At 57.4% G+C, this 431,066-nt stretch carries 407 protein-coding genes, 7 tRNA genes, 2 rRNA genes, 1 other RNA gene, 1 pseudogene and 2 riboswitches (2 of these 420 only partly in view); of the genes and pseudogenes, 270 read left to right on the top strand and 148 right to left on the bottom strand.

Annotation, left to right across the window (positions count from 1 at the left end; all coding sequences use genetic code 11):
- The 4 genes from ACO07T_RS03690 to ACO07T_RS03675 all read left to right on the top strand — a co-directional run.
- Positions 1 to 1,397, top strand: a 23S ribosomal RNA gene (locus tag ACO07T_RS03690) (it extends 1,432 nt beyond the left edge of the window).
- 93 nt (positions 1,398 to 1,490) lie between these two features.
- A 5S ribosomal RNA gene (gene rrf / locus ACO07T_RS03685) occupies positions 1,491 to 1,605 on the top strand.
- 120 nt (positions 1,606 to 1,725) lie between these two features.
- Positions 1,726 to 1,802, top strand: a tRNA-Met gene (locus ACO07T_RS03680).
- A 222-nt stretch (positions 1,803 to 2,024) separates the two neighbouring features.
- The gene (locus ACO07T_RS03675) at positions 2,025 to 2,723 is read left to right on the top strand and encodes a hypothetical protein (protein WP_422048311.1); all 699 of its coding nucleotides are present in this window, start codon (positions 2,025 to 2,027) and stop codon (positions 2,721 to 2,723) included.
- 365 nt (positions 2,724 to 3,088) lie between these two features.
- Here ACO07T_RS03675 and ACO07T_RS03670 read toward each other — a convergent pair whose 3' ends face one another.
- Positions 3,089 to 3,649, bottom strand: coding sequence for a TetR/AcrR family transcriptional regulator (locus ACO07T_RS03670; RefSeq protein ID WP_422048310.1), 561 nt, complete (start codon positions 3,647 to 3,649; stop codon positions 3,089 to 3,091).
- A gap of 136 nt (positions 3,650 to 3,785) precedes the next feature.
- On the opposite strand from ACO07T_RS03670, the gene ACO07T_RS03665 reads away from it, so the two are divergent.
- Entirely contained in the window at positions 3,786 to 4,256 is a 471-nt protein-coding gene (locus ACO07T_RS03665; protein ID WP_209064530.1) for a YHS domain-containing (seleno)protein, read from the top strand.
- 100 nt (positions 4,257 to 4,356) lie between these two features.
- On the opposite strand, the gene ACO07T_RS03660 is transcribed toward ACO07T_RS03665, so the two are convergent.
- Positions 4,357 to 4,433: transfer RNA gene (locus ACO07T_RS03660), tRNA-Arg, on the bottom strand.
- Positions 4,434 to 5,525: 1,092 nt separating this feature from the next.
- On the opposite strand from ACO07T_RS03660, the gene ACO07T_RS03655 reads away from it, so the two are divergent.
- Positions 5,526 to 5,696, top strand: a complete 171-nt coding sequence (locus tag ACO07T_RS03655; protein WP_422048309.1) for a hypothetical protein — start codon at positions 5,526 to 5,528, stop codon at positions 5,694 to 5,696.
- Positions 5,697 to 6,089: 393 nt separating this feature from the next.
- Here the strand turns inward: ACO07T_RS03655 and ACO07T_RS03650 are convergent, their stop codons facing one another.
- Complete coding sequence (locus tag ACO07T_RS03650; protein ID WP_422048308.1) at positions 6,090 to 6,377, bottom strand: hypothetical protein; 288 nt, start codon at positions 6,375 to 6,377, stop codon at positions 6,090 to 6,092.
- A 135-nt stretch (positions 6,378 to 6,512) separates the two neighbouring features.
- Here ACO07T_RS03650 and ACO07T_RS03645 point away from each other — a divergent pair, with 135 nt between their 5' ends.
- On the top strand, positions 6,513 to 6,914 hold the full coding sequence (locus tag ACO07T_RS03645; protein ID WP_422048307.1) for a hypothetical protein: 402 nt from the start codon (positions 6,513 to 6,515) through the stop codon (positions 6,912 to 6,914).
- 145 nt (positions 6,915 to 7,059) lie between these two features.
- On the opposite strand, the gene ACO07T_RS03640 is transcribed toward ACO07T_RS03645, so the two are convergent.
- The 4 genes from ACO07T_RS03640 to deoC all read right to left on the bottom strand — a co-directional run bounded on the left by ACO07T_RS03640 (position 7,060) and on the right by deoC (position 15,058).
- Complete coding sequence (locus tag ACO07T_RS03640; RefSeq protein WP_422048306.1) at positions 7,060 to 10,128, bottom strand: pentapeptide repeat-containing protein; 3,069 nt, start codon at positions 10,126 to 10,128, stop codon at positions 7,060 to 7,062.
- Positions 10,129 to 11,106: 978 nt separating this feature from the next.
- Positions 11,107 to 11,589 (bottom strand): RNA pyrophosphohydrolase, encoded by a 483-nt coding sequence (locus tag ACO07T_RS03635; protein WP_422048305.1) that lies wholly within the window; start codon positions 11,587 to 11,589, stop codon positions 11,107 to 11,109.
- 111 nt (positions 11,590 to 11,700) lie between these two features.
- Positions 11,701 to 14,046: an aldehyde dehydrogenase family protein gene (locus ACO07T_RS03630; protein WP_422048304.1), complete on the bottom strand. Its 2,346-nt coding sequence runs from the start codon at positions 14,044 to 14,046 to the stop codon at positions 11,701 to 11,703.
- A 19-nt stretch (positions 14,047 to 14,065) separates the two neighbouring features.
- The gene (gene deoC / locus ACO07T_RS03625) at positions 14,066 to 15,058 is read right to left on the bottom strand and encodes a deoxyribose-phosphate aldolase (protein ID WP_422048303.1); all 993 of its coding nucleotides are present in this window, start codon (positions 15,056 to 15,058) and stop codon (positions 14,066 to 14,068) included.
- 249 nt (positions 15,059 to 15,307) lie between these two features.
- On the opposite strand from deoC, the gene ACO07T_RS03620 reads away from it, so the two are divergent.
- The 19 genes from ACO07T_RS03620 (at position 15,308) to ACO07T_RS03530 (ending at position 30,942) form a co-directional block, all read left to right on the top strand.
- Positions 15,308 to 16,210 carry a metal ABC transporter solute-binding protein, Zn/Mn family gene (locus ACO07T_RS03620; protein ID WP_422048302.1) on the top strand — a complete coding sequence of 301 codons (903 nt, stop codon included), beginning with the start codon at positions 15,308 to 15,310 and terminating at the stop codon, positions 16,208 to 16,210.
- 10 nt (positions 16,211 to 16,220) lie between these two features.
- Entirely contained in the window at positions 16,221 to 17,027 is an 807-nt protein-coding gene (locus tag ACO07T_RS03615; RefSeq protein WP_209084709.1) for a metal ABC transporter ATP-binding protein, read from the top strand.
- Positions 17,028 to 17,030: 3 nt separating this feature from the next.
- Positions 17,031 to 18,236, top strand: coding sequence for a metal ABC transporter permease (locus ACO07T_RS03610; RefSeq protein WP_422048301.1), 1,206 nt, complete (start codon positions 17,031 to 17,033; stop codon positions 18,234 to 18,236).
- Entirely contained in the window at positions 18,233 to 19,159 is a 927-nt protein-coding gene (locus ACO07T_RS03605; RefSeq protein ID WP_422048300.1) for a metal ABC transporter permease, read from the top strand. The genes ACO07T_RS03610 and ACO07T_RS03605 overlap by 4 nt, the downstream gene beginning before the upstream one ends.
- A 173-nt stretch (positions 19,160 to 19,332) precedes the next feature.
- Entirely contained in the window at positions 19,333 to 19,488 is a 156-nt protein-coding gene (gene hemP, locus ACO07T_RS03600) for a hemin uptake protein HemP (RefSeq protein WP_422048299.1), read from the top strand.
- Positions 19,489 to 19,500: 12 nt separating this feature from the next.
- Positions 19,501 to 19,767 (top strand): (2Fe-2S)-binding protein, encoded by a 267-nt coding sequence (locus tag ACO07T_RS03595; protein WP_209078363.1) that lies wholly within the window; start codon positions 19,501 to 19,503, stop codon positions 19,765 to 19,767.
- Positions 19,742 to 20,230 carry a bacterioferritin gene (bfr, locus tag ACO07T_RS03590; protein WP_209078364.1) on the top strand — a complete coding sequence of 163 codons (489 nt, stop codon included), beginning with the start codon at positions 19,742 to 19,744 and terminating at the stop codon, positions 20,228 to 20,230. Before ACO07T_RS03595 ends, bfr begins: the two co-directional genes overlap by 26 nt.
- Before the next feature lie 92 nt (positions 20,231 to 20,322).
- Positions 20,323 to 20,430: riboswitch (TPP riboswitch) on the top strand.
- 48 nt (positions 20,431 to 20,478) lie between these two features.
- On the top strand, positions 20,479 to 21,282 hold the full coding sequence (thiD, locus tag ACO07T_RS03585; protein ID WP_422048298.1) for a bifunctional hydroxymethylpyrimidine kinase/phosphomethylpyrimidine kinase: 804 nt from the start codon (positions 20,479 to 20,481) through the stop codon (positions 21,280 to 21,282).
- Entirely contained in the window at positions 21,279 to 22,256 is a 978-nt protein-coding gene (locus ACO07T_RS03580) for an FAD-dependent oxidoreductase (protein WP_422048297.1), read from the top strand. The genes thiD and ACO07T_RS03580 overlap by 4 nt, the downstream gene beginning before the upstream one ends.
- Positions 22,240 to 22,434: a sulfur carrier protein ThiS gene (gene thiS / locus ACO07T_RS03575; protein WP_422048296.1), complete on the top strand. Its 195-nt coding sequence runs from the start codon at positions 22,240 to 22,242 to the stop codon at positions 22,432 to 22,434. The genes ACO07T_RS03580 and thiS overlap by 17 nt, the downstream gene beginning before the upstream one ends.
- A 3-nt stretch (positions 22,435 to 22,437) precedes the next feature.
- The gene (locus tag ACO07T_RS03570) at positions 22,438 to 23,208 is read left to right on the top strand and encodes a thiazole synthase (protein WP_422048600.1); all 771 of its coding nucleotides are present in this window, start codon (positions 22,438 to 22,440) and stop codon (positions 23,206 to 23,208) included.
- On the top strand, positions 23,205 to 23,801 hold the full coding sequence (locus tag ACO07T_RS03565; protein ID WP_422048295.1) for a thiamine phosphate synthase: 597 nt from the start codon (positions 23,205 to 23,207) through the stop codon (positions 23,799 to 23,801). The genes ACO07T_RS03570 and ACO07T_RS03565 overlap by 4 nt, the downstream gene beginning before the upstream one ends.
- Positions 23,798 to 24,766, top strand: a complete 969-nt coding sequence (locus ACO07T_RS03560; RefSeq protein ID WP_422048294.1) for a HesA/MoeB/ThiF family protein — start codon at positions 23,798 to 23,800, stop codon at positions 24,764 to 24,766. Before ACO07T_RS03565 ends, ACO07T_RS03560 begins: the two co-directional genes overlap by 4 nt.
- Positions 24,767 to 24,782: 16 nt before the next feature.
- Entirely contained in the window at positions 24,783 to 25,718 is a 936-nt protein-coding gene (locus tag ACO07T_RS03555) for an ABC transporter substrate-binding protein (RefSeq protein WP_422048293.1), read from the top strand.
- On the top strand, positions 25,715 to 26,395 hold the full coding sequence (gene tenA / locus ACO07T_RS03550; protein ID WP_422048292.1) for a thiaminase II: 681 nt from the start codon (positions 25,715 to 25,717) through the stop codon (positions 26,393 to 26,395). The genes ACO07T_RS03555 and tenA overlap by 4 nt, the downstream gene beginning before the upstream one ends.
- A complete protein-coding gene (locus ACO07T_RS03545; RefSeq protein WP_422048291.1) occupies positions 26,392 to 27,120 on the top strand; it encodes an ABC transporter ATP-binding protein in 729 nt (242 codons plus the stop codon). The genes tenA and ACO07T_RS03545 overlap by 4 nt, the downstream gene beginning before the upstream one ends.
- Positions 27,117 to 27,851: an ABC transporter permease gene (locus tag ACO07T_RS03540; RefSeq protein WP_209084690.1), complete on the top strand. Its 735-nt coding sequence runs from the start codon at positions 27,117 to 27,119 to the stop codon at positions 27,849 to 27,851. The genes ACO07T_RS03545 and ACO07T_RS03540 overlap by 4 nt, the downstream gene beginning before the upstream one ends.
- 164 nt (positions 27,852 to 28,015) lie before the next feature.
- Complete coding sequence (locus ACO07T_RS03535; RefSeq protein ID WP_422048290.1) at positions 28,016 to 29,857, top strand: ATP-binding protein; 1,842 nt, start codon at positions 28,016 to 28,018, stop codon at positions 29,855 to 29,857.
- Positions 29,854 to 30,942 carry an extracellular solute-binding protein gene (locus ACO07T_RS03530; RefSeq protein ID WP_422048289.1) on the top strand — a complete coding sequence of 363 codons (1,089 nt, stop codon included), beginning with the start codon at positions 29,854 to 29,856 and terminating at the stop codon, positions 30,940 to 30,942. The genes ACO07T_RS03535 and ACO07T_RS03530 overlap by 4 nt, the downstream gene beginning before the upstream one ends.
- Before the next feature lie 31 nt (positions 30,943 to 30,973).
- Here the strand turns inward: ACO07T_RS03530 and ACO07T_RS03525 are convergent, their stop codons facing one another.
- Positions 30,974 to 31,744, bottom strand: a complete 771-nt coding sequence (locus ACO07T_RS03525; protein ID WP_422048288.1) for a CpsD/CapB family tyrosine-protein kinase — start codon at positions 31,742 to 31,744, stop codon at positions 30,974 to 30,976.
- 389 nt (positions 31,745 to 32,133) lie between these two features.
- Here ACO07T_RS03525 and ACO07T_RS03520 point away from each other — a divergent pair, with 389 nt between their 5' ends.
- On the top strand, positions 32,134 to 34,302 hold the full coding sequence (locus ACO07T_RS03520; protein WP_422048287.1) for a methyl-accepting chemotaxis protein: 2,169 nt from the start codon (positions 32,134 to 32,136) through the stop codon (positions 34,300 to 34,302).
- A 49-nt stretch (positions 34,303 to 34,351) separates the two neighbouring features.
- Here the strand turns inward: ACO07T_RS03520 and ACO07T_RS03515 are convergent, their stop codons facing one another.
- The 4 genes from ACO07T_RS03515 to ACO07T_RS03500 are packed head-to-tail and all read right to left on the bottom strand — an operon-like array spanning position 34,352 to position 38,641.
- Entirely contained in the window at positions 34,352 to 35,323 is a 972-nt protein-coding gene (locus ACO07T_RS03515; RefSeq protein WP_422048286.1) for a glycosyltransferase, read from the bottom strand.
- Positions 35,320 to 36,540, bottom strand: a complete 1,221-nt coding sequence (locus ACO07T_RS03510; protein ID WP_422048285.1) for a glycosyltransferase family 4 protein — start codon at positions 36,538 to 36,540, stop codon at positions 35,320 to 35,322. Before ACO07T_RS03510 ends, ACO07T_RS03515 begins: the two co-directional genes overlap by 4 nt.
- Positions 36,537 to 37,505 (bottom strand): NAD-dependent epimerase/dehydratase family protein, encoded by a 969-nt coding sequence (locus ACO07T_RS03505; protein WP_422048284.1) that lies wholly within the window; start codon positions 37,503 to 37,505, stop codon positions 36,537 to 36,539. The genes ACO07T_RS03510 and ACO07T_RS03505 overlap by 4 nt, the downstream gene beginning before the upstream one ends.
- 2 nt (positions 37,506 to 37,507) lie before the next feature.
- The gene (locus ACO07T_RS03500; protein WP_422048283.1) at positions 37,508 to 38,641 is read right to left on the bottom strand and encodes a Gfo/Idh/MocA family protein; all 1,134 of its coding nucleotides are present in this window, start codon (positions 38,639 to 38,641) and stop codon (positions 37,508 to 37,510) included.
- Between the two features lie 192 nt (positions 38,642 to 38,833).
- On the opposite strand from ACO07T_RS03500, the gene ACO07T_RS03495 reads away from it, so the two are divergent.
- A complete protein-coding gene (locus ACO07T_RS03495; RefSeq protein WP_422048282.1) occupies positions 38,834 to 39,586 on the top strand; it encodes a WecB/TagA/CpsF family glycosyltransferase in 753 nt (250 codons plus the stop codon).
- On the opposite strand, the gene ACO07T_RS03490 is transcribed toward ACO07T_RS03495, so the two are convergent.
- Genes ACO07T_RS03490 through ACO07T_RS03480 form a run of 3 tightly spaced genes read right to left on the bottom strand, consistent with a single transcriptional unit; the run spans position 39,583 to position 43,995 of the window.
- Positions 39,583 to 40,347: an SDR family NAD(P)-dependent oxidoreductase gene (locus tag ACO07T_RS03490; protein WP_422048281.1), complete on the bottom strand. Its 765-nt coding sequence runs from the start codon at positions 40,345 to 40,347 to the stop codon at positions 39,583 to 39,585. The two genes, ACO07T_RS03495 and ACO07T_RS03490, sit on opposite strands and share 4 nt — an antisense overlap.
- Complete coding sequence (locus tag ACO07T_RS03485; protein ID WP_422048280.1) at positions 40,328 to 41,926, bottom strand: GMC oxidoreductase; 1,599 nt, start codon at positions 41,924 to 41,926, stop codon at positions 40,328 to 40,330. The genes ACO07T_RS03490 and ACO07T_RS03485 overlap by 20 nt, the downstream gene beginning before the upstream one ends.
- Positions 41,923 to 43,995: an acyltransferase family protein gene (locus tag ACO07T_RS03480; protein ID WP_422048279.1), complete on the bottom strand. Its 2,073-nt coding sequence runs from the start codon at positions 43,993 to 43,995 to the stop codon at positions 41,923 to 41,925. The genes ACO07T_RS03485 and ACO07T_RS03480 overlap by 4 nt, the downstream gene beginning before the upstream one ends.
- Positions 43,996 to 44,164: 169 nt before the next feature.
- Between ACO07T_RS03480 and ACO07T_RS03475 the strand changes: the two genes are divergently transcribed.
- Positions 44,165 to 44,704: a serine acetyltransferase gene (locus ACO07T_RS03475; RefSeq protein ID WP_422048278.1), complete on the top strand. Its 540-nt coding sequence runs from the start codon at positions 44,165 to 44,167 to the stop codon at positions 44,702 to 44,704.
- A 7-nt stretch (positions 44,705 to 44,711) separates the two neighbouring features.
- On the opposite strand, the gene ACO07T_RS03470 is transcribed toward ACO07T_RS03475, so the two are convergent.
- The 11 genes from ACO07T_RS03470 to ACO07T_RS03420 all read right to left on the bottom strand — a co-directional run bounded on the left by ACO07T_RS03470 (position 44,712) and on the right by ACO07T_RS03420 (position 67,480).
- Complete coding sequence (locus tag ACO07T_RS03470; protein WP_422048277.1) at positions 44,712 to 46,217, bottom strand: hypothetical protein; 1,506 nt, start codon at positions 46,215 to 46,217, stop codon at positions 44,712 to 44,714.
- 110 nt (positions 46,218 to 46,327) lie between these two features.
- On the bottom strand, positions 46,328 to 46,993 hold the full coding sequence (locus ACO07T_RS03465) for a sugar transferase (protein ID WP_422048276.1): 666 nt from the start codon (positions 46,991 to 46,993) through the stop codon (positions 46,328 to 46,330).
- 487 nt (positions 46,994 to 47,480) lie between these two features.
- Positions 47,481 to 48,752 carry a GumC family protein gene (locus tag ACO07T_RS03460; protein ID WP_422048275.1) on the bottom strand — a complete coding sequence of 424 codons (1,272 nt, stop codon included), beginning with the start codon at positions 48,750 to 48,752 and terminating at the stop codon, positions 47,481 to 47,483.
- Positions 48,753 to 48,827: 75 nt separating this feature from the next.
- Complete coding sequence (locus tag ACO07T_RS03455) at positions 48,828 to 49,559, bottom strand: 4'-phosphopantetheinyl transferase family protein (protein ID WP_422048274.1); 732 nt, start codon at positions 49,557 to 49,559, stop codon at positions 48,828 to 48,830.
- A complete protein-coding gene (locus tag ACO07T_RS03450) occupies positions 49,556 to 54,211 on the bottom strand; it encodes a MupA/Atu3671 family FMN-dependent luciferase-like monooxygenase (protein ID WP_422048273.1) in 4,656 nt (1,551 codons plus the stop codon). Before ACO07T_RS03450 ends, ACO07T_RS03455 begins: the two co-directional genes overlap by 4 nt.
- Positions 54,208 to 55,215: a glycosyltransferase gene (locus tag ACO07T_RS03445; protein ID WP_422048599.1), complete on the bottom strand. Its 1,008-nt coding sequence runs from the start codon at positions 55,213 to 55,215 to the stop codon at positions 54,208 to 54,210. The genes ACO07T_RS03450 and ACO07T_RS03445 overlap by 4 nt, the downstream gene beginning before the upstream one ends.
- A gap of 2 nt (positions 55,216 to 55,217) precedes the next feature.
- Positions 55,218 to 55,682: a hypothetical protein gene (locus tag ACO07T_RS03440; RefSeq protein ID WP_422048272.1), complete on the bottom strand. Its 465-nt coding sequence runs from the start codon at positions 55,680 to 55,682 to the stop codon at positions 55,218 to 55,220.
- Entirely contained in the window at positions 55,667 to 62,086 is a 6,420-nt protein-coding gene (locus tag ACO07T_RS03435; protein WP_422048271.1) for a type I polyketide synthase, read from the bottom strand. The genes ACO07T_RS03440 and ACO07T_RS03435 overlap by 16 nt, the downstream gene beginning before the upstream one ends.
- Before the next feature lie 118 nt (positions 62,087 to 62,204).
- Complete coding sequence (locus tag ACO07T_RS03430; protein WP_422048270.1) at positions 62,205 to 63,572, bottom strand: oligosaccharide flippase family protein; 1,368 nt, start codon at positions 63,570 to 63,572, stop codon at positions 62,205 to 62,207.
- Positions 63,569 to 64,393: a glycosyltransferase family 2 protein gene (locus ACO07T_RS03425; RefSeq protein ID WP_422048269.1), complete on the bottom strand. Its 825-nt coding sequence runs from the start codon at positions 64,391 to 64,393 to the stop codon at positions 63,569 to 63,571. Before ACO07T_RS03425 ends, ACO07T_RS03430 begins: the two co-directional genes overlap by 4 nt.
- Positions 64,394 to 64,498: 105 nt before the next feature.
- Positions 64,499 to 67,480 carry a calcium-binding protein gene (locus tag ACO07T_RS03420; protein ID WP_422048268.1) on the bottom strand — a complete coding sequence of 994 codons (2,982 nt, stop codon included), beginning with the start codon at positions 67,478 to 67,480 and terminating at the stop codon, positions 64,499 to 64,501.
- Between the two features lie 203 nt (positions 67,481 to 67,683).
- Between ACO07T_RS03420 and ACO07T_RS03415 the strand changes: the two genes are divergently transcribed.
- Positions 67,684 to 68,925 carry a serine hydrolase domain-containing protein gene (locus ACO07T_RS03415; RefSeq protein WP_422048267.1) on the top strand — a complete coding sequence of 414 codons (1,242 nt, stop codon included), beginning with the start codon at positions 67,684 to 67,686 and terminating at the stop codon, positions 68,923 to 68,925.
- Between the two features lie 97 nt (positions 68,926 to 69,022).
- On the opposite strand, the gene ACO07T_RS03410 is transcribed toward ACO07T_RS03415, so the two are convergent.
- The 3 genes from ACO07T_RS03410 to ACO07T_RS03400 are packed head-to-tail and all read right to left on the bottom strand — an operon-like array spanning position 69,023 to position 71,074.
- Positions 69,023 to 69,823 carry a metal ABC transporter permease gene (locus tag ACO07T_RS03410; protein ID WP_422048598.1) on the bottom strand — a complete coding sequence of 267 codons (801 nt, stop codon included), beginning with the start codon at positions 69,821 to 69,823 and terminating at the stop codon, positions 69,023 to 69,025.
- A 1-nt stretch (position 69,824) separates the two neighbouring features.
- The gene (locus tag ACO07T_RS03405; RefSeq protein WP_422048266.1) at positions 69,825 to 70,592 is read right to left on the bottom strand and encodes a metal ABC transporter ATP-binding protein; all 768 of its coding nucleotides are present in this window, start codon (positions 70,590 to 70,592) and stop codon (positions 69,825 to 69,827) included.
- Positions 70,589 to 71,074, bottom strand: a complete 486-nt coding sequence (locus ACO07T_RS03400) for a transcriptional repressor (protein ID WP_209084664.1) — start codon at positions 71,072 to 71,074, stop codon at positions 70,589 to 70,591. The genes ACO07T_RS03405 and ACO07T_RS03400 overlap by 4 nt, the downstream gene beginning before the upstream one ends.
- 92 nt (positions 71,075 to 71,166) lie before the next feature.
- Here ACO07T_RS03400 and ACO07T_RS03395 point away from each other — a divergent pair, with 92 nt between their 5' ends.
- A complete protein-coding gene (locus ACO07T_RS03395) occupies positions 71,167 to 72,354 on the top strand; it encodes a zinc ABC transporter substrate-binding protein (RefSeq protein ID WP_422048265.1) in 1,188 nt (395 codons plus the stop codon).
- Positions 72,355 to 72,372: 18 nt separating this feature from the next.
- On the opposite strand, the gene ACO07T_RS03390 is transcribed toward ACO07T_RS03395, so the two are convergent.
- A complete protein-coding gene (locus tag ACO07T_RS03390) occupies positions 72,373 to 74,037 on the bottom strand; it encodes an ABC transporter substrate-binding protein (RefSeq protein ID WP_422048263.1) in 1,665 nt (554 codons plus the stop codon).
- A 239-nt stretch (positions 74,038 to 74,276) separates the two neighbouring features.
- Between ACO07T_RS03390 and ACO07T_RS03385 the strand changes: the two genes are divergently transcribed.
- The 3 genes from ACO07T_RS03385 to ACO07T_RS03375 all read left to right on the top strand — a co-directional run bounded on the left by ACO07T_RS03385 (position 74,277) and on the right by ACO07T_RS03375 (position 79,623).
- Entirely contained in the window at positions 74,277 to 75,356 is a 1,080-nt protein-coding gene (locus ACO07T_RS03385) for a glycosyltransferase family 2 protein (protein ID WP_422048262.1), read from the top strand.
- 43 nt (positions 75,357 to 75,399) lie between these two features.
- Positions 75,400 to 77,664 carry a glycosyltransferase family 2 protein gene (locus ACO07T_RS03380; RefSeq protein ID WP_422048261.1) on the top strand — a complete coding sequence of 755 codons (2,265 nt, stop codon included), beginning with the start codon at positions 75,400 to 75,402 and terminating at the stop codon, positions 77,662 to 77,664.
- Positions 77,665 to 77,748: 84 nt separating this feature from the next.
- Entirely contained in the window at positions 77,749 to 79,623 is a 1,875-nt protein-coding gene (locus ACO07T_RS03375; protein ID WP_422048260.1) for a hypothetical protein, read from the top strand.
- Positions 79,624 to 79,650: 27 nt separating this feature from the next.
- Here ACO07T_RS03375 and ACO07T_RS03370 read toward each other — a convergent pair whose 3' ends face one another.
- The 4 genes from ACO07T_RS03370 to ACO07T_RS03355 form a co-directional block, all read right to left on the bottom strand.
- Complete coding sequence (locus ACO07T_RS03370) at positions 79,651 to 80,667, bottom strand: LacI family DNA-binding transcriptional regulator (RefSeq protein WP_422048259.1); 1,017 nt, start codon at positions 80,665 to 80,667, stop codon at positions 79,651 to 79,653.
- Between the two features lie 87 nt (positions 80,668 to 80,754).
- A complete protein-coding gene (locus ACO07T_RS03365) occupies positions 80,755 to 82,320 on the bottom strand; it encodes a DUF427 domain-containing protein (RefSeq protein WP_422048258.1) in 1,566 nt (521 codons plus the stop codon).
- Between the two features lie 154 nt (positions 82,321 to 82,474).
- Positions 82,475 to 83,179 (bottom strand): winged helix-turn-helix domain-containing protein, encoded by a 705-nt coding sequence (locus ACO07T_RS03360; protein ID WP_209078399.1) that lies wholly within the window; start codon positions 83,177 to 83,179, stop codon positions 82,475 to 82,477.
- Positions 83,151 to 83,453, bottom strand: coding sequence for a hypothetical protein (locus ACO07T_RS03355; protein WP_209064631.1), 303 nt, complete (start codon positions 83,451 to 83,453; stop codon positions 83,151 to 83,153). The genes ACO07T_RS03360 and ACO07T_RS03355 overlap by 29 nt, the downstream gene beginning before the upstream one ends.
- Positions 83,454 to 83,626: 173 nt before the next feature.
- Here ACO07T_RS03355 and ACO07T_RS03350 point away from each other — a divergent pair, with 173 nt between their 5' ends.
- From ACO07T_RS03350 to ACO07T_RS03335, 4 genes are all read left to right on the top strand, one after another.
- Positions 83,627 to 84,100, top strand: coding sequence for a hypothetical protein (locus ACO07T_RS03350; RefSeq protein WP_422048257.1), 474 nt, complete (start codon positions 83,627 to 83,629; stop codon positions 84,098 to 84,100).
- 116 nt (positions 84,101 to 84,216) lie between these two features.
- Complete coding sequence (locus ACO07T_RS03345; protein ID WP_422048597.1) at positions 84,217 to 84,840, top strand: ribonuclease HII; 624 nt, start codon at positions 84,217 to 84,219, stop codon at positions 84,838 to 84,840.
- A gap of 101 nt (positions 84,841 to 84,941) precedes the next feature.
- Positions 84,942 to 86,057 (top strand): site-specific DNA-methyltransferase, encoded by a 1,116-nt coding sequence (locus ACO07T_RS03340; RefSeq protein WP_422048256.1) that lies wholly within the window; start codon positions 84,942 to 84,944, stop codon positions 86,055 to 86,057.
- 291 nt (positions 86,058 to 86,348) lie between these two features.
- On the top strand, positions 86,349 to 87,752 hold the full coding sequence (locus ACO07T_RS03335) for an adenylate/guanylate cyclase domain-containing protein (RefSeq protein WP_422048255.1): 1,404 nt from the start codon (positions 86,349 to 86,351) through the stop codon (positions 87,750 to 87,752).
- Here the strand turns inward: ACO07T_RS03335 and ACO07T_RS03330 are convergent.
- Together ACO07T_RS03330 and mutY are read right to left on the bottom strand one after the other, a co-directional pair.
- A complete protein-coding gene (locus ACO07T_RS03330; RefSeq protein WP_422048254.1) occupies positions 87,749 to 88,882 on the bottom strand; it encodes an alkane 1-monooxygenase in 1,134 nt (377 codons plus the stop codon). The two genes, ACO07T_RS03335 and ACO07T_RS03330, sit on opposite strands and share 4 nt — an antisense overlap.
- A 62-nt stretch (positions 88,883 to 88,944) precedes the next feature.
- A complete protein-coding gene (gene mutY, locus ACO07T_RS03325; RefSeq protein ID WP_422048253.1) occupies positions 88,945 to 89,997 on the bottom strand; it encodes an A/G-specific adenine glycosylase in 1,053 nt (350 codons plus the stop codon).
- A gap of 80 nt (positions 89,998 to 90,077) precedes the next feature.
- Here mutY and ACO07T_RS03320 point away from each other — a divergent pair, with 80 nt between their 5' ends.
- Together ACO07T_RS03320 and ACO07T_RS03315 are read left to right on the top strand one after the other, a co-directional pair.
- Positions 90,078 to 90,599: a DUF721 domain-containing protein gene (locus tag ACO07T_RS03320; protein ID WP_209078747.1), complete on the top strand. Its 522-nt coding sequence runs from the start codon at positions 90,078 to 90,080 to the stop codon at positions 90,597 to 90,599.
- Complete coding sequence (locus ACO07T_RS03315; protein ID WP_422048252.1) at positions 90,600 to 91,283, top strand: DsbA family protein; 684 nt, start codon at positions 90,600 to 90,602, stop codon at positions 91,281 to 91,283. It abuts the gene before it with no gap.
- Positions 91,284 to 91,308: 25 nt separating this feature from the next.
- Here the strand turns inward: ACO07T_RS03315 and lpxK are convergent, their stop codons facing one another.
- The 17 genes from lpxK to ACO07T_RS03230 all read right to left on the bottom strand — a co-directional run bounded on the left by lpxK (position 91,309) and on the right by ACO07T_RS03230 (position 106,602).
- Positions 91,309 to 92,316 (bottom strand): tetraacyldisaccharide 4'-kinase, encoded by a 1,008-nt coding sequence (gene lpxK, locus ACO07T_RS03310; protein ID WP_422048251.1) that lies wholly within the window; start codon positions 92,314 to 92,316, stop codon positions 91,309 to 91,311.
- On the bottom strand, positions 92,313 to 93,527 hold the full coding sequence (locus ACO07T_RS03305) for a 3-deoxy-D-manno-octulosonic acid transferase (RefSeq protein ID WP_422048250.1): 1,215 nt from the start codon (positions 93,525 to 93,527) through the stop codon (positions 92,313 to 92,315). The genes lpxK and ACO07T_RS03305 overlap by 4 nt, the downstream gene beginning before the upstream one ends.
- A 7-nt stretch (positions 93,528 to 93,534) precedes the next feature.
- Entirely contained in the window at positions 93,535 to 93,777 is a 243-nt protein-coding gene (locus ACO07T_RS03300) for a DUF4170 domain-containing protein (protein ID WP_209064649.1), read from the bottom strand.
- 125 nt (positions 93,778 to 93,902) lie between these two features.
- Positions 93,903 to 94,694 (bottom strand): 3'(2'),5'-bisphosphate nucleotidase CysQ, encoded by a 792-nt coding sequence (locus ACO07T_RS03295; RefSeq protein ID WP_422048249.1) that lies wholly within the window; start codon positions 94,692 to 94,694, stop codon positions 93,903 to 93,905.
- Complete coding sequence (locus ACO07T_RS03290; RefSeq protein ID WP_422048248.1) at positions 94,681 to 96,027, bottom strand: TldD/PmbA family protein; 1,347 nt, start codon at positions 96,025 to 96,027, stop codon at positions 94,681 to 94,683. Before ACO07T_RS03290 ends, ACO07T_RS03295 begins: the two co-directional genes overlap by 14 nt.
- A gap of 72 nt (positions 96,028 to 96,099) precedes the next feature.
- Positions 96,100 to 96,858, bottom strand: coding sequence for a TIGR02186 family protein (locus ACO07T_RS03285; protein ID WP_422048247.1), 759 nt, complete (start codon positions 96,856 to 96,858; stop codon positions 96,100 to 96,102).
- Positions 96,858 to 97,775, bottom strand: a complete 918-nt coding sequence (locus ACO07T_RS03280) for a sulfite exporter TauE/SafE family protein (protein WP_209064658.1) — start codon at positions 97,773 to 97,775, stop codon at positions 96,858 to 96,860. The genes ACO07T_RS03285 and ACO07T_RS03280 overlap by 1 nt, the downstream gene beginning before the upstream one ends.
- Before the next feature lie 108 nt (positions 97,776 to 97,883).
- Positions 97,884 to 98,894: an ABC transporter permease gene (locus ACO07T_RS03275; protein WP_422048246.1), complete on the bottom strand. Its 1,011-nt coding sequence runs from the start codon at positions 98,892 to 98,894 to the stop codon at positions 97,884 to 97,886.
- A complete protein-coding gene (locus ACO07T_RS03270) occupies positions 98,894 to 99,988 on the bottom strand; it encodes an ABC transporter permease (RefSeq protein WP_422048245.1) in 1,095 nt (364 codons plus the stop codon). Before ACO07T_RS03270 ends, ACO07T_RS03275 begins: the two co-directional genes overlap by 1 nt.
- A complete protein-coding gene (locus ACO07T_RS03265) occupies positions 99,981 to 101,564 on the bottom strand; it encodes an ABC transporter ATP-binding protein (protein ID WP_422048244.1) in 1,584 nt (527 codons plus the stop codon). Before ACO07T_RS03265 ends, ACO07T_RS03270 begins: the two co-directional genes overlap by 8 nt.
- Positions 101,561 to 101,917, bottom strand: coding sequence for a molecular chaperone GroEL (locus ACO07T_RS03260; protein ID WP_422048243.1), 357 nt, complete (start codon positions 101,915 to 101,917; stop codon positions 101,561 to 101,563). The genes ACO07T_RS03265 and ACO07T_RS03260 overlap by 4 nt, the downstream gene beginning before the upstream one ends.
- An 86-nt stretch (positions 101,918 to 102,003) precedes the next feature.
- On the bottom strand, positions 102,004 to 102,993 hold the full coding sequence (locus ACO07T_RS03255; protein ID WP_422048242.1) for a BMP family lipoprotein: 990 nt from the start codon (positions 102,991 to 102,993) through the stop codon (positions 102,004 to 102,006).
- A gap of 166 nt (positions 102,994 to 103,159) precedes the next feature.
- Positions 103,160 to 103,573, bottom strand: coding sequence for a GNAT family N-acetyltransferase (locus ACO07T_RS03250; protein ID WP_422048241.1), 414 nt, complete (start codon positions 103,571 to 103,573; stop codon positions 103,160 to 103,162).
- A 6-nt stretch (positions 103,574 to 103,579) separates the two neighbouring features.
- Positions 103,580 to 104,173, bottom strand: coding sequence for a tRNA (adenosine(37)-N6)-threonylcarbamoyltransferase complex dimerization subunit type 1 TsaB (gene tsaB, locus ACO07T_RS03245; RefSeq protein ID WP_422048240.1), 594 nt, complete (start codon positions 104,171 to 104,173; stop codon positions 103,580 to 103,582).
- 9 nt (positions 104,174 to 104,182) lie between these two features.
- Entirely contained in the window at positions 104,183 to 104,746 is a 564-nt protein-coding gene (locus ACO07T_RS03240; RefSeq protein ID WP_209064673.1) for a NifU family protein, read from the bottom strand.
- Between the two features lie 120 nt (positions 104,747 to 104,866).
- Positions 104,867 to 105,766: a DUF5666 domain-containing protein gene (locus tag ACO07T_RS03235; RefSeq protein WP_422048239.1), complete on the bottom strand. Its 900-nt coding sequence runs from the start codon at positions 105,764 to 105,766 to the stop codon at positions 104,867 to 104,869.
- Positions 105,763 to 106,602, bottom strand: a complete 840-nt coding sequence (locus ACO07T_RS03230) for a DUF6502 family protein (protein WP_422048237.1) — start codon at positions 106,600 to 106,602, stop codon at positions 105,763 to 105,765. Before ACO07T_RS03230 ends, ACO07T_RS03235 begins: the two co-directional genes overlap by 4 nt.
- A 168-nt stretch (positions 106,603 to 106,770) precedes the next feature.
- Here ACO07T_RS03230 and ACO07T_RS03225 point away from each other — a divergent pair, with 168 nt between their 5' ends.
- The 8 genes from ACO07T_RS03225 to ACO07T_RS03190 all read left to right on the top strand — a co-directional run bounded on the left by ACO07T_RS03225 (position 106,771) and on the right by ACO07T_RS03190 (position 118,537).
- A complete protein-coding gene (locus tag ACO07T_RS03225) occupies positions 106,771 to 108,378 on the top strand; it encodes an AMP-binding protein (RefSeq protein WP_422048236.1) in 1,608 nt (535 codons plus the stop codon).
- Complete coding sequence (locus ACO07T_RS03220) at positions 108,375 to 109,691, top strand: hypothetical protein (protein WP_422048235.1); 1,317 nt, start codon at positions 108,375 to 108,377, stop codon at positions 109,689 to 109,691. The genes ACO07T_RS03225 and ACO07T_RS03220 overlap by 4 nt, the downstream gene beginning before the upstream one ends.
- 1 nt (position 109,692) lies before the next feature.
- A complete protein-coding gene (locus ACO07T_RS03215) occupies positions 109,693 to 110,475 on the top strand; it encodes an enoyl-CoA hydratase-related protein (protein ID WP_422048234.1) in 783 nt (260 codons plus the stop codon).
- Positions 110,476 to 110,726: 251 nt separating this feature from the next.
- Positions 110,727 to 114,086, top strand: coding sequence for an adenylate/guanylate cyclase domain-containing protein (locus tag ACO07T_RS03210; RefSeq protein ID WP_422048233.1), 3,360 nt, complete (start codon positions 110,727 to 110,729; stop codon positions 114,084 to 114,086).
- Between the two features lie 72 nt (positions 114,087 to 114,158).
- Positions 114,159 to 115,100, top strand: coding sequence for a hypothetical protein (locus tag ACO07T_RS03205; RefSeq protein WP_422048232.1), 942 nt, complete (start codon positions 114,159 to 114,161; stop codon positions 115,098 to 115,100).
- Positions 115,087 to 115,554 carry a hypothetical protein gene (locus tag ACO07T_RS03200; RefSeq protein WP_422048231.1) on the top strand — a complete coding sequence of 156 codons (468 nt, stop codon included), beginning with the start codon at positions 115,087 to 115,089 and terminating at the stop codon, positions 115,552 to 115,554. The genes ACO07T_RS03205 and ACO07T_RS03200 overlap by 14 nt, the downstream gene beginning before the upstream one ends.
- Complete coding sequence (locus ACO07T_RS03195) at positions 115,551 to 117,458, top strand: GMC family oxidoreductase (protein WP_422048230.1); 1,908 nt, start codon at positions 115,551 to 115,553, stop codon at positions 117,456 to 117,458. Before ACO07T_RS03200 ends, ACO07T_RS03195 begins: the two co-directional genes overlap by 4 nt.
- Entirely contained in the window at positions 117,455 to 118,537 is a 1,083-nt protein-coding gene (locus tag ACO07T_RS03190) for a ferritin-like domain-containing protein (RefSeq protein ID WP_422048229.1), read from the top strand. The genes ACO07T_RS03195 and ACO07T_RS03190 overlap by 4 nt, the downstream gene beginning before the upstream one ends.
- A gap of 19 nt (positions 118,538 to 118,556) precedes the next feature.
- On the opposite strand, the gene ACO07T_RS03185 is transcribed toward ACO07T_RS03190, so the two are convergent.
- The 9 genes from ACO07T_RS03185 to ACO07T_RS03145 all read right to left on the bottom strand — a co-directional run bounded on the left by ACO07T_RS03185 (position 118,557) and on the right by ACO07T_RS03145 (position 125,994).
- Positions 118,557 to 119,672 (bottom strand): Hint domain-containing protein, encoded by a 1,116-nt coding sequence (locus ACO07T_RS03185; RefSeq protein ID WP_422048228.1) that lies wholly within the window; start codon positions 119,670 to 119,672, stop codon positions 118,557 to 118,559.
- 274 nt (positions 119,673 to 119,946) lie between these two features.
- Positions 119,947 to 120,243, bottom strand: a complete 297-nt coding sequence (locus ACO07T_RS03180) for a 50S ribosomal protein L23 (RefSeq protein WP_058238271.1) — start codon at positions 120,241 to 120,243, stop codon at positions 119,947 to 119,949.
- Complete coding sequence (gene rplD / locus ACO07T_RS03175) at positions 120,240 to 120,857, bottom strand: 50S ribosomal protein L4 (protein ID WP_209064698.1); 618 nt, start codon at positions 120,855 to 120,857, stop codon at positions 120,240 to 120,242. The genes ACO07T_RS03180 and rplD overlap by 4 nt, the downstream gene beginning before the upstream one ends.
- Positions 120,854 to 121,573, bottom strand: a complete 720-nt coding sequence (rplC, locus tag ACO07T_RS03170; protein WP_209064700.1) for a 50S ribosomal protein L3 — start codon at positions 121,571 to 121,573, stop codon at positions 120,854 to 120,856. The genes rplD and rplC overlap by 4 nt, the downstream gene beginning before the upstream one ends.
- Positions 121,574 to 121,585: 12 nt before the next feature.
- On the bottom strand, positions 121,586 to 121,894 hold the full coding sequence (gene rpsJ / locus ACO07T_RS03165; RefSeq protein WP_044028221.1) for a 30S ribosomal protein S10: 309 nt from the start codon (positions 121,892 to 121,894) through the stop codon (positions 121,586 to 121,588).
- A 202-nt stretch (positions 121,895 to 122,096) separates the two neighbouring features.
- Positions 122,097 to 122,789, bottom strand: a complete 693-nt coding sequence (locus ACO07T_RS03160; protein ID WP_422048227.1) for an ORF6N domain-containing protein — start codon at positions 122,787 to 122,789, stop codon at positions 122,097 to 122,099.
- Between the two features lie 112 nt (positions 122,790 to 122,901).
- Complete coding sequence (locus tag ACO07T_RS03155; protein WP_209064702.1) at positions 122,902 to 123,357, bottom strand: universal stress protein; 456 nt, start codon at positions 123,355 to 123,357, stop codon at positions 122,902 to 122,904.
- A 97-nt stretch (positions 123,358 to 123,454) separates the two neighbouring features.
- The gene (locus ACO07T_RS03150; protein WP_422048226.1) at positions 123,455 to 124,321 is read right to left on the bottom strand and encodes a branched-chain amino acid aminotransferase; all 867 of its coding nucleotides are present in this window, start codon (positions 124,319 to 124,321) and stop codon (positions 123,455 to 123,457) included.
- A 170-nt stretch (positions 124,322 to 124,491) separates the two neighbouring features.
- Complete coding sequence (locus ACO07T_RS03145; RefSeq protein ID WP_422048225.1) at positions 124,492 to 125,994, bottom strand: DUF2125 domain-containing protein; 1,503 nt, start codon at positions 125,992 to 125,994, stop codon at positions 124,492 to 124,494.
- Between the two features lie 164 nt (positions 125,995 to 126,158).
- On the opposite strand from ACO07T_RS03145, the gene ACO07T_RS03140 reads away from it, so the two are divergent.
- Both ACO07T_RS03140 and ACO07T_RS03135 read left to right on the top strand, forming a co-directional pair.
- A complete protein-coding gene (locus tag ACO07T_RS03140; protein ID WP_422048224.1) occupies positions 126,159 to 126,911 on the top strand; it encodes an SDR family oxidoreductase in 753 nt (250 codons plus the stop codon).
- Positions 126,908 to 127,519: an enoyl-CoA hydratase/isomerase family protein gene (locus tag ACO07T_RS03135; protein WP_422048223.1), complete on the top strand. Its 612-nt coding sequence runs from the start codon at positions 126,908 to 126,910 to the stop codon at positions 127,517 to 127,519. Before ACO07T_RS03140 ends, ACO07T_RS03135 begins: the two co-directional genes overlap by 4 nt.
- Positions 127,520 to 127,602: 83 nt before the next feature.
- Here the strand turns inward: ACO07T_RS03135 and ACO07T_RS03130 are convergent, their stop codons facing one another.
- Positions 127,603 to 127,920, bottom strand: a complete 318-nt coding sequence (locus ACO07T_RS03130) for an HNH endonuclease (RefSeq protein ID WP_422048222.1) — start codon at positions 127,918 to 127,920, stop codon at positions 127,603 to 127,605.
- Positions 127,921 to 128,019: 99 nt separating this feature from the next.
- Here ACO07T_RS03130 and ACO07T_RS03125 point away from each other — a divergent pair, with 99 nt between their 5' ends.
- A complete protein-coding gene (locus tag ACO07T_RS03125) occupies positions 128,020 to 129,339 on the top strand; it encodes a mechanosensitive ion channel family protein (RefSeq protein WP_422048221.1) in 1,320 nt (439 codons plus the stop codon).
- Positions 129,336 to 130,490: a TIGR03862 family flavoprotein gene (locus ACO07T_RS03120; protein ID WP_422048220.1), complete on the top strand. Its 1,155-nt coding sequence runs from the start codon at positions 129,336 to 129,338 to the stop codon at positions 130,488 to 130,490. The genes ACO07T_RS03125 and ACO07T_RS03120 overlap by 4 nt, the downstream gene beginning before the upstream one ends.
- A 65-nt stretch (positions 130,491 to 130,555) precedes the next feature.
- Here ACO07T_RS03120 and ACO07T_RS03115 read toward each other — a convergent pair whose 3' ends face one another.
- Positions 130,556 to 131,146: a glutathione S-transferase family protein gene (locus tag ACO07T_RS03115; RefSeq protein WP_422048219.1), complete on the bottom strand. Its 591-nt coding sequence runs from the start codon at positions 131,144 to 131,146 to the stop codon at positions 130,556 to 130,558.
- A gap of 222 nt (positions 131,147 to 131,368) precedes the next feature.
- Here ACO07T_RS03115 and ACO07T_RS03110 point away from each other — a divergent pair, with 222 nt between their 5' ends.
- Positions 131,369 to 131,743 carry a hypothetical protein gene (locus ACO07T_RS03110; RefSeq protein ID WP_209078434.1) on the top strand — a complete coding sequence of 125 codons (375 nt, stop codon included), beginning with the start codon at positions 131,369 to 131,371 and terminating at the stop codon, positions 131,741 to 131,743.
- A 40-nt stretch (positions 131,744 to 131,783) separates the two neighbouring features.
- On the opposite strand, the gene holA is transcribed toward ACO07T_RS03110, so the two are convergent.
- From holA to leuS, 3 genes are read right to left on the bottom strand one after another with little or no spacing between them, the layout of a single operon-like run.
- On the bottom strand, positions 131,784 to 132,809 hold the full coding sequence (gene holA, locus ACO07T_RS03105) for a DNA polymerase III subunit delta (RefSeq protein WP_422048218.1): 1,026 nt from the start codon (positions 132,807 to 132,809) through the stop codon (positions 131,784 to 131,786).
- Positions 132,806 to 133,309, bottom strand: coding sequence for an LPS assembly lipoprotein LptE (gene lptE / locus ACO07T_RS03100; protein WP_247743856.1), 504 nt, complete (start codon positions 133,307 to 133,309; stop codon positions 132,806 to 132,808). Before lptE ends, holA begins: the two co-directional genes overlap by 4 nt.
- A complete protein-coding gene (gene leuS / locus ACO07T_RS03095; RefSeq protein ID WP_422048217.1) occupies positions 133,296 to 135,869 on the bottom strand; it encodes a leucine--tRNA ligase in 2,574 nt (857 codons plus the stop codon). The genes lptE and leuS overlap by 14 nt, the downstream gene beginning before the upstream one ends.
- A gap of 185 nt (positions 135,870 to 136,054) precedes the next feature.
- On the opposite strand from leuS, the gene ACO07T_RS03090 reads away from it, so the two are divergent.
- Entirely contained in the window at positions 136,055 to 137,317 is a 1,263-nt protein-coding gene (locus tag ACO07T_RS03090) for a glycosyltransferase family 4 protein (protein WP_422048216.1), read from the top strand.
- Between the two features lie 101 nt (positions 137,318 to 137,418).
- Here ACO07T_RS03090 and ACO07T_RS03085 read toward each other — a convergent pair whose 3' ends face one another.
- Positions 137,419 to 137,892: a DUF3576 domain-containing protein gene (locus ACO07T_RS03085; RefSeq protein ID WP_422048215.1), complete on the bottom strand. Its 474-nt coding sequence runs from the start codon at positions 137,890 to 137,892 to the stop codon at positions 137,419 to 137,421.
- Between the two features lie 345 nt (positions 137,893 to 138,237).
- Between ACO07T_RS03085 and ACO07T_RS03080 the strand changes: the two genes are divergently transcribed.
- Together ACO07T_RS03080 and ACO07T_RS03075 are read left to right on the top strand one after the other, a co-directional pair.
- Complete coding sequence (locus ACO07T_RS03080; protein ID WP_422048214.1) at positions 138,238 to 139,164, top strand: porin; 927 nt, start codon at positions 138,238 to 138,240, stop codon at positions 139,162 to 139,164.
- 108 nt (positions 139,165 to 139,272) lie between these two features.
- The gene (locus ACO07T_RS03075) at positions 139,273 to 139,923 is read left to right on the top strand and encodes a YggS family pyridoxal phosphate-dependent enzyme (RefSeq protein ID WP_422048213.1); all 651 of its coding nucleotides are present in this window, start codon (positions 139,273 to 139,275) and stop codon (positions 139,921 to 139,923) included.
- Between the two features lie 66 nt (positions 139,924 to 139,989).
- On the opposite strand, the gene ACO07T_RS03070 is transcribed toward ACO07T_RS03075, so the two are convergent.
- Together ACO07T_RS03070 and ribA are read right to left on the bottom strand one after the other, a co-directional pair.
- Complete coding sequence (locus tag ACO07T_RS03070; protein WP_422048212.1) at positions 139,990 to 140,484, bottom strand: L,D-transpeptidase family protein; 495 nt, start codon at positions 140,482 to 140,484, stop codon at positions 139,990 to 139,992.
- Positions 140,481 to 141,572: a GTP cyclohydrolase II gene (ribA, locus tag ACO07T_RS03065; RefSeq protein ID WP_422048211.1), complete on the bottom strand. Its 1,092-nt coding sequence runs from the start codon at positions 141,570 to 141,572 to the stop codon at positions 140,481 to 140,483. Before ribA ends, ACO07T_RS03070 begins: the two co-directional genes overlap by 4 nt.
- A gap of 164 nt (positions 141,573 to 141,736) precedes the next feature.
- Here ribA and ACO07T_RS03060 point away from each other — a divergent pair, with 164 nt between their 5' ends.
- The 5 genes from ACO07T_RS03060 (at position 141,737) to ACO07T_RS03040 (ending at position 145,416) form a co-directional block, all read left to right on the top strand.
- The gene (locus ACO07T_RS03060; RefSeq protein WP_209064738.1) at positions 141,737 to 142,423 is read left to right on the top strand and encodes a response regulator transcription factor; all 687 of its coding nucleotides are present in this window, start codon (positions 141,737 to 141,739) and stop codon (positions 142,421 to 142,423) included.
- A 283-nt stretch (positions 142,424 to 142,706) separates the two neighbouring features.
- Positions 142,707 to 143,495, top strand: a complete 789-nt coding sequence (gene xth / locus ACO07T_RS03055; protein ID WP_422048210.1) for an exodeoxyribonuclease III — start codon at positions 142,707 to 142,709, stop codon at positions 143,493 to 143,495.
- A 108-nt stretch (positions 143,496 to 143,603) separates the two neighbouring features.
- Positions 143,604 to 144,530, top strand: coding sequence for a tetratricopeptide repeat protein (locus ACO07T_RS03050; protein ID WP_422048209.1), 927 nt, complete (start codon positions 143,604 to 143,606; stop codon positions 144,528 to 144,530).
- 41 nt (positions 144,531 to 144,571) lie between these two features.
- The gene (locus ACO07T_RS03045; RefSeq protein ID WP_209064744.1) at positions 144,572 to 145,216 is read left to right on the top strand and encodes an LON peptidase substrate-binding domain-containing protein; all 645 of its coding nucleotides are present in this window, start codon (positions 144,572 to 144,574) and stop codon (positions 145,214 to 145,216) included.
- The gene (locus tag ACO07T_RS03040) at positions 145,216 to 145,416 is read left to right on the top strand and encodes a Trm112 family protein (RefSeq protein ID WP_422048596.1); all 201 of its coding nucleotides are present in this window, start codon (positions 145,216 to 145,218) and stop codon (positions 145,414 to 145,416) included. Before ACO07T_RS03045 ends, ACO07T_RS03040 begins: the two co-directional genes overlap by 1 nt.
- A gap of 99 nt (positions 145,417 to 145,515) precedes the next feature.
- Here the strand turns inward: ACO07T_RS03040 and ACO07T_RS03035 are convergent, their stop codons facing one another.
- The gene (locus ACO07T_RS03035; protein ID WP_422048208.1) at positions 145,516 to 146,730 is read right to left on the bottom strand and encodes an FAD-dependent monooxygenase; all 1,215 of its coding nucleotides are present in this window, start codon (positions 146,728 to 146,730) and stop codon (positions 145,516 to 145,518) included.
- An 84-nt stretch (positions 146,731 to 146,814) separates the two neighbouring features.
- On the opposite strand from ACO07T_RS03035, the gene ACO07T_RS03030 reads away from it, so the two are divergent.
- The 9 genes from ACO07T_RS03030 (at position 146,815) to rarD (ending at position 158,417) form a co-directional block, all read left to right on the top strand.
- Entirely contained in the window at positions 146,815 to 148,191 is a 1,377-nt protein-coding gene (locus ACO07T_RS03030) for an amidase (RefSeq protein WP_422048207.1), read from the top strand.
- Positions 148,188 to 149,288 carry a THUMP domain-containing class I SAM-dependent RNA methyltransferase gene (locus ACO07T_RS03025; protein ID WP_422048206.1) on the top strand — a complete coding sequence of 367 codons (1,101 nt, stop codon included), beginning with the start codon at positions 148,188 to 148,190 and terminating at the stop codon, positions 149,286 to 149,288. Before ACO07T_RS03030 ends, ACO07T_RS03025 begins: the two co-directional genes overlap by 4 nt.
- A 13-nt stretch (positions 149,289 to 149,301) precedes the next feature.
- Positions 149,302 to 150,015, top strand: coding sequence for a phosphotransferase (locus ACO07T_RS03020; protein WP_422048205.1), 714 nt, complete (start codon positions 149,302 to 149,304; stop codon positions 150,013 to 150,015).
- Between the two features lie 232 nt (positions 150,016 to 150,247).
- Positions 150,248 to 150,820: a helix-turn-helix domain-containing protein gene (locus ACO07T_RS03015; RefSeq protein ID WP_422048204.1), complete on the top strand. Its 573-nt coding sequence runs from the start codon at positions 150,248 to 150,250 to the stop codon at positions 150,818 to 150,820.
- A 50-nt stretch (positions 150,821 to 150,870) separates the two neighbouring features.
- Complete coding sequence (locus tag ACO07T_RS03010; protein WP_422048203.1) at positions 150,871 to 151,494, top strand: LysE family translocator; 624 nt, start codon at positions 150,871 to 150,873, stop codon at positions 151,492 to 151,494.
- 11 nt (positions 151,495 to 151,505) lie between these two features.
- Positions 151,506 to 153,956, top strand: coding sequence for a GcvT family protein (locus tag ACO07T_RS03005; protein WP_422048202.1), 2,451 nt, complete (start codon positions 151,506 to 151,508; stop codon positions 153,954 to 153,956).
- Positions 153,953 to 154,855 (top strand): homocysteine S-methyltransferase family protein, encoded by a 903-nt coding sequence (locus ACO07T_RS03000; protein ID WP_422048201.1) that lies wholly within the window; start codon positions 153,953 to 153,955, stop codon positions 154,853 to 154,855. The genes ACO07T_RS03005 and ACO07T_RS03000 overlap by 4 nt, the downstream gene beginning before the upstream one ends.
- A 92-nt stretch (positions 154,856 to 154,947) precedes the next feature.
- Entirely contained in the window at positions 154,948 to 157,398 is a 2,451-nt protein-coding gene (locus ACO07T_RS02995; RefSeq protein ID WP_422048200.1) for a GcvT family protein, read from the top strand.
- 110 nt (positions 157,399 to 157,508) lie between these two features.
- Positions 157,509 to 158,417, top strand: a complete 909-nt coding sequence (rarD, locus tag ACO07T_RS02990) for an EamA family transporter RarD (RefSeq protein ID WP_422048199.1) — start codon at positions 157,509 to 157,511, stop codon at positions 158,415 to 158,417.
- Between the two features lie 3 nt (positions 158,418 to 158,420).
- On the opposite strand, the gene ACO07T_RS02985 is transcribed toward rarD, so the two are convergent.
- Together ACO07T_RS02985 and ACO07T_RS02980 are read right to left on the bottom strand one after the other, a co-directional pair.
- On the bottom strand, positions 158,421 to 159,134 hold the full coding sequence (locus ACO07T_RS02985) for an SGNH/GDSL hydrolase family protein (RefSeq protein ID WP_422048198.1): 714 nt from the start codon (positions 159,132 to 159,134) through the stop codon (positions 158,421 to 158,423).
- A gap of 3 nt (positions 159,135 to 159,137) precedes the next feature.
- Positions 159,138 to 159,548 carry a nuclear transport factor 2 family protein gene (locus ACO07T_RS02980; RefSeq protein WP_209078454.1) on the bottom strand — a complete coding sequence of 137 codons (411 nt, stop codon included), beginning with the start codon at positions 159,546 to 159,548 and terminating at the stop codon, positions 159,138 to 159,140.
- Positions 159,549 to 159,654: 106 nt separating this feature from the next.
- Here ACO07T_RS02980 and ACO07T_RS02975 point away from each other — a divergent pair, with 106 nt between their 5' ends.
- Positions 159,655 to 160,308, top strand: coding sequence for an RluA family pseudouridine synthase (locus ACO07T_RS02975; RefSeq protein WP_422048197.1), 654 nt, complete (start codon positions 159,655 to 159,657; stop codon positions 160,306 to 160,308).
- Positions 160,309 to 160,311: 3 nt separating this feature from the next.
- Here ACO07T_RS02975 and ACO07T_RS02970 read toward each other — a convergent pair whose 3' ends face one another.
- From ACO07T_RS02970 to sseA, 3 genes are all read right to left on the bottom strand, one after another.
- The gene (locus ACO07T_RS02970) at positions 160,312 to 160,770 is read right to left on the bottom strand and encodes a GAF domain-containing protein (protein WP_422048196.1); all 459 of its coding nucleotides are present in this window, start codon (positions 160,768 to 160,770) and stop codon (positions 160,312 to 160,314) included.
- 62 nt (positions 160,771 to 160,832) lie between these two features.
- The gene (locus ACO07T_RS02965) at positions 160,833 to 162,017 is read right to left on the bottom strand and encodes an aromatic amino acid transaminase (RefSeq protein ID WP_422048195.1); all 1,185 of its coding nucleotides are present in this window, start codon (positions 162,015 to 162,017) and stop codon (positions 160,833 to 160,835) included.
- Positions 162,017 to 162,871 carry a 3-mercaptopyruvate sulfurtransferase gene (gene sseA / locus ACO07T_RS02960; RefSeq protein WP_422048194.1) on the bottom strand — a complete coding sequence of 285 codons (855 nt, stop codon included), beginning with the start codon at positions 162,869 to 162,871 and terminating at the stop codon, positions 162,017 to 162,019. Before sseA ends, ACO07T_RS02965 begins: the two co-directional genes overlap by 1 nt.
- Positions 162,872 to 163,008: 137 nt before the next feature.
- On the opposite strand from sseA, the gene ACO07T_RS02955 reads away from it, so the two are divergent.
- The gene (locus ACO07T_RS02955) at positions 163,009 to 163,788 is read left to right on the top strand and encodes a hypothetical protein (RefSeq protein ID WP_422048193.1); all 780 of its coding nucleotides are present in this window, start codon (positions 163,009 to 163,011) and stop codon (positions 163,786 to 163,788) included.
- Here the strand turns inward: ACO07T_RS02955 and smpB are convergent.
- Positions 163,785 to 164,264, bottom strand: coding sequence for an SsrA-binding protein SmpB (gene smpB, locus ACO07T_RS02950; RefSeq protein ID WP_209065009.1), 480 nt, complete (start codon positions 164,262 to 164,264; stop codon positions 163,785 to 163,787). The genes ACO07T_RS02955 and smpB overlap by 4 nt on opposite strands.
- A gap of 184 nt (positions 164,265 to 164,448) precedes the next feature.
- Here smpB and ACO07T_RS02945 point away from each other — a divergent pair, with 184 nt between their 5' ends.
- The 3 genes from ACO07T_RS02945 to ACO07T_RS02935 all read left to right on the top strand — a co-directional run bounded on the left by ACO07T_RS02945 (position 164,449) and on the right by ACO07T_RS02935 (position 169,250).
- On the top strand, positions 164,449 to 165,636 hold the full coding sequence (locus ACO07T_RS02945; RefSeq protein ID WP_422048192.1) for an aminotransferase class I/II-fold pyridoxal phosphate-dependent enzyme: 1,188 nt from the start codon (positions 164,449 to 164,451) through the stop codon (positions 165,634 to 165,636).
- Between the two features lie 14 nt (positions 165,637 to 165,650).
- Positions 165,651 to 168,575 carry a DNA translocase FtsK 4TM domain-containing protein gene (locus ACO07T_RS02940; RefSeq protein WP_422048191.1) on the top strand — a complete coding sequence of 975 codons (2,925 nt, stop codon included), beginning with the start codon at positions 165,651 to 165,653 and terminating at the stop codon, positions 168,573 to 168,575.
- Between the two features lie 78 nt (positions 168,576 to 168,653).
- Positions 168,654 to 169,250, top strand: a complete 597-nt coding sequence (locus ACO07T_RS02935; RefSeq protein ID WP_422048190.1) for a LolA family protein — start codon at positions 168,654 to 168,656, stop codon at positions 169,248 to 169,250.
- Positions 169,251 to 169,262: 12 nt separating this feature from the next.
- On the opposite strand, the gene ACO07T_RS02930 is transcribed toward ACO07T_RS02935, so the two are convergent.
- Positions 169,263 to 169,487 carry a YdcH family protein gene (locus tag ACO07T_RS02930; RefSeq protein ID WP_209065011.1) on the bottom strand — a complete coding sequence of 75 codons (225 nt, stop codon included), beginning with the start codon at positions 169,485 to 169,487 and terminating at the stop codon, positions 169,263 to 169,265.
- A 199-nt stretch (positions 169,488 to 169,686) separates the two neighbouring features.
- Between ACO07T_RS02930 and ACO07T_RS02925 the strand changes: the two genes are divergently transcribed.
- Complete coding sequence (locus ACO07T_RS02925; RefSeq protein ID WP_209064786.1) at positions 169,687 to 170,100, top strand: Hsp20 family protein; 414 nt, start codon at positions 169,687 to 169,689, stop codon at positions 170,098 to 170,100.
- Between the two features lie 4 nt (positions 170,101 to 170,104).
- A complete protein-coding gene (locus tag ACO07T_RS02920; RefSeq protein WP_209064788.1) occupies positions 170,105 to 170,329 on the top strand; it encodes a DUF1150 family protein in 225 nt (74 codons plus the stop codon).
- Between the two features lie 49 nt (positions 170,330 to 170,378).
- On the opposite strand, the gene ACO07T_RS02915 is transcribed toward ACO07T_RS02920, so the two are convergent.
- From ACO07T_RS02915 to ACO07T_RS02905, 3 genes are all read right to left on the bottom strand, one after another.
- Positions 170,379 to 170,732 (bottom strand): hypothetical protein, encoded by a 354-nt coding sequence (locus tag ACO07T_RS02915; protein WP_422048189.1) that lies wholly within the window; start codon positions 170,730 to 170,732, stop codon positions 170,379 to 170,381.
- 94 nt (positions 170,733 to 170,826) lie between these two features.
- A complete protein-coding gene (gene amt / locus ACO07T_RS02910; RefSeq protein WP_422048188.1) occupies positions 170,827 to 172,143 on the bottom strand; it encodes an ammonium transporter in 1,317 nt (438 codons plus the stop codon).
- 25 nt (positions 172,144 to 172,168) lie between these two features.
- Entirely contained in the window at positions 172,169 to 172,507 is a 339-nt protein-coding gene (locus tag ACO07T_RS02905; RefSeq protein ID WP_058238401.1) for a P-II family nitrogen regulator, read from the bottom strand.
- A 257-nt stretch (positions 172,508 to 172,764) separates the two neighbouring features.
- Here ACO07T_RS02905 and ACO07T_RS02900 point away from each other — a divergent pair, with 257 nt between their 5' ends.
- Positions 172,765 to 174,930 carry a transglycosylase domain-containing protein gene (locus ACO07T_RS02900; RefSeq protein ID WP_422048187.1) on the top strand — a complete coding sequence of 722 codons (2,166 nt, stop codon included), beginning with the start codon at positions 172,765 to 172,767 and terminating at the stop codon, positions 174,928 to 174,930.
- A 42-nt stretch (positions 174,931 to 174,972) separates the two neighbouring features.
- On the opposite strand, the gene ACO07T_RS02895 is transcribed toward ACO07T_RS02900, so the two are convergent.
- Complete coding sequence (locus ACO07T_RS02895; RefSeq protein ID WP_422048186.1) at positions 174,973 to 175,581, bottom strand: MlaC/ttg2D family ABC transporter substrate-binding protein; 609 nt, start codon at positions 175,579 to 175,581, stop codon at positions 174,973 to 174,975.
- The gene (locus tag ACO07T_RS02890) at positions 175,568 to 176,347 is read right to left on the bottom strand and encodes a VacJ family lipoprotein (protein ID WP_348539433.1); all 780 of its coding nucleotides are present in this window, start codon (positions 176,345 to 176,347) and stop codon (positions 175,568 to 175,570) included. The genes ACO07T_RS02895 and ACO07T_RS02890 overlap by 14 nt, the downstream gene beginning before the upstream one ends.
- A gap of 191 nt (positions 176,348 to 176,538) precedes the next feature.
- On the opposite strand from ACO07T_RS02890, the gene ACO07T_RS02885 reads away from it, so the two are divergent.
- From ACO07T_RS02885 to ACO07T_RS02865, 5 genes are all read left to right on the top strand, one after another.
- Positions 176,539 to 178,272 carry a type I secretion system permease/ATPase gene (locus tag ACO07T_RS02885; RefSeq protein ID WP_422048185.1) on the top strand — a complete coding sequence of 578 codons (1,734 nt, stop codon included), beginning with the start codon at positions 176,539 to 176,541 and terminating at the stop codon, positions 178,270 to 178,272.
- Positions 178,269 to 179,573, top strand: coding sequence for an HlyD family type I secretion periplasmic adaptor subunit (locus ACO07T_RS02880; RefSeq protein ID WP_422048184.1), 1,305 nt, complete (start codon positions 178,269 to 178,271; stop codon positions 179,571 to 179,573). The genes ACO07T_RS02885 and ACO07T_RS02880 overlap by 4 nt, the downstream gene beginning before the upstream one ends.
- Positions 179,574 to 179,645: 72 nt before the next feature.
- Positions 179,646 to 180,107 carry a RidA family protein gene (locus tag ACO07T_RS02875; protein WP_422048183.1) on the top strand — a complete coding sequence of 154 codons (462 nt, stop codon included), beginning with the start codon at positions 179,646 to 179,648 and terminating at the stop codon, positions 180,105 to 180,107.
- Between the two features lie 186 nt (positions 180,108 to 180,293).
- On the top strand, positions 180,294 to 181,481 hold the full coding sequence (locus tag ACO07T_RS02870) for a GNAT family N-acetyltransferase (protein WP_422048182.1): 1,188 nt from the start codon (positions 180,294 to 180,296) through the stop codon (positions 181,479 to 181,481).
- A complete protein-coding gene (locus ACO07T_RS02865) occupies positions 181,478 to 181,768 on the top strand; it encodes a 4a-hydroxytetrahydrobiopterin dehydratase (protein ID WP_209078471.1) in 291 nt (96 codons plus the stop codon). The genes ACO07T_RS02870 and ACO07T_RS02865 overlap by 4 nt, the downstream gene beginning before the upstream one ends.
- Before the next feature lie 50 nt (positions 181,769 to 181,818).
- Here ACO07T_RS02865 and ACO07T_RS02860 read toward each other — a convergent pair whose 3' ends face one another.
- Positions 181,819 to 182,307, bottom strand: a complete 489-nt coding sequence (locus ACO07T_RS02860) for a peroxiredoxin (RefSeq protein WP_422048181.1) — start codon at positions 182,305 to 182,307, stop codon at positions 181,819 to 181,821.
- A gap of 84 nt (positions 182,308 to 182,391) precedes the next feature.
- On the opposite strand from ACO07T_RS02860, the gene ACO07T_RS02855 reads away from it, so the two are divergent.
- The 7 genes from ACO07T_RS02855 to rplP all read left to right on the top strand — a co-directional run bounded on the left by ACO07T_RS02855 (position 182,392) and on the right by rplP (position 187,066).
- Positions 182,392 to 183,600: an NAD(P)/FAD-dependent oxidoreductase gene (locus ACO07T_RS02855; RefSeq protein ID WP_422048180.1), complete on the top strand. Its 1,209-nt coding sequence runs from the start codon at positions 182,392 to 182,394 to the stop codon at positions 183,598 to 183,600.
- Positions 183,597 to 184,163, top strand: coding sequence for a 16S rRNA (guanine(966)-N(2))-methyltransferase RsmD (gene rsmD, locus ACO07T_RS02850; RefSeq protein WP_422048179.1), 567 nt, complete (start codon positions 183,597 to 183,599; stop codon positions 184,161 to 184,163). The genes ACO07T_RS02855 and rsmD overlap by 4 nt, the downstream gene beginning before the upstream one ends.
- A 260-nt stretch (positions 184,164 to 184,423) precedes the next feature.
- The gene (rplB, locus tag ACO07T_RS02845; protein ID WP_132862190.1) at positions 184,424 to 185,266 is read left to right on the top strand and encodes a 50S ribosomal protein L2; all 843 of its coding nucleotides are present in this window, start codon (positions 184,424 to 184,426) and stop codon (positions 185,264 to 185,266) included.
- A 3-nt stretch (positions 185,267 to 185,269) separates the two neighbouring features.
- Positions 185,270 to 185,548, top strand: a complete 279-nt coding sequence (gene rpsS, locus ACO07T_RS02840) for a 30S ribosomal protein S19 (protein ID WP_209064814.1) — start codon at positions 185,270 to 185,272, stop codon at positions 185,546 to 185,548.
- Positions 185,549 to 185,551: 3 nt separating this feature from the next.
- Positions 185,552 to 185,932 (top strand): 50S ribosomal protein L22, encoded by a 381-nt coding sequence (gene rplV / locus ACO07T_RS02835; protein WP_209064816.1) that lies wholly within the window; start codon positions 185,552 to 185,554, stop codon positions 185,930 to 185,932.
- Complete coding sequence (rpsC, locus tag ACO07T_RS02830) at positions 185,932 to 186,639, top strand: 30S ribosomal protein S3 (protein ID WP_209064818.1); 708 nt, start codon at positions 185,932 to 185,934, stop codon at positions 186,637 to 186,639. The genes rplV and rpsC overlap by 1 nt, the downstream gene beginning before the upstream one ends.
- Before the next feature lie 13 nt (positions 186,640 to 186,652).
- Positions 186,653 to 187,066, top strand: coding sequence for a 50S ribosomal protein L16 (gene rplP, locus ACO07T_RS02825; protein WP_209064820.1), 414 nt, complete (start codon positions 186,653 to 186,655; stop codon positions 187,064 to 187,066).
- A gap of 275 nt (positions 187,067 to 187,341) precedes the next feature.
- On the opposite strand, the gene ACO07T_RS02820 is transcribed toward rplP, so the two are convergent.
- Positions 187,342 to 189,507 carry a methyl-accepting chemotaxis protein gene (locus ACO07T_RS02820; RefSeq protein WP_422048178.1) on the bottom strand — a complete coding sequence of 722 codons (2,166 nt, stop codon included), beginning with the start codon at positions 189,505 to 189,507 and terminating at the stop codon, positions 187,342 to 187,344.
- 201 nt (positions 189,508 to 189,708) lie between these two features.
- On the opposite strand from ACO07T_RS02820, the gene ACO07T_RS02815 reads away from it, so the two are divergent.
- Together ACO07T_RS02815 and ACO07T_RS02810 are read left to right on the top strand one after the other, a co-directional pair.
- Entirely contained in the window at positions 189,709 to 190,329 is a 621-nt protein-coding gene (locus ACO07T_RS02815) for a 2OG-Fe(II) oxygenase family protein (RefSeq protein WP_422048177.1), read from the top strand.
- A 278-nt stretch (positions 190,330 to 190,607) separates the two neighbouring features.
- On the top strand, positions 190,608 to 191,519 hold the full coding sequence (locus tag ACO07T_RS02810; RefSeq protein ID WP_422048176.1) for a hypothetical protein: 912 nt from the start codon (positions 190,608 to 190,610) through the stop codon (positions 191,517 to 191,519).
- 65 nt (positions 191,520 to 191,584) lie between these two features.
- Here ACO07T_RS02810 and ACO07T_RS02805 read toward each other — a convergent pair whose 3' ends face one another.
- A complete protein-coding gene (locus ACO07T_RS02805; RefSeq protein WP_422048174.1) occupies positions 191,585 to 192,775 on the bottom strand; it encodes an MFS transporter in 1,191 nt (396 codons plus the stop codon).
- A 320-nt stretch (positions 192,776 to 193,095) separates the two neighbouring features.
- Between ACO07T_RS02805 and ACO07T_RS02800 the strand changes: the two genes are divergently transcribed.
- Positions 193,096 to 194,676: a BCCT family transporter gene (locus ACO07T_RS02800; protein ID WP_422048173.1), complete on the top strand. Its 1,581-nt coding sequence runs from the start codon at positions 193,096 to 193,098 to the stop codon at positions 194,674 to 194,676.
- A gap of 94 nt (positions 194,677 to 194,770) precedes the next feature.
- Here the strand turns inward: ACO07T_RS02800 and ACO07T_RS02795 are convergent, their stop codons facing one another.
- Complete coding sequence (locus ACO07T_RS02795) at positions 194,771 to 195,820, bottom strand: cytochrome-c peroxidase (RefSeq protein WP_422048171.1); 1,050 nt, start codon at positions 195,818 to 195,820, stop codon at positions 194,771 to 194,773.
- A 218-nt stretch (positions 195,821 to 196,038) separates the two neighbouring features.
- Entirely contained in the window at positions 196,039 to 196,665 is a 627-nt protein-coding gene (locus tag ACO07T_RS02790) for a LysE family translocator (protein ID WP_422048169.1), read from the bottom strand.
- Between the two features lie 161 nt (positions 196,666 to 196,826).
- Between ACO07T_RS02790 and ACO07T_RS02785 the strand changes: the two genes are divergently transcribed.
- From ACO07T_RS02785 to ACO07T_RS02605, 37 genes are all read left to right on the top strand, one after another.
- The gene (locus tag ACO07T_RS02785) at positions 196,827 to 197,369 is read left to right on the top strand and encodes a hypothetical protein (protein ID WP_422048168.1); all 543 of its coding nucleotides are present in this window, start codon (positions 196,827 to 196,829) and stop codon (positions 197,367 to 197,369) included.
- Positions 197,370 to 197,528: 159 nt separating this feature from the next.
- Complete coding sequence (gene rpmC / locus ACO07T_RS02780; protein WP_209064839.1) at positions 197,529 to 197,729, top strand: 50S ribosomal protein L29; 201 nt, start codon at positions 197,529 to 197,531, stop codon at positions 197,727 to 197,729.
- Between the two features lie 14 nt (positions 197,730 to 197,743).
- Positions 197,744 to 197,974 (top strand): 30S ribosomal protein S17, encoded by a 231-nt coding sequence (gene rpsQ, locus ACO07T_RS02775; protein WP_209064841.1) that lies wholly within the window; start codon positions 197,744 to 197,746, stop codon positions 197,972 to 197,974.
- 100 nt (positions 197,975 to 198,074) lie between these two features.
- Positions 198,075 to 198,443, top strand: coding sequence for a 50S ribosomal protein L14 (rplN, locus tag ACO07T_RS02770; protein ID WP_005621870.1), 369 nt, complete (start codon positions 198,075 to 198,077; stop codon positions 198,441 to 198,443).
- A gap of 1 nt (position 198,444) precedes the next feature.
- Positions 198,445 to 198,756, top strand: coding sequence for a 50S ribosomal protein L24 (rplX, locus tag ACO07T_RS02765; RefSeq protein WP_209064843.1), 312 nt, complete (start codon positions 198,445 to 198,447; stop codon positions 198,754 to 198,756).
- Positions 198,749 to 199,309, top strand: coding sequence for a 50S ribosomal protein L5 (gene rplE, locus ACO07T_RS02760; RefSeq protein WP_209064845.1), 561 nt, complete (start codon positions 198,749 to 198,751; stop codon positions 199,307 to 199,309). The genes rplX and rplE overlap by 8 nt, the downstream gene beginning before the upstream one ends.
- A gap of 18 nt (positions 199,310 to 199,327) precedes the next feature.
- Complete coding sequence (rpsN, locus tag ACO07T_RS02755) at positions 199,328 to 199,633, top strand: 30S ribosomal protein S14 (RefSeq protein WP_010437098.1); 306 nt, start codon at positions 199,328 to 199,330, stop codon at positions 199,631 to 199,633.
- Between the two features lie 12 nt (positions 199,634 to 199,645).
- Entirely contained in the window at positions 199,646 to 200,035 is a 390-nt protein-coding gene (gene rpsH, locus ACO07T_RS02750) for a 30S ribosomal protein S8 (protein WP_209064847.1), read from the top strand.
- A 10-nt stretch (positions 200,036 to 200,045) separates the two neighbouring features.
- Positions 200,046 to 200,579: a 50S ribosomal protein L6 gene (rplF, locus tag ACO07T_RS02745; protein ID WP_209064849.1), complete on the top strand. Its 534-nt coding sequence runs from the start codon at positions 200,046 to 200,048 to the stop codon at positions 200,577 to 200,579.
- A gap of 11 nt (positions 200,580 to 200,590) precedes the next feature.
- Positions 200,591 to 200,953, top strand: a complete 363-nt coding sequence (gene rplR, locus ACO07T_RS02740; RefSeq protein WP_209064851.1) for a 50S ribosomal protein L18 — start codon at positions 200,591 to 200,593, stop codon at positions 200,951 to 200,953.
- 117 nt (positions 200,954 to 201,070) lie between these two features.
- A complete protein-coding gene (rpsE, locus tag ACO07T_RS02735; RefSeq protein WP_209064853.1) occupies positions 201,071 to 201,637 on the top strand; it encodes a 30S ribosomal protein S5 in 567 nt (188 codons plus the stop codon).
- Between the two features lie 13 nt (positions 201,638 to 201,650).
- Positions 201,651 to 201,839 carry a 50S ribosomal protein L30 gene (gene rpmD, locus ACO07T_RS02730; protein ID WP_209064855.1) on the top strand — a complete coding sequence of 63 codons (189 nt, stop codon included), beginning with the start codon at positions 201,651 to 201,653 and terminating at the stop codon, positions 201,837 to 201,839.
- Positions 201,840 to 202,170: 331 nt separating this feature from the next.
- Complete coding sequence (locus ACO07T_RS02725) at positions 202,171 to 202,386, top strand: DUF1127 domain-containing protein (RefSeq protein ID WP_247738831.1); 216 nt, start codon at positions 202,171 to 202,173, stop codon at positions 202,384 to 202,386.
- Between the two features lie 229 nt (positions 202,387 to 202,615).
- A complete protein-coding gene (locus ACO07T_RS02720) occupies positions 202,616 to 202,828 on the top strand; it encodes a DUF1127 domain-containing protein (RefSeq protein ID WP_209064857.1) in 213 nt (70 codons plus the stop codon).
- 338 nt (positions 202,829 to 203,166) lie between these two features.
- Complete coding sequence (gene rplO / locus ACO07T_RS02715; RefSeq protein WP_209064859.1) at positions 203,167 to 203,640, top strand: 50S ribosomal protein L15; 474 nt, start codon at positions 203,167 to 203,169, stop codon at positions 203,638 to 203,640.
- A gap of 108 nt (positions 203,641 to 203,748) precedes the next feature.
- Positions 203,749 to 205,113, top strand: a complete 1,365-nt coding sequence (gene secY, locus ACO07T_RS02710) for a preprotein translocase subunit SecY (protein ID WP_209064861.1) — start codon at positions 203,749 to 203,751, stop codon at positions 205,111 to 205,113.
- Positions 205,110 to 205,685 carry an adenylate kinase gene (locus ACO07T_RS02705; protein WP_422048167.1) on the top strand — a complete coding sequence of 192 codons (576 nt, stop codon included), beginning with the start codon at positions 205,110 to 205,112 and terminating at the stop codon, positions 205,683 to 205,685. Before secY ends, ACO07T_RS02705 begins: the two co-directional genes overlap by 4 nt.
- Positions 205,686 to 205,821: 136 nt before the next feature.
- The gene (locus ACO07T_RS02700; RefSeq protein WP_209084557.1) at positions 205,822 to 206,406 is read left to right on the top strand and encodes a YceI family protein; all 585 of its coding nucleotides are present in this window, start codon (positions 205,822 to 205,824) and stop codon (positions 206,404 to 206,406) included.
- 54 nt (positions 206,407 to 206,460) lie between these two features.
- Positions 206,461 to 206,835 (top strand): c-type cytochrome, encoded by a 375-nt coding sequence (locus ACO07T_RS02695; protein ID WP_422048166.1) that lies wholly within the window; start codon positions 206,461 to 206,463, stop codon positions 206,833 to 206,835.
- A 25-nt stretch (positions 206,836 to 206,860) separates the two neighbouring features.
- Positions 206,861 to 207,397 (top strand): RNA polymerase sigma factor, encoded by a 537-nt coding sequence (locus tag ACO07T_RS02690; protein ID WP_422048165.1) that lies wholly within the window; start codon positions 206,861 to 206,863, stop codon positions 207,395 to 207,397.
- Positions 207,387 to 208,136, top strand: a complete 750-nt coding sequence (locus ACO07T_RS02685) for an anti-sigma factor family protein (RefSeq protein ID WP_422048164.1) — start codon at positions 207,387 to 207,389, stop codon at positions 208,134 to 208,136. The genes ACO07T_RS02690 and ACO07T_RS02685 overlap by 11 nt, the downstream gene beginning before the upstream one ends.
- A gap of 248 nt (positions 208,137 to 208,384) precedes the next feature.
- Entirely contained in the window at positions 208,385 to 208,753 is a 369-nt protein-coding gene (gene rpsM / locus ACO07T_RS02680) for a 30S ribosomal protein S13 (RefSeq protein WP_209064873.1), read from the top strand.
- 15 nt (positions 208,754 to 208,768) lie between these two features.
- Positions 208,769 to 209,158 carry a 30S ribosomal protein S11 gene (gene rpsK, locus ACO07T_RS02675; RefSeq protein ID WP_209064875.1) on the top strand — a complete coding sequence of 130 codons (390 nt, stop codon included), beginning with the start codon at positions 208,769 to 208,771 and terminating at the stop codon, positions 209,156 to 209,158.
- A 116-nt stretch (positions 209,159 to 209,274) separates the two neighbouring features.
- Positions 209,275 to 210,291, top strand: coding sequence for a DNA-directed RNA polymerase subunit alpha (locus ACO07T_RS02670; RefSeq protein ID WP_209078491.1), 1,017 nt, complete (start codon positions 209,275 to 209,277; stop codon positions 210,289 to 210,291).
- A gap of 138 nt (positions 210,292 to 210,429) precedes the next feature.
- Positions 210,430 to 210,849 carry a 50S ribosomal protein L17 gene (rplQ, locus tag ACO07T_RS02665; RefSeq protein ID WP_209064880.1) on the top strand — a complete coding sequence of 140 codons (420 nt, stop codon included), beginning with the start codon at positions 210,430 to 210,432 and terminating at the stop codon, positions 210,847 to 210,849.
- A 181-nt stretch (positions 210,850 to 211,030) separates the two neighbouring features.
- Positions 211,031 to 212,203: an NAD(P)/FAD-dependent oxidoreductase gene (locus ACO07T_RS02660; protein WP_422048163.1), complete on the top strand. Its 1,173-nt coding sequence runs from the start codon at positions 211,031 to 211,033 to the stop codon at positions 212,201 to 212,203.
- 111 nt (positions 212,204 to 212,314) lie between these two features.
- The gene (locus tag ACO07T_RS02655) at positions 212,315 to 213,697 is read left to right on the top strand and encodes a trypsin-like peptidase domain-containing protein (RefSeq protein ID WP_422048162.1); all 1,383 of its coding nucleotides are present in this window, start codon (positions 212,315 to 212,317) and stop codon (positions 213,695 to 213,697) included.
- A gap of 17 nt (positions 213,698 to 213,714) precedes the next feature.
- The gene (locus ACO07T_RS02650) at positions 213,715 to 215,037 is read left to right on the top strand and encodes a replication-associated recombination protein A (RefSeq protein ID WP_422048161.1); all 1,323 of its coding nucleotides are present in this window, start codon (positions 213,715 to 213,717) and stop codon (positions 215,035 to 215,037) included.
- A gap of 84 nt (positions 215,038 to 215,121) precedes the next feature.
- Positions 215,122 to 215,511, top strand: a complete 390-nt coding sequence (gene crcB, locus ACO07T_RS02645) for a fluoride efflux transporter CrcB (RefSeq protein ID WP_422048160.1) — start codon at positions 215,122 to 215,124, stop codon at positions 215,509 to 215,511.
- Entirely contained in the window at positions 215,508 to 216,554 is a 1,047-nt protein-coding gene (locus ACO07T_RS02640) for an RluA family pseudouridine synthase (RefSeq protein ID WP_422048159.1), read from the top strand. The genes crcB and ACO07T_RS02640 overlap by 4 nt, the downstream gene beginning before the upstream one ends.
- Before the next feature lie 103 nt (positions 216,555 to 216,657).
- Positions 216,658 to 217,161, top strand: coding sequence for a lactoylglutathione lyase family protein (locus ACO07T_RS02635; protein WP_422048158.1), 504 nt, complete (start codon positions 216,658 to 216,660; stop codon positions 217,159 to 217,161).
- A gap of 55 nt (positions 217,162 to 217,216) precedes the next feature.
- On the top strand, positions 217,217 to 217,888 hold the full coding sequence (locus tag ACO07T_RS02630; protein WP_422048157.1) for an HAD-IA family hydrolase: 672 nt from the start codon (positions 217,217 to 217,219) through the stop codon (positions 217,886 to 217,888).
- Positions 217,885 to 218,595 (top strand): ATP12 family chaperone protein, encoded by a 711-nt coding sequence (locus ACO07T_RS02625; RefSeq protein WP_422048156.1) that lies wholly within the window; start codon positions 217,885 to 217,887, stop codon positions 218,593 to 218,595. Before ACO07T_RS02630 ends, ACO07T_RS02625 begins: the two co-directional genes overlap by 4 nt.
- Before the next feature lie 199 nt (positions 218,596 to 218,794).
- Positions 218,795 to 219,811, top strand: a complete 1,017-nt coding sequence (locus ACO07T_RS02620) for an amino acid ABC transporter substrate-binding protein (RefSeq protein WP_209064896.1) — start codon at positions 218,795 to 218,797, stop codon at positions 219,809 to 219,811.
- Positions 219,812 to 219,938: 127 nt separating this feature from the next.
- Positions 219,939 to 221,207, top strand: coding sequence for an amino acid ABC transporter permease (locus ACO07T_RS02615; protein WP_422048155.1), 1,269 nt, complete (start codon positions 219,939 to 219,941; stop codon positions 221,205 to 221,207).
- Position 221,208: 1 nt separating this feature from the next.
- Positions 221,209 to 222,558: an amino acid ABC transporter permease gene (locus ACO07T_RS02610; protein WP_422048154.1), complete on the top strand. Its 1,350-nt coding sequence runs from the start codon at positions 221,209 to 221,211 to the stop codon at positions 222,556 to 222,558.
- Positions 222,559 to 222,569: 11 nt separating this feature from the next.
- The gene (locus tag ACO07T_RS02605) at positions 222,570 to 223,361 is read left to right on the top strand and encodes an amino acid ABC transporter ATP-binding protein (RefSeq protein ID WP_280637730.1); all 792 of its coding nucleotides are present in this window, start codon (positions 222,570 to 222,572) and stop codon (positions 223,359 to 223,361) included.
- A gap of 55 nt (positions 223,362 to 223,416) precedes the next feature.
- Here the strand turns inward: ACO07T_RS02605 and ACO07T_RS02600 are convergent, their stop codons facing one another.
- The 6 genes from ACO07T_RS02600 to rpmH form a co-directional block, all read right to left on the bottom strand.
- Positions 223,417 to 223,932 (bottom strand): SixA phosphatase family protein, encoded by a 516-nt coding sequence (locus ACO07T_RS02600; protein WP_422048153.1) that lies wholly within the window; start codon positions 223,930 to 223,932, stop codon positions 223,417 to 223,419.
- Entirely contained in the window at positions 223,929 to 224,579 is a 651-nt protein-coding gene (locus ACO07T_RS02595; protein ID WP_422048152.1) for a ferredoxin, read from the bottom strand. The genes ACO07T_RS02600 and ACO07T_RS02595 overlap by 4 nt, the downstream gene beginning before the upstream one ends.
- 169 nt (positions 224,580 to 224,748) lie before the next feature.
- Positions 224,749 to 225,612: an acetylglutamate kinase gene (argB, locus tag ACO07T_RS02590; RefSeq protein WP_209084537.1), complete on the bottom strand. Its 864-nt coding sequence runs from the start codon at positions 225,610 to 225,612 to the stop codon at positions 224,749 to 224,751.
- Positions 225,613 to 225,815: 203 nt separating this feature from the next.
- On the bottom strand, positions 225,816 to 226,163 hold the full coding sequence (locus ACO07T_RS02585) for a putative quinol monooxygenase (protein WP_422048151.1): 348 nt from the start codon (positions 226,161 to 226,163) through the stop codon (positions 225,816 to 225,818).
- Positions 226,164 to 226,347: 184 nt separating this feature from the next.
- Complete coding sequence (rnpA, locus tag ACO07T_RS02580; RefSeq protein WP_422048150.1) at positions 226,348 to 226,797, bottom strand: ribonuclease P protein component; 450 nt, start codon at positions 226,795 to 226,797, stop codon at positions 226,348 to 226,350.
- A gap of 37 nt (positions 226,798 to 226,834) precedes the next feature.
- Positions 226,835 to 226,969: a 50S ribosomal protein L34 gene (rpmH, locus tag ACO07T_RS02575; protein WP_005980833.1), complete on the bottom strand. Its 135-nt coding sequence runs from the start codon at positions 226,967 to 226,969 to the stop codon at positions 226,835 to 226,837.
- A gap of 318 nt (positions 226,970 to 227,287) precedes the next feature.
- Between rpmH and ACO07T_RS02570 the strand changes: the two genes are divergently transcribed.
- The 6 genes from ACO07T_RS02570 to ACO07T_RS02545 all read left to right on the top strand — a co-directional run bounded on the left by ACO07T_RS02570 (position 227,288) and on the right by ACO07T_RS02545 (position 232,172).
- Entirely contained in the window at positions 227,288 to 228,043 is a 756-nt protein-coding gene (locus tag ACO07T_RS02570; RefSeq protein ID WP_209065019.1) for a TVP38/TMEM64 family protein, read from the top strand.
- The gene (locus ACO07T_RS02565; protein WP_422048149.1) at positions 228,043 to 229,461 is read left to right on the top strand and encodes a dihydrolipoyl dehydrogenase family protein; all 1,419 of its coding nucleotides are present in this window, start codon (positions 228,043 to 228,045) and stop codon (positions 229,459 to 229,461) included. Before ACO07T_RS02570 ends, ACO07T_RS02565 begins: the two co-directional genes overlap by 1 nt.
- Before the next feature lie 16 nt (positions 229,462 to 229,477).
- Positions 229,478 to 230,866 carry a sensor histidine kinase gene (locus ACO07T_RS02560; protein ID WP_209064914.1) on the top strand — a complete coding sequence of 463 codons (1,389 nt, stop codon included), beginning with the start codon at positions 229,478 to 229,480 and terminating at the stop codon, positions 230,864 to 230,866.
- Positions 230,867 to 230,925: 59 nt separating this feature from the next.
- Positions 230,926 to 231,002: transfer RNA gene (locus ACO07T_RS02555), tRNA-Arg, on the top strand.
- A 552-nt stretch (positions 231,003 to 231,554) separates the two neighbouring features.
- Positions 231,555 to 232,001, top strand: coding sequence for a hypothetical protein (locus tag ACO07T_RS02550; protein ID WP_422048148.1), 447 nt, complete (start codon positions 231,555 to 231,557; stop codon positions 231,999 to 232,001).
- Positions 232,002 to 232,007: 6 nt separating this feature from the next.
- A complete protein-coding gene (locus ACO07T_RS02545) occupies positions 232,008 to 232,172 on the top strand; it encodes a hypothetical protein (protein WP_422048147.1) in 165 nt (54 codons plus the stop codon).
- A gap of 270 nt (positions 232,173 to 232,442) precedes the next feature.
- Here ACO07T_RS02545 and ACO07T_RS02540 read toward each other — a convergent pair whose 3' ends face one another.
- Complete coding sequence (locus ACO07T_RS02540) at positions 232,443 to 232,643, bottom strand: hypothetical protein (RefSeq protein ID WP_422048146.1); 201 nt, start codon at positions 232,641 to 232,643, stop codon at positions 232,443 to 232,445.
- Between the two features lie 879 nt (positions 232,644 to 233,522).
- Between ACO07T_RS02540 and ACO07T_RS02535 the strand changes: the two genes are divergently transcribed.
- Both ACO07T_RS02535 and ACO07T_RS02530 read left to right on the top strand, forming a co-directional pair.
- On the top strand, positions 233,523 to 237,584 hold the full coding sequence (locus ACO07T_RS02535; protein ID WP_422048145.1) for a CHAT domain-containing protein: 4,062 nt from the start codon (positions 233,523 to 233,525) through the stop codon (positions 237,582 to 237,584).
- A 4-nt stretch (positions 237,585 to 237,588) separates the two neighbouring features.
- A complete protein-coding gene (locus ACO07T_RS02530; protein WP_422048144.1) occupies positions 237,589 to 237,969 on the top strand; it encodes a hypothetical protein in 381 nt (126 codons plus the stop codon).
- A 1,096-nt stretch (positions 237,970 to 239,065) separates the two neighbouring features.
- Here the strand turns inward: ACO07T_RS02530 and ACO07T_RS02525 are convergent.
- Positions 239,066 to 240,451, bottom strand: a complete 1,386-nt coding sequence (locus ACO07T_RS02525; RefSeq protein WP_209101862.1) for an IS1182 family transposase — start codon at positions 240,449 to 240,451, stop codon at positions 239,066 to 239,068.
- Between the two features lie 717 nt (positions 240,452 to 241,168).
- On the opposite strand from ACO07T_RS02525, the gene ACO07T_RS02520 reads away from it, so the two are divergent.
- Positions 241,169 to 243,184 carry an acyltransferase family protein gene (locus tag ACO07T_RS02520; protein ID WP_422048143.1) on the top strand — a complete coding sequence of 672 codons (2,016 nt, stop codon included), beginning with the start codon at positions 241,169 to 241,171 and terminating at the stop codon, positions 243,182 to 243,184.
- 742 nt (positions 243,185 to 243,926) lie between these two features.
- Here ACO07T_RS02520 and ACO07T_RS02515 read toward each other — a convergent pair.
- Entirely contained in the window at positions 243,927 to 244,580 is a 654-nt protein-coding gene (locus ACO07T_RS02515) for a GntR family transcriptional regulator (protein WP_422048142.1), read from the bottom strand.
- Positions 244,581 to 244,774: 194 nt separating this feature from the next.
- Here ACO07T_RS02515 and ACO07T_RS02510 point away from each other — a divergent pair, with 194 nt between their 5' ends.
- The 13 genes from ACO07T_RS02510 to ACO07T_RS02450 all read left to right on the top strand — a co-directional run bounded on the left by ACO07T_RS02510 (position 244,775) and on the right by ACO07T_RS02450 (position 259,715).
- A complete protein-coding gene (locus ACO07T_RS02510) occupies positions 244,775 to 245,893 on the top strand; it encodes a Gfo/Idh/MocA family protein (protein ID WP_422048141.1) in 1,119 nt (372 codons plus the stop codon).
- A gap of 60 nt (positions 245,894 to 245,953) precedes the next feature.
- Positions 245,954 to 246,961, top strand: coding sequence for a TRAP transporter substrate-binding protein DctP (dctP, locus tag ACO07T_RS02505; protein WP_209079075.1), 1,008 nt, complete (start codon positions 245,954 to 245,956; stop codon positions 246,959 to 246,961).
- Positions 246,962 to 246,988: 27 nt separating this feature from the next.
- The gene (locus tag ACO07T_RS02500; protein WP_422048140.1) at positions 246,989 to 247,579 is read left to right on the top strand and encodes a TRAP transporter small permease; all 591 of its coding nucleotides are present in this window, start codon (positions 246,989 to 246,991) and stop codon (positions 247,577 to 247,579) included.
- Positions 247,576 to 248,871 carry a TRAP transporter large permease gene (locus tag ACO07T_RS02495; protein WP_422048139.1) on the top strand — a complete coding sequence of 432 codons (1,296 nt, stop codon included), beginning with the start codon at positions 247,576 to 247,578 and terminating at the stop codon, positions 248,869 to 248,871. The genes ACO07T_RS02500 and ACO07T_RS02495 overlap by 4 nt, the downstream gene beginning before the upstream one ends.
- A gap of 4 nt (positions 248,872 to 248,875) precedes the next feature.
- Entirely contained in the window at positions 248,876 to 250,774 is a 1,899-nt protein-coding gene (locus tag ACO07T_RS02490) for a bifunctional sugar phosphate isomerase/epimerase/4-hydroxyphenylpyruvate dioxygenase family protein (RefSeq protein ID WP_422048137.1), read from the top strand.
- Entirely contained in the window at positions 250,771 to 251,643 is an 873-nt protein-coding gene (locus tag ACO07T_RS02485) for a shikimate dehydrogenase (protein ID WP_422048135.1), read from the top strand. Before ACO07T_RS02490 ends, ACO07T_RS02485 begins: the two co-directional genes overlap by 4 nt.
- On the top strand, positions 251,636 to 252,448 hold the full coding sequence (locus tag ACO07T_RS02480) for a citryl-CoA lyase (protein WP_422048133.1): 813 nt from the start codon (positions 251,636 to 251,638) through the stop codon (positions 252,446 to 252,448). The genes ACO07T_RS02485 and ACO07T_RS02480 overlap by 8 nt, the downstream gene beginning before the upstream one ends.
- The gene (locus ACO07T_RS02475) at positions 252,445 to 253,626 is read left to right on the top strand and encodes a Gfo/Idh/MocA family protein (RefSeq protein ID WP_422048131.1); all 1,182 of its coding nucleotides are present in this window, start codon (positions 252,445 to 252,447) and stop codon (positions 253,624 to 253,626) included. The genes ACO07T_RS02480 and ACO07T_RS02475 overlap by 4 nt, the downstream gene beginning before the upstream one ends.
- Positions 253,616 to 254,281, top strand: coding sequence for a hypothetical protein (locus ACO07T_RS02470; RefSeq protein ID WP_422048129.1), 666 nt, complete (start codon positions 253,616 to 253,618; stop codon positions 254,279 to 254,281). Before ACO07T_RS02475 ends, ACO07T_RS02470 begins: the two co-directional genes overlap by 11 nt.
- On the top strand, positions 254,202 to 255,473 hold the full coding sequence (locus tag ACO07T_RS02465; RefSeq protein ID WP_422048128.1) for a Gfo/Idh/MocA family protein: 1,272 nt from the start codon (positions 254,202 to 254,204) through the stop codon (positions 255,471 to 255,473). Before ACO07T_RS02470 ends, ACO07T_RS02465 begins: the two co-directional genes overlap by 80 nt.
- Positions 255,474 to 255,617: 144 nt before the next feature.
- Positions 255,618 to 256,532 (top strand): sugar phosphate isomerase/epimerase family protein, encoded by a 915-nt coding sequence (locus ACO07T_RS02460; RefSeq protein WP_209079084.1) that lies wholly within the window; start codon positions 255,618 to 255,620, stop codon positions 256,530 to 256,532.
- On the top strand, positions 256,513 to 257,922 hold the full coding sequence (locus ACO07T_RS02455) for an aldehyde dehydrogenase family protein (protein WP_422048126.1): 1,410 nt from the start codon (positions 256,513 to 256,515) through the stop codon (positions 257,920 to 257,922). Before ACO07T_RS02460 ends, ACO07T_RS02455 begins: the two co-directional genes overlap by 20 nt.
- Complete coding sequence (locus ACO07T_RS02450) at positions 257,922 to 259,715, top strand: thiamine pyrophosphate-binding protein (RefSeq protein WP_422048125.1); 1,794 nt, start codon at positions 257,922 to 257,924, stop codon at positions 259,713 to 259,715. Before ACO07T_RS02455 ends, ACO07T_RS02450 begins: the two co-directional genes overlap by 1 nt.
- Positions 259,716 to 260,407: 692 nt before the next feature.
- Here ACO07T_RS02450 and ACO07T_RS02445 read toward each other — a convergent pair.
- Positions 260,408 to 260,623, bottom strand: a complete 216-nt coding sequence (locus ACO07T_RS02445) for a hypothetical protein (protein ID WP_422048123.1) — start codon at positions 260,621 to 260,623, stop codon at positions 260,408 to 260,410.
- A gap of 826 nt (positions 260,624 to 261,449) precedes the next feature.
- Positions 261,450 to 262,148, bottom strand: a complete 699-nt coding sequence (locus ACO07T_RS02440) for a hypothetical protein (protein WP_422048121.1) — start codon at positions 262,146 to 262,148, stop codon at positions 261,450 to 261,452.
- A gap of 545 nt (positions 262,149 to 262,693) precedes the next feature.
- Here ACO07T_RS02440 and ACO07T_RS02435 point away from each other — a divergent pair.
- Positions 262,694 to 263,344 carry a hypothetical protein gene (locus ACO07T_RS02435; RefSeq protein ID WP_422048120.1) on the top strand — a complete coding sequence of 217 codons (651 nt, stop codon included), beginning with the start codon at positions 262,694 to 262,696 and terminating at the stop codon, positions 263,342 to 263,344.
- Between the two features lie 142 nt (positions 263,345 to 263,486).
- Positions 263,487 to 264,872 carry an IS1182 family transposase gene (locus tag ACO07T_RS02430; RefSeq protein ID WP_209101862.1) on the top strand — a complete coding sequence of 462 codons (1,386 nt, stop codon included), beginning with the start codon at positions 263,487 to 263,489 and terminating at the stop codon, positions 264,870 to 264,872.
- Positions 264,873 to 265,597: 725 nt separating this feature from the next.
- On the opposite strand, the gene ACO07T_RS02425 is transcribed toward ACO07T_RS02430, so the two are convergent.
- Positions 265,598 to 265,858, bottom strand: a complete 261-nt coding sequence (locus ACO07T_RS02425; protein ID WP_422048595.1) for a DUF1272 domain-containing protein — start codon at positions 265,856 to 265,858, stop codon at positions 265,598 to 265,600.
- Positions 265,859 to 266,339: 481 nt separating this feature from the next.
- On the opposite strand from ACO07T_RS02425, the gene ACO07T_RS02420 reads away from it, so the two are divergent.
- Entirely contained in the window at positions 266,340 to 268,427 is a 2,088-nt protein-coding gene (locus ACO07T_RS02420) for an adenylate/guanylate cyclase domain-containing protein (RefSeq protein WP_422048119.1), read from the top strand.
- Between the two features lie 50 nt (positions 268,428 to 268,477).
- The gene (locus ACO07T_RS02415) at positions 268,478 to 269,710 is read left to right on the top strand and encodes a phosphatase PAP2 family protein (protein ID WP_422048118.1); all 1,233 of its coding nucleotides are present in this window, start codon (positions 268,478 to 268,480) and stop codon (positions 269,708 to 269,710) included.
- Positions 269,711 to 269,731: 21 nt separating this feature from the next.
- On the opposite strand, the gene ACO07T_RS02410 is transcribed toward ACO07T_RS02415, so the two are convergent.
- On the bottom strand, positions 269,732 to 272,020 hold the full coding sequence (locus ACO07T_RS02410; RefSeq protein WP_422048117.1) for a hypothetical protein: 2,289 nt from the start codon (positions 272,018 to 272,020) through the stop codon (positions 269,732 to 269,734).
- Between the two features lie 429 nt (positions 272,021 to 272,449).
- Here ACO07T_RS02410 and ACO07T_RS02405 point away from each other — a divergent pair.
- The 7 genes and pseudogenes from ACO07T_RS02405 to ACO07T_RS02375 all read left to right on the top strand — a co-directional run.
- Positions 272,450 to 273,512, top strand: a pseudogene (locus ACO07T_RS02405) (IS3 family transposase); the annotation flags it as partial.
- 326 nt (positions 273,513 to 273,838) lie between these two features.
- Complete coding sequence (locus tag ACO07T_RS02400) at positions 273,839 to 275,224, top strand: IS1182 family transposase (protein ID WP_209101862.1); 1,386 nt, start codon at positions 273,839 to 273,841, stop codon at positions 275,222 to 275,224.
- Between the two features lie 154 nt (positions 275,225 to 275,378).
- The gene (locus ACO07T_RS02395; protein ID WP_209101862.1) at positions 275,379 to 276,764 is read left to right on the top strand and encodes an IS1182 family transposase; all 1,386 of its coding nucleotides are present in this window, start codon (positions 275,379 to 275,381) and stop codon (positions 276,762 to 276,764) included.
- Positions 276,765 to 277,101: 337 nt separating this feature from the next.
- Complete coding sequence (locus ACO07T_RS02390; RefSeq protein WP_422048115.1) at positions 277,102 to 278,016, top strand: SMEK domain-containing protein; 915 nt, start codon at positions 277,102 to 277,104, stop codon at positions 278,014 to 278,016.
- A 27-nt stretch (positions 278,017 to 278,043) separates the two neighbouring features.
- Complete coding sequence (locus tag ACO07T_RS02385; RefSeq protein WP_422048114.1) at positions 278,044 to 278,544, top strand: hypothetical protein; 501 nt, start codon at positions 278,044 to 278,046, stop codon at positions 278,542 to 278,544.
- Positions 278,541 to 279,947 carry an argonaute/piwi family protein gene (locus tag ACO07T_RS02380; RefSeq protein WP_422048113.1) on the top strand — a complete coding sequence of 469 codons (1,407 nt, stop codon included), beginning with the start codon at positions 278,541 to 278,543 and terminating at the stop codon, positions 279,945 to 279,947. The genes ACO07T_RS02385 and ACO07T_RS02380 overlap by 4 nt, the downstream gene beginning before the upstream one ends.
- 102 nt (positions 279,948 to 280,049) lie before the next feature.
- Positions 280,050 to 280,481, top strand: a complete 432-nt coding sequence (locus tag ACO07T_RS02375; RefSeq protein WP_422048112.1) for a hypothetical protein — start codon at positions 280,050 to 280,052, stop codon at positions 280,479 to 280,481.
- A 66-nt stretch (positions 280,482 to 280,547) separates the two neighbouring features.
- Here the strand turns inward: ACO07T_RS02375 and ACO07T_RS02370 are convergent, their stop codons facing one another.
- Together ACO07T_RS02370 and ACO07T_RS02365 are read right to left on the bottom strand one after the other, a co-directional pair.
- Positions 280,548 to 281,627: a DUF3800 domain-containing protein gene (locus tag ACO07T_RS02370; protein ID WP_422048111.1), complete on the bottom strand. Its 1,080-nt coding sequence runs from the start codon at positions 281,625 to 281,627 to the stop codon at positions 280,548 to 280,550.
- A 267-nt stretch (positions 281,628 to 281,894) separates the two neighbouring features.
- Positions 281,895 to 282,947 (bottom strand): endonuclease/exonuclease/phosphatase family protein, encoded by a 1,053-nt coding sequence (locus ACO07T_RS02365; RefSeq protein WP_422048110.1) that lies wholly within the window; start codon positions 282,945 to 282,947, stop codon positions 281,895 to 281,897.
- A 161-nt stretch (positions 282,948 to 283,108) separates the two neighbouring features.
- Between ACO07T_RS02365 and ACO07T_RS02360 the strand changes: the two genes are divergently transcribed.
- Positions 283,109 to 283,729, top strand: a complete 621-nt coding sequence (locus ACO07T_RS02360; RefSeq protein WP_422048109.1) for a hypothetical protein — start codon at positions 283,109 to 283,111, stop codon at positions 283,727 to 283,729.
- Positions 283,730 to 283,934: 205 nt separating this feature from the next.
- Here the strand turns inward: ACO07T_RS02360 and ACO07T_RS02355 are convergent, their stop codons facing one another.
- Positions 283,935 to 284,870: a DUF3800 domain-containing protein gene (locus ACO07T_RS02355; RefSeq protein WP_422048108.1), complete on the bottom strand. Its 936-nt coding sequence runs from the start codon at positions 284,868 to 284,870 to the stop codon at positions 283,935 to 283,937.
- Positions 284,871 to 285,085: 215 nt separating this feature from the next.
- Between ACO07T_RS02355 and ACO07T_RS02350 the strand changes: the two genes are divergently transcribed.
- Complete coding sequence (locus ACO07T_RS02350) at positions 285,086 to 285,706, top strand: hypothetical protein (RefSeq protein ID WP_422048107.1); 621 nt, start codon at positions 285,086 to 285,088, stop codon at positions 285,704 to 285,706.
- A 53-nt stretch (positions 285,707 to 285,759) separates the two neighbouring features.
- Complete coding sequence (locus ACO07T_RS02345) at positions 285,760 to 286,236, top strand: hypothetical protein (protein ID WP_422048106.1); 477 nt, start codon at positions 285,760 to 285,762, stop codon at positions 286,234 to 286,236.
- 573 nt (positions 286,237 to 286,809) lie between these two features.
- On the opposite strand, the gene ACO07T_RS02340 is transcribed toward ACO07T_RS02345, so the two are convergent.
- Positions 286,810 to 286,886: transfer RNA gene (locus ACO07T_RS02340), tRNA-Arg, on the bottom strand.
- A gap of 265 nt (positions 286,887 to 287,151) precedes the next feature.
- On the opposite strand from ACO07T_RS02340, the gene ACO07T_RS02335 reads away from it, so the two are divergent.
- Positions 287,152 to 288,561 (top strand): DUF1266 domain-containing protein, encoded by a 1,410-nt coding sequence (locus ACO07T_RS02335; protein WP_422048105.1) that lies wholly within the window; start codon positions 287,152 to 287,154, stop codon positions 288,559 to 288,561.
- Positions 288,562 to 288,607: 46 nt separating this feature from the next.
- Here the strand turns inward: ACO07T_RS02335 and ACO07T_RS02330 are convergent, their stop codons facing one another.
- The 3 genes from ACO07T_RS02330 to ACO07T_RS02320 form a co-directional block, all read right to left on the bottom strand.
- The gene (locus tag ACO07T_RS02330) at positions 288,608 to 289,513 is read right to left on the bottom strand and encodes a sigma-70 family RNA polymerase sigma factor (protein ID WP_422048104.1); all 906 of its coding nucleotides are present in this window, start codon (positions 289,511 to 289,513) and stop codon (positions 288,608 to 288,610) included.
- Entirely contained in the window at positions 289,510 to 289,983 is a 474-nt protein-coding gene (locus tag ACO07T_RS02325; protein ID WP_422048103.1) for a carboxymuconolactone decarboxylase family protein, read from the bottom strand. Before ACO07T_RS02325 ends, ACO07T_RS02330 begins: the two co-directional genes overlap by 4 nt.
- Before the next feature lie 155 nt (positions 289,984 to 290,138).
- Positions 290,139 to 291,038 (bottom strand): LysR family transcriptional regulator, encoded by a 900-nt coding sequence (locus ACO07T_RS02320; RefSeq protein WP_422048102.1) that lies wholly within the window; start codon positions 291,036 to 291,038, stop codon positions 290,139 to 290,141.
- Positions 291,039 to 291,169: 131 nt separating this feature from the next.
- Here ACO07T_RS02320 and ACO07T_RS02315 point away from each other — a divergent pair, with 131 nt between their 5' ends.
- Entirely contained in the window at positions 291,170 to 292,042 is an 873-nt protein-coding gene (locus tag ACO07T_RS02315; protein WP_422048101.1) for an SDR family oxidoreductase, read from the top strand.
- Between the two features lie 80 nt (positions 292,043 to 292,122).
- On the opposite strand, the gene ACO07T_RS02310 is transcribed toward ACO07T_RS02315, so the two are convergent.
- Genes ACO07T_RS02310 through ACO07T_RS02295 form a run of 4 tightly spaced genes read right to left on the bottom strand, consistent with a single transcriptional unit; the run spans position 292,123 to position 296,520 of the window.
- Positions 292,123 to 293,442 (bottom strand): alginate O-acetyltransferase AlgX-related protein, encoded by a 1,320-nt coding sequence (locus ACO07T_RS02310; RefSeq protein WP_422048100.1) that lies wholly within the window; start codon positions 293,440 to 293,442, stop codon positions 292,123 to 292,125.
- Positions 293,439 to 294,467, bottom strand: coding sequence for an alginate O-acetyltransferase AlgX-related protein (locus ACO07T_RS02305; RefSeq protein WP_422048099.1), 1,029 nt, complete (start codon positions 294,465 to 294,467; stop codon positions 293,439 to 293,441). The genes ACO07T_RS02310 and ACO07T_RS02305 overlap by 4 nt, the downstream gene beginning before the upstream one ends.
- A gap of 12 nt (positions 294,468 to 294,479) precedes the next feature.
- Positions 294,480 to 295,934, bottom strand: a complete 1,455-nt coding sequence (locus tag ACO07T_RS02300) for an MBOAT family O-acyltransferase (protein WP_422048098.1) — start codon at positions 295,932 to 295,934, stop codon at positions 294,480 to 294,482.
- Positions 295,909 to 296,520, bottom strand: coding sequence for an alginate O-acetyltransferase AlgF (locus tag ACO07T_RS02295; protein WP_422048097.1), 612 nt, complete (start codon positions 296,518 to 296,520; stop codon positions 295,909 to 295,911). Before ACO07T_RS02295 ends, ACO07T_RS02300 begins: the two co-directional genes overlap by 26 nt.
- 535 nt (positions 296,521 to 297,055) lie before the next feature.
- Here ACO07T_RS02295 and ACO07T_RS02290 point away from each other — a divergent pair.
- From ACO07T_RS02290 to ACO07T_RS02050, 49 genes are all read left to right on the top strand, one after another.
- Positions 297,056 to 298,471, top strand: coding sequence for a GMC oxidoreductase (locus ACO07T_RS02290; protein ID WP_422048096.1), 1,416 nt, complete (start codon positions 297,056 to 297,058; stop codon positions 298,469 to 298,471).
- Positions 298,468 to 298,872, top strand: a complete 405-nt coding sequence (locus tag ACO07T_RS02285) for a hypothetical protein (RefSeq protein WP_422048095.1) — start codon at positions 298,468 to 298,470, stop codon at positions 298,870 to 298,872. The genes ACO07T_RS02290 and ACO07T_RS02285 overlap by 4 nt, the downstream gene beginning before the upstream one ends.
- A 502-nt stretch (positions 298,873 to 299,374) precedes the next feature.
- A complete protein-coding gene (locus tag ACO07T_RS02280) occupies positions 299,375 to 301,852 on the top strand; it encodes a DNA-directed RNA polymerase (protein WP_422048094.1) in 2,478 nt (825 codons plus the stop codon).
- 43 nt (positions 301,853 to 301,895) lie between these two features.
- On the top strand, positions 301,896 to 302,117 hold the full coding sequence (locus ACO07T_RS02275; protein ID WP_422048093.1) for a hypothetical protein: 222 nt from the start codon (positions 301,896 to 301,898) through the stop codon (positions 302,115 to 302,117).
- Positions 302,110 to 302,385: a hypothetical protein gene (locus ACO07T_RS02270; RefSeq protein WP_422048092.1), complete on the top strand. Its 276-nt coding sequence runs from the start codon at positions 302,110 to 302,112 to the stop codon at positions 302,383 to 302,385. The genes ACO07T_RS02275 and ACO07T_RS02270 overlap by 8 nt, the downstream gene beginning before the upstream one ends.
- Positions 302,369 to 302,554, top strand: a complete 186-nt coding sequence (locus ACO07T_RS02265) for a hypothetical protein (protein WP_422048091.1) — start codon at positions 302,369 to 302,371, stop codon at positions 302,552 to 302,554. The genes ACO07T_RS02270 and ACO07T_RS02265 overlap by 17 nt, the downstream gene beginning before the upstream one ends.
- A complete protein-coding gene (locus ACO07T_RS02260) occupies positions 302,554 to 303,183 on the top strand; it encodes a hypothetical protein (protein WP_422048090.1) in 630 nt (209 codons plus the stop codon). The genes ACO07T_RS02265 and ACO07T_RS02260 overlap by 1 nt, the downstream gene beginning before the upstream one ends.
- A 44-nt stretch (positions 303,184 to 303,227) precedes the next feature.
- Positions 303,228 to 303,560, top strand: a complete 333-nt coding sequence (locus ACO07T_RS02255) for a hypothetical protein (protein ID WP_422048089.1) — start codon at positions 303,228 to 303,230, stop codon at positions 303,558 to 303,560.
- On the top strand, positions 303,557 to 303,829 hold the full coding sequence (locus ACO07T_RS02250; RefSeq protein ID WP_422048088.1) for a hypothetical protein: 273 nt from the start codon (positions 303,557 to 303,559) through the stop codon (positions 303,827 to 303,829). Before ACO07T_RS02255 ends, ACO07T_RS02250 begins: the two co-directional genes overlap by 4 nt.
- A complete protein-coding gene (locus ACO07T_RS02245; protein ID WP_422048087.1) occupies positions 303,829 to 304,032 on the top strand; it encodes a hypothetical protein in 204 nt (67 codons plus the stop codon). The genes ACO07T_RS02250 and ACO07T_RS02245 overlap by 1 nt, the downstream gene beginning before the upstream one ends.
- 152 nt (positions 304,033 to 304,184) lie before the next feature.
- Complete coding sequence (locus ACO07T_RS02240; RefSeq protein ID WP_422048086.1) at positions 304,185 to 305,702, top strand: DnaB-like helicase C-terminal domain-containing protein; 1,518 nt, start codon at positions 304,185 to 304,187, stop codon at positions 305,700 to 305,702.
- Positions 305,692 to 306,027: a helix-turn-helix domain-containing protein gene (locus ACO07T_RS02235; RefSeq protein WP_422048085.1), complete on the top strand. Its 336-nt coding sequence runs from the start codon at positions 305,692 to 305,694 to the stop codon at positions 306,025 to 306,027. The genes ACO07T_RS02240 and ACO07T_RS02235 overlap by 11 nt, the downstream gene beginning before the upstream one ends.
- Before the next feature lie 38 nt (positions 306,028 to 306,065).
- Positions 306,066 to 306,257, top strand: coding sequence for a hypothetical protein (locus tag ACO07T_RS02230; RefSeq protein WP_422048084.1), 192 nt, complete (start codon positions 306,066 to 306,068; stop codon positions 306,255 to 306,257).
- 300 nt (positions 306,258 to 306,557) lie between these two features.
- Positions 306,558 to 308,303: a DNA polymerase gene (locus ACO07T_RS02225; RefSeq protein ID WP_422048083.1), complete on the top strand. Its 1,746-nt coding sequence runs from the start codon at positions 306,558 to 306,560 to the stop codon at positions 308,301 to 308,303.
- Positions 308,304 to 308,306: 3 nt separating this feature from the next.
- Positions 308,307 to 309,104 (top strand): hypothetical protein, encoded by a 798-nt coding sequence (locus ACO07T_RS02220; protein WP_422048082.1) that lies wholly within the window; start codon positions 308,307 to 308,309, stop codon positions 309,102 to 309,104.
- Positions 309,086 to 309,481, top strand: coding sequence for a hypothetical protein (locus tag ACO07T_RS02215; RefSeq protein WP_422048081.1), 396 nt, complete (start codon positions 309,086 to 309,088; stop codon positions 309,479 to 309,481). The genes ACO07T_RS02220 and ACO07T_RS02215 overlap by 19 nt, the downstream gene beginning before the upstream one ends.
- Before the next feature lies 1 nt (position 309,482).
- A complete protein-coding gene (locus ACO07T_RS02210; RefSeq protein WP_422048080.1) occupies positions 309,483 to 309,806 on the top strand; it encodes a nucleoside triphosphate pyrophosphohydrolase family protein in 324 nt (107 codons plus the stop codon).
- Entirely contained in the window at positions 309,803 to 310,093 is a 291-nt protein-coding gene (locus ACO07T_RS02205) for a hypothetical protein (RefSeq protein WP_422048078.1), read from the top strand. The genes ACO07T_RS02210 and ACO07T_RS02205 overlap by 4 nt, the downstream gene beginning before the upstream one ends.
- Positions 310,093 to 310,962: an FAD-dependent thymidylate synthase gene (gene thyX, locus ACO07T_RS02200; RefSeq protein WP_422048077.1), complete on the top strand. Its 870-nt coding sequence runs from the start codon at positions 310,093 to 310,095 to the stop codon at positions 310,960 to 310,962. Before ACO07T_RS02205 ends, thyX begins: the two co-directional genes overlap by 1 nt.
- Positions 310,959 to 311,120, top strand: coding sequence for a hypothetical protein (locus tag ACO07T_RS02195; RefSeq protein WP_422048076.1), 162 nt, complete (start codon positions 310,959 to 310,961; stop codon positions 311,118 to 311,120). The genes thyX and ACO07T_RS02195 overlap by 4 nt, the downstream gene beginning before the upstream one ends.
- Positions 311,120 to 311,401 (top strand): DNA ligase LigA-related protein, encoded by a 282-nt coding sequence (locus ACO07T_RS02190; protein WP_422048075.1) that lies wholly within the window; start codon positions 311,120 to 311,122, stop codon positions 311,399 to 311,401. The genes ACO07T_RS02195 and ACO07T_RS02190 overlap by 1 nt, the downstream gene beginning before the upstream one ends.
- Before the next feature lie 208 nt (positions 311,402 to 311,609).
- The gene (locus ACO07T_RS02185; protein ID WP_422048073.1) at positions 311,610 to 311,762 is read left to right on the top strand and encodes a hypothetical protein; all 153 of its coding nucleotides are present in this window, start codon (positions 311,610 to 311,612) and stop codon (positions 311,760 to 311,762) included.
- A 327-nt stretch (positions 311,763 to 312,089) separates the two neighbouring features.
- Positions 312,090 to 312,335 carry a glutaredoxin family protein gene (locus ACO07T_RS02180; RefSeq protein WP_422048071.1) on the top strand — a complete coding sequence of 82 codons (246 nt, stop codon included), beginning with the start codon at positions 312,090 to 312,092 and terminating at the stop codon, positions 312,333 to 312,335.
- Between the two features lie 3 nt (positions 312,336 to 312,338).
- Entirely contained in the window at positions 312,339 to 314,030 is a 1,692-nt protein-coding gene (locus ACO07T_RS02175) for a hypothetical protein (protein WP_422048070.1), read from the top strand.
- A 468-nt stretch (positions 314,031 to 314,498) separates the two neighbouring features.
- The gene (locus ACO07T_RS02170) at positions 314,499 to 316,115 is read left to right on the top strand and encodes a portal protein (protein WP_422048069.1); all 1,617 of its coding nucleotides are present in this window, start codon (positions 314,499 to 314,501) and stop codon (positions 316,113 to 316,115) included.
- Complete coding sequence (locus ACO07T_RS02165; protein ID WP_422048068.1) at positions 316,108 to 316,914, top strand: capsid assembly protein; 807 nt, start codon at positions 316,108 to 316,110, stop codon at positions 316,912 to 316,914. The genes ACO07T_RS02170 and ACO07T_RS02165 overlap by 8 nt, the downstream gene beginning before the upstream one ends.
- Positions 316,914 to 317,384, top strand: a complete 471-nt coding sequence (locus ACO07T_RS02160; protein ID WP_422048067.1) for a M15 family metallopeptidase — start codon at positions 316,914 to 316,916, stop codon at positions 317,382 to 317,384. Before ACO07T_RS02165 ends, ACO07T_RS02160 begins: the two co-directional genes overlap by 1 nt.
- The gene (locus ACO07T_RS02155; protein ID WP_422048066.1) at positions 317,333 to 317,737 is read left to right on the top strand and encodes a 3TM-type holin; all 405 of its coding nucleotides are present in this window, start codon (positions 317,333 to 317,335) and stop codon (positions 317,735 to 317,737) included. The genes ACO07T_RS02160 and ACO07T_RS02155 overlap by 52 nt, the downstream gene beginning before the upstream one ends.
- Positions 317,737 to 317,979, top strand: coding sequence for an HNH endonuclease (locus tag ACO07T_RS02150; RefSeq protein ID WP_422048065.1), 243 nt, complete (start codon positions 317,737 to 317,739; stop codon positions 317,977 to 317,979). Before ACO07T_RS02155 ends, ACO07T_RS02150 begins: the two co-directional genes overlap by 1 nt.
- A gap of 239 nt (positions 317,980 to 318,218) precedes the next feature.
- Complete coding sequence (locus ACO07T_RS02145; RefSeq protein WP_422048064.1) at positions 318,219 to 319,190, top strand: phage capsid protein; 972 nt, start codon at positions 318,219 to 318,221, stop codon at positions 319,188 to 319,190.
- Positions 319,191 to 319,253: 63 nt separating this feature from the next.
- On the top strand, positions 319,254 to 319,865 hold the full coding sequence (locus ACO07T_RS02140; RefSeq protein ID WP_422048063.1) for a hypothetical protein: 612 nt from the start codon (positions 319,254 to 319,256) through the stop codon (positions 319,863 to 319,865).
- Complete coding sequence (locus ACO07T_RS02135) at positions 319,865 to 322,195, top strand: hypothetical protein (RefSeq protein ID WP_422048062.1); 2,331 nt, start codon at positions 319,865 to 319,867, stop codon at positions 322,193 to 322,195. Before ACO07T_RS02140 ends, ACO07T_RS02135 begins: the two co-directional genes overlap by 1 nt.
- 27 nt (positions 322,196 to 322,222) lie before the next feature.
- Positions 322,223 to 322,660, top strand: coding sequence for a hypothetical protein (locus ACO07T_RS02130; protein WP_422048061.1), 438 nt, complete (start codon positions 322,223 to 322,225; stop codon positions 322,658 to 322,660).
- Positions 322,653 to 323,153, top strand: coding sequence for a hypothetical protein (locus ACO07T_RS02125; protein WP_422048060.1), 501 nt, complete (start codon positions 322,653 to 322,655; stop codon positions 323,151 to 323,153). Before ACO07T_RS02130 ends, ACO07T_RS02125 begins: the two co-directional genes overlap by 8 nt.
- Complete coding sequence (locus ACO07T_RS02120) at positions 323,146 to 324,804, top strand: hypothetical protein (protein ID WP_422048059.1); 1,659 nt, start codon at positions 323,146 to 323,148, stop codon at positions 324,802 to 324,804. The genes ACO07T_RS02125 and ACO07T_RS02120 overlap by 8 nt, the downstream gene beginning before the upstream one ends.
- A 9-nt stretch (positions 324,805 to 324,813) precedes the next feature.
- Positions 324,814 to 328,695, top strand: a complete 3,882-nt coding sequence (locus ACO07T_RS02115) for a hypothetical protein (RefSeq protein ID WP_422048058.1) — start codon at positions 324,814 to 324,816, stop codon at positions 328,693 to 328,695.
- Between the two features lie 9 nt (positions 328,696 to 328,704).
- Entirely contained in the window at positions 328,705 to 329,703 is a 999-nt protein-coding gene (locus ACO07T_RS02110; RefSeq protein ID WP_422048057.1) for a phage tail fiber protein, read from the top strand.
- Positions 329,704 to 331,040: 1,337 nt separating this feature from the next.
- A complete protein-coding gene (locus ACO07T_RS02105; RefSeq protein WP_422048056.1) occupies positions 331,041 to 331,268 on the top strand; it encodes a hypothetical protein in 228 nt (75 codons plus the stop codon).
- Positions 331,265 to 331,489 (top strand): hypothetical protein, encoded by a 225-nt coding sequence (locus ACO07T_RS02100; protein ID WP_422048055.1) that lies wholly within the window; start codon positions 331,265 to 331,267, stop codon positions 331,487 to 331,489. Before ACO07T_RS02105 ends, ACO07T_RS02100 begins: the two co-directional genes overlap by 4 nt.
- Before the next feature lie 95 nt (positions 331,490 to 331,584).
- The gene (gene terL, locus ACO07T_RS02095; protein WP_422048054.1) at positions 331,585 to 333,276 is read left to right on the top strand and encodes a phage terminase large subunit; all 1,692 of its coding nucleotides are present in this window, start codon (positions 331,585 to 331,587) and stop codon (positions 333,274 to 333,276) included.
- A 1,361-nt stretch (positions 333,277 to 334,637) separates the two neighbouring features.
- Positions 334,638 to 335,108, top strand: a complete 471-nt coding sequence (locus tag ACO07T_RS02090) for a hypothetical protein (protein ID WP_422048053.1) — start codon at positions 334,638 to 334,640, stop codon at positions 335,106 to 335,108.
- A 1,179-nt stretch (positions 335,109 to 336,287) separates the two neighbouring features.
- Complete coding sequence (locus ACO07T_RS02085; RefSeq protein ID WP_422048051.1) at positions 336,288 to 336,716, top strand: hypothetical protein; 429 nt, start codon at positions 336,288 to 336,290, stop codon at positions 336,714 to 336,716.
- Positions 336,717 to 336,925: 209 nt separating this feature from the next.
- Complete coding sequence (locus ACO07T_RS02080) at positions 336,926 to 338,599, top strand: hypothetical protein (RefSeq protein ID WP_422048050.1); 1,674 nt, start codon at positions 336,926 to 336,928, stop codon at positions 338,597 to 338,599.
- Between the two features lie 148 nt (positions 338,600 to 338,747).
- A complete protein-coding gene (locus ACO07T_RS02075) occupies positions 338,748 to 339,575 on the top strand; it encodes a M28 family peptidase (protein ID WP_422048049.1) in 828 nt (275 codons plus the stop codon).
- Between the two features lie 61 nt (positions 339,576 to 339,636).
- A complete protein-coding gene (locus ACO07T_RS02070; protein WP_422048048.1) occupies positions 339,637 to 340,248 on the top strand; it encodes a hypothetical protein in 612 nt (203 codons plus the stop codon).
- 373 nt (positions 340,249 to 340,621) lie between these two features.
- Positions 340,622 to 340,987, top strand: coding sequence for a hypothetical protein (locus ACO07T_RS02065; RefSeq protein WP_422048047.1), 366 nt, complete (start codon positions 340,622 to 340,624; stop codon positions 340,985 to 340,987).
- Positions 340,974 to 341,990 carry a tyrosine-type recombinase/integrase gene (locus ACO07T_RS02060; RefSeq protein WP_422048046.1) on the top strand — a complete coding sequence of 339 codons (1,017 nt, stop codon included), beginning with the start codon at positions 340,974 to 340,976 and terminating at the stop codon, positions 341,988 to 341,990. Before ACO07T_RS02065 ends, ACO07T_RS02060 begins: the two co-directional genes overlap by 14 nt.
- Positions 341,991 to 342,032: 42 nt before the next feature.
- Positions 342,033 to 342,350: a hypothetical protein gene (locus ACO07T_RS02055; RefSeq protein ID WP_422048045.1), complete on the top strand. Its 318-nt coding sequence runs from the start codon at positions 342,033 to 342,035 to the stop codon at positions 342,348 to 342,350.
- 1 nt (position 342,351) lies between these two features.
- Complete coding sequence (locus tag ACO07T_RS02050; RefSeq protein WP_422048044.1) at positions 342,352 to 342,873, top strand: hypothetical protein; 522 nt, start codon at positions 342,352 to 342,354, stop codon at positions 342,871 to 342,873.
- A 1,069-nt stretch (positions 342,874 to 343,942) separates the two neighbouring features.
- Here the strand turns inward: ACO07T_RS02050 and ACO07T_RS02045 are convergent.
- Positions 343,943 to 344,016 (bottom strand) — tRNA-Cys (locus ACO07T_RS02045).
- A 244-nt stretch (positions 344,017 to 344,260) separates the two neighbouring features.
- On the opposite strand from ACO07T_RS02045, the gene ACO07T_RS02040 reads away from it, so the two are divergent.
- The 3 genes from ACO07T_RS02040 (at position 344,261) to ACO07T_RS02030 (ending at position 347,445) form a co-directional block, all read left to right on the top strand.
- Entirely contained in the window at positions 344,261 to 344,914 is a 654-nt protein-coding gene (locus tag ACO07T_RS02040) for a protein-L-isoaspartate O-methyltransferase family protein (protein WP_422048043.1), read from the top strand.
- 43 nt (positions 344,915 to 344,957) lie between these two features.
- Entirely contained in the window at positions 344,958 to 346,376 is a 1,419-nt protein-coding gene (locus ACO07T_RS02035) for a TolC family outer membrane protein (protein ID WP_209078558.1), read from the top strand.
- A gap of 73 nt (positions 346,377 to 346,449) precedes the next feature.
- Positions 346,450 to 347,445 (top strand): hypothetical protein, encoded by a 996-nt coding sequence (locus tag ACO07T_RS02030; RefSeq protein ID WP_422048042.1) that lies wholly within the window; start codon positions 346,450 to 346,452, stop codon positions 347,443 to 347,445.
- Between the two features lie 184 nt (positions 347,446 to 347,629).
- Here the strand turns inward: ACO07T_RS02030 and ACO07T_RS02025 are convergent, their stop codons facing one another.
- Positions 347,630 to 347,950, bottom strand: a complete 321-nt coding sequence (locus tag ACO07T_RS02025; RefSeq protein WP_209065235.1) for a DUF6280 family protein — start codon at positions 347,948 to 347,950, stop codon at positions 347,630 to 347,632.
- A 219-nt stretch (positions 347,951 to 348,169) separates the two neighbouring features.
- Between ACO07T_RS02025 and efp the strand changes: the two genes are divergently transcribed.
- Together efp and ACO07T_RS02015 are read left to right on the top strand one after the other, a co-directional pair.
- A complete protein-coding gene (efp, locus tag ACO07T_RS02020) occupies positions 348,170 to 348,733 on the top strand; it encodes an elongation factor P (protein ID WP_209065234.1) in 564 nt (187 codons plus the stop codon).
- Positions 348,734 to 348,813: 80 nt separating this feature from the next.
- Positions 348,814 to 349,287 (top strand): GNAT family N-acetyltransferase, encoded by a 474-nt coding sequence (locus ACO07T_RS02015; RefSeq protein ID WP_422048041.1) that lies wholly within the window; start codon positions 348,814 to 348,816, stop codon positions 349,285 to 349,287.
- Positions 349,288 to 349,292: 5 nt separating this feature from the next.
- Here ACO07T_RS02015 and ACO07T_RS02010 read toward each other — a convergent pair whose 3' ends face one another.
- Positions 349,293 to 350,036 (bottom strand): YgfZ/GcvT domain-containing protein, encoded by a 744-nt coding sequence (locus ACO07T_RS02010; RefSeq protein ID WP_422048040.1) that lies wholly within the window; start codon positions 350,034 to 350,036, stop codon positions 349,293 to 349,295.
- A gap of 73 nt (positions 350,037 to 350,109) precedes the next feature.
- On the opposite strand from ACO07T_RS02010, the gene ACO07T_RS02005 reads away from it, so the two are divergent.
- Entirely contained in the window at positions 350,110 to 350,799 is a 690-nt protein-coding gene (locus tag ACO07T_RS02005) for a TIGR04283 family arsenosugar biosynthesis glycosyltransferase (protein WP_422048039.1), read from the top strand.
- Here the strand turns inward: ACO07T_RS02005 and ACO07T_RS02000 are convergent, their stop codons facing one another.
- Positions 350,800 to 352,674 carry an ABC transporter ATP-binding protein gene (locus tag ACO07T_RS02000; protein WP_422048038.1) on the bottom strand — a complete coding sequence of 625 codons (1,875 nt, stop codon included), beginning with the start codon at positions 352,672 to 352,674 and terminating at the stop codon, positions 350,800 to 350,802.
- Between the two features lie 200 nt (positions 352,675 to 352,874).
- On the opposite strand from ACO07T_RS02000, the gene ACO07T_RS01995 reads away from it, so the two are divergent.
- Entirely contained in the window at positions 352,875 to 354,071 is a 1,197-nt protein-coding gene (locus ACO07T_RS01995; RefSeq protein ID WP_422048037.1) for a pyridoxal-phosphate-dependent aminotransferase family protein, read from the top strand.
- A 3-nt stretch (positions 354,072 to 354,074) separates the two neighbouring features.
- Here the strand turns inward: ACO07T_RS01995 and ACO07T_RS01990 are convergent, their stop codons facing one another.
- Together ACO07T_RS01990 and ACO07T_RS01985 are read right to left on the bottom strand one after the other, a co-directional pair.
- Entirely contained in the window at positions 354,075 to 354,269 is a 195-nt protein-coding gene (locus tag ACO07T_RS01990; RefSeq protein ID WP_209078563.1) for a hypothetical protein, read from the bottom strand.
- A gap of 72 nt (positions 354,270 to 354,341) precedes the next feature.
- Complete coding sequence (locus ACO07T_RS01985) at positions 354,342 to 355,448, bottom strand: pyridoxal phosphate-dependent aminotransferase (protein WP_422048594.1); 1,107 nt, start codon at positions 355,446 to 355,448, stop codon at positions 354,342 to 354,344.
- A gap of 120 nt (positions 355,449 to 355,568) precedes the next feature.
- Between ACO07T_RS01985 and ACO07T_RS01980 the strand changes: the two genes are divergently transcribed.
- On the top strand, positions 355,569 to 356,360 hold the full coding sequence (locus tag ACO07T_RS01980; RefSeq protein ID WP_422048036.1) for a crotonase/enoyl-CoA hydratase family protein: 792 nt from the start codon (positions 355,569 to 355,571) through the stop codon (positions 356,358 to 356,360).
- Positions 356,361 to 356,493: 133 nt separating this feature from the next.
- Here the strand turns inward: ACO07T_RS01980 and ACO07T_RS01975 are convergent, their stop codons facing one another.
- The 4 genes from ACO07T_RS01975 to ACO07T_RS01960 form a co-directional block, all read right to left on the bottom strand.
- Entirely contained in the window at positions 356,494 to 356,820 is a 327-nt protein-coding gene (locus ACO07T_RS01975; protein WP_209099722.1) for a DUF1992 domain-containing protein, read from the bottom strand.
- 141 nt (positions 356,821 to 356,961) lie between these two features.
- Complete coding sequence (locus tag ACO07T_RS01970) at positions 356,962 to 360,096, bottom strand: valine--tRNA ligase (protein WP_422048035.1); 3,135 nt, start codon at positions 360,094 to 360,096, stop codon at positions 356,962 to 356,964.
- Between the two features lie 253 nt (positions 360,097 to 360,349).
- Entirely contained in the window at positions 360,350 to 360,976 is a 627-nt protein-coding gene (locus ACO07T_RS01965) for an HD domain-containing protein (RefSeq protein WP_209084805.1), read from the bottom strand.
- 14 nt (positions 360,977 to 360,990) lie between these two features.
- Complete coding sequence (locus ACO07T_RS01960; protein ID WP_422048034.1) at positions 360,991 to 361,851, bottom strand: phytanoyl-CoA dioxygenase family protein; 861 nt, start codon at positions 361,849 to 361,851, stop codon at positions 360,991 to 360,993.
- Positions 361,852 to 361,952: 101 nt separating this feature from the next.
- Here ACO07T_RS01960 and ACO07T_RS01955 point away from each other — a divergent pair, with 101 nt between their 5' ends.
- The 3 genes from ACO07T_RS01955 to ACO07T_RS01945 all read left to right on the top strand — a co-directional run bounded on the left by ACO07T_RS01955 (position 361,953) and on the right by ACO07T_RS01945 (position 366,341).
- A complete protein-coding gene (locus ACO07T_RS01955; protein WP_209084481.1) occupies positions 361,953 to 362,843 on the top strand; it encodes a LysR family transcriptional regulator in 891 nt (296 codons plus the stop codon).
- Positions 362,844 to 362,977: 134 nt separating this feature from the next.
- On the top strand, positions 362,978 to 365,275 hold the full coding sequence (locus ACO07T_RS01950) for a xanthine dehydrogenase family protein molybdopterin-binding subunit (protein WP_422048033.1): 2,298 nt from the start codon (positions 362,978 to 362,980) through the stop codon (positions 365,273 to 365,275).
- Entirely contained in the window at positions 365,250 to 366,341 is a 1,092-nt protein-coding gene (locus ACO07T_RS01945) for a DUF2235 domain-containing protein (RefSeq protein WP_422048032.1), read from the top strand. The genes ACO07T_RS01950 and ACO07T_RS01945 overlap by 26 nt, the downstream gene beginning before the upstream one ends.
- A gap of 20 nt (positions 366,342 to 366,361) precedes the next feature.
- Here the strand turns inward: ACO07T_RS01945 and ACO07T_RS01940 are convergent, their stop codons facing one another.
- The 7 genes from ACO07T_RS01940 to ACO07T_RS01910 form a co-directional block, all read right to left on the bottom strand.
- The gene (locus ACO07T_RS01940) at positions 366,362 to 367,033 is read right to left on the bottom strand and encodes a nitroreductase (RefSeq protein ID WP_422048031.1); all 672 of its coding nucleotides are present in this window, start codon (positions 367,031 to 367,033) and stop codon (positions 366,362 to 366,364) included.
- A gap of 17 nt (positions 367,034 to 367,050) precedes the next feature.
- Positions 367,051 to 368,157 (bottom strand): TFIIB-type zinc finger domain-containing protein, encoded by a 1,107-nt coding sequence (locus ACO07T_RS01935; RefSeq protein ID WP_422048030.1) that lies wholly within the window; start codon positions 368,155 to 368,157, stop codon positions 367,051 to 367,053.
- Between the two features lie 109 nt (positions 368,158 to 368,266).
- Entirely contained in the window at positions 368,267 to 369,430 is a 1,164-nt protein-coding gene (locus tag ACO07T_RS01930) for an SPFH domain-containing protein (protein ID WP_422048029.1), read from the bottom strand.
- Positions 369,431 to 369,454: 24 nt separating this feature from the next.
- Positions 369,455 to 370,351: a DUF2927 domain-containing protein gene (locus ACO07T_RS01925; protein WP_422048028.1), complete on the bottom strand. Its 897-nt coding sequence runs from the start codon at positions 370,349 to 370,351 to the stop codon at positions 369,455 to 369,457.
- A gap of 20 nt (positions 370,352 to 370,371) precedes the next feature.
- Positions 370,372 to 371,568, bottom strand: a complete 1,197-nt coding sequence (locus ACO07T_RS01920; protein WP_422048027.1) for a toxic anion resistance protein — start codon at positions 371,566 to 371,568, stop codon at positions 370,372 to 370,374.
- Positions 371,569 to 371,597: 29 nt separating this feature from the next.
- Complete coding sequence (locus ACO07T_RS01915; RefSeq protein WP_422048026.1) at positions 371,598 to 372,488, bottom strand: 5-bromo-4-chloroindolyl phosphate hydrolysis family protein; 891 nt, start codon at positions 372,486 to 372,488, stop codon at positions 371,598 to 371,600.
- Between the two features lie 217 nt (positions 372,489 to 372,705).
- Positions 372,706 to 373,614, bottom strand: a complete 909-nt coding sequence (locus tag ACO07T_RS01910) for a pseudouridine synthase (RefSeq protein WP_422048025.1) — start codon at positions 373,612 to 373,614, stop codon at positions 372,706 to 372,708.
- A gap of 67 nt (positions 373,615 to 373,681) precedes the next feature.
- Between ACO07T_RS01910 and ACO07T_RS01905 the strand changes: the two genes are divergently transcribed.
- Entirely contained in the window at positions 373,682 to 374,131 is a 450-nt protein-coding gene (locus ACO07T_RS01905) for a nucleoside deaminase (protein ID WP_209084469.1), read from the top strand.
- 5 nt (positions 374,132 to 374,136) lie between these two features.
- Here the strand turns inward: ACO07T_RS01905 and ACO07T_RS01900 are convergent, their stop codons facing one another.
- Both ACO07T_RS01900 and ACO07T_RS01895 read right to left on the bottom strand, forming a co-directional pair.
- Positions 374,137 to 375,306 (bottom strand): M24 family metallopeptidase, encoded by a 1,170-nt coding sequence (locus ACO07T_RS01900; protein ID WP_422048024.1) that lies wholly within the window; start codon positions 375,304 to 375,306, stop codon positions 374,137 to 374,139.
- The gene (locus ACO07T_RS01895; protein ID WP_422048023.1) at positions 375,306 to 376,001 is read right to left on the bottom strand and encodes a metal-dependent hydrolase; all 696 of its coding nucleotides are present in this window, start codon (positions 375,999 to 376,001) and stop codon (positions 375,306 to 375,308) included. The genes ACO07T_RS01900 and ACO07T_RS01895 overlap by 1 nt, the downstream gene beginning before the upstream one ends.
- Positions 376,002 to 376,082: 81 nt before the next feature.
- Between ACO07T_RS01895 and ACO07T_RS01890 the strand changes: the two genes are divergently transcribed.
- The 10 genes from ACO07T_RS01890 to ACO07T_RS01845 all read left to right on the top strand — a co-directional run bounded on the left by ACO07T_RS01890 (position 376,083) and on the right by ACO07T_RS01845 (position 384,303).
- On the top strand, positions 376,083 to 376,760 hold the full coding sequence (locus ACO07T_RS01890) for a ceramidase domain-containing protein (RefSeq protein ID WP_422048022.1): 678 nt from the start codon (positions 376,083 to 376,085) through the stop codon (positions 376,758 to 376,760).
- A gap of 85 nt (positions 376,761 to 376,845) precedes the next feature.
- Positions 376,846 to 377,133, top strand: a complete 288-nt coding sequence (gatC, locus tag ACO07T_RS01885; protein WP_058239744.1) for an Asp-tRNA(Asn)/Glu-tRNA(Gln) amidotransferase subunit GatC — start codon at positions 376,846 to 376,848, stop codon at positions 377,131 to 377,133.
- Between the two features lie 70 nt (positions 377,134 to 377,203).
- The gene (gene gatA, locus ACO07T_RS01880) at positions 377,204 to 378,691 is read left to right on the top strand and encodes an Asp-tRNA(Asn)/Glu-tRNA(Gln) amidotransferase subunit GatA (protein WP_422048021.1); all 1,488 of its coding nucleotides are present in this window, start codon (positions 377,204 to 377,206) and stop codon (positions 378,689 to 378,691) included.
- Between the two features lie 34 nt (positions 378,692 to 378,725).
- Entirely contained in the window at positions 378,726 to 379,532 is an 807-nt protein-coding gene (locus tag ACO07T_RS01875; RefSeq protein ID WP_422048020.1) for a hypothetical protein, read from the top strand.
- Positions 379,533 to 379,536: 4 nt separating this feature from the next.
- The gene (locus ACO07T_RS01870; protein ID WP_422048019.1) at positions 379,537 to 380,199 is read left to right on the top strand and encodes an N-acetylmuramoyl-L-alanine amidase; all 663 of its coding nucleotides are present in this window, start codon (positions 379,537 to 379,539) and stop codon (positions 380,197 to 380,199) included.
- A 102-nt stretch (positions 380,200 to 380,301) separates the two neighbouring features.
- Positions 380,302 to 380,681, top strand: an RNA gene (rnpB, locus tag ACO07T_RS01865) — RNase P RNA component class A.
- 104 nt (positions 380,682 to 380,785) lie between these two features.
- Positions 380,786 to 381,460 carry a lysoplasmalogenase gene (locus tag ACO07T_RS01860; protein WP_209065207.1) on the top strand — a complete coding sequence of 225 codons (675 nt, stop codon included), beginning with the start codon at positions 380,786 to 380,788 and terminating at the stop codon, positions 381,458 to 381,460.
- Between the two features lie 48 nt (positions 381,461 to 381,508).
- A complete protein-coding gene (gene ftsY, locus ACO07T_RS01855) occupies positions 381,509 to 382,687 on the top strand; it encodes a signal recognition particle-docking protein FtsY (protein WP_422048018.1) in 1,179 nt (392 codons plus the stop codon).
- Between the two features lie 79 nt (positions 382,688 to 382,766).
- Entirely contained in the window at positions 382,767 to 383,669 is a 903-nt protein-coding gene (locus ACO07T_RS01850) for an EamA family transporter (RefSeq protein WP_209065205.1), read from the top strand.
- Between the two features lie 25 nt (positions 383,670 to 383,694).
- Positions 383,695 to 384,303: an inner membrane-spanning protein YciB gene (locus ACO07T_RS01845; protein WP_422048017.1), complete on the top strand. Its 609-nt coding sequence runs from the start codon at positions 383,695 to 383,697 to the stop codon at positions 384,301 to 384,303.
- A gap of 6 nt (positions 384,304 to 384,309) precedes the next feature.
- Here the strand turns inward: ACO07T_RS01845 and ACO07T_RS01840 are convergent, their stop codons facing one another.
- Entirely contained in the window at positions 384,310 to 385,002 is a 693-nt protein-coding gene (locus tag ACO07T_RS01840; protein WP_422048016.1) for a glutathione S-transferase N-terminal domain-containing protein, read from the bottom strand.
- A 146-nt stretch (positions 385,003 to 385,148) separates the two neighbouring features.
- Positions 385,149 to 385,226: riboswitch (SAM riboswitch) on the top strand.
- Between the two features lie 67 nt (positions 385,227 to 385,293).
- Between ACO07T_RS01840 and metZ the strand changes: the two genes are divergently transcribed.
- From metZ to ACO07T_RS01825, 3 genes are all read left to right on the top strand, one after another.
- Positions 385,294 to 386,481, top strand: a complete 1,188-nt coding sequence (gene metZ, locus ACO07T_RS01835) for an O-succinylhomoserine sulfhydrylase (RefSeq protein ID WP_422048015.1) — start codon at positions 385,294 to 385,296, stop codon at positions 386,479 to 386,481.
- Between the two features lie 178 nt (positions 386,482 to 386,659).
- A complete protein-coding gene (folE2, locus tag ACO07T_RS01830) occupies positions 386,660 to 387,760 on the top strand; it encodes a GTP cyclohydrolase FolE2 (protein WP_209065201.1) in 1,101 nt (366 codons plus the stop codon).
- Positions 387,761 to 387,875: 115 nt separating this feature from the next.
- Positions 387,876 to 389,324: a TrkH family potassium uptake protein gene (locus tag ACO07T_RS01825; RefSeq protein WP_422048593.1), complete on the top strand. Its 1,449-nt coding sequence runs from the start codon at positions 387,876 to 387,878 to the stop codon at positions 389,322 to 389,324.
- 88 nt (positions 389,325 to 389,412) lie between these two features.
- On the opposite strand, the gene ACO07T_RS01820 is transcribed toward ACO07T_RS01825, so the two are convergent.
- Positions 389,413 to 391,194, bottom strand: a complete 1,782-nt coding sequence (locus tag ACO07T_RS01820) for a trypsin-like peptidase domain-containing protein (RefSeq protein WP_422048014.1) — start codon at positions 391,192 to 391,194, stop codon at positions 389,413 to 389,415.
- Positions 391,195 to 391,346: 152 nt separating this feature from the next.
- On the opposite strand from ACO07T_RS01820, the gene ACO07T_RS01815 reads away from it, so the two are divergent.
- On the top strand, positions 391,347 to 392,276 hold the full coding sequence (locus tag ACO07T_RS01815; protein WP_422048012.1) for a glycine--tRNA ligase subunit alpha: 930 nt from the start codon (positions 391,347 to 391,349) through the stop codon (positions 392,274 to 392,276).
- Positions 392,277 to 392,284: 8 nt separating this feature from the next.
- Here the strand turns inward: ACO07T_RS01815 and ACO07T_RS01810 are convergent, their stop codons facing one another.
- Positions 392,285 to 392,923 carry a MarC family protein gene (locus ACO07T_RS01810; RefSeq protein ID WP_422048010.1) on the bottom strand — a complete coding sequence of 213 codons (639 nt, stop codon included), beginning with the start codon at positions 392,921 to 392,923 and terminating at the stop codon, positions 392,285 to 392,287.
- A gap of 107 nt (positions 392,924 to 393,030) precedes the next feature.
- Here ACO07T_RS01810 and ACO07T_RS01805 point away from each other — a divergent pair, with 107 nt between their 5' ends.
- The 8 genes from ACO07T_RS01805 (at position 393,031) to glmM (ending at position 403,822) form a co-directional block, all read left to right on the top strand.
- Positions 393,031 to 393,552 (top strand): DUF6446 family protein, encoded by a 522-nt coding sequence (locus ACO07T_RS01805; protein ID WP_422048009.1) that lies wholly within the window; start codon positions 393,031 to 393,033, stop codon positions 393,550 to 393,552.
- A gap of 12 nt (positions 393,553 to 393,564) precedes the next feature.
- The gene (gene gltS / locus ACO07T_RS01800) at positions 393,565 to 394,776 is read left to right on the top strand and encodes a sodium/glutamate symporter (protein WP_422048008.1); all 1,212 of its coding nucleotides are present in this window, start codon (positions 393,565 to 393,567) and stop codon (positions 394,774 to 394,776) included.
- 9 nt (positions 394,777 to 394,785) lie between these two features.
- Entirely contained in the window at positions 394,786 to 396,948 is a 2,163-nt protein-coding gene (gene glyS / locus ACO07T_RS01795; protein ID WP_422048007.1) for a glycine--tRNA ligase subunit beta, read from the top strand.
- A 133-nt stretch (positions 396,949 to 397,081) separates the two neighbouring features.
- Positions 397,082 to 399,574: a putative PEP-binding protein gene (locus tag ACO07T_RS01790; protein WP_422048592.1), complete on the top strand. Its 2,493-nt coding sequence runs from the start codon at positions 397,082 to 397,084 to the stop codon at positions 399,572 to 399,574.
- 149 nt (positions 399,575 to 399,723) lie between these two features.
- A complete protein-coding gene (locus tag ACO07T_RS01785) occupies positions 399,724 to 400,365 on the top strand; it encodes a cell wall hydrolase (protein ID WP_209084445.1) in 642 nt (213 codons plus the stop codon).
- 125 nt (positions 400,366 to 400,490) lie between these two features.
- Positions 400,491 to 401,426 (top strand): dihydroneopterin aldolase, encoded by a 936-nt coding sequence (locus tag ACO07T_RS01780; protein WP_422048006.1) that lies wholly within the window; start codon positions 400,491 to 400,493, stop codon positions 401,424 to 401,426.
- Between the two features lie 40 nt (positions 401,427 to 401,466).
- On the top strand, positions 401,467 to 402,486 hold the full coding sequence (folP, locus tag ACO07T_RS01775) for a dihydropteroate synthase (RefSeq protein WP_422048004.1): 1,020 nt from the start codon (positions 401,467 to 401,469) through the stop codon (positions 402,484 to 402,486).
- Positions 402,476 to 403,822: a phosphoglucosamine mutase gene (glmM, locus tag ACO07T_RS01770; RefSeq protein ID WP_422048003.1), complete on the top strand. Its 1,347-nt coding sequence runs from the start codon at positions 402,476 to 402,478 to the stop codon at positions 403,820 to 403,822. Before folP ends, glmM begins: the two co-directional genes overlap by 11 nt.
- Before the next feature lie 3 nt (positions 403,823 to 403,825).
- On the opposite strand, the gene ACO07T_RS01765 is transcribed toward glmM, so the two are convergent.
- Positions 403,826 to 404,752, bottom strand: coding sequence for a DMT family transporter (locus ACO07T_RS01765; protein WP_422048002.1), 927 nt, complete (start codon positions 404,750 to 404,752; stop codon positions 403,826 to 403,828).
- Positions 404,753 to 404,846: 94 nt separating this feature from the next.
- Between ACO07T_RS01765 and ACO07T_RS01760 the strand changes: the two genes are divergently transcribed.
- Positions 404,847 to 405,161: an ArsR/SmtB family transcription factor gene (locus tag ACO07T_RS01760; protein ID WP_422048001.1), complete on the top strand. Its 315-nt coding sequence runs from the start codon at positions 404,847 to 404,849 to the stop codon at positions 405,159 to 405,161.
- Positions 405,158 to 405,622: an SRPBCC domain-containing protein gene (locus tag ACO07T_RS01755; protein WP_422048000.1), complete on the top strand. Its 465-nt coding sequence runs from the start codon at positions 405,158 to 405,160 to the stop codon at positions 405,620 to 405,622. The genes ACO07T_RS01760 and ACO07T_RS01755 overlap by 4 nt, the downstream gene beginning before the upstream one ends.
- Positions 405,623 to 405,686: 64 nt before the next feature.
- Here the strand turns inward: ACO07T_RS01755 and ilvC are convergent, their stop codons facing one another.
- Positions 405,687 to 406,709, bottom strand: coding sequence for a ketol-acid reductoisomerase (gene ilvC / locus ACO07T_RS01750; protein ID WP_209065189.1), 1,023 nt, complete (start codon positions 406,707 to 406,709; stop codon positions 405,687 to 405,689).
- 131 nt (positions 406,710 to 406,840) lie between these two features.
- Between ilvC and ACO07T_RS01745 the strand changes: the two genes are divergently transcribed.
- The 3 genes from ACO07T_RS01745 (at position 406,841) to ACO07T_RS01735 (ending at position 408,957) form a co-directional block, all read left to right on the top strand.
- Positions 406,841 to 407,296: an Lrp/AsnC family transcriptional regulator gene (locus ACO07T_RS01745; RefSeq protein WP_422047999.1), complete on the top strand. Its 456-nt coding sequence runs from the start codon at positions 406,841 to 406,843 to the stop codon at positions 407,294 to 407,296.
- Complete coding sequence (locus ACO07T_RS01740; RefSeq protein ID WP_209065187.1) at positions 407,293 to 407,748, top strand: Lrp/AsnC family transcriptional regulator; 456 nt, start codon at positions 407,293 to 407,295, stop codon at positions 407,746 to 407,748. The genes ACO07T_RS01745 and ACO07T_RS01740 overlap by 4 nt, the downstream gene beginning before the upstream one ends.
- Positions 407,749 to 407,838: 90 nt before the next feature.
- On the top strand, positions 407,839 to 408,957 hold the full coding sequence (locus ACO07T_RS01735) for an aminotransferase class V-fold PLP-dependent enzyme (RefSeq protein WP_422047998.1): 1,119 nt from the start codon (positions 407,839 to 407,841) through the stop codon (positions 408,955 to 408,957).
- Positions 408,958 to 409,034: 77 nt separating this feature from the next.
- Here ACO07T_RS01735 and purD read toward each other — a convergent pair whose 3' ends face one another.
- Positions 409,035 to 410,297: a phosphoribosylamine--glycine ligase gene (purD, locus tag ACO07T_RS01730; protein WP_422047997.1), complete on the bottom strand. Its 1,263-nt coding sequence runs from the start codon at positions 410,295 to 410,297 to the stop codon at positions 409,035 to 409,037.
- A gap of 83 nt (positions 410,298 to 410,380) precedes the next feature.
- On the opposite strand from purD, the gene xseA reads away from it, so the two are divergent.
- On the top strand, positions 410,381 to 411,919 hold the full coding sequence (xseA, locus tag ACO07T_RS01725; RefSeq protein WP_422047996.1) for an exodeoxyribonuclease VII large subunit: 1,539 nt from the start codon (positions 410,381 to 410,383) through the stop codon (positions 411,917 to 411,919).
- Positions 411,920 to 411,922: 3 nt separating this feature from the next.
- Here xseA and ACO07T_RS01720 read toward each other — a convergent pair whose 3' ends face one another.
- On the bottom strand, positions 411,923 to 412,333 hold the full coding sequence (locus ACO07T_RS01720; protein ID WP_422047995.1) for a hypothetical protein: 411 nt from the start codon (positions 412,331 to 412,333) through the stop codon (positions 411,923 to 411,925).
- Positions 412,334 to 412,372: 39 nt separating this feature from the next.
- The gene (locus tag ACO07T_RS01715) at positions 412,373 to 413,404 is read right to left on the bottom strand and encodes an alkane 1-monooxygenase (protein WP_422047994.1); all 1,032 of its coding nucleotides are present in this window, start codon (positions 413,402 to 413,404) and stop codon (positions 412,373 to 412,375) included.
- 220 nt (positions 413,405 to 413,624) lie between these two features.
- On the opposite strand from ACO07T_RS01715, the gene rpmG reads away from it, so the two are divergent.
- On the top strand, positions 413,625 to 413,792 hold the full coding sequence (rpmG, locus tag ACO07T_RS01710) for a 50S ribosomal protein L33 (RefSeq protein ID WP_007814563.1): 168 nt from the start codon (positions 413,625 to 413,627) through the stop codon (positions 413,790 to 413,792).
- Between the two features lie 111 nt (positions 413,793 to 413,903).
- Positions 413,904 to 414,431: a GNAT family N-acetyltransferase gene (locus tag ACO07T_RS01705; protein ID WP_422047993.1), complete on the top strand. Its 528-nt coding sequence runs from the start codon at positions 413,904 to 413,906 to the stop codon at positions 414,429 to 414,431.
- Positions 414,432 to 414,505: 74 nt separating this feature from the next.
- Here the strand turns inward: ACO07T_RS01705 and ACO07T_RS01700 are convergent, their stop codons facing one another.
- Together ACO07T_RS01700 and ACO07T_RS01695 are read right to left on the bottom strand one after the other, a co-directional pair.
- On the bottom strand, positions 414,506 to 415,282 hold the full coding sequence (locus tag ACO07T_RS01700) for a Bax inhibitor-1/YccA family protein (RefSeq protein ID WP_209065180.1): 777 nt from the start codon (positions 415,280 to 415,282) through the stop codon (positions 414,506 to 414,508).
- A 360-nt stretch (positions 415,283 to 415,642) separates the two neighbouring features.
- The gene (locus tag ACO07T_RS01695; protein WP_422047992.1) at positions 415,643 to 415,852 is read right to left on the bottom strand and encodes a DUF1127 domain-containing protein; all 210 of its coding nucleotides are present in this window, start codon (positions 415,850 to 415,852) and stop codon (positions 415,643 to 415,645) included.
- 160 nt (positions 415,853 to 416,012) lie between these two features.
- Here ACO07T_RS01695 and ACO07T_RS01690 point away from each other — a divergent pair, with 160 nt between their 5' ends.
- Positions 416,013 to 416,906: a LysR family transcriptional regulator gene (locus tag ACO07T_RS01690; RefSeq protein WP_209065178.1), complete on the top strand. Its 894-nt coding sequence runs from the start codon at positions 416,013 to 416,015 to the stop codon at positions 416,904 to 416,906.
- Here the strand turns inward: ACO07T_RS01690 and ACO07T_RS01685 are convergent.
- Positions 416,899 to 417,861, bottom strand: coding sequence for an NADPH:quinone oxidoreductase family protein (locus ACO07T_RS01685; RefSeq protein ID WP_422047991.1), 963 nt, complete (start codon positions 417,859 to 417,861; stop codon positions 416,899 to 416,901). The two genes, ACO07T_RS01690 and ACO07T_RS01685, sit on opposite strands and share 8 nt — an antisense overlap.
- A 331-nt stretch (positions 417,862 to 418,192) precedes the next feature.
- Between ACO07T_RS01685 and ACO07T_RS01680 the strand changes: the two genes are divergently transcribed.
- From ACO07T_RS01680 to ACO07T_RS01670, 3 genes are all read left to right on the top strand, one after another.
- Complete coding sequence (locus ACO07T_RS01680) at positions 418,193 to 418,561, top strand: helix-turn-helix domain-containing protein (protein WP_209065176.1); 369 nt, start codon at positions 418,193 to 418,195, stop codon at positions 418,559 to 418,561.
- Positions 418,562 to 418,618: 57 nt separating this feature from the next.
- Positions 418,619 to 419,413: a histidinol-phosphatase gene (hisN, locus tag ACO07T_RS01675; protein ID WP_422047990.1), complete on the top strand. Its 795-nt coding sequence runs from the start codon at positions 418,619 to 418,621 to the stop codon at positions 419,411 to 419,413.
- Between the two features lie 159 nt (positions 419,414 to 419,572).
- Positions 419,573 to 420,922 (top strand): 8-oxoguanine deaminase, encoded by a 1,350-nt coding sequence (locus ACO07T_RS01670; RefSeq protein WP_422047989.1) that lies wholly within the window; start codon positions 419,573 to 419,575, stop codon positions 420,920 to 420,922.
- Positions 420,923 to 420,988: 66 nt separating this feature from the next.
- On the opposite strand, the gene ACO07T_RS01665 is transcribed toward ACO07T_RS01670, so the two are convergent.
- Both ACO07T_RS01665 and ACO07T_RS01660 read right to left on the bottom strand, forming a co-directional pair.
- A tRNA-Gly gene (locus ACO07T_RS01665) sits at positions 420,989 to 421,063 on the bottom strand.
- A gap of 179 nt (positions 421,064 to 421,242) precedes the next feature.
- Positions 421,243 to 421,317 (bottom strand) — tRNA-Gly (locus ACO07T_RS01660).
- A 151-nt stretch (positions 421,318 to 421,468) separates the two neighbouring features.
- Between ACO07T_RS01660 and ACO07T_RS01655 the strand changes: the two genes are divergently transcribed.
- A complete protein-coding gene (locus ACO07T_RS01655; RefSeq protein ID WP_422047988.1) occupies positions 421,469 to 421,819 on the top strand; it encodes a hypothetical protein in 351 nt (116 codons plus the stop codon).
- Positions 421,820 to 421,881: 62 nt separating this feature from the next.
- A complete protein-coding gene (locus ACO07T_RS01650) occupies positions 421,882 to 422,748 on the top strand; it encodes a YHYH protein (RefSeq protein WP_422047987.1) in 867 nt (288 codons plus the stop codon).
- Between the two features lie 39 nt (positions 422,749 to 422,787).
- Here the strand turns inward: ACO07T_RS01650 and ACO07T_RS01645 are convergent, their stop codons facing one another.
- Positions 422,788 to 423,630, bottom strand: a complete 843-nt coding sequence (locus ACO07T_RS01645) for an isocitrate lyase/PEP mutase family protein (RefSeq protein WP_422047986.1) — start codon at positions 423,628 to 423,630, stop codon at positions 422,788 to 422,790.
- A gap of 255 nt (positions 423,631 to 423,885) precedes the next feature.
- On the opposite strand from ACO07T_RS01645, the gene ctaD reads away from it, so the two are divergent.
- The 4 genes from ctaD (at position 423,886) to ACO07T_RS01625 (ending at position 427,455) form a co-directional block, all read left to right on the top strand.
- A complete protein-coding gene (gene ctaD, locus ACO07T_RS01640) occupies positions 423,886 to 425,559 on the top strand; it encodes a cytochrome c oxidase subunit I (RefSeq protein WP_209065170.1) in 1,674 nt (557 codons plus the stop codon).
- A gap of 93 nt (positions 425,560 to 425,652) precedes the next feature.
- A complete protein-coding gene (locus ACO07T_RS01635) occupies positions 425,653 to 426,282 on the top strand; it encodes a class I SAM-dependent methyltransferase (RefSeq protein ID WP_422047985.1) in 630 nt (209 codons plus the stop codon).
- A 114-nt stretch (positions 426,283 to 426,396) separates the two neighbouring features.
- Complete coding sequence (locus tag ACO07T_RS01630) at positions 426,397 to 426,900, top strand: DUF2244 domain-containing protein (protein WP_422047984.1); 504 nt, start codon at positions 426,397 to 426,399, stop codon at positions 426,898 to 426,900.
- 246 nt (positions 426,901 to 427,146) lie between these two features.
- Complete coding sequence (locus ACO07T_RS01625; RefSeq protein WP_422047983.1) at positions 427,147 to 427,455, top strand: EthD family reductase; 309 nt, start codon at positions 427,147 to 427,149, stop codon at positions 427,453 to 427,455.
- Positions 427,456 to 427,486: 31 nt separating this feature from the next.
- On the opposite strand, the gene ACO07T_RS01620 is transcribed toward ACO07T_RS01625, so the two are convergent.
- A complete protein-coding gene (locus ACO07T_RS01620; protein ID WP_422047982.1) occupies positions 427,487 to 428,563 on the bottom strand; it encodes an Mrp/NBP35 family ATP-binding protein in 1,077 nt (358 codons plus the stop codon).
- Between the two features lie 244 nt (positions 428,564 to 428,807).
- Between ACO07T_RS01620 and ACO07T_RS01615 the strand changes: the two genes are divergently transcribed.
- Positions 428,808 to 429,023 (top strand): DUF1127 domain-containing protein, encoded by a 216-nt coding sequence (locus tag ACO07T_RS01615; RefSeq protein WP_422047981.1) that lies wholly within the window; start codon positions 428,808 to 428,810, stop codon positions 429,021 to 429,023.
- 598 nt (positions 429,024 to 429,621) lie between these two features.
- On the opposite strand, the gene ACO07T_RS01610 is transcribed toward ACO07T_RS01615, so the two are convergent.
- Complete coding sequence (locus ACO07T_RS01610; protein ID WP_422047980.1) at positions 429,622 to 430,251, bottom strand: glutathione S-transferase family protein; 630 nt, start codon at positions 430,249 to 430,251, stop codon at positions 429,622 to 429,624.
- Between the two features lie 79 nt (positions 430,252 to 430,330).
- Positions 430,331 to 431,066: the final stretch of a UvrD-helicase domain-containing protein gene (locus ACO07T_RS01605; RefSeq protein WP_422047979.1), read on the bottom strand. 1,703 nt of this gene lie beyond the right edge of the window; 736 of the gene's 2,439 nt are visible here — the last part of the coding sequence; its start codon lies beyond the right edge, outside the window; it ends in the stop codon at positions 430,331 to 430,333.

Raw genomic sequence — 431,066 nt, 5'->3', positions numbered from 1 at the left:
AGGCCGAAAGGCGTAGCCGATGGGAACTAGGTTAATATTCCTAGGCCAGGAGGATGTGACGGATCATGAAGGTTGTTCGCCCTTATCGGATTGGGCGGGCCGCTGATTGGTTCCTGGAAATAGCCCTCCATGAGACCGTACCCTAAACCAACACAGGTGGACTGGTAGAGCATACCAAGGCGCTTGAGAGAACGATGTTGAAGGAACTCGGCAAAATACCTCCGTAAGTTCGCGAGAAGGAGGCCCAGTTTCTACGCAAGTATTGGCTGGGGGCACAAACCAGGGGGTGGCGACTGTTTACTAAAAACACAGGGCTCTGCGAAGTCGCAAGACGACGTATAGGGTCTGACGCCTGCCCGGTGCCTGAAGGTTAAAAGGAGGGGTGAGAGCTCCGAATTGAAGCCCAGGTAAACGGCGGCCGTAACTATAACGGTCCTAAGGTAGCGAAATTCCTTGTCGGGTAAGTTCCGACCTGCACGAATGGCGTAACGACTTCCCCGCTGTCTCCAACATCGACTCAGCGAAATTGAATTGCCTGTCAAGATGCAGGCTTCCCGCGGTTAGACGGAAAGACCCCGTGCACCTTTACTACAGCTTCACACTGGCATCAGGCCATGCATGTGCAGGATAGGTGGTGGGCTTTGAAACCAGAACGCCAGTTTTGGTGGAGCCTCCCTTGAGATACCACCCTTGCATTGCTTGATGTCTAACCGCGGTCCGTTATCCGGATCCGGGACCCTGTGTGGCGGGTAGTTTGACTGGGGCGGTCGCCTCCTAAAGCGTAACGGAGGCGCGCGAAGGTTGGCTCAGAGCGGTCGGAAATCGCTCGTTGAGTGCAATGGCAGAAGCCAGCCTGACTGCGAGACTGACAAGTCGAGCAGAGTCGAAAGACGGCCATAGTGATCCGGTGGTCCCGAGTGGAAGGGCCATCGCTCAACGGATAAAAGGTACGCCGGGGATAACAGGCTGATACTGCCCAAGAGTCCATATCGACGGCAGTGTTTGGCACCTCGATGTCGGCTCATCTCATCCTGGGGCTGGAGCAGGTCCCAAGGGTACGGCTGTTCGCCGTTTAAAGAGGTACGTGAGCTGGGTTTAGAACGTCGTGAGACAGTTCGGTCCCTATCTGCCGTGGGTGTAGGATACTTGAGAGGAGTTGCCCCTAGTACGAGAGGACCGGGGTGAACGATCCACTGGTGGACCTGTTGTTGCGCCAGCAGCAGTGCAGGGTAGCTATGATCGGACAGGATAACCGCTGAAGGCATCTAAGCGGGAAGCCCCCCTCAAAACAAGGTATCCCTGAGGACCGAGGTAGACCACCTCGTCGATAGGCCGGAGATGTAAGTGCAGCAATGCATTCAGTTGACCGGTACTAATGGTCCGATAGGCTTGATTTGATCCAGTAAAAGAAAGACTTTTACGGACACAAAAGCATACACAACAATCAGTATACTGACTTGGACAACACATAAACCGAGCTATTTCCTCGGTTTGGTGATCATAGCGCGAGTGAAACACCCGGTCCCATCCCGAACCCGGCCGTTAAGCACCGTAGCGCCGATGGTACTGCTGCTTAAGCTGTGGGAGAGTAGGTCATCGCCAAACCTAGAAAATAGCTCAAAAAAAACATCTCTCAAAACGATACAAAGAATACCTTCAGAACAACAAAAACGTCCTGAAGGGCGACAGATCTCAAAGCCAAAAATGGCCCAAGATCAAAAGCGTCGCGGGATGGAGCAGCCCGGTAGCTCGTCAGGCTCATAACCTGAAGGTCGTAGGTTCAAATCCTACTCCCGCAACCAAAATAACGTTTAATAGCAAAAATTTAACGCCCCAAGGAGCGATCCTCGCGTTTGTGTTATGTCACTCGTGGAAGCATTGTGACAGGTCGCTGCCAGCGTTTTGCGGAAATACCGCAACACCTCTTAGGCAAGGTCACGACAACGCTTAATCGGAGTAAGTGTATCCTGACTTGTGAGGACTAGCTCTCAGGGGCTAAACTGCGTTGCAGAAAGAGAGGCGGGATGGATCGGAGAGTGCGGTTGTGGTCCATTGCGGTCTGTGTAGCAGCGATCGTTAGCGGATTTTGGCTTTGGCTGAGCCCAAACGAAGAGACCGACGATCAGCTGGCCGTTGAAACCTACAGAGCTTTGGACCTTTCGATTGAAGCCTTAGAAGTTTTGCTTGGTGAGGATCTAGAAGCTTCTAGCACATACGCTGTGGATTGGATCAAAGGCATGGGGCCAAATGACTCCCGGGAAAGCCGCTTGGAAAAGCTTGTGAAGTGGTTCGATCCCGTCGGCTTAGAGGCAATGAATATCATTTTCTATGACGCTGACTACCCGAAAAACTATTGGAAAGTTGCGTTCCCAGGGTGCCAACCGAGAACATGTGTTGCCCTTCTTCGCAACGTTGAGTTTTCCCTTGTCCAGGAGGCTGAATGGCAAAAGTACTTTGCCGGACATCACAAAGAAAAGATGCGTAGTATTAACTTTGGTCCAAAGTTGGTTGGATCATCTACTTACTACGCTGAAGTCGATGTTGACTTTGATTTTGCTGGTCGATCGACAAAAGTTGACCTGTTCGTTTCGAGAGATTTTTCCAGTGAAACGGAAAGACTTGGCAGCACTTTAACCAACGGTGGACCGACAGAGAGACGCCAGATCTACCAGCGCCGAAAAATTCTAGCAGACGCAGGAAATGCGTTGTCTGAAGACGGCTAGTGCACAATTTTGGTAGGGCAATCTGTGATTGTGCGCAGGATTTAGGCTGAGTGGCCGAGAGGTCCTGCGTCGGGTTCCCCCGAAACGCCGACTAGAGAGACTTTCCGATCATATGGCTGCCGGTTTGACTGCAGAGGCTCAGTCGAAAGCCATTGCTCTGACGACGCGCCGCGTGCCTTTGGGTAACATTGCTAAGGGCATAGTACAGAGTGCGCTTGGAAGGAGTTCCCTAACTGTCAGTGTTGAACATCATCCCAAGACATTACCACAGGGGCACACCGAGCGTCACTGTTGCCTCGTGCTTGGGCTACTGAACTCCGCTCTGACCATCAAAAGAGGCGCCAAGCGGCTCTCACTCCCGCGGCTCACTCCCCCTCTTCCAGAAGGTGTTGCAGTCGGCCGCGCCAGTCTTGTCGGGAAGAGCCGGATTTGCCGATAGATTGAAACCCGAAATAGAGATGCAGGATCACATCTGCCAGCTCTTCTCTGTAAGCTGCGGTTTGGCCCACACCCTTGGCTTCCAGAACTGACAAGATACCACCGCGGAGTCGGTCTGCCATCTCCTGAGTCTTGCGGGCGACATCGGGGTTTTCGGGGGCAACCTCGACCATGGCGTTGCAGATAAAACAGCCAAAGCTCGATTTGTCAGAGGGAGTGAACATCGGCATCAGGCAGTCTGTGGCGGAGCTCTCTTCGCATCCACGCAGGATGCCGAGTGTGGTGGTTACGACCGTCTGATCATAGCGTTCCAGTGCCGCCTGATAGACGCTCTCTTTATCCTCAAACGCCTTGTAGAAGCTGCCGCGGGTTAGTCCCATCGCGGCAAGCAAGTCTGGCAGGTTGGTCGCTTTGTAGCCCTGGCGCCAGAATATCTCCATGGCACCATCCATCGCTTGGTCGATGTCAAATTCCCTAGGTCTCGCCATTTGCCTCTCGTCTTTCCAAATGTGTCTGCGTGCTCACATCGATGTGATTTGTACCATTCGGTTCCCAATGTTACATCATTCCCCATAAGGAACCAAGCAGTTCCTAACGAGATCCAAAACGCTAAGGAGTTTCCAAATGCAAATCTTCAAGACACTGGTCACCGGCGCAGCTCTGTCTGTTGCTCTCGCAACGTCTTCCATCGCCGCAGGCGTTGAATTGAACGCAAGCTCCACCGGCCTGGCGCTGCAGGGCTACGACCCGGTTGCATATTTCACCCAAGGTGAGCCAACCAAAGGCGACTACCGCATCTCTTCCATCTACAACGACGCGACTTACCGCTTCGCGAACGAAGAGCACAAAGCTGCTTTTGAAGCAGATCCAGAAGCCTACCTGCCTCAGTACGGCGGCTACTGCGCCTTTGGGGCGGCCATGGGCTTCAAATTTGACGGTGACCCAGAGTACTGGAAAATCGTTGACGGCGAACTGTTCCTGAACCTGTCCCAAGACATTCAGGTGCGCTGGGAAGAAGACGTCCCTGGCTTCATCGAGCGCGCAGACACCAACTGGACTGACATCGCTGACAAAGCACCGGAAGCCCTTCAATAACCCCTGACGACTTCCGTCTTCCCCCCGAGCCCCTGCCTTCCCCGGCAGGGGCTTTTTTGTGCCTGAAGGAGCTCGTTGATGTGTATGTGGCGGGTGAGAGTGGCGACCCCGGCAGGATTCGAACCTGCAACCTGCCCCTTAGGAGGGGGCTGCTCTATCCAGTTGAGCCACGGGGCCGTGCCTTGGATATAGCGTTAGGATACAGGGGCTTGAATCAAAAAAACTTGTTCATCGCAAATTTTTCAGAATCCCGAAAATCCAGCAATGCTGGATAATTGCTGGATTAACGTTTCGCGGCACCCCTCCGTGTTCGCGTGTTGTCCGTGGTCTAGGACGAGAAACCAGCAGCCATCCAAACCCCACTTCAGCGGTCTTTTTGCTTATCACTTCGTCCAACAAGGGAGACGACAATGTGTATTGCTTGAGTTCTCAGCACGCGTTTTTGCATTTGCGCTCGGGAAGCCGAGGCCATGACCGCCCTCGCGAACGCGGTTTAACCCCCCGAAAAACACGTGCCGCCCCACCGCTAGGGGCGGCGCTACCCGGCCAAGGCCCTGCCAAGGCCCTGCCTAGACAGCCAAGACAAACCACGCGGTACTGTCTAACGTCTATGCTCCGAAACCCCACACTTTGAGTCCGCGCCCGTTAGTCGCCGTCCAGCGTCGCTAGACGCTAGACTGTTTGTCTTACTGGTTTTTCTGAAAATGGACCCCGTAAGGCGGGGTTAAGTGCTTGTTTTCGCTAACTCAATTAGTGTGTCTAACGAAATATATAATAAAAGAGTATATAGTATAAATATAGGGACGCTAGTCCTCCTAGCGCCCCTGTGCTGTGTGTCAGGAGTTTTGGACCCAAAATAACTTAGCCAAGGTTGTGGGCTTTCGCCTTGCCGACGGCGGCTTGCCACGTGCCGTGATCGCGGTGCTCGCCCCGCATATCTCCGCCGTCGGCACACCGCACGATATGCGCCGCGTCATGCTTGAGGTCGGTGAACGATGAAGCGACGGCATAGAGGCGGCAGTCAGCAATTGGCGACAGCGGCTATTTGGGTAGTTTCTGGGCTAGAAGCTAGCGCCATTCCCTTCGCACTCTAAACAGTTCAGCACGCCCCGGGCATCCGGCTTCCTTGCCGTTTACTGCCAGAACCTTAGCCTCAAAGGACAACTGGCAAACAGAGGCCAGACTGATGCGAGGTGCCGTAGACAGTCGACCGTCTAGTGATAGTCTAGACAGCTTCCATATTCACGGCGGAAGCCGCAGCATGCCGTCATGCAAGACTCAGACGCGCTCACAGCCGCAAAATCACAAGCGGCCCGCACACTGGCAGAAATGCAGCAATTGCTGGGGCGCAACCAACGCGAAGCGCTCGACAGCACACAGCCCGTCAAGGAAATGTCACGCGCCGCGCTAGAGGCGGAGCTTCGGGCGATGGACAGCTAAAAAGCGCGAAAATCCAGCGATTGCTGGATGAACCACAGCTAACCCCCTGATTTTACATCATAGAGCGCCGCCCTACCTAGGGGGCGTTCGCCCCTCAGCGCCCCGTCCGGCAGGCGACCCCGACCCCCCGGCCTCACCCGGTGCACCGTCGATTTCTCTTATATAAGCCCCATACCAAATACCTGATTTTTGGTCTTTTTGACTTCGCAGTCAAACAAGAAAAGGGAGTTTGTTCTGCCTCAAAGACCAATTGGACGTAAATGCCGAGCTCACCGTCGGGCTTCACTATGAGCATGACCTGGCGAGTCGTGTGGTAAGGGCTGCAACGGCTTGAAATTGATGTCTGTGGGGATTGCAGCTCGCTCACAAAGGGGGGCTAGGCGCGGTCAAGGCTCACGCAGAGCGTATAATAGCCGCCTTTGGTGTCCAATATGGGCCAGACGATGTCAGCATCTCACCCGCGGATTTCTGCGTCGATGTGCTGGTCAATAATCTGGTGCTGGAACCAAACAACCTGATCGCCCAAGCGCCGCCGGACGCCGCGATCACATCGCCTTTGAGGATGTGGCAGTGCATGGAAAATCCGGTCGGATGTCGTCGGTCACGTCTGGCAGCATCACCAACCGGCAGGTCATAATTTACAACAAGCGCGCCGAAGTCATCGCGCATGTAAAACGGCATTGGTAGGACATCTGGAACCATACGCTACAGACTGGTGTGGGGAACACAAACGCCCCCTATACGTTACACAGGGGCCACATCGCCGGACCGTTGATGCCTGCAAATGAACAAGCCGCGCAGAACTAAGTTTGGCGGGTGGAGTTTCGCGCAGGCAAAGCGCTGCTTAAGGACCGATGGAGCATCCTCGCGTCGGGGCAGTTCTTTGACCAGTTCAGGGATCTGTGTCGTTCGCCGGGTGAGCGTATCCGCTACACAGAACCAGACCCAAACGACAGCGACCGCGCCCGCTGGCCGAACCATTCTCTCTGGGATGTGGTCCATGCCGAGATGAATGACGACCTGATCGAAATGCGCAGCGGTGCCGATCCCAACCCTATGAAAGAGGTTCGCCGCGAAGCACACACCGCAAGCCTGCTGAAACAGGTGACAAGCACCTGCATTGCTATGGCCGCGATTGAGGGGTGGAAGCGTGAGGAATTGCCCACCACCCTCAAAGCCTTTGCAGAGCGCACGAGCGAGGCTGCAGAGGCCAACTGAGAACGTGCAGGCAAGCAACTGCAAGACGTAAAAGAACGCTATGTCTTTGTGCGCGGGGCAGAGGATGAGGTTGCATAAGGTTACGTTACATAGGCGCAGGCCTGCACCGCGCGAAGGCCTAGATAAGGTTCGGGCGGTGCCATGTTTATGCAGCGGTGGTAGGGCGATACAAAGCTTGTTTGGCGCGCCATCCTCTGTACGCCGTCTCGTATCTTTGATGCTGTTCCCAGTTCTCTGTTTCACCGTCATCAGCAACGTGCCAAAATTCTGGATAATCACAATGGGCTGGTAAAAGGGTTTTCCCATTACCAGATCGCACACCAAAGAATGATTTGACAGTGTTTGGATCAAGATGATCAGTCTTGGTAAAATCTGCTGATCTGGCGGATATGAGCGCTAATGTGCAATCCGCCAGATCAGCAGATTGAAGCTCCGCCCCGCTAAGTTCCGCCTTGATAAGGTACGCCCCTCCAAGGTTCGCCCTGCTAAGGTTCGCCCTGCTAAGGTCCGCCCCGCTAAGGTCCGCCCCTCTAAGGTCCGCCCCTCTAAGGTCCGCCCTGCTAAGGTCCGCCTCTATAAGCTTCGCCCCTCTAAGGTCCGCCCCCCTAAGGTCCGCTTCTATAAGGTCCGCCCTGATAAGGTCCGCCCCTCTAAGGTCCGCCCCTCTAAGGTGCGCCATGATAAGGTACGCCCTTCTAAGGATCGCCCTGCTAAGGTTCGCCCTGCTAAGGTTCGCCTTGCTAAGGTCCGCCCCTCTAAGGTTCGCCCCGCTAAGGTCCGCCCCGGAGAGGTCACTGTTGTGCAGGTTTGCGTAAGTCAATTTCGCCTTTGCGAGGTTCAGTTTGCCTAATATCTGTTTGGCTATACCTTCAGTTGTGGCCTGCAGGCGATGAAGCATGCGAATGGGACCGTATGATTTGTCATCCCAAGCGATTTGCAGGCGTTCGGTCGTTTCTGAAGCTCGGCCCAATTGCTGTGTCACGGAAAATGCGACGGCAAATAAGGCAGTTTCGGCACATCTTTGCACATTTTCTTTTGTTCTGAAGCTGCCTGACACCTCTGCGCCAACGGGCATCCCGTTTGTGTCAACCCAAACCAGAAGTGTCTCAAGCGCCGATTTCGTTGCCTGTAGACTTGCCGAATCTTGCTCCTGTTTCACTTCATCTTTCAGGAATTTCAAAATCTCAGGTGTTAACTCAGCAGTCCCCACCAGTTTAACCCATTCCTGTGTGGCGGTTTCTTCATCAATGGGATCATCGCTATTGTTCATTCGCCGCACGGTGCGCTGAGCGATGTTGACTAATGCTCGTGCAGCCAGATATTCCCCAAATGATTTATGAATAAACTCAAAACCCGGCTCTGCCCCATCAACCTTGCGGGCGTGAGTCTGCAAGACCATGCTATCCAGGTCAGCTTGCGCGAAGTTTTTTAGCTCTCTTTTAAGTGTTAGAGCATGAATATCGCGAATAGACATGAATGTTTTTTCATCTCCAGTACGCAGGTTGCCATGCCACGCGGTAAGGCCAAGGCATTCCATTAATAAGAAGAACTGTCTCTGGCAAAGTTGTTTTCCCGCCTTGTCTTCTTTCTTATTACGGGTGTGGATCTGCGTTAGGATGTCGTAGTAAACAAGATTGCGATTTTGCGAGGCCTCTTTCCAGCGATCCCCGCAGAAGTCTGATAGGATAAGCAGGTGTAATAGCAGGGGTTCTACATTCAGATCGGATAGTTCAGCAGCTGTGATCGCATTCGGAACTTCTGGCTGTTGCAAACCTTGGCTGCGCTGCCACTTGTCCCAGTAGTCAGGCCTTTGATCCGCTATGAGCGATTCTGGTAGTTCAACGAAATCAACATTATTGCCGTCTTCATGGCTGCGTGTGGCGGGTAAAAGGTCATCTTGGTCTAGTTTACGGATGGGGGCCACATTCAGCATCGTTTCTAGTGGTAAACCTGCAGCATCAAGGCCGTTCTGACAGGCGGCATTCCGTCCTAAAATAACGGCGCGAAGTTGACCGCCGTCCGTATTTTGCTCGTTCAGCAGACGGTGAACGTTGAGGATAAAATCGCGCGCAATCTCCTTGGCATGTTCGCTATCTTGAGTGATTTCATCCAAGCCGTCGAAGACGATCAAAACTGGTCGATTGTCGGTCTTGGCCCAATCCAACGGGTTGGCGTCAAACCCCGGTGAACCAATATTTCCGGTAGGCCGATGGCGCTTTTTGAAATACCCTTCGATATCGCGGTAAAGATCCTTACTGAGCGCCATGCGTTGCAGCTCTACGAAGAGAACGCGGTGGCGGCCACGTTCTGCTGTTTCTGACGCTAATGCCTTGGCAAAGGATGATTTCCCGGACCCGGGGCCGCCAGTGATGACATGAATTGGCTGTTTTTTGGAGTTACTTAGCCATTCTTCTATGACTTCGTGCAGGTCACCCAAGTATGCCCGCCATCTTTTTTTTATGTCGCGGCTGTCTTTGGATTCCACTTCGTATTCTTCATGCCAGTAGCAGCGCTGGCGAATGTAGAGCTCGCTTAGAGGCGTTTCGACTTTGCCGTCTGGTGAGAAAACTGGATCCAGTTGGAAGAGTTTGTTGATCCATTCATAGTGCCGCGCCCATGCGATTTCTTTATGCAGCGCGGCGCTGGCTGGCCCCGATACAGTGTTGATGATGCCCGATAGATCGTCGTGGCAAGTGGCAAAAATTTTCTGCGAGGCTTGCGCAATACACTCGTCAAACGCGACTTGCCATTTTTTGGAATCCCATTCTGTCCAAGATGTTACGCTAGAAATTAAATCGCCCAGTGCAGATTTAGCCGGTTCGAATGCGTCATGCGAGGCCGGGCTTTCTATGGCTAACGTGTCAAACTTAGCCGCAGGGCGGATATCCATCGCTTTTTCGAGAAATGTGCGCGTCGCGCCGTCTAGCGTGGAGGCTTGTAATATTGTTTCTCTTCGAAGGCGGTTGAGAATTTGCGCTGTCGCCTCAGCTAGAGTGAGGGAAAGCCATTTGTAGGCCAAGTTTTCAGGGGTTCGAGTTTCAATCCCTGCTATAGCTTCATTAAACTTCTCAATAATGGGGTAGAGTGACACTGCCGTTTTCGCTGCAGATGCGGGGTCAGTAATGCCGAACGCTTTTATCGTGATTTGCGCAGCAGCGAAGGTTGCGTTTTTCCAATCCGTTTGTGCGGTCGGTTTTTCAAAATTTATCGGCATCAAAATGTCTTTCTCTTATTAGTTGTTGATCATAACAACCTTTCCGTTGGTTGAATCAAGACTGTTTGTTATGCAGGGATTAGTTCTGTGGCGGGAAGGGATCCGGTTGCGCTGCTTGAAGCGTCGAACTTCTTCTAGCTAGGCTTTGACAGTTTTAAGACTGCACTACGGCATAAGTTCTAGTTGCCTTAAGCTAAACACGATTCTGCGACACGGCGCTTTCGTATTGCTTTCGGCAAGTCTTCAGAACTTGTGATGCGCGAGAGGGATTTATATTAAGTAATTGATTTTAAATGTATTTACGGCTCTCTCAAGCAGGCTTGAACCGCGGACCTACTGATTGCATGTCAAACGCTCTCGGAGCTGATTCTCTAGCGCGGCGATTCAAGCAGGTACCACTGTTAGACATCTCACAGTTCTTGGCCGTGACCGATGCCAATGAAGCCTTCAAAGGCTCAGGTACCTCAAAGCATATTGGTTTATCTGCTATGAGGTGCGCCGATCGCAGTCGCTGTGTTGAGAAATCGGCTAAACAGTATGGTGTTTTAAGCAGGGGCAATTTGAGGCGCTCCCATATTTAAACAGCCTTAGGTAGATTTTTATTTTCTAAGAGCTCCTAGTTTGGACCAGCTCTTAGCCGCCGCCTGAAAGTCCGTGTATGTCGAATGTTTGTTGAGTCGGTGCCCGAAATGGTGCCGGATTTTTTGCTGGATGGGTTCCGAAAACGGCCTCCCAAATCCAGCATTTTTGTCATGCTTTGTCTGTTTGTGTCTTTTTTCGCAACAAACACAATCTGCCTTCCGAGCTTAACTCATGGAGTTTCGTTGTGTTTTTTGTTCAGCATACACAGGCATACACGCCCTTAGGAGGGGGCTGCTCTATCCAGTTGAGCCACGGGGCCGTCGTGTATGTGTTCTAGCGGCGATGTTCTGGAATGTCATTGGGGATGTTGATGCACGCCGCGCAGCATTTGCCGCTTCAGACTTTGTCGGCGAATTCCGCCACCACTTGGGCGTAGACTTCACGTTTGAACGGCACGATGTTGTCGACCAAATCATCGACCGGCAGCCAGCGCCATTCGGAAAACTCCGGATGATCCACCGCGATGTTCACATCGCGATCGGTGCCGTGGAAGCGCAGAAGAAACCACTTTTGTTTCTGTCCACGAAAGCGGCCCTTCCAGATGCGCGGCACGATGTCATGCGGCAGATCATAGGCGATCCAGTCTGCTGTCTCCGCTTCGACCGTCACCAGATCTGCAGAGACGCCAGTTTCCTCTTCGAGCTCACGCAGGGCGGCGTCTTTGGCGCTTTCGCCTTTGTCGATCCCGCCTTGGGGCATCTGCCAAGCTGGGACCTCGCTGTCGAGGCGTTGGCCGACGAACACATGGCCGTCGCCATTCACCAGCATCACACCCACGTTTTCACGGTAGGGCAATTTTGCGATCTCTTCTGGTGTCATAGCGGGCTCCCTGACTTGATGGTGCCTCACTGGTATCGCCCCCGAAAGAGGGTCGCAAATGAAAACAACCCCGCACGGGGCGGGGCTGTTTGAGTTTCCAGAGGGCCTGCCTTATTCGCCGAAAGGCACCCAGATGTTTTTGACCTCGGTTGCGGCCTGCAGGAAGGCGCGTCCTTCGCCATCTGCGCTCTGCCAGTCGCGGGCAGCGCCGTTGTTGACCCAGGTGCGCTTCAGGTTGCCAGCGCTTGCGGCCTCAATCTCCTGCGCCAAGTCGGTGCTGGAGAACGACCAGACGGCATCAACATCCAGATGCCCGGCCAGGGAGCCTGCGAGTTCCGCGTGAGATCCGGTGAGAATGTTCACCACACCGGCTGGCACATCGGAGGTTTCCAGCACCTGATAGAAATCAGTCGCTGCGAGCGGGAAAGCCTCGGAGGCGACAAGCACGGCGCGGTTGCCCATTGCGATGGCTGGAGCCATGGCAGAGATCAGGCCAAGAAGCGGAGCTTCGTCCGCACAAAGCGCGCCAATCACACCGACTGGCTCCTTCATGGCAAGGGCGACGCCACGAATGGGCACGCCATGGGCCTGACCGTCGTATTTGTCGGCCCAGGCCGCATAGGTGAACAGGCGGCTGATCGCGACTTCGACTTCATTTGCGCCATCTTTGCCGCCGGTCAACGCATCGATGCGGCGCGCGAACTCTTCTCGGCGAGCCGAGAGGTTTTCGGCGATGTAGTAAAGGATTTGCGCCCGCAGGTGGCCTGTGGTGCCGGACCAGCCTTTGGCCGCATGCGCAGCCTCTACAGCGTTGCGCACATCTTTGCGGTTGGCGATCGGCGCCTGGCCAAGCAGTGCGCCGTTTTTGCCGTAGATATTCTGGCTGTAACCGCCATCGGGGCGCGCCTGTTTGCCACCGACATAGAGTTTCGGTGTGCGGTCTAGTGGATCCACCGGGCCTTTGTCGCCGGTGAAGGCTTCAACCGGTTTGAGCGCTTTGGCGGTGCCTTTGGGTTTGGTGTAGGCGGCAAGTCCTTCCCAACCACCCTCGCGGCCATAGCCACTCTCACGCACGCCGCCAAAGCCTGCAGCGGCATCAAAGAGGTTGGTGGCGTTCACCCAAACCACGCCGGCGGCGAGTTTGGGCGCGATGTCGAGCGCAAGGTTCACGTTCTCCGTCCACAGCGTCGCGGCGAGGCCATAGCGCGTGTTGTTGGCCAGCTGTACCGCCTCAGATGGTGTGCGGAAGGTGGTGGAGACGAGCACAGGGCCAAAAATCTCTTCCTGCATCAGCTTGGAAGAGGGCGCGAGGCCGGTGATCAGGGTTGGCGGATAGAAGCAGCCTTCCACCGGCATGTCGATGGCGGCCTTGTAGGTTTCGCCTTCGGTGTTGCTTGCGACCATCTCGGTGATGGTTTGCAGCTGCACCGGATCCACCACAGCGCCCACGTCAATGCATTTGTCGAGCGGGTTGCCAATGCGCAGCCCGTCCATGCGTGCCTTCAGTTTGGCGTGGAAGCGCTCGGCAATGCCTTCTTGCACCAGCAGGCGGGACCCTGCGCAGCAGACTTGGCCTTGGTTGAACCAAATTGCATCCACCAGACCTTCGATGGCGCTGTCGATGTCTGCGTCTTCAAACACGATGTAGGGCGACTTGCCACCCAGCTCCAGTGTGAGGGATTTGCCCGAACCTGCGGTGGCTTCGCGGATGCGCTTGCCCACTTCCGTGGAGCCGGTGAAAGCAACCTTGTTGACGTCGTCATGCGTCGTGATCATTTCACCGACCGCACCGTCGCCGGTAACGATGTTCACCACACCTGCAGGCAGGCCCGCTTGTTGACAGATGTCAGCAAAGAGCAAGGCGGTGAGGGAGGTATATTCTGCCGGTTTCAGCACCACAGTGTTGCCCATGGCAAGCGCGGGGGCCACTTTCCACGCCAGCATCAGCAGCGGGAAGTTCCATGGGATGATCTGGCCGCAAACACCCAGCGCTTGAGCGTTGGGCAGTTCTGCTTCCATCAGCTGCGCCATGCCCGCGTGATAGTAGAAGTGGCGCTGCACCAGCGGGATGTCGATGTCGCGGCTTTCGCGGATCGGCTTGCCGTTGTCCAGCGTTTCAAGCACCGCAAACAGCCGTGCGTGTTTCTGCAGCAGGCGGGCAATGGCATAGAGGTATTTCGCGCGGCCATGCCCGCCAAGCGCTTCCCATTTGCCCTGCGCCTTGCGCGCGGCCTTCACAGCCGCGTCAACCTCATCTTGGGAGGCCTGCGTCAGATCTGCAAGTGTTTCGCCATTGGCGGGGTTTTTGGATTGGAAATCCTTGCGCGGCGCGCTCCAGGCGCCGTCAATGAAATGACCAAAAGCGGCGCCTTGATCAACGATCCACGCGAGCGCCTCTGCGGCGCTTTCCGGGGCTGGGCCATACTCCATGGTCTCAAAAATCTCTTTTACGGTCATTGTGTCAGCCTTTCTCGGATCAAGCCATCGCGTGGCGGTAGGAGGCCGAGTATTGGCCGGTGACGTGGTGTTCGAGCTGGCGTTCGATGTCGCCGAGCAGGGAAGATGCGCCAAAGCGGAAGAGGTCAGGCTGCAACCAGCGATCTCCCAGCTCGTCCTTGATCAACGACAGATAAACCAGTGCGTCTTTGGCTTTGGAAATGCCGCCCGCAGGTTTGTAGCCCACGCGGAAACCTGTGCGCTCGTAATAGTCACGGATCGCGCGGATCATCACGAGGGTGACGGGCAGGGTGGCATTCACGCTTTCCTTGCCGGTGGAGGTCTTGATGAAATCAGCGCCTGCCATCATGCAGACAAGCGAAGCTTTTGCCACATTGCGCAGTGTGCCCAGCTCGCCAGTCGCCAGAATGGCTTTCACATGGGCATCGCCGCAGGCTTCGCGCATATCTTTCATCTCATCATACAAAGCCTGCCAGTTGCCCTGCAGCACGTGACGGCGCGTGATGACGATGTCAATTTCTTCAGCACCTGCTTTTACGCTTTCGCCAATCTCAGCAATGCGCAGATGATACGGGGAGAGGGCCGCAGGAAAACCGGTGGACACTGCAGCGACCGGGATGCCGGTGCCTTTGAGGGCGTTTACGGCCGTTTCGACCATATCGTGATACACGCAGACAGCACCGGTGGTTAGGCCTTCCATGCCAAGTGCGGCCAGCAGGTCGGCGCGGACAGGCTGGGCGGCTTTGGCTGCAAGGCGTTCAACGCGGCCTTCCGTGTCATCCCCGGAGAGCGTCGTCAGGTCGATCAGCGAAATCGCTTTGCACAACCACGCCGCCTGATAGTCTTTTTTGACAGACCTGCGGCCCGGCAGCGTCTTGGCGCGGCGTTCAATAGCTGAGGTGTTGGCCTGCGCACTGCGCACCCAGTCCAGATCCAGCGCCATGCCGGGGTTGCGCGGCTCCAGTGCGGTGGGCAGCTGATGCCCTTCGGAGGTCAGTGTTGACGTAGCCATCGGCCTATCCTGTTGCGAAAAACAGGCTTCAAAATGCCCTACAATATGAGTGCTTGGCAAGGCATGGTGGGGCGCATTTGCTCATTTTTTGACCATATGGTCAGGTAAAAGATGCGAATAAGTCGCAATAGCGTTGACATACTTGAGAATGGTTCTCATATTCAATCTGAACTGGTGAATGAGGGCAGAATGCGATTCTCTCGGCGTGACTTTATTTTGACAACCACAGCGGCAAGCTTGGGTGCTGTAATGCCCGCATTCGCTGCGGGTAAGCTGCAGGTTGTGGCCACCACCGGGATGATTGCAGACACGGCGCGCCGCATTGGCGGAGACCTGATCGCAGTAAAGGGGCTGATGGGGCCGGGTGTTGATCCGCATGCTTACCGGCAGACCCGCACCGATATCGTGGCACTGACCAAGGCGGACCTTGTGTTGTGGCACGGCCTCTATCTCGAAGCGCAGATGGAAGAGTTTTTCCACAAGCTGGAGAAGCGCGGGACCGTTGTTGCGGTGACAGACACATTGCCAAAGGCGCTTCTGCGCGGCCATGACGACTATGAGGACAAATTTGACCCTCACGTCTGGATGGACCCAAAGCTTTGGGTGTTCGTCGCAGAGCGTGTCCGCGATGCGCTTGCAGAAAAGATGCCGGAAGCGGCCACGCAGTTTGAAGCCAATACCGTAGAGTTTCTGGCGGAACTCAATGCCCTGAGTGACTATGCGGCCAATGCATTGACCTCCGTGCCGCAAGAGGCGCGCATTCTGCTGACAGCCCATGATGCCTTTGGATATTTTGGCCAGGCCTATGGGTTTGAGGTAATGGGCATCCAAGGCATTTCAACCGAGTCAGAGGCCGGTTTGAACCGGATTGGCGAACTGGTTGATATGTTGGTCGCGCGCCAGATCGGCGCCGTGTTTGTCGAAAGCTCCGTCTCCGACCGTTCGATCCGCGCCCTTGTTGAAGGCGCTGCGGCCAAAGGCCATGAGGTTGCGATTGGCGGCGAGCTTTACTCGGATGCCATGGGGGCGGAAGGCACCTATGAAGGCACCTATGTCGGAATGATTGACCACAACATCACCGTGATTTCACGGGCGCTTGGCGGACAGGCACCGCTGCGTGGGATGTCTGGTGATCTGACGGTTGGGTCATAAGGAGAAAGGGATGAGCGTTTCCCTGGCAGCAAACGAGGGTGTAGCGCCCTCATCTTCTTCTGTTTCTGACAGCCCGCTGGCGATCCGTGGCATGACCGTCTCTTACGGTCAGAAACCCGTTGTGTTTTCTGTTGATATGACCGTGACCGAAGGCTCCATGACCGCAATCATCGGGCCAAACGGCGCGGGTAAATCGACCCTGCTGAAGGCGGCGCTCGGGATTGTGTCGCCTCTCGCGGGGCAGGCGACCGTCTTTGGCAAGTCACTCAAGTCTGCGCGACACCGCATTGCTTATGTGCCACAGCGCGCCAGTGTGGATTGGGATTTCCCAACCCGTGTGATTGATGTGGTGCTGATGGGGCTGTCCCGAGAGCTGGGCCTGCTGCGCCGCATTCGCCCGCACCATATGGACAAAGCACGCGCCTGTCTGGAGCGTGTAGGCATGACCGAATTTGCAGAGCGCCAGATTGGCCAGCTTTCCGGTGGTCAGCAACAGCGCGTGTTCCTTGCGCGTGCCTTGGCCCAAAACGCAGATCTTTATCTGCTGGATGAGCCTTTCGCGGGCGTAGATGCCGCAACCGAAAAAGCCATCATCGACGTTCTCAAGGCGCTGCGTTCTGAGGGCAAAACCGTGGTGGCCGTGCATCATGACCTGACCACTGTTCCCACCTATTTTGACCGTGTGTTCCTGATCAACACCCGCAAAGTTGCCGAAGGCACTGTGGCGGAGGCCTTTACACCGGACACTCTCCACAAGACCTACGGCGGACGTCTGGCAACCGGGCAGATCGATCAGCTGGAACTTGCGGCAGGCTAACCCATGTTGCTTGACGCTCTGACTTTGCAGCTTGGCTACAATGCCACGCTGGTGACTGTGGGTGCCACTTTGCTGGGTGTCGCATCCGGCGTTACCGGAACCTTTCTCTATCTGCGCAAACGTGCGCTGGTCAGTGATGCGATCAGCCACGCGACCCTGCCCGGTGTCGGGCTGGCCTTTATTGTGATGGTGCTGCTTGGCGGCGACGGGCGGTCATTGCCTGGCCTGCTGATGGGGGCTGCGCTCTCGTCGTGGATCGGGCTGCTGTGCGTCAACCTGCTAACCCAGCGCACCCGGCTTTCTGAGGACGCCGCAATTGGTGCAGTGCTTTCGGTGTTTTTTGGCTTTGGCGTTGTCTTGCTGACGGTCATTCAGACCATGGGCAGCGGGCGTGCTGCAGGGCTTGAGAGTTTCCTGCTCGGCGCCACGGCGGGCATGTTGTTTAACGATGCGCTGGTTATCGCCATAGGCGGCGCGCTGACACTCTTGGCGGTTGTGATCCTGCGCCGCCCAATGACGCTGCTGGCATTTGATCCCGAATATGCGGCCGCGCGCGGGTTGAATGTGCAACGCATGGATCTGGCGATCATGGCGCTGGCCATGGCAGTTACGGTGATTGGTTTGAAAATTGTCGGATTGATCCTGATTGTCGCGATGTTGATTATCCCGCCGGTCACGGCCCGTTTCTGGACTGATCGGACCGACCATATGACGCTGATCGCTGGTCTTGCCGGCGGTGCCGCCGCGTGGATCGGAGCCAGCCTTTCGGCCATTGCGCCAGCGCTGCCGACCGGTCCGATCATCGTTTTGGTTAGCTTTGCGCTCTTTGCTCTGTCGCTTCTGCTCGCGCCCAATCGCGGTCTGCTTGCAGTCGGGATCCGCCATAATCGGTTCCAACGCCGGGTCCATCTGCGGCAGGGGCTATTGGCTTTGGCACAGGGGCAACCGATCTATGAGGCCTATACGCTGCGTCTTTTGCGCCGTGCCGGATTGGCACATGCCGATGGCGTTGCCACCGACACAGGCCGGGCGCGTGCCGCCAAGGCGCTTCGGGATGAAAAGCGCTGGGAAACCGTGCGTCAGGATCAGGCTTTTGAAAGTGCCGCCGCGCTTTACGACGGGCTGCGCGACATTGAAACCGTGCTGACCGCTGATCAGATTGCCGAGATTGACCACCGGATTGGTGGCCCCAAAGAGGTACAGCCATGAGCGGTGCGGAATTTGTCCCTCTGTCACTAACCCCAATGTTGATCGGCGTGCTGTCGGCCATCGCTTGTGCGCTCCCCGGCAACTTTCTTTTGCTGCGCAAACAGGCCTTGATCGGAGATGCCATCTCCCATGTGGTTTTGCCGGGTATTGTCACCGCCTTTCTGCTCACCGGCATCGTCGCGGCCGTGCCAATGATGCTTGGTGCGGCCGGTGCGGCCGTTGTTGCCGTGGTGATGATCGAGGCCATCCGTCGTTTGGGCAATATCGAGCCTGGGGCCGCCATGGGGCTCACCTTCACCACGCTTTTTGCGGCTGGCGTTTTGTTGTTGGAGCAAAGCGACACCTCAGGCGTGCACCTGGATGTGGAGCACGCGCTTTACGGCAATCTGGAAAGCCTGATCTGGCTGGATGCGATTGGCTGGGAAAGCCTGTTGGACCCAGTGGCGCTTGCGGGTTTGCCACCAGAGCTGGCCCGCGTTGCCATCGCTCTTTTCGGGGTGGTCGTGTTCCTTTGGCTGTTTTGGCGGCCCTTGGTGCTTTCCACATTTGATGAGAGCTTTGCGCAGTCCATGGGCGTGCCAACCACCGCGCTTGGCATCGCTGTGGTGATGGTCTCGGCACTGGCTGCTGTGGCGGCCTTTGATGCGGTCGGGTCGATCATCGTTATCGCCACGTTCATCTGCCCGCCCGCCGCCGCGCGGCTGATGACCAACCGTCTTGAGCATCAAATCGCATGGAGCGTGGCGTTTGCGGGACTCTCCGCTGTGCTTGGCTACGTTCTGGCAGGATACGGGCCTTTGTGGATCGGGTTTGAGGACGCCGTGAGCGCGGCAGGCATGATCGCCACTGTGTCCGGTCTCATCTTGGCCGTTGCGGCCCTCTGCGCGCCCCACCGCCACCGCACAGGCGCGCCTGCTCTCTAAAATTTTAAACCTGATTAAAAAACTCTGATTGACCTTTCTTACTGTTTCAGTAAGAAAAAGCACTCACCTTGCGCTGTTCCTGTGCGAAAGCCGAATCGAGAGCGGGTGAAGAGACTGTGCCTACATCTGGAAGGCGAAATGCTATGTCACGCGAAGAAAATAAGAGTTCAAATATGACCGACCGCTTTGACGCAAACACTGTGCAATCGACGCCGATCCATGACGCGGAGATTCTGACCGATGGCGGAAATCTGGCGCGCATTCGGCTGAATGAAGCAGAATACACCTTGCGCATTACGCGGCAGGGCAAGTTGATCCTCACCAAGTGATTTGAGCTCGCCATGATCGTTTGCCACTGTATGAATATTTCGGATCACGAGATCCATGCAGCCATCGATTGGATGCGGGCCTCGGACCCCTCTGCCCTGATCAACCCAGGGAAGGTCTACCACGCACTGGGCAAGGCGGCGGATTGCGGCGGCTGCATGCCGCTGTTCCTCGACACAATGCGTAAAAATGATAACCTCTCCGTACCGGCGCATTTGCGCAGTCTGCGCAAGCCACAGGCGGAGGAGACACCCATTGAAAGGCAATCCAGAAGTAATTGAATACCTGAATAAATCTCTAAGACATGAATTGACCGCAGTCAGTCAGTATTGGCTGCACTATCGCCTCCAAGAAGATTGGGGGTTGATCCATATGGCCAAAAAGAGCCGCGAAGAATCCATCGAAGAGATGGAACACGCAGACAAGCTCATCGCTCGCATTATTTTCCTGGGTGGCCATCCTAACCTACAAAAATTAGACCCTTTGCGCATCGGCCAAACGCCGTTGGAAACCCTTGAGTGTGACCTAGCGGCTGAAGAGAGCGCCCGCGCGCTTTATACCGAGGCGCGTAAGTTCTGTCAGAGCGTGGATGATTTTGTCTCCATGGAGCTGTTTGAAGATCTCCTGCAGGACGAGGAAGGGCATATCGACTTTCTTGAAACGCAGATCGATCTGCATGAACGCATCGGGGCAGAGAAATATGCCCATCTCAATGCCGGAAAGATGGATCAGGACGACTCCTGATCCCGCGCCATCGTGCTCACAAACATCGGCACCTTTCGCCCCGAAGGGTGTCGTTTTGTTTTGACGTTGCGTCCGGCCTTTTGTAAGCATCGCCCAAACCGTTGGGGTGTCCCACTTGTTGGGGCTGAGAGTCGCGCTTGCGTAAACCCATCGAACCTGATCCGGGCAATTCCGGCGGAGGGAACGGTGTCAAAGAAGATGACGTTTTTGCCGTGCGGAATCCCGTTTGCGAACTGGGAGGCGCCATTTTGGCACGTATCGCTTTGACAATTGCCGGCTCTGACAGTGGCGGCGGCGCGGGTATTCAGGCAGATTTGAAGGCGTTTTCCGCGCTGGGCACCTTTGGCACCAGTGTGATCACGGCCGTGACAGCGCAAAACACCCAAGCCGTGACGGCCGTGCATCCCATCCCACTTGATGTGGTGCGTGCACAGATTGATGCAGTGCTCTCAGATATGGACGTCAACGCCATCAAAATAGGCATGTTGGCCACGCCGGAGATCATCCAAACGGTTGCTGAGGCCATCAGGGATTTCTCGGGCCCTGTGGTGCTCGACACTGTGATGATCGCAAAATCCGGTGACGCGCTTTTGGCCGATGAAGCGGTGGCAACACTGCGTGAGGTTTTAGTGCCACGCGCGACGGTGATCACACCCAACCTCCCCGAAGCCGCGCGGCTTCTTGACCAAGCTTCTGCTGTAGATGATGCGGACATGGTGGCACAGGGGCAGGCACTTTGTGCGCTGGGCGCGCAGGCGGTTCTGATGAAAGGCGGCCATGCGAGCGGGGAGATTTGCCGAGATTTTCTGGTGTCGCCTGAAGGTGTTGCCGCCGAATTTACAGCGCAGCGCAAAAACACCCGCAACACCCATGGCACCGGATGCACCCTCTCGTCCTCGGTTGCGGCAGGCTTGGCTAAGGGGCTGAACCTTGAGGATGCTGTGAGCGAAGCGCACGCCTATCTACAGGGCGCGATTGCTGCGGCTGATGATCTCAATATCGGCAAGGGCCACGGGCCGCTGCACCATTTCCACCGCGTTTGGCCGGCATGACGCTTTATTCCGTCATAGGCGCGGGCGTGGCCGGTTTGGCTGTGGCCACGGAACTTGTGGAACGCGGGGCCGAGGTGCAGGTGTTTGATCCCGCCGGTGAGCCGGGCGCGCAAAGTTGCAGCTGGTGGGCCGGCGGCATGCTTGCCCCGTGGTGTGAATATGAAAACGCCGAAGAACCTGTGCTGCGGCTCGGGCAAGAGGCGATTGCTTGGTGGGCCGGGCGGACCTCTGTCACCAAGTCCGGCACTTTGGTTGTGGCCAGCAAGCGGGATCTCCCAGACCTGCGCCGCTTTGCCCGCCGCACGGAACAGTTTGTCGAGGTGGGGCGCGAAAAAGTCACCGAGCTGGAGCCGGATCTGCATGGATTTGGGCAAGGCCTTTTCTTTGAAGGTGAGGCGCATCTCAACCCACGGCAGGCGCTTCAGGATCTCTACCGGGGTCTGAAAGACAAAGGTGTCCCCTTCCACAAACGCCTTGCCTCGTCGTCGCTGGAAAACGCCATCGACTGTCGTGGCCTGTCCGCGCGCGAATACCTCTATGATCTGCGCGGCGTGAAAGGCGAAATGCTCATCATCCGCTGCCCGGACGTGGAAATCACCCGCCCTGTGCGCCTGCTGCACCCACGTATCCCGCTCTATATTGTGCCGCGCGGTGAAGGCATCTACATGCTTGGCGCCACGATGATTGAAAGCGAAGACAGCAGCCGCATCACCGCACGTTCCATGCTGGAAATGCTGAGCGCGGCCTATGCGCTGAACCCGGCTTTTGGCGAAGCCGAAGTTCTGGAAATTGGCGTCGATCTGCGCCCTGCGTTCCCTGACAACCTGCCACGCATTCGCCGCTTGGGCCGTACAATCTATGCCAACGGGCTTTACCGCCACGGCTATCTGCTCGCACCGGCCTTGGCGCGCGGCGTGGCAGATCTGGCGCTTCACAACACACATTCGGAGATGGTCGATGAAGATCGTGCTTAACGGAGAGGCGCGCGACGTCGCCGCCACCACCCTTGCCACGCTTTTGGAAGAATGCGGTTTCTCGGGCCGCGTGGCGACCTCTCTCAACGAAACCTTTGTGCCGGCCACCATGCGCGATGCTCAGGCGTTGAATGATGGCGACCGCATCGAAGTTGTCGCACCGATGCAGGGGGGCTGAGTGATGAGAGCGTTTTATGGCGTCGACCTGCCCAATTCGCTAATGCTCGGCACCGCGCAATATCCAAGCCCGGCGATCCTTGAAGAGGCCTTCCGCACAAGTGGGGCTGGTGTGGCCACGGTGTCTTTGCGCCGCGAAGGGGCCGGTGGCACCGGACAGACGTTCTGGAAGATGATTCAGGATCTGGGCGTGCATGTGCTGCCCAACACGGCTGGCTGTCACACCGTTAAAGAGGCTGTCACCACCGCCCATATGGCGCGTGAGGTCTTTGACACCAAATGGGTCAAGCTTGAGCTCATCGGCCACACTGACAGCCTGCAGCCTGATGTGTTTCAGCTCGTAGAAGCCGCGCGCATTCTGTCAGAGGACGGCTTTGAGGTGTTCCCCTACACCACCGAAGATTTGATTGTGGGCGAGCGCCTTCTGGAGGCGGGGTGCGAGGTGCTGATGCCATGGGGGGCGCCCATTGGTTCCGGCCGGGGCCTCAACAACACCTACGCGCTGCGCGCCATGCGGGCCGAATTTCCGGATGTGCCCCTCGTGGTGGATGCGGGCATTGGCCTGCCGTCCCATGCGGCGGCTGCGATGGAACTGGGCTTTGACGCGGTACTTCTCAACACCGCTGTGGCCCGCGCGGGAGACCCTGTGGCGATGGCGAAAGCCATGATGCTGGCCGTGGAAGCCGGACAAGCCGCCTTTGAGGCCGACCCGATTGAGGCGCGCGATATGGCCGAAGCCTCCACGCCGGTTATTGGAAAGGCCTTCCTGTCATGACGCTTGATCGTTTCTATCCCATTTTTGATGACGTGAGCTGGCTTAAGCGGATGTTGCCGCTTGGTGTGAAACTCGTGCAGTTGCGCATCAAGGATCAGCCAGAGGCACATGTGCGTGCCCAGATTGCCGAAGGCCAGGCGCTCTGTCGCGAATACGGCGCGGTGCTGGTGATCAATGATTACTGGCAGGCGGCGATTGATCTGGGCTGCGAGTGGATTCACCTCGGGCAGGAAGATCTGGACGAGGCTGATCTGAAAGCGATCCGCAAAGCTGGTCTCAAAATGGGCGTGTCGACCCATGACGATTATGAGCTGGAGCGCGTTTTGGCGATGGCGCCGGACTATGTCGCGCTTGGCCCGGTCTATCCGACCATCCTGAAAAAGATGAAATGGCACCAACAGGGCCTGCCCCGCGTGACCGAATGGAAGGCCCGCGTCGGGCCTGTGCCTCTTGTCGGTATCGGCGGCATGTCTGTCGAGCGCGCACAGGGCGTGTTTGAAGCCGGAGCTGATATCGTTTCCGCAGTGACCGACATCACGCTCCATTCCGACCCGGAAGCGCGCGTGCGTGCATGGTTGGAGGTCTCAAGATGAGCCGCTACGCGCGCCAGATGATCTTGCCTGAGGTTGGTGATGCCGGGCAGGAAAAGCTCGCCGCCGCTCATGTGCTGGTGATTGGCGCGGGTGGTTTGGCTGCCAGCGCTCTGCCGCTTCTGGCAGGGGCCGGTGTGGGCCGCATCACCATTGTGGATGGCGACCGCATAGAGCGGTCCAACCTGCACCGCCAAACCCTGTTCACCGAGCGGGACGAAGGTTTGCCCAAGGCCGAGGTGGCCGCTGCGCGCTGCACCGCGATCAATGGCGATATCGCAGTTGAGGCCGTGGTGGCGACACTTACCCCTGCGGTGGCGTCAGTCATGGTCGAAGAGGCCACTCTGGTTCTCGACTGCGCTGACAGCTACGCGGTCAGCTACACCTTGAGCGATGTGTGTTTCGCGCAGAATGTGCCCCTGATCACCGGCTCCGCCCTAGCGCTTTCGGGCTATGCTGCCGGTGTGTGCGGCGGAGCGCCCTCGCTGCGCGCGATTTTCCCGGAAGCGCCGCAAAACGCGGCCAGTTGCGCCAGCGCTGGGGTGCTTGGGCCGGTGGTTGCCCTGATCGGCACATTGCAGGCGCAAATGGCGCTGTCTTGTCTGATCGGCCTGAGCCCGAGTCCGCTTGGCCAGATGGTGCAATATGACGCCACAACTCTGCGCAGCGCGTCGTTCCGCTTTGATGGCGCAGCTGAACCGGCGCAGGCCTTCCCCTTCGTCAGCCCGGATATGCTGGAAACGGCCGACACCATTGTCGAGCTGCGCGACGCCGATGAGGCCGCCATTCCAGCGCACCCCAATGCGCGCCGGATCGACCCGGCAAAACTCAAAGAGACCTTGCCTGCAAACGGCACCGGCCGCCTCGCGCTGTGCTGTGCCACAGGTCTGCGCGCCTGGCGCGCCGCAGAATCCGCAACCGAATTTTGGCCCGGCGAGATTGTTCTCGTCGCGGCTTCCGCTTCTTAACTCGAGAGGGAGACGCATGAAGCACCTAGTGACTGCCCTGGCCATGTTGGCCGCCACCCCAAGCTTTGCCGCAGACAAGATGACCCTGCTGCTGGACTGGTTTGTAAACCCCGACCACGGCCCGATCATCATCGCCGAAGAGAACGGCTATTTTGCCGAGCAGGGGCTTGAGGTTGAGGTGATCCCACCGGCTGACCCCTCCATGCCGCCGCGCCTTGTGGCTGCTGGCCAGGCTGATCTCGCGGTTTCCTATCAGCCGCAGCTGCACCTGCAGATCCACGAAGGCCTGCCACTCAAGCGGGTTGGCACGCTCGTGGCTACCCCGTTGAACTGCCTGCTGGTTCTGAAAGATGGTCCAATCAAATCCCCTGCCGATCTGAAGGGTAAGAAGGTTGGCTTCTCCGTGGCTGGTGTCGAAGAGGCCGTGCTTGGCGCAGTGCTGGGCAAATATGGCGTCACGACCGATGACATTGAGCTGGTCAATGTGAACTTTTCGCTGTCCCCATCGCTGATGTCCGGTCAGGTGGATGCTGTGATCGGCGCTTACCGCAACTTCGAGCTCAACCAGATGGACATCGAAGGCGCGCCGGGCACCTGCTTCTACATCGAAGAAGAGGGCGTACCGTCTTATGACGAGCTGATCTATGTGGCCAACCCTGAAACCATGGATGCCGACAAAGTGGCGCGTTTCATTGCGGCGACCGAAAAGGCGACCCAGTACATCGTGAACAACCCGCAAAAAAGCTGGGAAATCTTCGCATCCACCTCCACCGAGCTTCAGGACGAACTGAACGCGCGCGCTTGGGTCGACACCCTGCCACGTTTCGCACTGCGCCCTGCAGGCTATGACGCTGGTCGTTATGCGCGCTTTGAGCAGTTCCTGCATGACAGCGGTATGATCGACAGCATCAACCCTGTGGATGCCATCACCATCGACGTGACCGCAGAATGACCGCGCCAGAGTACGGTCGTGGCTTCGCGCTGATGCGCGAGGCCGCAGGGGAGGCATGGGGGGACTACACCCGCCATGCCTTCGTGGAAGGTCTCAAGGATGGCACCCTGCCGCGCGAAGCGTTTTTGCACTATCTGCGTCAGGACTATGTGTTTCTGGTTCACTTCTCCCGCGCATGGGCGCTGGCTGTTGTGAAATCTGAAACCTACGAGGAAATGCTCTCTGCGGTGGGCACCGTCAATTCTCTGATTTCAGAGGAAATGAAGCTTCACGTAGGTATTTGCGAGGCGGCAGGGATTCCTCAAGATGAGCTTTTTGCCACGCCGGAACGCCCCGAAAACCTCGCCTACACACGCTTTGTGCTTGAGGCTGGCTACTCCGGGGATCTGCTCGATCTTCTGGCGGCGCTGGCCCCATGTGTGATGGGCTATGGCGAGATTGGCGCGCGTTTGGCCAAGGAGAAAACCTCCGAGGTCTATGCGGACTGGATTGCCACCTATTCCGGCGAGGTCGCACAAGGCGATTGCGCCGCAGTGGGGCAGCTCCTTGAAAGCGCTCTGATACACCGCCTCGGGGAAGACTATGCAAACAGCCCGCGTTTTGCGACGCTGTGTGACAAGTTCCGCAAGGCAACAGAGCTGGAAGTCAGCTTCTGGCAGATGGGCCTGACCCGATGACCCACGCACCCGGCATCACGCTTAAGGGCGCGGCCTCCATTGAGGGGCGGCAGCTCTTTGCACCTCTGTCTCTGACGCTGGATGCCGGGCGCTGGACCTGCCTTCTGGGCGGCTCCGGTGTGGGAAAAACAACGGTTCTGCGCCTGTTGGCCGATTTGCCAACGGGGGCAGCCTTTGACGGCACCATTGCGGCTACGGATGGCGCAGGTGTTGATGATCGTATCGCCTACATGGCGCAGGATGACTTGCTTTTGCCATGGGCCACGGTTGAGAAAAATATCTCCTTGGGCACACGCTTGCGGGGCCAGAAAGCGGATGACGCGCGGCTTTCCCGACTGCTTGATCGCTGTGGCTTGCGGGATCATCTCGGCAAACGTCCCTCTGAACTATCCGGTGGCCAACGTCAAAGGGTCGCGCTTGCGCGCACCTTGATGGAAGACAAACCTATCATCCTGCTTGATGAGCCTTTTTCCGCCCTTGATGCGCAAACCCGCGCAGCCATGCAGGATCTCGCGGTCGAGCTTCTGGCTGGTCGCACGGTTTTGGTTGTCACGCATGATCCCGGCGAGGCCGCCCGGCTTGGGCATGCCATCCACGTGATGACGCCAGCGGGCCTGACCTCGGTTGCGCCACCCGCAACCGACGTACCACGTGCCGTGGAGGCGATGGAAACACTGACCTGCCAGTCAGATCTCTTGCGTTTGTTGATGGGACAGGCCGCATGAAAATCCTTCCGGCCGTAGCTGCGACGCTCTTTGCGCTTGCCGTCTGGCAAACCATTGTCTCACTCACCGAGCTGCCCCGGTTCATCCTGCCCGGCCCGATGCTGGTGGCGGAAACCTGGTGGACCAACCGCGCTGTGATTGCAGAGCATACGTTGGTCACCGCCCAAGAAGTGCTGCTGGGTCTCGCAATTGGCACGGCGCTGGGCATTTTGACCGCGTTGCAGCTTGCCACATCCAAAACAGCGCGTTTGCTGGTGCAGCCCATTCTGGTTTTCACACAAGCGCTTCCGGTCTTTGCACTGGCGCCGATCCTGACGCTCTGGCTCGGCTACGGGCTGTGGTCAAAGATCGCGATGGCGGTTCTGATCATCTATTTTCCGGTGACCTCGGCCTTCTTTGACGGGCTCATGCGCACACCGCCGGGCTATCTCGACCTTGCCAAAACCATGCAGGCCAGCCCGTCGCGTGTGCTTTGGCACATTCGCGTTCCCGCTGCGCTGCCTTCTTTGGGTGCCGGGGTGCGGCTGGCGGCGGTCTATGCACCGATTGGCGCTGTGATCGGCGAATGGGTTGGGGCGTCAAAGGGGCTGGGCTATTTGATGCTTCTGGCCAATGGCCGTGCCAAGACCGACCTGATGTTTGCCGCAATGCTGACGCTAGGGGTTTTGTCCGTCCTGCTGTATGTTGTGATCTCCAAACTCACAAAGCGTTTGGGGGATCGGGAGACCTGATTTTCCCTGCAATCCAACGGGCAATTGATGCACGCCAGCATCGTTCACAAGTTTGAGAAATTGTGGTGGCAGACAACTTCTGCGCTATATGGTTAATCTTTCTTTAAGCACTCGCTGCCACTGACAGGTTAGCTTGCAAACCACGACTATTCCGCTGAGCGATTATGGCCCAACTGCGCACAACCAAAAGATTTCTTCGCCTGCGCAGTGGGACGGCGCTGGCCATCCTGCTGGTGGCCTCGCTTATTGCCCTTGTGGTTGCGCTCTCCGGACGTGACGCTGTGGAAACGCGGACCAATAACACCACCCGCATTGATGCCATCCTCCTGTCTCTTTCAGAGATGTCGGTTGTGTTTCATCAAATTCAGGACGGTGAAAGCCAAAGCCAGAATCTCGTTTTGCGCGGACAGCTGCGTCGTGCGGCCCACAACGCGCAAGAGGCCTTTGACGCTCTGTCAGGACCAAACGTCGTGGAGAGCTTCTCGCCGGATGCGCAGGCCATCCTGACGCGCCCCAACATGAATCCGTTGATGGAACTTGAAGAGGTTCTCTATCTGGCCGATGTGGTGGTCGCGGCAAGCGCCAGTGACACCTCTATCAATCTTGCGGCCAGATTGGCGTCTGATCTGTCTTTCCGTCTCATGCCGTTTTTCAACCGCGTGCGCCAGTCAGAGGTGGAAGCCGCGGAGGCGGCCGCGGATGATCAAGTGCTTTACGGTCTCGCAGCATTGCTGGTGACCCTTTTGGGCGTGGGTATTGCGATCCAGTTCGCCCACCTTCCCATGGAGCGCTATGTGCTGGGCGCGCAGATGGAGATCGAACGCAACCAGCGCGCAGCCGAAGCTGCCTCAGAAGCAAAATCCATGTTCCTCGCCACGATGAGCCATGAAATCCGCACGCCGCTCAATGGCGTGCTGGGGCTTGCCGATGTACTTTCTGATACGCAGCTGAACAAAGAACAACGGCGCATGTTGGGGATGATTTCATCCAGCGGCCGGGATCTGCTTCAAATCATCAACGATGTGCTCGACCTCTCCAAGCTAGAGGCGGGCAAATCGACGCTGGAATTTGTGGATTTTGATCTCGAAACCCTTTGTCGCGAAACCACCGACCTGTTCTCAGGTCAGGCGATCGGGCGCGATGTAGAGCTTTCGGTCTCGGTGTCCCCGTCAGATGCTGGCTGGTATCTGCACGCCGCGCCAAGCGCGGTCCGTCAAGTGCTGAGCAACCTTGTGGGCAATGCCGTTAAATTCACTGAGAATGGCAAGGTCACCGTCCACCTTGAGGACATGCCCGGGCCGGAAGGCGCACCGCGCTTTGTGCGTATTGCCGTGAAAGACGATGGGATTGGAATTTCGCCTGAAGCGGTGGATCGCATCTTCAATCAGTTCGAGCAGGCAGACACTTCCACCACAACCCGATTTGGTGGCACCGGCCTTGGTCTGTCTATCGTGAAACGTCTCGCAGAGACCATGAACGGGCGGATCAATGTGCACAGTGTCTTGCACGAGGGGTCTGAGTTTGCGCTCATTATCCCCGTGGCCAAAGCGCTGCACCGCAAGGAGCGCCCCCAGGTCATCAAAGATGCACTGTTTGACAAATTTGTGCTGGTGGCCGACGACAACCGGGTCAATCAGATGGTGGCACAAAAGCTCTTGCAGAAACTGGGATGCGAAGTGCGCTTGGCCGGTAACGGCGAAGAGGCTGTCGAACTTGTCCGCGACTGGATGCCGGATCTGGTTCTTATGGATGTGCGCATGCCCGTGATGGATGGGCTGGAAGCCACCCGCCAGATCCGGGCCGATCTCAGCATTCCCAACGCCCAAACCCTGCCGATTGTCGGTCTTTCAGCCAATGCGCTGGATGAACATGCAGATGCCAGCGCGATGGCGGGGATGAGTGGCTACCTTGAAAAACCGATCACGCGCGAGGCTTTGGTCGCGGAACTTCTGCGTCATTGGCCTGACACGCCACAGGCGCATGATCGAGAGGATCTCAGCGCATGACCTTCAAGCATTTTCTTCGCCCACTCGGATTGGCAGCCACGGTCTGTCTAGGCCCCACGACACTGAAAGCGGGCGAAGAACTCGCTTGGCTTTATACGTGGCGCGCAAGCACGCCAGATGCGTTTTCTGAGAGCTTTGTCAAAGAACACCCGGAGGGGTTGGTGATTGACACGTTTATGGTACCAGACGAAGCCGAAGCCCGGCTGGCGGCCCAAAACACGGGCTATGACGTCTCAGTACTGCCCGCCGAGATTGTGAAACGTCTGGCTGACATGGACGCTTTGATGCCGATCGATACGCCCGTGGCGATCGACTGGGAGGCGGCACCAGCGTCAGCCTTTGTTGCGCAAACTGATGCGCTGTCGCGGGTGGCAGACTACTATGTGCCCTATGTCTGGGGCACGACAGGGCTTGTGATGGATGTGGAAGCCATCCGCGCGCGCCTGCCGGACGCCCCCCTGGACAGCTGGGATCTGCTCTTTGACCCTCAAAACGCGGCAGCGCTCTCTGATTGCGGCATTTCCATAATCGACTCGCCACAAGAGATCTTTTCCCTTGCTTTGCATCATCTGAAGCGTGATCCCCATGGGGTGACAACCGAAGATTTTGATGCGGGATTTGCCGCGCTAAAAGAGATTATGCCCCATGTGCGCCGCGTGTCCTACAAGCAGCTGGAGGAAATGAGCTCTGGTGACACTTGCCTTGGTCTGGTCTGGAGCACGGTGGGGCTGACATTGGCAAAGCACGCGCCGAAGTCGAATTACACCTATGTGGTGCCTAAGGAGGGCTCGCTGATTTGGTCCAATGTCCTTGTTGCGCCCAGGAGCGAGGAGGCCGATGCGCATCGTGGCGAATTGTTGGCCCATATCGTGTCGAAAGAGAATGCCGAAACCCTTGCCAACTATGTGCAGGCGATCCTTTCGCCCAAGACATTTACGGGGGATATGTCCGCGGAGCAGGCAGCAATCGCACAGGCATCGCTGCCGGAGGGCCTTGACGATTTGATGTTCGCACTGAGGCCTCTTTCCGGTCCTAAGAAATATGCTTTGGACAAGCGCTGGCGCCGTCTTCTCATCGGTCAGTAAGGGAGCTGCGCCTGCGGGTTCTCAGTGTGTCTTAGTAAGACAGCGCCCCGTCAGCCTTGTTCAACATGACGCCCAGGATGGGCTTCACCTCAGACAGGATCTGCTCGACCTTGCGCACGTCCTCTGCTGTTGACACGCCGCCACCGGCAACAATCAGAACGGCGTCCACATTTGGGAGAAATCCCAGGACATCGTCAAATTCCAGAGCCGGAGGCATGTCAAACAACATGAGGTCCGGGCAGAGCATTTCCTCAAGCTCCTCCAGAACGGTGCCGGTCATTTCATTTTGAAACAGCTCTGCGGAGTCCTCACTTGGGGTGTCGTTCAGCGCAAGCGCCAGGTTGGGGCGCGCTTTGATCAGAAAGTTTTCCGGGGCAATTGTGCCGCTCAGGTAATCCGCCATCGAATCCGGCGCATCAAGGCCCAGGGCCTGGTCCAAACTCGGGGCGCGCAAATCCATGTCCAGCATCACGGTGCGCACAGTTTCAAGACGCGCCATGGAAAACGCCAGATTGGCGCTGACAAAGCTGCTGCCACAGCCGCGCGTTGGGGCGGTCACCGCCACCCGGCTCCAGCCATGTTCGTTTAAGGCCTGCAACAGGCGGGTGCGCAGCATATCAAAGGCGGCATGCGCCTCATGTGACCGCGTTGCACTGATCATGTGATTCTGCGCCAAAACCGCGTCGTTAAGTGCCGCGACGGTCAAGTTTTCCCAAAACACATCTGGGTCATGCAGCGCCGGCAGGCTCTGTTGCGTTGCGCGGTCCGCATCTTGGGAAGACTGGTTTTGATCGTAGCTCATCGTCGCGCGTTTCCGCATTGTTTGAATCCAAAATCTAGCAGCCAAATGCAGACAAAAGAAAGGCGCCAATGCGGAGATAGGGCGGCTTTGGCTTGGAGGGAGCGTATGTCGTGCTTTGAGGCGCTGTCTCAACCGGCGGCTTTTTCGGAGCAAAGGGCCACTCTTAAGTAGTGACCTATGCGGGTGGCGCTGAACGATTCTACCCCAATAGCGTTGATGTCTCGCAAGTTAAGTGCATGGAAAGGCGACGGAAAATGCCTAAATATGGGGCATTGGGTGCCCTAACGTCACAAAAGGCGCAGGGCACAGTCAACTTTAAACTCTTGTAAGCTTATTGGTCCACAAGGTGCCCTCACTCAGGAAATAACGAACCCGGTTAGGACACCGCGATGAAACTCAGATTAGTCATGCTGTTGGTTATCGGCCCGCTTTTTGTTTATGCAGGCTATCTCAAATTCCAAGACATCACAGCCCAGCGTGTCGCTCTCGCAAAGGCCCATGAAATCACAGTGATCACCCATGAAGAGGCGCTGGTCGATGATGTGATCCATGAGTTGCAGAAGGAGCGCGGATATTCTGCGGGCTTCATCGCCTCCAGCGGCAAAAACTTCGCCAAAGAGCTGAAGGCGCAGCGCCAAGAGGCCTCTCACGTGATCGCGGGAATGCGCGCAGAGGTCGTTGCCTTGGTGACGGAAAAAGCGCAGCTCATGGCGGAGGTCGAAGACCGGTTAGACGCTTTGGATGACATGCGTGGGCGGGTCGATAGGGCCGCCGCCACGGTACCGGAGATGGCGAAGTTCTATACGGGCACCATCAACCTGCTGATCGATTTGGCGCGCCCGCCAACGACCGGAAGCGCCGGTGGCAGACTTGAGGCCATCTTGCATGCCCGCGCTCTCGTCGGCTCGGCCAAGGAAAGCGCCGGGCTGGAGCGCGCCACAGGCGCCGCTGGCTTGAGCCAGGGTTTCACCTTGGATTTGCACAATCGCTACATTGCGCTTGGGGGCGCACAGATCTCCTTGATGCATGAAACCGCCGGTGTCTTGTCAGAACCCACTTGGGAAACCGACCTTCTGGCGAGCCGGGAATTCAAGGCGCTGCAAGCCGCGCGGAACGAGATCATCCCGCGCTTTGGTTCACATGAAGAATTAGCGATCACCGCCGGAGAATGGTTTCAGATTTCCAGCCGATGGATCGATCTGCTGCGCGCCAAAGAGCTTGAATTTGTAAATGAAGTCGCGGCACTCACCGAAGGTATTGAGGCCGAGGCGCAGGCGAGCCTGAACAGTCTGATTTGGATTGGTGTGGCTATGTCCTTGCTGGTGCTGACCTTTGCTGTGATTGCCTTTGAGCGGGTGATCGGACGGATTAAATACTTGGTTTCCGTGCTCGATGACTTTTCCAAAGGAAATTACGAGGCTGAAATCGATGGCTTGGAAGGTGGCGGTGAGCTGCGCAGCCTGGCCCGCGCCTTCGATAAATTCCGCCATGACACGCTGGATATGCAGGCCGCGTCTGATACGCTCAAATCCGAGCAGGAGCGTCTGAAAGCGCAGCAGGACAAAGTGGTCGCAGAGATCAGCGCCGGATTGGAGCGTCTGGCCGAAGGGGATCTCACCTACAAGTTCTGTGAGACATTCCCGGAGGAATACGCCTCCCTACGCACTGATTTCAGCGGTGCAATGGCAAAACTCAACGACACGCTGGCAAGCGTGGTACACAACACCTCCAGTATCCGCGATGCCGCAACAGGCATCACAGAAGCCTCACTCGAGCTCTCACGCCGCAGTGAAAATCAGGCGGCAACACTTGAGGAAACCTCTGCAGCGCTTGAAGAGCTGACCGCCAGCGTCCGCGCCGCAGCTGAAGGCGCGCGCGGCGTTCAGAACACAACCGACAGCGCGCGTTCTGAGGCGACCGAAAGTGGTCAGGTGGTGAGACAAGCCGTTCAGGCCATGTCGGAAATCTCAGACTCGTCTGGCCAGATCGCGCAGAACATTGGTGTCATTGACGACATCGCCTTCCAAACGAACCTCTTGGCGCTAAACGCAGGTGTTGAGGCCGCCCGGGCCGGGGACGCAGGCAGTGGTTTTGCGGTTGTCGCGTCTGAAGTGCGGGCGCTGGCGCAAAAATCCTCAGAAGCCGCCACCGAGATCAAATCGTTGATCGGCGAAAGCGCGGATCATGTGAGCAATGGTGTGGAGCTTGTGAACAAAACAGGTAAGGCGTTGGAAAACATCGTGCACCGCGTGGGCCATATCTCAGAGCTGGTTTCGGAGATGGCGGCAGGCTCCAGCGATCAGGCCACAGGTCTTGGGGAGCTCAACGCCGGTGTGGCCCAGCTTGATCAGGTCACACAGCAAAACGCCGCGATGGCGCAAAACGCCAACACCACTTGCCACACCTTGAAAGAAGAAGCTGACGAGCTCGAGCGCTTAGTGGGGCAGTTCACCCTCTTCGAAGGTGGCGCTGTGGCAGGAGATGCCACCTTTGACGACGCTGAGGAGTATCAAGACACCGCATTTGTTATGGCCAAACAGGCCAAAAGCGCGGCCTAAGCTCGCGATTGAAATTAGGTCCGCCAACGCAGTTTAAGCGCTGGCGGCTTTATTTATATTCAATGATCCGCATGCTGCGCCCCATAAGGCGGCGCCAATGAAACATCCCCATGCCCAGAATATTGGGCACTTTCGAGAGGGTGATCAGCCGCGCATGGCGCCAGGCTTCCCAATAGGGCAGCCCCGCCGTGACAAGACCGTTTTTTGTGCGGATGTAGCTTGCCGTATAGATCATGAGCACAGTCACAAAGGCCCAGCGATTGCTCAGCAGGCCCCAGGTTGCGAGTGCGGGGAAAAGCGCCCCATAGACAACCGCACGGGCCTGTTCTCGCAACGCATAGGGCGGATGCATCCACCCCACCTGCGCATAGGCATGGCCACCGCGCACGGCGCGCTGCCACCATTGCGAAAATTCCAGCATTGCGGCGTCATGTCGGGTCATTTCTTCGGGCAGGCGGCGGAGTGTCCAACCGGCTTTGCCGACCCGAAGGCAAAACTCTTCGTCCTCTCCGGCAATCACCGTCGCATCAAAACCACCGGCCGCCACGAAGGCTGCACTGCGGACCAGCATATCGCCGCCACAAACGGTGATGTCCCCTGCTGGCCGATGCCATTCGAAATCGCATAGCGCGTTGTAGACACTGCGCTCCGGATAGAGCTCCGCGCGCCAGCCGGTCACCAGACCAAGTTTGGGATCTGCTTGCAGCGCCGCTTCTCCGGTCGCGATCCAGCCCTCGGCCACAATGCAATCTCCGTCCACAAACTGCACGAACTCCGGCAGATCTTCGGTTTCTGCCAAAGCGTCAAACCCGGCCTGCCGCGCCCGCGCCGCTGTGAAAGGCAGGCTGTCATCCAGTTCGATGACCAGAGCGCCGGCTGTTCGCGCTGCTTCAACGGAGCTGTCAGAGCTGCCGCTGTCCACATAGACAATCTCGACGTCCTGCTCGACGAGCGAGGCAAGGCAGGCGACCAACCGCTCGCCCTCATTGCGCCCAATCACAATGGCCGTGGTGGCTCTCATCGCGCGCGCTCCTGCAACAGAGCCCGCAGCCGTGTGGCTTCTTTATCAATATCAAAGGCCGCCTCTACCTTGGCCCGCCCTGCGATGCCCATTGCCGTGGCGCGCGCAGGGTTGGCCAGCAGCTTGGCAATGGCCTGCGCCAGCGCATCCGGATCTCCCGGTGCCACCAACAGGCCAGAGACACCTTCGGTCACCAGCTCGGGAATGCCGGCAATCTGGGTGGCCACCACAGGTCTGCGCGCGGCCATTGCCTCCATCAGCACCACGGGTACGCCTTCCGCAAAGCTTGGAAGCACCAGCATATCCGCCGCGGAAAGCGCCTCCGCCACCTCTGACTGGGACTTATACCCCACAAAAGAGACATGATCTGAAAGCCCGGCCGCGTCGGCCTGAGATTGCAGTGCTTTGCGGCCCGGCCCGTCTCCGATCACGGTCAGATGCACATCCGGTTCTTTTTGCACCAGCTGTTCCATGGCCCGCAGCAGGATCGGCAACCCTTTGACGGGGGCAAGCCGTCCCACAAACAGCAGCTTGGTGCCCATCGGCGCCTCCGCCCCATCATAGCGCGCGGGCTCAACGCCGCAGTGGATGATGTGCAGTTTGCTCCAGTGTTTGGGATCGCTGAACGCCATCGCTTGTGAGCGGCAAAAATGGCTGATGCAGGCCACAAAGTCTGCGCGCGCGATCTTTTCATCGAGCTGCCAATGGTCCGGTGCAAAGAAGATATCAGGCCCATGCAGCGTGAAACTATAGGGGATGCCCGACAATTCGGAGGTCAGCATCGCCACGGTGCAGGACGATTTTGCAATGTGGTTGTGCAGATGCCGCACGCCCTTTTTGCGCAGATGTGCGGCCAAAACCGCGGCTTCTACAAAATAGAACAGTTGATAGAGCAGATTGCGCAGGCCGGGCGGCGCGGTTTTGACCGCCAATACCAACGCACGCAGAAACCGAAGCGGATTGCGTAGCAAGGCCCCAAACACCGCGGAGAGCAGTGGCAGTGGGGATTTGGCCGCCGCCAGAATGTAAAAGGTGGCCTTGGCTTCGGCCTTCTGTTCCTCTCCCACCAGATGTTCAGCGCCTGTGCGGCGCACCGAACATGTCTCCACCCGCTGACCTTGCGCACGCAGGGCGGCCACCTCGCGTTGAATAAAAGTGTCGGTCGCGCGCGGATATTCTCCGGTCAGATAGGCGATGGGGGCGTCTTGTTGGGTCACGGTGCTTCGGCCTGCTGCTGGCGATCTATGTCTGCTTGCATCGCGGTTTCAAAGGACACCATTTCAACAGGCCCCAAGATCTTGTGCATATGCGCATTGTCATACGTCAGCGGGCGGTGGCGTGTCTCCAAAATTGGGGTGCGCAGCAGACCCGGCATCGCGCCAATATCAGGCGTGGCAGAGGCGAACAGCCGCCATACCCCAAGCGGAATGCGCATGGTGGCCTTGGGCCAGCCACAAGCACGAAAGGCTGTCACGAACCGGCACCGATCCGGCAGATCATCGTCAATCACATTGACAATGCCCACGCCCGTTGGGGTTTGCGCCGCGCGCACCAGCATGGTGGCTGCCAGTTCAACACGACACAATGGCAGTGTTCCGCCGCCGTCGATCATCATCAAAAGGCTGCTCACCGCGGGGCCAACATGTGCATTGAACAGATGCTCTGGCCCCCACACTGCCCCGAGCCGCAGCGTGCTCAGCGCAAAACCATAAAGCGCCGCCCCGTCGTCAAACATGGTCTCCTGCGCGTGTTTCGCATTGGCATAATCCGTGCGCCCTGCAGCACCCGTGGGGCAGTCCTCGGTCAGAGCGGCATGATCCGCAAGTTGGCGCACGTCATACACATCAAACGATCCCGCCAGCACCACATGTGGCACGTCTGCGGCCACCACAGCGTCAATCACGCGTCGGCTGACGGTCAGCGTGTCGCGGATCTGATCGCCCGATAGCGTGGCAGCGCAGTGAATGAGGGTTTGAACACCTTTGAGTGCATCCGCCAGTGCGTCGCTGGATTCTGCCAGATCCAAAGCCACAACCGTGATGCCGCTGTCCGCTTTCCAATCCGGCGGCGCACTTTCTAGGCGGCGGACAAAGGCGCGCACAGGGATGTTCTGTCTGCGCGCTTCCGCCACGCAGTGGCGTCCAATAAAACCGGCTGCACCGGTGATGGCCAAATGTGTCATCGTCATACCGCCCAAGGCATTGCAGGAATAGGGTCGCACCGTGTCGACATTTCTTGAGAGCCGCTGTCCGCTCCGGCATTCTGAATGGCGAGCGTCACCTCGTTCAGATGAAGCGCGAAGTCCGCGCTCAACCGGCAAGGCCGCTCTTCGCGCAGTGCGTCCAGCATTTCCACCGGCCCCAGCGCAAAATTCATGGCGGCAGCGCCCCACCGCGCGACTTTCGGATGTGTGTCGCCAGACAGCCGCTGGCGCTTGCCGATCGGATGTTCCATCAGCCGCCGCCGCAGGGTGAACCGCTTGTGAAACCGCACCGCCGCTTCGTTGTCCCAGGCCTGTTTGACCTGCAGTATGCCTTTGTCACCAAAGACCCGGATGCGATGATCATGGCTGCCGACAATCGAACAAGTCAGCCTTGCGGTGATGCCGTTCTCAAAAAAGAGGCTGGCGGTGGAGAAATCCGGTGTGCGGTGAACCCCTTTGTAAGGCACGCATTCCGCAGATGCCGCCACAACACGGCGCACAGTGCCAAACATGCCTATCAACCACGTGAGGTAATAGCCCGCATGCTCAAGCGTGCAGCCCACCACAAATTCATCCTTCGCGGGCCAGGGCGCGCCGCTGTCGCTTTGCCAGCCCCCATAAGGCGCCTGCGGTACAAAACCGTCATCAAGCTCCGCATAAATCAGCCGCACAGATCCTGCCACATCGTCTCGGATGGCTTTGGCCAGGGTCTGGGCCGCTTCCCCCAGCACAGAGCAGGGGGCAGAGGCCAACATCAGCCCTTTTTCCGATGCCAGATCATGCAGGGCAATCGCCTCGTCCATTTCCATCGCCAACGGCTTTTCGGAATACACATGATGGCCGGCGTTCAGGCAGGTGCGGCTGATATCATAGTGCGCTGATGGATTGGTCAGGTTGAGAACCAAGGAGCCTTTCGGCAGGTTCGCTAGAAACCGCTCCAAACTGTCGGCTTTGTGCAGGTTCCAATGGGACGAAAAACTCTGGAGCCGCTCAGGATCATGGTCATAAACTTGGGTCACCGCGACATCCGGATGCGCCGCAAAAGAGCGCATATAAAGGTCGGCCACAAAGCCGCATCCGATAATGGAAACGCTGCGTGTCTTGCCGGCGGTCATAGAGCGAACCCTTTAGAAAGTAAGTACAATAAACTATAGGCTGCGCGCGGCCTGTTGCCACCATGGCGGGGATGGCTTCGCCTCAAGATGTGACCCAATAGAACCACTTGCCGCAAATTCAGACGCCCGCTTGTGACAGGTAAAAATACTTGGTGATAAGTTCTGCAAAACCCTTAAGGCAGCGGCGGTTTCTTGCAGTTTTCCACGATCACAAAGCCGGTCTCGGTCAATGTTGCAACCATGACAGCGCTGCAATCTGCGGTGAAGGCGCGATTTGCGGCGAGGGATGGATTTGCCTTGGCGACGGTCAATCTCGATCATCTGGTCAAGCTACGCAAAGATGTGGCCTTTTGTGAGGCCTATCTGGCGCAGGATTTTGTTGTTGCAGATGGCAATCCCATCGTCTGGCTGTCGCGTCTCGCAGCCAAGCCAGTGGCGCTTCTGCCGGGGGCTGATCTGGTGCTTCCTTTTATGCAATGGGCGGCGCAAGCGCAGGTGCCAGTCGCGTTGATCGGCAGCACGGATGCCGCCCTTCAGGCCGCGGCGACCGCGTTGAAAGAACAAGTGCCGGATGTTGAGATTGTCGCCACGCTGGCGCCGCCGATGGGGTTTGATCCTGACAGTGAAGCGGCTGAAGCGCTTCTTCAACAGGCGGCTGATGCGGGCGCGCGCATGACCTTTCTGGCTTTGGGGGCACCTAAACAGGAGCGCCTCGCTGCGCGTGGGCGGCAGATTGCGCCACATATGGGGTTTGCCAGTATCGGGGCCGGGTTGGATTTCTGGGCAGGTACACAGCATCGCGCCCCCCCTTGGGTGCGGAAACTGGCTCTGGAATGGCTGTGGCGCGCGCTGAGCAACCCGTCACGTTTGGCTGGTCGATATCTGCGCTGTTTTGCCATTTTGCCCAGCCTGCTGATCGACGCGCTGAAGCAGCGGAAGGCCTAAAGCACGATTCGTCGGGGCTGTCGCCGTCGCATGCGGATCAAGTCCTTCACACGCCCCTTGAGACCACGTGGCGGCAAAACCTCCCGATCCCGATCAAACACCGCGCCGTTCAGGCTGGGATCATCCCACAGTGTCAGGGCTGCGCCCCACTCTGCTGCCAACGTCGGGTCAATGCCGTCTTCCAGTCCCATATCGGTGCGTAGAATGCCGGGCATCCAGGTGTTGATGATAATCTTAGGCAACCGATCTCCCAAATCTGCGACCAATGCCCGCGAAAAGCTGCTCACCGCCCCTTTGGAAACGCTATAGGCGGCGCTGCAGGGCAGGGGATGTAAATCGGCAAAGCTGCCGACATTCAGGATGCGACCATGTCCAAGCGCCGTCATGTCCTTGAGCGCCTCAGATGTGCAATTCACCACGCCCCCCAGATTGACCGCCATTGTCTGCATGAAGCTTTCAGGCGTTTCATCCAGAATATCGCGGTGCGGATAGACCGCTGCGTTGTTGATCAGGATCGAAACCGCCCCATGCTGCCGCACTGTCCCAAAGGCGGTGCGTACCGCGTCAGGATCTGCTACATCAGCAACGATGGGGAGGAACTGCGCACCGGCGAGCACGGCTGTTTCTTCAAGCTTTTCAGTGCGCCGTCCCAAACCCGCAACGGTGATGCCTTTGGCTGTCAGCGCAATAGCCAACGCTCGTCCAAGCCCCGATCCGGCCCCCGTCACCACGGCAATCCGCTCAGCTTTCTGCTCTGCCATCCGATCTGTCCTCCGCTTCAAAACCGTCGGCGATCACATCCCCCACTCTCAGGGCATTTGCCGCGATGGTCAGGCTCGGGTTTACCCCCATCGACGTCGGCATGAAACTCGCATCCACCACCCAGAGATTAGGCACCCCATGCACCGCGCAATTGCGATCCAGCACCGAGGTTTGTGGATCATCACCAAACCGCAACGTGCCGCAGGGGTGGCCAAAGTTCAGCTCGGGACCAGCACCCACAAACATCATCCGCAGGCCTTTCAGGCCTTGGCGAAGCGCCTTGCGAAAAGCTGCGCGGCGGGCGAGCAACTCGGGCGCCATTGTGTAAGAAATCGCCAGGCGGCGCGGATCTTTTGGGTCAAACACCACGTGATTTTCAGCCTTTGGCAGATCTTCCAAAATCCCGACAAAGAGCTTGGCGCTGCCAAAGAGTTTTGCCGCGAGTGCCGCTGGCATGCGCAGAAAGGGTTTCACAACGCGCAGATGCCGCAGAGGGCTGCGTTCAAACGCCATGTTCAGATAATGCAGGATCTCCCCATAGCGCGCCTCAACGCCCATGGCCTGCACCATGCCAAACCGCTCCCCGCTTTTGTGATAGAGATCGCGAAACGCCAATGCTTTGCTCGCGCCATTGCTCTTGGCGCCGCGCTTGGGCCACAGCAGGAACATCTCATTGAGATGAAACATCAAATTGCGCCCGACCATTCCGCTTTGATTGCCCAGATCACCCGAGGCCATGAGCACACGCGGCGAATGCAGCGCGCCTGCCGACAGCACGTATCCCCGCGCGCTCAACTCGGCCTCTTCACCAGATTTGCGCAGGCGCAGTGCCGTGACCCCGCCACGTTGATGCAGAATTTCGGTGACCTCACAAAGATCAATCAAGGCGGCGTTGCCGGTTGCCAATGCCGGTTCCACCCCGGCTGATCGGCCATCCATCTTGTAGTCGTGAGGGCATTTGCGGCCCAAGTAATCGGCTCCACGGATGCTATCCTTGAGCGCCAAGTGGCCTTTATAGGGATGCAGCCCCGCCGACGTCATGGCGTCAAAAAGCGCCTGATCCGCCGCGGACATGGGCGCGCCATCCGGGATTTGAGACGGCTGCCCCAAAGGATCATCCGTGCCGCAGACATGATACATCGCTTCTGCCGCATCAAAATAAGGCGCCATCTCCGCATAGGATATGGGCCACCCCCCGGTAGGGTGTGGCGTCGCAGCGCTGTGATCCAGATCGTGGGGCGCTGGGCGTTCCAACGCTGCGGCGTAAAACACTGAACTGCCGCCAACGCCCGCGCCAAGAGGTGCGTTGAATGTGGTTGAAAGGCCGTTCACCGTGGCTTCCAGCGGCTCCGGCCAATAGCCGCGCACCAGCCGCGCTTCCCGATCCCAAATGTCGGGGTTGAGGTCATGCTCCTCCGCGCGCACCCCAATTGGCCCACGCTCCACAAACAAGACCGACAGCCCGCGCTCCGCCAGCCGCCTGCCAATGGTGCCGCCTCCCATGCCCGTGCCAATCACGATCACATCCCAAGTGCGCGCGATCGCTTCGGCTAGAGAAATCGGGGCGGCGGTGGTCATCCCGGATGCCACGTCATGACAGGGTAAAACACCGCGCGCATCCGGCGCGCCGCCGCGTTGGTGACATGGTTGTTGTCAAAATACTGCCCCACGCCACCCTGCACCGCGTCACAGAGGAATGGATCACAAAACCAATCCCATGTGTCGAGAATTTGCGCGCCACTCCGGATGAGCGCCTCATGGGCCCCGGCAGCACGGCGCTCTGCATTTGTCACGCTGATCTGGCCGATCCGACGCGCAAGTTGCGCCGTCAGCCGCCCATGCACCAAAGCCCGCGCAATATCGGGCGCCTTGTAGTAGGCGATCTCCGGCGGTTGGCGCAGCACATAGACATCGCGATCGAGCTGCGCGATCTCTTCCGTTGTGGCGGCCAGCGCCTTGGCCAGCAATCTGTCTTGTGTCATCGGGCCCAGGGCCTCACTGCGCAAACGGATGGTGTTGTGCATGTCGTTGCCGCTGCCTTCACCCGTGGCGTAATAGGCCCAGCGTCCGATCAGCAGGACATCGCGCAGATCAGGCATCTCCTGCAGCGCTGCTCTGATCTGACGGTTTGCCGCTGCGCAGGCCGCATCTTGCGCGCGCGTGGCCGCGCTTTCCTGTTTGGTGACGTCAAACAGAGGCGCACAGCCTGCGCGCCAAATCACCAATCCGCTGCGTTTGGTCTCATGGGCCGCCTGATCCAGCCCTTCAAAGTAGGCCCGCACGTGGCTGTCACCCCAAACGATCAGGTTGTGATGTGCGCTCTCAGGTCCGATCGGGCACAGCTCCAGCCCTTCAAACGGACCGTCTTTTGGCACGTAACAGCGGGAGAAATCCTGTAGGAAGTCTCCAGTCGCGGCAATGTGCATCTGGGATTGTTTATCAAAGCGCTGCGGCAATCCATCGGTGCGATAGATCACCCATGAGAAGCTCACCGCGAGTGCCGAGCCAGCCACCAATGCACTCAGCAGGGACCAGCTGGCCAGCTGCGTGGCTCTGCGCACCGGCTGTTCCACAAACCGCCATGACAGCGTTGCCAAAACAAAGGAAATCGAAATCCACAGCGCGGTCTCGGCGGGCCCTGCGTAGCTGCCCTGCAAATAGGTTGTTAGCGTGTAGACGGGCCAGTGCCACAAATAGAGCGAGTACGAGATCAGACCGATCAGCACGGGCACGCGCATCGACAGCACGCGGTTGACCCAATTGTCCTCCTGCCCGTTGGCAATCAACATCACCGTGCCCAGCACCGGCGCGATCACCTGCCATCCGGGAAACCCGCTGCCTGCCTGCACAAACAGAATGGAGACACCCAAAAGCAAAAGACCAATCCAGCTGATGGCCTGATGTTCGCGCATCAGGTCGGGGCGCTCATGGCGCAAAACCGCAAGGCCCACGCCCGCCAGCAGTTCCCAGGCGCGGAACGGAAACAGATAAAACGCCGCAGGATGGGCGCGCGGGGTCATGATCAGATTGCCCAGCAGCGACAGCACAAAACAGCTTGCCAAGGCGATCCAAAGCCCCCGTGCGCTGCGGGCGAAAACCAGAAACAGCAGGGGCAGAAACACATAGAATTGCTCTTCGACTGAGAGCGACCATGTGTGAAGCATGACCTTTTCTTCTGCAGCCCCATCAAAATATCCGGCCTGCCGATAAAACATCACATTGGAGAGATAGACGGTCGCGGCCACCACGCCTTTTGCGGTTTCGCGGAAATCGGAGGGCAAGAGGATCAGCGCACCAATTGCGAGCACTGCAAACGCCATCACAAAATAGGCCGGGGCCAGCCGCCGGATGCGCCGCATATAAAACTGCCCCAGCGCCAGTCGCCCGGTTTCCTGATGCTCGCGCCACAGAAGGCCGCCGATCAGAAACCCCGAGATGACAAAGAAAATATCGACCCCGACAAAACCGCCCCCAAAACCGGGCACGCCAAAATGATAAAACACCACTGCGAGCACAGCGATGGCACGCAGGCCGTCGATCTCTCTGCGGTGATACGGCCCGCCCAACGCCTCTGCGCGCGGGGTATCGGCCTCGTTCGTTTTCTCTTCCGGCTGATCCGAAATGTCTTTGTTTAGGGCACGTTGCATGCGCGCGGTGTTCCTTGCGTCAGATGGGTCTTGGGGCACAGAGAACACCTCTGTGCAGTGGGGGGCAAGCTTCGCCTGACGCCATAGTAACGTTGCTTTATTAAAGAGGTTTTGCGACAACGCTTTGAAATGCGCATGGATGTGTTTTGCGCCCTTTGGAGAGCCAGATTTGCAAGACCCTACGCAGGTTTCCGCAACCACACCGGATTGGAGCCGGGAGCAGATCTCCCGTTTCTGGGACCCTGCGCCAAAGCTGTTGCGCGCGATCCGCCGCTATCAGGCCGCACTTGCCAAGGGGGGCGTCTGGGGCGGATTGGTCTCGAAATACTGGGTTCTTGTGCATCGCTTCTGGTCGCTGATCACCCAATCCGAAATCCATCTCAATATGGCCATCGAAGGTGGCCTGCGCCTGCCGCATCCCACAGGCATCATTGTGCATTCCAGCGCCAGAATTGGCCCGAACTGCCAGCTCATGCATCAGGTCACCCTTGCAGGTACCGTGGTGCTGGAGGGGCATGTGGATGTGGGGGCAGGCGCCAAACTGATCGGCCCTCTGGTCGTGGGGCGTGATGCGGAAATTGGTGCCAATGCGGTGGTCACGACAAATGTCCCCGCTGGTGCGGTGGTGGGCGGTGTGCCCGCGCGCCTACTTAAAATGAAACCCGGCTATGAGGCGGCTGCGCAAGGCAAGGCACAAACGCGCCACTGATGCGGCCCTAAAGAATGGTGCGGGGACGTTCTTTTTCCACCTGATCCGTGTTTGTATCCTGTGGCGCATCCGATGTCTGCGCACCGTGCAAACGCGCGCGCGCCATGCGTTCCGCATGACCAAACAGTGTCCCGGCAATCAGCCATGTCGTCGGGGTCAGCGTGGCATTGGGCAGCATGTCGATCATGTTAAAGCCCAGCATCACCGCAAGCGGCCCGATATAGGGGGACAACCCGTCCTCCGATGTGTCACGCGCCGAAGGCGCATCGAGCAGCTTATAAGATCTCTCGGAGCGCAGCCTGTCCTGCTCCTGCACATGGGCGTGGCGCAGCTCTCTGGAAATCAGCCAGATCGGCAGCGCCATCAGACCAAATTGCGCAAGATAGCCGACCCAACCCCAGACCCCGATCACGATGATCCAATAGCCGTCAGACACTGTGGTGATCGCGCCCGTGGTGCTGTCACGCAGATGATTGCGCCCCCAAATACCCCAGCCGAAAAGCGGCTTCTCCATGGCGCGCTCAAATAGGATGTCTTCGTTCACAATCCGAAAGTTCAGCGAATGGGCCCGCTCCGCACTGACCGCTTCAGCCTGTGCCACAATCGCGTCGCTCGGCACCAGATTACCCAGCTTCAACGCCGGATAAAGCAACATCAACGCTGCCAACAGGGCCGCCACGCGCACCTGCGCACGCCGTCCCATAAACAGGATGACACAGCCCGCCGCCGCAGCATAAACCAGCGTTGCCAGCGTTTTGCACAACACCAGCACAGCTGCCAGATAGAGCGTCGCAAGCAGGAACTTCGCCCGCATCTGCCCGCTATCCGCCCGCCACAAAGCAAGGGCCGCGAGCAAGGCTGTCAGGACAAAATACGCCAGCCAAATCCCATGGTAGAGAAACACCATCGGGCGATACCCACCGCCGCGAATGGTTTGCGAGAACAGGTGCTGGTAGTAGCCGTAGACCCAATTGTTGAGCTGCGGGCTGAGCCGGACCTCCAGCAAAATGGGCAGCGAATACGCCAATCCGCCAATCATCAGCGCGATCAGCAAATCCCGTTGATCCGCGCGGGTCTGCAAGAGCGCCCGCGCCAGCAGAAAGCCGATCACCAGAATGAAATTGTTGATCGGTTGCGCCACCGCATCCTGCAGATACAATCCGCGAATGAACATCTCGGTGAAAATCAGCGGCTCGCCATTGCTCAGCACCGTGGCCACCGGACTCAGCACAAAGATCGCCAGAAGCCAGCGCGCGAGCAGGCTATCGGGCAGCAGCTTTGGCCGCTGCGGCAGCACAAAGACCACCACAATCAGGATTGCCAGATTGGGCAGGCTGGTTTTGTCCAGCGCGGGCATGAGAGGGAAGTCAAATTCTGCCGGTGGTGGTGGCAGCAGCAAATAGGCCCCAAGCAATGACCAGATCAACGCCCGCCCGGGCGGCAGGTTGACAAACAGCCGCCAAATCACCACCGGCCAAAGCATCAGCATCAGGGTGGCAAGAATATTGGGCATTAGGCGGGGGCCTTCCTCGTCAGCTTTGCGGGTTTTGCGGGCAATGCGCGAAGCCGCCGGTCCATGACGCCACCTTAACCTGCAGCGTCAGAGCTGTCAGCCGAAGCAGATCAGCGGCCGGTGGCGGCTGTCACCACGGCCACAGTGCGCAGGATGATCTTCAGATCCGTACGCAGCGACAGCACGCGGTCATAGTGGCTGTCGTGAACGGCGCGCTCGGCAAAGCTGCATTCGTTGCGCTCAGAAATCTGCCAGAAACCGGTAATGCCAGGGCGCAGGGTGTAGTAGGCTGCACCCGGATAAAGTGTGGCTTGCTCCGGCATCATCGGGCGCGGCCCAACCACGGACATGTCGCCCATCAGCACGTTGAAGAACTGCGGCAGCTCATCCATCGAGGTTTTGCGGATGATCCGGCCAAGCCGCGTGATCCGGGGATCATCGGTCAGCTTCTGCTTGTCTTCCCACTCCATGCGGGCTTTGGGGTTGCGTTTCAGCAGCTCCTCCAGCTCGCGCTCCGCATTGGGCACCATCGAGCGGAGCTTGAGCATGTAAAACCGCTTGCCGTTTTTCCCGATGCGCTCCTGCCGATAAAATGGCGCGCTGCCATCCAGCGAGATCAACAGCGCCAGCAGTGCGATGACAAGGCTCACCGGCAGCGCCACAATCAGCACAAAAATTATGTCGCAAAACCGCTTAAACCCGCCTCGGTAGATCCCGTGCCTGTTTGGGGTTACCACAAACCCCTGCGCAAAATCGTCCCGCGAATAAATCGCCATTTGTTTCATCCCCAAAACACACCGGGGAGGGCATCATCGAACACAAAACATCACTGTGGTCGGTCCCACGCGGTTCCGACAAATCCGTCATTCTGAGCTGTTTTGAAAAAGAGGTCCCCATCAGCAGGGATCAGCCACAGTGTCGTCCTTAGTCTTAGTTCTTCAGATGCTCCTCCAAGGAAGCGCCCACCCAAGGACAAACTTTAGCCACAATTTTCCAGAAATCCACCTTAACTTAAGTATAGATTTGGCTAAATAGTTGAAAATAAGCAATTCTGTTGGATGTAGGGCCGCCAGAAACTGACATATTGGTTAAAATTGAAGTTAGCTTCTCTGACGCCGGTGTCCGCATTGGAAACGATGGTTTTGAGGGTGGTGCCATTGTTTCTGATTGCGCAGGCGAGGGCACACAGGCGCGATCAAAAGGGCACAGGATGATTCGGCGAAAATCCGCCCATCACCGCCAAATTTGACCGAATTGTGGCGCTCAGCTGCTGAGGTTCAAGATCGCCGTGGCCAACACGCCAAAGGTTGCAATCAATGCAGTAAAGCGGGCGACTGAGGCCAAGGTTTTGAGCCGCCTTTGTTTGGGCGTTTGCAGCACCGGAATTGCTGCCACGGCGCGCAGCCGCAGTTGTCGTTCCAGTTGTCCGCGAGTCCAGATCACCGGGCTGCGCATTTCAATCAACAGCACAAAGCTGATGGCGACCATCACGCTCAGCAATCCGCCCATCGCGAGAATACGTTTGCGCGAGGGAGCGACAGGCCAATCTGGCGGCAAGGCTTTTTCCAGAACGGTAAAGCTTTCCGACTGTTGGCTCGCTTCCAGCATCTGCTGCATCTCGGCTTCGGCCTTGCCTGCCGTGATTGCCTGATATTGCTCTTCCAGTTTCGCAAGCTGACGCTCCAGCTTGCCGTATTGCTGTTCCAGTCGCGGCGTATCTGCCAGCGCGGCCTCAATCTCGGCAATTTCCAGTTGATAGAGCGCAGCCTCTTCCTTCAGGCGACGCACACGCTGTGCGCGCACCGAATTGCCGCCGGAGGCCGCACTTTCATTCTCAAGGATTTGACGCTGCACTTCGAGTTCGATCTGCTGGAGATCCACAAGCCGGGTCCGCAGCGCCTCCACCCCGCCAGACAGCAAAACGGCATTGTCCCGTTTGTAATCAGCAATCTGCGTTTCCATGGCGGCAATACCCGCCCCGACACGGCGCTCCTCACTGTCAAAGAAATTCAGCGTTTCGGTGATGCGTGCGATGCGGCGCTGATCTTCCTGTTCCAGCACATTGTTGACCAGCTCGTTGGCCACATTGGCGGCCAGCACCGGGTCTGTCATCCGCACCGTCACCAGAAGAGCGGACGGGCTGATATCCTGACGCCAACGGAATTCCGGGTTGATGATATGCACCACTCGCGCAGTTTCGCGCAGCAGGGCCACCTTTTGCATCTCGCTCAGATCAGAATCGCGATAGAGCCCAAACTTCTGGATGATGGTCAGCAGGTTGTCCCGCGCCATCACCCGCTGCTCCACGATCTGCAGCTTTTGCAGCATGTCCGCGTTCAACGCACCCGGCGTGGTGCTGCCGGTTTGGATTGAGGGCTGCTCGATCTGAATGGTGGCGGAGGTTTCGTACTCTCGCGGCAGGCTCAGCACATAGGCAAGGGAGATCAGCAGCCCAGCGGCAATCACACTGACCCACAGAAACGACCTTCTGCGCAACATGCCCAGCACTTCAGCGATAGACTGGATCTTATCCATGCCCGTCCTCAAACCTTCCAACGGCGCGACTCAGACTCCGCGCTCTTGATGCCCCTTTATGGCGTGTGAATATGGTTATCCCATGGCGCAAAAGGGGAATTCGGCATTTTCCGTCGCCACGCGGGCGCCTATGGCGACCAAAGCAAACATATGACCACCGGCTTCCCCGACCTGTCCGCACAGCGTGGCATTGGCCGGAACACTTCCGACATCTCTCGTAAAACGCGCGGTGAAATGTGTAGTGGTTTCGGCCCATGTGATCTCAAGCGCCTCGAAGTCAAAAAGACAGCTCGTCAGAGGATATTGCGCCTTAAAAACCGCTTCTTTGGCGCAAAACAGCCGTCTTGCATGCAGCGCGCGCGCGTCAGAAGGGAGCGCAAGCAACCCGTCCAGTTCGTGTTGGGTGCAAACCGCGTCGATCACATCTGCCGGGAGCGCCTCCGCTGGCTCGACATCCACACCCAGCGCGTGAAAGTCCTCCTGCCGTGCAAGCACCGCGATGCAGCTTGATCCGTCATGACTGATCGAGCCGGTCAAATCCTCCGGCCAGATGGGCGCGCGGTCTTGCCCTGCGGGTATCGCCTGTTCGGCAACGTCCAGATCACGCATCGCCATGCGCGCGGCATGACGCCCCGCCGCAAACTCACGCCGCCGCGCGGGCACCGCCTTGGCGATCGCTGGCGCCTCTTCGGGCCAGACCACCGCCAGCGACCCTCTCGGATCACTGACCGCTACGGCCACCGCCTTGGGCGCAATCTGTGCAAGCCCCTGTTGCAGCGCGATCAGCGATGGCGCAATCGGCCTCATGACACGCGCGCGCGCCTCTGTGCGCGCATTTCCCGCCGCTTGCGCATGATCTCTGCGCGGCTGTTGCCAAGCGTCTCACGTTCTTCTTGGGATTCCGCCTTGGGGTCATCCTGAGGGGTCACGATCCCCAAAAGCTCCTGCACCCGCGCTGCCAACCCGGCCAGAGTGGGGAAGCGGAACACATCGGTGATCGACAATTGGGCCGCGCCAGAGCGGTTGCGGATCTCCCGATGCGCTTGCACCGCCAACAGACTGTGCCCGCCAAGGTCAAAGAAGTTGTTACCGCCTTGGATCCCTGCCACGCCCAGAACCTCCTTCCAGACATCTGCCACCAGTTTGAGGATGTCGCCACCCGCCGGAGCCTCTGCGGCCGTCGCAGGATCAGCCGCCGTTGGGGGCGTTGGTCTGGTCTGTGTGTGCGGCGCAGGCAGCGCCTTGCGATCCACCTTTTTGTTCGGGGTCAGCGGGAAAGCATCCATTGTGACATAATGCTGAGGCCGCATGAAACTTGGCAGCGTTTCACGCACAGCGGCGCGAATATCGGCCTCTTCAGGCACAGCCCCGCGCAGATAGGCCACCAGCCGCACATCGCCGGGCACATCCTCGCGGGCGATCACCACGGCCTGCACAATGCCGTCAATCTCCTCAAGCCGCGCTTCGATCTCACCAAGCTCGATGCGATAGCCGCGCAGCTTCACCTGATGATCCACACGGCCAAGGAAGTCGAGCTTGCCGTCCTCGCGCCAGCGCACCAGATCGCCGGTTCTGTAGACCCGCCCTTCCCCAAAGGGGTTTTCGACAAACCGCTCCGCCGTCAGTGCCGCGCGCTGCCAATAGCCCCGAGTCACCCCTTTGCCGCCAATCCACAGCTCGCCGGGCACGCCCACAGGCACCGGAGCCCCTGCCTCGTCCACAACATAGACCTGCGTATTGGCGATGGGTGTCCCCACATTGGCCACATCCTCAGCCTCATCGGCTTGGGAGGTCGTAGACCAGATGGTCGTTTCGGTTGGCCCATACATATTCTGAATGTCCGCCTTGGTTGCGGTCTTAAGATCGGCCACCAGATGGCCCGAAAGCGCCTCACCGCCGATCATCAGATGCCGCAGCCCCGCCAGCGCAAACCGCGCTTCGGCATTGTCGGCCAGCATGCGGGCCATTGATGGGGTGCATTGCAGATGGCTCACCTCGTGGCGCATCATCTGCGCGGCGATTGACACATCTTCCGGATCGAGCACGCCACCTTCATTGCAGTGCTGCACAACCTCCGCCAGCGGTTTTAAGCCCTCCAGAACGGTCTCCGGCGCAATGCCATAGTCGATCAGACAGGCGATCTCCGTCACACCGATGCTCTTGACTTGCGCCACCCGCTCGAGCGCATCTTCGATGGTGCCAAACAGCCCGCTTTCCTCAAAGTAGCGTTGGAAAGCAAAGTCCAGAATGCCCTCCAGCTCCTCAGCGGTCAGGCTCCCAAGATCAAGCTGGAACGCATTGTCCACGCCCTCTGGTCGCTTAAACGCCGGAAACGCCCAGGCATATTGCTTGATCAGCCCTGCTGCCGAGCGCAGGTAGTCTTTCATCGGTTCCCGCGCGATCTCGCGCGCGGTGTCCCGGTCTTCGGCCAGAAAACTGTGCAGCATCAGCGTGACTTTGAAATCCGCCGGATCATGGCCCGCCTCACGCAGCGCAGCATGATAAAGCGTGATCTTCTCGCCCAGCTCCTCGATGCTTTGGCCCAGCAGATGCGTCAGCACATGGCACCCGTTGCGCCCGGCTCCTTGCCAGGTTTCCGGGTTGCCCGCCGTGGTCATCCAAAGCGGCAGCTCCTTGGAAACGGGGCGCGGTTGCGTCACCACCGGATGCAGGCTGCCGTCCTGCTTGGGAAAGGGGACCTTTTCCCCGCGCCACAATTTGCGCAACGCGCCCATCTGCTCAAACATCGCGGGTTTGTTCGCCGGCGGTGTGTTCTCCGGACGCAGCACAAAATCATCAGGCTGCCAGCCGCTGGCAATAGCCAGTCCGGCCCGACCGTTGGTGAGATTGTCGATCACCGCCCATTCTTCGGCAATCCGTGCCGTATGGTGCAGCGGTGCAACGCAAGAGCCTGCCCGCACGCCGATCTGTTTGGTCACTGCGGCCACTGCTGCACCGGTCACAGACGGGTTGGGGTAGGGCCCGCCAAACGCATGGAAATGCCGCTCCGGTGTCCAGACCGCGCAGAAGCCATTGGCGTCTGCAAACTTCGCACCTTCCAGCAAAAGCTCGTATTTCTTTTCGCCCGCGCCGTCATCATTGCCCCAATAATAGAGCGAGAACTCCATATCGCCCTTTGGCGTCGGCAAGCGCCCGCTCGAAATCTGCGTGGATGTTTCATCGCCTGACAGCACCAGCTTGAAGCCCCGAGACAGGGTCCAGAACAGCTCCAAAACCGAAATATCAAACGACAACGAGGTGACCGCCATCCAGGCATCGCCTGACCGATACGGGATGCGGGCGTCCATACCGGCAAAGAAGTTGGCCACGTTGCCATGCTCCACCATCACGCCTTTGGGGACACCGGTGGAACCGGAGGTGTAGATCAGATAGGCGAGGTCTTCTCCTTGGGCGACCAGATCAGGATTGCCGCTTTCTGCATTTGCCAGCCGCGCGTCGGTATCCAGCTCAAGCACTTGGGCCTGATGGCTGGGCAGCGCGCGGGCCAAGGCAGCCTGCGTGACGATCACGTCACATCCGCTGTCTGAAATGTAATGCGCCAAACGCTCTGTGGGGTAGGTCGGGTCCATAGGCACATAAGCCCCGCCTGCTTTCAAAATCCCGAGCGCCGCCACCACAAGCTCCGTAGAGCGACGCAGGCAAAGCCCGACCAGCGCGCCGCGCTCCACCCCCATGTCACGCAAAACATGTGCGACCCGGTTGGCGCGGGCGTTGAGTTCGGCGTAGCTCAGGATCTCATGGCCAAACACCAGCGCAGGCGCATCGGGCGTTTTGGCGACCTGCGTCTCAAACTGCGCGACCATGGTCACATCCGGATCAACTGCGGCCTCTGTGTCGTTCCAATCGTTTAAGATCTCCGCGCGTTCTTCTTTTGAAAGGGCGCCCGCCTGCGCAACCGTTTCAGCGCTCGCGAGTTGCGAGGCGACCTGCTCCAAGCGCGCCGCCATCTTCGCGGCCTGTTCCGGCTCGACCCGTTTGGCGTCAAAATGCAACGCAGCTGTACCGTCTTTGACGGCCACGGTCATCGCCGCACCGCCAATGGGACCGCCGCCCAGATGCACCGCTATATCGGGCACTTGCAGGGCGGAAAGCGCGGGATCGCGCGCGATCAGATCGCGGGCAAAGCCGCCGCTGTTGTCCGCTTTGGTCACCAGCGCGGCCATCCGCGCATCCGCCTCTGCGGTGGTGTCGTTCATAAGATCGGCGGGCAACCGCATCGGCACCCAAGGGCAAACCAAAGCTGTGGCAGACAGTGTTGGGCCGCGATAGGCCACGCCGCAGACCTCTGCAACGCCTGATCTCAGCGCCCATACCGCCACAGCTGTCAGAACGCTTTCGGCGGGTGTCTCTGACAGATTGAGCGTCAGGCTTTGCATTTCCGCTTTCGCATTGGCATCGCTTGCCATGGGCAGTGTGGCGGGCACAAATTCCGCCAGACGTTCGCGCCAGTATGGTTCCGCCTTTGCCACAGGCATCATGGCGGCGGTCCAGGCTTCGCGCGCCTTCAGGTCGAGCGAAGACAAAACCTCGCCCCCCCGCAACATCGACGAGAGGCTGAGCTGCGCGCCGTCCAGATCCGTCAGCCCGCCCAGCCGCACCGCGCCTTCACCGCAGGCGATGGTCAGGGTGTCGTTGTCAAAGGCAAGGACAGTGCCTGCTGCAGCGGCTGTCGGGTTTGCAACAGGATCAGCGGTGTTGACCAACAGGATGCGATCCACGGCCGCGATCTTCGGGGCCCAGAGCGGGTTATAGTAATCCCCGTGATCCAGCGCCCGCACCAACGCCACAATCGCCTGCGCGCTGTTGGTGAAATCAAGCCGTCCGCCCGCTTCAGGCCGTGCGGTCCGGCCAAAGTAGCTACGCGCGCCCAGATCCTGCGCCTCTGCGTCCGGCATGCCCGCTGCCAGAGCGTGCACCACATCCGGAAAACTCTCCATCGCTGCGGTGTAGCATTTGGTGTTCAGCGTCAGCGCAGTGTCGCTCTCTGCCACATCAAACAGGCGCTGGGCCACGATTTTACCGGTGTCGGCCTGCGCCTCCATCGTGTGCCAGGTGATGCCGTGGCGTGGCTCCTGATGGATGCGCGCCCAGACCGGCGCATTCAGGCCAGCATATTGGGGCAGCGGTCCATCGTGAAAATTAACCGCGCCCTGAGAGGGCAGATTCAAAACCGCTTGCGGCAGCATATCCAGATTGGCGACACTCAACAGCCAGTCAAATTCAGCGCCGCTCAGTGCCGCCACCAAATCCTCATCTGAGGAGAGCACTCGCAGCCCTTCGGACTCGGCCCACTGGCGAATGTTTGCTGTCCTTGTGACCACCGCCTCAAGACTGTGCCCCATGTCCCGCCAAAGGCTCGCGCATTGCACAAGCAGGCTCTCATTGCCAATCATGACGCCGCGCATGGGCGGGCGATCCATCAGCCGATCAAGGCTCATTTGATAGCCTCCTCAATTGGGGGCAGGGCCGGGGTCTTGGCATCCGCCGCGCCCGGTGCGCTCGGCCGTATCCGACACGCATGGGCGATCAAATCCCGTAGAAAATACTCAGGGTCACGGCGCGGCTTCCGCCCGACAGCGCGCCGCAGTTTCCAAAGCAGGCTGCCAAGCACATGGGCCACCGTCGCCGCAACGGCGTAGGCGGTGCCGTGGTTCTTGCGGAAATAATGCTGCCGACTGTCAAACCAATACTGCGGCATCCGCTGCCAGCTTTTCATTCCGGTGGAGACCGAGCCGATATGCGTGACCTCACTCGCGCGCACATAGTCCACATGCCAACCGGCGCGCCGCGCGCGCAGGCACAGATCGGTCTCCTCAAAATAGAGAAAGAACGTCTCATCAAAGAGGCCGATGTCTTCCAGAACCTGCCGCCGGATCATCATCGACGCCCCCGCGAGCCAATCCACCCGCGTGGTTGCTGAGGGCATGGGCAGCGGCACCACATGGCGCGCAAACAGCCGCGTGATCAGGCCGATCCGCGCAGCGCCTTCAAGCTCGCTCCAGACCGACGGGAAACGGAAGGCCGTGATATGCGGCGCTTGATCTTCGCCATGGATGTATGAGCCAGCAAAGCCGCACTCCGGTGTTTGATCCAGATGATCCACCAACGCCGCAATGCCCCCCGCATCCGGAAAGGCGTCAGAGTTCAGGATATAGATGTAGTCAAAGCGGCGCTGGGCCAACCCGTGGCGCATGCCAAAATTATTGCCCGCGCCAAATCCCCCGTTGTGACCGGATTGCACGACCTCAACGCGCCCCCGCGACCAATCTGCCACAGCTACCGCGTCGCGCATCTGCTCAAAGGAGCCATCGCCGCTGTCGTTGTCGACAATCACGATATGCCCCTCAAGCTGCGCCATTTCCCGCGCCGCAGCCTGCGCTGCTTTCAGCGTCATCTCCGGTGTGCGCCAGTTGAGGATGACAGTCAGCACAGAGGAGGGCATACTCATTCCGCGGCCTCCCGAAGCATTTGCGGCGCAGCCTCAGCTTCCGCCGCTGCGATCACCGCCTTCAGCCGCGTTGCCAGCACCCGCACATTGGGTTCCAGCACCATGGAATCGTGGTCGCCCGGCACCTCAAAGACCTGCACATCCGGCACCCATTGCCCCCAGTCATTGTCATGGAACACATAGGCGCGGTCCTGATCCACCAAGCGCCCATTGCCCAAGGCCCATTTGCCCCGAAGCGGCGGACGGAAAAGGGCGAGGTTGCCGCTCCAGCTCTGCACCTGATAGCGCGCCACAGCCTGCAAAAATGCCGCTTCGATCTCCGCATCATGGAACTGCTGCCCCTGAGCTTCGGTTTCCTGCGCGGGTTGGCGTTTCGCGATTTCCCAGGCGATGCGGTTCTTGGCCCAGATCACCGGATAGGCGACACCTTTGGTGCGCAGCTCCTTCAGCTGAATGCGCATCCAAACCGCATTTGCGGCGCAGCCTCAGCTTCCGCCGCTGCGATCACCGCCTTCAGCCGCGTTGCCAGCACCCGCACATTGGGTTCCAGCACCATGGAATCGTGGTCGCCCGGCACCTCAAAGACCTGCACATCCGGCACCCATTGCCCCCAGTCATTGTCATGGAACACATAGGCGCGGTCCTGATCCACCAAGCGCCCATTGCCCAAGGCCCATTTGCCCCGAAGCGGCGGACGGAAAAGGGCGAGGTTGCCGCTCCAGCTCTGCACCTGATAGCGCGCCACAGCCTGCAAAAATGCCGCTTCGATCTCCGCATCATGGAACTGCTGCCCCTGAGCTTCGGTTTCCTGCGCGGGTTGGCGTTTCGCGATTTCCCAGGCGATGCGGTTCTTGGCCCAGATCACCGGATAGGCGACACCTTTGGTGCGCAGCTCCTTCAGCTGAATGCGCATCCGGTCGGCACGGCTCAACGCGCGGCGCACCGGCAAGGGGGTATCGAGCATCGCCACCAGCCGGACATCATCGCCCATGGCCTCAAGCTGTCGCGCGATTTCATAAGCGGTGATCCCGCCACCAGAGAACCCGCCCAACAGATAAGGCCCCTCCGGCTGCACCTGCTTCATCTCCTTGATGTAGTCTGTGGCGGCCTCCACCAGATCATCATGGGGCTGTGCATCCCCAAACAAACCGCGCGCCTGCAGGCCGTAAAACGGGCGGTCCGCGCCGATCAGATGCGCAAGATGGCGCAGGTTCAACACATTGCCAAACATTCCGGCCACAAGGAAAAACGGCGTCTTGGCGCCACCTTCCCCCTGATGCATCGGCACCAGGTGGGTGAAGCGCGTCGTCGGTTTGGTGTCTTCAGGCGCATGTGTGCTTTGCGCGGAGGTCTGTGGCCCCTGATCCCCGACATGATCCGCGATCAGCGCGGCACAGGTCTCAATGGTTGGCGCTTCAAACAGAACCGAAATCGGGAAGTCGATCGACCACGCTTTCTTGACCATGGCAAACAGGCGCACCGCAATCAGGCTGTGCCCGCCGAGATCAAAGAAACTGTCCTGCACGCCAACCTGCTCAACACCCAAAAGTTCCTGCCAAAACCCGGCCAGCGTGCGCTCAATATCCGTGCGTGGGGCGATGAAATCAGTCTCTAATTCAGGCCGTTCAAAGCTTTGCGTCGGCCCTGCGTCTTCTTGAACACCGGCCTCCGCCTGCTTGATCAATGCAGCGAGATCGAGCGAGGACACCACCAGTTGCGCGCGTCGATCACGCAGCGCCGCCTCAAACATCTGGGCGCCAATTTCAGGTGGAATGCCTTGGGACAGATTGTGGGCCAGCCGCTCCTCTGCGCCAGAGAGCGGGGCGAGCGCTGCGCCGGGGTCTGCAAACTGAACTTCGCTCTTGCTCAAGGGCTGTGCCTTGGTGAAACCGGCAGCGGTTTCCACTTGGCGCAAGGCAAGCCCGCTCACTTCGACACATATGTTGCCCGCAGCATCCGCCAGAGACACATCAAACCGTGCCGAGCCTGACGCGCTGTCTCCGCTCACCAGCTGAACGTGGCTCACCACAGTTTCAGGCAGCGGCGCAAACTGTGCCAATCGCGTGTAGCCAACCGGCACCCACAAATGTCCTTGCGCATATCCGGGGATCAGGTCCATCGCCCACCCGGTGGCAATATCCAGCAGCCCCGGATGCATCTGCAAACCGTCCCCGTCAAAGTGGGCATCAAGCCGTAGCTTTGCCAGGCCTTGCTTCTCGCCCAGAGCGGTTTCGCGCAGCACCTTCCAGCGCGGGCCAAAGCGCATATGCGCTTCCTGCGGCGCGCGCAATGCTGCGCCAAAGCCATCGTTGGTGATCGGACAGGACGCCGCGAGTTCAGAAACATTCAGCGGCGCTGCCGGTGTTTCCCGCACAGGAACGAGTTGCGCTTCCGCATGTGTCTGCCAGCCCTCTTGCCCGTCAAACTGCACCGCCGTTTGCACAGCAAATGCATAGCCTGCAGGGCTTCGTCGCAGGGTGACACGCAGCGTGCAATCCGCATCCTCCGCCACATGTAAGGGTCGCAGGAACAACAGGTCCTCGATGGCAAAATTCTCGGTTTCCCCCTGCGCAGCCAAGGCCTCATACGCCAATGCGATATAGCCGGTGCCCGGCATCACCGCCGCACCGTCTCCGGTGCGATGCTCATCCAAAATCCAATCTTGCGCTGTCAGGTCGGCAGTAAAGATGCGGTTGCCCTGTGCATCAAACCCGGCCCCTGTGAGCAAGGGCGTGTCAATCGCCTCAACCGGCGCCTCCGTTGGGCTGCCTTGCCGCGCCGCCACGGCGTCTGCCGCCATGCCAACCTCTGACCAAAGCCCCCAGTTGATCGCGCGCACCCGCGTTTTTCCGCCTGCGCGAGTCTGTGCGTAGGCGTTCAGATAAGCATTTGCCGCCACATAATCGAGCTGCCCCGCAGGGGCTGTGGCGGTGGAGGAAGAGGCAAACAGCATCAGCCAATCAAGGCTGCCGTCCGGGAACAGCTGCTCCAGCACCTGCGTGCCGTGCAGCTTGGGCGCCAGCACATCTTCAATGCTGGCTGAGGTCTTCGCCAGCAGAGGACCGTCATCAATCACACCCGCCGCATGGATCACGCCGTTGATCTCGCCAAAAGCCTCTCGCGCGGCGGCGACCGCTGTGGCCATCTCATCACTGTTGCACACATCCGCCGCCAGCGACAGCACGCTGCCACCAAGGCTTTCGAGCCGCTCTACTGCCCGCATCCGCTGCGCCACGCGATCGCGCGGAGCATGGTTTTGCAGATAGTGCGCCCAGCTTTCACGCGCGGGCAGGCTCTCGCGTCCCAACAAAACAACATTTGCGCTCGCTTCGCGGATCATGCGTTCCGCCAATGTGATGCCAATGCCGCCAAATCCACCGGTGATGAGATAGGTGCCACCTTTTTGCCAGATGGGCATGTCTTCGCCTTCAAGCGCGACTTTGCGATAGCCACGCTCAAACCGTTTCTCTCCGCGCCACGCCGCGATCTGCGTTTTCGGCGGGGCCAGCACTTCCTCCAGCAAGCGCGGGATCAGCGTGCCACGCGTCTTTTTGCTCGGCGCCTCTACATCCAGCAGGCTTGCGCTTACCCCCGGCAGCTCGCGGCCCATCACCTGCACCGCCCCAAGTACGGTGGCTTTCTCCGGATAGGGTAGGGCTTCTGCGCGCGCTTGCACGGCGCCATTGCTCACAGCTGTGATGTGCAGCGGGGTTGGCAGGTTCTCTTCGCTCACCGCCTGCGCGATGAAAAACAGGCTCATCAGCCCCTGTTCCTGATTGCGATGAAAGAAGCTCGATCCGGGGCGATGGCTTTCATCTTCGGTGAGCAGCCACAGATGCACAATGCGATCCGGCACGCGGCCTTTGGCCATCAGGCTCTGCATCAGCGCATCATAGCCCTCGCGCCCGCGTTCCGGTGCCAGCGCATAGGAATCCGCGCCAAGCTCGGCAAAAGCATCACCGGTGATGACTGTCACCACATCCTGACCCGCAGCGCGCAGCTTGTCTGCCAGGGCCGACCCAGTGCCGCCTTGATCAACAAAGATCAGCCAGCTGTGCCGCTCTGCCCGCTCCAGTTCGGTTTCAACATCAATCTCGCATTCGGCCAGACGTGGCGTCCATACGGGAGCGTAGGTCCAGTCGGCGGTGTCCTCCAGCCGCATCAGCAGCTCATCTGCCGCGTCAGCCTGCCCTTGCCCGGGCTCGATGAAATAGCGGCTGCGCTGGAACGCATATGTGGGCAGTACAACTTTCTGACGGGGCAGCTCTCCCCACAGATGCTCAAAATCCACATCCACCCCGAAGGTCCAAAGCTGGGCCAACACGGTCAGGAAATAGAGATCATCGGCGGTCTGTTCTTCCGGGTGGCGCAATGACGACAGCACCTGATACGCCGCGACATCAGCATGCATTTTGCTGAGCGATGACAGGGCTTTGCCGGGGCCGACCTCCAGATAGATCCGGCCGGGTTTCTGGGCCAGCTCAGAGATGCCATCGGCAAACAGCACGGTATGGCGCAGATGCCCGACCCAGTATTCTGGGTCCGTCGCCTCGTGATCCAGCAGCGCTTTGCCGGTGCGGTTGGAAATGATCGGCAGAGTTGGTGCGTTGAGGTCAATCCCGCGCAGATAATCGCCAAATTCCTTTAGGATCGGTGTGAGCATCCGCGAGTGTGCGGCGATGTTGATCGGCACACGCTGCGTGTCAATCTTCTTCATCGCCAGCTTGGTCGCGAGCACATCCAGCGCCACGTCTGAGCCTGAAACCACGGTGAGTGTGGGCGCATTCACCGAGGCAATGTCCAGATCTTCGCCCAGATACGCCTCAAGCTCCGCCAGTGGCAAAGGCACCGACAGCATCCCGCCTGCGGGCACCCGGTCAAACAACTGTCCGCGCAGATGCACGAGCCCGAGACAGTCCTCAAACGACATTACACCAGCCAGACAGGCGGCCGTGTTCTCGCCCATGGAATGCCCGATCAGTGCAGCAGGCGTCACACCCCAGCTGATCCACAGCTGCGCCAGCGCGTATTCCACCATCATGATCAGCGGCAGCTGCTGGCTTGGCCGTTTCAGCCGCTCCTCAGCCTTTGCAACATCCTCGCCCGTAGCAAGCCACAGCGCACGCAGCTCTTCGCCGCCTTTGTCCGCCAGATGGGCAAAGCCGCGTTCCATCCAATCGGCAAAAACAGGCTCTGTTTCAAAGAGATCACGCCCCATGCCCACATATTGCGCCCCGCCGCCCGGGAACATGAAGACCACCTCCGGCGAAGCTTCTGCACGGCGCGTAAACACCCGCCGCGGATCATTACTTTCCAGAAGCGTCGCCGCGTCCTCATGGCTCTCTGCCAGCACAATCCGGCGATTTTCAAACGCACGCCGACCGGTCAATAGGGTGTAGGCCACATCCGCCAGCGGCTGCTCCGGGTGCGCCCTCAGATGTGCCGCCAGATTGGCGGTATTGGCTTCCAGAGCCTTTGTGCCGCGCCCTGACACCGCAATCAGTTGCAACGGCCAGTCACTTTCAGCGCTGTTCGGGCGGTCCGGGGCTTCTTCAATCACCACATGAGCGTTGGTGCCCCCCACGCCAAGGCTGTTCACCCCGGCGCGCCGTGGTCCCTTGCGCCGCTCCCATCTCCGCAACACGGCATTCACCGCAAAGGGGCTGGTTTCAAAGTCTATCGCTGGATTGGGCGCTTCAAAACTGAGGCTTGGCGGCATCTCTTTGTGATGCAGCGACAGCGCCGTTTTGATCAGGCTCGCAGCACCTGCCGCCGTGTCCAGATGGCCGATATTGGTCTTCACCGATCCGATCCGGCAAAACCCTGTCTCTTCAGTGGTTTCCCGATAGGCTTCGGTCAGCGCGGCCACTTCGATCGGATCACCCAGATAGGTGCCGGTGCCATGGCACTCGACATAATCCACCGTGTCTGCACTGACATCCGCAATCGAAAGCGCATCTGCCACCGCAGCCGCTTGCCCGCCCACAGAGGGGGCCAGATAACCCGCCTTGTCAGAGCCGTCATTGTTGACCGCAGAGCCTTTGATCACGGCCCAGATGTGATCGCCATCAGCAATCGCATCGCTGAGCCGGCGCAACACAATCGCGCCTGCGCCCGAGCCAAACACCGTGCCTTGCGCACGATGGTCAAAAGCATGGCACTCCCCATCGGGTGACAGGATCTCGCCATCCTGAAACACATAGCCCCGCCCATGGGGCAGCTCGATGGTGACACCACCTGCAATCGCCATGTCACACTCGCCATTCAGGATCGACTGTGCCGCATAATGCACCGCCACCAGCGAGGTGGAACAGGCGGTCTGCACCCCAAGGCTGGGGCCTTTCAGGTCCAGAATATGGCTCAGCCGTGTGGCCAGAAAATCCTTATCGTTCCCGGTGTGACGCAACAGGAACATGCCGGTGTTGTCCACCAGATCGCGGTTGCTGCAGAGGTTGAAATAGAAATAACTGCCCATGCCGCAGCCCGCGAAAACCCCGATGGGGCCGCCAAAGCGCTCCGGCATATGGCCAGCGTTTTCAAGCGCTTCCCAACTCACCTCAAGAAACTGGCGGTGCTGCGGGTCCATGATCGCGGCTTCTTTGGGAGACAGCCCAAAAAATTCCGCGTCAAATTCGGCAAACCCCTCCAGCATCGCCGCCGCTGGCACGTAATTTCGGTGGTTGAGCCGCGCTTGGCTTTCGCCATTTGCCAGCAGGTCCTCTTCGCTGAGCTGTTTGATAGAGCGGATACCGTCGCGCAGATTTTGCCAATATTCCTCAATGCTGGCCGCGCCGGGCAAATGCGCCGCCATACCGACAATGGCAATATCTGTCGCTTGGACAGTCTTCGTTACAGTGTCGCTCAAATTCTTGCCCGCCAAAGTCACCTGCGCCAAACGCGCGTGAGATCAGCCTTTCCTTTACAAAAAAGCTCTTTCATTTCGCTTAAAAGTAAAATCACAACCATACTTCAGAAAGGTCAAATCAGGGCAAATTGAGGGCAGAAAGTGCGAAAATGGTCTTTTGATGCAAGACCCATACCAATGCACCGACCCCAACGCCCACTGCCCAGAACAAAGCGTCGTGGCGCGCGTCCCACGCTGCGTGTTTGCGCGCCAGCCAGATGACAACCGGATAGGCCAGCAGCATCGCCAAGCCTTGCCCGATCAGCGCTCCCGTCAGGCCGTACTGCGTCCCTCCCACGATGAGCCCCGTCATCACCAATCCGGCGCGTGTCGCAGCAAGCAGGAAAAATCCTCGGCTGTCACCGGCCGCCAGCGCCGCATTGTCATAGGTCAGCGCGATCATTTGAGGGATCTGCATCAGCGCGAGCAACACCACAACCCCACCGGCCAGTGCATAGCGTGGGTCATAAAGCGTCTCGACAAGCCACGGCCCAATCAGCGCGAAACTTGTCAGCAGCGCAAACAATCCGCCGCTCAGCAACAGCCGCATCTTGTGCAAATGCGCGCGGTTCTCCGCGCTCTCATGCGGAGGCTTTTCGCGGTAAATCGGGATCAGCAATCGCCCCGCCAGCATCCCGCCCAACAGCCATGGGAAGGAGGCGAGGAAATAGCCGATGTTGTAGATGCCAAGCGCACTCAGGCTCAGGAATTTCCCCAGAACAATTTTGTCCCCCTGACTCAGCAGGAACCCGGCCGCCGTAGAAAGAAAGATCCATTTGCCAAAGTGGATCAGCTCCCTTGCCGCCGGGCGCTCCCAGCGGACGTGATTTCCCGCTCCGGGCAGCAGCAGGTGGTAGGAGATCAGCTGGATGATCAGCGTGGTCACCGCGCTGGCCACCAATGCCCAGACGGATCCTGTGGCCCAGGCCACCAGCACACCCACCACCAATCCAATCACCTGCGCGCCCAGGTCAATCGCGGTGAGGCGGCCCAGAACCAGATTGCGGTTGGCGCTGTCTTTCTTGGTGGGAAACAGTCCGGAAATCAGCAGGGTGACCCCGACCACGGGCAGGATCTGCGCCAGCTCCGGTGCGTCATAAAACGCCGCCGCCGGTGCTGCTAAGGCCCAGGTCATGACCATCAGTACCGCGCCCCGCAACACCTGAATGGTCCAGGCCGTGTTGAGAAACGCCGGATCCTCGCCCCGCTTGGATTGCAGGATCGACTGGCTCACGCCCATATCGCTGAGGTTGTTCAGCCCCTGCATGAACACCCAGACAAGGCTCATCAGGCCAAAGGCTTCGGGGAACAGAAGCCGCGTCAAAATCAGGTTGGAGGCCAATCTGAGCGCCTGACTGCCGCCATAACCCAAAATGGTCAGCCCGCCGCTGCGCAACGCGCGTGCGGCCAGCGATTGACCTTTCGTGATCTGCTGCAGGCGGCTCATCGCCCGCGCTCCCAGCCCTGCGCTTTCTGCGGTGTGAATTTCACAACCAGGGCCACCGCCGCATAGACACCAAACCCAATCGGGTCACGCAGCGCCATGCCCAGCATTTGCCCCGCACGTACCGGCAGCTTGTTGTCGTTCTTCGCCAGCTCTGGAAAACGCGCAAAAACCTCACCCACACCGGCATTCTGCCGCCGCCGCACCCGAACCAGCGAGCCAAAGCCTTCCACCAGCGGCCAATCGTATCCGGCTGACACGCCCACTCGTTCTTCGGAGGCAAAAGACAGCCGCACAAAGGTGTCATCAGAGATAATGTCAGGAAAATCTCCCCAGCGCGCGCGCCCTGCGGCATTCACCGCAAACAGCCCTGCACCGGGCACGCCTTCGGTAATGAAAGGCATTTTGGCATAGGTGCGCGCATAGGCCCGTGTCGCCCAGGTCGCGGCCTTGCTCAGGCGCAATTGCCCGCTGGCATAACGTGGCGCCTCGGTCGCCAGTACATCCGCCAGTTCGCCAAACAATGCCGCATCGACGATCACATCCGCATCCAGATAGGCACGCATCTCGTAAGCCGCCGCCGCATCCGCCGCATTCAATGCACCAATCTTACCGACGGCAGGCAGGTTCAGAACAACCAGATCCCAGCCCTTCTGCGCAGCGCGCTCCGCAAAGCCTTTGGAAATGGCCACTGTGCTGTCGCTGCACCCATTGGCAGCCACCACAATCTGCGCGCATGCCAGTCCCTCTGATGCCAGCACAGCCTCAAGGCAGGTCCCGATATGGGCCGCTTCATTGCTCGCTGGAATGAGGATGCTCAACACCGCGCGGATGCCTTCTTCTGATCAATCGCGGCGACCCTAGCAGAGCCAATCACACACGGGCAGGGGGATCTGCCTGCATTATCAACCCTGTGTCTCAATTGCCCTCTACAGAAAGCCCGACAGCGGCAGCACCAATGCCGGTGCATCCTCAAAGGCCACCGCCTCGATCTCGGTCAGAAGATAGTCCCGCCCTTCCGCGCGGACACGCACCCGCGCGCCGTCACGTTCCCAGCTGTAGTCTGCACGGGTGCCCGGCAGCAGCACACGGTCCAGACCGGCACCACCATGAAGCAAATCGCCCCGCCCGCGGGCGACCAGAATATCGTTGCCATCCCCGCCCAGCAGCACATCGCGCTTGCCGGTGCCTTCCAGCCGGTCCCGCCCGTCGCTGCCCAGGTAAATCCCGCCGTGCAAAAACGCATCCCTGTCGCGGGTTTCGGCCCAATGCGGCCCGTCGATGTTGTAGGCGGTCAGCCGGTCTTGGCGCGGGGTCTTGTCCCACAGATGCCGCAGATGCCCCCAACTGCCCCATTTGCTGGGCCGACCCACGTCGCTGTAGGCGTTAAAGCCACGTCCGCCCAGCCGCCGCCAGACCACCAGCATCTCATCATAGATCTCCGCCAGCTCTTCGCTTGTGCTGAAGGCGGTGAAGAAATCCGTGAGCGCTTCGTCATTGGCCTCAACACCAACGCCCACAACATGGCTGCCGCCTTCATACATCAGGAAATCCAGCCCGGCTTCGCGCGCGCGCTCTGCGTGATAAGGCAGATACTCTTGCGTCATCCGGCGCAGATCGCCTGATCGCAGCGCCTCTGCAGCTTTGGCGAATAGGTCGTCATGACGCCGCTCCGCCACAAACTCACGCAATGCAACCCGTTGCAGGCCTTCCGCACTGCCCGCTGCCTCCGCTGTCGCGCGCGCCTCTTCAAGCCAGCCACGCACGGTTTCCGCGCCCTCTTCAACGCCAAGCGAAACGCCAAAATATCCGGTCACAGCATAGGCCTCAAACAGGCTCACCGGAGCAGGCTTGCCCTCCGCCTGCCACAGCGGGGCCTCCAGCAATCCGTCCTCATAGCTGGGCCAGCCGGTATGCACCGCGATCACCCGGCTCAGCCGCGCCTCTGCGGCGTCGCCAAAGACATCGCCCCAGATCTGCGCCATCTCGGCGGCCTTCATCCCGGCAAACTGCATCTGCACATCGCTGCCTTTGCCCCAGCGTGCCTCGCCTTCGCGCAACACCCATTGCGCCTGCTCAAAGCCCCAGTTCCAAAGCTCGTTGGAGTATTCCACATGGGCCACCAACTCCGGGTCCAGATGGTCGCGCACATAGGTGGCAAAGCGCGTCATATAGTCGGCCTCCGCAAGGTGGGGCATGTTGAACCAAGGGTCCGCACCGATCTGATTGGCCAGCGCAACCATCACCTCAACCGGCACACCGCGCCAGGCATAGGTGAAATCGCTGGGCAACGGGCGTCCTTCCCAGCGCGATTGCGTAGAGCCATTGGTCTGCATCCAATCCATGAACCGGACCTGGCGCAGATCATCCACCACGTTCAGCCAATCCGGATTGAAAATCACACCCGCGTTCCAAAGCGGGATATGTGCCATCGACAGGACTGTGATGTCGCGCACATAGTCGCCGGACAGCTCCGGATCCGGGTTGCGGATCTTGATCCCCACCAGCCCATCGCCGGGCGTGTAGTCAAACCAGATCTCTCCCGGAGCTTCCCGCACCACACGCGCACGCCCGGTGAGCTCGATTGCGCCACTGCCCTGCCAGGTGACGCGGTAGCGCCCGGCGAGCCCTGAGGACTCCTCCGGCTGATCGGTGAACAGCACCGTTTCAATCGCCTCGATCTCTTCAGGCAATCCCCAGATCCAGCCGTCCTCATCGACCAATCCGCGATCCTGCAGGTCCTCAAAACTCAGGGCCCCCCAGCGCCCGTCCACATGGCCAACCCAGGGGCGCGCGGTCTTCATGCGGTTGAGAAACGGATGCTGCGTCGCCCAATCGCTGACCTCGCTCAGCCCCATGGACAGCGCCGGATCGGCCAGCCCGAGTCCTTCCAATTCCGAAGGGCTGTCCGCTGCGTCGGAAAACCCGCTTTGCTCCAGCGCCGCGCCTTTGTTGGCCGCCTCAATCGGGCGCAGCACCAGACGGTGAATTTCGTCACGCACGGCCTCCCAATAGGTGCGCACATCCGGATGGATCGTGTCCGGCAACACAACCGCCAGCGGCAGTTCGGATTCAAACAGCCAGACATATGTGATCGCGCCCGCCAGCAGGTATGTGGTTGCGGTGCCATGGGGCGCATCATCGGAGTAGAGCGCCTCAGACGGCATGCCTTCCAATACGCCCCCATCCAGCAATTGCGCCATCACGCTGGCCACGGGGATCAGGTCAATCTGCACCTCAGGCCGCGCTGCACGCAGCTGATCCACATAGTTTTCAAACCACGCATGATAGTCTCCGGTGTTGAACCGCTGATATTTGCGCAGCTGGCGCGCATTTGGCGGGAAGCGGCGCACCTGATTGCCCATATAGGCCCAGCCTTCATAGATCGCGTAGCGCACCGGCTCTGCGTCACCAAGCCGTTCCTGCAGATTGTCGATCACGTCCAGCGTCGCTGTGACCGGGGAGTAATTGTCCGGATTGTCGCCCTCATAAGGCTGCTCAGGTGCGCGATATTGAATGAAGTTTGCAGGCGTGATCAGCACACTGTCCCAGCCCACATCGGCAAAGTTGCGATAAGCGCGCGTCCAGCCGCGTTGCACCTCTTCAAATCGCCAATTGGCGGAGGGCCGGCCGCTTTGGGCAAAATCGCGCAAAAAGCCCCATTGGCCATCCAGTCGCAGGTCGGTCCCCGCGGCTTTGGCAAACACCGCCATCCAATGCGGCGCGGTGGTTTCATCGCTGTCGGTCAGGTGGTGCACCAGACTGTTGCCATAGATATAAACCGCCTGCGCGGTCTTGCCGTCCGCCGTGTCCGCAGTCTGTGAGCTCGTCTGCGCAGCGGCAAACTGCACCGCGCAAAATGTGGCCAACACAGCAAGGCCGCGTCTGATCCACTGTGTCGTCTTGGTCATGCTCTCTCCCTGAGCGGCGTATTCTACAGCCCGGATGGTCATCCGTGGGGCCACTATGCTGTGATTCCCAAGGCGCATCAAAGCCGATCAGGCTTAACAGAGCGTGGCTTTGCGTCACCTTTCAAAAACTGGAACGCTTTTCTGGCCTTGCTCATTTTGATGGCATAGAGGCAGTGTGAGGCATGACAATGAGGAGCAGCACCATGATCGGCACAGCGTTACCCCAAGACAGAGGGTTTGATGTTGGTCGCTTGGAGGTGCTCTCCGGCTGGATGGATCAGCTTGTTGCCGATCGCAAATATGCCGGTTGTGCTCTGCTGATCGCCAAAGAAGGCGATGTGGTGTTTGATCACGCCACCGGCCTGCGCAGCCTGTCGCGCAACCTGCCGTTCGAACGCGACACCGTTGCCCGCATCTATTCCATGACCAAACCGATCACCACGGTGGCTCTGATGATGCTTGTGGAGCGCGGCCTTGTGCATCTGGACGCGCCGGTCTCTGAGTTTATCCCCGGCTTTGCCAACAGCCATGCCCTGATCCCCGGCGCGACTTCGCTGGATCAGGTGGAACCCTGCGCCAGCCCAACCCTGCACCAGCTTGCCGTCCACACCAGCGGCCTGACCTATCCGTTCAATCCGGGTCTTGTTGCTGAAGCGATGGATGCCGAAGATCTGCTCTTCAAACCCACCCAAGGCAAACTCGAAGATGTTGTGAACAAAGTCGCCGCCCTGCCGCTCGCCTTCGCGCCGGGGCAGCGTTGGGAATATTCTGTGGGCATCGACATTCTGGGCCGCGTGATCGAGGTGGTCTCCGGCAAATCGCTGGAGCGTTTTTTCCGCGATGAAATTCTGGATCCGCTGGGCATGACCGAAACCGGCTTTTCAGTTGTGCCGGGAACGGAGTCGCGCTTTGCCGATCTTTACACCCCGCTTGAGGGGGACGCGATGGCGCTCAACGCGGCAAAGGTCGGTGCCAACACGCTGCGCGAAGTGGACAACGCAGAGCGGTCTCCTTTCCTGAAAGCAGAGACATTTTCCGGCGGCGGCGGGCTTGTGGGCACCATGGATGATTATCTGCGCTTTGTCGAAATGCTCCGCTGCGGTGGCGCGCTGGGCGAGACGCGCTTGCTTGCGCCACGCACAGTTCCCTTCATGATGGATAACCATCTCCCCGACGAGATCGCCGCCATGGGGCCGCAAAGTTTTGCTGAACAGCCGATGGAAGGCATGGGCTTTGGTCTTGGCGGCGCTGTGGTGCTTGATCCTGCCCGCGCCCGCTGTCCCGGCAGTTTTGGCGATTTCAGCTGGGGTGGGATGGCCTCAACCTTCTTCTGGACCGACCCGATGGAGTCGCTGTCGGTGGTCTTCTTCACCCAGCTCTCCCCGTCCAGCAGTTACCCAACGCGCGCGCAGCTCAAGGCACTGGTGCAGGCGGCGCTCACCTGAGCCTGCCATAAGTGTTAACGCGGATGGTGAGACCGAGATGCACACCTCCGCGATACAGCCGCAATACCGACGCGATACAGACGTCCGTGAAAATTGGTTAATTCTGCGCTGGGCGCAGCAGGCGGCCAAGCACGGTCATCACCATAAACAGTGTGGCGGCGACGCAAACCACCGACGGTCCGGCAGGCGTATCCATCTGATAAGACAGTCCCAATCCGCCCACCGCAGCCGTCGCACCGATGCCCGCTGCCCCAAAGGCCATGACTTCTGGCGAGCGTGCCACCGCCCGTGCCCCTGCCGCCGGAATGATCAGCATCGCCACAATCAGCAAAGCCCCAACCACCTTAATTGCCACCGCCACCACAATGGCCAGCGCAAATGTCATAAGCTGTTGTTCACGCTGTGGATTTAATCCGTTGGCGTAGGCGAGATCTCGGTTCAGCGTGGCGGTCAGCAGCGCCTGCCAACGCCAGGCCATCAGCCCGACGACCAGCGCCGCGCCGCCCCAGATCACGATCAGATCGGTTTTGCTCACCGCCAGAATGTCGCCAAACAGGTAAGACATCAGGTCCAGCCGCACCCCTTGCAGGAAGGATACCGCCACCAGCCCGAACGCCAATGCCGAATGCGCCAACACCCCAAGTAGCGTGTCGACGCCAAAGCCTTTTTCCGAGAGGTTGGAGACCGTCAATGCCATGGCCAGTGCAATCGCCATCGCGCCTGCAAAGATCGAGACCCCGAGCGCCAAAGACAGCGCCACGCCAAGGATCGCCGCATGGGCCGTTGCATCGCCGAAATAAGCCATCCGTCGCCAGACCACAAAGCAGCCGAGAGGGGCTGCCGCAAGCGCAACGCCAACGCCGGCGAAAAGCGCGCGAACGAGAAAGTCGTCAAACATATCAGTGAGATCCGTGATCGTGGTGGGCGTGGTCAGCGTCATGACTGTGGTCATGGTCGTGATGATGGTGGTGATCATGCTCATGCCGGTAAAGCGCCAGCGCACCATGGGTGCCGGTGCCAAACAGTGCCCGATATTCCGGGGCAGAGGCGACAATTTCCGGCGTGCCATGGCAGCACACATGCCCATTGAGGCAGACCACACGGTCTGAGGCGCTCATCACCACATGCAGCTCGTGGCTGACCATCAGTACAGCGGCCCCGGTGCTGCGCCGCACCTGCTCAATCTGGGTGTAAAGATCTGCAGAGCCGGGCTGATCAAGGCCCGTTGTCGGCTCATCCAAGATCAGCAGGTCGGGCTTATCCATCAAAGCCCGCGCCAGCAGAACGCGCTGGAATTGCCCGCCCGAAAGCCCCGCCATGGGCCGGTTTTGCAGGCCTTCCGCGCCAACCTGCGCCAATGCTTCCTCCACCTGCGCCTTGCTGCGTTTGGTGGGAAGCGACAGAAAACGGGCGGCGGTCAAAGGCATGGTGGCATCAATCGCCAACCGCTGCGGCACATAACCGATGCGCATGCCCGCGGCACGCAGAATGGTGCCCTGATCGGGTTTGAGCGCCCCAATAATGCAGCGCAGCAAAGTGGATTTGCCACTGCCATTAGGGCCAACAATGGTGACAATCTCACCTTTGTCGATGGCCAGATCCACGTTGCTCAGCGCCTGATGCGACCCGCGTTTCACCGACATTTTGCTGACGGTGACAAGTCTCATGCCGGTGTCTCCGCTGTGGGTGCGCAATCCGGGCAGAGCCCTTCCGCCTCCACCACCGTGCTTTCCACCACAAAGCCCATCGCCTTGGCGGCTGCGCCCAATGTGGATTTCAAAGACGCGGCGGTTTCGCCAACCGTGTTGCAGCCGCGGCAAATCAGGAAGATGGGCGTGTGGGTGTCGCCGGGATGGGCGCAGGCCACATAGGCATTGAGCTTCTGAACCTTATGCACAAACCCGTTGAGCACCAAAAAATCCAAGGCGCGATATACGACCGGGGGCTGCGACGCATAACCTTCCTCAGACAGAATGCCCAAAATATCATAGGCCCCCATCGCGCGGTGTTCCTGCAGCAAGATCTCCAGAACCCGCCGACGCCCCTTTGTCAGGCGTAGCCCTTTGGCCGCGCAGGTTTCTTCTGCGGCGCGCAGCCCGCTGCCCACACAGGCGGCGTGGTCATGGCTTTGAAATCCCACGGTTTGCATGGAGCCTCCTGACGGTCCTCAAGATTTGACGCTTGATATAGTATAACATTTCAACTAGAGCCAGCCCCTGTAGCAACAAAAGGAGCGCTGACGTGCGATTCATTCCTATGGTCTTTGCGGCGACCGTTTTGGCCGCGCCGGTGCGGGCGGAAGCGCCACGCGTTGTGACGGACATCCTACCAGTCCAGGCGCTGGTCGCCAAGGTCATGCAAGGTGTTGGCGAACCTCAGCAATTGCTGCCTGCCAACCAATCGCCACACAGCTACGCCCTGCGTCCGTCCGAGGCGCGCGCGCTCCAAAACGCCGATCTCGTGGTCTGGATCGGTGCGGAGCTGTCTCCCGCGATGGACGAGGCCATCGACAGCCTTGTGAATGACGGAGAGGCGTTCTCCCTGCTGCATCTGAACGGCACACGAGAGCTTGCCTATCGCGAAGATGAAACCTTCCTTGAGATTGCTCTGGGTGAAGGGGGGGATCATCACGACGAGCATGACCACGACCATGATGCGCATCATGACGACGATCATGAGGATCACGATGACCATGCACATGACGAAAAGCATGACGACCATGATGATCACGGCCACGACGATCACGACCATGACGATCATGCGGATGATCACGGCCATGATGAGGGCCATGAAGAGCATGACGAGCATGACCACGACAAACATGCCGACCACGAAGGTCATGACGACCATGATGACCATGCGGATGAGGCCCACGCGGGCCATGAGGGGGAACACCATCATGACCACGATGGCGTTGATCCACACGCCTGGCTTGACCCGCAAAATGCCAAGTTCTGGATGGGCGCGATTGCAGAAAAGCTCGCCACCCTTGATCCGGAAAACGCTGCGACCTACCGGGCCAATGCCGCCGAAGGTCAGGCGGAGCTAGAGGCGCTGACAGCAGAGATCGCCGAAGAGCTTGCCCCTCTGAAAGGGCACGGCTTTGTGGTGTTCCACGACGCCTACCAGTATTTTGAAACCCGCTTTGATCTGTCGGCCTCCGGTGCGATCCTCTCAGCAGACGGTGCAGCCCCAAGTGCCGCACGTCTGGATGCGGTGCGTGATGTCCTTTACAAAGAAGGCGTCACCTGCGTTTTCACTGAGCCACAGTTCAACGCCAAAGTTGTGAAGGCGATCAGCTCCGGTCTGGATCTGCACTCCGAAGAGCTGGACCCGCTTGGCGTCAATCTGGACAGCCCGGATTATCTCGCCCTGATCCGCAACATGGCGGAGCAGTTTGAGCACTGCCTTGAGGGTCACGATCACTAAGAGGGCTGCTTGCCTGCTTTAGGTCCAACGCAATTCCGCGGGGCGTATTTCAAAGGAAATATGATGCGCCCCGCCAAGCAGCTCCTCAACCGTATGGTTGGCCAAGGCGCGCCAATAGGGCTGTAGGGTCACCGCATCTTCCTGCAAGATCCGTTCCCCCCGTTCCACAAGCGCCCGCCGTTTGCTCAGATCAAGCGTGCCAAGCGCCTCATCCAGAATGGCGTCAAATTCCGGATTGGCATAGCCGAACTCATTCCACGCTTCACCGCTGCGATAGGCCAGCGCCCAGATCTGAACGCCGAGTGGGCGGTGGTTCCAATCCGTTGCGCTGAACGGGAACTTGTCCCAGTTGTCCCAATAGATGCTGCCTGGAACAATGGTGGTTTTGGCCTGAAATCCCGCATCGCGCAGCTGCGCCACCACAGCATCCGTTGTGTTTTTGCGCCAGAGATCGTCGATGGTGTGAATTTCCATCTCAAATCCCTCCATGCCTGCCTCCTGCAACAGCGCCAATGCGCCGCGCGGATCATGGGGCGGCAGGCCGATGTCGGTATATTCCGGATGCGCAGGGCCGATATGGTGGTTCTCCGCGGTGCGGCCGTGACCGCCGTTGCCAAGCTCCAGCAGCACCTCATTGTCCACCGCCATTGCGATGGCCCGCCGGACACGCAGGTCGGCATAGGGCATCTGACCGTTCACCTCGGCCAGCTGATTGGGGCGCACCACCACCGTCGACATGGAGATCACATCGTTTTTGACCCAACCTTCGGTGGCACCGATCAGGTCGGCATATTCGCCGTCCACCGAATAGGTCATGTCGATTTCACCGGCCTTGGCCGCACGCGCCCAAACCGCCGGATCAGTGCCAAAATCGATAAACTCGATACGGTCCATCCAGGCGCCGTTGCCGTCGTTCCACCAGCTGTGATCCTCATTGCGCATCAACACACCACGCGCGCCGACCTGTAAATCCACCGGCAGGTAAGGCCCTGTGCCCACGGGATTTTCCAGCATAGTGGCCGGATCAAAGCTTTCATGCACAATCGCGGCGGGATAATCCGCCATACCGGGGATCAGCGAAATATCCGCCTTGGGCAGGTTCAGGCGCACCGTGTGGTCATCAACCACCTCAATCGCGCCGTCCAGCGCGCGGTTGGTGGCTGGATCAATCAGCGTGGCAAACCGCCCCGCCATAGAATTCCCAGCCAGATCCCGCGCGCACCAGCCTGTGATGTTGCGCGCCACATCCTGCGCCGTAAAGGCATCGCCATTGTTCCAGCGCACCCCTTGGCGCACATTCAGCGTATAGGTTTTGGCATCCTCGGAAATTTCCCAGCTCTCCAGCAGAGCGGGTCTAAACGTGCCATCGTTTTCATAGGTGACGAGATATTCCAGCCAGCCGCGCGTGAAATTGGCAATCTGCGGCCAGTCAAACAGGCGCGGATCTTTGAGCGCCCGCACTTCCTGCTGAATGCGCACAATGCCCCCCGCGGAGGAAGTCGCCGTCTGCGCTGCCACTGGCTTTGCGCTTCCAAGCAGCGCATAGGCCGTCGCGGAACTCGCTCCAAAAGCGCTGGCCAAAGTCAGAAATTCGCGTCGCGACATCTGGTCCGATCCAACATGGGCCGCCTGATCAATCAGGCTTTGCGGCAATGGCGCTCCGGTGCGGTTTTGAAAGGACATCGGTGCCCTCCAGTTTGGCTGGGGTTGCGAAATTTCTGAATGCCACAATGTTTGGCTTCTATGAAAGAAATGTCAAAGGCCGGAAATCCCGACCGGTTTTCAAGATCATAGGGCAGTTGTGCCACACAGCAATTCACATTCCTGGGTATCCGCGCACGAGGTGTTCCTCGGAAGACTCAACCGTTGAGGATTTCATGTGAAAGCCTGTCCCGTCAGGATCACTGTGCTATGCAAAGGCCATGACCACGGCACAAGACACGTCTTCAACGCGCATACTCAGCGTCACTTCCGTGCGCAACGAAGCGCCTTACCTGCTGGAATGGGTCGCCCACCACAAGGCCGCAGGCGTCACCGATTTCCTCATTTTTTCAAATGATTGCGACGATGGCACCGATGCATTGCTTCGGGCTTTGGACGCCGCAGGGATCATCACCCACGTGGACCACAAGCCAACGTCAGGCAAAAGCATCCAGTGGCAGGCTTTAAGGCAGGCGTGGAAACATCCCCTGCGCAAAGCTGCGGACTGGATCTTGGTCACCGACGTGGATGAATTTCTCAATATCCACCTGCCGGGGCACCGCATATCCGATCTGCTCGCCAAGCTTGATGAAGCGACGGATGCGGTGGTTCTGCCCTGGCGCCTGTTTGGCAACAACGACAAAGTTGCGATCGAAGACCGCCCTGTCACCGCACAATTCACCCGAGCGATCCCGGCAGACGCGCAATATCCAGTGGCGGCCAGCCTGTTCAAAACCCTTTTCCGGGCCAAAGGGCCGTTCAATCAACTGGGTGTGCACCGCCCCAAGCAGAAAGACCCCGAAAAAGCAGGCCTGCCAAACATCCGCGATGGCTCGGGCAACCCCGTGCATCCCTTTCTGGCCGAAAATGCGTCACGGCTGTCGCTCTATGGTCTTGGCGTGGCGCGCGATCTGGTGGAGCTTAACCATTATGCGGTGCGCTCCGCCGCCGCATTTGTGGTGAAGAACGAGCGCGGGCTGCCCAATCGAGCCTCAAAGAAAGTCGACCTGAGTTATTGGGTGGAGCGGAACTTCAACACCGAAGAGAACACCTCCATCGCTCAGATGCGCCCGGCAACAGAGAGTGTTTTGGCGCAACTTCTGGAGATTGACGGGGTCGCCGCACTCCATGCCGCCGGGGTGGCGTGGCATCAGCAACGCTTCCTGACCCTCGTGACCCAGCCCGCCGGACAAGAGCTGATGTCCCAAATCCTCACGGCCGGTGGCAGTCAGGTACCGCCACGACAATTGCAGCAGCAGTTGGTAAGGTGGTATCAACAGGCAACAGATAAAATATCCTGACGCCATTGCGTGATCGGGAAGAAGAGAGAGCAGGGGCAAACCCATGGGGAAGGCCGCATTCCAACTGTGCGAAGTGACAACCGCTGATCTGGCGGGGGCGACGCTTTTGTCTTGCGTGGCCGCTGAAAGCAGCGATGGCACTGAGGCGCAGGCGTTTTTCAAAACCGGCGTCGATGCCGGTGCAATTTCGGCTGGATCCGGCACCGAGATTCTGGAACGGCGCAGCATCGGCGATGGCGCCATCCTGCGCTTGCGTTTCGCGGGCTCCGCGCCCCGGTTGGTGATCAAAGATGCCCAGTCAGATATTGCCGTTGCACAGCCTGATTTGGACGTGTTTGACGGCTTGAATGTTGCCCTCGCGGTGCGCAATGGCGAAACCGCTGTCGCAACGCTCGCTTGGCTGCGCTATCACGCGGCGCATCACAATCTTCAGGGCGCGGTGATTGTGGATCGTGCGCAACCGGCGAAGGACACGGATTATCTGAGCGCGCTTGAGGCAGGCCTGCCGGATATCAAAGGGCTGAAGCAGGTCTTGGTTGTGCGGTTTGATGTGCCGCTGGGCCACGCGGATTTGCCGCCTGAGGCACACCCTTTCAACGCCCCAGACGCGCCGGGCAAGGACCGGATGGAAATCCCTGTGGCCTCTCCTTGGGATGCGCCATTGGGCGAGGTGCAAATCTTTGAGCTGATCCGCCACCGCTGGCTGAGCCGCGCCCGCGCGGTTGCGCTACTGGATATTTCTGATCTGGTCAGCCAGTCCAAAGGGGCAGGCACCAAGGGCCGCACCCTCTTTGATATGGCGGTCAAATCCGAAAGCGGTGCCATCACGCTTGTGGGGCAGCATTGCTACCCTTGGCGCGTGCGCAACGGGCAAGAGGCCAGCCACGCCGATCACATCTGCGTCCAGTTTGACGCCACCAAGATGCGCCGCCGCTGGGTGGTAGCGCCCAAGAAAGCGCCTTCTGATGTGGTCTGGCGGCTGATCCGTGTGGTCGGCGCGCGCACCAAGCCTGACGAATGGGTGAAATTCTACCGCTGCATGGCGCTGCGCCATCCGGCTAAGAACGTCGGGCAGATCGTGCCAAAGACCTCGCTGATCGAAGAGGACGAGCTGCTGAAAATAGCGCGCAAGAAGTTTGATCACAAACCGCTCCGCATGCCGGAAATTCCTGCGCCCAAGGTGGATCCGGCCGACAATGACGTGGCCATCATCACCTGCATGAAGAACGAAGGCCCGTTCATTCTCGAATGGCTCGCCTATCACCGTGCCATCGGTGTGAAGGGCTTTCTGGTCTACACCAACGACTGCAATGACGGCACCGACAGCTTTCTGGATCTGCTGCAGGAAAAAGGCTTTGTGCAGCATCGCGACAACCCGTTCAAAGGCACCAATCTGAAACCCCAGCACGCGGCTCTGCAGGCTGGCGAAAGTGAGCCCGTGATCCAGAACGCCGATTGGGTCATCTCGATGGATGTGGATGAATTCATCAACATCAAAACCGGAGACGGCACGCTGCCCGCGCTTTTTGAGGCGGTGGGGGATGCCAATCTGATCTCCTGCACATGGCGTCTCTTTGGCAACTCTGATGTGCATGGATACAGCGACACGCCGCTGATGGCGCAGTTCACCCGCTGCGCGCGCGAGCAAACGCGCAAGCCGCATCAGGCCTGGGGCTTCAAGACGCTTTACCGCAACATCGGGCTCTTCAAAAAGCTTGGCGTGCACCGCCCCAAGGGCCTCAATCCCCAGCTTTGGTCTCACATCCACTGGGTGAATGGCTCGGGTCAGCCCCTGCCCAAAGACATGTATCGCAACGCATGGCGCTCAACCGCAACCACGGTGGGCTATGATCTGGTGCAGCTCAACCATTATGCCGTGCGCTCGGCAGAGAGCTTTCTGGTAAAGCGTGACCGGGGCCGCGTGAACCACGTCGATCGCGATCAGGGCATGGCCTATTGGTTCCGCATGAACAACAACACCGAAGAAGACACCTCCATCCAGCGCATGATCCCGGCCATGCAGGCAGAGATGGATCGGCTCCTGTCTGACCCGGAAATCGCAGAGGCCCATGCCTTCTCTGTGGATCGCCACCGCGCCAAGATCGACGCGCTGCGCCAGACCACCAACTACGCCAAGTTCTACGAAGATCTCACCAGCGCCAGACAAGAACGCCTTGCCAGATTGCATCCGCATTTTGGGGCCAATGTCTTCCTTGCCGGGCCGGAGGTGATCCCGGATTGGGTTGTGGAGCGCGATTTACCAGATGATTTCTTCTTTACGGTAGAGAAGCAGGACACAGCCCATTAATGGGGGCTGCAACGGATTTTCGGAGACAGGGCAGGTGTTTCGGCCTAGACTGTTTCCAAATTAAGAACAAAGGGTTGGGGCAAAATGGCAAAGCTACCTGAGATCGCATCGCTGTGGATCGGCGGACGCCTGTCGTGGCTGGAACAACTGTGTCTCAAATCCTTTGCCGACGCAGGGCATCACACGACACTTTACAGCTATGAAGAAATCCCCAACGTGCCCGAAGGGGTGCACACCGCCGACGCAGGCGAGATTTTTCCCGGCGAGCCGATGTATCGCCACGTGCGCACCGGCAGCCCGGCCATTCACGCCGACATCTGGCGGCTGAACCTGCTCAAAAAGACCGATAAGATCTGGGTGGATGCCGATATCTATTGCTACCGGCCGTTCAACTACACCCGCCAATCGATCTTTGGCTGGGAGAAAGAGGGCCTCTTGTGCAACGCGGTACTGGGGCTGCCCAAAAGCTCCAGAGCGCTCAACGCCATGTTGGATTTCTTTGAAGACGAATATGCCATCGGCCCCTGGCTGAAGCCGTGGCAGCAACGCGAATTGCAGGCCGAAAAGGACGCCGGGCGTCCGGTGCATATGACGGCGCAAAACTGGGGGTTCACCGGCCCTGCGGCGGTCACCTATTTCCTCAACCAGTCCGGGGAAATCAAATACGCCGAGCCGGAAGCGGCGTTTTATCCGGTGTCTTTCAAAGACCGGAACAAGATGATCCAAAGCCGGTTTGACATCGAAAAAGACTGGCTGACAGAAGACACCCGTGGCGTGCATTTCTGGGCGCGCCGGATGAAGCCGCGTTTGGAGGAAAAGGAAGACAACCGCCCCCGGCGCGGCTCCTTCATGCACGGTTTGCTCAAAAAGCACGACATTGATCCCGACGCGGCCCTGATCCTGCCAAAGAAGAAAGCCCCTGATGCTTCTGGCACGGCAAACAGCCCATCCGAAACCTCCGCATCTCTTCCGCAAACAGAGCCAATCGCCAATGTGAGCCCCGTTCTGGCAAAGCCCAAAGCCGCCGCCCTGCCGGACGCGCTTGATATTTCCAAAGTCGAGACAAAATCTGCCGCGCCAAGCCGGTCTGATTGGAAGCGCAACCTGCAAGAAGTCGGCGCTGAGCAGGGCTTCTTTGAGGAATTGGGAGCGGAGCACTCCGCGCTCTATATCGAGCAGGGCAAGACGCTGATTGTCACCTTCGAAAATCTGGATCACGTGTATGAGGATAGCGCGGAGCGGATGCCCTGGGGGCATAACTTTGTTACCTCGCGCGGCTGGTCGATGCTTGGCCTGATGGCGCACGGCTGGACCTGGTATCGCGACGAGGCGGTGTTCGATTTCTTTGACCGTCTGCGAGACGAAGGCTTTTTTGAGCAGTTCGACAAGGTCGTGTTCTACGGCGCCTCAATGGGGGCCTATGCAGCGGCGGCCTTTTCCTCTGCAGCCCCCGGTGCCACGGTCATCTGCATCTCTCCGCAGGCCACGCTGGATCGTGAAACCGCAAGCTGGGAAACACGCTACCGCCGCGCATGGCACCGCGACTTTGGCGGGCGCTATGGCTATGCTCCCGATCTGATTTCAGAGGCCAAAGAGGTGAACCTCTTTTATGATCCGCGCATGCCAGCCGATGCGATGCACGCAGCGCTCTTTCGGGGGGACAACCTGCGCAAATATCGCTGCCGCTTCATGGGGCACCGGATTGCATCGCTGTGGATCCTGATGGGGCTGCTGAAACCGGTGATCGAGAAATGTGTGGCAGGCGAAATGAATGCCAGCACCTTCTACGGGCTCATGCGGCAGCGCCGTGAAGTGCCGCGTTATCAGAAAGAGATGTTGCAGACGCTCAACAAAGATGGCCGTCCATGGATGATCGCCAGCTATTGCGAGGCGGTCTTGGCGCGGCGGCGTGGGCCACATTTCCGCAAAGCTCTGCGCGCGGCGCGCGCAAAGCTCTGATCCGTTCTAAGTGAGATAGCTTACAGCTTAGGCGTCGCGCAATGTGTCGCCAAAGCTGATCGTCGGGGCGAGGGTCACAGTTGAGTCCTTGTCTTTGCCCTCGGTGCGCGCGGCAATGATTTCAGCCGCCTTGATGCCGATTTCGCGGCGGCAGGCATCCATGGTCGCCAACTGGCGCGGCAGACCTTGCAGCAGTTCCACACCGTTAAAGCCCGCAAGCCCGATCTGGCCGGGCACATCAATGCCCTTCTCCAGCAGGTAAAGCAGCCCGCCCGCGCCGATCATGTCATTGCTGTAGTAGATGAAATCCACATCCGGGCTGCGCTCCAGCACCGCTTGGGTCATCTCGCGGCCCTTAGCGAGTGCAGAGCCGCCAGAGTAAAACTCGCGATCAACCACCTCGACGCCGGATTTGGCGAGCACTTCGGTAAAGCCCTCAAAGCGTTTGCGCGCCCGGTGGTCTAGCGGCATCTTGGTGCCAAGGAAGGCAATCTTCTTGTAGCCGGCCTTCAGAATCGCCGCCGCCATCTCGCGCCCGGCGCGGCGGTGTGAAATGCCCACCATCGCGTCCACAGGTTCGCCGTCGGTGTCCATGATTTCCACCACCGGAATGCCGCTCGCGTTCAGCATCGCGCGGGAGGCTTCGGTGTGCTCAAGCCCGGCAATGATCACCCCGGAAGGCCGCCAGGACAGCATTTCATACAGGACTTTCTCTTCCTTTTCAGGGAGATAGTCGGTCACGCCCACAACGGGTTGCAGCTCGGTGTCTTCCAGAACCTGACTGATCCCGCTCAAAACTTCCGGAAACACCATGTTGGATAACGACGGGATGATCACCGCCACAAGGTTCACGCGCTGACTGGCCAGCGCCCCGGCAATTTTGTTGGGAACGTAACCGAGTTCTTTGGCTGCGGAGAGCACCTTTTCTCTTGTCGCCGGAGAAACATCACCACGGTTTCGAAGCACGCGGCTGACTGTCATTTCAGACACCCCCGAGGCTTCAGATACATCACGAAGGGTCAAAGAGCGATTTTGTTGAGTCACAGACAGTCATCCCCATAAGGTCATGGGAATGTTACCGCGATCATAAGCGCAGGTTCAAGCGTCTGCCGCTGTGAGACGTCGCGCAATTTAGCAATCTGCGAGCTTATCGGCGGAGACCGCGAAGCAGGAGACCGGCTCTTTTACGTTGCGCAGGGTGATATCGCCCAAGGGTTTGCGGTCCAGATCATGGCGGGCCACCTCGTCAGACACGACAATCCGATGGCCAACTTTCTTGCCAAAATCCCCAAGTCGCGCAGCCACATTGGCAGGGCGGCCGATCACTGTGAAATCCAGACGTTCGCGCGATCCGACATTGCCATAAGTGACCCGCCCATAGGAGATGCCGATGGAACAGTCACAACAGCGCGGCGGATCTTCATCGCGCAGCGCTTCGAGTTGTTGCACAATCTCACGGGCGGCCTGCAAGGCCTCTGCCCCCGCATCCGCGCCGTCCTCCGTGTCGGGGAAAACCGCCAGCACAGCGTCGCCGATGAATTTCAGGACTTCACCGCCATGGGCTTCGACAATGGCTGATGTGGTCTCAAAGAAGGTGTTGAGCAGATCAATATACGCGGCGCGGCCAAGCTCTTCTTCCATGCGGGTGGAATCGCGCAGGTCACAGAACATGATCGCCGCATCAATATCGTCCCCATCCCCGCGCCGGATTTCGCCTCCCAGCACGCGCGCACCGGTGCGCGCACCAACATAGGTTTCCAGCAGCGATTGCGCGTTTTCTTTCTGTGTGAAGACTTCAAAGAACCGGCTTATCACGCTTGAGACCTCAAAGATCAGCCCGAGGTTTGCGGTGGTGAACCCTTTGGGGTGATCGCTGGTCAGGGTCAGCACGTTGATTTGCCCGTTGGAGAAAATCAGCGGCATCGCCACATAATCCGTCGCCCCTTCAGCCCGCAGCTCATCCATGATGGGGAACTTCATATCAAGGCCCGGCACGTCAAGCTTCTGGCGCACCCCGCCCAGCCCTTGAGAGACATGATAGAGCGGGCTGTTGGTGTAAGCGGGATGTTCATGCAGATCGTAAGAAGGCGTGTAAGTGACGATTTCATCCGCGTCCCGCGTCCAGATATAGTGACGCCCAGCGATCATCGGATGCAGCGACCAGATCATCGCGGACATCCGTTTGACGGCAATGCCGCTCTCTTCCATCTTCCGGCCCAAGGCGCCGATGAAGTCTTGCGGCGTGGTTTCAAACGCAGCGCCGCGCATCAGCCAATCCACCAGAGGGCCCGTGATATTGCCATCCGCAACCGGTTCCAGCTCGGCCCCGCCAAAGTCCACCTCAACACCCGCATTCGGCATAAAGCCGATATGGCCGTTGATGGCGCGGCTTTCTGGCATGGCGTCGTCATAGGACCACACACCATTGGAGATGGTTTCCCCATCCATCAGAATGTCGCGATAACGCGCGGTGCCTTTGAACGGGCAAAAGGTTTTCAGCTCGTTTTGGTCTGACAGCGCCACAAGGATGTCATCGCGTGGTATGTATATCTGCGGCTCCAGGCGCGTCTCATACATGACCTTGGCGCGCGCGCTTTGCGCCAGCACCACGCCGTCGCGCAGCACTTTTACAGTTGCATCTATCGGTTTGATGTCGAGGCCGTAACCGGCGTTTGCCCCAAATCGTGAGCCTTCCATAGCAAGATCTCTCCCTGCCGCGCGTGGTCCGTCCCAATGTGGTGTGTGAACAAAGGGTAAACAAGCCCTCACGGGGCGGTTTCAACAACTTTTGTACAACAGACCGGCTCAACGGCTGCTGCCGCAGGGCGCGGGCAGGGGGCTAGAAGGAGGGTTAGAGCACCTCGATCACATCCTTGTCGATCGACAGAACATAGCCTTTGCGCGCGATGTTTTTCACCAAAAGCTGGCTCACCATCTGATTGCCCAAAGAATCCCTGAGCCGCTTGATCCGCGTCGCCCCTGCCGCCTCATCGCAGTCTGCTGATGGTTTGCCGGAGATCACACTTTCCAGCGCAATGCCTGAAAGCACCTCGTCATCCATCCGCGCCTCCGCCAGCACCGAAAGTGTTTCCATGGCGGCATCGGTCAGTTTGAAGCCCATCTCGTTGAGGTAAACGGTCTTCTCTTCGCGGCTGACGATCAGTGAGGTGACCTGAATGCCGGCTCGCTCGATCTGCGCCATGCGCCGGTTCAGCATCATCAGCGCCACAAGGCACACAAGGGCTGCGATCATCATCGCGGTGGCAAACACCAGCAACACGAGGATCACCAGGCGATAGCTTGAAAGCGTGTCAGCAAAGGCCGTGCCCGATTGCGCAAGGATTTCCAGAAGCTTGATTTCCGCTTGGCCGGTGAGCGCGTCATTCTCCATGAACAACTGCTCCACCCGCGCGTTAAACGCGTTGGCATCCGGCAAGGTCAGAAGCAGGACAGCCGCGCAAATCAACAGGATCGAGACAACCGCCCCAACCCCGAAAATCACAATCCGCCCGCCGCTGCGCCGCGTTTCAATAACGGAGGTAGAATTGTCCTGCACTGTCTTTTTTCCCGGAGAGTTTTGAGGCGTCAAACACGGAAAGGACGTTTAACAGCGTCCACCCGTCCTGCCCAATGCGCGCGGCAACTTCCCGCTTGGCAGAGGCTTTGTCACAGCTGCCCTGCAGCGCAACGACACCATAGTGCAGCCGCAACGGGCCGTCCTTTTTGGCTTTGTAGTCGGCATAGCAATCCGCCGCGCTTGCCAGATTGGGCAGGGCGAGGGAGGCCGCAAGAGCTGCCGCACAAATCGGGTATCTGATCCTGTTTTTCATGGCGCAACACTGCTCTTTGCACGTTTGATATTCAATAACCAATCCGCATTTGTGACCGGATATAGGATAACAACACCCTGATATTGTACGATTTTCACATCCTGACGGAAACAGAAGATGTCTTCCGGTCAACGCACCGGTCTCATCGAACAAAAACCGCAGAGGATGTTGTTATGACTTCAAAAACTTTCATTGCCGCCGTGCTGAGCGCCGCGCTCGTGATCACCGGCCTTTCTGCTCCCCGCGCGCATGCCTTGGATGAAGACGCGATTGGTGCATTGCTGTTTGGCGGCTTGGCTCTGGCGGTCATCGGGGCGGCGGTGGCCGACCACAAGGACGATAAGAAAGAGAAGCCGCGCTACACCTACCAGCCGAGCAAAGCCGAACAGCCCAAGAAGGCAAAGAAAGCAAAGAAGGCCAAGCACAAGCATAAGTCCTGGCTGCCAAGTCATTGCTCCAAACGGTTTGAAACCCACCGCGGCAAAGTCATTCAGGCCTACGGTCAGCGGTGCCTGTTCCGCGCGGAATACCCTGCCTATCGGTTGCCCGAGAAATGCTATTTCCAGGCGCGTGGCGAGCACCGTACGATCTCCGGCTATCGCACGAATTGCCTTGATCGCAACGGCTACCAAGTGGTGTGGCGTTAATCGGTCCCATCGAGCAGGGAACGGCCGAGACAGGGCGGCCACTGGCTGGACGGCGCGAGGGGCTGTCCAGCCTTTTTTGTTGCGAAATGGACGCGAAGATGATTGTCACAGTGCCCATGACAACACCTGATTTTTTGCTGGAAGAGGCCGCCCTCAGCGGTGGTGCAACACGTGTGGCAGGCGTGGATGAAGTGGGGCGAGGCCCATTGGCCGGGCCGGTGACGGCGGCGGCTGTGGTGCTTGATCCAAACAACATCCCCGAGGGGTTGAACGACTCCAAGAAACTCTCCGCCAAACGGCGCGATGCTTTGGCCGAAGAGATCTTGAAGGTGGCCGATGTCTGCATCGCCCACGCCTCGGTCGAGGAGATCGACGAACACAACATCTTGCGTGCCAGTCATATCGCCATGGAGCGGGCTGTGGCCGGATTGGCCGTGGCTCCGGATCATCTGTTGATCGACGGCAACATGATCCCGCGCGGATTGACGCTGAAATCGGAGGCAATTGTCAAAGGCGACGCCAAATCTCTGTCCATCGCAGCGGCTTCTATTGTTGCCAAAACAGTGCGTGATCACATCATGATGGATTTGGCGCAACAGTTTCCGGGCTATGGGTGGGAAACCAACGCCGGATACCCGTCCAAAAGCCACAAAGCGGCTTTGCTGGAGCTGGGGATAACCCCACACCATAGACGTTCTTTCAAACCTATCCACAACATGTTGTATCAAGCTAAAAACTAACGTCTTGATTCAAAAAAGAAATTGACGCCGAATCTCGTTTGACTCAAACTTATCCACATCAACGAGCGCACTAAAAAAACCGCGCCGTAATGAGGCAGAGAATGAAAACGATGACAAAAGCGAAGGGCGCATCCGCGCTCCCGATCAATAGTATATTGTCTGGTGACTGTATCGAGGTGATGAACAGTCTGCCGGAAAACTCTATCGACCTGATTTTTGCTGACCCGCCCTATAACCTTCAGTTGAAGGGCGAGTTGCACCGTCCCGACAATTCCAAAGTCGACGCTGTCGATGATGAATGGGATCAGTTTTCCAGTTTCGCAGCGTATGACAAATTCACCCGCGAATGGCTGAAAGCGGCGCGTCGCCTGCTCAAGCCAAACGGCGCAATCTGGGTGATTGGCAGCTACCACAATGTGTTCCGCATGGGTGCTGAGCTGCAAAACCAGGGCTTCTGGATTTTGAACGATGTGGTTTGGCGCAAATCCAACCCGATGCCGAACTTCCGCGGCAAGCGTTTCACCAACGCCCATGAGACCATGATCTGGGCCTCCAAATCCGAAGGCGCCAAATACACCTTCAACTACGAAGCGCTCAAAGCGCTCAACGAAGGTGTGCAGATGCGCTCTGACTGGGTGCTTCCGATCTGCACCGGCCATGAGCGTCTGAAAGACGAAAACGGCGACAAGGCGCATCCAACCCAGAAACCGGAGAGCCTGCTGCACCGCGTTCTGATTGGCGCGACCAACCCGGGTGACGTTGTGCTCGATCCGTTCTTCGGCACGGGCACCACCGGTGCTGTGGCCAAGATGTTGGGTCGTGAATTCATCGGCATCGAGCGCGAGGCGGCTTACCGCAAGGTGGCGCAGAAACGCATCGCCAATGTGCGCAAGTTTGACCGTGAGGCACTTCAGGTGACCACCTCCAAGCGCGCAGAGCCACGTGTCCCATTTGGCCAGCTGGTCGAGCGCGGCATGCTGCGTCCGGGCGAAGAGCTTTATTCGCTCAATGGCCGCTACAAAGCCAAGGTCCGCGCGGATGGCACCCTGATTGGTGGCGACATCAAAGGCTCCATCCACCAGGTTGGCGCACATCTTGAAGGCGCGCCCAGCTGCAACGGCTGGACCTACTGGTCTTACAAACGCGAAGGCAAAAAAGTGCCGATCGATCTTCTGCGTCAACAGATCCGCGCAGAGATGGCCACACGCCCGAACTAAGGGCAACGCATTCAGAAGACAGGAAAAAACCGGTAGAATACCGCCGGTGCCTGTTGCCGAACTGACTGAACAGGCACCAAGACTTCCCCGCCGGAAACGGCGGGGCTTTTTGATCTTTAAAGCGTTTCGAGATTAAGTGGCGACACAACTTGATGTCGTAGCGCCCATGACGTCGATACGTTTCGAGCGTTTCGGCTTATTGTCAGATCTCAACACCAAATCGAAACATTTTGGGGTGTGTAAGCATCTCGCGAATACCTATCTAAGAGAACGAGACGGAGGGCTCTGAAGATGACAGAGGGCGTAAGATCAGACCCCGGCGACGACATCGCACATGCAAGCGGTGGCGAGGCTGACCGCGAGGACCGCTACACCGAGGCTGTGCTGGAGCATCACAAACGCGAAGGTCTCGCGCTTGCGGTAAAGGCACGCTGGTGGGCGATGGGTGTTGTGGCCGTCTTCCTGCTGTTTGTCGCCCCGTGGCCAGAAGTCCTTTATTATCACTTCATATTGATGGTGCTCTGCGCCAATGGCTGGCTCATCCAGCGCGTGGGCCGCGTCGGTCAATCGCGCACAGAGCTGCTGCTGATCTTTTTTGATCTCTTGATCATGACCATTGGCATCGTCGGTCCCAACCCGTTGGGAGAGCATGACTGGCCCTCTGCCATGCGCTTTCAATATGACAATTTCCAATATTTCTATCTGATCCTGGCGGCGGGCACGCTGGCCTATTCCTGGCGCACGGTGATTGCGATTGGCACATGGACCGCGATGATCTGGTGCGCGGCGCTGGCGCTGTCGTTCTGGTTCACCGAGCCGATGGAAGCGCTTAGCGACGCGGTGATCACTGCGCTGCCAAATCATCCCGAGCTTGGGCGGATGCTCGACCCGAACAGCTTCCACCTTGATCTACGGTTTCAGGAAGCCTTTGTCTTCATTCTTGTGGCGCTCACGCTCGGCCTGACAGTGCGCCGGTTCAACACTTTGCTGCGCTCCAACGCGGCTCTGGAGCGCGAGCGCACCAATCTGTCACGCTATTTCTCTCCCAATGTGGTCGAAGAGCTGAGCCAGAATGACGAGCCGCTCAAACAGATCCGATCCCATGATATCGCTGTCCTTTTTGTGGACATCGTCGGCTTCACCGAGTTTGCCGCCGCCCGCAAACCTGAGGAAGTTATCGAGACCCTGCGCGAATTTCACGGCCTTATGGAAGGGGCAGTTTTTGCCCATGAGGGCACGCTCGACAAATATCTCGGCGACGGGTTGATGGCGACCTTTGGCACCCCAAGCCCCTCTGAGCGCGATGCGCAAAATGCGCTGCGCTGTGCGCGCCAGATGATGCGCGACGTGGATGATTGGAACAACGCCCGTATCAGCAAGGGGCTCCCGCCGCTGCGGGTCGGGTTTGGCGCGCACTACGGCCCGGCGGTTCTGGCCGACATCGGCGCCAACCGTCTGGAGTTTGCCGTGGTGGGCAACACCGTCAACGTCGCCTCCCGCCTTGAGAGCATGACCCGCGGGCTCAACGCCCGCCTTGTGATCAGCGATGGCATGCGCGCCGAAGTGCTGCGCGAGGGCGGGGATGAATGTCTGGACGGGCTGCAGAAATTCACCGATCAGGACATTCGCGGTGTCGCGGAAAAGCTCACCGTCTGGGCCTATGAGCGTCCGCGCGATCACGGCATCACCGGTTAACGCGGCATCGGGTTCTTGGCCTTGTTATAGGGCTGCCAATTGGTGATCTCGGGATAATACATCTCCCGCCATCTGCGCACGCGCGGGTTCATAACCTGCTTCCACACCGGTGGGATCATCGCTGCAACCGTCATGATCGGATAGCCAAAGGGCAGCTGCGGCGCCTCCGCATCGCTGTAGTTCTGCAGCAGCGGAAACCGCCTGTCCGGCTTGTAGTGGTGATCGGAATGACGCTGCAAATTGATCAACAGCCAGTTTGAGGCCTTATGGGCCGCATTCCAGCTGTGGTGCGGGCGCACATGCTCATATTTGCCTTCCCCCAGATGTTTCCGGGTCAGCCCGTAGTGCTCCACATAGTTCACCAGCTCCAACTGCCAGATCGCGATATAGGCCTGCCAAATGAACAGCAAAACGCCCAGCCAGCCGCCAATGATCCCGGCCAAGATCAGCATCGCCCCCTGCATCGCCCAATAGCGGAAGAAAGGGTTGGAGAGGTCGGTCCAAGGCAGATTTTTGCGCGCCAGCATCTCTTTTTCCGCGCGGAAGGCGGATTTCAGACAGCCGATCAGGACACGCGGGAAGAAGCGGTGGAACCCTTCATTGTAGCGCGCCGTGACCGGATCACGCGGCGTACCGACATAGCGGTGATGCACCAGCAGGTGCTCGCTGCGGAAATGGGAATAAAGCACCATGGCGAGCAGAAAATCCCCCAGCCAGCGTTCATATTTGGGCTTCTGATGCATCAGCTCATGGCTGTAGTTGATCCCCACAGTGCCGGTCAGCACACCCACGCCAAAAAACAGACCGATCAACGCGCCCGTGCTCAAATGATCCGCGCGGGTGGCATACCAGATCATGCCAAAAATCGTGGCAAATTGCAGCCATGGCCAGATCATGGTCACCAGCCGATACCACTTCAGGTCCGCCTCAGCAGTGTCGAGATCAGCGTTTTGCAGGTTGAGGCCTGTGACGGCGTCCAGCGCGGCAAACAGATACCATGTGGTGATTGGCACAAGCAGCACCCACCAGCCGCCCAAACCCGCGGTGATCCACACCAGAGGGATCAGCAGCAGCGAACACCAAAACGGTAAGGCACTGGAGAAACGGGCCAATTGTGCGGAGGGGATCATGGCGCAAACCTCTTTCATCGTCGCAAGGACTATGCGGGCAAGCGCGTCTTACCGCAATGCGCTCAAGCGCCGCGATAGAGATCAAACGCCTTGCGCATCGCCGTTGGCAGATCACCGGGATCAAATTCTTCAGCGTCGACAAAATGCCCGGTGACCGGCTTGCGGTCCATCGGCACCAGCGCGCTGCAGACCGTCAGGCGCAGATGGAAATGGGTAAATGTGTGCCGCGCTTCGGTGTTGAGCGTTTTCCATTCCGCTTTGATCGGGGCCTCATGGGGCGGGGCCGCCGTCTCTTGCCACTCAGATCCGGGCCAGCCCAGCATCCCACCCAGCAGCCCGCTGCCCGGTCGGCGTTCCAGCAGAAAAGCCCCGTCCACCCGGCGCGCGATATAAACCACGCCGTGGCGAATGGGTTTGGGCTTCTTGGGCGTTTTCTTGGGTAGCTCCGCCGCGGTGCCCGCCTTTTGTGCCTGACAGGGGGCGCGCCACGGGCAGATGCCACAGGCGGGGTTGCGCGGGCTGCAAATTGTCGCGCCCAGATCCATCACCGCCTGCGCATAGTCGCCGGGACGCTCCTGCGGCGTCAGGCGTTCGGCCAGCTCTGTCAGCTCCGGTTTGGCGGCGGGCAGGGGCGTGTGCACATCAAACAGCCGCGCCATCACCCGCTCCACATTGCCGTCGACCACTGTGGCGGGCTGATCAAAGGCAATCGAGGCCACCGCCCCTGCGGTATAAGGCCCGACACCGGGCAATTTCAAAAGCGCCTCGACCGTATCGGGAAACGCGCCGCCCAATTCGTTGCTCACAAAACGCGCGCATTTCAGCAGGTTGCGCGCGCGTGCGTAGTAGCCAAGTCCGGCCCATTCCGCCATGACTTCTTCATCCGCCGCCGCAGCCAGATCGTTGACCGTCGGCCAGCGCGCGGTAAACCGCTCAAAATAGTCCTTCACAGCGGCAACGGTTGTCTGTTGCAGCATAATTTCGGACATCCAGACACGATAGGGATCAGGTTTTATGCCCGTTTTGCGCTCCGCCGGGCCAATCCGCCACGGCATCTTGCGCGCATTGTGGTCATACCAAGCCAGGAGGTCGGAGCTTTGGGGCAAATCACGCAAGTTTTATCCTCGCCTAGAGTCGGTTTCGCTGGCACAGCTGGGTCGGGCCACTAAAATAGCTCTCGACCAGAGGATGCAAGATCAACATGCGCCGTACCACGACCAAAGGGTTCAAACGCACCTCCTCGCTCCTGCGGGATCGCATTCGCAAAGCCAGCGAAAGCAAGGGGTTTGCGGAGACCCGCGTGCTCACCCATTGGGCAGAGATCGTGGGGCAGGATATCGCGCGCATTTGTCGGCCCGTGGATGTGAAATACGGCCGCAAAGGCTTCGGCGCGACGCTCACGGTGCTCACCACCGGAGCCAATGCGCCCATGCTGGAAATGCAGAAAGAGACTTTGCGCAACCGTGTGAATGCCGCCTACGGCTATAACGCCATTGCCCATCTGCGCATCACCCAGACCGCCCCCACCGGCTTTGCCGAAGGTCAGGTGCAATTCTCGGCCCCGCCCAAAAAAGAGGCGGCCAAACCCGATCCCGCAACCCAGCAAGAGGCCGCTCAGGTCGCAGCCCCGGTGCAGAACAATGAACTGCGGCAAGCGCTTGAACAGCTTGCCGGCAACGTGCTTATGAAAAATAAAAATGCTAAGAAAGGTTTCTAAATGAACCGTTTTGTTCCCCTTATCGCCGCTGCAGCCATGGCTGTTGCAGGCGGGGCCTACTGGATGACTGCGGGCCAGCCGACGACCACCGCTGTCTCCACCATTCTGCCTGCGGTGTCCAACATCCAGACGGTCTCCTCTGAAAATGCGGGGTCCTCTGAGATCGTGGAAATGGCGATTGGCGCCGAAGACGCCCCGATCACCATCATCGAATATGCCTCCTTCACCTGCCCGCACTGTGCGAGCTTCCATGAGAACGTCTTCAAAGACCTCAAGGTCGATTACATCGACACCGGCAAGGTGAAGTTCATCTTCCGCGATGTCTACTTTGACCGCTATGGCCTGTGGGCCTCCATGGTGGCACGCTGCGGCGGTCAGGAGCGTTTCTTCGGCATGACCGATATCCTGATGGAAACCCAGCGCGAATGGACAAGCTCCGGTGATCCGGTGGCCATCGCGGATGCGCTGCGCAAAACCGGTCGCCTCGCCGGACTGGAAGATGACACGCTTCAGGCCTGCCTGCAGGACGAAGACAAAGCCAAGGCGCTTGTGGCTTGGTTCCAGGAAAATGCAGCGGCGGACAATGTTCAGGCCACGCCAACGCTCATCATTGATGGCGAACAGCATTCCAACATGAACTACGCGGATCTGCGCGAGATTCTGGACGGCAAGCTGGGCGAATAAGCCCACTTGCTCAAGCCTGAGCGGTCTAGGATCGCTCAGGCACGCCAATCCGGGTCAAGAGCGTTTCAATCGGCTGCCAATCCGAAATGGCCAGTCGCACGGGCAGGGTCAGCACCTGCGCCCGCATCTCCATTGGCAAACGCACCGCATCCTTTTCCGTTGTGACCAGCTGCGCCCCAAGCGCGCGGGCCTCTGATGTGAGGCGGGTCAACAGCGATGGCGGCAGCGCCTGATGATCATCCAGCGCTTCCGTGCGCACCAGAGTCGCGCCAAGCCCTCGCAAAGTTTCAAAAAACTTCTCCGGATGCCCAATCCCGGCAAAGGCCAGAAACGGGGTTTCCCGCCAGTCCATGCCGGTTGGAAGTGGCTCTAAAGCGCCTGTGAGATGGGGAAGGGAGACCACCTGTCCCCAGTGCGCTGCAAACTGTGCTTGCGCCTGCACAGACCCGATCGACAGCAGCACATCCGCCCGCGCCAGACCCGTCGCGACGGGTTCACGCAAGGGGCCTGCGGGAATGCAACGCCCGTTGCCAAATCCGCGCGCCGCATCCACCACGATGATGCTGGCGTCTTTCTGCACCGTGGGGTTCTGAAAGCCGTCATCCAGCAGGATCACATCAGCCCCCGCCGCCTCAGCGGCAGCCACGCCTTTGGCACGGTCTTTGGCCACCCAGGTTGGGGCAAACGCCGCCAGCAAGAGCGGCTCATCGCCGGTCTGCGCAGCGCGGTGGGCGCGTTCATCCACCTGCACAGGCCCTTCCAGCGCGCCGCCGTATCCACGCGAGACCACATGCGGTGTGTTCCCGCGCGCCTGCAGATGCTGCACCAAGGCGATTGCGGTGGGAGTCTTGCCCGTGCCCCCGGCGTTGAGGTTGCCGACACAGATCACCGGCACATTGGCTTTGTGGCCGTCAGAACTTTGCCGAATGCGCTTTCGCGTCGCTGAGGCGTAAAGCGCGCCCAAAGGCGCAAGCAGATGCGCCTGCCAGCCGGGTTTGTCCGGAGCGTTGGACCAGAACTTTGGCTCTTTCATGAAACCGCCTCTTGCTGATCCAAAAGCGCATGTGCGTGCTCAATCACCATATCGGAAACCGCGGCACTGTCAGAAACAACCTGCCAGCCCGCATGGGCCATCGCCGCCGCCTGATCGGGCGCAGCCAGAAACATCAGCGCAGCGGTCAGGCTTTCAGCGTCTTTCACAATCCGCGCCGCGCCCACATTGGCCAGCCGCGTGTAGCTGTTCAGATAGCGCCGCACCGACGGGCCATAGAGGATCGCACTGCCAAGTGCCGCCGGTTCAAGCGGATCGCGCCCGCCAGCCCCGGCAACCAGCGAAGAGCCCACAAGGCTGACCGGGGCAAGCCGGTACCACAGGCCCAGCTCATCGGGCGTCTGTGCAAACAGCACTTGAGTATCTTCCCCGGGAAAATCCCCGGCCTCCCAATCAGCAACCCGCCACCCGTCTTCCTGAATGGTCCGGTGCATATCTGGGGCATCTTCTGCGTTGTCGGGTACAACCACCAGCAATGTGCGAAACGACAGCCGCAGCATCTGCCGATAGGCGTTGAGCACCAGCGGCAGCTCTTTGGGCTGCAGTCGCGCGGCCAGCCAGACCGGGCGGCCAGAAAGCGATGCGCGCAGCTCCTCCAGATCGCTGTCCTGAACCGGCAAGGCCTGCGCCTCTTCCATCAGCTCACCACTCAGGGTGATCTCTGCCGTTTCCGGCAGCAATTTCTTGAACCGGCTCCGCGCCTCTTTGCCTTGCGCGAAGATCTTGGTGAACCGCATCAGGGTCGCGCGGGTCGGCTCCGGCCCCCAGCGGCGTTTCTGGTCAATCTTGGTGCGATTGGCCTCTAGCAGCACCGAGGGGATATTCCGCTCAAACACCGCGTCAATCAGCGCCGGACGCAACTCCGGCCCCAGCCAAAGGCACAGATCGGGCTGCCAATGGATCAGAAAAGCTTTGATATCGTTGGGGTTTTCCGAGGGACAGCTTTGCCAGATTGCCTCCTCCGGCAACCCTTGGGGCGGCTTGCTCTGCGGTGTCGTGATCAGAAACGCGCTCGCCCCGCGCTGCCGGGTCAGGCGCTGACCCAGTTTTGCGAGGGTCCGCACCCGTTTTGGATCCGCACAGTGCAGCCAAACCAGCTCACCCGCCGGTCGTGGCGTGGTGATGGCAGCCAGCTGTGGCGGTTGGCGGCGCGCAAACGCAAGATATGTCGTCAGACCAAGCGAGCGCGGCATGCCAGTTTTATCCGAGTTCTTCCGTGGAGGAGGCTTCTGCGCCTTCGTCACGCAGGCGGTGCAAATGGGCGATGAAATACCGCATATGCGCATTGTCTACGGTGCGCTGTGCTTCGGCTTTCCAAGCGTCATAGGCGCTTTCGTAGTTCGGAAAGATGCCCACAACGTGAATGTCGTCCACGTCTTTGAATGCGGTTTTTGTGGGGTCGATCAGCTCGCCGCCAAAGACGAGGTGCAATCGTTGTGCCATGGGCCACTCCTTTGTGGTGCGGATTTGCGCGCAACCTAAGCCGCTTACGTCGCGGTCTCAAGAGGGCAGGTTATAGAGAAATAGGCGGAATTTTTCCCGTTTCCCAAAGGTTTTTGCGGTTTTGCCTATTGCGGCGCATGGGTTGGCGCCAGAGCCGCACAAATCTTGGACTGCAGGGTGGTATTGCCCGCCACAACGCCCGCAAGCCGGGGATCTGGATTGTTGAACACCAAAGGATTTCCATGCCGGTCAGAGGTCGCCGCACCGGCTTCACGCAAAATCAGATCGCCAGCGGCAATGTCCCATTCCCATGTCGGGCGCAGGGTCAGCATGGCGTCAAACCGGCCCTGCGCCACCAAAGCCATGCGGTAAGCCAGCGAGGGGCGATAGCCGCGATTGAAATCCGGAGGCGTGTCTTTCCACAGCGCGGCCTCCATTGCGGGCCGGGCTGCCAGAACCTTGGCCCCGGCGAGCTCTCCAATGGTGGCCGCTTGGATCGGCTCGCCGTTCAGCGTGGCGCCTTGGCCCTTTTCCGCAACATAAAGCCGGTCCCGTCGTGGCAGATAGACCACCGCTGCGGTCACTTCGCCATGTTCCGCAATCGCAAGCGAATGGGCCCAGGTGTTGGATCCTTCAATAAAGCTGCGGGTGCCATCAATCGGGTCGATGATAAAAACCCGCGCGTCCTGCACCCGGTTGCCTTCATCAAGTGACTCTTCGCTCAACCAGCCATAGTCGGGCCGCGCCCCGCGCAGCTCCCGCTCCAGCATGTCATTCACCGCCAGATCGGCCTCGGTAACGGGGCCAGCGCCCTCCGGCTTATGCCAGGTCTTTGCGTTTTGCCCGTCATAGCGCTTGGCAATCTCACCTGCCTCCAGCGCCGCATCGATCAGGAGCTGAAGGTCAGGCGCCGGCAAGGGTCATCCCTTCCACCAGCAATGAGGGCACCACACGCGACAGGTAGCCGCGCGCATCATTGGCTGGCACGATATGGCGCAGCATGTCATGCAGGTTCCCGGCGATGGTGCATTCATTCACCGCATAGGCGATCTCGCCGTTTTCGACCCAGAACCCGGCTGCCCCGCGAGAATAATCCCCGGTTGTCGGGTTGATGGTGGAGCCAATCAGCGATGTCACCAACAGACCACGCCCCATGTCTTTGATCATTGCCTCACGCGACTGCGCACCTTGGGTCAGCGCCACATTCCAGCTGCTCGGGGAGGGCGGGCTTGAAACGCCGCGCGCGGCATTGCCGGTTGAGGCCATGCCCAGCTTGCGCGCATTGGCCAAATCAAGCGTCCAGCCGGTCAGCACGCCTTTGTCGACAATCGCACGTTTCGCGGTGGGCAGCCCTTCCGCATCAAACGGGCGCGAGCCGGAGACACGCGGGCGCAGCGGGTCTTCGATAAGGGAAAGCGTTTCGGGCAGAACCTGCTGGCCTTGCTTGTCACGCAGCCAGCTTGAGCCACGCGCCACCATGGCGCCGTTTGCTGCCGCCAGCAGATGTCCGATCAGCGATGAGGAAATGCGCTCATCAAACAGCACCGGGAAAGCCCCGGTTTCTGGCTTGCGCGCGTTCAGGCGGGCGATGGCGCGCTGTCCGGCTTCGGTGCCGATCTCGGAAGCGGAGCGCAGATCGCTCTGAAAGATACGCGAATCTCCGTCGTAGTCGCGCTCCATGGCCTCGCCGGTTCCGGCGATGGCAGTGGTGTAAACGGCGCGGCTGCTGCGGTCATATCCGCCGGAAAACCCGTTGCTCGCCGCCAAATGCACCGTTGTGTGGCTATATCCGCCAGTGGAGGATTGCACCTGCGTCACGCCGTCGACCGCCATAGCCGCGGCTTCGGCTGCCAAAGCATCCGCCTGCAGCGCATCAGGGGCGGGCTCGGCAGTTGGGTCACACAGCTCAAGTGCGGCAATATCAGGATCGCGCACAAGCTGCTCCGCCGCCGCCAACCCCACATAGGGATCCTCAGGCGCTTCTTTGGCCATGGCCACCGCCCGCTCTGCCATGGTTGCAATGCTTTCAGGGCGCGTGTCGGAAATGGACACATTGGCCTGACGTTGACCGATCAGCACACGCAGCCCGAGGTCCACCCCCTCAGAGCGCTCTGCCTGCTCAAGCTTGCCTTCGCGCACCTCGATGGACACCGACGTTCCAGAGACCACCATCGCATCCGCCGCTTCCGCACCGGCTTTCTGTGCGGCCTCCAGCATCATTCCTGCAAGCGTTTCCGGTGTCTGCGACATATCCTGTGCCCCTTTTTGAGTTTGTTATCAGGTAGTCGCCCTGACGCAGCGACGCAAGCGCGTTGGCCTGGCTCAGTTGCGCCGCAAAACCTGGAACGCGGCAGAGGCCAGCCATCCTGCGGCAATCGCAATAGCCAATGACATGATCCCGTAAATCAAGGGTTGATTGCGCGACAAATCATAGAGCCAGCGTTCCAGCCCCACCTTGTTCACATTGATCACCGTCTCAAACTGAGACACCACCTTGCCATCCCGCGTCAGGAAAATGCGGGTGGGATAGTCGCCTTCCGTCAGGTTGGCGGGCATCTGGATTGAGGTGCGAAACAGGGTCTGCTGCTCGATTTCCACAGTGTTTTCGCGCAGCTGATACAGGCCTTCATCGGTGCGGATGCGGATCACCGCTTCGCTGAAGCTTTGGGCGTCCTCCACCTCCATCGGCGCTCCGACAGAGCGGATCGCACGCGGGATCGACACTTTGTGGCGCTGGTCTTCGACGTTGGAAATCGCTTCTGTGAACGGCGCTGAGGTGGCCACCGCATAAAAGCTTGGGGCGGCGTCAATCTCCACCGCATCGGTGTTCACCCAGATGCCAAACTTGCGCTCCTTGCGCCGCACGGTGAGCGGGCTGGATGGGCCGGACACGGCAATCACCACGTCCAGCGGCTCTTCCGGGATGGGGGCCTCGCGTTTCACCGCACCAAACAGCAGGATCTCAGAGCCGTCAAAGTTTGTGGTGATCGCCACCTGATCCTGGCTCAGACCAAGCACCACTTCCTCTGCGCTCAACGCGCTGGCGGCAAGGGCAAAGCAGAAAGAGAGTATCCGCAGCATCAGTGCCCCTCCACCGCGCCAAGCGAAAAGAGCTCGCTGGGTTGCAGCAGCAGGTCGAGCGCCAGTTTGGCGCAGACCATGATCACCAAAAGCGCCAGCAGAATGCGCAGCTGTTCGGCCTTCAGGTAGGTGCCAAGCCGCGTGCCAATCTGCGCGCCGATCACACCGCCCACCAGCAACAGAACCGCCAGCGCGATGTCCACGGTGAAGTTGGTGGTGGCGTGCAAAAGCGTGGTGAAGCCGGTGACAAAGATGATCTGAAACAGCGAGGTGCCCACAACCACTTTGGTTGGCATCCCCAGTAGATAGATCATCGCTGGCACCATGATGAACCCGCCGCCAACGCCCATGATGGCTGACAGGATGCCCACCAGCACGCCCACCATCATCGGCGGGATCACAGAGATGTAGAGACCGGACACACGAAAGCGCATCTTCAGCGGCAGACCATGCACCCAGTTGTGTTTCTTGCGTTTGGGTGGTCCGGCGTTCTTGCGCGATTTGCGGATCGCGTTGAGGCTCTCGATGAACATCAGAGAGCCGATCACGCCGAGAAAGACCACATAGCAAAGCCGTACCAGCAAATCGACCTGGCCCTGCGACTTCAGATAGTTGAACACCACCACCCCAAGCGCGGCCCCTATCAGCCCGCCGGACAGCAGCACCGTGCCCATTTTGAGGTCCACGGTTTTTCGCTTCAGATGCGCCAGCACACCACTGAACGAGGAGGCCACAATCTGGTTCGCTTCCGTCGCAACCGCGACGGCCGGCGGGATGCCGATGAAAAACAAAAGCGGCGTCATCAAAAATCCGCCGCCAACCCCGAACATCCCCGAAAGAATGCCCACCATGCCGCCCAGTCCAAGCAGCAGGAATGCGTTGACGGAAACTTCGGCGATGGGGAGGTAAATCTGCATAATTTTTGATAGCGCTACAGGGCTCTCAAAAGCAACCTGCCAGCGTCGATAAAACGCTGGCAGGACAGATCATTGACCGAAAACTGGACTTATCGTCCGGTTGCGGATTTAGCGCTCTTTGACGTAGGGCTCGCCGCTGGCACGTGGCGGGATCGCCTTGCCGACAAAGCCTGCGAGGATCACCACGGTCAGGATATAGGGCAGCGCGCCCAAGAGCTGCACCTGAACCTTGATGCCGGAAACATTCTCGATGATGTCCGGACGCAGCTCCAAAGCTTGGAACAGACCAAAGAGCAGACAGGCCCACAGCGCATAGACCGGACGCCATTTGGCAAAGATCAGCGCCGCGAGCGCGATAAAGCCACGACCGGCGGTCATGTCTTTCACAAAACCAGCCTGCAGAGCGGAGGAGAGATAGGCCCCGGCCACACCGCACAGCACACCGCAGATCAGCACCGCCGCATAGCGCAGCCAGACCACCGAAACGCCCGCCGTATCCACAGCTGCCGGATTTTCCCCAACCGCGCGCAGGCGCAGGCCAAAGCGGGTGCGGAACAGCAGCCACCAGGTGAAAGGCACCGTCAGCAGCGCCAGATAGACAAGGATCGAGTGGCCGGAGATCAGTTCGGAGTAGAACTGCTGCATCGGGCTAGCCTCTGCGATCAGCTGGCTCAGCGGGCGGCCTGCGGCCTCCGCGTCCGTCGGGCCAATCGCAAACGGCAGCTCAATCGGGTTGAAGCGCGCAGCGCCTTCCAGCGGCGGCGTGCGGCCCCCTTGGCGGAACCAGCTTTGCGCCGCCAGAACGGTCATGCCAGCCGCAAGGAAGTTGATCGCCACACCGGAAATCAGCTGGTTGCCGCGAAAGGTGACGGATGCCAGCCCGTGGATCACCGCAAGAATGATCGACGCGCCAATCCCGGCCAGCAGGCCAACCCAGGCATTGCCAGAGTAATAGGCGAATGCGGCGGCAAAGAACGCCGCTGCCAGCATTTTGCCCTCAAGGCCGATGTCGACCACGCCGGAGCGTTCCGAGTAAAGGCCCGCGAGACAGGCCAGCAGCAGAGGTGTTGCCAGACGCACAGATGTGTCCAGCACCTGAAGCAGTGTCAGAAAGTCCATCAGGCGTTCCTCCGGCGCAGCGCGATAAAGAGTTTCTCAAGCGGGTGACGCACCATATTGTCCAGCGCCCCGGTGAACAGGATCACCAGCGCTTGGATCACCACGATCAGCTCACGTGGGATGCTGGTCCAGAGCGCCAGTTCCGCGCCGCCCTGATAGAGGAAGCCAAACAGGATGGCTGCGAGGAACACGCCAAACGGATGGTTGCGCCCCATCAGCGCCACCGCGATGCCGATAAAGCCCGCGCCTTCGGTGCTGTTGAGGATCAGACGTTCGCTTTCCCCCATTGTGGTGTTCACAGACATCATCCCGGCCAGCGCACCGGAGATCAGCATGGCGATCACGGTGATGCGCACTGGGCTGATGCCGGCGTATTTGGCGGCCGTTTCCGATTGGCCAAAGGCACGGATTTCATAGCCAAGCCGTGTGCGCCAGATCAGCGCCCAGACCACAAAACAGGCAATCAGCGCGAGGAAGAAGGTCACGTTTGCAGGGGCCCCGCGGAACATGGGTGCCTCTGCGGTGGAGAACATATCCTGGAATGACGGCAGATGGGTCGCCTCCGGGAACTTGGCCGAGGCCGGATCCATCGCGCCCACAGGCCGCAGCATTTCCACCAGCACATAGTTCAACAGCGCCGCAGCGATGAAGTTGAACATGATGGTGGTGATCACGATGTGGCTGCCGCGTTTGGCCTGCAGATAGGCCGGGATCAGCGCCCATAGCGCGCCAAACAGCGCTGCACCTACAGAAGCGCCGAGGATCGACAAAGACCAATGGGGCCAAGGGATGTAAAGGCACACCAGCGCCACGCCGAGGCCCCCCAGCATCGCCTGGCCTTCGCCGCCGATGTTGAACAGACGTGCGTGGAACGCGACCGAGACCGCAAGGCCTGTGAAGATGAAGTTGGTGGCGTAATAGAGCGTGTAGCCCCAGCCAGCCGAGCGCATCAGCGCCCCGTCGATCATCAGTTTCAACGCTTCAATCGGGTTTTCGCCAATGGCCAAAATCACCAATGCGGAGAAAAAAGCCGCCAATAGCAGCGAGATAAGGGGGATCAGGACGATGTCAGCCCATTTAGGCATCTTATCCATCGGCGTGGACCTCCTGTTCAGTGGTGTCATTGCCGCCGTTGCCTGCAACTGCGGAGGTGTCGGTGATCCCGGCCATCAGAAGGCCCAGCTCTTTTTCATTGGTCTGCGCCGGATCGCGCTCACCCATGATGTGGCCGTCAAACATGACCGCAATCCGGTCAGAGAGGGACATGATCTCATCAAGTTCCACAGACACCAGCAGGATCGCTTTGCCCTGATCGCGCAGGTTCACGATCTGCTGGTGGATGAACTCGATTGCGCCGATGTCCACACCGCGGGTCGGCTGGCCAATCAGCAGCAGGTCCGGATTGCGCTCGATTTCGCGCGCCAGAACGATTTTCTGCTGGTTGCCGCCAGAGAAGTTCTTGGCCGCCAGTTTCGGATCGGGCGGGCGCACGTCAAAGCGCTCCATCTTGGCTTCGGCATCCTCATAGATGGCTTTGTTGTCCATCAGAACGCCGTTCTGGATTTCCGGTTCCAGATGGTAGCCAAACACGGTGTTTTCCCAAGCGGAAAACTCCATGATCAGGCCTTCGCGCTGCCGGTCTTCCGGCACGTGGCTCACCCCGGCCGCGCGGCGCGCCTGTCCGTCAGCGCCATGTCCGCTCAGCGGGAGCGGCTCGCCATTGACCAGAATGGTGCCGGTGCCTTCAGCATAACCGCCAAGCACTTCCAGCAGCTCGGATTGGCCGTTCCCGGCCACCCCTGCAATCCCGACAATCTCACCGGCACGCACATTGAGGTCGATGCCTTTGACACGCTCAACGCCCGCGTCATCCACAACGCGCAAGCCCTGCACATCCAGAATGGTGACGCCCGGCTCAGCCGGTTTTTTGTCAACGCGCAGAAGCACTTTGCGCCCCACCATCAGCTCGGCGAGCTCTTCAGGTGAGGTCTCCTTGGTCTTCACCGTGGCGGTCATCTGACCACGCCGCATCACCGAAACCGTGTCGGTGTATTCCATGATCTCACGCAGCTTGTGTGTGATCAGGATGATGGTTTTGCCCTCTTCGCGCAGCCGGTCCAGAATGCGGAACAGCTGATCAGCTTCGGCTGGGGTCAGCACGCCGGTCGGCTCGTCCAGAATCAGGATTTCCGCCTTGCGATACAGCGCCTTGAGGATTTCCACGCGCTGCTGATGGCCCACAGAGAGGTTTTCGATCACCGCATCCGGATCCACGTTCAGGCCGTATTCATCCGCCAGATGCTTCAGCTCGCGGCGCGCATTGCCCAAAGAGGTGTTGAGCATCGCGCCGTCTTCGGCCCCCAGAATGATGTTTTCCAGAACCGTGAAGTTCTCCACCAGCTTGAAGTGCTGAAACACCATCCCGATGCCTGCGCTGATGGCGGCTTGGCTGTCCGGGATCGGGGTCTTTTGTCCCTTTATAAAGATCTCCCCGGCATCCGCTTTGTAAAAGCCGTACAGGATCGACATCAGCGTGGATTTTCCCGCGCCGTTTTCGCCGATGATGCCGTGAATGGTGCCAGGCTGCACCGAGATCGAGATATCCTTGTTGGCCTGAACAGGGCCAAAGGCTTTGGATATGCCTTTTAGTTCAATGGCAGGCGCCGTCATTCAGGCTCTCCCAGTCCTGCGAAGCCGACCATGCGCGTTGCGCGCCCATCGGCGTCAAGTTCCACGAAATATTGGCCAAGCTGCTCTTTGCCGTCGGCCATGCGAAAGGCAACGGTCACCCTTTGGTGGCCTTTGGTCTCGCTGGTTCTGACCACCTGCGCAGTCGCGCCAGGGGCATATTGCGTGAACATGCCGATATAGCTGCTCAGCGCGTCCAGATCGGAAATCGTCTCTGGGGCATTGGGATCGCAATAGGAGAAGTTTTTAGCTATGACTTCGGCAAGTGTGGCGCTGCGTGTGTCAGCGTCTGCCTCTGCCCAGGTGGCGAAGAAAGCGGTCACGTAGTCTGGCATGAACTTGTCCCCCTTTTACGTTTTAGGGGCCGCACCGCCATGGCACGGCCCCCTTAAAGAGCTCCGGGATGGATCCCGGGCGCCTGTTATTCCACTGGGCAGCTGTTGTCACTCATGTAATCGTGCACAGCCAGCTCACCGGAAGCAATTTTACCGCTTGCTGCATCAACTGCGGCAGCCATGTCCGCAGAAACCAACTCAGCGTTGTATTCGTCCATCGCATAGCCGACGCCGCCGTTGGCCACGCCCATCACGTTGAAGCCGGTTTCCAGCGCGTCACCCGCCTTCATGGCTTCGTAAACCGCGTTGTCCACGCGCTTCATCATGGAAGTCAGGACTTTGCCTGGGTGCAGGTGGTTCTGGTTGCTGTCCACACCGATGGAGAGGATGCCCTCATCCGCTGCGGTCTGCAGAACGCCAACACCGGTGCCGCCTGCCGCTGCATAAACAACGTCCGCACCCTGGCTGATCTGCGCTTTGGTCAGCTCGGAACCTTTTACCGGGTCATTCCATGCGGCAGGTGTTGTGCCGGTCATGTTCTGAATCACGGTTGCGTCCGGGTTCACCGCTTTCACGCCCTGAACGTAGCCACAGGCGAATTTACGGATCAGCGGGATGTCCATGCCACCGATGAAGCCCACGGTGCCGGATTTGGACGCCTGCGCCGCCATCATGCCGACGAGGTAGGAGCCTTCGTGCTCGTTGAATACAACGGAGCGCACGTTTGGCGCGTCAACAACCATGTCGATGATGGCAAATTTGGTGTCAGGATAGTCGCCCGCCACTTCGCCCAGCACGTTGCCAAACGCAAAGCCGGCCATAACGATTGGGTTGGCACCCGCTTCTGCAAAGCGGCGCAGAGCCTGCTCACGCTGTGCTTCAGACTGCAGTTCGATCTCGCGGAAGCTGCCGCCGGTTTCTTCTGCCCAGCGGGTTGCGCCGCCAAAGGCCGCTTCGTTGAAGGATTTGTCGAACTTGCCGCCGAGGTCAAAGATCAGCGCCGGTTCTGCCAGGGCTGCACCTGCAGAAAGGGCCGCAGCTGCCGCAGCGCCAAGAAATTTGTGCATCAGGCTCATTTAAGTCTCCCAGTGTTGAGCGGGGCGGTCGTTTCGTTGCGAGTGCCGTCCCGTCTATTGTTCATGTCCCGCCGGACCATCATGTAACTAAGGCGATTGATACCGAAGCGGTCAACTTTATTTTGACCATTTGGCCAAAAAGGTGACATTCGAATCAGGCCCCCGATCAGTTTAGCGCCTTTTTTAGGAGGCATGCAGCGATTTGCTGCCCGTCTGTGCGTGTGTAGTAGCCGGGCCGCGTGCCATATATTTCGTAGCCGCAGCGCTCATAGAGCGCAAGCGCAGCCGCGTTGTCCTCCGCCACTTCCAGAAAGCTTGTGGCAGCCCCGCGTGCACTGGCTTCCGCCTCGTATTTTTCCAATAATAACAAGCCGAAACCACGCCGCCGGGCGTCAGGGTGTACAGCCACTGTCAGGAGTTCGCATTCGTCTGCCACCGCACGACCCAAAGCGAACCCAGCGTCAACCGAGACAAAAAACACCAGTCGTGACTGAAGCAGCCCGCTTATTTCTTTGGCATCCCAGGAGCGGCTGTCTGTGAAAGCGGCGCCGTGGATCGCGGCCATGGTCTCAGGCGTCATGGCGGATCACTGATCCAAAATGACCGGAGCAGGGTCCTTGGGCGGCGCCGCATCCGCAGGCTTGATGTAGAGCGGTGCCGGGGCAGGGGGGCTGTCCAGATAGCGTTTTGCCGCCAAGCGGGCGATCTGTACGACAAGGCTTTCGGGCACGGGATGCGCGAGCGCGATATCTTCCATGATATCGATCAATTCGTCCTGCGTTGCGAGATAAGGCACTTCTCCTTTGGGAGAGAGATAACCTTGCCCGCGCGGTCCGGGCACAACGGGCACTGCGGGGTGGTCTAACCCGGCTTCAATCGCGTCAAAGCTGTTCACGCCCACCGCCGGAATGCCAAGCCCCAGCGCGAGGCCGCGCGCGGCGGAGACGGATATGCGGATGCCGGTAAAATTGCCGGGGCCAACCCCCACGCCAATCGCATCCAGATTTTGCCAGCTTTTTCGGGCCTCTTTCAAAACCTCTTCCAGCATCGGCATCAGGCGCTCCGCCTGCCCGCGCCTCATCTCTTCGACTTTAAAGCCGATGATGTGCTCACCAGACAGCAAAGCGGCCGCGACATGCGCGGCCGATGTGTCAAAACTCAGGACCAGTGGGGCCGTCATGGGTAGAAATTACACCGCGACCGGACGCACTTCGGTCACTTCAGGAATGTAGTGACGCAGCAGGTTCTCGATGCCCATTTTCAGGGTCAGCGTAGAGGAGGGGCAGCCAGCGCAAGCGCCCTGCATGTGCAGATACACAACACCGCGGTCGAAACCGTGGAAGGTGATGTCGCCGCCATCCTGAGCCACTGCCGGACGCACACGTGTGTCCAGAAGCTCTTTGATCTGGCCAACAATCTCGCCATCTTCGCCAGTGTGCTCCGCGTGACCGGAGGGGGCGGTCGCCTCACCTGCCATCACAGGCTGGCCAGACTGATAGTGCTCCATGATCGCGCCTAGGATCGACGGTTTGATGTGATCCCACTCAATGCCGTCCGCTTTGGTCACGGTCACAAAGTCATTGCCGAAGAACACGCCCGCCACGCCATTCACCGCAAAGATGCGGGTCGCCAGAGGGGAGGCTGCCGCGCCATCCGCAGTCGGGAAATCGGCGGTGCCCATTTCCAACACAGTCTGCCCGGGCAGAAACTTCAGCGTTGCAGGGTTCGGGGTGGATTCCGTTTGAATGAACATTGGCAGACCTTTCCTATCAAGATTTGATATGCGCCTGCGGTTGTGATTAGTCAAGGTTTAGATTCATTCTAAACTGAGATGGGAGAGCGCTGCGTAAGTGATGGCAGCGCTCTCCAGCCTTTATGGCGTCGGGCAGCCCAAAACGCGCAGCTGCGCGCGTGTTTCCGCGCTCAGCACCGCATCAGGTTTCACGATGGACCCGTCCACCCCGCAAATGCGCACCTTGTCTTGGGTCATCACATCGCCGCGTTGCTCTGTGTAGGACGACAGCCCACTGCCTGCGACAGTGTAGTGCCCGGTGGCAGAGACCACGGAAAAATAGCCCTCCGCGAGCACCAGCGCTTTAGGGGCATCAAACACGCCAAGACGCATATCGCGCACCTCAAGCCCGTCGCGCTGCGCTGTGCCATAGACTCGAAGGATCTGCCCCTCTGTCGCATGTTCCGGGCGCGGCCCGTTCATGGTCACGGCACCCAGTTGCCATGATGGGGTGCCCTCAGGGGCGGAGGCATAGCTGCCCTGCACGCTGGCCTGCGCCTGCGGGGGCACCACCTCAATGGCGGTGGCAATCACTGTTTCGCGGTTCCAAAAACCGCTCACGGCAATCCAATCGCCCACGGTCACCTCAGGCGCGCGCGCATCTTTCAGGATGCGTGCGCCCATGACCACAAAGGCATCTGGATGCACCTCGCTCACAGGGCCGACAATCGGATGCACTTGCGCAATCGCATCTGCGGCCCAATGATCGCCGTCCCTTTGCACGGCCACGGCCACGGTTTGCCCGGGGCGCAACGCGCTGGCCGGTTTGGAGCCAGCCGCAGAGCTCACCTGCATATCGGGCGCAAAGGTGATGCGCTGCGTGTTCACGATGATGCTGCCCAGTTTGACAATTTCGCCGACAATACCCGTGCCGGTGAGACCGCCTTCACGCGCCTCCTTTTCTTCGCCAGCAGAGACGGGCAGGGCGCTGCTGGCTATCACAAACGCGCATAATGCGCTCAGTTTCAGAAAACCGCTCATGTTTTGGTGTCTTCCTCGGAATTCTTCTCGGGGGTGGCCACGCCTTCTGGCGTGGAAGTATCGGTCGGATGTATCGGCGCAATGAAAGCACCGGTGACAAAACGGCCGTTTGCCAACTGCCCGGACGCATCGTCTTCGCTTTGCAAACGGTGCGCCATGGCGTTGAGCGTCTCAAGATAGCTTTGTGCCATCTTGCGTGCCTCTGCTTCCAGCGCGGCAACCGAGCTGGCAGAGAGGTGAGAGTAGCGCAGCACCTGATCAAACTGGCGCGGCGCACCGGGCGGGGACAGCACGTTTTCCGTGGCAATTCGCAAATGGTCCCCCACCGTCGCCTCAAAGGCATCAATCGCCGCATCACCGGATTGCGCCACAAAGGTCGCTGACAGCAATTCTAGCTGCCCATCCGGATGGCGTTTGATCAGATCCTGACGTTCAAGCTCTGACAGGACAGTGGCCGCCGCAAGGTCGACCTTGCTGGTTTTGATCAGCTCGTCAAACCCGGGTGCATCGGGTCGTCCTTTGCGCGGCAGCAGGCGCGGCTGGCCTGCCGCATCGCAAAAAGGCAGCTCCTGAGACCAGGTTGTCAGCACCAAAGCGATTCCCCGTGTGGGAATCTTTTTCGTCTGCCCGCTCTCAATGTCAGCACGCAGCCGCTTAACATCTTTGCGGTGCACGCCGGTGCGCAAACTCACCTGACTGTCGGTGGCGCTCTCATCGGACAGCCCTTCGTTCACCAAAGCACGTTTCAGGGCTTCGGTGGCTGTTTGCACGTCCAAATTGTTTTTGATCAGCAGTTTAGACAGGGGATTCAGCAAGGCTGAGAGCGCGCGTTCCATCCTGTCTGTCGTGGTGCTTCGTGTCGTATTTCCCATTCCAAGTCCCAAAAATCCCCGCAAACATATGCGCTTTTTTCCCCTGAGAAGAAAGGAAATTCACGAAAACGTGAGTTGTCGTGGGAAAAATTCCCATAAACATTTACGTGAGCATAGCGGAAGGACAGCAGAATGCACAACTTGGCCCAGAATTTTGAAAACGGGTTCTCCCTCTCTTTGACAAAAGACGGCGCACCCCTCGCAGAAGAGACCCCAAACATCCCCGGCGATTGGTTCACCCGTTTCGGCTTTGGCCCGCAGGTCACACCACGGTTTGCCTCTGTGCTGGCGGGCTTTGCGCATTACGCCGCCCTACAACCGGAAGCGGTTGCGCTGGAATGCGAAGGCGAGACCATGACCTATGGCGCGCTGGATGAGGCGTCTGACCGTCTGGCCCAGAAGCTGCGCGATCTCGGCATCGGCCATCAGGACGCAGTGGGCCTCTATCTGAAACGCTCCATTCCGATGGTTGTGGGCATTCTGGCCATTATGAAACTTGGCGCGATCTATGTGCCGCAGCACCTTGGCGTCGCCACTGAAAGCGCGCTGCGCCATATCTCCACCGTCACCAAAGCCAAGGTTGTCCTGACACTGGAGGCCCGGCAGGGCGAAGTGCCTCTGGAGGAGGGCCAGCACCTTCTGGCGATCGAGGAGGTGATGCGGGATGCCTCTTTGCCGCGCCTGAGCGGGATGGCAGATCTGCATGGTGATGACATTTGCATGGTGCTCTTCACCTCGGGCACCACAGGGGTGCCCAATGGGGTGCAGGTCACCCATCAGAACCTCGCCAACATCCTTCTGACCGCGCCGGGTGATCTCGGCATGCGCCCCGGTCTGCGCGTCGGGCAAATCCTTTCCATCGCCTTTGACATGGCTGCTTGGGAAATTCTCGGCTGTCTCTCAAACGGCGCAACGCTGGTGATCCGGGGTTGCGATATTCAGGCCACCGCTGAAACCGTGGACATTCTGATCGCCACCCCGTCTATTCTTGGCTCCCTTGACGCTACCGCCTGCCAGCAGGTCAAAGCCGCTGCCGTGGCGGGCGAACCCTGCCCGCGCCCTCTGGCGGATAAATGGGGCAGCTTTTGTGATTTCTACAACTCCTGCGGCCCAACCGAGACCACCATCATCAACACCGCAATGCGTCATCACCCAGAAAAGGCCGATCTGACCATCGGTAAGCCGACCCCCAACAACACGGTCTATATCCTTGATGAGGCGCTGAACCCGCTGCCATTTGGCGCGACCGGAGAAATGTGGGCCGGAGGAGATTGCGTCACCGCAGGCTACCTCGCCAATCCGGAGCTCAACGCACAGCGCTATCGCCTTGATCCGTTCCGCCCCGGCCATCTGATGTTCCGCACCCGCGATCTGGGCGCCTGGACCGAAACCGGAGAGCTGCTGCATTTCGGTCGTGTCGATGATCTGGTGAAAATCCGGGGCTTCCGCGTGGAACTCGATGGCGTTTCCCGCGCTCTGGAAGAAACCCCCTGCTGCGAACAGGCGGTGACCCTGAAATTTGACGACCGCACGCTGGTCTCCTTTGTCAGCCCCGCAGATGTCTGCCCCAAAGAGGCGCGCGCGCGGGTGGAAAACAAACTGCCCTACTACTGTGTGCCCAAAGTGGTGCTGCCCATGGCGGATCTGCCCAAGACCCCGCGCGGCAAACTCGACAAACGTCTGCTGTTGCAGCGCGCCGAAGAGGCGATCCGCCTCAGCGGTCAGGAGGCAGCGGAATGACCACGCAGACCACCAACATCAAGCCGACCCGCCGCTTCAACTTCCGAAACATCACGCGGCACCCCTCTCTGATTGAATACCGACGGCTCGCCGCCGTGGTTGCCATCGTGAACCTCTGGGTCTTTGTGCAGGGCATCACGGGCGGCGTTTGGCAGAGCGCGGCAGGGTTTCACACTGCCGCGATTGCGCAGGTGGCGCTTTTGAACTTCACGCTGGCGATCCTGATCCGGCAACAGCGCGTGGTGAACTTGCTGTTCTGGCTCGCCACACGCATTCCCACCAGCTGGCCGCTCTGGATCCGCTGGGGCGCGGGCAAGGTCTTCCACTTTGGCGGGCTGCACTCCGGCGGCGCGGTGGCCGGGTCGATCTGGTTTGCCTTCCTGCTCTTTGCTCTTGTGTCAAACGCGCTAAACGGCACCGGCGGAGCCTCTCTGCAAACGCTGTGGCTGACCGGCTTCATGGTGGGGCTCATGACCCTGATGATCCTCTCGGCCATCGGCCCCATCCGTCAAAAGTTTCACAACCGCTTTGAGCACATCCACCGTTTCGCGGGTTGGTCGCTGCTGGGGCTGTTCTGGCTCCACAATGCCTCCATGCTGCGCGATGCGGGACAGCCGATGACCGAGAGCCTCGCCTTCTGGCTGCTCTGCGTGCTGACGCTGTCGATTGTCTCCCCGTGGCTGACCCTCAAGAAGGTGCCAATCGAGGTGGAAAAGCCCTCCAACCACGCGGTTGTGGTGCGCTTTAACTATGGTGACACTCCCTTTGCTGGCTCCTCCAACGCGCTCAGCCTCAGCCCGCTGCGCGAATGGCACTCCTTTGCCAACATCCCCACCCCGGGGGAGGCGGGCTACCGTCTGGTGATCAGCCGGGCAGGGGACTGGACCGGGCGCTTCATCGACACGCCCCCCAGCCACGTCTGGGTCAAAGGCATCACCACCTCGGGCGTGGCCCGCATCGAGGTGCTCTTTAAAAAGGTGGTCTATGTCGGCACCGGCAGCGGCATTGGCCCGATTCTGCCGCATCTTTTGGCCCATGAGGTGCCCAACAAGCTGATCTGGTCCACCCGGTCGCCGCGCAAGACCTATGGGGATGCGCTGGTGGATGAGATCGAAAGCAACACCCATGATCCGCTGATCTGGGACACGGATGCCCGTGGCAAACCCAACCTCTCCGCCCTTGCACTTGAGGCGGTGCGCCAGACCGGAGCCGAGGCGGTGATTGTGATCTCCAACCAGAAGCTCACCCAACAGGTGATCTATGACATGGAACGCGAAGGCATCCCCGCTTTCGGTGCAATTTGGGACAGTTGATATGCGTGATGATGTCCAAGGCTATGAGACCATTCTGACAGAGAAGGAGGGGCGTGTTCTGACGATCACGCTCAACCGGCCCAAGGCGCTGAATGCGCTCAACTCTCAGGTTCTGGAGGAGGTGCTGGATTGCGCCTCCATCCACGACCCCGACCCCGACATCGGCTGTATGGTGTTCACCGGCAACGCCCGCGCCTTTGCCGCGGGGGCCGATATCGCCGAACTCAATGTGCAGGATTATGGCTCCATGTATGAGACCGCCTTTTTTGCGGGCTGGGATCGCTTTGCCTCCCTGCGCACGCCCAAGGTGGCGGCGGTTTCAGGCTATGCGCTGGGCGGCGGGTGTGAGCTGGCGATGATGTGCGATGTGATCCTCGCCTCAGAAACCGCGCGCTTTGGGCAGCCGGAGGTCAAGATCGGCTGCATCCCCGGCATTGGCGGCACGCAGCGGCTGACCAAACTTGTGGGCCGCGCCTGCGCAATGGATATGATCCTCACCGGCCGCATGATTGACGCACCCGAGGCGCAGGCCATCGGTCTGGTCAGCCGTGTGGTGCCTGAAGAGGCGCTGCACAGCACCGCTCAGGAGGTGGCTGCGACCATCGCAAGCTATCCCAAAGACATCGTCATGATGGCGCGCGCTTGTGTGAATGAGGCCGAAGAAGTGGGGCTCAACGCAGGCCTGCGCTTTGAGCGGCAGATGTATCACGCCCTCTACGGCCTTCCGGCACAGCGCGAGGGCATGACCGCGTTCCTTGAAAAGCGTCCACCCAAGTTCAGGTAGAAGGCGCTCAAACCCCTTTCCTGCAAGGGTAGAGCGCGCAAGGAGAGCTGCAATTCCCAAGGACAATCAGGCGCATTTGTGGTACATACTAAGTGGCGATTTGCCGTTTGAGGCACTTTGCGTTTTACCTGCCGCACGCCGCCAGAGTGAGGCAGGCAGTCCTTGGGAAGAGCCGTGACCAAGGAATTTCTACCAAACGCAGAGTGCTCTGAAACGCTTTTAGTGATTTTGATGTGCGTGAGGAGTGCCGTTTGGAAGGCCTCGTTAGTTCTTGTTCACAATGCGATACAGAGAACCCGGTTGGCGCCAATTTTTGCCAACACTGCGGGAACTCGCTGCGACTGGCGTGTTCAAACTGCGGCCACCAGACCACGCCGGGCGCGAAATTCTGTACCAATTGCGGCACCGCGCTGGAGGAAGAGGCGCGGGAAGATCTGCTGAGCGCCACGCCTGCGCCTCAGGATGCGATCTTTAAGGTGCCAACAATCCCGCCACCTGAGGATGTGGCAGAGCGGCGGTTGCTCACGGTCTTGTTCAGCGACCTTGTTGGCTCGACCGCCTTGTCGGCCCAGCTCGATCCCGAAGACTACCGCGATCTGATCACCCGCTACCGCACGCTGGTGGAAACCGTGGTCGACAAATTTGGCGGCAAGGTTGCCAATTTTGCCGGGGATGGCGTTGTGGCGGTGTTCGGCTATCCGGTGGCCAAAGAGGGCAGCCACTACGCCGCCGCCGTCTGCGCGCTGGAAATCAACGACCGTGCCGCAGAGATCGCCAGCGCGCTGAACGACAGCTCCGTCAGCACACAGGTGCGCCTCGGATTGCACACTGGCCCCGTTGTGGTCGGCGCCGCCAACAGTGCCTCTCTGGATGAGAAAATGTGGCTCTTCGGGGATACGCCCAATGTCGCCGCGCGGGTGCAGTCCGCCGCCAAGGTTGGCCAGGTTGTGGTGACAGAGGTCACACGCAGATTGATCGGCGACCGGCTGGAGTATGCCTCGCTTGGCAGTCCGGAGCTCGCCGGTGTCGAAGCCCCGCTTGAGCTTTTTTCTGTGTCGATCAGCCACGGCGTCTTCCAGACCCCGCGCAGGGAGGTTTTGCAAAGCGATACGCCGATCATAGGACGCGGGGCAGAGATCGCACTGGTGAAGTCGCGCTGGGACGATGCGCTGGAAGGCGACGGGCAGGTGCTTCTGCTCACCGGAGACGCGGGCGTTGGCAAAACCAAAATCGCCTTTGCGCTCAATCAGGATATCAGCAACGGCACCTTCAGCAGCCTCACCTTCTTTGGCTCACCCATGCACCAAAGCAGCGCGTTCTTTCCGGTCAAAAACGCTCTGGCTTCCGTGATGAACCTCACACCCGGCGCCGAGGCGTCTGACAACCGGGCGCAGGCCATCGCCTTCATGCAAAAGCTCGGCCTTGATGTCACCATCAGCGGCGCGCCGGTCCTGCGTCTCATGGGCTTTGATGAGGAGACCGGCAGCTCGGCTCCGATGGCACCAGAGCGTGAAAAAGCCGCCCTTGTCAGCGCACTCTTGCAAATCTGCTGCGCGATGGAGGCAGAGCACCCGCTGCTCCTGCTTCTGGATGACGTGCACTGGATGGATGCCTCCACGCTGGATTTTGTCGACCAGTGGATCGCCCGGCTTGCGGAGCGGCGCTGTCTGATCCTGATGACTGCACGCGGAGAATTTGACTCCCCCTGGCGCAACCAGCCCCATGTCACCACGCTGGAGCTCAACCGACTTGGCCGCGCCGACACCTTCAAACTGGTCGAAAGCATCGCCGGTATGCGCCCGCCCGCCGCCATCCTCAACCAGCTTGCGGAGCGCACCGACGGTGTGCCGCTCTTTGTGGAGGAGCTGACCAAAATGGCGATGGAGACCGGCCTCTTTGAGGATCACTCCCAAAGCACCGCCGAGCTGTCCCTCGCAATCCCGGAATCCCTGCAGGACTCGCTGATGTCACGTCTGGATCGGCTCTCCGCCAGCCGCGAGGTGGTGCAGGTCGCCGCCGCAATCGGGCGCGTCTTTGGACATGACATCCTGCGCGAGGTGCTGGATTGGGACGAGCTGGAAACCCGCGACGCGCTGGATCAGCTCTTGGAGGCCGAACTGATCGTGCCCGCTGGACTGCCGGGTGATGTGCAGTCTTACAAATTCCGCCACGCTCTGGTGCAGGATGCAGCCTATCAATCCATGCTGCGCGCCACAGCGGCCAAATGGCACGGTCGGATTGCCCGCGTGCTCGACACAGGCGACCCCAGAGAGCCGGGGGGCGAGCCGGAAATCCTTGGCTATCACTACCAAAAGGCAGGCAATTTTGCCAAAGCCGAAGGCTTTATGCTCTCCGCGGCACGGCGCGCCACCTTGCAGTCCGCCAACGTCGAAGCGATCTCTCATCTGCAGAACTCTCTGGAATGCCTGCGCGAGCTGCCACCGTCTCAGGAGCGTGATCATCGCGAGATTGATCTGCAAATCTTGCTCGCCGTGCCTCTGGCCTTTGTGCGCGGCTATGCCCATGAAACCGTGATCACCGCCTATGCCCGCGCACAGGAGCTCTGCCGCCAATACGGTGAAATGGAGCGGCTCTTCAAAGTCATCTACGGCCAGTTCCGCTCCATGATGCTGGGGGGCGAATACGCCACCTCGCAAAACAACGCAGACCGGCTGGTCTCTCTGGCCCGCGACCTTGGCAGCCCCATGACACTGGCCGCGACCGAGCGCTCCATGGGCGCGTTGCAGACCTATCTGGGCCACCCGCACAAAGCCATTTCCTTTCTGGATGCCGGCATCGCCGTGGATCTGACATTGGAGGACCGCAAGCGCGGGCTGGATTTTGATGTGGTGGATCTGTCGGTGGCGCTCAACGGCTACCTCGGCCTGTCGCGCTGGCTCGCAGGGGATGTGATCGGCGCCCGTGAGGCCAGCGAGCGCTGCCTTGTCCACGCCGAAGAAACCGCGCATCCCTTCAGCGTGTCTTTTGCCAATGCCTTTGCCGGATGGCTTGGACAATTCAGCGGCGACGAGGCCCGCGTGGCCGAAACCTCCGCCCGCCTGATCACCCTGTCGGAAGAGTATTCCTTCCAGTTCTGGCGCGGCTGGGCGCGGGTGATGAACGGCTGGGCGCAGCGCCACGACCCGCAGGTCAACGCATTGGCCGAAATCCGGCTTGGCTTGGATGAATGGCGCGAGACCGGTTGCCGCCTTGGTCTGAGTTATTTCCTCTACCTCTACGCCGACGTGGCGCTCTTGCGCGAGGAGTTTGATCTGGCCGAAGACCTGCTGGCGGAGGCCAATGATTTTGTCACCATAAGCGGGGAGAAATTCTGGGTTGTCGGTCTCGCCGGGTTGCAGGGGCGGGTGGCGCTGGCCAAAGGCAACCGCACCGCGGCGATCACCCATCTGGAGCGTGCCATCGCGCTGGCGTTTGAGATGGGCCACCACGGGGCCTTGCCCTCGGCCGTGGCCGATCTCGCCGCCATCCCCTCGGCGGCAGACAGGCTGCGCGACGCAAGCGACAACATGAAAACCAAGCTTGGCAAGGCCAAGGCCAAAGACCCGGCCCTGACCCAGGCGTGGAAGGCCTTGGCCAAGCTGGCCACCTGAAACACAGAAAAGACGGAGAGAAGATCAAGCACATCGTCAGCCGCCAGAAAGGCGGCACATAGGGAGGGACCAATGACAGACGACAGCCAGACTGAAAACCCGTGCAAACAGATCAATATCGCGGGCGTGATGCCCAAGCTGCCCAAAGAATTTGACACTTTCCCCTTCTTCTATGCCTCCCTGCAATGCCAATGGATGTACTGGTACACAGACCCGGACGTCGCCGAAGCCTTTGTCAAAGGCACTGGTCTCTGTGTCGCCAGATTTCCCGATGGCAAAGGCAACGACAAAGCTGTCATTCTTCTGAATTTCCAACGCTACACCGCGCATTACGACAATTCGCTTGGCTTTGTGAACGAGGTGGAATTCAATCTTCTCGCCTATCCGCAAAACCGCGTCCCTGGCGTGCCGCAGGTCTCGCTGTGGGAGTATCTGCACGGCCGCGATCAAACCAAAACCATTGGTCACTTGCGCGTGCATGTGGCCGCTGACAACGCCATGGCAGTGAAGGCCGGGCGGGAGGCCTTTGGCGAACCGAAGTTTCTGGGCCACTTCAATTACAAGGTGCCTGCTCTCAATGCCAAGATGAAGGGGGAGCCGCCCCGGCAAAGTAAGAAATGGTGGATACAGCTGGTCAATCCCGATGATCCTGAAACCATCGTCTACGACCTGAGTGCCGATTTCGGCCTGCTGACCGGTGATCAATGGGCGATCACCAATTGCACGCCGATCCCTGAATTTGCCACCGGCTTGGGGCGCACGGTCTGGACCCGCTGGACCATCTCCGGACTGTTTGAAACCGCGCTGCTGACCGATGAAGCGGGGCAGGAGATCGCCAAGACCTTCGAGCTCAAGCTCGGGGACAATGACTTCCCCATGACGCGGGACATGCACAGGCTTTTCACTGATATGACGCCCGTGGCCATTCAGGTCTTTGAAAGTCCACCCGCCTGTTTTGAGCCGCGCGGCTTTTACGTCGACGCCATTGACGGAGACCGCCATGACACAGTCTGATCCCGCCTTTGACGCCTTCCTCACCATCAGCGCGGTGCTGACCGGTTATTCCCCCGCCGAATTGCAAGGCACCGGCTGCGCCCCCGAATATTGGCATCAATTTCAGCAGGTCCTGTCAGAGGAGGTCCGCGAAAGCTTTCTCGCGGGCGCTGGCAAACTCGGGTGCAATGACCCGGATGCCGTCGTGCGCGACCACTTTCTTTCAGACAAATGCCACGGCCCCGTCGCCCGCGCCCTGATCCAGCTTTGGTACCTCGGCCAATGGGCGCCGCTGCCTCAGGACTGGACCGATGCCTACGGTGCATCGCGCTTTGACACCGCGCGCATCCTCTCCAGCCGCGCCTATAAGGAAGGCCTCGTCTGGGATGCCATCGGCGCGCACCCTATGGGTGCCAAACAACAGGGTTTTGGCGCTTGGGCGATGAAACCTCCTGCGGGGAGGGGCGGATCATGAGCGCTGATGTGTTTGAAGAAGACCGGTTTTATGATGTGGTCATCGTTGGCGCGGGCATTGCTGGTGGGATCGTCGCCAAAGAGCTCGCCGCCGCTGGCCAGACCGTCCTTATTCTGGAGGCGGGCGCAGACCACGGCGAGACGTGGCAGACCTACCGGAGCTATCTTGACCAATATTACATGTCGATGGCCAAGACCCCCAACTCGCCCTATCCCAATCTGCCCACGTTGCCTTCTCCCTCGGTGCTCGACATCACCGCCGTGCGCGGCACCCAGCCAGACACCAACGGCTATTTTGTGCAGAAAGGCCCGCTGCCCTTTGGCAGCAACTACCTGCGCGCCTATGGCGGCACCATGCTGCATTGGCTCGGCACCAGCCTGCGCATGATGCCTGCCGATTTTGAGATGCAGACCCGCTTTGGCAAAGGGGTGGACTGGCCGATCTCCTATCAGGATCTGCGCCCTTACTATGAGCGTGCTGAATGGGAGATTGGCGTTTCCGCCGATGTGAAAGAGCAGACCCCCGAGGCGCTGGGCATCAATCCAACCCAGCCGGAGGACAACGAAGGATACTTCGCCAAAGACTACGAATACCCGATGCACCCGATCCCCTCGTCTTATGTGGATGGGTTCTTTGCCAAGGCTGATGATATGCCGATCAACATCGGACATGATGACGGCCCGGTCCATCTGAAGGTTTCCAACACGCCGCAAGGGCGCAACTCGACCCCGCGCAGGCCCAAAGAGAAAGATGGAACTTTTTCGGTGGGCAATGAGCCGCGCGCGCCTTTTGTGCCGCGCGGCGCAACCGGCGCTTTTGCCTTCATGGGCCAACGCTGTGAGGGCAACTCCAGCTGCATCCCGATCTGCCCCATTCAGGCCAAATACAACGCCATGAAGACGCTGGGCGATGCGGTCCATCTGGGCAAAGACCGTCTGCGCAAGGTCACGCAGGCCGTGGTCTCCAAAGTCGAGGTGGGAGAGGACGGCAAGGTCTGTGGCATCATCTACAAGAAATACCCGTTCCCGGGCGTGGCGCAGTTTGATCTGCGCCGCGTGCGTGCCCGCCAATATGTGCTGGCCGGTGGCGCGGTGGAGAATGTCACCTTGGCGCTGGCCTCAAACCTCTGCCGCAGCAGCGGCGAGCTCGGCCGCAACCTGATGGATCATCCTTACATGATGTGCTGGGGCGCGGCGCCGGAGCCTGTCGGTGCTTTCCGTGGCCCTGGCTCGACCTCTTCTTATGCGAACTTCCGCGATGGCAGCTTCCGGGGCCGCAAAGGCGCCTTCCGTCTGGAAATCGGCAACTGGGGGTGGAACTTCGCGGCGGGCTCTCCAAATGCGGATGTGGCGCGGCTTGTGGAACAGGACAACCTCTATGGCACCGCCCTGCGTGACAAACTTTACCATGATGTGCAGCGGCAGGTCCGCCTTGGCGTCTTGGTCGAGCAGCTCCCGCGCGCCTCAAACCGCGTGACAATTGATCCGGCCTACCGCACGCCGATGGGCGATTTCCGACCGGTGATCGCCTATGATCTGGATGACTACTCCCGCGCCGGTCTCGCCGCCGCGCGCGATGTCTGCAAACAGATCTTCCAGCGCCTCGGCGTGAAAGACCACACCGCCTATGATCCCAATTCCGCAGGCTATTTCACCTACAACGGCAAGGGTTACACCTTCTGGGGCGCAGGCCACCTTGTCGGCACCCATCGCATGGGCACCTCGCGCAAAAACTCTGTCACCAACAGCGTTTCGCAAACGTGGGATCACGAGAACCTCTGGATGGTCGGCTGCGGCTCCATGCCCACCATTGCCACCTCCAATCCCACGCTGACCCTCGCCGCTCTGGCCTTCCGGGCGGCCGATGCGCTCAAAGCGGCGTTGAAACAGGAGGCCGTGGCATGACACAGGATCTCTCTGCCGCCCGTCACGAGCTCTGCACCCTTCTGCAACAGGCACTGATGCTGGAGCTCTCCACTATCCCGCCCTATGCCACGGCGCTTTATTCGATCCTGCAGGAGGGGCAATACAACCGCTCCGACCCGGAGCTGGTGAATGCCGAACCCATTGAAGTCATCCGGCAGGTCATGGTCGAGGAAATGCTGCATATGGTGCTGGTCGCCAACGTGCTGAACGGCATTGGCGGCAGGCCGCAGATGACCAACCCCGACCTCTTGCCAACCTACCCGCATGCGCTGCTCGGCGGGCGCGGCCCAACGGTGCATCTGCGCCGCTTCACACCGGATCAGATCAAAACCTTCCGCCAAATCGAAACAGCCCCCGAAAGCCCCTACCCGGGGGAGCACGGCGATTATCATACCATCGGGGGCTTCTACATCTTCATCAAAACCCGTCTCAAAGACATCTGCGACACCTTCGGCGCTGAGGCGATCTTCATCGGTGCCGAAGACCGCCAGATCAACAATGACGACTACTACGGGGCAGGGGGGCATGTGATTGAAATCATCGGCTCTCCAGAAGAGCGCTACGCCGCCGCGATAGAGGCCATTGATGAGATCATGGAGGAGGGCGAGGGCGCCTGTCTCGGCCATCGCGCCGGTGACAATGATCCCATCCCCGGCCCAGCAGACCACGAAGACGTCGCGCACTACTTCAAGTTCAACGAAATCCTGCACAGCCGCTACTATCACCCCGACGATCCCGTCGACGGCCCGCCCACGGGCAAAGACCTGATCGTGGATTGGCGCGCGGTCTCCCCGATGCGCGATGACCCTGCGCAGGATCACATTGCGGGCCAAAAAGACATTGAAGCCATGTCACATGCCTTCAATGTCACATGGTCCAAGCTGCTGAGAGGGCTGGAGCGCGCCTTTAACGGCGAGCGCGCCGCGCTGCGCCAACTGGTGCCGGTGATGTATGACCTCAAGTCAGACGCCACCAAGCTGATGCGCACCCCGCTGCCGGACGACTCCGGCGAAACGGCGGGGCCAACGTGGACCTATCTGCCGGATTGCGGGAGGTAGAGGCGCAGGCGCGCCATCCTCAGGCCGCTGTCACCAACCCTTGCAGATCGGTGCGCTCCAGTGACGGCGCATAGCCTTCCAGTACCGCCCGATGGTTCTTTTGCAGGCGGCGGACCAGCTGTTTCTGCCGCGGGTTTTCCGGGATCACATAGGCGCTTTTGGCGTCAAATGCGGCATCGCGGGTTTCCGGAAAGATTGCCTTGATCTCCGCAACCGCCTCACGGGACAGGGCGCATTCCGTCATCTTGCCAAACAGCAGGCTCTCGCTCGGGCAGCCTTCGGCAAAGACCACCTCATGCTGATCAAATAGCAGATGCACATAGTCCACCTCTGAGGTCGGGCGATGCAGGGAAATGCCGGGCAGACCGCACAGACGGATTGCCGCCACAAGCGCGGTCTTCCGCCCGAACATGCGCTGACAGATCGGGGAATGCACAGCCATGCGGTGCTGACGGGAGACAAAGAGGTCGCGCTCCGGCAGGCCCTGACCCAGCGCACCAGCGGCGATTCTCACCGGATGCAGCTTCTCGTCCTGCGCCAGCTCTTCGGCCGTAAGTTGTCGGCGGCCAACCCAGCGCACGGGTTTGAGGCCGGTCTCTGTGCGCACCACATCCCCAATCTCGATATCGCGTGCGGCCTTGGTGCCATTGGCCGTGGCAATCCGCGTGCCGCCTGCAAAACAGACCATCAGCGAAATATTGTCGACAATCGCACCAAGGCTGTCATTGGGGCCGCGCTCGGTAAACCGCAGCGTATAGGTGCCGCCTTTGGGAAAGGAGACTGGCAGCGAAAACTCCAACAGCTCATTGGCTGTCGGGCGCACTTCCATGGAGGCAATGACTTTGTTGTCTGCATCCAGAATTTCGACGTTGAAGCCTTCTTTGCCCGCGTTGCGATTCGAGGCGTTCCGCAGGGCAGAATCAAAGGTCAACTCTGTGTCGGTGCCGTGAGACACCTCAAAACTCTGCTCAAGAACAGTGGTCAGCCCACGCCGCCCATCCAACTCGGACACCGCGTTTTGCGAGCCATTGTGCAGATACGCCGTCTCTCTGTGGTTTGCCTCAATATCACTGCCGCTCCATCCGGATGCACCCGCATCGAATGTGCCGTTAATGATTAAATTCTTTGGAGCCATGAAAATTACCCATCACCATAAGGAACCTACTAACACACGAAGTATTTGATTCAAGTTTGAACCAATTTAATTGGTTAACGCGTTCAAACGTGAAGTCTTAAATTTATTGGGTTGTGACTGTCATTTTACGCCCCAAAGGTTAACAGAATCTGCCGGGGCGGTTGGGGCTGCCTTTGGGGCCTTGGTCAGGGGGCTGACCACAAGCGATCAGCGGGCAACAAAAAAGGCCGCCCGAAACTCGGACGGCCTCTTAATTTTCTTAAGGCGCGGTCTATTACAGACCGGTGGACACGTCGATCGTGTTGCCTTCTTCCAGGGTCACGTAAGCCTTTTTAACGTCTTTACGCTTGCCGAGCTGGCCGCGGAAACGCTTGACTTTACCCTTGGTGATGGTGGTGTTGACCGCTTTGACCTTCACACCAAAGAGCGCTTCAACAGCTTCTTTGATCTGTGGTTTGTTGCTGTCGATCGCCACTTCGAAAACCACTGCGCCGTTCTCAGACGCCATGGTGGATTTCTCGGTGATGACCGGCTTGCGGATCACATCGTAGTGTTCTGCCTTCGCGCTCATTTCAGACGAGCCTCCAGTGCTTCGATCCCCGCTTTGGTGATCACCAGGGTGTCACGCTTGAGGATGTCATAGACGTTCGCGCCCATGGTCGGCAAGATGTCCAGACCGTCGATGTTGCGCGATGCTTTCAGGAAGCCTTCGTTCACGGATGCACCGTCGATGACCAGAGCACGTTTCCAGCCCAGGTTTTTCACCTGCTTGGCCAGAGCTGCGGTCTTGCCTTCAGCTGCTGCATCTTCGATCACAACCAGCTCGCCTGCTTTCGCTTTGGCGGACAGGGCGTGCTTCAGGCCCAGCTTGCGGAACTTCTTAGGCAGATCGTGGCCGTGGCTGCGAACAACCGGACCTTTGTAGATACCACCACCACGGAAGATCGGCGCGTTGCGGTCACCGTGGCGTGCGCCACCGGTGCCTTTTTGGCGGTAGATCTTCTTTGTGGAGTAGGAAGTTTCCGAACGGGTCTTCACCTTGTGGGTGCCGGCCTGCGCGTTGTTGCGCTGCCAACGGACCACACGGTGCAGGATGTCCGCGCGTGGTTCCTGACCGAAGAGATCTTCGGACAGTTCAACTGAACCAGCTTTGGAGCCGTCGAGTTTGATCACGTCAAGTTTCATGCTTCACCACCTTCCGCAGGCGCTTCTGCTGCTTCGGTTGCTGCTGCCTTGATTGCCGCCGGGAATGGCAGACCTTCAGGCGCTTTCTTCTTCACGGCGTCCTTAACGGAAACCCAGCCACCTTTGGAGCCAGGCACAGCGCCTTTGATGAAGAGCAGACCACGCTCGGCGTCGGTTTTCACGACTTCGAGGTTTTGGGTGGTTACGCGAACCGCACCCATGTGACCGGCCATCTTCTTGCCTTTGAACACGCGGCCCGGGTCTTGACACTGACCGGTGGAACCGTGCGAACGGTGGCTGATCGAAACACCGTGTGTTGCGCGCAGACCGCCGAAGTTGTGGCGTTTCATGGCACCGGCAAAACCTTTACCGATCGAAGTGCCCGCAACGTCCACTTTCTGACCTTCAACGAAGTGCTCTGCGGAGATTTCCGCGCCCACTTCAATCAGGCCTTCTGCTGGAACGCGGAACTCAACCAGCTTGCGCTTTGGTTCCACTTTCGCTGCTGCGAAGTGGCCACGCATGGCTTGGGAGGTGCGTTTGGCCTTGGCGGAGCCAGCGCCGAGCTGAACGGCGGTGTAGCCGTCTTTCTCTTCGGTGCGCTGTGCAACAACCTGCAGGCCGTCGAGGTGGAGAACGGTCACAGGGATCTGCTTACCGTCTTCCATGAACAAGCGGGTCATGCCCACTTTCTTTGCGATAATACCGGAACGCATCAGATGTTCTCCTTAAACAGAGATCTGCACGTCCACGCCGGCCGCCAGGTCGAGCTTCATCAGCGCGTCTACGGTCTGCGGGGTCGGATCAACGATGTCGAGAAGACGCTTGTGCGTGCGGATCTCGAACTGATCGCGGGATTTCTTGTCTACGTGAGGACCACGCAGAACGGTGAACTTCTCAATCTTGTTGGGAAGCGGGATCGGGCCACGAACCTGCGCGCCGGTGCGCTTTGCAGTGTTCACGATTTCCTGTGTGCTGGCATCCAGGACACGGTAATCAAAAGCCTTCAGCCGAATGCGAATGTTTTGACTTTGCATTTCGTCAGCCTTTTTTAGGCGTTGGAGTTGAGAGGAGGACCTGCGACCACCGCAAACCCTCATCGAACTCAAAAAGCGGGAATCACCCCGCCTTCCTATTCCCATAGGGAACCAGCGCCCTTTACAGCCGATTTTCTAAGCGGGCAAGGGGTATTGTGATATTCAGAGGCTTTGGCCGCTGACCGGTCAGAGCGGACCTGCGTTAACTCTTCATCGCATGCAGCAGATCCAAGAGCCCTTTGCGGTCGTTATCATCGGAGAAATCGCCATTGGCAAGCCGCTCGGCGATATGCAGGCGCAGCTCTTCTTGGCGCAGTCGCACATCTTCATTCGCGGTTTCTGCCAGTGTCTTCATGATGGCGGCGATGGCTTGCTGTCTTTTGGTGGTTGGATTGGCGATATAGTCCATCAGACTCTTTTGGCCGGACTCCAAAATGCTCTCAGCGATGTGGCGCAGCTGATCACCATTGGGAAAGATCGGTTTCGTTTTCACTGGTAAGGGCGCAGCCTCTGGGGGAGGCGCATCAATCACCGCGTTGGCACCATCGACAAAAGCCTCGGTGATCATTCGTGTGATTTGGATCGCGCGAGGGTCGCGAAACAAAGTGGAGGCGATCGCTACACCATAGTCAGTGTAGACCCATGGGTTCACACGGCGCCCGCCGCGCCCTCTTGGTTTTGAAATCACATTCTGTGACTGCAAATCGGCAACTTCTTCGTCAGTCAGCTGAAAGCGGTACCCTTCAAAGAGGTCTTTGTTGCGCGTCACAGCCTGATTGAAGGCGCTGACAGATTTTCCATAAAAGCCGGCCAGATCCTCCGCCAGCACAACCCGCTTTCCGCGCACTTTCTGGATCGCGCTTCGCACAGTCTCGGAACTTGGCAGATCTGTCATGAGGCGGCCTCAAGGATTGGGATCACAAAGTGTGATTTCAAACTGGCCCAGATGAAAGCGACCCGCAAGCACTGGCGTTTGAGGCGTGTGCGACAAAGAAAGAGGGAGGCTCTTACGTAATCGCCTCAAGCTCTTCTTTGGTCAGATCGCCGGGCACCACGGTGATCGGGATCGGCAGGCTGCCGGAGTTGCGCGACATCTGCGACACCAGAGGGCCGGGCCCCTTGCGGTCGTTGCCTGCGCCAAGGACCAAAACGCCAATTTCAGGGTCTTCGCGGATTTCAGACAGGATCTCTGTCACCGCTTCGCCTTCGCGGATCTTCAGCTCCGGATCGACGTTCTGGCGGTCCCGCATCCATTTGGCAAACACCTCATAATGCACCTCGATCCGCTCCCGCGCCTCTTCGCGCATCAGATCGCTCACACCAATCCAGTGATTGAACTCTTCCGGCGGAATGACCGACAGGATTTTCACACCCCCACCGGTGCTTGCCGCCCGCATCGCGGCAAAGCGCATCGCATTGAGACATTCCCGGCTGTCATCCAGCACCACGAGGAACTTGCGCATCACATTTCTCCCTTTCGGAGATCATGCCGCTTAGGGTGGGGCGGCGCAACATCTGTTTGCGCCGAAATCCCCAACGTCTTAGGCCGGTTAGCGCCGATCAGGCCGCGCTTGAGGCGGCCCAGTCCCAGTAAAGCTCGCGCACACGCCGTGTGATTGGTCCGGTCTGATACTGGCGATCATCAAAGGCGCTCACAGGCGTCACTTTGTTCATATTGCCGGACATGAAGACCTCATCGGCCTCTTCAAAGTCCTGATAGCCAAGCACCGTTTCGTGTACGGTCACACCATCTGCGCGCAGGTTTTCAATGTGGCGCGCGCGGGTGATGCCTGCGAGGAAGGTGCCGTTTGGCACCGGCGTGAACACTTCACCGTCGCGGACCATAAAGATATTGGCGGTCGCGGTTTCCGCCACATTGCCCATCGCGTCACAGGTCAGCGTGTTGGAAAAGCCCTTGGTGTGGGCCTCACGCAGCATGCGTGCGTTGTTTGGATAGAGACAGCCTGCCTTGGCGTTGACCACCGCGCTTTCCAGCACAGGGCGGCGGAACCGGGTTTTGGTCAGGGTGGCGGCGGCTTCTGGCGCAGCCATCGGGATTTCCTCAAGGCAGAGGGCAAAGCCCGTTGTGTCTGCGCTTGGCACAATGGCTGTCGCGTCGCCATCAATGCCCCAGTACATCGGGCGGATGTAAACAGCGGCGCCGGGGGCATAAGCTTTCAGCCCGTCTTTCGCGATTTCCACCATTTCCTCTGCGCTGACCGTTGGTGTCAGCAACAGCGCTTCAGCGGAGCGGTTGGTGCGCGCGCAGTGTTTGTCCAGATCCGGGGTTAGACCATTCACCATCCGTGCGCCGTCAAAAACAGAGGATCCCAGCCACGCGCCATGATCTGCGGCGCGCATAATCGGCGCGTCGCCGTCATGCCAGCTGCCGTTGAAATAGGTGCGAATGTTGCTGCCGGTTGCCATGGTAAAACCCCTCTCAAGCTTGCTCGGACACTATGCCGCGCTTTACCCAACGTCCAGCCCGACAATGGCAAAAAAGCTGACCCATTCCTTTCGATGGTGCCCCCCACAAAAAAGAAAAGCCCCGCCGGGCTCGGCAGGGCTTCTCAGTGACTATGTTATGTGCCGCGCGCTTACCGCAGGCGCTGACCATTGGCCATCACGTGGCCTTTCTCGTTGACCTCGATTTTGGAGGTCAGAGTGTCTTCACCTGCACCCGGTTTGGTGAAGGTGCCCATCATGAAGCGGGCTGCCAGAGCCTGATCTTCAGGCAGCAAGCCCATGCTGACCAATGTGTCCATCAGCCCGTTGACGCCTTTGATGGTCAGGTCTACCGCGCCTTCCGGACGTGGCAGCCCGTCAAAGGTTTCCAGATCGCTGTTGTCAAAGACAAAGTCGCCTGCGCCTTCCACGCTCGCACCGGCCAGGGTCAGGCGCAGTTCGTTCAGGCTAATGTTGTTCAACTCGCCTGGCACCTCAGTGGTGTTTTCATCCAGCGTGAACAGATCGGTCAGAATGGTGCCCTTGCCGGCGATGTCCACAATCAGCGTCGCCGGATCACGCGGCAGCGCTTGGGTCGGGTCAAACATGCTCCACAGCAGCTCGGAGACCGAGAAGTCCTTGAGAGCAAGCTTCAGGCCAAAATCCTGCGCCTCATCAGAAGCGGACAGCGGCACATCAAACCCATAGGAAAATTCGCCAAAGGTTACATCCACCGGGATCGGCAGCTCACCGCCTGCACCGCTGAAGTTCGTGTCCGTGGCGCTGCCTTCGTAAGAGACATGCTTGCTGTTCATATCGAGGGTGAGATCACCTTTGCCGCTGCTCAGCGCGAATTTGCCCGGCGCACGCCCGTCGTTATAGGTCAGATCGGCGGTCATGCCGTCATAGGTGTAGCCACCGGTGATGCTGAATGTGTCGGTGAACAGGGCTGCCGCATCATCATCGAAATCCACATCCGGCAGGGTGCTTTCCGCCTGTGCTTTCAGGCCGCTCAGCGTCACTACCGCATCCAGCGCCTCATCGCCTTCCGGCTCGCGCGCCATCACATTCAATGTGAAGCTCTCGATCTCAGACGTGCCGCGGTTGGTGGTGTCCTCCCCAAGGATCAGCTCAGACATGCCGGTCACACCCGCCAGCACCATGCCGATATCGATCCCTTCGACCGCCTCATCGTCCACCACCAGCTCGGTGACGTCGATTGTCGCCTCGCTGGCCCCATAGGTGTAGGTCAGCGCCTCAGGCTTGCCGGACACAACGGTGCTCAGATCGCCATTCAGCGTCAGTGTGATCGCAAAGGACTCTTCGGTGGTGTCAGAGCTCACCGAAACCGCCTTGTTTTCCGGCAGCACAACCGACACGGTGCCGTCGCCGTTTTCCACCAGCGCCATATCGCCAAAGTCGACAACCGCCTCTGCTTCTTCTTCCGGGAAAGCCATCAGGACCTTCATGTCCGAAATCGACAGGGTGTTCCCGTCTTCGGCTTCGGTGGCCTCAATCGAATAGCCGGAGGCGGCCATATAGTCTTGCCAATGTTGCCAGACGTCGCGCGCGCTGACATCCGCCACTGCAGACTGGGCAAAAAGGACCGTCGCCAAAGCTGTGGTCGAAAAGACGCCAGAGGCTGAAATATGCATAACTTAGTCTACCTTTTCAAAGCATTTGGCCTAACCTCTGATGAAGATTAAGGAGGGTCAAGGCCCAAGCGCCTCCAAATCAATTTTCCGAGTGCCATAGGGCTGGACGGATCCGCACCAGCCCCTTACGAGTTGACCAAGACGACACCATAAGGAGTGTTTTTATGAGTGATTTTTCCGGAAAAACTGTTGCGATCACCGGTGCAAGCCGCGGGATTGGCGCATCTGCTGCGCGGCTTTTTGCCGAGGCAGGCGCAAATGTTGTGCTTCTGGCGCGCAGTTCCGGCGATATTGAGGCCATCGCGGCCGAGATCGGCGAGAACGCCCGCGCCGTTCAGTGCGACGTGGCGGATTACGCCGAGGTTGAGGCGGCTCTGAACTCCACGGTTGAGACCTTCGGCAGTCTGGATGTGCTGATCAACAACGCCGGTGTCGTGGAACCGATCTCTCATCTGGCGTCCTCAGATCCCGCGGATTGGGGTAAGGTCATCGATATCAACCTCAAAGGTGTTTACCACGGCATGCGCGCAGCCATGCCGATCATGGAGGCCGCTGGCGGCGGTACCATCTTGACCATTTCCTCCGGCGCGGCGCACGGCCCGGTTGAGGCCTGGAGCCATTATTGTGCCTCCAAAGCGGCGGTGAACATGCTGACCCGCTGTATAGACAAAGAAGCGCGCCACAACGGCATCCGCGCCATTGGCCTCAGCCCCGGTACCGTGGCCACCCAGATGCAGCGCGAGATCAAGGCCAGCGGCATCAACCCGGTCAGCAAGCTGGACTGGTCTGACCACATCCCGCCAGAGTGGCCCGCGCGCTGCCTGATGTGGATGTGCGGGGCCGAGGCAGACGAATGGCTCGGCGATGAAATCTCCCTGCGCGCCGAAGACATCCGTCGCAAAGTTGGACTGATATGATCGAACTGACCAAAGAAGACTCCGGGCTGTGGATTGTCTCCATCAACCGCCCGGACAAGGCCAATTCCCTGACCGAGGCGATGCTGACCGAGCTGGCGGAGATCGCCGAAGCCGCGCAAGAAGCGCGCGTGCTGATCCTGACCGGCGAAGGCCGCGTCTTCTCCGCAGGGGCGGATCTGGAGGAGGCCCGCGCCGGCCTCGCCACCAGCCCTGTGTGGGAGCGTCTCTCCAGCGCCATTGCCGCGTTGCCGGGGCTGACCATCGCCGCGCTGAACGGCACGCTTGCGGGCGGGGCCAATGGCATGGCGCTGGCCTGCGACCTGCGTCTTGCTGTGCCCGCTGCCAAATTCTTCTACCCGGTGATGAAGCTGGGCTTTCTGCCGCAACCTTCTGATCCGGCCCGTCTGGCGGCGCTGGTGGGGCCGGCGCGTGCCAAGCTCATCCTGATGGGCGGTGCCAAAATCACCGCGCCTGAGGCTTTTCAGTTTGGTCTGGTCGATCAGCTGGTGGAAGACGGCGACGTCGTGGCCGCCGCGCGCACTCTGGCAACAGACACGCTGGCCGCCGATCCAAAGATCGCAGCGGGCATCAAGGCGATGTGCGTCTGACACGTTTGCAGCGGGCAGGATGGGGCATCCGCTCTTGCCCGCGCAGTCCAATCCTCCCGCCATCGGGGCCGCCGCAAAGCCCCTTACCGCTTGCGCCGCCCGCCCGGGGTTTTGGAGTGAAACGTTGGCGGGCGCTTTCCCACCCAGCGAATGAACTTTGCGAGCCGCGGATGCGCCTGCAGCGCGGCGATGGTGTGAAAGCTTTGCGCCAGCTCGGTCTCTGACAGGGTGGCGTGGATTTCATTGTGGCAAATCTGATGCAACAGCACCGTCTCCCCGCCCTTGCCGCCGCGCAATCTGGGGATCAGATGATGCCTGCTCTGGCGCGCCTCAGGAGGGATTGGGCGGCCACACAGCGGACAGATCGGCATCCCGCCATCATTCGATGCGCCTTCTGACATAATTTTCCCCCTCCGTTCCGGCGCGGTTTTTGATTGAGTTGCTTGCAACAGGCAGGCAAGAGGATAAGCCATGGAAATCACACAGCAAGCAGGCATCTCATGAACCAAGCGGAGATTCTGGACACAGCGTTGCAAGAGGCCACACGCCTTTGGGGCATCGCAGAAGGCTGGCTTCTCAGCCCCGCCGCCTGGTCGCAATTTGCGCTCCTGCTCATTGCCTATCTGGTCGCGCTTTATACCAGCCGCAAAATGCACCCGCTGCTGGGCCGTCTGCTGACCCCGCCTGAAGGGCAGGACAGCTACATCGCCCGCGCGCGCCGCTTTGTGGCGCTGTTCCTACCGCTCCTGCTGCCTCTGCTCGCCTATGTCTTCACCGGTCTGGGGGAAAGCGTCACCCGCTCGCTCTTTGGCTCCGGCGCGGTGATTGCCTTTGGCAAACGGGTGTTCCTCTTCCTCGCCGTGCGCATTCTTGTGCGCGAGGTGATTTCTGATCCGGTGATGCAGGTGCTGGGCCGCTACGTCCTTGTGCCTGTGGCCGCGCTCTATGCGCTGGGGCTGCTGGACCCTGCGATGGCCTATCTGGACGCCACCGTGGTGCCGCTGGGCAATCTGTCGTTCTCCGTGCTCTTTGCAATCCGCTTTGTGGTGGTTGCTGGCGCGATCTTCTGGCTCGGGCGCTGGTCCAACGACCAGTCCAGCCAGTTCATCAAGAAACAGGAAGAGATGCGCCCCGCCATGCGCGAGCTGATCGCCAAAACGATCGAGATCGCCATCTTCGGCGTCGCCTTCCTTCTGGTGATGAACATCATGGGCATCTCGCTCACCTCTCTGGCGGTGCTGACCGGTGTGATTGGTGTCGGCCTTGGCTTTGGCCTGCAAAAGATCGCCTCAAACTTCATCTCCGGCGTGATCCTGCTGCTTGAGGGGCAGGCCACCGTGGGCGACTATGTGGAGCTTGACGGCGGTGAGGCAGGCACCATCATCAAGATGACCGCCCGCGCCACCATTCTGGAAACCTACGATGGCCGCTGGATCGTGGTGCCCAACGAGGATTTCATCACCACCCGCGTGGTCAACTACTCAGACAGCGGCTCTGCCAACCGCTATGAGGCACCGTTTTCCGTCAGCTACGACACCGACATCAACAAGGTCCCCGCCATCATCGAGGCCGCCGTGGCCAAACACCCCGGCGTGCTCACCACCCCGTTTCCACCCGATTGCGAGCTGCGCGGCTTTGGCGACAGCGGCGTGGATTTTGCCGTCGAATTCTGGGTTGAAGGCATTGATGACGGCAAAAACAAATTCATGTCCGATGTGCTCTTCCTGATCTGGAACGCGCTCAAGGCCGAAGGCATCACCATTCCGTACCCGCACCGCGTGGTGGAGTTAAAAACACCCCTGCCGGAACAGACCGCATGAGCGACGCGCTGATCATCGGGGCTGGCCCTGCCGGGTTGATGGCCGCAGATATGCTCTCCGCCAAAGGTCACAGCGTGCTGGTTGCGGAGGCCAAACCCTCTGTGGCGCGCAAATTCCTGATGGCGGGAAAGTCCGGCCTCAACCTCACCAAAGATGAGCCTTTCGCGCCTTTCCTTGCCAACTATGCCGAGGCCGCGCAGCCTCTCCTGCCGATGCTTCAGGCCTTTGGCCCGCAACAGGCCATTTCATGGGCGGAAGATTTGGGGCAGGAAATGTTCACCGGCTCCTCCGGCCGTGTCTTTCCTAAAGTTATGAAAGCCTCCCCCCTGCTGCGCGCTTGGCTGCACCGGCTCTCTGCACAAGGGGTAGAGATCCGCACCCGCTGGCGCTGGACCGGCGGGGCCTTTGCCTTTGACACCCCTGAGGGGCCGCAGAGCCTGTCGCCCAAAGTCTGCGTTCTGGCCTGCGGTGGTGCAAGCTGGGCGCGGCTTGGTTCTGACGGCGCTTGGGCCGATTGGCTGGACCTGCCGCTGGCCCCGTTTCAGCCCGCCAATATGGGGTTTGTGGTGCCATGGTCGCCGCATATGAGCCGCCATTTTGGCACCCCGGTCAAAAACGTGATCCTGCGCGCCGGGGATCAGGCGCTGCGCGCGGAATTTGTGATCTCTGAGCGCGGTCTGGAAGGCGGTGGCATCTACGCGCTCTCGCGCCCCATGCGCGACGGAGCGCAGCTCACGCTGGATCTGCTGCCGGACATGTCCCTTGAGGACATCCGCACACGGCTCGCCAAACCCCGCGGCAAAGCCAGCCGGGCCAATCACCTGCGCAAAACCCTGAAGCTCAGCCCGGAAAAACAGGCGCTGCTGATGGAGTTTGGCCAGCCCTTGCCCGAAGACCTCGCCCCCCTGATCAAGGCGCTGCCGGTCACCCATGCCGGCCCCCGCCCGATGGATGAAGCCATCAGCACCGCTGGTGGCCTGCGCTTTCAGGATCTCACTGCCGATCTGATGCTCAAAACCCGTCCGGGGGTCTTTGCCGCCGGAGAAATGCTGGATTGGGAGGCCCCCACAGGAGGCTATCTGCTGACCGCCTGCCTCGCCACCGGTCGCTGGGCGGGTCTGGCCGCGGCCGATTGGCTCGCCAACTCCTAAGCGCTTCTCATTCCTGAAGTATCCCGGGGTGAATTGGCCCGACAGGGCCAAGAGGGGCTGGCCCCTCAGCCTTTCTTTGGCAACAACCGCTGAAACGCCGCCCGGGCGCGGGTGTGTTTGATGTAAGGCACCAGCTCCGCATTGTCGGTGCTGAACCCCTCAAACCGCGCCCAGGTCGCGCAATGGGTCAGGATGATGTCGGGGATCGTGATCTCCTCCCCCATCAGATAGGGCCCCTTGCGGCGCGCCATCACATTGTTGATGCCGCGATTGTACTCCCAGATCAGCGTCTCTTTGATCTCAGGCACCCTGCGCGCCTCGGGCAGAATGAAGTTGTGGCGGCTCGCGGTCCACAATCCCGCCTCCACCTCATCCAGAATTTGCTGGGTGAGACTGTCCTGATGCGCCCGCGCCACCGTGCCCTTGGGCGCTGTGAGCGCGCCGTGTTTGTCTGCCAGATAGGTCAGGATGGCGGTGCTGTCGGTGATCTTTTCCGCCCCCTCAATCAGGATCGGAATTTTCCCGCTCGGATTGTGGGATTTCACCAGTTCAGTCTGCGGCTGCTCCGGATGGAGCTTATAAGGCTGGCCCAGCTCCTCCAGCATCCACAGCACGCGAATGGCGCGGCTCGTCGGGCTCCCGATCACTTCATACATGGCTGCTCTCCCTCTGCTTGAGCAAATGCTGCATCCGCGTGCGGTGGCAATCAAGTCAGGGCGCGCAGAAATGACGTTCGGTCGACATCACTTAGGATGCGCTCCCAATACACCGGAAGGTCTGGCTCGAGAGCGCCTCGCGGAGGCCCGGAATATTGAATTTTCGACATCTTTCAGCGATACTCGAGCCACTGTGTTCGTAATGATTTTGAGGGTGAATTTATGAGATTTTTGTTTTCCACAGCCATATTTTGCACTGCGCTTGCCGCCTGCCAGGATGTGCCAAGCAGCGGTAAAGGCAAGGCAAAACAACTTGCCACACAAGAAGACATGAGTGCTGTTTTTGGCAAAACACTTACGCTCAATGCTGGGCAATCAATCGTGATATTGGAGGACGGGACACTGAGTGGGAGCTGGGACGGAACGCCCATTGTAGGAACCTATGTGATGAAAGATGGTTTCTTCTGTCGCACACTCAGCCAGGGACCGAGCGGACCTTCAGCGGAAGACTGCCAGCTATTTGTGCTCGACGGCAATCAACTCATGGGTACAAGAAATCGCGGTGAGGGCGCGTCCTTCACCTATACGGTGTCTTAGAGCGCACGCTGTTGACCGGTTCTCAGTTTAGGCTTCCGTTCTAGCGCCGCGCCAGCATGGCAAGGCGCAGGAACAGCCGCTCAACCAGTGCCATTTCCGGGGCGCGTTGCCCGGCGGAGCGCAGCTGCAGGTCGGTGTCCGTCAGCCCGGTCAAAGCCTGTTCGAGCTTTGCCGCGCCCCAGCCTGAGGCCTGACGGGTCATCCGGTCGCGGCGCGGACCAAAGATCGGCGGGCGCATCTTGGCAATGCCCGCCGAGGCCCCGCCGGGGTCAGCGGCCGCGCTGTAAAGCGCGCGAAAATGGCGGGTTGCGGAGATGATCAGCAAAACCGGGTTCACCCCCTGCGCCTCAAGCTTGCGCAACACCGGCCCCAGCTCCTGCGCGCGTCCTTCCGCCACGATGTTGAGCACATCATCCAGTGCCGCCTCAGTCGAGACCGGCGCGCAGGCCATCACGTCTTCTGAGGTGACAGGGGTGTCATCTTTGAATTTATAGAGCGCGAGCTTCTCACAGGTCTGGCGGAAATCGCCCGGATCCAGCTCCTTGGCGAGGTTGGCCAAATCGGTCATCGCCTCGCCCTGAATGTCACGCAATCCGGCGGCTTTGAGGTCGGCTTCAATCTCTTCGCGGCTGGGCGGATCATTATAGATCCCCACCGCATAGGCATTGTTGTGCCCCTCAAAGGCCTTGCGGATTTTGGAGCTCGCCTTGAGCTGCCCCGCGGTGATCACAATCTGCGCATCCCCCGGTGCCCAGTCTTCCAAGGCCGATAGGAGGGCGGGGGCGGTGGCATCGGTGGCATCCTCCACAAAGGCCACGCGCGGGCCGGGAAAGAAGCTCACCTCTTTGATGGCATCATTCAGCCGCGCCTTGTCTTTGCGCAGTTCCGCGCCGGGAATGCGCGTGAGGCGCATTTCCTCTTCGCCCTGCGGGCCGATGAGCGCTGCAATCAGCTCTTGGCGCTTGAGCGCCACGCGCATCGCATCTGGCCCGAAAATCAGCACACCGGTGCGATCCGGCTCCGGCTTGCCAAAATACCGGTTGGCCTCGCGCGCGCTCATTTTCATGTGGCTGCGGCCGCCTCAAACGCCTGAAGTTCCGCCACAATCCGGTCCGCCAGAATAACGCTCAGGCGCTCATAGGCATCCTGACGCGCCGCCAGTTCCGAAACGGTGCTGCCGCTTGCGGAATAGCTCACAAAAGAGGAGACCTTGCCGGAGGTGCGCACCTCCTTGCTGTCGATCCCGCGCAGGGCATAGGTGGCGGATCCGATCACATCAAAGCGGTCGGTTTCCTGCGCCACAGTACGTCCCACCGCGCGTTCTGACAGATCAAGCGCCAGCGACAGGCCGTATTCGGCATTCACGCCGGGCTGGCCCAGCCGGTCTTCCAGCTCTCGCACCAGAAGAAAGCTCTCATTTGCGTTGGGCTCATCCACCAACACATTGTTGAGCAGGTTCTGCCCGCCACCCCCGGGCCCATAGACCGGCGTGAAGCCACAGCCGCCCAAGGGGATGCCAAGGGCGGCGGCTGACAGAAGAAAAGAGCGGCGGTTAAACGACGACATTCACGATCCGACCGGGGACAACGATCAATTTCTTGGGCTGGGCCCCATCCAGCGCACGTGCCACAGCTTCATGGGCCAGCGCCAGTTTTTCAACCTCTTCTTTTGCGAGGTCTTTGGCCACGGTGATTTCGCCACGGCGTTTGCCGTTGATCTGGATCGGCAGCGTGACATTTGCCTCAACCAGCATCGCTTCATCCGCAACAGGCCAGGCCGCATCCACAACCATGCCCTCGCCGCCCAGCATCTGCCAGATGTCCTCAGACAGGTGCGGCGTCATCGGCGACATCAGCTGTGCCAGCGCTTTGGTGGCTTCACGTTTTGCGTCCCCACCGGCTTTGGATTTCGCCAATGTGTTGGTGAAAGCATAGAGTTTCGCAATCGAGGCGTTAAAGCCAAAGCTTTCCACACCTAATGTCACATCACGGATCGCCTTGTGCATCTCACGCAGAAGGGTCTCATCATCCTTGCCTGCGCCCGCAGGCAGCGCCGCCACCTCAGTGGCAATACGGTGTACGCGGCTCAGGTGCTTATAGGCCGCTTCCGCGCCGGAAGCTGTCCATTCCACATCGCGCTCAGGCGGGCTGTCAGAGAGCACAAACCAGCGGGCTGTATCGGCGCCAAAGGAGGTGATGATATCCACCGGATCCACCACGTTGTTTTTGGATTTGGACATTTTGGCAGAAGGGATCACCTCCACCGCCTCGCCGGTCTCTTTCACAAATGTGCCGCCGTCGCGCTCTTCCACTTCCGCAGGGTAATGGTAGATCGTGCGGCCATTGTCATCGGTGCGCTCGGCGTTCTTATAAATCGCGTGGGTCACCATGCCTTGGGTGAACAGCGCATCAAACGGCTCTTTGGCGCTTTCGGGCAGGTGGCCACAGATGTGCATCGCCCGCGCAAAGAAGCGCGAATAGAGCAGGTGCAGAATCGCGTGCTCAATGCCGCCGATATACTGATCGACGTTCATCCAATAGGCCGCGTCCTCCATGGAGGTCGGCGTGTCCGCCTGTGGCGCGGTGAAGCGCGCAAAATACCAGGAGCTGTCCACAAAGGTGTCCATGGTGTCTGTTTCCCGCTGCGCAGGCGCGCCACAGTTTGGGCAGCTGCAGTTGCGCCAGCTTGGGTGACGGTCGAGCGGATTGCCGGGTACGGAGAAATCAATCGCCTTGCCGTCCTCATCATAAGGCAGCGCAATCGGCAGGTTCTCTTTCTTTTCGGGCACCACGCCACAGCTTTCGCAATGCACAACCGGGATCGGGCAGCCCCAATAGCGCTGACGGCTCAGACCCCAGTCGCGCAGACGGAAGTTGGTCACACCTTTGCCCCAGCCAGCGCTTTCAGCAAAGTCGATGGTGGTGTCGATGGCCTCTTGGCCGGTGGCCTCATCCAGACCGGCAAAATGGTTCACCCATTTCACCTTTTCGTCTTTGCCGGGCACAAAGGCGGTGTTTTCCACCGGCACTTCATTGCCAATGGCAAAGAATGTGTCTGTGACGGGCAGCTCATACTTGCGGCAGAAATCAAGGTCGCGCTGGTCATGCGCCGGGCAGGCAAAAATCGCGCCGGTGCCGTAGTCCATCAGGATGAAGTTCGCGATCCAGACCGGCAGCTCCCAATCCGGGTTCAGCGGGTGCTTCACGCGAATGCCGGTGTCATAGCCCAGCTTCTCGGCGGTTTCGATCGCCTCTTCCGTGGTGCCGCCCTTACGGCACTCCGCCACAAAGGCCGCAACCTCAGGGTTTGAGGCCTCAAGCTCTTTGGCAATCGGGTGATCCGGGGAAATACCCACAAAAGACGCGCCCATCAGCGTGTCGGGGCGGGTGGTGTAAACGGTGATCGGCGCGCCACCATCCACACGCTCAAAGCCAAATTCCAGACCGCGCGACTTGCCGATCCAGTTCTCCTGCATCAGGCGCACTTTGGCAGGCCAGTTTTCCAGCCCGTCCAGCGCGGTCAGCAGCTCATCGGAGTAGTCCGAAATCTTGAAGAACCACTGGGTCAGCTCGCGCCGCTCTACCAGCGCACCAGAGCGCCAGCCACGGCCGTTTTCCACCTGCTCATTGGCCAGAACGGTCATGTCGACCGGGTCCCAGTTCACCACAGCGTTCTTGCGGTAGACGAGGCCCTTTTCGAGGAAATCCAGGAACAGCGCCTGTTGCTGGCCGTAGTAATCCTCATCACAGGTGGCAAACATGCGCGACCAGTCGAGCGACAGGCCCAGCGGTTTCATCTGCTCCACCATCGTGTCGATATTGGAGTAGGTCCAGTCCTTGGGGTGGCCGCCGCTTGCCATCGCCGCGTTTTCAGCAGGCATACCAAAGGCGTCAAAGCCCATCGGATGCAGCACATTGTGCCCGGTGGAGATTTTGTAGCGCGCGATCACGTCCCCCATGGTGTAGTTGCGCACATGCCCCATATGCAGTTTGCCCGACGGGTAGGGGAACATCTCAAGCACGTAATACTTGGGCTTGCTTTCATCCCGAACGGCTTTGAAAGTCTCGGTCTTGGCCCAGGCTTCCTGCCAGCGGGCTTCAATCTCGGCGGGGCTGTAGCGCGACATAGGGTGTCACCTTTTTGATTCTGGTCTCTGCCACCAAACACGTGGCGCGGGTTTTGGAAGGTGATAGGCCGCTCTGCGCCCTTGGTCCAGCAAGAAGCGGCGCATTTTAGGCGTCTGCTTGGCTTCTCAGCGCCGATTTCTACGTTATACAGTTCAAAACAGAAAATTTTGACAGGTACATTCGTTTGAAGATCCTTTTCATTCACCAGAATTTCCCTGGGCAGTTTAAGCATCTTGCACCAGAGCTGGCCGCGCGCGGTCATGACGTGCGCTGCATCACCCTACGTGTCACGGAGCCGGGAAATTGGAAGGGTGTTCAGATCTACCCTTACGGGATCAAGCGCAAACCCTCTCAGGGGTTGCATCCGTGGCTGGTGGATTTTGAAACCAAGGTGCTGCGGGCAGAGGCCTGCTTTGCTGCGGCACGCAGTCTGCGCGATCAGGAAGGCTATGTGCCGGATGTGATTGTGGCGCACCCCGGCTGGGGCGAGCCGATGTTTCTGCGCGATCTCTGGCCAACCGCGCGCATCGGTCTCTACAGCGAGCTCTATTATTCGCTCAACGATCAGGACACCGACTTTGATCCGGAGTTTCCCAAGGCCAATGCGGACACGGATTCCATCCGCCTGCGCCTGAAGAACCTCAACAATATGATGCACCGGCAATCTGTCGACCTCTGCATCAGCCCGACCCGCTTTCAGGCCTCGACCTTCCCGGAGGAGTATCAGGGGATCATCAGCGTGATCCACGATGGCATCGACACCGAGGTTGTGCGGCCCAACCCAGATGCGCAGCTCACCCTTCCGGACGGCAGCGTATTGTCCCGCGAGGATGAGGTGATCACTTTTGTGAACCGCAATCTGGAGCCTTATCGCGGCTACCACGTCTTTATGCGCGCGCTGCCGGAGCTGCTGAAGCGCCGCCCCAATGCGCAAGTCGTGATCGTCGGCGGCGATGAGGTGAGCTACGGCTCAGCCCCACCCAAAGGCCAGACATGGAAGCAGATCTACATTGATGAAGTGCGCGGCCAAATTTCGACCCCCAATTGGGAGCGCGTGCGTTTCCTTGGCAAAGTGCCCTATGACCAGTTTCTTTCGATGCTGCAGATCAGCCGGGCGCATGTCTACCTGACCTACCCCTTCGTGCTCAGCTGGTCGCTGCTCGAAGCCATGGCCATTGGCGCACCGATTGTGGCCAGTGACACCGCCCCTGTGGCTGAGGTCATCACCCACGGCGACACCGGCCGGCTATTCCCGTTCTTTGAGAAGGAACAGATGGTGGATGAAATCTGCACCGTGCTCGAAGATCCCGAAATGCGCACGCAGATGGGGAAAGCCTCCAGAGAGTTTGCCGTCACGCATTATGATCTGCAGACCCAATGCCTGCCCGAGCAACTGGCCTGGATCGACAAGCTGCACGCCATGACCCCCGGTGCCTTGCGCAGCTAAGATCCGGGTGGTGCGCTGAGCGGTTATCAAGACTGCCGTGTCGCAAACAAAAAAGCCGCAGCGAAAACTGCGGCTCTTGTTTTTCAGATCTCGCCTCGGGATCAGATCTTCTTATCTTCAATCCGCAGCTGGCGTGCCCGTGTCAGAATCGCGTCTTCCACCGCACGCGCCGTGCTCTCAGGCACCGCGCGGCCGCCATTGGATTGCAGCGCCACATTCAGCGAACGTGCATCAAGCGCAGCATCGCGCACAAACACAGTGGCCCGGTAAGAGCGCCCGCCCCCCGGAGGCGTGCCATAACCGGTCGAAATCACACCGCTGAAGGGATCAACCGTCTGCACCGGCAGAAAATCCAGCACCTCAAGCGACGCAGCCCAGATATATTTGTTCACCCGCACCGTCTGATCGGCATTGTCCGGCCCGAACGCATCCCAAATGGTCTCCCGGTCCTCCGTGGTCTCCGCAGGGCGCACCTCGCCCAGCAGATTGGATCCACTGTTGTTGTTTCCGCAAGCGGTCAGGATGGTGGCCGCCACAAGGGCAACCAAAAGCACGGGACGACGTAGAAGTTCCATAAAACTGCCTCAAGACGTGGTTTGTAACCGTCCTAGCCAAGCTGTGCCTGTTGAGCAAGGCTCTTGGGAGTAAAGTGCCCGTTATGGGGGCGCATCCTGCTGCGATCCCCTTAAAAACCTGCCTTTGGGTCATGCGTGCACAAGTGGTGCGAAACAGCGATGCAGTATTGGGTGCATGGGGCTCTGTGGCAGGACTGTGGCATGTCTGCACCATGTCAGCTTACAATCTCTTAAAGCTTTTCGCTGTGCTTGCCAAAATACCCTCAAAAGAGCGAGAGACTACCACATACCCAATTACGGATTCTCCGGGTTGGGCGCATGAATTGGAAATCCGAGGGAAAAATCATGAAAAAGATTCTCTTCGCTTCGACTGCACTGATCGCAACCGCATCCGTAGCAGCAGCAGACCTGACCTTCTCCGGCTCTGGCCGTTTCGGTCTTCAGTATGATGGCGGCGAAAATGGTGACGAAACCATCCTGGATCACCGCTTCCGTCTGACCATCAACGGTGTAACCGAAACCGATGGCGGCGTTAAGTTCGAAGGCCGTATCCGCCTTGAGTCCAACGACACCTCAGGCTTCGGTTCCGACGGTGACGGCCCAGGTGGCGCAGGCTTCGCAGTATCCACCGGTGGTCTGCGTTTGGACGTTGGTTCCGTATCCGACGTATTTGACTCCGGCGACGTTCTGAACTGGTCCGGCTCTGAAGCAGGTTACTCTGCGTTCCAAGGCCAAGCCGAAAACTTCGAAGGCTTTGACCGCAATGGCTTCGCTGGCGCGGGCGCAGATGACAACCAGACCATCAAACTGCGTTACACCGCAGGTGACTTCACCGGTTCTGCTTCCTACTCCATGGAAACCGGTACCCGTGGCGCAGGCAACGGCAACGCTTACTGGCAGCTGGGTGCTGGCTACAGCTTCGGCGCACACAGTGTTGGTGTGATGTGGGGTGACGGCGACGCAGACAACTCCCAGTGGGCACTCGGCGTTGACGGTTCCTTCGGTGACTTCGGTTACGCGGTTTTGGTTGGCGACAACGACAACCTCGATGACGTAGCATTCGGTGTGTCCGGTTCCTACGCTGTTTCCGCAGCGACTTCCCTTAACGCACACATCTCCACCGGTGGCGGTATCAACAACGCACAAGACGACACCTCCTACGGCGTGGGCGTTTCCCACTCCCTGGGTGGCGGCGTTTCTCTGGCCGCAGGTATCGGCTCCGACAACACCGGCGAGACCGTTGGCGACGTGGGTGTGACCTTCAACTTCTAATAGTTGATAGACACCAAGTCTTTGGGGCGGGCTCGCAAGAGCCTGCCCCTTTCTTTTTGTGCCAAAGCATGATTTGTCGCGCTCCAATACCATTGATAGAGGCCGCACATGTCACTGACCGAAATTTCCCAACGCATCGCCAAAGCTGAAGCCGCCGCGGGGCGGGCCTCTGGCGCAACCCAGCTGATCGCCGTGAGCAAACGCCAGCCGGACGAGCGCGTCGCCGAGGTGCTTGCACAAGGCCACCGCCTTTTTGGAGAAAATCAGGTGCAGGAAGCCGCCGGTAAATGGCCCGCGTTTCGCGAGACCTACCCGGATGCCAAAGTGCATCTGCTGGGGCCTCTGCAAACCAACAAAGCCCGACAGGCGATGGATCTTTTTGACGCCATCCACTCACTTGACCGCCCTAAGCTGGCCAACACGCTGGCGCGTCTGGCGCAGGAGGAGGGGCGCTGTCCAGATCTGTTTATTCAGGTCAACACCGGCGAAGAGCCTCAGAAATCCGGCATTCTGCCTGCCGACACGGACGCCTTTGTTGCCGAATGCCGTGCGTTGGATCTGCCGATCGTTGGTCTGATGTGCATCCCTCCGGTGGATGAAGAGCCTGCTCTGCATTTCGCGCTGCTGGCCAAATTGGCCAAGCGCAATGATCTGGCGGGCCTGTCCATGGGGATGAGCGGCGATTATGAGCGCGCGGTGGCGCTTGGGGCGACCCATGTGCGCGTGGGATCTGCTATCTTTGGCGCGCGGACCACATAAGGCACGACAGTCCGCTGAGGTGGGATGCCTCCGGCGGGGATATTTCAGGAATGAGAATGCGCGTGCTTAGGGCACAATCACCCGTGTGCCGGGGACAACCCGCGCGGCGATCCAGTGCAGATCGGCGCGGCTGAAGGCGATGCAGCCCTCTGTGGCATAGCCGGGGCGGCGCCATTGATGCAGGAAAATGGCTGAACCACGCCCCGAAACGGCCTCCTGCCAGTTCCAATCGGTGATCAGGATCAGATCATACAGCGGATCTGCGCGGCGCATCACCTCATGGCTGGCGGCAAATGGCCCGCGCACCTGCTGGTTGTAGTCTGTGTGATCCGGGGCATCACACCACAGATCGTCTTTGCCAATCGGGAGCGCCCATGGGCGCGGTTCCGCAAGGCGATCCGCGCGATAGAGCATGCCGACAATCTTGTGAACCCCACGCGGCGTGGCCCCGTCTCCTTCGCGCTTGGTGTCGCTGAGGCCGCCTTTGCCGATGCTGCAGGGGAAATACCGGCCTTTGAAGCGTACCCCGCGCGGGGTCAGCACCAGATCATTTGGGGTCATAACATATGGCCGGATTTATGCGCTTTGGTGGCGAGATAGGCTTGGTTGTGGGCGTTTTGGCCCACTTTCAGCGCCACACGCTCGGCCACGGAAACACCGGCCTTTTCCATCATGTCAATCTTGCGCGGGTTGTTGGTCAGCAGGCGCACCTGAGCAAATCCCATCTCCTGCAGAATTTTTGCGCCAATGCGGAAATCGCGCTCATCATCCTCAAAGCCCAGCCGGTGGTTGGCCTCAACCGTGTCAAACCCCTGATCCTGAAGCGAATAGGCACGCATCTTATTGGCGAGCCCGATGCCGCGCCCCTCTTGATTGAGGTACAGCAGGACGCCTTCGCCCTCGATGCCCATCTGATCCAGCGCCGCGTGCAGCTGCGGGCCGCAGTCACATTTCAGGCTGCCCAGCACATCACCGGTGAAACAGGCCGAATGCAGGCGGGCGAGCACAGGCTTGTCGCGGGAAGGACGCCCAATCTCAATCGCGTAGTGTTCTGCGCCACCGTCTTCGGGGCGGAAAATATGCAGCCGCCCAGCCTCCGCCGCCGCCATGGGCAGGCGCGCATGCACCACCGGATGCAGCGGGCTTGTCGCGGCGAGATGGGGCGCAGCAAGGGGCGCCGGTATCACCGTGAGGCCATGATCGAGCGCGAATTGCGCTGCGTCGGGCAAAGACACTGTGAGGGCTGCGGGCAGAAGCTGCGCGGATTTCACCAGTTTCACCGCGGCCCGGTGCAGGTCGGCATCCCCGTCACGTGCAGTGGCCAGCGGCCCTTTCATTGGGCTTTTGAGATCATCTTCCGGCGCGGCAATGCTCTGCACCCATGTCAGCCCTGCATCTTTGGGCAGGGAAATCCGCGCCACATCGCCGTCATAGGCCCGGGCCTTCAGGGTTTCGGCGCGCCGAGCTGTGATCACCAGATGCGGCTCTTCGGCAAGCCCGCGCACATCGTCAAGACGGGCGTCGGTCAGGGTTTCTGCCGCCAGCACCAGCAAAGGCACAACGCCTCCGGTCAAAACAATCGGCACCCCCATGCGCAGATCTGCACGCGCGCGGGCCAGTCGTTCGATGATGTCAGGTGCAAAACTCATGAGATTCTCAATTGGTTGGGCCACACATGTAGCGTCCCTTGCAGCAATATGAAACATTTGCCGCTGCTGAAACACGAGGGCGTGAGAGTTTTGCAGCAAATCTTGTTGTAAATGAATTGGTACCTCAAATCGTCTACCAAGCAATTCAAACGAGGAGGCGGCACATGGCGCAATTGAAAAAAATCCTGCTGGTAGACGATGATGACGATCTGCGCGAGGCGCTGTCTGAGCAGTTGGTGATGACCGAAGACTTTGACGTGTTTGAAGCGGCCAACGGCGCAGATGCCATGAGCCGTGTCAAAGAAGGCCTGTATGACATCATCATTCTGGATGTGGGCCTGCCTGACACCGACGGCCGCGAGCTCTGCCGCCTGATGCGCAAGCAGGGCGTGAAAAGCCCGATCCTGATGCTGACCGGTCATGACAGCGACGCAGACACCATTCTGGGCCTTGATTCGGGCGCAAATGACTATGTGACCAAGCCGTTTAAGTTCCCGGTGCTGCTTGCGCGGATTCGTGCGCAGCTGCGCCAGCATGAGCAATCTGAAGACGCGGTCTTCCAGCTTGGGCCATATACGTTCAAGCCGTCCATGAAGCTCTTGACCACCGAGGACGATCGCAAGATCCGCCTGACCGAGAAAGAGACAAACATCCTGAAGTTCCTCTACCGGGCAACCGAAGGTGTTGTGGCACGCGACGTGCTGCTCCACGAGGTCTGGGGGTATAACGCGGGTGTCACCACCCACACGCTGGAAACCCACATCTACCGTCTGCGTCAGAAGATCGAGCCCGATCCCTCCAACGCACGGCTGCTGATCACCGAAAGCGGCGGTTACCGGCTGGTGGCATAAAACCGCCGATGGATTGCCGTGGGACTTTGCACAACCACGGCAGCCCCTAAATATGTTACAATGGTGCGGTGAAGAATTTGAAACGCGCACCATTTGCAAAGACCAAAGAGTTCCCGCCCATGTCCGGGTTATGACATGAACCTCCCTGTTGGACTGGCCCGGGCTCCGGCTCGGGCCTTTTTTTGTGCCTAGAGTCTGGACGCCTCTGTCTTGGCGCAGCTTTCGGATTGGCAGCACCCGCCCGCCCGCGTAGGGTCGCGTCAAACATCTGAGGGAGAGCTCAATGTCATTCACGCTTGCCACCTGGAACATCAACTCCGTGCGTCTGCGCGAGCCGATTGTGCAAAAGCTGATGCAGGAAGAAGCCCCCGATGTGCTCTGCCTTCAGGAATGCAAAAGCCCCGTCGATAAAATCCCCGCTGAAAGCTTTGCCGCCCTTGGCTACACCCACATGGTCGCGCGCGGCCAGAAGGGCTACAACGGCGTGGCGATCTTCTCCAAGATCCCCATGGAGGAAGCGGGCAGTGAAGATTTTGCCGATCTCGGCCATGCCCGCCACATCGCCGGGCGGCTGGAAAACGGCATGACTGTCCACAATTTCTACGTACCTGCGGGCGGCGATGTGCCGGATCGCGAGCAGAATGAGAAATTTGGCCAGAAGCTCGACTACCTTGCCGACATGCGGGACTACTTCAAACGCGAAGACATGAGCAAATCCATCATGGTGGGCGATCTCAACATCGCGCCGCGCGAAGATGACGTCTGGGATCACAAGAAACTGCTGAAAGTGGTGAGCCACACCCCGATTGAGGTCGAAAAGCTTGCCGAAACCCAAGAGGCGGGCGGCTGGGTCGATATCACCCGACAGGACATCCCTGAGGGCAAGCTCTACAGCTGGTGGTCTTATCGCGCGCGTGACTGGGACGCGGCAGACAAGGGCCGCAGGCTCGATCACATCTGGGCCACGCCGGACATTTCCAACGCCGCGCACTCAAGCCGTGTGCTGCGCGCGGCCCGTGGCTGGGAAAAGCCGTCAGACCACGCGCCGATCTTTGCCACCTTCGACCTGTAAAACACCCGCGACTTTGCCCGCTTTTGCTGCGCGCCAAAACCAACTCCTCCCTTGGTTTCTGCGCCGCATCTCGCCATATAGGGGGCAAGGTCCAGACGGAGACAAAAGATGATGGATATTCTTGGCGGAGGCGCACAGACCGCGCCCGCAAATGGTGATCTGATCAAAGACGTATCTGAAGCCACTTTTATGGCCGACGTTGTGGATGCCTCCATGACCGTGCCGGTGATCGTAGACTTCTGGGCGCCATGGTGCGGCCCCTGCAAGACCCTCGGCCCCGCGCTTGAGGCGGCTGTGACCGCAGCGGGCGGCGCGGTGAAAATGGCCAAGGTCAATGTGGACGAAAACCAGATGATCGCAGGCCAGATGCGCGTGCAATCCATCCCGACCGTCTATGCCTTCTGGCAGGGCCAGCCGGTTGACGGTTTCCAGGGCGCGCTGCCGCCCAGCGAGATTGACGCCTTTGTGGCGCGTGTGGTTGAGGCCGGTGGCGGCGCCATGCCCGATGGCGGTCTGGCCGATGCGCTGGCCGCAGCGGAAGAGATGCTGGGCGAGGGCGATGCCACCTCCGCGGCGGAAACCTTCGCGGCCATTGCCGAGCAAGATCCTGAAAACGCAGCCGCATTTGCGGGCATGGCGCGCGCCTATCTGGCGCTTGGCCAGACCGATCAGGCCGAAGCTGTGATCAACGGCGCGCCGGAGGCCATCTCCGAGGCGCCTGAAATCGAAGCGGTGCGCGCCCAGATTGAGCTGGCCCGTCAGGCAGAAAACGCTGGCCCCGTGGCAGAGCTGCGTGCGGCTGTGGAGGCGGATCCCGACAATCATCAGGCGCGTCTCGATCTGGCGCAGGCCCTGCATGCCGCTGATCAGGTCGAAGAGGCCGTGACCGAGCTGCTGGAGCTGTTCCGCCGCGATCGCGAATGGAACGACGGCGCAGCCAAGGCCCAGCTCTTCACCATCTTTGAGGCGCTTCCAGCCAATGATCCGGTGGTGCTCAATGGGCGTCGTAAACTGAGCTCGCTGATCTTTGCATGATCTCGCTTTGCGGATCAGGCGTTCCAGAGTAGGCTTCTGCCATGTTCAAAGCCGCTGACCTTCCGGAAACGCTGGCGGTGTTTCCTTTGCCCGGGGCGCTGATGTTGCCCCGCGCGCGCCTCCCGCTGCATATCTTTGAACCGCGTTATCTGGCGATGCTGGATGACGCGCTCAAGACCTCGGAGCGCCTGATCGGGATGATCCAGCCCAATGAGGTGCCGGGGCGGGACGGCTCCGGCCTGCACACCATCGGCTGTGCCGGGCGCATCACCCAGTTTTCAGAGACCGATGACAATCGCTATCTGATCACCCTCTCGGGCGTGTCACGCTTTCGCGTGCTGCAGGAGGTCGAAGGGTTTGCGCCTTACCGCCGCTGTCAGGTGCTTTGGGACGGTTTTGAACGCGATCTGGGCGGCACGGAAAATGACCCGGGCTTTCAGCGCCCGGCCTTTATGGATCTGCTCAAGCGGTATTTTGACCAACGCGAGCTGTCGACTGATTGGGACACGCTCAAAGATGCGGATGACGAGTTGCTGATCAACTCGCTGTCGATGCTTTTGGAGTTTGGCGCAGAGGACAAACAGGCGCTACTGGAGGCGCCTTCGCTGACCACGCGCCGCGAAACTCTTGTGACACTTTTGGAATTTGCACTGCGCAGCGGTGACGGAGAGGACTTGATACAATGATGGATGCGCAAACCGAGCCGCAGCTTGACCCGAAATTTGACCGCCGGATGCTGGAAGCGCTGGTCTGCCCGCAGACCGGGCGGACTTTGGAATATGACGCGGAAAAGCAGGAGCTGATCTCCCGCGCGGCTGGTCTCGCCTTCCCGATCCGCGCTGGCATTCCAGTGATGTTGATCGACGAAGCCCGCGTGATCGAGTGAACTCAAAGTTAAGCTATTGAAAGAAGGCTGAGGGGGCCAGCCCCCTCGCGCTTTGCGCTCACCCCTGGGATATTTGACGAATGAGAAGCGCTGGCGCGTCTACTGCATCAGCTTGGGCAATTCACCATTGAGGCCCGCAGCCTCGCGCATGAAGGTGCGGCGCAAGCCCGGCATTGCCCCCACAAGCCCCATGCCCACATCCCGCGCGGCACGCAGCAGCGGGTTGTCGTTGGAGAAAAGCTTGTTGGTGAGATCGGTTGCGGCCACCAGCGTGGCGGTGTCAAAGCGGCGCCATTCCTGATAGCGGCCCAACACCAGCGGAGAGGCGATGTCTTCGCCGCGTTGCTGCGCCTCCGTCAAGATTTGCGCCAGCGCCGCCACATCGCGCAGACCGGCGTTGAGGCCCTGTCCGGCAATCGGGTGCATGCCATGGGCCGCATCCCCCACCAGCGCCACGCGCTCTGCGATGAAGCTGTTGGCCACCGACAGGCTCAGCGGATAGGTGAAGCGGTTGCCCGCCAGTTCGATCTCTCCAAGGAAATCGCCAAAGCGCGGACGCAGTACCGCCATATAGTCTTCGTCAGACAGCGCATGGATGGCGGCAGCAGCCTCGTCGGTTTCTGACCAGACAATGGAGCTCATATTGTTTGGCAGCGGCAGGATCGCCAGCGGGCCGGGGGGCATGAAGAACTGATGCGCCACGCCATTGTGGGGCTTTTCATGTTTGATCGCGCAGACCAGCGCGGTCTGCCCATAGCCCCAGCCGGTGCGCTTGATACGCGCGCGTTTGCCAACACCGGTCTGCCGCCCGTCACAGCCCACCAGCAGCCTTGCGCGCCGTGTCGTGTCATCACTCAGCGTGACCGTGACACCGCTGACATCAACCTCTTGATCGGTGACCTCTGTGCCGGAAATCAGCGTGATCTTCGGCTCGGCTTCCATCGCCGTCAGGAAGGCGCGGTAAAGGAAGCGGTCCTCCAGCATGAACCCCATCGGGCCTTCTTCGATCTCGCGGTGGTCGAAATGCATGAAGAACGGCGACGGCCCTTCGCCCGCGCGCCCGTCTGAGACCTTGATGTCGCGCATCGGCTCAGCCTGATCCGCCACCTGCTCCCAGACACCAATCGCGCTCAGCAGCCGCTTGGAGGCCAGCGCCAGCGCATAGCCGCGCCCGTCAAAGTTGCCTGCCGCCCGTGCGGGAGCAGGGCGCGCATCCACAACGGTCACATCAAAGCCCGCCTGCGCGAGCGCCAGCGCCAGGGCAGGGCCGTTCAACCCGCCACCGGCGATCAGAATATCGGTGTCAAAACTCATGACGCCAATATGGGTGTCGGTTCGGGATTGTCCATGCGCGATTGCGCCGCTACCGTCGCGCTGATCAGAGGTTTGGAGAGCAAAATGTTGGAATGGCTGAAAATGGGCGTTGCGGATCTGGGGCGCGGGATCGAAGCCGGGGCGATTGATCCGGTGGCGCTGACCGAAACCTATCTGACCGCCATTGAAGGCCATACCCTTCGTGATCGCATCTATTCTGCGATCACCCGCGAGCGCGCGCTGGCAGAAGCCGCTGCCGCATCGGAGCGCGCCCGTCTGGGGCTGCGCCTGTCGCCGCTTGATGGCGTGCCGATCAGCTGGAAAGACCTGTTTGACAGCGCCGGTGTGGTGACCGAAGCCGGGTCTGCCCTGCTCAAGGGCCGTGTGCCACAGGAGGACGCTGAGGTGCTCGCCAATGCCACCGCCATGGGTCTGATCTGCCTTGGCAAAACCCATATGAGCGAGCTGGCGTTCTCGGGCCTTGGCCTCAATCCGATCACCGCCACACCACCCTGCGTGAATGACGCAGGCGCGGTGCCCGGCGGCTCATCGTCCGGGGCGGCCACCAGCGTGGCCTTTGACCTTGCACCTGCTGGCATCGGCTCTGACACCGGCGGCTCGGTGCGCATTCCCGCCGCCTGGAATGATCTTGTGGGTCTAAAAACCACGCCGGGGCGGATTTCCTGCAAAGGCGTGGTGCCGCTGTGCCGCAGCTTTGACACCATCGGCCCGATTACCCGCACCGTCGAAGACGCCGCTCTGCTCTTTGCCATGCTGGATGGCAGCGCCCCTGTGGATCTGCGCGGCGTGTCGCTGAAGGGCAAGCGCTTTGCGGTGCTGGAAACCATCGCGCTTGAAAACCTGCGCGAGGCCCCGCTGGCCGCTTTTGAGCGCGCCACCCACCGGATGAGCGTCGCGGGCGCGACGCTGGAGTTCATTCAGGCCCCTGAGATTGCTGAGGCCATGTCCCTCACCGCGCCGCTCTATACGGCCGAGGCCTACGGCGAGTGGAAAGACACCATCGAGGCGGCACCGGACAAGATGTTTGACCAGATTCTGGAGCGGTTCCGCGCCGGGGCCACCATCACCGGGCCGGATTACGTCGCCGCTTGGCAGCGCTTGCATGAATTGCGCGACATCTGGGAGGCCCGCATTGCCAGCTATGACGCCGTGGTGCTGCCCACCGCGCCGATCCTGCCGCCCAATGTGGAGCGCCTGATGACCGATCAGGAGTACTACATCACCGAAAACCTGCTCGCCTTGCGCAACACCCGCATCGGCAACCTCATGGGCAGCGCGGGCATCACCCTGCCTACGGATGTGCCCTCCTGTGGTGTGATGCTCTTGGTCAAAGGCGGCGATGAAGCGCGCCTCTTGCGTCTGGCCGCCGCCGTAGAGCCGCTTTTTCGTGCAGACTACGCCTCGCGTCACCTGACAAAGCCCGCTACAAGCGGCGCATGAAAAAATTTGAAATCTTTGTGGTGACCGCGCCTGGGCTGGAAAAGCCTCTGGCGGCGGAAATGGCGGATCTGGGCTTCAAAAAGCCCAAAATGATGCCCGGCGGCGTGCGCTTTCGCGGCAACTGGCAGGATGTCTGGCGCGCCAATCTGAGCCTGCGCGGCGCGGTGCGCGTGCTGGCGCGGATCGACAATTTTCAAGCCATGCACCTCAACCAGCTGGAGCGTCTGATCGCCGATATGCCATGGCGGCAATATCTGCGCACCGATGTGCCGCTGAAGGTGGATGTCGCCACGCAGAAATCCAAGATCTACCACGCGGGCGCCGCCAAAGAGCGCATCGAGCGGGGCTTGGCCACCGCCGTCGGCGCGCCCATTTCGGCAGAGGCCGACGTGGTGGTGAAGGCGCGGATCGACAATAATATGGTCACCCTCTCGCTCGACACCACGGGCGAAAGCCTGCACAAGCGCGGCCACAAATCCGCCGTCGCCAAGGCCCCCATGCGCGAAAACATGGCCGCCATGTTCCTGCGCCAGCTCGGCTTTGACGGCAGCCAGCCGGTCTATGACCCGATGTGCGGTTCCGGCACCTTTGTGATCGAAGCGGCCGAGATCGCCGCCGGGCTTCTGCCGGGGCGCTCCCGCAGCTTTGCTTTTCAGCAGCTCGCCAATTTTGACATCGAGGCGTTCCAAGCGCTGCGCAATGCCGAGGCAACAGCCCCCAGCGCACGCTTTTTTGGCTCCGACAAAGACGCCGGTGCGATCCGCATGGCAGGCGAAAACGCCAGCCGCGCAGAGGTGGCGGACTGGGCCAGCTTTACCCAAAAAAGTGCGGGCGAGATCATACCGCCAGATGGCCCCCCCGGTATCGTCGTGGTGAACCCGCCTTACGGCGCGCGGATTGGCGACAAAAAGGGGCTGTTTGCGCTCTACGCAAGCTTTGGCAAAGCGCTCTCGCAGCATTTCTCCGGCTGGACCGTGGGTATTGTCACCACCGACACAGGGCTCGCCCGCGCCACAGGCCTGCCGCTGGAAACACCCTTTGCCACCGTGGCACATGGTGGGCTGAAAGTGCAGCTTTACACCTGCGAGGTGCCTTAGGAGCCGCAAAGCGATGAGCCATCCACCTCTGCATCTCTGGGGCATCCATGCGCCGCTTGAAGAGCTCACGGGTGGCCATCGCAATACGGTCTGGCGCACGCGCGGCCTGCCCAAGGATCTGGTGCTCAAGTCCACCCAACACTCAGAGGCGGCCATGGCCTGGCTTGCAGAGGTGCAGGCCATCGCCCGTGCCGCAGGACTGAATGTGCCGCACATGCGCCGCAGCCTGTCCGGCGCTTGGATCGATGAGGGCTGGATATGTGAGGACTTTGTCGAAGGGGCGGTGATACCGCCTGCTGCGGCCTCTGACCTCTCCGCCCCGCTCAACCGGTTTCACGAAATGAGCCGCGCTGTGTCCCAACGGCCGGGGTTTTGTGCCACCGCAGACCTGCTGACCCGCGCGGCGGGCGGCGACGTTGATCTCTCGCAGATGCCCGCCGATATTGTGGCCCTGTGCCGGGCCGCTTGGGGTGCCGTGCAAACCACGCCGCTCTGTGTTGTTCATGGCGACCTTGCGCCGGGCAATCTGCTGCGTGATCCGCTGGGGCATCTCTGGCTGATTGATTGGGATGAATGCCGCCGCGACCTGCCGCTTTTTGATCGGGTGATGCTTGAGCCTATGGGGCCGCTGATGCGCCGTGCCCATCTCGCATGGGAGGTGGCCTGCGGCTGGCAGCGAGAGCCGGAATACGCCCGTCAACTTGCGCAAGACCTGCGCGGATTTTGATCTGTGAAATCCACGCAACGCCCGTTGGGGTAACCTTTTTTCGGACCGAAATTTCGCACCTACGCGATACAGCCGCAATACAGACGCGATACCGACGTTGTTTTTCATGGTTAACGCGGCTTTTGGCGCGCGCAACAAATGTGAAGATCGCGTGAAAAAGTGCTTTGAAATTTCACCAAACTGAGGCACCGTGAAATTAGAGGGAAAAATTTCACGACTGGATTCGCGCTATATGCTGCACGATGTGCCCCAAAACCCCCAGACGCTTGGCGCCGATCTGCGCGCGCTGCGCAAGGCGCGCGGCCTGACATTGACGGATATGGCAGAGGCGCTGGAACGGTCTGTGGGGTGGCTCAGTCAGGTCGAGCGCGACAAGTCCGAACCGACGATTTCCGATCTCCGTCAAATCGCGCAAGTCCTTGAAGTTCCTATGTCTATGCTGTTTGGCCAGTCCTCCGCGCTGGCCCATGAACAGGGCTATATCGTCCGCGCAGGCGCCCGCCGCCCGATGGGTGGCAGCGAGGAAGGGCTGATCGAAGAGCTGCTTTCGCCCGATCTCACGGATGATTTTGAGATGGTGCATTCCACCTTCGCGCCCCGCTCCGAGATGCAAGTGCCCGCCACGCGCCCCACGCAGGAAGTTGGCTATGTGGTTGAAGGCAAACTGAATTTACGGATCGGGACACAGGAATTCTCGGTCGGCCCGGGCGACAGCTTCCGCATCCGCGGCGAGGAATACCACTGGTCCAACCCTCACGACGAACCCTGTGTCGCGATCTGGGTGATCGCCCCGCCGGTCTATTGATGTTCTGACACACCAATCTGAGAAACGCTTAAAAAACAAGGAGGAAGGCCATGCTTGAGACATTCGCAAATATGGAAAGCGTCACGCTCTGGGCCTTCATGGCGGCCTCGCTGGTGATGTATCTGACCCCCGGCGCGGATATGATGTTCACCATCGCCTCCGGCATTGCGGGCGGACCCAAAGCCGGGTTTGCCGCCACCGTTGGTGTGACGCTGGGCTTGCTGATGCACATCACTTTGGCCGCCGCTGGCCTTGCCGTTGTGATCGCCGCATCTCCCACGGCCCTACTGGTGATCCGATATGCAGGGGCAGCCTATCTTCTTGTTTTGGCTTGGCAATCCTGGCGCGCCTTGCCGCCTTCTGAGGAGACTGACGGCCGTGCCAATGTCGCGCGTGCCCTGCGTCGCGGGTTCCTGACCAATATGATGAACCCCAAGATCATCCTCTTCATCCTCGCCTTTTTGCCCCAGTTCACCACACCTGAGGCCGGCCCCATTTGGCACCAGATCGCCATCTTGGGCCTCATGTTTTCCGCTGGTGGCTTCGTTGTGGTCTCCATGATCGGCCTCTCCGCAGGCTTGGTCGGAGCCAAGCTGAAGAAGGCCACCGGGGTTCTAAACAAATGCGCATCCATCATTTTTGGCGGCCTCGCTGCCAAACTGGTTTTTGACTAAGGGAGACCAACATGTCCGATTTTCCAACCAAGGCCCGCGTGGTCATCATCGGCGGTGGGGTCGTTGGCACCTCAAGCCTGTACCACCTTGCCAAGAAGGGCTGGACCGATTGTGTTCTGCTGGAAAAGAACGAGCTGACCGCCGGATCCACCTGGCACGCAGCTGGGAATGTGCCCACGTTTTCAAACTCTTGGGCCATCATGAACATGCAGCGCTACTCCACCGAGCTTTACGCCCGCTTGGGTGAAGAGGTGGACTACCCGATGAACTATCACCAGTCCGGCTCGATCCGGCTGGCGCATACCAAAGAGCGTGTGCAGGAGTTTGAACGGGCCATGTCCATGGCGCGCTATCAGGGCATCCCGATGGAGATGTGGACCCCGGAGGAGGCCAAGGAGCGCTATCCATTCCTTGAGACCCACGATCTCATGGGGGTGCTCTATGATCCCACCGACGGCGACATCGATCCGGCCCAACTCACCCAGGCGCTTGCCAAAGGCGCGCGGGACATGGGCCAAAAGATCATCCGTTTCTGCCCGGCGACCGGCGTGACCCAGCAAGAAGACAAAAGCTGGATTGTGCACACGGAAAAAGGTGACATTGCCTGTGATTATGTTGTGAACGCAGCAGGTTACTATGCTCAGCGTGTGGGCGAGTGGTTCAAGCCTTACGGCGGTCGTTCTGTGCCGATGATGGTGATGAGCCACCAGTATCTGCTGACCGAAGAGATCCCTGAGGTGGAAGAATGGTCCAAAGCGAACGGTGGTGTGAAGCTGCCGCTGCTGCGCGACGTGGATATCTCCTACTACCTCCGTCAGGAGAAACACGGCTACAACCTCGGCCCCTATGAGCCCAACTGTAAGGCCCATTGGGACACAGACGCCGACCCGATGCCGGATGATTTCTCCTTCCAGCTCTGGTCTGACGATCTGGACCGGATCGAGGACATCGTGACCGACGCCATGGAGCGTGTGCCGCTGATGGCAACCTCCGGCATCAGCCGTGTGATCAACGGCCCGATCCCCTATGCGCCAGACGGTTTGCCACTGATCGGCCCCATGCCGGGCGTGGAAAATGCCTTTGAAAACTGTGTGTTCACCTTCGGCATCGCCCAAGGCGGCGGGGCTGGCAAGGTGCTCGCAGAGTGGATCGTGGATGGCCACACCGAGTGGGACATGTGGGCCGTCGATCCGCGCCGCTACACCGATTACACCGATCATGATTACTGCGTGAAGAAAGGCATGGAAGTTTACGGCAACGAATATGCCATGCATTTCCCGCATCACGAATGGCCCGCCGCGCGCGACAAGAAGCTCTCCCCCGTCCATGACCGGGTGGTTGCACAAGGCGGTGTTATGGGGGCCTACAACGGCTGGGAGCGGGCCAACTGGTTCGCCAAGGACGGCGACGACACCTCGCTGGATGCCACCCACACCTGGGGACGCTCCGGCCCATGGGAGCAGCGCATCAAAGAAGAGTGCGAAGCGGTCCGCGATCACTGTGGTGTGCTTGATTTGCCAGGCTTTTCTCGCTTCATGGTCAAAGGCGAGGGCGCGGCCGAAGCGCTGCGCGGTCTCGTGACAGGTGGCCTTCCAAAGGTCGGCCGGATGAACCTTGTTTATGTCTCAGATGACCGGGGTCGCATCCTGACTGAGATGTCCTGTATCCGTCTGGGTGAGGACGAATTTGTGATGATCACCGCGGCCACCGCGCAATGGCACGACCGCGATATTCTGACCAGAGTCATGCCAGCAGGTGTGACGGTTGAGGATGTGACCACCACCCGCGACACGCTGATTGTCACAGGTCCAAAATCGCGTGAGATTCTGGCAAACCTGACAGATGCGGATCTGGAAAGTGGTTGGCTCACCCACCAGAGTGCAACCGTTGCAGGGCATCCTGCCTATCTGATCCGTGTGTCGTTTGCAGGTGAATTGGGTTGGGAAGTGCATGCGCTGAATGAGCATATGCCAGCAATCTACGATGCCATCATCACCGCTGGAGCGACGCCATTTGGCATGTATGCTCTCAATTCCCTGCGTCTGGAAAAAGGCTACCGCGCGTGGAAAGGCGATCTCTCCACGGATTACTCTCTGCTCGAAGGGGGCCTTGGCCGTTTTGTGAAGCTCGACAAGCCACAGGCGTTCCCGGGCAAAGCCGCGATCCAGAACGAGCTGCAGCAAGGCGTCAAAAAATCCTTTGTTACCTTGGTTGTAGAGGCCGGTGATGCGGATGCGCCTTACATGTCTTGTATCTGGCACGGCGATCAGATTGTGGGGGAAACCACATCTGGCGGCTGGGGGCATCGGGTGAATGCTTCCATCGCGCTGGGCATGGTGCAGACGGAGCTGGCAAAACCCGGCACGGAGCTTGAGGTTGAGATCTACGGCGAGAAATACCGCGCCGTGGTGCAAGAGGATCAGCCGCTCTGGGATCCGGCCAACGAACGCCTGCGGGCATGACGCAGGTCATCTTGAAAGATGGTGGATCGGGTCAGGAGCTCCTGGCCCGGTCATCCATGCCGGCCCATCCGCTTTGGTCCACCAAGGTGATGATGGAAGAGCCGGAGATCGTGCAGGCGGTGCATACGGATTTTATCCGGGCCGGCGCGCGTCTGATCACGCTCAACACCTATTCCGCCACTCCTGAGCGGCTCGCGCGGGAGGGAGTTGGCGATATGTTTGAAACCCTCCAGCAGCGGGCGATTGATCTTGTCAATGCTGCACGTGATGAGGTTGAAGCGGACGGCGTTAAACTGGCCGCCTGCCTGCCGCCGCTGCACGGGTCATATCGCCCGGATATGTCACTCGGCCACGCTGATTTGCTGCCTGCCTATCAGGAGATAGTCGCAGCGCAGGAAGCGGCTTGTGACGTCATCCTCTGCGAAACCTTGTCCAGCATTGCCGAGGCAACTGCTGCGGCTCAGACTGGTGTCGAAACAGGCAAGCCAACATGGGTGTTTGTCACACTCAAGGACGACAACAGCCGGACCTTGCGTTCTGGAGAGCCGCTTGAGGCTGCATTAGCAGCGCTCAAGGACATTAAGGTCGCTGGCATTGGCCTGAATTGCTCCAAACCAGAAGTTGTGTCCGGCGGGCTCCCGGCCGTGTTGGCGACAGGTCGCGCAACCGGTGCCTACGCCAATGCCTTCACGGGCATCGACCCGCTTGAAATCGGAGGCACCGTTGACGGGCTGTGCGCCCGCGATGATGTGACGCCCGCACGCTACTCGGACTTTGCCATGCAATGGGTCGCGGATGGCGCACGCTTTGTTGGCGGCTGCTGCGAGGTTGGCCCGGGTCATATCGCTGAACTGGCAAACCGTTTGAAAGAGGCAGGTTATGACTTGGTCGGGGCCTGACTTCATCTTGCTGAAATTAAGCCGGGTGTCCGGGGGCAGAGCCCTTGGCGGCCTTGGGCCTAAGCCTGTGAAATACCTGAAAGGACATCGTAATGGCTGATCTTCCAAACAAAGCACGCGTGGTGATTATTGGCGGCGGTGTGGTGGGCTGTTCTGTGGCGTACCACCTGACCAAATTGGGCTGGAAAGATGTTGTGCTTTTGGAGCGCAAGCAGCTGACTTCAGGCACAACGTGGCATGCCGCAGGCCTGATTGCACAGCTGCGCGCCACGGCGAATATGACCAAACTCGCGAAATATTCCCAAGAGCTCTACGGCAACCTTGAAGCTGAAACTGGCGTGGCCACAGGCTTTAAGCGGTGCGGTTCGATCACCGTTGCTTTGACCGAAGAGCGCAAGGAAGAGATCTACCGCCAAGCGGCCATGGCGCGGGCCTTTGGGGTGGAGGTCGAAGAGATTTCGCCTTCCGAGGTGAAAGCGCGCTATGAGTATCTCAACATCGAGGATGTGAAAGCCGGCGTCTGGTTGCCGCTGGATGGTCAGGGAGACCCGGCCAATATCGCGTTGGCTTTGGCCAAAGGTGCGCGGCAGGGCGGTGCCATCGTCAAGGAGCGTATCAAAGTCACCAATATCGCCAAATCCGGTCGCAAAGTGACGGGTGTGGATTGGGTCTCTGATGACGGCAACGCCCAAGGCCACATTGCCTGCGATATGATTGTGAACTGTGCGGGTATGTGGGGCCATGAAGTGGGCCGCCTGGCGGGCGTGAATGTGCCTCTGCACGCCTGTGAGCACTTCTACATCGTGACCGAAGGCATTCAGGGCCTCACTCAGATGCCGGTGCTGCGCGTTCCCGATGAATGCGCCTACTACAAGGAAGACGCAGGGAAAATTCTGCTTGGTGCCTTTGAGCCCAACGCCAAACCTTGGGGCATGAACGGCATTCCCGACAGCTTTGAGTTTGACCAATTGCCGGAAGATTTTGACCACTTTGAGCCGATCCTGGAAGCGGCTTGCAACCGTCTTCCTATGCTGGCTGAGGCGGGCATCCACACCTTCTTCAACGGGCCGGAAAGCTTCACGCCTGATGATGCCTACCACCTTGGGCTGGCACCTGAGATGGACAATGTCTGGGTGGCGGCTGGCTTCAACTCCATTGGTATTCAGTCTGCGGGCGGCGCAGGCATGGCGCTGGCGCAATGGATGACAGATGGCGAGCGCCCGTTTGATCTGGGCGATGTGGACATCAGCCGCATGCAGCCGTTCCAAGGCAATAAAACCTATCTGTTTGAGCGTTCCAAAGAGACGCTGGGGCTACTTTATGCGGATCACTTCCCCTATCGCCAAAAGGCCACAGCACGCGGGGTGCGGCGCACACCGTTCCATCATCACTTGAAAGAGCAGGGCGCCGTTTTTGGAGAGCTTGCGGGTTGGGAGCGGGCCAATTGGTTTGCGAATGAAGGCCAAGAGCGCGAATACCAGTACACTTGGAAACGCCAAAACTGGTTTGAGAACTCCGCCGCCGAGCACCGTGCCGTGCGTGAAAATGTCGGCATGTATGACATGTCGTCCTTTGGCAAAATCCGCGTGGAAGGTCCGGATGCCGAAGCCTTCATGAATTATGTGGGCGGCGGCGATTATTCGGTGCCAAATGGCAAGATCGTCTACACGCAATTTCTCAACCGCAGCGGCGGGATTGAGGCGGATGTGACCGTAACGCGGCTGACGGAAACCGCCTATCTTGTTGTCACGCCTGCCGCGACGCGGCTGGCGGATCAGACCTGGATGCAGCGTCACAAGGGCAACTTCAACGTGGTGATCACCGATGTCACCGCCGGCGAGGGCGTGCTGGCCATCATGGGGCCAAACGCGCGCAAACTGCTTGAGAAAGTGTCCCCGGCGGACTTCTCCAATGCGACCAATCCGTTTGGTACCGCGCAGGAGATAGAGCTGGGCATGGGCCTCGCGCGGGCACATCGTGTGACCTATGTGGGGGAGCTTGGCTGGGAAATCTATGTGTCCTCGGACATGGCAGGGCATGCCTTTGAAACGCTCTGGGACGCTGGACAGGATATGGGGCTGAAGCTATGCGGCATGCATATGATGGACAGCTGCCGGATCGAAAAAGGCTTCCGTCACTTTGGGCATGACATCACCTGCGAAGATCATGTGGTGGATGCGGGTCTTGGGTTTGCGGTGAAGACGGACAAGGCAGACTTCATCGGCAAAGAGGCGGTGATCGCACGCAAAGAGAGCGGCCCCAAAAACCGGCTTTTGCAGTTCAAGCTCACAGAGGCTGAGCCTCTGCTGTTTCACAATGAGCCGATCCTGCGTGATGGCGAATATGTCGGGTATCTGAGCTCTGGAAACTACGGTCACACCTTAGGTGCTGCCGTGGGGCTGGGCTATGTGCCGTGCGAAGGAGAAAAAGCCGCAGACGTTCTGGCGTCGACCTACGAAATCGATGTGATGGGCACCAAAATTCGCGCCGAGGCCTCTTTGAAGCCCATGTATGATCCCAAGTCCGAGCGGGTCAAAGTCTAAGAGGGGCGGGGTCATCATCAAGAATGGTGATGGCCTCCCTCACAAAATCGGGCGTTTCCTTCCGATGGGCCGGGCGGTATCAAGGCACGTCGCGGCTGAAGGAGACACCCATGGCGGCAACCAGCAACACACCCGAGAATGTGGATACGCCCAGAGGCTTTGCCTTTGCGATGGCGGCTTATTTGCTTTGGGGGTTTCTCCCGCTCTACATGAAGCTTCTCGCGCATATGCCAGCGCTTGAGGTTGTGGCGCATCGGGTCATTTGGTCTGTGCCAATTGCCGGGGCTGTCCTGATCATTCTGCGGCGCACGAGCGATCTGATCGCTGCGTTGCGCAATCCCCGCACGCTGGCCATGGGCTGCGTAACAGCGGCGCTGATCACGGTGAATTGGGGGATCTATGTTTGGTCGATCGCCAACGACCGCGCGCTTGATGCGGCGCTGGGCTATTACATCAATCCGCTGTTCAGCATTGCCCTTGCAGCCTGTCTGCTGGGGGAGCGGCTCTCGCGTCTGCAATGGATTGCCGTGGCTCTGGCCGCTGGCGCTGTGGCCGTGCTTTGGGCAGATGCGGGCAAATTGCCCTGGCCAGCATTGGCGCTCACCGTGTCCTGGGGCTTTTATGCCTTCTTCAAGAAGTCCCTACCGATTGGCCCCAACCAAGGGTTTTTGCTGGAAATTTTGATCCTGTCCGTGCCTGCAACGGGATATCTGGTCTGGCTGATATCAAGCGGGCAGGGGCATTTTATGCAGAACGCATACGATACCTGGCTGTTGCTGGGATGTGGCGTGGTCACGGCGGTGCCGCTGCTGTTTTACGCCAATGGTGCCAAGCTCATGCGGCTGTCGACCATTGGCATCATGCAGTACATTGCCCCGACAATGATCTTCCTCGTTGCGGTGTTTGTGTTTGATGAGCCCTTTGGGCAAGCAAGGATGATTGCTTTCCCGATGATCTGGCTGGCACTGGTGGTCTATTCGATCCCGATGCTGAGAGATCTGCTGGGCGAGCGCGGCTGAGGATCAGCCAAGTCGCGCGCGAATGTGGTCCGCAAACAGCGATGCCCAGAGCGTGTAGGCCTCTTCAGAAGGGTGATACCCGTCAGACGCCTGATAGCGGGTTTCAAAGGGCAGATCGATGGGCAGGTGGCTGAGTATCGGGTGTGTGGCCGCCAAACCTGCCAGTGCGTCGTCAAGGCGCGTGGCCTGCGCCCCCAGCACCCACCGCAAGGGTTGAGGCACCTGCGGGTAGGCACCCATCGGCGGCAGGCCGGATGCCACGATGGCCCGCGCGCCAAACTTCGTGGACAACAGATCCGCAAGCTCTGTCTGCCGCTTCACCCATTTGCGTCGGCTGCTGCCGCGCGTGACGTCGTTCACGCCGAGGGCGGTGATCGCCAGATCAAATGAGGCCGCTGGCAGGGCGCTTAGGCGTTTCAGCATACCCGTGGTGGTGATGCTGCTTTCACCAATCAGTTTCCAAGTCACCTGATGATCCTGCGCAAGGTTTTGCACCAATCGCCCGGACAGTGCTTTTTCCTGTGAGGTTGCGCCCACACCAGCGGCGGAGCTGTCTCCGACGATCAGCAGTCTGAGCGGCTTGCCGGAGCCGCTTTGCCCTTCGCGCGCACCCGGGGGTTCACTCAGCGTGTTGGCCCGCTGTCGCACACCCAGCCCCTGCGCTACCAAAACCGGGGTCAAAGGAATACGGGCAAGTTGGTCAGCAGCGGGCAACATGAGTTAGCTTAAAGCCTCTTTGAATTTTAGGAATCGCGGGTCTGTCATGACACGCTTGTTCATCGCATCACGCAGCGCCCCAATGGTCTTATATGGGCGCATCACCACTTCGAAATGCTTAATGTCACCCGCATCATCAAGGGTGATCAGATCAACACCCACACAGTCAAATTCACCCACTTTGCACTGGAATTCGAGCGCCCAGTCCTTGCCGTCTCCCATCACGCGGCGATAGCGAAAATCGGTGAAGACATTCCCCACGTGCCCAAGTACCGCAGCCACCGGGTCCCGTCCGGTCCATGTGGCCCAGTAAGTTGGCGGTTGAAATGTTACATCTTCAGCCAGAAGCGATTTGATGTCGTCTTCGTTGCCCTTGGCGACAACCTCTTGCATGCGTGTGATTGTGGGGTGCATCTGTGGTCCTCCCTTACTCTCCCACGTGTAGCCTGCGCATCTATAGGGGCAACTCAAGCCTGACGTCGGGTTGCCCAACCTGCCTCAAAGCCCTATGTCCGGCTCCATGACTGAAATCACCCCCTATGATCCGCCCCAAGATCCACTGGTGATCTTGCATGAAGACAGCGACATTGTTGTGGTCGACAAGCCCTCTGGCCTGCTGTCGGTGCCTGGGCGGGGTGAGCACCTTTCTGATTGCCTGATCAGTCGTGTTCAGACAGCTTTTCCAACCGCTTTGTTGGTGCATCGATTGGATCGGGACACATCCGGTGTGATGGTGTTTGCCTTGACCCCACACGCACAGCGTAACCTGTCGATGCAGTTTGAAAAGCGCAAAACCAAGAAGACCTATGTGGCGCGGGTTTGGGGAAAGATGGCGGAGAAATCGGGCACGGTCGACCTGCCGCTGATTGTGGACTGGCCCAATCGGCCACGTCAGATGGTAGATCATGAGAATGGCAAGCCTGCGATCACCGATTGGCGGGCGCTTAAGGTCAGTGAGACCGAGACGCGCGTGCGCCTGAGCCCTAAAACTGGCCGCAGCCACCAGTTGCGCGTGCATATGCTGGCGCTGGGGCATGTGATTTTGGGAGATCCGCTTTATGCGGAGGGGGAGGCCTTGGCGTTCCCCCGCCTTATGCTGCATTCAGAAGAGCTGCGGATCAACCATCCTGAGAGCGGGAAGGGCATGGCGTTTCGTGCCAAGGCGCCCTTCTAGAATTTAAGCTGCATTCTTGAACGCGGCTGAGAGAATGGCGGTGAGCTGATCGGCGTCTTCTTGGGTGAAAGCGTCGGGCTGGTTGCTGTCGATGTCAAACACGCCAAGCAGATCGCCATTGCCGTTCCAGACTGGCAAAACCAGCTCAGAGCGGGTGCTGCTGGCGCAAGCGATGTGGCCGGGGAAGGCATCTACGTCGGGGACGAGCTGTGTTTCACCGGTGCGCGCCGCTGCGCCGCAGACGCCGCGCGAGAAAGGGATTACCAGACAGCCGTGACCACCTTGATAAGGGCCGATCTTGAGCAGTTCAGGCGCGACGACGCGGTAAAAACCTGTCCAGTCAAAGCGGTCATCGGCGTGGTGCACTTCGCAAGTCACCGTGGCCATGAGGGCGACGGCGTCGGTTTCGCCTTCGGTGAGGGAGGCGATTGTGGCTGCAAGGGTGGTGTAATCCAGAGACATGAGCGTACTCCAAAAAGAAACCGCGCCTCAGCGATGGGCCAAGGCGCGGCTGTGATGTGAGTTTAGATGCCAGCGTCGACGATGGCTTTGGCCAGAACCGGCACAGAATTCTTGTTCAGGCCAGCGATGTTCATGCGGCTGTCGCCAACCATGTAAATAGCATTGTCGACACGCAGTTTCTCGACCATCTCTGGCGTGGTGCCCAACTGGCTGAACATGCCCCGGTGCTGCGCAAGGAAGCCAAAGCGATCAGAGCCGGACAGGCGCTGAAGTTCGCTGGCCAGCTGTTCGCGCAGCGCGAGCATGCCGAGGCGGGTTTCTTCCAGCTCTGCCATCCAGTCTGCCTTCAACGCCGGATCGGTCAGGATCGTGGTGACCACCCGTGCGCCATGGTCTGGTGGGAAGGAGAAGTTCTGACGGTTGAGGTGGTTGAGATTGCCTTGGGCGATGGCGGTGTTCTCCGCCTTTTCGCTCATGGCAATCAGCAGACCCGTACGCTCGCGATAGATGCCGAAGTTCTTGGAGCAAGAAGCGGCGATCAGCAGTTCTGGAACAGAGGCGGCCACCAGGCGCGTTGCGGCGGCGTCTTCTTCCAGACCGTCGCCAAAGCCCTGATAGGCGATGTCGATCATCGGCGTACAGCCTTTGTCGGTGATCAGGTCGATCACGGTCTGCCATTGTGTCAGGTTCAGGTTGGCGCCGGTCGGGTTGTGGCAGCAGCCGTGCAGCAGAACCACGTCATCGCGGGTCACGCCGGCAAGATCTTCCATCATGCCGTCAAAGTTCACGCCACGGGTCTCGGCGTCAAAATAGCGGTATTTCACCATTTCGATACCAAGGTGGTTCAGAATGCTGACGTGGTTGGGCCAAGTTGGATCAGACACAAAAACGCGGGCTTTGGGGTTTGCTGTCTTGATCAGTTCAAAAGCCTGACGAATGGCACCGGTGCCGCCCGGAGTGGCCACGGCAGCCAGACGGTCGCGCGCCACGGTGCCAGACAGCAGCATGTCTATCATGGCGTCCGCATAGGCCGGATCACCCGCCAAGCCGGTATACGCCTTGGTGATCTGCTCCTCGACAATCTTCTGCTCCGCCGCTTTTACAGCACGCATGACCGGGGTCACACCTTCGGCGTTTTTGTAAACGCCAACACCCAAGTCCACCTTGGTGGCACGGGGATCTTCGCGATACATGGCCATGAGGCCGAGGATCTTATCTTTGGGCTGCTCTTTCAGGTTGGTGAGCATCAGGCTTCTCCGGTTGCTACGGGCACAGTGGGGAACGCCCCCCATTCGGCCCATGATCCATCATAAAGGGAGTGATCGGTCTTTCCGAACCGTTCCATCGCGAGGCACAAAACAGCCGCAGTCACACCGGAACCACAGGTGGTGATGGCCGGTTTGCTGAGATCAACGCCTGCGCCTTCAAAGACGCCGCGCAGCTCCTCTGCGGTTTTCATCGTGCCATCTGAATTCAGCGTGTCTGTGAACGGTACGTTTTTGGAGCCGGGGATATGGCCTGAGCGCAAGCCTTCGCGGGGCTCGGGCGCGTCGCCACGGAAACGCGCTGCGGCGCGGGCATCAATGATTTCGTGATCCCCCAGTTTGGCCGCATGAGAAACCTGCGTCACGTCGCGCACCATGTGGTTTTGGCGGCGCACGGTCATGTGGCGATCGCGGATAATGGGTGGCAGATCTTCAACGGGGCGGCCTTCGGCGATCCATTTGGGAAGCCCACCGTCCAGCACTGCGATGTTGTTTTGACCCATCAGTTTGAAGAGCCACCAAACCCGCGCTGCAGAGAACAGGCCTGCACTGTCATAGACCACCACTTGATGGCCGTCTCCGACGCCCATTGCGCGCAGCCGTGACATGAATTTTTCGACCGGCGGCACCATGTGAGGGAGGTTGCTGCGCCCGTCTGAGATATCGTCGATATCAAAATAGCGCGCCCCCGGGATGTGGCGCTCCAAATATTCAGCGCCCGCCGTGTTCTCCATGCCAACGGGTGACATAGAGCCATCCAGAATGCGGAGATCTGGGTCCTTCAGGTGGGCGGCCAGCCATTCGGTGGACACCAATGTCTTGGGATCGTCGCTCATCTTATCCCTTTCCAGTAACACTAGAAACACTGCCTACATCCCGCACCCGCAAGAGGCAAGTGGCGGGGTGGCGCAGGGCTATTCTGGCGTCCAAAAGTCGGGCGCAAATCTAAATTCGATGAGTGAACCACTTTTGGTTGAATGTCGTAATCTTCCTCGGTTCTATCCAGGAGCTACATGTAAAGATGAGGGAGCAAATTGTGATGGCGGGAAAGGTCCTGATAATCGGCAGCGGTCCCAATGCGCCTTTGGCCGCCGATTGGCCAAGGGAACAGTTTGACCACATCGTTGTCATCAACAACGCATGGCGAGTGCGCCCCGATTGGACACATGTGATCTTTCCTGAGGACTTTCCCAAAGATCGACATCCGCCTGAGATCAGAAACGGGCAGAGCGTTGTGCGATATACGGAATATGTGCCGCAAAATAATGCCTTTGGCGGCGTGTTGTTTGCTGGCGGCACTATGGCCTTTACGGCTGGGTATTGGGCGCTGGGTGCTCTGAAGCCGAAGGTCGTGGCCTTCATCGGGTGCGATATGGTTTATCCCAAGCAGGGGAACACGCATTTTTATGGGACCGGGGCCGCAGACCCGCTGCGAGAAGATGTGTCGTTGCAAAATCTCGAAGGAAAATCGGCGCGCTTGGCGTTGCTCGCGGCACGAGAGGGATGCGCCTGCGTAAATCTGTCCGTTGAGGAAAGCCGCATGGTGTTCCCAAGGGCTGATTTACCAATGCTGAAAGATGCCTCCCCCAGTGCGAGTGCGTCGTCTGCTGATATCGCTGCGCTTCGCTCTAAAGAGGCATCACTGGGTTATGAGGCACCAAGTGGACGCTATTGGGAGATTCTTGAGCAGATTGATCCCAAAAAACTCGCCGAAATTGACGCAGAGTGGCTTGCGCTGTTTAGGCAGGTTTAGTCGCCGTGACGCAGTAGGCGCTGCTTTTGGCGGCCCCAGTCGCGCTTGGCTTCCGTCGCACGTTTGTCGTGGTTTTTCTTACCTTTGGCGATGCCGATCTTCATTTTCACAAAGCCTTTGTGATTGAAGTACATCACCATGGGAACCAACGTCATGCCTTTGCGCTGGGTCGCACTCCACAGGTCAGAAAGCTGTTTTTTGCTGACGAGTAGCTTACGTTTGCGCCGCTCGAGGTGCGGGAACATCGCGCGCTCATATGGCGCGATATAGGAGTTCACCAACCATAGTTCGCCGTCTTCCACAGCAGCATAGCTTTCTGCGATGTTGCCGGACTTCTCGCGCAAAGACTTCACTTCTGATCCCGACAAAACAATGCCAACTTCGATGTCATCATCGATGGCATAGTCATACCGCGCCCGCCGGTTCTCGGCGATCACCTTATAATTCGGATCAGAGTTCTTTTGCTTCTTGGCCATAACCCGCGTGGCATAGCGCGCTCCTAAGGCAGTGTCCATCCTGAGCGTGCCTTGGGGTTTGTGTTGTGGTGGCGCGAAGGCCACAAGCTCAAATGTCCCCGGCATTTTAGTGGACGCAGACTCAGGCTTTGGATAGTTTGGGCACAAACGGGGCGCAATGATCCCGAACTTGAGGCAGTTGAATATGATTTTCCCCGAGCGGTTTTCGAACCTACCGGCTTATGCATTCCCGCGTCTGCGTGCGCTATTGGATCACCTAGAACCAGGTGGCCCAGTTGTTCATATGACCATTGGTGAGCCAAAGCATGCTTTCCCTGACTGGGTGACAGACGAAATTGTTGTGCATTCCGCGACCTTCAATCGCTACCCTCCAAACGAGGGTGCGCCCGAACTGCTTGAGGCCATCGCAGGGTGGGTAGAGCGCCGATATGGCGTCCCGGTTGATGCCGACACCGAAGTGATGGCGCTTAACGGCACCCGTGAAGGGCTTTACAATGCCGCCATGGCGCTGTGCCCGGAAACCAAGAATGGCGAACAGCCGCTCATTCTGACTCCCAATCCGTTTTATCAGGTCTATGCGGTGGCGGCGATCTCCGTGGGTGCGGAAGCATTGTTTGTCCCTGCGACCGAAGCCAGCGGCCATCTGCCGGACTTTGCCGGTCTCTCTGAGGCGCAACTCCAGCGCACAGCAGTTGCCTATGTCTGCTCTCCTGCAAACCCGCAGGGTGCAGTGGCGGATCGCGCCTATTGGGAACAGTTGATCGGCTTGGCCGAAAAATATGATTTCAAGATTTTCGCGGATGAGTGCTATTCGGAAATCTACCGTGGCGAAGCACCTACCGGCGCCATTCAAGTCGCGCGCGATATGGGGGCAGATCCCGAACGTGTGCTGATTTTCCATTCTCTGAGCAAACGCAGCAACCTCGCTGGCCTGCGCTCCGGATTTGTTTGCGGCGGCCGGGAGAGCATTCGCCGGATCAAGCAATTGCGGTCCTACTCAGGTGCGCCTTTGCCGCTTCCGTTGCAAATGGCTGCGGTCAAGGTTTGGCAGGATGAAGAGCATGTGATTGAGAATCGCAGACTCTATGCGGAAAAATTTGAGCTCGCCGATGAGATTTTTGCGGGCATTGAAGGATATCAGAGCCCCAACGCAGGTTTTTTCCTCTGGCTTCCCGTTGAAGACGGTGAGGCCGCAACGGTCAAACTTTGGACTGAAACCGGCGTGCGCGTGTTGCCGGGGGCCTATCTGAGCCGCGATGCAGACGGAGAAAACCCTGGAAAAGGGTATATCAGGGCTGCACTGGTGGCTCCAAAAACCGAGGTGGCAGAGGCGCTGGTGAAGCTGCGCGACTGTCTCTACGGGCAAGAATAATAAAGAGGTGGAGTATGGCGTATCAGGCGAGAGGACGTGGGCCTTTGTTGGATAGCAACACACAGGCGGCGGTCGAAAAACGTGGTAAAGAGCTGATTGGTATCGTGCTGTTGGGGCTGGCGATTATGTCGGCCGCCATGATCCTGTCCTACTCCCCATCCGATCCCAGCTGGCTGTCCGTCACCGATGCACCGGTGCAGAATATGCTGGGGCGATTTGGGGCTTCGATCGCTGCACCACTGTTTATCATTGTCGGCTGGGGCAGTCTTGGGCTCGCTTTGATTTTTGGCGCGTGGGGGTTCCGCTTTGCCTTTCACGTTGGCGAAGAGCGCGTGCAGAGCCGTATTATCTTCGCGCCGATTATGCTGGCATTGGGCGCAATTTACGCTTCGACCCTAACGCCTGGCTCAGACTGGATTCACGCATTTGGCCTTGGCGGCCTGTTTGGCGACACGGTCATGGGCGCTCTGCTGACCATTTTGCCGATCGGAGCCCAGTCGGGTGTGAAATTCATGTCGCTGCTGACCGGGATTGCCTTTGTGGCTGTCACGGGCTTCGTGCTTGGTTTCACCAAACTGGAACTCAGCCGTTTGGCGCAAGGGCTCGTTGTTGGCTTGGTGCTGGCCTATGATGCCCTGATGCGGTTGTTGGGGCGTGGTGCAACCGGCGCGGTGCAGGCTGCAAAGGCCGCGCAAGAGCGTCGGAATGAGCGTCGTGAGCTTGCCGCTCAGAATGACCACATGGCTGCCGAGCGTGGATGGCAAGAAGATGTTCTTGAGGATGCCGACGATTTCCAAGACGCGGTGGTTGAGGCAAAACCAAAGCCTCGGTTGCGCATTCCAGCGTTGATCAAGCGCGCAGAACCGACGCCTGAGGATTTGCCTGAGCAGGAACTCGTCGAAAATCTCTTTGCCGAAGATTTTGGTGAGCGCCCGGAAGAAGCCCGTATCAGCGCCAAAATTGCCGATGTGATGCGCTCACGCGCACGGCGCGGCGTCCCGGTGGCGCCACCTGAGTTGCACAAAGACAAGCCGCTGACCAAGGGGCGTGGCCGAGGCCCGGACCCGCTGTTGTTGGGTGACAATGAACCGACATTGACCGCTGTGCCCGAGCCTGAGGTGGTTGCCGCACCCTTGGCCGGCCTGCGCGCAGAGCCGCCGCTTTCTATGCATCAGCCTGCCTCTCACAACCCCGCGCCAAGTGTTGTCGCATCTGAACCACAGCTGGAAGAGAGCACAGTCGCGGGTTTTGAGATTGTGTCCGACGCCTCAGCAGCCACCCCGGCGCCGGTCGCACCAATCGCACCGATTCCGGTTGCTGAACCGAAGAAAGTTGTACAGCCGCGCCAAAACAAGGTCGTTCAACCTTCAACCCGGGCGCAGGCAGAAGCACAGCCTTCCTTGGCCTTTGAAGAGGAAAGCTCACATTACGAATTGCCGCCACTTGGTCTTCTGGAAAATCCACTCGACATCAAGCGCCATCATTTGAGTGATGAAGCGTTGGAAGAAAACGCGCGGATGCTGGAAACCGTGTTGGATGACTACGGTGTCAAAGGCGAGATCGTGAGCGTGCGCCCCGGGCCTGTTGTCACCATGTATGAACTTGAGCCGGCACCGGGTCTGAAGGCGAGCCGTGTGATTGGTCTGGCAGATGACATCGCGCGTTCGATGTCTGCGCTGTCTGCGCGTGTGTCGACTGTGCCGGGTCGCAGCGTGATCGGCATCGAATTGCCAAATGAAAACCGGGAAAAGGTGGTGCTGCGCGAGATCCTCGCTGCGCGTGACTTTGGCGACAGCAATATGAAGCTGCCGCTTGCGCTCGGCAAAGATATTGGCGGTGATCCCATTGTCGCCAATCTCGCGAAGATGCCTCACCTGCTGATTGCGGGTACCACCGGTTCGGGTAAGTCGGTTGCGATCAACACCATGATCCTGTCCCTGCTTTATCGCCTGACGCCGGAAGACTGCCGTCTGATCATGATCGACCCGAAGATGCTGGAATTGTCTGTGTATGACGGCATTCCGCATCTGCTGTCGCCTGTTGTGACCGACCCGAAGAAAGCCGTAGTGGCATTGAAGTGGGTCGTGGGCGAGATGGAAGATCGCTACCGCAAGATGTCCAAAATGGGTGTGCGCAACATTGATGGCTACAACAGCCGTGTGAATGATGCGCTCTCCAAGGGCGAGACGTTCAGTCGAACGGTGCAAACCGGGTTTGATGATGAGACCGGCGAACCCGTGTTTGAGACCGAAGAGATCGTGCCTGAAAAGATGCCCTACATCGTGGTCATCGTCGACGAGATGGCAGACCTCATGATGGTGGCGGGCAAGGAGATCGAAGCCTGCATTCAACGTCTGGCACAGATGGCGCGTGCGTCGGGCATTCACCTGATCATGGCCACGCAGCGTCCGTCGGTGGACGTGATCACCGGTACGATCAAGGCGAACTTCCCGACGCGGATTTCTTTCCAGGTCACGTCGAAAGTGGACAGCCGCACGATCCTGGGTGAGATGGGGGCCGAACAACTCCTGGGCATGGGCGATATGCTTTACATGGCTGGCGGTGCGAAGATCACCCGCTGCCACGGGCCGTTCGTGAGCGACGAAGAGGTCGAAGAGATTGTGAACCATCTCAAGAGCTTTGGTCCGCCGGATTACATCGGTGGCGTTGTTGAGGGGCCGGAAGATGGCAAGGCAGACGATATTGATGCCGTGCTCGGGCTGAACACCGGTGGCAACACCAATGGCGAAGATGCGCTCTATGATTCTGCCGTTGCGATCGTCATTCAAGACCGCAAGTGCTCCACTTCCTACATCCAGCGCAAGCTGGCAATCGGCTACAACAAGGCTGCGCGCCTTGTGGAGCAGATGGAAGATGAGGGCCTTGTCAGCCCGGCCAATCACGTTGGCAAGCGTGAGATTCTGGTGCCGGAGCAGTGATTTTCCGCTGAGCGCACGAGAAAGTGTGCTCAGCCTCTGCGCAACCCGATAGGGCGCGCCTATATTGGGTTTATGAAAATGGTTAGATTCACACTTGCAGCCCTTGTCGCTGTGACAACCGCGGCACCTGCGTTTGCCGAAAAGCTCTCACTTAATGCGTTGAGCACATATCTGAACGGTCTGAAAACGGCTGAGGCCGCATTTGTTCAGACCTCTGATGATGGTTCTGTCCAAACCGGACGTCTGTTCATTCAGCGGCCGGGCAAAATGCGTTTCGAATACGCGCCGCCTCAAAAGGCGCTCGTTCTAGCGAGCAACAATGCCGTTGCGATTTTTGATGACCGCGCCAACGGAGCGCCGGAGACCTATCCGTTGCGCCGCACGCCGCTGTCATTGATCTTGGCAAGAAACGTCGATCTGGGGGCTGCCAATATGGTGGTTGGTCACAGCTTTGATGGCACGCATACTGTGGTGACAGCGCAAGATCCAAAGAGTCCGGAAAGTGGCCAGATTCAGCTCAAGTTTTCTGATTCGCCTGTCTCTCTACAAGAGTGGGTGATTCTGGATGCCTATGGCTCGCAAACAAAGGTGCGGCTGGATGATGTCACAACCGATATGAGTTTTCCGCGCAGCTTGTTTGACATCGACACCGAGAAACGCAACCGAGGTCAATAAGTAGAGTGCCAATCAGGCAATGATGTCAGGCGTAAGCCGGTCTTCGATCCGTGCGATGATGTCTTTCAGGCGCAGTTTTTGCTTCTTAAAGCGCTGAATGGTCAGTTGGTCGCCGGTACCACGGTCGACAAGTGCGTTGATCGCATCATCAAGATCGCGGTGTTCCTGTTTGAAAACTTCCAATTCGACTCGCAAAACATCGTCTGTCTTCATGGACAAATCGGTTGTGGCATTCATTTGGCTGTCCTCAATCTTGGCGAGAGTCATAGAATACTCTCTTTGTGCGCTGCTGAAAAGCGCAGCAACCACGCGGAATTTATGACAGTTGAGATAGTTGGTGACTTGCGGGATGCCAGAGCCTCCCCCATATTTGTTAGGCAGCCGGTTGCCAGAAAGGGATCGGCGCGCAGACGGTCGCTTTGAAAAGGACGTGTCAATGACCAAACTTACTTTGGGGTCCTATCCCCATCTTCTGGGCTTTGAGCAGCTCGAGCGCCTCTTGGAGAGGACGGCAAAATCCGGTGGCGAAGGTTATCCTCCGTTCAATATTGAGCAGACCTCGGATTACTCCTATCGCATCACACTCGCGGTTGCAGGCTTCCGGGAACAGGATCTGAGCATCACCGTTGAAGACCGTCAGCTCGTTGTGCGCGGGCGGCAGGCAGAAGACAGCGGAGAGCGTGTTTTTCTGCATCGGGGTATCGCAGCGCGGCAGTTCCAGCGCAGCTTTGTACTCGCGGATGGCGTGGAGGTAGGTGAAGCCATTATGGAGAACGGTTTACTGCATGTAGACCTGACCCAGGCGCGTCCTGAGACGATTGTTCAAACCATCCAGATCAAGAAAGGATAAGATTATGCAGGCAGAATTTGACACCCAGTCACTGGATGATCGCGTTGTCTATGTTCGGGAGGTTTTGGTTGCGGAGTTGCCTGAAGAGGTTCAGGAGCAGGCTGAAGGTGCGGAAACACTCTTTGCTGTGCACACGACCGACGGCGAACGCCTCGCGCTTGTGAAAGAGCGCAATCTCGCGTTTATCTTGGCGCGTCAGCACAATTACTCACCGGTAACCGTGCACTGACATCAACCACTCGCAATGAAATCGGCGCGCCTTCGGGCGCGCTTTTGTTTTATGGCAACTTGTAAGCTGTGGTCTCCTCAGCCCAGCCACCGACATTGTCCCTGGCGCGCAGGTAGACAGTGGTTGTTCCCTCAGGAATGGCCACAGAGCTGAGGCTACGGGTAAAAGGTTGCTCATTCACATGGGGATGGAGCAATTCACGGGTCCCTAAAATGGAGCCGTCAGAAAGCTCTACCCGCCAGCCATCTGCATAATCGTCCCAGCCGGTGTCAGGATGTAGGATGGTGACATCAAAGCGCCAGCCGTTGGTGCTCGAGTTTGCTTTGATATCGGTGATCTGCGGCGAATCTGCGAATGCATTGGTCGCAAAAATAAAGCTCAGGAATAAAATCAAATGTCTCATGGGGGCAAAGTACCATGAGCTCTCTGGGCTGTCTTGCAAATGAAAAGCCCGGGCGGCTGCCCGGGCTTCACGATTTCGTTTGTAGCGGCTTTGCTTAGCCTTTGGAGAAGTCCGGATAGGCTTCCATGCCCAGTTCAGACATGTCCAGACCGTTGATCTCGTCTTCCTCAGAGACCCGGATGCCCATCACGGCTTTCAGGATGCCCCACAGGATCAGGGAAGCAACGAAGGTGAACACACCGTAGGCAACGATACCGGTCAGCTGTGCGCCGATGGTTGCGGAGCCGGAGAAGGCCACTGCGATGGTGCCCCAGATGCCTGCGAAGAGGTGAACCGGGATCGCACCAACAACGTCGTCGATCTTCAGCTTGTCCAGCAGCGGAACAGTGATTACCACGATCACGCCACCCACTGCGCCGATCACCAGAGAGCCTGCGAGCGAAGGTGCGAGAGGTTCTGCAGTGATGGAAACGAGGCCTGCCAGTGCGCCGTTCAGGATCATGGTCAGGTCAGGTTTCTTGTAGAGGATCTGTGTCAGGATCAATGCGGCAACTGCGCCAGCCGCTGCTGCCATGTTGGTGTTGGCAAAGATGCGCGAAACGTCGGTGACATCACCCACAGTGCCCATCGCCAGCTGAGAGCCGCCGTTGAAGCCGAACCAGCCGAGCCACAGGATGAATGTGCCCAGAGTTGCCAGTGCAAGGTTGGAGCCCGGCATAGGAACGGTGCGGCCGTCCTTGTATTTGCCGATGCGTGGACCAAGTACGATGGCACCGGCGAGAGCAGCCCAGCCGCCTACGGAGTGCACAATGGTGGAGCCTGCAAAGTCGGAGAAGCCGAGTTCAGACAACCAGCCGCCGCCCCACTGCCAGGAGCCGGAGATCGGGTACAGGATGCCGGTCAGCACAACAACAAATGCGAGGAACGGCCACAGTTTGATACGTTCTGCCAGTGCGCCGGAAACGATTGAGGCGGTTGCAGCAACGAACATAAGCTGGAAGAAGAAGTCAGAGCCAACGGACGCGTAATCCAGTGCGGCGTCAGCGGCGTCGAGGCCAACTGGTTCCAGAGAAGTTGGAACAAAGTTGAACGCGAAGTAGCCGTTGAAGTCGCCAGGGTACATCAGGTTGAAGCCAACCAGCCAGTACATGATGGCGGCTATCGAAAAGAGCGCCATGTTTTTGGTCAGCTGCATGGTCACGTTCTTGGAGCGAACGAGGCCTGCTTCAAGCATCGCAAAACCGGCTGCCATCCAGAATACAAGGAAACCACCCACCAAGAACAGCAGGGTGGTCATGATGTAAGGGCCAATTTCGTCAAAGCCCGGAGCCGCAGCGGCTTCCTGAGCAAAGCTCAGAGTCGGAAGCGCTGTCAGCGCACCGGTCAGAGCAATTTTCGTCAGAGTTTTCATGCGTGTATTCCTTCCTTGCGACGCCTTAGATGGCGTCTGCATCCGTTTCGCCGGTGCGCACGCGGATTGCTTGCTGCACGTCCAATACAAAGATTTTGCCGTCGCCAATTTTGCCGGTCTGGGCGGTCTTGGTGATGGTCTCGACAACTTGGTCTGCCATGTTGGCTGCAACCACGAGCTCGAGTTTGACTTTCGGCACAAAGTTCACAGCGTATTCAGCGCCACGATAAATTTCAGTGTGTCCGGATTGGGAGCCGAAGCCCTTGATTTCAGTGACCATCATGCCGCGCACGCCGATGTCGGTCAGCGCCTCGCGGACCTCCTCAAGCTTGAACGGTTTGATCGTTGCGATAATCAGTTTCACCTTGTTCCCCTTTTGGCGATGCGGGGGCCGCCCCGCGAATTTTGCGTCTGCAGAAAACCGCAGCAGAGCGCCGAAAACGAAGGCTGAAGCCGCGTCAATTGGCTAATTTCGAAGGCATATGCTCAAAAAAAGTGCTAAAAATATCTGATGCACAAAAAATGAGCTTAATGATAACTGAATCCGACTGTACTTCGGCCTTACAAGCAGTCAGCAACGGGGTAAAATAGGCGAAAAGCGAACTGAGCAGCTGGGTATCCATGAGTGATTCAAGACGAAAAAAGTCTCCGTTGGTGGCAGAGAAGCGCTACGGTCGCACAGCGCCAAAGTCCGCTCGCAAGTCTGCGAAACCCAAAGCCAAGCCAGCAGCGACAAAAAAGAAACGCACCACCGCTCGTAAGCCGGCACGCAAACAGAATCCGATTGTCGCGTTTTTCCGCCGGATCATTGGATGGGTGCTGCGCCTTGTCTGGTCGCTGGTTTGGCGTACTAGCTTTGTAGTTGCTCTGATCGTCTCATTTGCCGTGGGCTATGTGTACCTGACCCTGCCCGATGTTGATGAGCTGCTGGATGGACGTGCGCGAGGGTCTGTCACGCTTCTTGATCGTGAAGACAGAGTCTTCGCGTGGCGTGGAGACCAATTTGGTGGTGTTGTGACCGCCGATACGGTTTCCAAGCATCTCAAAAACGCGGTTGTGGCGACAGAGGACAAAAGATTCTACAGCCATTTCGGGATCAGCCCGCGTGGTGTGGCGAGTGCCGTCCGGATCAACCTGCGCGAAGGGCGAGGCCCGCTCTCAGGTCACGGTGGCTCCACACTCACTCAACAGACAGCAAAGCTTCTGTGTCTCGGCGTGGCCTACGATCCCGATGACTGGGAGAGCGAAGCAGCCTATGTGCGGGATTGTCGGCGGGGATCGCTGGGGCGGAAAGCCAAGGAAGCAATCTATGCCATGGCGATGGAGGTCAAATATACCAAAGACGAAATCCTGTCGGTCTATCTGAACCGCGCCTATATGGGCGGTGGTGCTTACGGTGCCGAGGCTGCCGCGCAACGCTACTTCGGAAAGCCCGCTGCGAATTTGACGCCGGCAGAGGGTGCCATGCTTGCAGGTCTGCTGACTGCGCCGTCCTCTTTGGCGCCTACGGCCAATCTGCAGCGCTCTCAAGATCGCGCGGCGACCGTGCTGCGGCTTATGAACGAGCAGGATTACCTGTCAGAAAATGATACGGCCTTTTATCAAGCAAACCCGGCGACGCTGTCAGAAGCAGCCAAAGCGAACGCAGGTGGGTATTTCGCGGATTGGGTCATGGCGTCCGGGCCTGAATTCTTTACTCGTAACACCACGGAAGATGTGATCCTAAAAACCACGTTGGATCCGGATATTCAGGCTGCTGCTGAAGAAGGGCTTCGCTGGGTTTTTGAGAACAAGGTTCGCGAAGGCTCAAAAGCGCAAGCCGCCATTGTTGTTATGTCGGCTGATGGGGCGGTACGCGCTATGGTAGGTGGTCGCGAGACTCAGGTTTCAGGTGCCTTTAACCGTGCGACGCAAGCGAAGCGTCAAACTGGCAGTGCCTTCAAGCCATTTGTCTATGCCACCGCATTGGAGCGCGGCGCTCATTATGACGACAAGGTTCTGGATGAGCCTTATTGCCAGAATATCCCCGGATCAGGTCAGTGGTGTCCAAAGAACTACACCGGAAAATACTACGGAGATGTCTCGCTGACTTTTGCTCTGCAGAACTCGTTAAACATTCCGGCGGTGAAAGTGTCAGAGCAGGCGGGGCGCGAAAATGTGCGCACCGTGGCAAGTATGTTTGGCATCGAAAGCGATCTGGCGGCAGGGCCAGCGCTCGCTTTGGGAGCATCTGAAAGCAGCCTGCTGGAGATGACCGGGGCGTATGCCGGTATCCTCAATGGTGGTTCGTCTGTCACGCCTTACGGGCTGGTTGAGCTGCGGCTGCTTGGAGACGAAAGCTCCCTGATGGGATCGGGTGGCGGCATTGGCGAGCGTGTGATCTCGGATGCCGCGGCGCGCGAACTTATCTGGATGATGGAGAAGGTGGTGAGCGAGGGCACGGGCGCGCGGGCGCAAATGCCTGGCTGGCAGGTTGCGGGTAAGACCGGCACCACGCAAGCCGCACGAGATGCGTGGTTTATCGGCTTTACCAGTGAGTACGTTGCTGGGGTATGGATGGGCTATGATGACAACACACCTTTGACAGGGGTGACGGGCGGCGGCTTACCAGCTGAAATCTGGCGCGAAGCAATGGTTCGCATTCACGAAGGCGTTGAGCCAAAACCTCTGCCTGCCTTTGTGCCCAAGCCGCAGCCCAAAAAGGTTTGGACACCCGACCGACCTAAACGTTCCGGCATCGAAGATGTGGTAAATGGCATCCTGAGAGACATTTTCGGCGGCAATTGATATTGCCGCCGTCAAAGATCTCTACATTCTAGGAAGCTGGGGTCAGCCAGCGTTGTTCAGGTCGCGAATAAGGCCGTCGATGTTGCCATTGTTGCGGTCCAGCAATGCACCGATTTCCGACTTTTCCGACAGACGCAGGCTGATGCCTTCGATGATCATGTCAAAGAAGCGGTTTTGGCCTGATTTGTCAGACACCAGGAAGTTCACCTCAAAAGGCGCCTGACCGCGCAGGGTGACCTGGGTTTTGACTTCATAAAAGCTTTTCACAGGACGACCGCTGACAACATCCACCCGGCCGCCGACAAACTCGTTGAAGCGTTTACCGTATTTGCGGGCGATATAGCCTTGGAATGCCTTGGTGTAGGATTTCAGCTGGCTTTTGCTCGCGCTGCGCGCATCGGGGCCAAGCGCGGAGCGCGCGAGGATGTTCACATCCGCATATTTCACAAAGATCCGCTCGAAATCTTTGATCATTGCGTTCACGGGCTTACCCGAAGAAATCACTTTGTTGATGTCCGCGACGGCCTTCTCGATGAGTGCAGTCGCTTGTGCTTCGTTGGTTGCTAGAGCAGGTCCGGCTGCAGCGCCTGCCACGAGGGACGCGCCAACAAAGGACATAAACGAACGGCGGGACAGCTTAGAAATCGGCATACGGATCCTCATAGGGGTCGAATTCGGGATCGACATAAGTGCTTGCATCGCCGTTTCCAAGTTCGAAGCGGCGGTTCTGCAGGTAAAGAATACGTGCTTGGGCGTAGCTGTCGGCACTCTCGTAGAGAATGGAATCGATGGTCTCGTCGTAGTCATAACGGTTGCCCATCACATTCACGACATAGGCGCCTGCACCGATGTAGCGTGTGGGCTCGCGTGTCACCACAAAGAAGGGGTCCAAAATGATGTCGACAAGCAGGCCGTAGGCGTCGCGGGTGGTTGAAGGGCCAAAGAATGGCAGTTCGGTATAGGCACCTTCGCCTTTGCCCCAGACATGAAGCGTTTCGCCGAAGTCAGTGTCGTGCCGCTCCATACCGCCAGCGCTGGCGACATCGATAAACCCGAACAGTCCAAACAATGTGTTCACGGTGAAGCGCGCAAGGTTGGTGGTTGCTTCGCCCACATTGCCTTGCAGGGAGTTGTTGATGAAGTCGTTTGGCAGCGACAGATGATCTGCGAAATTCGAGAAGCCTCTGCGCGCAACTGGCGGCACGATCGTGCCATAGCCGGTAGCCGCAGGTGAAAGCAGGACTTTGTCGACCGATTTGTTGAAACCGTGGATGCGGCGGTTCGCAGCCTCGTTCGGATCATTGATCCCCGAAGGTGGCTGGCTTGAGGTGCTCGCGCAGGCGCTGACGGTCAAGGCCAACAGGAGGCAAAGCAGATTGCGCTGTTTATTAAGCAAGAATTGTGGCAGGAGGGTCACGTCGTATTCTCTTCTACTCACCAACTATGGCACGTTCACATTTAGATATAGTCTACCTAAGCAGCATAAAGACGAATTGAAACCGCTGTTTTGGTTTCGGCCATATTGGTCGCTTAGGTTGATTCTTTAGCGTTCCATATAGCAAACGAAGATGGACTGCGACCCAAGACTAAGTGACAAGAGTAAAGTTGATGGCATCACCTGCTGCAAAACAAGGCGAAGAAGAACTCAGAAGTGTCCGAAAGCGCAGCCGTGCTCTTTATTGGGCAGTTGGCTTATTCAGCTTCTTTGTGAACCTGCTGATGCTCACCGGCCCCCTGTATATGCTGCAGGTTTATGATCGGGTGCTGGGCAGCGGATCTGAAGAGACGTTGATTGCACTGTCGCTGTTGGTCGCATTTCTCTTCACACTCATGGGTGTGCTTGATTTCGTGCGCGGGCGCGTTATGGCGCGCGTGGGCGCGCGGTTCCAAGAGGATTTGGATCAACGCGTTTTTGATGCCGCAATCCGCCGGTCGACGATCGAAAAGTCGCGTGAATCGCAAACCGCACTTTCAGATTTGGAATCCATTCAACGCCTTCTTACGTCGCCGGTGCTGACAGCGGTTTTTGATATTCCTTGGACGCCTGTGTTTCTGATTGGGATCACGCTTTTCCATCCCTGGCTTGGTATGCTGGCTGTTGTTGGTGGTGGCATCCTGATTATCGCGGCGGTGCTCAATCAGCTTGCCTCACGCAGGCCACTGCAGCGGGTGAATATGTCAACGCATGTGGCCAATCAGATGTCATCTCAGCTGCAGGCTGAGGCTGAGATGGTCAGTGCGCTTGGGATGCGCGAAGCCGCGTTTCGCCGCTGGCGCAAAGCGCGCAGCGAGTCGTTGCAAGCCACAGTTGCTGCTGCCGATGTCGGTGGCCTGTTTTCTACCAGCACCAAAACGTTCCGCCTCTTCCTGCAGTCTGCGATGCTCGGCCTTGGGGCCTATCTTGCGCTGAAGGGGTTGGTCACGCCGGGGGCCATGATCGCAGGCTCCATTCTCCTGGGCCGCGCACTGGCGCCAATTGAAATGGCCGTGAACCAATGGGCTGTCGTGCAGCGTGCCCGTAACGGTTGGCAAAACCTGTCTGTACTCCTTGGCGAAGTACCGCCGGAAGCGCCTCGCACAAAACTGCCTGTACCTGCGGCACGCCTTCGTTTGCAGCAAGTGACTGTGGTGCCTCCGGGCGAGAGCCAGGCGTCTTTGCGAATGATCACATTTGACGTGGCGCCTGGCGAGGCTGTCGGGGTTATCGGCTCTTCCGGAGCGGGGAAATCGACTTTGGCGAAAGCGATAACTGGGGTTTGGAAGACTGCCGGTGGTAAGGTACGGCTGGATGGCGCGACGCTTGATCAATATGATCCAACGGACCTTGGGCGCTATATCGGTTATCTGCCGCAGCGGGTCGAGCTGTTTGACGGCACAATTGCGGACAACATTGCACGTCTCGCAGAAACGCCTGATCCTGAAAAGGTCGTAGAGGCCGCACAAAAAGCCGATGCGCATGAAATGATCCTGAAACTGCCGGAAGGTTACGACACGCAAGTGGCCTCTCATGGCGGGCGCCTTTCGGGCGGGCAAATTCAACGGATCGGGCTTGCGCGTGCGATGTATGACAATCCTGTGCTCCTTGTGTTGGATGAGCCGAACTCCAATTTGGACAATGAAGGTTCCAACGCGCTCAATACGGCAATTCGGAATATGAAGGCTTCGGGCAAGGCGGTCTTGATCATGGCGCACCGACCCGCGGCCATTCAGGAATGCAACAAACTCCTGGTGTTGGAGCAGGGCGCACGACGGGCGTTTGGACCTCGCGACGAGGTGCTCAAAGAAGTTCTGCAGAACTACACTGAGGTTAAAGGCGCAACCACTCCAGGAGGGGTACAATGAATACGAACAACCGTTGGACAGCACGTGCCCCTCTCATCTACGGCGGCATTGCACTTCTGATTTTGGTTGGTGGGTTTGGCGCCTGGGCCGTCGGATCACAAATTGCGGGGGCCATTGTGGCCTCAGGCCGCGTTGAGGTGGATCGCAACCGGCAGGTGGTTCAGCATATCGACGGTGGTGTAATTACCGAAATCGGGGTCGACGAAGGCGATCAGGTGGAACAAGGGCAATTGCTGCTAAGGCTTGATGAAGCGGATCTCATGTCTGAGCTGATTGTGACTGAGGGTGAGCTCTGGGAGATCATGGCGCGCCGTGGACGCCTTGAAGCGGAACGTGATGACGCCGAAGTTGTGGTGTTTGACGGGGAGCTGATCAAAGCAGGTTCTAAAAATCCCGATGTGTCTGGGTTTATGGATGGCCAAGTACGCCTGTTCATGGCGCGTTCGGAATCTTTGGATCGCAATACTGAGCAACTTGGAAAACGCATCGCCCAGATTCAGAGCCAAATCGAAGGCATAGATGCCCAAAGAAATGCACTCAGCCAGCAGCTTGATTTGATCAGGGCTGAATTGGCGGATCAGCAGCAGCTTCTGGAAAAAGGGTTGGCGCAGGCCACACGGGTGCTGGCGCTGCAACGGGAAGAGGCGTCCCTCGCCGGGCAAGTCGGAGAGCTGCTGGCGCAGCGCGCGCAGGCCGATGGCCGTATCACGGAAATTGAAATTGAACTGCTCAAACTGCAGACAACACGCCGGGAAGAAGCGATCGCGACGTTGCGCGATTTGAGATACCGGGAGCTTGAATTGGCCGAGCGTCGGCGTCAGCTGAGCCAGAAACTTGACCGCCTCGCCATTCGGGCGCCGGTGTCCGGCGTGGTCTACGGGCTTAACGTGTTCACGCTCCAATCGGTGATCAGACCCGCAGACCCCTTGATGTTTATCGTGCCGCAGGACCGCCCACTGGTGGCGGCTGTGCAGGTTCCCACCATTCACGTCGATCAGGTCTATCCGGGGCAAGAGGTTGCGTTGCGGTTTTCGGCGTTTGATCAGCGTACGACGCCGGAGCTTGAGGGCAATGTGGTGCGTATTTCACCGGATGCGTTTGAAGACGACCAAACGGGCGAGTCCTACTACGAAGCCGAGATTGAGCTGTCTGAAGGCGAAGTGGAAAAACTGCCATCTGATGTAACGCTGATACCGGGCATGCCCGTGGATGCGTTCTTACGCACAACGGATCGCACACCGCTTGCGTATCTGACGAAGCCGCTCACAGACTATTTCGTGAAAGCCTTCCGCGAAAGCTGACCGGAAAGCTGCTTTCCAAATCAGATTGTTGGGTCTAGCGTCGCGGCACCTTGGCTTTTGGGAGCAAATAAAATGAGCAAGATCGAAGCGAAACTGAGCGAGCTTGGTGTCACTTTGCCGGATGTGGCCGCACCGGCAGCAAACTATGTGCCTTATGTGGTTGTTGGGGACATGGTCTATGTTTCCGGCCAGATTTCTATGAATGAAGATGGGCTCATTGTCGGCAAAGTTGGTGCGGATTTGGACACGCAAGCTGGAGCAGATGCCGCGAAGACTTGCGCAATCAGTCTGCTGGCAGCGCTGAAAGCGGCTTGTGGTGGCGATATCGACCGTCTGGTGCGTGTTGTGAAGCTGGTGGGGTTTGTAAACTCCACACCTGATTTCACAGATCAGCCAAAGGTCATCAACGGGGCCTCCGATTTCCTTGTTGAAGCGCTGGGCGACAAGGGCCGTCATGCCCGTTCCGCGGTGTCAGCTGGTGCGCTTCCGCTGGGCGTTGCGGTGGAAATCGAAGCGATTTTCCAGATCGCGTAAACGGTTTGCTTTTTTGTGGCGCGGTGCATGCCAAATGCACCGCGCCATTTTCTTGGTAGGCATTTCGGCGAGCACCACCAAAAAGTGACGTCCGGATGCCCCCTCGTTGCGTATTGTGATCAAAGCTGGAACGGAGCGCTGCTCCGCACTAAGTGCTGAGTAGCCTTGGGCATTCGGAGAACGGGCATGGACGGCAAGCAAATTGAGATCGAAGTCCACAATACGCTGCGCGACATTCCCGCTGCCGAGTGGGATGCCTGTGCAGATACTGACGGGTTGGCAGGTCAGAGGTGCGCCAATCCATTTGTTTCGCATCGGTTTTTATCAGCTCTTGAGGAAAGCGGATCTGTGGGAGCCGGCACAGGGTGGTACCCGCGTTACCTGACGGTCCGCAGTGATGAGGGATTGGCCGCCGCTGCGCCAATGTACGTCAAAGAGCATTCGCAGGGCGAGTATGTCTTTGATCACAATTGGGCGCATGCATACGAGCAGGCGGGCGGGCGCTACTATCCCAAGTTGCAGTCTGCGGTGCCGTTTACGCCGGTCACTGGCCCCCGGTTTCTAGGACGTATAGACTGGCAGGGACGTGCTCAAGCGGCGCTCACGCAGGCCATGGTCCAGATCGCGGATGACAACGACCTCAGCAGCGCGCATATCACGTTTTGCACGCCTGAAGAGGCAGAGATCGGCAAACAGCTGGGCCTGTCCTATCGCACCGGCCAGCAGTTTCACTGGCTGAATGACGGCTATGACAATTTCGATGATTTCCTTGCCAGGCTGTCATCACGCAAGCGCAAGAACATCAAAAAAGAGCGTGCCAAGGCCCAGCAGTTTGGCGGTGAAATTGTCGCTCTTACTGGCGGGGAAATCCAGCCTGAGCACTGGGATGCGATGTGGCGCTTTTATCAGGATACAGGCGCCCGCAAGTGGGGCTCGCCCTATCTGACCCGCACTTTCTTTGACATCATTCATGAGACCATGCGGGAGGATGTGCTTCTCGTGTTCGCAATGGGCGGGGGGCAAGCCGTCGCTGGGGCCATGAACTTCATCGGACGCGACGTGCTCTTCGGCCGCTACTGGGGGTGCGTTGAGGATCATCCCTGCCTGCATTTTGAGTTGTGTTATTATCAGGCGATGGATTGGGCCATTTCAAACGGCCTGTCTTCGATTGAGGCGGGAGCGCAGGGGGAGCACAAACTGGCAAGAGGTTATTTGCCGGTCACTACTCACTCGCTGCATTGGATAAGAGACGCAGGTTTCCGGGAGGCTGTCGACAAATTTCTGGAGGCTGAACGTCGGGCCGTGTCGCAAGACGTTGAAGTGCTGACGGCTTGGGGGCCGTTTAAGAAGACATCGGAGGAGGACCATCAATGACAGAGCGACTAAGCGAAGCTGCGCGAGACGCCGTATTAGAGCCGCTTCTCGAAAACGGCTGGACCCTAGATACGGAGCGGGATGCGCTCCAGAAATCATTCAAGTTCGACAATTTTGTCGAGGCATTTGGTTGGATGACACGCGCCGCAATTTGGGCGGAGAAATGGAACCACCACCCCGAATGGTTCAACGTCTATAACCGTGTGGAAGTGGTGCTCACGACCCATGATGTCGGTGGGATTTCGGCGTTGGATGCCAAGCTCGCACGGAAGATGGATTCGCTCTAAAGTGTGGCGGCCCGATCTGAATTCCGGAAGGGCCGCCAGAACTGGTTGGCTTAGAGGGCCGACAGCATGGTTTCGCCAGCGCTGACCTCGCAAACACCTGGCGACTCTTCAACGTTCAGCACTTTCACCACGCCATCTTCGAGCAGTGCGGCGTAACGCTTGGAGCGGTTCACAAAGCCGATCTCTGGCACAGAGAACTCCAGCCCCATCGCCACGGTCAAAGCGCCGCTTGGATCGGCCAACAGTGTCACACCTGCTTCGGCGGCTTGAGTGTTCTTGTCCCACGCATCCATCACAAACGGGTCGTTCACCGACAAGCAGATCACTTCCTCAACGCCCTTTTCTTTGAACGCGTCTATGTTGCGCATGAAGCTTGGCAGATGGGCTGAAGAACAGGTGCCCGTAAAGGCGCCGGGCAGACCAAACAGAATAACTTTGCGTCCTTTGGTCAGGCTCTCAACGCTGACGGGTTCCGGGCCTTCTGCCCCAACCTTCATCAGTGTGCCCTCTGGGATGTTATCACCTACAGAAATTGTCATTGATTATACTCTTCGTTGCGTTTCCCTGAAATGCGGATATAGGCTCCGATGCGATTGACGCAATGGCCGCGAGGAGAGTGTAACGTGACGCACGTTGTTGTGATAGGCGCTGGTCAGGCCGGTGCGGCCTGTGTGGCGAAACTGCGCACACTTGGTTTTGAAGGGCAAATCACGCTTGTCGGGGCGGAAAATGTGCTTCCGTATCAGCGGCCTCCGCTCTCCAAAAAATACTTGCTCGGGGAAATGGCGCTGGAGCGTTTGTTCCTAAGGCCTGAGAGCTTTTATGAAGAGCAAAACATCAATCTACGTCTTGGTACCCGTGTAACGGCAATCGATACAGTTGCGCGAAAGGTTGTCACTGAGGCGGAAGAGCTGACCTACGATCATCTGGTCCTCGCGACGGGCGCTGCGCCCAATAGATTGCCTGGCTCCATCGGTGGCGATCTCGGCGGAGTCTTTGTCGTGCGGGATCTGGCAGATGTCGATGCGATGGCGCCGGAATTTGTCGAAGGTCGCCGTGTTTTGATTGTTGGCGGTGGCTATATCGGTTTGGAGGCCGCAGCGGTGGCTGCGTCCAAGGGATTGAAAGTGACACTTGTTGAGATGTCAGAGCGTATTCTGCAACGTGTGGCAGCGCCGGAAACGTCAGATTACTTCCGCAATCTGCATGCAGCTCATGGTGTTGAGGTTCTGGAAAACGTTGGCCTTAAAGGCTTGCAGGGCGAGGGGCGCGTTGTATCTGCTGAGCTGACGGATGGCACCCAGCTTGATGTGGATTTTGTCATCGTCGGTGTGGGCGTGAAACCGAATACGGCACTGGCGGAAGGTGCAGGCATCGCGCTGGACAATGGCATCAAGACGGACGCGCTGGGGCGCACGGATGTTGAGGCTGTGTGGTCAGCGGGGGATTGCGCGTCCTTTCCCTACAAAGCGGAGCAAATCCGCCTTGAGAGCGTTCCAAACGCTATTGATCAAGCTGAGGTGGTTGCGGAAAACATCATGGGCGCCGAGACGCCCTATGTTGCGAAGCCTTGGTTCTGGTCAGATCAATACGATGTCAAACTTCAGATTGCGGGCCTGAACTCGGGTTACGATCGTGTGGTGACGCGCGACAATGGCGATGGTGCGAAGTCCTTCTGGTACTATCAGGGCCAGACGCTTCTTGCTGTTGATGCGATGAATTCCGCACGCGACTATATGGTTGGCAAACGCCTGATTGAGGGCGGCAAGTCGCCAAGTGCTGAGGCGGTTGCGGACATGACGATTGAGATCAAGGATTTGATGCGCCTGTGAGGATCATTGCCGGAACATGGCGCGGAACAGCGCTGGCTGCTGTGGGTAAAGGCGATGCAGGTAAACATCTGCGTCCAACGACAGATCGCGTGCGTGAAAGTCTCTTCAACGTGCTTATGGGCGGCAAGTTTGGCGATCCTATAATTGGCGCACGTGTGCTGGATCTCTTTGCCGGTACAGGCGCGCTTGGCCTTGAGGCGCTGTCTCGCGGGGCTGAGCATGTGACTTTTGTAGACGATGGGCGCGTCTCCGGACAACTCATCAAGAGCAACATTCAAAGGCTCAACGCCAAGGCTAGTACGCGATTGTTGAAAATGGATGCGATCAGACTGCGTGCCAATGATGCAGACCCTTGTGATTTGGTGTTTCTGGATCCGCCATACGGAAAGTCGCTTGGACAAAAGGCGCTTGTCGAGGCGGTAAAACACGGTTGGCTGGCCGAAGATGCGCTCATTGTATGGGAAGAGAACGCACCTCAGCTGGCGCCTGAGGGGTTTGAGATGATCGATGCCCGAAAGTACGGCGACACACATGTGACGATGCTGCGCCGGGCCCCTGCCTAAAGGCGCGGTAGCCATCTTGGGGCATAGGCATCGGTGCGGTGCGTCAAACCCCAATAAATCTTGGCGCTGCTATAGACAGCCTTTCCGATCCCTGTTACATCGCGCCAGTCGTGTGGCCTCAGATTCGTTCTGGGGCTGCACCGTTTTTGAACCGGGGACCTTCGGGGCCCTATAAACTTGGCCACCTTCGGGGGGCTTTAACATAGCCGGACCAAAGACAAGAACCTAAGGTCTGGCGCGCTATACGGAAGACAGAAAGCATGGCACTCAAGTCGTACAAGCCGACGACGCCGGGCCAGCGTGGGCTGGTGCTGATCGACCGTTCGGAGCTTTGGAAAGGACGTCCTGTCAAAGCCCTCACTGAGGGTCTGACAAAATCGGGCGGCCGGAACAACACCGGACGGATCACCTCGCGTCGTCGTGGTGGTGGGGCGAAACGCCTTTACCGGATCGTTGACTTCAAACGGAACAAATTTGATGTAGCGGCAACCGTTGAGCGGATCGAATACGACCCGAACCGGACCGCATTCATCGCATTGGTCAAATATGACGACGGCGAGCAGGCATATATCCTCGCGCCTCAGCGTCTGGCAGTTGGCGATCAGGTGATCGCGTCTGCAAAGGCCGACATCAAGCCGGGCAACGCAATGCCGTTCTCGGGCATGCCGATCGGTACGATCGTTCACAACATCGAACTGAAACCAGGCAAAGGCGGCCAGATCGCCCGTGCAGCTGGTACCTACGCTCAGTTTGTTGGTCGTGACGGTGGTTACGCTCAGATCCGCCTGTCCTCTGGCGAACTGCGCCTCGTGCGTCAGGAATGCATGGCCACCGTTGGTGCCGTGTCCAACCCTGACAACTCCAACCAGAACTTCGGTAAAGCCGGCCGTATGCGCCACAAAGGCAAGCGTCCGAGCGTTCGTGGTGTGGTCATGAACCCGATCGATCACCCTCACGGTGGTGGTGAAGGTCGTACCTCCGGTGGTCGTCACCCAGTGACACCATGGGGTAAGCCGACCAAGGGTGCGCGTACCCGCAACAAAAACAAAGCGTCGCAAAAGCTTATCATCCGCTCGCGTCACGCCAAGAAGAAGGGGCGTTAATAGATGTCTCGCTCTGTATGGAAAGGCCCTTTTGTGGATGCTTACGTGCTTAAGAAAGCCGAAGCAGTTCGCGAATCCGGTCGTAATGAAGTGATCAAGATTTGGTCCCGTCGTTCCACCATCCTGCCCCAGTTCGTGGGCCTGACTTTTGGTGTGTACAACGGCAAAAAGCACGTTCCTGTGCTGGTAACCGAAGACATGATCGGTCAGAAATTCGGTGAATATTCGCCTACCCGTACCTACTACGGGCACGCGGCCGACAAAAAAGCGAAACGGAAGTAAGTCATGGGCAAGGCAAAGAACCCCCGCCGCGTGGCTGAAAACGAAGCAATGGCGAAAACTCGCATGCTTCGCACCAGCCCGCAGAAACTGAACCTGGTGGCCGGCATGATCCGCGGCAAGAAAGTTGAGAAGGCTCTGACCGACCTGACTTTCTCCAACAAGCGTATCGCGCAGGACGTGAAGAAGTGCCTTCAGTCCGCGATTGCCAACGCCGAAAACAACCACAACCTGGACGTCGACAGCCTGATCGTTGCCGAAGCCTATGTGGGCAAGAACCTGACCATGAAACGCGGTCGTCCGCGCGCCCGTGGTCGTTTCGGCAAGATCATCAAGCCGTTCTCTGAGCTCACCATCAAGGTGCGTCAAGTTGAGGAGCAAGCCTAATGGGTAACAAAGTCAATCCGATTGGCATGCGCCTTCAGGTGAACCGCACCTGGGACAGCCGCTGGTATGCTGACACCAAGGACTACGGTGATCTTCTTCTGGAAGACCTCAAGATCCGTGAGTTCATCAAGAAAGAGTGCAAGCAAGCTGGTGTTGCACGTGTGATCATCGAGCGTCCGCACAAGAAGTGCCGCGTGACCGTTCACACCGCACGTCCTGGCGTGATCATCGGTAAAAAAGGCGCAGACATCGAGACTCTTCGCAAGAAGATCGCAACGATGACTGACTCCGAGCTGCACCTCAACATCGTTGAAGTGCGTAAGCCGGAACTCGACGCTCAGCTGGTTGGCGAGTCCATCGCTCAGCAGCTGGAACGCCGTGTGTCTTTCCGCCGCGCGATGAAGCGTGCCGTTCAGAACGCAATGCGCATGGGCGCCCTAGGTATCCGGGTGAACGTCGCAGGTCGTCTGGGTGGTGCCGAAATCGCACGTACCGAATGGTACCGCGAAGGCCGTGTGCCTCTGCACACCCTGCGTGCTGACATCGATTACGCACATGTGGAAGCGACCACCGCTTACGGGATCATTGGTATCAAAACCTGGATCTTCAAAGGCGAGATCATGGAGCATGATCCACAGGCGCGTGACCGCCGTGCACAAGAAGTCCAGGATGGCCCTGCACCACGTGGTGCCGGTGGTCGTCGCTAAGGGAGACTGATCAATGCTTCAACCAAAGCGTACTAAATTCCGCAAGATGCACAAAGGCCGCATCAAAGGCGAAGCCAAGGGTGGCTCCACCCTGAACTTCGGCTCTTTCGGCCTGAAGGCAACCACACCGGAACGCGTGACCGCTCGCCAGATCGAGGCAGCACGTCGTGCAATGACCCGTCACATGAAACGTCAGGGCCGTGTTTGGATCCGTATCTTCCCAGACACCCCAGTGACCTCGAAGCCAACCGAAGTCCGTATGGGTAAAGGTAAAGGTTCCGTGGACTATTGGGCCTGCAAAGTGAAGCCGGGCCGCGTGATGTTCGAAATCGACGGTGTTGACGAAGACATCGCACGTGAGGCTCTTCGCCTTGCAGCGATGAAACTTCCTGTCAAAACCCGCGTCGTTGTTCGCGAAGACTGGTAAGAGGTTGGTGAGCGACGCTCACCATCTTCAGAGAATTGACCCCTCGCTGGAAACAGCGGGGGGTTTCTTTTTGAGGCATGAAAGATTTTGCGCGAAGTCTAACCGCAAAGTGGCTCGCAGTTTGTCTTAGAAAACCCGGCTCTGCATGTTTCATTCAGCTGTGCAAAGCGCCTTAAAGGAAGGGCATCTTTTTGCGGGCTCGCAAATGGTGCGCCTAAAGTAAAAAAGCCCCACCTGAACCGCGGGGCTTTCTGATTTGTTCTGTCATTTATGGTTCAGGCTGCGGCCCATTCCTCATCAAGCGTATCTTCATCGCATTCTGCGGTGGCGTGGTCTTTGAGCTTGAAGCCGGAGATGGCCCGAACAAGGCTTTCAGCTTCCCCAAGCAGCACTTGCCCAGAGGCTGCTGTTTCCTCGAGCATTGCGGCGCTCTTCTGGCTGTCGTGATCGAGGCTTTCCACCGCTGCGTTGACTTCCGCGAGTCCGGAGGATTGGTCCGCAGCGTTCTCCGCGATCTCATTCACTTTGCCGACAACCTGTTCAACAGCTTGAAGGATTTCGCCGAGCGAGTCTCCGGTTTCATCCATCAGCTCAACCCCGTTCACCACTTCGGCCTGCGAGCTGGAGATAAGCGTGTTGATTTCATGTGCTGCATCAGACGAGCGTTGTGCCAAAGCGCGCACTTCAGAGGCCACAACCGCAAAGCCACGTCCTGCGTCGCCTGCGCGGGCGGCTTCGACGCCGGCATTCAACGCCAGCAGGTTGGTCTGGAAGGCCACATCTTCAATCAGCCCGGAGATCTGCGAAATCGCATCAGAGCTTTCTTTGATACGCTGGATGGCCGCCACCGTTTGGTCGGCAACGGTACGCGTGGCTTCTGCCTTCTCTTGTGCGTTATTGACGTGTGTCCGTGCTTCTTGTGCGCTTTGTGCTGTGCTGTTCACAGTTTGCGCAACGGTTTGAAGTGAAGAGGATGTCTCTTCCAAGGAGGCCGCAGAAATTTCTCCTCGGCGTGAGGCATCATCCACGGACGATGAGATTTCCTTCGATGTGCGATTGAGGACGTTGGACGAAGAGGAAAGCTGGCGCACCATCCCGTCAAGACTGCCGACCAGATGATCCAGCGTATCAGAGATGTCTTTGAAAATACCCTTCTGTCCGGACGGCATATTGTGAGAAAGATCTCCTGTTCCTAAGATTTCGAGGGCTTCCTTTACGTCTCCAAGGCCTCTTTCAGTCACTTCACCAATTGTGTTCACCCCGCGTCCTAACTCCGCAAAGGCGCCATCGGAATTGCCGATGTCTATCCGACGGGAAAAATCGCCTTCGCCGCAAGCATCAATGACTTTCGATATTTCTCGCGTGAGATGGATGCGCGTTTCTTCGGAATTTCGGAATACCGCGACAGCCTCGGAAATGTCCGCCATTTCGCGAATACGGGATTTCGGAAGGTCGCTTGAGAAGTCTTCGGCCATAACTTCCTTGAGAACATTATCAATTTTTCGAAGCGGCCGGGAGATGCCGCGCGCAAGCAGGATGGCCAGAATGGCAAAGAGCCCGCCGCCGATGATGGCAGCCCAGCGGGAGCTCATTTGCGCCTGCTGGCTGAGGATTTCGCTTTCCCTCAGGATATTGTTGGCCGCACCCTGAACCTCATTCAGCAGTTGATCCATGAGCGGTTCAGCATTTGCAAAATGGGCAGATGCATCGCTGCGTTGGCCGAGCTCAGTCAAGGTTTCCTGTACCAAGGCGGTGAAAGAGGCTTGATACGCATCTAGATGTGGCAGGATGCCTTCACGCTGTGCCGCGCTGTCATAAAAGAAGACAGGGAAGCCGCGGAACTCTTCTATGCGTTTGGACACTTCGCCCAGCCAATGTGCGCTTGGGTCGAGGAGAAAGTCTTTCTCATGTTGGCGCATGGTCAGAACTTTGACCCGAAGGACCGGGATCGCAACGCCTTCGAGGCTTGTCTCCATGGCGGCCACGGCTTCGCTCAGTTCGCCTTTGAGACCGTCAGATTGCGTGAGGCCGAGGCGCTGATTGCTGGCCGCAATCGCTTGAAAACTCTCCTCATAAAGAGAGATATGCTCTTTCAACTGGGAAAGCGGTTCGGAAGCATTTTGGAGCTCTGGCAGTTCTGCCACAAGTGCCTCCAACTCCTCTATATAACCGTTGAGGTCAGTCATCACCGCAGCGTGGCGATCGACATATTTTCTATCCAGTCGCAGAAGGAAATCCTTTTCCGCGCGCCGCGCCATAAGGAATTCGATCTTAATATTCTCAGCGGCAATCATTGCCTCTTCGATGTTATGCACCCGATGCTGCATGTCGTCGCGCATCTTATGGGAATAGAGTGAGATACCAGCAAGGCCTCCCATAACGGTAAGCGCCATAACGATGATTGTTAGGATCGCAAAATTGACTGTGACCTTGGATTTCATGCTCTCTTCCCCTCATTAGCAACGTGATATTGGCCAATGTGATAAAAGGGGTAGCAATTACCGGTTAATTTAACGTAGCAGCGAATATTGGGATCTAATTAGCATTCTAATTGCCATTTTAAATCTAATGTTTTCAGGGAGGTAATTCCATATTTCACTCAGCGTCTCGCCATTGGTCGCGACGCCCGCTAGGAAAGACACATGTCTACAATCGAATCTCTTTTTGTGACGCGGCTCTATCGGGCGCGTCTGTCAGAACAAGGCCCTGCCGTGGATACCGCAGAGCTTGAAGCCTCTTGTTTCTCGATCGCCGAAGACGATGAAGCGGGGCAGGAATGGTGCGAGAATAATGCCTATCCGGGCTATACCTCCTATGCATCGCTCACCGATTTGCCCTGGCGGTTTCCAATCTTTGCAGATGTCGTCAAAGCGCTGGACCTGCATGTGGCAGCTTTCGCACAAGATCTGGAATTCAACCTTGATGGGCGTGCGCTGAAGCTGGAGGATATCTGGATCAACATTCTTCCTGAGGGCGGGATGCATGCGTCTCATATTCATCCGCATTCGGTGATCAGTGGCACCACTTATGTCTCCATGCCCGAAGGTGCGAGCGCTTTGAAACTGGAAGATCCACGTTCCGGGCGGATGATGGCAGCACCTGTGCGTCAGAAGGATGCGCGGCGGGATCTGCAGCCGTTTATCTATGTAAAACCAGAGGTTGGCGATGTCCTCCTATGGGAGAGCTGGTTGCGCCATGAAGTGCCGATGAACATGTCGGAAGAAGAGCGTGTCAGCGTGAGCTTCAACTACGTTTGGGAGTAGTTGAAGGCGTAAAATCGACGTCTGTATCACGTCGGTATTGCAGCTGTATCGCGACTGTATCGCGGAGGTGCCTTTGTCGGTCTCCGCGATTTGCTTTTTGAGGTGCAATTCAAGGTGGAATCTAAGTGCGGAATGGCAACAGATCGCCTTGAGGTTAACCAATGGCGCCGCGTTAACTTGTTCACCTGCGACGACCTCAATAGTTAAATTTTTACTCAAGCGGCTTGGGTCTTGAACCAGTCCTTTGGGTCATGGGGAATTAAGCTGGCAAGACGGACATGAACAAAAATATACAAATGGCGGTGGTTGTTCTTGCAACCGCGGCAGGAGCACCTTTGCGCGCAGAGATCACCACATTCGGCGAAGTGGGCGCTGGCGTGGAGGTCTTTGACCAAGGCGGGAGTGCTCTCAATCAGTCGTCTTTTCCAGATGAGCCGGAAGACTTTCGTGCTGGTTATCTGAATGGCCGATTTGGAGGCAGTTTGGACAACGGTTTGACGCTTGGGGTCGATGGGGTCTACCGCAATACGTCGCTTGAGGATTTTGTGGCGCCCGGACAAGAAACCAATGAGGGCGTGGACTCTGCCGTGCAACTGACCACGCAGTTTGGGCATTTGTCTGAAGGTCTCTATGTCGGCGGTATCGCCGGGGTGGGGCAGGTCGACTTTCTGGGCGACAGCACGGATCAGGATGTGACCTATCGCTTGCTGGGGGCAGGGGCTGGCGTCGCACGGGGCAGCTGGGCTTATGGCGGCTCATTGCTGTTCATGGATGTGAATGCCACCGAAGATCCTGAAACGCTGGATGAGGCTGTGGTTGCAAAACTGCAAGCCGAGTATGCGTTGGCCGCTGGAAAAACATACTTTGGAGCCTATGCGCTTTATGCTGATGGCAAGAATGATATCGATTCCCGCTTTGGCATTGATGTTGTGAACGGGCCGGGCGCGGGCCTGTACGTACGCCATAAAATTGGGGCGGTCGGTAAAGGGCGCGATGTGATGCTGAATGCCGGCCTCGATTACCTGTCTTTGACAGAGCAGTTCAACGGCAGCGATGTCACCATTGACTCGGTGAAGGCCTATGTCGGCGTTCAAATCACTCTTGGTGGTTCAAAGACACCACGTGCTCTGCGTGTGGCAGCGGCCCCTGACACGACGTTTGCGCAAATGCTCACGCCGATTGTTGACTGATCTGACAGCCCCTCGGATGCGCGCCTCTGCGTTTGGTTGGAGGCAAACGCCGAGGGGCTCAGATATCACATGTCGAGCCGCACATGGCGGGCGCTTAGCGCGAGAGCCGCGAAGAGCAACAAGCCGAGGGACGTGTAGGCGGCGAAAATCACCTGCATTTCCGCATAAGGCAATTGTGCACCGCTTTCGGTTTGGGTGGCGGTAAAGCTGAGCATGATGGCAAATAGGACGCGCCCAGCCAGACTTTGCACCGACAGATAGGTGGCGCGGATGTCATTGCTCAGCAGCGGCTGAATGCGCGCACGGATGAATGGGTCTGACAGCGAGTCCGGCACCATACGAAAGAGCAGCAGGGCGATGACAAACAGGCTGTTGGAGATCGCCAGGGCCGCGATGAGGGCGAGCTGTATGCCAAAGGCCAGAAGCAGCGTTCTTGCCAAACCCAAGCGTGTGCGGAGCTTCAGCGCGACAAGCGAAGTCAGCACAGAAACCAGCATCATCGAGAAGGTCACGCCGCCGGAAATCAGCGGGGTTTGAGCAGCGAACCCACGGGCCTCCAGAGCCTCGCGGATAAAGGGTTGCCCGAGGACAAAGGGGATATGACCGAAGGCATACATCGCGAGTGCGAGGCCAAGCAACCAAAGCAGCGTTGGATGCGATAAGCTGTTGGCCAGCGCGCGCAGACTTTCGCGGTGCGGCGGCGTAGTCGAATGGGGCGTCTCTTTGAAAAGGCAGGTGATGCCAAATGTGGCGGCGGCTGCACAGGCGGTTGCCACATAGGGGATGATCTCATCCCAGAGCGCAAAAATACCTCCGCTGAGGGCGGAGAGTGCAAGCGCCACGAAACTGAACCGCCATGCCTTAAGTTCATGATGTTCCAGATCCTTTTCGTGGCCTTCTGCCTGTAGGCTTTCAAATAGAAGCGCGCTGTCAGTTCCCGAAGCAAAGGCCCAGCCCGCGCCCAGCAATACGTTTGCGATTGCAAAGAGCGTGAACCCATCCCCGAGCACCAGCAGAATGGTGGCGGCAACGTAACTTAGTGCTGCGGCAAGGAGTGTGCGTTTTCGGCCCAGTCGGTCGGACATATAGCCGGAGGGAACTTCACACGCGGTTGTGGCAAGATCGTAGACCACATAGAGCAAAATGGCCTCGGGGGCGGACAGTCGACTTTCGAAATAGAGAAACCAAGTGGCCTGCCAGAAGATCAGGGACTGGACAAATTTGTACCAAGGAAAAATCTGAATGTTGCGAGACATTCTCAATTGTTAATCCATGGGTTGAGGATGGGCGAGAATTTCCTCTATTTTGGGCGTTCTGTTGGTCGCCTGAGCCCGGACCGTGGCGAGAATGCAAATGCGCGACTCAGCAAGCCCCGGAAGAATGCGTATGCGGAAATGTTAAGGCTCACAGCTGTGCTGGGAGATGAGGGATGTGGGGCCGCCACGCTAAATGGTTAACAAAGTATATAAATAAGGTGTGAAGGCGACGGTTCAATCGTCTGAAGGGTCGGTTTTTGAGGGTTGACGTTCCGTCGCTAAGAGAGGCTTAGGGCAGTTTATCCAGAAAGGGGAGTTTCATGTCAGAACAAGAAACCGACTATGAGGTCGGTCAGGACAATGTGCAGGTATTGGGGTTGGATGTTCACAATCCCGTATTTGCCATTTCAGGTTTAACGATCGTTGCCTTCGTTTTTTTCTCATTGGTGTTTCATGAGCAAGCCACAGCCTTCTTTGGCTGGTTGCGCCCGGCGCTGACCAGCAATTTTGACTGGGTTTTCATGGTCGCCTGTAACCTGTTTGTTGTGTTTTCTCTGTTCTTGGTGATTTCGCCCTACGGCAAGATCCGCCTCGGGGGCGATGATGCGAAGCCTGACTACAGCTACGCAGGCTGGATTGCGATGCTGTTTGCCGCAGGCATGGGCATTGGTCTGGTTTTCTGGGGGGTGGCTGAGCCGATCTCCCACTACGGATCTTCGTTTGGCGGTATCGCCACTGACGAAAACGGTCTGCGCACCGACTGGGCGCCGCTTGGCGCTGCTGCGGGCGATATCGCGGCTTCCCGTGACCTCGCGATGGCGGCGACTGTGTTCCACTGGGGCCTGCACCCATGGGCGATCTATGCCGTTGTGGCGCTGGCGCTGGCATTCTTCAGCTTCAACCGAGGCTTGCCGCTGACCATGCGGTCGGTGTTCTATCCGCTGCTGGGTGAGCGCACATGGGGTCCGCTGGGTCATATCATCGATATCCTTGCGGTGTTCGCGACCATCTTTGGTCTGGCCACTTCGCTGGGTCTTGGTGCAAGCCAGGCGCTGGCGGGCCTGAACTATCTGTTCGGCGTGCCGGTAAGCGACGGGATGAAAGTGGTTCTGATCATTGCGATCACCATTTTTGCTTTGATCTCGGTTGTGGCCGGTCTGGACAAAGGCGTGAAGCGTCTGTCCGAAGCCAACATGATCCTGGCCGCTGGCCTCTTGCTGCTGGTTCTTCTGGTGGGTCCAACTGTCGCCATCCTCACTGGTTTCTTCTCCGGTCTGGTTGACTACGTTGTGGCGCTGCCTGCGCTGTCCAACTGGGTTGGTCGTGAAGACACCAACTTCATGCAGGGTTGGACTGCCTTCTACTGGGCTTGGTGGATCTCCTGGTCACCTTTCGTGGGCATGTTCATCGCGCGCATCTCTCGCGGCCGGACCATTCGCGAGTTCATCGTGTGCGTTCTGATCATCCCAACTGTTGTTGGTGCGCTTTGGATGCATGTGTTTGGCGGTGCTGCGCTGGATCAGGTGACCTCCGGTGCCGGTCAGGCGCTGCAGGACGCGGCTCTGGAACTGAAGATGTTCAAGATGTTTGAAGCCTTCCCGATGACCGGGCTGCTGTCTTTCATCGGCATCATTCTGGTGGTGGTCTTCTTTGTGACCTCCTCGGACTCCGGTTCCTTGGTGATTGATACCATCACCGCTGGCGGCAAAACCGATGCACCAACCGCACAACGTGTGTTCTGGTGTGTGCTGGAAGGCGCAATCGCGATTGTGCTGCTGTTGGGTGGCGGCCTTGGTGCGCTTCAAGCGGCATCTATTGCCACGGGCTTCCCCTTCGCCATCGTTCTGATGCTGATGTGTGTTTCCGTGATGATCGGCCTCATTCGTGAGCGCCGTCGCTGAGCGAACACCATACAAAGCAAAAAGAAAACGCCGCCCTGATGGGCGGCGTTTTTGTGTCGGGGACAAGAGAGAGGCCCGGACAGGGAGCGACTGGTTATTCGGCAATGATCTCGCCAGAGGGACGCGGAGTGGCCGCTGTTTCTGCTGGCAGCACCGGATAGGTGACAGGCGGCAGCGCGCCTGTGAGGCTGTCGAGAAAGGCCACGATCTGCGTGGCGTCTTCATCAGTTAGCTCTTCGCCCAGTTGAGATTCCGCCATGATCTGTACGGCCACTTTCAGATCCCAGACTTTGCCGGAGTGGAAGTATGGAGCTGTTTGCGCCACATTGCGCAGTGGTGCTGCGCGGAACACGTATTCATCGTCCACTGTCGCAGTAACCGCAAAACGCCCTTTGTCCCCGACCGGCAAAACATCTGCGCCGGGTTTCTCGATCAAACCGAATGGATAGTAGCCGCTGCCGCCAACGTTGATGCCGGAGTGGCAGGCTGCACATCCTAGATCCATGAACTGGCTGAGGCCGGCGAGCTGCTCAGGTGTCATGGCATCATCATCCCCGTTCAGCCATGCATCAAACGGGGCAGGGGTGATCAGGGTTGCCTCAAACGCCTCGATGGCTTTGGCGAAGTTGTCGAAGGTGACAGGGTCGTTCTCCCCTTCAAAGGCATCGCCAAACCACTCCACATATTGCGGCATGGAGTTTAGGGTCGCGAGGAGGTTTTCCTGCGTGTTGGCCATTTCAACGCCAGCCTGCACCGGACCTTTTGCCTGCTCCGCGAGGTCCGCGGCGCGCCCATCCCAGAACTGCGCTTCGTTGAACACGGAGTTCAGGGCGGTTGGCGAGTTGCGCGGGCCGCGCTGCCAGCCGTGGCCGATAGAGGTCTCAAGGTTGTCGTCCCCGCCGGTGGCGAGGTTGTGGCAGGAGTTGCATGAGAAAACACCAGATGCCGACATGCGCGGATCAAAGAACAACGCTTTGCCAAGCGCGATTTTTTCAGGTGTGATCGGGTTGTCTTTTACCGCAGGCACCGTGGAGGGCAGCGGCAGGAAAGTATCAAGAGCTTCTTCGCGCAGCTCATTGGCCTGGGCAGAGGCGGCAACGAGGGCGATGGCTGTGGCTTGGATGAGGCTGGCTTTCAGTTTCATTGTTCGCTCCGTAAACTGGCTCTCTCCCTGAGACTCAATTTGCAGAAAGATAACAAGTGAAGCTTTGATTTAGATCAATTCTAATTCCAGAGTGGAAGAGATGCGTTGGGTCGGCTGTGGTAAGCGCGAGTCCAGCATGGCTCGTAGCCATCGCGGCTATCAGCCCGTGATGGATCAGGTCGCGCTGAGGCAGCGCTTAAGCGCCACCATAAAAGGTATTACCGCTGGGCTGTGACGAGTTTGACAGCCAGTGCCAAGAACACAATGCTTGCCAAGCGATTGAGCCACGTCTGCGCCATTGGTGAGTTTTTCAGCCAGTCGCCTAGCCAGCCAGCAGCCAACGCCACAGAGCCGAATACCAGCAGTGTCGCGATGATCATCAAAAACCCGAGCTGGTAAAATTGCCAGACCATCGGTCCGTTTGCTGGATCAACGAACTGCGGCAAGAAAGCGAGGAAGAAGATCGTCACCTTTGGGTTGGCGATGTTCATGATCAGGCCGCGGGTGTATTGCTTCGCTGATGTCTCCGGCGAGGGGGCGCCCTCTTCGAGGTTGGCCTGTGAGGCGGTAAAAGCCTTGTAGGCAAGATAGATCAGATAGGCGGCGCCAATATACTTCAGGATGGCAAAGGCGACCTGAGAGGTCTGAAAGATCACAGCGACACCAAGCGCGACCGCCGTGGTGTGAAAGATCAGCCCGCTGGCAAGCCCGAGCGTGACGGTAAGTCCGGCGACGCGGCCGTGCAGAGCCGATTGGGTCAGCACAAAGATATTATCCGGTCCTGGCACCAGCGCCAGCGCAATGGCCGCGCCCATGAACAGGATCGCTATGTCTACGGGTATCATGCTCACTCCTCCCAAAGTGTGGCGCGCCGGTGGGGCACCGTGGCGTTGGTTGGAAAATGTGTAGGGTAGATGAGCAGAGGAGGGAAGTAGGGTGTTGTGCAATCATTCTCCGCTGCTCTAGGAATCCCTTTGGGGGTAGGTGAGGGTAACGGGAGTAAGGGATGCTGCGCCTAAAGGTGATTTTGAGCATGGCGTTGATTGCAGTTGCGCAAACTGCATCGGCTATGGACAGACCATCTGCTGCAGTACGTTTGTTTGAGGACGTCTGTCTGCCGATTGTTCATGAAACACTTCCGCCTGTACTGAAAGAGAGCAAAGGGCAAGAAGAGTTCTCTGAGGGCGTTCTCAAGTCAACAAAGTGGTATTGGCCGCACCTACCATCTGGCTTTTCTGTAGAAGTGACCGACTACCCCGGCGGGCTAATTAAGTGTGAGATCACTGATAAAGGCCAAGTTTTGTCTCTGGCGGAGCGTCAGGCTTTTGAGAAGCAAGTGGTAAGCTGGATGGAGAGCCGCATGCCAATGCTTGCGCAGGAAACGCCCGAGCCCATTGAGAGCTTCGAGTATTTCAATACATGGATGACCCCGCAATTTGGCCGTAATGATCGGCGCCGATGGGGCGTTCTGCATTTGCGGTATAGCGCAGAATTCGATCATACGACTTCGCTGATATTGGCGTATCTGCGCAAGCGCCCAACCTCCTAGCTCAACTTTCCCTTGCCTTCACCCTTACACCCCCGTATAGAGCGCCATCTCGCGGATTCCGTGCTTACGGGATTCGTGTGTTTGTCATTTGTCCATCAGGCAAAAGGGTCACCCCGCACATACTCGGGAGCCCTCTGATGTATGAGAAAGGAAAAGGCGATGAACGCCAAAGAACTGCGTGATAAGACGCCGGATCAGCTGCGCGAGGAGCTGTCCAATCTTAAGAAAGAATCGTTCAACCTGCGTTTCCAACAGGCCACCGGCCAGCTGGAGAACTCCGCTCAGATCCGTGCCGCGCGTCGCAACGCAGCACGTGTGAAGACGATCCTGAACGAAAAAGCCAAGTCGGCAGCAGAGTAAGAGGAGCTAGATAGATGCCCAAACGTATCCTGACTGGCACCGTGACCTCCGATGCCAACGCACAAACCATTACCGTGTCTGTAGAGCGCCGCTTCACACACCCGGTTCTGAAGAAGACCATTCGTAAGTCCAAAAAATATCGGGCTCACGATGAGAACAACGCCTACAAAGTAGGTGACTCTGTTCGCATTATCGAATGCGCACCGCGTTCGAAAACCAAACGCTGGGAAGTTCTGGAAGCCTAAGAGTCTCGTTTAGAGACTCCTGGCGACTAGACTTAACAGTTAGTCGAAACCCTGGGGGATACCAGCACGCATCGCTGCCCCATAGGTCGGGAGAAACCACATGATCCAGATGCAAACCAATCTGGATGTTGCTGACAACTCCGGCGCACGCCGAGTTCAGTGCATCAAGGTTCTGGGTGGCTCCAAGCGTAAATACGCATCCGTAGGCGACATCATCGTTGTCTCGGTTAAGGAAGCCATTCCACGTGGTCGCGTTAAAAAAGGTGACGTCCGTAAGGCCGTTGTCGTGCGCACCGCTAAAGAAGTCCGTCGTGAAGATGGCACCGCGATCCGTTTTGATCGCAACGCAGCTGTTATTCTGAACAACAACAACGAGCCAGTGGGTACACGTATCTTTGGCCCAGTTGTTCGTGAACTGCGCGCCAAGAACTTCATGAAGATCATCTCGCTCGCGCCGGAGGTGCTGTAAGATGGCTGCTAAGCTGAAAAAAGGCGACAAGGTCGTCGTTCTGGCCGGTAAGGACAAAGGCAAAGAGGGTACTATCTCCTCTGTTGACCCCAAAGCCGGTAAAGCCGTCGTGGAAGGCATCAATATCGCCATCCGCCACACCAAACAGAGCCAAACCGCACAGGGCGGCCGCATCCCTCAGGCGATGCCGATCGAACTGTCCAACCTGGCATTCCTGGACGCAAATGGCAAAGCAACCCGCGTTGGCTTCCGCATGGAAGGCGACAAGAAAGTGCGTTTCGCCAAATCCACAGGGGACGTGATCGATGCTTGATTCCGCAGACTACACCCCACGTCTGAAGTCGCTCTATAAGGATTCTATCCGCGCCGCTCTGAAAGAAGAGTTCGGCTATAAGAACGACATGCAGATCCCGAAGCTGGAGAAAATCGTGCTGAACATCGGCTGTGGCCGTGCAGCCGTTAAGGACAGCAAAAAAGCCAAGTCGGCACAGGCAGACCTGACTGCAATCGCAGGCCAGAAAGCTCTGACCACCGTGGCAAAGAACTCTATCGCTGGCTTCCGTGTACGTGAAGGCATGCCGATGGGTGCCAAGGTGACCCTGCGTGGCGACCGTATGTACGAATTCCTCGATCGTCTGATCACCGTTGCGATGCCACGCATCCGCGACTTCCGTGGTGTGAAGCCGAGCTTTGACGGCCGTGGCAACTTCGCCACCGGTCTGAAAGAGCACATCGTGTTCCCAGAAATCGACTTTGATAAAGTTGATGAGAACTGGGGCATGGATATCGTCATCGCCACCAATGCTGAAACCGACGCCGAAGCGCAGAGCCTGTTGAAGCATTTCAACATGCCGTTCATCGCGTAAGGCTGAGAGGATTACGACATGGCTAAAAAAGCAATGATCGAGCGCGAAAAGAAGCGCGAGCGTCTGGTGGCAAAATACGCCGCTAAGCGCGCCGAGCTCAAAGAGATCGCAAACGATGAGTCCAAGCCAATGGAAGAGCGTTTCAAAGCGCGTCTGAAACTGGCGAAACTGCCGCGCAACAGCTCGGCGACCCGTCTTCACAACCGTTGCCAGCTCACCGGCCGTCCGCACGCTTACTACCGTAAGCTGAAGGTTAGCCGTATTGCGCTGCGCGAGCTGGGTTCTGCTGGTCAGATCCCCGGCATGGTCAAATCCAGCTGGTAAGGAGAGAACGATATGAACGATCCTATCGGTGATATGCTGACCCGTATCCGTAACGGCCAGATGCGTGGCAAGTCCGTGGTTTCCACCCCGGCGTCCAAGCTGCGTGGCTGGGTTCTGGATGTGCTGGCTGACGAAGGCTACATCCGCGGTTACGAAGCATCTGAAGAGAACGGCCACCCGGCGTTCGAAATCAGCCTGAAGTACTACGAAGGCACTCCTGTTATCCGCGAGCTGAAGCGTGTTTCCACGCCAGGCCGTCGCGTTTACATGAGCGTCAATGACATCCCAACCGTCCGTCAGGGCCTGGGTGTGTCGATTGTCTCCACCTCCAAGGGTGTGATGTCGGATGCAAGCGCACGCTCCAACAATGTTGGCGGCGAAGTGCTCTGCACGGTCTTCTAAGGAGAACGCAATGTCTCGTATTGGTAAAAAACCGGTCGAGCTGCCCAGCGGCGTAACTGCCACTGTCTCCGGCCAGACCATCGAAATCAAAGGTCCGAAGGACACCCAGTCTTTCACTGCAACTGACGATGTCACCCTTGCAGTTGAAGACAACGCTGTGAAAGTGACTCCGCGCGGCATGTCTAAGCGTGCACGTCAGCAGTGGGGCATGTCCCGTACCGTGATCGCCAACATGGTGACCGGTGTGACCACTGGCTTCAAAAAAGAACTCGAAATCAACGGTGTTGGTTATCGTGCGCAGATGCAGGGCACTGTCCTGAAGCTGTCTCTCGGTCTCTCTCACGAAGTGAACTTCGAAGTTCCAGCGGGCATCACCGTGACCGCACCGAAGCCGACACAAATCATCGTTGAAGGTACTGACAGCCAGCTGGTTGGCCAGGTTGCGGCGAACATCCGCGAATGGCGTAAGCCGGAGCCTTACAAAGGCAAGGGCATCAAGTACAAAGACGAATATATCTTCCGCAAGGAAGGTAAGAAGAAGTAAGGACCAGACAGATGGCAAACAGCAAACGGGAACTGTTCCTCAAGCGCCGCCTGCGCGTCCGGAACAAACTTCGCAAGGTCAATGGCGACAGCAAACTGCGCCTGTCCGTTCACCGCAGCAACAAGAACATCAGCGTTCAGCTGATCGACGACCGTGCTGGCGTGACTGTGGCATCCGCATCCAGCCTGGAAAAAGATCTGGGCCTGGTTGGCAAAAACAACATCGAAGCAGCCACCAAGGTTGGTTCTTTGATTGCCGAGCGCGCTGTCAAAGCTGGCGTGACCGAAGCTTATTTCGATCGCGGCGGTTTCCTCTTCCACGGCAAAGTGAAGGCTCTGGCCGAAGCTGCGCGTGAAGGCGGCCTGAAAGTATAAGAACTTGTGGGGGACGTTCGCGTCCCCCCGATGATCCGGGAGGCCAGGCACTTGTGTCTGGTTTCACTGGGATCGGAGTTAAAAGGCGCCTCGCGCCAGTAGATAAAGGAATGCCAAATGGCAGAACGTGAAAACCGCCGGGGCCGCGGTCGCAACCGCGAAGAAGAAACCCCGGAATTCGCAGATCGTCTGGTTGCGATCAACCGCGTGTCCAAAACCACCAAAGGCGGTAAGAACTTTGGCTTCGCTGCTCTGGTAGTTGTTGGCGACCAAAAAGGCCGCGTTGGTTTCGGCAAAGGTAAAGCGAAAGAGGTCCCCGAGGCCATCCGCAAAGCCACCGAGCAAGCCAAGCGTCAAATGATCCGCGTTCCTCTGCGCGAAGGTCGTACTCTGCACCACGACATGGAAGGCCGTCACGGCGCCGGTAAGGTGGTTATGCGTACAGCACCTGAAGGTACTGGTATCATCGCCGGTGGTCCAATGCGTGCCGTTTTCGAAATGCTCGGCGTCAAAGACGTTGTTTCGAAATCCATCGGTTCGCAGAACCCATACAACATGATCCGCGCCACCATCGACGGGCTGAAAAAAGAAGCCAGCCCACGTCAGGTTGCGGCACGTCGTGGCAAGAAAGTTGCTGACATCCTGCGCAAGGATGAAGCACCTGCCGAAGCCGCAGACGCGTAAGGAGTAACGAGACATGGCAAAAACCATCGTTGTAAAGCAGGTCGGTTCGCCGATCCGTCGCCCTCAGGACCAGCGCGCTACGCTGATCGGTCTGGGTCTGAACAAGATGAACCGCACACGTGAGCTGGAAGACACTCCCTCTGTGCGCGGCATGATCCGCAAGGTTTCCCACATGGTGGAAATCATCGAAGAGCGCGACTAAGCCCTTTTTGATCTGAAAATTGAAAGCGCCCTCGGCTCATGCCGGGGGCGTTTTTCGTTAAACTTTGGTTTTTTGACCGGTAGAAAATCCGGCAAAAACTGTGACCTGCAACGATCGCCTCAAGATATTGTGGCGGGTGTCTTCGCCGGCACTGAATAACCATCTCAAAACTGAATGGTTAACATCTCATTGATCGATATTCGTAAACTGCATATCTGAAATGCTATCTTGGGCCTACCTCGATTAAATTATGAGCTCTATGTGAAGCGCGTACTTAAACAGAAACGCGCAATGGCCGAAGTGGCGCACCGGCAGTCAAAGGATAAGTTCCATGCAACATGCACCATCCCTGCATATTGAAGCTGTTGATTTCGTTGGCCGTTTCGCCCGTATGGTCGAATCTTGGCGCCTGAACCAGAAGCGTGCGGCGTCTTATAAAAAGACCGTCAAAGAGCTGAACAAGCTGACGGCCCGTGAGCTTGCAGACGTGGGCCTGACCCGCGGCGATATCGAGTATGTCGCCCGCCGTGGTGCCGCGACTCTCTAAGCGGATACGCTTTCCCGTGAGACTGGCCTCGGACCAAACGTCCGGGGCCTTTGTCGTTTTAACACGTCTTAACACCTCGGTAATGCGCCATGCCAAAGGTGCATATCGGCCAGATCAAACCGTCAATTGTTAGCGTTACCGACGCGATCTATATCGCAGGCACAACCAAAGAAACCAAAACAGCCCGCCGAAAAATACGTTTCGGCATAGATCAAAAGGAGCCACCTCCATGGCAAACGCGAACATTACTCTTACCTCTGGTTCTTCGTTCACTGCGCGCATTCAAGCGGCCGTTGAAGCTTTCAAAGAGGCCCGCATTTTGCGCCAGAAATACCACGCGACTGTACGCGAGCTTTCCGGCATGACCGATCGTGACCTCGCCGATATCGGCATCCTTCGTCACGACATCGCTGAGTTGGCCGAAAAACACGTCTACGGTTAAGGACGCAAACCCTATCAGATGACGCCCTCGCAATTTGCGGGGGCGTTTTGTTTTTTGCGGTCGAACTAACGCACCATCTATGACCCGGAAGGCCGGTCGAACACGTTGGCGTCGTCAATCTTATGCGTGATTGGTCCACCAGGTTCCCTACAGTCTTGCTCTGTGTGTTTAACCGGTAAATGCGCAAGTACAGCGCCAAGGCGGTGCAAGACTTGCATTGCCGAGATGCAGCGTCTATAGCCGCCCGGTGGCGTTTTGCGCGTCATAGAATCAAAACCAAGAAAAGCCGTGTTTGGCCCGATACGCTTCGTGGGTCAGTTCCGGCAAGGAGAAGCGATATGAAACTGCACGAACTGCGCGACAATCCTGGCGCAACTAAGAAACGCATGCGCGTTGGCCGTGGCCCCGGTTCCGGTAAAGGTAAAATGGGTGGCCGTGGTATCAAAGGTCAGAAATCCCGTTCGGGTGTGGCGATCAACGGTTACGAAGGCGGTCAGATGCCATTGTACCAGCGTCTGCCTAAGCGCGGCTTCAACAAGCCAAACCGCAAGGCATTTGCTGTTGTAAACCTGGGCCTGATCCAGAAATTCGTAGACGCCAAGAAACTGGACGCATCTGCAGCGATCACCGAAGACGCTCTGATCGAATCCGGTCTGGTACGTCGAAAGCTGGACGGCATCCGCGTTCTGGCAAAAGGCGAAGTGACCGCCAAGCTGAACATCGAAGTGACCGGTGCTTCCAAAGCAGCCGTTGAAGCTGTCGAAAAAGCAGGCGGCTCCCTGACGGTCAAAACCGCGCCAGCGGCTGAATAAGAGGTTGTGAGCGGGGCATTACCCGCTTACATAATCTTCCAAGTTTTCCTAACGCCGCCAAACCGGAGAACGGTTCTGGCGGCGTTTCCAGTCTAAGAGAGAGCCTAAATGGTATCTGCAGCAGAGCAAATGGCGGCCAACACGAGCTGGGCCGCGCTTGGAAAAGCGACCGATCTGCGCAATCGCATCCTGTTCACGCTGGCATTGCTGATTGTCTATCGTCTTGGCACCTGGATTCCGGTTCCCGGCATCGACGGTGTGGCGCTTCGTGAATTCATGGAGAGCGCAGGCGCAGGGATCGGCGGTATCCTGTCAATGTTCACCGGTGGCGCATTGGGCCGCATGGGGATCTTTGCTCTGGGCATCATGCCTTACATTTCGGCCTCTATCATCGTGCAGCTTCTGGGCTCCATGGTGCCTGCGCTTGAGCAGCTCAAGAAGGAGGGCGAGCAGGGCCGCAAGAAGATGAACCAATACACCCGCTACGGCACGGTGGCATTGGCAACTTTGCAAGCCTACGGCCTCGCGGTCAGCCTTGAGGCAGGTGATCTGGCGACCGATCCGGGCCTGTTCTTCCGCTTCAGCTGTCTGATCACGCTGGTGGGTGGCACCATGTTCCTGATGTGGCTGGGTGAGCAGATCACCGCACGCGGCATCGGCAACGGTATTTCTCTGATCATCTTTGTGGGCATCGTGGCAGAGCTGCCAGCCGCGCTGGCGCAGTTCTTTGTGTCCGGCCGCACTGGCGCTATCAGCGAAGCTGTGATCGTGGGCGTGATCGTGATGGTCATTGCGACGATTGCTTTCGTGGTCTTCATGGAGCGCGCACTGCGTAAGATCCATATTCAGTATCCGCGTCGTCAGGTCGGCATGAAAGTCTATGACGGTGGCTCCAGCCACCTGCCTGTCAAGGTGAACCCAGCGGGCGTGATCCCGGCGATCTTTGCAAGTTCTCTGCTGCTGCTGCCGACAACGATCTCGACCTTCTCCGGCAGCCAGACCGGCCCGATTATGTCCACACTCTTGGCCTACTTCGGCCCCGGACAGCCGCTCTATCTGCTGTTCTTCGTCGGCATGATCGTCTTTTTTGCGTATTTCTATACTTTCAACGTCAGCTTCAAACCCGATGATGTGGCTGACAACCTGAAGAATCAGAACGGCTTTGTTCCCGGTATCCGTCCCGGCAAACGCACCGCGGAATATCTGGAATATGTTGTGAACCGTATTTTGGTGCTCGGATCGGCGTATCTTGCGGCAGTTTGTCTCCTTCCTGAGATTCTGCGTGGCCAGTTTGCGATCCCCTTCTATTTTGGCGGCACTTCGGTTCTGATCGTGGTTTCCGTGACCATGGACACCATTCAACAAGTTCAGAACCATCTGCTGGCCCATCAGTATGAAGGGCTGATCGAAAAATCGCAGCTGCGCGGAAAAGGTAAAAAGCGCGGCGCACGTAAGGGAGCTGCTCGTCGATGAACATTATTTTGCTTGGCCCGCCAGGTGCGGGTAAGGGGACACAAGCAAGTCGTCTCGTAGAGAGCCGCGACATGATCCAACTGTCTACCGGGGATATGCTGCGCGCAGCAAAGACCTCCGGGACTGAAATGGGCAAAATCGTTGCTGAGGTGATGGACCGCGGTGAACTCGTGACCGACGAGATCGTGATCGGCCTGATCCGTGAGCAGCTTGAAGGCGACAAAAAGGGTGGTTTCATCTTTGACGGTTTCCCACGGACACTGGCCCAAGCTGACGCTCTGGCGGAGCTGCTGGCGGAAGTCGGCGAGAAGCTCGATGCGGTGATCGAAATGCAGGTGGATGATGAGGTGCTCGTGCATCGCATCGTCAACCGTGCGAAGGAAGCTGTCGCTGCTGGCGGCACTGCCCGCGCGGACGACAACGAAGACAGCCTGCGCATCCGTCTGATGGAATACTACAAAAAGACGAGCCCGCTGATCGGCTACTACCATGCCAAAGGTGACCTGAGCTCGATTGATGGCTTGGCATCCATGGATGAAGTCGAAGCATCGATTGTGAAAGTGCTGGGCTAAAATCTAAGCTCCAGAATGTTGAAGGCCTCCATGTTCATTGGGGGCCTTTTCTTTTTTTGAAATTTTTTCTGAATAGTTTTCCGTCCTCAAGCGTTGACCTTAGGAATGGGCGATTTTGCCCGGCTTGGAGGAACCGATGAAAGCACTTTTGAAAACCGCAGCTGTTGTGATGGCATTTGCAGGACCGGCCTTTGCCGGTGGGCACGAAACCTGGAAAACCGTGGACGACGAGAGCCTGATTGCCTTTGGTTCGATCAAGAAAAATACGGTTGGTGAGGTCCACACCTTTGATGGCTTGTCGGGATCGGTGAACGAGAAAGGTGCCGTCTCTTTGGCGATCGAACTCTCTTCCGTTGAAACCAACATCGATATCCGCAACGAGCGCATGATCGAGCACGTCTTCAAGGCGGCGGATGCTGTTGCCGAGCTGAAGGGTGAGATCGATTTTGACGAGGTCCATGATCTCGAAATTGGCGCGACAACCGTTGTGGATTTTGAAGGCACTCTTGGCCTTGCAGGCGTGTCAGCGGATGTTGAAGCAGAGCTGTTTGTAGCACGTCTGTCAGAAGATCGCGTACTCGTTACCACTTCTGACATGATTATGCTGTCCACTGCAGATCTGGGGATCGATGCTGGCGTGGACAAGCTGATGGAGCTTGCCAGCTTGCCGGGCATCACCCGCGTAACGCCTGTGTCTGTGCGCATGGTGTTTGAGAAGTAATCACAATAGCCAGAGATGTGGGGTGTGCCCCACATCTCCAGCAGGGAGATGGAAATGCGCAATACAGCAATACTGGCGACCGCACTCGCGCTTTTTGCCACCACCACATTGGCGGACGGGGATGTCAAAAAAGGGAAAAAGGTCTTCAAGAAATGTAAGGCCTGTCACAGCCTGAAGCCAGAGGACAACCGCGTTGGCCCGACGTTATATGGGGTCTTTGGGGCGACCTCCGGATCGGTGGAGGGATTTCGCTACTCCGGCCCGATGACGCAAGCGGGCATCGTCTGGGACACGGAGACCCTCGCGGCGTTTCTGGCCAAGCCCAAAGACGTGGTGCCGGGCACTACCATGGCCTTCCCTGGCCTGAAAAAGCCAGAGCAGATTGACGATCTGTTGGCCTATTTGCAGAGTGAGCTGACGGAGGAATGATGGCTGAAACTGCGAATAGCGCACCATGCTGAACCGTTGGAGAAAACAAAGCGCTGAAGAAGAGGTGGAGGCGGGCCTTCCGGAGGTCTTCCCCCGCATCTGGCGCTATGCGTTTTCGCTGACCGGCTCCAGGGACGGTGCGGATGATCTGGCGCAGGCGGCCTGTCTGCGTGCGATGGAGCAGGCCAGCAAGTTCAGGTCTGGAACACATCTGGATCGCTGGCTGTTTCGTATCACGCATAACCTCTGGATCAGTGAGATCCGCAAGGAGCGCGTGCGCAAGAAGGGCGGGATGCCGATGGTCGATGCCGCGGACATCCCGGACCCAAAGCAGGACCCGGAGCGCGACTATGATCGCCAGGAGGTTTTGAAATCTGTGTTGGATCTGCCGGAGGCACAACGCGCAACCGTGTTTTTGGTGTATATTGAGGGCTACTCCTATAAGGCCGCAGCGGAGATCCTGGACATTCCGCTGGCCACCGTGATGAGCCGCCTTGCCACAGCGCGCGCCAATTTGGGGCGCAAATTCAGAGATCAGAAGGACGTGAGCCGTGCAAGATAGACGTTTCTCAGATGAGGAGCTTGTCGCCTATCTCGATGGCGAAAGTGAGTTCGCTGCGGTGGACCAGATCGAGGCAGCGCTTCAGGATGATGCGGCGCTCAACAAGCGGCTGGATGCTCTGCGGATTGATCTTGGCGCGCTGCAAGATAGCTTTGAGCTTCTGCAGCCATCCCCAGACGCCATAGCAGCCTTGCCAGTGGGGCCAAAGGCGCCTGTGAAGCGGCCTGTGTTTGCCGTTGGCATGGCGGCATGTATTGCGCTGGCCGTTGGATTTGGTCTGGGAAGCTGGAGCACCAATCAGAGCCCCTCGGGGTGGGTGGAATATGTGGCCGCCTACCAAGCGCTCTACACCCATGCGACGCTCGATCACATCTCCCAAAGCCCCGAGCAGCTGCGCGAGGAGCTGGGGCGGGTATCTGCCGCGGTGGGCAAAGACATCGCCCTGGAACAGCTCACGGCCTTGCCCGATGTGGAATACAAGCGCGGGCAGGTGCTCAGTTTTGAAGGGCGGCCGTTGATCCAACTGGCGTTTGCGACTCCTAGCGGTGTGCCGATTGCTCTGTGCATCATCCGAAGTGAAGATGTCGCCAAAACCGAAGAGGCGATGGCGACCATGCGGCTTGAAGGATTGAGTTCGGCTGTGTGGTCAGATGGGGTGCACGACTACGTGCTGATCGGCGGCAAAGAAGATGGCCTTGTACGGCGTATGGGGCAGGCCTTGCAGTCGATGCAGATTTGAAGGAGAAACGCTGGGACGCAGGGAATTTCCGCGTCCCAGAGCCTTTGCTCTGATCCGCTATTGACCGCGGGTCTTTTCCCCCCTATGTCACCTCATCTCTTAACCGAGAATCAATTCTTTGCATTTGGGTCGCACCCAATATGCAAGATCACCTGATCAGCTGAGGCCCGGCCGCATATTGCGTCGGGCTTACGTTGTGAAAAAAGGTTCTGGAACCACGGAACCGCAACGAAAAAGGAAAGTGACACGTGGCACGTATCGCCGGCGTTAACATCCCGACCCACAAACGGGTCCCGATCGCCCTGACTTATATCACTGGCATTGGCCCAGCATCCGCCAAAGAAATCTGCGAATCCGTAAACATCGACGTAACCCGTCGTGTGAACGAACTGTCTGACGCAGAAGTTCTGGCAATCCGTGAGCACATCGATGCGACCTACACCGTTGAAGGTGACCTGCGTCGTGAAGTGCAGATGAACATCAAGCGTCTGATGGACCTGGGCTGCTACCGCGGTCTGCGCCATCGTCGTAACCTCCCGGTCCGCGGTCAGCGTACCCACACCAACGCACGCACCCGTAAAGGTCCTGCGAAGCCGATCGCCGGTAAGAAGAAGTAAGGGAGGGTTTGATCAATGGCACGCGATAAGACTCGTACGAAGAAAAAAGAGCGTAAGAACATCGCCTCCGGCGTTGCGCACGTGAACAGCTCTTTCAACAACACCAAGATCCTGATCTCTGACGTTCAGGGCAACGCGATCTCCTGGTCCTCTGCTGGCACCATGGGCTTCAAGGGCTCCCGTAAGTCCACGCCTTATGCTGCTCAGATGGCTGCAGAAGATGCGGGCAAAAAAGCTCAAGAGCACGGCGTTAAAACGCTGGAAGTGGAAGTTCAGGGCCCAGGTTCTGGCCGTGAATCCGCTCTGCGCGCTCTGGCCGCAATCGGCTTCAACATCACCTCTATCCGTGATGTAACCCCGATCGCTCACAACGGCTGCCGCCCACCAAAGCGTCGCCGCGTCTAAGCGACAGTGAATTACCTTGGGGCCGCGTGTTTCCGCACGGCCCCATTCGTCATTTTTAAACCTCGGGCGTCTGGTTCTTTTTGGAACATGGGAGCTAGACAAGAATGGAGGGACGCATGATCCACAAGAATTGGGCAGAATTGATCAAGCCTACCCAGCTTGAAGTAAAGCCGGGCAACGACCCCGCGCGCCAGGCCACTGTTGTGGCAGAGCCGCTGGAGCGTGGTTTTGGTTTGACACTGGGCAACGCGCTGCGCCGCGTTCTGATGAGCAGCCTGCAAGGCGCTGCCATCACCAGCGTACAGATCGACAATGTTCTGCATGAATTCTCCAGCGTTGCCGGTGTGCGTGAAGACGTGACCGACATCATCCTGAACCTGAAGGGCGTGTCCCTGCGCATGGAAGTGGAAGGCCCTAAGCGTCTGTCCATCAATGCAAAAGGTCCAGGTGTTGTAACGGCTGGTGACATCAGCGACAGCGCTGGTATCGAAGTTCTGAACAAAGACCACGTGATCTGCCACCTCGACGATGGTGCAGACCTCTACGTGGAGCTGACTGTGAACACTGGCAAAGGCTATGTGTCTGCGGACAAAAACAAGCCGGAAGACGCGCCAATCGGCCTGATGCCGATCGATGCGATCTACTCCCCGGTCAAAAAAGTGTCCTACGACGTTCAGCCGACCCGTGAAGGTCAGGTTCTGGACTATGACAAGCTGACCATGAAGATCGACACCGACGGTTCGATCACACCTGAAGACGCCGTGGCTTATGCTGCGCGTATCCTTCAGGATCAGCTGTCCATCTTCGTGAACTTTGATGAGCCTGAATCTGCTGGCCGTCAGGAAGAAGATGATGGTCTGGAGTTCAACCCGCTTCTGCTGAAGAAAGTGGACGAGCTGGAACTGTCTGTGCGTTCTGCAAACTGCCTGAAGAACGACAACATCGTTTACATCGGTGATCTGATCCAGAAAACCGAAGCAGAGATGCTGCGCACACCGAACTTCGGTCGCAAGTCTCTGAACGAGATCAAAGAAGTGCTGTCCGGCATGGGGCTGCACCTCGGCATGGACGTTGAGGACTGGCCACCAGACAACATCGAAGATCTGGCCAAGAAGTTCGAAGACAACTTCTAAGGTTTTGGGCGGGGGGCGACCCCGCCCGTCTTACAAATGCCCGGACCTGCCGGGGAAAGCTGGGCCAAGCGCCCCAAGGTGAACCGGTGACACGCATCACTGGTCTGACAAAGCAAAACGCGAATTAGGAGAAATCAAATGCGTCATGCTCGTGGCTATCGCCGCCTGAACCGTACTCACGAACACCGTAAAGCTCTGTTTGCCAACATGGCGGGCTCTTTGATCGAACACGAACAGATCAAGACCACCCTGCCAAAGGCAAAAGAACTGCGTCCGATCGTTGAAAAACTGATCACCCTTGCAAAGCGCGGCGACCTGCACGCGCGTCGTCAGGCAGCTGCTCGTCTGAAAGAAGACCAGTATGTTGCAAAACTGTTCGACGTTCTGGGCCCACGCTACGCAGAGCGTAAAGGTGGTTACATCCGCATCATGAAAGCCGGCTTCCGCTATGGCGACATGGCACCGATGGCAATCATCGAATTCGTGGACCGTGACGTTGATGCAAAAGGCGCGGCCGACAAGGCTCGCGTGGCAGCTGAAGAAGCCGCCGAAGAATAAATCCCATTCGGAACAACCGAATGACTGGACCCCCGCCATTTTGGTGGGGGTCTTTTTTTGTCCGTTTGCTGCCGACGCTGGATTTGAATTATGCGATGGTCTTCCGCTGTTTGTGGCGGCATGGTGCGCCAAAGACTGAGTGATCGGATGGAAAGATCACGGAACAGGAAGGGGCGGCGGGATGAGCGCGGATGTGATTGTGGTTGGCGCAGGCCCTTGGGGCAGTGCATGTGCGCGTCATCTGAGTGAAATGGGTCTTGCCACCGTCCTTGTTGGGCCGGATGAGCCGCAGGACGCTTCAAGCCACACCGGCGTCTTTGCCAGCCACTATGATGAGGCACGGATCACCCGCCGTCTGGCGAGTGATGCGGATTGGTCCCGATTGGCGCAGGCCTCAATGGCGCGTTATGCAGACATGGAGGCGCGCAGCGGGCATCGGTTTCACGCCCCTGTTGGGGCGCTTATGGTTGGTGCGAGCAGCGGTTTTGGATCGGAGTTCCTGACAAAAACGCTGGAGGTGGCTCAGAGCGAAGGGTTTGCCTTTCAGGCCTTCTCCGGTGGAACTCTCGCAGAGAGGTTTCCCTATTTGTCTTTTCCGGAAGGGACTTCGGCGCTCTATGAGGAGGATGGCGGCGGCTGGATCAATCCGCGCCAACACGTCTTGGCTGAAATCGCGCTTGCAACGCAAAGTGGCGCGCAGTTGATACGCAGCGAAGCTGTGCGTATTTCTGAAGGGGCGGATGCGGTCACCGTTCACTGCGCGGACGGTACGGAAGTCACGGGTCAGAAAGTGGTGGTGGCCTGTGGTGCTTTTTCCAAGGCTGCAGACCTGCTGCCAGACCCGGTGCCTTTGCGGGTCTATGCACGCACGGTTGCCTTTCTCGAGATCGACGCTGCAGAAACACAGCGGCTGCAGGATATGCCGTCTTTTGTCTACGTCCCGCCTGGAACGGACCGCGACACCTATGTTTTGCCACCGGTGCGCTATCCTGATGGCAAAACCTACCTCAAAATTGGGGGGGATCCGGAGGATCATGAGCTTCACACTGTTGACGACATGAAGGCATGGTTCCGCAGCGGGGGGGACGCAGGTGTTGCAGCGCTGCTTGCTGATCAGTTGCGAGATTTGATGCCGGGGTTGCGGCTTGAAAGCGTTTCACACGGCAGCTGTGTGACTTGCTTCACGCCAAAGGGGGCTCCGTTGATCTATCCGCAAACAGATCGCGTGTTTGCCCTGATGGGCGGCAACGGTGCGGGGGCGAAATGTGCAGATGAGGTTGGGCGCCTTGGTGCTTTGCTGGTGTCCGGACAGGGGCTACCAACTGGGCAATATCAAAGCGATTTTCGCCCTTAAAACCGAGGACTTTCGGGAGCTTAGGCCGTCGCATATGCGGCGACCTTCCGGCCTTGCATTTTCAAGAGGCGCTGGCCATATCTTGGGCACATTACAAACAAAGGAAGACGCATGATCCGCGCTGCTTTGATCGCGCTTGCAGTTGGTCTCTCAACCACCGCAGTCGCCGAAACGAAAATCCCGCAAACGCAGAGTGACATCGCCTTCGGATTTGCGCCCTTGGTGAAACAGGCGGCACCGGCCGTCGTAAACATTTTTGCCAAGCGGGTCGTGCAGGCGCGGCAAAGCCCGTTTTCGGGTGACCCGTTTTTTGATCAGTTTTTTCGCAACTTCAGCAGCCCCCAGCCCCGCGTGGAGAACTCGCTTGGCTCCGGTGTGATCCTCTCAGAAGACGGCATTGTGGTGTCCAACTATCACGTGGTCGGCATGTCCACGGATATTCGCGTGCAACTCAATGACCGCAGCGAATACACCGCAGAGGTGTTGCTTGCGGATGAGGAAAGCGACCTGGCGATCCTGAAGCTGAACGATGCTGAAGGCCTACCGTTCCTGCGCTTGAGAGACAGCGACAACGTGGATGTCGGCGAGCTGGTCATGGCGATTGGCAACCCCTTTGGTGTCGGGCAGACCGTGACCAGCGGGATTGTGTCGGGCCTTGCGCGCTCTGGCGTGGCAACCGGAAATGCGCGCGGATATTTCATTCAGACCGATGCAGCCATCAACCCGGGCAACTCCGGGGGCGCGTTGGTTGATGTGAATGGCGACCTGATCGGCATCAACACCTCCATTCTGACACGTTCCGGCGGATCCAATGGCATTGGCTTTGCAATACCCGCGCGCCTTGTGGCGCAGTTTGTGGATCAGGCCCGCGGAGGTTTTGAAAGCTTTCAGCGCCCCTGGGCTGGCATGTTTGGCCAGCCTGTTGACGCGGATATGGCCGAAGGGCTTGGTCTGGACCGCGCCGGCGGTATCGTGATCACCGACCTGCATGCCGTCAGCCCGTTTCTGCAGGCAGAGTTTGAACCAGGGGACGTGATCTTGGAGCTGGATGGCCAGCCCGTGAACACGCCCGCGGAAATGATCTTCCGCATGTCGGTCGCTGGATTGGGCAGTGAAGTTGATGTTTTGATGGTGCGCGAAGGGGCCGAGCAGACCCGCAAGGTCAAAATGGCAATCGCCCCGGAAACCCCGCCGCGCGATCAACTGACCACAGGCCGTCGGGCTGCGATCCCGGATCTGGTGATTTCAAATATCAACCCGGCGGTTCTTAGCAGCTTTGGTCTGCCGTTGAGCGCAGAAGGGGTGATCGTCGAGAACCCCGGCGAAATTGGTGCGCGTTTGGGGTTACGCCCGGGTGATGTGTTGCGAGTGATTGACGGCAAAGACATTCTCACCACCTCTGATGCCGACAAGGCTTTGCGCGCTGTGCGCAACAGGCTTACGTTGGAAGTTCAACGCGGCACCCAGCGGTTGGTGATGCGGTTCCGACTCTAAAGGCGCAAGGGCATCTGATGGCCGATCTTTTTGACTCTCCAGCAGCGGACATTCCCGCGGCACCTGTTGCCGACGCGTCCCGGCCTTTGGCGGACCGGTTGCGCCCGCAAGCGCTCTCTGAGGTGATCGGGCAGGCGCAGGTTTTGGGGGCAGAGGCGCCATTGGGCGTGATGTTGTCCTCTGGCTCTTTGTCATCGCTGGTGTTCTGGGGGCCGCCCGGTGTCGGCAAGACCACGATTGCGCGGCTTCTTGCGGATGAGACGGACCTGCATTTTGTGCAGATCAGTGCGATTTTCACAGGTGTTCCGGAGCTGCGCAAAGTCTTTGAGGCGGCCAAGATCCGTCGCCAAAACGGGCAGGGCACGCTGTTGTTTGTTGATGAGATCCATCGCTTCAACAAAGCTCAGCAGGACGGATTTTTGCCGCATATGGAAGACGGTACAATCCTGCTGGTCGGCGCAACCACCGAAAACCCGTCTTTTGAGCTCAATGCCGCGCTTTTGAGCCGCTCACAGGTGTTGGTGCTGGAGCGTCTGAGCCTCGCGGATCTGGAACGGTTGGCACAAAGGGCGGAACAAGAGCTCGGCAAAGCACTGCCTCTGGACGGGCTGGCGCGTGAGGCGCTGCTTGAGATGGCCGATGGGGACGGTCGCGTGCTTCTCAATCTGGTTGAGCAGGTGGCGGCTTGGACTGTGAATGGCAAGCTGGACAGTGAGGCTTTGGCCACGCGGCTGATGCGGCGCGCTGCAAAATACGACAAGTCCGGTGACGAGCATTACAACCTCATATCCGCGCTGCATAAATCGGTGCGAGGATCTGATCCTGATGCCGCGCTTTATTGGTTTGCGCGGATGCTGGAGGGGGGCGAAGATCCTCGGTTTCTGGCCCGGCGCATCACACGCATGGCGTGCGAAGACATCGCTTTGGCGGATCCACAGGCGCAGGGTGTCTGTTTGAATGCCTGGGAGACATATGAGCGTTTGGGCAGCCCCGAGGGGGAGCTGGCGCTCGCGCAGGCCGTGATCTACCTGGCCCTCGCGCCAAAAACCAACGCGGGGTATGCGGCCTACAAGGCGGCGCGGGCCTTGGCGAAACAGACAGGCTCTGAGCCGCCGCCCAAGCATATTCTGAACGCGCCTACCTCGCTAATGGCAGAGCAGGGCTATGGAGCGGGCTACCAGTATGATCATGATGCCGAACATGGGTTTTCCGGGCAGAATTACTTCCCGGAAGGGCTCAAGCGGCCTGTTCTCTATACGCCGGTGGAGCGCGGCTATGAGCGCGAGTTAAAAAGGCGTCTCGACTATTTTGCGAAGCTGCGCAGCCAGCGAGGCAGCTGAGGCACCAGTTGAGCGCGGGAAATTTCACGCGGGAAAAAGGCTTGTTTTCTTGACATTGGGCGTGGAAGGGCAGAGAGACGCCGGATGATTTTGAACCTCACATATGTGGCTGTCGGTGGCGCGATTGGTGCCGCCCTGCGCTATCTGGTCGGGCTGGGCGTTGTGCGCCTGGTCGGGCAGGGGTTCTGGAATGGCTTTCCGCTGGCGATTATCACGGTAAACGTCATTGGCTACTTTTTGATGGGGGCGTTTGTCGTGGTGGCGGCGCAGCGTGGCCTGACGCATTATTCGCCTCTGGTGATGACCGGGCTGCTGGGCGGTTTCACCACGTTTTCGGCGTTCTCGCTTGAGACAGTGACGCTGGTGGAACGCGGGGACTATGGCGCGGCTGCAATCTATGTGGCGGTTTCGGTGATCGGTGCGGTGGGCGCGCTGATGCTAGGTATGATTTTGACGAGAGGGCTTTTGGCATGAGCCGGGTGCAGACTGTGACCGTGGAAGCGGGCGAAGGGGATCAACGGCTGGACCGCTGGTTCAAGCGCAAGTTTGCCCATGTTGGGCAGGGGCAGATCGAAAAGATGTGCCGCAAAGGTGAGATCCGCGTGGATGGGGGGCGTGTGAAGGCCAATACCCGTCTGGAAGAGGGGCAGTCTGTGCGCGTGCCGCCGCTGCCAGCTCCGGGGGAGAAACCTGCAGCACCCGCAAAAACGCGTGTGTCAGCTGCTGACGAGAAACTGATCCAGAGCTGTATCATTTACCGTGATGATCAGATCATCGCGCTGAACAAACCGCCAGGGCTGCCAACACAGGGCGGCAGCAAGCAGACCCGCCATGTGGATGGCTTGGCAGAGGCGCTGAAGTTCGGCTTTGAGGAAAAACCACGGCTGGTGCACCGTCTGGACAAAGACACCTCCGGCGTCTTGCTGCTGGCGCGCACGCGCCAAGTGGCGCAGGCTCTGACAGAGGCGATGCGGCACAAACAGACACGCAAAATCTACTGGGCGGTCGTGGCGGGGGTGCCAACGCCGTATCTCGGCGAAATCAAATATGGTTTGGTCAAAGCCGGTGGTCATGGCGCACGTGGCGAGGGCGAGAAGATGATCGCCGTGCACCCGCGCGAAGTCGAGCGCACTCCGGGTGCCAAACGTGCCATCACCCAATACGCCACTTTGTATCGTGTCGCGGGCCGCGCCGCTTGGGTGGCGATGGAGCCCATCACCGGGCGGACACACCAGCTGCGCGCCCATATGGCGGAGATCGGTCATCCCATTGTTGGCGATGGGAAATATGGCGGCTCCGGTCAGGAAAACCTCGGCGATGGCTGGGGCGCGAAGCTTGGCGGGATCATCTCCAACAAACTGCATCTGCACGCGCGCAGCATGACGTTTGAGCATCCTGTGACCCGCAAGCAGGTCACCGTCACGGCTGAGTTGCCGGAGCATATGGCCCACACTTGGGACACCTTTGGCTGGTCTGAGGACCTTGCCGCGGATGATCCGTTTGAAAGCCTGCGCTAAGGCGGTTTCATCCTCTCTTTGATATGGTGCGTATCAGCTGACATGGCATGCCTGAGGCATTCCATGACGTTTTTGATACGCATCTATTTGAAAGGAGAGGCTCATGCCGGCTGTATCGTTTTCCCATATTGGTATCACTGTACCCGATCTTGACCGCGCCGTTGAGTTTTACACCAAGGCCTTTGATCTCTATCTGCTGATGCCGCCCAGCGAGGTGCTGCAGGACAGCAGCGCGATTGGTGAGATGTGTGATGATGTGTTCGGCCCCGGTTGGGGCCGTTTTCGTATCGCGCATTTGTCGACCGGAGATGGCGTCGGCATCGAGTTGTTTGAATTCCCCAAGACCGACGATGCGCCCCCGCCATTTGACTATTGGAAACCAGGGATATTTCACTTCTGCTTGCAGGACAGCGATTTGGAAGAGCGGGTGAAACGGATCGAGGCCCTTGGCGGCAAGCAACGCATGCAGCAGGTGCGGTACTATTATCCCGACCAGAAGCCTTACCGCATGGTCTATTGCGAGGATCCGTTTGGCAATCTGGTTGAGCTCTATAGCCACTCTTACGAGCTGACCTATTCCTCCGGTGCCTATGCGGAGGATGCTTGACCTTCTGCATGGTCCGTGGTGAAGCAAAGGCACCAAGGCAGGAGGCTCAGAGCGCTTGAAACTTGTGATTTTTGATGTGGATGGGACGCTGGTGGACAGTCAGGGGCTCATAGTGGCTTCGATGTGCCAAGCCTTTGCGGAGGAGGGGCTTCAAGCACCCGCACGCGAGGCCATACTTGGCATCGTTGGGCTGTCATTGGATGTTGCGATGTTTAAGCTGGTGCCGGAGTACGCGCTTGCGCAGCGTGTTCGGCTGGTTGATGGCTATAAGGCGGCTTATATGCACTTGCGGGCCAGCCAGGGAGCGGCGCAGTCATCGCCTTTTTATCCCGGTGCTTATGAGGCTCTGACACGACTGCGCGCCCGCGATGATGTTCTGCTGGGGGTGGCCACCGGGAAATCCCGCAGAGGTCTCGATAAGCTCATCGCTGGCCATGGTCTGGAAGGATATTTCGTGACCACACAGGTTGCTGATGATCATCCGTCAAAACCGCATCCCTCCATGATCGAGACGGCGATGCTGGAAACAGGTGTGGCAGCCGCGGAAACGGTGATGATTGGCGACACCAGTTTTGACATGGATATGGCCGCTGCAGCGGGTGTGACAGGTCTTGGCGCGCGTTGGGGTTACCACGATGTGGCTCGGCTTAGCGCAGCAAGTCAGCTGATCGAGGATTTTGGCGCCTTGGATGGCGCCTTGGAAGAGGTTTGGGAGCTTCAGTCATGAGCGGATGGGCAAAAAAGCGGTTTTGGACAGAAACAACTGTTGCGGCAGTCGAGGGCGGCTTCGGGGTGTTCTTGGACGGGCGCGCCGTCAAAACGCCTGCGAAAGCGGCTTTGGTGGTGCCAACGGAGGCGATGGCAAAGGCCATGGCTGCCGAATGGAATGCGCAAGACGGCGAGATTGATCCCAACACCATGCCGGTGACACGTTCGGCCAATGCAGCGATTGACAAAGTGGCCATTCAGCATGCGGAAGTCGCTGATATGTTGGCAGAATATGGCGGTAGTGACCTTTTGTGCTACCGGGCCACGTCGCCTGAGGAGTTGATCGCTCGGCAGGCAGAGGCGTGGGACCCGCTGCTTGATTGGGCGGCAGAGATTTTCGGCGCACGTCTGAAGCCTGTGGCAGGGGTCATGTTTGAAGCGCAAGACCCGGCAGCGCTTGCCGTTTTGTCCCAAGAGGTCCACCGTTTTGATAACTTTGAACTGGCTGCTTTCCACGATCTGGTTGGCATCTCCGGTTCACTGATTATCGGATTCGCCGCAACCCGCGATCTGCAGGAAATCGAAGCGCTTTGGAAACTCTCCAGAATCGACGAAATCTGGCAGGAAGAACAATGGGGCCGCGATGAAGACGCAGCCCTGGAAGCAGAGAAGAAATTCCAAGCATTTGAAAATGCTTACCGCTTCTTCAAACTGAGTAATTCCTAGTCAGAAACCCCGGCAAACAAGGCGGAATTAACATTCACGCAAGCATTGATTGTAATGCGTGATGGACCTCTTGACGTTTGGCGATGAATGCGACCACACTAACCCCAGATGTGAGGGGGGTGTTGTCTCAACACATCATTCTAGGCCGGGAGTGGCCAAAACCACCTGTGAAAGGGTGGGTAAACAGGAAGAGGTAAAAATGAAAAAATCCGTAGTTTTTGGTGCGCTGACTGTCGCTGGCCTGGCGGCCGGTGCTGCAGCTGCTGGCACGCTTGACGATGTGAAAGCGCGCGGCAAGCTGAACTGTGGCGTTACCACTGGTCTGGTTGGCTTTGCTGCACCAGATGCAAACGGTGAGTGGAAGGGCTTTGACGTAGGCGTATGCCGTGCGGTTGCTGGTGCTGTTCTGGGCGACCCGACCGCGGTTGAATTCGTACCAACCACCGGTAAAACCCGTTTCACCGCTCTGGCGTCCGGCGAGATCGACATGCTGGCGCGTAACACCACCTGGACCTTCAGCCGCGACGTCGACCTGAAGTTCACCTTCGTAGGCGTGAACTACTATGACGGTCAGGGCTTCATGGTTCCCAAAGAGCTGGGCGTGTCCTCTGCGAAGGAACTGGACGGCGCAACCGTTTGTATCCAAACCGGCACCACCACCGAGCTGAACCTGGCGGACTTCTTCCGTTCCAACAACATCAGCTACGAGCCGGTTCCAATCGAAACCAACGCAGAAGCGCAGCAGCAGTATCTGGCTGGCGCATGTGACGTGTACACCACCGATGCATCCGGCCTCGCGGCGACTCGTGCAACTTTTGAAGACCCATCTGCGCACGTTCTGCTGCCAGAAATCATCTCCAAAGAGCCTCTCGGCCCGCTGGTTCGTCACGGCGACGACAACTGGGGTGACGTGGTTCGCTGGTCCCTGAACGCTCTGATCACTGCAGAAGAGCTGGGCGTGACCTCCGCAAACATCGCAGAGATGGCTGCAGGCACCAACAACCCTGAAGTGAACCGTCTGCTGGGTACCGAAGGTACTCTCGGCGAGATGCTGGGTTTGGACGCTGCGTGGGCCAAGAACGCCATCATGGCGGGCGGCAACTACGGCGAGCTGTTTGAATCCAACATCGGCGAAGCCACTCCGATCGGTCTGGCCCGCGGCCTGAACGCTCAGTGGACCGATGGCGGCCTGATCTACTCCCCGCCATTCCGGTAAGATACCGAACACAGGGGGCGCGGGAGGAATTCCGCGCCCTCCTCACATTATGTGAACCACAACAATAATCGGCCACGGCGCATAGCGACGCCACCTTATAATCGGCCGAGGAACGGGAAGATCCCATATGACCACTTTGACCGACCCTCCCAAGGAGTCGTTCCGGCTGTCGATGTTGATCTACGACACCCGGTATCGCTCTTTGACGATCCAGGCTGTCGCGATGATTGGCTTCATGCTTTTGGCAGCATGGCTGATCAACAACACCATGGTGAACCTGAACACCCTGGGCAAACAGCCCGAGTTCGGTTTCCTCATGGAACCAGCCAGCTACGACATCAATCAACGCCTGCTGGAATATTCCAGCCGCGACACCCATTTGCGCGCATCCTTTCTGGGCCTGCTGAACACGCTATTGGTGGCGCTGCTTGGCTGTATCACAGCCACGATCATCGGTGTTTTTGTTGGGGTGTTGCGCCTCTCCAAAAACTGGATCGTTGCCAAAATCATGACCGTCTATGTGGAGATGTTCCGCAACGTGCCGGTTCTGCTATGGATCGTGCTGGCGATGGCCATCCTGATTGAGAGCCTGCCTGCACCACGCGCTTTCCGCGGCGAGAATCCCTCCGCCACAATGAACCTGTTTGACACCGTTGCTGTGACAAACCGGGGCGTTTATGTGCCGGAGCCGCTGTTCTCCAATTCGCTGGGCAACATCCATCTGTTTGGCACCTCCTCGATGCGCTTTGACATCTCGCTGGATCTGATGCTGATCTTGGCGGTCGTTGTGGCTTCTATCTTTGGCATTCGGACCGTGAATGCGCAGGCCAAGCGTATTCAGGAATCCACCGGTGACCGTCCAAATACGCTTTGGAAAAACCTCGCCATCTTCTTCGTGCCGCTTATTGTGGTGCTTTATGCGCTTGGTTTTCACCTTGGCTATCCTGCGCTGAAGGGCTTCAACTTCCAGGGCGGCACCCACCTTCGTAACTCTCTGATTGCTTTGTGGCTGGCGCTAAGCCTTTATACCGCAGCCTTTATCGCAGAAATCGTGCGTGGTGGTATCATGGCGATCAGCCATGGTCAGACCGAGGCAGCGAATGCATTGGGGCTGCGCCCCGGTAAGACGATGCGTCTAGTGATCCTGCCGCAAGCCCTGCGTGTGATCATTCCGCCAATGATTTCCAACTACCTGAACCTCACCAAGAACTCCTCTCTGGCGATTGCGGTGGGTTATATGGACATCACCGGCACGCTGGGCGGCATCACAATGAACCAGACCGGCCGCGAGTTGGAATGTGTTCTGATGCTGATGGCCTGTTACCTCATCATCTCGCTGAGCATTTCCGCCGTGATGAACTGGTACAACAACCGCGTGAAATTGGTGGAGAGATAAAATGAGTGACATGTCTTTTGTCCGCACCGAAATGCTCCCGGAAAAGGAGCCTCCAGCAAACTCTGTTGGGGTCATTGGATGGGCACGCGCAAACCTTTTTGACGGTGTCGTCAACAGCGCCCTGACGCTGCTGTCGCTGGCGTTCATTTACTACGTGCTGTCCGGTCTGCTGCCGTGGGTGTTCCAATCCGTTTGGAATGCCTCCTCGCTGACCGAATGCCGTGAGATCATGGAAGCCACCTGGGCGTCGACCCACGGGCATGCCTGCTGGGCGGTGATCAACGACCGCTGGCTCCAGCTTCTGTATGGTTTCTACCCACCTTATCCGGCGACACCGGATGTGGTGTTTGGCGCCACCGAGGGGGCACTGCCAGCATACTTCCGTCCAAACCTTGCGTTTGTTCTGTTGCTTCTGGCGATTGCGCCTGTGCTGTTCACCAAAGTTCCGCGCCAGCTGTTGATCGTGACAGTAGCTTATCCCTTCCTGATGCCTTGGCTGATGTGGGGTGGATCGATTTGGGGGCCTTTGATGGCCGCAGCCGGTTTCGGTATTGGTTATCTGGCCTACCGTATCCTCGCGCCAATTGCGGGTGAGCTGGTGGCGATCATCGCGGCGATTGCCGTGCCGGTGATCTGGTGGCTGTTCCTGGCTGGCAGCGCAGCGGCAGGTCTGGAATCTGTGATTTCGATTTCCATCCCGGAAGTGGAAAGCCGTAAGTTTGGTGGCTTTATGCTGTCGATCCTGATCGGTGTTGTGGCAATTGGTGCCTCGTTGCCAATTGGTATCTTCCTGGCGCTGGGACGACAGTCTGACCTGATGATCCTGAAGGCGCTCTGCGTCGGCTTTATCGAGTTCATCCGTGGCGTTCCGCTGATCACTCTGCTGTTCGTGGCTTCTGTGTTGCTCAACATCTTCCTGCCGCCGGGCACGGAGTTTGACATCATCCTACGGGTGCTGATCATGGTGACCCTGTTTGCCGCGGCCTATATGGCTGAGGTGATCCGTGGTGGCCTTGCGGCATTGCCGAAAGGTCAATATGAAGGCGCTGACTCTTTGGGGCTGAACTATTGGCAGGCGCAGCGACTGATCATCATGCCGCAGGCACTGAAGATCTCGATCCCAGGTATTGTGAGCACGTTCATTGGTATCTTCAAAGATACCACGCTGGTGTCGATCATCGGCCTGCTTGATCCATTGGGGCTGTCCAACGCCATTCGGGCCGACTCTGCGTGGAACGGTATCTATTGGGAGCTCTTTGCTTTCATTGCATTCCTGTTCTTCATCTTCTGCTTCGGCATGTCCCGCTATTCCATGTATCTGGAGCGTAAGCTTCATACTGGGCACAAATAAGGAGTTCACCCATGTCTGAACTTATGACCGACCGCGCGATCGACCGCTCCAAGATGCATGTGAGTGACCAGGTTGCGATTCAAATCTCCAACATGAACAAGTGGTACGGCAGTTTCCACGTGTTGCGGGACATCAACCTGACCGTCAACGAAGGTGAGCGGATCGTGATTGCGGGGCCTTCGGGCTCCGGTAAATCCACTCTGATCCGCTGTATCAACCGTCTGGAAGAGCACCAGTCGGGCGACATCGTCGTGGATGGGATCGAGCTGACCAACGACCTGAAAAACATCGACAAAATCCGATCGGAAGTTGGCATGTGCTTTCAGCACTTCAACCTGTTCCCGCACCTGACCATTCTGGAGAACTGCACGCTGGCGCCGATCTGGGTTCGCAAGACACCCAAGAAAGAAGCCGAAGAGATCGCGATGCACTTCCTTGAGAAGGTGAAGATTCCGGATCAGGCGCTGAAGTATCCGGGCCAGCTGTCCGGTGGTCAGCAGCAGCGTGTGGCGATTGCCCGCTCGCTCTGCATGAAACCACGCATCATGCTGTTTGACGAACCGACCTCAGCGCTTGACCCTGAGATGATCAAAGAGGTGCTCGACACCATGATCGAGCTCGCGGAAGAAGGCATGACCATGCTGTGTGTGACCCACGAGATGGGCTTTGCCCGTCAGGTGGCGAACCGCGTGATTTTCATGGACCAAGGCCAGATCGTGGAGCAGAACGAGCCGGAAGAGTTCTTCAACAACCCGAAGAGCGAACGGACCAAACTGTTCCTGAGCCAGATTCTCGGTCACTGATTTCTGCGCAAACGAGACATTGGAAAGGCGGGGCCATCCCCGCCTTTTTCTATGCCTAGAGGTCTGAATCGCGTGCCATCAACTCGCGGGGTATGACGAAGTCGACCACATCCCCAGCCCCGTATTGCACGTCTTTCCAGTCCTTTAGATCAAAATGAAAGATCGTAGTCGCAGCCGTGGGATAGTCATGGAAGCGGGGATGGTCTGGGTCTTTTGCTGCAAGCTGATCTGCAAAATAGGCGATGCCCGGATTGTGACCGATCATAAGCACCGTGGGCTGACTGGCGGCGCGCAGGCTGTGCAGCATGGTGTCAGCGGGCGCGTGATAGAGCGCATCCAGATAGCTGACTTTCGGGCTGTTTGGCAGTGTGAGACGATCCAGCGTTTCGCGGGTGCGCTCTGAGCTGGAGCAGAGGACTTCCTGCGGCAGTAGGGCCTGAAGGGCCAACCATTTGCCGAGAGCATGGGCTGAGGCGCGTCCGCGCTTATTGAGGGGGCGGGCGTGATCGGGTTGATTGAAGTCATCCCAGCTTGATTTGGCGTGGCGCATCAGGATCAGGGTGCGGCTCATGGGTGGAACGCTTTCATGTGAAGGGCCGATTGGGCGTCTGTGCGAGCGGCTCCGGCGGAGACCGGGCAGGCGCGGCGGGCGTGGCAGCCTTGTGACATGCAGCTCTGGCCCTCTGGGGTGTCGAGGTAGCCGTGGCAGGCAGTGACGTCGTAAGGGGCCTCAGCGGAGAGCGCACCCACAGGGCAGGCGGTGGTGCAAGGAGCTTCGCAAACCGCGCAGGGGGAGGCAAGATCAGCAGTGGGGATCACAAGCTCTGTGTCAAAGAGCAGCGCGCCGCGAATGGAGATCATCAAGCCAACCGTGTCATGCACCATCATGCCTACGGGGCTGAGGAAAAATCGGTTTGTCTTCAAGGCCCATGAAATGAAGGGCGGGTAGGGCGGCCCGTCTGACGGATAGGCGGTTGTGGCGTCAAACTGATCCGCGAGTGTGCCGACGATGCGCTTGGACCATCGGTCGACAGGGTGGGGATGCCCGTCCTGACCTTCGCGAGAGGCAGCGAAGATGGGCCAGAACGCCGCGCCCGTGCCCAAGAGCACCACAGTTGACGGATCACTGGCAACGCCCGTTAGATTTCGGACATGCGCTGCGCCCATTGTGAGCAGGCCAGCCTTTTTCGCGGCTTTTTCAATCGCGCGGTAGCTCATGTGGCGGCGGGATTGGGGTGAGAGATGTTCAGCTTGTGCATGACAATACCACAGGTTCGCGGCCGTTGCGCGGCTTTGCGCAAGGCGTTCGCTCCCGTTCAGAATGCACAGGCTGTCTGGTTGGCTCAAGCGGAGAAATGGGGCGCGGTTATTTGCGCCCCAATCGGGTTCAATCCGCGCGGATAATGGAGCCTGCACCATGTTCGGTGAACAGCTCCAGAAGGCAGGCGTTGGGGGCGCGGCCATCCAGAATGACCGCAGCGCGCACGCCAAGATCAATGGCGGCCAGCGCTGTTTCGGTCTTGGGGATCATGCCGCCCGCGATCACGCCTTCTGCGATAAGGTCGCGAATTTGCTGGGCTTTCAGCTCGGTCAGGACTTCGCCTTCGCCGTTCTTGACGCCAGCCACATCGGTGAGCAGCAGGAGGCGGTCCGCAGCCAGTGCGCCGGCGATGGCGCCCGCGGCGGTGTCGCCGTTCACGTTGAAGGTCTCGCCATCACGGCCACCGCCCAAAGGTGCAATCACCGGGATGGTGTCATTGGCAAAAAGTTCGTGCAAAATCGCAGGGTTCATCTCTGCCGGGGTGCCGACAAAGCCGAGATCTGCGTTGGTCTGATCGCAGATCATCAGGTTGGCGTCCTTGCCGGACAGACCCACGGCCTTGCCGCCCTGACGGTTGATCGCAGAGACGATGCGTTTGTTCACAACACCGGAGAGGACCATCTCCACCACCTCGACGGTGGCGGCATCTGTGACCCGTTTGCCGTTTACAAATTCCGATTTGATTTCAAGCCGTTCCAGCATCGCATTGATCATCGGGCCACCGCCGTGCACGACCACTGGATTGATGCCGACCTGACGCATCAGAACCACGTCGCGGGCAAAGTCATCCATGGCCTCATCAGAGCCCATGGCGTGGCCGCCGAGCTTGATCACAACCGTCGCCCCAGCATAGCGCTGAAGGTAAGGCAGAGCCTGGGAGAGTGTGCGGGCGGTGGCGATCCAATCGCGGTTCATATCTCGTGTCTTCATCTTCGCTGACCTCTTTGAAACAGCCTGTTAACGGCTATGAGCAAGGGTGCCAAGGCGCAATGGACGAGTTGGGTTCCGATTTGGCTAGAAAGTGCAAAATTAACCCGATTTGGCGCGTCGGTATTGCGTCTGTATCGCGGCTGTATTGCGGAGGTGCCCGTTTCGGAAGGGGGCAAAGCTTAACGCACCGACAAATGCAGGGATCAGCCGGCAACCAGCACCGGTGTGCTGTCGCTGTTGGCGACGGGAATCAGCTCTTTGACCAGCAGCTCCGAAACAATGCCGCGCAGCGTGACAAACGCGCGGTCGGCCTCTTCGCTGTTGATATAGGCCTGATAGCATTCCCGGTTGGCCCAGACCTGATGCACGTGAAAATAATTCGGATCGTCTTTGCCCTGAAACACCGCATAGCGCAGCGCGCCGGGCATGCGTTGCACCTGATTGGCCAGCACAGAAATGGTCTCGCGGAAGTGGGAGGTGTCGTCAGTTGTGACAACAAAGGTGAGGAGGATTGTGACAGACATCGTGGCGACGGATCGTTTCGTTGGCATTTGGTTCTGAGCCAGCGGAAGGTGCATCCGAAACATTAACGCTTCCCGAAAGGGAAAGGATTTTTGATGCTGAACTGCGTCAAAGTCGAACGTGTTTTAACGATCGTGGAAAGACCTTGAGACGGGTCTCTGTCAGGCGCTCACTTGATGTGTCCTGTAACACGGGCCGTGGAGGGCAGGGGGCTTATGTCTGCGGGCGCGGCTTGGCTGGAGCGTGCAGCTTGCGCAACGCCCATTTGAGATCGGCCTGCAGCGCCAGCATGTCACGCGCGGCGGTCTCATCTTTGCGGCCGATCAGCACGTAATCCCAGCCGGGTTTGCCAAAGGCAGGCAGCACCGCGCGGGCGACTTCGCGCATCCGGCGCTTGGCGCGGTTGCGGGCAACTGCATTGCCGACTTTTTTGGAACAGGTGTAGCCGACGCGGATCACCGCTGGATCAGCGTCTTCCGACTCGCGGCGCTTGCGTGCCTGAATCATCATCGCCTTGGTGCCCTGTTTGCGGGCGCGGGCGGCGGCGAGAAACTCGCTGCGGTTTTTCAGAACCAGCAGGGCTTCCTGCGCGCAAAGAGAAACCGCCGGAGACGTCGTCCCGTGGTTGGCAGGGCCTTCCGTGGGGGTCTCCGGCGGTGTCATTTTGTTTGAACGATCCGTATAAACGGTGTCGGTGAGCTTATGCGCTCAGCGACTTACGACCGCGTGCGCGGCGTGCGTTCAGGATTTTGCGGCCAGCTTTGGTGGCCATGCGCGCACGGAAGCCGTGGCGGCGTTTACGAACCAGGTTCGAAGGTTGGTAGGTGCGTTTCATCGCTCCGTCTCCGTTACAAAGTGTGGAGGCGCCGGCAAGTCGATCAAGCGATAGATTCGCGGAGCCTGTCTATTCGAAGCCCGGTCTTTAGACGGGCCTGCGAGATAAGTCAAACGCCTGATCGCGGATTTGCTACAAAAACACAAGCCCCGAAGGCCGATATGCACACAGAATGTTTCAGAACTGCGGAAAGGGGCGGATTTCATCACGAAACCGTGCGAGTGCGATCAACCCGCCGTGAACCCTCTGTTGTTTAGAAGGGGACTGTCTCATTTTGAGGAAAAGAGACAGACTGTGACCAAGGGTAACGACCAAAAGATGGCAGATCTAACGGATGGCGCGGGCCAGACCGAACGCGCTGAGGCAAAATCAAAGTGGGCACGGCTGGTGCCTTTGGCGGTGATCCTCTGTGTCGCAGTGGGCGGCGCCTATGCATTGGGGGACTACCTGAGCTTTGAAACCCTGCGCGACAATCGCGAGACGCTGATTGCCTACCGGGATCAGCATTACTGGGCGGCTGTGGCGGTGTTCATGATCCTTTATGTGATCATCGCGGGCTTTTCCCTGCCTGGCGCAACGATTGCCACGCTCACCGGCGGCTTTCTGTTTGGCACCTTTCCGGGCGTTCTGTTCAACGTGGGTGCGGCCACCATGGGGGCGACGGTTGTGTTTCTGGCGGCCAAGTTTGGCCTTGGGGAGCGCCTGTCGGCCAAGATGGACAGCTCTGAGGGGCGGATCAAAGCCCTGAAAGACGGGATTGATGAGAATCAGTGGACCATGCTGTTTCTGATCCGTCTGGTGCCGGTGGTGCCTTTCTTTGTGGCAAATCTGATCCCTGCGCTGGTGGGTGTGCCGCTGTGGCGCTACGTCGTCTCCACTTTCATTGGCATCATCCCCGGTGGTCTGGTCTATACCTCGGTGGGGGCGGGCCTTGGCGAGGTCTTTGCCCGCGGTGAGACACCCAATCTTGGCATCATCTTTGAGCCGCATGTGCTCTTGCCGATGCTGGGTCTGGCGGCACTGTCGTTGCTGCCTGCGGTGATCAAGCGTATTCGGGGCCGGGAGACAGTATAATGCAAGACATCAAGACGGATGTGCTGGTCATTGGCGCCGGCTCTGGAGGGCTGTCTGTGGCAGCCGGGGCGGCGCAGATGGGCGCGGATGTGACCCTGCTTGAGGGCCACGAAATGGGCGGGGACTGCCTGAACTTTGGCTGCGTCCCCAGCAAGGCGCTGATTGCCAGCGGTAAGGCGGCTCACGGGCAGGCGCACAGCAGCATCTATGGCGTGGCCGATCAGGTGCCACAGGTGGACTACGCCGCCGCCAAGGCTCATGTGAAAGACGTGATTGCCCAGATTGCGCCCGTGGACAGCCAAGAACGCTTTGAAGGCTTTGGGGTGCAGGTGATCCGCGAATATGGCCGCTTTGTCAGCCCGAAGGTGGTTGAGGCCGGAGAGCACCGCATCACCGCGCGCCGGGTGGTGATTGCCACGGGCTCCAGCCCGCTGGTGCCGCCGATCCCGGGGTTGGACGGGGTGCCTTACCTGACCAATGAAACACTGTTTGACCTGACCGAAACGCCTGAGCATCTGCTGATCATTGGCGGGGGTCCCATCGGCATGGAGATGGCGCAGGCGCATCAGCGGCTGGGTATCAAGGTGACGGTGATTGAGGGCGCCAAGGCACTGGGCCGCGATGATCCAGAGATGGCGGCGATTGTCTTGGATAACCTGCGCAGCGAAGGGCTTGAGATTGCCGAGGACGCCATGGCCAAGCAGATCAGCGGGCAGGCGGGGGCCATCACCGTGGAAACCCAGGACGGGCGCAGTTTTACCGGCTCACATCTGTTGGTGGCCGTGGGGCGCAAGGCCAATGTCGATAAGCTGAACCTCGCGGCAGCGGGTATTGAGACCACCAAGACCGGCATCAAGGTGGACGACAGCATGAAAACCACCAACCGCAAGGTCTATGCGATTGGTGATGTGGCGGGCGGCGCGCAGTTCACCCATGTGGCGGGCTATCATGCGGGTGTGATCATCCGCTCCGCCCTGTTCGGGCTGCCAGCGAAGGCGCGCACGGATCACATCCCTTATGCGACCTACACTGACCCGGAGCTGGCGCAGATCGGCCCCACAGAGGCGGAGGCGCGCAAGATCTATGGCGACAAGCTGACCGTGGCGCGGTTTGAGATTGAGCACAACGACCGGCTTATTGCAGAGCGCAAGGCCAAAGGTTTGATCAAGGCGATGGTCGTGAAAGGCCGCCCTGTGGGGGTGTCGATTGCAGGTCCGCAGGCGGGCGAGCTTATCAACCTATGGGCGCTGGTGATTGCCAATAAGCTCAAGATGAGCGCCGTTGCGGGCATGGTTGCGCCCTATCCAACGGTGGGAGAAATCAACAAGCGTGTCGCAGGGGCCTATTTCTCTCCGCAACTGTTTGATAATCCTAAGGTCAAACGGGTGGTCGGCTTCGTTCAACGCTGGCTGCCATAACAAAGGGCGGACGCGCATGCTCAATTCGCTTTCAGGTCGGTTCCTGATCCTCACGGTCATCTTTGTAATGCTGGCCGAGGTCTTGATCTTTGTCCCTTCGGTTGCGCGGTATCGCGAGGATTACCTGCTGTTGCGTCTGGAGCGGGCACAGATTGCCTCGCTCGCGCTGCTGGCGGATGACATGATCGATATGGATCTGGAAGACGAGCTGCTCAAAAACGCGGGCGTCTACAACGTGGTGCTGCGGCGCGATGAGATGCGGCAGTTGATTCTCAGCTCTCCCATCCCTGAGCCGATCAACGACACCTATGACATGCGCGGCGCCTCGGCCGGGGTGCTGATCAAAGACGCGATGATGCAGCTGCTGGACCGCAGCGAGCGGGTGATCCGCGTGATCGGCGCGCCGGTGCAGGATGCGGGGCTGCTGATTGAGGTCACCATGGGCACGCAGGATCTGCGCGCCTCGATGATCGACTACGGGCTGCGGGTTCTGGCGCTTTCGGCGGTGATCTCGATCATGACAGCGTTTCTGCTCTTCCTTGCGGTGCGCGCGATTCTGGTGCGCCCGATCGAAGGCGTGGTGCGCTATATGCAGACCTATGCCGCAGCGCCGGAAGATGCGCGCAGCGTGATCACGCCCAAATCCGGCGTCACCGAGCTGCGCGAAGCCGAAGAGGCGCTGCACACGCTGCAGACCGAGCTGACCTCTGCGCTGCGCCAGAAAGAGCGTCTGGCCCAGCTGGGCGGCGCGGTGGCCAAGGTGAGCCACGATCTGCGCAATATCCTGACCTCCGCCCAGCTCTTCACCGACCGGATCGAAAGCAGCGAAGACCCGCTGGTGGCGCGGATGGCCCCCAAGCTGGTGAACTCCATCACCCGCGCGGTGCACCTGTGTGAAAGCACGCTGGCCTTTGGCAAGGCCGAAGAGCCCGCGCCAACGCTGACACGGTTTTCCCCCAGCGAGCTGGTGGCCGATGTGATTGCCAGTGAGCGACTTGCGGTGGGCGAGTTTGATCTGAGCTTTGCCGAGGACATTCCCGCCGGGCTGATGATGCGCGCGGATCCCGAACAGCTCTTTCGGGTGATTTCCAACCTCGTGCGCAACGCCCGTCAGGCGATTGTGGCCAGTGGCCAGCCCGGGGAGATCGCGATCTCGGCCTGGGAAACCGATGAGGCCTGGATGATTTCGGTGCGCGACACCGGGCCGGGCCTGCCCGCCAAAGCGCAGGAACATCTGTTCACGCCGTTTCAGGGCGGGATTCGCAAAGGCGGCACCGGGCTTGGGCTGGCAATTTCAGCTGAGCTGATCCGCGGGCATGGCGGACAGCTCCAATTGGCGGCCACCGGTGACACCGGAACCACCTTTGGCATCACCCTTCCGAAAGGAGATTTGGGGGCGAGCTGACTTTTTTGGCTTTTTGCCCTTGCGCTCCCGCGCGCAAGGTTCTAACTCCCCCACACCGCGCTCTGGTAGCTCAGCTGGATAGAGTACTTGACTACGAATCAAGGGGTCGGGGGTTCGAATCCTCCCCAGAGCGCCATTACTTCAGTGTTGCACGTCACATGACTTTGACCTTTGCGTCATAAACTGACCCAACATTTCCATTTTGCTCCCGCAGGCTGTTTCGATTGATCTGACTTCCCTTTCGGAAAATCAGGGCTGATTTGCAGGTTCAGTCGGCGAATCCGCCTGCTCCTGCTGATCTGCCACGTGGCGAACGCGGGAGGGGGCGAGGCAATGCTATTCGACAGGGGTGGTGCGGCCCGCAGGCGTAGCCGAGGACACGGCCCTGTCTAATAGGGTTGCCCGAGGGGGAGGGCAGCGCCCTCACCCTGACGGCCAGGGGCGTTTGGCTTGTCCAAATCCCGCTGGCCCAACAAACAAGAGCGGCGGGGCCATAAGCCCCACCACAACCGACGTCGCACTTCAGAAATCACTATTTGTGCCGACGATGATGAGTGCTGCGGGGTAACACGAACGGCCCATTCCGGCCATTCAACGCTACTCTTTGGTGCTGCGGTGCGGCCCAGCGTCTCTTCCAGGCAAGTTTACGGCGCCCTTGAGAGAGTTCTGTCGCGTCAGAGGCATTCCTTTGGCACGTGTTATCTCCATGTGGAAGCAGGGTGAACTTAACGGGGCTCTCTGCGCCGGAACGGGAGACGGTTTGCATGCTATTGAAATTGACTGGGATGCGGTGTGCGACAGCAAAGCTGTTGACCAAGCGCGCGACCTGACGTTGCCCGAAGCCGCGCGCCACCTTCAGATCAATGTGGGCTCCATTCGTTCGCTAAGAGACAACGGCTATTTGCGCGAGGTTTTGCACCAAAGTCCCGACACCAACCGGGCAAAAACCTACATTGCCTGGTCGAGCATTCAGCAGTTCCAAGCGAGATATGTTACGCTTGGACAGATGGCGCAGCGGCAGAAGACGGCAGCGATACATTTGGCGCGACGGCTGGATCGTGAGGATGTGCCGCCGCTCAATTGTGGTGAGGGGCTGGTCCGGGTTAACGACAAGTGCTTGGTGAATTGGGAGTGAGTTGGCATGAGCGACAAGGAAGATATCGAGGGAGCAAGCCCACCGGAACTTGGTCAGGTAACTGAGCAGAGCGATGCATCAGACACCGGCTATGAGGAGCTGTTGGCCAAAATGCGGGGGCTCCAAAAGAAGGTTCAGTTGATGGCCCAACAGACCCAGACTTTGACATGAAACGCTTTTCTGATGAGTTAAAAGAATAGCTGGGCTGGATTTGGGGCCAACGTTTGAGATTTGAGGACGCAAATGCAGAAGACAGATTGCACACAGCAGCAGCTTTACCCGGATGCCCGTGCAAATAGGTAATATACTCAACCAGAGATCGCTTCACATAAAACCCGTTCAGAGACGTTCAAATTTTGTTATGGCGGCGCCAAACATCCATGGGTTGCGAATTTCCGGACGCTGTTACGGAGTTTCAGCGCCTGGATTGATGTTAAATTTCTAACCGTCATCGCGACTGTCGGCGAGTGACCTGTTCAAAGCCGCAGACAGGCGACGCTCCTGGCGGAGTGGCATTTCACAGATGCTCCAGGCCCGTTGCGGGTCTGGCCAAAGCGCCTCGAACAGGTCCTCGGTCATGACGACATGGGTCACCTGCCCAGCGTCACGCAGGAATGTCGGACCCTTATCCGCCTGCTGCATCAGGCTAATCGCATTGTATTGGAGCGTCTCGATGTCAAAGCGTTTGCCTTGAATTTGGGGAGATCTCGAAGTTTCATGCTTTTCCTTTCATCTGCACATCTCAACGGTCACGGAAAGGCCCGTGTTGAGTGCGAACAGATGGAAACATTCAGATCATGGCTCCGGATAACCCATCGACGCTTCGCTGTCACGATCGTCGCAGAAATCCGGAGACATGTCGTTCGATGCCGAGCGATGAGATCAACGCAATGCGGACATACCTGCCGTTGTGTCAAGGTCCGCTTTGGCGCTTTGCTAAAGGTCCGGCACCATGCGCTACTCAGCGGATTTGCAATCCTATCAACCACACTGAATAGTGAAGGAAATCCCATAAAACGAGCTGTCGAGAACCTGCACAGTTACTGCAGGTTGTTGGGCAATTGCAAAGGAGCAGTGCAAGAAGAATGATATAGCGTGGGCATGTTTGCCAAATTGCCAAGCGGTTTGTCGTCGTGGGAGTAGCGCTGCAGCACTTGATGTGGATCACGTAGAGCGCAAACATGCGTAGCAGCCCTGCTCATCGATATGAAACACTGAGATCGCAGTCAGTGCTTGATCGCTCAAAACCAGACTGCGCCCATAGAGAATGCTATGAAGGGTGACAGGTTGATGGACGCCGAAACCAGATTGGCCATTGCGGAGCAGCAAACCCGTGCCCAAAGGTGCATTGGCTCTTCCGTACACCCGGTAACTTTGGCGAGAAAACTATCGACAAAATCTTGAGTGGCTGACAATGTCATGTCGACTAGACTCAAAAATCGGTCTCGACAAATAACACCGAGAATTCGTCAAAAACAAACGTAAACTTACTTTGTAAGAACTAATACCATTTAGTAAATCTTGGTACTTTTGAAATTGGCAAATATTAGGATTACCCAGTCTACTGGAAAGACAGCGGACATTCGAGTAGAGATCGCGGCGGAAATCCCAAATTGTCCGCGCATTACTGCCGTTGTAGAGTTTGACTTTGAGGTCGACAAGCAGGACGAAGAAGACATCAGATGGTACATTGAGGACTATCTTCAATACCCAATGGACCCCGCCCCAAAGATCGCCGTCAAGTCGGAAGAGAAAATCCGAAAAATTGGTTTGGATCTATTTGACCGCATATTCGGACAAGACACTGCGGCTAGAGACTTATGGGCTCAGTTGCGAGGTAGTCTCAATGATCTAAGAATAGAGGTTGTTGCAGAAGTCCGTGAAGCAAATGAGATACCGTGGGAACTTATTTGTGACCCGCGCAACGAAATGCCTTTGGCCTTGGTAGCTAAGTCGTTTGTTCGCTCCCAGCCGCAATCATCAATGTTCACATCGAGAAAACAGAAAGCTGACTCCAGTCCGCTCCGTATATTGCTAGTCATATGCCGTCCAAGCTTGGAGAATGATGTTCCATTCCGATCCGTGGCCAGCAGAATTATTCGAGGAATGCGGGATAGTGTACGATCGGAGATGCAACTTGATGTGTTAAGGCCCCCCACGTTCTCCAGCCTGAGCGAGATTCTCCGGAAAAGGGCGTCAAGCGGTAAGATCTACGATATTGTTCATTTTGACGGGCATGGGATTTACACCGAACTTGAGATAAACACGGGACTGATCGAGCTGGTTGCCGGGCTGAACCCATTTAGACTTGGAGCGAGAAGAACGGGGCCGAGGGGCTATCTTCTCTTCGAAGATCCCAACTCCGGCAGCAACGTAGAAGCCGTTTCTGGACACCAGATCGGCGCGTTGCTGGCTGAAACCAAAGTTGCGGTCTTGGTACTTAATGCTTGTCGTTCCGCCCATGCAGAGGCAATCGATGAGCCACGGGAGGATGGATACGACCACAATTCTCAAGTCCGGGCCTATGGATCCCTAGCACAAGAAATCATGAACCATGGCGCGCTAAGCGTCGTTGCAATGAGGTACAACGTTTACGTTGTTACAGCGGCGCAGTTCGTCGCAGACCTGTATTCGAGCCTACTGAATGGAGCAAGTCTAGGAGAAGCAGTGTCTATTGGCAGGAAGCAATTGTTCTATCAGCCGATGCGGGAGGTTGCGCATGATCCTCTTCCTCTACAAGACTGGGTAGTCCCGATTGTGTATGAAGCGATGCCAGTTACATTTGTAGAACATAACGATCGCGAAGTTGAAGTTGGCTCTCTATTTTTGGAAGCTTCCCCTCGCGACGGTCAATTTTCTAGTTTCACTCAGCTTCCGCCACCACCTGATGTAGGTTTTTTTGGGCGCGATGAAACTATACTTTCGATAGATCGCTCATTCGATCAACATAACATTGTCTTGCTTCAAGGGTATGCGGGCAGTGGAAAAACGAGTACTGTGATCGAATTTGCGCGTTGGTACAATCAGACTGGAGTAAAACTGAATGGTCAGATTTTTACTTCATTTGAGCATTACATTTCCTTTCCTAGTCTCCTAAATCAGGTTTTTGAGGTTTTTGAAGATTTCTTAAATGAGCAAGGGATCGATTGGCTCACTATGCCAACCGATGAAAGGCGCAGGATAGCGGTTCGTCTACTGAGGAAATCGAGCATCCTGTGGATTTGGGACAATGTTGAGGCTATGGCGATGCCTGCAAACGAGCTGCAAGCAGGTTGGAATGACGAAGAGCTCAGGGATTTTGTCGGGTTTTTGAGCGAATGTAGTAAGGGGAATTCCAAGTTTCTGTTGACATCCAGAAGCGATGAGCAAGATTGGCTCGGAAATCTGCCCACGCGGGTGCGGTTGCCTCCGATGCCGATGCAAGAGAGAACGCAGCTTGCGCGAGCGCTCGTGCTCAGGGCAGGACACAAATTCTCAGACTCATATGATTGGCGTCCGTTACTTAGGTTTTCGGAAGGTAACCCACTCACTATCATATCCTTGATAGGGCAGGTTCTCAGAAAAGGTCTGAAGACCCGACAAGACATTTCTACGTTTGTGTCAAACCTAAGGGAAGGCGTATCTGATCTAGATGGCGAACAGGAAGTCGGGCGGTCAAATCCACTTATTGCCTCGCTGAACTATGGATTTTCTGGAACTTTTGATGCTGAGGAAAGGGGTGTAATTTCCCTCCTTCATCTTTTTGAAGGAAGGGTTACTTGTGATCTTTTTACCTCACTGGCTAAATCAGTTTTTTTAGACCGCAATATCGAGGAGGATAGAACTTCAGAATTGCTGTTGCGTGCAAGTAGTGTTGGTCTTCTAAATAGGATTACCGCAGTTGAGTTTGTAATTCATCCGGCTCTTCCCGCCTTCTTTAAGAAGCTTTTCGAAGATTGCCACAGTGATTTAGAATGTGCGAGAAATCATTTTCTGAATGTGTTAACCGACATGGTTTCCAATTGCCTCATCCGATATAGAAACGGCGAAGAAAGCGCCATAAAAGAGCTGCTGAGTCAAGAGAACAACATCTTGATTGCTACAAGAAACGCGGCACGCAATGGCAGTTGGTTAGCGCTCAGGTTGCATGTCGAGGCTATACTCTTAATTTTTGATCACGATGGTCGTGCATCTGAAGCCGTACATTTTTTGGTAGAGAATTCCAAACTAGTTGAAGAGCTCGCTCAGAGTGGCGACGACGTAGGGTTTAGACCGTGGGCTTATGTATTGGTTCAAAAGTTCCTGCGCTTGGGAAAAACCACGTTGGCCTATGACGTGCAGAGAGATTTTATACAGTCTCTTGGCGATGATTTGGACGGAAAAAAGCGTCTAGTCGCAGTTGAGCTCGCTGACGTTGAATACGATGCGGACATTTATCTGGCAGACGAGTTTGTCCTTTTAGCCGACATTCAGCGAGAGTTGGCACTAGTGGAATGCGTGAAGAACTACGAAGTCGGGATCTTGCTGAATGAGGCATCCAGTCAAGCGAAGCTCGCAGTAAAGTTGGCTCTGCGACTTGGAGAATCCTTCGCAACCCTAACCTTCCTAGAAGATTTTGATCAAGCTAACCGTTGGTTCCACTATGTCCTCGCGAACAGCGATCCAGATGACCGACTTACCATTGGTCAAGCCTTGGTAGGCTCAGGAAGCATAGCGCACAGACGGGTAGAGAATTTGGTATATAAGTTAAACTACTTAGAGCGTACAGGAGCCCGAGACATAGTTGAGGAACCAGACTATAATAAGGACGAATTGATTCGTGAAGTTGAAAAAGCTTTTGTTGTTGCCTCTAAAGCTTATTCACTTGCCACGGATGCGCTTTCCTCGGTTGGTAGTTTCCTAGAGATGGCTGATCTGCTCAACAAACGTGCTTCGCTCGCGGCTACGTTTGACGCAGTTGATGTCGCTATCGAACTCTGGCGAGAAGCGATAAAGAGGTATGATTCAGCAAACGAAATAGCGATCGCGGCGGAAGTTCGCCTCCAAGTTGGTTACTTGTATAAGCGCTCGAATAGAAACGAGCTCGCACGCGAGTATGCCAATTCAGTCATCGATAATCTCAATAATACCCAACATGATAAGCTTGTGATCGAAGCAAAGCGACTGATAAATTCCATTGAGCCCAACGACGGAGATGGCTCCGTCACTTATGACCAAGTACCGGAACGGGACCCATACTTTCCCGTCAAGGGTGAGGGTCGTCATGTCAAATTGTTGCGCGGGGCAGGGTTTGTTTTGTCCTTTTTTACTGACTTCCAGACCACCGGGGGTATTGTCTACCTGCATATCCTCTATGTGTACCGGGAAGGTGAAAGCGAACCGATCTATGCCGTGACCGCCGAGTCTGCATTGGGGCAAGACTATTGCTTTCTCTGCTTCTTTGATGAGTCAATGCGTGGGAACATGGGGGATGCTCCAGAATGTAGGGATCTGGAGGCATTTTGTGAACGCGCTTTGGCAATGGTTACCGAGAAGTTTGAGCTAGCCGGAAAGCTAGAGGAAGTTACGGTAGAGGTTTCTATAAGTTCGAAAAATGAGGAGTGAGGCGATGGATCCAGTGAGCCCAGCAGAGTTTTCAAATCTGGTTTCACAAGAGCCTGAAGTTGAGGCAACTCTCCTAAAGGTGGCCTCAAAGGTGGACCGAAACTCTTACTCAACTATCTCGGAGGTGATAGCGCTGTCTGCGTTGCTTCCGGTAGTGGTCTTTTTGGTTCGCGAAGTCGGGATGCCATGGCTATACGAGGGTAAGCGATACTCGGAGCTATGGCGTGCAAAGTTCCATGAGTGGATTGACAATCAGTATGAAAAAGAGGCCTTCGATCCTGATCTGATTGAGGCGGCGGGTGCAGAGTTGATTGAAAAGTTGGAAAACACGAATAGCTCGACTACTCGCGAAGCTTGGGAGCGTTTTGCCGAAAAGATCAAATGATGATTGGGGAAGCTGTGTCTCAAAAAAGTACCTGTTTTCACATTTGAATTGTGAGTGTCTAGCGCCGCAGTTGTTGCGTTGAACAGTTTGACAAACAAGCGAAGTGAGCTCTGGTGTCGAGTCAGTATTGACCTTGCCCGTTGTAAGGGTCGTGGTGAGTCGAAGTTGCATTTACAAAAGCGATCGTTTTTGAGAGGTGCGTAAGATCGCACACCGCGTCATGAACAGTAGATCGGCATGTCTCTAAAAATTCGTTCTTCTTACAGCTATTTCATAACCCACTCCAACCGATGAGTTTCGAGAGAGCTGGTAGCAAAGCCGTCATTCGTCATGGCGCAAAAAATGGTGGGTCTGGGCTCTCTTGAGACCTTAGCCGCAGCGTTGATGAAGGACCGCTATTCAAATTGGGTCAGAAATGCTTGACGTTTGGGTCAGAAATGAATGACGTGACTTGCAGATTTATTGAGGTTTTGGCCGTCAATTGAGTCAAATATCAGTGACGTTCCACACGAATGTTGTGAGACGACACATAGTTCTGCCATTTGCGACAGAACCTTTCCATTCTTATTGCTCGATGTTGAACCTCACACGACTTTGACCTTTGCGTCATTCACTGACCTAACATCCTCATTTCATGCTCCCGCAGGCTGTTTCGATTGATCTGACTTCCCTTTCGGAAAATCAGGGCTGATTTGCAGGTTCAGTCGGCGAAGCCGCCTGCTCCTGCTGATCTGCCCCAGTTTTGATGTGCCGGGGCGAACGCGGGAGGGGGCGAGGCAATGCTATTCGACAGGGGTGGTGCGGCCCGCAGGCGTAGCCGAGGACACGGCCCTGTCTAATAGGGTTGCCCGGGGGGAGGGCAGCGCCCTCACCCTGACGGCCAGGGGCGTTTGGCTTGTCCAAATCCCGCTGGCCCACAAAACGAAAGCGGTGGGGCGATAAGCCCCAACACAACCGACGTCGCATTTCAGAAATCACTATTTGTGCCGTCGATGATGAGCGCTGCGTAATAACACGAACGGCCGATTCTGTTGAAAAACAACGTGTTGCTGATGCAGAAATTGATGAGCTGAACCGAGCGCGAGCGCCTTTCTGGTCAGGCTTTGCGCGTTTGCTGCGGCGCAGGAAAGATCTTGGCCAATTTGCGGAGGTTCTGGGCGGTGGCGGCGAGGAGGAATTCGTCATTGGCACCACATGGTCCGCGTAGTCGGAGCCGTCCCAGACCGAGGATGCGTTTGAGGTGGGCAAAGAGCATTTCGACCTTCTTTCTGAGTTTCATCGAGATGTCGTATTGGCGGGTTTTGGCGATCTCGCGGGCGACTTGACGAGCGTCTTCGTGCTCTTCGCGGGTGATTTTGCGCGCATCGGCATTAGGGCAGCATTTGGCTTTTGATGGACAGGCCTGGCAAACTTCTTTCAGGGCGCGGTAGCGGGCCGTGCCCTTGCCGGTTGGCCCTCGGTTTGGGTCAGAATAGTTGCGGCGGAACTGCTTGAGTTCCTGGCCCTCAGGGCAAATGTATTGATCGTTTTCTGCATCCCACTCGAAATCCGCCCGCGTCCAAGTGCCATCGTTGCGCCCGGACTTGTCGAAGACCGGAATGTGCGGGGCGATGTTGCGGTCGACAAGCCAGCCCAGGAGCGGCCCGGTGCCATAGGCGGTGTCCGCGATCAGGCGCTCCGGATGCAGATCGAACTTCGCTTTCACGCGGTCCAGCATCGTCTTGGTCGATCCGACCTCTGCCTGCCGGATTGATCTGGTGCCTTCCACGTCGATTATAACCCCGTGATCCGTGTCGATCAGGTAATTGTCGGAATAGCTGAAGAAAGCAGGCCCTTTACGCGCTGCCGTCCATTGGCTGGCAGGGTCAGAATGCGAGGTAAACTTGGGTTGCACTTCGCTCGCAGCTCCGAAAGCCGCCTTATCCAGGGTGTCGAGATATTCGCGAACCGCACGAGGCGCATCTTCTGGATCGATGGTTGATGCATCCCATTCTTCTTTTGGCGTTGAATTCTGCTTGTTGGCATCGGCTTCGATCAGGCTGGCATCGATTGCCATGCGCTGACCGCTGACCAGACCTTCTTCGATGCACCGCGCGACAGTCGTCTCAAAAAGGTGGCGCAGCAGTTCGCTCTCGCGGAAGCGCCCATGCCGGTTCTTGGAGAACGTCGAGTGATCCGGGATACGGTCATTCAGATCGAGGCGGCAAAACCATCGATATGCCAGGTTCAGATGCACCTCTTCGCACAGCCGTCGCTCAGAGCGGATGCCGCAGCAATAGCCGACCAGCAGCATACGGATCAGCAGTTCAGGATCGACCGATGGACGACCGGTGTGGCTGTAGAAATCCGCGAGATGCACTCGAATGCTGCTCAAATCGACAAAGCGATCAATCGACCGAAGCAAGTGATCTTGGGGCACGTGGTTCTCCAATGAGAACTCATAGAATAGCGACGCCTGCGCTTCCTGCCTCGGTCCCAACATCGCTCTATCCTCCCACCCATTGGAAGAATTGAATCAGCAGTTCATGCACCGATCAAGGATGAGTTTTTCAACAAAATACGCCCATTCACGACGATCGCCAAATCTTGCGCTCGCTCAGAAGGCCTAACCCAGCCCGACTACTATGCCCCTTTTCTATGACACCCCTACCCGCTTCATATGCCGATATTGCCTAATCCGCCGTTAGATCATCCTTATTTTGTTGGACTGGAGTTTTGGGAAACAGCCACAGAAACGGTCTCGAAAACCGTTGTCCCTTCACGGGGACCAAGGGTGCGAATCTCTGTCTCTCCGCCACAATATCCCCTACAAGACACCGTTTTTCACCGCGTAGATGCGCGGAAAGTGCCTATGTCCGCACCGCAGGACGTAGGAAACCTTGGCAATCTCAACGGCTCGCCAGACCCGAGGGAAGGCGCAAAGCGCCCGCCCGTCAAGCCGAAGGTGAGCCTCTGGCAAAACTGGGGAAGTTAGCTGCAAGCCGGCATACCGCAAGGTGTTCGTCAGCTCTTCAGTGACGAGCCTGTTGCCAAAACCACTCCGGGACCGGCTGTCAGATAGTATTCATGTTGCAAGCGCGCGGTGCGTGGCCTATCCGAATACATAGTCTCCGGCGCATCGACATGGGTTTGGCAAACGAGCAGACCAAGAATTTGCATGTTTCAATTCTGGTTTCAGAGGCAAAGTTTTTGAGGGGCCATGCAGTATAGAAGAGAGATCGACGGATTGCGTGCCGTCGCTGTGCTACCGGTTATTCTGTTTCATGCTGGCTTTAGCTTGTTTGGCGGTGGCTACGTTGGCGTTGACATATTTTTTGTGATCAGCGGCTATCTTATTACCAGCATTTTGATTGGCGAGCTGGAGCAAGGCGCTTTTTCCATCTTGCGGTTTTATGAACGCCGGGCACGACGCATTTTGCCGGCGCTGTTTTTTGTGATGCTGGCTTGTTTGCCCTTCGCCTACATGTGGATGTTGCCCTCGCAGCTGGAGGATTTTGCAAACAGCGTGATCGCGGTGGTCTTTTTTGTCTCAAACGTGATGTTCTGGCAAGAAAGCGGGTACTTTGACGCGGCTGCCGAGCTAAAGCCCCTGCTCCACACGTGGAGTCTGGCTGTTGAGGAACAGTACTATCTCATTTTTCCGGTCTTTTTACTGCTGGCATGGCGGATTGGACGCACCAAAGTCTTCTGGCTTATTGTCGCGATCGCTGTGGTCAGCTTGCTTTTGTCGGAATGGGGGTGGCGCAGTTTTGCCAGCGCCAATTTTTATCTGGCACCAACCCGCGCCTGGGAGCTGTTGGCCGGCTCGATCTGCGCTTTTTTGACCGTCGGGCACACGCAGAGATCAAACAATTTTCTGAGTGCGCTCGGTCTGGCTTTGATCATGTTTGCGATTTTTGGTTATGACAAAAACACGCCCTTTCCCAGTGTCTATGCCCTCCTGCCTGTGCTCGGCACCGCGCTGATCATCCTATATGCAGACAAGGACACATGGGCGGCGCGCGTGTTGTCGACACGCGGGTTCGTTGGTGTTGGCCTGATTTCTTACAGCGCCTATCTGTGGCACCAGCCGTTGTTTGCCTTTGCACGGCTTCGCACACTGACGGAGCCGAGCCACAGCTTTATGGCACTCTTGGGCTTGGCCTCCCTGCTCTTGGCATGGGGAACATGGCGTTGGGTCGAACAACCGTTCAGATCACAAACAAATCCCATTTTTTCAAACCGAAGACATGTCTTTCTGGCAAGCGGCGCCGTTGGCGTGGCGTTTGTTGCGGTTGGAGTGGTCACAATTCTGGGGAAAGGCTTTGATTGGCGGTTTGGCGAAGACGTTCAAAGGTTTGCCGTAGCATATGAAGATAGAGCAGATCTTACCTGTCGTTTTGATGAAAACCGTCCTGCGCGGCCTCATCCCCAAGAAGCCTGTGTTTCAACACTCAGCCGCGCGGTTGATGTCTTGGCGATTGGTGACAGTCATATGTGGGCGCTCAGTGACGGCCTCACGCAACAACTCAGTCAAGCCGACATAGAGTACTACTCCCTGTCGCACGTCAGTTGTTTGCCCTTTCTCGGCTTCCAAACATACGAACATGGAAGAATTACAAACTGCCAAGACTTCTTGGCGGGCGCCTATGATTGGGCTTCAGATAATGATGTCAGCACAATCGTGCTTGCGGCAAGGTTTCCAATCTATCTGCACGGCAGTCGCTACAACAATGGCGAAGGCGGTATTGAGGCGGGAAGGCCTGGATGGGCAGATTTTGTTGAGCGCAGCAGCAGTGAGTGGAACGATGACGACAGACGCGCGCGCGTCCTGGACGGTTTTGAAACAAGTATCCGCATGTTGGCCAAACGGTTTAACGTTGTACTCGTCTATCCCATTCCCGAAGCTGGCTGGGATGTTCCGAGCTACGGCATGAGAAACGTGCTCTTTAATGATGGCAATACCACAATAACCACCTCATATGCCGTCTACATGGCGCGCACAGCGCAGGTGAATGCGCTGTTTGACCGACTTGTTACGGACGTCCCCAGCATATTTGGCGCACGTGTTCAGAATGTGCTCTGTAGCGCAGACACGATGCGGTGTCTGAATGCCGATGAACAGGGCATTTATTATTTCGACGATGATCATCTCAGCAATGCCGGCGCCCGACTTGTGGCGCCGATGATCGTCGAGGAAGTTCAAAGAGCGTTGCGCGCCGAGCGCGCACAATAGCGACAGGTGTTTGCATCAACAGATTTCTTCGAAATACACGTCCGCCAAAAATGCAGTTTGCCATGGGGAAGACTAAAGTCCCGATCGCCCATCCCACATCCTGCAACGACCGAAAGCTTTGGGCTCAAAGCCCGCGGTCGCCGCTGAGGCTCGCCGCGCCATGTCCGAGTTAAGGATTGGGCTCTGTTGAGACTTTAGCCGCAATGTTGATGAAGGACCGTTATTCAGATTGGGTCAGAAATGAATGAAGCGACTTGCAGATTTATTGAGGTTTTGGCTGTCAATTGAGTCAACTATCAGTGACGTTCAACACAATTGTGGGGCGACACATAGCTTTGCCATTGCCTCACCGCTAAGCCATTGAATTTGAATCTACAGTTTTCTCCAAGCCGCACTATTTTTGCCTTTTACGACTCAAAGGTTTTCCACCACATCGCAGTAGACCGATAGCCGACATTACTCTCAAGTGCGGAGAAAGTTCGAAAAGAGCCCGGAGTGCAAAATGCTTCACTAAGTTCTAAAGGCCACGAAATGCGCAAAGCGCCCATTGGCTTTTTTCATAGCGGCCCAAAACGGTCGCTAGTGCCGGCTGCAGCGAAGGCCAGTTGTCCAGTCGATTTAGAAGGAAGATTCAAGATGCTTACAAATGGTCCTTGGGCTAGTGGGCCCGCTTGATGCAGAACTGCAATAAAATTTTTCAAGCGTTGGAGGCACCGAAAAATAGCTACGACGTGAGCGTTCGCTAGAACGCGTCAAGCGAGTGTTCCAACCCCTTTTTTATGTGCTGCCTAAGCATGCGGTTCGCGCTTTTGCTATCTCGAGCGATGGCGGCATCGAAGATCGCCTTGTGCTCATCGACGGCTTCTTGCCCGCGGTAAGTAAGAACAAGCATCTGGTACCTGAGGTACTTGTCAAAAACGATCTCATGGATGGACATAAGGTTCTCAGAATTGCACGCGCTGATCAGGGCTTTGTGAAATTCAAAATCGTACCGTTTCCAATCCTCTTTTCCTGTATCATCCCCACCGAGCAGTCTTTTCTCCATCAAGTGTAGCTTGTGATGCGCGGCAACCAGGTTGCCTTCCCACTCGGTGTCGCCATTCTCCACAGAGAGCTCAAGTGCGTGGCACTCGATAAGCGCGCGCAGGTCTGCAATCTCCTTTAAATCTTCCTTGGAGACCGGCTTAACAAGGAAGCCTCTTTGTTCCGGAGCCTCAACGAACCCATCGCTCGCCAACCGATTGAGAGTTTCACGCAAGGTAGACAGAGACGCTTCATAACGTTTTCTCAGCGCTTCCAACTTGAGTTTGGCACCAGGTTCAAGCTCACCAAAGATGATGTCACGCTTGATTTGCTGGTAGGTGCTGGCACCAATCGTGGAAGGCTGCTTTGCCATGTGGTCTGCTCAATATCCGAAAATTTATCCAACAAATAACAGTCAGGCGCGGCATCAGCAATCACACTTTACGACATATGAAATTTAAAATATCTGATATTATTGAAAATCACAAGGATCACGCATACGCTCCTAACATTGAGTGAGTCGCGCCCCATGCGACTGGTCATGCTGGAAAACAGAAGGGACCTTAGGTGTCAGACCCGTTTAAAATTGCCGTGGTTGGCGTGGGCTTGGTTGGCCGCAGACATGTCGATGCGATCCAATCCCTGCAAAATGTTTCCTTGGCGGCAGTGGTAGACCAAACCCCCGAGGGGGAGACCTATGCGGCCAAAATAGGCGCCCCATACTTCTCCGATCTCAGTCAGATGTTGCAAACAGTTAGCCCTAACGGGGTCATTCTTGCTACTCCAACGCCACTTCATATCGAGCAAGGTCTCACTTGCGTTGCTTATGGCTGCCCTTTGCTTGTGGAAAAGCCCATCGCCGTCGATGCAGCGTCCGCTCTGAAATTGGTTCACGCTGCAGAAGTTTCAGATGTACCGTTGCTCGTCGGGCATCATCGCCGTCATAATCCGCTGATTGCGGCGGCCAAACAAGCTATTGATGCCAACAAAATTGGAGAGATCCGCGGCATTCAAGGGTCTTGCTGGTTCTACAAACCCGACGGGTATTTCGACGTGGCACCATGGCGGAAGAAAAAGGGAGCCGGCCCGATTTCTGTCAACCTCGTACACGACATTGATCTCATGCGCTACTTGGCAGGCGAGATAGTTCAGGTGCATGCCTATGCCCAACCATCACTGCGCGGCTTTGATAACGAAGATGTCGCCGCTGCCGTCATGACTTTTCAAAATGGCGCAATCGCCACAATTAGTGTGTCAGACAGCATTGTATCCCCATGGAGTTGGGAACTTACGTCTGGCGAATACCCGATATATCCCACAACTCAAGAAAGCAGCTATCTCATTGGTGGTTCGCACGGATCGATCTCAATACCAGATCTCCGCCTTTGGTCTCACGAAGAGGGGCAACGAGACTGGTGGACACCAATTTCTGTCACATCCTTGAGGACCGCTGCCTCGGACCCTTTGGTCAATCAGATCGCGCATTTTGTGAAGGTGGCAAGGAAAGAAGCATCACCATTGGTGTCGGGATGGGAGGGATTGAAAACCCTTCAAGTCATTGAAGCGATTCAAAAATCTTGCACGTCTGGTGTATCGGTCACCATAGCAGAACCGACTTCCATGCAATCTGAGATCGCGCCCACCTCTAAAATATCTGATATTTCGCAAAAAATATTGCAAAAATAATAAAATCAGCCAATGATCAACATCGAAGATTGAGTATCAGTCTAAGGGAGGAAATAGACGATGACCAAATTCACACGCAGAACTGCGCTCTCGGTGCTCATGGCCACCGGCCTCGCCTTTGGCGCCGCAGGCAGCGCGCTTGCAGCAGACAAGGTGAAGCTCCGCCTGGCAACATCAGGCTCTGAAACCGATCAGCGTTCCGTGGCCATGGCCGAAGTCTTTGCGCCGATGGTTGCTGATTTTGCTGACTATGAGCCAAGCTACAACGGCACAATCTTTGCCCAAGGTACTGAGCTCGACGCCATCAGCCGTGGCAACTTGGAAATGTCTATTGCGTCAGCACAGGAGCTGGCACAGTTTTTCCCCGAGTTCTCCATCTTTGCGACCGGATATGTCCATCAAGATGCCGCGCACCAAGTGGCCGTGTTTAACGACCCTCTGATGGACCCTTTCAAAAAGACGGCAGAAGAAGAACTGGGCGTCAAACTGCTGTCGGTCATGTACCTGGGGCGTCGCCAAGTGAACCTGCGTCAGACTAAAGATGAACTGACGGTGACGACGCCGGCCGATTTGGCTGGCGTCAATCTCCGCATGCCGGGCACAGATGCGTGGCAGTTCCTTGGTAAAACCCTTGGCGCCGCGCCAACGCCAATGGCGTTTTCCGAAGTCTATACAGCACTTTCAACAGGTGCGGTGGATGGTCAAGACAACCCGCTACCAACCGTTGTTGACGCCAAGTTCTACGAGGTCACAAATCAGATTGTTCTGACCTCGCACCTCGTCGATCTGAACTACATCGCCATGTCGAAAGCCGTTTGGGACGGCTTGACAGCTGACCAGCAAGCGACCGTTCAAAAGGCCGCAGATGCAGCCGCTGAATCAGGGCGTCAAAAACAACTGGAGAAAGAAGCAAACCTTGTCAGCTTCTTAAAGGAACAAGGTATGGCGATCTACGAACCCGATCTCGACGCATTTCGCAACCAGGTGCAGTCCATGTACCTAGACAGTGAGTTCGCTGCTTCCTGGCCAGAAGGCGTTCTGGATAAAATCAACGCCTTGGGTAACTAAGCCCAACATATTCGAGGGAGGTCACTCATGAGAAAGCTGATCAGGGGGTTCTCCCGACTTTCAGAAGCGATTGCCGGCGGCATGCTGGCGGCAATCTTCATAATCTTTCTTCTGCAAATCATTTTACGATACTTCTTTACCCCTGCCGGCTGGACCCTAGAACTGATTGGTATTCTCTGGGTTTGGGTGATCTTTTTCAGCTGCGCATTTGTGGTTCACGAGCGCGATCACGTCAAATTCGACATTATCTATCTCTCGGTTTCCACAAAAGTGCGCATGGTGTTTGCGATCATTGGATCTCTCGCGGTGGTCGCAGGCGTGCTCTACAGCTTCCTGCCGACTTGGGACTACATCGACTGGATGAAAATCCGCAAAACCTCCACGGTGCGAAACCCCTTTTCCGGCAACAAAATTCCGCTTCGCGACGTGTTCTCAATCTACCTCGTCTTTATGGCAGTTATTGCAAGTCGTTATGCATGGCTTGTGTTCGACATTTTGCGCAACGGGCCTCCAAAAACCGAACTTGAATTGGTCGTAGGCTACAACGTCGTGGACGATCATCCGCGTGTGGACGTTCCGCATGAAGATAACGACAAAGATCAGGGAACTACAAAATGAGCTTTGAACTTGCTTCGTGCCTGCTGACACTTTTTGTGCTTGCAGGGATCGGAACGCCCATCGGATACTCGATCATGCTGGCCTCGATCGTCTATCTTGGCGTTGCAGGGTTAGACGTAGCATTGGCGGGCGAGAAAATCCTGCAGGGATTTTACCGCAGCACTATTTTGCTGGCTGTTCCCCTATTTATCGTAGCAGCTAACATCATGAATGCAGGCTCTATCACGGACCGCTTGCTGAACTTTTGCGTCGCAGCTGTAGGCCGTTTCAAAGGCGGGCTTGGCCATGTGAACGTGGTGGCTTCTCTGATTTTCTCGGGCATGTCCGGCTCTGCCGTGGCGGATGCTGCCGGCATAGGCAAAATCATCATCGAGATGATGACCAAGGACAATCGCTATAGCCGTGGATATGCTGCAGCCATCACGGCCGCCTCGGCGACAATCGGCCCGATCATTCCTCCGTCTATCCCCATGGTACTCTATGCGCTCGTATCAAAAGCCTCCATCGGTTCTTTGTTTCTGGCGGGTATCCTGCCGGGATTGATCATGGGGGCGGTGCTGATGGCGATGAACTACTATCTCGCCAGCAAACGCAACTTTGCGCTTGAAGAGCCCGTGCCTCTTAAAGAGTTGCCGCGAATGACGGCCAATGCCTTCCCTGCACTGTTGATGCCAGCGATACTGCTCTACGGCATCTACGGCGGTGTCACCACACCTACAGAAGCCGCTGCTGTCGCAGCTTTCTATGCGCTCCTATTGGCCGCATTTTTCTATCGCGCCCTGACACAGCGTGGCCTGTTTCAGGTGTTTATCGACAGTGCGCGTTCTTCAGCAGCAGTCGGAATGGTCATCGGCGGCGCCTTCATCCTGAACTTCATCGTCATCCAGGAACAAATTCCGCAATCTATTTCCGCAATGCTGGAAGGCGCGGATGTTAGCCCGATCATGTTCCTCATTATGGTGAACCTGCTGATCCTCGTTCTGGGCTGCATTCTGGATGCCACGACCATCATCTTGGTGATCGTTCCCCTGTTTATTCCGACTTGCGAAGCACTTGGCATTGACCTCGTACACTTTGGAGTGCTTGTCGTGGTCAACTCTATGATCGGCTTGATCACTCCACCATATGGCATTCTTCTCTTTGTCATCAACGCCGTCACCGACATTCCACTGCGCGAGATCATTGCCGAAATCTGGGCCTTCCTTGCTGTCTTGATCGGGGCGCTATTGGTCCTGCTTTTTGCACCTGATCTGGTGCTCTGGCTGCCTCGACTGTTCGGCTATCAAGGGTGATCCGATGGTCCTATCCGTATCGACAACTTCGGTTCCAGGTAGCCTGACTGACAAGCTCACGGCCATCGCCGACGCCGGCTTCGACACGGTTGATATCCATGAACCAGACGTCACAGCATCGGAGTTAAGTCCTGCGGCCGTCGGTAAGCTCGCGAACGACCTCGGGCTCGGTGTTGGTTTCCTACAGCCCTTTCAAAACCTTGAAGGGCAAGTAGATGCCGAGGCGACTTTCGCTCGTTTCGAAGAAAAGCTGAAATTGGCTTCTTTGCTCGGCGCCAAAGGTCTTTTGGTGACATCTGCTGCCGTTGCTTGTGACGCTGCGGATGCTGAACGCCGCATTGGCGATCTTAAACGTGCGGCCGAACTGGCTCGAAAGCACGACCAAGTAATCGCATACATGGCGTTGCCTTGGGCGAAATCTGTTTGCACAGACATGGAAGCCCACGACGTGGTGTCACACGTGGACGCACCAAATTTCGGTTTGGCGCTAAACTCATATTTATCTCTTGCGGATGGTTCCAAACCGGCGCGGTTGAGGGAAATTCCCGGCCACCAACTGTTCCATGTTCAGCTATCGGATGCACCACGCTTGGAAACGGACATCCGTCACCTCAAGCGCCACTTTGGGCTGCTTCCTGGGCTTGGCGCCCTAAACCTTTCCGGATTTGTCAAAGTACTGGCAAGAGCCGGCTACGAAGGTGCATGGTCCGTTGCCCGCATAAACGAAACCGCGCCGCAACCCGGCGGTACCACGTTAGCACGAGACAGCTACCGCGCTTTGGTCAATCTGCTGGATGAAGTGGCTCGAAGTGAGCCCGGTATGAACTTTGACACCCCTGCTATGCCTGCTCGGGTATATGCATCAGGTTTTGAGTTCATCGAATTCACCACCGACGAAGCGAGCGCGCGTGCGCTGGGTGAAAGCCTCGGCGCATTGAGCTTTCGCAGAGAGCGCAAACACGTCAGCAAACAAGTTGAGCTTTGGCGGCAAGGTTCCATCAACTTCGTGATCAACAAAGATCCCGAAGGTTTTGCTCGGAAGGCCTTTCTCGGCCATGGCCCATCGGTCTGTGACATGGGGCTGCGGGTCAAGGATGCCGCTCAGACTGTCGCCCGCGCAACGGCACTTGGCGCGCCAGATTTCTCTCAACCTGTGGGGATTGGCGAACTCGACATCCCTGCGATCAGAGGTGTCGGGGGCAGCGTGGTTCACTTTATCGATGAGCAATCTGACCTTCATCGTGTTTGGGATATCGAGTTTGATCCAGTGCAACACAAGTCGGTGGTCCAGCCTGCCGGGCTGCGCCGTATCGATCATGTGGCGCAAACCATGCGCCATGATGAAATGCAGAGTTGGCGACTGTATTATCTGTCGACTTTCGACATGTCCAAAGCCCCTATCCACAACGTTGCGGACCCGTCCGGCGTTGTGCACAGTCAGGCTATTGAGAGCCCTGAAGGCGAGGTGCGCCTGAACCTCAATGGGGCGGTCGGGCGCAATACGTTGGCCGCTTCATTCCTTCAGGAGGGCTTAGGCGCAGGCGTGCAACATATTGCGCTGCTCACGGATGATATTTTTGAAACGTCCGAAATCCTCGCGCAACATGACTTTGGCCGCCTCAAAATCCCTAAAAATTACTATGCCGACTTGCGCGCTACATTTGGCCTGGACGCCGACTTTGTGGCGAGATTGCAAGCTGGCAGCATTCTCTACGACCGCGACGGCGCTAGCGAGTATTTCCAAATCTACAGCAGAACTATGTTCAATGGCTTCTTCTTCGAGATCGTGCAGCGGAAAGGCGGCTACGCTGGTTTTGGCGCCCGAAATGCGCCCATTCGCCTCGCAGCGCAACAAGCCTTTGCGGCGTCAGCGGATCAAAACACGGAGCCAGCACACTCATGAAGGCCGCACTCATCGGCGAAAAAACCTCCGGCTCGCTAACCCCGAAACTTCATGAGCAAGAGGGGAAGGCTCAAGGCTTCGCTTACAGCTATTCCCGAATTGATCCGCCAGAAACCCATCCGGATCTCCAGAGTGTTTCTGAGTGTCTGGAATGGGTCGAGGCTCATGGTTTGGCCGGTGTAAATGTCACATACCCTTTCAAAAACGACGCCGTTGCATATGTGGATGAGCTTTCGCCAATCGCAAGGAAGTTGGCATCCGTGAATACGGTTGTGTTTCGTGACGGTCGACGCATTGGCCACAACACGGACTACGGTGGCTTTTCCAAAGCTTTGGAAGAAGTACTCCAGAACCAGTGTAAAACGACGTGTGTTCTCTTTGGTGCTGGGGGCGCTGCAAGTGCTGTTGGTTTGGCGCTGCTGGACGCAGGCGTGCAAAACTTGACAGTCATCGACCCCCAACAAGACCGCGCACAAGAGCTTTCTGAAAGCCTGAGTGCTTTGCGGCCCGGCTGTACAATTGCGCAGTCCCGATTGTGCTCGTACGACACCTTGGTGAAAGCCAATGGCGTTGTGAACACTACTCCACTGGGGATGGGACTGGATCAAAGGAAATCCTTTGATCCAGCCAAATTGACGCTCGGCACTTGGGTTGCTGACATCGTCTACTTCCCTTTGGAAACGCCCCTTTTGCAGACCGCCAGAACTTGCGGTCTCACCGTTATGAGCGGACGCGGCATGGCGCTTCACCAAGCGGCAGAAGACTTCCAGCTGATCACAGGGCGTCAGGCCAATGTGGCGCGCATGAGCGCTCACTTCTCCGCGCTTCTTGAAGAGAAAACACCTCATTCGGAGACAGAACATGCCTGAAGATGCAGAAGCTGTACGCCACTGGTGGCGCACATCAATCATCGACATGGCCCCGGGACAAATCGCGTTCCGTGGCGAGGCAATTGAAGACCTGATTGGCAACGTCAGTTTTGCGCAAATGATCTGGCACATGGTGCGCGGGGGAGTTCCTTCCAAGGAAGAAGCCGCGCTTTTTGAGGCGGCGCTGGTTGCTGGCGTCGATCACGGCCCTCAGGCCCCATCCATTGCCGCAGCGCGCATGGCCGCGACCTGTGGCGTCGGCCTAAACAACGCCATGGCCACTGCAGTGAATATGCTCGGCGATGTTCATGGCGGGGCTGGCGAGCAATGCGCCGAACTTTACTTTGGCATTTCGGCCCGCATCGACAATGGAGAACGCCTTTCTGATGCTGTGAAGGCAGGCCTGAATGATTGGCGCGCCACCTACGGGAAAATCGTATCGGGCTTCGGTCATCGTTTCCACAAGCCGGTCGACCCACGCGCCCCGCGTCTCTTGCAGCTTGTTCATGACGCCGCCGAAGTCGGAACAGTGTCCGGGCGCTACGCGGATATCGGCGAAGCAGTCCAGGAGGAATTGGCTCAGCAACGCGGTGGCCGCGCTATTGCCATGAACATCGATGGTGCCACAGCTGTGATCTTTTGCGAACTGGGCTTCCCCGCACCGCTGTCTCGCGGCTTGTTTTGCTTGTCTCGCTCTGTCGGCATCCTGTCACACGCATGGGAACAAATGCAGCAGGGCGGGCGCAACAAAGGGCCAATGCCGCCCAAGTACCTCCCCCTCTATCAACCAACAGGAACGGAATGACCCATCGCCCGAAATCCTTCCGGGTCGGCCTCATCGGGTGTGGCCGCATAAGCGATATTTACCTCACAACTTTGGCAAAGTTTAATCAGGTGGAGGTTGTGGCCTGCGCCAGTCTTGAACCCTCCGAAAGTCGCGCGAAAGCGGCGCAGCACGGTATTCCCAAAGCCTGCACACCGGAGGAACTGCTGGAAGATCCCGGTATTGATTGTGTTTTGAATCTCACCATTCCAGCAGCGCACGCTGAAGTAAGCTGCAAAGCGCTTTTGGCTGGCAAACATGTCTATTCGGAAAAGCCTTTCGTGACCGACCGTGAAGACGGCAAAACCCTTTTGGATTTGGCCAAGCAAAAAGGACTGCTGATTGGCAATGCACCTGACACGTTCTTGGGCGGGCGTTGGCAAACTGTGCGCAGGCTCTTGGATGACGGAGCGATTGGGAAACCGACAGGCGTATTTGCGCATGTTGGCACACATGGAACCGAAAGACACCATCCTAACCCCGACTTTTATTATCAGCCTGGCGGCGGGCCTCTGCTCGATCTCGGCCCATATTATTTGACCGCTATGGTGTTTTGCCTTGGCCCTATCTCCAAAGTTGCGGGCATGGCGCGCCGTACATTTGACAAGCGGCAAATCGAAAACGGCCCACGCAATGGCGCATGGATGAATGTGGAGGTGGACACCCATTCTCTCAGTCTTTTGCACTTTGAAAGTGGTGTGTTGGGCCAGATGACCATGAGTTTCGACATTTGGGACAGCGAGACGCCTCGCTTTGAAATCTATGGCGAAACCGGCACTATTTGCATCCCTGATCCTGATCCAGTGCATGGGGCCAATGACTTTCACGGCCCCGTATGGCTGCGCACCAAGGAGACCTCTCGCTGGAGCCATCAACCACGTCCGACGGGGCGGGATTTTTGGGAGGAAATCCCGCCAGTCCATGGCTTTAACGAAAACAGCAGAGGCCTCGGGCTGTTGGACTTGGCAGCGGCTGTTGAGGAGAACAGAGCGCCGCGCGCGAGCGGCGAGTTGGCCTTCCACGTGTTTGACGCAATGGACGCAATTGCGCGATCCGGCCAGAGCTCGACTTTTGAAGAGATTGCCACCACCTGTGCGCGTCCATCACCTCTCCCAATTGATTTCTTGTCTCCAGTCAAGGACCCGGCTCATGCCCGTTGAGAACCTTAGCTTCGCTGCCCCTTTTTTCACCGTTCGCTTGCTCACTGATTTAACAACCTATGATTTGGACACCCGCGCTATCGCACTAAACTTGGGCAAAAGCGCGATATCCATTGAACAACAGTCACTGGCGCCGTTGACCTCTGTCATCGTTCAAAATTGCACGCTGTCTGATGTGGAGCGCTGTCTACTTATTGAAGGCTTTGACGATCACGACGACGATGAGGTCTTTTTTAAAGAAATCAAAGCTCATTGGCCTTCTGCCTTTGATGTGCGGCGCGAAGAGCGTTTGCGCGGTGTCAGCCACTACATGTCGCCCAAATCCATCAAGGGCGATCTGGGATTGACCATGTATCACTCCGGTTCGGTACCGCTGAAAGTGGGCCTGCACAGAGATCACCCGTTCTGCCCCGTTCCGGGATTTCGAGAGGTCCACACGCAGGTCGTTGGCTTTGGTAAAATGCAGCAATGTCGGGAAAAGGACGTGGGCACCTTGTATTTGGAAGAACCAATGGCGCCCGGCACCACCCATCGTCCAATGTATGATGCCAACGGCAACTACCCTTGGCATCAATATGAAACCATCACACCAAGTGTTTTTCTCGCGGTTGAGTTGCTTCCACAAGGCGCCTCTTTCCCAGGTCAGGAGATGTAATATGTCACACAAACTTCTTCCAACCGACCTGAACTTTGATGGCCCTTTCCCTCGACTGTCGCGCCGTTTGAGGCTTGGTGTCGTCGGAGGAGGCAGGATATCAGAAACCCAGGCGACCGCAGCCCGTCTAACAGGCCAGTGGGAAGTTGTTGCGGGCGCTTTGAGTTCTGACCCATCCCGCAGCGCAGAACGCGGCAAACGTTGGTACCTGGACCCGGATCGAAGCTATTCCTCCTTTGAGGCGATGGCGGCATCAGAAGCTGATCATCCGCAAGGGGTAGATGCGGTTATGATAACCACCCCGAACAACATGCATTTTCCTGCTGCGAAGGCGTTTCTTAAGGCCGGCATCTCGGTGATCTGCGACAAACCGTTGACCAATGAAATCGATGAGGCACACGCCCTTGTCGCGGCGACCCAAGACACCAATCAGGTTTTTGGTGTCGGGTATGTAATGTCCTGTTTCCCCATGGTGCGCCAAGCAAAACACATTGTGGCTCAAGGCGGCATTGGCGAGATCAATCAGATTCACGTTGAATTCATGCAGGACTGGATGGTGCCCGAAGAAGTCGCCGATGCGCCTCACGTCAAATGGCGACTTGACCCCAAAATTTCGGGACCAACCAGCTGCGTTGGTGACATTGGCACCCATGCTGCGCATCTGGCCAGGTTCGTTTCGGGGCTTTCTCTGACCGATCTACAGGCTGAGTTTCATGTGTGCGGCGCGCCAAAGCCTTTAGAAGACACAGTCTTCATGCGTACGAAGTTTGCTGGATGTGTTCCGGGAACGCTCATGGCCACTCGGCTCGCACCTGGGAATCGCGGAGGCCTCAGGCTACGCATTTATGGCAGCGAAGGTGGCGTTGAATGGGATCTGGAGAACTCCGAGCAGCTCAAATTCAACCGTTTTGGGGAGGCGGATCGGGTCATCAGCCGAGGTCATGGTCACGAGGTCGCGCCTCATGTTGAGCGTTTGATCCGCACCGCGCGGGGGTTTCCCGAAGGCATCATTGAAGCCTGGGCCACGTTGTACGCTGAACTGGCATTGGCGGTTGCTGCGCACAAAGATGGGGTTTCGTCGCCGCCAGATTGGCTGGATTTTCCAAGGGTTGAAGCTGGCGCGAATGGGGTTGCATTTGTGGACGCGGCCGTGCGTAGCAATGCGACCTCGGGTTCTTGGGTGCAGGTATAATAACAATAAATATAGAGCTTTACCTGACCGCCTGTCACCGCAGGCGGTCTTTTTCTTTGGTAAAATCGAAAAGTTGATATTTTCAAAAACATCTGATATTTTTGTATTTGTGTGATGAATTAGATTCGCTGGGAGGCGCACAAGATGACCGGATCACAATCTGAGGCGAGCCCCTCATCGCTCTACTCCCTTGCGCATCTCACTTTGATCAATTGCACCCCACCGGAATTGGTCTACATCGCGGCGCGCGCAGGGTATGACGCCGTAAGTCCACGTTTTATTCCCATGCACGTCCCCGGAGAGTTCACCCAGTCTCCAGTGAGCAAATCGCAGGTCCAGGCCACAAAGACGGCTTTGACGACAACTGGATTGAGCGTGCTGGATGTCGAGCTGGCCCGCATCACTGAAGATGTAGATCCACGCAGTTTCGAAAGGTCTTTGGAAATCGGCGGTGAACTTGGCGCCAAACGCATGATCATGAGCGCTTGGACCAACACGAGAGACGATCGAGACTTTCTCATCGATGTCTACGCCGAGACATGTGAACTCGCCGCACCCTATGGGCTGACGATCGACCTCGAGTTTCCGTCCTTTTCACGCTTGCGCACATTGGACGAAGTGCTCGACATCGTGACAGCGGCCGACCAGCCCAACGGCGGTATTCTTGTCGACACCCTGTATCTGCATCTCAGCCGCGTTGATCTGGGCGAGCTGCTACATGTACCAGCTAACCTTCTGCATTTTCTGCATATTTCTGATTGCCTGCCCGGCATCGCAGACACCCGCGCAGGCATGATCCAGCTCGCACGCGACGCGCGCTTGTACCCGGGAGAAGGCTGGATTGATTTTGCCGGGATCATCGAGCGCATGCCTCCTGTCGACTACTGCATAGAACTGCCCAATCAGAGCCGCGTCGCGGAACTTGGCTATGAAGAACACGCGCGCCGCTGTCTGACCCACGCGAAACGCACATTTGGAGAGGCGCGCTCTCAACGCCGCCTGTCAGACCCTTCCACCCTTTCCATCAACGAGGAACACCATGGGCAGAGAGCTCACTAACGAAGAGCGCGACCTGGTCGCGCAGATGGTCGATCGCGCACGCGCGGCAATGGCCCAGATCGAAGACTGGAGTCAGGCGGATCTTGACCGGCTGTCCCAAGCAATCGCCTGGTATGCTGGCAACGAGAAAACTTTCACCCGTTTGGCCAAGCAGGGCGTAGATGAAAGTGGCATTGGGGACCGCGAAGGTCGCCCCGGCAAACGCTTCAAAATCCATATGGTTTTGCGCGACGTCTTGCGCACCCCTTCCACCGGCGCCGTTGAGGTGGACGAAGCAAAGGGCCTGGTCAAATATGCAAAACCGGCCGGTGTGATCGCCTCCCTCATCCCCATGACAAACCCGGCCATGACGCCGCCGGTAACAGGTGTGTCGTCAGCAAACGCGCGCAACGCGGTCATTTTCTCTCCACATCCCCGTACTGCACAGACCACCTACGAGATGGTCGAGGTCATGCGCGCCGCCTGCCGCGCAGCTGGCGCACCAGAGGATCTCTTCCAATCCATCCGCAAACCTTCTATCCCAATGACCCAACATTTGATGGAGGTTTGTGACCTGACCCTCGCCACGGGCGGCAAACCCATGGTCAAGGCCGCCTATAGCTCTGGTCGTCCAGCCTATGGCGTCGGCGCAGGCAATTCCTCCATCGTGATCGACGAAACCGCGGATCTGGACATCGCGGCTCAGAACACACGCATTTCCAAAACATCCGACTTCGGCTCAGGCTGTTCGGCAGACGGCAACATCATCATTCAGCGCTCGATCTACGAGAACATGGTGAAAGCGCTGGAAGCGGAAGGCGGCTACCTATGTTCTAAGGAAGAAAAAGCACTACTCGAAGCCGCCATGTGGGACGAAAATGGCAACCGCACATTCCCGACAATCGCCTGTCGCCCTCAGCAAACTGCAGAGGTCGCCGGGTTCTCTATTCCCGAAGACCGAAAATTTCTGATGGTCGAGAACCAAGGCCAAATCGGGCCAGAGCACAAATTCTCCAAAGAGAAGCTCACCACGCTCATGGCCCTCTATCACTTTGACAGTTTCGACGACGCGCTCGAAACCGTCGGCAAGATCTATGCGACCGGTGGCAAGGGGCATTCCTGCGGCATCTACAGCCACAATGACGATAACATTGACCGCCTCGCACGTCTGGCGCCGGTGAGCCGTATGATGGTGCGCCAACCCCAATCCAAGGCCAACGCGGGCGCATGGACCAACGGTATGCCCATGACCTCTTCGCTTGGCTGCGGCATCTGGGGCGGCAACATCACCAATGAGAATGTCACCATGAAACACATGATGAATTACACGTGGGTCAGCCGCCCTATCGCAGAGGATCGACCTTCTGAGGAAGAGCTGTTTGGAGAATTCTATGGCGAGGAGGTCGCGTGATGGACGGCAGCAAAGTGGACGGGAAAACCGTAGCAGAGCACATCGTCGATTTCCTGCAGCGCAGAGAGGTTGAACATGTGTTCGGCCTTTGCGGTCACACCAACATTGCGGTGCTTGCCGCTCTGGCAGAGAGCCCGATTGATTTTATCACAGTACGTCACGAACAAATCGCCAGCCACGCCGCAGACGCCTATGCCCGCGTGAGCGGTAAGGCCTCGGTAGTGCTGTCACACCTCTCCCCTGGTTTGACCAACTGCGCCACCGGGGTCGCCAATGCCGCATTGGATTGTATTCCCATGGTGGTCATTGCTGGCGACATTCCCACGCATTATTACGGCAAACACCCCCATCAGGAAGTCAACCTGCATGCCGACGCTGCTCAGTGGGAAATCTACCGTCCGTTTGTGAAACGCGCCTGGCGCGTCGACCGCGCAGACCTGATGGCGGAAATCCTCGAAAAGGCCTTCCATCTGGCCGAAAGCGGCCAACCAGGCCCAGTGCTTGTGAATGTCCCGATGGACATCTTCTCCGAGGTGATCCCATCGGACACATTTGACCGGATTGCGCAAAACACCCGCGCTTTGGTGAAGCCCTCAATAGACGACGAAACCGCCCGCCAGATCGTTGAGAAACTGGCTTCCTCCACGGCGCCTGTGGCTTACGTGGGGGGTGGCATTCTTTTGGCGCAGGCCAGCGATGAACTGCGCGAGTTTGTGGATCACATGGGTCTGCCTGTTGCGCACTCCTTGATGGGAAAAGGTGCACTGCGCGATGATCATCCACTCGTGATGGGCATGACTGGCTTCTGGGGCACCGAGTTGGTGAACCAATCTTGCCTCAACGCCGACACCATTTTTGCGGTTGGCACGCGGTTTAAGGAGGCTGACTGCTCCAGCTGGTATCCGGGCTACACGTTCAACATCGGCGGCAAAACCGACACCACCAAAGTGATCCACATCGACATCGAGCCAACGGAGATCGGCCGCAACTACCCAACCGAAATTGGTGTGGTCGCGGACGCCAAAGCTGCACTATGCGTCCTCAACCGCGTGGCACGTGAGCTCTATCCAAACGGCTTGGATCGCACAGACAAGAAGGCAGAAATCATCAAGTTCCGCACTTCGTTCAAAGCTTCAAATGCGGAAATGCAAACCTCGACAGCGTTCCCAATGATGCCGGAGCGTATTCTTGCGGACACACGCAAAGCGCTACCAGAGAATGCAATCATCACAACCGATGTCGGGTGGAACAAAAACGGTGTCGGACAACAGTTTGACATTCTGACCCCAGGTTCCATCCTCACTCCGGGCGGCTTCGCCACCATGGGGTTTGGCCCCCCCGGCGCGATTGGAGCCAAGTTGGCGGCGCCGGACCGAGTTGTCCTCAGCCTGGTGGGCGACGGCGGATTTGGTCAGAACCCGTCGATGTTGGCCACCGCCGTTGAGTTGGATCTGGGGATCATCTGGCTGGTAATGAACAACAATGCTTTCGGCACAATCGCAGGCCTGCAGAAAGCGCACTACGGGTTAACCTACGGCACCACGTTCCCAGGCACACCGGACGCGCCAACAAATGGGCCAGGCTACGCTGAAATTGCACGAGCCTATGGTGCCGAAGGGATCCGGGTCACCTCCGCAAGCGAGCTGTTGTCGGCACTGGAAGCGGCAATTGCCAGCGGCAAGCCCACAGTTTTGGATGTCCCAATGATCAACAACCCCACGCCAACAAGTGGCCATTGGAATATCTTGGACATCTACTCGCCAGACAAGGATGTATCGCACGTTTCGACGTAGTCTATATGTGCGCTAATTTTTTCAATTGGCGCACATCAAACAATGAAATGATGCCTAGAGGATACAAACTACCTCAATACTCTCGCTTGTTTTTGCCTAAAAAGGGCTGCCGCATTGAGCAAACAAAAATGAGTACATGGTCCTTTTCGCTGAACAAAGCAGCCATCGCAACGCGCGCATAGCGGCCATTCATATCTGTAACGGCAATGGCAGCGGAGTCCGCATTCCAGCGGTTAGCGACACTAGCTTTGAACGGCGCGCTACCATAAATGCAAATCATGACGACAGCACAGCGTAGCTGTGATAACAGAGTTTATGACCTGATTTTCTCCACCCTTTTTGCATTCAGCACGGACCTCTCCGTGGCTTTTGAGTTGCACGACAAGTAGGAAAACAGATGAAAAGAACAGACCTCCCCCAGATCCAAGGCAAACGCTTCGACATCGAGGCACTACACGGCGACATCGCCGACCTTATGAAACAAGCGAATGAGGGGCCAACTTTCCTCCGTCGGAACGGGCGTGTCTCCTACGTAGTCATGTCCGAAGAACTTTTTGAAGAGCTGTGGCCAGATCCAAGAAGAGTCTGGGGGGTCGAAGAGACACCCATCCGAGAGAGAAAATCTTGTTAGCCGCCTTGCGCAGATCACTGGAGTAAAGCGAGGAGGACCACGAAGGGACTGGACCTAAAATCTAACCCGACAATTTGCCTTCTAATTCATCACAAAAGCGTTTCATGTCAAAATCCGGATCCAATGGCCCCATCAACTGAACCTTTTTTTGAAGCTCCTGCATTTTGGCCAATAGCTCCTCATAGCTACTGTCTGATGGGTCTGATGACCCGCTTTGATGAGCTGCTCGAGCGAGTTCCAGTTTAGCTTCCCCTTCGCCCCCTTCTTTATCACTCATGCCAACTCACTCCCAATCAACCATTCGCTTGCCGTACACGCGGACCAACATTGCACCACAGTTTATTAGCAGAACATTCACACGAACTAGCGGTCGCGCCAAATCAATTGGTGCTATCTTCTGGCGCAGCCCCATCTGCCCAAAAGGATCATACCCACAACGTAAACGCTGAACGCTCGGCTGGGGCGACATCAGGTTCGCATGACACCTGAATGTCCTTAGGCGCTGTGAGCTAACATGAGACGTCAGAAGCCCCCCAAATCCGGCTCCAGCGGTTTTGAGCCGTTCAGCGGCGCCTCAATACTACCATCGCTTTCAGCACTAACTCAAAATCTCATCTGGATACGCTTGTGAACAAAGTCCTAACAAAGCTCTCCGGGACTGCTCACACACATACTAAGGCGTTGCGGTAGATGGAGAGTTTCAGTGATTCTTTTATGAACAAGGTCACCATTTACGACGGCTTCACTTGATCTTAGGCTTGAATGCTTGGCTTTAGGTGCCAGTGCCTTCCCTTTCGGTTATTCATAGTTTTTAACTTGCTTAGTGAATTTCTGGAACACTTCGGGTTCTGATTTTGGGTAAGCGCGAACAAACCCAGCGTCGCAAGGTATTGTCTCAATCTCTTTTTTGTCCAGCGCGCGTGCGAGGTGAATTGCTGCCACGTCCAATTGCTCTGCCAATTGACCACGTGTAATAAATCTCTCTTCAAAGTCTCAAATACTGCTTTCGGTTACTTAGCATCGGTAATGTTGCGTTTCGGGATTCCGAACTTTGTATTGCGTGAGGTACCCCATCCCTACCCAATTGCGTATAGACTCATGCTTCATGAGTTTTCCTTTCGCGGAGCAACAACGGAATTGATGGAAATGGCTTCGCGCACATTTGCACGGAGTTGACCCGCGTAAATTGCACGAAACGCAGCGCGGAAAGCCCAAGCACCTAGACCCGACTTTTCGACGAGGTCACTTATTGGGACCTCCCCCCAAAGATCGTGAACAAGATCCGCTATGACCTGATCGGCTTCGCCGTCTGGGCTCCGCCGAAAAAAGTTCAGCAGCTCAGCATTGCGAACCTCGATTTTATGGCGCTCACGCTCGGTGACCAGATAGACTTTGTCAGCAAAGCCAACAGGCAAATCACGCTTGATCGCACGTAGTGTCGCGCGAAAGTTCAACGCTTTGACGCGCTCGCTAGGTTTGACGGCCACAGCAACACGTGTCCCATCTCGAAGTGCAAGCAGGTAGTCGAAGCGATGGGTCCTTTGCGTGCCATCAGTGTCAGCAAATGCAACTGGTCTTGGCTGGTCAAAGAGATTCCAAAGCTCAGGCATGGCCAGAGCCAAGAGGCAGCATTCACGTTCTCCCTGGCTCGCGCTGATGATTTGGCGCCAGTATCGCTCTGCTGGCGTACAGGCCATGGTAAACCCACGCACCGTAAATTTGGAACGGGCGGGAAACATGAGCCCAGCGATTGTGGGTTCAGGTGGACGATAGAAATCATCGTCATCGATTGATATGTTCATAGTGTTTGCCCTGGCGACCGGCGCAAACCGGTACCAGCGGGCACTCCTTGTAGATTTGGATAAACGAAACCCGCGCGCAGAAAGGCTCTGCGCGGTTGACGGGGTTTCGAAATTGAGTCATGAAGGAGGTGCAAAGGGACGCATTCTTTTGCACCTCGAGCCCCGTTGGAAGTCGTTACCTTCCATCGGGGTTTGTCCGTTATGGGACCATTATTCTCTCCTTTCTGATTACAGAATTGACGATTGATGTCGGCGGCTAACGCTGCCGCAGAGATCAATCACAACCCCTTTTCGGTCACTGTTCACTTTCACGGCCTCAATCGAGGAAGCTACGAAGTCGCCGCAAGCGGATCGCAAGATGGCCGATCTGGTGCGGGCATCTCGCTTTCAACACTCGGTTCTATTTGCTCAATTCGATTCTGTAAATATTTATATATACCAATTACTTACACACAATCAGGCCCCATTGAAACGGTGTCATTTTTTGACGCAAAAAAGTTTGCTACAACGCAATGCAATATCATTTGGGAGCGCGGAGAAGACCATTGCCAAAGAGAGTTGTTCAATTGCAGCGCACTCATCGGCATCTGCTGTATGTTTTTGATGGAAAATACGCGAAACCCTATCCATTCTGGATGGTACGCAGAGATTTCAAGGCCGCGAAAAACCTAGCAGATTTCGCACGCGCCTATGATGTCTCGCCTCAGATAGCGATTGAGATACTGACTTTGGCTAAGGTCGATTTCGTCTGGCCGTTGTATAAATTACATCTGCTCGGTCAAACCTGCGCCGAAGTCGCCGCACAAAACGGTATAAAACTGAGGACTTTGACAAAACTCTTCAGGAGCGACAGACAGCAAGTGAAGCCCGGCAGGCGACTGAAGCCAGGCAGACGACGCATGCTGCCGAACAACAAGCGCCTCAAGCGAAAATGGAAAAGAACTGGCAACACCAACCGCTTTGCACGATCCATGCGTGTGCATTGGCAGACCGCAAAAAAGATCCACCACAGACTTTTCATCAATGAGCTCCACCGAAAGCGCAGCCCTCGTATGCCAGCTAGCGTAAACGCCAACGGCTATGACCCTTGGCGGCGTTTGGGCGTTTGGCAGCCGCAAAAGTATGGAATTTTGTGGTGCGACCTTACGTTCGAGACAAGCGCAAAGCGAGCTTGCTGGCTACAAGTGCCCCCTTGAAGCGCTAACGTCCGAGTTGACCTTACCCTCGAGGGTAAGGCGTTTGCCTATGGAGGGATGGGCGTATTTTGTTGAAAAACTCATCCTTGATCGGTGCATGAACTGCTGATTCAATTCTTCCAATGGGTGGGAGGATAGAGCGATGTTGGGACCGAGGCAGGAAGCGCAGGCGTCGCTATTCTATGAGTTCTCATTGGAGAACCACGTGCCCCAAGATCACTTGCTTCGGTCGATTGATCGCTTTGTCGATTTGAGCAGCATTCGAGTGCATCTCGCGGATTTCTACAGCCACACCGGTCGTCCATCGGTCGATCCTGAACTGCTGATCCGTATGCTGCTGGTCGGCTATTGCTGCGGCATCCGCTCTGAGCGACGGCTGTGCGAAGAGGTGCATCTGAACCTGGCATATCGATGGTTTTGCCGCCTCGATCTGAATGACCGTATCCCGGATCACTCGACGTTCTCCAAGAACCGGCATGGGCGCTTCCGCGAGAGCGAACTGCTGCGCCACCTTTTTGAGACGACTGTCGCGCGGTGCATCGAAGAAGGTCTGGTCAGCGGTCAGCGCATGGCAATCGATGCCAGCCTGATCGAAGCCGATGCCAACAAGCAGAATTCAACGCCAAAAGAAGAATGGGATGCATCAACCATCGATCCAGAAGATGCGCCTCGTGCGGTTCGCGAATATCTCGACACCCTGGATAAGGCGGCTTTCGGAGCTGCGAGCGAAGTGCAACCCAAGTTTACCTCGCATTCTGACCCTGCCAGCCAATGGACGGCAGCGCGTAAAGGGCCTGCTTTCTTCAGCTATTCCGACAATTACCTGATCGACACGGATCACGGGGTTATAATCGACGTGGAAGGCACCAGATCAATCCGGCAGGCAGAGGTCGGATCGACCAAGACGATGCTGGACCGCGTGAAAGCGAAGTTCGATCTGCATCCGGAGCGCCTGATCGCGGACACCGCCTATGGCACCGGGCCGCTCCTGGGCTGGCTTGTCGACCGCAACATCGCCCCGCACATTCCGGTCTTCGACAAGTCCGGGCGCAACGATGGCACTTGGACGCGGGCGGATTTCGAGTGGGATGCAGAAAACGATCAATACATTTGCCCTGAGGGCCAGGAACTCAAGCAGTTCCGCCGCAACTATTCTGACCCAAACCGAGGGCCAACCGGCAAGGGCACGGCCCGCTACCGCGCCCTGAAAGAAGTTTGCCAGGCCTGTCCATCAAAAGCCAAATGCTGCCCTAATGCCGATGCGCGCAAAATCACCCGCGAAGAGCACGAAGACGCTCGTCAAGTCGCCCGCGAGATCGCCAAAACCCGCCAATACGACATCTCGATGAAACTCAGAAAGAAGGTCGAAATGCTCTTTGCCCACCTCAAACGCATCCTCGGTCTGGGACGGCTCCGACTACGCGGACCATGTGGTGCCAATGACGAATTCCTCCTCGCCGCCACCGCCCAGAACCTCCGCAAATTGGCCAAGATCTTTCCTGCGCCGCAGCAAACGCGCAAAGCCTGACCAGAAAGGCGCTCGCGCTCGGTTCAGCTCATCAATTTCTGCATCAGCAACACGTTGTTTTTCAACAGAATCGGCAGAAACCGGAAGTTCGCTGCTCTAGCGATACCGTGTTTATGGCTTACCGATAGCAGACATTGAATTGCGGAGGCGAGAATTCGCGCGAATGAAACGACATTGCCGTTTGCTACTCGCAATATATAGTCCCGGCACCACCATATTTTACAGCATTTAGAGAAATTTACTATACAACTTGATCCCGTCCGTCCGGGTAGAGCATGAGATCAATTCCACTACCTTTGGGCTGCACGACGTAGTCTGCGCCTTCTGCTGTCTTCGTCGGATTTGGTTGCAATCGCGATCGAAGGCGTTTCAGAGTCTGAAACCAATGAGCCAAGTGGTGAGAGCGGCGAGGAAGTGATTTATATCGCTGAGTATTGGGGGGTGTAGAGCTCTGCAAGTGTAACAAAGTGACGTATCTCCAATTCAAACACTCGACCTTGAATATAGGAAAACCTTGGGTGCTAGGTGATCTGAAGAAAACAATGGTGGGCTTCTACAGGAGGTGCCATGCGTTCCTGTCAGGCATTGCGGATCCGGAAAAGCAGTCAGTAGAGTTTATGTTTCTGACCAACCGGCCTGTTGCGGACTGGGTTCACAGTTTGCTGGACAGGATCAAGTCAAGACAACTTCTGCCGACGGACACTAGTTGCGATCATCGTTTTTGCCTATTGGTCTTCCGGTGCAACGTTGCGAAGTCTAATCGAAAGGGCTGCTACTTCCGCTTCAGACCATTTCGAGTGATGGCGTTGCGTTGAAGTAGGTTGGTGTTCAAGCGCTAGCTTCAATTCACAACGATACGAAACGCGTAGCTTCACGGGGCGTAAAACAAGGTTGCCACCGCAGGTGGCACAGACGTTTCTGAGAACATTTTTAGCGCAATCACAGTAATAGGTGCATATTCTGGCGTCGGCACTTTCGGGCGGCAGCTCGCGGTCGCACCATTAGCCGTTTGGTCGAAGCTCTAGTATTTTAAGTCCTATCGACCAATTGATCGCACAACCAGTGTTTGGCATAAACCATAGTATGCACACCAAAACCGCCAAAACGCCACCATTGCGATACTGATTTTCGAGGGACCGAAGTTGCTGGACGCAACCGAGGCTCTTCAGGTTTTTACAGTCGCATTGCGTAACGGAGAGACATCCTATCAAGTCGTCCTGTGTTCCGTGACCGGTGGGCTGATACAAACTGACGCCGGCATTTCATTGCAAACACGTGCACTGAACGATCTCGGAGGCAAGTAGATCGATACCTTGCTGATATTGGGTGGCGATGGCGCTCTTGAATTTGCGAAGTCAAAGCCGCACGAGTCGCCATAACAAGAGCGACGACAGGGGCGCGGCGTATCGGCTCGATATGCACCGGCGCATTCGTATTGGCTGCACTGCTACATGAGTGGGGCGGTCGATGTCAGTTATCCGGATTGCTCGTCTGCGAGATTTGTTTGTGGCGTATCAGGCTTCAGATGAGCTCAGGCTCTCCTTTGATCGCCGGCTGCGTCTACAGCGCGGAGCTAGCAGATTCCTAAACGCCCTACTCACTGCGTCGAGAAGGGGCTGGCAGGGCGCAGATTGTCGGCCGCTATGGCGGCTGTTTTCTTCCATTCTGTGTTCCCGAGCTTTGCCTTCCGGCATTCATGCGAGGCCATCAACTCTAAAAGTAGATTTTGCATTGTATTTTTGCTACGCTTCAGCAGTTTTCAAAACTTGGTTCAGCGTTGTGCTCCGAAATGAAGACGAACTTACTCCAAGACGACTAACGGCTTTTGCCTTTGCCGACATCGTTGGGTTCTCCCGTTTGATGTCCGACGATGACGTCGGAACAGCAAAGCTTTGGGAAGACCTGCGACACGAGTGCCTATTGCCTCTTGCTGACCAATTCCATGGGCGATTGGCGGAATTTGCAGGTGATGCGCTTCTCATAGAGTTTTCCAGTATAGTAAATGCCCTGTCTTGGGCGGTGGAAGCGCAGCGGGCTGTCGAGTCAACGGCAATGCCGGAGCAAAGACCAGTCCTGCAGTTGAGAATCGCTGTAAACGCTGAAGATGTTATTGTCGATGACGACCACATTTTGGGCGACGGTATCAATATCGCGTCGCGTATCCACGAGGCCGCTGAGCCCGGTCAGATTGTGGTCACTAGTCTCGCGCGCGAACTTGTGGGTAGCAGGGTGCCTGTGCGATTTCGCAATCTTGGTACGCCACGTTTGAAAAACATCAGTCGCATTGTTCAGCTCTACGCCGTGGAGCCACTTTCAGGCCCGGCTGACGCTGGGCTGCACCAGCCGTTTCTGGAATGGACCTCTCGTCCTTCCGTGGCGGTAATGCCGTTTCGGTGCATATCTGACGAGCTGGAACTTGACTACTTCGGTTCGGGGATCACCGAAGACATCATCACTGGCTTATCAAGTAGCCGACGCTTCCACGTCATTGCTCGCGCATCAACTCTACAATTCGCCGACCGCTCTAAAAACCTAACGGACATCGCTGCCCAACTTGGTGTTAACTATATTCTCGATGGCAGCGTCAGAAAGCAGCGAAGAAGGCTGAGGATATCGGCAGAATTGGTGAGTGTTGCCCAGAATCGTTCGATTTGGGCAGAACATTTCGATGGCAGCTCTGAAGATGTTTTTAGCTTTCAGGACAAGATTGTTTCACAAGTGGTCGGTTCATTCGAACCGAGACTTCTTGCTGAAGAAACCAAGCGCGTCCGTAACCGGCCAACATCCAGTCTGGACGCATATGATTGTGTGTTAAAGGCATCGTCCCAGCTCTATGATTTCACGGAGGATAGCTTTCGCGCTTCTGGGATTGCATTGGATCGAGCATTGGAACTCGATCCGAATTATGCTCAGGCGCATGCTTACTCTGCATGGCGCCTAAACTTTCTTTACGGAGAAGAGCGTTCTCGCGACCCGGAAGCGATCAGGAGGCGTGCATTTGAGCATGCCCAAAAAGCGATCAGTCTCGATCCAAGGGATGCGTTTTGTCAGGTGGTTGCAGGGCACCTTACAAGTCTTGTTGAAGGAAAGCCGAACGAAGCGATCTCCATTTTCGATGTTGCCCTATCACTTGATCAAAACAATGCTCTCGGGTGGGCCATGAGCGGAATCACGATGAGCTATCTGGGGATGCGCGATGAGGCAATGCAGCGCTTTCAGAACGCGTTCAAACTCAGCCCCTTTGATGCAATGAATTTCTCATGGTGGTGTGGCGCCGGAATGGCTGAATTCGTCGGCGGAAACTATAACTTAGCCGTCGACTGGTTGCGTAAGGCGCGGCGCGCCAACCCACGTTACGCTGCAACCCTGAGGGTGCTCACAGCTTCACTTGCACTCGCTGACCGGCTTGAAGAGGCCTACACAGTGGCAGAGGCTCTTTTGGAACTCGACGAAAGTTTCCAAGTGGATAGGTTTGTTTCATGGTATCCTTTGGTCAGAAGCAGGGACAAGGTGGCCCTGAGCCGAGGTTTGAAATTGGCGGAGCTGCCACATTAGAAGGCGCAACTAAGTAGGGTATGTTCGCAAGTTTGGTTTGGAGGACTGCAATGGCATTCGGTCAGGGACAGGGACAAGGACAAGGACAAGGACAGGGCCAAGGACAAGGACAGGGCCAAGGGCAAGGACAGGGACAGGGCCAAGGGCAATATCATCCGCTCGCCGGACACATCCCGTCAGGCAGCAGCTTTCCGCGAAGCTACTATGCAACGCCATTTGAGTTGCGCAGAAGGCCTTGGGCTCTGGAATTCAGCCCCGACAATACCGGGGCCACCTCCTTTCCTACGAATTTTCGAATCGATCCAGCGAGAAACCCTGAACATGCCGAATGGCGGTCACGCGACTGGGATCCCGCGCTCAGGTTCTGGTCCCGCGAGTTCGACCCAGAGTTAACCGAATGGCTGAAGTCGGCCGACCCGGCCCTGCCATCAATCGTGGCCGCGCGCGAATTCGCGCAGGAGTGGGAAAAATGGCATCCGGATGAGGGCCGCTATGGTCAATCAGATTGGAACTGGATCAAAGACGAGGATCTTTTGTGGTTCAACGGTTCCGCCGCAAGTCGATGGGCAGAGATCAACGCTGAGCTGGATCAACTGGTCAATTACATGCAGGAAGATCGCGCGGCCTACCTTAACGAAGCGGACCTTCAGGCCGACCGCCTTCATGACTACATCGCGCAATTCATCGGCGCAAACCAACGCGATCACGTCTGGACGATGGAATTGATCGCCTGCGGGCTGGCCATCGGCAATCTTGTGTACATGGCTTACAAAGATCATTTCAAACGGGTACGACCATCACTTCTGTGTCCGGGTTTAGTGCCCCCTTTTGGCCCGCCGATGCACCCCGCCTTCCCAAGCGGGCATGCCTTCCTCGCCAATTTCATATCGTTGTTGCTGCTTGAAATTCCTTATATGCATATACGGCTTGGAGTGGACAGATCGGGTGCACCGGGCAATGGTGATCCGTTAACTCAGCCACTTTGGAGCGACGTCGGCACGCCCGGAACAGTGCTGCCACCGAGGCCTACTACAGTACGTAGACCAATTCCTTCACCGCTTCTGCTGATCGCGCAGAGGATCGCAGTGAACCGCGAACGGATCGGAGTGCATTACCCGTCTGACAGCTCCGCGTCGCGGCATCTAGCGTTTGGTGTCTGGGACGCGCTGCTGCCTGGGGCAGACCGTAATCCGGACTATGTTGATGAGGCTGGAGCGCCGCTTCAGATAGAGTGCCCAATGCTGCATGAAATCCTGGTACGGGCCAAGGCAGAGTGGAGCTGAGGTCCGTCAGCTAGCCCCTGTTTAAAGCCAAAAAAGCCCAAGGTTGTTGTCATTTGCGACGCGATGCATCACCGCCTCCCGCGATTTCGGCGGCTGGTCCCCCTGTGCGATTTCAGTGGCCAGCGCAATTGCCGGGTCGGTGTTTGCCCGATCCTCCGGCGCGCTGATTTCAAGCAACAGCAGAGCACTCATGGCTGGCCAGCTTGCTGGGAGACTAATCGTCGGCACATCATAGGTGACGGTCTCGTGCGGCGCTGGCGGGGTGGCGATATCATATTCGAAACTCCACGCATGGATCCACAAGATGGTGTTGCCACCGAAATGCAGCCCAATCCATCCACGCAGATGTACGCTCGTTACCGGGCTGGTGCCCCGATTTCCAAGGACAACCGATCCGTTGCTCAGCTCACCTACCCAGCCGGCATCTGCCGCCCAATGTAGCGAAACTGGATTATAGCTGCCGTCTCCGTGATCGACTTCTCCCGCAAAAGTCTTCTCAATCCCGCTGCGCTTGTCTTTCAAATACAGATCCACCGGCGGTGGCGCTCCCGGTCCATTGTTCACGCGGTTCGGATCTGCCGGGTGCAGGCCCTGCGCCTCAAACGCCCAACGAATAGGCTTGTGCGCCTGTCCGCCGGTCCAGATATCGCCAAAAGTGGACGGCAAAGTGGTGAGTGCCAGATCAGCCTCAATCAAAGCGCATTCCAGTTCCTCCGCCAGCAAAGGTGGGTGGGCAAAGCTGTCCACGCCGCGCACCAGTAGATAGAGAACAACCATAGATGCTTTGCGGCGGGCGAACTCATCTGGCTCGCCATCGGTTCGGACAGTGTCGCCGCCGAGACATCGGTAAAGCCGGAACAGCGTTGTCGATAGGATTTGCTCTGAATTATATCCCTTCAGTTTCCGTAGGTCGCTTTCGGGAGTGCGCAAAACGTCGCGATGCATGGTGCCGCTCCAGCTCCATCCGGACAGAACGCTGCGATCATGTCGGCGGGTGGTGAACACCCAAGGGAACGTCTGGAACCTGAAATCAGCCCAGGGACCGTCACGATCCGCTTCCGGTATGCGTGACGTAGGATCAGCCAAAACAGCGGCCAACCCGTCTCCAATGCTATGCACAAAGCGCAATTCAAGCTCACCTAGCGCAGCGGCAATAAGTACATGTCCCAACTCATGATGGATCCAGCGGCGGCTGTTGGCGATGCCCAACGGTTGAGCCTCACGCGGCTCAAAGGCGCCGGTATCCGGCACGTCTCGGAACCAGCGGTTCAGGTTGGCCAACGCAAGGAACATATGCACGGATCCGACTGTCGGTGTGAGGCCTCCGGCGTCAGGAAAATCCCTTATATCGACACGTGCGTTAATGGTGCGGCCGTCTTTGCCCGGACCGGGTCTTATGCCGGAGCGATAATGCACCTGAAGCGGCCGATTGACCCGACGGAATAAAGCTGCGGTATTGAGGCCAAAGTCGCCGATGTATTTGAAGAATTTAAGACAGCCATAGTAGGCGGAAATGGCGGATTGGTCATTTGAGCGTGCGTCTGAAATCTCGCCGGGGTCGAGAACGATGTCACGGGGATCTGTTGGGTTATTGCCCACGTCCTGCCCGACGAATTCGGGGCAATGGCGGATCAAAAAATCATTTGTTTCCAGAGGCGTTGCTATATTGACCATGTCACGGGCCGTGTCCAATTGACCGGCAGGCCGATATGCTCCGAATATATAGGGCGGAGGATCCTGAACATCCTTGTCTGAGACGGGATCATCCTCAAATACCGGCACGGTCGCATTGGCATCAGCATAAAGAGGGTGCTCCCCAACACGTGTTGGCGTGAGATCTCTATCTGCCAGCGAAATGCGTGTCACCGCAACACTTACCGGGTCGAGTAGAGCGTGTTCAGCTTCGCGCAAAGGCACACGGGCCCCATAAGTGACGATGTCGACGGAATAGTCTGGATCCGTTTCGCTATGCCCTTCTTTTCGCAGGCGAAACTCGTGAAACGCCATCGCGTTCTCTTGCTGACCTGCAGCTCTCGCAACGCGTGCCCTGTTGTTCGTAAAATATCTTTGTGGGTTGCCCAGAGCTGCAAGCGCTTCATCGTCCGCCTCCAGCCAGGTGATATAGGGGGAATTTGGCAAATGCGCAGTCAGGCCATTCAGAGCGAACACCCCGCGGGTCTTGTCAAACACTCGCATGACGACGCGCACCCCAAACCCGCTGGGCAGCGGATCGCCAGCCACCATAATGGCCGTGGCGTCATCGTCCCGAAATGTCACCCTCGAAATGACGGGCTCAGAGGTGTCATCCATCCTTTCGTTAACAAGGGGTCTCCAGCCAAAATCGGCATTCGGGGTGTCCGGATCCAGGGCGTCTAGCCATCCCTGCGGCAGGAAGTTCTTATCTCGGCTTGGGAATCTGCCCGAAAACGTCGCATCGAACCGTTCTGCAACGGCAGTCAGGTAGGCATGCGCTATCCGCTGTAGTTCGGTTTCGCCGAACAGATCGCTTGTTCTGCCGATGAACGGTGCACCAGAATGACAAGCCATAACAACTGGCCGCCTGCCACCTTCCCCGTCACCGAATGCGCTTAGAACTAGGGCAGCATCAGGCGGCGTCCAAGGCGTTGCGACATCGTCCAATAGCGTGAAATGTATCGGCATCGGATAGCCTCACCGCGAAATATTGGATTTCGCCAAGTGTAACACAATTTCACACTCTAGTGCGCGAATTCGCTACATTGTCGCAGATACGGCATCAGCGATGCGACGTTCTATAAATATAAAGCAAAGTTTGGCGGCATGAACTTGTCTGATGCCAAGAAGCTGCGGGCGCTGGAAGATGAGAACAACAAGCTGAAGCGCATGTTGGCCGATGCGATGCTCGACAATGCAGCCCTTAAGGATCTCGCGACAAAAAATCACTGACACCTGATGTGAAGCGACGAGCTGTGCGTGATGTTATAGATCGGCACGGCTTATCCGAGCGTCGGGCGTGCGAATTGGCTGATCTGCATAGGTCGGTCTTTCAGTATCAAAAGCAAGATCGGGGTGACGACGCCCTGCGCAATCGGCTGCGCGAACTGGCGAATGAACGTCGTCGGTTCGGCTATCGTCGTTTGGGCATCTTGCTGGCCAGGGAAGGGTTTGAGGTGAACCACAAGAAGCTGTTCAGGCTCTATCGCGAGGAAGGGCTGACGGTGCGCCGTAGGCGGTCACGCAATCGGGCTCTGAGCGCGCGGCGACCCATTCTGGTGCCGGGTCGCGCCAATCAGCGATGGTCACTGGACTTCGTGTCTGACGCCTTCGAAGATGGCCAGCGGTTCCGAGTGTTGTGCATCGTGGATGACTGCACGCGAGAGGCGCTGGCAACGGTCGTGGATCGCTCTCTATCAGGCGCGAGGATGACTCGTGAACTGGACGAACTGGTCCGTTGGCGCGGTCAGCCGGATATGATCGTCGCTGACAACGGAACGGAAATGACATCTCATGCAGTGCTGAGATGGTGTCAGGAAACGGGTGTCGGCTGGCACTACATCGCGCCTGGAAAACCCATGCAGAATGCCTTTGTGGAGTCGTTCAATGGCAGGCTGCGGGACGAATGCCTGAACGAAGAAATCTTCGGCAATCTCGCTGAAGCTCGAAAGATCATTGAAACTTGGAGGATCGACTACAACACCCAGAGACCACACACTTCACTTGGCGGACTGGCTCCAGCCGTTTACGCCAATCTCAACCGTCCACCCGGCCTGCTGCGCTTGAGCTACGCAAGAGCTCCGCTCAGCAGGCCTTGACCGCAACCTAATCAACAGAAAGAAACGGGAACGGATTCTACATCCAAAGGGCCCGGATCAGGGGGCTGGGTCAATTTGACGAAACTTCCTCGATACTAAGCCAATTTGTTTTCATCCGCACGCCAGCACTACACGTTCAGGTAGAAACAGAGCAATCTCGATATTTTTGAATTCGGATAGCCATCGACATGCCGCCCCCTCCGCTGCATTGCAGAACCCCGATCAGAATAAGAATTAACATCAACGGCGGCTTTGGGCGTATTTTGTTGAAAAACTCATCCTTGATCGGTGCATGAACTGCTGATTCAATTCTTCCAATGGGTGGGAGGATAGAGCGATGTTGGGACCGAGGCAGGAAGCGCAGGCGTCGCTATTCTATGAGTTCTCATTGGAGAACCACGTGCCCCAAGATCACTTGCTTCGGTCGATTGATCGCTTTGTCGATTTGAGCAGCATTCGAGTGCATCTCGCGGATTTCTACAGCCACACCGGTCGTCCATCGGTCGATCCTGAACTGCTGATCCGTATGCTGCTGGTCGGCTATTGCTGCGGCATCCGCTCTGAGCGACGGCTGTGCGAAGAGGTGCATCTGAACCTGGCATATCGATGGTTTTGCCGCCTCGATCTGAATGACCGTATCCCGGATCACTCGACGTTCTCCAAGAACCGGCATGGGCGCTTCCGCGAGAGCGAACTGCTGCGCCACCTTTTTGAGACGACTGTCGCGCGGTGCATCGAAGAAGGTCTGGTCAGCGGTCAGCGCATGGCAATCGATGCCAGCCTGATCGAAGCCGATGCCAACAAGCAGAATTCAACGCCAAAAGAAGAATGGGATGCATCAACCATCGATCCAGAAGATGCGCCTCGTGCGGTTCGCGAATATCTCGACACCCTGGATAAGGCGGCTTTCGGAGCTGCGAGCGAAGTGCAACCCAAGTTTACCTCGCATTCTGACCCTGCCAGCCAATGGACGGCAGCGCGTAAAGGGCCTGCTTTCTTCAGCTATTCCGACAATTACCTGATCGACACGGATCACGGGGTTATAATCGACGTGGAAGGCACCAGATCAATCCGGCAGGCAGAGGTCGGATCGACCAAGACGATGCTGGACCGCGTGAAAGCGAAGTTCGATCTGCATCCGGAGCGCCTGATCGCGGACACCGCCTATGGCACCGGGCCGCTCCTGGGCTGGCTTGTCGACCGCAACATCGCCCCGCACATTCCGGTCTTCGACAAGTCCGGGCGCAACGATGGCACTTGGACGCGGGCGGATTTCGAGTGGGATGCAGAAAACGATCAATACATTTGCCCTGAGGGCCAGGAACTCAAGCAGTTCCGCCGCAACTATTCTGACCCAAACCGAGGGCCAACCGGCAAGGGCACGGCCCGCTACCGCGCCCTGAAAGAAGTTTGCCAGGCCTGTCCATCAAAAGCCAAATGCTGCCCTAATGCCGATGCGCGCAAAATCACCCGCGAAGAGCACGAAGACGCTCGTCAAGTCGCCCGCGAGATCGCCAAAACCCGCCAATACGACATCTCGATGAAACTCAGAAAGAAGGTCGAAATGCTCTTTGCCCACCTCAAACGCATCCTCGGTCTGGGACGGCTCCGACTACGCGGACCATGTGGTGCCAATGACGAATTCCTCCTCGCCGCCACCGCCCAGAACCTCCGCAAATTGGCCAAGATCTTTCCTGCGCCGCAGCAAACGCGCAAAGCCTGACCAGAAAGGCGCTCGCGCTCGGTTCAGCTCATCAATTTCTGCATCAGCAACACGTTGTTTTTCAACAGAATCGGCGTATTTTGTTGAAAAACTCATCCTTGATCGGTGCATGAACTGCTGATTCAATTCTTCCAATGGGTGGGAGGATAGAGCGATGTTGGGACCGAGGCAGGAAGCGCAGGCGTCGCTATTCTATGAGTTCTCATTGGAGAACCACGTGCCCCAAGATCACTTGCTTCGGTCGATTGATCGCTTTGTCGATTTGAGCAGCATTCGAGTGCATCTCGCGGATTTCTACAGCCACACCGGTCGTCCATCGGTCGATCCTGAACTGCTGATCCGTATGCTGCTGGTCGGCTATTGCTGCGGCATCCGCTCTGAGCGACGGCTGTGCGAAGAGGTGCATCTGAACCTGGCATATCGATGGTTTTGCCGCCTCGATCTGAATGACCGTATCCCGGATCACTCGACGTTCTCCAAGAACCGGCATGGGCGCTTCCGCGAGAGCGAACTGCTGCGCCACCTTTTTGAGACGACTGTCGCGCGGTGCATCGAAGAAGGTCTGGTCAGCGGTCAGCGCATGGCAATCGATGCCAGCCTGATCGAAGCCGATGCCAACAAGCAGAATTCAACGCCAAAAGAAGAATGGGATGCATCAACCATCGATCCAGAAGATGCGCCTCGTGCGGTTCGCGAATATCTCGACACCCTGGATAAGGCGGCTTTCGGAGCTGCGAGCGAAGTGCAACCCAAGTTTACCTCGCATTCTGACCCTGCCAGCCAATGGACGGCAGCGCGTAAAGGGCCTGCTTTCTTCAGCTATTCCGACAATTACCTGATCGACACGGATCACGGGGTTATAATCGACGTGGAAGGCACCAGATCAATCCGGCAGGCAGAGGTCGGATCGACCAAGACGATGCTGGACCGCGTGAAAGCGAAGTTCGATCTGCATCCGGAGCGCCTGATCGCGGACACCGCCTATGGCACCGGGCCGCTCCTGGGCTGGCTTGTCGACCGCAACATCGCCCCGCACATTCCGGTCTTCGACAAGTCCGGGCGCAACGATGGCACTTGGACGCGGGCGGATTTCGAGTGGGATGCAGAAAACGATCAATACATTTGCCCTGAGGGCCAGGAACTCAAGCAGTTCCGCCGCAACTATTCTGACCCAAACCGAGGGCCAACCGGCAAGGGCACGGCCCGCTACCGCGCCCTGAAAGAAGTTTGCCAGGCCTGTCCATCAAAAGCCAAATGCTGCCCTAATGCCGATGCGCGCAAAATCACCCGCGAAGAGCACGAAGACGCTCGTCAAGTCGCCCGCGAGATCGCCAAAACCCGCCAATACGACATCTCGATGAAACTCAGAAAGAAGGTCGAAATGCTCTTTGCCCACCTCAAACGCATCCTCGGTCTGGGACGGCTCCGACTACGCGGACCATGTGGTGCCAATGACGAATTCCTCCTCGCCGCCACCGCCCAGAACCTCCGCAAATTGGCCAAGATCTTTCCTGCGCCGCAGCAAACGCGCAAAGCCTGACCAGAAAGGCGCTCGCGCTCGGTTCAGCTCATCAATTTCTGCATCAGCAACACGTTGTTTTTCAACAGAATCGGCGGAGAGCGGTCATTCGCTGCAGATGCTCCATCTTAAGTGCCATCTCACGAATGCGGACATTCGTTTAGGATGGCCAAATGAAAATAGGATCCACACGTTCCTCATAAACAAACGCAAATCTCGATGGCCAAAAAGCTGTGTGTCAACGGGGCACCGCAAAGATAACTCCAGACAATAACAGCCTCAGTTCGGATGATCGCACCATTGGCTTGAAATGATCTTGTCTCGTTCCCACTCTATTAAGGTGGAAAGAGGGCAGTGGATGAAGCAGCTAGCGGTTGAAAATAAATTGAGGGGAGTGGTGAGTCGCCTGGAGCGTCAGGTAGAATTGGCGACTGCCCAAGGGCGTACGGACATAAACTTGGCGCTTGAAGATGCGTTCATTCCGATCCTAAAAGCGACCTACAATCTTCCTAACCTTATCAACCTGAATCGCAGGGTTAAGAATTTCCCCGGGATCGACCTTGGCGACGACCACGACCGGGTAGCTTTCCAGCTGACTTCGACAACAACACTCGACAAGGTAAAGTCCACAGTTCAGCAGTTCATGGACCGAGCCTACTATAACAGTTTCGACGAACTTTTCGTCCTTATGCTGACCCCAAAGCAATCTACCTATAGTCAAGCCGCGATAGACGGGCTGCTGACTGACCAGTTCTCCTTCAACTGCAAGAAACATATAATCGACCTCGGCGATATTCTTAGGGAGGTGTCGGCATTGCGTGTAACTGCGCAGGAGCGGATCTTGCGAGAGTTCGAGCATATTCTGGGCGAGGCCGAAGCCTTCACCAGCTTTAACGCAGAAACCGTAGAGGCGCCAACCACAATAACTTCTAACCTGCAGGCCATCGAGCTTCCGGAAGCTGTCTACGTTGCTGATCTCACAATTGACGACAAGGCGGTCATTGCGAGGGCCAAAGTCGAGCTGAACTATGGTGGTCGATCAAGAAACAGGCGGTCGACCATAAAGATGGCACTGTTATTGGAAGAGGTTGAAACTGATGCCTGGGTGTATCACGATGGCAGGCTTTTCGCATTCGAAGACATGGAGCGAACCGGGCTGGCGGCTGCGGTCGACTCGGGTTCGATTGAACGCTTGGATGTGGCGGACCTTGCTGACTCGTCCGAAGTGGATAACGTCAACATTCTCAAACAGCTTCTTCACGCCCATACCTGAGAGCTTTTAAAACCCGCAGGCGCAAAGTTGCATTCTAAGGACAGGTTTTTCTTCTTCGGCCCAAATGAGCAAGGGCAAACCGAGCGGAAGGAATCTTGGGTCGGAAAGAAGAAATCGGTGCGCCGAGTGTACAAAGTGGTCCAGCAAAAGAAGGACCCCACCAAAGTTGCGCATCACCAACACATGTCCTTCGAGCTGTCATTCACTAAGATCGGAGACGCTTGGTACGCGGAGATCGTACCAAGCTGGTACTACTCGTATAATGGCTACAAGCGATCGAACTGGCATGAGGACCTTCTGTCAAAACAAAAGCGGCTCGAGCACAACTCAACCGTGCGTGATCAAGTTCGCTTCGTGGCCTACTTCCTCGCCAGCTTGTGCGAGGGCAACGCTGATGCCTCTATAATCGGCTACCAGTCACTAGTGCAGTTTGAGACCGATCAAACTGTTGAAGCGGAGGCTCTGGTGGATGAATTGGAAGAAAATGCTGAGGTAAGTGGTGACGGCTCAAATGAGGTCGCGGCATGAGGTTCACGACGCTTCCGGAACCCCTATTAGAGTTCGGCACTGGTACACACATATGCCCTCGTGCTGGTATCGAACAGATGGGGGTTTATGATAAGCGCGACGAGTTGCGCCGCACTGAACTTAGGATCGGTGTTGTCGGTCGCGGCGAGGGGGTCGACCTGCTAGACGAATGGCTTGCCAAATGCAGGGCCGGTTTAGAACGCAAGGCCGGATCCAAGCTGCCTAACCTCTTCCGTGGATTTGGCGGAATTAGTCCAGATCATGGATTCCTGACCCGCATTATCAACTCGCCTCAGTACACCCGCACCTTGCAGAAGTCGGAGATTAATAGCGCACTGAAGCTCGAAACCCGTGCCACTAGGATCGATCGGGCCGTTGCCCTCTTCTATGAGCAGGTCCGATTTCTTGCGGAAAACAGAGCGGTAGATGTTATTGTATGCGTCCTACCGAATGAGTTGTTTGACTCTGTTACCACGAGGGCCGAGGGCGAGGCCGCTGATAATGAACTCGAGTACAACTTCCGGCGTATCCTGAAGGCGCGGTGCATGCATTTAGGCACGCCGTTGCAGCTCGTTCGCGAGAAGACTATCCTCATTACCAAGAATTCGGGTGACCAGCAGGACCCTGCAACGAAGGCGTGGAACTTTGCGACAGCACTCTATTACAAGGGAAACCGCACAATCCCTTGGCGGCTCGTCGAGGACAATGCGAAACCTCCGTCCTGCTATATCGGCATTGGGTTTTACAAGAGCCGCGACGGGGAGACTGTTTCGTCGAGCCTCGCGCAAGTTTTCGATGAATTCGGCCACGGTATCATCCTGCGCGGGACTCCGGTTTCGATCGACAAGAAGAATCGACGCCCATACCTCTCCGAAGAGCAAGCTTACGAGTTGCTTCGCGATGCGCTAGAGGAGTACGACCGCGCTCTGCAGCATATGCCGGCTCGGGTTGTAATCCATAAGTCGAGCCACTTCCGTGAGAGCGAGCAGGTCGGGTTCCGTCGCGCACTGGAGGAGAAGTCGATCCGCTCGCGTGACTTCGTTGCTATTACTGGTACCGACATTCGCCTCTTTGCAGACAAAAACTATCCCCCAAAACGTGGCACTCTGCTGGCGATGTCCGAGTCCGATGGCGTGCTTTATACTCGCGGGACTGTAGACTTCTACAAGACCTACCCAGGTATGTACGTGCCCAACCCGCTCCGCATTACGGCCTATGACCAAGATTCGTCATTGGAGAGCCTCTGCGAAGAGATCCTCGGACTCACCAAAATGAATTGGAACAATACTCAGCTTGACGGACGGTTGCCCATTACTCTCGAGTGTGCCAGCAAAATAGGGGACATTATGAAGTACGTTGATCCGAAAGAACGTCCTCAAGTGAGCTACAGCTACTATATGTAGCATTGATTGGGGTTTTGCATTCGTTGCGCTTGCACGGGAATCGGACATCAATAGCGGTATCGCAGTTGGCGCTTGAATGTCACTCTGGGGCCGGATCGACAATTGAGCATGTTTGCCCTCCGCGTGAGTTTTCAGCGGATGTTCAATCCATTACTGTTGGTTTGTGGCATTCAATCTCAAAATGTGGCAAGCCTATTAATGAACCACGGCCTCAACAAGCGACACTACGACGCTCTCCGAAAGCTGCGCGAAGAATGCGACTACGAGGATTCTCGCAATGATGGGGAGTTGGTCTTTGTACTGCGCAACAAGCTGTCGCCCGGTATCGATAATCAAACGCTTTCGGATCTTGAAGGTTGGAGGATGCTTGAGGCGGGCGTCAACAAATGGTTCGGGACTCTTGGCTATCGCATCACTGAACTCGGCCGAAAGGTTGAGGCCCTCCCGCCTGAGAAGCCCAAGGCAAATGCCAAACACAAGCTGCGACCCCTTCCTTCCCGACTAGGAGAACCTAAAGGGCGGTTTGATAGATAGCTGTCAAACGGTATTTAGCTCTCTCTAGTGCGGCTCATTCTAGGTTTGCATCTTGATTCCCAAGCGTTAACCCAGCCGCCCTGAAAGCATATCTGCCATCTGGTCAATGACATCAGGACCATCCAATCTTTTCGGAGGAAATCGGATGGGGAACTCCCCAGTGGGCACCAACCTATTGGATGAGATATTTCCGAGGCCTTCCTCTATAAGTTCGTTCATGAATTTACGTTCGTCGTCATCAAGATTGGGGTTGAAGTGCTTTGCTGTCAAACCAGCCAAGACATCGCAAAACTGAACCGAAGCGCTCTCGCGCGAGTCTATTGCCTCGGTCGAAACTACCCGCAAAGGATGCGATACGAAACTACCATCCCCAGCTTTCAGTTCGACCTCAGCGTTGTCCGCGGCGGTTATAGCTTCCCACATCGCTCGATCTCTCAGGAACGCCGATGAAGCATCATGAACTACGGCGAAGTCTTCGGGATGTGCCTGACGCCAATGGCCGATCACCGCGATCATCGTACTTGTCTGAATGTTGTTAGAACTACGAAAATCATCGAGACCTGTATATTTCTCGAAGAGTTCTGCTCCCATGGCCATTTGATCAAGAAAGACTTGAATACGTTCGTCTACGCTATTCGCCATCATCCTCAGGCGAAACTGAAGCGTCGACAGGTTTTCCCGTGTGGGGTCGCGACTAAACTGTTGGTAGTGGGCCAAGAGACAATCCATGAATTCCGACGGGGCAAACTGCGTCAGACCGAAATGTACATAGTTCGAGTATCGCCAACAGAATCCGTCATCGTAGAAATCAAAACCTGCGTCGGTGATCGCGGGTTCGACAAGAAAGTCCAAGATCTTTGTCAGTACAGCGAACCGCTTGTTCGTCGCATAACAGAAGGATGTGTCGGCCACCTCGTGAAGATGGTTGCAAAAATTCCTGAGCCCATTTCTCTGACGCTTTGACTTCCAAATGCGTGTGAAATGGTACTCATCTGCGCGGTTGTTTGGAAACGACGAACGCAGAATCTCGGTGGCGCGCGCCTCCTCAATATCTGCACTGGCCACCGAGAAAACGGGCTGGTCCGGGTCCAAGAGGTTATAGCCCGTAAAGCCAGATTCATCGAAGTAAATGGTTCGTAGAGACATTCTCAAATTCAACTAAGGGATCGCATTCTGACCTGCACATTGCTTGGGTCCTTTTCAAGAGAACCATTGTACTGCCGCCAACCCCAATGGTCCATGACAGATAAAAATCGCCGTCAGGACAACTGTCTGCTGCAACCTCTTTTTTTGCACTGGCAGCGAACGTCTGCAACATGGGTCGCGGCTGCAATATTGGAATGCGATGTTCAATGGCAGCCCAGAGCCGAACCTCGCTATCTCATTTTGTGCTGTGAGCGCTGGTTTCGCTGGTCAAGAAGTCAACGGTGAGATGGTTACGCAGACTGGCGCATGATCAGTTGTCAGTAGTTTATCGAGGTCTTCAAAGTGATCTGAGTAGAAATCAACTGCGGTTACCTCTGCGACACGTCCGGGGTTTTTGGGATTCAGCCCATTTGATACCAAGATAAAATCCAAAGTTGCTGCGTCATAGTTCCAGCCACCCGCGTGGGTTACAGGCCTTGTTGCGGGGCTCTGATTTGGCACCAAGCCATAGCTATCATAGAGTTGCCAAGTAAAATTCCAGGCTCTGTCTGCCTTACTTTCAATACTACTACGCCTCTTGCGAGCAATGTTATGCACACGCTCCTGTTGTGTCAGGATTCGAAGTGTTGTCGACGCCTCGTCATCATTGAAGTCACCGACAACGACAAGTGGCCGGTTCTTGTCGCTGACCAATTCTTCCATGGCTGCTAGGTATACACCGGCCGCTTCCCCGCTACGCCGAATGAGCTGGTCTGCATCGTTGGTTGCACGCGCACGAAGATGTTCTCGAAACCGCTCTTTCCAGCTCTCATATTTGGCAATTTCGTCACCATCGACAAACGTCCCCTTTGACTTGAAATGGCAGACATAAACAACAAGACTTCCCATTTGGGGAGTGTCAATCTCGGCACGTACAACCGAACGCCTAAAGTCATAATCGTCTTGGAGTTGCGTATTTTCTCTGAGTTCTTGAGGATAGGCCAGCGCTGTGGGTTTACTGATAAAAGGGTACCGTGAGGCGATCGCCGTAACCGGGCCCACAAATATCCGGCTGTCAGACGGATCGATAGCTGGATCATCTACAACAGCAACATGAGGATAGCCTTGCTCGTTCATGAAGGCTTTGAATTCATCGACACTAAAAATTTCCTGAAAACCGATAATGTCGGCATTCATTTGGCCGATAATCTCCTTCATCCAAACGTGCTTGGCAGCCCATTGATCGTCCTCGTAGTCTTTCGACTCGTCGAGATCGTACCAATAGGTCCCAACTTTTGCATATTGAAAGACATTCCATGTAGCTATCTTCAGATCAGCCATAAGAAATCTCGCTTCAGAAAAAATGGAGTTGCCGCTGCAAACTGGCGGCGCAGTATTAGAAAAATCATCTTGCCTTGGTATCGCGTGGATACAACTATAGAGAAAATAGATGATCACACCAGTATACTAAATGGCAACGTCGGCATTCACCTTGGAGAGCCATGTTAAAAGAGTTTCTTGCTTGGATGGAGAGACATCCTATTGCACTTGCCCTTGTCCTGATTGGGGGCTTAGGCGGTGGTGTATCCACTGTTACCGGAACAACTACATTTCTTTGGAAATTGGCTTTCCCGGAGACTGAGGACGAACAAAAATTGGATCCGTTCGGTCGACCAATTGTTACTGGGCGCCTTTGTCCGGTTTTGTATGATGCAAGTTGCGTAGTAGACAACAAGTCAGCGCTTGCAGAAATTGGAAAGCATTCCGGAGGTGTGATCGCACTAGAGCTCAGGATTGATTGGGCTGTCGATACCTTGGACTCAAGATGGGCAATGTGTGACGATGGCGAAGGTGTGTCTGACGTTCCGATCAATCTTGATCATTCGGAGCCCAGTTTCATAGTCTTTGATGTTCCAATCGTCGCCAACTCGTGTGATCAACAAGAGTTTCTTGGACTATCTGGAGATGTACTTAATGCTGGTTTGATTCAAGAGAATGCCGGAAACCAAGAGTATCTGATCACCGGAACATTTTTTGTGGGTAGCGGGGAACTATTCAACGATACTCTGCCAACGGTCGCTTATCCCGCATGGACGAAATTAGAAGTGTTCCCCAAAAGCTGATCGCAGAACGACAAGAGGGAACTTCTTGCTAGGTGCTTTTGGTGGACGTCGGGTTTGTGCCAACGCAAGGAACACCATTCAACTGTCAGCGCCATCTGAACATCCGACCCCAAACCTAACTTGGTTTCGCGCTCGCAGCGAATGACGGCAAAGCGGGCTGCGACCGCAGCAACCCCACCAGTCAGTGAACGGCGGCTGTGGGCCGTCAATGGATGCAGCCAAGATAATTCTCGCCAAATCGCTCCATGGCGGCGTTAGAAATTCGTTCTCCTGCACTATCATCGATGAACAAGCCCCAAGGGTAGACGTCGACATTTGCTAGATCGAAGTCGTCTATTGGGTTTTGTTTGTTCTTGGCCAAGAAGGCGTAACGAATACCCGCCCACATCTCAAAACCGAGTTCGACCTCTAGGCCATCATAGACGCTGTCTTCAGGCATATCGAGAACCACTTTCTTGGTCACCTCGCCGAGCGTCTCAAGCAGCATTGTGCTACAAGTATGTGCAACAATATCAGCTAACTGAATGCCTAAGTGCATTCGTGAGTCTTGCTCGAAATGGAATTCGCAGCATCCATGGGCGGATTCTCTTTCAACCAAGCCACCCGCAGCTTTAGTTGATTGGAGCAGTCCCTGGTCAAAAAATACCTTGTGTGACTGCCCTTCAAGACTGGGATGAGACAAAGCAGAGCTCAGTAGCCTGAGTGCCGCAGGTCCCAGCCTTTTGTCTCCGTCCACAACGCAAACAGCAATTTTGCATTGCCTTCCAATGAACGACTTTAAGTCAGCTCTTAAGCCTTGAATCTGTCGGTCTCCCGCCATTTTTGCCGAAGATTTGTACTCAAACTCTTTGGGATCATATCCATGTTTCCGAAAGACAGTGCTGAGAGGCTCTGTCGGATCAGTGTCGCAGATTACAAATGCAGCCAGAGAAAAAACAACACGATGATGTTTACTGTCGTCTAAGTAAAAGTAAGCCATGCAGTCAAAGTATGCGCGCCGAGGTTGTTCTAAAAGGTTGTTCTCGGGGGTTTTCGAAATTTCGCCACTGTGGAAGTGCGAATGCCGGCTTTGCAGTTCCGCGTCATTGCACGCCCCTGTCGCTACAATGACCGGTCTGGGCAGTTTTTCGGAGCGCTTCATGTTCCGCATACGAACCCGGGCCTTAGGAACAGCGTACCGGAATGACGCGTACACCTATACCAAATGGCAATAGTGGTGCTCAATTTGGGGCGCCGGAGCTAGACGAGCGCTCAAACGCTTGTTGATTGCGATCGAATTGCTGCAGAATGGGATTCATTCGGGTTTCGCTTCCTGACTGGCGAAATTTTCTGAGCACACTCTGTGGGGATTGATTTATGAACACTTGTTTTTCTGCTGCTACCAGTTTGTGTTTGCTCTTCGCGGCCAACGCAACCATGGCGAAGGTATACGAATGCGAAGCTACAGATGAAGATACAAGACTAGGAGTATCACCTAGATCGATAGTCAATATTGTAGATGACGAAGACAAGAAGCTGTGTACTTTTTCGGTTAATAACTACAAAGCTGATAGCCCTCCGCAGGAGGAACTTGATGCAGCACTCGAGCGCCTCTTTCCAAACAACGCCGATACTTTCGTGGGGATCAGTCAAGGAGTGGACAGCGTACCAATAGACGCGTTTGCAGCTCTGTTGGTGGCCGCAGGGCCAGACTCGGTTATCGACGAAATGGAAAAAATTCTTTTGGAATCCAGAGAAGCCCTCTCAAGTTGCCTGGAGACCTATAGAACATCAACGTCAAGCTCCCTTTCTGGAGAACCTTCCGCCAGCAAGGCGTTTGACAATGGAGAGTTCAATTGTTTCGTCAGCATGAATGGCGCGTTTGAAAATGATCGTGTTTTGAGCATCGTGTCAGAAGACAGCGATCAAGCCATACCTACCCTCATTGTTTGGGTGCAACGGGGGAACCTGGGAAATTACCTGTTCTTGCCAAAATGAAGAATTGTACCCCTCAAACACGAACGCAACGCTTTTGGTCTTTTGTCAAAGGGTTGGCTTTCGACACCGGCTACGATTGGCTGAAGGCGTTAGTTTTAATGCTTGTTAGTTTCGGCATTGGCAATCTGACAGGGTGGCTGAAGCCGGAACCGAGGGAAATTGAAGCACCACTGAATTACATTGGTGACTATATCGAAGGTTACACTTTCTACACGGCCGCTTTTGATGCGTATGTTGATGATTACGGAACCTCGGTAAGTCTGATTTACCAACCTCCGGAATTGGAGACGGTTCGATACTGCGAGGCGGCGACTTTCTCAGGTCGGAAGCGCGAGCTTTTTCAACAAATTTTGCAAAAAACGACCGGCTGCATCGCGATAGATTCGACAATTTCTGATAGTCAAAAAACACTAGTGGTCACTCCGAGCTCGGGCTTGCAGACCGCAACAAGTGACAAAAAATCCGGTTTCTTTTGTAAGTGTGAACAAGTTGTTCTGGACCGGTTTCTTAGTGATCCAGAAGCACCTTAGGTAAAAATGGCACCTCATTGCCAATGACTATGCGCGGTCGATCCTACTGGGTGTGACCTTGCCTAGGATTCGGGCGCGCAGCGAATGTCTGCTATGCGGGCTGCGGCTGCAGCATTTGGGACAAGAGTCGAGTGACCGGTTGGGCCGTTCGTGTTATTCCGCAGTGCTTATCATCGTCGGCACAAATAGTGATTTCTGAAGTGCGACGTCGCTTGTGGTGGGGCTTATCGCCCCGCCGCTCTTGTTTATTGGGCCAGCGGGATTTGGACGAGCCAAACGCCCCTGGCCGTCAGGGGTAAAGCGCCGCCTTCCCCCTCGGGCAACCCTATTAGACAGGGCCGTGTCCTCGGCTGCGCCACCCTGTCGAATAGCATTGCCTCGCCCCCTCCCGCGTTCGCCACGTGGCAGATCAGCAGGAGCAGGCGGCTTCGCCGACTGAACCTGCAAATCAGCCCTGATTTTCCGAAAGGCAAGTCAGATCAATCGAAACAGCCTGCGGGAGCATGAAATGAGGATGTTGGGTCAGTTTATGACGCAAAGGTCAAAGTCGTGTGACGTTCAACATCGGGAAAATGGCGCTCTGGGGAGGATTCGAACCCCCGACCCCTTGATTCGTAGTCAAGTACTCTATCCAGCTGAGCTACCAGAGCGCGGTGAAGGGGATTTAGAGCCTTGCGGGCGGGAGCGCAAGAGCAAAAAGACAGAAAAGTCAGATCTCACTTCTTTCTGCGCAGATCTGCCTGCAAAGACGTGCCACAGGCATGGTCGCGCTGCGGCTCAAAGCGCGGCAGGGCTGCAAGCTGTGGCAGTAACGCGGAGTTTAACGCGGCTTTGGTCTTTCGGGTGTTGCGTCCTTTGCATTCGCTCAAAAGCTGTGCCACTTCGGACGGGCATTATTGAGACTGTGTGACCCAAATGACCAAGCCTTTTTTGTCGAGCAATATCCAGAACCTCGCAGGCACCCGGACGCTGACTTTGCCCAAAGAACCCTGGCGCCGCGTGTATAGCAACTTTTTCACCCGGATCCGCGTGATCGTGCTGTCGGTGAGCAGCCTGCCGGCGCTGCTGTCTCTGCCGTTTTTCGGGGTGAGCGAGATCTTTTTCTACCTGATGATCCCGACGCTGCTGTTGACGTATTTTGCTGTGAGAAAGCTGCGGGGGCGGGCCAAGCGGGAAATCACCCGCTATCACAAGGCACGCGAAAACGAGCTTCTGGGAGAAGAGGAGCTGCAGGCGCTTAATCTATGCGCGCGGTTCACCTATCGCGATCAGGGCTGGTACCACACCTATGAGAACTTCCCGTTCTGGGACCGCAAGGCAGGCTATGACGATCCGGCGTTTTCCGAGACGCGGCCCTACATCACGCTGAAGTTTGACTATTCCGAGCATCTTGCACGGTCGCTGAAGCAGAGTTGGGGGATCACCTCCAAGAAGGGCGCTTTGACGATGATCCATGATCTGCGTGACGGCAAACTGCACCGGTGCTCAATTGTGAATATGTTCAATCAGGAAGGCTTTGATATTGTCTATGACATTCTGTCCAGCCTGACCGGGGTGCCGCATGACAGCTTTCATCAGGTGTTTTTCCCGGACGAAGATCAGCCCCATGCGGAGGAGACACAGGGACAGTCTCTGGTGGCGGCGCTGGATCAATTTGGATTGGATGAAGCGGTGTTCCTGGCGGCGATCAGGGACAAATGCGAAGAGTTTGAGGATCCGCAGAGCCTGAAGTTGCACGGAGACGCGCGTGATCAGATGTTCCAGATCGTGCGCCATGTGGGCCGTTTGGCGTTGCGCAATGACCTGCGCAATATGTTCCTGTTTAAGGCGGAAGCGATTGATCAGGTGCTTTATCCGCAGGGCGAAGACGATCTGCTGGCGCTGGGCTGGGGGTTTGATCTGAGCCGGGGCATGTTCCTTTTGCGCAATGCCTATGCCGCCGGTTTCCTGACGCGGGAAGAGCTGCGCAGTGAGCTGCCCGCCTACCGGCAGGTGGCCAGTGCGGTCTTTCCGGATTGGCAGAGCTATTTCTGCAGCGAAGTCATTGGATATCTGTCCTGGAAGATGCGCGACAGCAAACCGGCGGATGCCTATTCCGAGACCTCCGGCGCTGCGGATGAGTGCCACAAAGTGATGGCTCAGCACTTTCCGATCGGGCGTCAGCTGCCGTGGCCAGAGGCAGATGCGGCGGCAAAGGAGGCTTTGGCGCAGGCCTTGGCGGGCAATGACGTGAACCCGTTCTTCATGCCGCAAACGCTCGGCGCGGCTGTTGCACCGCCGCCGCTAGCAGAGATCAGCCAGCCTGAGGGCGCGCTTTTACATTAAGAGCGCGGTTTTTAGCCGTTCGGCGAGGCACGAAAGGCAAAGGCGCTCAGGTGCCTGGCCTCATTGGAAGGTCGAAGACAGGGGCCAGATGGGCGGTCTTTTCCGGGTTGCGAACGATGTAGATGCCGGTGATCTGGCCGTCTTCGATCCGGAGCGCCGTTGTCTGGATCAAGCCATCTTCGGGCGTACGGCTGAGGATGGCAGGCAGCCCGTTGAGGTGGCGGAAGTGCCATGGCGAGGGTGGCAGGCCTTGCTGCTTTTTGGCGATGCCTGCAAAGAAGCGGACAAGCCGCTCTCGCCCAGAGATCACACGCCGGGCGGCAATGGCCTTGCCGCCACCATCCGCGATCACCTGCGCGTTCTCTGCAAGCAGGCGGGACAAGGCCCCGGTGTCACCCGTGCGCGCCGCCTGGAAGAAGGCCAGCGTAATCGCTTCGCCCTCTGAGGGGCTGACGGTGCTGCGCGGGCGGGCCTCATGCACATGGCTGCGCGCCCGGGTCACAAGTTTGCGGCAGGTGGCGGCGCTGCGCTCTAGGATTGTGGCCACTTCGTCGTAGTCAACGTCAAACACGTCCCGCAGCAGAAACGCCGCGCGCTCCAGCGGGGTCAGGCGTTCCAGTGCCTGCAGCAGTGCGACGGAGACATCATGGTCGGTGCGCTCTGTCGGATCGTCGGTCAGGATGGGTTCGGGCAGCCACTCGCCGGGATACTCCGCGCGTAGATGTTTGGCGGCGCGCAGGCGGTCGAGGCAGAGGTTGGTGGCAATCTTGATGAGAAAGCCGGTGGGGTCGCTCACATGCTCCCGATTGGCCTGTTGCCACTTGATGAAGCAATCCTGCACGATGTCTTCGGCATCGCTGACCGAGCCGAGCATACGGTAGGCGACCGCGAAAAGGCGCGGCCGCAAAGAGAGGAAGTCTCTCGTGAAAATCGGATCCGCCCGGGCGGTCATGCGGCATCTGCCTCCTGTGGCAAGTCGTGGGGCATGCGAAACCCGATGGCAATACGGTTCCAACTGTTGATCGCGCAGATCACAAGGGTGAGCGCGGCCTGCTCGCGCGGGGTGAACTGTGCGTTGATTGCGGCGTAGTCCGCATCGGGGGCTTGCGTGGTTTCGATGCGGGTCAGGGCTTCGGCCCAAGCGAGCGCTGCGGTTTCACGCGGGGTATAGACCGACGCCTCGCGCCAGGCATTGAGCAGATAGAGCCGCTCTTCGCGCTCGCCGTGGGTCTTGGCATCCTGCCAGTGCATGTTGATGCAGAAGGCGCAGCCGTTGATCTGTGAGACGCGCAGTTTCACCAGCTCAATCAGGCTGTGTTCGAGCCCGCTTTGCTTCAGGAGGGCTTCCTGGTCGAGCAGGGGTTTGAGCAGGTCTGGCGCGACCCCGAAATGGTCAAGGCGCTGGGCGTTTTGTGTGGACATCGTTGTCTCCTGTTGTTCGTGACATAAGGAGGACGCGCGGGAGGTGGGATTTGTGACATCCCACCGCAAGATTTCTGCACTTTTTTCGTGGCTTGTTTGCGCGGGGCAAGATCTATGACGCTGGCTGCCATTGAAAGCCTGTGGAGCACCGCGCGCTATTTGAAGTGTGTCTCCGCCCAGAGGCTCAGCGCATCAATGAACACGCGGACCTTGCTGGCGAGGAAACGACCGCTGGGGTAGACGGCATTGATCGGGGTGGCAGGGGGCTCCAGCGGGAAGCCGGGGAGCACCGGTTGCAAGGTGCCTGTATCGAGATCATCGCGCACGGTCCAGATCGGCAGCATGGCGATGCCCAGACCGGATTTTGCCGCCTCTCTGAGCAGGACAAGGCTGCCGACCTGAAAACGCCCGGAGACCGGGACGTCGAGCACCTCATCGCCGGTTTTGAAACGCCAGATCGTGCGCTCCGTTTCGGTTTTGAAGGACAGGCAGGGCAGGGTGCTCAGATCGCCGGGTTGGCTTGGGGTGTCGTAGTTGGCCAGAAACGCAGGGCTCGCCACAAGCAGGGATCGGCTCATCACCAGCCGTTTGGCGATCAGGCTTGAGCTCTCCAAATGGCCCATGCGGATGGCGACGTCGATGCCGCGGTCGATGAGGTCTTCCATCTTGGCGGAGGTGTGCAGCTGCACGCGCAGGTTCGGATATTTGGCGAGGAACTCCGGCAGCATGGGGGAGAGCAGCGCATGGGCAAGGTCGGCCTCTGCCGTGACCCGCAGCACGCCGGAAGGGTCTTGGCCCAGCTGGGACACAGCCCGCCGCGCGGCCTCTGTGTCTTCGACGATCTGGCGGGCGTGGCGCAGATAGATCTCTCCGGCCTCGGTCAGAACCTGTTGCCGGGTGGTGCGTTGCAAAAGCCGGGTGCCCAGATCTTCCTCCAGCCGGGATATCTGTCGGGACACGGCAGAGGGCGTGGTGTGGGTGGCGCGGGCGACAGCGGAGAAGCTGCCTTTGTCCACCACCTGCACAAACAGGCGTAGCAGAGTCAGATCATCCATTTGTTCCCTCCGAGCACATATGATGTTCCAAGTTAGAGACTTATCTCAATCTTGGCATAAATCATATTGAAACCACAGGCGAGACGCCAGTCTGGCGCCGCCATGGCAAGAGAGATGAAAGTGAGATTGATATGCCTAAAACAATTCTTGTGACCGGTGCCTCCAGCGGGTTTGGGCGGCTGATTTGTGAGACTTTGGCGGGGAGCGGCCATCGGGTTTATGCGACCATGCGGGATACTGACGGGAAGAACAGCGCCCATGCGGAGGCCTTGCGTGACCGGGGGCTGCAGGTGCTGGATCTGGACGTGACGCAAAGTCAGTCGGTCGCGGCGGCTGTGGATGTCATTGCGGGCAAGGAAGGCCAGATTGATGTTCTGGTCAACAATGCGGGCGTGGCCTCGGCCGGTGTGTCTGAAGCGTTTTCCGAGGAACAACTTGCAAATCTGTTTGATGTGAATGTTCTGGGCGTGCATCGCGTCACCCGCGCGGTGTTGCCTTTGATGCGCCAGCACAAGACGGGGCTGGTGGTGAACATCGGCTCGATCCTTGGGCGCGTGACCTTTCCGTTTTTTGGGCTTTATGGGGCGAGCAAATTTGCGGTGGAGGCAATGACGGACAGCTACCGCTATGAGCTTTCCCAGCTGGGGATTGATGTGTGTCTGGTGCAGCCAAGTGCCTATCCGACACAGATGTATGCCAGCGCCGATCAGCCGGTGGATCACAGCCGGGTGGCGGCCTATGGCGAGGTCGGGCAGATCCCGGCGGCGATGTTTGATCAGTTCATGGTGATGCTGTCAGGGGAGCAGGCGCCCAACCCGCAGGATATTGCTGATGCTGTGGCGGATCTGGTGGTGCAGCCCGCAGGCCAGCGCCCGGCGCGGGTTGTGGTGGGCAACAGCTTTGGGGCGGAAGCCATCAACACGATGACCGCGCCGATACAGGCAGACACCATAAAGGCGCTGGGGTTGGAGCATCTTGGCGTGTCGATCAACACCTGCGGTTGAGGGGCATCTTCAATCCAAAAGCTAAGCCTCGGGGGAGAGACTCCGGGGCTTTTGTCTGTGAGCTGAACTTGCCTATGCGCTCAATAGAAATGCGCCGTGGCCCCGGTGCCGATCGCTGGCCCGTCATAGCGCAGGGTGATTGACTGCAATCCTTGTGCTGACAGGTCATCCAGGCTGAAGGCCCACCAATCAGAGCGCAGCGCGGCGGGGACATGTTTCTTGCGGATCATGGATTGGGTTTGCTTGGTGCCGTCCTCAAAGCGCAGATCGATTTTGATGCGCTGCACAGTGCTTTCGGGGAGATGCAGGGCCATCATTGCGGGCTGGCGGCTGGACACGTCGATCCGTGTCTTGCCGGATGATGTCAGCGTGGCGGCAGGTGCAGGCAGTTTGGCAAGGTCGTTTTGCAAGGCTCCCAGCAGTTGACGCAAGACGCCCGGATTGCGCAGGCCATCTGTGTAGGGCAACTCCCAGATGACCAGATCAAACGGGGCGTCCACTGTCAGCAGGCCGGCGTTGACCACGCCTTCGATTGCGCCGATGGCACCGCCGCCGGAAACAGAGTGGTTGACCACATCCGCCTGCAAGGCTCCGCTGATCGCATCGGCCACGCGGTAGGCATCTTTCTTATACCGGTTGCTGAAGCTTGACCCCGCCAAAAGGATACGCGGGCGGCCTGTGGTCTCGGCCAGCAGATCGGTCTCCGCGCTCGGGAAGGCGGGTATGGTCTGTGTCACCGGAGGAAGCTCTACGCCGCACACCGCCTTCGCCATATCGGCCAGTGAGCCGCGTTCGGAAAAGACCTGCGTTGAGGCGAGATTGGGCTGCACAGGGGGGGTGTCGGCAAAGGCGTCAATCTCGGCGGCTCTGACCTCATGGGCGAGGGCCATGGCGCTTTCGGCCGCGCCTCGTGGTGTCCAATGGGTGTCGTGTTTGTAATAGAAGGCCTCACGCAGGGTCTCATCGCTGATCGCGTGCTCCAGCAGGTTTGGCGCGATCACGCCCGAGCTGCGCAGCAGTTCGATCATTTGGGTGAAAGACGCGCTCACTGCGGCCACATCAAAGTCGATGTCGTCTTTGGCCAGTGTATCCAAGGTGGATTGTCCGGCAACCAGCGGGCGGGGCGGGGCCATCAAAATGGCAAGCCGCGTGCCGCGCGCCTCAAACTCGGAGGCGATCTGCGAGAGCAGATGGGCGGCCTGCGCATCAGGCAGATAGGTGGTGTCCATCTGGTCGGCGGTGATCACCCAATCGGTTGGCGACCCCGAGAGGACAGGGGCCAGCTTGCGGTATTTCTTGGGCATGGTGTCAGGCGAGCGAAACTCTGAACACAAGGGCGCGGCATGGGCTGTGGTTGCGCAGATGCTGACAGCGGCGAAAGCGGCGAGAAGGTGTTTCATGGCGTGGTGCTCCAGGTGTCAATGTAGCGTTCGGGGATTTCCCAAAGGACGATTTGCGGCCGGGTGGTGATCAGTTGCCCGTCTGCCAGAAAGCGCTCCATCGGCGTGAACGGGCCACGTCCTTCCATGGCGAAAGACAGCACCTCCGCCTGCAGGCTGGATTTCAGGAAACCTGTTAAGTGAAAGTCCTGACGCGCCGAAAAGCTGGTGCCGACAAGGGCAACCGGCGTTTTGATGTCGTCAAAGAGGCCAAGCTCCTGGCTGGAGGCGGATGTGGTTTCATAGGTGTTGATCTGCTCGGGCGCGGGGCCAACGTAGGGCCGCCAGATGCCGGTATCGGCAAAAGCCAGCAGATCCCCGTCAAAGCGGCGGGTGCCGGTGTGCCGTGTCTCAAAAGGTGTTTGGGTGCCGATTTCACCGGCGAGGGCTTTAGACAAGGCCTGCGCCACGCTGCGCGCACCTTCGGGGCTCCAATGGGTGTCCGTGCGCATGAAGGCATTTGGCCCTGAGAGCGCTGGGCGCATATCCAAAGTGCGCAGCCCTTCTGCGGCAAGCATCTTAAGCAGGTGGTCATAGCGCTCAGCAAACTGCGCAGAACGGGTGCGGGGCAGGGCATCTGCCATCATGCGGATTTTGTCCGGGAGGATCACTGGCACCAGTTCAGCGCCCATTGCTTCAATCGGCGCCTGCGCCGCGCGCAGGGCGGTCAAAAAGTCTTGGCTGTCTTTCGGTGGCAACAGCTCCTCTGACGTGAAGAGGACGCCGTTAGCCCCGGCCACCGCGCCTTCTGCCATTTCCGAAAAAAGACCGAACTTCAGCGCGGCCCATGTCTGGCGCAGGGAGGACCGGAGAGGGAAACTGTTGTCAAACCGGCCCTCATACTGGCGCTGAGCGGCACCGGAGAGGACATTGGCCTCAAGCCCCGCGAGGGGCGCTTTGGCAAACATCCAGATCCCCGGAAGGAGCGTCAGGGCGATAAAACTGGCGACGAAGGTCTGTGCGTGGAGGGAAGGGCGAAACGACATCACGGGGCTCCGTCAAAACTGGAAATAGAGGAAAGGGGCCTCGCCGCGCGCCTGAATGACCACAGCGCAGAGCAGGAACAGGGCCGCGCTGCGCAGGCGGGCGGAGGCGGACCAGAGCGCGCTGCCGCGTGGCATCTGCAATGCAGCTTGCCAAAAGGGACGCACAGAGAGGGCAGCGCCGAGGGTCAGGCAGGCAAGCTCGGTTGGGCGCAGCAACAGGGCGCTCTCGGGTGACAGCGGGTGGCCGTTTACGCCGATCATGCCGCCATAGATGCCAAAGGCGTGGCTTACCGTGTCGGCGCGGAACATCACCCAGCCAAGCAGCACAAACACCATGGTCAGAGGCCAGGCCAGGGCGCGGGGCCAGACCGTGGCGCGGTGCTTTGCACCCAAGGCGCGCTCAATCGCCATCAAGCTGCCGTGCCAAAGCCCCCAAAGCAGGAAGGTCCAGTTTGCGCCATGCCACAGGCCGCCCAGAAGCATCGTCAGGATCAGATTGCGATAGGTTTTTACCGCGCCCCCGCGATTGCCGCCCAGCGGCACATAGAGGTAGTCGCGCAGCCATGTGGACAGGCTGATGTGCCAGCGCCGCCAGAATTCCGTGACGGATTGGCTCACGTAAGGTGCGTTGAAATTCTCCATGAAGCGAAAGCCGAGCATCAAACCCAGCCCGATCGCCATGGCGGAGTAGCCTGCGAAATCAAAAAAGAGCTGGATCGCGTAGGCCGTCGCGCCAAGCCAGGCTTCGGCCATGGTCGGAGCGCTGAGCGCAAACATCCGGTCCGCGAGCGGGGCGACGCTGTCTGCGATCAGGATCTTCATCGCCAAGCCTGTCACAAAGCGGCGCACACCTGTGACGAAATTGGCCAGAGAATGGGTGCGGTGCTCAAACTGATGGGCGAGATCCTTGTAGCGCAGGATCGGCCCCGCGATCAGCTGCGGAAACAGGGAGGAAAACGCCAGAAAATCCACAAGACGCGCGGCGGGCGGGGCGTCGCCGCGCGCCACATCCAGAATGTAGCTGATCGATTGAAAGACCAGAAACGACAGCCCGATTGGCAGAACGATCTCCGGTAGGCTGACACCGCCGCCGGGTGTGGCCCCCAAACGGGCAAGAGCATCGTTGTAGGAACCTGCGATAAAATAGGCGTATTTGAACCAGCCAAGGATCAGCAGGTTGATCGCAACACCCAGACGCACCGCCCAAAACCGCCGTGATGCTGAAGTGCTGTTCGTGGCCACCGCCCCGGCCACATAGCTGATCGACGCGATGGCCAGCACCAAGGCGAGGTAACTCACTTTCCACCAGCCATAAAATATGCAGCTTGCGATCAGCAGCACCAAGGTGCGGAAGCGCGGGGGCGTGAGGTAATAGATCAGCAGAAAGACGGGCAGGAAGCCGAACAGGAAGATAGGCGTGGAAAACACCATGGCCGCGCCCTCAGTTGGCTGAGAGAACAGGGCCAAAGCTGTTCTCAATCAGGCGCGCGCTGTCAGCATTTGCTATGAAGCTCATGTTCTGTCCGCGCGACAACGACAGATCAAAGGTGCCGAGCAGCGCGCCGTCGCTGACGCGCTGAACCGCCAGTGTCACAGCGATGGGATTCACAGCCCGACTGGTCGCCGCGCCTGCAGGCACCGCTGCAATCACCTCGGTCTTGCGCGCAGGCACAATCAGGCGCACCGGATCTGTTCCGGTATTTACAAGAATGAGGTGCACCTTGGCGGCGGTCTCCCGATCCGGTTCTTCTATGATAACAGGGGCCGATGGACCGGCGGCAAGGCTATAATAGCTGCCCGCACGCACCCCGCTTAAATTGGCAGCGCTGATGGCCACATATGTGTCGTCTGGGGCCTCTGCTCTTGGCAGTTGCTGCCCGGCGAAAGTGATCGCTTTGTCAGTGGCGTCAAATTCCGCCAGCACACGGACAAACACCGCATCTTCCGGCGCAGGGGCCTCATAAAGCGCCGCCTCCTCCGCCCGCAGCGGCAATATCGCGGCTCCGATGGCCATAAGGGCGGCAAGTATCCTCTGGGGTTTGAAAAAGGGCATCGTCCGGCTCCAAATAGCTGTCCCAAACTGGATAGCGCGGGAGGAGCAGGCGGAGGGACGGGCAGCTGGTTAGCCGCATTGCCAAAAGTATAGGCAAACCCGCCAAAGGAGAGGCGTGGGTCGGTTTCGGGCGGTGGTGCTGCGCAGGGGGGAGATGATGGCGAGTGCCGTTGAGGTGATTTCTATTTAGGGTATGGTATTTCAATATGCTAGGACGAGACTTCTGAAATATACACAGCGATTAGTGGTCTCATTCTTGCCGCAAATTTGGCAACAACTCCCACCAGCGCACGCGCTTTAATTTAGGTCCTCGGAAAGCAGGTATTTTAGAGAATGCGCACAACGAACTGTCTCATGGCGTTGCTTCTTGGGTCATTGGTTTCATTTGACGCAGGCGAAACGGTTGAAATTATTGCATATAGGAATCTCAAAAGCGGTATATGATGATTCCAAAGGGTGTACACGTTGATTTAATACCAAAAAGAATCCAGCACAGATGAAAGCAATTATTAGCTGAGCTTTCAGGATTTTATAAATGCTTAAACTTATTGAAATTGCCGACGCAGCTTCTCGAAGCTGGGATATGATAGTCGTTGGAAGCAGTTTTGCCAGCATGTTCTTTTTAAGAGCGCTGCCATCCAACCTTCGTGTCCTGATAGTTGAAAAAGGTCCTTGGGTCAGTCACGCCGATGCGCTCAACGTCCGAAGCCACGCAAATGCGTTAGAAACAATTGCAATGGATAACCTGTCAGCTCACAAAAAGCTGTGGGTTGCCCACTCTAAATTTGGTGGAAACTCAAATTGTTGGTGGGCGCAAACGCCTCGCTTCCTTCCGGATGACTTCATGCTTTGGTCGAGATTTGGCATCGGAAGGGATTGGCCGATCACCTATGACACTTTGGAGCCTTATTATTCTGAAGCTGAAGCGATAATGGAGATTGCCGGTGATGGGCGGGAATTTCTGCACCCCATGTCCCGACCATATCCGTATCCAAGTCATTCTCCAACGCGCCATGAATTCCGACTTCGCGCCGACAACTATTGGGTCCCAAATGCGACAGCACGCAGCAACGGTGGTCGCCGCGCAATCTGCTGCGGAAATAATGTCTGTGGATTATGTCCAATAGATGCCAAGTTCTCGATTTTGAACGGTTTGGAGTTGTTCGATCGCGATAACACGTTTTTGCTTCTTGATAGTGAAGTCACTCGGGTGCTCGACCTGGCGCGCACCTCGGTCAGCGGCGTGGAACTACGGCAGCGGACGAATAACTATAAGGTCAAAGCTGACAGAGTTGCGTTGGCTGCCAACGCGTTTTTTAATGCATCCATTCTACTGAGATCAGGAGATGAAAACCCGAGTACGGGACGTTACATCCACGAGCAGGCCTCAAAAAACATAAGCCTGACGGCGCCGGGTCCGGGGTATTATGGCGGCACGTCGATCACTGGGCACAATTATAAGTTCTACAAAGATGCTGACCGCGGGGCCCGCGCGGCAGTATTGATCGAGAACTTCAATATTCCTGCCATTCAACTTGTGCCGGGTGCCGTCACCAACACCATGAACATCAAACTGATCGCCGAGGATATACCTCAGGCAAAAAATCAGGTGGTTCTAGATGGTGAAGGCGTTCCAAAGGTGATTTGGCATGGTCATCATGACTATGCTTACAATGGTATAGACTACGCGGCTGCCAACCTTTCTGAGATTTTCCCTTGGCCTGTGTCTGTTGTGAACGCCTCACCAGTAAATGTAACCGAGGCGCATATCCAAGGTACCTGCCGTATGGGACACAGCGGCGACGAAAGTGTTGTCGATGCAGATCTGCGCAAACACGGCAATGACAACCTTTGGGTCCTTGGGGCGAGCGCCTTTCCATCCAGTTCTCCAGCCAATCCGACATTGACGTTGTCCGCGCTCTCTTTGAGGGCAGGAAGCAAGGTGACATGATGAAAAGGCGTGTGTTTCTTTTATATATGCCAGCGGTCGTCATCGCGGGAGGCGGGACGCTCGCACTACGGCGCGGTTTGGTGGCAGAACACGCCATCATAGAGCGTTTTTTTGGAACGGAGATCGCGCGACACACGACGACACAGGCGTTTCTGCAGTCCTACGTGGCGCCAGACGTTGGATTGGTTCGGCAGGCGAAAGACTTCATCAAGTCAGTGCTCGGAGAAACTTCAAGACGACGCGAACAGCACTTGCTGTTGCAGCTTGTTCAGTCAACCAACGTTGTTTTGTTTGCCGAGGGTCGCGTTGAAGACTACGAGTTTTCGGGGATTTCAGACCCCTACGTCTCCCCCTGCGCCAATCAATTGACGTCAAATTGGTTTGTGGATGTCGGAGGGTAAGTGATCAGCCCGATGCGAGAGGTCTTGTTTGAATGTGAGCGTATGATTGGCTCGGGGCTTCATTGTGGGGGGAGCACAATACTTGCCTTTTGAGCCGCGTTGCAGGGCTTCAAGCATCGTGATGCACACGTGGTACATTCTACCTTTTGCCGACAAAGGCACAACGGGGGGAGTGTGGTATTCTGGTCTGTTCTGAAGGAGGGTATAGTCTATTCCACTGAGCCAGTTAGGCGGAAATCTCTTTAGATCGACGCTTTCGGAGGCTTCTGCCCGCTAAAGGAATAAGTGGAGGCGAGTACCGGAATCGAACCGGTGTACACGGATTTGCAATCCGTGCGTTTTCTATACGATACCTAAGTGAAATAAATCAATCACTTAGGAAACCCCATAAAATCACAGAAAAACAAAATCCGTTTCCCGAAGAGATTAGGCTTTCCGTGTGCCTTTGGGAAGCGGAGACATTTTGAAAAATCCTACTTAGGCACAACCACGAAAGGATTAGATGAACGACGATCTCTATATCTCTCAAATTGAGCTTGAAGATGAGATGAGAAATGAGAGCATACGAAGGTTTGAGCAAGGGTTACTCAAGGGAGACTTGAGTGAAACTAAAGTTGGTAACTATCTGATATATGGATATATTAATCCGCTTAAAGAGAAACTTGATGAGTTCTTAAGTAACTCAGGTTTGGGTAAAGCAGGGAGACAGAACAGCGCTGCTAAGTGTCTCGCCCAACTACCCACGGAAGTGTCATCATACCTCTTCATCAAGGGGTTCTTGAACCGGATTCCCTTGTATAACCGAGAGAATACTAGGCTGAGTGTCACAAGTCTCGCTGTCTATGTCGCAGGGCTACTTCACGACGAACTCAGGATACGAGAGTTCGAAGCTGAGAACGCAAGTTGGCTTAAGACGATCAAGGAAGATTTCAACAAACGAGAGCTTCCTAGAAACAAACGACTGGAATACTTGCAGAGGGTCATCAAGGACGCGGATCAAGATTGGTCTCGCTGGTCTTTGACTGATCGACTGCACATCGGCGTCAAACTTCTAGATCTCTTTATTCAGATCTCCGGTGACGCAAAGATCGAGAAGGTTCGACAGGGGAGACACGCGATTGATGTTGTCGTCCCTAGTGAGGGTCTCCTGAAGACTTGCGAGAGGATCAAAGAGGATTGTTCTGACACCACCTCGACGTGGTATCCAATGATCCACAAGCCTCTTCCTTGGACAAAGGACTCTCTTAACAGAGGCTCCTACGTGTCCCAACACGTGACACCTTACCCACTGGTCAAAGGTGGAAACTCTGCTTACCGAAAGCTCCTCAAGGACTGCGCCACCAAAGGCGATCTGGACACGGTTTTATTAGCGGTCAATTCGATCCAAGATACACCTTGGCGGATTAACCCAGTTGTCGTTGATGCCCTATCATACGTCTACGACAACAACATCGAATGCGGAAAGCTCCCTAGGGCCGACAACAAGGTCCCTGACGAAGCTCCCTATGGTCTCGAGTATCTCCCAGCTGATCACCCTAAGGTCGTTGATTACAGGCGGTATCGAGCAACCATCCACGAACACAACAGGCGCTCAGTCGGAAAGCGCGTCCTTGCGATCCGAGCGCTGACCCAAGCCGAAAGGTTTTCGAAATATGGACGTATTTACTTTCCACATGACTTGGACAGTCGAGGACGGGCGTACCCAAAGCCTTACCCTCTCAATCCCCAAGGACCCGACTTTATTAAGGGAATGCTTGAGTTCGCTGATGGAAAGCGACTGGGAGAAGATGGGCTCTACTGGCTTGGCGTCCATGGCGCAAACTGTTTCGGGGAAGATAAACTCTACCTCGATGAGCGAGCCGCGTGGTCGCAAGAGCATATCACGCAAATCAAAGAAGTCGCGTCCGACCCTAAAGGTAATCTCTGGTGGACTAGAGCCGACAACCCAGTACAATTCTTAGCGTTCTGCTTAGAGTACTCAAAGGCCTACTATGCTCCCGAAAACTTTGTCTCGCATTTACATGTTGATCTGGACGCCACGTGTTCGGGACTTCAGCATTTTAGTGCTATGCTTAGGGATAGTGTGGGCGGGTTTCACGTTAATCTTGTACCTAATTTTCCACGTCAGGACGTTTATGGCGCAGTAGCCAAAGTCGCCAACGACATCTTCAACCAACATTCGGTTGGTAGTGGAGATAACTCTGGTCTCGCCCAGGCGTGGCTTAAGAGCGGCTTTATGGACCGCAAGGTATCCAAACGCCCTGTGATGGTTAAACCCTACGCAGGGACACTGACATCGTGTCTCACGTATGTTCGGGGATCGGTCGAAGACAAACTAGAAGATGGTCACCCCTTACCTTGGCCGAAGGACGATATGTTCAACTTCAAGGTATACGGCGGGAAGGTCGTCTGGGAGGCAATCCCCAAGGTAGTTGTCGCGGCTGACCAAGCAATGAAATGGCTGTCTGAGGTTTCTCGAGCAGTCGCCAAGTCTCAACCTGAGGAGCACAGGATTGAATGGACAACGCCCGTGGGTTTCCCCGTGTGGCAGTACAAGTTCAAGACAAACTCCCGACAGGTGCGGACCCATCTAGACGGTAAGGTCTACAAGCCAAGCCTCGTTGAAGAGACTGATAAGCTCGACAGTCGTCAGATGGCCTCAAGTACACCCCCGAGTTTCGTTCACAGTTTGGACGGAGCTCACCTTCAGTTAACCACAGCGAAAGCAACCACTCACGGAATTACACATTTCGCTATGGTGCATGACTCATTCGGAGTTCATGCCGCTGATGTCTCTACGTTCTCTCGAATTATCCGAGAGGCTTTCGTGGAGATGTATCAGCAAGACGTGCTTCAAGATTTTTACGACAGCGCGTCTCAGTTCATCTCTGAGGAGTTCTTTGAGAATATCCCTCCGATACCGGAGAGAGGTGATCTGGATTTGGACGGTGTTTTAGACAGCGAATTTTTCTTCAGCTGATCCGTCCACCCAAAATTTTAAGAACAAATAAATGGAAATAACCATGACCCCTTTTCTGAACACCATCAAACAAAACGTAACCTTCGACAGCCGCTCTGTTCACTACAACAAGCGCTCTCTTGATGGTGCTTACGAGATCGTTGCTCGCGCTGAAGTAGACGCTGGCGATGGTCCCATCTGGCGCGAAGTATGCCTCGACGTGCAGCCAAACCGCACCAAGGCACTCGACGCTGTACGTTTCCTGCGAGGACATTCGAATGCGTAAGGCCCGTTGCGTAAAGTGCAACAAGACTTTCTTCTCAGACGGTTCAAGTGACACATGTCAGAACTGCTCTAAGAAGCAACCAAACAAAAAGAAGCAGATTGCCCAAGAGCAGAAGGCCAAGAAAGCGGCCAACTCTGCTGTACCTAAATCTGGTTCGCAAACCCTAGACATCAAGAAGCTGGCGGATGCTGGCGACAAGACCTCTGTGTCTGTCGATCCCAATCCCACGGCTCCTGTGACGAAGGATACTGATGCCTCTTCTGACTGAAGAACTGATGGACCTAACTCTTGATGAGTTGGTCAACGATTACGGCTGCGAATTGACCGCAGTTGAGACTTGGTTCGGCTACGAGTTCCACCTCGAGATCAACGGAAATTATGTCGTTGATGCCGCTTTGCCCGAACAATTTGCATTTGATTTTGAGGACCTGTTTTAATGGCCAAACTGACTATGACTTCGCCCAAGGGCGTTGCGGTTTATCCGCGTCTCGACAAACCTGACACCAAGTTCGATGAACACGGTATCTACAAAGCTGACATCAAGCTTCCCGAAGACGAGGGTAAAGCCTTCATCAAGGCAGTGAAAGCCAAGGCCGCTGAAGATGGGATCTCCCCCAAGATGGTCGCCAAGTGCTTCTCCAAGGTTCTTGACGATGACGAAGAGGAAACTGGTGAAATCCTTGTCCACTTCCGAGTGAAGAACAAGGTCATCAAATCCGGCCAACGTGCAGGTGAAATCTGGGATCGACGTCCCGCCCAATTCGATGCACGTGGTCGACCTATCGCCAAACACAAAGCTGTTGCTGGTGGTTCCGTCATCAAGGTTTCCTTTGAGATCTATGAGTGGGCCTTTGGTGGTAAGTCCGGTGTCTCGCTTCAGCCTGAGGCGATCCAGATCATCGAACTGAAAGAGTGGTCCGGTGGCGGTGACGCTTCCAGCTACGGGTTCGGTGCTGAAGATGGTTATGCGGATGAAGGTGCGCCTGACTTTGGCGACGAGTCCGATGATGACGATCTGGACGGTGACGACATCCCAAACTACGACGATGACGAAGACGATTACTAAGTCTGTCTAAAGAAATCCGGTTCCGCTCAGGATTAGAGCGGCAGGTGGCCCAACAGATCACAAAGTTGGGCCGCTCATTCCGGTATGAGGAGGAAGTAATTCCTTACCTCAAACCCGCAAAACCCTCACGCTACACGCCAGATTTTATTCTGGATAACGGTATCATTGTGGAGACCAAGGGCCGCTTTGAAACTGCTGATCGGCAGAAACAAAGGCTCATTAAGGAGCAACACCCAGACCTAGATATCAGGTTCGTGTTCTCCAATTCGAAACAGAAAATCTCGAAACGGTCAAAGACCACATATGCCGATTGGTGTGAGAAATACGGCTTCAAATATGCCGACAAATTCATCCCAAAAGATTGGTTCGAAGAATGAAATCTACACCAACACTGCGCGTTAACCGCACTCCTACTAATGGCTCAATTTCTCAGACACGTATTATGGAAATGCCTTTCAGCAATCCGGCGTCTTCCGTCGCAGACACCCTCAAGGTTTCTCTGGACTCTGTAGGTGCCATGAAGATGACCTTCGATGATCAAGTGGTCACGCTCCCTGATAATACTCGAGACCGACTGGTCCAATTCATCTTGGATAACTTTGAGATGGCGATGGTGCCTAAAGTGACACTTAAGGCGGACTACTGATGCGGTTGTTCGAAGAAAATCACCTTATGGCGAAATGCTCTGCGAGCAATCTCAAAGAAATTCGTTCGTCTTGTGAAGGGTCTCTAGTTGTTGAGTTGGAAGACAAAACACTGTCGTTCACCCTCGAAGAGACCAAAGAAATCGCCAAGGTTCTACTCGAGAACTTTGAGCTACAAACGGTGACTCAAGTCGTCCGTAAGTGAGTGATGAGTCAGAGCTAGTACTGTCTGGTCAGCCTTGCCCGTGCGGCGCATCTTCGGATGCTTTCGGTTTCTATGACGATGGTCATGGTTACTGCTTCTCGGGCAACTGCGACAGACCTTACTTTTCCCAGAAACAATTAGCAGAGGTTGGATTGGCAGATGAGCCAGACGACTCTGTGGTCCCAAGAGGAGATAGGGTCTCTGCGAAGAGCTCTCCGCTCCTTAGAGGATCACCGCAAGCTCTCGCAAAGCGAGGCATTACAGAGGAAACATGCAAAAAGTGGGGTTACATTCGGGCTGAGTTCAATGGTCGGAATGTCCACGTTGCGCAGTACAAGGACGAAAACGGACGTGTTGTCTCTCAGAAAATTCGTCTTCCGAACAAAGATTTTGTTTGGCGAGGTCCAGCGAAGGAAGCTCCTAGCCTCTACGGCAAGTGGCTCTGGAAGTCGGGCGGTAAGAAAATCATCGTCACCGAAGGCGAGATCGACGCTCTTACTGTCTCCCAGCTACAAGGCAACAAGTGGCCTGTAGTATCCGTTAAGGATGGCGCTGGGTCTGCACCCAAGGCGATCCGAAGCGAACTCCAATATCTCAACAGTTTTGATGAAGTCATCCTCATGTTCGACATGGATGAGCCTGGTCAAGACGCCGTTGAGAAGTGTGTCGGGTTGTTCCCGCCAGGTAAATGCTACGTCGCCAGCCTCCCTCACAAGGACGCCAACGAGTGTCTACTGAAGGGTGCAGGCAAGGAGGTCATCAATGCGATCTGGAACGCAAAAGAGTACAGACCGGACTCGATTATCAATCCCGCTGAAATGTGGGATGACTTCATCTCTGTCGATGAGGCGAGCTCCATTCCTTACCCATTCGACGGTCTTAACGTCAAAACGATGGGTCTACGCCAGAGGGAGCTTACGACTATTACTGCCGGATCAGGTATTGGTAAGTCGTCACTCTGCCGCGAAATCGCTCATTGGATCGTTTCAACGCAGGGCCAGAAGCTAGGCTACATCGCTCTCGAGGAAAGCTGGAAGAAAACCATGCAAGAACTCGTGGGGATCGAGATGAACACGAGGCTGATCAAAGCTGACCCTGAGGAGGTCGATCAAAATGAGCTTAAAGAGGCTTATTCAACGCTCACTGGTTCTGGGAACCTGTATCTCTATAATCACTTTGGCTCTCTCAATAGCGAGCGCCTTTTGGATCACATCCGGTACATGGCTTCTGGCCTTGGTGTCGGCTGGGTCGTTCTCGACCACTTGTCTATTGTGGTGTCTGGCGATGACGGTATCGGAGATGAGCGCAGAGCAATTGACGTCGCGATGACCAAGCTTCGGTCTCTGGTTGAAGAGACGGGCATTGGTTTGATCCTTGTGAGCCACCTAAAGCGCCCTGATGGTAAGGGCCACGAAGAAGGCGCAGTAACGTCTCTAGCCCAATTGAGGGGCTCTGCGGCGATTGCTCAGCTTTCGGACATGGTGTTGGGCCTTGAGAGAAATCAACAGGACCCTGAGAACGCCGACAGAACTCAAATTCGAGTATTGAAGAACCGCTTTACCGGAGAAACTGGTGAGGCTTGTGGTCTCGTTTATGACCACCAGACAGGTCGTCTATCTGAAGACACTCTTTTTGAAGATGAGTCAGGTGACACCGACAGTGAGTATTGAAGAACTGGCGGAAGACCTAGCGCTTAAGGCGCAACATGATTTTAAATTTGCACCATGTCACGCAACTATGTCTCTGATTATTAAAAACAAAGAGGCGCGTGGCTTCCGAAAAGGAAATTTCCGAATGACGCAAGTGGACGTTCTTATGAACCACATGCAAAACATTGGCTCTATTTCGCAACGCGAGGCAATGTTCGAGTACAACATCCAGTCCTTCCATCGCCGCTTGAGCGACATCCGAGCACTGGGACATGAACTCCAAGCACACCCAAAGACAAACCCCGTAACAGGTCAAAGTTACACCCGATACACATTGGTTCACTGATTATGTTTTGGTCTCGCAATCGTTCTGTCGCCGGTATCATGGCGACCTTCAATCGCAAGGTAAAACAACTGGACAAGCTTGCCAAAGATATGGAAGTCAAACACGGACGCAAACGCGCCAAAGCTGACCGTATCCATGAGCAAGCAAGCGCGGCTTTGGTTGAAAGCGTAGATGCTCGAAACATGGCTGACAAACTCGCTGAGTTCTCTGGCGTAACACGTGAAGTTTAACTGCGATGCTCTTCCCGATTGGTGGGAAGCTCATAAGAAACGCAAGAAACAAGCATTCAAAGACAAGCAGGAACGTCTCGGTAAGTGGCACGTTTGGTATGCTTGGTATCCCGCAAAAGTTGCTCACGGTGACTGTCGTTGGCTCGAGCCTGTCATGAGACGGGGCGAGTGGGCAGAGATCACCATCTGGGGTGATTACGGATGGGACTTTGAATATAAGGAACTACCTAAATTAGACTAGCGTTTGACCTAGAGTCAGACGGTCTTCTTGATGAACTAACCAAAATCCATTCCCTCGTATTGCAAGATGTCGATACGGGGGAAGTCTTCTCCTATCACGGAAAGTACATCCACATCGGCGTCGATATGCTGATGAAGGCTGATTTCATTATCGGTCACAACATTATCAAATTCGACATCCCAGCAATCCAGAAGATCTACCCAGATTTCGAAGTTGCTGAGTTCCGAGTGATCGACACTCTGGTTTGTTCCCGCCTGATCTGGCCGAACATCCAAGAGACAGACCTCAAGCGCATTCGAGGAAACAAGACCCAGATGCCAATGAAACTGGCAGGGTCTCACGGTCTCGAAGCTTGGGGTTGGCGTCTGGATAACTGGAAGGGCGACTACGCAAAAGAGATGGAGGCTGAAGGTCTCGATCCTTGGGCTAACTGGTCGCAGGAGATGCAGGATTACTGTGAGCAGGACGTCGAAGTGACGAAGCTCCTGTTCCAGAAGATCGAAGAGAAGGAATACTCACAACAAGCCCTTCAGCTTGAACATGAGGTGGCCTTCATCTGTGCTCAACAAGAGCGCAATGGATTTGGTTTCAATCAGGAAGCCGCTGACCAACTCTACCACGAACTCACCTTAGAGCGCGTGGAGCTAGAAGAAGAACTACAGGGTCTCTTTGAGCCTTGGTGGGTCAAGAACGGTACGACCAAGACGTACAAACGTACCACCAAGATGAAGACTGGGGAGTATCGCGAAGCTGGTAATGAGTACCAGCCCGTGAAGCTCCAAGTGTTCAACCCAGGATCTCGGGACCACATTGCAGACCGCCTCAAGCGTGTCCGTGGGTGGAAACCTAAGGAAATGACCGAGAGCGGAAAGCCTAAGGTCGATGAGACGATCCTGAACTCACTTCCGTACCCTGAAGCAAAACAACTGGCCAAGTATTTCCAAGTCAAGAAAGTCCTCGGGCAACTTGGGGATGGTCAGAAAGCATGGATTAAGTATGCGACCAACAACCGAATACACGGCTCAATTAACACTAACGGGGCTGTCACAGGTCGGGCTACTCACAGCCACCCAAACCTTGCTCAAGTACCCTCCGTTAGAGCTTACCGTGGTAAAGAGTGTCGTGCCTTGTTCGGACCCATTTGTCCCGACCATGTTCAAATTGGTTGTGACGTGTCAGGACTTGAGCTCCGAATGCTTGCGCACTTCATGGCACGATATGACAACGGAGCTTATGGCGATGTCGTTGTAAATGGTGACATCCACACAGAGAACCAAAGAGCGGCTGGACTACCAAGTCGAGACAACGCCAAGACCTTCATCTACGGCTTCTTGTACGGAGCAGGGGATGCGAAGATTGGTGAGATTGTTGGCGCAGGGTCTAAACGAGGACGAGCTCTCAAGCAACGCTTCCTTAAATCTCTCCCAGCACTCAAGGATCTCATTGATGGCGTCAAGAAAGCCGCGAACACCAAAGGTTACCTTAAGGGACTGGATGGACGCCAACTTCACGTCCGATCCGATCACGCTGCCCTTAATGTTCTTTTGCAGTCTGCTGGTGCTTTGGTTTGTAAACGCTGGCTAGTCGAGTTTCACCAACTTCTTCGTGAGAACAACCTCCACAATGTTGTCTACCAGATGGCGTGGATACACGACGAGGTGCAGCTGAGTGTTCCTAAGGAATACTCGACAGAGGTCGGTGATCTCTGTGTCAAAGCAATCGAGAAAACTCAAGAATACTTCAACATCCGCGTACCGCTTACTGGCGAGTACATCGTGGGTAACAACTGGAAGGAATGTCACTGAGACATGAAGCTCATAGTAGACGGTGATCTACTCCTGTATCGAGCCGCCGCTGCTTCAGAAAAAGAGACCCAGTTCGGAGACGTCTGGGTCCTTTGGAGCAAATTCGAGGATGCTAAAGGTATCCTTGAGGAAATGGTGGGCCAACTCGAAGAACAGGCTCAAACGGACCATGTGATTTTCGCAATGTCCGATACCCACAACTGGCGCAAAGACATCCTCGCGACCTACAAAGGTAATCGTAAGGATACCCGCAAGCCAGTGGTCTACAAGGCTCTCGAAGAGTACGCGAGACAGCATTGGGAAATCCTTCAGTTCCCCTCTCTGGAAGCTGATGATGTCATGGGTATGTACGCAAGCCGCGACGGTTATGCGATCTGGACCATGGACAAGGACCTCAAGCAATGCGTTGGGACCCACCTTGTAGATGACGACTATGAGGAGATCACTGATCCTGATGGATCGGAGTTCCACCTCAAGCAAGCCCTCATGGGAGACACAACGGATGGCTACGGTGGTTGTCCAGGTGTCGGTGAGGGTACAGCCCTAGAGTTCCTCAGAGACCCCTACAAGCTCGTCCACGTGGGACGTGAGCTCAAGTCTGGGAAGAACAAAGGCGAGATACGTTACACATGGCAGAAAGAGCCTACAGATAACGTCTGGGAGGGTATTGTCTCTCTCTACGCCAAGCAGGGACTGACTGAGGCTGATGCCTTGGTCCAAGCACGTGTCGCACGGATTTTGCGAGACGGAGAATACGATTTCGAAAAAGAAGAGGTGGTCCTATGGACGCCAAAAACATAATTGGAGTGGGAGATGAAGTCTTCCACATTAGCGGCTCACAGTTTCAAGGTGGAGCTTATAAACTGACTGTTAAGGATATCATGCCTGATGGTAGTTTGTTTCTCAGCAACGGTTTTGCTTACAACCCAGCTGTCTGTACCACCGACTTTCAAGTGGATGGGGCTACGGTCTCTGATGGTGGCTCAAGCGATTACTACAAGCTCCCTGAAGATATCACAGACCTTCAAGACTTGATTGAGCACCAAGAGATGAACTTCGCCATGGGGAACATCTTCAAGGCCGCTTGGCGTCTCGGCAAGAAAGCCGGAAACGACGCCTCTTATGATCTCAAGAAAATCATTTGGTTCGCTGAGCGTGAACTAGCACGGATTCAATAACATGATGTATTTCAATCAATACACCACACAGGCCAAGAAAACGGCTGTGTTCCCCAAACATACTGCCCTTGAATACCTGACACTCGGACTGGCGAGTGAAGCTGGCGAAGTCGCTGGTAAGGTCAAGAAACACCTTCGTGGCGACTACGGACGCGCTGAGATGCAAGAGAAAGTCAAATGTGAACTTGGGGGTGTCCTCTGGTACCTCGCGATGCTCGCTGACGAAGCCGGAACGACCCTTGAAGATTGCGCAGTGTACAACCTGAAGCAACTTATGGATCGTCAAGATCGTGGTGTCCTCAAAGGCGATGGTGACCACCGATGATCCAAAAGCAATTTGCTATTCTGAACAGACTGACAAAGAAGTTCGTTGAGAGCCGTCGAGGCCACTTCGCGTTCAACACCAAGTCCGCCGCAAGTAACGCCATCCGCTACGCTTATGCGAGTAAAGAGGACTGTGAAGTAGTCCCAGCCGTTCTAGTTTCCGCTGATGAATATGAGTCCATGCAAGAGGACGTCCGGTGGTTGGCGGCGCTAGATGCAGCTGGCGTGGACAATTGGTCAGGTTGTGATTTTGCCGCTGACATTCTTCGGGAATGGAACGACAACTGATGAAAGCAACCTACATCGACCACATGGGTACAGACCTAAGCGTCGTCAATGCAGCCCGTGTCTCCTTTGGTAAGACCTCAGAGATGGTTGCGGTGCATACTCACAGCGGGGAAGAAATCCCCTTGTCTGAGTTCACCTACGGCAACAACGAGGATGCTATCGTCCTCTCTGGTTACACCAAGCAGTTGTCCAAGGCTGACCAAGGTCTACTTGGGTTCCTCGCACGTGGATGCACAAGTGGGGACTGGGACAATCTACACTATCGTCTTACTGAGTGTATGGATTACAACGAAAACGATGGTCCTCACTTTGACGCTGTGGACGAGGTTGAAGACCTCCTGAACCACATCCGCAAGATGCCTCCTCACTGGACACCCTTCGCTCACACGGCGATCACTCTGCACCTCAAGATGCCTATCTTCGTCGCACGGCAGATCATGAAGCACACCGCTGGGTTTGTTTATAATGAGGTCAGTCGTCGGTACGTGGATGACAGTCCTGAGTTCTTTGTTCCAGACACCATGCGGCTTCGTGCAGACAACGTGAAGCAAGGTTCCAGCAACGAGGAGGTTACCCCTCCAATCGGGGAGCACTACGGTTTGAACATGTTCCATGAAATGGCTCACTACGGGACTCTGTGTTATGAGGGTCTACTGTCAACGGGTTGCTCCCCTGAGCAAGCTCGAATGGTACTCCCGCAATCCATGTACACTGAGGTCATCGCCACGGCGAACCTGTACGCATGGGCCAATCTGTTCATCCAAAGGACGGACAGTCACGCTCAGAAAGAGACCCAAGACCTAGCCAAGCAGATCGGTGAGATCATTGAGCAGTTGTTTCCGGTTAGCTGGAAGGAGCTGGTGAAGTGAAAGTACCTGACCTAGAGAGTGGTTACTCCCCATTTGTTTCAGGTCAGTGGAACGCCTTCGACAAGGTACTTTCTTGGATTAACACTCAAGAGAAGAAGATGATTTCCAAAGGCGACCTGTATGACGCCGTATTGGAGATGCGTCCTGAAAACCCTTAGTGACTTGGGGTTCCCCTGTTGAAATCGAGACGCGCAACCGCATTCGCCTAAGTGTGGCTGCGCACTCTTATGAGATGCACTCAAGGTCCTTCTTAAGTGACGCTGAGTATGACGCTCTGTCACGCGAGATTGACCTGAGCATCTCAACGACCAACCCAAAGTTGGACAATTTTTTCAGAGAGCATTTTCACCCAGACACAGGGATGTGGATACACAAGCATCCTGATCGTGCGGGATTAGAGAAGCTCTATCAGAAGTTTTACAAGGACAGATCAAAGTGAAAGATTACATCGGAAACACACTCTCTGTAGGTGATCATGTGGTTTACCAAGGTGGTACTCGAAACGGAGGCTACCTGAGTAAACAGGTGGTACTAGGGTTCACCCCTAAGATGGTCCGTGTGGGCTACGAGGGGGCCGCTGAGCGGGGGGTCAAAGGGACTGCGGTCTCTCCCTCCAAACTGGTCAAGTATGACCCTGAGAGTATCAAATGAAGTACGGCATCTGCTCAGGAACGTCATCCACCAAACTGGAACAAGATGTGAAGTTCTGGCTGGAAAGAGGTTGGAAACCTCAAGGTGGTGTCTGTATCTCCCTCTCAGGTGACTACCTGTTACAGGCGATCATCAAGGAAGACCGATGAGATACATCGTCCAATGTGACGACCCTTCAGATATGATCCTCGGAATGAACGCAATCAAAGCACTTATCCGAGACAAGTATTCTGTGTGTTACTATGAGTTCGACAACAATCAACTCTGGTTTGTACGCCAGACCAAAACAGGATATTCGGCACGTCTAATCAATTAGAAGGTGTCTGAATGACTAAAGTGATCTTAATCCTCGCTATTGGGTTCGGTGGTGGTGTCACCATGGAGCAAGTCCCAATGAACTCTATGGAGTCTTGCGAAGTCGCAGGTAAGCGCTTCGAAAAAGAGGTTAAGCACGGAAAGTACGTCTGCTTACTTAGATGAAATTTAAAATTTACGGGCATCATCAATGCCCTTGGTGTGACAAAGCCGTGGACCTCTTGAACGACAAGGGTCTGCGGTTTTCTTATTTGAACGTCCGCGCAAACTCAGGAGCTCGTGAAGATCTCATTCGAATGGGTTACCGGACTGTTCCCCAAGTTTTCCTTGAGCGTACTCAAGGCTTGGATCTCGAGCACATTGGAGGCTTCGAAGATCTCGAAAAATACCTGAAAGACAACCAATAATATATGGCGTTTAAGTCAAACATTAATCCTCAATTCCGATCCTCATTCGCAGAAAATATTTTCAATCAAAAATATAAGCACGAAGGTGCTGAAACGTGGGACGAACTCGCGATAACTCTGGTAGCTGATGTGTGTCGGAAGCCTCCTGAGGACTACGAACCGATGGACTTGGATGAGGCCGCAGAGCTCACTGAGTACATCCAGAAAATGTACTTCATTCCAGGCGGTCGATACCTCTACTACGCAGGACGTCCCAACAAGTTCTTCAACAACTGCTACATCCTGAAGTCTGAAGAGGACACCCGAGAAGACTGGGCGAACCTCTCATGGAAGGCTGAGAGCGCTCTGATGACTGGTGGGGGTATCGGTAACGATTACTCGGTGTACCGTCCTGCTGGGGCTCTCATTGAGCGTACAGGCGGTCGAGCGTCCGGTCCTATCCCGAAGATGAAGATGGTCAATGAGATTGGCCGGAACGTCATGCAAGGCGGCTCCCGTCGCTCTGCGATCTACGCAAGTCTCAACTGGAAGCATGGTGACATCTACGCCTTCTTGGTCTGTAAAGATTGGCACAACATGACTGTGGGTAGCACAGGGTTGACCATCTGGGACCTTAAGCAACAGGACTTCAACTATCCTGCTCCTCTCGACATGACCAACATCTCTGTCAACTACGACACAGAATGGTTGGAGACCTTCAAGGAAACAGGAGAAGTTGGCGATGTCTTCCTCAAGAATACCGAACAAGCACTCAAGACCGCGGAACCTGGCTTCTCATTCAACTTCTACGAAAACGAAGATGAAACAGGACGAAACGCCTGTACTGAAGTCACTTCTGCTGATGACTCTGACGTCTGCAACCTTGGGTCTCTTAACCTTGGTCGTATCCCTGATCTGGCAACTTTTGAGCGTGTAGTCGAGCTAGGAACCAAGTTCCTCATCTACGGTACACTCAAGGCCCAACTCCCCTATGACAAAGTGTACGAAACACGTGAGAAGAACCGCCGCCTTGGGCTTGGTCTTATGGGCGTACATGAGTGGCTCATTCAGCGTGGTTACAAGTACGAAGTGACCCCAGAGCTGCATGAGTGGCTTGAGGTCTACAAAGGAACCTCTGACGATGTGTCTGCCGCCACGGCTACCGAGCTATCCATATCCACCCCAGTTAAAAAGCGAGCGATTGCTCCGACAGGAAGCATCGGCATCCTTGCAGGAACTACGACAGGAATTGAGCCTCTATTCGCAGTTGCGTACAAGCGACGATACCTCAAAGGCGGAGAGACTTGGGTCTACGAGTACGTCATCGACAGCGCCGCTCAAGACCTCATTGAGTTCCATGGTGTCGATCCCGACAGTATCGAGAGCTCGCTTGACCTCGCGACGGACTTTGAGCGACGGATCAAATTCCAAGCAGACGTCCAAGACTACGTGGACATGGCTATCAGTTCGACCATCAATCTACCTGCTTGGGGCTCTGAGTTTAACAACGAGTCTACTGTACCTGAGTTCGCCTCAACTCTTGCAAAGTATGCTCACCGCTTGCGTGGTTTCACTTGCTACCCTGACGGTGCTCGTGGAGGCCAGCCCCTCACTTCGGTCCCGTATTCGGAAGCTATTAAACATGTAGGTGAGGTCTTCGTTGAGACACACGACATCTGCGAAATCAGCGGATCTGGTGGGTCTTGCGGCATCTAAAAGTGGGGGTCTTCGGACCCTCATTTGAAAAATCCTACTTAGGAGTAAAATGACAAACTCTAAAACCAAAGAACCCCAAGTAACTAAAGAACTACTTGAGTATCTCAAAGACAAATTTTCAATGGATTATTTTTTGAGAGTTTCCACTCAAGATGAACTTAAAGAATACCAGGGGAAACAACACGTAATCAATCATCTTGAACGATTACACAATAGACAGAATAACAAAGGAAATGTCCTTTAATGTGCAATGCACCTAAAGTTGAGACTCCTAAGCCAGCACCCCCAGCACCTCCGGTGTTGACTCAAGTTGCTCCTTCGGGTGCAGCCAAGGCGACAGAAAAATCAAACGCTAAACGATCTGGAACCAAACGATACCGCGCCAAACGTGGTCTTGGTGTCGGTGACAATGCCAGCATTGGTGGCGTTGGTGGGGTCAAATCCAATTTGGGTATCGGAAAGTAATACTTGAAAGACGCAGGTGAAGACCTGCAAGCGCTTAAAAAATCTGATGTACCCTCGAGGTACGAGCGCTTGTCTTCAGTGCGCTGGACGTACCTTGACCGAGCCCGAGATTGCTCGAAGCTTACCATCCCCGCGATTTTTCCGCCTGATGGACACACACCCGAAACTAAGTTCTACCGACCCTATCAATCAATTGGGGCGCGTGGAGTAAACAACCTAGCGAACAAACTTCTGTTGTCGCTACTTCCCCCAAATACAAGCTTCTTCAAGTTGTCTGCGGATGACGCCACGATTGCTGAGTTGTCTGATGAGACAGCCCGAGCTCGTGTAGAAGAGAAATTCAACGAAATTGAACGTGCTGTTCAAACTCGTGTTGAGACAATGGCTCTCCGAGCACCTTTGATCACTGCTCTTAAAGAACTGATCATTGGTGGTAATACTCTCGTCGTCTTCCCCAAGAATGGTGGTGTACGCATCATCGGTCTTGAGAACTATGTGGTACGCCGCAACAATGTCGGTGAAGTCCTCGAGGTGATCTATAAGGAAAGCGCTCGATACGAGGACCTCCCTGAAGATGTCCGGCGTATCTGTAAAGGTAACAACGATCTTCCTTCCAGCGACAATGACAATGGAAGAAAAGAGGTTGATATCTATACCGTTTACGAACTGACAGACGGGCAGTACAAGACATATCAAGTCGTCAAGAACTTCGTGATCCCTGACACTACTGGGGCCTACCCAAAAGCCAAAGCTCCCTTCATTGCCCTGAGATGGGCTCATGAAGACAACTCTGATTACGGACGGTCCTACGTCGAAGAGTACATTGGTGATCTTCAGTCTGCTGAAGGTCTCTCCAAGGCGATCCTAGAGTCCTCTGCGGCCGCTGCAAAAGTCGTCATCATGGTCCGGTCCACAGGGACCACCGAAGAAGACGATGTGGCAAACGCTGAGAACCTCGACGTTATCACAGGTGACGAAGCTGACGTCAGTATGCTTCAGCTGAATAAGCAAGCTGATATGCAAGTTGCCAATGGCGTCTTGAATGACATCCTTCAACGGCTGTCCTACGCCTTCCTCATGAATACCGCTGTTCAGCGCAACGCCGAGCGTGTGACCGCTGAAGAGATCCGAGAGATGATCAAGGAACTCGAGGATGCCTTGGGTGGCGCGTATGCGTTGTTCGCTCAGGAGCTTCAGTTGCCTCTGGTCAAGATCGTGATGAACGAACTGGTCAAGGAACAACGTATTCCTGATCTGGAAGGTCTCAAGAAGCAAGGTATCGAAGTTGAACCTCAAATCACCACAGGTGTTGAGGCGATTGGACGAGGTTACGATCTCGGGAAACTTCGGACTTTCATGGGCGAGTTTATCGCACCTCTCGGTGAGGTGGGGATGGCTGAGATCAATTACGGAGACTTCTTGAAACGCGCGGGTACTGCGCTGGGTATCGACATGGATGGTCTTGTCAAATCCGAAGAGCAGAAGACTCAAGAACGTGAAGCTACCGCTCAACAGCAACAGCAAGCTCTAATTCAACAAACCATGGCTGACGCAGCGAAACAGGCATCTGGACCTGTCGCCAAAGCCGTGACCGAACAAGGAACTCAAGCCAATGGCTGAACAATCACATACAATCAACACTGCTGGCGAAAACTCCGGCCCAACTCTGGAAGAGTCCGCAGCGGCTCTCCAAGCTGAAGGTCTAATGCCAGGTGGCGATACATCGAGTTCGGGGGCGGATGCTGAGGGGGGTGAGTCTACTGAGGCTCGCCCTTCTTGGCTTCCTGAGAAATTCAAAACCCCTGAAGACATGGCGAAAGCCTATGGTGAACTCGAGAAAAAGCAAAGCACACCCAATGAAACACCCGATGCTTCTCAAAGCGAACCGACCTCTACTGAAGGCGACCCTGACGGTGCCGAAGGAGACAAAGGTTTCCAGCTGGATGCGTTCTATGACGAATACGATGAGAACGGTTCACTCTCGGACAAGAGTTATGCTACTCTTGAAGCTGCTGGATTTGATCGAGCGACTGTCGATGGTTACATCCAAGGCCAAGAGGCAATCAACACCCTCTATGAGCACAACGTAAAGAACATCGTTGGTGGTGGTGATGCTTATGATGCTCTCATTGAGTGGGCTAAAGTCAACCTAGATGATGCTGGTATCAACGCTTACGACAGCGCGGTAAACTCAGGTGATCTTACGGTTGCCAAGAGTGCTGTTGAGGGTCTTCAAGCTCGCATGAAGCTTGCTCAAGGTAATCCTCCTGCTCGACAGCTGGACGGTAACACTTCAGCGGCGACTGACTCTTATAGCTCCCAAGCTCAAATCGAGGCGGATATGAACGATCCGCGTTATGAGACTGATCCTGCCTTCCGGCAGTCTGTCTACGATAAGATGGCCCGTTCTGAGTTTTAATGGGTTTTAAACTTGGTAGGCGCAGCCGCTCGAGACTTAAGGGTGTTCATCCTGATCTCGTAGCGGTCCTAGAGCTTGCTATTGCGCGTACTCCCTTGGACTTCACGGTCCTTGAGGGGGTACGATCCCTTGAGAGACAGAAAGAGTTGTTCGCGTCTGGTGCTTCTACCACGCTGAACAGCCGACATCTCACAGGACATGCAGTAGACATTGCTCCACTGGTCGGTGGAAAAGTTAGTTGGGCTTGGCCTCACTACTACCGACTTGAGACCGTCATTAAACAGGCAGCGGATGACCTAGGTGTTCCTATCACTTGGGGAGGCGACTGGAAGTCATTTAAAGACGGTCCTCATTGGGAACTTAAGTGGTCTTCGTACCCTAAAGACAGTCCCAAAGTTGAACGGAAGGAACCCAAAAAGTGGGCGTCCAAACTGCACTCATTCCTCTTGCAAAGCCGCTCTTCGACTTAATTGACGACCTCTTTACGAGTGATGATGAGCGCGAAGCTGCAAAACTCAAGCTACTTCAGGCTGACTTAAAGCCTCTGATGTCTCAGCTTGAGATCAACAAAACCGAAGCTGCATCAACCAACTGGTTTGTCGCTGGATGGCGTCCTTTCATTGGTTGGACATGTGGTTTCATCTTCTTCTATGCGTATGTTCTTCGAGACATTCTGATCGCCTTGGCTATTGCTGGCGGTATCGACGTATCGACCATTCCTGACCTGAATCTCTATGAGGTCATGCCCGTGATGCTGGGTATGTTGGGTCTTGGTGCCGCTCGTTCTTACGAGAAAGTGCAAGGCGCTGAGGCTAACCGATAATGGCTGAACGTAAGCGAGATTACAAAAAAGAGTATCGGGATTATCACGGTAAACCCGAACAGATCAAAAGACGGGCAGGGCGAAACAAAGCTCGATCCCTGATGATCAAGAAACACGGCAAGAAAAAACTTGCTGGAAAAGAAGTCGATCATAAGGACTTCAACCCGCGAAACAACTCTTCATCAAACCTCTCGATCAAGAGTCGGTCTGCTAACCGATCAAAGCAACCTAAGCGAAAATAGAAAGGACGGTGATCCTTATCTAGCGGTGCTACAGCGCTCAATCTGTAGCGGCCATTCCTATGAAAACTTGAATGAGCTGACGCCTCCTTAGGCGCTCTCCAAGTTCCCCCAACAGAACCAAAACTATTAACGCTGGCCCCCTCACGAGGGGATAACCTTCTGTGAACGCTAGGTTTCTCGACGGGAACGTTTTCCAGCCCTCGCGGCTGTTTTTCGTTTTCATAGAAAGAAATCATTTCATGGCACAAACTACTAATGTGACTGCGGGTATCCCTGCTGGTCCTCATATTTCCGACAATCTGGCACTCAAAGTTTTCTCTGGCGAAGTCCTCAAGACCTTCAACAAAGAAACCGTGATGAAGTCCCGAGTTCGGACCCGCACACTCACTTCTGGCACCACCGCGCAGTTCCCTGCAATCGGTAAAGCCGCCGCTGAGTACCACACCCCAGGCAACCTGATCCTTGGTCAGAACATCGCAAATGGTGAAGTCACCTTGCAGATTGACGACCTGCTCATCTCGAGCGTGTTCATGTCTAACTGGGAAGAGGCTGTAAATCACTTCGAGACCCGCTCTGAGTACACCTTCCAGATGGGCCAAGCGCTTGCTCAAGCGTATGACCAACAGCTGTTTGCTGCGGCCACTAAGGCTGCGAAAGACGGTACTTCTGGTGCTGTAGCCGGTATGGGTAGCGCGACTGTCGATAAGATCGGTGCAAACCCGACGACCGACACTGTTGTTGACGCGATCTACAACGCTGCTGAGTATTTCGACTCCACCAACATTCCTAAGAATGACCGTGTGTTCATTGTGACCCCTGAGGTCTACTGGGACATGGTACAGGATGGTCGCTTCCTGAACCGTGACTTCGGTAACGGCAACGGTAACCAAGCCTCTGGCCGTGGTCTGATGCAGGTAGCCGACTTCTCCATCGTGATGTCTAACAACCTCGCGCTGAACTTCGGTACGGACACCCTGTCCGGTGAGTTCAACGGTGCGGAACACACGAAGTACGATGTGGACGGTTCCAAATCCTTGGGTCTGGCCTTCCAGAAGCAAGCTCTGGGTACTGTGCAGCTGATGGACGTCTCCACCGAACAGAAGTGGATGATGGAACGTCAGGGTGATCTCGTGATCTCACGTATGTCTGTCGGTCACGGCGTTCTGCGTCCTGAGTGTCTGCGTCTGATCTCTGCGGAAGCTTCTTCCTAAGCCTTACTTCGGGCCTCCACCTTCGGGTGGGGGCTCATTTTTCTTTTAAGGACAACACCAACAATGGATTTAACCCCAGCTACCGAATTGGATGCAGTCAACGTCATCCTCATGGACATGGGCGAAGCACCGATCAACAGTCTGGAAGGTGATCTACCTTTGGACGCCTCTAAGGCTCGCCTTGTCCTCCACGAGATTTCTCGCGCTGTCCAAGAGAGAGGTTGGTTTTGGAACACCGAGACCAATACATATCCCAGAGACAGTGAAGGGAAAATTCCTCTCCCAACTAATGCCTTGGCGGTTTCTGACGACAACCGATCTCAGTCACGCCAGACGCAACTCTCAGTGCGCTCAGGTAAACTCTACCGGACTGAAAGAAACAACAACGGTAGCGTTTTCGACAGCGCTCAGGTTCTTGAAGTTACATTCTTCCTACCCTTTGAAGACTTACCGTCAGTAGCGCGTCGATACATCACGATCCGCGCCGCTCGAGTCCACCAAGCACGTGAACTGGGTGACGAAATTCTTCTTCAAAACGCTTCGACTGAAGAAACCATTGCGTACTCACAATTGCGTAGTGACTCCAATCGAAACGCCAAACGATCCCTCAAGCAGACCTTGAGTATGTCGCTGATCACGGATCGGTACAATCAACGCACAGGTGCTTTCACTTAATGCCAAGCGTATCTGGCACGATCCCCAACGTAATTGGGGGACTTTCCCAACAACCCCCTGCGGTTCGACTTGAGAACACTGCGGGTGAACTAAAGAATGCTATTGCTTCGGTGGTTTCCGGTCTACGTAAACGGCCTCCGATGCGGTTTATTGGAAACCTTTCTTCCGACCTATCAACTTCCTCATCTTTGTTCTTCTTCGAGCGTCCTAACAAGCCGCTGAAGATAGTCTCGGTGACTAGTAAGGGCGAAATTAAGGTCTCATCTGAGGATGGCTCTACGGAGACCGTTGTGAATCCCAAAAGCCCGTATCTGGGTTCGGGGATGGATGAAGATCTGCATTACTTCTCGTTTGGCGATACTCTCTTTGTCGCGAACCGAAAGGTTATCCCTTCGGTGGTCAAAGGGATAGAAAATCGAAAAGACCCTAATCGGTTTGCCACAGTAATCGTGACGCAAACTGCCTACGACACTGAGTTTGTCCTTACGTTGCATTTTGCGGACAATACGTCTGCTACTACATCCTATAGAACACACCACACCAATGTCGCTTCGACAGAAGGTATCGCTCAACGACTGGCGGAAGGTTACCAAGGTGATGGGTCGGTAAAACGGGTAGGCAATCTCCTGTTTTTCTCATGTACCAAGGATATCAACCGAGTGGTTGTTACTCCCAGTAACCTCATGCGTGGCTACACAGGAACCATCGACAAGTTCACCAACCTCCCTAAAGAGGACTTGGATAAACGGGTGGTGGAAGTCACTGGTGATCCTGAGAACACTGAAGGTGCCTACACGGTTGTATTCAATGCAGCCTCAGGTCTTTGGGAAGAAGACCTAGCGTTTGGTTATCAGTGGACCTTAGATCCCTCTACCATGCCTCACGTCCTCGTGGATAACGGTGATGGTACTTGGGAGTTCAAAGAACACACTTGGGTCGCTCCTACGGTAGGTAGTTCTGAGTCAAACCCTCACCCTACTTTCATCGGTAACCCCGTAGAGAAGATGTTGGTGGTGTCCAACCGTTTGGTGTTCTTAAGTGACGAAAACTTCATCGCTTCCGAGCAGGATGTTTTTGAAAACTTCTACCGCACGACCTGTACTACGCTGCTTCCCAGTGACCGGATCGACATCGCAGCTTTGAGCGTGAACGGAGCAACTTCCAAACTCTACCATGCCATAGACTTCGATGAAGAAATCTTGCTGTTCTCTAACAAGCAACAATTCAAGCTGTCTGTAGATGGAGGTCTTTCTCCTGAAACCATCTCTATGACCCCGACCACAAGTTACTGGTGCTCCTCTAGAGCCTCTCCAAGTAAACTCGGTAACAACGTCTTGTTTATTGACGATACCGATAATTCGTCTTGGGCAGATGTTCGTGAGTATTTGGTAGATACCATTGCTGGTGTCTCTAGTTCCGAAGTGGTGACCAAGCAGGTTCCAGAGTTTATCCCTACGGGAGTGACGCGAATAGTCTCTAACCCGACCTTGAGTATGTCCGTTGTGTTTACTCGAGGTGACCTGAGCCGCCTGTTCATCTATAGTTCCTATTGGAGTGATGGTCAGCGTATTCAGTCTGCTTGGACCTCTTGGGAGGATAAAAATACCAAGTTCGTGAACGGACACTTCGAAGGTAACCGCCTCCATCTTGTAGTGGAGCACAACGACCGCCTGATGTACGTTTTCATTGATCTCCAAGAGACAATCGAAGGTGACATCAATGGGCTAGAGATCCAACTTGATTACCGCGTTTCTCAAGAGGAACTGAGTCCACAATACATGGGCGGCAGTACGACGATTACACTTCCCTATAAGGTTCAGTCTGGGGAAGAATACGTAGTTGTTCTAACAGAAGATGGTGTTGACAAAGCAGGGACAGCGTACCCTTGTGCGGTATTCGCTGACAGTCCTATCGTGTTTGCGCAAGGTGTGGATCTGTCTTCTGAAAAATTCGTCGTCGGTAAAAAATACGCCTTCGTTTACGAGCTCTCGCCAATCTTCGTTAGAGATCAAGGAAGGGTTCCAATCCAAGATGGGCGTCTTCAGATCCGCTATCTATCTCTTTTGTTCCACCAGAGCTCTTACTTCCGAGTAGAGGTCACCCCGCCTGGGCGATCTACAGTCACTTCGGTATTCAGTGGGCGTACCTTAGGTCGCGTCACGAACATCATTGGTGATGTGGGGGTGAGTGATGGTGAGTTCCGTGTTGCATGTTCCTCTGAAGCTTCCCGAATGAAGGTCAAGGTCATCAACGACAGTCCCTTTAATTGCCGTTTCTCCTCTATTGAGTGGGAAGGTATTTGGCGACCAAAAACACGTAGAATAAGTTAATTGAATAAATACATCCGAGACGTCCGTATGGGCGACTTGGAGTATCTCGCAGTACATCTTAGAGACACAGACAAGGAAGAAGTCCTCGCGTTCAACTCAAGTGTTCTTAAAGCACTTCAGGAGAGTGAGGACGTTTCCTACCATGTGAAGATAATCGACTTTTCGGGAAAACCTGCGGGTATCCTAGGTTTAAGTCGAGCGACAGACACGGCAGATGGTATCTGGCTGCTTGGGACACCTGAGTTGCAAAAGAACTCTCGAGTGTTCCTGAGATACTCCAAAGACATGATCAGAGAATTGTTCAAGGTTTCCGATAAGGACACCTTCTTCAATTACTCCTATTCCAAGAACACAGTCCATCACCGCTGGCTAAAGTGGTGCGGCGCTACCTTTGATCCCAATACGGTTGACGTCAAAGGTCATGAGTTCTTCCCGTTTTATATAGAAAGAGACAGGAATGTGTGACCCTCTCACGATGACCGCAGTAGGTCTTGGGGTAGCTCAATCTGCTGCTCAAGTGGTGGCAGGTAACGATGCTCTAGCCGCACAAGGACGGACAGTTAATCAACAATACAACAGTGAGATCGTTGAAGCTCAATACGATCACCAAAAGAACTCTCAAGGCGCACTTGAGCAAGGCTATGTGGCTGAGATTGAGAAGCGTCAAGCGGTGGGTTCAGCAAAAGTACGTAATGCTGGTTTGGGCATTCGTGGTAGCACTGCCGATGCTATAGTTGCGGAAGAGCTTCAGGTTGGTGACTTCAATGTCGCCTCGGCTCGAGAGGCTCGTCGTTCTGCGGATACGGCTTACACTGTTGGCACTTCTATTTCCCAAGCCAATGCAACCACTCAGATTAACTCCATCAATGATCAAATGGCGGGACCTGCGGAGTCCGTCATCGCAATCGCGGCGGGTGGTTTGGGTGGATACTTACCAATGAGGTCAATCCTTGGCTGAGCAACGTCTTCAACCCCTTCAATCAACTTCTAACCTCAAGGTATCTCGAAATTTCCAAGCTGCGTATGGTGGTAATTCCCGCGCAGCTGTTCTTGCAGAGGTCTTAGGGGTTACTCAAGAAGCCTTCCCGCAACTCGCAAAGGAAGGACAACAGAAAGCCTACGAAGATGGTCTTCAGCAACGCATTCAGGGCGCTAAGCGCGAAGATGTAAAAGCGGATGGACCTTTTGGTTTCTTGTTCACGCAAGGTGCTCAAGATGGCTTCGACTACCAAGACGCTACATTGGCGGCTATCGAGTTCCAGAACGAAGAACTCCTCGATTTTGAGGCGCAGAACTTCAACTCTAGATCTCCTGAGGATTTCCAAGCATGGGTCGCTGGTCGAGAAAAACGTCTAGCAGAAACGCTCAACGGGAAATCTGATGTGTATTCCCGAGTGTTCTCTGAAGCTGCTCTTGAGAACCGGATGCAGATCATGGAGATGCACCAGAAGATCGTCTTGGGAAACCGTGCAGATGATCGTCGCAGATCCGCTGCTGCTGCGGCAAAAGCTGCTACTCTCAGAAAGAAGTCGGCCTTGGATGCTGCTGCGATTGCTGCGTATCAACTGGGTGCAGATGATGATGGTCTAACTTTCGATGACCAAGAGGCCTTCGTTAAGGGCGCTACAGATGCGTTCGGTATTACAACCAGTGAAGCCAAACAACTTCTCGTGGATGAGGCGATCACCCTTGCCAAAGAGACCAACAATGAGGGTTTCTTGGATACGTTCAACCGTCAGTTCTACTCACGTGAACAGTGGGCAGATCTAGTCAAAAACCAAGAGACTGTTCGACAGGAGCGAGTCCGCATTGAGGACGCTGAGTACAAGGCCGCTGATCGTGAAGAGAAGCGTCGAATTAAGCTTGAGACCTCTGAGCTCGCCTCTCAGTTAGATCAAGCTGTTCGTGCTGGTCAAACCCGAGAAGTCATTCAAGACATCGCTAGGAACTCCCCTCTGGCCGCTAGAGACATCGCTAAGTCTAGTGAGATGGCTCGAGTGTACGCAGGTACATACGATGATGAGACATCAACGGTAGAAGCTGCTCAGAACCTAGACCTACTCAAAGAACTTGCTGCTGAAGCTTCGTTCACGGGTGATTGGTCGATCTATGAGAGCTATGCTGATCAATTCCAGTATGTCCCGAGACAACTCAAGTCCTCTCAACTGGCCGAGATTGTCACCATTCGAAAAGCCCATGAAACTGCGGCTAATCCTTTGGTTGATGCTCATATGGAGGAAGTTCTTGGTCAGATCCAAGATGAGTTCCCCCTAAAGAACCCTAAGGCTGGTGACCCGAGTCCACTCGAAACCCTTCAGCAAGATGGTCAGCAATTTTACTCGCAAGAGCAGGTTGACGACATCTCAAGGGCGGCTCGAGGTCTGTACGTTGAATACATCGCTGAGTTGATCAGGAATGACCCTGAGTTGGATGTGAGATCCCTTGATCCACAAACGTCTGCCTTCTGGGCTGAGAAGGCCAAGAACATCGCCGTTTCTCAATTCAACCGAAACAACAGCTACATCCGACCTGACGCAAACACCCTCCCAGATGGGGAAGGGGCTGAAGCGATCAGGGCCAAGAATAGTCGAGACTTCCTAAGACAATAAGAAAGACACATGTCCAATTTTGAAAATCAATTTACCTTTGAAGAGGTCGAAAAGTTCCGTTCGCGTTATCAAGAGGGAGAGGAACCTGTTCTCTTCCACCTGACCCGCGCTGTGGGTGACAAAGAGACTGCTCAAAGCATCCTAGATGGACCGGATGAGGGCATGATCAAACACCTTAAGAAAAACCCTGAGGACGTGGAGTACGATAGTCACTTTGACAATCTCTACGGCCTCGGGGCTGCTAAGTATCATCGAGAGCGTAAGACTGGCGCTGCCAAAGCGTTAGATAATGTAATCGACGTATTTGGAAGGGCTTCTGCTCACGGAGTTACGAATGCTCTAGCTGAACAAGGTGAGTTCATTGCGAACGCTGCAACTACCTTGGATGAAGCGACATTTGGTAATCCTATGGAGGTACTTGAGGCCGAGATCGGTAGAACTCGAGAGTCCCTAGAGAGGCAGCTCCGGTTCCAGAACACAGGTAAAGAACAAATACCTGGTCTAAGGGCTTCTCGTATCGCTCGAACCCAAGATGAGTTGTCGCAACTGGAAGCTCGCTTGGAGAAACTCAGGGGATCACCTGAGGAAGCTGAGGTCTTCAACAACCAGAACTATGTAGATTTTGATGGTTCTGATTGGATTGATGAGTTTGTAGCTGAGCCAAAAACCGCTACTGGACAGGTCGTTGAGGGTATTACCCAGTTCGGAACAGGTTTTGTCCTTCCTGCTGGTGCTTTGAACCGTCTAAGGCTCATCGGACAGGCAGGGGTAAAAGGACGTGCTGCTGCTGGTCTCATTGCTGGTATGTACTCTGACTTCGCTGCTTTCGATCCTGATGATCCAACTCTGGCTCAGATGTTGAATGAAGAGTTCGATATCGACCTCGGTGTGACTACGGACTACTTGACGAAGACAGATGCGGACGGTGAGTACGAGAAGCGTTTCAAGTCCTCTCTGGAAGGTGCTGGTCTTGGTGTCGCTGCTGAAGCTCTTTTCTTGTCGGTAAGGGCAGGTGTCCGCGCTTATAGAAGCCGCAGCACATCTAAAGACGCTCAGAGGGCCATTGCAGAGTCCCTTGGAGGACTTGAGGTCCCTCAGCCGCCCCACAAGCTTGTAACCCCTCAGGAGGCTTCTCAGAAGGTCTCAGAGCAAGTGAAGGTGGGTGATGAAACTCTCAAAATAGACCAACAGGTTGCAGACGTAACCGAAGGTCTAGAGTTTCCCAAAGGTTCAACACCAAGCAATATCCCAGCAAAACAAAAAGCTGTTCGAGATGCTTTTGAGTTTGTCAAAGAGGCTGATGTTGCCTTTGACTCGGAGATCCGAGATTTCACCGATGGTATTCTCAAAGAAGATCCAAACGTAACTACACCTGACGCCAAGCGGACCAATCAATCACGAGCGGATTTCGCTAAGCGCACCGCAAGTAATCTCTTGAGACACTCGAAAGAGGGTACAGAAGAAAACTGGGCAGAGGTGGTTGAGTGGGTGAAGTCTACGCCCTCCGAACATGTCCCTGTTGTGAATGAAGCTATTCGGATTGCAACGGATGCTGCAAAGCGTCGTATGGATAAAATCTTCGATGACTTCGAAGTTGCTCGGGTTTCAGAGAAGATGGACCCTGACAAGGCAGCTGCTATCGAACTTCAACTCGATGACGCAATCATGCGATATCTGAATTTCAGAGCTATTGATCAAGATATTGCCAGCCAAGTAGGTCGCGAACTACAGGCTCGAAAGAGCGCTGTTAACCTTGAGGACGCCCGTGTTTCCCAAGATGCACCTAAGGCCAACTTGAGTGATGCAAAGACCAAACGAGAGATTTCTTCTCGCCCTGCCAGAGGTGATCTGGTCAACGATCTAGCCGAGTACAAACGGTTACGTGCAGAAGGAGCCACTCCGAGTGTCGCTAAGTCCCTTATGGACGCTAAAGCGATTGAGGGAAGGGGTCTAAATCTACGTCCGATCAAAGGACATGAGCCTCCTGAGACACTCTGGCAGAAACTTGAGCAATACCTGATGACTTTCCGGTACAGCGCTATGCTGTCCGGCACAGCAACACATATTGCCAACTTCGCTTCCGGTTCCGCTAATATCTTACGCTATACTACGTCAGAGCTCGCTTACCGCGACACCAGACAGTTTGGTTTGGATCGTACCGCAGGTATGCTTCGCGGTCTTCGTGAGGCGTCACACTACGCACTTCGAGCGGGTGTCGAGTTCAAACCCTTCCTCGCTGAGACAGACAAGTTTGATTATCGAACCCGTATACCGATTGTGGATATCCCTCTTCGGGCAATGATGAGTGCTGACGAGCTTATGCGCCAAATCCAATATCGGGGTGAGGTTACAGCTAAGGCTGCGCGTGAAGGTCGAGCGCTGGGTAAAACTGGGGAAACCCTTAAAACCTACGTTGATGACCAACTTGCGAAATCTCTAGATGACGGTAAGGCCCTTGATCGGATTGCTGAGCGAAACGCGGCTAATGTCGTGGCTCAGAACCGCTTCTCTGCTCAATCTCGATACAGGGGTGAGCGGGTCATGGCTTCGATCCAACACTTCGCAGAGTCCAACTTTGCGACACGGCTGCTCTTCGCGTTCTCCCGAGTATCTCTAGATCTTCTCGATATGGGACAACGAATGACGCCTGGGGTTCGTGCCGTGGTGGGACATGTCCATAGGATCACAGGAGGTAACTCTCAGTTCCTTGACGATCTCCAAGGCCTTAATGGTCAGATTGCGCAGTCTCGAGCTCGTTCCGATGTCTACAGCGGTTATGCTCTTGCGACTGGTGCGATCCTCATGGGGTTGGAAGGCAACATCACTGGTGGTCATTCTTACGACTACAAACAGGCCAACATCCAGCGAGAGGTAGCGCCTGAATACTCGATCCGATTTGGTGATCAGTGGTTCCGGTATGACAAGTTTGAACCCTTCGCGACACCGCTGAAGTACATCGCAGCTATCTCAGACAGTCTTCACAATTATGACGAACTTGTAGCGTCTGGCGTTGATCCTGATGAGTTTGCTGAAGCAACAGCTTTGACTACCTTCATGATGGCGGAAACTGTGGCTTCACAGCCTTACGCTGAGACTATTGAACAGCTGGGAAGTCTTCTGGTTGACGGTGCTCAAGGTGACTCAAAGGCAGTCGAGAGATTTACTGTGAGTTTGGTGGAGAGCTTTGTTCCGAACATCTTGAAGAAGACCAATGAAGCGCTGGAAGGTGACAACGGTGTAACGCTGTATCGTCAACCTTTCGACGCGATCACACGTCACTTCACTTCAGTATTCCCTCAGTTTGAGGGAGACAAAAGACGGAGCCCTCTGACGGGAGACCTAAAGGTCAAGGCAGAAGACAAAATCACTCAAGAGTTCATCCCAATGATGCCAGCGGAGTTTAACACTTCGCCAGGTATGCAAATGTTGGCTAAGGCTAATGAGATCTATGGGTCTGACTACCACTTAACGTCATCCACCCAGCTGACCAATGGTAAGAACACTGACCTTAAACAAGTTCAGTCATCGACAGGTTCTAGATCAGTGTACGATCACTACCTTGAGATCGTCTCTACCTACCGAGCCGAGAGCGGTTCGATCAATGGTCTGGATGTCTCTGGGTTGACCTACAAAGAGGCTTTGGATGCACTTGCGGGTGATCCGAACTTCAAGCGACTGCCTTGGATTAGACAGGGCGCGAACCAAGACCATGTAGCAGGTCAGACTGCTAAGAACGATTGGATCAAAGAAATCAAACGTGAATACGAGTCCCTCGCGAAAGCAGAGCTCGAGAAACGTGACACAGCTTACAGAGAACTCAAGTTCTCCATCGACTTCGAACAAAAGAGAGCCACTCCAAAGGCTGAGATCGAAGCACTAGAAATCAACTAAAGGAAATTAATGGCAAACTCATTTGTGACGTACCCTGATCAAACAGGGACGACCACTGATTATGCTGTTCCGTTTGGTTATCTCGAGAGAGAGCACGTCTTCGCCTATGTGGAGGGTACTTCGGTATCCTTCACTTGGCTTAATGGTGGTCAAATCCGACTAGCTACAGCACCTACAGGTGACTTGACGCTTCGTAGGGTTACACCAGTGGATGCCCGAGAAGTGACCTTCTTTGATGGCTCAACTCATTCCGCCGAGAAGCATAACCGACAGAACGACCAAATCATCTTCATTGCACAAGAGACCCAAGAGCAAGCTGGAGCTGTTATGGGTAATGATGGTGTCGAATGGGACGCTAGAGCCCTTCCAATCGGAAACATACCTGATCCCACCGAAGATGACCACGCGGTCACGAAAGGTTGGGTCCAGAATGCTACGGACTCAAACGTTAAACAGATCGTAGCGATCCGTGATCAACTCTTCGGTCTGACTACCGAAATGGTGCGACTACCTTACGGATCTGACGGTTTCGTTGAGTACAACCCTACAAATGGACGTCTGACCATTTACCTGTCCGAAGGTCCTCAAGGTGACATAGGTCCTCAAGGTCCTACTGGTGATACAGGTCCCGAAGGTCCACAAGGTAAAGAAGGCCCGAGAGGCCCTCAAGGTCCTGTTGGAGCGACTGGTGCTACAGGTGCGGCTGGTCCTCAAGGCGATGAAGGCCCTAGAGGTATCCAAGGGGTTACTGGTCCCCAAGGTATTCCAGGTCCCCAAGGTATCCAAGGTCCAGTAGGTCCTAAGGGTCCAAAAGGTGATCCAGGTGAGGTAGGAGCAAAAGGCCCCTTAGGTGATCAAGGTCCCATGGGGGCGACACCTCTAGGCCTCGCATTTGGACAATTCTCCATTACAACTGAAGGGCATCTTCAGATTGAATATTACGGCAATGCTGACGAAAACGACTTCAGTATTGACGCAAACGGTAATCTAACCGTGTCAACAATTTAAGAGATATATGGCAACATTGAATATCGGTCGGGTTAGTCTCGGCTGGAAGGGCGCATACGACTCTTCGACTAAATACGAGCGTTTGGACGCAGTGTCTTTTAACGGCTCGTCTTACTTGTGTATTCAAGATCCACCTAAAGGTTCTGATCCTACAAACGATGTATACTGGCAAGTCCTCTCGGAGCGTGGAGATGACGGTGTAGATGGAACGCAAGGCCCTCAAGGTGTCCAAGGTCCACAAGGGGTGGAAGGCCCTGAAGGTCCTGTAGGAGCTAAAGGCGACACCGGAGCAACCGGAGCAAAAGGCCCTACGGGTCCTCAAGGTGATGAGGGTCCTATTGGTCCTCAAGGTCCGATTGGTCCAAGAGGCGCTACGGGTCCGACAGGCCCAACAGGTCCAAAAGGTGACAAAGGGACAACGGGTGCCAGAGGCCCTGAAGGTCCTAGAGGTGCGACAGGTCCCAAAGGCTCAACAGGTAGTCGAGGTCCGACAGGCCCCAAAGGCTCAACAGGTAGTCGGGGTCCAACAGGTCCTAAAGGCTCAACAGGTCCTAGAGGCCCTCAAGGGACCGCTGCTTATGCTATCGGCCAAGGCCAATCTTGGGTCACTATGAGCCGCTCTCAGCGAGCCCCTGGAACGACATACCACAACACAACAGGTCGGCCTATTGGGATTTCGATTTCTGGTTCTATCAGGAACGGACACGGCAGCGGACTCTTGGTAGGTCCTACTGCTGGTAACCTGTCTCTCGTAGCGTCCACTGGTCAGACAAGCCACTGGCGACAGAACATGTTCACGATCATCCCCGCAGGTTGGTACTACAGTCTTATTGTACACACTGACTATTTTTATTGGATGGAACTGCGATAATGGAAACAGGTTTTTATCACCCAGATGGAGGATACTGGGAACCAAATGACGTCTTAACTGACGAAATCCTCGACAGCTACCCAGCTGGGACTCAACGTGTCCCTAAGCGTCCTAGCGCTGACCACTCTTGGGATGGTTCTAGATGGATTTACATTCCGAGAGACGAAGCGGTCATGAGGGCAGAATGGCGGGAAGGAGCTACTCTATCCAAGTCAGATTTCTGTTTGGCTATCGCTAAGTTGGGTCTTGTGAGTCCCTCTGAGGCCGTACTGGCTGCTCAAGGTGGGTGGCCTGAAAGCTTCTCCAATGCACTCTCAGACATGCCCCAAGACGCTCAGGTAGCCTCTCAAATTCTCTGGGCTGGCTGTACTGAAGTAAAACGAACCAACCTTCTACTTAGAGAATTACAAGAGTTCGCTAACGTCCCTGATGAGACGCTCGACACGATGTTCGGGTGGACCTGAATATGATGAGCGACAATGAACTACAAAGGAACTTTATGGAAATCCGAGAAGGCTTCAGTCGGCTCGAGGGAAAGCTTGATGCTGTCCTGCCTCGCGTCAAAGAAGACCTTGCGGACCAAGAGCAACGGTTGAGGAAACTTGAGGAGCGTCAGTGGTGGTCGATTGGCTTCGCTGCCGCTGTCTCTGCAATAGTCTCCCTATTGTTGAAGGCAGGTATTTTCCCGACATGAGTCGAGCAACTGAAGAACTACTAGCGTCCCTACATGGGCTGCTCACACAAGAGTTTATCCGCAAGATCTCTTCAGGAGAGGCATCTTCTGCTGATCTATCCGCTGCTGCTAAATTCCTAAAAGACAATGGTATCGACTGTGTTGCCCGTGACAACGAAGGTATACAGTCTTTGGCTGAGGCCATGAGCTTCCCTGTGGACGTCTCTGAACGCTCCCACTGAGCCTAGCTCCCAACACCCCCGATAGAACTTAGAGACTCCCTAGAGGCCCTCCTGTGGGCTCTCTGGGGCTGTCTTGATCAATAGAAACCCCTGAATTGAAAGACCCATTATATTCGTTTGAAAACTTCCTCTATCTTGTTTGGAAACACCTGCGCCTACCTGATCCAACTCCGGTTCAGTATGACATCGCAAGGTTTCTAGAGGACCACTCCAACTCTCGTATCTGTATTGAAGCGTTTCGAGGTGTTGGCAAATCTTGGGTGACCTCTGCGTATGTGCTCTGGGAGCTATACCGAAACCCAGAACTGAAGATCATGGTCGTATCGGCCTCCAAGAACCGAGCCGACAACTTCACAACCTTTACCCTCCAACTTATTAACGACATCCCACAACTTCGGCACCTTATGCCGACCCCGAAACAGCGCCAAAGCCGCGTTGAGTTCGACGTGGGACCCGCCAAACCTGACCAGACCCCATCGGTTTTCTCTAGGGGCATCGACTCTCAGCTTACTGGTGGTCGAGCAGATATCATCGTCTCGGATGACGTCGAAGTTATGAATAACTCGATGACTGTAGAGCGTCGTGATCTTCTGCAAGAGAAACTCAAGGAATACTCGGCTATTCTTAAGCCGTTCAACGAGATGGTTCACAACGAAGGCTTCCAGCCACGTATCGTGTACCTTGGGACACCTCAGACTGAGGACTCCATCTACAACAAACTACCTGAGACGTTTGTCAAACGTATCTGGCCAGCTTTGGTTCCCACCAAAGAAGAGGTCGTAGGATACGGGAATGACCTTGCACCAATGATCCAAGCCCAATTTGCTTCGGAGCAATACGGGGAACCTACGGACCCTGACCGCTTTGATGCAGACGAGCTTATTGACCGTCGAGCAGAGTATGGTGCTGCGGGTTTCCAGCTTCAGTTCATGCTCAATACGAGCCTGAGCGACGAAGAACGATATCCATTGAAGGTGAAGAACCTCGTGGTGGCTGAAGTTCCACCTAAAGAGGCACCTATGGATGTCTATTGGATGCCTAACCCTGATCGACAACTAAAAGACCTCCCAAACCTCGCAATGGGCGGAGACAACTTCTACTCTGCGGCGGGTTTCGCCCCAACATTCTCAAAGTACCAACAGAAGATCCTAGCGATTGACCCTAGTGGTCGTGGTGCTGACGAGACGGGTTATGCTGTCCTGTTCCAACTCAACGGATACATCTGGTGTCCTGAGGCGGGTGGCCTCCAAGGCGGCTATGACGACGCAACTCTAGAGACACTCGCGATGATCGCCAAGAAACATGACGTGGATACTGTGGTTTACGAGAGCAACTTTGGTGATGGTATGTTCGGTAAGCTCCTAGAGCCGATCCTCTTGAAGCACCATAGGTGCGGTATCGAGGAAGTGCGAAATCACCAGATGAAAGAGATGCGTATTATCGACGTCTTGGAACCCGTGATCTCCAATCACCGCCTAATTGTGGCACCTTCGGTTATCCAAGGGGATTACGACAGTGCTCAGAAGTTCGAAGGAGAGATGCGTCGTGTGAAGACACTCGTTTTCCAAATGACACGTATCTGTCGAGAGCGTGGGGCTCTTAGGAAAGACGACAGGATTGACGTTCTTGCCATTGGTGTTGGTTTCTTTGTCGAGGTGATGAACCAAGACGCTGAAAAGAAGGAAGCCAAAGAGAGAAACAATAGACTCCTGAAGGAACTCCTAGCTCACAAGAAGACATCCCTCTCTCAATCATGGAAGAAGAGAAACAGGAAAAAGTGGGTTTAGATCGTCTGATCTGAAAAATCCTACTTAGGAGAGAGGGGGAGAAAAACTCGCCAGTAGGAGGGGATAAGACAAGCATATCCCCTCACTACACAGAGTAAAGTATAACTTAAGTTGAACATGAGCTGATACTTTAAGTGGAAAACTACCATCAATAATCAATAAATAATTATTGAAAGTATAGATTAAAGAAGAACTCTAAGAATACTTAAGTAAGCCAAGAGAAAACTCAAGTTAACTGTATGGGTTGTCTTGTTTGTTGTCGTTATCTGTCTGTCAGACTGTCGGTTCTACTGTCGTTCTGAAGGGGGTGACCAGGGTTTTACTTTAGGTCTCTTGGGTTGCCTTGAGATCACGGCTAAAATATGCAAAAAATCTGTGTAGGTATAACGCTGGGTGCGTGTGTCTCTATCCCCCATGGCCCCCTCAAGCAATCTCACAGCAACTCAAGGCCCCTCACGTCACAACTTATGGCACAACCACAGTCTAACCCATTGAAAACACTAGATAACACACGGATTAACAATCCGAGATATGGCTTAGGTTGGCTTGAGTTGTGCATATGTGCACTTGAGTTGACTTGAGTTGATACTTTTGTGCACTTGTGTGTTCTCCCACATTTTTCCTCAATTATAACCTAGGTTTACCTCAAGCTGACTCACGTCACCTCAAGTCCTATCACAGACAGACCAAAGAACACACACCCACGCGCGTATAGTATAACTACCCGCGTTCTTATACCTACCAAAGGGCGACACACATTCACCGAAAAGAATGTGAAGTTGACCCTCATTTTTCTCTTGGCAAGCCGTGAGACAATCGCTAAGTTCTAATCATCGAAACGACGCAGAGACGCCGCAAGATACCAGACACAAGCCAAGATGGTTGAACATGGTAGCGGAGAGTTAGACGCAAAGGACTCGATAAAATAACAGTTGACAATCACTCCGATAGCGGAGAGAATGTAGAAAGTAACAAGTTAGGGTCACAGGTTGAGCGACCCAAGTTTAACTAAAGCTCACACGCTATTTGAAATTGTTGGTTTGACATGATCACGGCCTACCTAGCGCAAGCGATAATGGTTCTCAGGTGTGAGTGATCTGAAAGTGAGGGTGCCACATCCGGTGTCAATCGTCGCAAGGTAGCTTTGCGCTCCCGATGGATAACACTTTAACGCTGCACTCGTTTGCTTTGTCTTGTTTGCTCTCAATCACATTGTTGGTGGTTGTTACCACTCAAGTACAACTCAAGCGCCCCTCACCTAAAAACTCTAGTGAATACAATAGACACATGTCGGTCTGACTGGCGTGTGTCTCTATGTGTCCACTCACGAACACAACCTCACCAACACAAGGAAACCTATCATGTCTCTCGCAAACGCTCGGGCCAACTTCGCTAAGTCCTACCGCAACTCTGCGTTGGCTCTTATCCAGCTGATTGTTGACCACGTTGATCACGCCAAGAACAACCAACACAACATGAAAGAGCTCAACAGCCTCTATGCAATCATGCAAGGGCGTCGGGATCAGCGTTGCTTCCAGATCATCGTATCTGACCTGTGCTCTGCGACCATGAAAGATGGTATCTTCAAGATGCCTAAGGCGAAACGCGAGTATTACGAACGTGATTACTCGGGGTTCAAGTCCTTCCGTACTCTGGCTGACGCTCTGGATGATGAGGCGGCGGATCAAGAGAAAGACAAGCCTGAGTTTGATGTGCAGAAGTATGCACTCTCGATCCTCAAGAAACTGCAAAAGGAAGGTGTCGCTCTGAGTGAACTCGAGAACACTTTCGGTGCTGCTCAAAAGGAACTCGACGCTAAAGCTGCGTCCTAATCTCTACGATACCGGAAAGACCTATCATGTTTCACCTGATCTACCGTGCCTTTGGTGGCTTGCTCTACGGTGCCGTTATCGCAGCGTTTGTCTTCGCGGCTCTGTTCTCAGCTGTCCTCTACATAAGGGTGTTCTGGGGTATCCCTGTGCCTCCGATAATAAACCTTCTGGCACCTGTGGTGTCTCTTCTGGTGGGGCTGGCTACAGCTCTACCGATAATAGAGGAGGCGCTCTCAACGTACCGTTGGGATCGTCAACGCTCTGTTCGTCTAGAGGGCATTCAATGCTGAGTGGTCTCTATGTGCTCGCAATCTTCATGGTCGTGATGATGGCTTACGACCTCTTTGAACCTCGTGAGGATGATCCTTGCGATGACTGGAAAGGGAAACTCCCCAAATGACTTGGAAACTTGTTGTGTCTTCAACAGGGCAGGAGGCCGCTGAAGGCGAAACCTATCACGATTTCCGTGGTGAACCTCATGTCCTCAAAGGTGGTCGTCCACCGCATAAGTCAGGGTCTTCAGGCTTTGTCTACATTAGCGGAGGTGAGTTTTATCCATCCGTTATTGGACTCGAGTGGGTGCAAGAATGAAACTCTCGGATCTCATTGAGCATCTCAAGTCCCTTCAAGTGGAACACGGGGACCTTCGTCTCGAAACATGGACAACTTGCGAGGCCGTTGGTCCTGACCACTTCGAACTCTGTCCATCTTACCACGGTGAAGACACACGGGTTGTCGCTATCCGTGGAACCTAACACCTTGGAGACCTATCATGGCTGTCCTCACAAAGCATGGCTTCTTCCTTAAGCTCAAGTGGCTACCTGCGACCAACACAAAGCAACGGCGGGTGTCTGTCTCTTGGAGGGGGTGGGCTACCGAAGATCACCGAATGGTCCGTCGAGTGGTGAACCACGACTTCGAGACTGATGAGTCTGGGTATGTCCAGTGGGCTATCGCTCAGTTCCTCGAATGGTTGAATAATGGTGTTTTGTCTGAACGTCAGGCGGCTACCGTTATGACTGCTGACCTCGGGAATGGTGAGACAGGGATCATAGTGTCCACCTCGTATGTCCACGCGACATAATCCCTCCGGTATCGGAAAGATATTCAGTAGAGCGCACGGGTCACTGTGCGTTCCCTCAATCTCTTTCACCTCAATTAACTGGGAGTAATCCTATCATGTCTGGTCTCGTGTTTATCTCAAGTCGGAAACCTAGGGTTCGCTACGGTTTGGAGTATCGAATACTTGTGGCTGGCCTTGCTGCAATTTCAGGTACGCCAATCCATGAAATCAGTGAGACTATGGATCTTCCGGTCAGCACTGTTGTCGCTTGGCGTCACAAGTATTTCCCCTATGTCAAACGTCAGAACGTAAGTGGTCGGCGTGGTGGACTTGTGGTTCCTCTTGTCAACCTCCCAGAGGCTTTCAGGGCGTCTGTAAGGGTCTCTCTTACCAACTCTGAGACGGTACAACTCACGTACCTCGACAACACCCACAAGCTCACTCCCGACGCCGCCAAGGTGATCGTTGATACGGTCGCAGCGGTTAAGCGCGGTGACGTCCCTCTCCTGAATAAATTGCAACCGGCTGTCATAGCGGCTGAATAAGGATTTATCCTATCATGTCTTACTACATCGAGCGGGGTTCGAATGTCCCGCATCTCCCTATCTCCGAAATCACCGCGAACCTCTTGATCTCTCAAGGGGCTGCTCAGTCTTGGACGGGTCAGAAGGGCTGCATGGTTCTCAAGATGACCCCTGAGTTCGCCAGCTGCGTTGAACGTTTGCATTAATTACTACGCTATCGGAGAGAATATATGCCTGATACTCCTATTTCCGTCGATGTCGAGAACTCAGAGTTTGACAGCTTGTTGTCGTTCTACACTTCCGCCTCTGGGCGGATGATCCGGCGTGAGCTTAACCAGTTTGCTCAGCCGATGTATCGCTTGAGTGGCCGCAGTCCCTCCCAAGTCATCCGTGACGTGGAAGATCTTACGATTACTGATGTCGTCACTTCTGCTTTCACCGAAGCCGCCCCTGAGAAACCCAAGGCGGTAACTCCTGAGAAACCCAAGAAGCCCCGTGAGAAAGACTCCGACTTCGACTTCAAGAACATGTCCTCGGATGATTTCATTGAGTGGCTTCAGTTGCGCCAACGTGCTTGGGGCTCGTACATCTACAGCGATATGTCGGGTTTCGCGGCACGGGTGAATGAAGAGTTGCGAAGCGGTGACTACTTCCGTGCCAGTATCGACGCATCATGGCGTCTAGATGACTACCTGCGGTCTCTCCAACTGTCTCCAAGTCCCTCTGACAGCAAACTCGTTCACTACTTTGAGTCTCGCGATGCTTACTACAAGGGCAAGCGTTCAGCGCCAGCTAAGGCTGGTCGTGTAATCAAGCGCCTCTTCCCGATGTTGACTGATGCTCAAATTGAGCGGCTCGTTGATTATTACAAAGAGAACTTTGTCATTGATCTCGAGGGTGTCGAGGTTCAGTCGGGTCAAACTCGCTCCGACTTCAACCGTATCTATGATCTCACTCGTTCTGAGAACCACAATGTTCAAAACTCGAGCGACTTCAAGAAACACCTGGCATACTCGTGCATGCACCACCAAACCGCTGGTGGCATCATCGCTGGTGAGGTGTATGCCTCCGGTGACTTCACGGCCTACTGGATTGAGCAGAACGACAAGCTCATGGCGCGTTGTGTTGTCCGTACCGATTGTGATCCTATCATCGCTGGTCCTGTTTACGGGACCTCTGACGCCGCTGTAGGGGCTCTCAGGTCTCACCTTGAGGGACTTGGGGCGAAGGTTGATGATTACGAAGGTTGGGAAGGTGCTCGCCTCCTTCGGATCGAAGTGGGTGACAGTTGGTTGGGTGTCTATTCGGACATGCGAGCAGCTAAGGCTGATAAGTCTTCTTGCGGCGACTTCTGGATTCTCTGTGATGAAGATGAAGACGCTGATGTGGAGCTCTCTAACACCAACGGTCGTATGGAGCTTCTCAATAGCAGACGTTGTGACTGTTGCGGGGAACGTGAGGACAGAGACGAACTTCGGGAAGCTGTAAATAACTACGACATGCTCTGCGACGATTGCTTTCATGAGCAACACGGGATCTGTGACCACTCCCATGATTATGTAGACCGTGATGAGCTGGAGCGCGTTCTCGTGTCCACCTCGAATGGTCACCCAAGATACGAAGAGTGGGGCTACGTTGCTCGCTGTCACCACGCCAGTTTCTGTAACTACACAAACGAGTACGTGAGCGACGTCATTGTCCTGAGCGACAGTGAAGGTGACTCAGTTTCCCCTCGAGCCTTGGAGGAAGGTTACGTCTCCGAATGCTCAGATGATGGGGAACTCTACCCTTCAACTGAAATGGTTCATCGTGACGGTGAGTTGGTCCACCGCTCAAACATTGATGAAACCACACACTTCTTTGACCAAGCCTCAAACGAATGGAGAGAACGTGAAGCCGCTTGAGCTGATTGACATCCTTGAACACATGCGCCCCTCAGGCGACCAGTACACTCTCGAGTGGGGCCAGAAATACCTGGCTCCTATCATGGGGGAGCCTGACGCTCATGGGAACTACACTCTAATCATCGGAGATAAACCCAATGTGGCTTTCATGTCTCATTACGACACTGTGCATCGCATGGGAGGACTTCAAGACGTACTCCTTGACGATGAGGGGTATCTCTATGCCCCCAATTCCTCCTGCCTCGGGGCAGACTGTGGCACTGGCGTCTGGCTCTGTCTTGAGCTCATCCGAGCTGGCGTAGAGGGCGTCTACGTTATCCACGCTGACGAAGAGATTGGCTGTGTCGGATCTACGGCGTTGGTCAAGGATAACCCGAGTTGGCTTGAGCACGTTGATTTCGCAATCTCGTTCGATCGTTTCGGTTACGACTCTGTGATCACTCACCAGATGGGCCAAAAGTCGGCCTCAGGTGACTTTGCGTCTTCCTTCGGGGATGCCGTGGACATGGGCGAGGATCACGTCTGGCAACCTGACTCTGGTGGTGTCTTCACTGACTCAGCTGAGTACGTCTCGGTTGTGTCGGAGTGTACCAACATCTCGGTTGGGTATTTCAATCAGCACACTTCCAAGGAAACTCAAGACTACGGCTTTGCGTATGACTTGAGGGACGCTCTGGTTGCAACTGATTGGTCACAACTTGTGGCAAAGCGCGATCCATCACTCACGGAATGGGATGAACGCTGGGAACGCCTCATGGGCGAGCGACAGGAAACAGGAGGTATTCATTGGTCTACCGCTTGGTCTGACATCGCCACTGACGACGACAATAAGGACCCTGAGTATGAGACCATGGCTGACATGGTTCACGCTCATCCTGAAGAGGTCGCCAAGATGCTGAGGGCTTACGGGTTCACAACCTATGATCTCGCTGAAGAGATCGGGCTGTCGTCTTACCCTGCGGGGTGTGCTGCATAGCAGGGGAGGGCTTCGGTCCTTCCTATCATCACATCGAACTATAAATACAAGGACGTAGAAGATGTTCGATATACCTGTTGAGCAAACAACAAAAAATACTTTGGTTGAACTGATGGGAACTCTGGATACCTCGGATCAACCTAACCTGATACGCCGTGACGCCATAGCTTCTCTCGAGTCTCGTGGCTTCACAAATGCAAACACTGGCGAAGGTATCTTGGCGCTGGCGGTCGCCACGCACCCTGATATTCCTGATCGGGTCTACAAGCTGGTCCACACGGACACACAACAGGACCCCTACCTCGTGTACGCCTCATGGGTGTACGAGAATAAACTGTGGGAAAAGAACCCCCACTTTCCGCGAATATTTGAGATCGTTCACTCGGACGACTCACCTGTTGCTCTGGTTGTTATGGAGCGACTCACTGAACTGATTTGGGAAGATCAACCAGAGTGGATACGGGATGACTACTATCTGGTTAAAGGTTTTCTCTACTCAGATGATTTTTCTTACCAGATGGTAAACAAGGATCATGCCAACAGACCACTCACGACAGCCGCAGAGCAACTGACTGAATACTGCTCTGATTTCCCTTATAATTTTGATCTTCATAAGGGAAACGTGATGCTGAGAAACGACCTATTGGTTATTACCGACCCCCTTTGTTCCTAAACTGTCTCTCGGTGCGGAACAAATTGTTCGCTTGAACGCGCTTTTCTATACGGTTAAGGGGAGTCTTCGTAAACTAAGTAAAGTTTGAGTTTAAGAGGCTCCCCAACATGTACCACCCCAAGAATATTGCTTCCATGAGTTTGGCTGAACCCTTTCATATGAGGGTCATACGACTTCATTTTTGTCTCTACTCATGTAAAGAGGTTGCGAAACGCTTATCTCTCCTCTATCGAGAAGCTACGGGAGTGAGTGTACCTGTGGCCAATGAAAATATACTTAGGATGCAACTTAACGATGCATTTGAAGATTTTGAAACCCTTACAGGGTCTACTCACCCTTTGGCCAACCTAAGTGAACAAGAAGGTTTTGATTTATGGAACATGACGAAACGGGAACCTCCCTCAGTAAAATAATTGCTCTTGGACAGCGACTGTCTCAGTTCGACGTGAAGATGCAGATCTCAACTGCACTCGCGCTGATCTATGTCGCTAAGTTTCAAGATCGACCTGAAGGGGTAACCACTGCCGATCTGCAAAAGTGGCTCGGCGTCTCTTCGGCAGCTGCCTCACGCAACTCCTACTACTGGGGTGACGGAACTCAGGACATGCCGAATGCAGGTTTCGGATTAATCCGCGTCGAGATGGACCCAATGGACCGCAGAAAGCGTGTTCTTCGGTTAACGCCTCGAGGCGAAGCGTTTGTAAATCAACTAAAAGGGATCGTAGATGGCTCGACCTAGAGGAAATCGCTGGCAAGCTGATGCAGAGTATCAGGGAAAACGTAAGCGTCGTAGTTTCCCTTCAAAAGAAGAAGCGGAGGCGTGGGAAGCTCAAGTTCGCCTCGCTGATGTCCAAGGACTACCGATGCCTGGGGAAGCTCGGGCTGATGGACAAGAAGCTGGTTCGTTCAAAGCTTTCATTGACGACAACTTCAACTTCCTTTGGGGTGACAAACGCTCTCAAGAGACACCCAAAGAAATACTTAGCAACCTGTGTAAAGACGAGTTCATTGGAGGTGACACACCTATCACCTCGATTGACTTCTCTATGCTGGTTAAGTTGGTGGATAAACTCTCCAAAGGTGGCAACTCTGGTGCAACCATCAATCGTAAGATGGACACTCTGAATAAGCTTTTGGAACACGCCAAGAAACTTGGGGTTATCACAGAGGTTCCTCGAACAGACCGACAGAAAGAGTCCAAAGGGCGCATGAGGTTCTTCACGAAAGACGAAGAGAAACTCATGATGAGTACCTTTGATCACTTCGGGCTCATCGAAGCGAAACACTTCACCAACTTCTTGCTCTACACAGGGGCGCGGAGACGTGAGGCATATAACTTCCAGTTCAGGGACGTCCTAGAGCGCTCTAACGCTGTCTCTTTGTGGCTCACCAAGGCAGAGGACCCTAGGTCCCTACCTATCACTCAACCAGTCGCCGACGCGATTGAATACTGTATGCGCCGGAAGGACCGTGATCCGACCGCTCGAATGTTCGAGATCGAATACAAGCAATACTACAACCACTGGCAGCGTGTCAGGGAGCACCTTGGGTTCTTGGATGACCCTGGTTTTATCCCACATACTCTCAGGCATACTTGCGCCTCAAGGCTGGTGCAGTCAGGTATCGACCTCAGGCGCGTCCAGACGTACATGGGGCATAAGTCAATCCAGACCACGCTCCGATACGCACACTTAGCTCCAACCGACTTAGAAGTCGCTGCAAAGGCTCTAGAGAAATTCTAGGGCCTTAATTTTTTCCATTCTTCCTATTCAAAAGGACAACACATGCATCCTGCAAAGATTGCGGGGCTGACTATTGTCGGTCTCGCGGGAACTCTCGCTATCTCTTGGTTCATGCTCGACGTCAAAGGCGCGTTCATGGCGAAGGAAGAGGCAATCCGAACCAAAGTACACGCCCAAAGTCAATCCTACGTGGATGGCATGAAGACGGAACTTGGCCGGATCAAGATGGAACACCTGAAGGCCGACGCAGCTGGCCGGATCGGTATCGAGAACCACGTCCGCGACACCTATTCCAAGGTTGATACCTCGGATTTCCCCCAGCACCTCAAAGATTTCCTGACCCAAGTTGGAGTATACTAATATGAAACGCCTTGTCCTTTTCACCACCGCCCTCGCAACAGCTCTGACTCTGGCCGCATGTAAACCTGAAGCGAAACCTGCGAGCTCCGATCAAATCCAAGCTCAACAAGCCGAGAAACTGGCGCGTGAAGCCGCTCAGAAAGTGGGTGCTCCTGCTATCACCAATTTCACAGAGAAGAAGTTGGTTCGGTGGCTCTATGAGCTACGTGACGAGCCGAACTACCGCACCTACAGCTACATGGTCACAATGACGGGCGATCTGATCAAGATTTGTGACTCCGTGGGGTATGGTATCAACGCCTCTATCCAGTTCTCAAACCCAGACAAGATTGTCGCCAACTCACGCTCCTCGACCTATGGTTCTGTGTTCGGGACGCTGCCTCAAGCGGAACCCAACGGCCTCTTCATGCCCGAAGGCTTGGCCGCGACATACGTCATGTGTGTCGATGAAGAAAACGATGACGTGAAGGCCGTGTATGTGGAGCCTGAGGTGATCGTGTCTCCTATCAAATTGGACTGGTGATGCGTGTCTTAATAGGCTGTGAGTGTAGTGATACAGTTCGTAAGGCCTTCGAGGACGAAGGACACGATGCGTGGTCATGTGATTTAAAACCTAGCGAAGTAGCAGGTAGTAATAAGCACATCCAAGCAGATCTCTTTGATGTCCTCGACCCTTCCAATGTCATCCTTTATGGGACTTGGGATGTCTTAATCGTTATGCACCCTCCTTGTACTAGGCTGTGCAACTCGGGCGTCCGTTGGTACTCAAAACCTCCAACCAATCCACCCTCTAGCTGTACTGAAGAAGAGGCTTTGGCTTGGCCTAACTTATCCAACGACGATAGACTGAAGATGCTTTGGACCCACTTGGATCGAGGCGCAGAGTTCTTCGATAAGTGCCTTAACGTAGGTATTGAGTTTGTCGCTTGTGAGAACCCTGTCATGCACAAGTACGCCAAGAAGCGTATCAACTTTGGAGAGGTGCAGCCTTTCTATGTCCAACCTTGGCAGTTTGGGTGTGATGAAGACGGTCCGGACAACGAAAAGAAACGAACAGGCTTCTGGTGTAGGAACCTACCTAAGTTAGTTCCTACAGGAACCCTTGATGGTTCAACTGCCCGTAACTCAGTACACCACGCCACTCCGGGTGAAGACCGCGCTACCGAGCGTAGTCGTTTCTTTCCTGGGTTGGCTAAAGCAATGGCAGTGCAGTGGGGAACTCACGCTAGTAGGGCGGCGTAGCTCATGACTCCCAAAAAAAACATCTTGGCTGGTAAGGTGCACCTTGTCTCTCATGAGGGTACGTTTGCTAAGGCTCTTTTCTCGTTAGGGAGAGAGGCATTTATGAAAGCTGAGACCATCACGCTCGACACCAGAGCGCAGGGTGGAGACCTAAGGTTTATCAAGAACCGCTCAGGTTTGCTTGGCGTTGTCACGCTAGAAACTTGGAAGAAAAGTACAGGTCTCGACAGTGTGTCACAGTGTGACTCGAGTGTGCCAAGCTGTGCCAAAAGTGTGTCATTGTGACACAAACTCTCCGATAGCTTAGAGAGTTTTTACACTCTCAAGTACCTGATTTTTAAGGGTAATTATGGAGGCGAGTACCGGAATCGAACCGGTGTGGACGGATTTGCAATCCGCTGCGTCACCACTCCGCCAACTCGCCATCCGTGGTGTTTGGGATCTCCCAAAAGTGGCGCATAAATGGTCCGAATCTGAGGCGGGTGCAAGCCCCTTTTTCAGAATGCTGCGCAATCCTGTCACAAAAAATTAATCGCAAGCGGGCCTTATGAGGCGGCCTCCTTTGCGCAGACATGCCACAGGTGACGCAAAAGACAGATCGACTCCGTTGCTGTGACTGCGCAGTTGTGGCAAGACTTTTGCAGAGAGTCTCCTTCCATGGGATTGAAATGACTGACTTCGCTGAACTTCGCACCACCATGGTGGACACACAGGTCCGCCCGTCAGACGTGACAAAATACACGGTGATTGAGGCCCTGCTTGAGGTGCCACGCGAGGCGTTTGTGCCGACAGGGCAGCGCGCCGCCGCTTATGCGGACACCTGCGTCACGCTGGATTCGGGGCGGGTGGTGCTGGATGCGCGCACATTTGCGAAGATGCTGGACGCGCTGGATATTCAGAACGAAGAGCTGGTCCTCGATATTGGCACCGGGCTGGGGTATTCCTCCGCGGTCATCGCGCGCATGGCGGAGGCGGTGATTGCCGTTGAGGATGATGAGTTCCGCGCTTCTGAGGCGCAGACCACCTTGAGCGAGCAGGGCGCGGACAATGCGATTGTGCACACCGGCGCGCTTGCTGAGGGCGCAGCAGAACACGGTCCCTATGATGTGATCCTTTTGCAGGGCGGCGTTGAAGAGCTTCCTGCAACGATTCTTGAACAGCTCAAAGAGGGTGGCCGGATTGGCGCCCTGTTTGTGGAAGGTGCGCTGGGGGTTGTGCGCATCGGGTATAAAATTGATGGCCAGGTCAACTGGAGCTTTGCGTTTAACGCAAATGCGCCGGTCTTGCCCGGCTTTGAGAAACAGCGCGCTTTTGAATTATAAGCAAAACAGGCACCTTGCGCGGACAGAAAAAGAGGCAGCAACAATGTTCCACACTTTCAAAAAAACGGCCCGGCATGGCATGCTAGCGCTCTCGCTGACCGTTGGGTTGAGCGGGTTTGCTCAGGCGCAGACGCTTTCCGACGCGCTGGCCACTGCTTATGAACACAGCGGTTTGCTTGAGCAAAACCGCGCGTTGCTGCGTGCGGCCGACGAAGACGTCGCGGCCTCCACCGCCTTGCTGCGTCCGATCATCAACTGGTCTGCCAGCATCGATCACAACTACAGCGCCAACCGCTCCAGCGCGACCGGCAACCGCCGTGTCACAGACTGGGCGACCAGCAGCTCTGTGGGCATCTCCGCGAGCATTTTGCTCTATGACAGCGGCGCGACCAAAAACGCTGTGGAAGCCACAAAAGAAACCGTGCTGGCCACCCGCCAGTCGCTGGTTTCTGTAGAGCAGCAGGTGCTGTTTGACGCGGTGCAGTCTTTCATGGACGTGGTGCGCGACAAGGAAATCGTTGAGCTGCGCATCAACAACCTTCGCCTTCTTGAGCGCGAACTGCAGGCCGCACAGGACCGCTTTGAGGTTGGCGAAGTGACCCGTACTGACGTGGCGCTGGCCGAAGCACGGCTTGCCGGTGCGCGCGCCTCTTTGGCGGCTGCACAGGGCGATCTCGCAGCCAGCGAAGAATTTTACGCAGCCGCCATCGGTTCGCGTCCGAATAACCTTGTGACCCCGACCTCTCTGCCAAGCGCGGCCAATTCGATTGAAGAAGCCAAAGCCGTGGCCATCCGCTCGCACCCGGACATGCGCCGGGTTCAGCACGAAATTCTGGCGGCTGAGTTCAATGTGAACCGTGCGCGCGCGGTCATGAACCCGTCACTGAGCTTTGAATCCTCGGTGGCCACGACCCAGCGTTTTGACAATGACAACTACAGCGAAGGGGCAAACTTCGGTGTTGTGGTCTCCGGCCCGATCTATCAGGGCGGCCGCCTGTCGGCGCTGCTGCGTCAGAGCATGGCACGCCGCGATGCGGTGCGGGCCTCCCTGCACCTGACACGCCACAACATCCGCCAGCAGGCGGGCACGGCATGGTCGCGCTTTGTGGCTTCTGGTTCCCAGATTCAGGCCAGTGGCCGTCAGGTGGATGCAGCTCGGATTGCGTTTGAAGGTGTTCGTGAGGAAGCCAAGCTGGGCGCACGTACCACGCTTGATGTTCTGACCGCAGAGCAGGATCTGCTGGACGCGGAAGCAGATCGAATCACCGCACAGGCGACACAGATTGTGGCAGCCTATGGTGTGCTCTCCTCCATGGGGCTGCTGACGGTGGATCACCTGAACCTGCGCGTGGAGCGCTACGATCCGGAAGCTTATTACAACCTGGTTAAAGACGCGCCAGCGCTGCGCTCAAAGCAGGGGCAACAGCTGGACCGTGTGCTGCGAGCCATTGGGAAAGAATAACAATTTTTCCTATCTGTTGTGCCGTTCATTCCCAATCGTTACACTCGCGGTGAGGTAAGAGCGGTAATCAACGATGTCTGACGCGGTAACAAATACTGAAATCGAAGATGTGTTGTCTTCCATTCGCCGACTGGTTTCTGACAACCGGTCGGTTGATGCACGAGAGGACGATGTGTCTGAAGACGCGGCCGCTCCGTTGTCTGCCTTTCGTGGCGAGGCTGAGGCTTCGACTGAGGCCCAGACAGAGGCTGACGAAACAGCATCGGCTACGGATACGCCGCTGGCGCTGGTGTTGACACCGGCGCAGCGTGTGCCGGAAGCGGATGACCTGCCAGAGGCTGATGTAGAGAGGACTTCGGCTGCAGGCGAGGAGACGCTGGCGTCGGCTCGTCAGGCGGATGAGTTTTCCTTTGATGCGGATATCGTGCGGGCCTCCAAAGAGGATCCCTACGAGCCGAAAGACCCTTTTGCATTGTCCCCGCTGGAAGCCGAAGATGATCTCGACATCGAGGCTTTTGCAAATGAAGCCCTCTCAGTCAGCGATGAATATGCTGTCGAAGAGGAGGCGCTTTCCTCTGTCGAAGATGGGGTAGAGACGGCGGACGCTGAGGCCGAAGGTGACGCGGCCGAGGTGACGGAGGAGGCGGCAGATCTGCCTCAGGAGCCGATCGAAGAAGATCGGCCATTTGACTTCAAGCAAGTTCTGGAAACACGCATTCATCAGTTCCGTGACGCTGAAACCGCAGAGGATGTTGCAGCCATTGATATGGCTGCGGCAGAGCGGGCGCATCATGAGGAGGATGTTGTTGCGGCGGAGGCCATGATGGCGGATCTGGAAGGCAAGATACACGAAGAGGTCGTGCAATCCGCAGAATTGCCCGGGATCGAAGATCTGGCGGAGACGCTGGAAGAGACCTCTGAAATCGACGAGGCAATGCTGCGCGAGATGGTGGCAGACATTGTGCGTCAGGAGCTTCAGGGCGCGCTGGGTGAGCGCATCACGCGCAATGTGCGCAAGCTGGTGCGGCGGGAGATCCATCGCGCGCTGGCCGCGCATGATCTGGGCTGACCGGTAGCCGGCACCACTGTTTCTGCGCCTTGAGAGAGCAGGTCTTTTGCCTGCTTCATTCAGCGATGAAATCAGTGATCTACCGGTGATACCATAGCCGGTTTCAACATTTGTGCATGGTATTAGAAAACAAAAAACGCGCCCCTTTTAGGCGCGTTTTTTGTTTGGCAGCGCGTGGCTTGCCTTAGGCAGCTTCTGCCTGAGCAGCAGCATTGCGGCGTTCGCTTTCTTCACGCGACAACGCAACAGAGGTGCGAACACCCTTGCCGACAAATTCCATCAGCCCTTCGACCACGCGTTCGTTCGGGTCGATACCGGCGCAGGACAGCACTTCGCGACCGTCGCGGGACCGCGCCCAACGCGCGATTTGCTCCGGACCATTGCCGTATTTTTTGTCGTCCGCAATGGCATCATCCAACGCAGCCAAAACAACTGCCGCAAAGAGTTTGCGGGCGCGGTTGCCTTGTTCATTGTTGTAAGCCGCTGCATCAACGAAATCGGTCATCTCGTCGTCCTTGTGTTATTGCTCTTGTGTTTTTCGGCGTGTCGCTCCTTATGAAGCATTCCGCACGATTCGGGTAGCCCGTGTTTGCATAGCTTCTATGCGTGAAATGCATATCGCTCAAAAGTTGGGCTCCGCATCGGGCCTCCTTGCCAGCTGCCGACTGGCCAGATATAGGATGCGAAACAACTCAATCAACCTTTTTTCTATCGGTTTCTGAACATGCCAAAGATCAACGGAAATGAAATTCGCCCCGGCAACGTGCTGGAGCACAACGGGGGTCTTTGGGCCGCCGTCAAGGTCGACCACGTGAAACCCGGCAAAGGTGGCGCATTTGCACAGGTCGAAATGAAGAACCTGCGCAACGGCTCCAAACTGAACGAGCGTTTCCGGTCTGCCGACAAGGTAGAGCGCGTGCGTCTGGAGCAGAAAGACCAGCAGTTCCTCTATGAGGATGACGGCATGCTGATCTTCATGGACACCGAAACTTATGAGCAAAATCAAATCTCTGCGGAGTTGCTCGGTGAGCGTCGCCCGTTCTTGCAGGACGGTATGACCATCGTTGTGGAGTTCTATGAAGCAGAGGCGCTGAACGCGACACTGCCACAGAAAGTGACCTGCAAAATTGTCGAGACTGAGCCGGTTGTGAAGGGCCAGACAGCGGCAAATTCCTTCAAGCCAGCGGTGCTGGACAATGGTGTGCGCGTGATGGTGCCACCGTTTGTGGGGCAGGACGAAGACATCGTCGTGAACACCGAAACCATGGAATATTCCGAGCGCGCATAAGCCGCGCACGGACCCTTTTCCCCGCGCAGTCTGCCGGGGGCAAAACCCAAAAACCTCCGGCCAACAACCGGAGGTTTTTTATGATCCGCATTTTAGCAATAGATGAGATCGGCATGATCCTGCCGCTTTCGGCGCAGGTGCAGGCGATTCACGCGGCCAAACACCCAGAACAATACTGCGCGGAGGTGCCAGAGGCCGCGGCCAAGGCGTTTTTTGAGGAAAAGATTCGCGACGGCGCGCAGCTTTTTGTGGCCGAAGATGACGTTGGCGCTGTCTGTGGGTTCTTACTCGCGGTGCCAAACCGCCGGGAAGGCAATCCGTTTGTTTATGCCAGCGCGCTCGTGGAGCTGGACCAGATCTGCGTGGATGAGCGCTGCCGCGGGCAGGGCATCGGTGCGAAGCTGATTGGCGCAATGGAGCTCTGGATGTGGGAAGAGGGCTATGGGGAATGGAGATCGGTCGTGCATGACTTCAACGCCCATTCCCAGAACCTGATGCGCGGGCAGGGGGCAAATGTGCTGGCGTTTCGGTTTCAGAAAACTCTCACGCCTTAGGCGGCCTAGCCTTTGTAGGTGACGGTGGCCTCTCCGGCGGTCATGCCGTCTCCCGCGCGGTCATAGCGCAGATACGCCAGCGCTTTGCCGCCGGACTGGCTGTAGAGTTTGCCGACTTCACGCCCGTCGCGCAGGATTGGTGTGCCCACTGGCGCTGCGCCTTCGATCTCGACCAGAGCGAGGCCTTTGCGCAGCTCGGTCTTGTGCTTCATGCGGGCGGTGACTTCCTGGCCGACATAACAGCCCTTGCGAAAGTCCACGCCGTTAAGGCGCTCAAACCCCATCTCCAGAATGTAGCTGTCACCATCAAGCTCGATGCCGGTGGAGGGCACCTGATTGGCCACGGTCAGCGCGGTCCAGTCAACGGTGTCATCGGTTTGTGCAGCCTCACGGTAGGCGCGCCAGCCAAGTTCCGTATCACGCGGGTCGGGCGCGCCATCCTCCGGTATGTCGCCAAGTCCGCGATGCAGGTGCAGGTCGGTCTCGGCAATCGCCACATCCGCGCGCAGTTTGTACATGCTGAGACGTTGGATCAGCGCAGGGGCCTGAGCCGCATCTGCATCCAGCAGAATGTCTGCGCCGTCGCGTTTCAGGAAGAAATCCGCGATGTATTTACCCTGAGGCGTGAGCAGCGCGGCATAGAGCAGGCCATCGCTCAGATGGTCCAGATCGTTGGTCACAAGCCCTTGCAGGAAGCTTTCGGTGTCAGCCCCGCTGAGGCGGAGGATCTTGCGGGCGGGCGTGGTCATGCGGTTCGTCCTGTTCTTGCGTACTCTTCTCATATAGAAGCGCTTCTGCCGTGCAACAGGGCAGGACAAAGAAATGCGCGCTCCACTCAGTGTGATCATCCCGACGCTTAACGCTGAACAGGCGCTGCCGGCCTGTCTGGGCGCGCTCTATGCGGGTGTGTCTGCGGGGATTTTGCGCGAGTTGATTGTGGTGGATGGCGGCTCTGAGGATCAGACGCTGGCCATTGCCGATGAGGTTGGGGCGAAGATCATCCGCACCACACCCTCGCGCGGTGGGCAGTTGCGGCAGGGCGGGGAGCTGGCCACGGGGGAGTGGCTGCTGTTTGTCCATGCCGATACGGTTCTGTCTGAAAACTGGGCGGAAGCGGTAGAGGCCAAACTCGGTCAGTCTGACAAAGCCGGATGGTTCACGCTGGCCTTTGATACGCCCGGACCTGCGGGGCGATTTGTGGCCGGATGGGCCAATCTGCGCAGCCGGGTGTTCGGCCTGCCTTATGGTGATCAGGCGCTGTTGATTTCGCGGCGGCTTTACGGGCAGCTTGGCGGCTATGACGATATTCCATTAATGGAAGATGTGGCCTTGGCGCGGCGCTTGGGGAGCAAGCGACTGGTGCGTCTTGATGCCATCGCCACAACCAGCGCCGAGAAATACCGCAAGCAGGGATGGCTGCGCCGGGGGCGGCGCAACCTTCTGACGTTGCTGAGGTATTTTCTAGGTGCCAAACCGGAGACACTGGCGGCGTCTTACCGGAAAGGCAGCTGATCAGCGCCGGAACGCGAGACGGTCAAACAGCCGCCCGACAAAGGTTTTCTGCTCCGCCGCGTGATCCTGACCGATGGATTTCACAGGCTTGAGCGCGCGCGCCTCAGCCGTCTCGCCACTGGTTTTGAACTGCAACTCATGCAGCTCCGCATAGACCCCGCCACGGGCCAGAAGCTCGTCATGGGTGCCTTCATCGACCACGACGCCTTTGTCCATCACCACGATCTTATCCGCCTCGCGCACAGTGGAAAGGCGGTGGGCGATGACCAGCGTGGTTCGGCCGGTGGAAAGCTTGTCCAGCGCGGCCTGCACGATGGTTTCAGAGCGCGTGTCGAGCGCGGAGGTGGCCTCATCCAGCAGGAGGATCGGCGTGTTGCGCAGCAGCGCGCGCGCAATCACCACCCGCTGGCGCTGTCCGCCAGAGAGGTTGGAGCCGCGCGGGCCAACCTGTGTGTTGAGACCGTCAGCGAGCTTGGGCAGGAAATCCGCCACATGAGCCGCTTTCAGCACCTCTTCCAGCCGGGCATCATCGACGTTTTGCTGATCTAAAACGATGTTTTCGCGCAGCGTGTCGTCAAACAGAACGGCTTCCTGAGAGACCACAGAGAACAGGCTGCGCAGATCCGCCAGCGTCATGGCGCGGTTGTCGACCGTGCCGATCAGGCTGTGGCCTTTTTGAGGGTCCACCAGACGTGTCAGCACGTTGAAGAGCGTGGACTTGCCTGCGCCCGACGCACCGACAATGGCGGTGGTCTTGCCGGCCTCGGCCACAAAGCTGGTGCCGTTGAGCACTTTCACATCGCCATAGGAGAGATGCACATCTTTGAGTTCGATGGCGGGGACGCCTGTCGGGGCCGCAACCGGTGTGGTGGGCGACTGGATGGTGGGCTCCGTTTCGACCAGCTCCTTGAGCCGTTCAATGGCGGCGGCGGCCACTTGCCAGCGTCCGGACAGACCTGCGAGGCGGCGCAGCGGTTCAAACATCATGCCAAGGGCGGTGAAGAAGGCCATGAACTGTCCCACGGTCTTTTCGCCAGCCACAATCTCCCCGCCGCCGTAAAGCAGCACGCAGAAAAAGCCGATGCCTGCGGTGATATCGATCATCCCGGCAATGGAGGAGGTGCCAAACGTGGAACGGACCTCGGCGCGCACGAGCTGTTTGGTCCAGGCTTTGAATTTGCCGCTCTGATAGCGTTCCAGCAGGTTGAGTTTGACCGGCACGATGCCGTGGAAAATCTCATCCAGCAACGTTGCGATTTTGGCCCCATGATCGCGCGCTTCACGGGCGCGGCGGCGCACAAATCGCTGAGCGGCCAGAGAGGGCATCACCAGAAGTGGCGTGCCAACGCAGGCCACCAATGTCCAGCGCCAGTCCACGTTTACGGCCACTGCCACAAGCGCGATCATCGACATAAAATCACGGCCAGCCCCCATGATGAAGCTCGACCAGACACCGTTTATGGCGCTCACGTCTGCCTGAACTCGTTGGATCAGGTAGCCCGGCGGGTGGGTCTGATGAAAGGCGTTGTCCTGAATCATCATCCGGCCCAGCAGATCGCCACGCAGATCCGCGGCTGAGCGTTGCGTGGCCGCGGTCATCATCGTTTTATGCGCCACGCTTGTGACGCCGCGCAGAAAGAAGATGAACGCAAAAATAAGCCCGACGCTCCAGAGGGCATCGGCGTTTTCACCGGCAAAGGCGTTGTCAAACATCGGCTCCATCATCCAGGCCATGACACCCAGAGAGGTGCCTTCGATGGCCATCAGGAAAGCGGAGGCAAACAAGAGCCACTTGTGCTTCTTCAGGTATTTGCGCCAGAGCCAGGAAAGCAAATAGCCGTTGTCTTTTGGCGGTTGGCCGTCGGTGTTGGTCACGTGTGTCGCCCTTATCGGCAGTGATCTGTCTGTCTTGACCTTTACAGGGCGGCGCGACCTGAAACCAGTGGGAATGCGGATGGCGTTTCTTTGGGCGTATCACCAAATGCGAAGGGCTGTCGCACAAACTGTGATGGTGCAGGAATTGACGCGGCAGGACTTCAAGATACTGTTTGCGCTGAATCTATTCGGAGACCCCCATGCAACTCTCACAAGGACAGACCTACCTCGCGATTCCCGGACCATCGGTGATGCCGGAGGCTGTTTTGCGGGCCATGCACCGAACGGCCCCCAATATCTATGAGGGGGAGCTGATCGACCTGACCGCGGGTGTATTGCGCGATCTGAAGAAAGTGGCGCGCACGGAACATCACGCGGCAATTTATATCGGCAACGGCCATGCGGTCTGGGAGGCGTCGCTGGCCAATGTTGTGGAACCGGGTGACAAGGTGCTGGTGCTCGCGGCAGGGACCTTTGGCCATGGCTGGGGGGAAATGGCGGTTGGTCTTGGGGCGGAGGCTGAGGTGATCGACTTTGGCCGCCAGTCCCCGATTGATCCGGCCCGTGTTGCCGAGGCGCTGACCGCTGACGTCACTCACGAGATCAAGGCGGTGCTTGTCACCCATGTGGACACATCCACATCGCTGAAATGCGACGTGTCTGCGCTGCGCAAAGCCATGGACGCGACCGGGCATCCGGCGCTGTTGATGGTGGATTGCATTGCCTCTTTGGGCTGTGACCGTTTTGAGATGGACGCCTGGGGCGTGGATGTGATGGTGGCAGGGTCCCAAAAGGGGCTGATGGTGCCTCCGGGCATGGGGTTTGTGTTTTTTAACGAAAAAGCAGCGGCGCGTCGGGCAGAACTGAAGCGTGTGAGCCGCTATTGGGACTGGGCGCCTCGGGTCAATCCTGACGTGTACTACCAGCATTTCTGTGGCACCGCGCCGACCCATCATCTTTATGGGCTGCGGGTGGCGCTGGATATGCTGATGGACGAAGGCATGGAGCACGTCTGGCAGCGCCATGAAACCTTGGCACGTGCGATCTGGGCGGCGAGTGAGGCCTGGGGGGCAGGTGGCCCGCTGGCGCTGAATGTCGCGCAGGCGCAGGATCGCAGCACCGCAGTGACCTCTCTGCAGATTGGCGCGGAGCACGGCACGCGCCTGCGCCGTTGGTGTCAGGACAATGCCGGGCTGACGCTTGGCATCGGGCTTGGCATGGCCACCGAGGAGGACCCGCAAAGCGACGGCTTTTTCCGGTTTGGCCATATGGGCCATGTGAATGCCCAAATGATCATGGGAATGCTGGCCACGGTGCAGGCGGGCATGATGGCACTGGATATTCCCCACGGGCCGGGCGCGGTGGAGGCGGCGGCCAAGGTGATTGCTGAGGCCTGAAGCTTACGATCTGGGCGCGTGCCGGTCTTTGCGGCGCGCGAGCCGATCAATACCCGCGTTCAAAATCACCGCCAGCACCATAACTGCGGGCATTCCCCAGAGAATAAAGATCAGAACAAATACCCACATGAGGTTCACAAACCCCATGACCAGCGCGGCGTTGGTGTAGTTCGGTGCAGACTGTACCGGACCTGACATTGTGCATTCTCCTACAGACAGACTACCCCGAGTTTGCCCGCGCCATAGGAAAATATTCGTGAACAGGGCGGGCTAGCCGGAAAGTGCCGACAGCGTCTCGCCAAGGGCGGCGTCAAACAGGGCCAGATCCTCGGCAGGGGCGCAGCTGACGCGGATGCAGCGGTTTTGCGGCGCCACAAACGGCATACGCACAAAGATGCCGCGGGCAACAAGCCCTTCAAGAACCGCTTTGGCAAAAGCGCCGTCCCGGCCGCAGTCTATGGTGACAAAATTGGTTGCTGAGGGCAGAGCCTTCAGGCCATGCGCGGCAGCGATGCGGGTGATTTCAGCCCGCGCGACCGCAACCTTGTCACAGGTGGAGTGCAGCCAGTCGTTGTCTTCAAGTGCGGCCAGCGCCCCGGCTTGTGCGGCGCGGTTCATGCCGAAATGATTGCGGATCTTCTCAAAGGCGCGGATCAGCTCCTTGGCCCCCATGGCATAGCCCACACGGGCACCGGCCATGCCGTAGCCTTTGGAGAAAGTGCGCATGCGGATCACGCGCGGATCTTCGATCTCCACCGGGGCGGCGGTGCCCTCCGGCGCCAGCTCCACATAGGCTTCATCCAGCAGAAGCAGGCAGCCCTCAGGGATATTGTCAAACTGTGCGGCGATGTCAGTGCCTTTGAACCAGCTGCCCATCGGGTTGTCCGGATTGGCGAAGTAGACAAGCTTTGCGTCCACCTCCGCCGCCTTGGCCAGCAGCGCAGGCAGGTCTTCCGCGTCGTCTTTGTAAGGCACCGCGTGCAGCACACCGCCAAAGCCCGCCACGTGATAGTTGAAGGTCGGATAAGCCCCGAGCGATGTGACCACCGCATCACCCGGCTCAATCAGCAGGCGGACCAGATAGCCAAGTAACCCGTCGATGCCTTCGCCAACCACAATGTTGTCGGCGTCGACCTTGTGATGGGCGGCCAGCGCGTGGCGCAGCTCAAAGCTTTCCGGATCGCCATACATCCAGATGCCATCTGTTGCCTGTGCCATGGCGGCAATGGCTTTGGGAGAAGGTCCAAAGATGTTTTCGTTGGCGCCCATGCGGGCGGCAAACGCATGGCCCATAGCGCGCTCCTGCGCTTCGGGGCCGACAAAAGGAACGGTGGCGGGCAGGCCTTGGGCCAATTTGGTATAGCGAGGTCCGGTCATGGCGCGGAAGGTGCCGCATATGCTTATGCGGGACAAGGGGAATTGCCCTCACGTCAGGGTGGATTTTTGCCGGAGCGCGTCGGAGTGTATGGCAAGTATTGCCTTTGGGAGGAGAGCAGCATGGCCCGCGTTTCTGTAGAGATTGAGAACCACATAGCCCGCGTGACCCTGACGCGCGGAGATAAAATGAATGCGCTGGATCCGGAGATGCTGGAGGCCATTGCCGCTGCGGGCGAGAGCCTGATGGACAAAGAGGACGTCCGTGTGGTGGTGCTCTCAGGCGAAGGCAAGGCCTTCTGCGCCGGGCTTGACGTGATGTCCTTTGGGGCGATGGCTGGCAAAGATCCGGAAGAGCTGTTGATGCCGCGCCGCTTTGGAAACAGCAATCTGTTTCAGCAGGTGGCCATGGTCTGGCGCAAGCTGCCGGTGCCGGTGATCTGTGCGCTGCAGGGGGTGGCTTATGGCGGCGGGCTGCAAATCGCGCTGGGTGCGGATGTGCGCTTTGCCGCGCCGGGCACGAAGATGTCTGTGATGGAGATGAAATGGGGCATTGTGCCGGATATGGGCGGCATGGTGCTTCTGCCGCAGCTCACCCGCTCCGATGTGATCCGCAAGCTGACCTACACGGCGACCCCGTTTGAAGCGGCGCAGGCCGCGGACTGGGGGCTGGTGACCGAGGTGGTGGACGATCCGCTGGCCGCAGCGCTGGCGCTCGCTGAGGAGATCGCAGGCAAAAGCCCCTCGGCCATTCGCGCAGCCAAAGCGCTGATCGGGTTTGCCGAAACCCACGCCGCGGATGAGGATGCCGTGCTGCTGGAGGAAAGCCGCGTGCAGACCACGCTGATGGGCAAGCCGCATCAGATGGCGGTGATTGCCGCCAACCTGCAGAAACGGGCACCGGTGTTTAAGTAAGCGCGGGACGTGCGGCTGGATTTGCGCGCAAGCTTTGCTGCATAGCCAGCCGGTATAGTGATCAGGGGCAAGGATCACATGGGGGCCAGCCCCCATACCCCCGGGATATTTGACGAATGAGAAAGCCCAAGGGCTACTTCAGGAACTTGCGGTAGGCATCGCGTTCGATGTTATAGGCCAGCTCCAGCTCGGAGATTTTTGCCATCAGGCGCTTTTTCTCCGCAGGATCCGTGGCTTGTTGCCAGTCTTGTTTGGCTGCCTCAAGCGCCTCTTTGAGTTTGAATTCCCGGGGCAGGACGCCTGCGCGCGCCATGATGGAATGGCCCACAGAGGTGGCGGCATCCTCACCGTCATGACGTTTGGGGAGCGGTTTGCCTTCGCCCTCAAGACCGTTCAGCTGGCCCTGTGCCTGAGCCTTTTTGATCTGACGTTCGATGAGGTTTGAAAAGCTGCGGATCATGCCCAGACAATAGGCATGATCCGGCTGATTTTAAAGTGCTCCGAGCACTTTGCGTTAGACTTGAATCGCTTGTTCCCTGCCTCTCCCATTCGGTCGAACGGGAAAAGCGATCCTCTTGTCTCACATAAAACGCAAAGTGCTTCAGTCCAGCTCTGCGAGCTTGGCCAGAGCCCCTTTGATCTTGGCTTCCTCGGCTTCACGCGCGGCGAGGTTTTCACGGGCTTCTTCCACCACCTCATCCGGCGCGGAGGCGACGAATTTGGGGTTGTTCAGACGCCCGCGCAGACCGCCAAGTTCCTTGGCGAGCTTGCCAAGACCCTTCTCAAGGCGCGCTTTTTCCGCATCGATGTCGATGATGTCGGCCAGCGGCAAGCCAAAGGTTGCGCCATCGACCGCCACGGTCGCGGTGCCTTTGGGGAACGCGGCGACTTCCTCAAGTGACACCACACGCGCAATCTTGAAGATCAGCGCCTGGTTGGCGGCAAAGGCGGCGCGGTTTTCCTCGGTGATCTCGCTCACAACCACATCGATTTTTGCGCCCGCGTTCACGCCCATCTGGGCGCGCACGGAGCGGATGTTGTCGATCACGGAAATCACCCAGTTCATCTCGCGGTCGGCTTTGGCGTCGACAAACTCTGCCGCCGTGTAGGTCGGCCAGTCGGCGTGCACCAGCATTTTGGCGCGGTCGCCAAGGTTGCCCCAGAGCTCTTCGGTGATGAACGGCATGATCGGGTGCAGCAGGATCAGGCACTGGTCGATGACCCAGCGCATGGTGGCTTTGGTTTCAGCCACCGCTGCGGCGTCCTCTGAGGAGAACAGCGGCTTGGAGAACTCCAGATACCAGTCACAGACCTTGCCCCAGACAAAGGCGTAAAGCGCGCTGGCGGCATCGTTGAAGCGGAAGCTTTCCAGCGCCGCATCGACCTCTTCGCGCACCTTGGCTGTTTCGCCAATGATCCAGAGGTTGGCGGTTTGCGAGAGTGTTTCACCGCCCCAGGCTGTCACGTCGTCTTCAAACACGCCGTTCATCTCGGCAAAGCGCGCGGCGTTCCAGAGTTTGGTGCCGAAGTTGCGATAGCCCGCGATGCGCTGCATGTCGAGTTTCAGCACGCCGCCCAGAGCCGCCATGGCCGCGGAGGAGAAACGCAGCGCATCGGCGCCGTACTCATCAATGATTTCCAGCGGGTCCATCACGTTGCCGGTGGATTTGGACATCTTCTTGCCCTTGGCGTCGCGCACAAGGCCGTGGAGGTAGACCGTGTCAAACGGGATCTGATCGACCACAGCAAGCTGCATCATCATCATGCGCGCCACCCAGAAGAACAGGATGTCTTGCCCGGTGACCAGCGTGGAGGTCGGGAAATATTTTGCCAGCTCGTCGGTCTGCTCAGGCCAGCCCAGCGTGCCGATGGGCCAGAGGCCGGAGGAGAACCATGTGTCGAGCACGTCGGGGTCGCGCCAGACTGGGAAGACCAGCTTGAGTGGGTCCTGATCCACCACATATTGCGCGAGGCTTTCGGCCAGCATGTGGATGGCTTCGTGTTTGTCCGCCACCTCAACCACTTTGGCGTTGTTCAGCGGAGCCGGAATGTTGGCGTTGTCGTCCAGGAACTGCGCGGCGACATCGTCAAAGCTTGCGGCGCAGTGCATGACATTGCCCCGGTGCAGCATGCCGCCTTCGCCAAGCAAACGGCCCATTTCAACAAGATCGAGCGCGCCATTGGTCTCGTCGTCTTTGAAGTCCTCTGCGGACAGGTCAAGACCGTACCAAACCGGGATCTGGTGGCCCCACCACAGTTGGCGGGAGATACACCAAGGCTCGATGTTTTCCAGCCAGTGGTAGTAGGTTTTCTCACCGGACTCCGGCAGGATTTTCACGGTGCCGTCGCGCACCGCGTCCAGCGCCGGGCCAACCACTTTCTCTGCATCCACAAACCACTGGTCGGTCAGCATCGGCTCGATCACCACTTTGGAGCGGTCGCCAAAAGGCTGCATGATCGGTTTGTTCTCGACCATCGGCACCTCGCGGGTGGCCTCATGGCCTTCTTCATCGACGTAGGTCTCTGTGAAGGTCACGGCGAGACCTTCTGATGTGATCTGTTCGACCACCAGTTTGCGCGCCTCAAAGCGATCCAGCCCACGCAGCTCGTCTGGCACGAGGTTGACCGCGTCGGCCTGATTTTCGGTGAGGGTTTGTTCGCCTTTGGCCACAGCCATAGCCAGGGTGGCGGCAGAGGCGTAGTCTTCGCCATCCGCGCGCATTGCGCCTTTGGTGTCCATCAGGCGGTACATCGGGATGCCACCGCGCTTGGCGACCTGATAGTCGTTGAAATCATGCGCGCCGGTGATTTTCACCGCACCGGAACCGAAGTCTTTGTCCGGATACTCATCGGTGATGATCGGGATCAGACGGCGGTGCTCTTTTGGCCCAACCGGGATCTCGCAGAGCTGGCCAATGATCGGCGCATAGCGCTCATCAGACGGGTGCACGGCCACAGCGCCGTCACCCAGCATGGTTTCAGGCCGCGTGGTGGCGATGGAGATATAGTCGCGCTCTTCCTCCAGCACGACGTTGCCGTCCTCGTCCTTCTCGACGTAGGTGTAGGTGGCGCCATTTGCGAGCGGGTATTTGAAGTGCCACATGTGGCCTGCGACCTCGATGTTTTCCACTTCGAGGTCGGAAATCGCGGTTTCAAAATGCGGGTCCCAGTTCACGAGGCGCTTGCCGCGATAGATCAGGCCTTTGTTGTACATCTCAACAAAGACTTTCAGCACCGCGTCGTGGAAGTTGCCGCCCGCCACATCCGCAGGCGCACCGGGCGCGCCGGACATGGTGAAGGCTTCGCGGTTCCAGTCACAGGACGCGCCAAGGCGCTTGAGCTGGTTGACGATGGTGCCGCCGCTTTCACCTTTCCAGTCCCAGACCTTCTCAAGGAATTTCTCACGGCCCAGCTCGCGGCGGGAGGGTTGCTGGGTTTCGGCCAGCTTGCGCTCCACAACCATCTGGGTGGCGATGCCCGCGTGGTCGGTGCCCGGCTGCCAGAGCGTGTCAAAGCCCTGCATGCGCTTCCAGCGGATCAGGATGTCCTGCAGCGTGTTGTTGAACGCGTGGCCCATGTGCAGAACGCCGGTCACGTTGGGCGGCGGGATCATGATGCAGTAGGTGGAGGCCCCGGGCTTTGCATTTGCGCCTGCGGTGAAGCAGCCTGCTTTTTCCCATGCGTCATAGAGCCGGCCTTCGGCTTCGGCTGCGTTGAAGGTCTTTTCCATCGCCATTGGTCTGATCCCTTTTGTCGGTCGGGCCGTTTATCAATCGGACCTGTCTCTAGCGAAAGCGCAGGCAAAGGGGAAGCGGGAAGCGGGGAGAATTGCTTAAAGCGTGGTGATCGGGCGCATCTGCACCGCAAAGGACGGGTTTGCGGGGTGTTTTGTGCGGGATGGCGGAAAAGCGCGCCCGCCCCATTGTTGTGCCAGAGGGCATGGGGCGGGCGCGCTCTTCTTACAGGTCAAAAATACCCAATGCGCTGCCCTAAGCGTCCGCGCGCTCGGCAGCGATGGCGGCATCGGTCAGTGGCACGCGCTCGCCGGGGCGGATCACCGCGGGGTCATAGGCGGGGCGGTCAAAGACCTCGCGCACCATCGGGGCAAAGAACGATAGCGGCAGCGTGTCATACTCCGGATCAAAGCTGGCCTGATCCCAGCGTTCGCAGAACACTTCGTTGTCCTCAAAATAGGGATGGCCGCGGTGGCGCTCGCGTTTGTTCTGGTCGTAGCCGTCCAGATGCTGACCGTAGTAGACCATCTGGAAATCGCCATGGGTCTCCACCACCCATTTGCACTGTTCCCGAACAAAAGGTTTGAGGATCGTGGCGGCGTATTCGTCGTGATTGTAGGGCGCGTAGATGTCGCCAATGTCATGCAGCAGAGCGGCGACAACCCAATCCGTATCCGCGCCGTCGCGCCAGGCGCGGGTGGCGGATTGCAGGGAATGGCCAAGGCGCGTGATCTGATAACCTGACAGGCTTTCGTCAAGCTCCACCAGCGCCTTCATCAGCCGATCAGCGGTGTGTTTGGTGTGGTCAATTTCCAGCGCGTTAAGGAATTCATATTCCTCTTTGGTGCCGTCCTTCATCTGGGTGAAGGCCACTTTGTCCATTTTGGGTTCCTGTGTCATCCGTAGAGCCTTTTGGTGTCTTTGCTGCCTTTCATGAGGGCGGCGGCTTGGGCGGTTCTGATTTCTTCGTAAAGGCGCACGGCCTCTGGTGCAAAAGCGGTTGGGGGCGGTGCAACATGGATGAAGTTGCCAATGCGATCCACGCCGCGCACCAGCATGGCGTAGTCTTTGTCCGCCACCTGTTGGGCTATTTCCGGGCGGATGTAGCGAATGACAAAGCCGATGCGGCGGTCATCCGCGCTGTTGGGGCCGGAGCCGTGTATGGTGAGGCCGTGATGCAAAGACATCTGACCGGGTTGGAGTTCGATGGCAGTGCGGTCTGAGTCAGCTATGTCGACGGCGATTTCCTGACCGCGCGACAGCAGATTGTCCGCACCATGGGTGTCCGTATGCGGCAGGATCGGGTTCTTGTGGCTGCCGCTGACAAATTCCATACAGCCTGAGGCCTTTGTGGCAGGCGAGAGCGCAATCCATGCGGTCACCAGCCCGTCAATCTCGCCCAAGCCCCAATAGGTGAGGTCTTGGTGCATGGAAACAAAAGCCTCGGTCTTGGGTTCCTTGATGAAGAACTCCGCGCTCCAGACCAGAATGTTGGGGCCAAGCACGCTTTCGACGATATCAAGTACGCGCGGATCGGCGGCGAGACGCGCGGCCATGGGCAAAACCACATGGCTGTTCACCCGTTTGTAGCTGTTGAGCGGCAGCGGCAGGTCGGCGGTGAGCCAGTTGCGCTCGATGGTTTCGAGCTCTGCGCGCCACTCGGCGGCCTCGGCGGCGGGCATGACATCCAGTGGGAAGAGGTAGCCGTCTTCCCAATATTGGCTCTGTTGGTGCTGGCTGAGGGTGTCTTGGGGCATGGGGCCTCCCGTGGCTGCTTTCCAAAACGATACGCAGAGGGGGCAAAATCGCAGCATGATGGTTGTGGACGGGGAGGCTAAGTTTTTCTTATGCTCGATCCATGCAGAAACGGGTGCCATCACTGAACTGGCTGCGGGTGTTTGAGGCAGCAGCCCGGGCGGAGAGCTTTGCGCGGGCGGCGGAGCAGCTCAATATGTCGGCGGCGGCGGTGAGCCAGCAGGTGCGCAGCCTTGAGGAAAAGCTCGGCGCGCCGTTGTTTGAGCGTCATGCCCATTCGGTGCAGCTCACAGAGGCGGGTCGGGCCTATCTGCCGCCGGTGCAGCAGGCGCTGATGACGCTGGAGGAGGCCACAGAGGGCATTTTTGGTCAGAGCCGGGAGCAAGGGCTTTACCTGCAGTGTGTTCTGATCTTTGCCCATGGCATTCTGGCGCGGGGGCTGAAGGACTTTGAGGCGCAGCATCCCGGTGTCTCGGTCATGCTGAGCACCGGCAATTCCGCGCGGGATCTGCAGAGCGGGTTCAGCGATCTGAAAATCATCTTCGGCAATCCGCACGCTTACGGGGCCGAAAGTGACCGGATCATGGGGGAATGGCTGTTTCCGGTGGCCCTGCCGGAGATCGCCGCGCAGATTTCACAGCCCGGCGATTTGCTGCAATGGCCGTTGATTGAGGTGGGCACCCATCGCTCTGGATGGCGGCAGGTGCTGGAAGAGGCGCGTGTGCGGCCGGGCGCTGGGCGCATGGTGTTTGCCGACAGCACGATCATGGCCATGTCGATGGCACGTGAAGGGCGCGGGATCGCCTTGGCGCGCGCCCCGGCGAGCGATGGCGAAATGCGCGGCGCAGGCTTGCAGCCCTGTCTTGAGGGCTTTTGTGTGCGTGGCTCCCAAGCCTATCACCTGATCTATGAGGATCTGCGCGGATTGCGCAAACCGGCGCGTCAGTTTCGCGACTGGCTGCTGGATTGGGTGGCCACGCAGGGCTGGGACTGAGCCGTCTTGCCCGACGCGCAGATTGCCTCACAATATGGTGACGGTCGCAACGTCGTGCAGCGTAACATGGGCTGGACACGGGCGGGCGGGGCGATACAGTCACCTCTGGAGCCACGCGCAGGGAGCAGCCAGCCATGGAAAAGTTCGGGAAGAGTCAGCCGGTCAAACGGGTCGAGGACACACGGTTTTTGACAGGCCAGGGTCAGTATGTTGAGGACATCGCGCCGGAGGGGGCCTTGCACGCTTATTTCCTGCGCTCCCCGGTGGCGCATGGGGATATCACGGAGCTGGATGTGGCGGATGCGCGTGAGGCAGAAGGCGTGGCCTGTGTGCTCACCCAAGCCGATCTGGTGGCCGCTGGGCTGGATGCCACTCTGCCCGGCACGCAGGTCAAAAACCGCGATGGCAGCATGGGCGCAAAACCGGAGCGGCCTTTACTTGCCAACGGGCGTGTGCGCTATGTTGGCGAGCCGGTTGCCGTGATCGTGGCGGAAACTCTGGATCATGCGCGCGACGCGGCCGAGATGATCCTGTTTGATTATGAAGACCGCCCGGCACATATCGCGCTGGCGCGTGGGGGCGAACAGCTGCATGCTGAAGCCTCAGACAACCTCGCCTTTGACTGGGGGCTTGGCGATGAGACCGCGACCGAGGCAGCCTTTGCAAAGGCGGCGCATGTGGTCAGCCTTGAGGTGGGCGACAACCGCATCATCGTGAATTCCATGGAGCCGCGCGGCGCTTGTGCGGAATGGGATGGCGATAAGGTCCATGTGGCCAACAATGGTCAGGGCGTCTGGGGGCCGAAAAACGAAGTGGCGCGCGCGCTGAAAATTGATGCGGCCAATGTGCGGGTCACCAACCCCGACACCGGCGGCGGTTTTGGCATGAAAGGCATGATCTATCAGGAGCCTCTGGTGATTGCCCATGCGGCGCGTGTGGTTGGCAGGCCTGTGCGCTGGATGGCGGAGCGCACAGAGGCGATGTTGTCAGACAATGCCGGGCGCGATCTGACCTCGCTGGTGGAGATGGCGTTTGACGAAAACCTGAAAGCCACCGCCTATCGCGTGAAAACCACCGCCAATATGGGTGCCTATAACTCGCAATTTGCTCAAGCGATCCAGACCACATTGTTCAGCCGTGTTTTGATGGGCGTCTATGATGTGCAGACCACCTGGCTGCAGGTCGACGGGATCTACACCAACACCACACCGGTGGATGCCTATCGCGGCGCTGGGCGACCGGAAGCGATTTATGCGCTGGAGCGACTGATGGACCGCGCCGCAAGGGAGCTCGGCGTAAGCGGCTGGGAGCTGCGCCGGCGCAACTTCATCCCGAATGCGGCGTTCCCTTACAAAAGCGCCACGGATGAAACCTATGACGTGGGCGATTTTGACCGCGTGCTGAGCCGAATGGAAGACTTTGGCGACGTTGCAGGCTTTGCCGCGCGCAAAGCGGCCAGCGCGGTTGCGGGCAAGTTGCGCGGCGCGGGGCTGTGTTACTATATTGAAAGTATCCTTGGTGATCCCAGCGAAAGCGCGCGGGTCGAGTTCAATGAGGATGGCACGGTCTCGATCTATGTGGGCACGCAGTCCAACGGTCAGGGCCACGAGACGGTTTACGCCCAGTTCCTGAGTGATCAGACCGGCATTCCGACCGAGCTCATAGAGGTCGTGCAGGGCGACAGCGACCGGATCAAACAGGGCGGCGGCACCGGCGGCTCGCGTTCGGTGACGGTGCAAAATACTGCGACACTGGCGACCGTGGAAACCATGATTAAAGCATTTACCCCGTATCTTGCAGAGAAGATGGGTGTGGATGCCGAGGACGTGACATTTGATGATGAGCAATTCCGCGCAGAAGGCTCTAATCTACATCCGACCTTCCTTGAGGCGGCAGAGATGGCGCGCGCGGATGGGCGCACTGATCTGATGGTGCATGAAGAACGCACAACGCTGCCCGCGCGCAGCTTCCCCAACGGGGCGCATCTGGCGGAGGTCGAGGTCGACCCGGAAACGGGTCAGGTGACTTTGGAGCGCTACACTGTGGTGGATGACTTTGGCAATCTGATCAATCCGATGCTCGCAGAAGGGCAGGTCCACGGTGGCGTGGCCCAGGGCATTGGTCAGGCGCTGATGGAGCATGTGGTCTATGATGAGGAAGGTCAGCTGTTGACCGCCACCTTCATGGATTACGCGATGCCGCGCGCCAGCGATGTGCCGATGATTGGCTTTACCACGGAGGCAGTGCCCTCGACCGCCAATATCATGGGCATGAAAGGCTGTGGTGAGGCTGGCACGGTTGGGGCCATGGCCGCAGCGGCCAATGCGGTGCAGGATGCGCTCTGGGAGCGCGGCGTACGTCAGGCGGATATGCCGTTTACGCCGCACCGCGTCTGGCAAATGTTGAGTGAGGCACAAGATACGGCTGCATGAACGCATAACCTCTTGGCTGGCCGGTAAATTTGCGGCCCGCCACTCGCCCACGGCCCCGCGTCGCGGCCCTGTCACCCATGTGATTATTCTGGATGGCACCATGTCCTCTCTGATGGATGGGGAGGAGACCAACGCCGGGCGCACCTACCGCCTGTTGCAGGAGCTGGGCGCTGGCGTGTCGCTTTACTATGAGGCGGGGGTGCAGTGGCACAGTTGGCGACAGACGCTGGATGTGATGATGGGGCGCGGGATCAACCGCCAAATCCGCCGCGCCTATGGCTATCTCGCCAGCCGCTACCGTCCCGGTGACCGGATCTTTCTGATGGGCTATTCACGGGGCGCTTTTGCGGTGCGCTCGCTTGCAGGCGTGATTGATCGGGTCGGGCTGCTGAAAGCGAGCTGCGCCACAGAGCGTAATATCCGCACCGCCTATCGCCACTATGAGCTGACGCCTGACAGCGCTGCCGCCGCCGATTTTGCGCAGGCCCATTGCCATGAGAGCGTCGACATCGAGATGATCGGCGTCTGGGACACGGTCAAGGCGCTGGGCGCGCGGGTGCCGCTGCTGTGGCGGTTCACCGAGCGGCGTCATGCCTTTCACAACCACCATCTGTCACCCATCGTACGCCACGGCTTTCAGGCGCTGGCGCTGGATGAAACGCGTGAGGTGTTTGAGCCGGAAATGTGGATGTGCCCGACGCGCTGGGACGCGCGGATCGAACAGGTCTGGTTTCGCGGCTCCCATGGCGACATTGGCGGTCAGCTGGGGGCGTTTGAGGAGGCGCGCCCGCTGGCCAATATCCCGCTGGTCTGGATGCTGGAACGGCTGGAGATGTGTGATCTGAAGCTGCCGGATGGCTGGCGGGATCGCTTTATCATGGATCCACATGCGCCCTCCGTTGGCACCTGGCGGCACTGGGGCAAATTCTTCCTGTTTCGGGCGCGGCGTCTGGTCAGCGCGGATCGCTCAGAAAGCATTCACCCAACCGCGCAGCCCTTCGCGAATGCAGGTGACACCAAGGCGCGCCTGCCGGAGCAGCAAGGCACGCTCGCGGCGCAGGATTAAGCCCCGCGCCGTCGCACCATTCAGCCACGCCAGTCCACAAATTCGTCAAGGGCGGCCCGCTCGGTGCGGAAGGTGTTGATCGCGGCGGCATCATCGGGAAAGCCAAAGGAGATCGCGGCCAGCATGTTGTAATCTTCAGCGATGTCAAAATGGCGGCGCACCACATCGGAAAAGAGCGACAGGGCCGCCTGGGGCACAGTACCGATGCCCTGTGCTTTGGCCGAGAGGCAAAATGCGGTGATGAAACCACCGCAATCCAGCACACCATAGGGACCAAGCTCTTTGGGGCAGGAGATCACCGCCACATGGGGGGCACCAAACAGGGTGTAGTTCTCCCGCATCTGCTGGGCGCGGGCATCGCGGTCTCCGCGACCGATGCCAACCGCCTCATAGAGCTGCATGCCGCAGGTGCGGCGGCGTTTCTGATGCGCGCCTGTGTAGGTCTCCGGGAAAGGGTAGTCCGGCGCAGGCGCGCCGCTGTCAAAGGCTTGGGCCATGGTGGCGCGAAACGCATCGGTTTCTGCACCCGAGGTCACGGTGACCTTCCAGGGCTGCGCGTTGCACCAGCTGGGCGCGCGGCCTGCATCCAGAAGAATTTGCGCAATGGTGTCCTGCGGCACCGGCTCAGGCCGAAAGGCGCGGCAGGAATGGCGGGCGTGCAGCAACGCCTGTAATGCGGCGTGGGGGCTCATCACTTGTCTCTCAAAACTTATTGGTTTTGGGCGATGATATAGCCAAAGGCCGCGGCTGCAAGGGCTGCGCACGCAACGGCAAAGGCGATTTTCCAGGTTGAGTAGGGGCGCTCGCCCTGAACGCGACCGGTTTGGCCGTTGACCACAAACCGATAGGACCTGCCGCGGTATTTGTAAGCCGCCAGCCAGACCGGCAGCAGGATGTGTTTGAAGGTCACATCGCTCACAGCGGTTTGCACATTGTGAATGCGCTGGCGGTCCCCGCCGATGTCAAAAGCCACATCGCGCCGGATCACACGATCCATATGCGCGCGGGCCTCCTCATAGCCTTCGGTGAGTTCAACCGTGTAGCCTTCGGCTTGAAATCCCGCGAGAAATTCCGGGCTGTAGGGCTCCAGCGCAGAGAGATCCCAAGGCTGCAGCGCATCGGTGTATTTTTTGGGCAGGGCTTTTGACGCCAGCACCAGAATGTCGTCAAACCAACGCGCCACCCGGCCGGAGGCAGGCCGCCAGCGGATTTTCTGCACCCGGCGCTGCTCCGCCTTGCCTTCACGCATCACGGTTTCCGTGACATAGTAGACCGTGCCGCGCTCGCCGCGATAGCTGGATTTTGTGTCCGCATCATAGGTCCAGTAAGGCACATAGATGCCATCCATCTTGCGCCCCTTGCGGGCGTAATCCTGCAGGCCATTTGGGGCAAACCAGAGCCCGCCCAGCCAGTCGTTCATGGCGTCGTGCGCCGCAGGCTCGGCGAGTTGAAACGGCAGCACCGCGCGCGGTTTGATCTGCCGGTGGGTGCCGGTATCCACCACCACCGGTGTCGCGCAAAAGGCGCATTCCGTGGCGTGGGTGTCCCCGTCAAAAACCACATGGGCTGCGCAATTGGGGCAGGTGGTGGCGCGGGTTTCCATAACTTCCGCCGCCGGAAGCTGCTCTGCCAGAGCGGCGCGAAAATCCAGCTCAGTGATGGCGGCGGCACGGTCGCCCTGTTCGGTGGCTTCCTCATGGCCGCAATGATCGCAGATCAGCTTGCCCTGCGCGGGCGCAAACCTGTAGTCCGCCCCGCACTGTGGACAGGGGAAGCGGGTGGTCTCTTGAGGGGCGGGCGGCGGTGTGGCGGTCATCTGAAAGGTCGGTGCTGTCTGGGTTGGATCGCGTGTGTAGCAGAGAAAGTGCTGCGCCCGGCTGCGGCATCAAGAACGTCTGCGCAGCCGGGTACATGAGTTTTTCAGTTCAGCTTCCCGGTGGCGGGGGCGGAAGAATGGTGAAGAGCTGGGCCAGTTCTGCCACGTCTTCAGCGTGCTTCCAGCCGTCCTGACCGGCGGTCCAGACATGGGTCTGGCGGGTGATCTCACCGGCGGTGGCCATCCGGCCCAGCGCGGCCTTTGAGAACGGGCCTCGGGTCTGCCCGTTTTCGGCGACGTGCCAGACATGTTCCACCGGTGGTGGCGGGGGCGGGGCCGCATGGGCCGCTTGCGGAGCAGGGGCGGCCTGCGCGGCAGGACGGGCGCCCCATGGTCCGGGCTGATGGGCGGCGTGGGGCTGTGCAGTTTGCGCCGCCATCTGTTGCGCCATCGCCATGCCCATCCCCATGCCAAGGCCTGCGCCCATGCCCGAGTTTGGCGTCTGCGCGGCGGCTGTCATCGCCTCTGCGGCGGAAAACTGTGTGTATTTGCCCAGATCACCGACAATGCCCATGGAGGTGCGCTTGTCCATCGCGGCCTCCACAGCAGCGGGCAGCGAGATGTTTTCGATATAAAGCTCAGGGATCGCGAGGCCGTATTCGGCAATGGTGCCGGAGATTTCCGCCACCACCAGCTTGCCCAGATCTGCCGTATTTGCGGCCATATCCAGCACCGGAATGCCAGAGGCCGCGATCACGCGGGAGAATTCCTGTACGATGATATTGCGGATCTGGAAGCTGATCTCATCCATGGTGAATTCGCCGTCGGTGCCCACAATCTCGGTGAGGAACCGTGCCGGATCGACCACGCGGATCGCATAGGTGCCATAAGCGCGCAGGCGCACCGGACCGAACTCCGGATCACGCACCATGATCGGGTTCTTGGTGCCCCACTTCAGATTGGCAAAGCGGGTGGTGTTGACGTAGTAGATCTCGGATTTGAAAGGGCTTTTGAAGCCGTGATCCCAGTGCTGCAGCGTGGTCATCACCGGCATGTTGTTGGTTTCAAGCATATAAAGCCCCGGGGTGAACACATCTGCCAGCTGGCCCTCATGCACAAACACCGCAGATTGCCCCTCGCGCACGGTGAGTTTGGCGCCGTATTTGATTTCATGGCCCTCGCGTTCAAAGCGCCAGACCAGCGTGTCGCGGGTGTCATCCACCCAATGGATGACGTCGATAAATTCGCCGGTGAGAAAATCAAAAATTCCCATTTGTTAGTCCTTTCAATGGGCGCATTAAAATCCTTGGCCGGTCTGCTCGCGGGCCAGGATGTAGAGCACAGGGCGGGCGTCCTCCGCGCTCATACCAATGGCAAGGCGCGGGTCATAGAGCATGCCCAAAAGCATTTCGTCATGGGTGGTCAGAAGCGCAAATTCCTCGTCATCATTAAAGATCGAGGGCCGGGCGCGCGGGCTGTCATTGGTCAGACCCAGACCCTGCGCGATCTCTTCCTGAAGGCAGGATTTGCGCATCAAATCAGGGTGTTCCGCACGGATCAGCGCCACTGCAGAGGTGTAGGCATTGGGCGTGGATCCAGCGGACTGCGCCACCACAAAGCAATAGATCGAGCGCGGTGCATTGGTGAACAGCGCGCGGGTCTGAGGTGACGCATTGGGCAGCAGCACATCCAGTCGCTTCTCAAGCGTTGCGCGGTCATTGGCGCCCATCACAAGCACATGGAAATTGGCAGAGCCGCTGGTCTGGCGGATCGGATGCCCGGTGACGCGGGCCAGCCTTGGCACATAGGCGGCAAGGGTCTCGCGATCCGTGGCACGCTGGCTTTCCGGCACCGAGGGGCCAAATTCAAGGTTTACGCGCACCGGCCCTTCCCAGCGGCGCAGCTGCCCCGGCGTGGCGGCGGCGCGCTCAAGACCGGCATCCAGCACGTATTCATCGTAAAACGCGATCTGTTCAAAGTTGCGCGCCAGCATGTCCGGCGTAAACGGCGTGTCCGGCCCGCCGCCGTCGGTGCGCAGCAGCCCGCGCGCCAGCAGATCGGCCTGCACCTGGCTGTAGTAGGTGGCAAGCCGCTCGCTTTCGACCGGCACGGGTTTGGGCTTGGGCGCTTTGGGCGCAGGAATTGAGACGCCTGCTTCCTCACAGGCGGCCAGCAGGCTCAAGGTGAGCCCCATCGCTATGGCAGTGGCGCGCCTCACGCCTTGGGCACGGAGGTTGCGGCGGTGTCCCCTAGACCGTCCTCGCGGGCTTTGGCGGAGGCCAGCGTGTCGCGCAGCTCGGCTTCCATCTTTTTCATGTCCTCTTCCGCAGCGGCGCGTTTGGCTTTGCCCGCATCCGCGATCTGCAGCGATTCATTGATGGTGGCAATCAGCTCCGCATTGGCGGTTTTGACCGCCTCAATGTCAAACACGCCGCGCTCCATTTCAGTGCGCACCGCCTTGTTGGTGTCGCGCAGGTTCTTGGCGTTGGCGGTCAGCAGCTCGTTGGTCAGGTCATTGGCATCGCGCACCGCAGCCGCCGCTTCGGCAGAGCGCTGAATGGTCACCGCCTGCGCCAGCTGGGTTTCCCAGAGCGGCACCGTATTGACCAGGGTGGAGTTGATCTTGGTGACCAGAGATTTGTCGTTTTCCTGCACAAGGCGGATCGAAGGCAGAGACTGCATGGTGACCTGACGGGTCAGCTTCAGGTCATGCACCCGCCGCTCCAGATCATCGCGTGCGGCGCGCAGATCGCGCAGCTCCTGGGCTTTCATCACCTGCGCATTTTCATCCGCTGCGGCGACCTCGGCTTCTTTGGCAGGGATGTCGGTGCCATCCAGCTCGGCAATCTTGGCCTCGCCTGCTGCGATATAAAGCGCCAGCTCGTCATAGAAGTTCAGCGTTTTTTCATAGAGCAGATCGAGCGATTTGATGTCTTTGAGCAGGGTGTGCTCATGGCTCAGCAGATCGTCGGTGATCCGGTCGATCTGATCCTGCACCTCTTCAAACCGGGCGGTGAACTTCGCAAAGGGCGCAGCCCGGCCCACAAGCTTTTCCCAAAAGCTGCGCTCGCGGCGCACATCCAGCTCAGAAACAGAGAAACCGCGGATCGTGGTCACGATATTGCGCAGGCTGTCCCCGGCGGGGCCAACATCCTTGTTGCGCACATCCTGCAGCATGGCCTGCGAAATCGTTTGCAGTTCTGCCTGCGCCGCAGAGCCGAAAGAGACAATCGATGTGGTGTTGTCCATATCGAGCTCTGCCATGCGTTTGCTGATTTCTGCAGACACAGGCGCATCTGCCTCGGCGAGCGGAACAACCGCGTTGGCCTCCACAGGTTCGGGCAGAGAAACGGTTGCTTCGGTGATTTCCGCCACAGCGGCTTGGGCTTTTTTGCGCACGGTCTCAGACATTTAAATCTACCTTTCCGGTCGGTAATCGCTTACAGAGTGTCCTGATGCAGGCCTTCGCGCTCCAGGCGCTCCCGCAGGACATCAATTTCCACATTCAAGTCCCCGCGATCCTCCAAAAGCAGCTTTTGGGTGCGGGCGGCAAAGTTCTTTTCCAGATCATCCAGCAGCGCGGCATAATCGGCACGCGCTTTGGCGTCCTGCGTCCGGCTGTAGAGATCGGCAAATTTGGTCGTCGCGTCACGGGCGCCAAGCAGATAAACGCCGAGATAGCGCCGCGCCGCGGTCAGGTCGCGGGGGTCTTCTTCAACGGTGCGAAAGAGATCGCGCGCAGTGGTCTGAAACGCATCCACACGCCGCTCCAGCGCGCGGTCGCCAGCCCGCATGATGGCCTCACGCATGGCAGACAGATGCGCTTCGGCCTCTTCCACGGCCCGCGCCACACGGTCGGTCTGGTGGCTATTGACCCCATCCATGCCCTTGTCCCGCATGGGATCAAGACCAAAGGCAAAGCCATGCAGCACCCCGCCAATCACCGCAAAGATAATGGCATCCAGCGGGCCATGGCCTGCGATGCCCGCCAGACCAAGGCCAGCGGCGGTCAGCGCAGAGCCGAGCATCTTGCGCGGCAGGGCAGGGCGTCGGGCCACTTTGCGGGCGTCATAGGCCTCCTGGGCAAACAGCCCTTCGCGGGTCATCCAGGCCGCCAACAGCAAGACACCAAGCGCTGCGAGATATTGCAGCATGACCACTGGCTCTGAGGTAAAAGCCTGCCAAATCAAGGGCAAAGGCGCGATGAACAGCAGGTTGACGCGGCCACCGACGCGGCTGCGTTTGGCACCGCGAAAGCCCCCGCTGGGCGCGGGTTGTGGTGCTTGCTGATGCCCGTCAGGGCTGTATTTTCCGCCGAACTTCTGCGCCATCACGCGCCTCCTGTCACGGAGACATATAAGATCAACATGACAAGCAGACCAAAGGCCAGCCGTTGCAAACCGCTTGAGGACATGTGGCTCCAACCCTCGCTAAGTTACAGAGAAACTTAAGAACTCTGCCTCCCAAAGGCTAGGGGGAAGTTCTGCGGGGATGGCTCATTCTTGCGGAACTTCGCCCAAAGCGCAGAGCTTGGGCGCCAAGGCAGGGTCAGCGGCGGCGGCGCGTGGGTTTGCGGCGGGTTTCCGGGGCCACCGCATCCTCGAGACCAAGCTGGTCGCGCACCACGCGGCGGCGCACCTCTTCGACCTCGCCGGGTTTGAGCTGGCCCAATTGGAACGGGCCATAGGAGGTGCGAATGAGCCGGTTCACGGTGAGGCCGATGGCCTCCATCGCGCGGCGGATCTCGCGGTTTTTGCCTTCGCGCAGGCCAATGGTGACCCAGGCGTTTGCGCCCTGCTGACGGTCCAGCGTGATGTCCATCGGCTGGAAACGCTCGCCCTCAACTTCGATGCCCTTGCGCAGCGGCGCAAATGTCTCGTCGGTGGGGCGGCCGTTGAGGCGCACGCGGTATTTGCGCAGCCAGCCGGTGCTTGGCAGCTCCAGCTTGCGTTTCACCCCGCCATCATTGGTCAGCAACAGCAGACCTTCGGAGTTGAGGTCAAGCCGCCCGACAGTCATCACACGCGGCAGGTTTTCCGGCAGCTTGTCAAAGATGGTTTCCCGGCCTTTCTCGTCGCGGTTGGTGGTCACAAGGCCAGACGGCTTGTGATAGAGCCAAAGCCGCTCGTGATCCGGCGTGCCGATGGCTTTGCCGTCGACCGTGATGCGATCTTTGTCGGTCACATTCAGCGCGGGGCTTGTGAGTTTCTTGCCGTTCACGCTGACCCGGCCTGCTTCGATCATGCGTTCGGCATCGCGGCGCGAGGCCACACCGGCGCGTGCCAGAACCTTGGCAATGCGGTCGCCATCCGGGCTGGGCTTTGCGGCGGCTGGCTTTGCCGTGCCGGGCTTTGCACCACGCGGGCCGGATTTGTGAGGCGCTTTCGCAGGGCGATCAGGGCGCTGTGGTTTGCCAGCGCGGCGGGAGGAGGGCGGTTTTTGGGTCATGGCCCCCATGTAGCGGGGAAAGCGCAAGCGGGGAAGGGGGATTGCGCAGCCGCGCGTGGCAAGGCATGTCAGGGATATGACATTTACCTCCCATATGGATCTTGCGCTGGCTGAGGCCCGCGCCGCCGCCGCACGCGGGGAGGTGCCTGTGGGGGCGGTGGTTGTTGGGCCGGATGGGCAGGTGCTGGCAAAGGCAGGCAATCGCACCCGCGAAGACCATGACCCGACCGCACATGCCGAAATTCTGGCCATGCGCGCGGCCTGCGCGGCGCTTGGCAGCGAGCGGCTGGTCGGCTGTGATCTCTATGTGACCCTGGAGCCTTGCCCGATGTGCGCCAGTGCGATCAGCCAGGCGCGGATTGCGCGGCTCTATTATGGTGCGGGCGATCCCAAAAGCGGCGGCGTGGCGCAGGGCCCGCGCGTCTTTGCCCACGCGCAATGCCATCATGTGCCCGAAATCTATGACGGCCTCGCAGCGGCAGAAAGTGAAGCGCTTCTCAAAGACTTCTTTGCCGCGCGCCGCTGAGCTGCCTAGGTCTCTGCCACAAAAATCTCGCGCGGGATCTCGGCCAGCGGCACACCGCCAGATTCGGTGACCTCAAAGCTCTCGGTGATCGCCACACCCCAATCCGGCGTCCAGAGACCGGGCATGAGGTGAAAGGTCATGCCTGTTTCCAGCTCCGTGGTATCGCCGGGGCGCAGGCTCATGCTGCGCTCTCCCCAATCCGGTGGGTAGCTGAGGCCGATGGGATAGCCGGTACGGTTGTCCTTTTTGTAGCCCGCACGCGCAAAGCTGTCATAGACGCAGGCGGCAACCTCTTCGCAGGTGGCTCCGGGTTTGGCCGCGGCAAAGGCATCCTCAATTGCCCGCAAAACAGCCTCTTCGGCGCGGCGGATGTCTGCAGGCGGCGTGCCCATGTAAAGCGTGCGGCTGGCGGGGCAATGGTAGCGGTGAAAGCAGCCTGAGATTTCAAAGTAAGTCGCTTCACCTAGGCTCAGCGGGCGGTCGTTCCAGGTGATATGGGCGGCAGAGGCTTCTGTGCCCGACGGCGCGATGGGGGCGATGGCGGGGTAGTCGCCTGCGATCCCGTCAATGCCCGCGATACCGGCGGCTTGCACCTCTGCCACCAGCTCGTTTTTAGGGCGGCCTGCGCGAAAACCGGCACGCAAAGTGGCATGCATATGCGCGGTGAGCCGTCCGGCCTTGCGCATCATTGCCAGTTCGGCAGGGCTTTTCACCGCGCGTTGCCAGTTCACGAGGCTGTTGGCATCGGTGAGCGGCCCAAATGCCTCCGTCAGCACCGCATGGGATTTGGCGGAGTAGTAGTAATTGTCCATCTCCACGCCGATAGTGCGGGTCAGCCCGCGCGCCTGAAGATGTGCAACCAGCGCCTCATAAGGGTGATGGTCGGGGTGTTGGACATGGGCTTCCGGCCAATCAAGGAGGTTCTCAGCCGACAGCCATGTGGTTTGCGCCGCGCCAGCCTTGTCCTGCGGGCGGCCCCACCAGATCGGATCCCCTGCCGCAGGGACAATCACCGCCTGCGGCACGTAAAAGCTCCAGCCGTCATAGCCGGTGAGCCAGGCCATGTTGGAAGGATCCGCCACAATCAGCGTGTCGATGCCTTGCGCCGCCATGGCCCGGCGCGTCTTGGTGAGGCGCGCGGCGTATTCTTCAGCGGTAAAGTCCGTGGCGGGCATCAGATGTCGATGGCCTGCATGACCTCGGGCTCGATGACCTCCACATCAGGCAGGCCCGCGTGCAGATCATCGGCGGATTGCGCCAGAATCGGGAAGGTGCGGTAGTGGCACGGGATCACGGTTTTGAAGTTGAAATAGCGCTTGGCCGCATAGGCCGCGCCTTTCATGTCCATGGTGAAGTGGCCCCCTGCAGAGAGGATGCCGATGTCAGGCTGATAATAGTCTCCCATCCAGTCCATATCGGCCATGATGTCTGTGTCACCGGAGATATAGACCGTGCGCCCTTCCATCTTCAGCATATAACCCACTTCCGAGCCTGCCGCCTTTGGCCCTTCATCGCTGCCGAAGGTGGAGCTGTGGGACGCGGCAACCATGGAGAGGCTAACGCCTTCGCCGAGGTCCACTGTGCCGCCTTTGTTAAAGCCGATGGTTTCCAGATGTTCGTGTTCATTCCAATAGGCCATCAGGTCATATTGGCCAACGATGGGGCAGGACAGCTTGCGCGCCAGCGGCAGCATGTCGGCCACATGGTCAAAATGCGCATGGGTCAGAACGAGATGCGTCGCCCCTGCGACAGCGGCCTCATGCTGATCCTCAGGCAACATCGGATTGCCGGTCAGCCAAGGATCGATCAGCAGCACCAGATTGGCGGTTTCAATGCGAAAGGAGCCATGCCCCAGCCAGATGATTTTCATACTGTTTCTCCTTCTGATGTATGGTCAGACTAGCACGGGTGCGTGACAAGAAAAGAGAACAGGACAGAAGGGGCAGGCCACATGGATTGGACAGCGCAGGTGGACGCCTATTGTGAGCGCATGAGCCCGGCTTTTTGGGCGGAACCCGTGAATGCGGTGACAAATGCCGCCTTTGTTCTGGCCGCGCTCTGGATGTGGGGGCGTCTGCGCGATGTGCCTGCGGGCAGTGGGAAAACACTGGCGCGTACGCTCTGTGTCATTCTTGCGCTCATCGGCATTGGCAGCTTTCTGTTTCACACCTACGCCACGCGCTGGGCCGGGGTGGCGGATGTGGCGCCGATTGCGATCTATGTTCTGCTCTATATTTACGCGGCCAACCGGCATTACTGGCGGCTGCGCCCGCTCTGGGCCGCTGTCGCCACGCTCGGCTTCTTTCCTTATGCCGCGCTGACCATCCCGCTGTTTTCTCATCTGCCGCTGCTTGGGGTATCGGCCGCCTATATGCCTGTGCCCGTCATGATCCTGGCCTATGCACTCGCGTTTAGAGGGCGCTTGCCCATCGTGGCGCGCGGCTTGGCGATTGGGGGTGGCCTTTTGCTTGCCTCACTCACTTTCCGCTCGCTCGATATGCCGATGTGTGAGGCGGTGCCTTTTGGCACCCATTTCATGTGGCATGTGCTCAACGGGATTATGCTGGGCTGGATGATCGAGGTTCTGCGCCGCCATCTTGTGCAACAGGCCGATCCGCGCGCGCAGTGAGGCCAAGCGCTTGCACCGCTGCGGTGCGCGCGCTAAAGGCTGAGCATACGTTCGCAGAAAGCCCGCAACAAAAGAGTCTTGCCCCATGTCGATTGATGAAAGCACCGCCGCCAAAGTGGCCAAACTGGCCCGCATCAAGGTTGAAGAGAAAGACCTGCCCGCGCTGGCGCAGGAATTCAACGCTGTGCTGGGGTTCATTGAGCAGCTCAACGAAGTGGATGTTGAGGGTGTGGAGCCAATGGTGTCTGTCACCCCGATGCGCCTGAAGCGCCGCGAGGATGTGATTTCCGATGGCGATCAGCAGGAGAAAATCCTGAAGAACGCGCCAGACGCGCGTGAAGGCTTCTTTGCCGTGCCCAAAGTGGTGGAGTGATCCGGCCACACGCCGTTGATCCGATCCTGACCACCTGACCCGAATTTTGCCCCAGAGAGAGGCGACCGAAATGACCGAATTGACCAAACTGACGCTGGCAGAAGCACGTGACAAACTGCGCGCGGGCGATGTGACCTCTGTTGAGCTGACCGAATCTTTCCTGAAAGCCATCGACGACGCGGACGCGCTGAATGCCTATGTGCACAAGACGCCGGAAATCGCACTTGAGCGTGCCAAGGCGGCGGATGCGCGCATTGCAGAAGGCGACGCGCCGGACATGTGCGGTCTGCCGATTGGCATCAAAGACCTCTTTTGCACCAAAGGTGTCGCCAGCCAGGCGGCTAGTGGCATTCTCGAAGGCTTCAAGCCTGAGTATGAATCCACCGTGTCCCAGAAATTGCAGGACGCTGGCGCAGTGATGCTCGGCAAGCTCAACATGGATGAGTTCGCGATGGGCTCCTCCAACGAAACTTCTGTTTATGGCAATGCGGTGAACCCATGGCGTCGCGGCAATGATGACACTGCGCTGACCCCGGGCGGCTCTTCCGGCGGCTCCGCAGCCGCTGTGGCGGCAGACCTCTGCCTTGCAGCCACCGGCACCGACACCGGCGGGTCCATCCGTCAGCCTGCGGCCTTCACCGGCATCACCGGCATCAAGCCGACTTATGGCCGTTGCTCCCGCTGGGGCATCGTGGCTTTTGCCAGCTCGCTCGATCAGGCCGGCCCGATGACCAAAGACGTGCGCGATGCGGCGATCATGCTGAAAGCCATGTGCGGCCATGACGCCAAAGACAGCACCAGCGCGGAACTCGCCGTGCCAAACTTTGAAGCCATGCTGACCGGCGACATTCGCGGCAAAAAGATCGGTATCCCGAAAGAATACCGTCTTGATGGCGTGCCTGCGGAGATCGACAAGCTCTGGCAGGACGGCATCGACATGCTGAAAGCGGCCGGTGCTGAGATCGTCGACATCTCCCTGCCGCACACCAAATACGCGCTGCCCGCTTACTACGTGATTGCGCCTGCGGAGGCCTCCTCCAACCTCGCGCGCTATGACGGTGTGCGCTACGGCCACCGCGCCACTTTGGCGGCAGGGGACGGCATCACCGAGATGTATGAAAAGACCCGCGCCGAAGGCTTTGGCCACGAGGTGCAGCGCCGTGTGATGGTTGGCACCTATGTGCTGTCCGCCGGTTTCTATGACGCCTACTACAACCGTGCCCGCCGCGTGCGCACACTGATCAAGCAGGACTTCGAGAACGTCTTTGCCCAGGGCATCGACGCGATTCTCACGCCAGCCACCCCGTCTGCGGCCTTTGGTCTGGGCGAAATGTCTGAAGCCGATCCGATCCAGATGTATCTGAACGACGTCTTCACCGTGACTGTGAACCTCGCCGGTCTGCCGGGTGTCTCGGTGCCAACCGGCCTCGATTCCCAAGGTCTGCCGCTGGGTCTGCAGCTCATCGGGCGTCCATGGGAAGAAGGCGATCTGCTGAACACCGCTTACGCGCTGGAACAGGCCGCCGGATTTGTGGCCAAACCCGGCAAATGGTGGTAAGTCTGCCGCCAAGCAATAAGCAGGCAGAGCAGAGATGACACGGACATTTGGGGCAATCTGCGCCGTTGTGGCGCTGGCGGCATGTCAGCCGCGCATTCCCGACAGCGCAGCAGGCGTGGGTTTTGACAATGCAGTGAACGCGCCACAATCGCGATCACAGTATGACGGCGCCCGTGCCGGTGGCGCGCTGCCACCCGCGCAGGTGGTCTCAACCGAGACCGTGCCCGCCGCCCCTCAGGTCACCACCTCTCAAACCGCTCTGCCGGCTGCACCTTCTGCGCCGGCGACCCCGCTGGCCACCACGGCCACGGCAGCGCCTCAGCCTGCCTCAGAGGCGGCAGCCATCGCCAATGAAACCACCGCGGCGCTGGCGGCGGCTTCGGCCAACTCCGGTGTCCTGCCGCTTGAGGCCAGCCCGTCAAATCCGGCACCGCAAGTGTTCTCCAACCCTGGCATTTCGGATGAAAACGATTTTGCCGCCGTGGGAGAGCGTCGCTCGATTGAGGCAGACGCCGCTTTGCGCGCACAGAATCAGGCCAACTACACCGTGATTGCGCCCACCGCTGTGCCGACACGCTCTGGCGAGCAGGGCCCCAATGTGGTGGCCTATGCGCTGGCGACAAACCATCCGCGCGGCACCAAAGTGCACAGCCGTCTGGGGCTGACCGGTGCCTCACGCTATCAAAAAGCCTGTGCCAAATTCTCCAGTGATCAAGCCGCCCAATTGGCGTTTCTGGAACGCGGCGGCCCGCGTGTGGACCGTCTCGGCGTTGACCCGGATGGCGACGGCTATGCCTGTGAATGGGATCCAAGCCCCTTCCGCAAGGCCGCACGGAACTGATCTCTTGGCATCGCGCCTGCAGATCTCCCAATGCCCCTCCCCGAATTTCGGCCCGCGCCGCGAAGAGGCGCGCCCGGAGCTGATTGTGATCCACTACACCGCGATGGCGAGCACACAGGCCGCCATAGACTGGCTGTGCAATCCAGAGGCGGAAGTGTCGGCGCATTATGTGATCTCTCCCCAAGGGGATGTGACCCAGCTGGTGGCAGAAGAAATGCGCGCCTGGCACGCCGGAGCCGGGCAATGGCGGGGGCAGGGGGATGTGAACTCCCGCTCCATCGGTATTGAGCTCTCAAACCGCGGCGACCATCCGTTTGCCGCCCCCCAGATGGCCGCGCTGGAGGCGCTTCTTGGCGGGATCATGCAGCGCTGGGATATTGGCCCGGCAGGTGTCATTGGCCATTCCGATTTGGCACCGGGCCGCAAAATAGACCCCGGCCCGCGTTTTGACTGGCGACGGCTGGCGCGCCAGGGGCTGGCGGTCTGGCCGGATGATGCGCCAGCAACGCAGGGTTGGGCCGAAGGTGCTGCGTGTTTTGGTTATGATGTCGACAACGCGGCGAGCTTTGCCGCCTTCCGCGACCGGTTCCGCCCCTGGGCTTCCGGCCCCTGCGACGCCGAGGACGGCCGCATCGCCGCGCGGCTCGCCTCCGCAGAGCTGTCCTGACTTCATTCTGCCAAAAATACTCACTGCGCACCATCTCCCCCGAATGCGCCGCAAAAGGGGGGCGATTGACCTCTCCGCTGCAACCCCCTACACCGCTCTTGCACAGAGGGCTGGATGGCCGCAGGGGCGCAAGCCCGTGAGGAAAGTCCGGACTCCACAAGGCAACGGTGCCGGGTAACGCCCGGCCGGGGCAACCCGAGGGAAAGCGCCACAGAGAACAGACTGCCCTGATCCGTCAGGGTTAAGGTGAAACGGTGGGGTAAGAGCCCACCGCGCGGCTGGCAACAGCAGCGGCACGGCAAGCCCCACCGGGAGCAATGCCAAATAGGGATCGCGCGTGGCGTCAGTCACAGGGGTGTCTTGCCCCGAGCAGATCCGGGTTGGCAGCTGGAGGTGTCTGGTAACAGGCATCCTAGATGAATGGTCATCAGCGCCGGGGCAACCTGGCGCGACAGAATCCGGCTTACAGGCCCTCTGTGCAAATATCTTAGCCGTCGTTGGAGTGCCCCAGCGTTATGCAGGAAATCTGCTTGCAGCGCGCAGCCTTCACATGGCTAGAATACAAGAAAAACGGACCAAAGTTGGTATGAGTGTTATTGAGGAAATCGCCTTTCGGCAAAATCTGCGTCTGATTTTGTTGGCTGTGGGCGTGCTGGCCGCGCTGATCTACGGTGTGTTTTACTGTTATCGGCCGCAAAGCCTTGCAAAATCCATTGTCAAAACCATCCCGCTGCTCGCCTGGGCCGGGGCTGTGGCGGTCAGTTTTGGTGCCGGCACCATTGTGGTTGCGCTTGTGCTCTCAGCCATTGGCGATCTGGTGCTGTCGCGGGATGGCGAGCGGCCGTTCCTTTGGGGGCTTGCCGCCTTTGGCTTGGTGCATGTGGCCTATACCGTGCATTTCTGGATGCTGGGCGGCAGTGCGATCACCGCGTCGCTGCTGTTTCCCGCGATTGTGGCGCTTGGCCTCTCCACAGAGATCTGGCTCAGCCCCTACACAGGCACGTTGCGCTGGATTGTGCGCGGCTATGTGGTGCTGATCTGCGCCATGGGCGTGGCCGCCCTTGGGCTCGACATGCGGGTCTGGGCGATGATCGGGGCGATGGGCTTTATCCTGTCAGACACCATTCTGGCGATGCAGCTTTTCCGGATGAAACCAAACACCGGTCTGCATCATCTCACCTCAGTCGCGGTCTGGGCGTTTTATGCGGTCGGGCAGTTTCTGATCGTGGCCGGGGTCGGCTGGCAGACGCCGCTCTTTTAAATCCTGCAAATTCAGACTAACTGAGTCCCAACAGTTTCGGAGACCCACATGGCGTTTTTCTCAAAGCTCAAGGACAGGTTGTTCAAATCCTCTTCCAAACTGGAAGAGGGGCTGGAGGCGATTGTCGAAGATGGCGGTGAAGTGGAGGCAGAAGCCCCCGCAGAAACTCCAGCAGCGGACCCCGCCGCGCAGAAATCATCCCCTGAGGCACTGGCCGCGTCTAGTGCCCCCACCACTGAAACGCCTGCTGAAGCGCCAACACCCGTTTCAACTCCTGCGCCAAGCCCGGCCCCAGCGCCAACCCCCACGCCTGAGCCGCAAGCTGCACCGGCCCCCAAGCCCGGCCTGCTGTCGCGCCTGACCGGACAGGGCCGCAGCGCGCCTGTGGTGAAGCGTGAGCTTGACGATGACATGCTGGAGCAGCTTGAAGAGCTGCTGATCGCCTCTGACATGGGGGTGGACACGGCCCTGCGCGTCACCGCGAATATCGCCGAAGGCCGCATGGGGAGAAAGGTTTCCACGGCGGAGATCAAAGGCCTTCTGGCGGGCGAAGTGTCCCGCATCATGGAAACCGTGGCCCGCCCGATGCCGCTTTATCCGTCAAAGCCGCAGGTTGTGCTGGTGGTGGGCGTCAATGGCTCCGGCAAAACCACCACCATCGGCAAGCTCGCCAGCCAGTTCCGCGCGGCAGGCAAATCCGTGGTGATCGCTGCGGGCGACACCTTCCGCGCCGCCGCTGTGGAACAATTGCAGGTTTGGGGCGAACGCGCCGGCGTGCCGGTGCTGACCGCGCCGGAAGGCTCTGATCCGGCGAGCCTCGCCTTTGATGCCATGACCAAAGCGGAGGCCGAAGGGGCGGATCTTCTGATGATCGACACCGCAGGCCGTCTGCAGAACCGTCAGGATCTGATGGAGGAACTCGCCAAGATCGTGCGTGTGATCCGCAAGAAAGACCCGGATGCGCCGCACAACACGCTGCTGGTGCTGGACGCCACAACCGGTCAGAATGCGATCAGCCAGGTGGAGACCTTCCAGAAACTTGCAGACGTCAGCGGCCTTGTGATGACCAAACTGGATGGCACCGCCAAGGGCGGTATTCTGGTCTCGCTGGCGGATAAATTTGGCCTGCCGATCCACGCGATTGGCGTGGGGGAGCAGATTGATGATCTGCAACCCTTTGACCCGGAAGAGTTTGCCACGGCCCTGATCGGCGTGGAGCAGAGCTGATCTTCCTCTTGCCTGAAATATCCTCCGGGGGTCCGGGGGTGGAAAACCCCCGGCGCTTGCGCGTAGCGGATGACACAGAATGAGCGCATGGCTTGTGTCGCTCGCAGGGACCGAGGCCGGACAGCAGCTTGCGCTGATCCTGGCTGTATCAGCCGCCTTCCTGCACGCGGTTTTTGGCGCGCTTCAGAAGGGGCGGCATGATCCCTGGCTGACACGCGGTGCCATTGATTTCAGCTATGGCGCTATGGCGCTGCCGTTTGCGCTGTTTGTGGTGCCTTGGCCGGAGCCGCATATGTGGCCGATCTTTGCCGGGGCCTTCGTGATCCACACCGGCTATAAGCTGTTGCAGGGCTGGGCCTACACCAAAGGCGCCTTCACCGTGGTCTATCCGGTGGTGCGCGGCACAGGCCCGTTTTTCACCGTGATTGGCGCCTATCTGATCTTTGGCGAAACCTTCAGCGCGGTTCAGTGGCTGGGCGTGGCCGTCCTGATGTCGGGCATTCTGGGGCTTGCGGTCTACAACATGGTTTTTATGACGGAAGGCCGCGATACGCTGGTCTCCGCCATGGTGATCGCTGTCTTCACCGGATTGTTTGTGGCGCTTTACACCACCTATGACGCCTATGGCATTCGCGCGACTGCAGACCCATTTACCTTCTTGGCGTGGTTCTTTTTTATCGACGGTCTGGTGTTTCCGGTCATTGCCGCGCGGCGCTGGCGGCGGATGGAAAACCCGCCCACATTGGGCCCGCTCATGACGCGGGGCTTCTTTGGCGGTCTGGTGGCCTTTGCAAGCTTTGGCTCGGTGATGCTGGCCACACGGCTTGATAAAGTTGGCGAGGCCGCCGTGCTGCGGGAGACCTCGCCTGTGTTTGCGGCGCTGATTGGCTGGCTGGTGCTGAAAGAGACCGTTGGCCCGCGCCGGATTGCCCTGATGGCATTGATTGCGGCCGGGGCTGTGATAGTGGAAATGGGCGGATAGGACGCCTGAGGAGAGGAAACGCGCGATGGCAGAGAAGAAGATCAATCCGGTTTTGAAGATGGTGCTGGAGATGGGCCCGATCGTGGCCTTCTTTGTGGCCTATCTGCGGATGCGCGATCAGACCTTTACCGTTGGCGGCACCGACTATGACGGCTTCATTCTGGCCACCGCCGGCTTTGTACCGCTTCTGACCCTCACCACCCTGATCCTCTGGCGTCTGACCGGCAAGATCAGCAAGATGCAAATCGCCACGCTGGTGCTGGTTGTGGTGTTTGGCGGCCTGTCGGTCTGGCTCAACGACGAGCGCTTCTTCAAGATCAAGCCCACCATGATCTACTTACTGTTTGGCGGCATTCTTGGCTTTGGGCTGCTGCGCGGACAGAGCTACCTGAAGGTGGTTATGGAAGAGATGATGCCGCTCAAGGAAGAAGGCTGGATGCTGCTGACCAAGCGTCTGACCTATTTCTTCTTTGGCCTTGCCGCGCTCAACGAAATCATTTGGCGCACCCAAACCACCGACACTTGGGTCTATTTCAAGACCTTCGGCCTGACGGCGGCGGTGTTTGTCTTCTTCATGACGCAGGGCAAGATCTTTCAGGACTACGCCATTGAAGAAGACACAAAAGAAACCTGATCCGGCTTAGGCCTCCGTCCCAAACAGCTCGGCCTGCACCCAGGTGTCAGAGCGGTCTGCGCGCAAATCTGCGTGCAGGGCGCGGCCCCGGCGCAGGGCAGGGCGCTCCCAAAGTGTTTTGAGCCACCGCGCCATATGGGGTTTGTCCTCAAGGGTTTGTTCCTGCCCTTCCCAGAGCGAGGCCCAGCCCCAGATCGCCATATCCGCGATAGAGTAGAAATCTCCGGCGACATATTCGTTGTCCGCCAGACGCCGGTCGAGCACGCCATATAGCCGCGCCGCCTCGGAGCGGTAGCGATCCTTGGCATAGGCAATGTCTTCAGGCGCGTATTTGAGGAAGTGATGCGTCTGTCCGGCCATGGGGCCAAGGCCGCCCATCTGCCACATCAGCCATTCTTCCACCGCGATCCGGTCGCGTTCGCTCTGTCCCATGAACTGGCCGGTTTTGCGCGCGAGATAGGTCAGGATCGCGCCGCTTTCAAACACGGAAACAGGTTTGCCATCCGGACCGTCCGGATCGACAATCGCGGGCATCCGGTTGTTGGGCGCGATGCGTAGGAAATCGGGTGCAAACTGATCGCCTTTGCCGATGTTGATCAGATGGGTTTCATAAGGCAGCCCCATCTCCTCCAGCGCGATGGAGATTTTCCAGCCGTTTGGCGTGGGCCAGTAGTAAAGATCAATCGGGTCAGATGACATGGGCGCTCCTCCTGAGATGTGCGCCATGATGCCGGTTTCGCGCGGTGCCGCAAGAGGGGGTGCAGAGACATCCTTTTGAGGCGGCAGGGAGTAAAGCAAATGTGACCGCAGCGCTGCAGCCTTGACCTTTATAGAGCTGAGGCGTAAAGCGCGGGCGTGGCGATTTGTTACCGGATTGCGGGCCACGTAAAACATGCCGCTAAAGAGGTCAGGATGAAGGAGCCCCCTTCCGCTTGGCCGGAACGGGGCTTTTTATTTGGGCCAGCCAGAGACGGCCCGGGAGATGATGACATGAGCGATTGGAACAAACGCACGAAGCTTGTGCACGGCGGCACGCGGCGCAGCCAGTATAACGAGGTGAGCGAGGCGATCTTCCTCACTCAGGGGTTTGTCTACGAGACCGCAGAGCAGGCCGAGGCGCGCTTTATCGAGACCGGACCGGATGAGTTCATCTATGCGCGCTATGGCAACCCGACGGTTGCGATGTTTGAAGAGCGTATTGCCGCGCTGGAAGGGGCAGAGGACGCCTTTGCCACCGCAAGCGGTATGGCGGCTGTCAGCGGCGCGCTGACCTCGATGCTGCAGGCCGGTGACCACGTGGTCTCCGCCAAGGCGCTGTTTGGCTCCTGTCTCTATATTCTGGAAAACATCCTCACCCGCTACGGCGTTGAGGTGACCTTTGTGGATGGCACTGATCTCGCGGCCTGGAAGGCGGCGATGCGGCCCAACACCAAGGCGGTATTCTTTGAAAGTATGTCCAACCCGACGCTTGAGGTGATCAACGTCACCGCCGTGGCGCAGATCGCCCATGAGGTTGGCGCGCTGGTTGTGGTGGACAATGTGTTCTCCACCCCTGTCTTCAGCCGCGCGATCGAGCAGGGCGCTGATGTGGTGATCTACTCCGCCACCAAACATATCGACGGTCAGGGCCGCGCTCTGGGTGGTGTGGTGCTTGGCACCAAAGACTTCATCCGCGGCACGCTTGAGCCCTACATGAAGCACACCGGCGGCAGCATGAGCCCGTTCAATGCCTGGGTCATGCTCAAGGGTCTGGAAACCATTGATCTGCGGGTGCGCGCACAGGCGGAAAGCGCGCTGGCCATTGCCGAGGCGCTGCAGGATCATCCGGCGCTGGCACGCACAATCTATCCGGGGCTGGCAAGCCATGCGCAGGCAGCTCTGGTGCAGAAGCAGCTCGACGGCAAAGGCGGCACTGTGCTGTCCATCGACCTCAAAGGCGGGCGCGAGGCGGCATTCAAGTTCCTCAACGCGCTGGAAGTTGCGGTGATCTCCAACAATCTCGGCGATGCCAAATCCATTGCGACCCATCCGGCCACCACAACGCACCAGCGTCTGTCTGATGCGCAGAAAGATGAGCTTGGCATCACGCCGGGTCTGGTGCGCTTCTCGGTCGGTCTGGAAGACACGCAGGACTTGATTGCTGATATTTCCCGCGCACTTGAAGCGGCTCAAAGCTAAGCCCATGTAATCATGATGCAGGAGCGGCGCTTGAGGCAGACACTCGGGCGCCGCTCTTTTCTTTGGGGCGCGAAGTATGAACCAAGATGCCGTTTTACGCGTATTGGAATTCGAAATTAGCTATTTTTTCCCTGACGGACTAAGGTAGTCAGGGTCAGGACGCAAAGGGTGCTTGGTCATGAACATTCAGTCTCCCAAGAATGACGGGAAAGTGACGCTGGAAGAAGCCGAGGACGCGCTCGCGCGGTTGCGCTCATGGGCCCAGACCGCCTCTGTGACCGAGATCGCAGAGCTTGATCCCGCCATTTCCCGCCTGCTGCCCGATCAGCCTCTGGTCAATTACCCGTCGCTCTCACGCGAATATCCGCATGATTTTGAAGCGACCCCGGACTATCGCGCCACCCTGCCGGATCTGCAAAACGGCCCCTCCAGCCTGATCAAAGGCGAGAAGCAGCAGATCCAGCACGTCGGGATTTCCAATTTCCGCCTTCCGATCCGGTTTCACACCCGCGACAATGGCGACATCTCGCTGGAAACCAGCGTTACCGGCACGGTGAGCCTTGAGGCCGACAAAAAGGGCATCAACATGTCCCGGATCATGCGCTCGTTCTACAAACACGCCGAAAAAACCTTCAGCTTTTCTGTGATGGAGGCCGCGCTGGCGGATTACATCACCGATCTGGAGAGCTTTGACGCCCGCCTGCAGATGCGGTTTTCCTATCCGATGAAGATCGAGTCCCTGCGCTCGGGCCTTTCGGGGTATCAGTATTACGACATCGCGCTGGAGAAGGTGCAGAATGGCGGCACGATGCATAAGATCATGCATCTGGACTATGTATATTCCTCAACCTGCCCCTGCTCTCTGGAGCTGAGCGAGCACGCGCGCATGTCCCGTGGTCAGCTTGCCACCCCGCATTCGCAACGCTCCGTGGCGCGGATCTCCGTGGAAGTGGTGGATCAGCCCAAACTCTGGTTTGAGGATCTCATCGATCTGGCCCGCGCCGCGGTTCCGACAGAGACGCAGGTGATGGTGAAGCGCGAGGACGAACAGGCCTTTGCGGAACTCAACGCCGCAAACCCAATCTTTGTGGAAGACGCCGCGCGCCTGTTCTGTGAACAGCTGAAGGCCGATCCGCGCATCGGAGATTTCCGTGTGATCGCCAGCCATCAGGAAAGCCTGCACAGCCACGATGCGGTGTCGGTGCTGACGGATGGGCCGCTCTTTGCCGCTGAAAGTCTCGATCCCAAGCTTTTCACCACGCTGTTCCACGTTGGCTGACAAAACCACCTAGCTTGGTCGCCGGTCGAAAAGGGCGGCGCACAGGCTGTTTCCGCCAAGCGCAAACTGCTCTAGTTGCTTGACAGCGGCTTTGGCAAACGCCAACGCTGCGCCCATGCTAGACTTGCGACCTGTTGGATATGTCATCGGCCTGCTGGTGGCCATTTTGGGGGCGACCATGTTCGTGCCCATGGCGGTGGACCTGATTGACGGCACCCGCCATTGGGAAGCCTTTTTTGTCAGTGCTGTTGTCACCTGTCTGACGGGCGTGCTTGTGTCGCTGTCCTGTCACAACGGGCGCGGCAACGGGCTGACCCTGCAACAGACCTTCCTGCTGACCACCGGCGTCTGGCTGGCCCTACCGCTGTTTGGGGCGCTGCCTTTCATGTTTGGCGCAACAGAGGCGCGGGTGGTGGATGCGGTCTTTGAATCGATGAGCGGGCTGACCACGACCGGCGCCACCGTGTTTTCCGGCCTTGAAGAGCTGCCACGCGGCATGCTGCTGTGGCGGGGCTTGCTGCAATGGCTTGGTGGCATCGGCATCATTGTGGTCGCCATGGTCTTTCTGCCCGAATTGCGAGTCGGCGGGATGCAGATCTTCCGCTCTGAGGGCTTTGACACCATGGGCAAGATCCTGCCCCGTGCCACGGCCATTTCGGGCCAGATCTCCACCATTTATGCGGGTCTGACCTTTGCTTGCATGCTGGCTTACATCGTCATGGGCATGGCGCCCTTTGACGCTTTGGTCCATGCGCTGACCACGATCTCCACGGGCGGTTTTTCCACCTATGATGCGTCTTTTGGAGCGTTCTCCGGCCCGCTGGAATATGTCGCCACGCTGTTTATGATCCTCTCCGCCCTGCCGTTTGTGCGCTATGTGCAAATGGTCAACGGCAACACCACGCCGCTGTTCAAAGACAGTCAGGTGCGCCTCTTTCTGCTGACCATTGCCATTCTGGTGGTGATGTTCACACTGATCCTGACCACCTTCTTCCCCCACAGCTGGGAGCAGGCCTTCCGCGAGGCGCTCTTTAACATCACCTCGATCATCTCCGGCACCGGCTACGCCAGTGTCGACTACATGAACTGGGGCTCTTTCATCGTCGCCATGTTCTTCTTCATCGGGCTGATCGGTGGCTGCGCGGGCTCCACTGCCTGTTCGGTGAAGATCTTCCGCTATCAGCTGCTCTTCTCTGCGATCCGTGTACAGCTGCGCCGCATTCAGCACCCCTCGGGCGTCTTCATCCTGCGCTATCAGGGCCGCAAGGTGGATGAAGAGGCGCTGAACTCGGTGATGACCTTCTTTGTCTTCTTCACCGTGAGCCTTGGCGCGCTGGCTGTGCTTTTGAGCATGACCGGACTTGATTTTGTCACCTCGCTCTCCGGCGCGGCCTCCGCAATTGCCAATATCGGGCCGGGGCTTGGCGACATCATCGGACCTGCGGGCAATTTCTCATCTCTCAATGACTCGGCCAAATGGCTTCTGTCGGCTGGCATGTTGCTGGGCCGGTTGGAGCTGTTGGCGGTGTTTGTGCTCTTTACCGTTCAATTCTGGCGGGCCTAGCGTGGCTGCGCTTGGGGCAAAAACAAAGCAGACACAAAAAAGGCGGCTCCATTTGGGGCCGCCTTTTGCATGTGAGGGGGAGAGGATCTTACCAGCAGCTGACCAGCACGGTCATGTCGCTCGCGCGTTTGCTTAGATCCTCTGGCGCGAGGCTTTGGGCGCTGCTTGCCAGACCCGCGTTGATGCCTTCTTGGGCCAGCAACGCGCGCAGCGCGTCAGAGTTGACAGCAAAGTTCACGTCGCTTGGCAGCTGCTGGGCGCTCTGGGCATCCCGTGGCAGCAGCATGCCAAAGACCGCGCCGCCTGCGTCAAACACCGGGCCGCCCCAGTCACCGGGCTCGATCTCAAGCGCCAGCCGTGCCAGCTCGCGCTCACCGCGCAGGCCTTTTACGTCCGCCAGCTTGCCAAAGGTCACGGTGGGTGCCCCCAGCGCGCCTTCAAAGGAGTAGCCAGCCACAGCCACATCCGATTGGATACGCGGCGCGCCGTCGCGCAGCGCGGCCACATCAATCGGCGCGAGCGGGCTTACGGGGGCGAGAATGGCAACGCCAAGCGCCTCATCCAGCACAGCAACCTTGGCGTCGTAATCTTCCTCGATGGTGATCTTGGAGCAGCTCTGCACCGCCTCCGCAGTGGTCAGCACATGGCCGTTGCGGTCAATGAAGAAGCCGGAGCGGGATTGCTTGGGTTTGCGGATCTGAAGCCCCGCCAGCAGGTCGATGTCCTGCGCCGCGCTGTCGCCCGCGGCCGGATCCAGAGTGCCGCCAAGACGGGTGAAGCTTGCGCGCATCTCGCCAAGGATACGTTTGCGGCGCTCTTCATCGCCATTGGGCCAAACCAGCGTGAAGCCTTTGACTTCGCCATCCTCCAGAGACACCTCTGTGTGGCTGATCACCTGACCGTTCTGACCGGTCAAAACGAAGCTGCTTTTCTTGCGCTCGCGCGGGCCGTTCAGCGGCACGATTTCGAGCGTCTGCATGATGTCATAGAGGCCAAAGAGCGTGTTTTGATCGCCTGCCTGGCTGATCAGCAGCACCTTCGCAGGGCCGTTTGCCGCCTCATATTGCACAAACGGGTATTCTGCCCCTGTCTTGGATACCGCCCCCAGAGGCACCAGCATCTCAATGCCAGCGTCCAGATCGCGCACCACCTGAAGGTCCATGCCTTCCAGCACTGCGTAATATTGCTGGCGCAGCGTGTCGCGCTGAAGCGTGGTCAGAACGCCGGTTGCGTCAAACCCGTTGTCGGCTTGCCAATTCGCCATGGAGGCGCGGGTGCCACGGCCAAAGGCGCCGTCAATTGCGGAATTGTAGTAACCAGCCCACTGCAGCCACTCCTGAAGGCGCATCTTTTCTGTGCGGGTCAGCTGGGCTTCGCTGGCGCGGGCTTGGCCCACGGTTTCATCCGGCAGCTGCTGCACCACAGGCTGTGTTGGCTCAGGAGCGGCTTCAACCGGTTGCTCGGTGATCTCAACGCTGGCGCTCTGCTCAGGCTGCGCACCCGGCGTGATGCTTTCCGGATTGGTCAGCAGATTGGCACCAACAGGCCAGAACTGGCTGCGATAGTCGCGGGACAGGGCGATGTAGCTGTCAATCGGGATCAACCCTTCAGAGCGGTACACCCGCAGCACGTTTTCGGCGTCTTCCCGGCGATATGGCCCCAGAGCCACCGCATACCAGCCGCCGCCAAGCGAGAATCCGTTCACGTCATCCATCCGTTGGGCATAGCCGCGAATATTGGCGCTGGCTTCGGTGAGGCTTGGGCGGGCTTCCAGCTGGACCCAGACGATGTCATCTTGAGAAGACTGTGCGAAGAGGGCGGAAACGCTGAAAATGAGTGCCGCAAACAGCGACAAAACAGTGCGCAACATAGTGGTCGTAGTCCCTAAAACTCGTGACGTTGGTAGTTCCCGGCCTGTTTAACAGGTTCTTGCACTCATGCACCTCTATTTTACGCCATGCTGCAATTGACCCCGCGAAGGGTTGCGCATAAGCAAGACCCGCGTTTGTAAGGGGCATAAAAATGGCACATAGCGACAGCAAACCTCGCAGCTTTCAGGAGATCATTCTGCGGCTTCAGAATTACTGGGCCGAAAAAGGCTGTGCCATCATGCAACCCTACGACATGGAAGTGGGCGCAGGGACGTTCCACCCGGCCACCACTTTGCGCTCTCTGGGCAGCAAAGCCTGGGCCGCAGCCTATGTGCAGCCGTCGCGCCGTCCGACCGACGGGCGCTACGGGGAGAACCCAAACCGCCTGCAGCACTACTACCAGTATCAGGTGCTGATCAAACCGAGCCCGCCCAACCTGCAGGAGCTTTACCTCGGCAGCCTTGAGGCCATCGGCATCGACATGGAGATGCACGACATCCGCTTTGTTGAGGATGACTGGGAAAGCCCGACCCTCGGCGCGTGGGGCCTTGGCTGGGAAGTCTGGTGTGACGGGATGGAAGTCAGCCAGTTCACCTATTTCCAGCAAGTCGGCGGGCACGATTGCCATCCTGTGTCCGGTGAGCTGACCTATGGTCTGGAGCGTCTGGCCATGTATGTGCTGGGCATCGACCACGTGATGGACATGCCGTTCAACGATCCACAGACCGAGATCGCGCTGAGCTATGGCGATGTGTTCAAGCAGACCGAGCAGGAATACAGCCGCTGGAACTTTGACGTGGCCAACACCGACGTGTTGCTCAAGCAGTTTGAAGAGGCTGAGGCCGAGTGCGAGAAGATCCTCGCGCAGGAGCATATGGATCCCAAAACCGGCAAGCGCATCATCATGGCGCATCCGGCTTATGACCAGTGCATCAAGGCGTCCCACCTGTTCAACTTGCTGGACGCACGTGGGGTGATTTCGGTCACCGAGCGTCAGGCCTATATCGGCCGCGTGCGCGCACTGGCCAAGCAATGCGCGGATGCGTTTGTGCAGACAGAGGCAGGTGGCTACGCGGCGTGAGGCTTATGCTAGGCAAAGCCCGGCAACAGCACCTTCACGCCGTCCGCGACCATTTCAATCGCGATGGCGATCAGGATCAGCCCCATAAGGCGCGTCATAATGGTGCGCGCCGTGGCGCTCAGATGCTTGCCGATATTGCCTGCAAACAGGAACACCACCGCCAACAGCCCGACCACCAGCGCAACGCAGGCCGCGTAAATCGCCCAACCGGTCGCGCCATTGGCCTGATGGGCATAGAGAATCAGCGTGGTCATCGTGCCGGGGCCAACCAGCATGGGGAAGGTCATCGGATAAAACGCGATGCTCTCTACCGGCGCCTTGGCCACGGCGGCTTGCTCATGTTCAGTGCCATGATGCGCGCTGCTGTTGTTGCCGTTCAGCATGTGAAAGCCGATCTGCAACAGCACCAGCCCACCCGCGACGCGAAACGCGTCCACCGAAATACCAAAGAAATCGAGGATGGCGGAGCCCGCCACGGCCACAATCGCGCAGGCAATGCTGGTGTAGACCACCACCTGAAGCGCGGTTTTACGCTGCGCGGGGGGCGCAAGTTCCTCTGTCAGGCTCAGGAAAATCGGCAGATTTACAAACGGGTTCATGACCGCAAAAAGGGCCCCGAACATGGCCACGGCAAAGCTATCGGGCATCTCAATCTCTTGGTAGGTTCAAATCAACTCAATCACTTGGCTTTGACTGTGCGCCGCGCAGCGGTTTCGCGCAACACAAGCCTGACGGAAATTCAGGGGGCAACCGCATGACGGGCAAATTGCTGGGAGGTGTGATCGTGCTGACAGCTTTGGTGGGCGGGATCGCCATGTATTGGCTGCAAATCTATGGCTACTACGACGAGGTGCGCGTGTCTGACCTCAAAGATGACGTGCAGCTCACCCTGCTGGTCAGCGAACAGCCGGAGCCCATTCTCTATGAGGACTTCAAGGCGATCGACAGCGAAAGCTCTCCGATCCGCTACCGCGCCTGTTTCACCACCTCCATGAGCGCTCCACTGCTGACAGAAACCTACATGCTGCTGGAGAAGGCAGAGCCGCGCAATGCGCCGGGCTGGTTTGACTGTTTTGACGCCAAAGAGATCGGCGCGGCGCTGGAAAGTGGCGAGGCGCTCGCGTTTTTGGGTGAAAAAGAGGTGCAATACGGTATTGACCGCATCGTCGCCATTCTGCCCGATGGGCGTGGATTTGCCTGGAACGAAATCAACGCCTGTGGCGAAATCGCCTTTGACGGAAAACCTTTGCCGGATCACTGCCCGCCAAAACAGTAGGAGCACAGCCAAGTGCCTGAGATCTTTGTCTTCCCCGAATTCATCACCTCGACACTTGGCTTTGCAGTTTACCTGCTGGGCGCGCGCCTGACGCGCGAAGTGGCCTTTTTGCGGGAGTTCAACATTCCCGAGCCTGTCACCGGCGGGCTGATCGCCTCAACCTGCTTTGCGATTTATGCCGCGCTGTCAGGACAATCGCTGCATTTTGAGGTCGCCGCGCGGGACTATCTTCTGGTGCTGTTCTTTGCGGGCATCGGCCTCAATGCGCGCCTGTCTGATCTCTTGCTGGGCGGGCGGGTGCTGCTGTTGCTGCTGGTGCTGACGCTTGGCACGATCCTCATTCAGAATATCGTCGGCATCGCAGGCGCGCAGCTCTTTGGTCTGCCCGCGCAAACCGGCGTGCTTTTTGGCTCGGCTTCGCTGATTGGCGGGCATGGCACGGCGATTGCCTGGTCGCCCAATGTGGCCGAAGTCACCGGCTTTGCCAGCGCGCCGGAACTGGGTGTGGCCATGGCCACCCTCGGGCTGATTGCCGCCTCGCTGATTGGTGGCCCTGTCGCAAAATATCTGATCTCGCGCCACAATCTCTCACCCAGCCGCCCGGATGACGGTGACGTGGTCGGCGTGGCCTATGAGGATGAGCGCGACGAGCTGGAGATCACCCATGTGAGCCTCATGCGGGTGATGCTGGCGCTGCATCTGGCGGTCATCATGGGCTACGCCATGCATGGCGTGCTGCAACAGCTGGGGCTGATGCTGCCTTTGTTTGTGCCCTGTTTGATCAGTGGCATCATTCTGGCCAACCTGCGGCCCATTCTGGCGCCCAAAATCCCCTCTGTCGCGCGCACGCCCAGCTTGGCCATTGTCTCGGAATTTGCGCTTGGCACCTTTCTGGCGATTTCGCTTATGACCATGGATTTCTCCACCCTGAGCGAGGCGGGCTGGGCGATTGTCGTCACCCTTGTGGTGCAGACCGCGGCCACCATCGCGCTGGTGATCGTGATCCTGTTCTATGCCCTCGGGCGCAACTACACGGCGGCGGTGCTGGCGGCGGGCTTTGCCGGCTTCTCGCTGGGCGCAACCCCCACCGCCATCGCCAATATGACCGCCGTGACCAAGAGATATGGCCCGGCCCCCATCGCTTTTGTCGTTTTGCCCTTGGTTTCGGCGTTTTTCGTCGATATTGCCAACGCGGTAGTTATTCAGACCATCGTGAACTTCTAAGGATCCGTCATGCCTGATCTCTTGATCGAACTCTTTTCTGAGGAAATCCCCGCCCGCATGCAGGCGCGGGCCGCTGAAGACCTGAAAAAGAAAGTGACGGATGGTCTGGTCGAGGCCGGTCTGACCTACGCTCATGCCCGTGCATATTCGACACCACGCCGTCTGACACTGGCGCTGGAAGGCCTGCTGGCCGAAAGCCCGACCGTGAATGAAGAGCGCAAAGGCCCCAAAGTTGGCGCGCCTGATAAAGCCATCGAAGGCTTCTTGCGCGGCGCAGGTGTAGCGCGCGAAGATCTGGAAGAGCGCGAGACCCCGAAAGGCGCGGTCTACTTTGCCACCATCACCAAGCCGGGCCGTCCGGCGGCAGAGATCGTGGCTGAGGTGCTCGAAGACACCATTCGCAATTTCCCCTGGCCCAAATCCATGCGCTGGGGTGCAGGCAGCCTGCGTTGGGTGCGCCCGCTGCATTCGATCCTGTGCATTCTGTCCGCAGAGGACGGCCACAGCATTGTGCCGCTCGACATCGACGGGATCACCTCTGGCGACACCACCGAAGGCCACCGCTTCATGGGCGAGGGCCGCTTTGCCGTGACCAGCTTTGAGGACTATGAGGTCAAGCTCAAGCGCAGCAAAGTGGTTCTGAACGCCGAAGAGCGCGCCGAAACCATCTGGAACGACGCCACCAACATGGCCTTTGCCCAAGGTTTCGAAGTGGTCGAAGACAAAGGCCTTCTGGCCGAAGTCGCCGGTCTGGTTGAATGGCCGGTGGTCCTGATGGGCGACATCGCAGAGGATTTCCTCGGCCTGCCACCGGAAGTGCTGCAGACCTCGATGAAAGAGCACCAGAAGTTCTTTTCCGTGAAGAACCCGAAAACCGGCCGCATCGAGAAATTTGTGACCGTTGCCAACCGTGAAACCAAAGACGACGGCGCCACCATTCTGGCGGGCAACCAGAAGGTGCTGTTTGCGCGTCTGAGCGATGCGAAGTTCTTCTGGGAAAACGACGTGCGTACGGTTCAGGATCAGGGCTTTGAGCCTTGGGTTGAGAAGCTTGAAAACGTGACTTTCCACGCCCAGATCGGCAGCCAAGGCGCGCGCGTGATGCGGATTGCGGATCTCGCGACCACGCTGGCCCCATCGGTGAAGGCCGATCCGATGCTGGCGCAGATGGCTGCGCAAGCCTGTAAAGCCGACCTGAGCTCGGAAATGGTTTATGAGTTCCCGGAGCTTCAGGGCCTGATGGGCCGCTATTATGCGCAGGCGGCCGAGCTGCCTGCGGAAGTTGGTCAGGCCAGCGAAGAGCATTACTCCCCGCTGGGCCCATCCGATGACGTGCCAACTGCCCCTGTTTCCGTGGCTGTGGCCATGGCGGACAAGCTCGACACGCTGTCAGGTTTCTGGGCGATTGATGAAAAGCCTACCGGCTCCAAAGATCCGTTTGCCCTGCGCCGTGCGGCCTTGGGTGTGATCCGTCTGGTGCTGGAAAACGGTCTGCGCATCAACCTGCTGGGCATCACGCAGACCGCCGTTGCGGCTCTGCTGAAAGTCGAAGACTGGGAAGCGGCTGCCAAGGCGGCTGAGGGCGACGAAGCCAAACACATGGAAATGCACGCCGCTCAGGCGCGTGGCATTGCCAATGCTGCGCCTCAGGATCTGCTCACCTTCTTCCACGACCGTCTCAAGGTCTATCTGCGCGATCAGGGCATCCGCCATGATGTGATCGACGCCTGCATCGCGATGCCGGGCAACGACGATCTGGCGCTTCTGGTTGCCCGCGCCCGCGCGCTGCAGGATTTCATGTCCACCGAGGATGGCGAGAACCTGCTGCAGGGCTTTAAGCGTGCCAACAACATTCTGAGCCAGGCCGAAGAGAAAGACGGCGTCGAGTATTCCTTTGGCGCAGATGTGAAATTTGCCGAGGACGACAGCGAGAAAGCTCTCTTTGCCGCGCTTGATGGGGCGGAAGGGGCGATCTCTTCGGCCATCGAGACCGAAGATTTCGCGTCAGCCATGTCAAACATGGCCTCCCTGCGCGCGCCGATTGATGCGTTCTTTGAGGCGGTTCAGGTCAACAGCGACAACGAAGTGGTGCGCCGCAATCGCCTCAACCTGCTGTCGCGCATCCGCACAATCTGTCTGCAGGCCGCAGATCTGACACGTGTGGAAGGCTAAGGCGTAGTTCTACGTGCGAGGCAGCTAAGACTTGCCTCGCGCCCCATGCGGTTTATGCTGCGACGCGCAATGAATAGGTGCCGCAGTGCAGCAGAATGACCCGCATATCACCCTGATCACCCCCACAGCGCCCATGGCGCCTGCAACCCATGGCGGGCGGGCCAAATGCCTGCAGCGTCTGGTGCGGCTTGATCTCCCGGTGCCGACAACCGTCGCGCTGTCCTTTGATGCGGTGCACGGGCTTGCGGCGGGCGAACAGCCCGATATGGCGCAGGTGCTTGCCCCGTTTGAAGATGGGCAGCTGTTGTGTGTGCGCCCAAGTTCCGAAGACCCTGATTGGGGCGGCCCCGGCGCGATCCTGAACATCGGCATGAACGATGAACAGCTGGCCTCTTTGAGCGAGACCATTGGCGCGGAAGCAGCAGCCAAACTCTATCTGAAATTCATTCAGTCTTACTCCACCCATGTGGCGCGACTGGATCCCGACATCTTTGATGATCTGGACAATTCCGATCCCGACGCGGTCGCGGATTTTCTCGAAGCTTATGAGGACGAGGCCGAAGAGCCTTTCCCGCAGGACCGCAGCGCACAGCTGATCGGGGTCTTGCGCTCCATGGCGCGCGCTTGGGAAGGCACCACCGCGCGGCTCTTGCGTCAGGCCAAAGGCGCGCCTGCGGATGCGGGGCTTGGTCTTGTGATCCAGGCAATGGCGCTGGGTGTCGGCCATGGCGAAAGCGGCAGCGGCGTGCTGCAGCTGGTGAACAGCGACACAGGTCTGCCGCAGATCACCGGGCGCTACATGAGCCAGAGCCAGGGTCGGGACGCGATGAAATCCGGGGCAGGGGCGCTGTTTCTGCAAAAAGACGCGCGCGGTGCCTCCCTTGAGGAAAAGGTGCCGGACGCTTTTGCGCTGCTGACTGAATATGCTGGGCTGATGCGGGCCCGCCTGCGCGAAGAGATGCAGATCGAATTCACGCTGGAAAACGGCGAGATTCACATTCTGGACGGTGTGCGCGTGCAACGCAGCGCCCGCGCGGCGGTGCGGATTGCCGTGTCGCTGGCCGAAGACAAGATCATCACGCGCGAAGAGGCGGTGATGCGGATCGAGCCGCGCGCCCTCAATGAACTCCTGCACCGTCAGGTCGACAGCGAAGCGGAGCGGGATGTGATCGGCAGCGGCATTGCCGCCAGCCCCGGTGCGGCCACCGGCCGGATCGTGTTCACCGCGGCAGAGGCGCAGGCCTGCGCCGCGCGTGGTGAGGCCTGTGTTCTGGTGCGCCGGGAGACAAACCCCGAGGACATTCGCGGCATGCACGCCGCCAGCGCCGCCCTGACCGAACGCGGTGGCATGACCAGCCACGCGGCAGTGATCGGGCGCGGTCTTGGCCTTCCCTGCGTGGTCGGGGCCACCTCCATGCGGTTTCAGATTCGCAAAAAGCGGATCATCGCAACCGATGGCCGGATTTTCCGCGAAGGTGATGTGATCACCGTGGATGGCACCACCGGCAATATTCTCGCTGGCGAACCCAAAATGATGGAAGCCGCGCTGGATGATGCCTTCCAAACCCTGATGAGCTGGGCCGATCTCAGCCGCGACATCGGTGTGCGCGCCAACGCGGACACCCCGGCAGACGCCACAACCGCGCTGATGTTTGAGGCCGAAGGCATCGGCCTCTGCCGCACCGAACATATGTTCTTTGAGGCCGACCAGCTGATCGCGATGCGCGAGGTGATCTTTGCCAATGCCTCAGCGGACCGCGCCGTGGCCCTGCAGGCCCTGCTGCCGATGCAGCGGGAAATGTTTGTCGAGCTGTTCAACATCATGGGCAAACGTCCGGTCTGCATCCGTCTGTTTGACCCGCCGCTGCATGAATTCCTGCCCACCGACCGCGCTGGCCTGCGCGATCTGGCCGAATCGCTCAACCTGCCGCTGTCCGATGTGACCCGTCGCGTGGAGACACTGGGGGAATACAACCCGATGCTGGGCATGCGCGGTGTGCGCCTTGGCATCACAGTGCCGGAAATTCTCGATATGCAGGCCCGCGCGATTTTTGAGGCGACGCTGGATGCCTGTGGCGACAACGAGCCCTTTGTGCCGGAAATCATGATTCCGCTGGTCTCGGCCAAGCGCGAAGTGGAGCTGGTGAAAACCCGCATTGATGCGGTGGCCGCCGCCGTGCGCACCGAGCGCGCCCGCGATTTTGACTACCGCCTTGGCGTGATGGTGGAGACCCCGCGCGCCGCACTGCGGGCCGAGGATATTGCGCAGCATTGCAACTTCTTCAGCTTCGGCACCAACGATCTCACACAGATGACCTACGGCTTGTCGCGCGACGACGCCGGACGCTTTATGAGCCCCTATGTGCAGCAGGGCGTTTTCCCCGAAGATCCGTTCCACACATTGGATCAGGAAGGGGTGGGCGAATTGCTGCGGTTGGGGGCCGAGCGTGGCCGCCGTGCGCAGCCTGATCTGACGCTGTCTGTCTGCGGTGAACATGGCGGCAGCCCCGAATCGATTGCCTTTTGTCGGCAGATTGGGCTTGATTACGTGTCATGCTCCCCGTTCCGGGTGCCGGTGGCGCGACTGGCGGCTGCTCAACTGGCGATCAAAGATAAGCTTCAGTAAAATAACACTTTTTTTACAAACTCTCTTTAGGAGCCAGCGCAGTGTTTTGGCTGTGACAAGCCTGTGAGTGGACGTTTCGTTTATTTTTCGTTAACAACACCCCCGTTTTAAAGCTGCCGGGGTCATAAACCCCATAAAACGAGGTCATCATGCGCTACTTGATTGCATCCTTTTTGGCTGCGGCCCTGACTGTGGGCAACAGCTACGCGGAGACGACACCAGCGACCGAATCTGCCTCCACCAAACCACGACAATTGGTACTTTTTGATGGCAAGACTTTGCGCGATATTTTCGCGCCGAAAAAGCCTAAGCCAACCGAAATCAGCTACAGCCGCGCGTTTATCGACAGCCTGCCAAAGGTAAACGATGAGAAACGCACAGCGGAATGGCAATGCATGGCCGAGGCGCTCTATTTTGAGGCGCGCGGTGAAAGCGTCAAAGGCCAGTTCGCTGTGGCTGAAGTTATCCTCAATCGCGCCGAACACTCGGCCTTTCCCGGAAGCGTCTGTGGCGTGATCAATCAGGGCACTGCGAGCGGTCGCAAATACCAGTGCCAGTTCACCTACAACTGCGATGGGCTGTCTGACAAAATCCGCGAACACGGCGCTTATGAGCGTGTTGGCAAAGTGGCCGACCTTCTGCTTGCCGGCGCGCCTGCGGAACTCACGGATGGGGCAACCCACTATCACACCAAGGCGGTAAACCCGCGCTGGTCGCGTGTCTATGAGCGCACTACAACCATTGGTGTTCATCACTTCTACCGGATGCCCACACGGTTGTCTCAGAACTGACGCTTCTTTCGGTTTCGCGATTTGATGTGCCGCGTTTGCCCTATGGCCGCGCGGCACATGGCCTGATAAAGGCCGCACCACCGCCGGGTGGCGGGATCGAAACAACAGCGCGTGGAAGAGAGATCATGAGCAACGAAATCCGATTGGCGTTTGCCCATCCTTCTGAGCGTGCCGAGGCCACCTCGTCAGATGACCCGCTTGATCGCATCTCCTTGCGCGACCACACCGTTGAGGTGGAAATCGGCGCGTTTCAGGCAGAGCGGGGCACCACCCAGCGGATTTGCTTCAACGTGGTGGTAGAGGTGTTGCCGCTTGGCCCGGTGGTCGAGGACGATGTGGATCGCATCCTGTCTTATGACAAAGTCACCGAAGCCATTGCCTTCGAACTCTCTGCCGAGCGTCTGAACCTGCTGGAAACCCTCGCGGCCCGCGTGGCTGACCGCATCCTGCTTGAGCCGCAGGCCCACCGGGTTTTTGTGCGCATCGAAAAGCTGGATCGCGGCCCCGGTGCTCTGGGGGTCGAGATTGTCCGCAGCCGCAAGGCGCATCTCGCACCCGTTGAGGAGATCATTGAAGAAGAGGCACCGCAGCCGCGCGTTGTATTTGTTTCTAATGAGGCGCGCATGTCCGAGCAGCTTGCGGGCGCTATCGACGGGTTCCTGCAAACCGATGTGCCGCTGATCCTCTGTGTAGGTGCGCCTGATCTGGCAGCGCCGCAAACCGGCCACGCCATGACCCAACGCCGTGTGGATCTGCTCGCCATTGAGCAAAACGCATGGATGCTGGCGGCCCGTGATTCCCGCTGTGTGGTGGTCGACACCCGCACCGAGCTGGATTGGGCGATGAAAAATGACCAGACCTGCGTCTGGGCGCCGTCCAAAATTGTGCTCGACGCGGTGGATGGTCCAACAGCCCCTCCGAGCGACGCGCTCGCGCTTGCGCTTTGGTTCGCCGAAGAGATGCAGGCGGTGGAGTTCGTGGTGCTTGGGTCGGGCAGCGCGCATGCGCTTGAGACCGACATGCCGGTACGTCACCAGTCTCTGGATGCCGCAGCGCGTTGAACCGCTTGCCTTTTGAGGGCGCATTGGTCATGCAGCGCGCATGACTGTGTATTATAGAGCCATCCCGCAATATGACGTGGCCCGCCCCGCCAATGCGCATCGCTTGGCGGATGGCTGGTGCTGGTTCACCCATGTTGAACGCCTCACCCGTGGCCAGCCGGCGGAGATAGTCTCTGCTGATGTCGTGCCTGATGACGTGTTGCAGCGCATGGTGGCGCCCCGCACCGCTGTGACCGGCCTGTCGATGGCGCGCCCCAACCTGATGGGCATTCTGAACGTCACGCCCGACAGCTTTTCTGATGGTGGCGTGCATGAAGGTGCCGAGGCCGCGCTCAGCCATGCGCGCGCCATGACGGAAGCAGGCGCTGACATGATTGATGTCGGCGGCGAATCCACCCGCCCCGGCGCAGCCTTTGTGCCGATTGACGAAGAGATTGCCCGCACGGCCCCGGCCATTGCCGCAATCTCGGCTGCGCTTTCGGTGCCGATCAGCATCGACACCCGCAAGGCTGAGGTGGCGCAGGCCGCTGTGTCCGCAGGCGCGGCCCTGATCAATGATGTGTCAGGTTTCACTTTTGACGCCGCACTGGCCCCTCTCGCGGCCGCGCAGAATGCGCCGGTCTGTGTGATGCATGCGCAGGGCGATCCGGCGACGATGCAGCAGGACCCGCAGTATGACGACGTGCTTTTGGATGTTTATGACTTCCTTGAAACACAAATTGAGCATCTGCAAAGCCTCGGCATTCCGCGTGCGAACATCGTGGTGGATCCAGGCATCGGCTTTGGCAAAACGCAGGCGCATAACCTTGCTTTGTTGGCCCGCCTGAGCCTGTTTCACAGCCTTGGCTGCGCGATCTTGCTGGGCGCGTCACGCAAACGCTTTATAGGCACCATCGGCAACGCTCCGCTTGCGGACAAGCGCGCGCCGGGATCCATCGCAGTTGCCCTTGCAGGCATCGCTCAAGGCGCGCAAATTCTGCGCGTCCATGACGTAGAAGAAACCCGTCAGGCCCTGAAATTGTGGCAGGCCGTGACAACAGGAGACGCAGATGACGCGTAAGTTTTTTGGAACCGACGGGGTGCGTGGCACCGCCAACACCTATCCGATGACCGCCGAGATGGCATTGCGCATCGGTGCGGCCGTGGGGCGGTACTTCCGCAACGATGGCGGCACGGAACACCGCGTGGTGATCGGCAAAGATACCCGTCTGTCCGGCTACATGTTTGAACATGCGCTCACCGCGGGTCTGACCTCCACGGGTATGAACGTGCTGCTGCTTGGTCCGGTGCCAACACCTGCAGTCGGCTTGCTGACCACATCCATGCGTGCTGACCTTGGCGTGATGATCTCCGCCAGCCACAATCCCGCCGTGGACAATGGCATCAAGTTCTTCGGGCCAGACGGGTTTAAACTGTCCGATCAGGCTGAAGCTGAGATTGAGCATCTGATCGAAACCGGGGTCGAGCCCGCACAGGCGCAGAACATCGGGCGCGCCAAACGGATCGATGACGGCCGCTTCCGCTATATCGAGCGGGTCAAAAGCTCGCTGCCCCGCGCTTTGCCACTGCGTGGCGTGAAAGTGGTGATCGACTGTGCCAACGGCGCAGCTTACCGCGCCGCGCCCGAGGCGCTTTGGGAACTTGGCGCAGAGGTGATCTCCATCGGCGTGTCCCCCAATGGTCACAACATCAATGAAAACTGCGGCTCCACCAGCACCCGCACCGCGCAGGAAGCGGTGGTGACCCACGGCGCGGATGTGGGGATCTGTCTGGATGGCGATGCGGACCGGGTGATGATCATTGACGAAAACGGCAATGTGGCTGATGGCGATCAGATCATGGGGCTTCTGGCCTCCCGCTGGGCCAAATCGGGCAAGCTGAAAGGCGGCGCTTTGGTCGCCACCGTGATGTCAAACCTCGGTTTGGAGCGTTTCATGGAGGGCGAAGGCCTGCGGCTGGAGCGCACTGCCGTGGGGGATCGCTATGTGGTCGAGGCCATGCGCAAAGGCGGCTACAACCTCGGTGGCGAGCAGTCCGGCCATATCGTGATGACGGATTATGCCACCACCGGCGACGGGCTGATGGCCGGTCTGCAATTCATCGCCGCGATGGTGGAAAGCAACGCCCCCGCTAGCAAGCTGTCCCAAGTCTTTGAAACCGTGCCGCAACTTCTGAAGAACGTGCGCTACGGCGAAGGGCAGACCCCGCTGGAGACCTCCTCCGTGCAATCCGCCATTGCCTCGGCAGAGCAGGCGCTGGCCGGTCAAGGGCGTCTGCTCATTCGCAAATCCGGCACCGAACCTTTGGTGCGCGTGATGGCGGAATGCGAAGACGCGCAGCTCTTGGAACGCACCGTGGACAGCGTGGTGGATGCGGTGCAGGCCGCTGTCGCCTAAGGCTCAGCCGCCACGCGGGAAGAAGAGGCGTCGCAACGCGCCATATTGGCTGAGCGCGACGCCTGACAGGATCAGCAAAGTGGCCCAGATCAGAGAGCCGGGCAGCGGCTCTCCCATCACGGTCACACCAAAGACCACCGACCACAGCGGCACCTGATAATTGGTCAGGCTCATGAACACCGGCCCTGCCGTGCGGATCACCAGAATGCGCAGCAGGCCCGCCGCCGCCGTCGGCACCAGTCCCAGCACCGCGACAATCGCCAGCCCCTCGGCAGAGGGCATGGGAGGCAAGCCGTGCTGCAGCGCCGCCAGCGGGATCACCAAAGCTGCGCCAAACAGCAATGTGGTGGCCGACAGGCCCACCGGATCCAGCGGCGGCAAGCGCCGCATCAGGATCGAAGAAACCGCATAACAGGCGGCAGCCGACAAGCAGGCCAGCTGCCCCCAACCTTCAAGCGGGCTGCCGCTTGAGGCAAAAGCGGCCGGGCCGATCAGCACCAAAACCCCTGCAAATCCAATCAGAAAGCCCAATGTCCGGCGCAATGTCATGCGCTCGCCCGGCACCAGAAAATGCGCCAGCGGCAATACGATCAGCGCCACCGCGGCCATCGAGACGCCGGTGAAGGCAGAGGTCACATATTGCTGCGCCCAGGCAAGGAACATGAACGGCACCGCCGCGCTCAGCATCGACACCCAGATCAGCCGGCCCCAATCCCGCTCTTCTGAGCGAAACATCCCGCCGCCACGCATCTGCCAGATCACCGTGGTGATCAGCGCTGCAAAACCAATGCGGCCTGCCGCCACCCAAAGCGGCGGCAAATGCTCCAGCGCCAGTTTCTGCACCATAAAGGTGCCGCCCCAGACAAGGCCAAGCGTGGCCACCATAAGCCAGCTGGCGGCAGTGATCTGTGGGCTGTTTTGCTCTGACATGACGGGCCTCGTTTCCGCTGCGCAGTAAGGGGGCAATGATCGGGAAGGTCAAACCGCTTTTTGACTTTTTGTAAGTTCTCACTTACCGTAAGTCATGACTTACGATTCAAGTTTTGCCGCACTCGCTGATCCAACGCGCCGCTACCTCTTTGAAGCACTCTCCAAGCGTCCCCAGGCGGTCGGCGCTCTGGCGGAAACAGTGCCGGTCAGCCGCCCGGCGGTGTCTCAGCATCTCAAGGTGCTGACAGATGCGGGGCTGGTGACCATGCGCAAACAGGGGCGGAGCAATATCTACGCTGTGCGCCGCGAAGGCCTTGCAGAACTGCGCGCCTATCTCGACCAGCTGTGGGGCGATGTGCTGACGGACTTTGCCAATGAGATTGAGAACCCGAAGGGAGACATTCCATGACCGCGCCAATTGTCAAAACCATCACTGTGAATTGCACCGCACAGGCCGCGTTTGACGTCTTTGTGCGCAACACATCGCGCTGGTGGCGGCTGGATCGCCATGCGGTGTCTGCCCAATCCGGTAAACCGGCACAGGCCGTCACCATCGAGCCGCAGGTCGGCGGGGCGGTTTATGAAACCATGCATGACGGGGCGCGCAGCGAGTGGGGCAGGGTGCTGGTGTTTGAGCCGGGCGTGCGGTTTGCCATGACGTGGCATCCGGGATCTGACCCAGCGAGTCCCACTGAAGTTTCCGTAACCTTCGAAGATCTGCCCGGCGGGCAATGCCGTGTCGCGCTGACCCATTCCAATTGGGAGAACTGGGCCGACCGCGCCGATGAAATGCGCGGGAACTACAACGGTGGCTGGGATCATGTCTTTGGCACCTGCTTTGCGCAGTCGGCACAGGGCAAAGCTGCATAAGCCACTGTGCCCTAATGAAAAAGGGCGCCACACGGGCGCCCTTTCCAAACCTTGATCGCAAGGATCAGTTCTTTTCTTTGTCGACCATTTTGCCGGCAGAGATCCAAGGCATCATGCCGCGCAGTTTTGCGCCGGTCTCTTCGATCATGTGCTCGTCGTTTGCACGACGGGACGCTTTGATGGTCGGCTGACCAACCGCGTTTTCCAGCATGAAGTCGCGCACGAATTTGCCCTGCTGGATGTCTTCCAGAACCGCTTTCATGCGGGCTTTGGTTTCGTCGTACTTCAGGATGCGTGGGCCGGTGACATACTGGCCGTATTCCGCGGTGTTGGAGATAGAGTAGTCCATGTTCGCGATGCCGCCTTCGTAGATCAGGTCCACGATCAGCTTCACTTCGTGCAGACACTCAAAGTAGGCCATCTCAGGTGCGTAGCCTGCTTCCACCAGAGTTTCAAAACCACAGCGGATCAGCTCAACCAGACCGCCGCAGAGAACAGCTTGTTCGCCGAACAGGTCGGTTTCGCACTCTTCGCGGAAGTTGGTTTCGATGATGCCGGAGCGGCCGCCACCGATGGCGGAGCAGTAGGACAGGCCGATTTCCAGCGCACGGCCGGTTGCGTCGGTGTCAACCGCGACGAGGCAAGGCACGCCGCCGCCTTTGGTGTATTCGCCGCGCACGGTGTGACCTGGGCCTTTAGGCGCCATCATGATCACGTCCACGCCTTCTTTTGGCTCGATCAGGCCAAAGTGCACGTTCAGGCCGTGGGCAAACGCAATCGCGGCACCTGGCTTGATGTTGTCGTGGACGTATTTCTTGTAGGTTTCTGCCTGAAGTTCATCGGGCATGGTGAACATGATCACGTCACACCAAGCTGCGGCTTCGGCAATGCCCATCACCTGCAGGCCTTCGCCTTCGGCTTTCTTCGCGGAAGGGGAGCCTTCGCGCAGCGCCACAACAACGTTCTTCGCGCCGGAGTCACGCAGGTTCAGCGCGTGCGCGTGGCCTTGGGAACCGTAGCCCAGGATGGCCACTTTCATGTCTTTGATCAGGTTGATGTCGCAGTCGCGATCGTAATAAACGCGCATGATGAACGCTCCTCTGTTTGATGTTGCGGCCACAATAGGCATTCCTTTGGGGAAAGAGAGTGTTGTGATCGGCAAAATCAGAGGTGATTTCGAGGTTTCTATTCTTTCATGCGTGATTTATCGTCACTTTCATGCTTGATGATCTCGATAGACGCATACTGCGCCATCTTCAGGGCGATCCGAGTCAGTCGGTGCCGGAGCTTGCTGACCGTCTTGGCCTCACCACCTCCCGCCTGTCGCGCAAAATCGACAAGCTGCGCGAGGCGGGCATTCTGCGCGGCCAGCGCGCGGTGATCGACTGGCAGGCTTTGGGCTATGCGGTCGAGGTCAGCCTGCGTGTGACCCTTGATAAAACCCTATCCCGTGCCTTTGACGATTTTCTTGAGGCCGCCCGCGATATTGCCGAGGTCATCGAGATACAGACCTTTCTGGGGCAGGTTGATGTGCGCCTCTCGGTGATCGCCAAAGACATGGCCCACTATCAGGAGATCTATCGCCGCCGCATCCTGACGCTGCCCCATATCGCAGACATTGAGGCACTCATGCATGTGGCGCGCATCAAATCGGATGAGAGCCTGCCCATATGATTGATCTGGATGATATCGACCGCGCGTTGCTGAAGGCGCTGGCCGAGGATGCGACCCAGAACGCAGGAGCCTTGGGGCGGCGCTTTGGCCTCTCGCAACCGGCCACCTGGCGTCGCATCAAGCGGCTGCAGGACAGCGGGGCCATTGCCGGGCGCAAACTGGATCTGGATCGTGAAAAGCTTGGCTTCGGGGTGACGGTCTTTCTGGGCATCAAACTGGCCACCAAGGGCCGTGTCAGCCTTGAGGATTTTGAGCGCGCGGTGACCGCCATTCCCGAGGTTCAGACCGTCGAGCATGTGCTGGGCATGTATGACTACCGCCTGCGCGTCACGGCGCGAGATATTTCTGACTTTGAGCGCGTCCTGCGTCGCCGCGTCATGACCCTGCCCGGGGTGGGCAATGTGGAGGCCAATGTTCTGCTCAGCGAAGAGCGCCGCCCCGGCCCGCTGTGAACGTGGCCTAACAGCTGCGTCGCCAGCATGTGACTTTGCATTTCACAGACTGCGCGCTACATCCGGTGCAACAGAGATAGGAGAGCGCAGATGGCACATGACATTGATCCCGGTGGGCTGAGTGAATTTTCCGTGGTCTTTACCGACCGCTCCCTCAACCACATGTCCAACACCTTTCAGCAGGTGATGCGCGACATCTCCGATCTTCTGAAAGAGGTCTATAACGCCGACGGCGTGGCGCTCGTGCCCGGTGGCGGCACCTATGGCATGGAAGCGGTCGCGCGCCAGTTCGCGGCAGGTCAGACAACCCTCGTGGTGCGCAACGGCTGGTTCTCCTACCGCTGGAGCCAGATCTTTGAGGCGGGCGGCTTTGCCGCTGAAAGCACCGTCATGAAAGCGCGCCAGACCGGCAACGATGCCACCGCGCCCTTTGCACCAGCCCCGATCGACGATGTGGTGGCCAAAATTCGCGCAGAAAAGCCTCAGGTGGTCTTTGCACCCCATGTGGAAACCAGCGCCGGTGTGATCCTGCCCGATGACTACATCGCCGCCATGGCCGCAGCTGCCCATGAGGTTGGCGCGCTGATGGTGCTGGATTGCATCGCCTCGGGCTGTGTCTGGGTCGATATGAAAGCGCTTGGCGTGGATGTGCTGTGTTCTGCCCCGCAAAAAGGCTGGAGCGCCTCGCCCTCGGCGGGCCTTGTGATGATGTCAGAGCGCGCGCTGACCCGTCTTGGTGAAACGCAGTCTGACAGCTTCGCACTCGATCTGAAGAAATGGCGCGACATCATGGTGGCCTATGAAAACGGCGGCCACGCCTATCACGCTACCATGCCCACCGATGCCCTGCGCGCCTTCCGCGACACCATGCTGGAAACCCGCGACTACGGCTTTGACAAGCTGCGCGATGCGCAATGGGAATTGGGCAACGGCGTGCGCGCGCTGCTCAAAGACAAGGGCATTCAATCCGTCGCCGCCGAAGGTTTTGGTGCGCCGGGCGTTGTGGTCAGCTACACCGCTGATCCGGCCATCCAAAACGGCAGCAAGTTCATGGCCGAAGGCATGCAGATCGCCGCCGGTGTGCCGCTCGCCTGTGATGAACCTGAGGGCTTCATGACCTTCCGCCTTGGCCTCTTTGGTCTGGACAAGCTTTATGATGTGCCCGCCACCACCGCGCGGCTGAAAGCCGTGCTCGACACCGTTCTCTAAGAGGAGATAGCCGCCAAAACGAAAAAAGGCGGCGCATCCTCTGCACCGCCTTTTGCGTTTCTCAAAACCGCCTGCGTTTACAGCGCGCGCCAGCCAATGTCCTTGCGGAAGAAGCCGCCGGGCCAATTGATGCCATCGACCATGGCATAGGCCCGATCTCGCGCTTCCTGCAGGCTTGCCCCACGCGCGGTCACGTTCAGCACACGGCCACCGGTTGCTGTGATCTGCCCATCCGCTTTGGTGGTGCCTGCGTGAAACACCATGTTCTTGCTGTCAGAGGTCAACGCCTCAAGCCCGCCAATCACCGAGCCTTTTTCATAAGAGCCGGGATAGCCATTGGCCGCCATCACCACGGTGATCGCATGGTCATCCGCCCAGTTTACCTGCGCCTCATGCAGGCGCTCTTCGGCCGCCGCATGCATCAGGTCCAGCGCCTGCGCGCCAAGGCGCATCATCAGCACCTGACATTCCGGATCGCCAAAGCGCACATTGTATTCCACCAGACGTGGCTGGCCGTCTTTGATCATCAGCCCGGCATAAAGCACCCCTTGATAGGGCGTGCCGCGCTTGGCCATCTCATCAATGGTTGGCTGAATGATCTCATCCAGCGCTTTCTGGGCAATCTCATCAGACAAGACCGGCGCGGGGGAGTAGGCGCCCATACCGCCGGTGTTCGGCCCGGTGTCGCCTTCGCCAACGCGCTTGTGGTCCTGCGCGGTGCCCACCGGCAGCGCAGTCTTGCCGTCACAGAGGATGAAGAAGGAGGCCTCTTCGCCTTCCATGAATTCTTCGATCACCACTTCCGCGCCTGCGCCACCAAAGGCACCGCCAAACATATCGTCTACGGCGTCCAGCGCGGTCTGTTCGTCCATCGCGACAATCACGCCTTTGCCGGCGGCAAGCCCGTCAGCCTTCACCACAATCGGCGCGCCCTGTTCGCGGATATAGGCCTTGGCGACCTCGGCATCGGTGAAATGGCCATAGCCCGCCGTCGGAGCCTTTGCCGCATCACAGATTTCCTTGGTGAAGCTCTTGGAGGCCTCAAGTTTCGCCGCCGCCTGGGAAGGGCCAAACACCAGCACACCCGCTTCGCGCAGACGATCTGCAACGCCAGCAGCAAGCGGCGCTTCCGGGCCAATGATCACAAAATCAATCGCATTCTGCGCCACAAAATCCGCCACTGCGCCACCGTCTTCGGTGTCAAAATCCGCACAATCGGCGATCTGCGCAATCCCGGCATTCCCCGGCGCCACAATCAGCTTGTCACACTTCGGGTTCTGCATCACTGCCCATGCCAACGCATGTTCACGTCCGCCGCTGCCGAGAATAAGAATGTTCATGTCGCCGCCTTCCGCTTGGCCTTCGCTTTGGGGCGTTCTAAGGTGCGTCGACGCAGGAAACAAGAGAACTGAGCCGCCGCCCCATGTCTGACCTCATCGACGATCCAAGAGAAGGCGAAAACGCCCCGGAATTCAGCGTCTCAGAGCTCTCCGGCGCGATCAAACGCATGATCGAGGGCGAGTTTGCCCATGTCCGCATCAAAGGCGAGATCGGCCGCGTGTCATTCCCGCGCTCAGGCCACGTGTACCTTGATCTGAAAGACGACCGCTCGGTGATCGCCGCCGTGATGTGGAAAGGCGTCGCCGCGCGCATCTCCACCCGGCCCGAAGAAGGCATGGAAGTGGTCGCCACCGGGCGGCTCACCACTTTCCCGGGCCAATCCAAATACCAGTTGGTGATCGAGGATCTCAAGCCTGCAGGCGTTGGCGCGCTCATGGCGATGCTGGAAAAGCGCAAGGCGATGCTTCAGGCCGAGGGCCTGTTTGCACCTGAGCGCAAAAAGCCGCTGCCCTACCTGCCGGAAATCATCGGTGTGGTGACCTCGCCCAGCGGCGCGGTGATCCGCGACATCCTGCATCGCCTGCGGGACCGCTTCCCGCGCAAGGTGTTGATCTGGCCGGTGGCCGTGCAGGGCGAGCAATGCGCGCCGCAGGTGGCCAACGCGATTGAGGGCTTCAACAAGCTCACTCCCGGTGGTGCCATGCCGCGCCCCGACCTGATCATTGTGGCCCGTGGGGGCGGCAGCATCGAAGATCTCTGGGGCTTCAACGAAGAAGTCGTGGCCCGCGCTGCTGCGGCCTCAGAGATTCCTTTGATCTCTGCCGTGGGTCACGAAACAGATACGACGCTGATCGACTTTGTATCAGACAAACGCGCGCCCACGCCGACCGCCGCCGCCGAGCTTGCTGTGCCGGTGCGGCTGGAGCTGCTGGCTTGGGTTGAGGAGCAGGGCGCGCGCCTCACACGCGGTCTGGAGCAAGGCCTGCGCCAACGCGATCAACGCCTGCGCGATCTCTCCCGCGCTTTACCGCGTGCTGATATGCTGCTGCAAACCCCGCGCCAGCGGCTGGATGCGGCGGCAGACGCATTGCCCCGCGCGCTGCAAGCCGGTGTGCAAACCCGCCGCGTGATGCTGTCCGAGAAATCTGGCAGCCTGCGCGCCTCCACCCTGACCCGGATGATTGAAAACCGCCGCGAAGCGCTGGGCCGCCGTGCCGACCGCCTCACGCCAGTTGGCTTGCAGCGCGACATCACCCGCCGCCGCGAGAAGGTCACAGAGCTGTCGCGCCGCTTGACCGATGCAGGCACCCGTCAGGTGCAAACCCTGAAGGACCGTCTGGCCTCGCTGGATCGCATGCGCGAAACCCTGAGCTACACCGCCACTTTGGAGCGCGGCTATGCCGTGGTGCGCGGCGATGGGGCACTGGTGAAAACAAGTGCAGAAGCCAGCGCCGCCAAATCGCTTGAGATCGAGTTTGCCGATGGGCGTGTCACCGTGGGCGAGGGCACCACAGCGCCCACATCCGCACCAGCGGCTGAGCCGGTCAAACCCGCGTCAAAACCTGCGCCCAAGCCAAAACCCAAGAAGCCAGACACGCCGGAGCAGGGCAGTTTGTTTTAAACGCTACACACCCACCTGCGGGCCAAGGCACAGCATCTCTTCACCCGCTGCCGGGTCGATTTCATAGAGCACCGTGCCATTTGGCTCATTCTCAAACGTGGCGGTCAGCCCGCGTGCGCTCTCAAAAAAGCTCCAGCATTGCGGGCTGGGATTGTCCTCATAGACAAAGCAAATCTGCGCGCCCTGCTCAAACCACTCGCCCTCTTTGCATTGCCCGTCCAGAAAGGACCAGCGGACACGGCGGTTGGGCAGATATTCTTCCACGCCATAGCGCTGCCCGTCCGCTTCAAAGAACAGGGTCTTGCCGGTGACATAGGCTTCAAATTCCGCGCCTGACATGGCGCTTTGCGCCTGCGCGGTGTGGGGCAGCAGGGTAATGGCGAAGGCGGTGGCGATCAGGGCAAGGCGTGTCATGAAAGCAATGCTGCCTGACAACCGCTGCCCAATCCAGTCTCAATGCCGTGTTGCGCGCAGTTTTGCCACGCGCGGGTCCATCACCCGCCGCCACATGCGCGGCCAAAGCGCCAGCGTGGCCATCAGCGGCAGAGATTGCGGCAGGATCGGCATCTCGTGACGGTCCAGCCGCAGCGCCGGATAATCGCGGGTCGGGGTCATATGGTGATCTGAATGGCGCGGCGCATTGAGCATCAGGGCTGAGGTGTAAAGCTGCGGCGCGTTCCAGCTGTGCTGCGGCCCCACAGGTTCGGGCTTGCCATTGGCCCGCTTGGCGCGGCGCAGGCCGTAGTGCTGCACATAATCAGAAAGCAAAAGCTGCATGGTGCTGTAACTCGCCAGCCCAACATAGGCGATTGCCCCCTTGGGGCCGGCATAGATCGCCGCCAAAGCCAGCATCAGCGCGCCCCCCGCCACATAGGCCACATAGGGGTGCATCCCCTTGGCGCGGCCCTTGGCTCTGGCACGCAGGTCGGTCTCCGCCCGCAGCCCGGCCCGGAAAGAGCCCAGCCAGGCGCGCGGCCAGAAGTGATAAAAGCTCTCGCCATCCCGTGCCGAATTGGGGTCTTTGTTGGTGGCCACCCAGACGTGATGCACCTTGGTGTGGGCGGATGTGTGATGCCCAAACAGCAGCGAAATATAGACCCACATGCCAATCAGACGCGGCAGCCGCGCAGGCTTGTGGATCAGCTCATGGGCGTTGGCGTTGCTGACCTGTCCAAAGAACAGCCCAAAGGCAATGAACACACAGATCCTGGCCCCGTGGCTCAAATCCGTGATCCCGGCCAGCGCCGCAACGCCAATGGCCATCAGAGGAAAATGCAGCACGCCCAGCAGCAGGGACAGCCGCAGGCCTGAGGGGAATTCACCATCCGCACCGGCCTTCGCCGCCGCGCCGCGCACCAGACGGTCCATCACATGCACCAGCGTGCCCATGTAAACCAGTGCCGCCACCGCCCACAGGCCGCCCAGCATCCCGGCCAGCGCCAAAAGGACCACGGGAATCGTTGTTGCGATCCAGAACCAAACCATGTCATCTTTCCCCATCAAAGAGCGCGCGCCCTCTGTAATTGCGCGAAATTACCCATTCGTTGACGGGCTGCAAAGCCGTTCTGGGTGGGAATTTTCCGCGCAGCCCAACTTTCTTTGAGGATTCTCGGGAAAGCCCATTGACTCAGGCCAGACCATCAGTAAAAGGCGGGCTTCAAGAGATTTTCACGGGGTAGCTGTACCCCGGCGCAGGAGAAGCACAATGGCGAAGCCGACGACCATCAAGATCCGTCTGAACTCGACCGCGGGCACGGGCCATTTCTACGTGACCAAGAAAAACGCACGTACCATGACCGAAAAGATGGTCGTACGCAAATACGACCCGGTGGTGCGCAAGCATGTCGAGTACAAAGAAGGCAAGATCAAGTAAGATCCCCCTCTGAGACACATGCAAAAGCCGCGCCACACCAGGCGCGGTTTTTTGCTTTAGGGGAGCCGCGCCTGAAAGAACAAAAAACTGTTTCCTTCAGGAGGGTCCCCAATGCCCCACCCATTCTTTATCCGCCCCGCCACGCTTGACGACCGTCAGGCCGTGACCGCGCTGTTTGGCCAGTCCTATCCGGATCTGCTGCCCAATGATTACAGCGCCGATGTGTTGCAGGATGCGCTGCCCCTGATCACGCGGGCACGCGGATCGCTCTTGGCCTGCGGCACCTATTTCCTTGCAGAATGTGCAGAGACCGACGCCATCGTTGGGGCAGGGGGCTGGACCGATCTGTCGCCCTCACGAGGTGTCAGCGGCGTCGACCTTGGTCATGTGCGCCATGTGGCCACGCGGCCTGACTGGCTGCGCCGCGGCGTGGCGCGGGCGCTGATTGATGTGACGCTCGCTTCCGCAGAGGCCCACGGAATGCGCCAGATGAGCTGCCTCAGCACCTACACCGCGCGCGATTTCTACGCCTCTATGGGCTTTCAGGAGGCCGCTGAGATTGAGCTCACACTGGCGCCGGGGGTGCATTTCCCCGCCATCCAGATGACCCGCAAACTGGCGGACCCTGCGCTGGCGTAAGGCGCGATCATCTTCGGGCAAAAGAAAAGGGCCGGTCGCTGTGACCGGCCCTTCTTTTTGAACTGTCGCTCGGTTTACTCGCGGTTGCCGAACAGCTGCAGCAGCATCATGAACATGTTGATGAAGTTCAGATACAGGCTCAGGGATCCCATGATGGCGGATTTGCTCAGCCATTCGCTGTCGCCGTGGTGGGCGTGTGCGAGATAGGTGTTCTTGATGTTCTGGGTGTCATAGGCGGTCAGGCCAGCGAAGATCAGAACGCCGATCACGGAGATCGCAAACGCCATGGCGGAAGACGCCAGGAAGATGTTCACGATGGACGCGATGATCAGGCCGATCAGACCCATGATCAGGAAGGTGCCGATTGGGCCAAGGTCACGCTTTGTGGTGTAGCCATAGAGCGACAGGCCAGCAAAGGCGATGGCGGTGATCAGGAAGACCTGAATGATGGATTCGCCGGTGAACACCAGGAAGATCGAGCTGATCGACAGGCCCATCACGGCTGCGAATACGTAGAACACCAGCTGTGCCGCAGAGGCGGACATGCGGTTGATCGCGGCGCCAAAGCCAAAGACAAACAGCAGCGGTGCAAACATGATCACCCACTTCAGCGGGGAGCCATAGATCGCGTAACCAAAAGAGGTCAGATATTTGTCTGCGCTGATCTGCGCAGTCGCACCGGACGGATCCGTGGTCACGGCCAGACCGGAAATGGCCCATGCCGCCGCAAAGGTGATCAGCATGCCCACGGACATTGTGCCGTAGACTTTGTTCATATGGGCGCGCAGGCCCGCGTCAATTTCCGCTGAACGTGCGCCAACAGCGCCGCGCAGTGTTTCAAATTCAGCCATCTCAGCCTCCGAATAATACGTTCCCTCCCCACAACGGCTGTTGCCGGGATGTCCGTCCTAAATATCGGTGAGCATTGAAGCGAATTCAAGGATTTCCGGTGTCAGAGACGCGGAAATCCGACGCATTTTTGCGGTGCTTTTTTAATAAGCGGGGCCTGCGGTTTGCTGGCCTGCGTGGCGTGCTTTCCGCCTTGAGCGCGGATTCAGGCCAAACTGGTGGAGGTTAGCCTTTGTGAGCGCAAAGCACGGGTCTGTTTTGCGCTCACAGGCTTGTGATGATGTGCCCCGTGTCAGGGGCGGATCTGGCGAAATGGGGCGAGGCCCATAGGGTGCCGGATGTTCTCGGTGCCGGTTTAAAGGTCAGCCTTTCCAATGCGCGGGCACATCCCAAGCTGACCGTTTCAGCTCTGCCTGCACATCGGCTTCGGTCAGACCCATGTCAAACAGCGCGGCTTTGTCGAGCTGCGCAAGCTGGCGGCGCTGACGGCGCACGGCAAACACGTTCGCGACGCGGGAGAAAAGGGATTTGGATGTGCCGGAGGCAGCTGCGGAGGTGGTGATGAAGGCCATTGAGTCGCTCCTTTCTTAAATTGCGATTGATTTCGTGCTCTGCATCAAATTACTTGATGTATATGGGAGGCGGGGTATATCTTGAAAGCGAATGTTTGTGAGGTATTGCATCACAGATTCTGATGATATATCGAAATCCGTGATTTATAGGGGGAATGGCATGCGAAATCTTGATGTAACCACGTTGCGCAGTTTTGTGGCTGTGGCCGATATGGGCGGCGTCACCAAGGCCGCAGGCTTTCTGCATCTCACGCAATCGGCGGTGTCGATGCAGCTCAAGCGCCTTGAGGAGCTGATCGGTGTCGCGCTGCTGGACCGCTCAGGCCGCGGGATCGCGCTGACGCCGGACGGGGAGCAGATGCTTGGCTATGCCCGCCGGATGGTGACATTGAATGATGAGATCATGCGCCGCCTGTCTCATGACGAATTTGAGGGCACGGTGACGCTTGGTGTGCCACACGACATTGTCTACCCGGCCATTCCGCGCGTGATGCAGCAATTCAGCAGCGCCTTTCCACGTGTAAAGGTCAATCTGGTCTCCTCCTACACGCTTGAGCTCAAGCAGATGTTTGAGAAGGGCGAGATTGATCTGATCCTGACCACGGAATCCAGCACGCCGGACGGGGCAGAGGGGCTTTGCACCCTGCCATTGGTCTGGATCGGTGCGCCCGGCGGGGCCAGCTGGCGCCGCCGCCCCATTCAGTTTGCCTCTGCCCGCCATTGTCTCTTCCGTCCGCGCGCCATTGCGGCGCTGGACCGCGCGGGGATCGAATGGGATTCTGCGCTTGAGACGGATTCTGATCGCACCGTTGAGGCGACAATCACCGCTGATCTGGGGATTGGGGAGATGTTGCTTGGCACCGAGCCGCGCCATCTGGAGGTGATCGACCACGGCGGATCGCTGCCCGATCTCGGAGAGCAGCACATCAATATGTATGGGGCGGATCAGGCCAAGGGCGACGTCATCGCCCAATTGGCCAATCTTATTCGCAAAGGGTTCCAGCCCATGCATGCGCAGGCGGAACCCCCGGTGCGACTTGGGGTGGTCAGTTGATGGCCACCACCACCTTGCCGGTGGATTTACGGCTGCGCAGCAGCTCATAAGCTTCTGCCGATTCCTCAAGCGGCAGAACATGGCTCACATGCGGGGACAGCTTGCCTTCTCCGTACCAGCCAAACAGCGTTCTCATGCTGCCGACAATCACCTCTGGTTTAAATGCCAGATACCCGCCCCAATAGAGCCCCATCACCGTGAGGTTTTTCACCAGCAGGTGGTTTGCCGGGATCTGTGGAATGTCACCAGATGCAAAGCCGATCGGCAACAGGCGCGCTTCTGGCCGGCAGGCGCGGAAGGCCGCTTTGAATTGTTCGCCGCCGACGGGATCATACACCACATCAGCCCCACCCAGCGCTTTGACCTCTGCGCGAATGTCCGCATCGGTGGCGTCAATCAGGTGATCCGCCCCGGCCTTTTGCGCCACCGCGAGCTTGTCCGCACCCCGCGCGCAGGCAATCACATTGGCGCCCATCAGCTTGCCAAGTTCCACCGCCGTCAGGCCAACGCCGCCCGCCGCGCCCAGCACCAGCAGGTTCTCACCGGGCTGCAGGCGCGCACGGTAATCCAGCGCCACATGGCTTGTGCCATAGGCCACAGGGAAGGCCGCCGCGTCCTCAAAGCTCATCATATCCGGGATCGGCACCGCGCTGGCCGCATCATAAACGCCAAACTCCGCCAGGCCGCCGCTTCCGCCAAACACCAGCACACGTGTGCCAACTGCAGGGCCTTTGGTGTCCGGGCCAAGCGCGTCGACCACGCCAGCGACTTCCATGCCAAGGGTGAAAGGCACCGGCGGCGTCGCCTGATAGGTGCCCTTGATCATAAGGAGATCACCGAAGTTCAGAGCGCAGGCGCGGATCTTCACCCGAATCTGCCCGGCTGCGGGTTCCGGCGTGGGCAAATCCACCAAACGGGGGGCGGTGTCGTGGGAAACTACCTGAAAGGCGCGCATGTCTCTTCTCCTCTGTTTGGCGAGCATTCACATGGGTTCACAATCAAGTCAAAGCTGACGCTGGGAAACGGGTAATTTCGAACGAAACATCACGTAATGAGAGTATTTTATCACCATACCTATCCGAATGGACCTACCCCTTTGGGCATCCGTTCGCCTTTATGTTTAGGAGACCAACACATTCTATCCCTTGATTATAAGGGGAAAACTGTTAAGCTTAAACAATCGCGAATGGGATGCGCGATAGTTGCACTATTTAACTGGAGCCGCGTCTGAGCTTCCGCTCAGGGATTGTCTGTGGCTTGCCAATTTTATTCGAAGGAGACGAGTCATGACACACCCGGTGGATGTGCATGTTGGTAAGAAGATACGGCAGCGTCGCTGGCTGACGGGGATGACCCAGCAGCAGCTGGCCGAGCAGGTTGGTATCAAGTTCCAGCAGATCCAGAAGTACGAAACGGGCGCCAACCGCGTCAGCGCGTCTCGTCTTTGGGACATCTCGGATGCACTTGATGTGCCTGTGAGCTTTTTCTTCGAAGGCTTGGAAACAGACAAAGAGGACGGCACCACTCAATCCGTTCCTTCCGATATCATGGCAGACAAAGAAGCGCTGGATCTGATCCGCAGCTACTACGCCATTCCGGAAAACCAGCGCCGCCGCCTGTTCGAGCTGGCGCGCGTCCTCAGCGACGTCGCTTGAGTCCGGTCCCGCTCTGAGTTAGCCAATGGGCGAATTCAGGGCGGAGGCAAGACCCAAATGACCCCACAGGACCAAACGCAGTTGATGGCCGTGGCAGACGCCATGGCCGATGCCGCAAGACAGGCTATTCTTCCCCATTTTCGGCATCACGCCCTCACTGCGGACAACAAGTTGGATGGCGGGTTTGACCCGGTCACCGTAGCGGACCGCGCGGCCGAAGAGGCCATGCGGTCTGTTCTTGCGCAGATGCGTCCGCAGGATGCGATCTTGGGCGAGGAATTTGGCGAAAAATCCGGCACCAGCGGTCTGACCTGGGTGCTCGATCCGATTGATGGCACCCGCGGGTTTATCTCCGGCACGCCCACATGGGGGGTGCTGATCGCCGTGTCTGATAAGACCGGCCCGATCTTTGGCATTGTCGATCAACCCTATATCGGGGAGCGCTTCAAAGGTGGCTTTGGTGTTGCCGAAGCCCATGGGCCACATGGCACCACCTCGTTGAAAACCCGCGCGACCGCAACGCTGTCAGAGGCCATCCTCTTCACCACCTTCCCCGAAGTGGGCACCCCGGAAGAGCGCGCCGCCTTTGAGCGTGTCGTGCCTGAGGTCAAGCTCACCCGCTACGGCATGGATTGCTACGCCTACGCGCTGCTGGCTGCCGGTCAGGTTGATCTGGTGATTGAGGCGGGCCTCAATGCCTATGACATTCAGGGCCCGATTGCGGTGATCGAGGCCGCAGGGGGCATCGTCACCAACTGGCAGGGCGGCCCTGCGCATGAGGGTGGTCAGGTGCTCGCGGCCTCCAATAAAGTGCTTCACGAACAGGCGCTTGGGCTCTTGTCAGCAGGCTGACGCTGCGGCGTCACCTCCCGCTTGCTTTCTCAGGCTTGAAACCGATGCGCCACAGCCGTTAGGGTCGTGGCGCATGACGAGTCCTTTGCCCGCTTTCTGTCGCCATGCCTCAGACCTTGCACCGAATCGGGCCACTTAAATGGCCAAAGGAGTGTGCACATGTCGGCAAACAGCCGCTATCTGATCAAAACTGCCCAGACCATCCTAACGATGGATGATGCCCGCCGCGAGCTGGCAGGGCAGGACATTCGTATTCAGGACGGGGTGGTTTCTGAGATCGGCCCAGATCTTGTGGCCGCTGACGGGGAAGAGGTGGTCTTTGCCCAAGATTGCGTGATCACGCCGGGCCTCGTGAACACCCACCACCATCTTTACCAGACCCTCACCCGCGCCGTTCCAGGCGGGCAGGATGCGCTGCTTTTTGGCTGGCTCAAAACGCTCTATCCGATCTGGTCCCGCTTTGGTCCTGAGGAGATGTATGTCTCCGCGCAGGTTGGTCTGGCCGAGCTGGCCCTGTCCGGCTGCACCCTGACCTCCGATCACCTTTATCTTTACCCCAATGGCGCACGTCTGGATGACACCATCGCCGCCGCCCAAAGCCTTGGGATGCGTTTTCACCCCACACGGGGCGCCATGAGCATCGGCGAAAGTGACGGCGGCCTGCCGCCCGATGCGCTGGTGGAGCGCGAAGACGCCATTCTCAAAGATGCGATCCGCTTGATCGACACTCACCATGATGCCACTGAGGGCAGTATGCTGCGCGTCGGCGTGGCCCCGTGTTCGCCTTTCTCGGTCAGTCGCGAGTTGATGCGCGATGCGGCGCTGCTCGCGCGCGACAAAGGCGTGATGCTGCACACCCATCTGGCCGAAAACGAAGAAGACATCGCCTATTCACTGGAAAACTTCGGCTGCCGTCCGGGGCAATACGCCGAAGAGCTTGGCTGGGTCGGCGAAGATGTCTGGCACGCCCATTGTGTGAAGCTGGACGCTTCCGAAATCGCGCTTTTTGCCCGCACCAAAACCGGCGTGGCCCATTGCCCGTGTTCCAATTGCCGCCTTGGCAGTGGCATTGCGCCAGTGCGCGCCATGCGCGACGCCGGCGTGCCGGTTGGCCTTGGTGTGGATGGCTCTGCCTCCAACGATGCGGGCAATCTGGTGCTTGAGGCGCGTCAAGCCATGTTGCTGCAGCGTGTCGCCAATGGTGCGGACGCAATGAGTGCGCGCGAAGCGCTGGAAATTGCCACGCGCGGCGGGGCAGAGGTGCTGGGCCGTCCGGATTGTGGCCAGATCGCTGTCGGCAAACGCGCCGATCTCGCGCTCTGGGATGTGTCTGGCATCGAAAGCGCGGGCAGCTGGGATCCTGCGGCGATTCTTCTGGCTGGGCCGACCACCGTGCGCGATCTCTTTGTCGAAGGCCGCCAGATTGTGCGCGATGGCCAGATCACTACGATTGATCTGCAAAGCGCCATACAGCGTCAGAACCAACTGGCCCGCGCGCTCGCGTCGTAAATTTATGAGGGTTTGAAAAGCAAAAGGCGCGAAGGAAAAACCTTCGCGCCTTTTTGGCTGTCCAATTGGAGCGGGCGAGGCGATTCGAACGCCCGACCCTAACCTTGGCAAGGTTATGCTCTACCCCTGAGCTACGCCCGCACCGTTTGGATGGCCGTGATTTAGCGATCCCACCGGGGGACTGCAAGAGCAAAAAGTGAGAAAAATGCGCCGCGGCGCAGATAATTTTTCAGGCGGTGATTTTGCGAAAATTTGACCCGGAAACGCGAAAAGGCGCGGATAAATCCGCGCCTTCTTCAGCACTCCCGATTGGGAGAAATTGGAGCGGGCGATGAGATTCGAACTCACGACCCTAACCTTGGCAAGGTTATGCTCTACCCCTGAGCTACGCCCGCGTCCTTGGGTGAGGCGTGGAATATAAAGACTCACCGAAGGCTGCAAGTGGAAAATGCACCTGTGACAAAAAAAGTTCATTTTCGCGACGGAATCCAAATCCCACGACGTTTCAGTTTAAAATTCCACCTCCGGTCGGCACACAGTTAACCTATGAAGAAACGTAATTTTATTTTGGGCCTTTTGGCCACGCCGGGATTTGCCTTCGCTCATGAAGGTCATGGCGCATCTCAGGTATCTGTCAGTGTCGAAGTCATTAAACGTCGCGACAATACCGTACATCTCCTGCTGACTATGCTGAACAAGGGCACCCATACCGCAATGCTGAAAGACATAAGTGTCGAGGGCGCAGAAGTGCTCAACGCATATTGGGCCAAAATCCCGTCAGGGGCTTTGGAGGATATGCCGCTTGCGTTGCAGTTCTCCGGTCCCGTTCCGGGCATTTTTACCTTGATGCTGGATTTTGGCGACGCAGGGCATGGGCCGGTGGTGGTGAAACTCTAAATCGCATCACAAGCATAAAGGACTCTGGGATGATCAGACAAACGCAATTTGAGAATCTAAAGATGGCTTTGTTGGCCATGACCATTTTTGTTGGCGGCGCTGCATATTGCGAGGCGCAGGGCGGTCCGCCAATGCGCAAACATACCGCAACAACCACAGAGCCGCTGTCTTTGGCGCGGGCCAATCAATCTGCCGGGCGCAATCAAGTCTCGATCACCAACGAGGGAAACCGCCGTGTGATCGCTGCCAATGGCATTCCGGCGCATAAGGTTGGCAGCTTTCCCAATAGCGGCAACCCACATAGCATCGAAGCGCAAAACTACCGCTTCACAGTGTCTTTGGCCCCCGACGCCAGTTCCCGTGCCACATCCAATGAACTAAATCTGTTTGGTGTCGCAGTGAATGGCGTGCCATTTGATCCCGGCGCTGCCGAGTTCTGGCAGGGCAACCGCCGCTCTGGCTGGCAGTACGAGGCTCTGGGCGGAGCGGTCCCTCTTGGTCTGGATGCCAACTATGCGCATGTGCAGCCGACAGGGGCGTACCACTATCACGGCTTGCCAATTGGCCTTTTGCAGAGCCTTGGCTGGTCTTCCAAAGCTGCGTCCCCGCTGATCGGCTATGCGGCTGACGGCTTTCCGATCTATGCGATCACCGCATCTGTGAACGGAAGAGTGGTCGAGATGACAAGCTCTTACCGTCTCAAATCCGGCACCCGCCCGGATGGTCCCGGCGGCAAACATGACGGCACCTTTGTGCAGGACTACACCTATGTCGCAGGCGCAGGCAGTCTGGATGAATGCAACGGTGCTGTTGTCAAAACGGCGGAATATCCAAACGGCACCTACGCCTATTTCCTGACCGAGACCTTCCCTGTCATTCCACGCTGCCACAAAGCCAAAGCCGACAGCAGTTTCTCCAAACGGCGCTGATCATGCGCTTAGGGGTGGGCAGGGGCTTCCTGCCTGCGCTCACCCGTCTCGCTGCTCAAGCGGCGCATCCCGCATGAGGTCCATCAACTCTGCCCCCGGCATCAAACCCTCCGCATAATCAAACTGTCCCGTGCGCAAAATCTCTGCCGTGGCTTTCTGCAGAGTCTCATACGCCAGCCGCACCAGCGAGCCGCCCACGCTGATCCGCTTCACCCCGGCCTCCGCCAGCTCCTGCACCGAATAAAACGGTGGGCGCAGCCCCATGACCACATTCACAGGCTTGCCCACCTCGGCGCAAACCGTGCGGATCGCCTCCAGATCCGGCAAGCCCGGCGCATACAGCACATCCGCCCCGGCCTCTTCATAGGCCTGTAGTCGCGCAATCGTGTCTTTGAGGTCCGGACGGCCCCAGAGGTAATTCTCCGCCCGACCGGTCAGCAGGAAATGCCGCCCCTTGGCCGCCTCTGCCGCCGCACGCACCCGCTCTGCCGCCAGCGCGATCTCATGCACGCCGCCTTCCGGCCCGCCGGTCGCATCCTCGATCGAGCCGCCCACAAGCCCCGCCTCCGCAGCCATCTCTATGGTCTCCGCACAGGTCTCGGGTGTGAGGCCGAATCCATCCTCCAGATCTGCGGAGACCGGCAACGCGGTTGCCGCCACAATCTCGCGCGCATTCTGCAATAGCCGCGCCCGCGTGACCGCCGCGGCCCCGTCGCGCAATCCGGCCGACACCGCGCAGCCCGCACTGGTGGTCGCCAGCGCCTCAAAACCCACATCCGCAAACAGTCGCGCCGTGCCCGCATCCCATGGATTGGGCATCACAAAGGCCCCCTCTCGGCTATGTAATTGGCAAAACTTGGAAAATTTCTCGGCACGTGTCATGGCGCGATCCCCGCTTGCAAAGCATTTTTGTCGTCTTTTGATTGTGCCAGTCTTCGCGCAGCGCGCCTCAAAAACCACTGTTTTCTTGGATCAGACCGGAATTTTGGCGTTTGTTGGCGGGCCTAGGGTGCGACAATTTATTTTGATCTATGTCAAATAGGAAAGTTGCGACACCGCCTGCGGGGTTCTACAACTGCGGTGACGGCGGTTTCAGCGAGATTCCGCACACTCTAATAATACAACAGGAGGAGCGGCATGGCAGACGCAGCCCTACAAGGCCACGAGCACCATGACGATAGAGGGTTCTTTACCCGGTGGTTCATGTCCACCAACCACAAAGACATTGGTCTGCTTTATCTGATCGTTTCGGCGCTGGCCGGCTTTATCGCGGTCTTCTTCACCGTTCTGATGCGCATGGAGCTCATGGAGCCCGGCGTGCAGTATATGTGTCTGGAAGGCGCACGTTTCCTTGGAGGAGGAGACGGACCCTGTACACCAAACGGCCACCTCTGGAACGTGCTGATCACCTACCACGGCGTCCTGATGATGTTCTTCGTGGTGATTCCGGCGCTGTTTGGCGGTTTTGGCAACTACTTCATGCCGCTGCAGATCGGTGCACCGGATATGGCCTTCCCCCGTATGAACAACCTCAGCTTCTGGCTTTATGTGGCCGGTACTTCGCTGGGTGTGGCCTCCATGCTGGCTCCGGGTGGCAATGACCAGCTTGGCTCCGGTGTGGGCTGGGTGCTCTATCCACCGCTCTCCACCGGCGAAGGCGGCATGTCCATGGACCTCGCGATCTTCGCGGTGCACGTCTCTGGTGCCTCCTCGATCCTCGGTGCGATCAACATGATCACCACCTTCCTGAACATGCGTGCCCCGGGCATGACGCTCTTCAAAGTGCCTCTGTTCAGCTGGTCGATCTTTGTCACCGCATGGCTGATCCTTCTGGCGCTGCCGGTTCTGGCGGGCGCAATCACCATGCTGCTCACCGACCGGAACTTTGGCACCACCTTCTTTGATCCAGCAGGCGGCGGCGACCCGATCCTTTATCAGCACATCCTGTGGTTCTTCGGCCACCCGGAAGTGTACATCGTGATCCTGCCGGGCTTTGGCATCATCTCTCACGTGATTGCCACCTTCTCCCGCAAGCCGGTCTTTGGCTACCTGCCAATGGTCTGGGCGATCATCGCCATCGGCGCGCTGGGCTTTGTTGTCTGGGCACACCACATGTACACCGTGGGCATGTCCCTGACACAGCAGTCCTACTTCATGCTCGCCACCATGGTGATTGCGGTGCCAACCGGCGTGAAGATCTTCTCCTGGATTGCGACCATGTGGGGCGGCTCGATCGAGTTCAAAACCCCGATGCTCTGGGCGCTGGGCTTCCTCTTCCTCTTCACCCTGGGCGGCGTGACCGGCATCGTTCTGTCGCAAGCCTCTGTGGACCGCTACTACCACGACACCTACTACGTGGTTGCGCACTTCCATTACGTGATGAGCTTGGGCGCGGTCTTTGCGATCTTTGCCGGGATCTACTTCTACTTCGGCAAAATGACCGGCCGTCAATACCCTGAATGGGCGGGCAAGCTGCACTTCTGGCTGTTCTTCATTGGCGCCAACCTGACCTTCTTCCCACAGCACTTCTTGGGTCGTCAGGGCATGCCACGTCGTTACATCGACTATCCGGAAGCCTTTGCATATTGGAACAAGATCAGCTCCTACGGCGCGTTCCTGTCCTTTGCCTCCTTCCTGTTCTTCTTCGGTGTGGTGTTCTACTCCCTGTTCCGCGGCGCGAAAGTGACCGAGAACAACTACTGGAACGAATACGCAGACACTCTGGAATGGACTCTCCCGAGCCCGCCGCCAGAGCACACCTTTGAAATCCTGCCAAAGCAGGAAGACTGGGACAAAGGCCACAGCCACTAACATGGCGTCGGCACTGACCTAACCAAAGAGGCCCCGGCGCACCCCGCTCCGGGGCCTTTTCTGTCCGCACCGCCACACATACCCGACCCCGCGATGCCCAGCCCCCAAGATCTCTCAACCGTCAAAGCCAACATGCACGCGGTCTATGACCGCAATGCCGCCCATTGGGATGCACAGCGCGATCTGTCCCTGCGCGAAGCCAATTGGCTTACGAAGGTCATGGCGGGCATGTCCCAGCCTGCGGATGTGCTGGATCTTGGCTGCGGTGCCGGTCGCCCGCTTGCGGCGCATCTGGTGGCGCTGGGTCATCGCGTCACCGGCATCGATGCCAGCCCCGCCATGATTGACCTTGCCCGCAGCAACGTTCCGGCGGCCACCTTCCACGTGATGGACATGCGCGCGCTGACGCTTAAGGGAGGCTTTGACGTCCTCCTGAGCTGGGACGCCTTCTTTCACCTCAGCCCCGCAGAACAACGCGCGGCACTCCCACAGATGCTCTCTCTGCTCCGCCCGGGCGGCAACCTGTTACTGACCGTGGGACACGGCGAAGGCGAGGTTGCAGGCACAGTGGCAGGGGAGCCGGTCTACCACGGCAGTCTGGAGCCCTCGGAATACCTCGAAATCCTGGAAGGCGCCGGATTCGCGCATGCGCGTTACACCCCCAATGATCCCACCGTTCTGGGCCGCTATGTGCTTCTGGCCTGCGGCAAAGGCATGAAGTGAGGCCCCGCCCGCGATGAGACTTCCCACCACAAGCTTCTCATTCCCCCAATATCCCGGGGTGAATTGCCCGCAGGGCAAGAGGGGCTGGCCCCTGCAACCCAAAGGCTCCCGCTGATGCCTCACTGTTGGACTGACCCCGCCACGCCCGATCAACCGGTGCTCACCCTCTGGCCGCACCGCTCCCTGCCGCGCAGGGGATTCGCCGCCATGGTGCTCTTTGCCTTCACCGCGGGCACCATCCCGCTCTATGGGTTGATTGGCACGGTGCTGTTCTGGGGCCTGCTGCCCTTCATCCTGCTGGTGGTCGGCGCGCTCTGGTTTGGTTTGCAGCGGTCCTACAAGGACGGCGATGTGTTTGAGGCGCTGTCGCTGCGCGCAGACACGCTTTCGCTCAGTCGCAAACCGGCCCGCGGCGCGGTGCAGGAGTGGTCCTGCAATGTCTATTGGGCTCGTGCCGACATACATGTGAACGGCGGCCCGGTGCCCCATTATGTGACTTTGTCAGGCAGCGGCCGCACGGTGGAGATTGGCAGCTTCCTGTCCGAAGAGGAACGCAAGACGCTTTATGCGGAGCTCAGCGATTTTCTGGCCCACGCGGTGGCCACGCCAAAATCCTAGCCTTTGACTGGCCCGATTCGCGTTGTCCTGCGCCACGTTGCGGCGCGCGGGCCGTTAAAGCGGGCGTTTTTCCAAAGGGTCAAAAATCGCACCTCCGCAATACAGCCGCGATGCAGACGCAATACCGACGTTGATGTTTTGCGTCTTCCGCAGCGTCCCAAAACGTTAATGCCCCAACAAAACGCTCGCCGAGTCGCATGCAGACGCTAGGCTGGGGGCGACACAGTTGAACATTGGGAGGTTGTCATGGCTGTTTCACTGCAGGTGCTCTATCCGGTTGGGGAAGGCACCACATTTGACCACGCATATTATGCCAGCACACATATGGATCTTGTCGGGGAACATATGGGGCCGCATATGGTCTCTGCGCAGGCCAGCAAGGGGCTCGCAGGTGGGCCCAATGTGCCCAGCCCGTTTCACGCCATCGCGACGATTCTCTTTGAAGATCAAGCGGCTATGGATGCCGCCATGGGCGCAGCAGGCCCGGTGATGGCGGACATCCCGAATTTCACCAATGTGCAGCCTCAGATCATGATTGGTGAAGTCATGAGCTGAGCGTTAGGGCTGAGAGTGGGGTAGGGATGGCTCAGGCCATCCCACCTTTCACAAGGCCTGCCGCGATCTGACCATAGGCTTTGGCCATATCGCTTTCCCCCGCCGCAATCGGGGTGCCACCGTCTCCGGCCAACCGGGTGTCCAGATCAATCGGCAGCGCGCCCAGCAGCGGCACACCCAGTTTCTCCGCCTCTGCGGCCACACCACCATGGCCAAAGATATGGGCCTCATGGCCACAGTTCGGACAGTGGAAAAGGCTCATGTTTTCAATGAGTCCCAGCACCGGCGTCTTTAACTGATCAAACATGCCAAGCGCCTTGCGCGCGTCCAGCAGGGCGACGTCCTGCGGCGTGCTCACCACAATGGCGCCGGTCAGTTCGGTTTTCTGGCACAGTGTCAGCTGCACATCCCCTGTGCCCGGCGGCAGATCCACAATCAGCACATCCAGCTCGCCCCATTGCACCTGTGTCAGCATTTGCTGCAGCGCGCCCATCAGCATCGGGCCGCGCCAGACCACAGGTTTGTCTTCTTCCAGCATAAAGCCCAGCGACATGATGGTAACCCCATGGGCGTGCAGGGGAATAATGGTCTTCCCGTCCGGGCTGGCCGGGCGTTTGTTGACCCCCATCATACGGGGCTGGCTTGGGCCGTAGATATCTGCATCCAGCAAGCCCACCTTGCGCCCCTGTTTGGCCAGCGCCACGGCGAGGTTGGAGGAGACAGTGGATTTCCCCACGCCGCCCTTGCCGGACCCCACCGCCAGAATGCGCTTCACACCGGCCACTTTCATCGGACCCGCCTGCGGTTTTGGGTGCCCTCCGATCTTGAGATTCGGCGCGGCTTGTTTCGGGGCAGGGGAGGCCTCATGCGCGGTCAACGCGACCTGCACCTGAGACACGCCGGGCAGCTGTGCAACGGACGCTTCAGCCGCTTTGCGCAACGGCTCCATCATCCGTGCTATATCTGCGTTGGGCGCTTCAAGAACAAAACGCACCGACTCACCGTCAATCACAAGGGCCCGCAAAAAATCGCGCGACACCAGATCGCCCCCATCCGGTAAGGCAATTTTTGACAATACGGCCTGCACATCTGCTTTGGTCACCGGCATGCTGAACTCCTATGCTGCAAGTGCACAATGCAGGCACTTATGATTTTGATCATGTAGTAAAACCTTCATATTTCTTCAAGGTTTTCCGCGATTTGCACATTTCTTGTGCAGGGGTTTGTGACGTGGCGTCTGATATTCCGTCCGCGCATAACTGCATTGCGGAGCTGTCTATTGTGCATCTGCAGCATGATCCCATATACAGTTCACAAGCGAACGGACACACTCAAACGCGAGAGTAACGATTATGGCATATGCAGCAAACAGCGCCCCGGTGGCAGCCCCTAAAGCCTCAGGCTTTTCGGCTTTTATCGCAAACCTGGCAGAGCGCCTGCGGCAATACCGCGTTTACCGCGAGACTTATAACGAGTTGAGCGCGCTGTCTGATCGTGAACTGAACGACCTCGGTCTGAGCCGTTCCATGATCCGTCGTCTGGCCATCGAGGCCAGCCAAGACGCTTAAATAGTTTCGGGAAGCCATCTCCTCCCTCAGGCTTTCCAATTCTGCGACGATGCCTCTCCTCCTCCCTGGTATCGTCGCGGCGAACAACGGGCCAAATGGTCCAAAGAGCTCAAGTCTCTCCTCTCCTCCTCCCTGGAGGGCCTTGAACATAGCGACGGCGCCTCTCCTCCTCCCTGGCGTCGTCGCAACAAAATTCGGGCTCCGATAGCCCAGCGAGATCAAGCGCTCTCTCTCCTCCTCCCTGAGGGTGCTTGTGTCTAGAGCGGCGGCACCTCTCCTCCTCCCTGGTGTCGTCGCCCAAGAATTCCGGGCTCTGACAGCCCAACGAGATCAAGGGTTCTCTCTCCTCCTCCCTGAGAGCTCTTGTGACTAGAGCGGCAGCACCTCTCCTCCTCCCTGGTGCTGCCGCCTCGAAATTCGAGCCACGCGGCTCACCGGTATCAAGGCGCTCTCTCCTCCTCCCTGAGCGTTTTGTGTGAAGCGCGGCGACATCTCTCCTCCTCCCTGATGTCGCCGCTGCATTCTCCCTTCAAAGCATTGCAAGACATGAAAAAAGCGCCCTAGAGGGCGCTTGGCTGCTTTCGTCTTTCTGGCGATGTCAGAGCACCGCACTGGGCCTTGCTTGCACTTTGGCATACCAGGCCTGCGTCGCCGTGTTCTCTGCCGGAGGGGGGAGTTTCACGATTCGGGCAAAGTCGCAGAACACAAAGGCCGTGATGTCCGCCAAAGTGAATGCACCGCCAGCGAGCCATGGGCTGTCCAGCAGGCGGGCTTCCAGCGTCTCATAAAACAACCCCAATCGTTTTGCGCCCCGCGCCGCGAGTTCTGGGATCTGCTCATAATCCACCGCCCCAGGTAGTGCACGCCCCTTCAAGGCAGGGGTGGAGTTGCGCAATGCTTCGGCAATGGAAAGCCCGGCATGAAACTCACACACCGCATTCCACATCGACACCGCCCCCTTTTCCTCAGGCGTCCGCCCCATCAAAGGCGGCTCCGGATGCGCCGCTTCCAGATAGGTGGCAATCGCGATGTTCTCGGTGAGGCTTTGCCCGCTGTCTGTCACCAGAACGGGCACCGTGCCCCAGGGGTTGATCGCCAAAAACTCCGGTGCACGGTGGGCATCATTGCGCAGATCCACTTGCCGTGTCTCGACGCTAAGTCCCTTTTCGGCAATGAACATTCTGGCCCGGCGCGGACTGGGCGCTGTGCTGCAATCATAGAAAATCATGGGCATCCTCCTGTCTGATGCCCACTCAATGGCGCGTGTGCGGCCCTGTCAATGGTGGGGGCCGCCTGCCGACGTGTGGTCAGAACGGGATGTCGTTTGGTGCGGAAACAAACCGCGCCACAACCTTCTTCTGCCCGGCTTTTTCAAAATCTACGGTCAGCTTGTCGCCTTCGATATCAGCCACTTGGCCGTAGCCGAACTTCTGATGGAACACGCGATCGCCAACCATAAAGCTTGAGATGGCTTGCATGTCGATGGCGGAGGCTTTGGTCTCTTTCGGCTGGCTTGTGCCATATTGACCCGCGCGTGATTGCAGGCGCTTCCAGCCCGGAGAGTTGTAGCCGTCAGCCCGCATGGCCGATTGCTCAAGCCCTGAGGTGCCAAACCCGCCGCTGTCCCGCGTATTGCCACTGTGCCCATAAAGCCCGGGTGGGGTCAGCACTTCGACATTCTCGTCTGAGAGTTCATCGATAAAGCGCGAGGGCATCTGGCTCTGCCATTGGCCGAACACACGGCGATTGCCGGCAAAGGAAATCGTGCAAATTTCCTCAGCGCGGGTGATTCCCACATAGGCCAGCCGCCGCTCTTCCTCCAAGCCCTTGAGGCCGTTTTCGTCCATGGAGCGTTGCGACGGGAACAACCCATCCTCCCAGCCGGGTAGGAAAACAGCGGGGAATTCCAAGCCTTTGGCGGCGTGCAGAGTCATGATCGAGATCTTCTGCTCCGCATCCTCGCTTTCGTTGTCCATGATCAGACTGACGTGTTCCAGAAAGCCCTGAAGGTTGTCAAAGCTTTCCAGTGCCTTGACCAGTTCC

The sequence above is a fragment of the Shimia sp. genome (genome assembly GCF_965227725.1).
Taxonomy (GTDB): domain Bacteria; phylum Pseudomonadota; class Alphaproteobacteria; order Rhodobacterales; family Rhodobacteraceae; genus Shimia.
Note: the sequence above shows the minus strand (reverse complement) of the source record. Positions and strands in the feature narration are given on the sequence as shown.

Coding starts and splice junctions, on each gene's coding strand:
- ACO07T_RS02695 (WP_422048166.1), top strand. CDS start 206,461: ATGCGCAATACAGCAATACTGGCGACCGCACTCGCGCTTTTTGCCACC.
- ACO07T_RS02035 (WP_209078558.1), top strand. CDS start 344,958: ATGTTCCACACTTTCAAAAAAACGGCCCGGCATGGCATGCTAGCGCTC.
- ilvC (WP_209065189.1), bottom strand. CDS start 406,709: ATGCGCGTTTATTACGATCGCGACTGCGACATCAACCTGATCAAAGAC.
- ACO07T_RS03285 (WP_422048247.1), bottom strand. CDS start 96,858: ATGCTGCGGATACTCTCTTTCTGCTTTGCCCTTGCCGCCAGCGCGTTG.
- ACO07T_RS03135 (WP_422048223.1), top strand. CDS start 126,908: ATGATCGAACTGACCAAAGAAGACTCCGGGCTGTGGATTGTCTCCATC.
- ACO07T_RS02860 (WP_422048181.1), bottom strand. CDS start 182,307: ATGACAATTTCTGTAGGTGATAACATCCCAGAGGGCACACTGATGAAG.
- rplQ (WP_209064880.1), top strand. CDS start 210,430: ATGCGTCATGCTCGTGGCTATCGCCGCCTGAACCGTACTCACGAACAC.
- ACO07T_RS01840 (WP_422048016.1), bottom strand. CDS start 385,002: ATGTCATCTGACCCGATTGATCTTTACTACTGGCCCACGCCAAACGGC.
- sseA (WP_422048194.1), bottom strand. CDS start 162,871: ATGAGCGACGATCCCAAGACATTGGTGTCCACCGAATGGCTGGCCGCC.
- ACO07T_RS02815 (WP_422048177.1), top strand. CDS start 189,709: ATGTCTACAATCGAATCTCTTTTTGTGACGCGGCTCTATCGGGCGCGT.
- ACO07T_RS02460 (WP_209079084.1), top strand. CDS start 255,618: ATGACCGGATCACAATCTGAGGCGAGCCCCTCATCGCTCTACTCCCTT.
- ACO07T_RS03490 (WP_422048281.1), bottom strand. CDS start 40,347: ATGGCAGAGCAGAAAGCTGAGCGGATTGCCGTGGTGACGGGGGCCGGA.
- ACO07T_RS01930 (WP_422048029.1), bottom strand. CDS start 369,430: ATGGGAATTTTTGATTTTCTCACCGGCGAATTTATCGACGTCATCCAT.
- ACO07T_RS02790 (WP_422048169.1), bottom strand. CDS start 196,665: ATGATACCCGTAGACATAGCGATCCTGTTCATGGGCGCGGCCATTGCG.
- ACO07T_RS01890 (WP_422048022.1), top strand. CDS start 376,083: ATGGATTGGACAGCGCAGGTGGACGCCTATTGTGAGCGCATGAGCCCG.
- ACO07T_RS03015 (WP_422048204.1), top strand. CDS start 150,248: ATGCTGCACGATGTGCCCCAAAACCCCCAGACGCTTGGCGCCGATCTG.
- ACO07T_RS03000 (WP_422048201.1), top strand. CDS start 153,953: ATGACGCAGGTCATCTTGAAAGATGGTGGATCGGGTCAGGAGCTCCTG.
- ACO07T_RS03385 (WP_422048262.1), top strand. CDS start 74,277: ATGACCACGGCACAAGACACGTCTTCAACGCGCATACTCAGCGTCACT.
- ACO07T_RS03405 (WP_422048266.1), bottom strand. CDS start 70,592: ATGAGACTTGTCACCGTCAGCAAAATGTCGGTGAAACGCGGGTCGCAT.
- ACO07T_RS03275 (WP_422048246.1), bottom strand. CDS start 98,894: ATGGACTTTCTGACACTGCTTCAGGTGCTGGACACATCTGTGCGTCTG.
- ACO07T_RS02785 (WP_422048168.1), top strand. CDS start 196,827: ATGCTGCGCCTAAAGGTGATTTTGAGCATGGCGTTGATTGCAGTTGCG.
- ACO07T_RS03560 (WP_422048294.1), top strand. CDS start 23,798: ATGAGCCGCTACGCGCGCCAGATGATCTTGCCTGAGGTTGGTGATGCC.
- ACO07T_RS02280 (WP_422048094.1), top strand. CDS start 299,375: ATGAACGACGATCTCTATATCTCTCAAATTGAGCTTGAAGATGAGATG.
- ACO07T_RS01785 (WP_209084445.1), top strand. CDS start 399,724: ATGCGCTACTTGATTGCATCCTTTTTGGCTGCGGCCCTGACTGTGGGC.
- ACO07T_RS02610 (WP_422048154.1), top strand. CDS start 221,209: ATGAGTGACATGTCTTTTGTCCGCACCGAAATGCTCCCGGAAAAGGAG.
- ACO07T_RS02160 (WP_422048067.1), top strand. CDS start 316,914: ATGGGTTTTAAACTTGGTAGGCGCAGCCGCTCGAGACTTAAGGGTGTT.
- ACO07T_RS02660 (WP_422048163.1), top strand. CDS start 211,031: ATGAGCGCGGATGTGATTGTGGTTGGCGCAGGCCCTTGGGGCAGTGCA.
- ACO07T_RS03675 (WP_422048311.1), top strand. CDS start 2,025: ATGGATCGGAGAGTGCGGTTGTGGTCCATTGCGGTCTGTGTAGCAGCG.
- ACO07T_RS02105 (WP_422048056.1), top strand. CDS start 331,041: ATGATGAGCGACAATGAACTACAAAGGAACTTTATGGAAATCCGAGAA.
- ACO07T_RS03555 (WP_422048293.1), top strand. CDS start 24,783: ATGAAGCACCTAGTGACTGCCCTGGCCATGTTGGCCGCCACCCCAAGC.
- ACO07T_RS02495 (WP_422048139.1), top strand. CDS start 247,576: ATGAGCTTTGAACTTGCTTCGTGCCTGCTGACACTTTTTGTGCTTGCA.
- rpsJ (WP_044028221.1), bottom strand. CDS start 121,894: ATGCAAAGTCAAAACATTCGCATTCGGCTGAAGGCTTTTGATTACCGT.
- secY (WP_209064861.1), top strand. CDS start 203,749: ATGGTATCTGCAGCAGAGCAAATGGCGGCCAACACGAGCTGGGCCGCG.
- ACO07T_RS03030 (WP_422048207.1), top strand. CDS start 146,815: ATGTTGGAATGGCTGAAAATGGGCGTTGCGGATCTGGGGCGCGGGATC.
- rplP (WP_209064820.1), top strand. CDS start 186,653: ATGCTTCAACCAAAGCGTACTAAATTCCGCAAGATGCACAAAGGCCGC.
- ACO07T_RS01860 (WP_209065207.1), top strand. CDS start 380,786: ATGAGTGTTATTGAGGAAATCGCCTTTCGGCAAAATCTGCGTCTGATT.
- ACO07T_RS01905 (WP_209084469.1), top strand. CDS start 373,682: ATGACATTTACCTCCCATATGGATCTTGCGCTGGCTGAGGCCCGCGCC.
- ACO07T_RS02040 (WP_422048043.1), top strand. CDS start 344,261: ATGACTGACTTCGCTGAACTTCGCACCACCATGGTGGACACACAGGTC.
- ACO07T_RS02930 (WP_209065011.1), bottom strand. CDS start 169,487: ATGAATGCCACAACCGATTTGTCCATGAAGACAGACGATGTTTTGCGA.
- ACO07T_RS03145 (WP_422048225.1), bottom strand. CDS start 125,994: ATGCATATTTCAGCCTCTGGCGTCTTTTCGACCACAGCTTTGGCGACG.
- rpsC (WP_209064818.1), top strand. CDS start 185,932: ATGGGTAACAAAGTCAATCCGATTGGCATGCGCCTTCAGGTGAACCGC.
- rplF (WP_209064849.1), top strand. CDS start 200,046: ATGTCTCGTATTGGTAAAAAACCGGTCGAGCTGCCCAGCGGCGTAACT.
- ACO07T_RS01780 (WP_422048006.1), top strand. CDS start 400,491: ATGAGCAACGAAATCCGATTGGCGTTTGCCCATCCTTCTGAGCGTGCC.
- ACO07T_RS03515 (WP_422048286.1), bottom strand. CDS start 35,323: ATGAGAGCCACCACGGCCATTGTGATTGGGCGCAATGAGGGCGAGCGG.
- rplD (WP_209064698.1), bottom strand. CDS start 120,857: ATGAAACTTGACGTGATCAAACTCGACGGCTCCAAAGCTGGTTCAGTT.
- ACO07T_RS02350 (WP_422048107.1), top strand. CDS start 285,086: ATGAACACTTGTTTTTCTGCTGCTACCAGTTTGTGTTTGCTCTTCGCG.
- ACO07T_RS03565 (WP_422048295.1), top strand. CDS start 23,205: ATGACGCTTGATCGTTTCTATCCCATTTTTGATGACGTGAGCTGGCTT.
- ACO07T_RS02440 (WP_422048121.1), bottom strand. CDS start 262,148: ATGAACATATCAATCGATGACGATGATTTCTATCGTCCACCTGAACCC.
- ACO07T_RS02210 (WP_422048080.1), top strand. CDS start 309,483: ATGATGTATTTCAATCAATACACCACACAGGCCAAGAAAACGGCTGTG.
- efp (WP_209065234.1), top strand. CDS start 348,170: ATGCCAAAGATCAACGGAAATGAAATTCGCCCCGGCAACGTGCTGGAG.
- ACO07T_RS01700 (WP_209065180.1), bottom strand. CDS start 415,282: ATGGCTGAATTTGAAACACTGCGCGGCGCTGTTGGCGCACGTTCAGCG.
- ACO07T_RS02110 (WP_422048057.1), top strand. CDS start 328,705: ATGGCAAACTCATTTGTGACGTACCCTGATCAAACAGGGACGACCACT.
- ACO07T_RS02820 (WP_422048178.1), bottom strand. CDS start 189,507: ATGAAATCCAAGGTCACAGTCAATTTTGCGATCCTAACAATCATCGTT.
- ACO07T_RS03525 (WP_422048288.1), bottom strand. CDS start 31,744: ATGAGCTACGATCAAAACCAGTCTTCCCAAGATGCGGACCGCGCAACG.
- ACO07T_RS02670 (WP_209078491.1), top strand. CDS start 209,275: ATGATCCACAAGAATTGGGCAGAATTGATCAAGCCTACCCAGCTTGAA.
- ACO07T_RS03330 (WP_422048254.1), bottom strand. CDS start 88,882: ATGATCCCCTCCGCACAATTGGCCCGTTTCTCCAGTGCCTTACCGTTT.
- ACO07T_RS01820 (WP_422048014.1), bottom strand. CDS start 391,194: ATGTTGCGCACTGTTTTGTCGCTGTTTGCGGCACTCATTTTCAGCGTT.
- ACO07T_RS02900 (WP_422048187.1), top strand. CDS start 172,765: ATGAGTGATTCAAGACGAAAAAAGTCTCCGTTGGTGGCAGAGAAGCGC.
- ACO07T_RS01755 (WP_422048000.1), top strand. CDS start 405,158: ATGACCGCGCCAATTGTCAAAACCATCACTGTGAATTGCACCGCACAG.
- ACO07T_RS02290 (WP_422048096.1), top strand. CDS start 297,056: ATGCTTAAACTTATTGAAATTGCCGACGCAGCTTCTCGAAGCTGGGAT.
- ACO07T_RS01715 (WP_422047994.1), bottom strand. CDS start 413,404: ATGGTTTGGTTCTGGATCGCAACAACGATTCCCGTGGTCCTTTTGGCG.
- ACO07T_RS03250 (WP_422048241.1), bottom strand. CDS start 103,573: ATGACGCCTGAGACCATGGCCGCGATCCACGGCGCCGCTTTCACAGAC.
- ACO07T_RS01720 (WP_422047995.1), bottom strand. CDS start 412,333: ATGACACGCCTTGCCCTGATCGCCACCGCCTTCGCCATTACCCTGCTG.
- ACO07T_RS03155 (WP_209064702.1), bottom strand. CDS start 123,357: ATGCGCAAGTTCCTCGTGGTGCTGGATGACAGCCGGGAATGTCTCAAT.
- ACO07T_RS03350 (WP_422048257.1), top strand. CDS start 83,627: ATGACTTCAAAAACTTTCATTGCCGCCGTGCTGAGCGCCGCGCTCGTG.
- ACO07T_RS03280 (WP_209064658.1), bottom strand. CDS start 97,775: ATGCAGATTTACCTCCCCATCGCCGAAGTTTCCGTCAACGCATTCCTG.
- ACO07T_RS03020 (WP_422048205.1), top strand. CDS start 149,302: ATGAGCCATCCACCTCTGCATCTCTGGGGCATCCATGCGCCGCTTGAA.
- ACO07T_RS02480 (WP_422048133.1), top strand. CDS start 251,636: ATGCCTGAAGATGCAGAAGCTGTACGCCACTGGTGGCGCACATCAATC.
- rpsE (WP_209064853.1), top strand. CDS start 201,071: ATGGCAGAACGTGAAAACCGCCGGGGCCGCGGTCGCAACCGCGAAGAA.
- ACO07T_RS03300 (WP_209064649.1), bottom strand. CDS start 93,777: ATGGCACAACGATTGCACCTCGTCTTTGGCGGCGAGCTGATCGACCCC.
- ACO07T_RS01825 (WP_422048593.1), top strand. CDS start 387,876: ATGCTAGACTTGCGACCTGTTGGATATGTCATCGGCCTGCTGGTGGCC.
- ACO07T_RS03255 (WP_422048242.1), bottom strand. CDS start 102,993: ATGAGCCTGATGCACAAATTTCTTGGCGCTGCGGCAGCTGCGGCCCTT.
- ACO07T_RS01805 (WP_422048009.1), top strand. CDS start 393,031: ATGACGGGCAAATTGCTGGGAGGTGTGATCGTGCTGACAGCTTTGGTG.
- ACO07T_RS02295 (WP_422048097.1), bottom strand. CDS start 296,520: ATGCCCTTTTTCAAACCCCAGAGGATACTTGCCGCCCTTATGGCCATC.
- ACO07T_RS03355 (WP_209064631.1), bottom strand. CDS start 83,453: ATGAAAAACAGGATCAGATACCCGATTTGTGCGGCAGCTCTTGCGGCC.
- ACO07T_RS02805 (WP_422048174.1), bottom strand. CDS start 192,775: ATGTCTCGCAACATTCAGATTTTTCCTTGGTACAAATTTGTCCAGTCC.
- rpsH (WP_209064847.1), top strand. CDS start 199,646: ATGAACGATCCTATCGGTGATATGCTGACCCGTATCCGTAACGGCCAG.
- ACO07T_RS02220 (WP_422048082.1), top strand. CDS start 308,307: ATGAAGCTCATAGTAGACGGTGATCTACTCCTGTATCGAGCCGCCGCT.
- ACO07T_RS03440 (WP_422048272.1), bottom strand. CDS start 55,682: ATGCGCATTCAGCTGAAGGAGCTGCGCACCAAAGGTGTCGCCTATCCG.
- ACO07T_RS03530 (WP_422048289.1), top strand. CDS start 29,854: ATGACCTTCAAGCATTTTCTTCGCCCACTCGGATTGGCAGCCACGGTC.
- ACO07T_RS02140 (WP_422048063.1), top strand. CDS start 319,254: ATGGATTTAACCCCAGCTACCGAATTGGATGCAGTCAACGTCATCCTC.
- ACO07T_RS02540 (WP_422048146.1), bottom strand. CDS start 232,643: ATGCAGCAGGCGGATAAGGGTCCGACATTCCTGCGTGACGCTGGGCAG.
- rarD (WP_422048199.1), top strand. CDS start 157,509: ATGGCGGCAACCAGCAACACACCCGAGAATGTGGATACGCCCAGAGGC.
- ACO07T_RS03060 (WP_209064738.1), top strand. CDS start 141,737: ATGGCGCAATTGAAAAAAATCCTGCTGGTAGACGATGATGACGATCTG.
- ACO07T_RS03635 (WP_422048305.1), bottom strand. CDS start 11,589: ATGACACCAGAAGAGATCGCAAAATTGCCCTACCGTGAAAACGTGGGT.
- ACO07T_RS03540 (WP_209084690.1), top strand. CDS start 27,117: ATGAAAATCCTTCCGGCCGTAGCTGCGACGCTCTTTGCGCTTGCCGTC.
- ACO07T_RS02025 (WP_209065235.1), bottom strand. CDS start 347,950: ATGACCGATTTCGTTGATGCAGCGGCTTACAACAATGAACAAGGCAAC.
- ACO07T_RS03085 (WP_422048215.1), bottom strand. CDS start 137,892: ATGGAACTTCTACGTCGTCCCGTGCTTTTGGTTGCCCTTGTGGCGGCC.
- thiS (WP_422048296.1), top strand. CDS start 22,240: ATGAAGATCGTGCTTAACGGAGAGGCGCGCGACGTCGCCGCCACCACC.
- ACO07T_RS02310 (WP_422048100.1), bottom strand. CDS start 293,442: ATGAAACACCTTCTCGCCGCTTTCGCCGCTGTCAGCATCTGCGCAACC.
- ACO07T_RS03070 (WP_422048212.1), bottom strand. CDS start 140,484: ATGACCCCAAATGATCTGGTGCTGACCCCGCGCGGGGTACGCTTCAAA.
- ACO07T_RS02565 (WP_422048149.1), top strand. CDS start 228,043: ATGCAAGACATCAAGACGGATGTGCTGGTCATTGGCGCCGGCTCTGGA.
- amt (WP_422048188.1), bottom strand. CDS start 172,143: ATGAAAACTCTGACGAAAATTGCTCTGACCGGTGCGCTGACAGCGCTT.
- ACO07T_RS03615 (WP_209084709.1), top strand. CDS start 16,221: ATGAGCGTTTCCCTGGCAGCAAACGAGGGTGTAGCGCCCTCATCTTCT.
- rpsQ (WP_209064841.1), top strand. CDS start 197,744: ATGCCCAAACGTATCCTGACTGGCACCGTGACCTCCGATGCCAACGCA.
- ACO07T_RS03470 (WP_422048277.1), bottom strand. CDS start 46,217: ATGCCCAATATTCTTGCCACCCTGATGCTGATGCTTTGGCCGGTGGTG.
- ACO07T_RS01765 (WP_422048002.1), bottom strand. CDS start 404,752: ATGTCAGAGCAAAACAGCCCACAGATCACTGCCGCCAGCTGGCTTATG.
- rplV (WP_209064816.1), top strand. CDS start 185,552: ATGGGCAAGGCAAAGAACCCCCGCCGCGTGGCTGAAAACGAAGCAATG.
- ACO07T_RS02325 (WP_422048103.1), bottom strand. CDS start 289,983: ATGTCCACACAAAACGCCCAGCGCCTTGACCATTTCGGGGTCGCGCCA.
- ACO07T_RS02650 (WP_422048161.1), top strand. CDS start 213,715: ATGGCCGATCTTTTTGACTCTCCAGCAGCGGACATTCCCGCGGCACCT.
- folP (WP_422048004.1), top strand. CDS start 401,467: ATGACTGTGTATTATAGAGCCATCCCGCAATATGACGTGGCCCGCCCC.
- ACO07T_RS01740 (WP_209065187.1), top strand. CDS start 407,293: ATGATTGATCTGGATGATATCGACCGCGCGTTGCTGAAGGCGCTGGCC.
- ACO07T_RS03500 (WP_422048283.1), bottom strand. CDS start 38,641: ATGACCGCCGGCAAGACACGCAGCGTTTCCATTATCGGATGCGGCTTT.
- ACO07T_RS02470 (WP_422048129.1), top strand. CDS start 253,616: ATGCCCGTTGAGAACCTTAGCTTCGCTGCCCCTTTTTTCACCGTTCGC.
- ACO07T_RS03365 (WP_422048258.1), bottom strand. CDS start 82,320: ATGGAAGGCTCACGATTTGGGGCAAACGCCGGTTACGGCCTCGACATC.
- ACO07T_RS02865 (WP_209078471.1), top strand. CDS start 181,478: ATGACAGAGCGACTAAGCGAAGCTGCGCGAGACGCCGTATTAGAGCCG.
- ACO07T_RS01920 (WP_422048027.1), bottom strand. CDS start 371,568: ATGTCTGAGACCGTGCGCAAAAAAGCCCAAGCCGCTGTGGCGGAAATC.
- ACO07T_RS02475 (WP_422048131.1), top strand. CDS start 252,445: ATGACCCATCGCCCGAAATCCTTCCGGGTCGGCCTCATCGGGTGTGGC.
- ACO07T_RS03410 (WP_422048598.1), bottom strand. CDS start 69,823: ATGTTTGACGACTTTCTCGTTCGCGCGCTTTTCGCCGGCGTTGGCGTT.
- rplX (WP_209064843.1), top strand. CDS start 198,445: ATGGCTGCTAAGCTGAAAAAAGGCGACAAGGTCGTCGTTCTGGCCGGT.
- rplO (WP_209064859.1), top strand. CDS start 203,167: ATGAAACTGCACGAACTGCGCGACAATCCTGGCGCAACTAAGAAACGC.
- ACO07T_RS02880 (WP_422048184.1), top strand. CDS start 178,269: ATGAATACGAACAACCGTTGGACAGCACGTGCCCCTCTCATCTACGGC.
- glmM (WP_422048003.1), top strand. CDS start 402,476: ATGACGCGTAAGTTTTTTGGAACCGACGGGGTGCGTGGCACCGCCAAC.
- ACO07T_RS03230 (WP_422048237.1), bottom strand. CDS start 106,602: ATGGAACGCGCGCTCTCAGCCTTGCTGAATCCCCTGTCTAAACTGCTG.
- tsaB (WP_422048240.1), bottom strand. CDS start 104,173: ATGACGGCCCCACTGGTCCTGAGTTTTGACACATCGGCCGCGCATGTC.
- xseA (WP_422047996.1), top strand. CDS start 410,381: ATGTCTGACCTCATCGACGATCCAAGAGAAGGCGAAAACGCCCCGGAA.
- ACO07T_RS01970 (WP_422048035.1), bottom strand. CDS start 360,096: ATGGCGATGGAAAAGACCTTCAACGCAGCCGAAGCCGAAGGCCGGCTC.
- ACO07T_RS03150 (WP_422048226.1), bottom strand. CDS start 124,321: ATGGCAACCGGCAGCAACATTCGCACCTATTTCAACGGCAGCTGGCAT.
- rplE (WP_209064845.1), top strand. CDS start 198,749: ATGCTTGATTCCGCAGACTACACCCCACGTCTGAAGTCGCTCTATAAG.
- ACO07T_RS03460 (WP_422048275.1), bottom strand. CDS start 48,752: ATGGATAAGATCCAGTCTATCGCTGAAGTGCTGGGCATGTTGCGCAGA.
- ACO07T_RS03445 (WP_422048599.1), bottom strand. CDS start 55,215: ATGCCCTCCTCTGTGCTGACTGTCATCCTCAACTGGCGCACACCGGAG.
- ACO07T_RS03225 (WP_422048236.1), top strand. CDS start 106,771: ATGCACAACTTGGCCCAGAATTTTGAAAACGGGTTCTCCCTCTCTTTG.
- ACO07T_RS03380 (WP_422048261.1), top strand. CDS start 75,400: ATGGGGAAGGCCGCATTCCAACTGTGCGAAGTGACAACCGCTGATCTG.
- ACO07T_RS02970 (WP_422048196.1), bottom strand. CDS start 160,770: ATGTCTCTGGATTACACCACCCTTGCAGCCACAATCGCCTCCCTCACC.
- ACO07T_RS02205 (WP_422048078.1), top strand. CDS start 309,803: ATGATCCAAAAGCAATTTGCTATTCTGAACAGACTGACAAAGAAGTTC.
- ACO07T_RS03450 (WP_422048273.1), bottom strand. CDS start 54,211: ATGAGCCTTGATCGGCTGATGGATCGCCCGCCCATGCGCGGCGTCATG.
- ACO07T_RS01980 (WP_422048036.1), top strand. CDS start 355,569: ATGGCCCGCGTTTCTGTAGAGATTGAGAACCACATAGCCCGCGTGACC.
- ACO07T_RS03640 (WP_422048306.1), bottom strand. CDS start 10,128: ATGCCGATAAATTTTGAAAAACCGACCGCACAAACGGATTGGAAAAAC.
- ACO07T_RS03115 (WP_422048219.1), bottom strand. CDS start 131,146: ATGTATGAAGTGATCGGGAGCCCGACGAGCCGCGCCATTCGCGTGCTG.
- ACO07T_RS03570 (WP_422048600.1), top strand. CDS start 22,438: ATGAGAGCGTTTTATGGCGTCGACCTGCCCAATTCGCTAATGCTCGGC.
- ACO07T_RS02100 (WP_422048055.1), top strand. CDS start 331,265: ATGAGTCGAGCAACTGAAGAACTACTAGCGTCCCTACATGGGCTGCTC.
- ACO07T_RS02945 (WP_422048192.1), top strand. CDS start 164,449: ATGATTTTCCCCGAGCGGTTTTCGAACCTACCGGCTTATGCATTCCCG.
- ACO07T_RS03430 (WP_422048270.1), bottom strand. CDS start 63,572: ATGAGCCGCCTGCAGCAGATCACGAAAGGTCAATCGCTGGCCGCACGC.
- argB (WP_209084537.1), bottom strand. CDS start 225,612: ATGAAGACACGAGATATGAACCGCGATTGGATCGCCACCGCCCGCACA.
- ACO07T_RS02895 (WP_422048186.1), bottom strand. CDS start 175,581: ATGCCGATTTCTAAGCTGTCCCGCCGTTCGTTTATGTCCTTTGTTGGC.
- deoC (WP_422048303.1), bottom strand. CDS start 15,058: ATGGCTACGTCAACACTGACCTCCGAAGGGCATCAGCTGCCCACCGCA.
- rplC (WP_209064700.1), bottom strand. CDS start 121,573: ATGCGTTCCGGTATTATCGCAAAGAAAGTGGGCATGACCCGCTTGTTC.
- ACO07T_RS03025 (WP_422048206.1), top strand. CDS start 148,188: ATGAAAAAATTTGAAATCTTTGTGGTGACCGCGCCTGGGCTGGAAAAG.
- ACO07T_RS01670 (WP_422047989.1), top strand. CDS start 419,573: ATGTCGGCAAACAGCCGCTATCTGATCAAAACTGCCCAGACCATCCTA.
- ACO07T_RS02445 (WP_422048123.1), bottom strand. CDS start 260,623: ATGAGTGATAAAGAAGGGGGCGAAGGGGAAGCTAAACTGGAACTCGCT.
- tenA (WP_422048292.1), top strand. CDS start 25,715: ATGACCGCGCCAGAGTACGGTCGTGGCTTCGCGCTGATGCGCGAGGCC.
- ACO07T_RS02560 (WP_209064914.1), top strand. CDS start 229,478: ATGCTCAATTCGCTTTCAGGTCGGTTCCTGATCCTCACGGTCATCTTT.
- ACO07T_RS02080 (WP_422048050.1), top strand. CDS start 336,926: ATGCCTGATACTCCTATTTCCGTCGATGTCGAGAACTCAGAGTTTGAC.
- ACO07T_RS03140 (WP_422048224.1), top strand. CDS start 126,159: ATGAGTGATTTTTCCGGAAAAACTGTTGCGATCACCGGTGCAAGCCGC.
- gatA (WP_422048021.1), top strand. CDS start 377,204: ATGACCGAATTGACCAAACTGACGCTGGCAGAAGCACGTGACAAACTG.
- ACO07T_RS01625 (WP_422047983.1), top strand. CDS start 427,147: ATGGCTGTTTCACTGCAGGTGCTCTATCCGGTTGGGGAAGGCACCACA.
- xth (WP_422048210.1), top strand. CDS start 142,707: ATGTCATTCACGCTTGCCACCTGGAACATCAACTCCGTGCGTCTGCGC.
- ACO07T_RS02920 (WP_209064788.1), top strand. CDS start 170,105: ATGCAGGCAGAATTTGACACCCAGTCACTGGATGATCGCGTTGTCTAT.
- crcB (WP_422048160.1), top strand. CDS start 215,122: ATGATTTTGAACCTCACATATGTGGCTGTCGGTGGCGCGATTGGTGCC.
- ACO07T_RS02090 (WP_422048053.1), top strand. CDS start 334,638: ATGTCTCTCGCAAACGCTCGGGCCAACTTCGCTAAGTCCTACCGCAAC.
- ACO07T_RS02940 (WP_422048191.1), top strand. CDS start 165,651: ATGGCGTATCAGGCGAGAGGACGTGGGCCTTTGTTGGATAGCAACACA.
- ACO07T_RS02615 (WP_422048155.1), top strand. CDS start 219,939: ATGACCACTTTGACCGACCCTCCCAAGGAGTCGTTCCGGCTGTCGATG.
- ACO07T_RS02360 (WP_422048109.1), top strand. CDS start 283,109: ATGTTAAAAGAGTTTCTTGCTTGGATGGAGAGACATCCTATTGCACTT.
- ACO07T_RS03220 (WP_422048235.1), top strand. CDS start 108,375: ATGACCACGCAGACCACCAACATCAAGCCGACCCGCCGCTTCAACTTC.
- ACO07T_RS03305 (WP_422048250.1), bottom strand. CDS start 93,527: ATGCCGCGCTCGCTTGGTCTGACGACATATCTTGCGTTTGCGCGCCGC.
- ACO07T_RS02145 (WP_422048064.1), top strand. CDS start 318,219: ATGGCACAAACTACTAATGTGACTGCGGGTATCCCTGCTGGTCCTCAT.
- ACO07T_RS03390 (WP_422048263.1), bottom strand. CDS start 74,037: ATGTCCTTTCAAAACCGCACCGGAGCGCCATTGCCGCAAAGCCTGATT.
- metZ (WP_422048015.1), top strand. CDS start 385,294: ATGAGCGATTGGAACAAACGCACGAAGCTTGTGCACGGCGGCACGCGG.
- ACO07T_RS02455 (WP_422048126.1), top strand. CDS start 256,513: ATGGGCAGAGAGCTCACTAACGAAGAGCGCGACCTGGTCGCGCAGATG.
- ACO07T_RS01630 (WP_422047984.1), top strand. CDS start 426,397: ATGCCTCACTGTTGGACTGACCCCGCCACGCCCGATCAACCGGTGCTC.
- ACO07T_RS01760 (WP_422048001.1), top strand. CDS start 404,847: ATGACTTACGATTCAAGTTTTGCCGCACTCGCTGATCCAACGCGCCGC.
- ACO07T_RS02420 (WP_422048119.1), top strand. CDS start 266,340: ATGTCAGTTATCCGGATTGCTCGTCTGCGAGATTTGTTTGTGGCGTAT.
- ACO07T_RS02700 (WP_209084557.1), top strand. CDS start 205,822: ATGAAAGCACTTTTGAAAACCGCAGCTGTTGTGATGGCATTTGCAGGA.
- ACO07T_RS02885 (WP_422048185.1), top strand. CDS start 176,539: ATGGCATCACCTGCTGCAAAACAAGGCGAAGAAGAACTCAGAAGTGTC.
- ACO07T_RS01745 (WP_422047999.1), top strand. CDS start 406,841: ATGCTTGATGATCTCGATAGACGCATACTGCGCCATCTTCAGGGCGAT.
- ACO07T_RS02640 (WP_422048159.1), top strand. CDS start 215,508: ATGAGCCGGGTGCAGACTGTGACCGTGGAAGCGGGCGAAGGGGATCAA.
- ACO07T_RS02875 (WP_422048183.1), top strand. CDS start 179,646: ATGAGCAAGATCGAAGCGAAACTGAGCGAGCTTGGTGTCACTTTGCCG.
- ftsY (WP_422048018.1), top strand. CDS start 381,509: ATGGCGTTTTTCTCAAAGCTCAAGGACAGGTTGTTCAAATCCTCTTCC.
- ACO07T_RS02605 (WP_280637730.1), top strand. CDS start 222,570: ATGTCTGAACTTATGACCGACCGCGCGATCGACCGCTCCAAGATGCAT.
- ACO07T_RS02530 (WP_422048144.1), top strand. CDS start 237,589: ATGGATCCAGTGAGCCCAGCAGAGTTTTCAAATCTGGTTTCACAAGAG.
- ACO07T_RS03080 (WP_422048214.1), top strand. CDS start 138,238: ATGAAAAAGATTCTCTTCGCTTCGACTGCACTGATCGCAACCGCATCC.
- ACO07T_RS01645 (WP_422047986.1), bottom strand. CDS start 423,630: ATGACACGTGCCGAGAAATTTTCCAAGTTTTGCCAATTACATAGCCGA.
- ACO07T_RS02490 (WP_422048137.1), top strand. CDS start 248,876: ATGGTCCTATCCGTATCGACAACTTCGGTTCCAGGTAGCCTGACTGAC.
- ACO07T_RS03005 (WP_422048202.1), top strand. CDS start 151,506: ATGTCCGATTTTCCAACCAAGGCCCGCGTGGTCATCATCGGCGGTGGG.
- ACO07T_RS02655 (WP_422048162.1), top strand. CDS start 212,315: ATGATCCGCGCTGCTTTGATCGCGCTTGCAGTTGGTCTCTCAACCACC.
- ACO07T_RS01615 (WP_422047981.1), top strand. CDS start 428,808: ATGGCATATGCAGCAAACAGCGCCCCGGTGGCAGCCCCTAAAGCCTCA.
- ACO07T_RS01635 (WP_422047985.1), top strand. CDS start 425,653: ATGCCCAGCCCCCAAGATCTCTCAACCGTCAAAGCCAACATGCACGCG.
- ACO07T_RS02060 (WP_422048046.1), top strand. CDS start 340,974: ATGGCTCGACCTAGAGGAAATCGCTGGCAAGCTGATGCAGAGTATCAG.
- ACO07T_RS03485 (WP_422048280.1), bottom strand. CDS start 41,926: ATGACCACCGCCGCCCCGATTTCTCTAGCCGAAGCGATCGCGCGCACT.
- purD (WP_422047997.1), bottom strand. CDS start 410,297: ATGAACATTCTTATTCTCGGCAGCGGCGGACGTGAACATGCGTTGGCA.
- lpxK (WP_422048251.1), bottom strand. CDS start 92,316: ATGAAAGAGCCAAAGTTCTGGTCCAACGCTCCGGACAAACCCGGCTGG.
- ACO07T_RS02810 (WP_422048176.1), top strand. CDS start 190,608: ATGAACAAAAATATACAAATGGCGGTGGTTGTTCTTGCAACCGCGGCA.
- ACO07T_RS03010 (WP_422048203.1), top strand. CDS start 150,871: ATGCTTGAGACATTCGCAAATATGGAAAGCGTCACGCTCTGGGCCTTC.
- ACO07T_RS03655 (WP_422048309.1), top strand. CDS start 5,526: ATGCAAGACTCAGACGCGCTCACAGCCGCAAAATCACAAGCGGCCCGC.
- ACO07T_RS03185 (WP_422048228.1), bottom strand. CDS start 119,672: ATGGCTCCAAAGAATTTAATCATTAACGGCACATTCGATGCGGGTGCA.
- ACO07T_RS03240 (WP_209064673.1), bottom strand. CDS start 104,746: ATGTTCATTCAAACGGAATCCACCCCGAACCCTGCAACGCTGAAGTTT.
- ACO07T_RS02720 (WP_209064857.1), top strand. CDS start 202,616: ATGGCAAACGCGAACATTACTCTTACCTCTGGTTCTTCGTTCACTGCG.
- ACO07T_RS03180 (WP_058238271.1), bottom strand. CDS start 120,243: ATGAGCGCGAAGGCAGAACACTACGATGTGATCCGCAAGCCGGTCATC.
- ACO07T_RS02410 (WP_422048117.1), bottom strand. CDS start 272,020: ATGGATGACACCTCTGAGCCCGTCATTTCGAGGGTGACATTTCGGGAC.
- ACO07T_RS01960 (WP_422048034.1), bottom strand. CDS start 361,851: ATGCCCCAAGACACCCTCAGCCAGCACCAACAGAGCCAATATTGGGAA.
- ACO07T_RS03605 (WP_422048300.1), top strand. CDS start 18,233: ATGAGCGGTGCGGAATTTGTCCCTCTGTCACTAACCCCAATGTTGATC.
- ACO07T_RS02975 (WP_422048197.1), top strand. CDS start 159,655: ATGACTGAAATCACCCCCTATGATCCGCCCCAAGATCCACTGGTGATC.
- thyX (WP_422048077.1), top strand. CDS start 310,093: ATGAAAGCAACCTACATCGACCACATGGGTACAGACCTAAGCGTCGTC.
- ACO07T_RS01895 (WP_422048023.1), bottom strand. CDS start 376,001: ATGAAAATCATCTGGCTGGGGCATGGCTCCTTTCGCATTGAAACCGCC.
- ACO07T_RS02485 (WP_422048135.1), top strand. CDS start 250,771: ATGAAGGCCGCACTCATCGGCGAAAAAACCTCCGGCTCGCTAACCCCG.
- ACO07T_RS02260 (WP_422048090.1), top strand. CDS start 302,554: ATGGCCAAACTGACTATGACTTCGCCCAAGGGCGTTGCGGTTTATCCG.
- ACO07T_RS02320 (WP_422048102.1), bottom strand. CDS start 291,038: ATGGATGATCTGACTCTGCTACGCCTGTTTGTGCAGGTGGTGGACAAA.
- glyS (WP_422048007.1), top strand. CDS start 394,786: ATGCCTGATCTCTTGATCGAACTCTTTTCTGAGGAAATCCCCGCCCGC.
- hisN (WP_422047990.1), top strand. CDS start 418,619: ATGACCCCACAGGACCAAACGCAGTTGATGGCCGTGGCAGACGCCATG.
- ACO07T_RS02330 (WP_422048104.1), bottom strand. CDS start 289,513: ATGACCGCCCGGGCGGATCCGATTTTCACGAGAGACTTCCTCTCTTTG.
- ACO07T_RS01695 (WP_422047992.1), bottom strand. CDS start 415,852: ATGGCCTTCATCACCACCTCCGCAGCTGCCTCCGGCACATCCAAATCC.
- ACO07T_RS01655 (WP_422047988.1), top strand. CDS start 421,469: ATGAAGAAACGTAATTTTATTTTGGGCCTTTTGGCCACGCCGGGATTT.
- ACO07T_RS02015 (WP_422048041.1), top strand. CDS start 348,814: ATGATCCGCATTTTAGCAATAGATGAGATCGGCATGATCCTGCCGCTT.
- ACO07T_RS03420 (WP_422048268.1), bottom strand. CDS start 67,480: ATGACCAAGACGACACAGTGGATCAGACGCGGCCTTGCTGTGTTGGCC.
- ACO07T_RS01995 (WP_422048037.1), top strand. CDS start 352,875: ATGCAACTCTCACAAGGACAGACCTACCTCGCGATTCCCGGACCATCG.
- ACO07T_RS02400 (WP_209101862.1), top strand. CDS start 273,839: ATGTTGGGACCGAGGCAGGAAGCGCAGGCGTCGCTATTCTATGAGTTC.
- ACO07T_RS02215 (WP_422048081.1), top strand. CDS start 309,086: ATGGACGCCAAAAACATAATTGGAGTGGGAGATGAAGTCTTCCACATT.
- ACO07T_RS01735 (WP_422047998.1), top strand. CDS start 407,839: ATGGCACATGACATTGATCCCGGTGGGCTGAGTGAATTTTCCGTGGTC.
- ACO07T_RS02925 (WP_209064786.1), top strand. CDS start 169,687: ATGACCAAACTTACTTTGGGGTCCTATCCCCATCTTCTGGGCTTTGAG.
- ACO07T_RS03190 (WP_422048229.1), top strand. CDS start 117,455: ATGACACAGGATCTCTCTGCCGCCCGTCACGAGCTCTGCACCCTTCTG.
- ACO07T_RS02150 (WP_422048065.1), top strand. CDS start 317,737: ATGGCTGAACGTAAGCGAGATTACAAAAAAGAGTATCGGGATTATCAC.
- ACO07T_RS03265 (WP_422048244.1), bottom strand. CDS start 101,564: ATGACGGCGCCTGCCATTGAACTAAAAGGCATATCCAAAGCCTTTGGC.
- ACO07T_RS02245 (WP_422048087.1), top strand. CDS start 303,829: ATGCGGTTGTTCGAAGAAAATCACCTTATGGCGAAATGCTCTGCGAGC.
- ACO07T_RS02525 (WP_209101862.1), bottom strand. CDS start 240,451: ATGTTGGGACCGAGGCAGGAAGCGCAGGCGTCGCTATTCTATGAGTTC.
- ACO07T_RS01875 (WP_422048020.1), top strand. CDS start 378,726: ATGACACGGACATTTGGGGCAATCTGCGCCGTTGTGGCGCTGGCGGCA.
- ACO07T_RS01990 (WP_209078563.1), bottom strand. CDS start 354,269: ATGTCAGGTCCGGTACAGTCTGCACCGAACTACACCAACGCCGCGCTG.
- ACO07T_RS01705 (WP_422047993.1), top strand. CDS start 413,904: ATGCCCCACCCATTCTTTATCCGCCCCGCCACGCTTGACGACCGTCAG.
- ACO07T_RS03465 (WP_422048276.1), bottom strand. CDS start 46,993: ATGGCGATTTATTCGCGGGACGATTTTGCGCAGGGGTTTGTGGTAACC.
- ACO07T_RS01815 (WP_422048012.1), top strand. CDS start 391,347: ATGGCACATAGCGACAGCAAACCTCGCAGCTTTCAGGAGATCATTCTG.
- ACO07T_RS02870 (WP_422048182.1), top strand. CDS start 180,294: ATGGACGGCAAGCAAATTGAGATCGAAGTCCACAATACGCTGCGCGAC.
- ACO07T_RS02500 (WP_422048140.1), top strand. CDS start 246,989: ATGAGAAAGCTGATCAGGGGGTTCTCCCGACTTTCAGAAGCGATTGCC.
- ACO07T_RS03620 (WP_422048302.1), top strand. CDS start 15,308: ATGCCCGCATTCGCTGCGGGTAAGCTGCAGGTTGTGGCCACCACCGGG.
- gatC (WP_058239744.1), top strand. CDS start 376,846: ATGTCGATTGATGAAAGCACCGCCGCCAAAGTGGCCAAACTGGCCCGC.
- rplN (WP_005621870.1), top strand. CDS start 198,075: ATGATCCAGATGCAAACCAATCTGGATGTTGCTGACAACTCCGGCGCA.
- ACO07T_RS01975 (WP_209099722.1), bottom strand. CDS start 356,820: ATGATCCGCAGCTTTTCAAACCTCATCGAACGTCAGATCAAAAAGGCT.
- ACO07T_RS02965 (WP_422048195.1), bottom strand. CDS start 162,017: ATGCTCACCAACCTGAAAGAGCAGCCCAAAGATAAGATCCTCGGCCTC.
- ACO07T_RS02285 (WP_422048095.1), top strand. CDS start 298,468: ATGATGAAAAGGCGTGTGTTTCTTTTATATATGCCAGCGGTCGTCATC.
- ACO07T_RS02355 (WP_422048108.1), bottom strand. CDS start 284,870: ATGAAGCGCTCCGAAAAACTGCCCAGACCGGTCATTGTAGCGACAGGG.
- ACO07T_RS03670 (WP_422048310.1), bottom strand. CDS start 3,649: ATGGCGAGACCTAGGGAATTTGACATCGACCAAGCGATGGATGGTGCC.
- ACO07T_RS02980 (WP_209078454.1), bottom strand. CDS start 159,548: ATGCACCCCACAATCACACGCATGCAAGAGGTTGTCGCCAAGGGCAAC.
- ACO07T_RS03505 (WP_422048284.1), bottom strand. CDS start 37,505: ATGACACATTTGGCCATCACCGGTGCAGCCGGTTTTATTGGACGCCAC.
- ACO07T_RS03375 (WP_422048260.1), top strand. CDS start 77,749: ATGGCAAAGCTACCTGAGATCGCATCGCTGTGGATCGGCGGACGCCTG.
- ACO07T_RS03400 (WP_209084664.1), bottom strand. CDS start 71,074: ATGCAAACCGTGGGATTTCAAAGCCATGACCACGCCGCCTGTGTGGGC.
- ACO07T_RS01690 (WP_209065178.1), top strand. CDS start 416,013: ATGCGAAATCTTGATGTAACCACGTTGCGCAGTTTTGTGGCTGTGGCC.
- ACO07T_RS02690 (WP_422048165.1), top strand. CDS start 206,861: ATGCTGAACCGTTGGAGAAAACAAAGCGCTGAAGAAGAGGTGGAGGCG.
- rpsN (WP_010437098.1), top strand. CDS start 199,328: ATGGCTAAAAAAGCAATGATCGAGCGCGAAAAGAAGCGCGAGCGTCTG.
- rpsS (WP_209064814.1), top strand. CDS start 185,270: ATGTCTCGCTCTGTATGGAAAGGCCCTTTTGTGGATGCTTACGTGCTT.
- ACO07T_RS02625 (WP_422048156.1), top strand. CDS start 217,885: ATGAGCGGATGGGCAAAAAAGCGGTTTTGGACAGAAACAACTGTTGCG.
- ACO07T_RS01955 (WP_209084481.1), top strand. CDS start 361,953: ATGCAGAAACGGGTGCCATCACTGAACTGGCTGCGGGTGTTTGAGGCA.
- ACO07T_RS03045 (WP_209064744.1), top strand. CDS start 144,572: ATGTTCAAAGCCGCTGACCTTCCGGAAACGCTGGCGGTGTTTCCTTTG.
- ACO07T_RS02635 (WP_422048158.1), top strand. CDS start 216,658: ATGCCGGCTGTATCGTTTTCCCATATTGGTATCACTGTACCCGATCTT.
- ACO07T_RS02705 (WP_422048167.1), top strand. CDS start 205,110: ATGAACATTATTTTGCTTGGCCCGCCAGGTGCGGGTAAGGGGACACAA.
- ACO07T_RS01650 (WP_422047987.1), top strand. CDS start 421,882: ATGGCTTTGTTGGCCATGACCATTTTTGTTGGCGGCGCTGCATATTGC.
- ACO07T_RS03415 (WP_422048267.1), top strand. CDS start 67,684: ATGATCGGCACAGCGTTACCCCAAGACAGAGGGTTTGATGTTGGTCGC.
- ACO07T_RS03340 (WP_422048256.1), top strand. CDS start 84,942: ATGAAAACGATGACAAAAGCGAAGGGCGCATCCGCGCTCCCGATCAAT.
- ACO07T_RS03455 (WP_422048274.1), bottom strand. CDS start 49,559: ATGAGGCCGATTGCGCCATCGCTGATCGCGCTGCAACAGGGGCTTGCA.
- folE2 (WP_209065201.1), top strand. CDS start 386,660: ATGAACATTCAGTCTCCCAAGAATGACGGGAAAGTGACGCTGGAAGAA.
- ACO07T_RS03035 (WP_422048208.1), bottom strand. CDS start 146,730: ATGAGTTTTGACACCGATATTCTGATCGCCGGTGGCGGGTTGAACGGC.
- ACO07T_RS03200 (WP_422048231.1), top strand. CDS start 115,087: ATGACACAGTCTGATCCCGCCTTTGACGCCTTCCTCACCATCAGCGCG.
- ACO07T_RS01965 (WP_209084805.1), bottom strand. CDS start 360,976: ATGGACAAAGTGGCCTTCACCCAGATGAAGGACGGCACCAAAGAGGAA.
- ACO07T_RS01845 (WP_422048017.1), top strand. CDS start 383,695: ATGGCAGAGAAGAAGATCAATCCGGTTTTGAAGATGGTGCTGGAGATG.
- ACO07T_RS02305 (WP_422048099.1), bottom strand. CDS start 294,467: ATGTCGTTTCGCCCTTCCCTCCACGCACAGACCTTCGTCGCCAGTTTT.
- ACO07T_RS03050 (WP_422048209.1), top strand. CDS start 143,604: ATGATGGATATTCTTGGCGGAGGCGCACAGACCGCGCCCGCAAATGGT.
- ACO07T_RS01620 (WP_422047982.1), bottom strand. CDS start 428,563: ATGCCGGTGACCAAAGCAGATGTGCAGGCCGTATTGTCAAAAATTGCC.
- rpsK (WP_209064875.1), top strand. CDS start 208,769: ATGGCACGCGATAAGACTCGTACGAAGAAAAAAGAGCGTAAGAACATC.
- ACO07T_RS03260 (WP_422048243.1), bottom strand. CDS start 101,917: ATGCCAGACTACGTGACCGCTTTCTTCGCCACCTGGGCAGAGGCAGAC.
- ACO07T_RS03315 (WP_422048252.1), top strand. CDS start 90,600: ATGAACCGTTTTGTTCCCCTTATCGCCGCTGCAGCCATGGCTGTTGCA.
- ACO07T_RS01925 (WP_422048028.1), bottom strand. CDS start 370,351: ATGGGGCTCACCTTGAGCCTGCTGGCCGCCTGTGAGGAAGCAGGCGTC.
- ACO07T_RS02030 (WP_422048042.1), top strand. CDS start 346,450: ATGTCTGACGCGGTAACAAATACTGAAATCGAAGATGTGTTGTCTTCC.
- ACO07T_RS02450 (WP_422048125.1), top strand. CDS start 257,922: ATGGACGGCAGCAAAGTGGACGGGAAAACCGTAGCAGAGCACATCGTC.
- ACO07T_RS02180 (WP_422048071.1), top strand. CDS start 312,090: ATGAAATTTAAAATTTACGGGCATCATCAATGCCCTTGGTGTGACAAA.
- lptE (WP_247743856.1), bottom strand. CDS start 133,309: ATGTCGTCGTTTAACCGCCGCTCTTTTCTTCTGTCAGCCGCCGCCCTT.
- ACO07T_RS02415 (WP_422048118.1), top strand. CDS start 268,478: ATGGCATTCGGTCAGGGACAGGGACAAGGACAAGGACAAGGACAGGGC.
- ACO07T_RS02380 (WP_422048113.1), top strand. CDS start 278,541: ATGAGGTTCACGACGCTTCCGGAACCCCTATTAGAGTTCGGCACTGGT.
- ACO07T_RS02265 (WP_422048091.1), top strand. CDS start 302,369: ATGCCTCTTCTGACTGAAGAACTGATGGACCTAACTCTTGATGAGTTG.
- ACO07T_RS02130 (WP_422048061.1), top strand. CDS start 322,223: ATGGGCGACTTGGAGTATCTCGCAGTACATCTTAGAGACACAGACAAG.
- ACO07T_RS03535 (WP_422048290.1), top strand. CDS start 28,016: ATGGCCCAACTGCGCACAACCAAAAGATTTCTTCGCCTGCGCAGTGGG.
- ACO07T_RS03580 (WP_422048297.1), top strand. CDS start 21,279: ATGACGCTTTATTCCGTCATAGGCGCGGGCGTGGCCGGTTTGGCTGTG.
- ACO07T_RS02465 (WP_422048128.1), top strand. CDS start 254,202: ATGAAACCATCACACCAAGTGTTTTTCTCGCGGTTGAGTTGCTTCCAC.
- ACO07T_RS02545 (WP_422048147.1), top strand. CDS start 232,008: ATGAGCGACAAGGAAGATATCGAGGGAGCAAGCCCACCGGAACTTGGT.
- ACO07T_RS01610 (WP_422047980.1), bottom strand. CDS start 430,251: ATGATTTTCTATGATTGCAGCACAGCGCCCAGTCCGCGCCGGGCCAGA.
- ACO07T_RS03235 (WP_422048239.1), bottom strand. CDS start 105,766: ATGAGCGGTTTTCTGAAACTGAGCGCATTATGCGCGTTTGTGATAGCC.
- ACO07T_RS02365 (WP_422048110.1), bottom strand. CDS start 282,947: ATGGCTGATCTGAAGATAGCTACATGGAATGTCTTTCAATATGCAAAA.
- ribA (WP_422048211.1), bottom strand. CDS start 141,572: ATGAGTTTTGCACCTGACATCATCGAACGACTGGCCCGCGCGCGTGCA.
- ACO07T_RS03630 (WP_422048304.1), bottom strand. CDS start 14,046: ATGACCGTAAAAGAGATTTTTGAGACCATGGAGTATGGCCCAGCCCCG.
- ACO07T_RS02600 (WP_422048153.1), bottom strand. CDS start 223,932: ATGAGCCGCACCCTGATCCTGATGCGCCACGCCAAATCAAGCTGGGAT.
- ACO07T_RS03610 (WP_422048301.1), top strand. CDS start 17,031: ATGTTGCTTGACGCTCTGACTTTGCAGCTTGGCTACAATGCCACGCTG.
- ACO07T_RS01910 (WP_422048025.1), bottom strand. CDS start 373,614: ATGGGGGCCATGACCCAAAAACCGCCCTCCTCCCGCCGCGCTGGCAAA.
- ACO07T_RS01810 (WP_422048010.1), bottom strand. CDS start 392,923: ATGCCCGATAGCTTTGCCGTGGCCATGTTCGGGGCCCTTTTTGCGGTC.
- ACO07T_RS03125 (WP_422048221.1), top strand. CDS start 128,020: ATGAACCAAGCGGAGATTCTGGACACAGCGTTGCAAGAGGCCACACGC.
- ACO07T_RS02085 (WP_422048051.1), top strand. CDS start 336,288: ATGTCTGGTCTCGTGTTTATCTCAAGTCGGAAACCTAGGGTTCGCTAC.
- rpmC (WP_209064839.1), top strand. CDS start 197,529: ATGAACGCCAAAGAACTGCGTGATAAGACGCCGGATCAGCTGCGCGAG.
- ACO07T_RS02370 (WP_422048111.1), bottom strand. CDS start 281,627: ATGTCTCTACGAACCATTTACTTCGATGAATCTGGCTTTACGGGCTAT.
- ACO07T_RS02175 (WP_422048070.1), top strand. CDS start 312,339: ATGGCGTTTAAGTCAAACATTAATCCTCAATTCCGATCCTCATTCGCA.
- ACO07T_RS02115 (WP_422048058.1), top strand. CDS start 324,814: ATGTCCAATTTTGAAAATCAATTTACCTTTGAAGAGGTCGAAAAGTTC.
- ACO07T_RS01900 (WP_422048024.1), bottom strand. CDS start 375,306: ATGCCCGCCACGGACTTTACCGCTGAAGAATACGCCGCGCGCCTCACC.
- ACO07T_RS03270 (WP_422048245.1), bottom strand. CDS start 99,988: ATGGATAAGATGCCTAAATGGGCTGACATCGTCCTGATCCCCCTTATC.
- ACO07T_RS01850 (WP_209065205.1), top strand. CDS start 382,767: ATGAGCGCATGGCTTGTGTCGCTCGCAGGGACCGAGGCCGGACAGCAG.
- rpmG (WP_007814563.1), top strand. CDS start 413,625: ATGGCGAAGCCGACGACCATCAAGATCCGTCTGAACTCGACCGCGGGC.
- ACO07T_RS02620 (WP_209064896.1), top strand. CDS start 218,795: ATGAAAAAATCCGTAGTTTTTGGTGCGCTGACTGTCGCTGGCCTGGCG.
- ACO07T_RS02390 (WP_422048115.1), top strand. CDS start 277,102: ATGAAGCAGCTAGCGGTTGAAAATAAATTGAGGGGAGTGGTGAGTCGC.
- ACO07T_RS02050 (WP_422048044.1), top strand. CDS start 342,352: ATGAAACGCCTTGTCCTTTTCACCACCGCCCTCGCAACAGCTCTGACT.
- ACO07T_RS03545 (WP_422048291.1), top strand. CDS start 26,392: ATGACCCACGCACCCGGCATCACGCTTAAGGGCGCGGCCTCCATTGAG.
- ACO07T_RS02795 (WP_422048171.1), bottom strand. CDS start 195,820: ATGAAACTGAAAGCCAGCCTCATCCAAGCCACAGCCATCGCCCTCGTT.
- rplR (WP_209064851.1), top strand. CDS start 200,591: ATGGCAAACAGCAAACGGGAACTGTTCCTCAAGCGCCGCCTGCGCGTC.
- ACO07T_RS01790 (WP_422048592.1), top strand. CDS start 397,082: ATGGCGCCTGCAACCCATGGCGGGCGGGCCAAATGCCTGCAGCGTCTG.
- ACO07T_RS02800 (WP_422048173.1), top strand. CDS start 193,096: ATGTCAGAACAAGAAACCGACTATGAGGTCGGTCAGGACAATGTGCAG.
- ACO07T_RS02270 (WP_422048092.1), top strand. CDS start 302,110: ATGCGTAAGGCCCGTTGCGTAAAGTGCAACAAGACTTTCTTCTCAGAC.
- ACO07T_RS02010 (WP_422048040.1), bottom strand. CDS start 350,036: ATGACCACGCCCGCCCGCAAGATCCTCCGCCTCAGCGGGGCTGACACC.
- ACO07T_RS01985 (WP_422048594.1), bottom strand. CDS start 355,448: ATGACCGGACCTCGCTATACCAAATTGGCCCAAGGCCTGCCCGCCACC.
- rpmD (WP_209064855.1), top strand. CDS start 201,651: ATGGCAAAAACCATCGTTGTAAAGCAGGTCGGTTCGCCGATCCGTCGC.
- ACO07T_RS03650 (WP_422048308.1), bottom strand. CDS start 6,377: ATGCCGTTTTACATGCGCGATGACTTCGGCGCGCTTGTTGTAAATTAT.
- ACO07T_RS02430 (WP_209101862.1), top strand. CDS start 263,487: ATGTTGGGACCGAGGCAGGAAGCGCAGGCGTCGCTATTCTATGAGTTC.
- rnpA (WP_422048150.1), bottom strand. CDS start 226,797: ATGACACCGCCGGAGACCCCCACGGAAGGCCCTGCCAACCACGGGACG.
- ACO07T_RS02520 (WP_422048143.1), top strand. CDS start 241,169: ATGCAGTATAGAAGAGAGATCGACGGATTGCGTGCCGTCGCTGTGCTA.
- ACO07T_RS02055 (WP_422048045.1), top strand. CDS start 342,033: ATGCATCCTGCAAAGATTGCGGGGCTGACTATTGTCGGTCTCGCGGGA.
- ACO07T_RS02250 (WP_422048088.1), top strand. CDS start 303,557: ATGAAATCTACACCAACACTGCGCGTTAACCGCACTCCTACTAATGGC.
- ACO07T_RS01935 (WP_422048030.1), bottom strand. CDS start 368,157: ATGACCGCCACACCGCCGCCCGCCCCTCAAGAGACCACCCGCTTCCCC.
- ACO07T_RS02165 (WP_422048068.1), top strand. CDS start 316,108: ATGGCTGAACAATCACATACAATCAACACTGCTGGCGAAAACTCCGGC.
- dctP (WP_209079075.1), top strand. CDS start 245,954: ATGACCAAATTCACACGCAGAACTGCGCTCTCGGTGCTCATGGCCACC.
- ACO07T_RS02335 (WP_422048105.1), top strand. CDS start 287,152: ATGACCAAGCCTTTTTTGTCGAGCAATATCCAGAACCTCGCAGGCACC.
- rplB (WP_132862190.1), top strand. CDS start 184,424: ATGGCACTCAAGTCGTACAAGCCGACGACGCCGGGCCAGCGTGGGCTG.
- ACO07T_RS03195 (WP_422048230.1), top strand. CDS start 115,551: ATGAGCGCTGATGTGTTTGAAGAAGACCGGTTTTATGATGTGGTCATC.
- ACO07T_RS03215 (WP_422048234.1), top strand. CDS start 109,693: ATGCGTGATGATGTCCAAGGCTATGAGACCATTCTGACAGAGAAGGAG.
- ACO07T_RS02075 (WP_422048049.1), top strand. CDS start 338,748: ATGTCTCATTACGACACTGTGCATCGCATGGGAGGACTTCAAGACGTA.
- ACO07T_RS01915 (WP_422048026.1), bottom strand. CDS start 372,488: ATGGCGCAGAAGTTCGGCGGAAAATACAGCCCTGACGGGCATCAGCAA.
- ACO07T_RS03160 (WP_422048227.1), bottom strand. CDS start 122,789: ATGACAGATCTGCCAAGTTCCGAGACTGTGCGAAGCGCGATCCAGAAA.
- ACO07T_RS02585 (WP_422048151.1), bottom strand. CDS start 226,163: ATGCCAACGAAACGATCCGTCGCCACGATGTCTGTCACAATCCTCCTC.
- ACO07T_RS01680 (WP_209065176.1), top strand. CDS start 418,193: ATGACACACCCGGTGGATGTGCATGTTGGTAAGAAGATACGGCAGCGT.
- ACO07T_RS03120 (WP_422048220.1), top strand. CDS start 129,336: ATGAGCGACGCGCTGATCATCGGGGCTGGCCCTGCCGGGTTGATGGCC.
- ACO07T_RS02595 (WP_422048152.1), bottom strand. CDS start 224,579: ATGAGCTACCGCGCGATTGAAAAAGCCGCGAAAAAGGCTGGCCTGCTC.
- ACO07T_RS02135 (WP_422048062.1), top strand. CDS start 319,865: ATGCCAAGCGTATCTGGCACGATCCCCAACGTAATTGGGGGACTTTCC.
- ACO07T_RS03130 (WP_422048222.1), bottom strand. CDS start 127,920: ATGTCAGAAGGCGCATCGAATGATGGCGGGATGCCGATCTGTCCGCTG.
- ACO07T_RS02985 (WP_422048198.1), bottom strand. CDS start 159,134: ATGTTGCCCGCTGCTGACCAACTTGCCCGTATTCCTTTGACCCCGGTT.
- ACO07T_RS02185 (WP_422048073.1), top strand. CDS start 311,610: ATGAAGTACGGCATCTGCTCAGGAACGTCATCCACCAAACTGGAACAA.
- ACO07T_RS02125 (WP_422048060.1), top strand. CDS start 322,653: ATGTGTGACCCTCTCACGATGACCGCAGTAGGTCTTGGGGTAGCTCAA.
- ACO07T_RS03480 (WP_422048279.1), bottom strand. CDS start 43,995: ATGCAACGTGCCCTAAACAAAGACATTTCGGATCAGCCGGAAGAGAAA.
- ACO07T_RS03520 (WP_422048287.1), top strand. CDS start 32,134: ATGAAACTCAGATTAGTCATGCTGTTGGTTATCGGCCCGCTTTTTGTT.
- ACO07T_RS02070 (WP_422048048.1), top strand. CDS start 339,637: ATGTTCGATATACCTGTTGAGCAAACAACAAAAAATACTTTGGTTGAA.
- ACO07T_RS03205 (WP_422048232.1), top strand. CDS start 114,159: ATGACAGACGACAGCCAGACTGAAAACCCGTGCAAACAGATCAATATC.
- ACO07T_RS02395 (WP_209101862.1), top strand. CDS start 275,379: ATGTTGGGACCGAGGCAGGAAGCGCAGGCGTCGCTATTCTATGAGTTC.
- ACO07T_RS02065 (WP_422048047.1), top strand. CDS start 340,622: ATGGAACATGACGAAACGGGAACCTCCCTCAGTAAAATAATTGCTCTT.
- ACO07T_RS03290 (WP_422048248.1), bottom strand. CDS start 96,027: ATGTCGCAGACACCGGAAACGCTTGCAGGAATGATGCTGGAGGCCGCA.
- ACO07T_RS02230 (WP_422048084.1), top strand. CDS start 306,066: ATGGCGACCTTCAATCGCAAGGTAAAACAACTGGACAAGCTTGCCAAA.
- smpB (WP_209065009.1), bottom strand. CDS start 164,264: ATGGCCAAGAAGCAAAAGAACTCTGATCCGAATTATAAGGTGATCGCC.
- ACO07T_RS02005 (WP_422048039.1), top strand. CDS start 350,110: ATGCGCGCTCCACTCAGTGTGATCATCCCGACGCTTAACGCTGAACAG.
- ACO07T_RS02515 (WP_422048142.1), bottom strand. CDS start 244,580: ATGGCAAAGCAGCCTTCCACGATTGGTGCCAGCACCTACCAGCAAATC.
- ACO07T_RS03345 (WP_422048597.1), top strand. CDS start 84,217: ATGACAACACCTGATTTTTTGCTGGAAGAGGCCGCCCTCAGCGGTGGT.
- ACO07T_RS02725 (WP_247738831.1), top strand. CDS start 202,171: ATGCAACATGCACCATCCCTGCATATTGAAGCTGTTGATTTCGTTGGC.
- ACO07T_RS02275 (WP_422048093.1), top strand. CDS start 301,896: ATGACCCCTTTTCTGAACACCATCAAACAAAACGTAACCTTCGACAGC.
- rpmH (WP_005980833.1), bottom strand. CDS start 226,969: ATGAAACGCACCTACCAACCTTCGAACCTGGTTCGTAAACGCCGCCAC.
- ctaD (WP_209065170.1), top strand. CDS start 423,886: ATGGCAGACGCAGCCCTACAAGGCCACGAGCACCATGACGATAGAGGG.
- ACO07T_RS01685 (WP_422047991.1), bottom strand. CDS start 417,861: ATGCGCGCCTTTCAGGTAGTTTCCCACGACACCGCCCCCCGTTTGGTG.
- ACO07T_RS01950 (WP_422048033.1), top strand. CDS start 362,978: ATGGAAAAGTTCGGGAAGAGTCAGCCGGTCAAACGGGTCGAGGACACA.
- leuS (WP_422048217.1), bottom strand. CDS start 135,869: ATGTCGCGCTACAGCCCCGCCGAGATTGAAGCCCGCTGGCAGGAAGCC.
- hemP (WP_422048299.1), top strand. CDS start 19,333: ATGACCGACCGCTTTGACGCAAACACTGTGCAATCGACGCCGATCCAT.
- ACO07T_RS03040 (WP_422048596.1), top strand. CDS start 145,216: ATGGATGCGCAAACCGAGCCGCAGCTTGACCCGAAATTTGACCGCCGG.
- ACO07T_RS02995 (WP_422048200.1), top strand. CDS start 154,948: ATGGCTGATCTTCCAAACAAAGCACGCGTGGTGATTATTGGCGGCGGT.
- ACO07T_RS03335 (WP_422048255.1), top strand. CDS start 86,349: ATGACAGAGGGCGTAAGATCAGACCCCGGCGACGACATCGCACATGCA.
- ACO07T_RS03595 (WP_209078363.1), top strand. CDS start 19,501: ATGATCGTTTGCCACTGTATGAATATTTCGGATCACGAGATCCATGCA.
- holA (WP_422048218.1), bottom strand. CDS start 132,809: ATGAAAATGAGCGCGCGCGAGGCCAACCGGTATTTTGGCAAGCCGGAG.
- ACO07T_RS03075 (WP_422048213.1), top strand. CDS start 139,273: ATGTCACTGACCGAAATTTCCCAACGCATCGCCAAAGCTGAAGCCGCC.
- ACO07T_RS02915 (WP_422048189.1), bottom strand. CDS start 170,732: ATGAGACATTTGATTTTATTCCTGAGCTTTATTTTTGCGACCAATGCA.
- ACO07T_RS02570 (WP_209065019.1), top strand. CDS start 227,288: ATGGCAGATCTAACGGATGGCGCGGGCCAGACCGAACGCGCTGAGGCA.
- ACO07T_RS02315 (WP_422048101.1), top strand. CDS start 291,170: ATGCCTAAAACAATTCTTGTGACCGGTGCCTCCAGCGGGTTTGGGCGG.
- ACO07T_RS03665 (WP_209064530.1), top strand. CDS start 3,786: ATGCAAATCTTCAAGACACTGGTCACCGGCGCAGCTCTGTCTGTTGCT.
- ACO07T_RS01940 (WP_422048031.1), bottom strand. CDS start 367,033: ATGAGCCCCCACGCCGCATTACAGGCGTTGCTGCACGCCCGCCATTCC.
- ACO07T_RS02935 (WP_422048190.1), top strand. CDS start 168,654: ATGGTTAGATTCACACTTGCAGCCCTTGTCGCTGTGACAACCGCGGCA.
- ACO07T_RS03110 (WP_209078434.1), top strand. CDS start 131,369: ATGAGATTTTTGTTTTCCACAGCCATATTTTGCACTGCGCTTGCCGCC.